The organism is Bacterioplanoides sp., from assembly GCF_965219715.1.
In the GTDB taxonomy this organism is placed as follows: Bacteria; Pseudomonadota; Gammaproteobacteria; order Pseudomonadales; family Oceanobacteraceae; genus Bacterioplanoides.
In genome coordinates this window covers 1,441,791-1,810,000 of sequence record NZ_OZ244785.1, presented here as the reverse complement: position 1 = coordinate 1,810,000, position 368,210 = coordinate 1,441,791, and the positions used below count along the sequence as shown (strand labels likewise).

Genomic DNA, 368,210 nt, shown 5'->3' with positions numbered 1-368,210 from the left:
ACTGTACACCGAAGCTACGGATGCACTTTGTGCATGGTAGAGGAGCGTTCTGTAAGCCGTTGAAGGTCAAGGTGTGAACCAGGCTGGAGGTATCAGAAGTGCGAATGCTGACATGAGTAACGATAAAGGGAGTGAAAAACTCCCTCGCCGGAAACCCAAGGGTTCCTGTCCAACGTTAATCGGGGCAGGGTTAGTCGGACCCTAAGGCGAGGCTGAGAAGCGTAGTCGATGGGAAACAGGTTAATATTCCTGTACTTGTTTGTAGTGCGATGGGGGGACGGAGAAGGCTAGGCCAGCACGGCGTTGGTTGTCCGTGTTTAAGCTGGTAGGCAGAAGACTTAGGCAAATCCGGGTCTTCAATGCCGAGACGTGATGACGGTGACTCTACGGAGTCCGAAGTGGTCGATGCCATGCTTCCAGGAAAATCCTCTAAGCTTCAGCTACAAAGAAACCGTACTCTAAACCGACACAGGTGGGTAGGTAGAGAATACCAAGGCGCTTGAGAGAACTCGGGTGAAGGAACTAGGCAAAATGGCACCGTAACTTCGGGAGAAGGTGCGCCGGCTAGGGTGAAGGACTTGCTCCGTAAGCTCTGGCCGGTCGAAGATACCAGGTGGCTGCGACTGTTTATTAAAAACACAGCACTCTGCAAACACGAAAGTGGACGTATAGGGTGTGACGCCTGCCCGGTGCCGGAAGGTTAATTGATGGGGTTAGCATCTGCGAAGCTCTTGATCGAAGCCCCGGTAAACGGCGGCCGTAACTATAACGGTCCTAAGGTAGCGAAATTCCTTGTCGGGTAAGTTCCGACCTGCACGAATGGCGTAACGACGGCCACACTGTCTCCACCCGAGACTCAGTGAAATTGAATTCGCAGTTAAGATGCTGCGTTCCCGCGGCTAGACGGAAAGACCCCGTGAACCTTTACTATAGCTTCACAGTGAACTTTGAATTGGCTTGTGTAGGATAGCTGGGAGGCTTTGAAGCCGGATCGCCAGATTCGGTGGAGCCAATCTTGAAATACCAGCCTGGTCAATTTGGGGTTCTAACTCAGGTCCATTATCTGGATCGAGGACACTGTGTGGTGGGTAGTTTGACTGGGGCGGTCTCCTCCCAAAGAGTAACGGAGGAGCACGAAGGTCGGCTAATCCTGGTCGGACATCAGGAGGTTAGTGCAATGGCATAAGCCGGCTTAACTGCGAGACAGACACGTCGAGCAGGTACGAAAGTAGGTCATAGTGATCCGGTGGTTCTGTATGGAAGGGCCATCGCTCAACGGATAAAAGGTACTCCGGGGATAACAGGCTGATACCGCCCAAGAGTTCACATCGACGGCGGTGTTTGGCACCTCGATGTCGGCTCATCACATCCTGGGGCTGAAGCCGGTCCCAAGGGTATGGCTGTTCGCCATTTAAAGTGGTACGCGAGCTGGGTTTAGAACGTCGTGAGACAGTTCGGTCCCTATCTGCCGTGGGCGTTTGAGATTTGAGAAGAGCTGCTCCTAGTACGAGAGGACCGGAGTGGACGAACCTCTGGTGTTCGGGTTGTCATGCCAATGGCATTGCCCGGTAGCTACGTTCGGACAGGATAACCGCTGAAAGCATCTAAGCGGGAAGCCCCCTTCAAGATGAGATCTCACTGGAACTTCGAGTTCCCTGTAGGGCCCAGGAAGACTACCTGGTTGATAGGCAAGGTGTGTAAGCGTTGTGAGGCGTTGAGCTAACTTGTACTAATTGCCCGTGAGGCTTGACCATATAACACCCAAACTGGTTGTGTTAACAAGCCAGCTCTGAATAAAACAGAGTAAAGAACAATCGGCAGCCGCCGGTTCGCTAGAGAATCAAAATACTCATGTATCCAACCTTATTTGCAACGTAGTCGCAGACACCGTAAGACGACAACAATGCATACAAGTTTGCTTGACGACAATAGAGCTGTGGAACCACCTGAATCCATTCCGAACTCAGAAGTGAAACGCAGCATCGCCGATGGTAGTGTGGGGCTTCCCCATGTGAGAGTAGGTCATCGTCAAGCTCTTATCCTAAAACCCCTGATCACTTATGTGGTCAGGGGTTTTTCTTTGCGCGTAAGAAACTCCAGAATCTAATGCCTATTTAATCTTCATTATCCGTGTGTTGCTGGAACAACCGTCTGCTGCAGGACGCAGCAGCCGAGCATACAAGGACGTACTGGCTGCGTGTTGTGAGGGAATACCGGATGGTGGAGGTGAGAGGAATTGAAGGAAACCAACCTCACTGTATTCATCAACATCACACGCCGTGCATCCATCCTTGGAGGCTCTGCTATGGCATCCATGCCATAGAAGGTGATTTATGATGAACACAGTAAGTTTGGTTCAGGGGTTAACCGCTAAGCCGGATTCACTGGCCCTGAGTAACTAAAAATAAAAAAGCCCCTACGGTTAGCAATTGCAGAGGCTGTGAAATGCTCAATGTTTAAATCTTATTACAGATAATAAGTCTTCCCAGACTCAGTCCCGCGCTTAATATAATCACGCAGCCCGACGCCGTTTTTGGCTTTGATCTCTTCCAATTCTTTCAGAAGCTTCTTTGCATGGAAGCTATCAAGTTTCTCCATTGCAGAGATGGGCTCAATTTCCGCAGCAATTCGCATTTGCTCCAGAGCTCTGTCCAGTCCTTTGCGTTTATGGATATATAGCAGGCTTTGGGCGGCCTCCAGATGAACGTTTGTGATACGCCGGTTCTGTCCCAAGGCGGCTTTGTAATAGCTTTCAACGACTTCATCATCAGCACCGTAGGCCATACGTCCCATAAAATGCCCCATTTTACGCACGATACCTGCGTCCATTGATCCTTTAGCAGCAAGCACAAAAACGTTAAAGGGCTCGGCTTTGATCATGGCATTCAGCTCTTCAGATAAAGTATCCATATATCCCCGAGTGAGAACGACGGGAGCGGATATCTCTTCGCTAAGGCGAGCCATCGAGTAGAAGGCAAAGTAGCGGGCCATAATGTCATGCCCAGTCAGGTGTTTCGTTTGCTCGTGGCGGTCGATGATGTCTTCCCATAATGCGTGACGTTTGTCTTTATCGTCCTCGAGGCGCAAGCCATAGGTGGCCTGTGAGTAGAAGGCCACGCCATGCCCTAGTGGCCCGAGCGCATAGCCCTGCTTGGCCGCTTGTTGAAAGTTGCCGCGGAAAAACTCACGCCAGGCGTTCTGGAGGTTCTCAGCGAGCTGGTCAATTGACTCAAACTCCGGTGTTGCCAGTTTCAGCTCAGGATTGGCGTCTAGTACGGAGGTTAGGTATGAGCTATCAGGAAATGGGTAGTCGGTAGAGCGGTTCAGCAAAAACCAGTATTCCTGAAGTTTATCGCCGGAATAGTCGAAACCCTGCTGTTCGTATGGAAAGCTTTGCCATTCAAAATTAGTTTTAGGGTTATTCTCGGCATTGGCCTGGCTTAAGAATGAGAACAACATTAACGTCAGTAATGAGAAGCGAAATGTGACATCCATGGGTCACCTCGGTTTATTGTCATTTTTATTACTCAAAGACTACTCAAGCAACGAAGTTGTGTCATTGTGCTGATGCGCCACTGGTAATAGGCTGAAATTTCTTTGCAGTGATTGGAGGCGAGTGAATGCAAGCAGAGCACCAGGTGTTATTAGATCAGGCTCCTTCTGCATTATCTGTTCATGATACATGGGCCCGATTGTGTTGTGAGCAAGGGTTGTTGGCTCTTGAGCAGAAGTGTTATGGCGTTGGTGCTGTGCTGGTAAATTCTGCCGACGAGCTGCTGTGCTCCTCTAAAAATCAGGTATTTAGCGAAGGTTTCCATAGTCATGCTCATGCTGAGATGCTGTTGCTTGATCAGTTTGAGCTCAATGCACAAGGATATAACAGAGATGACTTAACACTGTTTGTTAGTCTTGAGCCTTGCCTGATGTGTTATGGGCGGATCTTGTTATCGGGTATCACCCGGGTACGTTATCTTGCTAAAGACAAGGCTGGCGGATTTGCTGATTACCTGCACCTATTGCCACCTGTTTGGCGTGATCTGGCAGTCAGAGTGTCGGTTGAACAGGCTAATGTTCAGCCTTATTGGATTAAACTGGCCGAATCTCTGATGTCTGAGTTGCAGGATCCTGTTGTAATGCGTCAGCGTACTCTGGCAGCCTGGAAGGGGATGTAAGGGCGGTCTCAACAGTTAATCCGGGCCTGTTTTCCCTCATGCTGTTATACTTCCGCTGTTCACAGATAACTGAACCTGATCAGTTAAATTTCCTCCTGAGTTTTATCGAGAGCACTTCCTTTGTTTGCAGATATCGAATTTAACCCACGTTTAATGCTGGGTCTGGAAAAGTTAAAAATTACTGAACCGACCGATGTTCAGAGCGAAGTGTTGCCACTGGCGATGGCCGGTGAAGATATGCAGGTGTGTGCCGAAACCGGTTCCGGTAAAACGCTGGCCTATCTGCTGCCAATGATGCAGAAAATGCTGGATCAGGATGCGCCAAATTCTGCGACCCGTGCTCTGATTCTGGTGCCGACCCGTGAACTGGCCAAGCAGGTGTTTAAAACCTGTAAGGTGTTTACCGAGCTGACGCGACTGGAAGTGGGCTCTCTTACTGGTGGTGAAGAATTTAAATTCCAGGCTTCTATCCTGCGTAAGAACCCGGAGATTATCGTTGCCACGCCGGGCCGTTTAGTGGATCACCTGAAGCGCGATACTGCTGAACTGGGCGATCTGGAGTTTCTGGTATTAGACGAAGCTGATCGTATGTTAGATATGGGCTTCGCCGAAGATATGAGCATGATTGTTGGTCGTTGTAAGGCAGAGCGACAGACCTTTATGTTGTCGGCAACCTTGCGCCATGAAGGTGTGGGTCGTATTGCCAAAGCCATGCTGAATGAACCGCAGGAAATCACAACCAGCAGTATTCAGGATCGTCACTCTTATATCGTTCAGCAGCGTATTCTGGCCGACGATAATGCTCATAAAGACCGTTTAGTAACCTGGCTGCTATCGAACGAAAAGTTTGAGAAAGCCATAATCTTCGTGAATAAGCGTGACGAAGTTGAGCGTTTATTCGAATTCCTGCGCCGTCATCGCGATGACCTGGCCAGCCTGCACGGTGAAATGACTCAGGATGAGCGTAACTATGTGATGCAGTCATTACGCGAAGGCAAGCGTCGTGTATTGGTTGCTACGGATGTTGCCGCTCGTGGTCTGGACGTTGAAGGTATGGATCTGGTGATCAACTACGACCTCGCACGTAAAGGTGATGAATATGTTCACCGTATCGGTCGTACCGGCCGTGCAGGGCGTGCAGGTCTGGCAATTAGCCTGATTGCTCCAAATGAGTGGAATCTGAAAGCGGGCATTGAACGTTATCTTCAGCAAAATATGGAAGAGCGTGAAATTAAAGAGCTGAAAGGCAAATATCGCGGTCCGAAAAATCTGAAGGCGTCTGGCAAGGCAGGCGGCAAGAAAAAGCTGAAGCCAGCTGATCGTAAGATCGCGGCTAAAAAAGCTAAGAAAGGGCCAGCGGCGAAGAAAGCGTCTGATAAAAAGCGTGGTGGCCCACGCCCATCTCGTCCGAAAACCGATGCCAAGCCATCTAACCTGATGGACACCGAAGGTTTTGCGCCAATTAAGCGTAAGAAGTAACTTGGGCGAGTATCATCTTATGGTACTAACAAATACAACACTCCGTATATCCATCCCTGGAGGCTCTGCTATGGCATCCATGCCATAGAAGGTTGTTTATTGTTAGCACCTAAGCTGATGTTATGTACCGCGAGATCTGGAGAGTTAAACAGCAGATTGAGCTTCCACCTGCTCATCCAGTCCCATGATGATGGCTTCTTGCAAATCTTCACAGCGTTCAACATCTGAGAACGGATTACCCGCCTCATCGACGATATAAAAAATATCTGAGACTTTTTCACCTTCGGTCAGAATCTTCGCTCCCTGCATTTGGGCGCCGAATTCCGCAAAAATAGCTCCCATGCGAGCAAGTAAGCCTGGGCGGTCGGCGGCAGTTACTTCCAGCACCGTACGTTGCATCACCGGATCATTACTCATGGTGACGTGAGTTTCGACCTGGAACTGTTTCAGCATGCGTGGTGTGCGGCGCATGATGATGGTGGTGAACTCATCGGGTTGTGACAGGGATTCCTGCAGGGTAGTGCGGATTGTCTCCAGTCTTTGCGGATCTTCAATCGCCTGATTGTTTTCATCGAGTACGATGTAGGTGTCGACGGCATTGTGTTCGCCTTCGGACGTCATGATGCGGGCGTCCTGAATGTTCAGGTTGAGCTGATCAAGGGTGGCTGTGGTCACCGCAAACAGGTTGGGCTGATCTTTCATAAAGATAAAGATCTGAGTGGCACCTTCAAACTCGTGGTCTCCAATCTGGCGAATAGAAACCAGTGGTTTGCCGCTTTCGCCATGCTGGTTAATCTCGCGACAGTGCCAGACGATATTATCAACACCTTCACGCAGGAAGTAATCGTCGCCTGGCTCTCCTAGCAGTTCGGCGATGCGTTGATCCGACAGGCCGTCAGCCGATAACTGTTCATGAATTTCATGCTGAATATCAGCAATCACTTCATCTTTGTTCAGCGGGTTACCCAGGCCGCGACGCAAGGCTGCTTTTGTGTTGTGGTACAGAGCGCGCATTTGTTCCGCACGCCAGCTGGTCCAGAGTTTTGGATTGGTGGTTACCACGTCAGCAACTGAAATCAAATACAACATTTCCAGGTGGTTCTGGTCACCAACTTCGAGAGCAAACTGATGAATGTCATCCGGGTTGTTCAGATCGAGGCGCTGTGAAGCATGGCTCATCAGCAGGTGGTTTTCGATCAGCCAGGCGACCATATGACCATCGGTAGGTCGCAGGTTGTGCTGGCGGCAGAAATTGCGTGCTATTTCTGCGCCGGTGACACAATGATCGCCTTCAATACTCTTGCCGGTGTCGTGTAATAACGCCGTCAGATACAGCAGTTCTTTTTTCTGCACCCGGTGGATCAGTCGTGAGGCTACCGGGAAGCGTTCGCGTACGTCTTCGCCGAAACGGAATTGGCGCAACATGCGGGTCATGCGCAGGCTGTGTTCGTCGACGGTGTAAATATGGAACAGGTCGTGTTCCATCATGCCGATGATTTTGCCGAACTCCGGAATATACAGTCCGAGAATGCCGTAACGCATCATGCGTGACAGTTCCCGCACAACACAACGACGGTTGCGGATCAGCTGCATAAATAGCTGGTTGTGAACCGGGTTGTTACGGAATTCGTCATCGATCAGATGGCGGTTTTCCCGCAATGCGCGAATGGTGTTGGTGTGAATTCCTTTGGCTTCCGGGCGTTTTGCCATTAGCAGGAAAACTTTTAACAACCATTCTGGCTCGCGCTGGAACAGGTCGGTGTCGTTGTCGTTTAACTGCAGGAAACCATTACACAGGAAAAAGTGTTCGTTTAACGGTTCTACATCGCTGATCTGCCCACACTTCACAAAGTCATCGTTAAAGTGCAGTAGAAGTAAGTCTGCCAGCTCCAGTGTGGCTAGCTGATTGCGATAGAACTGTGACATAAAACGCTCAACACCGAGCTGGCGGTTGTCGTCTTCAAAGCCAAGTACCTCGGCTACGTCACGTTGCAGGTCGAACAGCAGGCGATCTTCTTCACGACCGGCCACCATGTGTAATGCATAGCGGGTGCGCCATAAGAACTGCATGCTCAGCGACAGGCGCTGATGCTCAAACTCGGTCAGGAAGCCTTTGTCCTGAAGCGCCTGCAGGCTACCTTTATCGAAATGACGCATGGTTACCCAGCTGATGGTCTGAATATCACGCAGAGCGCCCGGCGAGTTTTTCACATTAGGCTCAAGGTTGTACTCAGAGCTTTTGTGCTTTTTGTGGCGTTCCTGAATCTCGTTCCACTTAGCATTAAAGAACTGGTCGGCGGGCCACAATTTGTCTGTTTGGGTAGCGACTTTCAGCTGTTTAAGTAAGGACTCACTACCTGCCAGGAGACGACTTTCCATCATATTGGTGATGATGGTCAGATCTTTGGCCGCTTCGTCGGAGCACTCCTGGAGTGTGCGTACACTGTGGCCGATATCCAGTTTCAGATCCCAAAGCAGGGTAATAAACGACTGCAGGTTTTCGGCATTATTGTTGATGGCATCATCGTCAGCACACAGAAGCAGTACGTCGATGTCTGAGTGTGGGTGTAACTCGCCGCGGCCATAACCACCAACAGCAACCAGCGACAGTAATTCGTTCTCCAGACCCATGTGGCGCCAGAGGCAGTTTAAGATGACATCAATTTGCTGAGAGCGGTGAGGAACAAGCGTATCGGCGTCGAGTGTCAGGCGAAAATACTGATGGGCATTATCGAGTAGTTCCGCCAGTAGTGGTTTAACAACAGGAAGCGGTGATGGCGATTCCTGCAGTTGTTGCATTAATTGCTCGGGGGCAATCTGCATTAACTGAATCGCCTGGGTATCCATTGCTGCTTCCTGTGTTTCTGAACCGGACATAAGGAGGATGGGATTACCAGAACCGGGTTTCTTCTTTACGGCGGGTCAGTACTTCGTAACCGTCCGCTGTTACCAGAATGGTGTGTTCCCATTGAGCGGACAGCTTGCGGTCTTTGGTCACTACTGTCCAGCCGTCTTTCATCAGTTTGTTAAATCGAGTGCCCTGATTGACCATCGGTTCGATGGTGAAAATCATGCCTTCTTTTAATTCCATGCCAGTGCCGGCTTTGCCGTAGTGCAATACTTGCGGATCTTCGTGGAACTCTTTACCAATGCCGTGGCCGCAGTATTCGCGCACAATGGAGTAGTGGTTCTTTTCGGCGTGCTTCTGAATCGCGGCACCAATGTCGCCGAGGCGAGTGCCGGGTTTCACCAGATCAATGCCCATGTACAGGCATTCTTGTGTGATATCGACCAGGCGCTGGTTCGGCGCGGTGGCTTCACCGATATGGAACATCTTGCTGGTATCGCCGTGGTAGCCGTCTTTGATCACGGTGATATCGATATTAACAATGTCGCCTTTTTTCAGCACTTTGTCGTCACTTGGAATGCCGTGACAGATTACGTGGTTTACTGACGTGCAGATCGACTTAGGAAAACCACGGTAATTCAACGGTGCCGGAATGGCTTGTTGCTCGTTAACAATATAGTCGTGACAGATACGGTCCAGCTCACCGGTCGTCACGCCTGGTTTTACGTATTCGCCAATCATCTCCAGAGCTTCTGCAGCCAGACGGCCTGCAACGCGCATTTTTTCGATTTCTTCGGCGGTTTTGATGGTGACATTCATACCGGGCGGTGTACCTGTTTTAATGAATAAAAACGCTATTGTACTGGTTGTGATGGCTGAGTTGTACCGCCTGTCGTGATCGTAGTGGATCGATATCGAAGAATCGTATACCGATGCTGGTGTTGGTGGGTTAAAAATGGTATAAAGCGCCCGCGAAATATCGCCCCGGATTACAAAGTGATGCCGGGAATAAAACACACACACGTACTGTAACGTGTTGCCGGGGTGCCCCGACGGCTTTTATATAAGCTAAACGGGTCGGCAAGATGGGTACGTGGAGGCCTAACCCAATACATAAGGTAAATATCATGGCACAAGTAAGCATGCGTGACCTGCTGAAAGCAGGTGTACACTTCGGTCACCAAACCCGTTACTGGAACCCAAAGATGGGCAAATACATCTTTGGTGCTCGCAACAAGATTCATATCATCAACCTGGAGCACACTGTTCCGGCTCTGAATGAAGCTCTGAGCGTTGTTGAAACTCTGGCTGCTAAAAACAACAAAGTTCTGTTTGTTGGTACTAAGCGTGCAGCTGGCAAAATCATCAAAGAGCAAGCGACCCGTTCTGGTCAGCCTTTCGTAGCTCACCGCTGGTTGGGCGGTATGCTGACTAACTACAAAACTATCCGTCAGTCTATTAAGCGTCTGCGTGACTTAGAAGCGCAACAAAACGACGGTACTTTTGAGCAGCTGACTAAGAAAGAAGCGCTGATGCGTACTCGTGAGATGGAAAAATTAGAGCGTTCCATCGGTGGTATCAAAGAGATGGGCGGTCTGCCTGATCTGGTATTCGTAATCGACGTTGAACACGAGCGTATTGCGATCCAGGAAGCTAACAAGCTGGGTATCCCGGTTGTTGGTATCGTTGATACTAACTCTAACCCAGACGGCATCGACTACGTTATCCCAGGTAACGATGACGCGATCCGCGCTATCCAGATCTACGCAACTGCTATGGCTGATGCGGTACTGGACGGTAAGCAAGCGAATGGTGCTCCAGCGAGCGAATTCGTTGAAGTAGCTGAAGAAGCTCCAGCAGCAGACGCTGAATAAGCTTAACAAGCTCGATCGAAAAAGGGGGCTTGCCCCCTTTTTTTGGATATAAGATTTTTCGCAAATATTTATAGAGGAATTTGATATGGCAATTTCTGCTGCACTGGTAAAAGAGCTGCGTGAGCGTACTGGCCTGGGTATGCTGGAGTGTAAAAAAGCACTGACTGCAAACGATGGTGACATCGATAAGGCGATTGAAGATCTGCGTAAAAACTCTGGTCTGAAGGCTGCTAAAAAAGCGGGTCGTACTGCTGCCGAAGGTAAAGTACGTGTTAACGTTGCTGAAGGTGTTGTGGTTGCAGTTGAAGTTAACTCTGAAACTGACTTCGCTGCGGGCGATGCTAACTTCGGTGGTTTTGCTGACAAAGTTGTTGCAAAACTGGCTGAAACCAAAGAGACCGACGTTGCCAAGCTGACCGAAGGTGAGCTGGAAGAAGACCGTATGGCTCTGGTTCAGAAGATCGGTGAAAACATCACTGTTCGTCGTGCGTTCGTTGTTGAAGGCGAAACTGTTGGTGCTTATCTGCACGCTAACGGCAAAATCGCTGCCATCGTTGAGCTGAAAGGCGGCGACGCTGAGCTGGCTAAAGACATCGCGATGCACGTAACTGCTGTTAACCCACGCGTTCTGCGTCCGGAAGACATGCCGCAAGAAGAGCTGGAAAAAGAGCAAGACATCATCAAGGCACAGCCTGATATGGAAGGTAAGCCAGCTGAAATCGTTGAAAAAATGATGGGCGGCCGTATCAAGAAGTTCCTGAAAGAAAACAGCCTGCTGGAGCAAGCTTTCGTTAAGAACCCAGAGCAAACTATCGCTCAGCTGGCTAAAGCTGCTGGCGCGGAAGTTGTTTCTTTCGTTCGTATCGAAGTAGGCGAAGGTATCGAAGTTGAAGAAGTAGACTTCGCTGCTGAAGTTGCTGCACAGCTGAAAGGTTAATCGCCTTTTTGCATCACTGACGTCACGACAGTGATGCAACCATATGCCGGGCTTGCCCCGGCATATTTGTATCTCGCCAATGAGCAGAGGCTCGTTGGCAAGCCGTGATGGCTTTAAAAATCAACTATCACACGTTACCTGCCTAATTTGGAGAACTTCTGTATGGCCGAACAGAAAAGCGCTAAATACAAACGAATTTTGCTGAAACTCAGCGGTGAAGCCCTGATGGGGGAAATGGATTTTGGTATCGATCCTAAAGTACTGGATCGTATGGCTCTGGAAATCGCTCAGCTGAAAGGCATTGGCGTTCAGGTTGGTATTGTAATCGGCGGCGGTAACCTGTTTCGCGGTAAAGCATTAAGTGAAGCGGGTCTGGACCGTGTTGCCGGTGACCATATGGGAATGCTGGCAACGGTAATGAACGCGCTGGCGATGCGTGACGCGTTAGAGCGTGCGAATATGCCAACTCGTGTGATGTCTGCAATTCCGATGAGTGGTGTGGTTGATCATTACGATCGTCGTAGTGCAATCCGTGCACTGGATGCCGGTGATGTTGTTATTTTTTCCGCCGGTACCGGTAATCCATTTTTTACCACGGATTCAGCGGCCTGCTTGCGTGGCATCGAAATTAATGCGGATCTGGTTTTAAAAGCAACCAATGTCGATGGTGTGTATACTGCCGACCCTAAGAAAGATCCAGCCGCAGAAAAGTACGATTGCCTGACTTACCAGGAAGTACTGGAAAAACAATTGGGTGTTATGGATTTAACCGCTATTTGTCTGGCGCGTGACCACAACATGCCACTGCGTGTTTACGATATGAATGAAACCGGTGTACTGGCGCGTCTGATGACGGGCGGCAATGACGGTACGCTGATTGTCAGTGAGGAAGAAAACGCATGATTAACGAAATCAAACAAGATGCTGAAGAGCGCATGACCAAAAGCGTTGGTGCAATGGTTGAAGCGTTTAAAAAAGTTCGTACTGGTCGTGCTAATCCAGCCATTCTGGATGGCGTGATGGTTGATTACTACGGTTCTGATACGCCGATTTCTCAGGTAGCTAACATCATCGTTGAAGACGGTCGTAGCCTGGCGGTTAACCCGTGGGAAAAGAACATGATTCCGGCGATTGAAAAAGCCATTATGAAAGCTAACCTGGGCCTGAATCCGGCAACCTCCGGTGATGTGATCCGCATTCCAATGCCACCACTGACCGAAGAAACCCGTAAAGAATATATCAAGCAAGCACGTGCGGAAGCGGAAAAAGGTCGTGTATCGATCCGTAATATCCGTCGTGATGCCAACGGCGACATTAAAGATCTGCTGAAAGAAAAAGAAATTTCTGAAGATGAACAACGCGGTGGCGAAGATCAGATTCAGAAACTGACCGATAAGTTTATTGCTCAGATCGATGGACTGTTAGCGGATAAAGAAAAGGATCTGATGCAGGTCTAAACCCTTCGGGTTCAGGCAGCTATTTCTTATGTCTACGAGTATCGATGATAGCCTGGCCTCAAAAGGTCAGGTGCCTAAGCATGTTGCCATTATCATGGATGGTAATAACCGCTGGGCAAAAAAGCGTTTTATGCCGGGCGTAGCCGGGCATAAAGCGGGTGTCGACGCTGTTCGCGCTGTGGTTGAAACTTCAGCTAATGAAGGTGTTGAGGTACTGACCTTATTCGCTTTCAGCAGTGAAAACTGGCGTCGTCCGGAAAAAGAAGTCAGCGCTCTGATGCAACTGTTTGTTGCTGCACTGGAGCGGGAAGTAAAAAAACTGCACCGCAATAACATCCGCCTGGTGGTGATGGGGGACCTGTCCGGGTTCACTCCGAAAATCCAGCAGCTGGTGCAGGATGCACATCAACTGACCCGTGATAACAGTGCGATGACACTGGTAATTGCGGCTAATTATGGTGGTCAATGGGATATTGTGCAGGCAGCTAAGCGTGTTGCTGAAGAGGTTCAGGCTGGCCGTCTGAGCGTCGACGATATCAATGAGCAGACCTTCCACCAATATACCTGGTTAAGCGAGTTTCCGGCGCCGGATCTGATGATCCGAACCGGTGGCGAAGAGCGCATCAGCAACTTTATGCTGTGGCAAACCGCTTACTCCGAATTCTATTTTTCCGATGCCCTCTGGCCTGATTTTAAAGAACAAGAATATAAAAAAGCGTTAACTGCGTTCGCCGACCGCACTCGTCGATTCGGCCGCACTGACGATCAGCTGAAGGAAGCACAAGGTGACTAAAACACGTATCATCACCGCTTTGGTGTTAGCACCCTTAATGATTTTTGGCATTTTCTTTTTGCCACTGAAACAATTCGCCTATTTTATTGCTGCAATTGCCACCGTTGGTGCTTGGGAGTGGGCGAACATCGCCGGTTACACCAAGAACTGGAGTCGGGTGTTATACGCTGCGGTGATGTTTGTATGTTTGTTTGTTACGGCGCGCTTTCTTAACGCCAATGAAGATTATCTGATTTATTTCCTTGCCGTCGGCACTTTGTGGTGGATTATTGCTTTCGCGCTGGTGAAGCAGTACCCGGGCGGCACCGAGCTGTGGCACGCGCGCCCTGTTCGGGCTTTGCTGGGCTTGTGTGTACTGATTCCGATGTGGGTTGGATTTATGCACCTCAAGCAGCAGCCACACAGTTCATTACTGATTATTTATCTGATGCTGATTATCTGGGGTGCTGACACCGGTGCTTACTTTGCTGGCCGTAAGTGGGGCAAAGCCAAACTGGCTCCGAACGTCAGTCCTGGTAAATCCTGGGCGGGTTTCTGGGGCGGGTTTGCAACCAGTTTGTTGGTTGGAGCTGGCTTCCTGGTGTATATCAACAGCCAGATCCAGACGGTCGATATCGATTTTGCCATCACCTTATTTATGATCACTGTGATCACCGCTATTGTCTCGGTTCTGGGTGATCTGGTTGAAAGCATGATGAAGCGTCATCGCGGTATTAAAGACAGTTCTCAGCTGCTGCCTGGTCACGGTGGTGTACTGGATCGTATCGACAGCATGGCATCCGCCGTTCCGGTATTTGCCTTCTGCATGTTGGTGTTTAACTGGGGTCTGTCCTGATTTATGGCTGACGTTCAGAATGTCACTGTTCTGGGAGCAACCGGTTCAATAGGTCAGAGCACGCTGGATGTGATTCGTCGCCATCCGGATAAGTACCGTGTGTTTGCGCTAACCGCTGCCCGCAGTGTTGAACAGATGGCTAAGGATATTGCCGAGTTTCAGCCGCGTTATGTGGTGATGGCGGATGAAGCCGCAGCCAGCCAGTTGGCTGAGCAAACAACCTCTGCGACAGAAATCCTGAGTGGTGGTGATGCTTTTGCAACGGTGGCTTCCCATGAGGAGGTACACCAGGTGATGGCCGCTATCGTAGGTGCCGCTGGTTTATTACCTTCGCTGGCAGCCGCCAAAGCTGGTAAACGTGTGTTGCTGGCCAATAAGGAAAGCCTGGTGATGGCGGGTCCTTTGTTTATGCAGGCGGTTGAGCAGGGTGGGGCTGAGTTGTTACCCGTCGATAGCGAGCACAATGCCATCTTCCAAAGTATGCCAGCGCAATACTCTGGCGAATTTGCTCCCCACGGTATCGACAAAATTCTGTTAACCGCTTCTGGTGGTCCGTTCCGTGGTAAGCAGCGTTCTGAACTGCAAGATGTAACACCAGCGCAAGCCGTTGCTCATCCAAACTGGTCGATGGGAGCAAAGATTTCGGTCGACTCAGCCACGCTGATGAACAAGGGACTTGAACTGATTGAAGCCTGTTTTCTGTTCCACTGCCAGCAAGAGCAGGTTCAGGTTGTGGTACACCCACAGAGTGTTATTCATTCGATGGTGCAATATTGTGATGGCTCTGTGATTGCGGAGCTCGGCCAACCGGATATGCGCACCCCGATTGCTTACGGTATGGCGTGGCCAGAGCGTATCGATGCCGGTGTAAAGCATCTGGATCTGTTCGATATTGCACGTTTTGACTTTATGCCTCCGGACGAAACCGCCTTTCCATGTTTGCGCCTGGCGCGTGAAGCCTTTGCTGTTGGTGGCACTATGCCAGCGGTTCTGAATGCTGCGAACGAAGTTGCGGTTGACGCTTTTTTACGCCAAGAACTGTCATTTAACGCGATCCCTGACTTGATTGAGCAGGTGATGAAACGTCATGCTGTAGAGCAAATCGACGAGCTGCAGACGGTATTGGCTGCGGATAACTGGGCACGAGGTTGTGCTCGTCAGTTAATGGCTGAGGATTCTCTGTGACACTGCTGTATTTCATCATTGCCATCAGTGTGCTGGTGGTTATTCATGAATATGGACACTTTTGGGTGGCTCGCCGCTGTGGTGTCAAAGTGCTGCGCTTTTCAGTGGGTTTTGGTAACCCCTTATGGTCATGGAAAGATAAGCAGGGAACTGAATACTCCATCGCCCCCATTCCTTTGGGTGGTTACGTCAAAATGCTGGATGAGCGCGAAGGCGCTGTTCCTGAGCACCTGTTGGATCAGGCATTTACTCAAAAGCCCGCCTGGCAGCGTATTGCCATCGCAGCCGCAGGCCCTGTTGCTAATTTCTTGTTTGCCATTCTGGCTTATTGGTTTCTGTTTGTTTCCGGTACGTCCGGTGTTGTCCCTGTCGTTGGTGACGTAAAAGCCGATTCTCCTGCGGCCGTTGCCGGTATTCGCAGCGGTGATGAAATTGTTGCCGTTGCTGATGAGGCTACTCAAAGCTGGCAGGAAGTCAGTTGGCAGCTGGTTAATTACATCGGTGAAGATGCCAGTATTCCTGTGACCCTGATGTCGTCATCCGGTGGTCAACGTAAAGTAAATGTTCAGGTTACAGCCTGGTTGTCTGACAGCGATGCTCCGGACCCGTTATCTGGTCTGGGTTTACGCCCGCGCTTACCTGAGATTCCTGCCAAGATTGGCCAGATCGTTGATCAGGGCCGTGCCCAGGCCGCTGGTATTCAGAGTGAAGATGTCATTGTTGCCATCGATGGTGATGCGGTTGAGAACTGGCAGCAAGTGGTTGAAAAGATTCATGCAGCGCCAGAGATGGCGATGCGCTGGCAGGTAGAGCGTGCCGGAGATGTCATCGAGCTGAGCCTGACGCCTGCGAGCAAAACCACAGACGATGGTAACAACATCGGTTTTGCCGGAATTGGCCCGTTCCCGGTGAGCTATCCGCAAAGCTGGATTACTACAAGTCATGCCAGCATTGGCCAGGGTCTGATATTAGGATTTGAACGTACCGGTGAGCTGATCAGCTTCACACTGGAGTCGCTGTGGAAAATGATCCGTGGTGATGTCTCTGTTAAGAACTTGAGTGGGCCTATCACCATTGCTAAAGTAGCGGGCGCTTCAGGGGCGGGTGGCCTGGAAAGTTTTGTTGGCTTCCTGGCGTTACTCAGTGTATCGCTGGGTGTTCTGAATTTATTACCTGTACCTATGCTCGACGGTGGTCATATTTTGTTTTACAGCGCGGAGATGCTGACGGGTAAACCACTGCCTGAAAAGGTTCAGATTGCTGCGATCAAGCTTGGCATGTTTTTACTGCTTGGCCTGATGATGGTGGCATTTTATAACGATATCAGCCGGCTCTAGGGTTTTAAGCCGGCATTTTTTGGAATTCATTGTTAATGCGTTGTTTGTTGTTTGCGCTGTTATTGGGGCTGGGCTCGCAGGTTAATGCTGAGTCGTTCACGATCGAAGATATTCGCCTGGAAGGTTTGCAGCGGGTATCAGCCGGAACCGTATTCGAGCGTTTCCCGATTAATGTTGGCGATCAGGTCAGCAGTGCTCGTTTAGTGGCGGCGTCTAAGCGTCTGTTTAAATCAGGCTTGTTTAATGACGTTGAGCTGCTGCGCGATGGCAATGTATTAATTGTTAAGCTGGTGGAACTGCCAACCATTACCGGTATTGAAATTGAAGGTAATAAGGCGATTCAGACAGAAGCCTTGCTGGATGGTCTGAAACAGTCCGGTCTGGCCGAAGGCCTGGTATTCAAGCGTTCAACGCTGGAACGTATCGCGTTAGAGCTGGAACGACAGTATGTCGCTCAGGGCCGTTATGATGCCGGTATTGAAACGGAAGTGGTGCGTCTGCCACGTAACCGTGTTTCCCTGAAAATTAATGTTGAAGAAGGCAATGTTGCCACGATTGAGCACGTTAACATCGTTGGTAATAAAGTGTTTTCTGATGAAGAGCTGCTGAAGCAATTCCAGCTGCAAACCTCAAATTTCTGGTCCTGGTACGCCAGCGACGATAAATACAGCCGTGAAAAACTCGGCGCCGACCTGGAAACCCTGCGTTCTTATTACCTCGACCGTGGTTATATTCGTTTTAACATCGAGTCCACTCAAGTATCTGTATCACCAGACAAAGAAGGTGTTTACATCACCATCAATGTAACTGAAGGCGATATCTATACCATCCGCGATATGAAACTGGCGGGGGATCTGGTGTTGGAAGAGGATGAATTCACTCAACTTTATCTGCTGAAAAGCGGCGATACATTCTCCCGTCGTAGGGTCACCTTCACCAGTGATTTAATGGGCAAGCGTCTCGGTAACGACGGTTATACCTTTGCCAAAGTTGATGGTATTCCGAAAATCTACGACGAAGAAAAAGAAGTCGATCTGACCTTCTTTATTGAGCCGGGCAAACGTACTTACGTTCGTAATATCAACTTCAGTGGTAACCAGAGCACCATGGATGAAGTATTGCGTCGTGAAATGATCCAGATGGAAGGTGGCTGGGCATCAACCGACAAAATCGATGCCGGTAAAAGTCGTCTGAATCAGCTTGGTTTCTTCAAAAACGTCAACGTAGAAACCCCGGCTGTTCCGGGCACGGACGATATGATCGATGTTAACTACAACGTCGAAGAGCAGTTAAGTGGCAGCCTGAACTTCAATATCGGTTATGCCGGAACGAGTGGTGTCATTCTGGGTGCCAGCGTAAGTCAGAACAACTTCCTGGGTACCGGTAACCGCATGAGCCTGGGCCTGCAGAAGAACAATACGGTTCAGTCTTACAACTTCTCGTACACCAATCCGTATTACACCATTGATGGTGTAAGTCGTGGTTTTAACCTGTTTTACCGTAAGACAGACTTCAGTAACTTAAATACGGTCAGTGATTATCAGACCAATGCCAAAGGCGGTAACATGACCTTTGGTTATCCAATTTCACACCGTCAGCGTGTGTCTATGTCACTGGGTTACACCAATACCGAAATGTTCCTTGGCAATACAGTGCCGCGCGAGATCGTACAGTTCGTTGAAGACGAGGGTAAAAACTTTAACGAATACACTCTGGGTCTGAACTGGCGCTACAACAACCTTAACCGTGGCCTATTCCCAACCGCTGGTACAGAACATCGTATCTCGGCAGACATTGCTGTTCCGGGCAGTGACCTGACGTATTACAAACTGGGTTACACCGCCAACTACTATTACCCGATTGCTGATGACTGGGCGCTGAGATTACGTACTGAGCTGGGTTATGGTGATGGCTACGGTGATCTGGACCGCTTGCCCTTCTTCAAAAACTTCCGTGCTGGTGGTGTTGGCTCAGTACGTGGTTACCGGGCGAACAGCTTAGGTGCCAAAGGCCTGCCGGAATACACAGTGGTTAACGTGGTGGAAACGGACAGCGGTGGTAAGCCGGTGTTTGAACTGGATGAACTGGGTCGTCCGGTGACTGATTCCAGTGCGCCAAACGTGGTGTACGCCACCGATGTTGATGGTGCAGCTGTGAGTATTTCTAACCCGAACCGTTACCGTCCGGTGTACAAAACCACCAGTTCCGGTTCCGTACAGACGGCGCCGTTGTTCCTCGAAGATGAGCGCGCTCTGGGCGGTAATATCCTGACGGAAGCCAGTTTCGAACTGATTTATCCGCTGCCTTTTGTTGAAGACCGCAGCTCTGTGCGCAGTGTGTTCTTCCTGGATGCGGGTAATACCTTCACCGATGAGTGTTTCAAACCATCGGATATTGATGTCCCTAATCTGAACAATCACCCGTATTGTGACACCGGAATTGATTTGTCTGAAATCCGTACCAGCTTCGGTGCTGGCTTAACCTGGATTACGGCAATTGGTCCGCTGACTTTTACCTACTCCGTGCCGCTGAATGAGCAGCGTGGAGATCGTACTGAAGGCTTCGAGTTCTCTCTGGGCCAGGTATTTTAATATTACATAAAACAATTAAGGAGCATGAGGATGCGCTGGTTAATGGCTATGGCAGCTGCGCTGCTGATGAATACTGCAATTGCAGAAGGTACAAAAGTTGCCGTTGTTGATATGGAACGTGCACTGTTTTTATCTGATGTATTTAAAGCGTCTGCAAAAAACTTCGAAGCGAATAACAAAACGGATATCGATAAGCTGAAAGGCCTGGAGCAGAAATTACGTGATCTACAGGAACAGGTTCAGAAAAATGCTGATGTGATGAGCGACGATGAGCGTCGTAAATCGGCTAACGATTTTGAAGAGAAAAAAGCGGAATTCCAGTTCTTTGCCAAGAAGCTGCAGCAAATGGAACAAAAATGGAAGAGAGATTTTTTCCAAAAACAATTGCCTGATATTGAAAAGTTGCTTAAAGCAATCATCGATGAAGCTGGTTATGATGTTGTGCTTCAGTCCGGCGCTGCGATCTACGTATCGCAAAAGGCGGACATTACCAAGTTGTTGTTGGAACGCTTGAACGCGAAGTCTGAATAACCATCGGATTGGAATTATGCAGATCACTCTGGGTGAATTAGCCAGCCAACTTGGCCTGAAATTAATTGGGGATGCGGATCAGCCAGTAACCGGCCTGAATACGCTGAAAGATGCACAAGCCGGAGAGGTGAGCTTTCTGGCAAATCCGAGCTATCAGAGTCAGCTCAGTGAAAGCCGTGCATCCGCTGTTATTGTTTCCGAAGATCTGGCCGACCAGGTTGCCGGTAGTGCATTAGTAGCGGTCAATCCTTATTTAAGTTTTGCTCAGGCCAGTCAGCTGTTTAACGACAGACCCAAAGTGACGACGGGCATTCATCCCACAGCGGTTGTGGCTGAAACTGCGACCGTTGCTGCTGATGCTTCTGTTGCTGCTAATGCGGTTATTGGTGAGTATTGCCAGATTGGCGCGGGTAGCGAAATTGGCGCTGGTGCTGTGATTGGTGATCACTGTATTATTGGCGATCACTGTCAGATTAATCCGAATGTCACTCTGTATCACAATGTTGTATTCGGTGATCGGGTAACCGTTCATTCCGGCACTGTGATCGGCGCTGATGGTTTTGGTTTTGCCCCTGATAAAGGCAAATGGCATAAAATCTGTCAGCTGGGTGGCGTGCGTATTGGTAGTGATGTAGAAATTGGATCCAATGTCAGTATCGATCGTGGTGCACTGGGCGATACCGTTATCGAAGATGATGTCATCATCGATAACCTGGTACAGGTTGCTCATAATGTGCGTATCGGTCAGGGCTCTGCGTTAGCAGGCAACGCCGGTATTGCCGGCAGTACCACCATTGGTAAATATTGCACCATCGCTGGTGGTGTGGGTATTTCCGGGCATCTCGATATTGCTGACGGTGTTCACATCGCTGCGATGTCTCTGATCAGTAAATCCATTACTGAAAAGGGTGCTTACGCTTCCGGTACCGCGCAAATGCCAATGAACGAATGGCGCCGCAGTGCCACGCGTTTCCGACAACTGGATTCTATGGCGAAACGCCTGCAACAGTTAGAAAAAGCCAGAAAAGGTGAAGTTTGATGTCCCTGCATGATATTCAACAAATACAGGAATTTTTGCCACATCGTTATCCATTCCTGTTGGTTGACCGGGTAAACGAAATTGATTTAGAACACGAAGATGGTCCTACTATTCGTGCTCTGAAAAACGTAACCATTAATGAAGATTTTTTTAATGGTCACTTCCCCGGGCATCCGATTATGCCTGGTGTATTAACACTGGAAGCCATGGCTCAATCAGCTGGCATTCTGGGGTTAACCATTCTCGGACACGAAAAAGCAGCCAATACTTTGTATTACTTTGCCAGTGCCGATAATGTGCGTTTTAAACAACCTATTGTACCGGGAGATCAGGTCGTTCTTGAGTCCCGTTACATCAGCCATCGTCGCGGCATATGGAAGTTTACGTGCCGCGCTCTTGTAGATGATAAAGTCGTCTGTTCAGCAGATATCGTCTGTGCGGAACGACAGCTGGAGCAAACATGATTGATCCTCGAGCAATCGTAGACCCTGCCGCAAAAATTGCGGACAACGTTGAAATCGGCCCTTTTTCTATTGTGGGCCCAGACGTTGAAATTGGCGAAGGAACTGTCATTGGCCCGCACGTCATTGTGCGTGGCCCAACTAAAATCGGAAAGAACAATAAGATATTCCAGTTCGCCAGCATTGGTGAGGAATGTCAGGATAAAAAATACGCGGGAGAACCAACCACTCTCGCGATTGGCGACAATAACGTAATTCGCGAAGCCTGCACTTTCCATCGTGGTACGGTGCAGGATGCTGGCCATACGCAGGTCGGTAGTAATAATTTATTTATGGTTAACGTGCATGTTGCCCATGATGCAATTATTGGCGATAACTGCATTCTCGCCAATGACACCAACGTCGCAGGCCATGTAAAAATCGGTGATTACGCCATTTTAGGCGGTGCGACTCAGGTACATCAGTTCTGCCATATCGGTGCACATTCGATGTGTGGTACCGGCAGTATCGTATTAAAAGATATCCCGGCATATATCATGTCCCAGGGATATCCGGTCAAGCCGCATGGTATTAATGTTGAAGGCCTGAAGCGTCGTGGTTTTGCTAAAGACAATATTAATCGTTTACGTGCTGCCTACAAAACTCTGTATCGTCAAAGCCTGACCCTGGTCGAAGCGCTGGAACAGATTGAACCTGTTGCCCAACAGGATGAAGCTGTAAAAGTATTGTTCGATAGTCTGCAGGCCGGTGATCGCGGCATTATTCGTTAGTTAAATATTCAAGACACTCACTATGCGCATAGCCATCGTAGCCGGTGAAACCTCGGGCGACATGCTCGGGGCTGGCCTGATTCAGCAATTAAAGCAACGTTATCCGGATGCCACGTTTGAAGGAATTGGCGGTCCATTGATGATGGCTCAGGGTTTCAACAGCCTGGTGCCAATGGAACGTTTGTCGGTGATGGGGCTGGTTGAAGTTCTTGGCCGTTTGTTTGAGCTGCTAAAAGTTCGCCGCGATCTGATTAAACGCTGGCGTGCTAATCCGCCGGATGTATTTATTGGTATTGATGCGCCCGACTTTAACCTGACGCTGGAACAGAAGCTGCGTCAGAGTGGAATTAAAACAGCGCATTATGTCAGTCCGTCGGTTTGGGCCTGGCGCGAAAAGCGGGTATTAAAAATCGCTAAAGCGGTGGATTTAATGCTGACGCTGTTCCCGTTTGAAGCCAGGTTTTATCAGGAACACGATGTCCCTGTGAAATTTGTTGGTCACCATCTGGCTGATAAAATTGCGCTTGAAACGCCGACCGCACCGTCACGTGAAGAACTTGGGCTGGATAAGAACCGTCAGGTTGTTTGTCTGATGCCGGGCAGTCGTGGTAGTGAAGTTGAACGGCTTAGTGCGGTGTTTTTACGTACCGCCGAATTAATGCTGGAAAAGCGCAACGACCTGCAGTTTATTATTCCGGCAGCCAGTGTTGATCGTCGTAACCAGATCGAAAATATGCTGGCGCAATATCCGGGGAATTTACCGGTTAAAGTGATTCTGGGTCGTTCACAAACCTGTATGGCGGCGTCGGATACGATTCTGCTGGCATCGGGTACTGCCACGCTGGAAGCCATGCTGCTGAAGAAGCCGATGGTCGTCAGTTATATTGTAGCGCCCCTGACCTATAAAATTCTTAAGCGCCTTGTGACTCAGCCTTATATTTCATTGCCGAATTTACTCGCCAGTCGCGAACTGGTGCCGGAGTTGATTCAACACGAAGCCACCGCAGAAAACCTGTCTGAAGCCTTGTTAGCTCGTCTGGAAGATAGTGATGATATGCATCAGCTGCACGAGACCTATCTGTTTATTCATCGTCAGCTCAAACGTAATGCCGACGAAGAAGCGGCGGCTGCGGTTGCGGAACTGATCGAGTCATGAGCGAACAGGATTCCGTCAGTTCGGTACAGACCGAGATAGAGCAGCAGTTACTCGATGATGCCGTGGTTTATTGTGGTGTCGATGAAGCCGGTGCCGGCCCTCTGTGTGGCGATGTTGTTGCCGCTGCCGTGATTCTTGATCCGGATAAACCGATTCCGGAGTTAACCGATTCGAAAAAACTCACGGAAAAAAAACGCGAACGGTTATTTGATGAAATTCGTGAGAAAGCCATCGATTATTGCATTGCCCGCGCCACCGTTGAGGAAATTGATCGCATTAATATTCTCAATGCCCGGATGCTGGCGATGAGTCGCGCGGTGAATGGGCTACAGGAAAATTGTCAGCATGCACTGATTGATGGCAATAAATTGCCTGAGCTGGATATTGAAGCGACCGCTATTATTAAAGGCGATGCGCTGGTTGCTGCAATTTCAGCTGCATCTGTGCTGGCTAAAGTTCAGCGTGATCGTGAAATGATTAAACTCGATGAACTCTACCCTGAATACGGTTTTGCCAAACACAAAGGCTATGGCACCAAAGCCCATTTAGAGGCGTTAGCAGAACATGGGCCTTGTGATATTCACCGCCGCTCGTATGCGCCGGTGAAGAAGTTATTGCCCTAACTGCCACTTTTTTTTGTAGTGCCTGTAACCGTATTTATTCGTCTTATTTAGTTGTCGGAAGACGACAATGCACTGGCCAATTCGCTTAATCCATTATTGATTAATGCTATGCGAATCTCATTAACGGGCAGTTGTGTTCCTTTGGATATCAGAGCGTTAATTGCCGCCAGGTGGTTGTGATTAAACTCTCCTTCACACACCAGAAAATCCCAATCCATATTTTCCCATGCATCTGGTGATGGAATATAACTTTTATCCACCTGAGGCAGGCTTAACAGCTCCGGCCGATGGATCAGAAAGGCGCCAAATAATGAGATACAGTCCGTATGCCAGCCAGACCAGACGGGGCGGTCAGTGAAGCAGGTGTCCAGGTTGGCGCCATGCATGAGTAATGTCACGATGACTCTTTGGTCTTGCTGCTCCGTTTCCTCATCAGCCGTAAAAGGCTCTCGACTGACAACGGTTGCACAGGTTGCTGCCAGTGCTGCTGGCGAAAACTCAGCAAAGTGTTCAATGATAAAATCGAACAAACGATATTCGACATCATGGTCACCGGAAAACGTTGTTGCCAGTAATGCGTTGTGATCAATGTCTGCATTAATCTGAATCAGGGCTTTAATAACCGGTAGTGAATAATCATTGGCGTAACGCCAGATATCTTCACTGTCTGCCAATATCAGCGATCCGTCACGTGAGGTATTTGCCAGCGCGTTTAACAGTTGTGCGGTTTTTCCCTGCCATTCGCCATCCTGAAGGTTGATCAGCATTGGAAAAATCAACTGCTGAAAAATCTCTTCATCGTTTACCTGTTTATGATTACGCAGGGCGATAATCAATTCGACCCCGCTTTCATCTTCGAGCAGTGTGGTCAGGTACTCATCCAGCGGTTGTTTACTGACTGATGAAAAGTCCGACTCACTGATGGCTTGTTTAATAACTTCGATATCTGCGTGCTGCATATCAGGATTAATCGCTGTCTGCTGGATAATCCATTATTTTAGTGGTTAATCTGATATTAATGAAGGCAGATGATCATCCGTTATAAACCGCATCTCGCTGTTGGTAGACTTTATGGCGCAATAAATCGCGCATCTCCTCCGGGCCATCCAGGTTATTTAATTCCGTCAGCTCAATACGCTGGCCAATACCGATATGGATGGTGGAGTTTTGTTTTTTCAGAAATTCGGCGGGAATGCGCAAAGTTCGCAGAGCAGGGTGTATTTTTCCTAACATATGAAAGCTGCGGCTGTTGTGGCCGTGGAAATACATTGGGATAACCGGTACCTGCGCTTTGCGGATTAAACGCATGCTGGACAATGACCAGTCACAATCCTGAATACCACTCTGACCTTTGTACCAGGTCGAAACTTCGCCGGCGGGAAAAATACCCAGCCCTAAACCTTGCTCCAGTTGTGTCATAGACTTTTTTGCGCCCCCCATTCTTTTGGGACCAGAGTTTTCGAATGGGTTGACTGTGATAAACAGATCAGAGATTGGGGCGAAATAACTCAGCAGAAAATTGGCGACGACACGAAAGTCTTTACGTTTACGGCCAACGATCAGCAGCAGAATAATGCCGTCGAGAAAACCAAACGGATGATTAGACACCGTGATAAACGGGCCTTCCGCCGGAATTTCACGCTCCAGTGCTTCGATGTCGTAGTCGAGATGAATCTGCAGAAAGTTCAGGGCTTCTTCAATCATGTCGATGCCCTGTTTTTGCGTTAGCTGATTGTAGATGCTATCCAGGGTTGGCCCTTTCAGCAGGTACATCAGCATATCCAGCTTTCGTGGTGACAGTTTAGTCGCTTGCATCAGGCCCTGGCGGTCGAACAATTCCATCAATGGTCTCTCTGTAAACACGTGTCTGAACTCTTCTGTGGCATAATACCAGCCCTGCCGCGAGTGCCACAGAGCTGGTGCTGCCAAGCAGATTGTTTGTCATAAAAGTGAAGTGTAACGGCCAAATGCTGCAGAAATACGAAGTAATAATTATTGGTGCCGGCGCTGCCGGACTTATGTGTGCGGCGCAGGCGGCTCAGCGTGGACGCCAGGTTCTGGTGCTTGATCATGCTAACAAGGCCGGTAAGAAAATCCTGATGTCGGGCGGTGGCCGCTGTAACTTCACCAATTATTATGTCGAACCGGATCGTTACCTGTCTCATAACCCACATTTCTGTAAGTCAGCTCTGAGTCGTTATACCCAGTGGGACTTTATTGCGCTGGTGGACAAGTACGGTATCCCATATCACGAAAAGAAAGATGGCCAGTTATTCTGCGATAACAAAGCCAGCGATATCCTGAATATGTTGCTGGACGAATGTGAGCAGGGTGGCGCGCGTATCCAGCTGAAAACATCAATTGATCAGATTGAAGCGATTCCGGATGGTAATGACGAAGGACTGCGCTACCAGCTGCAAACTTCGTCTGGGCGATTGCAGTGTCAGTCGTTAGTGATTGCAACGGGTGGACCATCCATTCCAACGCTGGGGGCCACCGGCTTTGGTTATGACATTGCACGTCAGTTTAATCTTGATGTGTTTCCTACCCGGGCCGGACTGGTCCCCTTTGTTATTACCGATCATCACAAGGGATTGTGCGAAGCGTTGTCGGGAACTTCTTTGAATGTTGCCGTTAGCTGTAACAACAAAGGTTTTAATGAAGACTTATTGTTCACTCACCGTGGCCTGAGTGGTCCTGCGATTCTGCAAATCTCCTCTTATTGGAACGAAGGTGACGATGTTGAAATCGATTTGTTGCCATCACAAAACCTGAGTGAACTATTACGTGAGCAGCAGCACCAGCGACCTAAAGTCAGTTTAAAAAACTGGCTGGCGGAATTTTTTACCCAGAAATTTGCAGAATTGTGGCTGCAACAAAAACACCCGGAGCTTACCTCAGCGACGTTAGCGCAGCTTAGTGGTGCCGATATGGATCATATTGCTGCCAATATTCATCAATGGCAGGTGAAGCCGTCGGGGACGGAAGGTTACCGTACCGCAGAGGTTGCTTTAGGTGGCGTTAATACTGATCTTATTTCGTCAAAATCAATGGAAGTGAAACAGCAGCCAGGGCTGTTCTTTATTGGCGAGGTACTCGACGTTACCGGTCATTTGGGTGGCTTTAACTTCCAATGGGCTTGGGCCAGCGCCGTGGCGGCAGCTGAGTGCGTTTAAGTCAGCCATTGGGTTAAGCTGGCTTATAACAGCAACCGACCATTCAACAGAATGGTTATTTGCAATGGACAATATCTCTTCGGCGGCAGTAAGCTGGAATCAGCGAAAACTGTCGAGGTGATGCTGTGATTAACCAACCGCCCGAAGCCCTGATTCAATGGTTTGTTGAAGAGTTGCGCAAATTACCGCGCGACTCTTTTGCACAATTGAGTGAGCAGGATTTTTACAGCGGCAATACCGCCTACGATCAGACGTTTTACCGGCTGCAAAAGGAAGCCGAACGGCGCTGGCGTTTGTTGTATGGCGAAGCGCCCAGCCACGGTCACCTGCTGAATGCATTTTTCCAGGCTGAGCACTTTCTCAGCCGGGAAAAGCGGCTTGAACCCTGGTGGAAAAAGATTCAGGCCATGTGGCAAGGGCGTCATCAGTAATCGCTTTTTACAGCTCAGTATCCAGCGAGTTTTTCTTTTCAATCAGTTCGATCTTGTAGCCATCCGGATCTTCAACAAAAGCAATAACGGTTTTACCGCCTTTTACCGGTCCGGCTTCGCGAGTGACCTTGCCACCGTTATTGCGAATGGCATCGCAGGTTGCTGCAGCGTTATCGACTTCGATGGCGATGTGGCCATAAGCGTTACCTAAATCGTATTCATGAGTGCCCCAGTTATAGGTCAGCTCAATTACCGCGCCTTCACTTTCATTACCGTAACCAAGGAAAGCCAGTGTGTACTGGTATTCTTTGTTGTCGCGACGACGAATTAATTGCATGCCCATCACTTCAGTGTAAAAGGAGATGGATTTATCCAGGTCTCCGACCCGTAGCATGGTGTGTAAAATTCTCATCAGCTTTCTCTTTTTAAAATTTCTAATGTCTTTATGACAATGTAGCTGGCTTAAGCTCAGTCTTCGGTTTTTTCTTTAAATTCACACAGATCTTCAATCAGACAGGAACCACATTTGGGTTTTCGTGCTACACAGGTATAACGACCATGAAGAATAAGCCAGTGGTGGGCGTCCATCAGAAATTCCTTAGGGACAAAACGCATCAGTTTATCTTCAACTTCATCGACGTTTTTACCCGGGGCAATTTTTGTGCGGTTAGATACCCGGAAAATATGGGTATCAACGGCCATAACCGGTTGTTTAAATGCGGTGTTTAACACCACGTTCGCGGTTTTCCGGCCAACCCCTGGCAGAGCCTCCAGCAGTTTCCGCTCTTGTGGCACCTCACCGGCGTGCAATTCAACCAGCATCTGACACATTTTAATGGCGTTTTTGGCTTTGCTGTTAAACAGGCCGATGGTTTTGATGTATTCCTTCAGTCCGTCTTCACCCAGGTCGAGAATAGCCTGAGGCGTGTTGGCCACCGGGAATAATTTTCGGGTGGCTTTATTAACGCTGACATCCGTTGCTTGGGCAGATAAAGCAACGGCCAGCAACAGTTCAAACGGCGAACTGTATTCCAGCTCAGTTTCCGGATTAGGGTTATCATCCCTCAGGCGGCTGAATATCTCGGTACGTTTTTGTTTATTCATGCTAATCGGTTATCACGGTTTATTCGGCGGGCTCTGGCCCAGCTCAGTTATCATCTGCGCTCAGATCAACCTAGTTATCGTCTGCGCTCAAGCCAACATAGTTATCACCTACACTCAGGGCAATCAGGTAGCTGAGCTCCTGTAATGAACGGCCACTTTGTTGTTGTAATTCATTAAAGTAATGCTGAGCGGCATTGAGGGATTTTTTAGTTTGCAGGCCGCCGTCGATAATTTTATGACCACGAAGGTGGGCTTCCACATCACGGGATAAAATAAAGGTATCTTTGCCCAGAGCACGCAATGCATAAACGCCGGTATTACCGCCTAAGCGTGCGCCGTGCTTTTTCAGATGGGCCCACAAACCGGTAATCTGCTCGGTTGGATAATCGGCAATAAAATCAACGAATGGCTGGCCATGATCCTGCTGGTGGTAGTAAATCATGGCGGCGTTAACCGGCACGGTTTTTACTTTATTGAAGTTGCGGACGATGCGCTCATCGGTGGATTTTTCTTCCAGCATCTCAGGTGGCATACGCAACAGCTTGTCGATATTAAAGTCCCAGAATACCTCTCGGAAGCCTGGCCACTTATTGTTGATCACCTGCCAGTAGAAGCCACTCTGAAAGACTTTACGGGTGAATTCTTCCAACCAGTCATCGCCACTGAGATTGCGTAGCTGACGGGCGCTGAGTGGTGCTGATAATAATGATTCGATAACGGCTTCGCCGCCTTTTCGCTGGGCGGCGCGGTCGTATATGCCCTGAAACTTTTCCACATCGGGTACCGGCTGGTTGCTGAAGCCGGATATGATAAGCGACCCGCGATAAAGATGTTAATGATCGCAGGAAAAAACTCAGCGTTTCGCCAGGTGAACCTGATTACGTCCCAGTTTTTTCGCTTCGTAGAGAGCTACATCAGCACGTTTGAATAAGGCATCAATGCTTTCGCCGCGACGACGTTGGGCAAGGCCAAAGCTCATGGTAACGTGCAGTGCCTGGCTGCTGTTCTGGGCGCTGCGTTGCTGTTGACCTTTGTCCGGGGTTTCCGGTCGGTTTTTGCGGTTGCGGATAACCAGTGGGTAGTCCGCAATGCGTTCGCGTAATTCTTCAACATAAGACTGGCAACGCAGATCATCGGCTATCGGGAATACCAGAGTGAATTCCTCACCACCGTAGCGATACGCCTTACCACCGCCCTGAGCCTTACCCAGTTGTTGTGCCACCAGACGCAGCACATCATCACCCACATCGTGGCCGTGGGTATCGTTGAACTGTTTGAAGTGATCGATATCGGCCATCACCAGGCAATATGATCCCCAGCGGTGATCCAGATCGTTCAGTAGCGCGCGACGGGCAGGTAGCCCGGTCAGTTCATCGATAAATGCCAGACGGTGGTTGTTCATAATCAGATTGGCGAACAGCAACATCATGGCAAACGATGAGATCAGAACAGAGATATGAGGCGTGGCGAACTGATAAAACATGCCGGCAAACATCAGTGCCAGAGTTATAAAAACCAGATCGTTATGGCGAGGGACCCGGATACACAGCACCAGTATAAGTAACGAAAAGGCCAGCGATGTCAGCGGCAGCAGCCCAAGGTGGCCGTTGGCGAGAAACTCCTGCAGTTGTGCGGGCAAATCGCGTTGCCAGCTGATGTCCAGTGCCCAGAGATTCTGCAGCTGCGGTAGTGGGCCAAACAATGCATCCAGATTGGTCAGCAACAGGGCCTGTAACAGCATAATGATCAGATAGGCTGAACCGGGCAGGGAGAGCGGCCGCTTCTCCGGTAACAGGCGGATAACCACCAGATTCAGCGGGATAATCATGCTCAGCCAGTAGTAAATTTCATACTTGGCATTGGCTTCGAGATTGACCTGCAACTGAGTCTGAATCAATGCGAAGCTGGCGGTAATCAATAACGCCAGATTCGCCAGTCGGCCCTGATTAAACAGCTGCGCCAGGGTGATGATAACGCCGGCAAAAATGTATGGCAGCTGCTGTAACGCCATCCAATAGCTACTATTGAGCTGTGGCATCAGTGGCAGGCAAATCAGCGCTGCGCAAAGAACCAGAACAGGTAGCAGGAAGGGAGTTACCCTGGGGCGAGCGGTAGAGAACAAAGTGGTGCCATTTGTAGGTGATTGTTGACTGCATTATTCATACTTAACAAGTGTTACGCAAAAGCCTTTCCTGAGAGGAACTGTCAGAAATTGAATCGTTATGTAACCCGTCAAGCACATGATTTTCCGGCAGTTATTGATACTTTTTTATGGTCTCAGGCCTTGAGTTTATTGGCTTTGCGCTATTTCAGTGCGTCGCTTTTGTGCCTGATTAAAACGGGACTGACGTCTCTTTTTATTGGGCCGGAAAGGAATCTTGTGCCTGCTGTTGGCAAAAAAACTTCTGGGCAGGTTATGACCACCGAATCGCAATGGCATGAGTTGTCTATGCTGGCGGGGAAGTGCCAGCCGGGGAACTAAGCCCTGAGCTGTTAGTCGAACTGGCAACGCAAACTATTGGAGATCGACCTTATGAAGTCCCTGACAAAGTGGATTTTTCTCTCGTTAACCTGGCTGGCGCTGAGCGTACAGGCGGAGCCTCAGGCGCAACCGGCGCCGGATTTCACCCTTAAAGATGCCAGCGGTGAAGATGTCAGACTGAGCGATTATCGCGGCAAGGTTGTGATTCTGCATTTCTGGGCGACCTGGTGCCCATACTGTAAACGGCTGCAACCCGGGTTGGACGCCTTGTATAAAAAGTATCAGCAGGACGGGGTTGAGCTATTGGGCATCAGCTTCAGCGAAGATGCCGATGCAGATCCGCAAGGCACGCTCGATAAACGCGGCCATAAATTTAAGACCTTGTTAAAAGGTGGTCGGGTTGCCGGTTTGTATCAGGTGAGTGGTACACCAACCACTTTCTTTATTGATCGAAACGGTTTGCTGCGGGCGGTTACCATGAGTTCCGATCCGGACGAGCCTGGCCTGGAGAAAATGGTGCAGTTACTGGTTAATGAGAAATAAGCACCACGTTTGATATTACCTACCGCCAGGGAATCAGCCCTGGCGTTTTGATCCTCTTTATTTCTGGTGCTTCTGCGTCTGGTTTGTCTTGTTAAAAAATGTAGTGTTATTGTGAAAGCGTGTTGTTTATCGATAGCTACCATACGCGCCAATTGATGCGTTATTCGCATAAATCTTCCGGGCAGTATTATTTTTAACGAAATTAATTCTTTAAAATGTCGTATCTGACTCATCCCTTATCTTTAGTCTTTTTTTGCCTCTTCTGTTAATGGTTCGTTCGTTTTATTAGTGCAGTTTTTCCGGCGAAAGCTCAGGCGTATGCTGTTTTTTCTTCAATAAAAATAACAGTGAAATATGCCTCGATTTTTTCTGATTTCTGCGGTGTCTGTATTAGTCATCACTGCTCTGTTGCAACTAAGGTCCGAAACACCGCTGGTGGTTACGGCGAATGCGATGCCGGTGAAGGCGGAGGTCTTAGCCCCGACCGTGGCAGCAGAGCCAACAGAAAACACATCACCACTTGCTGAACCGCTGAAGCCGGTCTTGCGTCAGGTTGCGCAGCAATATCAGCGTCAGAACCAGTGGCCGTCGTATTCGCTGCCGTTATCCGGACATCAGCTGGAACTGATTTATCCCAACCAGGGAGCCGGAATTTCTCAGCCATTACAGCCTTTAGGTCTGAATGGTGAATTACGCATTGACCTTGACCATTATCGGTATCGTGTTGGAGAAACTCTTTCTGCCCAGGTATCACTGATCGCAGATGATGCTCTGTTAAGCCAGATCAGCGAATTACAAATTACGGTGATCGATCGCCAGAAAAAAACGCTACAACAATTATCCAATCGTAACTCAGAACATTCTCAGGCAAGCCAGTGGCAGGCTGAAGCTGAAGTGTCTGATCGTTGGCCTGAGGAGGCATCGGTGAATGCCCGTATGATTTTTGTTGATGGTCAGCAGCTGAATTACAGCGCTCCGTTTCAGGTGTTTGATCCGGTTGCGGAAGTGGGCGGAATTAAAACGCCGTATGTGGATAACAATGAATTAATTATCCCGGTTGATGTGGAAAAAGCGAAAAGTGGTTATTACAAACTGGCCGCCGCTTTATTTACCGCGGAAGATCAGCCCATTGCTTATTTGCAGGGAAAAACCCGAATCGCTTCCTCCAGCGGCATGATCGAACTGAAAGTACACGGTTCGTTATTGGCAGGCTTGGGATCGCAACAGGACCTGGTTATTAAAAGTTTTCAGTTACGCAGGATTCCAGCCCGTCCCGGAGATGGTGTGGTTGGCTGGGGAGTCAGTCGTGAGCCTTCTTACGTTATTAAACAGGTCAATCCGGCACTGTTTGATGATCAACCGTTTCAGAGTGCCCAGGTAATCGCCCGGGCAGAATTTCTGAAAAACCTGGGTCAGTAATACCGCCCAGTTCCAACTTAATAAAAATAATAAGGGGAATCCTTATGCTCGATAAGCAAGGTAAAACACGTTCGTCGTTGTGGCGTTATTGGTTAGCACTGTGTTTTTTATGCAGTTTACCGGTACAGGCTCAGTTGGCGGGAAAAAATGTCATTCTGGTGCACGGGTTACAACCGGGCCAATTAATGCAAGCCAGCATTAATGACAGCCAGGTTGAACAGGACGGTGCCAATTACTGGTCGGCGTTCTGGGCACAACACGCCGATGACAGGCTCGACTGGAGTTCCAAACAACGCCTGCAGCAGGGCATTGCTGAAGCGGCTTACGATAAAGTGATTGGCTGGTCACGCTCCGGTTTTTGTAATCAGGGCTGTGTCATTGTGACTCACTCAACCGGTGATCTGGTGACACGTCTGTTACTCGATCAACAGGAAATCTGGACCGAAGCTGCGGGCCTGCAACCACTGAATATTCTGGCCGTGCTGGACTTTGCCGGAGCGGGTGGTGGCTCTGAATTAGCGCAGCTGGCAATCGATGTGGCCGGAAGTGAAAGCTGGCTGACGGCGCCGATTCGTGCTGCCGTTAATGCGTATCTGGGCTTCACCGTAACACCGGAAAAACTGGGAGTGCTGGAAGATTTACGACCAACCGTTGCTCGTCAAACGGCAATTGGTGCGTCTGATGTACCACGCCTGCGGTTTGTCGGTGGCGGTAATGAATATCTGGGTGTTACAGGGCCGTTTTTACCGGGCACGGATGACGGTGTTGTGTCTCTGCATTCAGCCTGTGGTGGTAACGGTGTTGAGAGCATCGATAGCTGCGTGAATTTCCGTGCGCTGGACGGTAAAGAGACCAGCGTCAGTGCACCAAAAGGCCTGTACGTAAATCACTACCCGGTACTTATGGGTAGCGATACGCACCACGGCGGCACTATTGGTGATCAGCGTGGTGTTGAATTGAGCTACGCCGCTAATAACCTGCAGCAAGGTGTGAATTTTTCTGTAGCAACAGAAAGTCGCAGCAGTGGCTGGTGGTTATGGAAAAGCACGTACCAGACAGTCAAAAACTCAGCGAACTCGAGCATGTCTGAGCAGGTATTTAACGCCGTCAGTCTGTAATTTAATGCGTTGAATCGTTCGTTAAACTCACAGAAACAAAAATGCCCGCCTGTTATTGTTCTTTTAAATTGAACGTAAACAGAGCGGGCATTTTTTATTCACCAATTGATGACTGGGTTTATGAGTCAGTCGTGGTTAGGTACGTAACGCATTCAGCTGCTGATCCAGCACATTAAGCTGATCGGTAACGTGATGGCTGCTTTGGTTAGCATCCTGAGCCAGACCTGCCAGCGCTTGTGTTGCATCACCGATATTGGTCAGGTGACGGGAAATTTCTTCGCTGACAGAACTTTGTTCTTCCGCCGCCGTTGCCACCTGGCTGATGTGGTCGGTAATTTCAGTGATGGCTTCCACCACCTGATGCAATGAGGTGTGCGCCTGACGTGTGGTTTCCATACTGCCTGTGGCTTGCTCAGTGCCGTTCTCAATGATGTTAACCGCTTTATTCACCTCATCCTGCAGGTTGACGATCATACCATCGATTTCTTCGGTCGACTCCTGGGTTTTGGATGCCAGCGTTCGTACTTCATCCGCAACCACCGCAAATCCGCGACCTTGCTCACCTGCGCGGGCGGCCTCAATTGCCGCGTTTAATGCTAACAGGTTGGTTTGTTCGGCAATCGAACGAATCACCACCATAATGCGGTTAATGTCGTCGGAACGGGCAGCAACCTGAGAGATGGACTCACTGGCGGTATTCATATTGGTAGACAGCTCCAGCACGCTATCAACCGCGGTCGATAAGTTACGCTGGGATTCAACCACTGTGCTCTGAACTTCCTGAGTACGGCCGGATGCGTCCTGGGCGATGCGGGATACTTCCATTGCGGTGGCCGACATTTCCTGAGTGGCGGTCACCACGTTATCCACTTCGTGTTGCTGATTATCGGTATTTTGTCGTGTGGTCTGGCTGATGGAGCGATTGTGGTCGGATGCTCCACGGACTTCGTGACTGACCTGTTTTAACGCTTCGATCATATCGCGCAGCTTCAGCATAAACTGATTAAAACCACGGCTTAACTCGATCAGTTCGGCGTGGGTATCCAGCTCCAGCGTCTGGGTCAGATCACCGTCATTACTGGCCAGTTGTTTTACTTGCTGATTCAGCTGGCTCAGCGGTTTAACAATACTCTGTACCAGCAAGCCAATGGCAATAAAGGCGACAATGGTTAACACCACAGCCGTAATCATCTGGCTGCCTAGTACTGATGATTTTTCGCTTGAAATTAAATTGTGTAATTCAGTCAGCTGGGCCAGAACCACAGCTTTGGGTAGTTCGATGACCAATGACCATTGTGTGCCGGATGCATTAATAGAAATGGGTGCCGACACAAAAATGCGGTTGTCGGTTTGCAAAATACCATCACCTTTATGCAGCGATTGTAATTGCTGACCGAGCTGCGGCATGGATTCAGTGAAAGGGCGGGTTAATTTTTCGGTGTAATGACTGGAAGCGGCAACAAAACCCATCGACGATAACAGGGTGACTTTAGCCTGACCGTTGTAGAGTGAAGCACTGAGTTGTTCGACCAGTTTCTGGAAGATGGGCAAATTAACGTCGGTACCGACGATGCCACGGAATGTACCGTTGATAACAACCGGTACCGTCAGGCTGGTCATTAATTCACTGTAACCCGGGCGAATTTCATACATATAGGGTTCCATCGCACACGGACGGACACTGTCTTTGCTGCACAGGTACCATTCTGATTCACGGATACCAAACTCATTTTTAGCGTCGGCGTATTTTTCCGTTGAGTTACCTACCTTCTCCTGGCTGAGGCTGCCATCCGGGTTGCGTACCCAATATATTTCTAACGAACCGCTGTCTTCTGTGGAGTGTTGCAGACCGGAATTAATGAACGCATCGTCGTTATTATCGTAACCATTGGCATCAAACTGAGCGTACATTGAGCTGACATCCGGATTGGCCGCCAGCGCGTCACCCACCAGGCGGCTGACTTGCTGGCGTGTCATCGGGCTTTCTGATGACGGCGATGCCTGAATCACACCCGCCAGTGTTCCGGGAATACGATAGGTTGAGTTGATGTAGCCGGCCATACGCTCGCTGTAAGCATCCGCAGAAGCCCGAATACGTTCAATCGCTGCTTGTGACAGGTTGCTTTCTGCGTTGCGGGAGACCTGGTCGCTCAGCTCAGAAATACCGTTACTGGTTTGCCAGCTCATGGTGGCTGCCAATAACACAATGATGGCCAGGGTGGTTGCCAGAAGCTTGGTTTTCAGGGGAAGTGCTTTCATCTTCGATCCGTATCACTGCTCGGTTTGGCCTTAAGATTAGACCTTCCCTGAGAAATTGCGTGATTACCCATGCTGCACATAGGTGATTACGTCAATGCGCCAGATCAAGCTCACGGTATAAAACTGAAAAGGGAATTTTTTCGGTCAGCGCCGTTGTTCCGGCCTCTGTAGACAGCGACAGCTGCCAGTTATGACGCTGGCGCAGTAACTTCAGGTGAAGTGAATAGCGTCGGTAAAAAATTGAAAAATACGGTTTTTTATAGCGCCAGCTGAAACGTTTAGCGCCTGGCAAATAACGGATAAAGCCAAGCCATGGAGTAATCTGATAGCCCGGCAGGTCGATCGATAGCTCACTGGCACCAAGCATGGGTAGATGACAATTAAATGCCGGGTTGGGATGTGTTTGTTGCTGCCAGTAAAGAAGTTGTTGGCAGAACGCCCACTCCAGCTTCAGTACCACCAGATAGGCCTGCGACCACACGGATTGCAGGCTTTGGTGATGTAAGGTGGCAGGCGTCAGATCAGACTGCAGTTCAGGACTTTTCAACAACAACGGCATCCAGTGCGGCGTCAATAATGGTTTGCATCGCTTTGGAATGGCCGGTGCGGGTCGCTTTAACCTGAATGTTTAGCTTGCCGCGCTCGTTGTAGCTGGAGCGCTCTGCGCTGTGACTTTGCAGGTTGCCGGACGCTTCTATACCCAATAAACCGGATAATAGGCCGCTGCCACTGACCGAGCCTTTCAGGCAGCCCTCAGTTTCGTCGTTTTCTTCCTGCAGTGTTGAAACTTCAAAGGTAAAGTTATTAATCACTTCCTCTATCGCCAGGTTCGCCGGCTCCACCACAGCCATGGTTGGTACGGTAACTGTGGTGGTGCTGGTTTGGCCGTTGGCACTTTTTTCAAAGTTAAAGGTTTCTGTCTGGCCGTTCATCGCCTGTAACGATTGCAGATTGCTTTGAGCCATTTGCAGTTGCGCTTTGGCGGCGGCAATCATAGGTTCGCCAACCAGCTTATCTAACGGTAAATCACTTAATGCTTTGGTGGTGGCCATTATTTCTGCTCCTTCGAGGGTTTAACTTCCGTGCTAACGGTACTGAGATCGTTCAGGTTTGAGATAAAGCGGCGCAACGCCTCCGGTGTTTCCACCTGGCTGACTTTCATTTTTACTGATACTTCAGGCAGATCAGAACTGCCTTGTCGGGCGCTGATTTTACCTTGCAGATCTACCGGCTGATCGACCAGAAACCAGGGACGTTCGCTCTGGTCGTATTTATCCGGAGTGCCATCGCGCTGAGTTTGTTTGGCTTTTTGCCCGGCATTACTGAAACTTTTAGCACGCACATAAGCGTCTTTAACATCGCTGTCGCCAACTTCCTGTTCACCCAGGCGCATCGAAAACTCAATTTCAGCTTCTTCAATCGCCAGTGGATGCATGGGTACGGCGGCGATGGTTGGGATGCTGACGGTGACGGTTTCTTCCTCACCCTGAGCATTTACCCGGGTCTGCTCAAACGCCAGTCGGTAAACACCATTTTCGTCTTTGTCCTGCTTCGCTGCTTTAGCAGGGTCAGCGTTTTCACCGTTTGCCTGATCGCCGGAGTTTTCCACACCTTTATGGTCAAAACCGGTTTGTAATAACAGATTCAGGAAGGAGCGTGCGGCGTGCGTTTGCGCCTGTAATAACGATTGCACCGGCGCCAGAATGGCCTGGCTCAGAGTAATAAGTTTGGGATTATCGTCGGCAGGATTGGCCAAAACATACGTCCTTATAATAAAGAATGTCCGTGTCTGGTCTCAGTAAAGAGGCTGAGCGCAGCATATCGCTGCCTAATAATTATGCCAAGTGTTAATTGTTTGCGGGCAGGGAGTGGAGTGTCGTGAGGGATGAGTAGTATGGAAAGGGAGGAGAGTAGATGTAATTGTTTACGCGGGAGCTGCCCCGCTTGAGCGGGGCGGGAAAACTCAGGATTTGCTGCCGCTGGTTTGTTTCACCGCTTCTTTTAAGAAACTCAGTGCTCCGGCGTTGGTCATCAAATAGGGATCAAGATCATTAACCCCGGAAAAACGCTGGATAAGTTCCTGAGTGATGCGCGAGTCCGGCACGTAATACATATCCCATTCACCAAAGTCTCGTTCGTCGATGTACTGATAACATAACAACTCTACTTCCTTGTGGCGCTTGTCCCGGGTAATGCTGTTATAAATCAGATTCACCTGGGCGCGTGATCCTTCCAGGCATTGCATAAAGTATTTGCGGTTAAAACACAGGCAGCCCGTGACCAGATGGCGGTGATTACGCTCCTGCGACGTTTTGATCAGAGATTCGATTTCTGACTCTTTCCACTCGTCGGTTTTCTTGCTGGCGTAAATCAGGCGAACTAACGGCATATCTGGCCTCCGCAGGGCGTTGTAAACAACAAAAGGTTTCTAAGACCTTAGCCCAGCCACGCCAGAGTGCCAGTGGCAGCGCAGTGGATTCCATCCGCCGTTGTCCCGGCTGTTCTCTTTATTGCTGACCAGGCTGCCTTGCTAGTTGTTTTCCTGCAGTTTGATATTGAGCTGCTGCATAAAGAACCAGGTGTATGCCGCAATAATAATTCCGGCGATGGCGTCGATAATCGGGAAGGTCCACCAGATGCCTTCGCTTTGCCACCAGTGCACGCTCAGCCATAACACCGGAATTAACAGCACATAGGTATGTAGCGCATTTAACCAGGCAGAGGGTTTGGCATAACCCATGGCCTGAAACAGCGCCGGACAGATCTGAGCGATCCCGGCGGTGATAAACAATAAATACACCACGGTTGAGATTTCTGCCGCGGTGTTTACTAATTGCTGGTCTTCGCTGAACAACACATACAGGTAATGTGGAATGTTAAGCATCACAAGCGTCCAGATCAGGCAATACAGGGTGCTGACAATCAGTGCGACTTTAAGCCCCTGACCAATTCTGGGCAGTTTGCGGGCACCAAAATTAAACCCGGCAAAGGTCTGAAAGGCGATCATCATTCCCAGAATCGGCAGAAAAATCAGCATTAACGTACGATTTAAAATACCGTGAGCGCTGATTAACAACTCGGCATTTTGTTGTGCCACCATCACGATGGCGATATTTACAATTAACAGCATCAGGCCGTAGCCTGCATACGACATAAAAATAGGAATGCCGAGCGCAATGGTTTCTTTATGTACGGCTTTATTGGGGCGGATGTAATCACGATAAAAACGAATCCGGTGTTTACCGCTGAGAATCAGGCGTGCTGCGTATACACATGACGAAGACAGGGCAATGACCGTGGCCCAGGCGGCACCGGCAACACCCCATTCAAAAACAAACAGAAATAATGCATCCAGTGAAATGTTCAGTAATGACGACATCACCATCATAAAAAAGACGTGATTATTTAACCCCTGTGCTCTGACGGAATCGCTTAAAGTGCCGTAACAAAAACTGATCACTGAAAACAAAGCGATAGGATGCAGATATTCTATCGCGTAATCCCGAATGGCTGGTGGCAGTTCCAGCAGAATAAAAATATCGCGATTAAAAAAGCTGACAACAACCGAGAAAAATAAACCAACACTGAAGGCGAGAAAAATCGAGGCGTTAAATACCCGGTTGGCTTCATCGTCTTTATTGGCACCCAATCGACGCGACAGAATGGAAGCCACACCACTGCCCATCATGGCGCTGATACTGATCAGGATCATCTGAATCGGAAAAGCAGCGGTCACTCCGCCAATACCATCGGTGCCCACCGCCCGGGCAATAAAAATCGCATCAACAAAGTTATATAAACCGTTCACCAATAAGCCCAGGATGACTGGCATCGCCATTTTAAAAAACAGCGGTGTGACCGGAGCATTAAGAATATCGTGGGCGGTTTTATCCGAAGACATATCGGTCCTTGTTATTGAGAGGGGCAAACATAAAGCCAGAGACAGACACGCTAGCGAATTTCCCGGGTGACAGCCAGCGTTTTAACCCGGTGCTGGTTGAGATGCAGTGTTCAACCCGGATGCAAGGAAAGCGCAAGAATTGTATAGAGGCTGCGATTTGTCATAACGGGCTGTTATGATCGTTATCATCATTCTGATTGTTATAAACAACCTGGCTACAAACGGACGTGAATTTATGAATATTCTGAGAAAATCATTAGCGGTGTTATTTGTTATTCTGGCGATCCTGTCGCTGGCGGCGATGGCCATTCAGGGCTTCCAGTTGGTTCGCTTGTTGGCGGTGCTGGCCTGGTTGGTTACCGCAGCGGCATTGACCGCTATCGGTGGTAAGCCGGTACGGATTATTGGTTACATCACCAGTGCTGCAATTATTGGCTTATTTGGTATGTCGATGCAGATCGCCTTTACCCTGGAGCCGGGCTCCAACGATGCCTTTGGTGCCTTTATTGTCGCCTCAGCAGGTATTCTGCTGGGCAGTCTGGCGGCCTGGGGAATTTATTCAACCACGAACAAACAGCCGACAGCATCTCAGCCTGCTGCGCCGGAATAACTCACTGCTCAAACAAAGCAGGCGTGTTTGTCAGATTCACGCCTGCTTTTCGCTGGCTAGTCTGAAAACGTCAGCTGCATGCCCTCAGCCAGTTCAGCGGGATTAACAGTATTACCCTGTTGGTTGGTTACACCATTGAGCCAATCATTCAGAGTAGCCGGGTTGCGGAACATCCAGTCGCGTACCGCGCGATCTCCGGGAACAAACTCACCCAACATCATATTCATTACCTCACCTTCCATCTCCAGCGAGAATTCCAGGTTATCGAGTAACTTTGCAACGTTCGGGCAGTCGCGACGGAAGTTCGCCCGGGTGTTGGTATACACAGTCGAACCACCCAAATCCGGACCGAAGTAAGCATCGCCACCGGCCAGGTAACGGATGTCGAAGTTTTCATTCATTGGGTGTGGTGCCCAGGCAAGAAAGGCAATCCAGTCACCATCACGAATATGCCGTTTTACCTGGTACAACATCAGCCGTTCCGGCAGCTCCACCAGAGAGAAGTTACCCAGAGAAAAATCATTTTTAGCAATCACATCCTGCAGCAGGGCATTACCGTCATTGCCTTTTTCCAGACCGTATAACTTGTTTTTGAACTGATCTTTGAAGCGCACAATATCAGCGAATGAGCGGACGCCAGCATCGTAAACATAAGAGGGCACCGCCAGGGTATATTTCGCACCACTGAGGTTTTTGCCCAGTACATCGACACTTTTATTGAGCAGATAAGGCTGAATAATCGGTTCCATGGTGGGCATCCAGTTTCCGAGGAATACGTCGAGCTCACCTTTGGATAACTTCTGATAGACCTCTGGTACCGACAGCAGCTCTGTTTCTACCTCGTAACCCAGCCGCGTCAGTAACTGTTCTGCTGTGGCGGTGGTTGCCTGGACATCGGTCCAGTCGACCACGCCAAAACGTACCGTTGTGCAGCTGTTGGCGGTAACCGCGGCCGGGAATAAAAACATCAGGAACAGGAGTAAGGCGCTTTTCATGGGGGGGACTTCGTTGGTAAAAGTTGGGTGATATTCTATCAATTGAATGTTCATTCAACGTAGTAAAAGGATGTTAAAAGAAGCTGTCATTGAGGTCATTCGGGTTTCCTGAAAGTGCCGGATCACCGCAGGTGCAGCCCGATTCAGGTGTGACGTGTTCTGGTAATAAAGGCGTGGCTGGATTGGGAATATATGATTGTCTGGCTTTTAGTGTCTAATGCCATGGGATTGGTTGTCAGAAATAAGGCTCAGATCAGAGCTTCACGCTGGCATTGGCAGTTGGTTATTAATTTCGAAATCCGACAGCGCAAAACGCAGCGATTCAAACTGGCCGTTGCGTCGCATACTGACGGTTTCGCCGTCGACATCACACATATAGTCAGCCACTAGGTCTGGCTTCAGCGTATCAAAGGCTTTTGGGGTAAACAGAGCAATACAGGCACCAGCCTGTGGATCTCGTGCCGACTGATAGATAAAGGCTTCGATATTCTGCTGACGCATCAGGCTGCCCAGTTGTTGGGTGAGCTGGTAGTTGCAGGGAGAGGTGAGCTGCTCCTTATATTTTGCAAAAGCTTCGCCGGTTAAATTCACGCCAGCATCTGTTTTGAAGCTGGCTGAATACAACGTATGTTGCGACTGAATCGGCTTCGGGAACGGTTCCTGCGGTGAATACCAATAAACAAAGCGGTAATAAGCTACTTCGGCAATCACCACCTGTGGATTCATTCCACCGTAGAAAATGCCAGCTTCATTGGTCGTGCCGAAGCGCGAGCCATATTTCAGTGGCGGATACCGAAACGGCGTTTTCAGCAGGTAATCCATACCGTCTGGGGTATCCAGATGATAGGGCGGTTTGCTTTCTTCGAGGATGCTTTCCAGCAGATCGTGTTCGGCGGCGTTATCGACCAGTCGGCGGGTTGCGACCTGCTCCTGATTTTCCACCATACGGTATAACTTACCGCTGAGGAGATCACGTTGCTGCTCAATCAGGTTATGGAGATCTGTCATCAAACCTTGCCACGCATCGCGTCGACGAAGTTCAGTACCCGCACTAATCCGGCCAGATCTTTTAACGCCTCTTTTGGCGTCAGCTGCAGAACGCGGTTTGGGGTTTTCATAAAGTGTTGGGTGTTGTACTTATCGCCGTTGTTCAGGGCAAACAGGCCACGAGCGATGCGGATAACGTAGAGTGCGATATCCCATTGTTTGCTGGAGCGCTTAACACCACGCTGGGTTAAACGACTGACCTGGGACGGGTCAATACCGAGAACCTGAGCCAGCTCACCCCGCGCGAGACCGAGCTCGTCACTGGCGTTGATCACCGCTTTGGCAATCACCAGTTCTTCGTTTGGTTGCATGGCTGCTTGCATAAATCACCCGGTATAAATTGTATTGATCAAATATATTGCTGATATTTGAAAATAACAAGTTCTGGTGTGGTCTGAAGTTGACTGCTCTGGAGTAATGGTTTCAGAACAGTTGTTTGCGAGAATGAAGCTGCTCAATCATTCCTTTCGGGCTCAGTTCTGTGGCTGTAACAGCTGTAACAGCTGTTCCAGCAAGTGTTGTTCCTCACCGGCTTTTAACTCGATCTTCAATCCCGGATCTTTTCTTGGGGTTGATGAGCATGGATGGTCACGTTCAACAAAGGTGATTTTGGCGTAGAAGTTGGCCGCGCGGGTTTGTTTACCGGTCAGCTGATAAAAATCGGTATGTTGTTTAAGGTCGATTTCGATCTGTTCGAGCACAGGTTCCTGGCGCAGGTAGATGCCGGATTGATAGCAATTCAGAGTATCGTTGCTCCCCAGATAGCCGGGAATGTCTGAGGTTTGGGTATCGCAGATCAGGGCGGAAGAACACACGGTGTCACCGTCAAAGGAGCTATGCACCGCATCCCGGATTAACACCGTCTTGCCATCGATGCTGGTATCGTTGGCGAGCCGCCGATCGATCAGTTGCTGAAAGGATAACGCGCTGCTCAGGTTGCGCTGTGCTGGAGTGGTATCGTTGTCATTATCGCCGCCGCAAGCTGATAGGAGCGCGCACAGCAATATGAGTGATGAGCGTTTCATGGCAAATCCTTTTGAATGATTCACTTATCATAATGCTCTGGTGATAAAAATAACATTAGTTGGTACAAGGTTTTGCTCAAACATACGTTTGGGATTGATTTTTTCATGGTTAAAATTTAACCTGTACAGAATTGTGTACAGTATGAATCGAGCCTGAAGGCGCGATGGAGAAACGATGGACGCTATTAGTTATACCGCTGCCCGCGCCAACCTGGCGAAAACCATGGAGCAGGTCTGTAACGACCATGCTCCGGTGATTATTACCCGTAAAAGCGAAGAACCTGTGGTGATGATGTCTCTGGAAGACTATCAGGCGATGCAGGAAACCACCTATTTGTTACGCTCACCGGCCAACGCCCGCAATCTGCTGGAATCGATTGCTGAGTTAGAGAATGGGCAGGGTACAGAGCGCGCTCTACTCGAAGATTGAGTGATCGAAAGATGAAACTGATCTTCTCCAGCAAAGCCTGGGAAAGTTACCTCTACTGGCAATCCACCGACAAGAAAATGCTGAAACGGATTAATGCGCTAATCAAAGAGATTCAGCGAACACCGTTTGAAGGCACCGGCAAACCAGAGCCTCTGAAGCATGGCTTAGCGGGTTATTGGTCGCGCCGGATTAATGATGAGCACCGGTTGGTTTATAAGGTGGAAGACGGTGCTGTGTTGATAGCGCAGCTTAGGTATCACTATTAATTTTGGTTGAAGTTGGGTATCCCAACCTAATAATCGCTAAACTACCGCTACATTCGTAGGCTGGGGTGAGCTGCGTTAGGGTAGCATCGTCAATATGTATGAAATTAGTTATTTAGTTGATCTGATAAAACCAGAATTTGATTGGCGTAGCACAGTAATATTCCTGATGATTTCCACTGGAATGCTTCTGAGCAGAAAGTTAGGAATAGCCGTTCTTGCGGTGGTTATTGCTTCTGCTGCAATAGGCTTCAATACACTTACTTATTTAGGCCGTCTATCTGTATTCGAATATGTCGAAGAGAAACACAAAACAGATGCGTTAATCAAAGTTTCAGGTCAGGTAGAGAAAGTTACGACCTACAATAAGAACTGGGAATTCTTGCTAGCGGGGAAACGGTATTTAATTGATCGCGATTTAACCTTCTGCTTTTCCGGTAAGGCTGTTTTAAAAGAAGGGGATCAGGTCAGTCTGACATATGTAGCGCTTCCTGCTAAGGAGTTTACATCCGGAATTAAGCAGGATAAGTGCATTCTTGCATTGGAGCTTAAACGCGGAGTACGTTAGTTTCCTTAAAAGTTAGCTGACCTTGCTCTGACTCTCGGCTCAGCAACCCGCTTTAGTTGCACTTCGGTGTGCCCCTTCGCAAATAAGGTCACGGTTAAATTAAGACAGCTTCTTAATATAGTGTGTCGTTTATTACTATTGGAATGGGATGTTCGGTCTAGTACTATCTGACCACTAATGATCTTTTTGATAGTATCAGGGACGTACAATGGATTATGCATCCAATCATTTGGTTACGCTTGGCGTAGTCTTTTTCTTATCTCTATTTCCACTTCTTTTTGCTTTTATCTCTCGCATACAACGAACAAAAATGCAGAGCGAGAGAGATACAGTACTTACCGAACTCAGCGAACTAAAACAGAAATACGCTCCAGTTACGGATGCTGAAGCTGAAGCGGCTTCTATATTAGCTGATGCTAATAAGGTCAGGGAGGAGGCAGACTCTTTTGCAAAGCAGACCGAAGAAAGCCGGGTGAGTATTCTCGACAACGCAAAAATACAGGCAGAGAACACGGCATCATCCATTATTGAGAAAGCTGACTCGATAAAGAAAAGTGCTCAGATGCTTGCTCAGCGAGTGACAAGTACCAAAGATGGAATAATCGCTGAAGCTAAAGAAGAAGCGAAAGTTATTCGTTTAAAAGCAAAAGACTTTGCTGATAAAACCGAGAAGAAACGCGAGTTGATTGTTAGCGTTGCTAACGAGCAAGCCACTTCGCTGGTGGCTACAGCGAGAGAAGAAGCGCAACGTATTGCAGGCGATGCGCTCGAAGCCAAAGAAAAGGCTGATGTCCTTCAGGCCGCCATCACTGCAATGAGAAACCAGATTAAGGGTTATCGCGATGACTATATTATTCCCAACCACACTGCCATTGATGAACTTGCTGAAGACTTTGGCCATAAAGATGCAGGCGAGAAGCTAAAAGAAGTTCGTCAGAAAATTAAGATGCTGGTGAAAGAGCACCAGGCGGCAACGTGTGATTATGTCGAAGTCAGCCGTCAGACGACGGCGATTCATTTTGTTCTTGATGCCTTTAACGGCAAAGTCGATTCTGCGATGTCGAAGGTTAAGCACGATAACTTCGGCAAGTTGGAGCAGGAAATCAAAGATGCCTTTTCTTTAGTTAATAACAACGGTGCAGCATTCCGAAATGCTCGTATCGAGCGTGTCTATCTGAACACTCGCCTGGAAGAACTGCGCTGGGCTGTTGCAGTAAATGAGTTGAAGCTTCAGGAACGTGAAGAGCAGAAAGCCATTCGTGAACAGATGCGCGAAGAAGAACGCGCTCGTCGTGAGATGGAAAAAGCCATCAAAGAAGCCGAGAAAGAAGAGCGTATGCTCGCTAAAGCGCTTAAAGCTGCGCGTGCTGAGTTGGAAGCTGCTCACGATGACAAGAAGGCTGAATACGAATACAAGCTGGCTGAGCTTCAGAGCAAGCTCAGTGAGGCAGAAGAGCGCGGCCAACGCGCTATCTCAATGGCGGAACAGACCCGTCGTGGTCACGTTTATGTGATCTCTAATATCGGGAGCTTCGGCGAAAACATTTTCAAAATTGGTATGACACGTCGTTTGGAACCGATGGATCGGGTGAAAGAACTCGGTGATGCTTCGGTGCCATTTGGCTTTGATGTTCATGCCATGATCTTTAGTGAAGATGCCCCAACGCTTGAGAAAGAGCTGCATCGTCATTTCCAGCAAGATGCTGTGAATAAAGTGAATCCACGCAAAGAGTTCTTTGGTGTCAGCTTGCCGCTGATTCGCCAGAAGATTGAGCAGATAGGTGTGGATGATATTCACTGGACGATGAAGGCTGAGGCGGTTGAGTATCGGGAAAGTTTAGCTATTTCGCGTGAAGCGGAAGAAGCTATTGTTTAGGTATTATACGATCAGGATTTATATATGCTTCATGGATTTAATTTAAAACTAGATAACAATGATTTTAACAATCAACCTATTACAGTATCTGATGATTCTAGGTATGTTCGAGATTCTCTAAATCATTTAGTTGAGAAGGATGGTGTAATTGATGGCGATCGTCTTGAAAGTGAATGGTTTCCTCTACTTTCAAGTAAGAAAGTATTTATCTCTCATTCTCATAGTGATGAATTGATAGCAAAAAGATTTGCTTCTTTCCTGAAAGAGAAATTTTCATTGGAGTCGTTTATAGATTCAACAGTGTGGGGCTATTCTGACCAGCTGATAAAAAAGATCAATGATCAGTACAGCCGTATAGAAGGTGAGAATCTATATTCTTACGAAAAATGCAATGTAACGGCTTCGCACGTATATACATTGCTATCAAACGCACTAAATCTCATGATTGATCATTGCGAATGTCTAATTTTTTTAAATACGGATAACTCGGTTGATAATCATTCCTTAAGTTCAAAGATAAGAGCTGGAGTTAGTACATACTCACCGTGGCTTATGTCGGAACTAAGAACTTCGAGTGTAATTCGCAATCGTCCTATGATTAAAAGAACAGAGATGGCCCTTGATTCTCTGACCTTTAACGAAAGTCTCCGAAAGAGTGCTGGATTGGAAAGTTCTTCAGTAAAGGTTAGTTACTCATTACCTATAGAACATCTGCACAAGTTAAATGCTGAAATCATTAGTAAATGGGTTGGCTTTAACCGAAATAGCTATAAGGGATACGATGCGTTGACTGAACTGTATAATTTGGCCGCGGGAACAAACTATAATTTAGGTTCTGAAGAGTCTAAATCTTTAGTCTGGTAATATTTATATAGGTGGCTGTATGTCTGACAAAAAAATGAAACACCTTGAATTTATTCAGAATGTAATATCACGGATGAATTCGAATTCCTTTTTAATCAAAGGCTGGTCGATTACTCTCGTTTCAGCACTGTTTGCTTTAGCTGCAAAGGATGCAAATATTAATTACGTATTAATCTCATATTTTGTAATTCCTGTGTTTTGGTTGTTGGATGGTTTCTTTATAGCAACAGAGAGGCAGTATCGAGAACTTTATAATGAAGTTAGAGAAAAGGATGAGGCTTCAATTGATTTCGATATGAATGCGTCGAAATTTAATGTAAGGGATAATACATGGGGAAGAGGTATATTTTCTAAAACACTCGTACCTTTTTACGGAATCTCAGTGTCTGCAGCACTAATAGTTATGTTTATAATAAATGGATGTTGAAATGGGCAGGAAAGTTTTTGTTTCGTATAAATATGCTGATAATCAAGTTAAACCTCTGACTGATAGTATTTTTGATGATACGAAAGTAAGAGATTATATCGATAAATTACAGGACTATCTTGATGAGGACGATCAGATAAATAAAGGGGAAGCCGATGGCGAAGACATGAGTAGCTTTAAAGACTCAACGATTGCTTCGAAATTAAGAGATAAAATATATGATAGCAGCATTACGATTTGCGTCATTTCAAAAGGTATGAAAGAGTTTCTTGTTACTGAATCTGATCAATGGATTCCTTGGGAAATATCGTACTCACTTAAAGAGCACGCAAGAAATGGTAGAACTAGCAAGACTAATGCTGTATTGGCGGTCGTTTTACCTGATAGTAATGGAAGTTATGAATACTATCTCGTCGATGAAAGTTGCCCCCATTGTAAAACCAGGACTTTGAAAACAGATTTCCTTTTTCAGATATTGAGAGACAACATGTTTAACATAAAGTCTCCTAACTTGAGTGATTGTAATCACCACGGCAACGGGAAAGTATATCTAGGTAATTCTTCTTACATCCATTCGGTTAAGTGGTCTGATTTTATAGGAAATGTTGGTTACTACTTAGATTTGGCAACTGGAATTAACGAAAATATTGATGATTATGAAATAACTAAGACGGTTGCATAAAGTTTGCAAAAATCGTTATAGCTAGGAATTAACGTAACGGTTCAGTTGCTAAAAAGCCTGCTTTTAAATGAAAAAACCCGCGACCGCGGGTTTTTTCATGGACTGGAAATAACGAAGATTAATCTTCGTAATTCTCAATCGCCGGACAAGAACAAATCAGGTTACGGTCACCGTACACATCATCAATACGGCCAACGCTTGGCCAGAACTTATGAGCGCCCAGGTCTTTAACCGGATAAGCCGCCAGTTCACGGGAGTAAGGACGTTCCCAATCACCGGTAACCACTTCAGCGGTGTGAGGAGCGTTTTTCAGCGGGTTGTTTTCCGCGTCTAACTCACCACGTACAACGGCATCAATCTCGCCTTTAATCGCAATCATGGCGTCAGCGAAACGATCGATCTCAGCCTGAGATTCAGATTCCGTCGGCTCAATCATGAAAGTACCCGCAACCGGGAACGACATGGTTGGCGCGTGGAAACCGTAGTCCATCAGGCGCTTAGCGATATCCACCTCGGTGATACCGGTTTCGGCTTTGATCGGACGCAGGTCAACGATACATTCGTGCGCGACACGGCCGTTCTGACCAGAGTACAGAATCGGGTAGTGCGTACTCAAACGCTTAGCCAGGTAGTTGGCTTTCAGCAGTGCGGTTTGAGTCGCTTTACGCAGGCCGTTGCCGCCCATCAGGGTGATGTACATCCAGCTGATGTTGAGGATCGAAGAAGAGCCGTAAGGCGCTGCGGATACCGCACCGTTGCCTTTGGATTCGTTGTCGATCGGACGTACCGCGTGGTTCGCCACAAACGGTGCCAGGTGTGCTGCCACACCAATCGGGCCCATACCCGGGCCACCACCACCGTGTGGGATAGCGAAGGTTTTGTGCAGGTTCATGTGTGTTACGTCAGCACCAATATGACCCGGAGAGGTGATGCCTACCTGAGCGTTCAGGTTAGCGCCATCCATGTACACCTGGCCGCCGTGCTCATGAATCAGGTCGCAGATTTCACGTACGCCTTCTTCATAAATACCGTGGGTCGATGGGTAGGTCAGCATTAAGCAAGACAACTGATCGCCCAGCTCTTCGGCCTTGGCTTTCAGGTCCGCGAAATCAACGTTGCCGTCTTCATCACAGTCGGTCACAACCACGCGCATGGAGGCCATTTGCGCCGATGCCGGGTTAGTACCGTGGGCAGAGCGAGGAATCAGACACACGTTACGGTGACCTTCGCCACGGCTCTCGTGGTATTTCTTAATCGCTAACAGACCGGCGTATTCGCCCTGCGCACCGGAGTTCGGCTGCATACATACTGCTGGCAGGCCAGTGGCTTGCTTCAGGTAGTCGTCCAGCTCGGCAATCATCTGCTCGTAACCTTCGGTCTGAGACTGAGGCGCGAACGGGTGGATGTTGCCGAATTCTGGCCAGGTAACCGGAATCATTTCGGTGGTGGCGTTCAGCTTCATGGTACAAGAACCCAGCGTGATCATGCTGTGGTTCATCGCCAGGTCTTTTGACTCCAGACGCTTCATGTAACGCAGCATCTCATGTTCCGTGTGATGGCTGTTGAAGGTCGGATGAGTCAGGAATTCAGTATTACGGGTAACGTTTGCCGCGATGCTGGTGCTGCCGTTGGCAACGATGTCAGCGTCCAGAGCGTAAACGTCCAGGCCGTGGCCTTCGCCAATGATTACGTCGAACAGTTCAGCAACGTCTTCGGCAGAAGTCTTTTCACTCAGGGTTACACCCAGAGTATCAGCGTCGATACGCAGGTTCAGTTCAGCTGCTTCAGCGCGTGCCAGAACCGCATCACGGTCAGCCACTTTTACGGTTAAGGTGTCGAACCACTGGTTGTTGGTGATTTCTACGCCTTTCGCCTTCAGACCCGCCGCCAGAATATCGGTCAGACGGTGGATGCGACCAGCGATGGTTTGCAGACCTTTAGGGCCGTGGTAAACCGCGTAGAACGCAGACAGGTTAGCCAGCAGCACCTGAGCAGTACAGATGTTGGAGTTGGCTTTCTCACGACGGATATGCTGTTCACGGGTTTGCAGTGCCATACGCAGCGCAGGCTTGCCCTGAGCGTCGATGGAAACACCGATAATACGGCCAGGAATCGAGCGCTTGAAGCTGTCTTTAGTAGCGAAGAACGCAGCGTGCGGGCCACCAAAGCCCATTGGTACGCCGAAGTGCTGGGCGTTACCCAGTACGATGTCGGCGCCCATTTCGCCCGGTGCTTTCAGCATGATCAGCGCCATCAGGTCGGAAGCAACGGCCGCCATGGCGTTCTTCTCGTGCAGTGCCGCAATCACGTCGGTCAGATCGATCACTTCACCGTCTACGCCCGGGTACTGGAACAGCGCACCGAATACGTCGGCGTTGGCTGCTTCAGCCGCAGGACCTACCTGTACGTCCCAGCCAAACGCTTCGGCACGGGTTTTCACCACGTCGATGGTTTGTGGCAGGCAGTTTTCATCCAGATAGAAGGTGTTGGATTTGTTCTTACGTACGGAACGCTTGATCATCGCCATGGCTTCCGCCGCGGCAGTACCTTCATCCAGCAGGGAGGCGTTGGCCAGTTCCATACCGGTGAAGTCGATCACCATTTGCTGGAAGTTCAGCAGAGATTCCAGACGACCCTGGGCGATTTCCGGCTGGTATGGCGTGTACGCCGTGTACCAACCCGGGTTTTCCATCACGTTACGCAGGATCACCGGTGGAATAATGGTGTCGTGGTAACCCATGCCGATGTAGCTTTTAAAGACCTTGTTTTTCGCAGCCAGAGACTTGAGGTAGTTCAGGGCTTCAAACTCGGTGCGGCTGTCGGTGATCTCCAGGAACGGCTCCTGCAGAATATCAGCCGGTACAATTTCAGCGGTTAATGAATCCAGAGAATCGGCACCAATGCTTTGCAGCATGGCGTTTTCTTCGCTGTGATCAATGCCAGCGCCATCGGAACCAATATGGCGGCCAACAAAGTTGTCGCGCTGTTCCAGCTCTTTTAAAGACAATGTGGTCATGGGATGTCTCGTACGTCTTTATGTCAGAAAAGAAAAAGCCCCGGTTGTGTAGAAGCAAGGCCGAGGCTTTTGATATTTACGGAAACTCAGATACCTAAGGTATTAGTTGCACTCAGCTTCGTATTGATCAGCAGTCAGCAGGCCGTCGTAGTCGCCTTCGTTCGCTGGCTTGATCTTGAAGAACCAGGCTTCGCCGTATGGGTCTTCGTTTACTTTTTCCGGAGCGTCTACCAGGTCTTCGTTGATCGCTACGATTTCACCAGAGATTGGTGCGTAGATGTCGGAAGCAGCTTTTACAGACTCAACAACAGCGATGTCGTCGTCAGCGGCTACTTCAGTACCTACTTCTGGCAGCTCAACGAATACTACGTCGCCCAGCTGTTCTTGTGCGAAGTCGGTAACACCAACAGTGATGGTGCCGTCTTCTTCTTTACGCAGCCACTCGTGGGATGCAACGTATTTTAATTCTGTTGGGATATTGCTCATCAGTTTTCTCCGTACGGTCTGACGCTTTTTTAACATTTAAACTTTTGCCGATTAATCGGTAATTTTTCAGCCGCACCCATCGTAAGGCACATCCCTGTGCCTGCGATGCGCCCGCAACATCCTGTTGCTGCTTTAGAAAAACAACCAATCAATCGACTGAAAGATTGAAGTACCGAATGTTGTTCAAAACAGCAGCCGGGAGCTGCGTGGTCATCACCGGAGCATGGACGCGATTGTGATGGCCGTGGCTGAACAATATTGGGTGCTTTAATCACCTCGTTTCCGGGTGATTATTCAAAAACCTTCTTACCGTTACGTACAAACGGTAATTTCACAACGCGGGCAGGAATCAACTTGCCACGCATTTCAATTTCACAGCTGTCGCCGGTACCCTTAGGTACGCGCGCCATCGCAATCGAGTGCTGCAGGGTTGGTGAGAAGGTACCGGAAGTCACTTCACCCTCACCAATACCGTCGACAACCACTTTCTGGTGAGAACGCATCACACCACGGGTTTCCAGTACCAGGCCAACCAGCTTAGGAATATCACCTTTGGCTTTTTCAGCTTCCAGCGCTTTACGACCATTAAAGTCACGCTCAGCCGGTTCCCAGGCGATGGTCCAGCCCATACCAGCCTGTAGTGGGCTGATGGTTTCGTCCATATCGTTGCCGTACAGGTTCATACCCGCTTCCAGGCGCAGAGTATCACGAGCGCCCAGACCTGCCGGTTGTACACCAGCGTCTACCAGTGCTTGCCAGAAATCCGCAATTTCAGCTTCCGGAATCATGATTTCCAGGCCGTCTTCGCCGGTGTAACCGGTGCGGGCAAAGAACCAGTCGCTTTGTGGCAGACCCTGGAAGATCTTCAGGCCACCAACCAGTTCAGCTGCTTCAGGCTTAACCTGTTTCACTTTCTCAATCGCATTAGGACCCTGAACCGCCAGCATGGATAGCTCAGGACGCTCAGTCAGAGACACATCAAAGCCCGTGCTCTGTTTGTCCATCCACTCCAGATCTTTTTCGCGGGTGGCACAGTTCACAACGGTGCGGTACCAGCCGTCCATGTTGTAAACGATCAGATCGTCGATGACGCCGCCATCTTCGTTCAGCATGCCGGTGTATAACGCTTTGCCGGCATCTTTTAACTTATCAACGTCGTTGGCGAGTAATTTTTGCAGGTAGGCTTTGGCATCACTGCCTTTCACGTCCACGATGGTCATGTGCGAAACATCGAACATACCAACGTCTTCACGGACGGCATTATGTTCCTGAATCTGCGAACCGTAATGAATTGGCATGTCCCAACCACCAAAATCAACGATCTTGCCGTTGGCTTCGACATGCTTTGCGTAAAGGGCGGTTTGTTTACCCATATAGTCCTACCTGAAAGTTGTTGTCGTTCGGCTAATAGTTAACCATAACGGCAATAAAAAAGGGCAGGCAGTATAGCGCTTAAATTCAGCTTATTCACCCCTAAAAAGCACTTTTATGTACGATGGTTCCAAAATAAAGCAGGCCAGATGTCATCTGGCCTGGTGCGATGTTCATGAAGGAATATAAAGTCCAACATGAAAAAAACAGAAGTTGTCTGATTGGTCAGAAAAGCACGGGGGTTTTTCTGTCATTTCGGGCGTTATACCCAGCTTGGCTGGCGCTGAATGGCGCGCATCGACAACTGCACCTGACCTTCCATTAAGGTTGCAAAATCGACCGGAAGTTCCTGACGCTGATAAAAGCCGTCAATCGCCAGGGAGGCGAAGCCGTGCATTGAGGTCCAGCAGGCGTTGGCCAGCAGTTTCGGGCAGTGATCGAGGAAGTCGCCGCTGTCGATCCCCTGTTCTACTAAGTTCATCAGTACCGCAAATGAGCTCATGCCTGCTTCCATCAGATCCGGATAGTTTTCGCGGTTTTCAATACTGGGGCCAAATACCAGCTTGTAACGCTCCGGGTTATCAATGGCGTATTGCAGGTAAGCGCGGCCGCAGTTGCAGACGTTCTGAGGTGGCGTTTGTTGTGGCTTCAGTTCTTTGGTGGTGACCATCACCATTTCTGCAAAGGTATCTTTGGCGATTTCGACCAGCAGATGATTTTTATCTTTGAAGTGGCGGTAAGGCGCGGTTTGCGATACGCCCACTTTTCTTGCTAACGCACGCAGGCTGAGTTTTTCAACACTGGTTTCACGGATCAGCTCAACCGCGGCCTGCAGCAAAGCGACCTTCAGGTTGCCGTGATGGTACTGACCAGTGGTGGTGGAAGGTTGAGGTTCCGGGTCTGCAGGGACTGCTGCGCTCATATTCGATCCATGTTTTTAAATTTACATGCGGTCATTCAACCCAAGTCTGTGTGCAGCGTCAACTTTGTGTTGACGGTGTAAACATGCTCGTCATACTATGTATTCGCTGTAAACATGTGGCGAAAGGCGCCAATGTTTTTATCAACAACACAGCAGTCGATACATTCTTCTAATAACGATGGCGACCATTCCGGAGGCCAATATGTACTCATCCCTGCAATCACTCTTAAAATCAGGCCGCTCTCGGGCTGTTTCTTTTCTGACTCTGACACTGCTCAGCTTTTGTGTTTCTGCCCAGGCGCCACTGCCGGTAGAAGTGATGGAAGCCGAAGTAGTGGATTACGCTCGTAATATCCATATCAGCGGTATGCTGGAAAACAAATCGGAACAAAACCTGGCCTTTAAGATTGGTGGACTAATCAGGAAGGTAAAAGTTGACGAAGGCCAGTGGGTTAAGCAGGGACAGGTACTGGCGTCACTTGATCTGGAAGAGATTGATGCCCAGGTAGCTAAGGCCGAATCAGTACTGGCTAATGCCGAACGTAATCTGGCGCGTTTTCAGTCGCTGCAGGGGTCTAATGCTCTGTCAGTTGATCGCTTACAACAGGCGGAAACTCAGGTAGATGTTGCCCGCTCTGACTTAACCGTTGCACGTTTTAACCAGCGTCATGCGGTTATTCGTGCACCGTCGGCGGGTCGTATTCTGAAGCGTTTTATTGAACCGAATGAGCTGGTTGCCACAGGCAAGCCGGCTTTTTTGTTTGCTTCCACCAAAACCGGTTGGGTGCTACGTGCCGGAGTGACGGATCGCGATATCGTACGCCTGACGTTAAACGACAAAGCTCAGGTACGTTTTGATGCTTATCCGGATCAGTTATTTGATGCCGAAGTCAGCGAACTGGCGGGTCGTGCCGATGCGACGCAAACCTTTGAAGTAGAACTCCGCCTGTCCGGTAAAAATCAGCAGGGTGAAGCAAAAACTCTGTTAGCCGGTTTTGTTGGCAATGCCTTAATCGAACCGAGCCAGCACCAGAAGGTCAGCCTGTTACCGATGAGTGCCATGGTAAAAGGCGATCGTGGTGGTGTGGATATTTATCTGGTTGATCAGGGAAAACCTGTAATGCGCCATGTGCGGTTAATTGGTCTGGATGGCGAGCATCTGGTGGTGAGCGGTCTGAACAGTGGTGACCAGGTGATTGTTGCCGGTGCGCCTTATGTACAGCCAGGCCGTGAGCTGAAGATTATGAATGCAGCGGTTGCTGCTATCAGTAAATAACTGATACAGGAAAACCGTTATGCAATTACCTGCACTCGCTATTCGTAATCACCAGTTTACGCTGGTGATGTTTTTGCTGTTGGTCCTGTTGGGTGTGGTGTCCTTTTTTACGATGCCACGTTCAGAAGATCCGCAATTCGATTTTTCTGCGGCCATTATCAAAGTGGTGAATCCGGGGACAACGCCACTGGATATGGAAAAGCTGGTGGTCGACCCGATTGAATCGGCCATTAACGAGCTGGATGATTTACGAGAATTAAAAACCAACGTTGAAGATGGTCTGGCGGTCATCCGCGTAGAGTTTCTTTACGGTACCGATCCGGAAGATAAATATGACGATGTTGTGTCGGCGGTGGCGCGGGTGCGTGATCAGTTACCCGACAGCATCGTAGATCTCGATATTGATAAAATCTCTCCGGCGGACGTCAGCATTCTGCAGCTGGCGCTGGTTTCTGAAACCGCCAGCTATCAGCAATTAAAACGCCATGCCGAAGCAATGGAACAACGCATTGAGCGCCTTAATGGGGTAAAGCGTGTCGATATTGCAGCACTGCCGAAACTGGAAGTTCAGATTCAGGTCGACCAGCGTAAAGTCAACGGCATGGGAATCAGCCTCGATGAAATTTATGCGGCGGTAAATACCGCTGCCCAGAACTTACCGGGTGGTCATGCTAATGCCGGTGGTCGTCGTTTTACCGTACGAACCAGTGGTGATTATGAATCATTGCAGGCAATTGGTGACACGGTTGTACGTGGCCAGACAATACAGGGGAATGCCGGGCGACTGATTTATCTGCGCGATATCGCCGATATTTCATTAACCGAAAGTCTGCCAAGTTACCGCGCGAAATTTAATAATCGTCGTGCTGTTTTTGTTTCGGTTGTGCAGCGCAAAGGCAGCCAGATCTTCCAGGTCATGGAAGGAATTAAACAGGATCTGGCGGATTATCAGCAACAACGTTTACCACAATCCATCGAAATCGAAACCGTAATGGATCAGAGCGCCAGTGTAGAGCGTCAGATTGATGGTTTTTTCAGTAATTTAAATCAGGGCCTGGTTTTAGTCGCTGTATTGTCGATTATTGTTTTAGGTTTTAAACCGGCGCTGGTTGTGGTTACTGCGATTCCGTTGTCGATTTTTATTGCCATCGGCTGGGTTGATTTATCCGGTTTTGGTTTGCAGCAAATGTCGATTGTTGGTCTGGTGATTGCGCTGGGCTTATTGGTCGATAACGCGATTGTCGTGGTGGAAAATGTTGCGCGTCATTTACGTGATGGCGACTCCCCCAGGGAAGCGGCGATTGCTGGTAGCTCTCAGGTTGCCTGGGCCGTGGCCAGTGGCACGTTAACGACGGTATTGTCATTCTTACCTATGTTATTAATGCAAAACGGTTCCGGCACCTTTTTGCGGGCGATGCCGGTGACCGTGGTATTGACATTATTTGCGTCGCTGTTAATTGCACTGGCGTTAACGCCATTAATTGCCAGCAAGTTGGGTAAGTCGGCGAGTAAAACCACACGCTCACAACAGAAACTCGAAGCCATTTCTTCGGGTGTTTACAAACGCTGGCTGGACCGGGCACTGCGTCATCCGGCAAAAGTGCTGGCGATTTCCCTGACGTTATTAATTGCCAGTTTGTCGTTGTTCCCAATGATTGGTGTGAGTTTATTTCCGAAAGCGGAAAAACCGATGATTCTGGTGAATATCGATATGCCGGAAGGCACGGGTTTCGATCAGACTCAACAAATGGCCGACCGGGTTGAAGCCATCGTACGGGAAAAAGAACTGGTGGTGGATATCGCCCAGAACGTTGGTCGTGGTAATCCGCGTATTTATTACAATATTTTCCCATCCCGCCAAACGGTCAATTTTGCTCAGCTGTTTATTACCCTGAAACAAGGTGACTTGGGCGTTGTTGAACCTATGGTGGCCGAGCTGCGTAAAGAACTTGGTGATATTGCCGGGGCGCAGATAATCGTAAAAGAATTTCTGCAGGGGCCTCCAGTGGTTGCTCCGGTTGCCATCCGGGTAATTGGTGAAGACCTGGATAAAATTCAGGCGGTTTCCCGCGACGTCGCCGATATTATGGATCGTACGCCGGGTATTGTGGGAGTCGATAATCCGGTGGGTAAATATAAGGTTGATTTGCGCGTTAATATTAATCGCGATAAAGCCGCCATGCTGGGAATTCCGTTAAATAATATCGACCGCACGATCCGTACCGCGTTAGTGGGCTTACCCATGGGTGTTTATCGTGATGACGATGGCGAGGAATACGATCTGGTATTACGTCTGTCTGAATATCCACGCCCGGAACTGGCAACCTTTGATGATATTCAGGTACCGACTGCGAATGGCAAACTTGTGCCGTTATTACAGGTGGCAGAGGTTCAGCTGGAAACCAGTATTGCGCGTTTCCAGCATTTCGATACCGAACGTATGGCACGGGTAACTGCGGATGTATTACCGGGCTTCACGACCGAGAAAGTTACCAATGCTGTAGTTGAGCAACTTGACCAGTACGCCTGGCCAGATGGTGTTCATTATGCAGTCGGTGGTGAACAGGCGAACCGTAAGCGCGCATTTGGCGGTATGGCAAAAGCGTTAATTCTGGCGGTGTTTGGTATTTTCGCCGTGCTGGTGTTGCAGTTCCGCTCCTTTATTCAGCCATTAATTGTGTTTGCGGCGATTCCTTTTGCGTTAATTGGTGCTCTGGTTGCGCTGTTTATTACGGGTTATACCTTCAGTTTTACTGCCTTTATTGGTTTAACGTCGTTGGTGGGCATCGTAGTGAACAACTCCATTATTCTGGTGGATTATGCCAATCAGATGCGTCTGCAAGGCATGGAGCAATTGGAAGCGATTGCAGCGGCTGCTCAAACCCGTTTTGTCCCGATTGTGCTGACCACGCTGACAACCATTGGTGGCTTATTACCGTTAACCTTGTCCGGCTCCAGTATGTGGTCACCGATGGGGTGGGCGATTATTGGCGGATTGCTGGTGTCGACATTATTGACCCTGATTGTGGTTCCTGTGCTGTATCGCTATCTAGGAAGGATGTCCTAGTTTGATGTTTGTATAGACAAACATAACAATAGTCACCGATAAAAAAGCCATACCCCCTAAGTTTGGGGGTGTGGTTTTTTTATGCCCTGAGATACACTCCGCCACCGTCTAAATGTAAAGAATTATCCCAACTGTCTTTACACATAATTGTTCAGGGAAATCTCAAGGATCAGATATGAACACTCCTTTCTCACGAAAGTTGCTGGTAACAGCAATTGCCAGTGCTGCGTTAATTGGTTGCGGCGGTGGTGGCTCCTCCGATAGTAAAGATTCATCCGGTGGCGGTGATAAAAAACCCGGCAACGAAGTTGTGGTTGAGCGGGTATCGCTGACGGGTCTTGCGGTAAAAGGCTTGTTGAAAAATGCACCGGTTGTTGCTACTTCTCTGGCCGATGGCTCAGTGTTGAAAAACACTCAAACGGATGAGCAAGGTCGTTACAATTTAAGCGGCATTGAGCATACCGGCCCGATCCTGGTGACATTGACCACCGATGTAGACACCCAGGCAAAATGTGACGCCGTATTGGGTTGTGGTAACGGCGTCGCCTTTGGTGACTTTTACGCATTTAACGACAGCGACTTTGAATTAACAGCCGTATTACCGTCGGCTAACCTGGCCGCTGATCAACCATTAATGGTCACGCCAATTACCCACCTGGCGGCACAGCGTGTGGTAACCGCAGGTGATACCGACCCGGCCCGTATTGAAGGCACCTTACGCGCTACTGCAAAACTGGTTGGCCTGGAAGGTGTGAATATTAATTCTCAGACTCCGGCCGATGTGACTGACCCGGAGGATATGAAAGACGCTTCTTCCGGCGAACAGAAATACGGTGCTGTGGTGGCTGCACTTGCCAATATCAGTGGTGGTGAAGCCGATAAAGTGGCCGATGTTATCGAAAATCTGACCGATGACTATAAAACCGACGGTGCATTGAAAAACAAAGAAGCCACCGCGGGCGATGATGTCAGCCTGGAAGAGTTGTTTGAAAATTCGGAATCGGTTCTGGATAAATCTGAGGAGGTTGCGAAAACTGCCAATGTTGAACTGGGGTCACAGTTCAAACAGGCACAAATGGAAATTCAGCAGAAAGAACAGGAAGCCGAGCAGGCGACTGAAGAGGAAACCAGCGCACCTGTTGTTGATGTTCAGCCACAGCCACAACCGGTTCCTGACGATATTAAAGAAGATAACAAGCCAACTGAACCGGCACCTGTTACTAAAGAGCAGGCGGTCAGCAAAGGTCTGACATTATTGGAAGATCTGAATAATTGGCATACGGCGTTAACCGACGAACGTAACGAAACACTGACCACACCGTTTGTTGATCAGACTAATGCCACCGGTGAGCTGGTTGGGGCGGTTGATGACGGCTCCAAGCTGGTCAGTGTCGTGACTGAGTATCTGATATCAGAGAATACGCGCGATGTTTCTTGTGCTACTGACGCTCCGGCACCTCCGCCATTACCGGCTGAACCACCTGAAGAGTTCGATCCAAATAACAGTGGTGTTATCAGTGAAGGAGAGATGTCTCCACCGCAGGCTAATCCGTCTGACGAAGGCGTAGTACCCGCAGTGCTGGCTCAGACCGCCGCTATTGAATGTGATTCGGAAACCGAAATTGATACGGGTCCGGTATTCGATGTTATTAACGAAGCGATGTCATTGGCGACATTGGCTGGCTTTATTCGTGAAAAGGCACCAGAGGCAACCAATTACAGCCTTGATAGCGCTGTTCGAAATGGTTACCGCGGAGCGTTTGCTGAGACCAATGACAGTGGCGTGTACGCTGCTCTGGGTTCACTGAACGTGGATGTGTCGGATGCTCAGGATAAGAACAACAGAAAATACACCTTCACTCGTCAGGTTACCGAAGACGATGAAGTTATTAACTACACCGCTGAAATTCAGACTGAAGCGGTGACGGCTGAAAATAAAGCGGTGATCTCCGTATTGTCATTCAACGGCAGCGTTACTCCGGCTGAAGGTTCTGACAATGAAGCCTTTTACCTTAAGAAGCAGGAAAATGTTGATTTTGGTGTCGTAACACTGACCTTCAAAGATGCTGATGCTTTAAACGCATTCCTGAACAAAGGCGAAAACTCAGACTCTGATTTAATTAAAGCCACAGCGGACTTCCGATCACTGATCAGTGATAACGCTGATCTGGCGAATGCCGATAAAACCGCTCAAATGACCATTGATCTGGATTTAGCCAACACAACCAATGCTGATGATGTGGCGAAGCGGGATGTAACGCTGAAGGGCAGTGTGATTGTTCGTGCGGATGTTAAATCAACCGGTGAATCCCTGGTGGGTACCTTAACGCTTAATTCGGTTAATACAGCAGCCGATGATCCCGCAGAAGAAGGAACCTTGCTGGAGCTTGCTAATGGCAACACCAGTCTGAGCTTTAACGGCACGCTACTGGCAAAAGGAAAAACCGAAGCAGGTAACGATGCGTCTATTAATTTTGATGGAACCATCAGCGCCACGGCTGAGTATTTCCGTAATCTGGCAAGTGATAAGGCGTACGCAGATAATGCTACTGCCACTTTGAACATTAACAAACTTCATATCAATGAAGAGGTTAATGGCACCACTCAATTGATCAAGCTGGAAGATGCCAAAGTTGAAGCCACGGCAGGTATTCTGAGAAATCCTGCGGGTGGTGTATTTAAATATGCTGGTGAGCCGGTTTATATGATTAAACAACTGGCTGTTACCGGTAAGTTGTCGGTAGAAAAAGACGGAAACAGCAGCGCAGTCGTTTCAATTAATGCGGTTGCCGATGTTGATGTGGATAAGATTGCATTTAATTCCGTTAATTTGCCTGCGCCGGGTGATGAAATTACCAAGCTGAATTTTAATATGTCGACGGTTCAACGTGATGGTAAAGCCTTCTATCGTTTACAGCCTGATGTTACTAAGCTGCGTCAGGACATTACGGCCAGATATGCAGCCGTTCTGAAAGGTGAGCCTATTGGTGAAGGTAACCTGGATCAAAACTGGTATATCGAAACTGCCGCTCAATGTTCTGAAGAGCAGGAAGGTGGCATAAAGAGCTGTCAGATTACCCAGGCTGTTCAGGCACTGGAATATCGTCTCAGTCCGGCTAATCAGACAATTGCAGAGCGTTTGGAATACATCAAGGCAAATTCTGCCGGCTCTGGTGAAACAATCTTGTCGGTGGAGTTTGCTCGTGAATGTATGGGGTCCGGTGAAAATGACGACACTTTGTTGTATTGCCCGGTCAATATCGTACGTGAAAAAACGTTCAGCAAAGATGATGTAGAAAGTGCGAGCACTGAACAAAGTGTTGCCCGTGCTGAATTGAAAGCGGCGTACAAAGATAATAAATATCCATTCCTCTATACATTCCGCTTCAACTATATTTCGGTTGCTGATGGTGAGATTGACTACGGCATCAGTGAAAATGACGCGGGTGTTAAGGTACCTGAATTTATCGCTGGTGACGCTACACAATACCAGGCTGCAGTGACGCTGGAAGACTCGTATATCAACTTTGATATTCGCGAGTTTGAAAGTGTTGAAGCCTACACTGAGCTGAGTGTTGCTTTGGGTGTCAGCGCAGCAGTAACGGGTTTGGACAATGCCGCCGTTAATATTTTTGCCCAGCGCAATGGCAAGGAAACGGCCGCAGGTAATATCCGTTTGTCTTATGGCGCACGCACGATTGATCTGAGCATTGATTCGCTGGCTGATATTTCAGATGTAACCAAAAACAATCTGACCATTAAAAATCAGGACACCGAAATGACCATTAAAATCGACTGTGTAAATACCGATAGCACGGTATCGAATGCAGAAGATAAAGGGTGTTCCGGTGATCTGCGCTTCCAGGGTGAAATCAGCGTTGCCGGACATAAAGTGGGCGACATTGAAGACCGTAACGGTGTACCGGTATTCGCTTTCGATAATAACGAAACGCGTAAACTGGTGGTGGTTCCGAACTTCCTGGTGACTCAATAATTCAACCAGGTTGATCTGAACTGAAAAAGCCGGGAAATCATTCCCGGCTTTTTTATGCCTGCAGATTATTGACCACCTAAATCAATCGTCGGCCGAAAAATATAGGGCTGATTCAGCTGTGGCGGAACCTGTGGGTAGGGGTTAGCGCCAATGGCGGCTTTGGTTACCCAGCTGTCGATTTGCTGATTACCGCTGCTTTCCAACACCTCAACCTGAGTCACAATCTGGCCAAAATTAATGGTCAGGCTGAGTCGGACTTTCCCGCTGAATGCCTGGGGCGCAATTATTTTCTGATCAAGGTGTGTCAGTAACTGTTGGACGTAGCTTCGTTCAATCGGGTCGGAAAACTGTTCTGCGATCCCTTGTTTTTGTAATTCCCGCTGTTGTTGCTTGAGCTGATGGTGTTGCTGTTCGCTGCTTTGGGCACTGTTGCCTGATTGCTGCTCCGGTTTTTCAGCATCTGTGATTTCTGTAGGTTGTGCTTTTTCTTTTGCTACTTCTCTCTGTGTTTCTTGCTGCACTTTTTTCTGCTGTTCTTGAGGTGGTTGTTTTGCCTCGGTAACGGCCGTAGATTTCAGGTCGGACTCGGTTGTTTGTTCTGGGGTAACCTGATGATTACTGCTGGCTTGGCTACTGATGACTTTTTTATCCGCCGATGCAGCTTGATCCTGCTCGGTCGTTTCTATTGCCACAGCAGCTTCCAGGTCCTGATTCTGTGGTTCAGCAGAGTCTGAATTCCGGGCGTTGCCTTGCTGTTGCTCAGGCTGTGGTTGAAGCGACCGACTTTGCTCCAGAGATGGGTCCTGATCCTGCTTGTTTGCGCCTTGTGGCTGTGCAGTTACCAGTTTGGCATTAATTACCCGGGAGCTGATGATTTCTTTTTCTGATGAATTTTTAATCAGCAACAGGCTGTGTGCAGCAAAGGATAAAGCCAGCGTGATAATGATCAGACGATGACGTTTTAACCAGTGACGTGACGATGTCTGGTATGGAAGCGGTTTTGTTGCAGGCGTTGCGACGGATTCTGCGGGTGTTGCGACGGCGTCTGCGACCGGGTTTGATGAATTTTCAGACAAATCTGCCATTGTCATAGCGCTTTGCTATAGCCTCGATTGGAAAAACTAATCACCGCTTGGTTGTTGGATAGTATAGGTGGGATTAACCTGAAACGCGTTGTATCATACTCGCTTCAAATCATGCAGTTATGCAAACTTTCTATCAAGGAGTTCAAACATGAGCGTATTAGTAGGTAAGCAAGCCCCTGACTTTACCGTTCCTGCGGTACTGGGCGATGGCACCATCGTTGACGAGTTTTCTCTGTCAGAAACCATCAAGGGCAAATATGCCGTTATTTTCTTCTACCCACTGGACTTCACTTTCGTATGTCCTTCTGAGCTGATCGCTCTGGATAAGCGTATGGACGCGTTCAAAGCTCTGGGTGTTGAGGTGATCTCTGTATCTATCGATTCTCACTTCACTCACAACGCATGGCGTAACACCGATATCAACGCTGGTGGTATCGGTCCGGTTAAATACACCATGGCTGCTGATATCGATCACGGTATCTGTAAAGCATACGACGTTGAAACTGAAGGCGGTGTTGCTCTGCGTGGCGCATTCGTAATCGACAAAGAAGGCGTTGTACGCGCTCAGAACATCAACGATCTGCCACTGGGTCGTAACATCGACGAGCTGGTACGTCTGGTTGAAGCGCTGCAATTCCACGAAGAGCACGGTGAAGTTTGCCCTGCTGGCTGGAACAAAGGCGACAAAGGTATGGACGCTTCTCCGGAAGGCGTTGCTAAGTACCTGTCTGAAGGTACTGAGCAGCTGTAAGCTGAGCTCTTTATCTGAAAAACCCGCTTCGGCGGGTTTTTTTATGCCTGAATTTCAGCCTGGAAGGTGAATGTAACAAACGTAAAAGTGCTACACATTTTACCATCCGACTCGATAATCAATCGCGATTGAAAACCATTCTTAATTTTAGTGTATGATGCGTTCCGCAGAGCTCCTGACTCCCTGAGGCAGGGGCTTTTGTCGTTTTAATCGCGAGTATTCGAGGTGTGTATGGCTGCACGAATTCTGATCATTGAAGATGACCTGACCGTTAACCAGTTGTTGTGTGAGAAGCTGCAGGAGTCAGGTTATCAGGTGGATTCGGCACAAGATGGTGAGCTGGGGCTGACAATGGCACGGCAACAGGATTACCACCTGATTTTGCTCGATATTATGATGCCAAAAAAAGATGGTCTGGAAGTGCTCGCCGGATTACGTCTGCGCAAACAAACACCGGTTCTAATTCTTACCGCGCGTGGCGGCGAAGAAGACCGGATTCAGGGGTTTAAAACCGGCGCTGACGATTATCTGATTAAACCATTTAATATGACGGAACTGCATTTGCGGGTAGAAGCGATTCTGCGCCGCAGTAATCCGGAACTGTTTTCACCAGTCGTTGATCGACAACCACAGCAATTGTTTGAATTTAACAGCCAACAGGCCAGCGTCCGTATTCTCAGCGAAACCGCAACCAGTCAAACACTGGGCGTCACCTTAATGGAATACGATCTGTTAAAGGCGCTGGCTGACCAGGCGGGTGAAGTGTTAACCAAAGCGTATTTATATCAGAACGTATTGCTGCGCGAGTTCAGCCGTTACGACCGCACGCTGGATATGCACATCAGTAAAATCCGTAAAAAACTCAATGCTGCGGGTCTTGGCGTTAACCTGATTAAGACCGTGCGTGGCCAGGGATATTGTCTGGATCTGACGGAATTATGAAGCGGATCTTATCTTACATCGTCTCATTACGGCTGTTCACCAAGTTCTATCTGATCATGGCATCGTCTGCGATTTTATTAGTAACGCTGGTGGTGTTGCTCAGCGATTATGTTGAAAGCAAGCTCAGTCTGATCAAACCCGAACACCGGCAAACCCTGCGCTTGTATGCCAGCCAGGCAAGTAATATTTATTTGCGTTATCCTGAGGGTGAAGAGCGTCAACAGGCGTTGAATAACTGGCTGCAGCAATTAATGGAAAAAGAAAATACCTGGGCAGCCATGGGGAAAACCCACGCCGAATGGCTGGCCGGAGAACTGGATACCCGTTTGTTCGGTAAAAATCCGGATCTGAGTGTGGGTCGCAGCATCGATTACCCGATCCACTTGTACTACAGCTTTAATCCGGTGATGAAACTACCGATGGAAGGCACCGGGTATTTTCTGTTTATTCAGTTACCCCAGCAGATGCGGCCCGGCACGTATTCGAAAGAAATTGATCACGCCATTACTTATGGTTTGCCCATATTGCTTGTAGCCTTATTTGCAGCACTGATGTATCGCCATATTAATACGCCATTAACCCTGCTGCAGAATGTCACTAATCGTTTTCGTAAGGGCGATTATCAGGCACGTACCGCCGCCGATATGAAAGGCCGTCAGGATGAATTTGGTGAGTTAGGGCAAAGCTTTGATGCCATGGCAGACCACATCAGCGTATTGATGCAACGCCAGCAGCAATTAATTCAGGATATTTCTCATGAGTTACGAACGCCCATTACCCGTATCAAACTGGCGCTGAGCGACAATCAGCATGACCCGGCATTAATGCGAGTCGCGCGTGAAGTAGACGGTATGCAGTCGTTACTCGAAGATACTCTGACGTTATCCTGGCTGGACAATGCCGAGCTTAATAATAAAGAGGGTTTTGCGCTGGAAACCCTGGATATCTGTTTGTTAATTGATGCCATTGCCGAAGATGCCCGTTTTGAGTTCCCCGAACATCAGCTGGTTTTACAGGTGCCGGATGAGTGCATTGTAGAGCAGAGTAACCACAGGGCGCTGGGGCAGGCGTTGGAAAACATTATCCGTAACGCGATGAAATACAGCCCGGTTGGTAGCGAAGTCACCGTCAGTCTTACCGAATCAGACGATGACATCATGATAGAAATCAGTGACCAGGGGCCGGGTGTAAAAGAAGAATATCTGGATGCGATTTTTGAGCCTTTCTTCCGCATTGATAAAGCCCGTACCAAAGACGAAAAAAGTTCCGGTTATGGCCTGGGTCTGGCTCTGAGCCGACGCCAGGTTCAGGCGTTGGGAGGCTCAGTGATTGCCCGGCTAAAAAATGCCAATGACAGTGGCAGCCAAGCGCTAACCGGTCTGGTATTTGAAATTCGTTTACCACGTAAATAGCGATAGGTGTTATGTCTCATTCTACTCAGAGCGCAGAAGCGCCGTCTCTCGAACCTGCCAACGCTGTGCGACAAAAGCCGGTAAGAAAATCGGGTAAAAACAAGCGCAGAAAAAATACTTCCCGTTTCAGTCTGGGTGCTAAAGGACGCAGCTTTTGGGTACGCTGGCACACATATATTTCCTGTTTTTTTCTGCCACTGGTGTTGCTGTACGTTATCTCCGGCTTGTTATACCTGCTGGGCTTTGAAGGTGGCGCAGCGAGTTCTGAAAAAATCGATATACAACTGACGGAAGAACAACGGGTTAACTTCCCAAAAGATGAACAGGCAGCGCGTCAGCTCTTTGCGCAGTTTTATTCTGAAAAATTACCGCAGCAATATTATAACAGCGACCATTTGCAGAGCTTCTGGGATATTCATCATGAAGTGATGATGACCGAGCCGGAAGCGGATGGACACGCCCATATTATTGTCGAAACCAACAATCTGATGCGTCAGCTGATTTATATTCATAAAGGCCTGGCCGGAGAATTATTCCGTTGGTTAGGCATCCTGCTGGCGTTGAGTCTGGTGTTCAGCATAATCAGTGGTGTGCTGGTTGCACTGGCGGTGCCCAAAATGAAAGCAACCGCAATTCGCTGGATCAGCCTCGGCACTCTGGTTGTAATACTGGCGTACATCGTCGCAAGGTTATAGCGCGAGCTAACCGGTGTGAGAGTTTAAGCACGAGGTGTTAGTTGTGAGGATTCTGGCTTTCAGCGTTTGGCTGTTGCTTGAGTTGTGGCACTAACGGAGTCAGTTCACCAATGCTGGTAACAGCGGCAATGGCTTCGATACGTTCACTGGTTAGTGGATGAGTTTGCATCAAATCCAGTGTTTCAGTCGTTGTCGAAAAACTGCGCTTTGCTTCAAGCTTTTTAATTTGTTTAAAGAACTCATCGGCTCCACTGGTGTGGCCGTAGGTTGCCAATAATCGTTGCAGCGCGTATTCATCCGATGCACGTTCCATATCGCGGCTGAATGCCAGTACCGTTAGCATTGAGGTGTTCTGCGTCACCAGCTGTGCAATATTATCGCCGCCTAACAGCGCCAGTATCAGACCCAGTGATAGTTGCTCCAGTGCCAGAATCATTGGGTGGCGTAATTTAATATGAGCGTACTCATGAGCCAGCACCATGGCCAGGCCATTTTCCGACTGCACATTTTCCAGTAAGCCACGGGTAATAAAAATATGGCCACCGAGAGTCGCAAAGGCATTCGGTGTCGCTTCATCCGCCAGATAATGAACCCGAACTGGCAGGGCATTTTCTCCGATCAGTTTTTCCAGCAGTTGTTGCAAGGCAAGTTCTGTTTGTTGCTGGGGCTGGTCGATAGATGTTTGTTCTGTGGTTGCTGAAGTATCCTGCCAGGCTAATTCCCACTCATAAGGAATTCTCGGCGCCAGCCACGAAGCACTGCTGGCCAGTGCCCAGGTAACCGCCGAAATAAGCAGCACTACGGCAATCGCCAGAATCAGAAAATCTTTTAGCGGATGCTCGTTTTTATTATTGATGTGATCCGGCAGAATCGGATTTTGCTTAGGTTGTGTTGCCATAACGATATTTAAGCTGATGCGTCTATACTATTGGAGCTATATACATTATGACGAAATTGATTGTAAGAAAGTACTATCGAAAGATTTGTAAGAAAGTTGAGCATGATTTAGTCCCCCTACTGGTTAGCAGGGGGACTAAGGGCTAGTTTGATGTTACCAGCTTTTCCGGTTTTATATACGGGCCATTTAATAGACCACGATATTGGTCATCAAAAGCATTTTTGTTAGCAATTCTGGACACTTCTGGAGTCTGGTCAGTGATCGAACCAGCGATCTGGGTGGCAATTGCTCCGGCTATTGCACCAATCAGGCCACCACCTCCATTGCTTGACGGCTGAACGGCGTGTGGCTGAGATTTCCACAATATATTACCGTTGTTGGCATCGACCATTTTCAGACTAACTTTAACGACAGATTCCGACGAGGTGATGTAGTACTTCTGTCCCCAGTCTTCGATATTGATATATAGCACCGCATCGGCCCCAATATGTTCGCGAATTTTTTCCAGTGGCACTGCATTCATTTCAGCTGGGGTCGGCAACCCATTTTCTTGCATAAATCTTTCTACGACTGCAACAGGGAAAACATAGTACCCTTTTTCGGCCAGTGGCTGCGAAATCGTCGACATATAAATATATGGTGCGTTGACTTCTACTGTGCTGTTGGTCGGAGGAATAACAACAACCGAGCGTGGTTTGGCTTCACGCAGTGCTGAGTAGTCGTAGGGAGTAACAGCGCAGCCAGTTAGGACTGTGAGAAGCGCAAGAAATAATATTTTTGTATATAACTTTACATGTTTCATCGATTATTGTCCTTTTGCACGACTGATTAGACCCTGAATAAAGTTCTCTGACTCTGGGAATAATGACATTTCCTGATTAAACGAAAACTGAGCTTTTTCGTAATCGCCGTTGAGGTAATACATATAGCCCAGGTGAGCGTGAACCCCCGGTGGAACCGGTTTACCATAAGATTCTGCTTGTTCCAGGTCTTCAGACAGCAACTGAATTTGTGCAGCCGGGTCGGCACTACCGGGTTCAACATATTGTTTGTAAATAATCGCTTCGTAGTTTCCCCAGTAATAATGGGTTTTTGTTGCGCAGCCAGTTACCATCAGGGCAAGTAAGCACGAAATAAAAATACGGGATAGTTTCATTGTTTATCTCCTTAATACTGGATATTCCAGACGCCATTCTGGATATCATTAACTATATTGTTCACAGCTTCCTTGATGGCAAAGTTTAAGACCTTTCCATTCAGCGTTGAGTCATATTTGGCTGTGCCACCAAAGCCTATAACTTCACGGTTACTTAATTGATATTCACCAGCAGCTTGGGTGGAATACACAATCTCTGAACTTTGGTTGTCGAGAACTAATATACTTACCTTGGCGTAGGCTGTTTGCGTCTTACCGGCTCCCAGGATCCCGAAAAGCTGCTTATCACCAGTCACTTTTCTGCCAAATTCCGTCACGTCGCCTGATATGGTGTAGCGTGCGCCCTTAATATTTTGTTTTACACCACTAAAGCCAGCTTCTTCGCGCATTCGTTCCATATTTTCACGATCAACAATGCCGAAACGATTAGTTTGTTGTAGGTGTGTTTTTAAAATAGTTTTTGCTTGGTTACCAAGCCGATCAACACCAGATGAAAAGATACCCTGCTGATAACCGGAACGATTCTGAAAGTTGCCAACGACTAAAGTTGTTTTTGGTCCAATGTAGCTGGAGCGATAACTTTCGACGCTCTCAACTTGTTTTCTACTATGGCTTTCGGTGGCGCAGCCTGTAACCAATACGGTTAAAAAGATGATGATGGATGCAATATGATGCAGTGGGCGCATAGGTAATGTCCTTATCTGACTAATATAAGGGCGCTAGCCTATACAAATTAAGTAATAAATCAATAGTCGATGGGTCTCAGCATATGTCAATAGCTAAGTGATGAAAAGCTTCTTGCAGCTGCCTCTTTCAACTTACTTATTCGTTTGTTGATTACTTCCGGCACCGATTATTTCCCCTGTACCAGATTATTTCGGGCGATGCGTTCAGCACGCATATCGGGGGTTGGAATCAGCGCTGTGCCATATGCCAATACTTCAACCGAGCCCAGGCTTTGACCGGCATTCTGACCGATACGTGCGGTCTCAAATTTGAGGTTGTAAATCGCATCGGCGCCTTTGGCTTTCGCTTCTTCTTGCATTCTTAAAATGGCCTCACGGCGTGCACGATCAAGCAGGCTTTCATAAGCAGCTACCCGACCACCAAAGATCGACCTCAGCCCTGCGGCGACGGTTTTAAAATAGTCGACTGAAATCACCACATTTCCACTCACCAGTGTGCTTTCATGTTGGCTGAATTCAAGCGGCGGAATTTTTTCCGGCATCACCAGTAATTTACGGTACGCCTGCTCACGTTGATGAATACGCTTGTAATGGCGTGACTCGGCCATACGACCGAAGAAATAGCCCAGCCCAAGCAGGACCAGGAAAATAATAATCTGGCCCATTAACGGTCCTCCACGATCACCGCGGTTCCGTAAACAAAAATTTCCGAAGCACCGGCCGCGATGGACGATGTGGAAAAGCGCACGTTTACAATGGCGTTGGCACCAATGGCCTGTGCCTGTTCTTTCAGGCGCTCAATTGCTTCGTCGCGGGATTCTGCTAACAGTTCGGTGTAACCCTTCAGCTCGCCGCCAAAAATGTTTTTTAGCCCGGCCATAATGTCACGGCCTGCGTGTTTGGCACGAACCGTACTGCCCTGAACCAGTCCCAGGTGGCTGATGATTCGTTTGCCTGGCACGACTTCCATATTGCTGATCAGCATGTCTGACTCCTTTGTTAATTCAGGATTATGTTAACGAAATTCTTACTGACAGGCCAAAGTCTGGTAAATGACACGAATCGCCCCATGGCGTAAGGCAAAAGCGGCCTTTTTCAGGGAATTTTCCGAAATGCGACTAATCTTATGGGAGTTATAAAAACGATCAGAAGAATAAGGTATGCGACCACTTTTCTTTATAGTTATTGGGTTATGTTTTTCCGGCTTGATGCAGGCGGCTGATTCGCCACAGCTACAAGCGTTGAAACAACAGTATAAACGCCCTGATTTTATTCCGTTCCCAGCCGACAATCCTTATAGCGCCGATAAGGCCCAACTGGGCAAGATGCTGTTCTTTGACCAACGGCTTAGTCGTCACTTCAATATGAACTGCGCCACCTGTCATAACCCATCATTGGGTTGGGAAGACGGCGTTGCGGTCGCTGTGGGTGATATTAATGAACCACTGAAACGACACTCTCCAACTTTGCTGAATCTGGCCTGGGGTAAAGACTTCTTCTGGGATGGCAGGGCACCCAGTCTGGAAGAACAGATCCGTGGTCCGGTTGAAGCCGAAGTGGAAATGAACCTGTCGCTGGATGAAGCGGTGCAGCGTCTCAATAAAGTGAATGGCTATCGCCAGCAGTTCCGGAAAGTATTTGGTGAAGCCATTAACGCCGACAATATTCTCAAAGCCATCGCTACTTATGAACGTACCTTAGTTTCCGGAACGGCAGCGTTCGATCGTTGGGTAGATGGTGATGACAACGCTATTTCGGCTCAGGCAAAAGCCGGGTTTGAACTGTTTAATGGCAAGGCCGGTTGCAGTGGTTGCCACAGCGGCTGGAACTTCACCGACAATCGTTTTCATGATATTGGCCTGCCAACTGACGACATTGGTCGCGCGGGTGTGACTGGCAACCTTGGCGATAATCACAGTTTTAAAACCCCTGGGCTGCGTAATATTGGTCAGCGTATGCCGTATATGCACAACGGTTCATTGCCGAATATGGATGCGGTGCTCGGGCACTACATCAGTGGTGGTATTCCACGTGACAGCCGCTCGGAGTTAATGAAGCCGGTCTTGCTCAATGCGAATGAGTTGGCGCAACTTAAGGCCTTTATGGCCACCCTCGACGGTGACGATAAGCCCGTCAGCCTGCCTATTTTGCCAATCTGACCAGGGACAATACGATGAAGATTAAACAAAAACTCTGGCTTGGCTTTGGTCTGATTCTGGTGCTGTTCAGCGCTCTGGGTCTTTATCTGAATGCCCAGCTGAATGCGATTGGCCATTCGGCACTGGCGGCCATTGAGCAGCCGCTGAACGCGGTTAACAGCAGCCGAAATGCCTGGGATATCTTTCGCGACAGCCGCGAGCTGGTCAGCAAGGAGCTCGCGGCTATTCAGTTTTCTGATGGTCAACAAAATGCGGTAAAGCTGAATCAGCTGCAACAGCGCTTTACGCAGGAACTGTTAATGGCTGAACAAGCCGCCCAGGCGCTGGGTGTGGAAGCGTCCGGTGCCGGCTTGGATTTCCGTGCGATTAATGACTTGTCCGCACGTTGGTATGAATTAAATGGCCAACGGGTTGGTGCAGCTCAACTGCAGCAATTGCCGGATGAGCGTTTGCTGACTGGCCTGGACATGGATCTTGAAAAAGCCCTGAATCAGCTGGTGACGATAAGTATTGAAGCGGCTCTGAAACAAAAAGAGATGACTTCGCAGAACCTGGCCGATACCCAGGCGATCAGTATTACGGTGATGTCGGTTGTGATTCTGGTGGGTGTGATTCTGGCCGTATTGCTATCGCTGAATATTCAGAAGCCACTGTTAGTGCTGCAGCGTGCGGTTTCTGACCTGGCTCGCGGTGAAGCCGATTTAACCCGCAGGCTGAATCTGAAAAGCCGGGATGAAACCGGCGAGCTGGCCCGGGAGCTGGATGTATTTATCGACCGGATTCATCAGCTGGTGTCACAAACTAATGAATCGGTGACCCGCGCCTGTATGACGCTAATGGGCATGACGGAAATTGCTGATCAAACCAGTCGTGGTGCCAGTGAACAGAAACACGAATTGTCACTCACTGCCGATGTTGTTGGTCAGATGACCGCAACCGTTGCGCAAATGCGCGATTATTCGCAACAGGCAAAACATCACGCCGAATCCATCGACGCGGATACCCGTCAGAGCATTGGTTTATTACAGCAGTCGGCTAACAGTATTGGCCAGTTGTCGAATGAAGTATCGAGCGCCCGCGACGGTATTCAATTATTAGCAGAAGACAGTAACAGTATTTCGACTCTGATTAATGTGATTGACGAGATTGCAGAACAAACCAATTTGCTGGCATTAAACGCAGCTATCGAAGCTGCACGCGCAGGTGAGGCTGGTCGTGGTTTTGCCGTAGTCGCCGATGAAGTGCGCTCACTGGCGATGAAAACCCGTGAATCTACCGAGAATATTCGTGAAACCATTTGTGGCATTAAAGACAAAGTCGATAACGCCAGGGAAGTGATGGAAAAGGGCCGTGAGCTGGCGATCAGCTGTGTTTCTCAGAGTGACGAAGTGAATAACTCGTTAACCGCCGTGGGCGCTAAAGTCGAAGAGATTGCTGCGATGAACAGCAGCATTGCCACACAAACCGAAGAACAGAGCCGTTCTATGGATGATGTGGGTGGCCGTATGCAGGGCGTCGGTGATGTGGCTTCAGCAACTGAGCAGCGTACAGCAGAGCTGCAGAATGTGCGTCAGCAGCTGGCAGAGGCGTTAATTTCGGTGGAAGATCATATCGGGCAGTTCAGGTTGTGACTGCTTGTAGCAGGAACAACCTTACAGCAGATCTAATAATACGAATGCAGTCAAACTAAGTTGATCTATTGGTGAGCGTTCACAATGCGGATTACTAAGTTGCTACAAACTAATGCTAAGAGAAGCATTAATGTTATATGAAAGGCTCCATTTGCGATCAGAGCCCATTTATATTTATCAAAGCTCTTTTCTCTGATCAAACCAACAGTTTCGATAACCTTTATATCTATATTTGCTATGTCCGGAGAAAAGTCGGGGCCATATATTTCGATTAATTGATTACGTGTTTCAGTGTTAGCTCTATCTGTAATAGTTTTTCCGATAAGACTGGTCAGGCTTTGAATTAAAAAAACCAGAAAAAAGCAGGTTAATATTAACGAATAAACTTTTAGCTTCATAACATCCCGGTACAAACTAAGTTGTGCAAAATAAATTGATGATATAGAGCTTAGTTTTTCATAACAATGGACCCCCCAACAAAAAAGCCCGCCAGTTTCCTGGCGGGCTTTTCAGCACTTAGGGTGCTAACAGAAATTAAGCTTCAGCAGCTTCTTCTGTTTTCTTCTTACGAGTCTTCTTTGCTGGAGCAGGCTCATCATGCTTGATGGAAACCTCACCGAAGTGTTCCAGTGGGAAGTCGTCAACGTTAACCATATCCAGAACGTCTTTCTCGAATGCGATCATGAACTCGCCTTCGTCTTTAGTCAGAACGCCCATCTCAACAGCATCGTGGATGCGGCCTTCGATAGTCAGGTTGGATTCGTCGAACTTACCCGCTTTGATAGCAGTACCAATCTTCTTGTAGATCGGATCCGCCTGTTCAACACGAGCCAGCAGAGAGTCGTATTGGAACAGTGGGTTTTTGCCGTTGTCGCCACGGTAGATGCCTTCGATCAGACGCTCACGGGTGCCGGTGTTGGCAGACGTCAGGTCAACGATCTTAGCAACCATCTTGTCGCTAGGCTCTTTAGCGGTACGACCCAGAGGCAGAGTCAGAGCGCGCAGTAACCATGCAACAGGGCGTGCAGGCAGGTTCTTGATCAGGCCATCCTGAGCAACTTCAAACTCAGAGAACAGCTTGTTCATAGCGTATTCAACCAGGATCAGGTCTTCTTTCTGACGACCTTGGTCTTCCCAGTGCTTCAGTACCATAGAAGCCAGGTACATCTTAGATACCATGTCAGCCAGACGGGCAGAGATCAGTTCGCGGAACTTCAGCTCGCCACCCAGAGAGAACATGCACATATCGACCATCAGTGCGAAGTTCGCAGCGTAACGGTTGATCTGCTTGTAGTACTTCTTGGTTGGGCCGGAAACAGGAACGCTGGTGAACGCCGAGTTAGTCAGGCTCAGTACCGCAGAACGGGACATGTTAGAGAAGATGAAACCGAAGTGGCCGAACAGAGCTTTGTCGAATGCTTTCAGGTCGTCAGCTTTCGCAGCGTCCATTTCTGGCAGTACGAATGGATGACAACGGATTGCGCCCTGACCAAAGGTGATCATAGAACGAGTCAGGATGTTCGCGCCTTCTACGGTGATCGCAACAGGTACAGAAGAGTAACCGGTTTCAACGTAGTTGCCTGGACCACGGATAATGGCTTTACCACCGTGAACGTCCATGCTGTCGATTGCGATCTGACGTGCAGATTCGGTCAGGTTGTATTTCAGGATGGCTGAAGGTACAGATGGCTTCTCACCCTGGTCGATAGAGATTGCAGTAACACGTGCTGCAGCCGCGTTGATGTATGCGTTACCAGCGATACGTGCCAGAGAATCCTGAACACCTTCGAGCTTAGCAATCGGCACACCGAACTGACGACGGATACGTGCGTAAGCACCAGCTGCTGCGATGCCGTATTTACCACCACCGGCGCCTGAAGAAGGCAGGGTGATACAACGACCAACAGACAGACACTCAACCAGCATACGCCAGCCTTCACCCGCGTTAGCAGCGCCACCAATGATGAAGTCCAGTGGGATAAATACGTCTTTACCAAAGATTGGACCGTTCATGAACGGGGAACCAATTGGCTTATGACGGTTACCAATGTCCATACCTTTCAGGTGACGTGGTAACAGCGCAACGGTGATACCGATGTCGTATTTGTCGCCCAGCAGTTTTTCCGGGTCAAACATACGGAACGCCAGACCAACAACAGTCGCAACCGGTGCCAGAGTGATGTAACGCTTGGAGAAGTTCAGTTTCAGACCCAGAACTTCTTTGCCTTCCCACTCGCCTTTACATACCACACCAGTATCTGGCAGAGAGGTGGCGTCAGAACCGGCACGTGGGCCAGTCAGACCAAAACATGGGATTTCACGACCATCCGCCAGACGTGGCAGGTAGTGATTTTTCTGTTCTTCAGTACCGTACTTCAGTAACAGTTCGCCAGGGCCTAATGAGTTAGGTACACCAACGGTAGAGAATACTGCGCCAGACAGGCCAGACAGCTTCTGCAGTACTGCAGATTGTGCTTGAGCCGAGAAGCCCAGGCCGCCGTATTCTTTAGGAATGATCATAGAGAAGAAGCGTTCTTTCTGGATGTATTCCCACACTTCTTTAGACATGTCGCCCTGGTTAGAGATTTCCCACTCATCAACCATAGAGCACAGAGTCTCAACCTGGTTTTCCAGGAACGAGATTTCTTCAGGGCTCATAGAAGGATTCGGGTGATCGATCAGTTTGTGCCAGTTTGGCTTACCTGCGAACAGTTCACCATCCCACCATACAGTACCGGCTTCCAGAGCAGTTGCTTCGGTTTCGGACATCTCAGGCAGAATCTTCTTATAGATAGCGAAGATAGGACGGGTAATGGTGCTAGCACGGAAGCTTTCCACGCTCAGTACCGCAAACACAGCTGTCAGAACAACAGCGATAGTAGTGAGTGTTGCAGACGCCGGGCCAAAGAAAGCCAGAGCAGCAATAACACCTACCACAATTGCGGAGGTTTTCAGGTTAGCGCGCTTGTAGGCTAAGCCCAGCAGCGCAACGATCAGGAGCAAGCTCCCCAGAGTTGTAGACATGATTAGAACCTCAAGTCATGGCCGTTCAATCGGCACGTTTTTGATTTTTGGAGTTACCACTGCGAGGCGTTGTAGTCACTGTTTGTAACCAATGAAAAGATCCACTCGCAGGCGTAGCTGCGGATTCTATACAGTTATTCCACCTTTTCGCAAATGTCACGGAGGAAAAGATAAGTTGTCTATTGTTGAGTTTTTGGAAAAAGTTTTGCGGTGCTGAACGGGTGTCTTTGCTTGTGATTCAGAGGTGATTTGTCATACAGGTCTTAAGCTGTCGTCGGGTTATCGCACTGGCGCGTAATGACAGAAATAATTGCGTTGTATATAGCTAATACGCGAAATAAATTTCTTGAACTAGACTGGTTTGTAATAAACCAAAGTTTGTTTGAGACATTTTTACATGATGGCGCAATTTTCTGGTTGGACACTCGGTTTAATGGCGGTGATCGTCATTCTGACGCTGTACTTCCATATCTTCCGATACTCCAACCGCACGGCGGAGATCGCCCCCAATATTCTGACCAGTATTGGTATTTTTGGTACCTTCCTCGGCGTGGCATTAGGTCTGTGGCATTTTGATACCGCCGATATTCAGGGCAGTGTGCCGAAACTGATGGATGGCCTTAAGACTGCGTTCTGGTCCTCCATTGTTGGCTTGCTGGGTGCGCTGACATTAAAAATCCGCGCAGCTATGGCTCAGGTTGGCCGTCGTGAAACCGCTCAGACCCGGGTCGCCACTATTGATGATCTGGATGCTTCCCTCAAACACCTGGCTGATCAGTTCCATCCGGAACGCGAAGACGCATTGCCTCGTGCTTTTAACCGCAATCACTTACAAACCGTCGACCGCCTCGATCAGATTGTTCACAGTCTCGACAGTTACCAGGAGCGGATGGCAGAAGCCAACGCCAAAGCGCTGGTGCAGGCGATTGAAACCGTTATGCGCGACTTTAACACTCGTATTAACGAACAGTATGGCGATAACTTTAAACGCCTTAATGAAAGTGTCGGCAAGATGCTCGACTGGCAGAACAATTATCGCGATCAGTTACAGCAGCTGATTACCGAGCAGGAACGCACTGCAGGTTCAATGAAAGAAGCCAGTCATGCGTTCGAATATATGGTGAAACACGCCAACGCCTTTAATGGTATTTCCGAATCGCTGCAGGATCTGCTGAATGGCCTCGAAGCCCAGCGTCAGAACCTGCAGTCTCAGTTAGGTTCACTGGCCGATCTGGTCAATCACGCCGCTGATGGTTTACCAAAACTGGAAGAACGGGTGGTGGCGCTGACGCAGGGCATGTCCGAAGCGGTACAGTCACAACAACGCTGGGCCGTCGAACAGCTTGGTGCCATGCAGCGCGGTGTTGAGCAGCAACTGGAGCAACAGCTGCAAGCATCGAATGATCGCCTGCAGGAACAGCAGCATCACAGTCTGCAGCAATTACAGCGTTTGGGTGAGCGGGTAGAGCGCCAGGTGCAGTCGTTGGATGAAAGTATGGAAGAAGAGCTGAACAAGGCGCTGAAGTCCTTTGGTATGCAGCTGACGGCGTTGTCCGAGAAGTTCGTCAGTGATTACACACCACTGACCAAACGTTTGCAGCAACTGGTGAAGGTGGCTGAATCCGTCACTGATATCGATAACGACTGATTGCCGGATTAATAAAAACGAATGAACGAAAACGAACTGGAACAGTTAAAAGAACAGGAAGGCCATTGGGTCGCAGTATCCGATTTAATGGCCGGCCTGATGATGGTGTTTATGCTGATCTCCATCGTCTTTATGGTGAATGTCGAAACCGAGCGGAATAAAATCCGTGATATCGCCATTTTATACGATCACCTGCGGACTCAGTTGTACGACGATTTAAACAACGAGTTTGCCGCAGATATGCAACGTTGGGGCGCCGAGCTGGATAAAGACCTGGCGTTTCGTTTTAACAACACCGACGTGTTATTTGATCAGGGCAAGGCGGAGTTAAAACCCGAATTTGCCGATATTCTGGCTGATTTCTTCCCGCGTTATGTGAACATCATTACTCAGCCTAAATACCGTGACGATATTCTCGAAGTGCGTATCGAAGGCCACACTTCCAGTGCCTGGTCGGGTGCGGCAAACGAGGACGATGCTTATATCCGAAATATGGATTTATCCCAGGAGCGTACCCGTACCACATTGGGTTACGTATTGGGGCTGAACAAAGTATCTGGCAATAAGGAATGGTTAAAGTCGCATTTAACCGCCAACGGTTTATCGTCTGCCAAAGTAGTACGTGCGGATAACGGCGATGAAAATGCCGAAGGCTCGCGTCGGGTGGAGTTTCGGGTGAGAACCGATGCTGATAGCCGGATTGCGACCATTCTTGAGAACGTTTTATGAAGTTGCCGGATTTCTTAGATGACGCCAACCTGAATGAGCTTCGCCAGAAAATGGGAACGGATAAGCTGGGGGAGTTTGAATTATTCGACCCCCAGAAACAGCTGACTTACTCCGAGCGTGAAGCATTAGAAAGTGGAAGCTTCGAAGTTAATGCCGGTGAGTTACGGGTGATCAAAGATAAAACTCTGGCGTATAAAAATTCCCGGCTGTGGCTCAGTCACGACAATAAGTACCATCTGGCATATTGTCAGGAGGTACAACAGCTTCGCCACCGTCAGCATCAGGTTCAATGCGGAACCGAGTCCAATAATGACGATGACCTGTGTCTCGAATGCTTAGCACTGCTGAAGTACCACGGTGTGGATAACCGCCGTATCCGTCGTGGTGAGTTTACTGACCAGGTGCAGGAAGAGTTTGATCTGGCGGAGTTTAAACGAGAGTTCCCTTTCTATCCGGTTTAACTGCCTGTTGAAAAACTACTTGCGTTGTCATAACGGCGTTAAAAATCAGTTCAAAATGCTCATTTATGATCTATAAACTCCGCTTTCTCTCTGATTATTAGCTTACGCAGCTCTAAAGAGTGCCTTGTTCTGCCTGCCTCAGAAACGTTTTTCAGTGCCCGCTAAGTCGCGCAAGATAGAAAACAGTTGTCCTTGAGGAACAATCTGCTGTCTGCCGGACACATAGCTTCTGTTTTCCCGCTTTTGCACAATTCTGATTTTGACTCCGATAAGAATAATCAGATATGCAAACAACCGCATCACCGACTTCCAGCGATACAGCAGCAGAGAATAAAACACCTTCAGCATCGATTAACCCGGAAATGGCACAACATCCAAATAACTTTTATCGTTGCCAGCATCCGGACAAACCGTTACGGCCCGCTCCTGCGATCAGTGCTCGTTACAGTGCGACGTACGAAGGTTATCGCTGCATGATGTTTGCCGACTGTGATTATCAGATGAAGATGTCGGCCGCTGAATTTGACGCTTGTCCAGCAACTCACCGCTGGATGGATGCCGAATGGGAAGGTGATTACACCAGTGATCAGCTGGCACTGTGGATGCGTCAGCAACCAAATAATCAAGGCCGTAAGTTATTTGAGCAAGCGCTGGAGAACGGCATCGGTTCGGTGAGTGATGCACCGGATATCATGAAAGCGTTTTTTGCACAGGTCGATGCGATTCCGCAGTTGTTCGATCTGGAAAAAGCTCAGAAAGGTGCAGACTTGCTAGCCAACATGTCGCCATTGATGCATTACATGGCCAACACCAGCCTGATCTGGGTATCCAGCACCATGGGGCCAGTGTCACGTATGGTGGGTTCAACCGGACGCTTTTTTAATGTCGAAAACTCGTTAAGCCGGTTTGTTGAAACCAGCTCTTATGTGGTCGGTGATGTGTCGTCGGCGGATGTATTCCAGCGCAATAGCCAGAGCTTTAAGACCGGTGTACGGGTGCGTTTAATGCACTCGCTGATTCGTAATCAGGTGATTAAATCGGACAATAAAGATTTAATCGACTTTGCCGAGCGTGGCCATCCGATGTCGGATCATATCGGCGCTAATGGCGGTTTTATGTTCACACTGTATTGTCTCAAGTTCAGTGCATCGATGGGGGCAAAGTACAGTCGAGAAGATTACGAAAACTGCTGCGAACTGGCGCGGGTAATTTCCTATATCAATGGCACTGGCATCGATGTATTGCCGAAAGATTTAGAAGAATGTTACCTCTACGTTGATCATTCACTGGCGATGTGTGAAGGCCATACGCCTTTTACAGAGAAGCTGAACCAGGCCTTTTATTTTGGTATTCCCGATTTAATTGCCAAACGTCAGAACTCAAAACTGTTGGCGTTAATGAATCCTCTGAGTCGGGGTTTCTTAAATGGAATTAATCGCTGGGCTTACGGCAATGATATTTTCCGTGATATGCCAGGCATGCCAAAACAAGCGTTCTGGGCTGTACCTTTGTTTGTGTTAATGCGTGAAGTGCGTCGTGGATATCTGCTGTTGGATAAATTGATGCCGCTTTACGAACAACGGATGACGCGTCGTCGTCAGAAGCACCGTGAATTCAGCAATAAAAAGTTTGTATCTTTTGTTGCCAAACTGATGAAGCGTGAGGGCAGTGATGAAGTTAAAATGACCTACGATGGTCATGATAATTCCACCACCAAAGACCTGAAAGGTGCAGATTCTTAATCTGTATTTAAACCAGTCCGGAAAGCGGCCGGGGAGACACCTTCCCGGCGGCTGAAAGAGCGGTCAAATGATGAGCGATCGGCGTAGCCAAGCTCCAGAGCAATGTGATCGATTTTATTTTGTCTATTCCTCAGCAACTTCACCGCAAACTGGTGGCGTACCTGTTCGTGTAATTGTTTAAAGCTGCTGCCTTCCTGTTGCAATCGTCGTGATAAGGTTTTACCGCTGATATTCAGCAGGGAAGCCACTTCGTTTAACGTCAGGTTAAAAGCAAAGCCCTGATCCTGCTGCGTCAGGATATTACTGACTTGCTGAATATAGCCACTGGCTTGTTCTTTATGAATTACATCATCCAGTTGTTGGCGGATCGCCGCTTTCATTGCCTGGTCAGGAAAATCCAGGCGAACGTCTAAGCAGGATTCATCAAAGATTAATTCGGTATGGCTGTGATTAAAGCTGATGTTAGTTTCAGGGAAATAGTGGTTGTACAGTTCACTGTATTCAGGTTCCGGAAACTGGAATTTTAGTGACTGTAGCGGAATAGCCTGGCTGCATAAAATTCTCGCACTTTGCAAAATAGCGCTGACGAATAGTTCTGCCCGGGTGCGTTCTTCTTCCGCTTGGCCGGCACTTACTTTGTGGCGTGCAATAACGCAGCCGTCGCGTTGCTCTATAATCGGTGCTTTATCTGACGATAAATAGCGATAATAACATGTAGAGAGGTCGGCCACTTCGGCAAAGGTATCGCAGTAGCTCAGCATAAACCCCAACAAACCATAGTTCTTTAACTCGAACTTTTGCCCGGCAACTAATCCCAGTTCTGGTTGCTTGCTGATTTGTTTTGCAGCAGCCAGCAAACGGTCAACCTGATCGATAGGCAGGCGCAGATTAGGATTACGCAGTTGTTCTTCGCCCAATTGCAATGCATCTGACAACTGCTGTTTTAAGCCGCTGGCCGTCTCTGCATTATGACGAAAGTTGTTTAACACTGGCATTAGCATGGTAATGCGCATGGAACCCTGCACTCTGATTACTCACTGTGATCTTTGAGGCGCAAGAATATCATGTTGGTTAAGGCGTTAAAGGTGGAAACACCTCAGGTTTTCGGTGTCACCCTGGTTTGGGCAGGTGTTACGTTATATCTTTTCAGTATTATTAATAAATGGAATAAAAATATCTGAACTCAGTTTTTATGTTCGGATTCAGTATTTTTAACTATTGGAAATAAGGGATTAAGGACTAGGATTGTTGTACCAGCAACTTCAGAAGGATTGAGATATGGCTTGTCAGCACACTGCTTCCCACCCCGAACATCAACATGGGCCCAACTGTGGTCACACAGCGATTCGTCATGAGGGTCATGTGGACTACATTCATGATGGCCATTTACATCACCCACACCAGGATCATCAGGACGAACACGTGATTGAAGTCAGCGATAAAAACCCAGGTGGTTGTCATCCGCTGCACAGTTGTGGTGATCACGTACATGGCCCTGGTTGTGGTCATGAAGCCGTCCCTCATGGTGATCATATTGATTATCTGGTGGATGGCCGCTTGCATCATGTTCACGATGGTCATTGCGACGATCATGGGCCATTAGAAGTCGTGAACTGATTGGCTGAAAAAAATTAAATACACTGGAAATGTAAAAGCCCGGATCTGATGCGTCAGAGCCGGGCTTTTTTATTGTCGAGTATTTGGTTTACCCGAGCCTAATCAGGATTATTGAGCGTATCTCAGCTTCGAGCTCCAGTCTTGCTTCTGACCTTCGCCCATTTCAACGGTGAAGGTTTCGTTGGCGCCGACAGAGCCAGACCACATAAACATATAGTCTTTCCATGAGCCGGATGGCCAGCGTTGAACGTAATAATCCTGACCGTTCACTGTGCTGCGATCAACAAAGGCAACTTTGTCGCCGTTTTTCAGGCAGTCGCCATCGTCGTTCAGAATGCGGATACGCAGCTTGTTAGAAGCATCATTATTTTTGGTGTAATAAGCGTAGTTACCGGAACCACCACCTAGCCACCAGTTCCAGTAGGAACCGGCACGAGCGTTGCCCTGTACCTGAACGAAATCGTCGTTACGAATACAGAAAGCACGGTTTTTCGGGAACCAGTTATCCAGATTAAAACTGGTGGCGGCGTCATTGGCAGAACCGTTAATGGTCATCCAGCCATTGCTGTCGCCGGCATCAATTTTAATGTAGGCACCATTGGCTTCATTGCGGAAGCGAACCTGGCGATATGGTTCGTTAACGGTACGGTAGCTCTCGGTACGGGTGTTCGCATCTGCATAAGAGAAACCAGCAATCGGGTAGTGATCGGATAATTCCTGATACTGATAATTATCGACACTCCAGCGTGGTGACGTTACGTCCAGTGACTGGTTATGCCAGTAAGTCGGCTGAGCGTGATCGCGAGAGACAAAAATATAGTCCAGGTACTCGCTTGGCAGATCCGGGTACTGAGTTGCAGCCATGCCGTTGGATTCCGGATCCCAGGAGGTATCAAAACCGGCATACGCATCGGGTGCGGTTACGCGCAGTGTTTCCAGCATATCCGGATATTCGTCACTGCTTTTAATGACGTTAAAGTCGCCACCAATAAACAGAACTTCATCGGCCGGAATGTTTTTGGCCGCAATAAACTGCTGCATTTCGGTGAATTGCTTTTTACGTACGCCCGCTGCGTCGGAACAACCGCTGTTTTGTGCCTGTGCGTGGGTACCAATCACATGGTAGTCGTTGCCATTTTTATTCAGGCGGACGTAAACAAACCCTTTGTTAGAAAACCAGTCTGCGGCGCAGGCATCTTTGTAAACGTACTGAATCTGTTCTTCGATTGGCCAGCGACTGACAATGGCAACACCGCCGTCTTCCGGAGTGGTACTGCTGTAAGAACCCAGCGTCTGATCCCAGCCATCGTAGCCACGACCCATGACCGGTGTTTGATTTGGGTACTGAGTTTTCAGGCCATCCAGTAACACCTGGGAGGCGCTGTTGTGGAATAGTTCGTTCAGAATAATAGCGTCGTGACCGTGAATAACATCCGACTGCAGTATCAATCCTGCACGCTCAGTCTGACCGTAATTAGAAACCGCACCCGGTAACATAAATACGTTGTAAGCCAGTAGTTTCAGGTCATCAGCGTATGCCAGACCACTGGGTTGTGGTGTTGGATTGGTAACAACCGGATCGGAAGGAGCAGGTGCCTGCGGGGTTTCAGACATGGCCATGGATGTGCTGCTGGCAACAGCAGCAAGAAGCAGTGCGTTTAATCGATAGGTGACAGGTGACATTTGGGTCTCCACAGAGTTTTTATTATTACAACCGAAGGCTTCCATTCCTGATCTGGCGGAGTCTAAGGTGAGATAATTTCTCGAGATATGGGCTTTATGAGCCAGGTTGAAAGCTTATTCAGGGGAGTTGGCGGAGGCCGCCAGTCATGGAATCTGGCAAAGAAGAATGGCGTAAGTTGGCAGTCAGTGGCGCAATATGATTGGCGGAAATTGTCCAGAACAATCGTGGATAAATGTCGGAGTGTTTTATCAATAAAAAACCGCAGCTGTTTGATGACCAGTGCGGTTTTTTATAAAAGCCAGCGAGAGGTTTATGGCAGATATCTTAGTTTAGAGCTCCAGTCTTGCTTCTGACCTTCACCCATTTCGACAGTGAAGGTTTCGTTGGCACCAACAGAGCCAGACCACATAAACATATAGTCTTTCCATGAACCCGACGGCCAGCGCTGAACGTAGTAGTCTGTGCCATTGACTGTGCTGCGATCAACAAACGCAACTTTATCACCATTTTTCAGGCAGTCACCATCGTCGTTCAGAATACGGATACGCAGTTTATTCGAAGCATCATTGTTTTTAGTGTAATAAGCGTAGTTGCCGGAACCACCACCTAACCACCAGTTCCAATAAGAACCCGCACGAGCGTTACCCTGTACCTGAACGAAGTCGTCATTACGAATACAGAAGGCACGGTTTTTCGGGAACCAATTGTCCAGATTAAAGCTGGTGGCCGGATCATTAGCAGAGCCGTTAATGGTCATCCAGCCGCTGCTGTCACCAGTATCAATTTTAATGTAGGCGCCATTGGCTTCGTTACGGAAACGCACCTGGCTGTATGGGGTATTCACATCGCGATAGCTTTCAGTGCGGGTGTTTTTATCCGCGTATGAGAAGGCTGCAATCGGATAATGATCGGATAATTCCTGATATTGATGGTTATCGTCCTGCCAGCGTGAGGTGGTAACGTCCAAAGCCTGGTTATGCCAATAAGTTGGCTGAGCATGATCACGAGAAACAAAAATATAATCCAGATATTCGCTGTGCAGATCAGGATAGTTGTACGCTGCAATACCATTGGTTTTTGGATCCCAGGTGGAATCAAAACCGGCATAAGAGTCTGGCTGGCTGGCTTTTAAGGTTTCCAGCATGTCAGCGTATTCGTCGCTGCCTTTAATCACGTTAAAGTCGCCACCCATAAAGACGACTTCGTCAGCGGGAATATTTTTACTGGCGATAAACTGCTGCATTTCGGCGAATTGTTTTTTACGGATCGCTGCGGAGCCACCGTTACACATGCTGTCGACTGCCTGAACATGTGTACCGATCACGTGATAGATCGCGCCGTTTTTATTGACTTTGGCGTACACGAAACCTTTGTTTGATGTCGCGTCAAAGCCACAGGAATCTTTAAAAACGTACTGAACTTTTTCTTCTATCGGCCAGCGGCTGATGACGGCCACGCCACCATCTTCAATGGTGGTGCTGGTATAGGAGCCCTGCGTTTGATCCCAGCCGTTTTGGCTGCGACCAAGGACTTCTGTCTGATGGGGGTATTTATTTTTCAGGCCGTTCAACAGAGTTGTTGATGCGGTGTTATCAAAGACTTCATCCAGAATAACAACGTCGTGACCGTTAAATACATCAGACTGTAACAGCAACTGAGCGCGCGCATCGGGCGACCAGTCTGAGATAGCTCGTGGCAACATATAAACGTTGTAGGCCAGCAGCTTCAGGTCGTCCGCATAAGACAACCCACTGACTGGTGCTACATCTGTTGGCTGGGCTGGAGGTTGGGTGTCCTGAGCCGCTGGCACTGGTGCGTTCGACATGGCAAACGAAGACGCACTGATGCTGGCGGCGAGGACGATGGTGCTGAGCCTGTTTTTGAAGGGCAACATAAAGATCTCCACTGGTATTTCTAGTTATTTTTGTTGCTAATAAAGTGAGACTCCATTCCCAATGCAGCGGAGTCTAAAACCATTTTCTGAGCTAAAAAATGGTAGAAATGAGCCAGAATGACAGTTTATTTCGGGTAAAGGTTGGTGGCCGACAAAAACAGGTAGTGGAAAAATTAGATGTCGTAATCCGGTATGTTTGTGACGTGATATGGCTGGCGCGAATTGTGGAAATCAGAAGGGCAATCACATAAAAAAAGCGGCTATTATTAGCCGCTTTTTCCAGATCAGTGAAATCGGGAATTATTTTTCCACTACTTCAAACTCAACACCGGCGTGATCACGCAGACGTTGAATATAACGATCGTCGAAAATGGATGCTGGTGTCCAGAAGCCACCTTTTTTACCTTTCTTACGGGTACCGGTGTGGAAATCCAAAGCCAGGGAAGTGGCTGCCTGACCCAGCACTTTAGCGGTTGATCCGTAACCCGGATCGCGGTCACCGGTCACTTTGGTCACAATGGTGCGGCCGTCTTTCAGGAAGCCTTTAAAACGAATATCGTAAAAACCGTTTTCCTGTTCTTTCGGGCTTGGGCCTTCACCAGGCTTAGGTAAAACATAGCTTTCCAGTAACCAGCGGGTTGGTTTCATCACCGCACCCACCATAAAGGCACCGAGGCCACCAACAACGGCCATAGCCATCATACGTCCCTTAAAGCCTTTGCCGGTGAGCATGGCTTCGTCGTAAACAAATTCTTCGCCGTAGGCTTTTTCACGCAGGGCGTTAGTACGGTGAACCACGCGTGTGTTAATGGCAGCCATAATAAAAGGCGTTGCCCAGGACTTAAAATCTTTGTCCATCACCGAGCTGGTAACGTTAGGCTGGCGAGCAGTGAAACCTGTGCCCGGAGGACAGATCGAAAACGGGTTAGCCAGCTCTTTTCGCAGACCAGGATTGGCAACCGCTTCTTTGGTGAGGTTGATGATGCTGGCAACGGTACCACCCGACATACCACCTTTTGCGGCTTTCACACGCATCTTAATGCGCGGCGCCATAGCTCCGAATTCCTGCTCCGCCTGCTGCTGCAGGAAGTAGACACCCATATCCGATGGAACGGAATCAAAGCCACAGCAGTGCACGATTCGGGCGCCTGATTCTTGTGCTTTGGCTTCGTATTTCTCCAGCATGCGTTTGATCCACTGGGCTTCACCTGTGAGGTCACAGTAGTCGGTACCGTTTTCGGCGCAGACTTTCACCAGCGGTTCGCCGTATAACGCATAAGGACCAACGGTGGATACAATCACCTTGGTTTTGGCAGTCAGCTCTTTTAATGCGTCTTCATCGGCTGCATCGGCTATCAGATATTCAACGTCTTTGGCTTTGTCACCCAGAATTGGTGCCAGAGTGCCACGTACTTTTTGCAGCTTACGTTCGCTACGGCCGGCGATGGCCCAGCTCAACTCACCATCCAGACCATAGGTTTCCGCCAGGTAGCGGGTCAGAATTTCACCAACAAAGCTGCTGGCGCCAAACACAATCAGATCAAACTTTTTAGCAGGCATAACCCTTTCCAAATGCTGTTTCCATAATGATGACGGAAAGTTAACAGTGTTTATTGGCCAGATTAAGGGCCAATGATGCCGTTTCAGAAGAAAGAGCTGCTGTTGCTGCATTCTGGTGGCTGATCAGGGTGGTGAAAGCCAGGAGGAAGGAAAGGCTGGTTATTAAGGATATCCGTTCTGAAACCTTATCTTGAAGTAAATTCAATTTTTGGTGAAAAAATATCGTTTTTATTCAAGTTAGAGTCTGCGTATAACTAACACTTAACAAGAGACTTTGAGATTAACGCAGAAAGGAATGGCAGATTATGAGTAACGCATTCGACAATGTTGCTGACAAACGCTTCAGCTATGCGATCAAAAAAATCAGTTTTGATGAAAGCTATCAGCCTGCGGACGGTACCCGCATTACCACTAATTTCGCCAACCTGGCACGTGGTGCAAGCCGAGAACAGAATCTGCGCAATGCCTTGCGAATGGTGGATAGTCGTTTTAATGCACTGGCGTCCTGGGATAATCCAAAAGCAGACCGCTATTCTGTTGAGCTGGAAATCGTATCCGTCGATATCGATATTAACGGCAGTGGCGAAACCTTTCCGACCATCGAAATTCTTAAGACTCATATCGTTGATCACAAAACCAATAAGCGTATTGAAGGAATTGTAGGTAATAACTTTTCGTCTTACGTGCGTGACTACGACTTCAGTGTGTTATTGCTGGATCACAATAAGGATAAGCCCCAGTTCAGTATTCCGGATAACTTCGGTGATCTGCATGGCAAGTTATTTAAAGATTTTGTCCGCTCAGAATCCTATCGACAAAACTTCAGCAAGCCACCAGTAATCTGTCTGAGTGTCTCTGACAACAAGGTGTATCAGCGTACTGACAACCAACACCCGGTACTAGGCGTTGAATATCTGCCGAATGAATCGTCACTAACGGAACAATATTTTAAAAAAATGGGTCTTGAGGTGCGTTACTTCATGCCACCAAACAGCGTTGCACCATTGGCTTTTTATTTCTTCGGGGATTTACTGACGGATTACACCAATCTGGAGCTGATCAGTACCATCAGCACCATGGAGACTTTCCAGAAGATTTATCGTCCGGAAATTTATAATGCCAACGCAGTCGCCGGAACACGTTACCAACCAAACCTGAGGCACGCAGATCATTCATTAACTCAGATCGTTTATGACCGGGAAGAGCGCAGCCAGTTGGCGGTAAAACAAGGTAAGTTTGCCGAAGAAAACTTTATTAAACCATTCCAGAAAGTACTGGATCAATGGTCTGAAAATTACGCTCTATAAGGCATGATAAGAAATATGAAAATACTATTGCCCACTTCAACTGCTGGCAGCTTACCAAAACCCTCGTGGCTGGCTGAGCCAGAGAAACTCTGGTCTCCATGGAAAATGCAAGGTAATGAATTGGCCTCCGCTAAGAAAGATGCCCTTCGTATTACGCTGCAAGAGCAAGATAACGCAGGTATCGATATCGCTAGTGATGGAGAACAAACCCGCCAGCATTTTGTAACCACTTTTATCGAACATCTCAGCGGTGTGGATTGGCAGAACAAGAAAACTGTTTTTATTCGTAATCGCTACGATGCCGAGGTTCCTGGCATCGTAGGCCCGGTGTCACGGCAGAAGCCGGTGTTTGTGGAAGATGCCAAATTTTTACGCTCACAAACCAATCAACCCATCAAGTGGGCTCTACCCGGGCCGATGACAATGGTTGATACCTTATATGATGATTATTACAAAGACCGAAAAACGCTGGCCTTTGAATTTGCCAAAGCCCTAAATCAGGAAGCAAAAGAACTGGAAGCCGCGGGTGTCGACATTATTCAATTCGACGAACCGGCATTTAACGTGTTTCTTGATGACGTGGTCGATTGGGGAGTCGAAGCACTGGAAAAAGCCACGGAAGGCCTAAAATGTGAAACCGCGGTTCATATCTGTTATGGCTACGGCATTAAAGCTAATACCGACTGGAAGAAAACACTCGGTAACGAGTGGCTACACTATGAAAAAACGTTTCCAGCATTACGACAATCATCGATCGACATTATTTCTCTGGAATGCCATAACGGCCGGGTACCATTCGAGGTACTGGAACTGATTCGCGGTAAAAAAGTTATGGTGGGCGCAATTGATGTCGCTACGGACACAATTGAAACTCCGGATGAAGTTGCCGCAACTCTGCGCCAGGCACTTAAGTATGTCGACGCCGATAAGCTCTATCCATGCACTAACTGTGGAATGGCACCATTATCGCGAGATATTGCACGTGACAAGCTGAAAGCGTTGAGTGCCGGAGCGGAAATTGTTCGAAAGGAATTGGCGATCTGATTGATATCAGGCCCAAACCCCAGGCAAATAAAAAGGGCGAAGGATTTAATCCATCGCCCTTTTTATTTGCTCGAATTCTCTGGTTAGGCCAAAAAGACCTGAGCTAACATGCGTATACCAGTAATTAACAACACAACCGCAAAAACCTTCTTTAACTTGGCTGCGTCTAATTTAGCCGCCAAAGAAGCACCCACCGGGGCAAACTTAACAGTTAGTGGCACAATACAAATAAACCCAATCAGATTAACCAGGCCAAATGTACCGGTAGGGGCATCAATGGGTGTTTCGCCCATTACCAACATGGTTAATGCACCGGGCAAGGAAATAATCAAACCAATCGCCGCAGCGGTACCAACGGCTTTATGAGCCGGGTAGTTGTATAAGGTCAATAGCGGTACTGAGATGGTGCCGCCACCGATGCCGACCATGGAGCTGAAAAAGCCAATCGAAGTGCCCATCACACCTTGTCCGGCTTTACCTGGTAACTGCTGAAACAAGGCCGATTTCCCCGTACGAAACAACATATTTAAAGCGGACAGGGTGGCGATTACGCCAAATAATACCGTTAGCCAGGTGCCATCAACACGGGTCACTAACCAGCTGCCGACTAATACACCAATAAAGATAAAAGCTGCCCAGCGTTTCAGCAGATCAAAATCGACATTGCCTTTTTCTTTATGGGAACGAATCGAGCTGATTGAGGTTGGGACAATCGTTGCCAGTGATGTTGCGGTCGCCACTAACATGGCCGATTCCGGCGATACCCCAAAGCCCTGAAACAGAAAAAACAGTACGGGTACGATAACAATGCCGCCGCCTACGCCTAATAGGCCGGCCAGAATGCCAGCAAAGATACCGGTGGCGATCAATGCAAGAAAAGTTGGAATATTATCCATGACAAATTCAATCATAATGAGTCTGCTAACTGCTTGAGAAAGGCGCAATTTTACACGCTCAGATCAATCACTATGGTGATATAAATTCACGGTAATATGAGTGTGTCTCATAGTCCTTCTGAAACTATGTAAAGACGATGGGACACAATAGAAAAATAATACAGGCCGATTGGCTATCGGCCTGAAAAGGTCTGATCAACTTTTATAACGCTGTTCCAGTTGGTCGATAAAGTCTTTACCAACCAGCCGCTGACGTTCTTTAAACGGTACAACCAGGTCAGGATCTTCTTTAAGGTGATGTTCATCACGCAACACGGTCAACGCTTTTTGCATACCCGCTACAGCGCTTTGCAGTGCCGCATTAGCATACAACACCAAACCATAGCCCTGTTGGCGTAACTCATCGGTAGTGGCAATTGGGGTTTTACCGCCAATAACCATATTCATCAGCAGTGGGGCTTGTAAAAATTCTGGCATACAACGCACTTCATGGGCGCTTTCCAGTGCTTCAACGAATAAAATATCAGCACCGGCTTCAGCATACATTTGTGCCCGTTCAATGGCGGCATCAAAACCGTCAGTGGCTCGGGCATCGGTACGTGCCATAATCAAAAAATCTTCACTGTGGCGAGCGTCGACCGCCGCTTTAATTTTACCCACCATTTCGTCAGCACTGATCACCGCTTTACCAGTAAAGTGACCGCAACGTTTGGGCATCACCTGATCTTCCAACTGAATACAATCGGCACCTGCACGTTCTAAAGTGCGAACGGTGTGACGAACATTAACGGCGTTACCAAAGCCAGTATCGGCATCAACTAATAGCGGTACTTCTACGGCATCACGAATGCGGGCTGTTTGCTCGGCAATTTCTGCAAGCCCCATAAACCCCATATCCGGTAAACCCAGATGCATATTGGTAACACCAGCACCCGTAATATAAATAGCCTCAAAGCCAAGATCTTCGATCACTTTGGCCGACAAGGCATTAAAAGCGCCTGGCACTAAAACACCGCGGCGGGCATTTGCCAGTTCACGCAGCTGTTGCCCGGTAGAAACTGTTTTTGCTGTAGTCATCATATTTCTCGTTTCAATTCTGATTAATTCAGCTACTTAAAGCGTTTGGTTCTGCGGAACGCGGACAATGCCTTCCATCAAAATCCGTGCACTGCGGCTCATGGTCACGCACTGGGCCTGCCACAGGCCGTCGATCTGTTCGACAGTGGCACCGACCTGTAGCGTTCCTGAAGGGTGACCAAAACGAACTGACTGACGCTGACCTTCTCCTGCCGCCTTATTTACCAGAGTGCCGGGCACGGCGGCTGCTGTGGCAATAGCCACCGCTGCCGTTCCCATCATGGCGTGATGCAATTTGCCCATGGATAGCGCTCGCACCAACAGATCAATATCGTCGCGGTTAATCGTTTTTCCGCTGGCGGCGGTGTAATTTTTTGCCGGGCTGATAAAGGCAACTTTGGGAGTGTGCTGTCGCTGTTGTGCTTGTTCAGGGCGATCAATGAGCCCCATGCGTAGCGCACCAGCGATACGGATTTGCTCCAGTTTTGCTAAAGCTTCAACATCGTTATTAATGTCTTCACGCAGTTCAGTACCCTGATAGCCAATCTGTTCGGCGTTAACAAATACCGTAGGAATACCAGCAGTAATCATGGTGGCGTCGAGCATGCCAAGTCCCGGCACCTCGAGCTGGTCGACTAAATTGCCGGTCGGGAACATCGAAGTACCCGCATCATCGCTGTCGGATGGGTCGATAAAATCGAGCACTATTTCGGCGGCGGGGAAGGTCACCCCGTCAAGTTCAAAATCCCCCATTTCCTGAACCCGGCCATTAATCATGGGGACGTGGGCAATAATGGTTTTACCGATATTGGCCTGCCAGATTCTGACACTGCAAATACCGTTTTGTGGCACACGTTCGGGAGCCACCAATCCTGCATGGATGGCATACGCTCCAGCAGCGGTGGATAAATTGCCGCAGTTACCGCTCCAGTCGACAAAGGCTTTATCGATGGCAATCTGGCCATAGAGGTAATCCACATCGTGATTGGGCTGCTCACTTTTCGACATAATCACACATTTACTGGTGCTGGAAGTCGCGCCACCCATACCATCGATATGGACAGCATAAGGGTCAGGGCTGCCAATCACACGCAGTAATAATTGATCTCGTGCCTTACCAGCGACCCGGCATTCGGGCGGCAAATCCCGTAGCCGGAAGAACACACCTTTGGAAGTGCCGCCACGCATGTAGGTCGCAGCGATCTGTCGCTGCGGTAAAAATGTTGGTTTATCAGTCATCGCAGTTACTCCTGTGCGAATCAGCTGGCCAGTGCCGGTTTAGGTTCGCTGGCCAAGAAATCTTTGGCGAAACGTTGCAGCACACCACCAGCCTTGTATACATCCACTTCCGCAGCAGTATCCAGGCGACAAGTCACGGCAACTTCGATGCGCTCACCATTGGTGCGATGGATAACCAGAGTCAGGTCACAGCGAGGCGAAATATCGCCCATAATGTCGAAGGTCTCTGTACCATCGATGCCATAGGTATGGCGTGTTTCACCGTTTTTAAATTCGACCGGCAGAACCCCCATACCCACCAGATTCGTACGATGAATACGTTCAAAACCTTCCGCGACAATGGTTTCAACGCCCGCCAGGCGCACTCCTTTGGCAGCCCAATCACGTGAAGAACCCTGGCCATAATCAGCACCGGCAATAATGATCAGGTTTTGTTTACGCTGCATGTAGGTTTCAATCGCTTCCCACATGCGACTTTCTTTACCCTCTGGCTCGATCCGGGCCAAAGAGCCCTGCTTAATTTCACCGCTGTTGCCGTCCGCACCATCACGTACCATTTCGTTGAGCAATTTTGGATTGGCAAACGTCGCTCGCTGCGCGGTCAGATGATCGCCACGATGTGTGGCATAAGAGTTAAAATCTTCCTCCGGCAATCCCATTTTGGCGCAATATTCACCGGCCGCTGAATTGGCCTGAATCGCGTTGGAAGGAGACAGGTGATCGGTGGTGATGTTGTCGCCTAATACGGCCAGTGGACGCATACCTCTCATGGTGCGTTCACCCGCCAGTGCCCCCTCCCAATAAGGAGGTCGGCGAATATAGGTCGACATCGGGCGCCAGTCATACAGTGGGCTTTTTGCCCGTTCAACATCTCCCAGATCAAACATCGGAATATAGATCTGGTTAAATTGCTCCGGCTTTACTGCGCTGGCAACGATGGCGTCAATTTCTTCATCGGACGGCCACAAATCGTTAAGCGTAATGTCCTTACCATCGACCACGGCCAACACGTCATTCTCGATATCAAAGCGCACCGTTCCGGCAATCGCATAAGCCACAACCAATGGCGGTGATGCCAGGAATGCCTGCTTAGCATGCGGATGAATACGACCATCGAAGTTACGATTACCCGACAGCACGGCAGTGGCGTATAAATCACGTTCAACCACTTGTTGTTCGATCACAGGATCTAACGCACCAGACATGCCATTACACGTTGTGCATGCGTAAGCAACGATACCAAAACCGAGTTTTTCTAATTCGGATAATAAACCGGCTTCTTCTAAGTACAATTTGGCCACTTTAGAGCCGGGTGCGAACGACGTTTTGACCCAGGGCTTACGCACCAGTCCTAACTCATTGGCTTTCTTAGCCAATAACCCAGCAGCAACCACATTGCGGGGATTGGAGGTATTAGTACAGGAAGTAATAGCGGCAATAATAACCGCACCATCCGGCATCAGTCCCTCGGCTTCTTCGGCCTTTGCCGCTGCTAATAATTCATCGCTGGCAATACCACGTTCATGAAGTGCCGAAGTAGGTAAACGGCGGTGTGGGTTGGATGGCCCGGCCATATTGCGGCCAACTGCAGACAAATCAAACTCCAGTACGCGTTCGTATTCTGCATTCGCCAGGTCATCCGCCCATAAACCGGTTTGCTTCGCGTATTGCTCGACCAGTTCAATTTGTTCAGGCTCACGACCAGTCAGCCTGAGGTAATCAATGGTTTGTTCATCGATATAAAACATACCCGCAGAAGCACCGTATTCCGGTGTCATATTGGATAGTGTCGCGCGGTCACCAATCGACAGAGTCGCTGCACCGGGACCAAAAAACTCCAGATAAGCTGACACGACTCTTTGTTGCCGTAAAAATTCCGTCATCGCCAGTGCAATATCGGTTGCGGTAATACCCGGTTGACGTTTACCGATAATGTTTACCCCAATAATGTCCGGCAGTCGCATCATCGAAGGTAAACCTAACATGACGGTTTCGGCTTCCAGACCACCCACACCAATAGCAATTACACCCAGGGCATCGACGTGTGGCGTATGGGAATCAGTACCAACACAAGTGTCCGGATAGGCTACGGCTTTGCCGTTTTCATCGTGACGGTTCTGAATAACCGGCGACATTTTCTCCAGATTAATCTGGTGCATAATCCCATTACCAGCAGGAATTACATCCACATTATCAAACGCCGTTTTACACCAGTCGATAAAATGAAAGCGGTCGTCGTTACGGCGATCTTCAATGGCGCGGTTTTTCGTAAATGCATCCGGATCAAACCCGGGGGCTTCTACTGCCAGAGAATGATCAACAATTAACTGAGTGGGCACGACCGGATTAACTTTCGAAGGGTCACCGCCCTGATCTGCGATGGCATCACGTAAACCGGCTAAATCGACTAACGCAGTTTGACCAAGAATATCGTGGCATACCACCCGGGCCGGATACCAGGGGAAATCCAGCGTACGTTGGCGATTAATTAATTGTTTTAGCGAGTCGGTTAACGCAGCCGGATCACAACGACGCACTAACTGTTCGGCAAGCACTCTCGATGTATAAGGCAGGGTTTCATAAGCGCCGGGTTTAATATCATTAACCGCAGCACGCACATCAAAATAATCAACATCAACGCCCGGTAACGGCTTTCGATAAGCAGTATTCAAAGAAGACAAAACAACACCTCAAAAAAACATAGCTGCTGTTTCTGATCAAACAGCAGCTTATAAAAGGAAAAATTCACTGTGCAGTTGCGCTTAAGCACGTTGTGCCATTGGCGTAAAGTTCAGATCTTCCGGGCCTGTGTAATGAGCACTTGGGCGAATAATTTTGTTGTCGTTACGCTGTTCAATAACATGAGCTGACCAGCCAGCGGTTCGGGCAATCACAAATAATGGAGTAAACATGGCCGTTGGCACCCCCATCATGTGATAACTCACCGCACTGAACCAATCCAGGTTCGGGAACATTTTCTTCTCATCCCACATCACACTTTCAAGCCGCTCGGCAATATCAAACATTTTCATACTGCTGGCTTGTTGTGATAGCTGACGTGCGACTTCTTTAATGACTTTATTGCGAGGATCACTGACGGTATATACCGGGTGACCAAAACCAATCACCACTTCTTTATTGGCAACGCGCTGGCGAATATCAGCTTCAGCTTCGTCGGCAGAGTCGTAACGTTTTTGCACTTCAAACGCCACTTCATTCGCGCCACCGTGTTTAGGGCCACGTAAAGCACCAATACCACCAGCAATGGCAGAATATAAATCGCTGCCCGTGCCAGCAATCACACGTGAGGTGAAAGTAGAGGCATTAAATTCGTGTTCGGCGTATAACACCAGTGATACATGCATCGCTTTAATCCATTCATCACTTGGCTTTTCGCCATGTAATAAATGCAGGAAGTGACCACCAATGGAATCATCATCGGTATTCACGTCAATTCGACGACCAGTGGTTGACCAGTGATACCAATACAACAACATAGATCCTAATGACGCTAATAAGCGGTCGGCAATATCACGGGTACCCGGAATATTGTGGTCATCTTTTTCCGGAAGAACACAGCCTAAAGCGGATACGCCACAACGCATAACATCCATAGGGTGAGCGGCTGCCGGTACGGATTCCAATGCTTTTTTCACATCTGCTGGTAAACCACGCAGCGCTTTCAATCGGGTCTTGTAAGCACGCAATTCTGGCTCAGTGGGTAACTTGCCATGAATTAATAAGTGGGCGACCTCTTCAAATTCGCAGCGCTCTGCCAAATCAAGAATATCGTAGCCGCGGTAATGCAGGTCATTGCCACTTCGGCCAACGGTACAAATAGAGGTGTTTCCAGCAACCACGCCGGATAAGGCGACAGATTTTTTTACCTTCTTAACGGGCTGAGCTTCGGGTGCTGATTGTGACTTCGCTTCTGCAATCGCTGTATGTGTCATGTTAATTCTCCGCATCGTTTCCGCTGAACGGTTTTTATTTGGTTTGTTTGCAACCTTTGCACCTTGATTTTTCGCCATCGGTATTTCAAAAAATCAAAAAGTGCTGTTGTCGCGTGTTATGAGCAGGTTACGCCAGTAGAAAAATGCAACAAGACCTGAAGTTGTGGCGTTTTGCGAGCTTATTTCTGCAAAGCTGCGAAGATTGTGAACTTACTAGGAATGGCAGATTATCAACGCTATAAATTACAGCGACTGATTGCAGGGTCGTTCCATGAATTTGGGTTTTAGATGCAAAAGTCGGACGTCACTTCAAAAAAAACCGGCAAAAAATTAATTTTGCCGGTGAGAAAAGGTATCAGTCTGGAAACTGATATTAAGCGCTTATTTTTATATCTTCGACTTGCTGTGCAACAATGCGCTTGCCATGTTCCGCCGTTTTTTGAAAGGCTGTCATCTGATCAAAATTCAGATAACGATAAATATCATCTGCCATGGTATTAATATTCTCGGCGTACTGACGATACTCTTCCGGGGTTGGAAGCTTACCTAAAATGGCCCCGACGGAAGCCAGCTCAGCCGATGTCAGATACACATCAGAACCATCACCTAAGCGATTTGGGAAATTACGGGTAGAGGTAGAAAGCACGGTAGTATTGGGCGCGACTCGCGCCTGATTTCCCATACACAAAGAACAACCCGGCATTTCAGTACGGGCACCGGCTCTGCCAAAAGTGTTGTAATACCCTTCCTCCATTAACTGGCGCTCATCCATGCGTGTTGGTGGTGCTAACCATAACCGTGTTGATAAACGGGTATTGTTATTTAGCAGATTCTGCTCAAGCAATTTACCCGCTGCCCGGAAATGACCAATATTGGTCATACAAGAACCAATAAAGACTTCGTCTACCTGCGCTCCTGCAACCTCGGATAACAAACGGGCATCGTCGGGGTCATTAGGGCAGCAAACAATGGGTTCGTTAATATCATCCAGATTGATTTCAATGATTGCTGCATATTCAGCATCGGCATCACCTTTCATTAATAGTGGTTCTTCAAGCCACCGCTCCATTTTTCGGGCACGTCGTTCAAGTGTGCGACGATCACCATAACCTTCAGCAATCATAGAACGTAGTAAAGTGATATTTGATCTCAGATATTCCTTTACGGCATCCGGTTCAAGCTCAATAGTACAGCCAGCGGCAGAGCGTTCGGCTGAAGCATCGGACAGTTCAAATGCCTGTTCAACCGTCAGTTTCTTTAACCCTTCTATTTCCAGAATGCGACCAGAGAAGATATTTTTCTTACCTTCTTTCGCTACCGTTAATAAACCCTGTTGAATGGCGTAATAAGGAATGGCATGCACCAGATCGCGTAAGGTAATACCCGGTTGTAATTCTCCTTTGAAACGCACTAATACGGACTCTGGCATATCCAATGGCATAACACCGGTTGCCGCGGCAAAGGCGATCAGCCCAGAACCAGCCGGAAAAGAAATCCCCAACGGGAAACGGGTGTGAGAATCACCACCGGTACCGACGGTATCCGGTAATAACATGCGATTAATCCAGCTGTGTATAACACCATCTCCCGGGCGCAGTGATACTCCGCCACGCGTCATCATAAAATCCGGCAAGCTGTGCTGCGTCTCGATATCGACTGGCTTAGGGTAAGCTGCGGTATGGCAAAACGACTGCATGGTCAAATCAGCGGAAAACCCCAGGCAGGCCAGATCCTTTAATTCATCACGTGTCATCGGCCCTGTAGTGTCCTGAGAGCCAACCGTTGTCATTTTCGGCTCGCAATAGGTGCCAGGGCGAACTCCCTGTCCTTCTTGCAGCCCACAGGCTTTACCGACCATTTTTTGTGCCAGAGAAAACCCTCGGCCAGAATCCTGAGGTTGCTGTGGGGCACAGAATAGATCTGACTCAGACAACCCCAGAGATTCACGAGCTTTAGCCGTCAGGCCACGGCCAATAATCAGGTTAATCCGGCCGCCAGCCCGCACTTCGTCGAGAATGACATCTGATTTAAACTGAAACTCCGATAATACCTGGCCATCGTCGGCGAGAATTTTTCCATCGTACGGGCGAATTTCAATCACGTCACCCATATTCAATTTTTCCACTGGCGCTTCAAAAACCAGCGCTCCGGCATCCTCCATGGTGTTAAAGAAAATCGGCGCCACTTTGCCACCGATGCAAATACCACCACTGCGTTTATTAGGAACACCAGGAATATCATCACCAAAAAACCATAACACGGAATTGGTGGCTGATTTACGTGATGAACCTGTACCCATCACATCGCCAACAAAAGCGACTGGTAACCCCTGGCGACGAATTTCATCAATTTGTTGCATCGGGCCAATAGCCCCGGGCTGTTCGGGGTTCAGTCCGTCACGGCTCATCTTGTACATCGACTTTGCATGCAGCGGAATATCCGGGCGACTCCAGGCATCCCGAGCGGGAGACAAATCATCGGTATTAGTTTCACCGCTGACTTTAAACACCACCACCTTGATGCTATCGGCCACCGCATCACGGCTGGTAAACCATTCCCCCTCTGCCCAGCTTGTCAGGATATCTTGTGCATGTGAATTTCCTTCTTTCGCCAGTTGCTCAACATCGTGAAATGCATCAAACATTAAAATAGTGTGTTTCAGCTCTTCGGCTGCCAAGCCAGCCAAATTTTCATCGCTGAGCAAACCGATGAGGGTTTCAATGTTATAACCGCCATGCATATTCCCGAGTAACTGAATCGCCATTTTCGGGCAGATAATCGGCGACTGAGTTTCTCCTTTGACGATAGCAGATAAAAAACCGGCTTTAACATAAGCCGCTTCGTCGACACCCGGGGGGACGCGTTCAGAAATCAGTTGCAGCAACAGATCTTCCTGACCCACAGATGGTTTCTTCAGTAATTCGATCAGCTCTGCAACCTGTCCGGCGGACAGGTGTTTCGGTGGCAAACCTTCAGTGGATCGCTGTTCGACGTGTTGTTTATATGCTTCAAGCACAGTTGAACCTCTCATCGTTATTTGCAATATTTGCACAACAAGCATCTGATATTAATTACGAAAAACAGATGGCTTGATATCTGTAGATAGCGACTAACAAAGGTTTTTCCTTTGTAATCAAGGGCTTTTAAGAGTTTCAATGAGCTTGCCACTTGAAGCAATCACTGAATTTGTGGTTTTTTGCAAATGCAAATCTGTAAATTTGCGAACTTTGCAAACTCCAAGTTAAAGGCAGCCATAAAAATAACCAGCCCAATTAGCCGTGGTTTATCCACAGCCACGGGAGCTGATTTCAGCGTGACAGAGCGAGATTAAACGATGAGAAAAATGTATATGGGAGTCAGGCTGCGTACTCTGCGTGAACAGCGCCAGCTGACCCAGGCTGCAATGGCACAACAGCTGGAGATTTCACCCAGCTACCTCAATCAGATTGAGAACAATGAACGGCCTTTGACGGTTCCGGTGTTATTACGTTTACAGTCTCGCCTGGGTGCGGACCCACAATTCTTTTCCGACGATGACGAAGCACGCTTATTAGCACAGGTACGTGATGTTATTGCTGATATGGCGGCCGATGTGCCAACCTCAGAACTACAGGGGTTTGTGCAACAAATGCCGGCACTGGCTGAGTTATTTGGTCGTTTGCATAACCGCTGTCGCACAGCAGAAGAACAAAGTATCGATCTTGTCAGTAGTAAGGATGATCGAAATCAGGGGCTGGCCAGTGGCCTAAGCCAGCCCCACGAAGAAGTACGTGACTTCTTTTATGCCAAGCACAATTATATTGCTGAACTGGATAATCATGCGGAAGCTTTATATGAAAAACTGATGAGTACCACAAGCTCCGGTCAGGTGACGTTTGTGAGCTCTGGTGAACTGGTACTGCGTCTGAAAGATTACCTGCAACAGGCTCATGGCGTTCGCGTACAAAAACGTCCGGCAGACAAAACGAATACTCTGCGTTATTTCGACAATGACGCTAGAATTCTACAAATCGATATGGGCATTGAGCCCGGACAACAAGCATTTCAATTAGCTATTCAGATCGCCCGCCTGGAAATCAGTGATGTTATTCAGCGTATTATTAAACAGGCTGATTTAAGCAATGATACCGCACGTAAACTGACTCATATTGGTCTAGCCAGTTATTTTGCAGGAGCGCTGGTATTGCCTTATACGCTTTTTCTCAATCAGGCAGAACAACTGCATTACGATATCGAATTATTATCCGAGCAATTTGGCGTGAGTTTTGAAACAATCTGCCATCGTTTGTCGACCATGCAGCGCCCGGATGCTCGAGGTGTGCCATTCTTTTTTGTACGGGTTGACCGTGCCGGTAATATTTCCAAGCGTCAGTCGGCGACAGATTTTCACTTTTCACGCACCGGCGGAACCTGCCCGTTATGGGCAGTGTACGAAGCCTTTTCGCAGCCTGACCGTATTCTGACACAACTAGCAGAAATGCCGGATGGCCGTATCTATTTATGGATTGCCCGCAGCGTCACCCATCGTCGAGGTGGTTATGGTAAGCCCGCCCGTACATTTGCCATTGGCTTAGGCTGTGATTTACGCCATGCCGAACGCTTGGTGTATGCCAAGGGGCTGAATCTGAAAGACGCGAGTACTGCAACACCTATCGGTGCGGGCTGTAAAGTATGCCATCGTACCGACTGTGGTCAGCGTGCCTTTCCCGCGCTGGACAAGCCGTTGGCTATTGACCCAGATTCGCGAAAATGGGAGCCATACCCGATTGATGTTCATCAATAGTTATATCTGATAGTTCAAGTGTTAGAGCATGAGATATGCAGAGGGTTGAATATATGAAAAAACATATATATGATTTTTCGTATGTATTGGATGTTGGACTGAAACCTTGCCGTTACCCGCCCATTCGCCACAGACTCTGTTTAAGTGCATGAGTGATGAAACCCGTCTGGCCTTGCTGTTGTTAATTGAGCAGCACGGCGAGTTGTGTGTGTGTGAGCTCACTGAAGCGTTGCAGCTAAGCCAACCGAAGGTGTCTCGTCATCTGGCGCATTTACGCGAATGTAATTTGCTGGTGGGGGAGAAACGTGGCCAATGGGTGCACTATTTTCTGCACCCTGAGTTGGATCGTTGGGCGAAAGAGCTGATTGCTCATACGTTAGAGCATAACGCTGAGTTTCTTGCCGATATTAACCAACGTTTATGTAAGGTCAGTCCGCAGCGTGCGGAAGAGACTAATTGTTGTTAAAAATTAAACAAGTTCCGCTTGATTATTTTTCAGCCGCACACGTCGCAAGGCATGTCCTTATGCCTGCGACGCGCACGCGATATCCATATCGCTGCTCTTGAAAAACAAACCAACCAGAACTTTTAGCGTCTTCCTCATTTATCGTGAAGAATAGAAATGAAATTATTATTTATCTGCACTCATAATCGCTGCCGCAGTATTCTGGCGGAAGCCATCGCCCGCGATGTTATTACCAAAGAAAACTCTGACTGGCAGGTGCGCAGTGCCGGTAGTCAGCCTGCTGGTGTCGTTTATCCTGGTACGATTAATTTCCTGCAACAACAGGGTATTTCGACTGAAGGTTTACAAAGCCAGAGCTGGGATGAGTTTGAAGAGTATTTTGCTGACTCAGAAAGCGGTCCTGTGATTGCTATTACCGTGTGCGACAGCGCTGCGGGTGAAGCTTGTCCAGTATGGTTCGGCCAGGGCATCAAAGCCCACTGGGGCCTTCCTGACCCATCTAAATTAGAAGATGAAGCTGAGCAAGCTGCGTTGTTCGAAAAAGTGGCGGCTACTTTAACCAAACGGATAAAAACGCTGTTAACAACAGAAATTAAAGATGATGCACAACTGCGTCAGTTATTAACCGATTTAAGTGAAGTAGGCTAACTCCATGGGCATTTTTGAACGTTATTTATCGATATGGATTGCCGCCGGCATTATTGGTGGTGTGATCGCAGGGCTGTTAGCACCTGAGCTGTTTACTGCTATCGCGGGTTATGAGTTTGCTCACGTCAACCTGGTGGTTGCTGTTCTGATCTGGCTGATGATTTATCCAATGATGGTGCAGGTGGATTTTTCGGCGATTAAAGATGTGGGTAAAAAGCCACAGGGTTTGGTTCTGACACTGGTTATTAACTGGTTAATTAAACCCTTTTCTATGGCAGCGATTGGCTGGCTATTCTTCCACGGTTTATTTGCCGACTGGGTCGACCCTCAGACTGCCAGTGAATACATCGCCGGTATGATTTTATTGGGTGTGGCGCCTTGTACGGCCATGGTATTCGTTTGGAGCCAGCTGACTAAAGGAGATGCTAATTACACTCTGGTACAGGTATCGGTTAACGACATTATTATGATCTTTGCTTTTGCTCCGATCACAGCCTTCTTATTAGGTGTAACCGATGTTGAAGTACCATGGGAAACTCTGCTGTTGTCTGTGGTGTTATACGTGGTTCTGCCGTTAGTAGCTGGCGCATTAACCCGTAAAGCGCTTGAAAGTAAGCACGAAGCGCATGCGATCGAAAACTTTACCGGAAAGCTAAAACCCTGGTCGATTATTGGTTTGATCAGCACCGTCGTAATTCTGTTCGGCTTACAGGCACCAACCATTGTAGAAAAACCACAGGACATTGTGCTGATCGCTATTCCGCTGATGATTCAGACTTACGGTATTTTCTTTATCGCTTATTTCGCTGCGCTGAAAATGAAGCTGGCTCATAACATTGCCGCTCCGGCTTGTATGATTGGTACCAGTAACTTTTTCGAGTTGGCCGTTGCTGTGGCTATCTCGTTATTTGGTTTGCACTCGGGTGCGGCTCTGGCAACCGTTGTTGGTGTGTTAGTGGAAGTACCTGTGATGTTATCACTGGTATGGTTTGCTAACCGCACTCGTGGCTGGTTTGAGAATTAATTAAATTTTTAAGTTTTCAGATTAAAAGCCAGACAGCTTTTTCTGTCGCACACGTCATAAGGCACATCCTTGTGCCTGTGACGTGCCCGCAACATCCTGTTGCTGCTTTCGAAAAACTATCTGACTCTTAACCTGAAACAGGAATACATGAAGTAACCAATATGACAAATTTAAAAACTCAGGAACCAGCCAACCTTGTCGACGATTGTTTTCAGGTTCCAACCCCGGAAAAGGTATTCACTGATTCCGTCAGCGAACATAAGCCACGAATTTTATTATTGTACGGCTCTCTGCGTGAACGTTCTTTCTCTCGCTTAGTGGTAGAAGAGAGTGCCCGTATTTTAGAAAAGATGGGCGCAGAAACACGCATCTTTAATCCTTCGGGTTTACCTCTGCCTGATGATGCTGACGCTGAACATGAAAAGGTTCAGGAACTGCGTGATTTAGTGCAGTGGAGTGAAGGTATGGTGTGGTGTTCTCCGGAGCGCCACGGTTCCATGACCGGTATTATGAAATCTCAGATTGACTGGATACCGTTATCGCTGGGTGCCGTTCGTCCAACTCAGGGTAAAACTCTGGCAGTGATGCAGGTATGTGGTGGTTCACAATCATTTAACGTGGTGAATCAGCTACGTGTGTTAGGTCGTTGGATGCGCATGTTAACCATCCCAAATCAGTCTTCCGTGGCAAAAGCCTGGGCGGAGTTTGATGATAATGATCGGATGAAACCATCGGGTTATTACGATCGTATTGTTGATGTACTGGAAGAGCTGATGAAGTTTACGTATCTGGTACGTGACCGCAGTGACTACTTAGTTGATCGTTATTCTGAGCGTAAGGAAAGTGCAGAAGAATTAATGAAGAGAGTTAATCAGCGTTCAATCTGATCAAAAAAAACGGAGCAGGGGGCGTTTTCAAAAACAGCGATATGGATATCGCGTGCCCATCACAGGCTGCAGGGACGCGCCTTGTGATGGGTGTGGCTGAAAATGCACCTTGCTTCGTTTATTGCTGTTTTACAAAGAAACTACGTCTGAAACCAGCGGCTTATCCGCTAAACGACTCTGAATAACAAAGCGATATTCTTTGCCAGCTGCTTGCTCTTCGGCAGCCTGTGGGTTGTACCAGCGTACTTCGTACTCTGCCATACCTTGATCTTCTTCATCGGTTAAACGCACTTCAACATCGTAACCCTGATCATCGATAGTGTGTTTGCCAACTGCCAGTGGCTGCCAACCGTTATCACCTTTGACTTCGATACGCGCCAGTGGCTGGTGCAGATTAATTTTTGAAGCGTTTACGCCAAGGAAACGCACCGCGTAATAATCTTCTTCGTTGGCTTCATCAGTATCAACAAATTCGGCTTGTTGCAGGATTTTTTCTGATCCGGTTGCTGCTTGTTCTTCTGGCATCATTTCAGTGATGTTCAGCGTGTAGTTCCAGCTTGGCATCATCTCTTCCACTTCACCCTGAGCGTTAAAGTCTTTTGCCAGTTTCTGTAATTGCGCGCTGATGTATGGTGTAGAGTAACGGCCATACATGGTCGAACCACCTTCATAAGTCTGGTATTGGTATTCTTCCGGGGTAACGGAATAACCAAAATAACCGTTTGCCACACTGGTTACCCAGCTGTGTTTAATTTCATTGCCAGCGGCATTAAATTCTTTTTGCACTTTCGCGGCAGCACGTAAGCCAGATTGTGTGGTCATCTCAAACGGCAGCGGCATAATCAGAGTGTCGTTTACACGGACAATCTGGAATAACACGGTTGTCGGGAAAGAATCTGTTGGTTCGAATAATGGCTGGAACCAGCTGCTGCCTAAAATACGCTTGCTACCATGACAGCCATCTTTACCAAACCATAAACGCTTGGATCCCCAACCACCACGTAAGGTTGGCAGAACACTTAACCAGGGGGTGCGACGCTCATAAGCGCCACCGGCGGTTGCGGTACCCACGTATGGTGTTTCGCAGAGTTCAACGTCGGCTACTTTATTATTTTCGCGGATATTAATTTCGCGTGCTGCACTTGCAACGGTAACGTCTTTGCTGAGGTCTTTTTCCAACGAGTTAAATAAAGCGATGGCTTCTTTACCAATGCCCATACCCAGTTTACGCGCAGCAACAAAATCCACGTCGGCGTGGGAGAAGTAGTTATCACCTTCTTTTACCGCTGGCGCCATATCGCCCTGGGTGCCCGTGGTGATGCCGTGTAATACCTGCCAGCTTGGCTGGTATTTATTCTGGATATCCCACTCTAATTCGCGTTGGGCGTAGGCAAATAAATCGCCGTTATAAACACGAACCGGTGCACTGATCACGGTACCGTGAACGGAGAAGCTGGAGAATGCGCCCAGCGGTTTGTATTCACCATCATCGTCGAGAGCGTCAATACGAACCATGTACAGTGATGGGTTAACTTCTTTAAATTTGGTTTCCGGATCTTCTAAGTCCAGATCACCTTTGCCCGGATTCAAACGATACGCTTCCAGCATACGGTTACGGTTGTAGCCATAAATATCTTTGCGACCAGTTGCAACTTTTGCCGGGCGGCGTTGTTTGTGCGCTTGTAAAACACCTTCTGCGATGCGGTTGCTGATCTCTTCCAGCAGCTCAGGCTCTAAACCCTGAATATGGGAAAAGTGCTTGTTGTAAAAATCGTTGTGGAAGTGATTACCAAACGATGAGTGGCTGTGGGTGCCGGTAATAAAGATATCACCGGGTTTCAGGCCGGTTTTTTCTGCAACCAGCGCGGCAACCTTGTGATGCATCAGCAGCGAGCTACCCGCCAGGTCGCCCTGAATCATAGCAATCGACTGGCCTTTACCATCGTTGAGGTAAAAGATTCGGGCTTTTAAACGGGTACGGAAGCCAATCGCCTTGTTACCCAGAATCGAATAGGCGCCTTTGGCAATACCCGGTGGTGGCGTGATATCGACAGAAACGGCTGCTGCGGTAGCGGTTTCTTCGGTTGCCACCGCGGCGGCACGGGGCTGATCAATGGTGAAGGTTTGTTGTGTGCTACAGGCGCTCAGCACTGTTGTCAGTGCCAGCAGGCCCAGAAGTCGGATAGACATAAGCTTCCCTGGAGGTGTTTATATAGGTGTTATTGTTAGATGGTGTGATTTTGCACGAAAGTACCAGTAAGTAAACAGGGAATATCCTGCCACTTTGTTGGGGAATTATTCATGACGGATGTCCTTATTGGCTAGGGGAATTAAAACCCCGAGCCAGGTTGCTGCAGAAACTCGATTTCCTCGACACTGCTTTCACGCCCCAGAATGGCGTTGCGATGCGGGAAATGACCAAAGCGATCAACAATCACCTTATGTTTGTGCGCAAAGTCGATAAAGCCGTTGGCGGCTGTTTGAAATGATTCCGGGGAATCGGCATGTAACTGTTGGAACTTCTCCAGACACAGCGCCTGCATCTGGGTACTTTCTGCGTGTTCCAGCGGCATATAGAAGAATACCCGCTGAATCGGACGCAGTTGTTTGTCGTGGCCGAGGCGAATGCCTTCCAGGCACCAGTGTAATGCCAGGCTGTCCTGGGTGTATGACAGCGCGCTGTTGCGGTACATATTGCGGCTGAATTGATCGAGCACAATAATGGCAGCCAAGCGGCCTTCGGCATCTTCTAACCAGTCATTAAACTGGCCGCGTAACAGCGCTTTTAATACCGGCTCAAAACGTTGACGAATATCGGTATCGACCGCTGGGTTTTTCTGCCACCAGAGCGCCGACTGGCGTTTGCTGATGTCATCATCGCTTAACGCCACGGCGGTATTAACCTGAGCTGCGTCAAACCAGAAGTCGAGAATGTTGTGTTTATCCATTTCTGCGCTGCCGTTATATAAGTCTGTGGGATACTATACGCCCATCTGAGTTTGAATACTGTTTTATCTGATTTATGGATTTTCTCTGGATTCTGGTCGCCTTTTTGTGTGGCTTTGGCGTTAAACAATTGGGCATGCCACCGTTAGTGGGCTATCTGGCGGCGGGTTTTGGTCTGCACGCAGCGGGTGTTGAACCGGCCGAAAGCCTGGAAACACTGGCCAATATGGGCATCACTCTGATGCTGTTTACTATTGGCTTAAAAATTAACGTCAAGGCTTTGATTAAACCGGAAGTGTGGGCCAGCTCTGCGCTTCATACCGGATTATGGGTCGGGCTGTTAATTGCCATTATTTCGATGGCTGGCTGGTTAGGGCTGAGTCATTATTTTGATGTGCCACTGCATACCCAGGCATTGATTGGTTTCGCCTTAAGTTTTTCTTCTACCGTGTGTGTGGTGAAGATGCTGGAAGAAGCGTCTGAACTGAAGGTACGCCACGGTAAATTAGCGCTGGGTATTCTCATCATCCAGGATATCGTCGCAGTCGTGTTTCTGGTGGCCTCTACCGGTAAGGTGCCATCTTACTGGGCGCTGGCGTTGCTCGGCTTATGGTTACTGAAGCCTGTTCTGGGCCATGTATTAAATCGCGCGGGTCACGGTGAGCTGTTGTCGCTGGCAGGGTTTTTCCTGGCGTTAGGCGGGGCTGAGCTTTTCTATCTGGTGGATATGAAAGGTGACTTAGGTGCACTGATTATTGGTATGTTGCTGGCCAGTCACGCCAAGGCTTCTGAACTGTATAAATCTTTGATGAGTTTTAAAGATTTGTTCCTGATCGGCTTTTTCCTGTCGATTGGTTTTACCGCCTTACCAACATTGGATATGGCGTTAACCGGTGCGATTCTGATGGCACTGTTGGTGGTTAAACTGTTGCTGTTTTTCTTCCTTTTGCTGGCGTTTAAAGTATCCGGCCGTTCATCTTTCTTAACAGCGCTGGCGCTGACCAATTACTCTGAGTTCGGACTGATCGTGGCACACCTGAGTGTCGGGAATGGCTGGATGTCTCAGGACTGGCTGGTGATTATTGCTCTGGTGATGTCGGTTTCCTTCATTCTATCGAGCTTTATGTATCGCAAAGCGCACCATTATTACGCGATTCACAAAGACAGTATTAATCAGTTTGAACGGGACGGCGCGCATCAACAGTTTGATCGCCCGGTGGGCGCAGAAGTGCTGGTGTTAGGTATGGGACGTGTTGGCAAAGGTGCGTACAGTGCACTGCAGCCAGAGTACGGCGAAAAGGTCTGGGGTATTGAGTCGGATCCGGAGCGGGTGCAAAAACTCAAGCAGCAGGGTTTCTCGATTGTGCTGGGTGACTCCGATGATATGGAATTCTGGCAACGGGTTTGTACCCAGAATATTCGTCTGGTAATGCTGGCGTTACCGTCACAACAGGAAATTCTCAGTACTCTGGATATGCTGAAAATGGCGAATTATCAGGGCAAGGTGGCTACGGTTGCACGTTATGAGGATGAACGTGAACAGTTGTTAGCTCTGGGGGTTGATGTAGTCTTTAACTATTACGCTGAGGTCGGGGCGGGTTTTGCCGCTGAGAGTCAGCATTTGTTGTTGGCGGATTAACCTCAGTGTATTACAGAAACAAGTTTTGCAATTTCGCCACCGGATAGAAGGTACTTCCTTGTACCTGCTATCCTACCGCGACTTCCTGTCGCTGTTTGAAATAGCAAAGCTTATTTCTTCTTTTGGAATAAAGGCGCCATTTATTACATAGACGTGCAGTCAGGATTGTTTTTTGTAGCAGCCACACAAAAAAGTAGGAAGACTTTTTTGCACAGCTTTGCTGCCCGAAGGGTGATGCACATGGATGTGCTGAATGAACGTGTGGCGGTAGGATCAAAGGCACAGGGATGTGCCTCTGATCCGGCGAAGAAAAATAATGCTGATAGTATGTCTTCGAGTGACTAAAAATAGCTATTTCACAGCAAATAACGTCGCTAACTCATCGCAATTCTGGGCGCGTAACATTGGCTTCTGATGGTGAGAAAAACCCGTTGATTCCACATGTTTTAATAAATCAAAAAACGGCTGCCAGAAGTTTTCGATATCAAAACATAATACGGCTTTGTCGTGATCGCCGATACCAGCCCAGCACCAGATTTCAATCAGTTCATCAAGAGTACCAATGCCACCCGGCAGGGCGATAAAGGCATCCGCCAGCTCTGCCATACGGGCTTTGCGCTCATGCATACTGTCTACGTATTCAAGGCTGGTCAGGTCCTTATGTGCAGTCTCACGAATGTACATACTACCTGGCATCACACCAATCACTTCACCGCCGACTTCCAGCGCTGCATCTGCAATTGTGCCCATTAAGCCATTACGGCCACCGCCATAGACAATGCCGATTCCTTGTTTGGCCAGCCATTGGGCGAGATCGCGGGCGCCTTGTTCAAACGCCGGGTTATTGCCGTGTTTTGCTCCACAATAAATAGCAACGCGCTTAATTGCCTGTTCTGTCATTCCTGTAATCTCTGTTAATCCAGCCAATTATTTTGGCAAATAAATTGATTTTGTTGCCGCAAGCTTATACCAGAGCAATCTTTATGGCGAAATTATTAGGCTGAGTTGTGCTATCGCACGTTTTTTCAGCGCGATTAAAAACAGCCTGAACTAGGATCGAATCGATCCCCATGAAAAGTCTGACGGTGAATCCGCAGAGGAGAACTAACATGGCTAAAATGTCATTTCGTTTTATGACCGAAGTGGAAGTCGAGTTAAAGGCTGAAAGTTACGAAGAAATCTATCTGATGTTAAAAGATATGATGCATGGCCAGCGGCCAATCAGCGCCCAGAGTAATGTGAAAATATTTCCGCCGGAACAAAGCTCCATGTACTTCAGTATGGAAGGCGAACGCGAGCTGCATGAAATCCCGCAGTTTAAAGGCGATTTTAAACGGGATATTTTAGAACACTGAACACTGAACACTGAACACTGAACACTGAACACTGAACACTGAACACTGAACAACGCAGCCCGGACCGGATAAGCACCGGGCTGTTGGTTTATTTAAGCTTCCACCAGATGTTTCATTAACTCTGTTTTAATGTCATCGGGAATTGCTTTAGAGCCTTTTTTATCATGATCAAAGTGCACCATGATTGCGTGCCCTTTGGCGCACATTTTTCCTTGCTGCCAGGCTTCATGCACAATCGTCATCGATGAGTTTCCAATCTTGCTGAAATACGTACGGATTTCCACTTCGTGTTGCAAATATAACTCGGCCAGAAATTCCACATCTATTTTGGCAATGATCAGGTGCCAGTCATTTGGATTCAGGTCCGGGGTGAAATAGCGAAAGATAGGGGTGCGTGCCTGTTCAAACCAGATAGGCAGCGTGGTGTTATTAATATGCCCCAATGCATCGGTTTCGTTAAAGCGTGGTTCTACCGTTAAAGTCCACATAAATTTCTGTCCTCAATTGAATGCAGCGCAGTTTAACAATAATTATGGCATTCAAAGAGGGGACTAATGGCCAATGCTGGCATGATTGAACAGGTACAGCCAGTTATCACCATGCTCCCGGAATATGACAAACGCATGTTGCTTTTATGAACTTTCCCGCTTGCTTGATACATCTCTGCTAAGCCGCTGTTAACGCTTTAATGCTCAACACAGCGTTATATGGTGATGACAGATAACACGGGTAGTGAAGCAGAGGAGAGCAGCAATGGAAGCGGTATATCTGTTTATTGAGCGCGGCGGTGAAGTGATTTATCCCATCATGTTTGTGGTGTTGATGATCTGGATGTATCTGTTTGAGCGGGTGTTTTACCTTCGCGTGGTACATCCCAAAAAATCGCGCGCAGCGGTGCAGGAATGGAATCTGCGCCGTAACAAACAAAGCTGGCATTCGCGTCAGATTCACGCCGATTTATTAGGCGATATGGAGATCGGCTTAAACTCCGCGTTTCCAACCATTCGTATGCTGGTCAGCCTGTGTCCGTTATTGGGCTTGCTGGGCACAGTAACCGGCATGATCGAGGTATTTGATGTGATGGTGCATGTCGGTGGTGGCTCCCCTAAGGCGATGGCGTCAGGGATTTCGAAAGCCATCCTATCAACGGTTGCCGGTATGGTTGGCGCAATCAGTGGTTTGCTGGCGTTACACATCCTCCAGCGCGTCTGCCGCAGAGAGCAACGTAAAGTTGAGACACTGCTGGCGCTGGTTTAGCTAGGTGGGTGACTGCTTGCAGAGCTGGCCATTTGGTGTCGTTTCATTAGCGTGTGGTTTATGATGCGGTTTTCAATGAAGCATGGCCACAACCTTGTCCGAAATCATTTTGTCCGAACAGCGAGAGCAGTCCGATCCGTTTTTTATGCTGCAGGCTTTAGCCCAGGCAAGACTGGCATTTGAAGCCGGTGAGGTGCCGGTTGGTGCGGTGGTGGTATTGGACGGTGAGATCATTGGTCGTGGTTACAATCAGCCAATTACTTCCCTTGACCCCAGCGCCCATGCAGAGATGGTGGCGTTGCGCGATGCGGCTAAAAACATCGGCAATTACCGCTTAACCGGTGCAACCCTGTATGTCACGGTTGAGCCATGCTCAATGTGCTCTGGCTTATTGGTTCACAGTCGTATTCAGCGTTTGGTATACGGAACAACCGAGCCGAAAGCGGGAGCGGTGGAAAGCGCCATTGAATTGCTAGACCAGCCTTTCTTTAATCACACAATTGAGCGCACGAGTGGTGTACGGGCAGAGGAATGTTCCGCTATTATGTCGGAATTCTTTGCGATGCGGCGGGCGGCGAAAAAACGTCTTAAGCAACGCACACCACCGACCGACGGCTAACGCCTGGGCTGGTGGTTATAAATAATAAAAAAATCACCATACTCAGGGTACAAGCAATGTTACGAATCATCCGACTGCTGGTCGTCGCCAGCCTGGTCTCACTGACTGCATGCGCCGATGTGCAGGAATCTCTGTTCGATGTTGGCCTTAAAGCCGAACGGGCGATGTCCGGGCTGGAGCTGCAGCACATTTCTGTGGCCGATCATGACTGGACGTATCTGGATTCCGCGCCAGGAGATACCAGTAAGCCTTTACTTCTGATGTTGCACGGCTTTGCTGTGGATAAAGACAACTGGCTGCGTTTTGCTCGTAGCTTCGATGATTATCGGGTGGTTGCTCCGGATCTACCGGGCCACGGCGAAACCAGCTACAACCCGGAATTTACCTACGACTTTGTGCAGCAGGCAGTATGGCTGGATGAGTTTGTTGAAGCGCTGGCGCTTAAAGATCTGCACATAATGGGCAATTCCATGGGGGGCGGTATTGCGCTGATGTACAGCTATGCTCGTCCGGACAATGTCGAATCCATTACCTTAATTGATGCCGCTGGCGTATATCCGCCGAAGAAATCGGACCTGCAGGAAATCATCGATAACGGTGGTAAAAACCCGCTGATCGTAAACAGCGTTGAAGATTTCGATACCCTGCGTAACTTCGCTATGGCGAAACAGCCGTTTCTGCCATGGCCGGCAACCAATGTGCTGGCCCGTCGTGCCCAGGCCCGTAACGAGATTAATACCAAGATTTTTGCTGATATTCATGCCGTGGCAGAACAGGCAAAACACAGCGACGATAACCTGAAAATGCTGCAACAGATTCAGCAGCCAGTATTGATCCTGTGGGGTGAAAAAGACCGTGCTCTGGACGTCAGCAGCGTTGCAGTATTTGAACAATATCTGCCGGACAGCCGCAGCTTTATTTTCCCGGATTTAGGCCATGCACCAATGCTGGAATCGCCGGACGAAAGTGCCGAATTGGTGCTGGAATTTGTTGAAGGCATTGAACAACAGCCGAAGCAATCTCAGGTTAAAAGCAACGATGAAAACCAGCTTTCTGTTGCACAGAAGCTGGCGAAGATGACTCTGTCTAAAGAAGATTCTGTAGAGGGGCTGGCGCAGGAGTAATACGGTTATTGGTCGATTCAAAGGCGGGTTAACTCCCGCCTTTTTTATGCCTTAATGTAAAACTTCACGTTTGCTTGATGCTGAAAAAACACAAAAAAAGCGGACTTCAGGAAATCCTGAGCCCGCAAAAAACTCTTTTAAACCACCAATGGTGATAACTAAAGGAGTGGAGGAATAACGGTCATTAATGAAGAAGACAGCATGACTTGTTGTTCTTCTTCAAGGAATACAGGTTGTTGCTCGTCTTGCCATACCAGTACATCGTAATAACGACGTATGTTCTGCACGTAAGTCACCGGTTCATGGCCGCGAGCATAACCGTGTGCGGTGTGGCGGTAATAACGTTTCTGGCTCAGTAATGGCAGAGTGTCTTTAACGTCCAGCCACAGGTTCGGATTGCCGCCCATTTCTTTGGTTAATTTACGGGCGTCACGTAAATGCCCCAGGCCAACGTTGTAAGCGGCTAATGCCATCCAGGTACGATCTGGTTCATGAACTTCGGCACCGATACGCTTGCGCAATTTCGACAGGTACAAACCACCGCCAGCGATGCTTTGTTTGGCGTCTAAGCGATTTTTAATACCGAGTTCTTTGGCGGTGTTGCGGGTTAGCATCATCAGGCCACGAACACCGGTAAAACTTTTAGCTCGCGGATTCCAGTGGCTTTCCTGATAACCCATAGCGGCCAATAAACGCCAATCGAATTCGTGTTTGTCGGCGGCTTTCTGGAAGTCACCTTTATAACGATCCAGCTTTTTCTCGGTCTGGCGCAGGAAACGTTTGGCACCGACATAATTCAGCTGATCCAGGTGACCGTAGAAACGCTCTGACAGCGCCGCCAACTTGTCGCGGGTTTCGCTCTGTTTGAAGAATTCATTCGCTGCGTCATGCAGGCTGCTATCACGGGATAATTCAAAGGCCCAGGCAATGTTCTGCTGTTCTGATAAATCAAATGCCACCGCCAGATTCGGGAAGTAGGCTTTTAATACGTCAAATTCATTGGAATCAACGATGGTGAAATCAATATTGCCGCTGGAAACCATCTGTAGCAGGTCGCTGACTTCCAGATCCGGACTTTCGCTCCAGGTCAGTTCCGGTACTTCGTCAGATTGCAGGTTTAGCAGACGTTGCGAGTGGCTGGAATCCGACGACACCACCAGCTGACCATTCGCCAGGTCGATTACCTGCTTCGGGCGCATACCGCCACGACGGTAAATAACCTGCTCCGACACTTTCAGATAAGGCTCAGAAAAGTACGCCCAGCGTTTGCGTTCATCCGTTACCGTCAGGCCTGCAGCAGCGAACGCTGCCTGGCCTTTATCCAGCTTGGTAAAGATGTCAGACAGGTTGTCTGCAACTTCCACTTTCAGATCAACACCCAGATAATCGGCGAAGGCAGAAGCCAGTTCGTACTCGTAACCGGTAACGCCGCTGCGGTCTTCGTAATAGGTGGTTGGGCTGTTGCGGGTAATCATTACAATCTCGCCGCTCATGCGGGTTTGCTCAAGATCTGTTGGGCGCACGCTGCCCGTCAGTGCCAGGAAGCACATAACGGCGATCAGCGATTTCACAACTAGACTGGTTGAGCCACGAATCATAATGATTTCTCTTTTCATGCACTAAGCTGGTGCAATTTTCAGAATGTGAGCCCATTTTATCGCGCGAGCTGCTTAAAAAACAATCGATGAAATGTATAAGGTTGCAAAACGGTTACAAAAGCATGTCACTATGTTGATGTAACTCATTGATCTATAGGGGCTTTTCTTCTATCTGGAACGAAAGCAACTCTATGTTGCTGCAAATGAAACAATTCAGCTTTCATTCAGCTTTTTAGACTTTATTATGAGGTTATTAAGGCGTGAAGTGACTGTTTATAGGGCACTGATTAAGCATTACGCAAGCAGCAAAATGTAAATTTAAAAATTGTCGTCTTGGTCAGCTTTGATTGTCTGGTAAACAATCACTTCAGCTGCTGTCGCAAAAGGGCGGAAAACCCGCATTTTTACTGAGTGAAAGCCCGCTTCGGATCTGGTGCCACAAAGGCCTCTCCGGTATTATTCGCGCTTCGTTTTTGCCTCACTCTTCGTGGAGTTATCCCGCAATGCTAGAGCTGCGTGGCGCGCCAGCGCTTTCTGAATTCCGTCAGAATAAAGTCCTGTCAAAACTGCAATCGGTTGTACCGGCAGTCACTTCTGTTTATGCCGAATTTGTGCATTTTGCTGATACCAGTGCCGAACTGGATGGCAATGAACTACAGGTTCTGGCCCGCTTGCTGAAATACGGCCCAAAAGCCGAGGTTAAAGAAGGCAGTGGCGAAGAGTTTTTGGTGGTACCACGTTTCGGCACCATTTCGCCGTGGTCTTCTAAAGCATCAGATATCGCACACAACTGTGGCTTAGATAAAGTACTGCGTTTAGAGCGTGGCATCGTTTATTACGTCGAGCTTGAAGGTGGAAAGGCTGCAACTGCTGCAGATCGTGAAGCCATCGCAGCTGCTCTGCACGATCGTATGGTTGAAACCGTATTGGCGGACAGTAGCGATGCGGAAAAGCTGTTCTCCCATGCTGAGCCAGCACCACTGGATACCGTTGATATTCTGGCCGGTGGTCGTGATGCCCTGGTAGCCGCGGATAAGAGCCTGGGTCTGGCCCTGGCCGAAGACGAAATCGATTACCTGGTTGATAACTACAAGATTCTCGACCGTAACCCGACCGATGTGGAACTGATGATGTTCGCCCAGGCGAACTCTGAGCACTGTCGTCACAAGATCTTTAACGCCAGCTGGACCATTGATGGTGAAGATCAGGACAAGTCGCTGTTCCAGATGATTAAGAACACCTACGAGTGTTACAACGAAAACATTCTGTCGGCTTATAAAGACAACGCTTCTGTGATCACTGGTCACAAAGCCGGTCGTTTCTTCCCGAACCCTGAAAACAAAGGTTATGCATACCACGAAGAAGATATGCATATCCTGATGAAGGTCGAAACCCACAACCACCCAACCGCGATTGCTCCTCATTCGGGTGCTGCGACGGGTTCCGGTGGTGAGATCCGTGACGAAGGTGCAACCGGCCGTGGTTCTAAGCCAAAAGCGGGTTTAACCGGTTTCACTGTATCCGACTTAAAAATCCCGGGCTTCGAACAGCCATGGGAAAGCCAATACGGCAAACCAGACCGCATCGTTTCTGCGCTGGATATTATGCTGGAAGGCCCGATTGGCGGCGCCGCCTTTAACAACGAATTTGGTCGCCCGGCACTGAACGGTTACTTCCGTACCTTCGAGCTGCAACACGATGGCGAAGTTCGTGGCTATCACAAGCCAATTATGATTGCCGGTGGTTACGGCAACATCCGTGACGAGCATGTACAAAAAGGTGACATCCCGGTTGGCGCTCGTCTGATCGCACTGGGTGGCCCGGCGATGCAAATCGGCCTGGGTGGCGGTGCTGCGTCTTCTATGTCTTCCGGTCAATCGAATGCCGATCTGGACTTTGCTTCTGTTCAGCGTGAAAACCCTGAAATGGAACGCCGCTGTCAGGAAGTGATCGACCGCTGCTGGCAGCTGGGTGATGAAAACCCAATTGCCTTTATTCACGATGTTGGCGCGGGTGGTTTATCCAACGCCTTCCCAGAGCTGGTTGGCGACGGTGGTCGTGGTGGTAACTTCGAACTGCGTAACGTACCAAACGACGAGCCGGGCATGAGCCCGCTGGCGATCTGGTCGAACGAATCTCAGGAACGCTATGTAATGGCGGTTGCTGAAGAAGATATGGATACGTTCGATGCCATCTGTGAGCGTGAGCGCTGCCCATACGCAGTTGTAGGTTACGCCACCGAAGAAGAACACCTGACCGTTACCGACAGTCACTTCGACAACAAGCCAGTCGACCTGCCATTGCAGGTTCTGCTGGGCAAACCGCCACGTATGCACCGTGATGTGAAGTCTCGCGAAGTGAAAGCCGAGAACTTCGAAAGCGCGGGCATTAAGCTGGCGGAAGCGGCTGAACGTGTTCTGAAATTACCAACCGTTGCTTCCAAGAGCTTCCTGATCACCATTGGTGACCGCTCCATTACCGGTACCGTGGCACGTGATCAGTTTGTTGGCCCTTGGCAGGTGCCGGTGGCAGACGTTGCGGTAACCACCTCTTCTTACGATAACTACGCTGGCGAAGCGATGGCGATGGGTGAGCGTACTCCGGTTGCTCTGCTGGATAGCCCGGCGTCTGGTCGTCTGGCGGTGGCAGAAGCCATTACCAACCTGGCAGCAGCGCCAATTGCCAAGCTGGCTGACGTAAAAATGTCGGCTAACTGGATGTGTGCTGCAGGCCACGACGGTGAAGACCAGAAGTTATACGAAACCGTTAAAGCGGTTGGCATGGAACTCTGTCCGGAACTGCAGGTAACCATCCCTGTGGGTAAAGACTCCATGTCGATGAAAACGCGCTGGGAAGACAATGGCGAAGACAAAGCCGTTACTGCACCAATGTCGCTGATTATCACCGGCTTTGCACCAGTGACGGATGCTCGCAAAGTGCTGACGCCTCAGCTGCGCGCTGACCAGGGCGAAACTGACCTGTTGTTAATCGACCTGGGTCGTGGTCAGAACCGTCTGGGTGCTTCTTGTCTGGCACAGGTTTACGGTGAAGTCGGTAGCGTACCGGCCGATCTGGATGACGCGGAAGACCTGAAAGCTTTCTTCGCTGTGATGCAGGGCTTAAACGCTGATAACAAACTGCTGGCTTACCACGACCGTTCTGACGGTGGTTTATTCGCGACTCTGACCGAAATGGCCTTCGCTGGCCACGTTGGTATGGACGTGAAAATGGATCTGCTGGCCGAGTCTGAAGACGAGCTGGCCGCTGCGCTGTTCGCGGAAGAACTGGGTGGTGTGATTCAGGTTCGTCGTGACGATCTGGAAGAAGTACTGGCTCAATTCGAAGCGGCCGGCCTGGGTGATTGCACTCAGGTGATTGGTACGCTGAACGAAGACGACCAGATCACCTTCAGCTTCCAGGACGAAGAATTCCTGAGCGAATCCCGTGTGAACTGGCAACGTGCCTGGACACAAACCAGCTATGAAATGCAGGCACTGCGTGATAACGCTGACTGCGCTCAGCAAGAATTCGATAGCCTGCTGGATGCTGAAGATCCGGGCTTAAATGCCGAATTAAGCTTCGACATTAATGAAGACATTACTGCTGACCTGCCGGTTGCTGGTTCTGAAGACGCACCGAAAGTAGCGATCCTGCGTGAGCAGGGTGTGAACGGCCAGATCGAAATGGCCGCTGCCTTTGATCGTGCGGGCTTCACCACCATCGACGTACATATGAGTGATGTACTGTCTGGTGCGGTAACGCTGGATCAGTTCCGTGGTTTGGTTGCCTGTGGCGGCTTCTCTTACGGTGACGTATTAGGCGCGGGTGAAGGTTGGGCCAAGTCCATTCTGTTTAACGAACAGGCGCGTAGCCAGTTTGCTGCTTTCTTCGAGCGTGCTGATACCTTCGCACTGGGTGTGTGTAACGGCTGTCAGATGCTGTCGAACCTGCACGAACTGATTCCGGGTGCAGAACACTGGCCACACTTTGTTCGCAACATGAGCGAACAGTTTGAAGCGCGTGTTTCTCTGGTAGAAGTTCAGGAATCCGATTCTGTATTCCTGGCGGGTATGGCTGGTTCTCAAATGCCAATTGCTGTGGCGCACGGTGAAGGTCGTGCGGAATTCGCTGATGAAGCGGATATCGATGAGCTGGCGGGCCAGATTGCTCTGCGTTATGTGAATAACTACGGCGAAACCACCGAACAGTACCCGGCGAACCCGAACGGTTCTCCACAAGGTATTACTGGCCTGACCGCGAACGATGGTCGCGTGACTATTATGATGCCTCACCCGGAGCGTGTGTTCCGCGCAGTTCAGAACAGCTGGGCACCGGATCACTGGGATGAAGACGGCGCCTGGATGCGTATGTTCCGTAACGCCCGCCTCTGGTGTGAAGACCAGGTGTGAGGAGAACTGAGGCTTTTTATTAAAGCTTTGGTTTGAGGGAATAGAGACCCGCTGCTCTAGAGATAGGCAGCGGGTTTTTTATTGAAATATTTTTGTGTTAATTTTTACAAACTTACTATCAAGGAAGACAAATGATTATCGATATTAATTCAATTTTTGATGAGCTGGTTGATTATTCTTTTCATCATTTAACCGAAGTTAAGGCTGTCGTTGATAACAAGGTAAAGTGTATTGATGGCGAATTGATTGAGTTTATAGATCCAGTCGACGATCTCATTTTTGAACATGATGAGGTCGTGATTCTGGCGCAAAAAACTTCGAGTGTTGAACTCAAAATTATTTTGTCCGGGCTCGAAGACAACCAGCAAGAACTTATAGAGGAGTTTGAACGCCGAATTCGAGTGGCAGAAAAAAATGGTTTCTATCTGACCTACGCAGCATTAGTAAATGATGTTATTGAACCCGTAGTTGGTTTTTCATTTTGAGATAGGAGGTATGAGTTTGGATCAGTGTAAAAAATTAAATTATTTGATTGAGTTGTGTAGAAACTTTTGCTGCCAGTATTCTTGTTACATACTTGCAAGTGATGGCTGGGAGGATTCCCCAGGAACCTTGCCAATTATAATTCATAATAATTTTTATGACATGGCTGTTTTAGATTTCATGAAAATATTTGGCGATAGAAATAATGACGACTTTCATTATCGAAAAATATTAGCAGGTGCTGATATAGTGTATGCTGAGCTATTGGAAAATCTTTCTTTTTCTGAGGATTCTTGGTGGGTATATCGAAAAGAAATAAAGACATTTAGAGATAAAAGAATTGCTCACTTGGATAAAGGGCGTGGCATCAATATACCGTGTTTAGATATTGCATATTCAGCTATATCCAAGATCTATGATGCTGCAGCTAAGGAGAAAAAGGAGCTTTGTGGAATTGTCTATGACGATACATTGGATACTTATCGTGAAAAGAATTTAAAGTATTGGGCTGTTTACGCTGAAGAGTTGGCGGCAGCCTTTTTGAAAGTAGAGCAGCAATGCCGAAAATGCATTTGATCTTCTGCTTCAGGGGGCAGGTAGGTTGGGTGGAGCTCCGCGATACCCAACGGTGTTCGATAAATCTGGGGTTCGTTCCACTCACCCCAGCCTACAGTTTGGTGATCTGTAGGCCAATTACGCTCCCGCGCGGAGCATGGGAGCGAGAAATAAAAGGGGTTACGCACTTTGTTTCTGAAGCGCATCCAACACCGCAGTTGGATTCTCTTTAACCACTAATAATAACGCCCGTGCCGGGCCTTCCGGTGTGCGGCGTTTTTGCTCCCAATTCTGTAACGTCCGCAGTGATACGCCAATCAGATTGGCAAATAACCGCTGGCTAAGGCCGGTATTTTCACGAATAGCCTTAACATCAGGCACTTCAATTTCAGTGACGCGTGATGCTTGTTTTTTGCCGGTAATAATATCGTCAGCCTGCTGAACACTTTGCATCAGGGTGTCAAATAATTCGTCTTTCATAGCAACCTCAAATTACTTTCAATAACCATTAGTCAGGTGGTTTAGCGCCAGTTTTCAACTACAGATTTCAGTACTTTTTTCTGCGCACTCGTAAGATCTGATTGTTCGTTTTTCGGATAAGCCAACAGCATCAGAATCTGATCATGGGCTGACCGCCAGTAGTAAATAACTCGCGAGCCACCTTGTTTACCTCGACCAATTGCTTTAGCCCGAACCTTTCGAATTCCACCTGCTCCCTGAATAACATCACCTTTTTCCGGTTGTTCAGCCAACTCAAGCTGAAGCTGTCGGTATTCTTCATCCGACATAATCTCTTTAATAGAGTCGGTGAATATTGGCGTCTCAATGAATAGCATCGTCCTTGTCCTTCATTGGCGTATTCATCAAGTATACGCCAAGGGCGTACATATGCAACGGACATATGACTTGCTCATAGTTGTTACGCGATGCAAAATTGCATCATTACTACATCACTAGGGCGATAGCCCGGATAACGGTGAAGCCATGGCAACACGAGCAAGCTTATCCCTATCTGAACCCAATGAACGCTGGATTCAGGACAAAATCGACAGCAAAGAATTCGCCAGTCGCAGCGAAGTGGTTAATGACCTGAACCGTAAGGCGCGCGAATTAGAAGAGATTCGTCAGCGACTGATTGCGGCGGAACTATCAATAGCCGAGCAAGGCTGGGGTGAGAAATCGCAGGACGCGATATTGGCAGACTTCAGGAAGAAGGCGCAGCAGGATGGAAAATTATAATACTTCTGATGAGGCTGCTTTAATCCAATCTACGAAGCTGTTTTTTGTGGATTGGTATGTAGGTTGGGTGGAGCTACGCGATACCCAACATGGCTCTGTAAATCTAGGGTTCAATAAGGTTTCACAAGACAAACACAACATTCCGCTGGAACACTGTTGTTGATTTCGCTGCACTTGCTATCTCCAGCCTCTGTGGATAATTTACCCGCACGTTTTATTCGGAAATCTCCCATGTTTAAGCCACTGATCTTTGCGTCGTTATTCTTACCACTAGCTGCTCAAGCTGATATTAAAACTCTGCAAGCCGGTGAGGAAACCAGCTGCCAGCTGGTTGCTCAGGAAACCTGTAAAACCAGCAGCCGTGAGCCGGTCGAAATGTGTCTGGAATGGCATCAGGAGAAGGCCGTTGAAGCAGGCGCCGATTCGCTGTTAATTGGTGATCGTGAAGAGAGCTCGGTACGTCGGCCATCGCTGACCGGTGCAAAGACGGTTGTTACGACAAAAATTGCAGCCGCTTATTATGACTGTGGTCCGAAGCAGGCAGAGTTGCAGCAAGCGGTTAAAACCGTTGTAAACAAGGCTCCGCAATTAACAATTGAGTAGCGTCTTATTCGTTTAAATACACTGAAAGAGAAAGGTTTAATTACTCAGGATGAGTATGATCAGAAGCGCCAGCAGATTCTGCATGAGTTATAGCACTATGAGAGGATTACAAAGGTAAGCAAGAGCGCCGTATTACGGCGCTCCAAAAGGCGTATTAATCGCCTTTTTCAACACAGGTCATGTTGTGTTGAGCATCTGGCTTACATTCCCACATGTCGCCATCTACACGGAATGGGCCTTGGGTAATACGAGTCAGGTAGTAACTGTCGCCGCTTGCAGTTTCTTCAATCGAAGTAAAAGTAGAAGCACAGCCAGTCATTAATACTGCTGCGAAAGAAGTCAGAATGATTTTTTTCATGATATGGCCTCTTATTCGAAATCAACGTCAACGCGATCACAATCATCGCTGTTGGTAGGACAGTAGAAGATGGCTGCTGTACCTTCGTAAGAACCAGAAACGTAACGGCCGCCGTCTTGGCTTGGCGCGCTGTCCAGGAAGGTGTTTGCGCAACCGCTTAATCCAATCGCCAGCAGGGCTGACAGAGCTAATTTAGTCATTAAGACTCTCCTTATTACACAAATTCGGAAATTGCACGAGAGTCCGCAGCACTAAATGTGCTGTGTAGGTCGGGGAAAATAGGTTGAGCATCCCTGATTTTGGCCAGCAGGTACAACGGACTTCGCCTAGGCCAACTTCCTTAGAAAACGCTGCTGATAATATTGATTTAAACTTTTTTGTCAATAAGGGTAAAAGTATTTTTATATTCAGTCTGCATTCAGTTTAAGAGGGGTTTAGCTCAAAAGTCGCGACTGGCGTTTGTCTGATAGCAGTGATTCCTGTTGCAGAATCTCACTGGCATTCACTTGTGCCAACGGAGTGTTGGTATCACGCTGTAAATAGCCGTCGGCGGCGAGAGACAGGTAGCGGGCACAACACACCCGCAGGAAGGATGTGAAGTTGCCAGCATCGTGATCGGCGTCCAGAGATTCCAGATACAGCCGAGTAATCAGCTGATTAACATTGATGCCATCGCGTTGGGCAATTTCCTGCAGCGTGTTCCAGAAATATTGTTCCAGCCGGATAGAGGTGACGACGCCATCGATTCTCAGTGAACGGGTTTTGCTTTGCCACAGTTGCGGATCGGCGTTAATAAATAACTGACACATAGTCGCCACCTTTTAACCGGTAATAACAGCGTTTACAGCAATGCCATAAACTGTTTAAGAAACTCCGGGTGAGCAGGCCAGGCCGGAGCCGTTACCAGTTTACCATCGGTAATCGCCTGATCCATTTCCAGTGAAACATATTCACCACCCGCCAGTCGCACTTCCGGCTCGCAGGCAGGATAAGCGGATACTTTTTTGCCTTCGATAACACCCGCCGCGGTGAGTAATTGCGGGCCATGGCAAATGGCTGCAACCGGTTTGTCTGCGGCAATAAAGTCCTGAATTAATTGAATTACATTGCTATTGAGGCGGAGATATTCCGGAGCACGACCGCCGGGCAGATACAGCGCGTCGTATTTATCAGCGCTGGCCTGATCAAAGTCGGCATTCAATGCAAAGTTGTGGCCTCGTTTTTCGCTGTAGGTTTGATCGCCTTCAAAATCGTGAATCGAGGTGGCAATGGTGTCGCCGGCTTTTTTATCCGGACAAACCGCATCCACCTGGTAGCCACAGGCAAGTAACGCCTGGAACGGCACCATGTTTTCGTAGTCTTCGACAAAATCGCCGGTAATCATTAATACGTTCATCGTCTGATCCTGATTATCTGATCTGCTGGGTTGTCTCACGTTTGCCGCTGAATCGTGAGGTATGGCTTAGGGCCCGTTAACAAGCCCTAAGCAAAATCAGTTAATCAGAATCGTCTGAACAGCGGGTAGTATGGGGATACTACAGTGACGTTTTTTCTCAGCTGTTTGCTGCTTGAGGCTGATCGCGACTATCCAGAAAACCGGAAATACGGGTAAGTAACAAAGCGCCGAGCCGAGTTCCTACGCAATAACGGTGCCCAGCGATACGACGGAAACCAGTACCACGGTTAAACAGGCGCAGGCTTCAGTGCTGCTGCTGGCCTGCTCGATATTTCGGTCACTAGGGAGTATGCGGAGTGTCACGGCTTGAAAGCTCGCTGGAAACAACACTGTTAAACCGCGCCATTCGGCGGTGAGCTGACTGAAGAAGGTTATATTTCCGTTGAGCCAGGCCGGTGCTACTGGAGCCGGCTGGAGTCAGCGCGGTTTATTATCGCAATAGTGTTCTCTCTTCTCGCATCGAGGCTTTTCTCGATTTTTATGCCGATAAGTGGCGTTTGTAAGCATTGTTAAGCGCTTCTTCGGTATTGCCCCATGTAAAGTTAACAGACACCTGTTGTTACGCTTTTACAACAGGGATGTGTTTGTAAATAAGCCTTTCGTCACCAATACTTTTTGTCATTACCGATAATACAAAAAATGGCACATTCTCGATGGATCTTTTGGCTACGCTGAAGGGAGCCGGTGTTCAGGGCGGCGAACAGTTATTTCGCAACCTGATGCTCCAGATCAGTGTGATTGCAGCGTTTATTCACGTTGCCTTTTCCTGCTTGTTTTTCTCCCACAATATCTGGCTGTTGGGCGTGGTAAACGTCTTCAGTGTTTTGCTTTATGTTGTGGTTTTCTTTCTTATTCTGACGCGTCGTTATCACTTTTCTGCCTGGGCAGCAGTGGTGTTTGAGATTCTTGGTCATGCTGCGCTGGCTGTTTTTCTGTTGGGCTGGGACAGCGGCTTCCACTTTTATGCCATGGTTATTCCGCCGGTTGTGATGATCAGCCCGCTCAGGGATGGTGTGGAAAAGATGCCGCTGGTGATGGGCATGATGATGTTGTATGTGATTATGGATTACATGCTGCGACATGTAGAGCCTGTTTATGATGTCAGCAGCCTGGTGCTGAGCAGTCTTTATTATTTCAATCTGATCACTGTGTTAACGGTGATGGTATTTTTGTCAGGTTTGTATTATCGCTTGGTTGTTAATAACGAGCGTAAATTACGCCAGTTAGCAACAACAGACCCTTTGACCGGATTGTTAAATCGCCGCAGTTTGCATCGTTGGGCTCAGCGTGAAATTCGTTACCACCAGAAAAATGAACTTGAGCTGGCAGTTCTGCTATGTGATCTGGATCACTTCAAACGGGTTAATGATTTGTTCGGCCACCAAACCGGTGATGCGGTAATTCAGAATTTTTCTGAAGTTCTGAAGCAGGAATTACGTAATGGTGATTATGCGGCGCGATGGGGAGGGGAAGAGTTTCTGCTGTTATTGCCGGCTACCACCGCGGACGAAGCCATGGTTGTTGCTGAGCGTATTCGTAGTTGTCTGGAAAAAACCTCTGTGACGATCAATGATCACGAAATTTTTACCACCACTACCATCGGAATTGCTGAGTTATTACAGAAAGACAGCTTTGACCAGTTAGTCGGACGTGCTGATCAGGCTCTTTATCGTGGCAAGGGTAGTGGCAGGAATCAGGTAGTGAATCCTTAACTGATATTAATATTTTAGTTATTAGTGTGTGGGATAGTTTTTATCCTGCACCATCATTTTTTATATTATTTTTACTATTTTACGGACTTATTAAAGGCCAATTATTTTTTGCCTGTGTCCTGTATAGACCATTGCTTGTCTTTTTTTGTGATGCCTTATTGCGACAAATATCATTAGAAAAATGATCTTTTCAACAAATGTTCTTTAAATACGACATTTTCCTGAATATTTAGTGAAATGTCCTAGTCTAATTAGATTAGCTTGAGCTAATATGCAACCTGGTTCAGTCGGCCAAAATAACAAAAACAGCCAATCAACTTTTCATTGATGAGAAGTTTGTTTACAGAACCCGTTGTTAGGAATTCTCGGGCGGTTGTTATGACTATTGCATTCTCAAGGAATAACCCGTGGCGCACTTTTTTGGTGCTCACGACTCTTATATTGCTGATGGCTGGAGGAGCTGGCCAGCTGCAACTTACAACAGATTTTCGCACGTATTTCAGTGCGGATAATCCTCAGCTGCAGGCTTTTGAAAAGCTGGAAGCCGATTTTAATAAGCAAGACTCGCTTATTTTTCTGCTGCAAAGTAATGATGATAAAACTATCTTTACGGCAGAGCGTCTGGCAGCCATTGAGCAACTAACCGCAGCGGCCTGGCAATTACCTTATGCCCGGCGGGTCGACTCTCTCAGTAATTATCAGCGAATAGAATCCGAGCAGGATGATATTTTTGTTAATGACCTGTACGACGCCAGTAATAATTATTCCATTGAAGAAATTGGCGACTTTGCTCAATCCCATCCGCAAATATCCGGCCGGCTGTTAAGTAAAACTGGCAAATTGGCTCAGGTCGTTGTGAATTTATCGTTACCGGCTGATGATCCTCAGGCCACTGCTGAGCTGGTGTCTGCCGCGCGTGAACTGGTGGAGCAATCTGAATTAAATAATTTTGAAGTAAAGCTGCTGGGTACGGCTGTTATTAATGTTGCACTAGCAGAAGCGGTTGAACGCGATATGGCGGCATTAATTCCTGGCAGCTATCTGCTTATTTTTACTGCCTTATTTTTGTTAACCCGGTCTTTAGCCGGTTCTTTATTATCTCTGACGCTGACTTTATTGTCAGTTGCTGCGGTATTTGGCGTACTCGGCTGGAGTGGTGCAACTTTAACTCCGGTTGTGGGTGCTGTACCGTCGATGATTATGATCATTGTTGTCGCCGACTGTTTGCATATTCTGGTGTCTTACCAGCACGCGTTAAAAGAAGGTCTCGATAAAACCGCAGCTTTAGCTAAAGCTCAGGCGTTGAATATTAAACCTGTGATGATTACCTCGGTAACGACTGCGCTGGGTTTATTGTGTCTGAATTTCAGCGAATCCCCACCGTATCGCGATTTAGGTAATCTGGTTGCTATGGCGGCCTTACTGGCCGGTGTATTAAGTCTGACCTGGTTTGTAGCCTTATTGCAGTTATTACCTGCACCTCCGGCGGCTCGTGCTGATTCTGGTCTGGGCCAGTTATTGCTGAACTTTTATCGTAAGGTGATCGCTCCGGCACCCAAACGTACGTTTGTGATCGCAGTTATTGCCACCATCGCTATTGGTGCTGGTTTATTTAAGCTGCAGTTTAATGAGCAGTGGTACCACTATTACGATGAAAGCTTCACTGTGCGCCAGGCATTGGAAGTTCAGGAAAATGAACTGTACGGCGTTAACTTTATTCAGTATTCCGTTGCAGCAAAACAGGGTGGTTCGGTTTATACCCCGGATTATATGACGCAACTACAGCAGCTGGTGGAATGGCTGGAACAACAGCCGGATGTGGGTTATGTCGACAGTCTGCATCGCCAGTTATTAGAAATCAGTCAGAAATTACACGCCGATAACCCGGAATTTTACCGGGTGCCAGGCAGTGCCGATGAAATTGCTCAGTCGATGCTGTTGTACGAAATGTCTCTGCCATTTGGCATGGGACTGGAAGAGCGTATTAATATCGATAAAACCGCCACTCGTCTGACTTTAAATCTGCACAAACATACGTCGCGTGAACTGGTGGCGCTGGATGAAAAAATCCGTAGCTGGGCTGCTGAAAATACACCAGCATTAAACCTGACTCCGGGTACCGGCCTGGATATGGTGTTTGCCCAGATTTCTGACCGTAACAGCATCAGTTTATTTATCGGCACCTTAATGGCGCTGGTATTAATTTCGTTATCGATGATGTGGTTCCTGAGCTCTGTTCGCCTGGGAACGTTGAGTTTGATTCCGAATATGCTGCCTGCACTGCTGGCTTATGGCGCCTGGGGTTATGTTTCCGGTCAGGTCGACCTGGGCTTAAGTATTGTGGCTTGTATGAGCCTGGGCCTGGTGGTGGACGACAGTGTGCACTTCCTGACCAAATACCGTTACGCCCGCGAACAAGGGAAAACACCAGAGCAAGCAGTCGAATTTGCTTTCGCTACCGTTGGTGTTGCCATGTTAATTACCACTGTGGTGCTGGCCGCCGGATTTGCCTTGCTGGTACTGTCTCCGTTCTCGCCAACCTGGGGGATGGGTGCTCTGATGAGCCTGACCGTGGTTCTGGCCTTTATTGCCGACATTATTTTATTGCCGTTGTTACTGCTTCTGTTTGATCGGGAAAAAGTCCCGGTGAATACAACCGAAGCCAGTAAAGCGGCTCTCGCCGATTAAAAAATTTAAAATTCTTACCTTTCATGGAGTAGTTATGACTGAAGTCTCTGTCAGCCACACGGATCCCCTGTGGCGTCGAATTGGTGCCTGGATGGACGAACGTTTTCCAGCGGCAAACGCATTATTATTTCTTATCCTGTATTTAGCCTGTGCCGTAGTTGCCAGAGAGGGAGCTCGTGATGGTACTGAATCCGGGCTGCAATGGCTGGATATTCTCGCTTGTCTTGTGACCTGGTCGTTATTTCTGCTGATTCGTATTTTTGACGAACATAAAGATTACGCCATTGATGTCATTAATCACCCTCAACGTGTATTACAAAGCGGTCGTATTACCTTGACCCATCTGAAAACACTGGGTGCCGTAGCGATTGTGGTGCAGCTGGTATTTTCCTGGTTGATCGCCGGTGAAGTTGGCGCCATGGTATGGGCCATCATGTTTGCTTATTTATGCTTGATGGGCGTGGAATTTTTTTGCGGTGAATGGTTAGAAAAACAACTGCTGTTATACGCCTTAACGCATATGGCCATTATGCCGTTAATCGTTTGGTGGTTAGCGGTATTAGCCAATCCGGAAGTGCAGTTTACCCCGGTATTAATTGCCATGATGAGCCTGGCGTTTGTCAGTGGTTTTTGTTTTGAAATTACCCGTAAGACCCGTGGTCCGGAAGAAGAACGTGACACGGTTGATTCCTATACCAAAATCCTCGGTGTTAAAGGCGCGACTACGCTGGTGTTTGTCTTAGTGTCGGCCATGGTTGTCAACCAGATTGTACTGTTATGGCTAGCGGATGTGAGCTGGTTAATTGTTTATGCAGTACTGGCGGTACTGGTATGGGGCTTAGCGATTAAATCGTTAATGAAGTTCCTCAAAGCTCCGACCCTAGAAGGCCGTGAAGACAACGAAAAAGCGGTAGCGGTTACTATGCTGCTGGGTTATGTGCTGGTAATTTCCGGTTTATTAATCGGAGGTGGTGTATGAATCTGATTCGTAAACCTCAGGTTTTTACCAGCGAAGCTCGTTATGCGTTTGGCCAGGGCCATCAGGCTGAGATCAGGCTGCTATGTGGCGAGCAATGGCGTGATGCTGAAGCAGTGGATGTATCCAAAAGCCATATCTGTGTGTTAACTCAGCCGTGCGAGTTGTTATTCGAAGGTGCAGCTTGCGGTGAGCTAACTGTTGAGTTAAACGGACAACAATTCAGTCTGAACAGACTGCGCGTAAGTAAATCGACATTAGCGGAAGACGGACGCCAGCAGCGTATTTTATTAAGTAACGAAGATGTTGATAGTGAGCAGGGCCAGGAAAACTCTCGTTTGTTGTGGCAAATCAGCTATGCATTGCGTCAGCTGCCGGTAAAAGCCGAAGCGCCTCGTTACGACGAATTTAACTTGCCTAAAGTTCCGGCGCGCGGTTTGTATACAGAAGAGGCCCGTCAGGAGCGGTTGAGCTTTGCCCGGGAAAACTCTGAGTCTGCGTTAACGGAAGTTGAGCAGATTAACCTCGAGCCTAAAGCGCTGGTTAGTAATATCGAAGCGTTAATTGGTTCGGTAGAAATTCCGGTGGGTATTGCCGGTCCGCTGCATATCCTGGGTGATCACGCGAACGGTTTATTTTATGCGCCGATGGCAACGTCTGAAGGTGCGTTAGTGGCGTCTGCAACTCGTGGTGCGACCGCTATTTCCCGTTCTGGTGGTGTCAGGGTAAAAGTACTGGGCCAGCGTATGTTACGTGTGCCGGTATTTGTATTATCTGATTTATCCTCAGCCTTGTTTTTTGCCGAGTGGGTAAAAGACCATCAGGACGAAATTGCCGCGCAAACCCGTAAATATTCGAACTATGCCAACCTGGTGGAAGTGCGTGCGGAATTAATGGGCCGCAGTGTTCACGTTCAGTTTATTTACGAAACCGGCGATGCAGCTGGTCAGAATATGACCACCACCTGTACCTGGCAGGCGTGTCAGTGGATTCTGGCGCAGATGCAGCCATTTGACGGCATTGAGTTTGAGAACTTCCTGATTGAAGCCAACTTATCCAACGATAAAAAAGTAACCTACAACTCTTATCTGCGAGGTCGTGGCGTACGGGTTCTGGCGGAAACGTTATTAACGGATGGAGTGTGCCAGCGGGTTTTAAAAGTCAGCGCACGCCAGCTATTTACCGCTTATAACCAGTTTGTTGGCGGCAGTATTGCGGCCGGTATGGTCGGTATCAATATTAATATCGCCAACGTCATTGGTGCGATGTTTACTGCAACGGGTCAGGACATTGCTTGTGTGCATGAATCCGCGATTGGTCAGTTGCATATGGAACTGACCGAAGACGGTGATGTATACGCAACCCTGCGTTTACCTTCTCTGGTTGTGGGGACTGTGGGTGGTGGTACCAGCCTGCCGCAACAAAAAGAATGTCTGGAATTAATTGGTTGTGCCGGTCCGGGTTGTGCTCACAAGCTGGCGGAGGTGATTGCCAGTTTCTGTTTGGCGCTGGATATTTCTACTCTGTCTGCAATCGCCAGTGACCAGTTTGCCCGTGCCCATGAAAAACTCGGCCGTAACCGTCCGGTGGAATGGTTAAAGCTGGGTGATTTAAATGAAGATTTCTTTGCTCAGGCATTATCTGAATCCGGTGATTATCGTGCGCCGGTGAAAGAATTGCAGCCGCTGAGTTTATCGTCCAAAGGCAGCTCGATCATTACCGAACTGACTGCACATAAAATTAATAAGCTGGTGGGGCATTTCCCGTTCAGAGTTGTTACTGGTCAAGAAGGCCTGGAGCAGGACGAAAGCCATGAAATGATGGTGAAAGTTAAACCTCTGGATGACGAAGTTATTCTGATGTTGAACTCCATGGCTTCCATGTGTGATGCCCGTTTAGCACACGCCTATAACGAATTTAAAAATCAGTTAGGCTTTAAACAATGTCACCGCCGGGAACTGGCAGTGATGAGTCAGCAGGATGAACGTTTTACTCAGTTTGCACCAAAAACCTATCGTGCCTGGGAAGACAGCTCACGTGAAGCTTATGTAATTGTGCAGGAATATCTGGACGGTCTGGAATTAATGGACTCCGCCGATGATACGGCTGGCTGGACGGTTGACCACTTTAATGCCGCTGTGGATGGTATCGCTCAGGTTCATAGCATCTGGTATGGCCGCGAACAGGAATTGCAGGAATTCGATTGGCTGGTGGATTCACCAACCACAGAATCCATGACCGAAAAAATGCGTTTATGGGAAATGTTGGGGGCCCATGCACAACAGGAATTCCCGGAGTGGTTCAGCGATGAAGATATGGCGCGTTATCGCGACCGTATTTACAGCCTGAAAGACTGGTATCCAAAACTGGATGGCATGAAAAAGACCCTGACTCACAACGACTTTAATCCGCGTAATATTGCTTTCCGTCGTGGTGAAAATAACCAGCTAACGTTATGTGCTTACGACTGGGAGCTGGCCACCATGCAGTTGCCGCAGCACGATTTGGCAGAATTATTAGCCTTTGCTTTGCAGCCGGACTTTGACGCTGAACAGGTGGAAGCATTCATTGAACGTCATCGGCTGGAATTACAAACAGCCAGTGGCATCGATATTGATGCCGCCGAATGGCGTTTAGGTTTCACTCTGAGTTTGTGGGATCTGGTGGTATGTCGTTTACCTATGTATGTGATGGCGCATACCTTCCGCCATTATCCGTTTATGGAGCGCGTGGTGATAACTTCCCGTCGTTTATTGGATAACGAAAATGATCGCTTACAGGCTTTGGGTTTCGTTGGTGGTCTGAGCACGGACAGTTTAAATGGTGGAGCGAACAATGACTGAATGGTGTATTGATCAGCAGCAAGCCAGTTTGACGGCGCCGTCACAATTAGGCGGTAAAGCTCACAACCTGGCATTTTTAAGTCGCTTTGGATTTAACGTGCCGCAGTGGTGGGTGGTACCGGTTGCTACATTTGAATTGCAGCTGCAATTACCCACCGAAGGTGATGATGCGCTGGGTGTCTGGATTCAGCAGCAATTAGCGCCTTTTGTTATTGAAGACGGCGATCAGAAGTCGGGTGAAGAGAAATCTTCAAAAGAAGTGGATAACGCTCAACTGACCCAGGTAGCTGAACGTATTCAGCAACGACTGGGGGAGGTAGGGTTACACCCGGATATTCTGGCTGCGATTCGTGCTGAATTACCGCAGCAGGATTTAGCGAATGAATTCTGGGCGGTGCGTTCGTCGGTTGTGGGTGAAGATTCCGCTGGTGCTTCTTTTGCCGGACAAATGGACAGTTATCTGTATCAAAAAGGCGAAGCAGCCATTGCCGACTCGGTGTTAAAAGTAATGCAAAGTGCTTTTAATGCCCGTGCATTGGCGTACCGCTTACAAAAAGGCCTGAGCGTGGTAGAAATTCAGGCGGCGGTGATTATTCAGCGTATGTTGGATGCCGATGTTTCAGGTGTGATGTTTACCGCTAACCCGGTTAACGGCAACCGTCGTCAGGCATTAATTTCTGCGACTTGGGGTTGTGGTGAAGGCCTGGTTTCCGGCATTTGTAATGCTGATGAAATCACCGTTGGTTTATACGACAACAACATCGATGCTCAGACCGCTGATAAAGACATCGCTTTACGTCAGGGTCCCGATGGCGGCACGGTTGAACTGGCGGTTGAAGAAAACCTGCGTGAACAGCTGTGTTTACCTGAAGCGCAAATTCTGGCATTGCGTGATGCCGGTAAAGCCATCGCAGAAAGTTATCAGTCACCTCAGGATATCGAATGGTGTGTACGTGATAATCAGGTTTATATTCTGCAGGCGCGTCCGGTTACGTCATTGCCTGAAAAGAATTCCGATGAAGACCGTTTACAGGTTTGGGATAACTCCAATATTCAGGAATCCTATTGTGGTGTTACCACACCGCTGACGTTCAGCTTCGCGAATCGTGCTTATAAGACCGTTTATGAACAAACCATGCGTTTGATCGGTGTTAAAGAAGAGGTGGTTCAGGCGCACCAGGGAATGTTGGAAAATATGCTGGGTCTGGTACGTGGCCGTGTGTATTACAACATCAATAACTGGTACCGCGGATTATTGTTCCTGCCGTCTTTTAAAACCAATAAAGCCGATATGGAACGTATGATGGGTCTGCAGGACCCGGTTGATCTGATTCAGGATCGTGAATTAACTGGCAAAGAAAAATTAGCCCGTATTCCACAGGTGATTCGTGCGCTGTTTTCGCTGCTGAGCCGTTTCCGCAAGATGGATCAGCTGGTGGAAGAGTTCCGCTCGATGTTTGCCGAGCAATACGCTTCGGTTCCGCGTGAGCAGTTACACACCTACAGCATGGACCAGTTAATTGAACTGAGCCGTTCACTGGATGAAAATTTATTGCAACGTTGGACCACGCCAATCGTTAATGATTTCTACGTCATGATGATGAACGGTAAGGTGCATCGCTGGCTGGAAAAAATCGATATCGAAAATATCGATCTGGTACAGAACAATTTATTGTCTGGCGAAGAAGGTATTGAGAGTACGGAGCCGACTAAATGCCTGCTGCGCTTATGTGACCAGGCGCGTACCCAGCCAGAGCTGTTAAACGTTTTGCAGGAAGTTGAAAACGAGCAACTGCTGACGTTATTGCAGCAGCAGTTCCCATCGTTCCATGCTCAGTGTCTGGATTATATTGAGCGTTATGGTGATCGTACTATGGGCGAGCTGAAGTTGGAGTCGAAAACTCTGCGCCAGGATGCCTCTTTTATGTTCGCCATTCTGAAGAACTTCCTGAGTCGTGATGATTTAACGCTGGAAACTCTGGCGCAGAATGAAGCCAAGTTCCGTGCAGATGCAGAAAATCAGGTATTCCCGCTGTTAAAACAGAAGCTGGGTGGCCGTTCTTTAACGAAATTTAAGAAAGATTTAGCCAAGTTGCGCGATGCAATCCGTAATCGCGAAAACATGCGTTTAGCCCGTACCCGCATGTTTGGTTTATACCGCGATATTTATCGTCAATTAGGAGAGCAGTTGGCTTTCCATGGCCAGTTGGATGATGCGGAAGATATCTTCTATTTAAGTGTGGAAGATATTTATGCCTATTCTGATGGTCGCAGCATCAGTGCGGTATTACGTCCTCTGGTGGCAGCACGTAAAGCGGAATTTGCTCAGTATGAAAATGAGCAGGAACCGGCTCATCACTTCCACACCCGTGGCGTGGTGTATTGCAACAATGATTATGAATATCCATTCCAGGAAGATATTCCTCTCTCTGGCAATGAATTGCAGGGTACCGGTTGTTACCCGGGTATTGTTGAGAACAATATTCGCCTGATTTTCTCGCCAGAAGATGAACTGAATCTGGATGGCCAGATTTTATGCACGGTACGAACGGATCCGGGCTGGGCGCCATTATTCCCAACCGCAGGAGGTATTCTGGTTGAGCGTGGTTCAACCCTGAGTCACTCCGCTGTGGTTGCCCGTGAACTGGGCATTCCTGCGGTTGTTGGTATTCCGGGATTAACCTCGATTGTGAAGGATCGCGAGTTGGTTCGTATGGATGGCAGCAGCGGTCGGGTTGTTCGATTGGATGTTGAGGCTGAGGCCGACGCTTAATTTCATCAGAAGTGTATGGCTATTACCCTGGATAATTTTTCAGCCGCACCCATCGTAAGGCGCATCCCTGCGCCTGCGATGGGCCCGCAATGTCCTATTGCTGCTATTGAAAAACAATCCAGGTTAATAGCTGTAAAAGATACCGAAGAACAATGCAGTTCTGTTGTTTTTAAAAGCAGCGTTGGGAACGCGTAAGCATCCTGGCCAGGGATGGCCTTTGGATGCGGCGGCTTAAAAATAACGGAGCTGTGTTGTTCTGGGCTGAACAGGCATGCGGCCATGGGAGGGAATGATGCAACTACCAGAATCTTTTTTTCAGACAGCAGAAAATATTTACCAGAACGACCCATATTGGTTGGGTGAAAACCCTGAAGCCATCACAAAAGCATTTGCAGATAGCAGCGACTATCAGCAAAAGGGTGGTCAGCTTTGGGCGGATTGTATTGCCAGTGTTAACGAAAATGGCAACGAAGAGTTTTCACGCCTGGCGGGTTTCTACGACCCGAATATAAAAATTGATGGTGAGTCTGTCGCCTATTTCGGTTTCTGGGAAACCTCAGACAATACAGAAAATAACGCACAACTGTTTCAGCGCTTCGAGACTTGGGCTAAAGAGCAGGGCGCGCAAACCATCTACGGGCCAATCAACTTTAATACCTATGGTATGAATCGTATTCGGCTTTCGGCAGAAGGCGATGAGGCTGAAACAAAGCCATTCATTGGCGAACCCTATAACCCGGAATATTACGCCAAATTATTGGACTGCTTAGGTTTCGATATTCGTTATCGCTACTTTACCCGTATTAACAATAATCCAGCGCAGTTAGCCAAAGCGGTTGCGCCTATGCTGGAGCAGGGTAAAAACGCGTTAGCAGGTGAATTTGAATTTCACCGTTTTACGGGGGATATCTGGCGGGAAAAATTGTCAGAGTTGTATCCGATTACTGACAAAATGTTCCGTAACAACTTTGCTTACTCTCCTATTTCTGAAGAGCAGTTTAAAGCAGCTTGCGGCGAACCTTTCGCGAAAAAGTTATGTCCGAACAGCTCTGTGTTGGTAACAGACCGTCATGGTGGTATTGCAGGTTATTTTCTGGTGTTCCCGGATTTCAGCCCATTAATTCGTCAGGGTATCACCACTGCAGAAGAAGCCAACTTCGAACAGCACTTTGATTTATTGCCTGAACCTCGTATGGCATTAGCCAAAACCGGTGCTGTGCACCCAGACTATCGTAAGGTAGGTTTGTTTACTCTGATGTCGATGCAGCTGACTACCTGGGGAGCGCCTTATTATCAGCGTATGGCCGCTTCTCTGGTGCGTGAAGATAACCCGTCGCTGAAATACGCCAGTAATGGTGAGCAGGAGCGGGTTTATGCCCTTTACTTTAAAAAAATAGACTCCGAAAAACTGAACACTACAGAAGGTGAAGTATGACGGATAATTTTTGTCGCCACTTTCTGACACAGGCAGAAAAACATCCACAACGTCCGGCACTGCGTATTCCACAAATGCAGGGACTGGAATGTACCGGTGAAGATGTGATGACTTATGGTGAGTTAAATCAGCTTGCCGGAGCATTACAACGTCACTGGTTGTCTAACGGTGCTTCTAAAGGCTTCTCCCGAGGTCATGGATTAAAAGCCGGTGATCGTGTTGTGGTGATTGCTAAACCATCCCCGGCTTTGTATGCCGTGGTGTTGAGTTTATTAGCGTCGGGTCTGGTTGCAGTATTTATTGATACGGGCATGGGCAAAACCAAAATCCGCCAGGCATTACAGGATGCAGATGCCAAAGCGATTGTCAGTATGAAGTCGTTACTGAAGTTACGCTGGTTGATTCCGGAGCTGCGTAAAATCAGCAGCTGGTGTATCGACGGTGCCGGTTTATTTTTACGCGCCTTACCAATGACAGTTCGCCCAGACGATAAGCTGCAGTTAATGACTCCGGCTCAAGGTGATCACGGTTTAATCTCGTTTACCTCTGGTAGTACCGGTCGGCCAAAAGGTGCAGACAGAACGCACAATAGCCTGGATCAGCAACACTTTGCTATTCGCCATCATTGGCCGGATAAAGACGGTGAAGTGGATAGTCCGTGTTTTCCGGTATTGGTATTACATAACCTCAGCTGTGGTATGAGCACCGTGATGCCTAAAGTGGATCTGGCGACACCGGCACAGGTAAATGTTGAACCTCTGGTTGCTCACTGGCAGCAACATCAGGTCGAACGCATCAGTGGTGCGCCCGCGTATTTTTCCGCTATTTGTGATTATTTAATTAGCAATAATCAGTCATTGCCACAAATTACCAGTTTAAGCATTGGTGGCGCGCCGGTGTCTCTGGAGCTGGCAAAAAAACTGCGCGATGTATTTCCCAATGCCTGGGCACGAATTGCTTATGGTTCAACCGAAGCAGAACCGATAGCCGCTTTGGAACTGGATGATTATTTAACTTTTCCGGATCCGTCCGCGGGTTTATTGGTTGGCCCGGTAGTTGATGAAGCGGAAGTACTGGTTGCCAATCTGGACTCTGACGGACAACCAGTTGTTTGCGATCAAGGAATAGCTGGCGAAATCCTGGTGGCTGGCCCTCATGTATTGCAGGGCTATTACCACAATCCTGCTGCGGATAAAGCCAATAAAATTCCTCGTCCTCAGGGCGATGTCTGGCATCGCACTGGTGACGTGGGGTATTTCGATTCGGATCAACGTTTGTGGTTAACCGGTCGCCTGGCCGATGCCATTGAATTAAAGAGTGGTTTAACGCAACCGTTTCCATTGGAACAACAGCTTGATCAGTTAGCTGGGATTAAACGCAGTGCCGCGGTGCAGTGTGGCGACAAATTATACCTGTTTATTGTCAGTGATAGTGTTCTTGATGACATTGAAATATTAGTTGAAGAATTTATGCCGGCGGCGTCCTGGTTATTAATCCGCTTAAAAGAAATGCCGGTGGATGGTCGCCATAACAGCAAAATTGATCGCCCGGGGTTACGGCGACAAATGGCGGATGGAAAATTAAAAAATAAACTGGAAGAGCTGGTTTTCGAAAAAGACTAGCCTGGGAAAAGTAAGCGGATATTTTTCAGCCGCACCCATCGTAAGGGGCATCCCTGCCCCTGCGATGGGCCCGCAACATCCTGTTGCTGCTTTGAAAAAGCATGCCGCCCACTTTATCTGTATTTTTTACAAGATATTCAACATGACAAATACAAACTCACCTTGGTTAATTCGCTTAAATCGGGTTGATTGCATCACCTTGTTAAGTGTACCGCTGACATTGCTCGCCATCAGCGAAGTATTGCAGCAACACATTATGTCGGCGCTTGGACTGTTATATCTGGCAATGACTGCCGATGCACTGGATGGCATGCTGGCGCGGCGCTGGAACTTGACCCGTAACTTTGGCCGTTATCTCGACGGTTTTATGGATGTGCTTATTTATCTGCTGACTCCGGCTCTGATTCTGATGCAATGGGGCTTTAACGGCTGGTGGATGATTCCGCTGGTGCTGATGGTCGGCTGCGGTTGTATTCGCCTGTCGGTATTTAATGAAACCGGCAACCTGGGTGAAGCTGATTCAGGAGAAACCGAGCCCGATGATAATCAAACAGCTGAAGGCAACGATAATAAAGAGCCGGTAAGCGAAACATCAGCGGATGGCCTGGCGTATCAGGGCATGCCGGTATTCTGGAGCCTGTTTATTATTGCGCCGCTGTTGTGGCTGAAAACTCTGGGTGTGTTGCCGATGCTGGCAACGAAAGTATTGCTGGCGGTTTCTTTAACGCTATTCAGTTATCTGATGGTGCGTAAAGCACGTTTCTTTAAGTTCAGCTCGTTGCAACAAATCCTGACGCTCACTTTAGGCGGTTTTCTGGTATGGACACTGGCCAGTGAAAATGACGGTTTGGCTAAAGCCTTGTTAACAGCCTTCTATTTACAGATCCCGGTAGTGATTGGTGGTGTACTGCATATGGTGGTGGTGAGTCGCAACCATTTACCGTTGTTGGCTAAGCCGATCTGGAAAACGGCGTTTGGTGCTAATAAAACCTGGCGTGGTTTTGTTGTGGTACCGGTTCTGACTGCTGCCGGCGCCCTGGTCTTATTGCCTGTTGAGTGGCTATTGGGCGATCGCTCGCCTTTTGCCGGACATTCTTTATTTATAGCAGGGGCGATTGCAGGCCTCGGTTATATGTTGGGTGAGTTACCCAACTCGTTGGTTAAACGCCGCTTAGGTATTGGTGCCGGGGAACTGCCGGAGCAGGGTAAGGTCATTACCATTGCGGTGGATCAGCTGGACTCCGCCATTGGTGTCGCCATCGCTTATTGTTTATGGCTGGGCATCAGTTCTGAGGTGGTGGGCTGGTATATCGTCAGCTTCCCGCTGACGGCGTTAATCGTGAAAGACTGGCTGCATAAGAACGCTCTGAAACAAAGCGCAGTCTGAGCTGGACAGCTGTATAGCTGCTCCTGTAAACTACGCGCCCTTTTACTGGGGTCGGTGTGTCTTCTCTGAAGCTTCATTGATTCCAAATTCTTGTTAGATTTCAGGCAGTTATGCCCGGCTGATAACAAGGTATGTTAAACGGCAGGCGATATTAAAACCTGTCATTGATAAACGATCGGAGTGATCAATTTTATGGTAGTTATCCGTTTAGCCCGTGGTGGCTCTAAAAAACGCCCTTTCTATAGCATTAACGTAGCTGACGTTCGCATGCCTCGCGACGGTCGCTTTATCGAGCGTGTTGGGTTCTTCAACCCTGTTGCTCGTGGCCAGGAAGAGCGTCTGCGTGTTGATCTGGAACGCGTAGAATACTGGATTGGTAAAGGCGCACAGCCAACTGATCGTGTAGCTAAATTACTGAAAGACGTTAAGAAAGCAGAAGCTTAATTGACGCACGGGGAAGTCATGGCAGGTCAACACGTGGATCAGGACATCACCATCCTGGGAAAAGTTACAACCGCGTTTGGCATTAAAGGCTGGGTGAAGGTGTATTCGTATACCGATCCTATGACCAATATTCTGCAGTATCCGGTTTGGCTGTTAAAAGTGAACGGCCAGTGGAAAGAATACAAACTGCGTGACAGTCGTCCCCAAGGCAAAGGGTTAGCGGCAGCCCTGGAAGGAATCAACGATCGTGATCAGGCTCTGGCCTTATCTCAGGTTGAAATTGGTATTCCGACCAGTGACTTACCGGAACTCGAAGAAGACGAACATTATTGGTTCCAGCTTGTCGGCCTGAAGGTTATGAATACCGAAGGGCAATTGCTGGGCCAGGTAAAAGAACTGTTTGATTCAGGTGGTGGTAATCAGGTGGTGGTTGTTAAAGGTTGCGAAGGCAGCATTGATAAACAACAACGACTGATTCCATTTGTGGATGCAATTGTTCTTGAGGTCGATCTGGAAGGCGGTGAGATCCAGGTGGACTGGGATGCGGATTTTTAATCCGGTACTAACAGACTGGTATGAGATTTGATCTCGATGCGATTTGATGTCGTTACACTGTTTCCTGATATGTTTCAGGCGCTGACTGACCATGGTGTTACCGGTCGGGCAGTAAAACAGGAGAAGGTATCAATCCAGTGTTGGAATCCCCGGGATTTCACGCACGATAACTACCAGACTGTGGATGATCGACCGTACGGTGGTGGTCCGGGCATGCTGATGAAAATTCAGCCGCTGAAGGACGCTATCCAGGCTGCAAAAGCAGCTGCCGGTGGTGATGCTAAGGTGATTTATATGTCGCCTCAGGGTCGCAAGCTGGATCAGCGCGGAGCCGAAGAGCTGGCATCGCAACAAAAGCTGATTCTGGTTGCCGGACGGTACGAAGGCATCGATGAACGTCTGATCGAAACTGAGATCGACGAAGAGTGGTCGCTGGGAGATTTTGTTCTCAGTGGTGGCGAAATGGCCGCCATGACCATGATGGATGCCGTAATCCGGTTAGTTCCTGGTGTTTTAGGCCATGAACTGTCGGCACAGCAGGATTCATTCTCGGATGGCTTGCTGGATTGTCCACACTACACACGCCCAGAGCTGTATGAAGGGCAGGCGGTACCGGAAGTGTTGCTGAGTGGCAACCATGAAAAAATTCGTCAATGGCGACTGAAGCAGTCGTTAGGCCGTACCTGGCAGCGCAGACCCGATTTATTGGAAGCGCTGGAACTGACAAACGAGCAACAAAGGTTATTGACAGAGTATCTGGCAGAGCTTGAAGAACAGAAGTTTGAATAAAGCCTCCAGACTGTTGAGGAGAAAACAATGAGCAACAAAAACTTAATCATTCAGCAGATTGAAAATGCACAGCTGAAAACTGACTTACCAGAATTCGGCCCAGGCGACACTGTAGTAGTACAGGTTAAAGTAAAAGAAGGTAACCGTGAGCGTCTGCAGGCGTTCGAAGGTGTGGTAATCGGTAAGCGTAACCGTGGCCTGAACTCTGCTTTCACTGTACGTAAGATCTCTCACGGTGTTGGCGTTGAGCGTACTTTCCAGACTCACAGCCCACTGGTTGACAGCGTAGCTGTTAAGCGTCGTGGTGACGTTCGTCAGGCGAAACTGTACTACCTGCGTGAGCGTAGCGGTAAGTCTGCACGTATTAAAGAGAAGCTGGCTAAGCAAAGCTAATCGCTTTGGCTTGACTAAGCTTTACCAAAAAAGGGGCGTAAACTCAGGTTTGCGCCCCTTTTTTGTGGCTCTTATAAATGTCGCTGCAATCAAATTGCGGTATGCTTCGTCCCCAGTATTGACACGGTCGGGAATAAATCTCTGTAAGCAGGGAACCTTCCCGGGCAGTATCCATCAAATTGTCAGTAATCTAACTACAAGGTTTACCCAATGAAAAAGACCCTGTTGGCCATCATGTGTGGTTTTGCGATGGTCACTCCGTTGCAGGCGGAAGAAACGCCGGTCAAAGATTTAACCAAGCAGGTTGAAACCAAGCTGATTGCTGCTTTCGGACCACGCTTGCAAGTCCGTGAAGTTGCCCCGGTTGCCAATGGCCAAATGCTGGAAGTGGTATTGATTGATGGCACTGTGATGCATATGACGCCGGATACCAACAACTTTATCTATCGCGATGAATTATATGAGCTGGGTGCTAACGGCCCGGTGAACATGACTCAGGCGCGTATGAATCCAAAACGTGCGGATAAACTGGCGGCGGTTGCGGATAAAGAGACGGTATTCTTCCCGGCCAAAGGCGAGCAAAAAGCTCTGGTTAATGTGTTTACCGATATCGACTGTGGTTACTGTCAGAAGTTACACCGCGAAATTCCACGTCTGAATGAGCTCGGTGTGGCGGTACGTTACCTGGCTTACCCGCGTTCAGGGATCAAAAACCCACAAACCGGCCAACTGACCCCTTCTTATCAGAAGATCAATTACGTCTGGTGTGAAGACGATCGTAAAGAAGCGATGACCACCATGAAATCTAGCCAGCGTGAGCTGAGTGTGCTGGGTCAACGTCTGCGTCAGAGCCCAAATGCCGATACTGAAAAGCAGTTCCGTGCGATTCAGACTCAGATGTCTGCGATGATGAATAAATCAAAAGACTGTGGCGCGCCGATTGCTGCTCAATACAGCCTGGGTGGTGAGCTGGGTGTAACTGGTACGCCAGCAATTATTACTCAGGATGGTCAGTTGTTCCCGGGCTATCTGCCAGCGGATGAACTGGCGGCTCGTTTAGGGATTAATTGATCAGAGATAAAAATTTAAACAGAGTTATTCTTCAGTCGCACCCATCGTAAGGTGCGTCCCTGCACCTGCGATGGGCACGCAACATCCTGTTGCTGCTATTGAAAAACAACTCTGTTCAAATCGTTTTTATCTGACAATAAAAAGCCCGCGTTATTATTCAATAACGCGGGCTTTTGTTTGTTGGTTAAAAATTAATCGAGGTTAATTTCCACCATCAGGTCATTGGAAATGGCTTCCAGTGCATCCGTCAGTTCATCCGACTCGAAATCCTGAGGGACGCGTAAGTGAGCGACGGTACGGAACAGCGGCACGGCGGACATTTCCGCGCTTTCACAGTTGGTGGTTAACTCCAGTACGTTCACGCCGAGCTTCGCCAGGGTCTGGGAAACTTCGCGAACGATACCCGGGCGGTCGTTCCCCACCAGGTTCAGCGTCAGATCTTTGCTGGAAACGACTTCGCCAGCGTCTTTGCTGTGCTCAGCGTTCACAACAATACCGCTGGAGCTCAGCGATGCCAGAGCGCTGACCAGGCTGTTGCTTTTGCTTTCATCAATGCTGACCCGCAGGATACCGGCGAACTTGCCTGCCATATGCGACATACGGCTTTCCAGCCAGTTACCACCTTGTTCTGCAATCACGGCAGACAGTTGTTCTACGATGCCAGGTTTGTCATCTGCGATGACGGTTAATACCAGAAAGGTCGACATAAAATGTCCTTAGCTGTTGTTTCTTTCAATTGTTGTTCAGACCTTAGCATAGCCCCCGGGGGTAAGTAAGGCGGCTTTGGCTTTATCTGCCAAACTCTTGATTCAGAAGCAGTTCAGACCAGCAAGCCTTTGTGGTACATTGCTGCACTTTCCTGAACGGGGGAATCTCAACTTAATAACCCCCGGCATATAACGACTTGATAGAGAAAATTCTCGAAAGGAGATGACCTTGAAACCGGTTAAAGTAGGTATCTGTGGTTTAGGTACAGTTGGCGGCGGCACGTTTAATGTTCTCACCAGCAATGCGCAGGAAATTGCGCGCCGGGCAGGTCGTGAAATTATTGTCGAGCAGATTGGTGCTCGCCGCGATAATCCAGATTGTGATACTGGCAGCACGGCAATCAGCCGCGATATCTTTGATGTGGCTAAGAACCCCGAAATCGACGTTGTTGTTGAACTGATTGGTGGCTACGACGTAGCTCGCGAACTGGTGTTAACCGCGATCGAAAACGGTAAGCACGTGGTTACTGCTAACAAAGCACTGATTGCGGTACACGGTGATGAAATCTTTGCCGCGGCTGAAGCCAAAGGCGTTTCCGTTATGTATGAAGCCGGTGTTGCCGGTGGTATTCCTATTATTAAAGCGGTACGTGAAGGTCTGGCTGCCAATAGCATCAACTGGCTGGCGGGCATCATTAACGGCACCGGTAACTTTATTCTGACTGAAATGCGTGACAAAGGTCGTGACTTTGCTGACGTGTTAAAAGAAGCTCAGGAGTTGGGTTATGCAGAAGCCGATCCAACGTTTGACGTTGAAGGCATCGATGCGGCTCACAAGCTGACCATTCTGTCGTCTATCGCTTATGGCATCCCGCTGCAATTTGACCGTTGCTACACCGAAGGTATCGGTAACATTACTCCGGATGACGTTGAATATGCCGAAGAGCTGGGTTACCGCATCAAGCACCTGGGTGTTAGCCGTCGTGCCGAAAACGGCATTGATCTGCGCGTTCACCCAACCATGATTCCGGTTGGTCGCCCGATTGCGACCGTTGATGGCGTATTAAACGCGGTGATGGTTAATGGCGATGCGGTTGGCGATACGCTTTATGTGGGTGCTGGTGCGGGCGCTGGTCCAACGGCTTCTGCGGTTGTTGCAGATATCGTGGATCTGGCACGTGCGATTGACGCGCCGGCTTCTGCTCGTGTTAACCACCTGGCGTTCAACAGTATTGATGATGTGACTGTATTACCAATGGATGAGGTGGAAACCGCTTATTACCTGCGTATTGAAGCCCAGGACAAAGCAGGCGTACTGGCGAATGTTGCTTCCATCCTGAGTGAGCGTGGTATCAATATCGAAGCCATCATCCAGAAAGAGCCAAAAGAAGGCGAAGAGCTGGCACAAATCATTCTGCTGACGCACCGTATTGTGGAAAAAACCATGAACGATGCGATCAGCGCCATTGAAGGTCTGGACAGCACCGTGGGCGCTGTGACCCGCATCCGTGTTGAGCACCTGAACTGAGTGTGATTGTTGGCTGACTCTGCTGTCAGTCAATATTGCAGTGAAAAGAAGCCGCTACCCTGAACAGGGTTGCGGCTTTTTTTATGGTAACAGCAAAGTGGTTAACTCATTCTAACGGCTGATCCATGTCAGACCGTTATTGTAATTGATCAAATACCAAGCAAACGCTTGTTAAAATTGTAGCAATTTGTAATCCACTATTGATCAAAAAATCACCGCCCTATAGCCTGCGCGCCGCTTTAACGTCGATTACCGAGGTATGTTTGTAATGCGAGTTGTTGGATCAGCAATATGCTTAGCCAGTCTGATATTAGGACTAATGAATCAGACTCACGCCGCAGTATCGGAGCAGGATGCACAACGATTGGGTAAAGACCTGACGCCAGTTGGCGCTGACAAGCTGGGAAATGGCAGTGATATCCCGGCATGGCGCGGTGGTCTGGATAAAAAAGAAGGCATGGCGCCAGGGCAGTTTCATGCCGACCCCTTTGTTAAAGACCAGCCTTTGTATCGTATTACTGCTCAGAATATCGACCAGCATGAAAAGCGCCTGACCAATGGCCAGAAAGCGCTGCTGAGGGCTTTTCCGGATATGTTTTTTGAGGTCTATCCGAGTCGCCGTTCCGCCTCTTATCCGCAATATGTGTATGACGCGATCAAAGATAATGCTACCACCGCTCAGCTGATGAAGTATGGCTCTGGTGTGCGTGGTGCGGTGATGTCTTCGCCGTTCCCAATGCCAACTGCGGGTGAAGAGGTGATGTGGAACCACACCTTACGTTTCCGTGGTCAATCATTTTCCTACACTGCATACACCGTTGCGGTAACACCAAGCGGCGCACGTGCCGACAGTCTGCGCGACTACAAATATTTCGTACATTACAGTGAGCCGGGCGTCAGCGCCGACGATCTGGATAACAAGATTTTTTACCTGAAGCGTAAAACACTGGCACCAGCAAACCTGGCCGGTCGTATCACTCTGGCTCATGAAACGCTGGATCAGGTGCGTTCGCCACGCAAATCCTGGGTTTATGTTCCGGGTCAGCGTCGCCTGCGCCGCACACCGGATCTGGCTTACGACACCGCCGACGTGAACACCAACTCAATCCGCACCATCGACCAGGTCGATATGTTTAACGGCGCGCCCGATTATTATGAGTGGACCTTAGTGGGCAAGCAGGAGCTGTACGTTCCTTACAACGCCTATCGTGTACATCAGGGCGATCTTCAGAATGATGACATCCTGCTGGACCATCACCTGAACTCGTCTTTGTTGCGTTATGAGCCACACCGTGTGTGGGTGGTTGAAGCTAAGCTGCGGGTTGGTTACGACCACCGTTATGCAACTCGTCGTTATTACATCGATGAAGACTCCTGGTCGATTATTTACGCCGAAGAATATGATCAGGAAGGCAAGCTGCTGCAGGTGTCAGAAGCTCACACCATCAACTATTACGATGTGCAGCTGGTATTCCCGACTCTGGAAGTGACTTACGATCTGGAGAACAATCGTTACTACGCCGAAGGCCTGGATAACGAACGTGGCTCGACGCTGAATTTCAATGAAAACTTTAACAAGCGTGATTTCTCCACTAGTGCTGTTCGTCGTGAAGCGAAACGATAAGCTGCGCTGACATCCGCCGCTTTCCCCATTACACTGGCGTTTTTGATTGACTGAAACGCCAGTGCGCTTATTTTTCCTGCTTTTTTTATTCTGTGGTTCTGTAACGGCCGCAGAACTTCCTGAAAACTTTGCCCAGCTGCCGGACGATGTTCAGGCGGTAATTCTCGAATATATGTTTTTCGCCGAGCAGGCCGATCAGGTTTGGGGTGATGAGTTTGAAGAAAGCTCCATTCATTCGATGGTGAAATACCTCGACGATTTCCACACCCGGGTACGAATCGATTTTGCCCGTGGGCGAATCCGGGTGGAAAGTCAGGGTTCGAAAACACCGATTCAATCGTTGCAAAAAGCCATCAGTGCCACACTGCTAACGCCAGCCAATCCGAATGCCATCGATTTATACACAGCGGCTGATTTTGGCTTAACCGGTAAACCATTTCTGGCCGGGCAGGTGGTCGATCATCAGGGAAAAAGTGTGCTTTACCCGTGGCGTGCGCAGCAATACGCAAAGTACCTGACATCGAAGAAACTTCAAAAGCGTGGCTCCCGTTACTGGATTGATATTCCGATGGTAGGCAACTACCGCAGGGTGGGGGCGGATCGCTATCGTTTGCCGGTGGCCGCGGCGGCTGAAAAATATCGGGTTTCTGAAGCGTTGATTTTCGCCATTATGGAAACCGAAAGCAGTTTTAATCCGATGGCGGTTTCTCATGCCAAGGCTTATGGTCTGATGCAGGTTATGCGTAACACCGCAGGTAAGGATGTTTTTCAGCGCATTTATAAACGCCGTGATAAGCCCAGTCGCAATTATTTGTTAAACCCGGAAAAGAACATTGATGCCGGTTCGGCGTATCTGTCTATTCTGCGTGATGTCTATCTGAAAGGTGTGCAGGGCTGGCTGAAAAAAGAGTATTGCGTGATTGCGGCATACAACGGTGGCGCTGGCAATCTGTTTAAAGCGTTTCATTCCAATCGAAAAAAAGCGCTGGCGCGTATTAACGCGATGAGCACTCAGCAGGTGTATAACACCATTGTTAATGAGCACCCCAAATTAGAGTCTCGTCGTTATCTGCAGAAAGTAATCAAATTTAAGAAGAAATATGTCAGTTGGTGAATTATCCAAAGCCTTGCTCTTACCCGGCGCACAGCTTAAACAGACCGTTACTCAACAGCTGAAACTCTGGCTATTGGATCTGGACGTCGACGCCGTACAGATGGATGCGCAGCAGATTGGGATGTTCTGGCAAAATCTGCCGTATTGGGCATTTGCCTGGGCCGGTGGCCGGGTTCTGGCGCAATATATTGTTGATCATCCGCATGCGGTTGAGGGCAAACGGGTTCTGGATTTTGGATGTGGTTCGGGGTTGGTGGGTATCGCCGCCGCGAAAGCGGGCGCATCTGAGGTGTGGGTTGCAGATCTCGATCCCAATGCACTGCTGGCCGCCCAAGCGAATGCCGAATTGAATGGTGTGGCTGTTTTGCCAGTTGATTCGGATTCGGGCTGGCCGGAAGTAGACCTGCTGCTGGCCAGTGATGTGTTGTACGACATCAGCTCCAGCGATGATCTGCGTAAGCTGATGCTGAAAATTCCGGATTGGTTACTCACTGAAAACCAGCAGGTTGCTCCTGATTGGGTACAGTTGCAGTCCTTATGGCAGTGCAATACTTCAACATTACCGGCAATTGGAGATTTTGATGAGAGTGTGTCACTGCAGGTCTATGGCCGCTGTGAATGAGCTGTGATAGCGTAATCGCCAATCAATAAAAACCAATGAATCAAGGAATTCTGATGAAAACACTTAAGCAGATATTGCTGACCATTACTTTGATTGCCATGGTGCCGGTAGCAATGGCGCAGGACCTGACTGCCAAGCAGGTTGAGCAATGGCTGGGTGCGATGCCAGCATTAACCCAGTGGCTCAGTCAGCACGAAGAAAAACTGGCGGCCGATGATGTAATGAAAGAAAGCGCCAGTATGGATCAGGTGTTTGCCAAAGGTGTTGAACAGTTACGTGAAAAAGGTCTGTACGATGATTTTAACAAGCAAGTGACCAAGGCTGGTTTTAAGAATGTTGAGCAATGGGCTGGCTTATCCCAGGATATCACCATGGCATATATGGCGATTGAAATGGAAAACGAAATGGTCAGTGCTTCGCAAATGGAAGCTCAGCTGAAACAGCTGCAGGCGGCTGAAGGTCTTTCTCCGAGCGAAAAGGCCATGATGGAACAGATGATGAAGGCATCACTGATGATGGTACAGGCTGCGAACAAAGTGCCTGCCAAGAACAAAGCGACCGTACGCCCGTACGCCGAGCGTATTGCCAAGCAGTTCGATGAGCAGCGTACTGATCCACATCAGCATTAATTCGATCGGGTTATATCGTCATAAGAAATTCTGATCTGGAGCAAGGAGGGCTAAGCTGCAAAAGCTAAGCTAAGCTCAATAGAAAGGGCGGCCATGTGCCGCCCGGTGAGCAGACATGGAGACATCGCATGAGTTATTCCACGGTTAAAGACGTTATTGATTACAGCAAAACGCTGCATGAGCATGCCCGTAACCTGTATCAGCAACTGCGTGATCAGACCCAGCGAGAGCGGGTGGATATGATGTTGCAGCTGTTGGCTGAGCACGAGAATACCCTGGCGCAATCCATGCAGAATCTGAAGGATCACGCCAGCGAGAAGGTGCTCAGCGAATGGCACCAGTTTGAACCCGGTTCCATTTCCGATGCCCTGGAAGGCTGCAAAGATTGTCACCCTGACATGTCAGTGGATGAGCTGACTCAGATCGCTCTGCGAATCGATGATTATCTGATATCTCTCTATCGCCAGATGGCCAGTGAATCCACCAACAGCGACTCCCGCCAGTTGTTTGAAAATCTGGTGCAGCTGGAAGAAACCGAAAAAGTCCGCACGGTTCGTGCTGCACTGTCCGCCAATGATTGGTAAACACGGTGGCTGAGTCACCGTTCCTGGGTTATTCAAGATTCTGTTTTGCCGGGCGTTTGTCTGGCATCGCCGTTTTGTTTATGTGCGGCTGTATCGCCAGTTGTGCTTCTGCTCCACCTGGCCAAATGCCACTCAGACACGAACAACACTGCGACATTGGTGAAGGTGTGTCGCTGTTGAGCAACGCTGAATTACGCATCGGCCTTGGACAGCGACCATCAGCTGGTTATGGCATTGAGCTGAGTCAGCACTGGAATGGTGCTGATGTAAGTGTTCACTATCACGAAATCCGTCCAGGCGCGGATGCGTTGGTAGCTACGGTTATTACTACTCCATGTGTTGCGTTATCCTTGCCGGATGGTTGGCAAAAGGTGGAAGTGCATAACTCTGCCAACGGCCAACGCTGGCACTTCCGCTCTGAGCCCGTCTCTCAGAAAAGATATTAAGCGTCCGATTCCTGCCTTTCCCTGCTGTCGTTCTGTCAGTACCATGACAGCCTTATTTTGTGGAGTACACTCGCCGATGGCCATCATTCTTGGCATTGATCCTGGCTCGCGTATTACCGGGTTTGGTGTGATCAACTCGGTTGGCCAGAGGAACGAATACATTACCAGTGGTTGCATCCGGGTCGGTGATGGCGAGTTGCCTGATCGTCTGAAAAAAATCTTTGATTGTGTCACCGAACTGATTGAAACCTATTCGCCTCAGGAATTTGCCATTGAGCAGGTGTTTATGGGAAAAAATGCCGACTCTGCGTTAAAGCTGGGTCAGGCTCGTGGTGTCGCAATTGTGGCGGCATCTCTACAGGGGCTGCCGGTGGGTGAGTATGCTCCACGTAGTATTAAACAAGCCGTAGTGGGCAAAGGCTCTGCCACCAAAGAACAGGTACAGCATATGGTGCAGCATTTGTTGAAGCTGCCCGGCAAACCCCAGGCCGATGCTGCCGATGCTCTGGCGATTGCTATTACCCACGCCAATACCCGCGCCAGTCTGGTTACCCAGGCGGGTATTAAAAGTTATGCCCGCGGGCGGGTGAAAATATGATTCAAGCCGTTTGCAGCCGTGATTGTTTTTATTAGCAGCAACAGGATGTTGCGCTAGGATCGCCAGCACAGGGATGTGCTGTCCGATCCGGCGGCTTAAAAATAATCATGGCTGAGAATGGCGTCTCTAGATACTCCGTAACGGTTGTTGTCTGCCCGGGTCGATTGAGCCAAACACCCGTTTACTGATAGGCTAGCCGCTTTCCAATAAGCAAGTATCTGTATTCCCATGATTGGTCGTCTGCAAGGCATCATCCTCGAAAAACAAGCTCCGGATTTATTAATTGACGTTAACGGTGTGGGCTATGAAGTCCAGGCGCCACTATCGACCTTTGTCAGTCTAGGCAAACCCGGTGATGTGGCGGTGATTTATACCCATCTGGCCATTCGTGAAGATGCTCATCAGCTCTATGGTTTCAGCGATAAAGGTCAGCGTACCTTGTTCCGTACTCTGATTAAGGTCAGTGGCGTTGGTCCTAAACTGGCGCTGGCGATTTTATCTGGCATGGATGTGAATTCCTTTGCCAGCTGTGTTCATGCCGAAGACGTGACGGCGTTAACTAAATTACCTGGCGTCGGTAAAAAGACCGCCGAACGGTTAATCGTTGAAATGCGCGATCGCCTGAAAGAATGGCAAGCACCGGCACCGCTTTGGGCTGCGGTTGATGCTAAAGAGCAGGCTTCCCGCGATCAGGTTCTGGCTGAAGCCGAAAGTGCGCTGGTGGCGTTGGGTTATAAACCGACGGATGCTGCGAAGATGCTGAATAAAGTCGCTACGGATGACTTGTCGGCAGAAGAATTAATTCGTCTGGCGCTGAAAAGCACGCTGGGTCGATAGCAGGGTAATTCATCGTGATTGAAGAAGATCGTTTTATCAGCCCCCAACCTTCGATGGGGGAAGAGCGCCAGGATCGGGCGATCCGCCCGAAAAGTCTGGACGATTATATCGGCCAGCCCCATGTGCGTGAGCAGATGGAAATCTTTATTGGTGCTGCACGGGCGCGTGAAGAAGCATTAGATCATACGCTGGTGTTTGGACCCCCCGGACTCGGTAAAACCACTTTGGCCAATATTATTGCCGAAGAAATGGGATCACAGATTAAATCTACTTCCGGCCCGGTTTTAGAAAAAGCCGGTGATCTGGCAGCCATGCTGACCAATCTCGAAGAAGGCGATGTGTTGTTTATCGATGAGATTCATCGTCTGAACCCGGCTGTCGAAGAAGTGTTGTACCCGGCCATGGAAGATTACCAGCTGGATATTATGGTCGGTGAAGGCCCGGCGGCACGTTCGATTAAGATTGATTTACCACCTTTTACATTAGTCGGCGCGACTACACGTGCAGGTTTGTTAACATCGCCGCTGCGTGATCGCTTCGGCATCGTGCAACGTCTGGAGTTTTACAACATTGATGATCTCACCGGCATTGTTTCCCGTTCTGGAAGATTAATGGAACTTGATGTTGATGATGAGGGATCGCGTGAAATTGCCCGTCGTGCGCGTGGCACACCACGTATTGCCAATCGTCTGTTACGCCGGGTGCGCGATTATGCTCAGGTAAAATCTGATGGCATGGTAAACCAGAGCGTCGCTGATGCAGCGTTAAATATGCTGAATGTCGATGCCCAGGGCTTTGATCATATGGATCGCCGGTTATTGCTGACATTGTTAGAAAAATACGACGGTGGTCCAGCGGGTGTCGAAAGCCTTGCAGCTTCCATTGGCGAAGAGCGAGATACCATTGAGGATGTGCTGGAGCCTTACCTGATGCAGCAGGGTTATATTACCCGCACTCCAAGAGGGCGCATGGCAACTCGTCAGGCCTATCAGCATTTTGGTCTGGAATTACCAAAACGTTTCCTCAGTGATGAAGAAAACTGATGACATTTCGCTGGCCTGTCAGAGTGTATTACGAAGATACCGATGCCGGTGGCATTGTGTATTACGCCAATTATTTGAAGTTTTTTGAGCGTGCCCGCACGGAATGGCTACGTCAGCTTGGTGACGCTGAAGCACATTCCGGTTTTAGTCAGGAGCAGCTCAGAGAGCAGGGCATTTTATTTGTTGTACGGGAAATAAACGCCAGATACAAACAACCGGCGCGCCTCGATGATGAACTTGAAGTCACGGTTGTCGTCGAAAAGATGGGTAAAGCCAGTTTTAACCTGTCGCAGACGGTTTATCGTATTTCTGCGGATGGTGAACAACCTTTGGTAACTGGTAGTGTGTCGATTGCCTGTATTGGTGATGACGGAAAACCCCGGGCGATTCCGCCAGAAATTATTGCTGCGGCGAATCAGCCTTAGCGTTTGAGTAAAATTTAACGTTCTTATTATCAGACGGGAGTCTTTGTGAACGAATCCATGTCCATTATTTCGTTAATTGCCAATGCCAGTATTGTGGTGCAACTGGTTATGTTGATGCTGTTAGCGGCCTCTGTTCTGAGCTGGATTGTGATTGTGCAACGCAGCCGTTTGTTGTCTGCAAGTCGTGACCAGTTACTCGATTTTGAAGAACGCTTCTGGTCAGGTGTTGATTTAAATGCGTTGTATCGTGAGTGCCAGCAAAGTCCGGCACCGAGTGCGGTAGAGAATGTATTTATGTCGGGATTAAAAGAATTCGGCAAAATGCGTCAGCAAAATACCAATGATCCGGATGCCGTGATGGCCGGTGTACAGCGCGCGATGCGTATCAGTATTACCCGCGAGTCGGAAGTTCTGGATACTCACCTGCCGTTTCTGGCGACCGTTGGTTCCACCAGTCCTTACATTGGTTTATTTGGTACCGTCTGGGGGATCATGCATTCCTTCCAGGGATTGGCAGCTGTAAAGCAAGCCACGATTGCTACCGTAGCCCCGGGTATTTCTGAAGCTTTGATTGCAACGGCCATGGGCCTGTTGGCAGCAATTCCGGCTGTTATTTTCTATAACCGTTTTGCCACTCGCGTTGATCAGATGGTTACGGGCATGCATACCTTTGCTGATGAGTTTTCATCTTTGCTGTACCGCCAGGCTCACAAAATTAATCAGGCCAATTCCAGCCAGAGTAATAACGCCGCCGGTTCTGCGGAGGCTAACTGATGGAGCCAATGGCACCACCGGCGCAAAAACGCCGGCCAATGGCAGAAATCAACGTCGTGCCTTATATCGACGTTATGCTCGTGCTGTTGATTATCTTTATGGTGACAGCTCCGATGCTGGTGCAAAGTGTGCCGGTTAATCTGCCGGCGGTTGATTCGACGCCGACTGAAATTGAGCCGGATGACAGTACCATTATTATTTCGGTTGATGCCCGTGGTCTGTATTTTATTGAACGTGGCGAAGAGCAACCACGCGCCATGGCTCTGGCTGATGTACAGGACTATGCCCGCAAAATTACGGCTCAGGTGCCAGCGACCAAATTGCTGATTCGTGGTGACGAGAATGTTCCCTACGGCAAAGTAGTGGTGTTAATGGGCAGCCTGCAATCGATAGGTGTGAATAACATCGGCCTGATTACCGAAGCGCCGGATCCGGAGGCCAGTCGCTGATTCAGCGGATTCTGTTATGAGCTGGAGAAACCCCAACAGCTACGGCTTTGCCGCTTTTGTCGCCATTGTGATTCATCTGGCGGTGGCTGGCTTGTTTTTAATTGAATGGCCTGACAGTAAGCCCCATATTGTTGAGCCGGTGCCGCAACACGTGATGGCGAATGTGGTACAGGAAGAAAACAAAGCGGTTAAAGAACGTAAGCGTAAAGCTGAGCTCGAAAAAAAGCGTCAGCAACGAGCGGCAAAAAAACGCGCCGAAAAAGAACGCAAACGTAAATTGGAAGCCCGACGAAAAAAAGAGAAGGCACGCCAGGAAAAGCTCAGGAAAGAGAAATTAGCCAAACAAAAAGCCGCGGCTGAGAAAAAACGCCAGGCGGATGCTCAGCGTGCTGCGGAGAAAAAAGCGGCCGATGCAAAAGCTGCCGCAGAACAAGCCGAGCGTTTGCGTCAGGAGCAGTTACAGCAGGAACAGGATATGCTGGAGCAAATGGCTCAGGAGCAGGCTGAAGCTGAACTGCAGGCTCAGAAAGAGGCTGAAGCCAGAGCGGAACGTGCCGCGGTTATGACGTCTGAACACACGCTGCTGATTAAAGAGCAGATTCAGTCACAATGGCGTTATCCACCAGCAGTGGATTCCGGCATGGAAGTGGAGCTGAAGCTCACTCTGGTTCCAACCGGAGAAGTGGTTCAGGTACAGATTGTAAAAAGCAGTGGTAACCCGGCACTGGATCGTTCCGTGGAGCAGGCAATACGTAAAGCTTCGCCGTTACCTGTGCCAAAAGATATTGCAGTGTTTGAACAAAACTTTCGTAGTTTTACGATGAAATTCCGACCGGAGAATGCCTCGTGGTAGTTCGTTTTTTAGCAGTTTTTTCTCTGTTTCTCAGCTTAACCCTGACCAGTAGTCTGACGCGTGCAGAGTTAGTGATTGAAGTGACTCAGGGTAAACAAAGCGCCATTCCGTTAGCCGTGGTTCCTTTCGCCTGGACTGGCCAGAATCCTCCTCCCGAGGATGTCAGCAGCATCGTTGCCAATGATCTTGCTGGTAGCGGCTATTTTCGCCTGATTCCGGCCGAAAATATGATCAGCCGACCAACGGAATTATCGCAGGTAAATTATGACGACTGGGCTAAGTTGCAACAGGATTTTGTTGTGTTGGGTCGTTTGAGTGTGTTGCCGACGGGTTATGCTGTTGAATTCCATGTTCTGGATGTACACCAGAAAGTCGAAGTATTTCGTCACCGGGTAAAAGGCAAAGCCAGCCAGTTGCGTGATGTGGCGCATTACATCAGTGATTTTATTTTTAAAAAACTGACGGGCATTGACGGCGTATTTTCCACCAATCTGATTTATGTCACCACGAACCGCGAGCGTACTTTGTTTAACCTGATGTATGCAGACGCCGATGGTGCACGTGAACGTCGCATCTTTAAATCCAAACATCCGATCATTTCGCCAGCCTGGTCTCCGGACGGTAAAAAGGTCGCTTATGTATCTTTTGAAAATGGTAAAAGTGAGATCTTTTTTCAGACACTAGCGACGGGCAAGCGTGAGAAAGTTGCTGCTTTTTCAGGCTCTAACAGTGCTCCGGCGTTTTCACCCGATGGAACTAAACTCGCGTTTGTGCGCTCTCAGCTGGGTAATCCGGACATCTGGGTGATGGACCTGGCCAGCCGCAAGCTGGAGCGAATTACCAAACATTACGCAATTGATACTGAGCCGCAATGGACTATAGATGGTCAAAGCCTGATCTTTACCTCCAGCCGTGCCGGGGGGCCACAGATTTATCAGGTCAACCTGGCGTCAAAGAAGGTTGAACGACTGACATTTGAAGGCAAATATAATGCGCGTGCTCGTCTGACCGCAGACGGACGCAAGATGGTTTATGTGCACCAATCCGGTAAACGTTTTCATATCGCTTCTCAGGATATGAAAAGTGGCAGAGTGCACATTCTTACCAGTGAGACTGAATTGGATGAATCACCTAGTGTTGCACCCAATGGAAGTATGGTAATTTATGCGGCAAGTGAGGCTGATCGTAGCATTCTTGCCGCAGTATCGGTTGATGGAGAGGTAAAATTCCGCCTTCCATCGAAGTACGGAGACGTCAGGGAGCCGGCTTGGTCACCGATTTTACAATGATTTTCAAATTAACTTTCGGATTGGAAGACTGATATGCAAAAAACTGCACTGTATAAAGCTTTGGGTTTAACTCTGGGCGCTGTTCTGATGTCTGCTTGCTCCAGCACTGGCGAAGTAAACGAAGGTGCAGCTAGCTCTCAGCCAACTGCAATTGAAGAGCAAGTCGCTCAACAAGGTCAGGAAGCACAAACTCAGGTTGTTGAAGATGCCGCTCTGGTTAGCGAAGATCTGCAACAACAGGCTGACAAAGCACAACAAGCTCTGCTGGAAATGACTGTATTTTACTTCGGCTTCGATCAGAGCTCTCTGGAAGAAGACGGTAAAGATGCGCTGAAAGCACACGCTGCTTACCTGGCTGCTAACCCATCTGCTCGCGTAGTACTGGAAGGTCACGCAGACGAGCGTGGTACCGTTGAATACAACCTGGCTCTGGGTGAGCGTCGTGCGATGGCTGTACGTCGTTTCCTGATGGCTAACGGTGCAAAAGCTGGTCAGCTGCAGGTTGTTAGCTTTGGCGAAGAGCGTCCGGCTGTTGTTGGTCACAACGATGCGTCATGGGCTAAGAACCGTCGCGTTGAAGTGAAATACCAGAGCCGTTAATGAAAAAGTTCATCCTGCCTTTAGCGCTGGTGACATCCATCGGCGCTGTTGCTGAGGATGAATGGGTTTCAGTAGGTGCCAACGCTGCCGTGGCACCTGCTCAAACCGATGTAGTTGTCCCAGCCCAAACAAACCCCGCCAATTCTTCTGTTACTCCTGAATCTGAGAATGCTACCACTGGTGGTGATCTGATGTCTGAGCTTTTAACTCAGATGGAACAGATGCAACAGGAAATCGCTATGTTGCGTAGTCTGGTTGAAACCCAGCAACAGCAGCTCGCTACTGTTGAACAGGAACAGCAGGCGCGTTACCTCGATCTTGATCGTCGTGTTGCCAGCTTAATTACTCAACCTGTAATTGCTCAGCCAGAACAGACGGCGACAGAAGCTACCTCGAATCCAACCGTTGCTCCGGCAGATGCTTATAAAGCGGCCATGACCTTGGTACGTGAGAAGAAGTTCAGCGAAGCCAATCAGGCCTTTTCAGCGTTCACTGAGAGCTACCCGCAGGATAAACTGGTTGCCAATGCGTATTACTGGAACGGTGAGGTCTATCTGGTACAGAACAAACTGGAGCAGGCTAAGGAAGCGTTTGAGCAAGTGGTGACTCAGTTTCCGGATCACACAAAAACGGCGGATGCCAGCTATAAGCTGGGTGTCACGTTCCATAAGCTGGGCGACGATGCTTTAGCGCGTGAATGGCTGGAGAAGGTGATTGAGCAATATCCGGGCAAAGCCGATGGCACAGTCCGCCTTGCGCAAGCGTATCTGAAAAAACTGCAGTAACGATTCAGAAAAACCTGAAACCTGTCGGTTTGGCCAATAAAGCCCGTAGTCATCGCGATTACGGGCTTTTTTAATACCTGATTGACGGCTCGAAAAAGGGCTAAGTTGCTGAAATCGAAACTTTTTTTAAAAAAGTACTTGCCACCCCAAAATATCTCTGTATTATACGCCGCACTTCCGGGGTCGTTAGCTCAGTTGGTAGAGCAGTTGGCTTTTAACCAATTGGTCGCTGGTTCGAATCCAGCACGACCCACCATCATTCAACGGAAGTTAAGTTGCTGATATTGTTACTGAATTTAATAATTCAGAGAAAGACGCGAGATTCATCTGCGCAGCACTTATCGGGTCGTTAGCTCAGTTGGTAGAGCAGTTGGCTTTTAACCAATTGGTCGCTGGTTCGAATCCAGCACGACCCACCACTTATTCCTAAAAGGGGAGAAAGCCAGCCGGTTTTCTCCCCTTTTTTATTTCCTGTCAGAAAATCCAGAAAGCCGTATCCGGATCGCCAGGGCAGAGAAATAGTGTTTTAGCAAACAGCAGAATGCCGCAGCGGCGACAGGCAACCGCTGTGGTAAAATGTCGGCGCCACTGCAGTAATGGGTGGCTGTCAAAGTAAGTGATGAGAGAGCTATGTCTGACGCGCTACAAACGCCACAACAAGTGATTCGCGAATACTGGAACAAAGAAGAGACTGTGACACCGGCTGAGAAAGATGCCCTGAAACAGGAAATTCGTGAGCTTCTGGTGCAGGAAGATGCTGTACTGGTGGCGCATTACTATTGTGATCCGGAAATTCAGGCGCTGGCTGAAGAAACCGGCGGTACGGTCGCCGACTCGCTGGAAATGGCGCGATTTGGTCGCGATCACAAAGCCAGCACTCTGTTAGTCGCAGGTGTTCGTTTTATGGGCGAGACGGCGAAAATTCTCAGCCCTGAAAAACGCATTCTTATGCCAACTCTTGAGGCGACCTGCTCGCTGGATATTGGTTGTCCGGTCGAAGAGTTCTCGCAGTTCTGTGATCAACACCCGGACCGCACGGTCGTGGTATACGCCAATACTTCTGCTGCGGTTAAAGCACGAGCGGATTGGGTGGTCACCTCCAGCATTGCACTGGATATTGTGACTCGCTTGAAAGAGCAGGGTGAAAAGTTGATTTGGGCGCCGGATAAACACCTGGGTACTTATATTCAGAAACAAACCGGTGCGGATATGATCCTTTGGGACAGCGCCTGTATTGTGCATGATGAGTTTAAAGCCAAAGGCGTGGAAGACCTGAAGAAGGTTCATCCTGATGCTGCTGTGCTTGTTCACCCGGAATCTCCGGATGCTGTTGTGCAGCTGGCTGATGTTGCGGGTTCAACCAGTCAGTTAATTGCTGCAGCAAAATCGTTGCCGAATGACACCTTAATCGTTGCTACTGATAAAGCCATTTTTTATAAAATGCAGCAGGAAGCGCCCGACAAATTGCTGATTGAAGCACCTACTGCTGGTAATGGTGCAACGTGTCGCAGTTGTGCTCATTGCCCGTGGATGGGAATGAATGAGCTGCAGAATATGCGCGATGTGTTAAAGCATGGTAGCCAGGAAATTCTGATTGAAGAGGGCTTACGTCAGCGTGCGGTGATCAGCCTGGATCGTATGCTGAGCTTTAACAAATAAGCTTTCACGTATAAAAAACGCCGCCTGAAATTTATTCACGCGGCGTTTTTTATGCCTTTCTGTATCAGTTGCCAAACGACGTCGGGCTGTTTGCCATGATACGTACCCGTCGGGTAATGGCTGCTTCCTGTTGAAAATCCTGATGCTTTTTCGCCAGTTTAAGCGCCAGTTCCATTTGCCGTAAGGCTTTGGCCTGGAAACCAGTGGCGAACAGATATTCACCATTGGCCCGGTGGGATAACAAAATCTGATCTGCCTTACCTGCCGCCTCTGCCAGTTTGCGCCATACCTGAGGGTTGCTTGGGCGTTGTTCAGACAATGATTTTAATGTCTGAGTCGCCAAATCAAATTGTTGTGCAGCCATCAATATGCGGGCTTTAGTGCTTTGTAACTGAAAGTCCTGGGGCTGATAAATCAGGCCGTCGTCGAGAATTCCGATGGCTTTGGCATATAGCTTCTGTTGGGACAGTAATTCCGCTTTTAGTGTAATAAAAGCCACGTGGTCGCTGTATGGTGCGGCGATGTCTTTGAGAATTTTTAGGCCTTTTTCTGCTTCGTTGTTTTCGGCTGCAATTAGCGCAAGGGCGATTTGATTGGCTGCGTAACGCTGGCTGTTTTTATCTTCCAGTGTCAGCTGATGGTTAAAATAGGCAGCTTGTTCGGCAGCATTCAGCTGATAGCGCATCATGGCAATGTTGCGCAGAATATCGAATTCAAAACTCACCAGCCGTGGTTTACGCGGGAAGTTTTCAGCCCGGCCGGCAGCATCGGCAACCCGGGTTTCTGTCACCGGGTGAGTCAGCAAAAATTCCGGCGGACGTTTATTAAAACGGTTGGCCTGCAGCATTGCCTGGAACATCGATGGCATAGCATTGGGGTCCAGGCCTGCGCCTACCAAGGCTTTCATGCCAATACGATCGGCTTCACGTTCCCAGTCGCGGCTGTAAGCCAGCTGGCTTTGTACCGAAGCCGCCTGGCTGGTCACCAGGCCGGCGAAGCCCGCATCGGCATTATTGGTGGCAATCAACAAGATGCTGGCGAGCAGGGCGGCAATGGCGACCGGTTGTTGTTTTTCCGCGTTTTCAATCTGGCGGGCAAAATGACGTTGACTCAGGTGAGCCAGTTCGTGGGCTAATACGGCGGATAGCTCATCTTCGTCACGGGCGTACAGCATAATGCCAAAATTGATGCCGATGATGCCGCCGGGAACGGCAAATGCGTTAAGTTCCGGGCGATCAATAATGACGAATTCGAAATCAGATAATTTTACTTCGCTATGGGGAATCAGGCGGAAAATCAGGTTTTCAAGAAACTGATTGGCCAGTGGCAGTTCAATGGTCGATGTCTGACTGCGCAGTTGGCGTAACCAGAGACGGCCGAGTGCATGTTCTTGCTGTAATGATACGTAGCTCGACGCGCTGTCACCCAGGTCGGGCAGTTCTGTATTGGCCAGAGTCGTGTTGAAAGGGCTGCTCAGAGCAGCAAGGCAACACAGGGTGGCGAGCTTTTGTTTCACTATTGAATTTTCCTGATCTGATTCCGTTGATCCGATTATCACCTTAAGCCACTGTTGAGAGCAGTCAAGACGGTGAAAAGTTCTGCAAAGACCACTAAAGCATAGTGGGCATTTGTCAGCAGGGTATGCTTTTCTCTGTTAACCCTTGTGACATCCACCCTATAATGTCAGGTTCAGTTTGGCAAAAGGCGATTTTCGTGTCTGATTTAACAACTTATCAACAACATCTGGATGCGAGCGGGCTTGAATGTCCGATGCCTTTATTAAAAACAAAGCTGGCTCTGAAACAACTTGCTGTTGGAGAGGTGTTATGGGTGACAGCGACGGATGCCGGTTCATGGCGTGATATCCGTAAATTTACAGAACTCACCACTCATGAGCTGATGAACGCTGAAGATAACGATGGCGTCTATCAGTATTGGATTAAAAAGGGAGCCTGATGGGCATGTTAAACGTCGTAAGACGCTGGATCGATCGCTACTTTTCAGATGAAGAAGCGTTATTGTTATTACTGCTGATTACTGCAGTGCTGGTCATTATTGTGACCCTGGGCCAGGTGCTGGCGCCTTTTCTGACGGCGGTCGTGCTGGCGTATTTGCTTCAGGGTGGCATGAATTACTGCAAAAGCCGCGGACTTGGCCATCTGGGCGCCACGGTGACCGTTTTCTTGTTGTTTGTCAGTTTATTCCTTGCTTTGTTGTTTATCATCATGCCCGCTATCTGGCAGCAAACGACTCAGTTTTTCTATGAACTGCCGCGCATGGCGACCAAGGGGCAGGCGTTACTGATGCTGTTGCCGGAAAAATATCCGGAGCTGGTATCGATTGAGCAGGTGCAGGAGTGGACGCATCAGATTGGTGAAGAGTTGGCGAAGATTGGTCAGCTGGCTCTGAGCTTTTCCATTTCAGGCATTACCGGAGTAATGGCGGTGCTGATTTACTGCGTATTAGTGCCGATTCTGGTGTTTTTCCTGCTTAAGGACTCGGATCAGATTGTTAACTGGGGAACCTCGTTTTTGCCTCAGCGACGCAATATGCTGAACAAGGTCTGGGCCGAGATGGATGAGCAGTTTGCGAATTATATTCGTGGCAAGGTCGTGGAAATTGGCATCGTGGGTGGCGTTACTTATATAGCATTTGTGATCCTTGGCGTGAATTACGCTGCGTTACTGGCGATTGGTGTCGGTTTGTCCGTATTAATTCCCTACATCGGAGCCGCTGTGATCACGGTGCCGGTTGCGATGGTTGGCTACGTACAGTGGGGCTGGAGCAACGATTTTATCTACCTGATGGTGGTCTACGGCATTATTCAGGCGTTGGATGGCAATGTGCTGGTGCCTTTGCTGTTTTCTGAAGTGGTTAGCCTCCATCCTGTAGCAATTATTGTTGCGGTATTAGTGTTTGGTGGCCTCTGGGGTTTCTGGGGGGTGTTTTTTGCCATTCCGTTAGCAACCCTGTTTAAAGCGGTGTTGCAGGCCTGGCCCAGCCAACAGGGAATTGAAGATCAGGCGGCCTGAACTAATGGCCGGTTAAAATGAGAGCGGAATTGCCGCTCTCTCTTGTTTCTGAGGCCTTGCATCAGTAGTATTGCGCCTCTGTTTTTACGCTCAGATTTTGGAGTATCGCTCAATGATTACCGGCAGTATTGTTGCTTTGGTAACCCCCATGCATGACGATGGTCAGTTAGATTGGGAAGCCCTGGACCGCCTGGTTGAATTCCACATCAAACAAGGAACTGACGCCATTGTAGCCGTGGGTACCACGGGCGAATCTGCGACGCTGGATACTAAAGAGCATTGCGCTGTGATTGACCGGGTTGTGAAAGTGGCTGCTGGCCGCCGTCCAATCATTGCCGGTACCGGTGCTAACTCTACCTCGGAAGCGATTGAGCTGACTCAGGAAGCGAAAGTTCTGGGTGCCGATGCTGCTTTGCTGGTAACGCCTTATTACAACAAACCACCGCAGCGTGGTTTGATTGCCCATCATGAAGCTATTGCTGCTGCCGTTGATATTCCACAGATCCTGTACAACGTACCGGGCCGTACTGCTTGTGACATGCTGCCGGAAACCATTGCTGCTCTGGCGGATGTTGAGCAGATTGTCGCAGTTAAAGAAGCAACCGGTGACCTTGAGCGTGCACGTCAGGTAATCGATCTGGTAGGGGATCGTATGGCGGTTTATTCCGGTGATGACGAAACCGCTTATGAGCTGATCCTGCTGGGCGGCAAAGGTAATATCTCGGTTACTGCTAATGTGGCGCCAGCCATGATGCACGAACTGTGTATGTTGGCTCTGGACGGCAAAGCCGATGAGGCAAAAGCACTCAATGACAAGCTGATGCCGGTGCATCAGGCGATGTTCTGTGAAGCAAACCCGATTCCTGTGAAGTGGGCGATGCACAAAATGGGTCACATGGGCAAAGGCATTCGCTTACCGCTGGTAGAGCTGGAAAACCGCTACCGTGCCAAACTGGAAATGGCGTTGTCTGGTCTGGATCTGATTTAAATGATGAAGTTTGCATCTCTGAAACTGACTGCTGCTGTATTCACTGTTTCTCTGGTCAGCGGCTGCAGCCTGTTTGGCGATACGTTTGATGATCGTGCTGAAAACTATCTGACCACGGAAGAGTTGCCGGTTATTCAACTGGCTGATGATTCTCCTGAGCTGGCCTTCAGAGATGCCAATGTTATTCCTGAGTTGCCGTTGGAACCACAGCAGCCTGAAAGCTTCGAGACACCACGACCGTTGGTATTTGTTGCGCAGGTGAATGATGAGACTGTGGTCACCAGTCTGGCTCAGTTCCGCTCCGAAGCGTTAAATCCGCGTCTGGATAAAGATGGCGCCGGAACCGAAATTTTACGCCTGGATTTAGGTTTTGCGGCTTCCTGGGCGGCAGTAACCGAAGCCATTGCAGCCTCTGATCTGAAACTGACTGACCTGAACCGCAGTACCGGAACTTATTATCTCGAGCTTAATAAGACTGAAGTTGTTGATGAGCGCAGCTGGTGGGATAAGTTGTGGGGCGAAGAGCTGGTAACAACCGCGACCTATTTGCTTAAGATGAACCGTTCCCGTCAGGGCGTATATTTATCTCTGCTGACCGATGCCGATAACCTGGCGGAAGCTGAGCAAACGTCACGCGTGTTAGCCGAAATTGAGACTCAGCTGACCCAGTGAAATATGCATCATTAGGCAGTGGTAGCCGTGGCAACGCCACTGTAGTTGAACATCAGGGTGAATGTATCCTGATTGATTGTGGCTTCAGCCGGAAAAGCACACTGCAAAGAATGGCGCAGCTGGATCTTGATCCGGCACAGCTGAAGGCCGTTTTGGTTACACATGAACACAGTGACCATGCGAAAGGTGTGCAGACATTATGTGATGCTCTGGATATTCCGTTTTACACCTCCTTCGGAACGGCAAGAAAGATGGAGTGGCTGGAGCATAGCCGATGGCGTTGTATTCGTTCCGAGCAACCGCTGGAGCTGATCGGCCTGAAAATTACCCCTGTGTGTGTGCCGCATGATGCACAGGAACCGCTGCAGTACGTAATGAACAACCCGCAAGGGATGAAGTTGGGAATTTTGTCTGACCTGGGGTCATTAACCCCACACATTGTGGAGCATTACTCCGGCTGTCATGCACTGCAGATTGAAGCCAATCATGACCCTCATTTATTGCAGGTCGGACCATACCCTCCAAGTCTGCGGGTACGAGTTGCCGGTAACTATGGCCATCTGAGTAATCAGCAATGCGCTGAATTAGTGGCCAGAGTTCAGTGGGGTGGTTTAAAGCGCGTCAGTGCCGGACACATCAGTGAAAAGAACAATGACCGCAACCTGGTTCGGGAGCTGTTAGCTCCGTTACTGAACTGTCACCCGGCAGATGTGGATTTGCTTGAGCAGGATGTGGTTTCAGACTGGTATCAGCTGACATAAGAATTCTAAACGCCGCGGTATTGCCGGGGCGAAAATTTTAAAACTATTTTCCGGAGAAACTCCTATGGAAAAACGTGAACTGCTTTATTCCGGTAAAGCTAAATCCGTTTATACCACAGACGACAACGATCTGATGGTACTTGAATTCCGTAACGACACCTCAGCCTTTGACGGCAAAAAAATGGAGCAGCTGGATCGTAAAGGTCTGGTGAACAACAAGTTCAATGCTCATGTTATGACAAAGTTAGCGGAAGCTGGTATTCCTACTCACTTTGATAAGTTGCTGTCAGATACCGACTCTCTGGTAAAACGTCTGGACATGATTCCATTGGAGTGTGTGGTTCGTAACGTTGCTGCTGGTAGCCTGGTTCGTCGCCTGGGTGTGGAAGAAGGCATTGATCTGGTACCACCAACGTTTGAGTTGTTCCTGAAAAACGATGAGCTGGGTGATCCTATGGTGAACGAATACCACGCACGTTCGTTCGGCTGGGCCCAGGAAGAACACATCGCTAAAATGAAAGAACTGACGTTTAAAGTTAACGATGTGTTAAAGCAGTTGTTTGCCGACGGCGGTATGCTGTTGGTTGATTACAAGCTGGAGTTTGGTTTATTCAACGGTGAAGTGGTTTTGGGTGATGAATTCTCTCCGGACGGCTGCCGTTTGTGGGATGCCGAAACCCGCGAAAAGCTCGACAAAGATCGTTTCCGTCAGGGGCTCGGTAACGTTGTTGAGTCTTATGAAGAAGTTGGTCGCCGGATTGGTGTCGAGTTCTGATTTAACTTCTGTTCATAATATGAACGGAATAAAAACCCGCCGGAAGAATTTCCGGCGGGTTTTTTTGTGGCTTTTTCCAGTAACTTTAATAGTGTGACCCGCTCGTGCTTTACGGCCAAATAATTTGCAATCTGGGATTTTGCAGGCACACTAGCGGAACAATGAGTTACAGATTTGCCGACAGTGAACAACATTGAGGTGAATCTATCCGGTCTATTGGACTTAAAAAATACAGGAACACATCATGAAGAAGACTGCGATTGCGGCAATTCTGGCGGCAATGACTCCAATGGCTGCACAAGCCGACTTACTTTTTACTGTGGGCGCTAAAGCCAGCATCTGGAATGCCGAGCCTACCGGCCAGCTGGACAAAGGCGTATCTGTTGAAGAAGACGGCCTGAATCTGGACTCAGAAAATGGCCAACAGCTGGCGGTTTATTTTGAGCACCCACTGCCATTTATCCCGAATATCCGTTTAAAGCAAACCAATCTGGATATTTCTGGTGATGGTAATATTAACGTTAACTTCCTTGATCAGAACTTTAACGAGAAAGCGAAAAGCACTCTGGATCTGAGTCATAAAGATTTAACGCTGGTGTGGGGTTTACCGCTGCCACTGCCATTTATTGATATTAACTTTGGTCTGACAGCTCGTCAGTTCGACGGTACTGCTGAAGTACGTGGTCAGCAAACTGGTGTACGTAAAGGTGTTGATTTAGATTTCGTTATGCCACTGCTGTACGGTGAAGTACAAATCGGCACACCATTCGGTATTTATGGTCACGCAGACGTGAACTACATCGGTTACGGTGATAACAAACTGCAGGACATGTCTGCAGGTATTGGTTACGACCTGCCAATTCCGATTGTTGATCTGGGTTTAGAAGCCGGTTATCGCTCGATTAAACTGGAAACCGATGAAGATCTGGCTGATATCGATACCGACGTTGAAATTAAAGGCGCTTACTTCGGTGCTAATTTCTCAGTAGGTTTCTGATTTATCGGAACCCGAAGAGTTACAAAAAAGGGCTGCTTTCTCACGAAAGCAGCCCTTTTTTAATGTTGAGCTATTTGCAGCGTTTTAAACCAGCGTAAAGCGAACCGTACGGCTGCCGGTTTTAATTTCAGCAACACTGACCCGTACTACCTGATTCAGAATAAAACGTTCGTCACCTTTGTAATGACTCAGCGTTTTGGTATCAAATGTCCAGTCTTTGGCTTTACGGCGATCAATCGTACCTTCAATACCGCTGTCTTCCAGGCGCACGGTAAAATTCTGAGAATTCATATGTACGATGCTGGCGTCGTATTGAGCGTCTTTTTCCTGTTGTGCTAACCAGTTCAGTTTTAACCAGCTTTCGGTTTGCCAGGCGGCGTTACGGCTGGTGGTCTGGCGTTGCTGGATGTCTGCTAACTGCTCTTCAGTCGGCAACTGTAATGCTTCACCATTCAGTAATTCTTTGATCAGGCGATGCAGCAACAGATCGTTGTATTTACGCAGGGGAGAGCTGAACGTTGTGTAGTGTTCAAAGCCCAGACCAAAATGCGCACCGGCTTCTAGGCTCAGATTGCTGCGCTCCAGTTGGCGGCTGATAATGGTACGCAACGGCAGTGTTGAATCCGATTGTTCAGCTTTTTGTACCCATTCAACAAACTCAGCCAAGGTTTGAATTTTTGGCTTACGTTCCAGTTCCAGTTGTTCTCGAATTAATGCAACCACTTCGCCGATACGTTCCGTACGTACGCCATTGTGATTGATGAAGAAGCCACTTTCTTTTTCAGCCAACCAGCTGGCAATAGAGCGGTTACACGCCAGCATGCATTCTTCAACCAAGCGATGTGCCTGATTGCGCTCAAGCTTCACAATTTCTTTAGCTTTGCCTTGCTCGTCGGTGATGATTTTATAATCCGGTCGTTCTTCCATAATCAGGCAGTTTTGTTCACGGAAGGATGACAATGCCTGGGAGCAATTGTGCAGGTGAATAATGTGGCCGTGTAACTCAGCCGGAATTTCGTTGTCTTCACCGTTTATTAGCTGCGCGACTTGGGTGTAGCTTAATTTCGCCTGGCTGCGGATTTTCGCGTTGTGAATATTAGTGCTTTCGATGCTGCCATCTTCGGCCACTTTTAACTCAACCACCATGGCCAGGCGCAGCTCATTTTCCTGCAACGAACACAGTTGCTCAGATAGCTCGGCCGGTAACATTGGCAGCATGCGATCAGGAAAATACGATGATGTGGCGCTTAATGCCGCGGTTTTATCCAATGCACTGTTAGCACTGATCAGAGCCGCCGGGTCGGCAATAGCGATCCATAAGGACCAGCCCTGGCTGTGTGCCTCAGCGTATAATGCATCATCGATATCGCGAGTACCGGCTGAATCGATGGTTACAAACGGCAGATGTGTCAGATCGGTGCGGTTGTTGAGTTCTTCATCCAGGCCTTTTTCAACCAGCTCGGCAACCTGCTGGTTCACTTCGTCAGAGAAGCCAGACGGAATGGCGTATTTCGCCAGAATAAAGTCATGTTCGATATGTGCTTCGTCAGGCTTGCCGATGATTTCATCGATATGCGCCTGTGCGCGGCCATTCGGGTAAGGGTGCTGACTGATATGAGCACGCACCAGATCACCTTCTTGGGCTTTCATTCGTTTTGCCGGTGGCACAAAAATCCAGCGATTCAGCAGATCATCATCCGGTTCAATAAAGTGGCCCTTGCCGCGGACAACGTAAGTGCCAAAGAAGCCATTAACGTCGCTGCTCAGTACTTTTTCAACGATTGCCTGCTGTTTGCCTTCACCTGCGGCCTCTACACGGAAAGCAACCTGGTCACCGGGTAATACTTTTTCCATTTCGTCCGGTGACAGGAAGAACTGTTGTTTGTCTTCCGTATTGACGAAACCAAAGCGACCGGCGGTTGCCCGCACTCGGCCTTCATGTCGGGGAGTGCTGTCGTGTATCTCTTTTTTCAGGCTTTTAAGCTGGGTAAGGGCGTTTTTATCGAGCATCCGCAGGGCAACCAAATTGAAATTTGAAAAGGCCGCCAGTTTACGGAAAAAGGCTGATTGAGGCCAGCGGATAACAGCGAAGTGTAAATAGCTGCGTTGGAATATTAGGCGGGATAAGACCGAAATTGCTACAATAACAAAACGTTACACGGATTTTTGTTGTTTGTAATACAAATGTCTGAAAAAGTAGCTTTCCTGACTAAGCTATAAGCTTGGTGCATCAGCGGACGCTCGCTGATGATACATAACTAAAAAGCAATAATTACAAGATAAGTCCATAAGGTTTCCTTCATGACCACAAAAAATCAAATTAGCCGCCGCAACTTTATGAAGTCTGTGGCAGCAGGCGCCGGTGCAGCTTCTGTTCCTGCAGCGTTAACCGGCTGTATTGGCGATGATGACAAAGACGACAACAAAAAAGACCTGACGGTATTTGTTTTTGGTCACGGTGTTGCTTCAGGTGATCCATTATCAGATCGCGTGATTATCTGGACCCGTATCACTCCGGATAAGAATGCTGGAACTGTTGCGACCGCAGAGTGGCGTGTGGCAACCGATGAGGCCATGCGTAATGTTGTAAAAAGTGGTCGTGTCGATACCGATGCCAACAAAGATTACACCATCAAGGTGGATGTGACGGGTCTGGACGCAAACACGACGTATTACTACCAGTTTGAAGGCAGCGGCAATACCAAATCGGTTGTTGGTAAAACCAAAACTCTGCCGGTAGGTGATGTCTCTGCAGTGAAGATGGCGGTTTGTTCTTGTGCCAATTTCGCTTTTGGTCGCTTTAATGTTTATAAAGACATGGTTAACGCAAACGCTGATGTTGTTGTTCACCTGGGCGACTATATCTACGAATATAAATCCGGTCAGTATCCGACTGAATACGCAGAAGGTCGTCAGCCTGATCCGGTTGAGGAGATTGTGAAACTTGAAGATTATCGTGCACGTTACAACCAGTATCGTCGTGATGCAGATCTGCAGGAACTTCACAAATCTACGCCTTTTATCTGTGTCTGGGATGATCACGAATTAGCAAACGATACCTATAAAGACGGTGCAGAAAACCACACCGAAGGCGAAGAAGGTACTTTTGCGGACCGTCGTGCTGCGGCGATTCAGGCCTACCACGAGTGGCTGCCAATTCGTACCGGCAGTGATGCAGCAAAAATCGATCGTTCGTTCGACTTTGGTAACCTGTTAAGCCTGCATATGCTGGACACTCGTATGGTGGCCCGTGATAAGCCACTGTCGTACTCTGATTTCAACCTGCCGGCAGACGCTGGTAAGTTGGTTGCTGAGCTGGGCAAAACAGACCGTACTTTGCTGGGTAAAGAGCAGCAGGATCGTGTTGTTAAAAACACATTTGAGTCGGGTGCTGTATGGCAGGTATTGGGACAGCAGGTTCTGATGGGCCGTATTCTGATTCCGGCGGAGCTGTTAGCTGCTCTGGGTCAGCTGCAAGCTGAGCTGGAGAAACCAACTCCTAACCAGACGTTAGTTGCTACGCTGCAAACTCAGATTAATACCTCGCTGGTACAACTGGTTGGATTAAAGACAACCGATCCAACCAATGCGCGTTTAACTACGCAGCTGCCATATAACCTCGACGCCTGGGACGGCTACCCACCTGCGCGTGAAGAAATTTTACAGCGTATGGCTCCAAGCGATGTTGGTAAGCCGGATGCAGCAGGCTTAGTTGGCCGTAACAAGAACCTGGTTGTGCTGGCTGGTGACACTCACAACGCCTGGGCAAGCAACCTGTATCCTTTTGATGCTGATAACAATGTGGATCGTCGTAAGTCGGTCGGTGTTGAATTTGCGACAGCTTCTGTCACTTCTCCGGGCTTTGAAACTTATGCGGGTTTCGGCACAGATCCGGTTAAGAAAGCTCAATTTGAAGGTGCAATCACTGCGCTGGTTGATGACCTGCAATATATCAATGCCGGTGATCGTGGCTACATGGTGGTGGAATTCGGTAAAGAAGAAGCCACTTGTGAATGGCGCTTTGTTGATACCATTAAAGAAGCTGACTACAACGTTATCGGCGTGAAGAAAATGAAGGTGAAAGCGGGCGAAGGTAATCGTAAATTACTTCCTGCCTGATAATCCTGAACATAAAAAAACCCGCTTCGGCGGGTTTTTTTATGTCTTGCTGAAATCTGAGTCTGCTTCAGGCTTTATATAGATTTACCCAGCGAAACTCATCCAGCTCATCCAGGTCGGGAACCGTAAAAGATTCTTCACGGCCGATTTTCTGATACGGCGGGAAGTCGAAATTTTTTACCCGCGAGTCGGCTACCAATACTTCATCCGCTTTTTGGCGAAATATTTCCAGTAATGGCAAATTCGCTTTGTCGTATAAAACATCTGCCGCAATTAATAAGTCGAGGGGTTCATCAAATTCGAATAAATCGCCGTGCAGACGGTACTCCGTATTGTTGAGCTGACCATTCGCCTGACAAGACAATAACGCGTCCGGGTCGATATCACAGGCAATCACTTCCTTTGCCCCAGCCATCACACAGGCGATGGCGACGACGCCAGATCCAGCGCCAAAATCCATCACCTTTTTACCTTCTACCCAATGTGGATTGGCTAAAATTTCCCGCGCCAGTACCTGGCCGCTGGCCCAGCAAAATGCCCAATAGGCCGGGTAACTCTGAATCGACAAAATCTCATCCTGAGAAAAAGGCCGGCGCATTGCTTCAGGCTCAACCAGCCAAAGCTTTATTTGCTGGCATTGGGGTAATGTCTGAACAGTGACGCTGGCGTCGGCCAGCATGTTTTTAATCAGGGCATCTAAAGAAGATTGTAAGGATGTCATAAGGTCATCGTTATCAGGCAGAAAATTACAACAAAACAGCGCAGTCGGGTTCAGCCACCTGATAGCCCGCTGCTTTTAACGCTTCAGCAGCAAGCTGATCAGCATAATGGTACAACACCAGTCGCTGACGAATTTCTGGCTGGTATTCCGCCAGGTCTGCCAGGCCTGTGTGGGATGGGTTCGGCTCAACACCACAGTCATGAAAAATCCGTTCCTGGCCGGTTATTTTATGGTGCAGAATTTCCGGAATCGGTCGGGTATCGCCGCTGTAGAAAAAGCGCCCCGGCAAATGCAGTGCAAAGCTTGAGTTCGGAGTATGGTGGCGAGTCGGATACAAGCGGTAGTGACAACCCCGCCAGTAGAATTCATCCGTGACCGGAATCAGCTGAAAAGATTGCCAGAAGTTGTGTTGACCTTCCGCCATACTGCCAAGTTCCGGATAGGTCGCCAACCGTTGGTGTAATGTGCTGATGATACTGAGTGGCACAAACAGTTTAATTGGCGAACTCTGGCTCAGTTTTGCCCGAACCGTTAATATCTCCAGATCAGTGATATGATCGAGATGGCAATGGCTGATAAAAATGGCTTCGGGCAATTGTTGATAGCGTTGCTGAAAACTGTGCACTGTGCCCGGGCCGCAATCAATTAATAACTGCGGTTGGCTATTGAGCTCGAGTGTTGCTGCTGAGCTACCAACGGCCAGCTGGCCACCACTTCCACAACCATGAAAATTCAGCGAATATTGCGCCGTTTTTGCGGTCATATACAACAGGTTCCGATATTCAGAGAGGTCTGCATTATGTGGCGTCCAAAATTAATGTCCATCCCTTCTGCGGAGGAGGCTCTTCCCGGGCGACCAGAACCGTTGGAAGTGGATCCAATTCATTTTGTGAACGGCGAAAACTTTGTTGGTGATTGTCCAGACGATCTGGAAGAGTTGATTGTTGGTATGGGCTGTTTCTGGGGGGCAGAGCGCCGCTTCTGGCAAGCCGATGGTGTTGTGGCTACGTCTGTTGGCTACGGGGCCGGGCACACGCCCAATCCAACCTATCAGGAAGTCTGTAGCGGTAATACCGGTCATAATGAACTGGTAAGAATCTGGTATGACCCGCAACAAACCAGTCTGGAAGCCATGCTGAAAGTATTTTGGGAAAGCCACGATCCTACGCAGGGAATGCGCCAGGGGAACGATGTGGGCACCCAATATCGATCGGGAATTTATCTGCAGAAGGATCGCGATATCGAGCTGGCCGAGCGCTCGTTGCTACGTTATCAGCAAAAGCTCGTTGCTGCGGGTAAACCGGACCAAATCACTACTGAGATTCTGCAAGGTGTGCCTTATTATCTTGCGGAAACGTATCACCAGCAGTATCTGGCCAAGAATCCCAATGGCTATTGCGGTTTAGGCGGTTGCAACATCAGTTACGACTAACTCAGCTGGTGGTGGTATTGGCGCGGCTGTGCTGTTTGACCTGGGGAAAAGCCAGATGAATAGCCCAGGCGATGGCGCAGGCGTAAGACAGGTTGGTGGTCAGTTCGATGTGCGGGTTATTAAGAAACTCGCGTTGTGACGCCAGCCCACGAATGCGGCTGGCTAAATCCGGATCAAATGCGAGGTACTGGTTCCAGACTTTTTGGTGAAGTGCGGCGTCAATCTGAAATATGCCAAAACTTTTTTCCTGATGACTGCCATTTTGTTGTCCGATTTGCGCCAGCGCCAGCAGGATGTTTTCTGTGGCATCTGAGTCTTTACCCAGATATTTTAAGGTTGGACGAATCACCGTTTCCCGCAGTTCTTTTGCATCCAGTTCCATGGCAAGCTTGTTCCTGAAAAATACACAACTCTTAATTAATTAGCAGACTACCTTTGGTTCGCCAGTATGCCGAGTGAAATTTATGCCAGATTCAGCTGAAGGAATGGAGAAATCTTCAATATCCTGGTTCGACAGTCACTGTCATTTTGATTTCCGCCAGTTTGATGACGAACGTAAAGAGCTTTGGCAACGTGCCCGGCACGCAGGGGTGCGTGGTATGTTGATTCCCGGGATTACATTGGCGCAAAGCCAAGCGTTGGCGGGTTTCTGTCAGCCCGATTGGTATTTTGCTCAGGGAATTCACCCGTATTTTCTTAGCCAGGCTGATTTCGCTGACCTGAATGGCCTGGAGTCCGAGCTGAAGCAGTCTGCTGCCGTTGCGGTGGGAGAAATTGGCATCGATAAAACCCTGCAGCAGCAAGCGGTGGATCCGGAAGTTGAGAGCAAGCGCCAATGGCAGTTTTTTACCGATCAGGTAGCCATTGCTCAATCTTTAAAGTTACCTCTCATCCTGCATATTCGTGGTGCCCATGACGAAGCATCGAGTTATCTGAAACAACAGGGCTTTAGCAGCGGTGGAATTGTTCACGCGTTTTCAGGCAGTGTGCAACAAGGAAGGCGTTGGCTGGATACGGGTTTTAAGCTGGGAATAGGTGGTGCGATGACCTTTCCTAGAGCGAAGAAACTGCGCCGAACACTGCAGCAGTTGCCGTCGTCCGCTTGGTTGCTGGAAACCGATGCGCCGGATATGTCACCGGCATTTCTCGCGGGAAAAACCAACACCCCGGAGATGATTCCGCTATATGGCTATCTGTTAGCGGCATTACGTCAGGAATCGGCAGAGGCTCTGTCTCAGCAATTCAAACGTAATTTAAATACTGTTTTACCCACCATTCAATTTTAAGAGCGTTTAGCTCTTAAAATCTTATCTGATAAAAAGTTCCCGCTGTTTTTATAGAAAGCGGAGCTGAGCATCTGGTTTTTTAGATCAGGTTTTTTCAAATACTTGTACAACGGCAGACGACTGTATAGCTTGAAATGCAAGCCCACTGCAGAGGTAACCTGCTATGTTTGCTCATCATATGTTCGGACTGCTCTACCATCCACGGGAAGAGTGGGATGCAATCCGTAAGGAAGGCGCGCCCAGTCTTGTTCAGGTTTTCGCTCGTTATGCTCTGATTCTGGCATTAATCCCACCGGTGTCGTTGTTTATCGGTACTACTCAAATGGGGTGGAGTATTGCCGGTGGCGACGTGGTGAAGCTCAGCGTCGAAAGCGCAATACCGATTGCGGTTGGATTCTATTTTGCGTTGCTGTTTGGTCTGGCATTTGTCTCTTATTGCATGTTCTGGATGGAGCGAACGTTTGGCGTCACCGCGAGTTTTGAACGCTGTCTGATCTTTACCATTTACACTTCTATTCCATTGTTTTTGTCTGGCTTTATCGGTCTGGTGCCGATTCTTTGGCTGGATGTTTTTGTGGTGCTGGGAGCGGTTGGTTACACCGTCTATTTACTGTATAGCGGTATTCCGATTTTTATGGATATCCCGGAAGAGCGCGGCTTTATTTTTGCCAGCGCGATGCTCACTGTTGGTTTATGTGCCCTGGTTGGCTGTATGGCGATCACGGTAGTGATGTGGGGAATGGGCTTAGGTCCGCAGTTTATCGGTTGACTTAACTGGTTATAAACATCGGACCGACAATCTTTCAGACATAAAAAAGCCCGGCTACGAACCGGGCTTAATGAGATGGCTCCCCTCATTTCAGAGTATTCTGAATTGGGATTTCTTACGAAGAGGGCCATCTCATGTCTACGATCAAAATCCTCGGTATCGATTTAGGCAAGACCTATTTCCACCTGATTGGTCGCAATGACCATGAAGACATCATCGTTCAGAAAAAACTTACCCGTACCAAACTCCTCGAATATCTGGTTCAGTCAACGCCTTGCCTGATTGCTTTTGAAGCTTGCGGTGGCGCTCATTGGTTAGCCAGAGTGTGTCAGTCATACGGCCATCAGGTTCGTCTGATTCCACCAAAGTACGTAAAGCCATATGTTCAAGGAAACAAAACCGATTTTATTGATGCGCAAGCGATTGCAGAAGCCTGCTCCCGACCACACATGCGCTTTGTTCCGGTAAAAACAGAGACAGCCCAGACTCTGTCTGCCTGCCATCGTTTGAGAGAAGGTTATATCAAAGAGCGTACCGCCCTGATGTCCCGTATTGGTGCCATTTTGCTGGAGTTTGGACTATCGCTCCCTAAAGGTCATCCCACCATTAAGACGCTGTTTTTCTGGCTGGCTAAGTAAAAGCATATCACCTTACCAACTGCCTTAATGGCTGAACTGCAATCCGCACATGATCACTATCTATATCTGAATGAACGCATTTCTGAGCAGGATAAAAAGATAAAACAATGGGTTGAATAGGATGAACTTTGTCAGTTGGTGAAAACAATTCCTGGTGTGGGTGATATGACGGCCAGTCAATTAATTATGCGTATTGGAGATGGAACACAGTTTAAGAACGGTCGTCACCTGGCCGCCTGGCTTGGGCTTGTACCGAAGCAATACGCCACTGGTGGAAAACAAAATCTGTTGGGGATTAGCAAACGAGGCAATAAACAACTTCGATGTTTATTTGTCCATGGAGCCAGGTCGGTGCTGTCGAAATGGGATGAAGAGAAAAGTCCATTCAGCTCCTGGCTGAAGGAATTAAAGAAAACCAAACCGTTTAATGTGGTTTGTGTCGCACTGGCGAACAAACTTGCACGGATAGCCTGGGCAGTGCTCAGCCGCAAGCAAGTATTTGTTAGTTAGTGTGATTATCGGGTTTGCAGGTAGTTAATGATGATGAAAACGGTTGAACCGGCCAGATAAAACCCCGTCACAAAAAACAGCGTAGAACGCTGTGGGCTTTTTAGGGCTATCTGGCGCGGATGCTCATCGAGGAGCGGGAAGTAGAATTCCCACCACGACTCCGAATACATTAGCGCAAAACCATCTCGTCGTCGAAAAGTACTTGCAACGACGAGGGGAGCCATACATTTTTGTACGCGTTTGATGACTGTGGATCAGCCCCAGATAGCGCGGAAGGTAAAGAAGAAGGTTACCGCTAATGCTGCACCGGCAGGTAGCGTAACAATCCAGGAAACAAAAATAGAACCGATCTTACGCATATTCAGAGAGTCTGCTCCCATTGCCAGACCAACGCCTAAAATGGCACCAACCAATACGTGAGTGGTGGAAATCGGTAAGCCGGTACCTGACGCTACAACGACGGTGGTTGCAGCAGCCAGTGTGGCAGCGAAGCCACGGCTTGGGGTTAATTCAGTGATACCACTGCCGACAGTTGCAATCACACGATGGCCAAACGTGACCAGGCCAACCACGATACCCAATGCACCGACCAGCAGAATCCAGATTGGTAATGCTGACTTAGCGGCAATTTCACCACCGTTTTCGATCACGCTGACAACCGCAGCAACCGGGCCAATAGCATTAGCAACGTCGTTTGAGCCGTGGGCAAAGGCCATGGCGCAGGCAGTAAAGATCATCAGTACCGAGAACACTTTTTCAACGTTGGCGAAGTGCACTTCTTCAGAGAGTTCCGGGTCAGCATGGATACGGCTAACAAAGAAAGTGCCAATGGCCATAATGACGCCACCGGACAGGGCCGCCATCCATAAGGCGTCCTGATAAGAAATATTCAGGCCTAAATGCTTCAGACCTTTGGTCAGCGTTACCATCGAAATAACGAAGCCAACTAACAGAATATAAAAAGGCACCAGGCGCTTAGACTGAGCAAAAGGATCCTTGCTGTCGTGAATCCAGTGCTGAACGGTCTTGTACAGAACAAATGAGATACTGCCTGCTACGGCCGGGGAAACAATCCAGCTGGCGGCGATGCTGCCGACCTTACCCCAGTTAACAGCATCCATGGAAATACCTACGGCAGCAAAACCAACAATAGCACCGACGATGGAGTGGGTTGTTGATACCGGCCAACCGCGATAAGACGCAATCAGCAGCCAAGTGCCTGCTGCCAACAGAGCCGACAACATACCAAACACCAGCAGGTCTGGCGTTCCGGCAATATAGGACGGATCGATAATGCCCTTACGAATAGTCGCTGTTACTTCGCCACCGGCAAAGAATGCACCGGCGAACTCAAAGATAATCGCGATCAGCACCGCTTGTTTAATGGTGATGGCTTTGGAACCTACTGAGGTTCCCATTGCATTAGCAACATCATTCGCGCCAATGCCCCAAGCCATAAATGCACCAAAGATGCAGGCCAGGATGATAAACAACGACCCCTGGTCGGCGATAAGTTCCATGATGAACTCCTGAATATTCGCAAGTAAAAAGCGGCGCGAATTCTACCCCAGCGAATGTATCCTTCCTAGGTGATTCGTCATGAAAAATACCCTCAATTAACGCTTTTTTGTAATCCGTTTCACCGATTGGTCTGACCAGATGGTCAGCCTCAGAAAAATTGCTAAAAGTAAATAGCTCTCAAGGCCATTAACAGGCCAAAAACAGCTTATTCACCCCACCAATTTGTGCTGAAGCGTCACTGCAATCCCGGGCCGTAAATGTGGTAAAGTTCGCGCCAAAATTCAGTGCGGAAATGTAAACGATGAGCAACTCAGATAATTCCCGGTCACGGCCGTTGGCGAATAAACGCTTATCCCGAAGTGGCGATGCCGGGCCAAAGAAACCCAGCATAAAAGTCCGTACTGCAAAGCAGGGCGGATCCGAACGTCGCTCTGCTAACAAGTCTGCCCCTTACTCGGGTAGTAAGCCGCGCAAACCGTTAACCATGCATCCACGTAATCCACATCAGGGTCGTTATGATATGGAGGCGTTGGTAAAGACGCTGCCGCAACTGGAGCAATACCTGACGACCAATCCTCGTGGTGAGCAAACCATCGATTTTGCCGATAGTCGCGCAGTCGTCTGTCTGAACCAGGCATTGCTGAAGCATCACTACGGTGTTGAAGGCTGGGATATCCCGGCAGGCTATTTATGCCCGCCGATTCCGGGCCGTGCCGACTACATTCACTACGCTGCGGATCTGCTGAATAAATATCAGCTGAATAAAGAACCAGTGCGGGTATTGGATATTGGTACCGGCGCCAATCTGATTTATTCATTGTTGGGCGCCTGCCAGTATCAGTGGAATATGCTGGCCAGCGATATTGATGAAACGGCAATCCGTGCCGCCAACGATATTCTGACGGCTAACCCGGCGTTACAGCACAAGATTGAAGTACGTCAGCAACCGGATGATCGATCTGTTTTCCGTAATCTGATTCAGCCGGGTGAACGCTTCGCGCTATCTGTGTGTAATCCGCCGTTTTATGCGTCGGCGGAAGAAGCTCAGGCCGAAAACCTGCGTAAGCAACGCAACTTGTCGCGCCATCAGCAAAAACGCCAGCAACCAGAGGCCGCTCCGGCAGCCCCTGCTGACCGCTCTGACCCATGGGGCAAAGCAAAGGTGAATGCTGAAAAGCAGCGTAACTTCGGTGGCCAGAATAATGAGCTTTGGTGTGAAGGTGGTGAGTTGGCATTTCTGAAACGGATGACACGGGAAAGCCAGCAATACGGTCAGCAGGTTGCCTGGTTTACCTCGCTGATCTCTAAGCAAGAAAATGTGCCATTGATGCTGGAATACCTGAAAGCTCAGGGTGTGAAAAAAACCGAAGTGGTGAAGATGGCGCAGGGTCAGAAGATCAGCCGTTTTATCGCCTGGTGTTTCTGATTCCGCACAGCTCCTTCTAAATACAGCACCATCGGATTAAGCGGTCTGGCTTAACCCGATGGTGATATCAGCGACGGCATCACCGTAGTCGGCGTTATTAATCACAGCGTCGATTTTTCCGAAATAGGATTTCGCCTGCCACAGTGCAGCCTCGGCCATTTCCCGGTTGGTAACGTCCAGCGCAACCACCAACACTTGCTCCATATGATTAAACTCCTGGTGCAAAGCCGGGCGACGCATGCCGGCAACCACGTTCCAGCCATCATCGAGATAACGCCTGGCCGTCATTTTTCCTGACTCACAGGCGGCATCAGTAATTAATACGGTTTTTGCCATCTCAGTTGCTCTGTGGCTGATCATTCAGAGCCAGTTCTGAGGTTGCTTTCTTATCGTTTGTCGCCAGCTTCTGCTTTTGCTCCCAGGCTTTTACTTCAGGATTCTGACGTGCTTCCGCCATCAGGGTTTGCCACCATTTCTGGCTTAACTCTGACGACGATGTGGCTTCACCGTTTTGATCGTTGTGTTGTACCAACTGACCAATCATGGGCGTAAGCAGGGTGACATCATGTTGCTCGGCCAGCTGACTGATCTGATCCATTGGGTCATACCAGGCGTGTGCCGCCAGGTCGAAAGTACCATTGTGAACCGGAATCATGGTTTTACCCTGAATGTCGATAAAGGCCTGTAAGCTCTGTTCCGGCAGCATATGTACATCGGCCCAGTTCTGGTTGTAGGCACCACATTCCATAAAGGCGTAGTCGAAAGGTCCGTAGCGGTTACCAATTTCTTTAAAGCCATCGAAGTAACCGGTATCGCCACTGAAAAACACAGAATGTTGCGGGTTACGTATGACCCAGGAACTCCACAGTGTTTTCGCAGAGTCGCGAATTCCACGGCCGGAAAAATGCTGTGCCGGAGTTGATACCAACTCCACATCTCCAATGGTTTTGTTTTCCCACCAGTCCAGCTCGGTGATTTTCTCTTGCGCTACACCCCAGCCACGTAAGGTATCACCAATACCCAGAGGAACAACAAAATGGTTCACCTTGTCTTTGAGCTGCACGATGCTGCCATAATCGAGGTGATCGTAGTGGTTGTGAGAAATAATCACAGCTTCGATTTCCGGCAGTTGGGCAACATCGAATGGCAGCGGGTGGAAGCGTTTAGGACCCATCCATTGCACCGGTGATGCGCGCTCGGAAAACACCGGGTCGGTCAGCCAGAACTTGCCACTCATTTCGAGCATCACGGTAGAGTGACCAAGACGGGCAAAGCGCAGTGATTGTTCTTCACTGGCCTGAAAATCTTGTTCCGTCAGCGGACTTAACGGAATCTGCTGTTGAGGCCCGGCCAGTGGGTGTTTATTGAAGGTGACTTCTTTTAACGAGCTCCAGATTTTATCCAGGTCCATCACCCGCACTTCTTTATCGTTACGGAACTTGCCATCACGATATTGCGGGGATTGTTCAATACGGCTGATGTCACGTTTACTGGAATGAGGATAGCTGGCACAACCGCCAAACAAAGTAGCCATAACAAGTGCTCCGGTCAGGGTGAGTGGGAGTGGTTTTCTGAGCAGTTTCATCAATCATCTCCATAATAACAACCGACTAGTCGGTCGGTTTTGGGTGTTAATAATTGGGCTTATGTCGCCATAAGCCCTTCATTCAGTTAGCTGGCTAAAATGCCCCAGCAGGATTCAAATAATGTGTCTTGCATGCCAGGCTGTTGCCACAGTTCGGGTTGCTGCACCAACTGATTGGCGGCGGCAAACATATGAGCCCCCATTAAGCTGGTTAACAGGCAGCTGGGCAGGGGCCGGAAAATCCCATGCTGTATGGCATTTTCAAATAAGCGATCGGCGGCCTGAAACAACTGAGACACCGTCTCACGGGTGTTGTTGCTGATGTAGGCCGACTCTCCAAACTGCGCCATAAAGCGGAATTTCGCTGGGTGCAGCTGCATCCAGTTCATCATGCTCAGCCAGGCTGCTTTTAATCCGGTTTTAACAAAATCTTCGGTCAGTGGCTGATCGTCTGCTGTTATCAACGAATCGGGCTGACTGATGTCCCGGATTTCTGTCTTGATGTCGAGATAGAGCGCGTTAATCAGATCTTCTTTGGTTTTAAAGTGATGAAACAAGGTACCGGTCGCCACACCTGCGTGTTTTGAGATGGCCGACGTTGGCGTTTTTTCAAAGCCCTGCTCATTAAATAAAGTTAATGCACTCAGCAAAATCTGATCGCGTTTACTCAGGTTTGTCATAGATTGGCTGGTCATAAATTGCTCTAAACCGACTGATCAGTCTATTTAGCCGCAAGACGACGTCGAAAGCAACAGCCGACTGATCAGTCGGCTGAATAGATTGTTCCGCTGAGGAGCTTAGTTGAGACAGTAATGTGGCGAGAAGTATATTGAGAAGTAAAAAGCACTCCGCAAATCTGTGGCGTTTCAAGTAATTAAAGATGTGATGAGGTTTGCTCGTTTGCGCGGGTATAGATTGGCCTTTATTTCGTTTGATGGAAACAGCAGGAATCAATCCAAGCTACTTAGAAATCAACACACTTGAGTCTTGTCGCACGAACAAGGTAGTAGACTGGCGCCCCCGGCTGGAATCGAACCAACAACTAAGTCTTAGGAGGACCCTATTATATCCATTTAACTACGGGGGCGAGAGGAGGATTCTAAAGCGTAACTTGGCTAATGTCATGTTTGACAGCATCACAGGTCGATTAGCCGTTATCAGACATTACCCAGTTCAGAATCTTGTTGTTCCTTCATTCGCCGTTCTTCCCATTGGAATTCGGTAATCAGGCGGTCGATGTAGCGCTGTGCCGTTGCTGACATCATGCTGAAAGCGAAACCACAGTGGGTATCACCGTTGTCATCAAGAATGACGTGTCGTGCTTCCAGAGAGCAATCCATAAAGTGTTCCTGGTTAAAGCGGACTTTCGCTACCGGGAAGTTACGGACTTCTTCCAGCCGTTTTTTAACGTTGCCTTTTATTTTGGCGCGGAAGCCACTGGATGACAGGTCTTCAATCACACCGGTAACATCGCCTTGCTCATCGCTCATTTTTACTTTCAGGCGGATATCATGAGCCGGTGGAACCATAACCCGGTAGGCGGTGCGGCGTTGTAAATAGAGCAGGCTCTCAGGAAATTCGATACGGTATTGCTCTTTAGCCGGATTAAACTTCATTCGTCCGGTTACGTTGAATTCAATGCGCACGCCCTGAGAGTCACATTCAATAGTGAAGCGCCGGCCCTGACGGATCAGATCATTGCCTTCGTTTGGAATCACCTGGTCCATAAAAAAGCTGCGGCTTTTGAGTTCAGCCTTGGTGATGGCCGAGCGGAAGGCTTCGTTGTTGCCTTCTATATGAACTTTAACCGGGGTTTCCATCAATACGATTTTCCGCAAGGCGCCATAGACGTCTTCCGGTGCAGTAAGTGTGTATTCCTGGTTGCTTTCCTGTGCCATCGATAAATCCGGTATTACTTCTGTTTGTCACACGATCAGGCTCGGGTATAACCTAAACCCTGATTTAAGCCACTGGCTTTGCCATTTGAGTTATATAAGTGTGGATCATTCTGCTTGCCGTGCAAGATATTAAGCAGATCAATTGAACGTTTTCTTGCGGTTAAGACAATTTGACCAAGCACCCGGGACAGCTGCTGATTCTTTTCATAGCCATCACCGAGTTGTTGCCATAGCAGGTTCAGCTGCTCATCGGCGGCAAAGTCCGGCCGCTCAAGGCATTCTTTTGAATGGGGGAGTTGCTGTTGGGTCATCCAGTCCAGACGCTGCTGAGACTGATGTTGCAACTGTTGCAGGAGTTCGGACTTTTTATGCTGAAGGGCGGAGAGCGGCTCCATGGCTTGTTCTTGCAGAGCCGCCAGTTCTTGCTCAAGAAGCTGATGCAGGGCAGAAGTCAGTTCTAGCTCGGAAGATAATAATTGAGCAAAAGTAATGTTGTCGGCAGTCATGGAGTCTCACAGGATCAGTTTAAACGCTCCTCAAAATCAAGCATTTTTCCTGCCAGTTTCTGATAATCGATTTTGTATTCGCCGCTTTCGATCTGGCTGCGGATACGATCGACGGTGCTGTCATCGACTTCAGGCAGATTGCGAACTTCGGCTTCGATCTGCTGAATGCTTTTACTGCTGGCGCTCAGTTTAACCTGATCGGTCAGGCCTGCACTTTGTTCCGCTTTGGCCTGAGGGGCCTGGCTGGTTGGCGCTTTGGCTGCTTCGTTCCGGGTCCTCGCGTGATTATCGAGTCCACCGGTGAATTTGTTGATGTTCATGACTAAATCTCCGAGCTTCATAGCTAGTATACACTCCTGCATAGGTGTTATCGGCGCCCAAAGTTAGAACTTTAGGATTTTTTTGAAAATTTATTGCACTTGTACTAAACCACGCGCGATCACTACTGCGCTGATGATTTTCTTCGACTGCAAATTTCTTACGCGTATTCGTTGTCCCGCACGGCCTTGAGCCATTGCCTGGCCATCCATCTCAACCTGAATGCCTGGCCGGGAAAGCCGGATGGCGACTTTCTCTCCGCGCTTTATCAGAATCGGCTGTTCCAGCATATCCGGGCTTAATACCGTGCCGGGCGGCAAGCTGCGCTTGGCCTGCAGGCCGCTGACTTCTTCAATCCGGTTAAAAAAGCCTTTATTCAGTTCACCAATGTCCAGTTTGCTGACACGCAAATGGCTGTTTGTTGCCAGTTCTTTATTACGCAGTGGTCGTGTCAGTACCACAACCGGTTGCATCACATGCAACTGAATGGCGATGTGCTGGTTCCAGTAGGGTGAGCCGCAACTCAGCTGTAAACCATTTTTACCCGCCTGAAGCGCCCGGGTAAGGCGCATTTCCGGCTGGCTTTGGCAGCGTGGCAGCTGGTAGTCATCACTGATGCCAATAAAGCTAATCTGTGCTTCCGCCGAATCGCCGGTAAGTTGTCGCCACTGCTTAAACAGCTGTTGCTCAACATCTTCACGCCAGTCGCCATAAGCTGGCCATGACAGCACCAGCAGTAAAAAAGCGCGAATAAACCGAACAAATTTCGGGTTCTCGACTATGCTCAAGTTATTAAGAAATTTTAGTGTCATAGATCCGGCGATTAATTGGCGTTTTGCTCGTTCTGAAGAGTACTCAGCAAAGGTCATGCCGGAAAATATTACAGCCAGGTCAGGAGCATTGTATGGCGGGTGTTTTAGACACAGTTAACCAGCGCACCCAACTTGTTGGGGAGAATCGGCTGGAACTGTTGTTGTTCAGGGTAAACGGCAGCCAGGTATACGGAATCAACGTATTTAAAGTTCGTGAGGTACTTCAGTGCCCTGAACTGACCATACTGCCCGGCAGTAACCCTGTCGTCAGAGGGGTAGCCCATATTCGCTCAGGTACTCTGCCGATTATGGATATGAGCATGGCAACCGGTAACGCTGCATTACCGGATCTGGAAAATACCTTTGTCATCATCACTGAATACAACGGCAAGACTCAGGGCTTTCTGGTTGCCGGTGTTGAGCGCATCGTCAATATGAACTGGGAAGAGATTCATCCGCCACCGAAGGGGACTGGCAGAGATCATTACCTCACCGCTGTGACGGAAGTTGAGAATCAGCTGGTTGAGATTATTGATGTAGAGAAGATCCTGGCGGAAGTGTCTCCGATCAATGAAGAAATCAGTGAGGGTGTGGTCTCGGATGAAGTGCACGAAGTGGCGCAGCAGAAACGGGTATTGATTGTTGATGATTCAAAAATCGCCCGTAAACAGATATGTCGCTGTCTCGAGCATATTGGTGTCGAGGTTGTCGCGCTGAATGATGGTAAAGAAGCCTGGGAACACCTGGAAGGTATCGTTGAAGGCGGTCAGAAGTTATCGGATCAATACATGATGCTGATTTCTGACATCGAAATGCCGGAAATGGATGGTTATACCCTGACTGCCAGAATTCGTTCGGATAATCGTATGGAAGGCTTCCATGTTGTGCTGCATTCATCGCTGAGTGGTGTATTCAACAAAGCGATGGTGGAAAAGGTGGGAGCAGATAACTTTATTGCGAAGTTTGACCCGGATGTTCTGGCTGAGCAGGTTGTGCAGCTGATCGACGGTATTTCCTGATTTATGGAGTCAGTAGATTAATATGGCGCTCACAATTTCGGCGGACGAATATAAAAAGTTCCGCCATATGCTGGAAGATTCCAGCGGTATTATGCTGGGAGAAGGTAAGGAATATCTGGTTACCAGTCGTTTGCGCAGAATGATGGAGCGTGAATCGCTGGCCAGTGTTTCGGACTTGCTGACTGCCGTTAGCAGAAACCGCAGCCTGCAGGAATCGGTGGTGGATGCCATGACAACCAACGAAACCCTGTGGTTTCGTGATGATCATCCATACCGGATCTTTCGTGAAAAGTTATTGCCTGAGCTGGCGGAGCGTCGACGCCCTTTTAAAGTCTGGTCGGCTGCTTGTTCGACTGGTCAGGAGCCTTACTCGCTGAGTATCGAGATTGAAGAGTACAAACGTAAAAATCCGGGCGCTCTTTCCCCCGGTGAACGTATTGTTGCCACCGATATCTCGCCGAGTGCGCTGGAGTCTGCCCGTCAGGGCAAATATCAGCAGCTGGCTATTCGTCGTGGTATGACTGACCAATATCTGAAGACATATTTCAGTCAACAGCCAGATGAAAGCTGGGCGATTAATTCTCAGGTAAAAAGCCGCGTCGATTTTCGTCCACAAAATCTGCAGCAGAGCTTTTCGTTATTAGGAAAGTTCGATGTTATTTTCTGCCGTAACGTTCTGATTTATTTCTCGGCTGACCTGAAGCTGGATATTCTCAAGCGTATGCACGCCAGTCTGAATCCAGGCGGGTATCTGATGCTGGGTGCTTCAGAGGCAATGAATAACCTTCAGGACTGTTACGAAATGGTACAGTGCCACCCGGGTATTATTTACCGCGCGAAATAGCATCTAGAAACCATTACAAAACAGCCACCTTCGGGTGGCTTTTTTGTGCCTGCCGCTTTGCCGCTGCGGCAAAGATTGCCTTGCCGTTTGCCGCTTTTCTTAACCCTAAAAAACTTTAAGTGTATGAAATATAAGGAAAAATATAGTTGGCATCAGGATTGCTGTATCTAACCAAACGAGAATTTACGGCAAGTGGTAATCATGGCTTCAATCAGTTTCGACAATGCATTAGGACTTCACGCAAAAGCGCTGCATGTACGGGCAGCACGAGCGGAAGTGTTAGCCAATAACCTGGCGAACGCTGATACCCCCGGATTTAAAGCCCGCGACATCAACTTCCGCGCAGTGCTTGCCGGTGAAGTTGAGCGCTCTCAGAGCTTGTCGGTTGAACGCACGAACTCAGGCCATCTGGCCGGTCGTGTGAAAGCAGATGAGCAATTGCTGTACCGCAATCCGAATCAGCCATCCATCGATGGCAACACGGTTGAAACCCAGATTGAAAAATCACACTTCGCCAAAAACAGCATGGACTACAACGCCACGTTCGAATTTCTCAGCGGTAAATTCAAAGGCCTGCGTAACGCGGTACGGGGAGAATAATCATGTCGTTAACCAATGTATTTGATATCGCCGGTTCTGGCATGAATGCACAGTCAATTCGCCTGAACACCACCGCCAGTAACATTGCTAACGCTGAAAGTGCCTCCAGTTCAGTTGATGAAACCTATCGTGCGCGTAAGCCCTGGTTTGCGGTAATGCAGAAAGAATTTATGTCGGTAAACCAAAAAGGCGAATTCCAGCAGTTAGAAGGTGAAACCGGCGTTGGTGTGCAGGTGCTTGGAATTGTCGAAAAAGATGCGCCGCTGCAGCAACGCTTCCAGCCTGACCATCCAATGGCGAATGAAGACGGTTACGTGTATTACCCGAACGTTAATGTGGTCGAAGAAATGACCGACATGATGTCGTCTTCCCGCAGTTATCAAATGAACGTTGAAGTACTGAAAACAGCAAAACAAATGCTGCAACGTACTTTAACGCTTGGACAATAAGGAGCCGACGATGACAGTAAGTAATGTCGGTGATGCTGCCAAAGCGCTTGAGCAGTACCAGACCACAGACAAAAAGACCGGCGAAAAAAGTAATGAACTGGGCAGAGACGCTTTCTTAAAGCTGATGGTTGCTCAGCTGGAAAACCAGAACCCGTTAAAGCCAACCGATAACCAGGCATTTGTTGCCCAGCTGGCCCAGTTCTCAACGGTTGAAGGTATCGGCCAGCTGAACACCACAGCCGAAGGTTTATCCAATCGCTTTAATTCGGCATCGGCATTACAGGCTTCCAGCCTGGTTGGTCAGAACGTGATTGTGGATGGCAATGAAAATGGCTTCTTACTGCAAAACGGCATCGTTAGTGGTTATGCCGATGTGCCAAGCACAGCAACCAATGTCGAGCTGCAGATTGAAGATGGTGAAGGTCAGCTGCTGGAAAAATTCTCACTGGATAATCACGAAGCGGGTGCCATGTCGGTTCGCTGGGATGGCTTAAATCTGATGGTGGACGGCAAAGTTGTGGAATTTGATGCCAGCAAGTTACGTCGTCAGGAATACGCCAAAGACAAAGACGGTGAATTTATCAAAGACAGCGCCGGGAACAAGATTCTGCTGCCTTATCCTCCGGGTGAGTACCGCTTCAAGGTAACGGCCACGATGGATAACAAAACCGAACAGGTAGGCATGCAAATGAGCTCCAGAGTCGACAGCGTGACCATGGGCGCAGGCGGCAAAGTGACGCTGAATTTAACCGGTGGCCAGCGCGCCACTATGGACGAAATTAAACAGGTTCTGAGTTCGTAATCAGGCGGGAGAACAAATATGGCATTTAATATTGGTTTAAGTGGAATTCGCGCCGCCTCTACGGATCTGGAAGTACGCGGTAATAACGTAGCAAACGCCAGTACCACGGGTTTTAAAGAATCCCGTGCGGAGTTTGGCGATGTCTACACCACCACCTTGCTGGGTACCGGGGTAAAACCGGTGGGCAGTGGTGTGCTGGTGGACAACGTTCGTCAGAAATTCAGCCAGGGTAATATCACCGGTACCGGTAAAGCGCTGGATATGGCCATTGATGGTAATGGTTTCTTTATCGTAAATGACCGTGGTGCTGTTTCTTACACACGTTCCGGCGCTTACGCACTGGATAAAGACGGTTATGTGGTGGCGAATAACGGTGCTCGCCTGCAGGGCTACGATGCTAATGCCAACGGTGTGGTAAACGGTGTGTTAGGTGATATTCAGATTGAAATCGCCAACCAGCCACCACGTCTGACCAGTCTGGTTGCAGCAATTGTTAACGTGAATGCCGGTGCCAAGGTACTGCAGGAGCAGGGTAAAACCATTTCTACAGCGGGTCTGGCAATTGGCGCCGCTGACGTGGGTATTCCGGAATCAACGGCCACCATTCTGGCCAGTAAAGATCAGCCAACCACCGGCGGCACACCGTCACGTATCCAGTTTGGTACCGACTTAGCCACCATTGGTAACTACACCGCTGCCAACATCACCATTGATATTGGTGACGGCGCTGGCCCACAAACGGTATCACTTACCGGTATTGGTGCCGGTGCAACCCCTCAGGCAATTCTGAATGACGTACAACGTGCACTGGATGCTGCATTTGGCACCCAGGAACTGCGCGCCACACAAGTAACTCCGGGTGGCCAGTTAGCGATTGAACGTACCGGTTATGCAGGTACCACCGGTGCTGGTTTTACCGTGACGAATAAAGCGGCCTGGGATGCACGTTTTGGTGCCAGTGGTGTGGTAACTGCGGGCAGCCCGGGTTCCAAACTGTTTATTGGTAGCACGCCAACCGTAGCGGATTTCCGCAGTGTACCGGGTACTTCAACCACAACCCGAACCACCTCAACACCACCGCTGAATATTGTTACCAGCAATGCCGGTTCCTTTGCCCAGTTAACGGCAAACAATAACTATGCGGCACTGAACCTGTCGGCACCGAATAACTTAACCTTCTCGGTTGCTACTGAAGGTGGTGCTTCTCGTACCGTTCGTCTGGGTCAGGCAACCTGGAGTGGCGCAGCGCCGGCTGGTGGCTTTGCCGCGGTTCCGATTGCCGATGTTGTGGCGCAGATTAATACCCAGATCAATGCCGCCGCTGGTGGTGTTGCTAATGCCCGGGTGCAGGCGGTTGATAATGCAGGTCGAATCGAGTTCCAGGTGAAGGCACCAGCAGCTCCGGGTGACTTCGTTCGTATTGCTGATAACGCTGCGTTATCGAATGGTTTAAATCTGGGTAATCTTGGTTTCCTGAGCAGTAACTTTTTCAACTCTGGTACTGAACCGGTTCAGGCCAATAACGAATTCCAGCTGGCAGTAACCAGCACCACCGGTGGAGCGGCAGGTCCTTTTACCATCGTGATTCCACCGGCAAATTACGCCACGTTGGATGACCTTGCAGCAGCGATTCAGAATCAGGTGGATACTTATATTGGCGGCACCGGCCTTGCCGACAAAGTAAAAGTATCCGCTGTGGGTGGTCAGATCGTTTTCACCAACAGCAAAATTGGTGGTGGTGAAGGTATCGCCATCACGGCTACGGCGGCTGAGCCCCAGGCTGTTAACGCATTAGGCTTTAACAGCATGTTCACTGTTGCCGGTCAGGATACGGTCGATCGTGAAAACAGTTTCCGTATTAACCTGACCGTGCCAGCGCCAGACAATGATAAGCGCAGTGGCTCGGTGTTAATTAAACTGGACGAAGAATACCGTTCGGTACAGCAATTAGCGGCAAGCATTAACCGCCAGCTAAACAGCCAGAATTCCGATGATTACATTGGTGTGCGTGCTGAAGCGGTGGAAATTGAGCCAAAAGTAACACCGCCACAATTTAAGCTGCGTTTCCTGGCAGTGAAAGATGGCGAAGCGTCCATTATCAAAATCTCCGATATTACGGCTTCTGGTGAAGATATTACTGAAGGTCAGATGTTTGGTTTATTACAGGCTGACCTGGATGACACGTCGTTACTGACTACCGGTATTGAAGGGGTAACCAACGAATACCCAGAACAAAAAGTAACGCTGCAAGACCCTAAAGGAAACAAGACTGAAATTGTTATTCCGGAAAACAGCGAAGCGAATGCCATTGTTTCCATCTTCAATAAGCAGCCGGGTGTAACCGCAAGTGCTGAGACCGTTGTGACCGTGCCGCAGAATGGCTTTAACAGCCCGGCCGGTAATATGAAGATTAAGGTCAATGGTCAGCTGCTGGATGCCACATCGCTGGCAGACATGGCGAAGGAAATTGGTACCTTCCGTGGTACGACTTTGCCGGGCTTCAAGGCGGAAATTAATCCAGCCGGTGATATGGTGATTACCAATGAAATCGGTCGTGATGTGAAAATTGAAATCGTCAGCCCGGTCGCAACTGACTCGCTGGTGGTGCAGGGTAAATCGAACACTGGCCCTGTGGTGTTAGGTGGCAGTGCTACCGGACCGAAAGCGGCAGCGGTGGGTGGTGAAGTTAAGTTCACACTGAATGAAGGCTATCTGCTGCAAGATCCGGAACCTGCAGTATCTGGTATCTTTGGTGCGCTGGCTGATAGTGAATTCACTTCGGTAACACTGAATCAGTTCGATCCGAAAGATCAGGGTACGTACAACCACGCAACCTCAACCACGATTTACGACAGCCTGGGTAATTCCCACGTGATGACCCAGTTCTTTGTTAAAGAGCCAATCGATCCGAATCGTGCCGACGACAAAACCGTTTGGGCCATGTATGTACTGATCGACGGCAATGAAATTGGTGATCCGGATCCGACTAAGCCGTTCCCGGAAAACCTGGAACCAACCCGCTACCGTAAAGAGCTGTTCTTCAGCCCGGATGGTACGCTGGATGTGACGGCAACCGGCAAGTTGTATGTTACCAACTGGGATCCGAAAGATGCCGATGGTAATGCCACGGGTGCCGTGAAATCTCAAAACGTGCTGGAGGGTGGTTTACCGCTGAACGATCCGCCAACCAACTCAAACTTTGAAATTAAGCTGGATGGCTCAACCCAGTTTGGTAGCCCGTTTGCGGTGAATCAGGTATCGCAGAATGGTTACACCACCGGTCGATTGACGGGTCTGGAGATTGATAAAGAGGGTCTGATCTTTGCCCGATTCACTAACGGTCAGGCGCAGACGCTGGGTCAGGTGGCATTGGCCAACTTCCGTAATCCGGAAGGTCTGACACCACTGGGTGATACCGGTTGGGCAGAATCGGCAGAATCAGGTGTGGCAACAGTAGGCTCGCCAAAAACGGCATCGTTCGGACAAATCAAATCCTCGGCGCTGGAAGACTCTAACGTTGAGTTGTCAGAGCAGCTGGTGGGTTTGATTGTTGCCCAGCGAAATTTCCAGGCCAGCGCCAAAACCATCGAAACGGTAGATCAGGTCACCCAAACCATCCTGCAGATCTGATTCTTCCTCTGGCGGCAAGCCTCTTCCGTTATCTTGACGGAATGCTTGCCGCTTTTTCCGTCAAAATTCCTTTTTATTGCTTTAAGTTGTTGAATTTAAACAACTTAATCTCTTTGGCACGACACCTGCAGTAACCCGAATAAGTATTATTTTTCCGAGGTCGTTATGGATCGTGCTCTCTACATTGCAATGTCTGGTGCCAAGCAAAACACGCTGGGCCAGAGTGCGCATGCGAATAACCTCGCCAACGTAAACACTACGGGTTTCCGCTCTGATTACACCCAGAGCCGTGCGATGGGCGTATTCGGTGAACACTTTCCAACCCGCGCCTATGCCATGACCGAACGTCCGGCGAGTGATTTCCGCCAGGGACCGCTCGTTGAAACCGGTCGTCGTATGGATGTCACCATCGAAGGTGGCGGCTGGTTTGCTGTTGTTGGTCCGGATGGCCAGGAGGCTTACACCCGTGCTGGCGATATGAGCGTTGACCCGGCTGGTCGTCTGATAAATGGCAATGGCCTGCAAATGATTGGTGATGGCGGCCCGGTGGTGTTGCCGGAATACGAAAAAATTGAAATCAGCCGTGCCGGGATTGTGTCGGTCCAGCCTCTGGGGGAAACCCCGGCAGCGGTTGCAGAGCCGGTGCAGCTGAAGCTGGTTAATCCGGATCCACAATTATTGGAAAAAGGCGAAGACGGTTTATTCCGTTTCCGTGATCCGGCCACCACGCAAGCTCCGGCCGACCCGAATATCACATTAGTAAATGGCTTTATCGAAGGCAGTAACGTGAATGCGGTGAAAGAACTCACCGATCTGATTGCGTTAAATCGCCAATACGAAATGCAAGTCAAACTGATGAAAAAAGCGGATGAAAACTCGTCTGCCACCACACAAATTTTATCGGCGCAATAATCGCCAGAAGCTTGAGGATAAGATTATGCTACCAGCACTTTGGGTAAGTAAAACCGGCTTAGAAGCTCAGGATCTGGCACTGTCGACGGTATCGAATAACCTGGCGAACGTTGCCACGACCGGCTTTAAAAAAGACCGTCCGGTATTTGAAGATCTGCTTTATCAGATCCAGCGCCAGCCAGGTGCTAACTCGTCCGCAGACAGCCGTCTGCCTTCCGGTTTGCAACTGGGTACGGGTGTTCGTACCGCCGGTACACAAAAGATTTTTACCACAGGCTCTCTTGAGTTAACCGACCAGCCATTAGACCTGGCGGTGAACGGTCGTGGTTTTTTCCAGATTACCTTGCCGGACGGCAACCTGGCTTACACCCGTGACGGTACTTTCCATATTAATAATGAAGGTGTGGTGGTTAACGTTAACGGTTATCCACTTGAGCCGCAGATTACTGTGCCGGAACAGGCGAATAAATTAACCGTCAGTAAAGATGGCATTGTTCAGATTACTGTTAACGGAGATCCGGCGCCGCAGCAGTTGGGTCAGATTGAAACGGTTGATTTTATTAACCCCGCAGGCCTGGAAGCTGCTGGTGGTAATTTATTCCGTGAAACGGCGTCCAGCGGTGCCCCTCAGGCTGGTGTTCCGAATGAAGCCGGGTTTGGCAATATTGAGCAGGGTGCATTAGAAAAATCCAACGTTGAAGTGGTGGAAGAGCTGGTAAAAATGATTACCGTACAGCGCTCTTACGAAATGAACTCAAAAGTTGTTTCGGCTGCGGACGGTATGCTGCAGTTCCTGACTCAGAACGTATAGCGTTGAGTTTTAATGGCGAGGTTGTTATGCGTTATTTATTAATTGCTCTCAGTATTTTATTTGTTGGTTGTACCAGTGTACCGCTGGAAAAAGACATTTACCCGGATGATCCGGACTTTGCTCCGGTATCTGCACAAAGCCTGCAACCACCACCGAGTGTCAGTGGTTCACTGTTTAATGTCGGGTACTCGAGTGGCTTTTTTACTGATCAGCAGGCGCGTCGTATTGGCGATATTATTACCGTAATTTTTGACGAGCGTTATCGTTCGCAAAAGTCTGCCGAAACGAAAGCGGATAAATCGTCAGAAAACAAAGCGAACGCCGGTAATTTATTAGGTACGGTGCCTGGCTTCCGCAACATGGACCTGGGTGTTGATCTGAAAAATGAGCGGAAATTTACCGGTAAAGGTGAAGCCGATCGTTCCAACAGTTTAACCGGTCAGATCAGTGTCTCTGTCGCCGATATTTTACCTAATGGCATCCTGAAAATTCGTGGTGAAAAATGGCTGACCATCAGTGAAGGTGACGAATATATCCGTATTACCGGAATGATCCGGCCGCAGGATATTACCCCGGATAATACCGTAGTTTCGAGTAAAGTGGCTGATGCGAGGATCTCATTTGGTGGTCGCGGTTCGCTGAATAATGCAACCAAGCAGGGTTGGGCTGATCGGATTTTTAACTCACCATGGTGGCCATTTTAAGGAGTACGCGGATGTTTAAAGTACTGTTTTTTATTTTATTGAGTGTCACTGCCGGTCTGGGTCACGCTGAACGTATTAAAGATATCACTTCCATTTCCGGTGTGCGCAGTAACCAGTTGATTGGTTATGGCCTGGTAGTTGGTCTCGATGGTACCGGCGACAAAGCGCCATTTACCACTCAGACATTCCGTAACATGATGACCGAGTTTGGTATCAGTTTGCCACCGGGCGTTGATCCGAAATTACGCAACGTTGCAGCCGTAACGGTCACCACAGAGTTACCCGCGTTTGCCAAGCCAGGGCAGCGGGTGGATATCACGGTTTCGTCGCTGGGAAATGCCAAAAGTCTGCGTGGCGGCTCACTGATTTTTACACCGCTAAAAGGCGCTGACGGAAATATTTATGCTGTAGCCCAGGGCAACCTGGTGGTTGCCGGATTTGGTGCAGAAGGCAATGACGGCTCAAAAATTACCGTAAATGTTCCCAGCGTTGGCCGTATTCCCAACGGTGCCACGGTTGAACGTGCGGTACCGAGTAACTTTGCCCGCGGTGACAGTCTGATTTTTAATCTTGATCAGGCAGATTTCACCACAGCACGTGCCATGGTCGAGAAAATTAATGAGCTGTTGGGGCCGGGGACGGCAGAGGCTATTGATGCGACATCGGTTCGGGTCAGTGCGCCACGCGACACTACTCAGCGAGTCAGTTATTTGTCGGTTATCGAAAATCTGGAAATTGAGACTGGCAAAGAGCGCGCTAAAATTATTATTAATTCGCGTACTGGTACGATTGTGATGGGCCAGAATGTAATGATTGATCCGGTGGCGGTCACTCATGGTAATCTGGTGGTGACCATTACCGAAGATTTTAATGTCGAACAGCCAAATCCGCTTGCCGATGGTGATACCGTAGTAGTGCCACAAACCAATATTAATATTGACGATGGCGGTGATAGCCGGATGTTTAAATTTGGTCCGGGTGTATCACTTGATAGCATTGTTAAAGCGGTTAATGAAGTAGGTGCGGCGCCGGGTGATTTAATGGCGATTCTGGAAGCGATGAAACAGGCCGGTGCGTTAAAAGCGGAGTTAATTGTAATATGAATAATGAAATGTTTGCTCGTCTGAAAGGCATGTCGCTGGAAATTCAGGCGCTGGTTCGCCAGGGGGTGCGCGAAGGTATCAGCGAGCGCATTGATGAGCGTAATACGGTGCTGCAGGAATGGTTCACCGAAATGAACGAGCTAATTGAAATCACCAATGAACAGCAGCTTTTTCTTGAAGATATGCTGCAACAGGAACAGTTGTTGTTGAAGCAGCTGGAGCAGGAACAAAAAGAGCTGGCAATGGATATGAATGGCCGGAAAAAATTAACCCAATACAAGAATATTGCCGGTAACCACTGAGTTTTAACGGCCAATTACTACCCACTAAACCCCATAATGTTGTCATTATGGGGTTTTTTATTACAACTCCGCTTAATTTCATAAACTGGCAAACTAATTGCAATTACCAGTGCAGAGGTGATTGTTATGATTCAAAGCCAACATCAGGCTGCCAATGTATATACCGATATTAATGCATTGCAGGGTATACGACAGTTAGGAAAAGAAGACAAAGACGCGGCGCTTATGGAAGTAGCGAAGCAGTTTGAGTCTATGTTCCTGAATATGATGTTGTCTTCTATGCGTCAGGCAAACCAGGTCTTTAAAGAAGACTCGCTGTTCAGCTCGTCTGAGTCCGATTTCTACCAGAAAATGTACGACGACCAGATCGCACTATCGCTCTCCAGCTCACAGGGCACGGGGCTTGCGAAGGTGATCCACCGTCAGATGTTATCCAATTACGGTATGCAGCAGGACAAGCCGGAACTGAACCACGAACAATTACGTCGTCACGATTCCAGCCTCAATAAAGCCATCGAACAGGTTGGCGATATTCTGAAAAACACGGCTTCTGAAACCGGTGAAGATCGTGCAGCCGCTATCGCTGAAACGCCAGCTGTTCAAGCGGTAACTACGCCACCGTCAGCAACCAATATTCCGTCTTCAGCCAATAGCGTCGCTGTTCAGCCAGAGGTTGTTGCGGCGAGTGGTGAGGGCGCCAAAGGGCAACAGTTTGCCACTCCCCAAGCGTTTGTTGCCGCTCTGTATCCTCATGCTCAAAAGATTGGTCAGCAGTTGAAAGTCGATCCCAAAGCCATTGTTGCCCAGGCAGCATTGGAGACGGGTTGGGGCAAGCATATGATCAGCGATCAACAGGGCACAAACAGCTTTAACTTCTTTGGCATTAAGGCCGACTCTCGTTGGCAGGGTGACAAAGTAGAAATCATGACCCATGAATATCGTGGTGGTGTGCGCATGAACGAAAAAGCACAGTTTCGTTCTTATGCATCACTGCAGGATGGCCTTGCAGATTACGCCCGTTTCCTTAGTGATAACAAACGTTATGAAAATGCCGTTGGTCAGGATTTAACCGGCAAACACTACGGCCATGAATTGCAGAAAGCCGGTTATGCCACTGACCCAGCTTATGGTCAGAAAATTAACCGGATTTCTTCCGGTGCCGTTATGACCAATGCGCTGAAGCAGATGCAGGCTGGAGAACGCAACGATGGGTAATTTACTCAACATCGGTATTTCCGGCCTGAATGCGCAAAAAACCGCACTCACGGTTACCGGCCACAATATTTCGAATGCCGGTACCGAAGGCTACAGCCGCCAGCGTGTTGATTTTAACGAAAATGACCCGCAATTCAGAGGTCGTGTCTGGGTTGGTAGTGGAGTTAACGTTGCATCTGTGAATCGTATTCACGATCAGTTTTTAACCGAACAACTACGTCGCGACACCACAAATTTTAATCAATTTAAAACACTTGCGGAAAACGCCAAACAAATCGACAGTTTATTGGCCGATCCGGGCACCGGCGTTCAGCCAGGCTTAGAAAAAATGTTTGGTGCGCTGCAAAGTGCTGTGGATGATCCGGCATCATTGCCTGCACGAGAGGTACTTTTAAGTGAATCTAAAGGTCTGATCAGTCGTTTTACCACCATCAATGATCGGCTGAATGAACAGAACAAAGTACTGAATGGCCAGCTCGGTGTAGTCGCCGGTGAAATTACCACCATTGGTAAAGCCATTGCCGATTTAAACGAACAGATTCAGTTTGCAACGGCCTCCGCCCAGGGCAATGAGCCAAACGATTTACTGGATCAGCGGGATAAGTTGCTGCAGGACTTATCGAAACACGTAAAAGTTGAAGTGGTGCAGCAAGACAACGCTGGCGTTAACGTCTTTATTGGTAATGGTCAGGCACTGGTGATTGGTAATGAATCACGTGAAGTATTTACCGAAGTGGGCGAAACAGATCCAACCCGGGTTGAGGTATTTTTCCGTGACGGTGACTCGATTCAGAACATTACTGAAGAACTGACCGGCGGTGAAATTGGCGGCATGCTGGATTTCCGCAAAACCGTTCTTGAGCCAAGTATTAATGGCCTGGGTCGTATGGCGCTGGTGATTAACCAGACCTTTAACGAACAGCACAAATTAGGCATCGACTTCGACAGCCGTAAAGGTGTGAATTTCTTCACCGATATCAACGAACCACAACGCACCTACGAGCGGGTTATTGGTAATCGTAATAACGCCCAACCCAATGACCGTAAAGTATCGGTGCATATTACCGACGCCGGCCAATTAACGACCAGTGATTATCGGGTTGAGTTTACCGGTCCGGATGATCTGACCTATAAAGTTGTACGCATGAGCGACAACGAAGTGGTCTCAAAAAATGCTCTGCGTGGCGCGTTACCCGATACCATTGAAGTGGAAGGTTTTGAGATTCGCTTTGAAGAGGGTAGTTTCCAGAAAGGCGATCAGTTCCGCATTTTCCCGACCCGTAGCGGCGCCGGGGATATGGAAGTTAATCTGACACGTCCGGAGCAGGTGGCTTTAGCGACTCCAATCAAAACAATATCGGCTTCAGGCAACCAGGGCAGTGCCACCATTTCCCAGGGCAGAGTGTATGACACCAGTACACCTTATCTGTCAAAAGAAGGAAAAATGGATCCGCCTCTGATTATTCGGTTTACGTCGCCAACCAGCTACGACGTGTTGGATAATTCAGATCCGGCAAATCCAATCCCATTATTCCCACCATTGATGAACCAACCGTTTGTATCTGGTATCACCAATAATATTTTACCGGGTGATACCGGAAAAACGGCATTTACCAGTTTTGGTGGCTATTTGCCGGTGGCGCCTACTTACCAGCCGCCACTGCCTGCCGCAGCTGTCACCGCTGGCAACGGTTTTTTCCCCGAGCGGATCATGATCAGTAAGACGGATCCATCAACGGGTCTGCAGGTCACGCAGCCGACGTTAATTACTCCAGCAAATGCTTCGGCCAAAGAAATTGCTCAGCTGTTAAGTGAGCGTGATGGTGTGGAAGCATCTGCCAGAACCACGGTACAGCTGTCCGACTTTAAAAATGAAATGTCACCCACCGGCTTTATGAAAGTCGGCCTGAAGGTCAATGGCATTGAAATGACCGACGTTCTGGGCAGCAATCAGACCAAATATGCGGATGGTTACCCGACCGACGTTCCGGACCCAATGACACCGAATTTCCTCGCGGAACGGATTAATGCCAACTTTGAATTCCGTGAGCAGGGGATTGTTGCACGCTCAGATGGTGAAACCCTGACCATTATTGCCCTCAATGGTGATGACGTGGCACTGGAAGTTACTGGTGATGCTAATGATGGTTTCTCGGTCAGTAATGGCCAGGACATTGTGTTAAAGGAAACCGGCAATACGCCAATTAAACCACTCACTGAAAACAGCGGTTTTGATTTCAGAAACGATGGCCCATACACCTATGAATTCGATATTCCTGGCCAGGGAAAATTTTCCATCGAGCTGAACGAGCGTTACAACACCGGTACCGATCTGGTTAACGGCATTAAAGATAAACTGGAAAAAGCCGGATTTACCTACGCTGGAAATCTGGATGTGGATATTAATGAGCGTGGTCAGATCAGTTTTCAGCCTCGTTTGGATGTAAACGGTACCGGCCCAAATGGCTCAAATAAAATTACCATGGGTGGTCAGCTTAAAGTTGTTACTGAGCCAGGTTACAGTCTGGAAATTGAACCGCCGGGTAATAACCTGTTTCCGGCTAAACCGGAAGGTGAGCCGGTGCACTTTGGTTTTGATCTGGAAATTACCGGTCTGGCTAAAAAAGGCGATGAATTTACCGTTGATTTTAACGAAAACGGCACCTCGGACAGCCGTAACGGTGTTGCTTTAGCGGGGTTAAAAACTCAGGACACGTTAAACGGCAATACCAACTACACCGAAGCGTATTCGCGACTGGTGGAAACTGTTGGCTCGATCACCAGCCGTGCGGAAGTGAATCGCTCTTCCAGCGAAGTATTACAACGAAATTCCGAACAAGCGGTTACCAGTAAATCCGGTGTGAACCTGGATGAAGAAGCGGCAGCGCTGATTAAACACCAACTTGCCTATAACGCCAGTGCCCAGGTGATTAAAACGGCACAAGAAATTTTCGACACACTGATTGCGACGTTCCGATAGGGGAAGCACATGCGTATTTCTACACTACAAACCTTTCAGAACGGTATTAACGGTATTCTTGATCGCCAAACCGGTGTTAATAAAACCCAGCAGCAGATTTCTTCGGGCCGCCGGGTTCTGACGCCAGCTGATGATCCGATTGCGTCGACTAAAATCCTGCAATTGCAGCAGGACATTGCTCAGAAAGATCAATACAAGCGTAATATGACGGCTGCCAAAAACCGTTTAAATCTGGAAGAGGCAACACTGAAAACCGCTACCGATAACCTGGCACGGTTAAAAGAGCTGACTGTCCGTGCCGGTGGTGGCAGCCTGACCATTGAAAACCGCCAGGCGATCTCGGCTGAGGTAAAACAAATCGAAAAAGCCATGGCCGATTTATTTAATACTAAGGATGCCGGTGGAGAATATATTTTCGCCGGTTTCCGGGGGAGCGAGCAGCCGTTTGTACGTGGTGAAAATGGTCGTTATGACTTTACCGGTGACGAAGGACAGCGTTTTCTGGCCATCAGTGATTCAACCACGGTGGCAACCGGAGATAGCGGCAAAGGGATTTTTGTGGATGTAAAAGCTGCCGCTAATACCTTTACCACTCAGGTCAGTACAGCCAACCAGGGGGACGCTAAGATCAGTGCGGGTTTTGTTACCGACAAAGAAAAATACGCTGAGTTTTATCCCAATGATCTGGTAATTACGTTTAACCCGGATGATGCGGTGACTCCTAACCGCACTACTTACAGTATTCGCCGCGCTTCTGATAATCGGGTTGTGGAAGGTCTGGATAAGATGCCGTACAACGCTGGAACGCCTATTGAAGCAGCAGGGGTGCAGTTTAAGATTTTTGATGTGCCTGAACAGGGTGATCAGTTTATTGTTAAGTCATCGCCACGTCAGAGCATTACCGATACATTACATCGCTTATCAGAGGGCCTGGATACTTTACAGGACAATCAGACTGATGCTGATACGCTTAAAACACTGGTATCGGATACGCTGAAAAATCTGAACTTTGCCCAGGAGTCCATTTCAGAAACCCGCAGTAAAATTGGTGCTCGTCTGAATGTGGTTGAGAACACCGAAAAACTGACCGCTGACGTGGAGCTGGTAAGCAAAAAAGTACTGTCGGAACTATCGGATGTGGATTTTGCAGAGGCGGCCAGTCGTTTGAGTTTTCAGACGGTGGTGTTAGAGGCTGCCCAACAAAGTTACGTTACGATCTCGCGTCTGTCGTTATTCGATAAGATCTAAAGAGCGATTAATTTTTTCTGAATAATCGGTTCCAGAATGACGTCGAGGCACCGTGAAGGAAGATGCTGATAAAGATCGTCAGTGTTGCGGTGCTGTACAATAGTTGAAGAGCGGCATCTTTTTTAAGCTCAGCATCGGCAAGCGTGGTGTGTTCCAGCAGCAACAATAAGTAGAGAATGCTGGCAATGCCGCGCGGTCCAAACCAGGCAAGAAAGGTTTTGGATTTTAATTCCAGTTTTGTCCCGGTCAGGCTGATCCAGACCGGCAGCATACGAATCAGAGTCAGACTTAATAACGCATAAATGACGCTTTCAATGGTGATTGCTCTCCAGGCTCCCGGAATAAATACCGCACCAAAAATAAAAAATACCGCCAGCGTTAATAACTGACCTTCCGCTTCGCCAAACTCTTTAATCCGGGCGATCACTACTTTATGGCGGGATTGCATAAACAGCCCTGCGAGAAAAACCGCAATAAATCCATTGCCGTGCAGAATCTCAGCCAGGCTGAACGCAATAATGGCCAGGCTGATGGAGGACAAACGCTGATACATAGGGGAAATCCAGCGACTGTTATGGGCATGATTGATCAGATAACTGCCCAGGCGGCCAATCACAATGCCGCTTAAGGTGCCCAGTATCAGCTGAAGGCTGATGAATTCCGCCCAATAAAAACCATCCAGCTGTTCACCACCGGCGAGTGTCATCAGTGCCAGTAGCATCAATAACAGCGGCAGCGCAATGCCGTCGTTTAAACCACTTTCGACGTTAATCGAACGGCGCAGGTTGCGATCAATTTCTTTTTTATCCATGACACTCTGAGCCAGGGCCGCATCGGTTGGTGTCAGAATGGTTGCCAGAATAAAGGCGAATAACCAGGAAACACCCAACAGCCAATGTGCGATAACGGCGCCACAGAGAATGGTGAGTGGCAGCCCGATGGCGAGCAGACGAATCGGGAAACGTTCGAACTGAATCAGGTGTCGACGGCGTATTCTGGAGGCATCGCTGAACAGCACAATGGCCAGCGTCAGCTCTGCAACCAGCATAATTCCCGGATTAGACAGCTGAGTATCAACCCAGCCAAGCATCAGCGGCCCGGAGACGATGCCGGCCAGAGTAAACACCATCGGGGCGGTGATATCGGCCTGGTCAATTTTCCGCGCCAATAAACCATAACCAAACAGGGTAGCCGCCAGGAGCAGCAGAATCTGAGCTTCCATGCGTGTGCCTCAGTCCTCCCAGATAACCCGGACAGGTTCGCCGAAGTCGTCGTAAATAACCTTCTTACGAGGGCCTCTGCGTTTGGGTTTTGATGGTACTGGTTTACGTTTTTCCAGGCGACGCTGATCAATTGTCTGTAACACGTGGTCGACCGGGGTGCGCTCTTCCTTGGGCTTTTCAAACCCCAGTGAGCGATCGTTGTACGCGCCATTCACCAGGCCGGTTTCGCCACGGGCCAGCTCTTTCACCTGACCGCCATCGCGCAGAAATGCCTCAACTTCAGAGTTGATCTGGTCGCGGACTTCACTTTTGCTCGGACGTTTATTCATAGTGCTGGAAACTATTGCGCGTAAAACAGTCTAATCGGTTAGTATAACCGACAAATAACAAGATCACCGCTCTGCCCAGCGATCCATTTGCTTACGTTGTGAATAGCCTGGTGTAGTTTTGGAAACATAGTGACCCTAGTGAACCTTCCAGTGAAAATTCTATGATGTTACAAAAACGCCTTCAGCGTCACGGCGCACGCCTGCTCAGCAGTCACACCCTGAAAAACCTCAAACGTCGTAGCTGGCAAGTACGTCAGGCACTGACTGCAGGCAAGCCTCAGGTCGAAGTCTGGTTACGTGCCAATGACCCATACTGCTACCTGCTGGCTCAGGTATTACCGCAGTTACAGCAGCGTTTTGCGGTTAACTGGCGTTTTCGGGTCATTGCGTCGTTACAGGATGATATGTATCCCGAGCCGGAAATGTGGCAACACAATGCCGTACTGGACAGTGGTTTTCTTGCGGATTTATATGGATTAAAAGCGCCAACAACCGAAGCGCCGTCCATTGCTCAGGTTGAAGTGGCGACTGCCAGATTATTGGAGCTGCAGAATAAGCCCCTCGACTGGCAGCAGGTTATTGCGGTGTACAACGACCTCTGGCTGGGTAACAACCTTGAAACCGTCAGCCTGACGAACGCGCAAAAACAGCTGCTGGCGAATAATGAACAACAGCTGCAGGACGAAGGTCATTACCTCAGTGCGACGCTGAATTTTCATGGGGAATGGTACTGGGGACTGGATCGGCTGGATCACCTTGAACAGCGTTTGAACGATCTGAAATTAAATACCTCTGCAGCCAGCGTGGAATTTAATAAAACCTACGCCAATTTCTGCCGTCCGTTTGAAGCAACGAATGTCGATAAGGAACAGAAAAAACAGCCTTTGATTCTGTACTTTTCCATTCGCAGTCCTTATTCGCATCTTGGTCTGGAGCGGGCGTTAAAGCTGGCACAGCATTACGACATTCCCTTTATCGTAAAGCCGGTTTTACCCATGATTATGCGTGGCTTAAAAGTGCCACCAACCAAAAAGTTTTATATTTTCTTAGACACTAAACGTGAAGCCGATAAGCTCGGAATTGACTATGGCTTTGTTGCCGATCCGCTGGGCCTGGGGGTTGAACGTTGTTATGCGTTATTTGAATACGCCCGTGAGCAGGGCAAAGAAGTCGAGTACTTACTGAGTTACGCACGTGGTGTAAATGCGGAAGGTATTTTGTCGGAAACTGATGCCGGTTTAAAAATTATCGTTGAGCGCGCCGGTTTGCAGTGGTCTCAGGCACAAGCGATTCTCGCTCGCCCGGACTGGCGTACCGCCTGGCAGGATTGGGCCGAAGAGAACCGCGAAGAGATGATTGAGCAAGGTCAATGGGGTGTACCCAGTGTGCGCTATCAGGATCTGACCTTGTGGGGCCAGGACCGGATAGAATTTATAGAACAGGCGATCCGCAGTACGTTGCTGCCTGAATAATCGTCGCAACAACTACCGCTTGTAACTGATCCGGTATGACTCGTCGCATCTGCCGGGTCATACCTTTCTTTTCCTGGCTGTGCCTTTCTTTTTCCCTGCTGTACCTTCCTTCTTATTGTTATTGATATATATTAGGTTTTCTAAGTAGCAACAGCTTATGGAATCCCTGGTTATGTCACAGATTTCTTCCCGCCGTTCTGGCCGAAAAGCCGCTAAAAAAGCCGGACGTATTGGCGGCGTTATTTTTGGTGGTATTTTTGTTCTTATCGGGATTTTTGCCTTTTTCGGTATTTTATTTGATGACGATATTGAAGGCTGGGATCTGGTACAGATCATGGTCGCTTTTATTTTGCTGCTGTTATTCAGCGTCGCTGGTGGGTCGGTGATCTGGTATTCACTGAGACGCAGCGACGTTGCTAAGCGGTTAGCGGAAGTTTCGCAAAGTGGTATTTTCAGTGATCAGAAAAGTTCACACCGGGGATTTTTTATCGCCGCTGGTATTTTCACTTTTCCCGGGATTGTGATTGCGATTACCGGGATGCTTGAAGGCCGTTTATTTGGCTTATTATCGCTGTTGTTTTTCCTGTTGAGCTATGTGCTGTATGCCTTTGGCCGAAAAAGCAAAAATACCTACGCCGCCATTGGGCCCACACCGATACAGCTTGATCCTGCGGCGGCTGTTGTTGGCCATCAGTTTGGTGGTTCGTTTCCGTTGCAGGCCAAGCCACGCACAGGCCTGACCTTAAGACTCAGTTGTTTGCATACCTATTCCAGTGGTAGTGGCGATAACCGCACCACACACACTGATGTCCTTCACCAGCAGGAAACCAAAGGATTTATCGATACCAAGGCTACAGGTCAGCAACGGGTTAAGTTTCTGTTTGATATCCCTGCGGATGCACCGGGCACCGACAGCGACGAATATCGCGGCAGCATTCGCTGGCAGTTAAAAGCAACGGGGCAGGTGACAACCGACCGGAAAGTGCCTGGTACTCAGATTGCGGAGTTAATGGAATTTTCCCGCAGCTGGGATATTCCTCTGCTGTCGCTGGCATTAGCGCGTGAACTGGATCTGGAGATGCAAACTTCACAGTTGGATATTCCCCAACAACATCAGGAAGTGGTGCAGCGTGAGCAACAGCAGGAAGCTCAGCAAAGTGCCGAACGTCAGATTGATATGGAAACCGAACTGGATGGCTCAATTTCGGTCATCAGTGAAGCCGGACGCAACAAAGGTATGTGGGGAATGCTGCTGCTGTTTGGTCTGATTTTTGGATCGGTGGGCCTTTTTCTGTTTAAGCAGGCACTCAGCGAAGGTGGTGGTCTTTGGCTGATGGCACCGGTGTTTACCTGTGTCGGCTGGGGGATTTTTTTCTTTGGTATCTTTTTATCCGGTCGCAGGCTGGAAACTTCTGTGCGGGAAGGGCATGTACAGGTTATCCGCAGTTTGTTCGGGCGCCAGTTGTATCAGCGTAATGGCAAGATTACTTCGCCATCACAACTGCAGTTAAAAATGACCATGAGTTCCACCTCTCAGGATCACGTAAAAACCGAATACATGGCAATTTATGCCAAGCTCGATGGTAAGAATATAAAGCTGGTGGAAGGTATTGAAGGTCGTCGTACCGGTGAGGCAATGATGGAAAAAATCAAAGCAGCACTGACAACCAGACTCGATGAGGAGCTGGTTTAGCCCGTTCACAAAAAAGCCCATGCCATTATCAATCACAATGGCATGGGCGGGTGCTGGCGAGAAGCAGCTAAACCGTTTTATCTGCAGTCCGTTACGCGCTTGTGCCGACTGGCTCACCACGTACCGATACGAGGATTTCCAATGGAATTAGTTATCCAGCGCTTCGAAATCATCTTCACGCAGTTTGGCGCTGCCATCTTCCTGTAGCACCCAAAGCTCTTTGTGAATCAGGCCGGCGGCCTTATTCATTTTCCAACCTGAGGTCAGCAGCACACTTTGCTCGTCTACCACCTCCAGTTTTGGTTCAACGTATTCAACATTGCTGAAGCCGTCGGCGATCAGTTGGCTCCAGAAGCCTTCAATGGCATCGCGGCTGGTGAAGGTGCCAAACGGACGTGCGTGCATAACGGCATCCGCTTCATACTGAGCAGCACAGCCAGCGGCATCGCCAGAGTTAAAGGCATTTTTCCAACGTTCGCTGGCGGCTTGTACGGCTTCTAATAAAGTCTGGCTCATAGTGTTATTCCTGCTGTTTGTATTGAACTGTGGCCAGATTACGTTCTTTTTTCTTTTGTAAAAATTGCCTTTTTAAGAAACTATTGTTTAATAAAATCAAACAATAGACAGCAACAACGACATCAACAGCAAGAGCAGCAACAGGATAAAGGCGTTATGCAGGACCACCTCAGACACATGATGTTATTCCGGACACTGGTTGATGCCGGCACCTTAACGGCTGCCGCAGAACAACTCGGTTTGTCGAAGTCCGTGTTAAGTCAGCATCTGAAAGTGCTGGAGCAGGCATTGGGCGTGCAACTGTTACAGCGCACAACCCGCAAACAAGTACTGACACCCGCCGGGCAGGAGTTTTATCGCCGCTGTTGTGAGATTGAGCGTCAGGTCGACTCGGCCTGGCAAACAGCCAGAGACAATCAACAGGGGCTATCCGGCCCGATTCGTATTACCGCTCCTTATGCTCTGATGGACGCAGTCGTGGCGCCTGCCATTGCAGCGCTGGTGGCACAACATCCGGAGATCCAACCTGATCTGATCGCTGAAGATAAACAGCTGAATCTGCTGGAGCAACGCATCGATCTGGCGATCCGCGTTGGTGAATCTCCGGACAGTTCGCTGCGCCAGCGTAAGTTAGGCGAGTTTTCCGACGTATTGGCAGCCTGTGAAGGGTATTTACAGTCGCGACCAGCGCTGACCCGCGACAGCGCCGGTGAGCACGATTTTATCCGTAATGCCTGGCAGGGGCAGACCAGCGAACTGAATCTGAGCAACGGCACCGAGAGCCATACCATACAGCTGCGGGCGTCCCGCTCGGCCAACAATCTTAATGCGGTACTGGCGTTGGCCCGGGCAGGTGCGGGTCTGGCTTATATCCCTGGTTTTATCCTTGAACGCGAAGCGGGTCTGACTGAGGCGATGGCGGGCTTTAGCAGTAGCGCGGTTAACGTTTATGCCTTACACCCTTATCAGCCACTGCCAAAGCTGGTGCAGCACAGCATTGACGGGATTGAGCAGCAGCTGCAGACCCTGACATAAGTGACAAGCCGTGACATTACTGACAAGGCGTTTTAGCGCAGGGGCTCGGAGGTGTGCTGCATCACGCTGGCTTCTGGTAGAATGCGCGCCTCAAATTTGAATCACACCGTTATGGCTCTTGAATCGCAAACCGTTATGACTCAGCAAAAATCAGACATCGAACAAGATACCGACCGTATCTATCAGGCAGACCATGGTGAAGTGGCCAGCTTTGCATTTGATGGCGCGGTGGCGCGGGTATTTCCGGATATGATTAAACGCTCGGTACCGGGCTATGCGGAAACGGTTGCCATGTCGGGTGTGATTGCCGGTCGTTACGCTCAGCCTGGATCAAACCTGTACGATTTAGGCTGTTCCCTCGGGGCGGTTACCCTGGCGATGCGCCATGGTGTGGATAGTAACCCTGAGTTAAAGAGCTGCCGTGTGGTTGGTATCGACAATTCAGAATCTATGCTGGAGCGCGCCGGTCATTATGTCGCGCTGGACGATTCGAATATTGACGTTGATCTGGTGTGTGACGATATCTGCACTTACCCGCTGGAAAATGCTTCGGTGACGGCACTCAATTTTGTGCTGCAATTTATCCCGCTGGATCAGCGACTGGATTTATTAACACGCATTGCCGAGGCAACCAATCCGGGCGGTGCGCTGATCTTGTCGGAAAAACTGTGTTTCGATGAAACCGAACAGCAGCTGCAAACCGATCTGCACCACGACTTTAAACGTGCCAATGGTTATTCCGATTTAGAGATCGCACAGAAGCGTGCTGCGATCGAAAATGTGCTGATCCCGGAAACAGAAGACGCCCATATCCAGCGGTTAAAACAGGCGGGTTTTTCTAAAGTGATTCGCTGGTATCAGTGTTTTAATTTTGTGTCATTTTTAGCGGTTAAGTAGTTGTATTCCATGAGTGAAAATATCCTGTCCTGGTTCGAAGAACTGACTGAATTTATGCGTGAAGGTAAATTAGCTCCCTGGGCTGATGTATTACCGCAGCAAATGCAGGAGATCCTGGTCGATAAAGAACATGGTGATCAGCAACGTTGGCTGGAGGCACTGAACAGCTTGCCGGTGGTTGATGGTGTGTCTGCTGAATTAACCGCTCATGATCTGCGTTTATCCAGCGAAGCCATCGACGAACAACAGCAACAGCAAGTACTCGACGGATTAAAAGGGTTAATGCCCTGGCGTAAAGGTCCGTTTCAGTTTTTCGGTACGCACATCGATACCGAATGGCGTTCTGACTGGAAATGGGAACGGGTACTTCCGCACTTATCACCGTTAAAAAACCGTGTTGTACTGGACGTTGGTTGTGGTTCTGGTTACCACATGTGGCGCATGTTAGGCGAGGGTGCGTATCGGGTTGTTGGCGTTGATCCTTCCCGTTTATTCCTGATGCAATTTCAGGCCATGAAACGTTACCTGCAGTCCACTCAAACTGAACCGGTACGGGCTGATTTATTGCCATTAAAAATGGAAGATGTTCCGCCACGGCTAAAAGCGTTTGATACGGTTTTCTCCATGGGGGTTTTATACCATCGCAAATCACCATTAGAGCATTTGCAGGAATTAAAAGATGCTTTAAAACCCGGTGGTGAACTGGTGCTGGAAACTCTGGTGATTGAAGGCGGTTTAGGCGATACCCTGATGCCAGAAGACCGATACGCCATGATGCGTAACGTCTGGTTCCTGCCATCGACTGAAACTCTATTACTCTGGTGTCGTCGCGTAGGTTTTAAAAATGCGCGGGTGGTGGATTTAAACCAGACCTCGCTGGATGAACAACGCAGCACCGAATGGATGCAATACAACTCACTGAAAGACTTTCTCGACCCTGAGGATGTGAACAAAACCGCAGAAGGTTATCCGGCACCGTTACGAGCGGTAGTGATCGCTGAAGCCTGATTTCTTTTTTCAGATAATAAAAAACCGTGGCAGTTTTCACTGCCACGGCTTTTTGTTTATCGGGTGTTTGAATTATCTGCGTCTACGGCGTAAGCCATAAACTCCGATAAATAACATCATCAGGTACCAGAGGTGGATTGCACCACCGCCGCCAGAACCAGAGTTATCGATATTATTTCCTGGTGGAGCGTTGTCAGTTGCATTGACTTTAATGCTTTTACTGGCAGTTGCCGACATAACGGGTTTGCCATTGTCATGTACTGTGACCGAAATTGAATAGTCGCCAATGACAATGTCACCGGGTGAGAAGGTAACCTCTTTTCCTCGATAACGACCAGACTTCATGCCACCCAGATTCCACGAAACCGAGTGTTCGTCAAATTGGTTCGGGTCCTTGATGTTGGCTGTTAATGTCACCATGCCACCATTAGTGTTGATTTCATTTGTTGATATTCCAGCCTGCGAAGCCGTGATAGAAACCGTAGGAGGCTGATTTCCCTCGCCGATGATCAACCGGTGAGAGCGGCCACTTTCGCGCAGTACAAAACCGTAATCCGCCGGGCCGATACTGACGGGTTTTGTTGGTATCACCAGCGTTAGCACCTCATCCGGTTCATCAATAAAGTCTTCTATGGCAGTTATATTAAAAGTACCTGATGTTGTTGGTGTGCTTTCCTGTCCCTGATGTAGGGTCAGAATATAAGACTCTTCCAGATCAAAAGCATGGTCGATATCGTCCTGATTAACAGTAGAGCTCTGAGTTAATGCGGTGACCGGAATATGCACAGGATATTCTGGTGAAGTACCACTGAGTTCGATTTCCACTGCGATAGTACCCGGCTCGGCCAGACGCGATTGTGCAAGTGCAAAGCGTACTTCTGGATAAACATAAACATCCTGGATCAACCCGGCACTGATATTCCCGGAACTATCTTCTGCTTGCCAAAGCAGTGAATGCAGCCCAGGTTGCAAAATAAATTTCCCTTCTTCCAGAATAATATTTTGTCCATTGTTGCTGACTTTAATGGTTAGCTTATCACTGCTATCAACTACATCTGTGGCCGAAGCAAACGATACCAAGGAGTCAATTACAACCTGAGGTACACGCAGAGTATTTCCATCTTCGGTATTTACTTTTGCCCACATTGTGTCTGCTACGGTCAACATTTCTGGCAAGCCGTTGTCACGATTGTTATCCGGGTCGTCGCTGTCTTTAACACCATCATTATCCTTGTCTGAAGTATGAAGGTCTAAAGTCAGCCCTGACTTTTCCCTGCATACGCTATCACAGGATGACAACCAAAAATCCGGACGACCATCATTGTCGCTGTCTCTGCTTGCGGCCGGGTTGGTGGGGAAATCATCTCTGATATCAGGGATTTCGTCGTTATCGTCATCCGTGTCAGCACGCATACCTTTACGTTCACATGAATAATTACACTCATTCGGCCGGCCATCACCATCACTGTCAGGAAGATTTCCAAGAGCTATGTGTGGGTATGCATCTTTATCATCAGGTACACCATCGTTATCGGAATCATCATCGGCGGACATACCTGTTTGCCGGCAGGTAAAATCACATTCATCGGGTGCACCGTCGTTATCTCCGTCTGCCAAATCACCAATATTGATGGTTGGGAAAACATCAACGCTATCTGTGACTCCGTCATTGTCATAGTCATTCAGATGATCGTCTTCAGTGTTAACCGAGCCATCACCGTCACTATCGAGAATATGATTGGTTGGAGTTAATTGTGGCAGCTGATTATTGTCTCCGAATAACCAGTCTGTGGTTTTCCAATCTTTGAATAAATCCAGCGATAAGCTGGCTGGACAATCACTGTCGTCTTTATTCCCCTGAAAACACATCATCAAATCTAAGGTCAGACCAAATGAATTATCCTGAATTTCTCGTTGGGTCAGATCTGACGCGCTAAAGCGATTAGTCAGCCAGTAACTTGAAGTCAGGGTATTATCAGGCAAATCCTGGGCAGGTATCGCCTTTGTTTGAATATCATGGCCGCTACCCAGCTGGCGCATCGTAGTATAAGAGTTGGCAATCGTTGAGTTTTCAACATCATACGAAATGCCATAAGCGGTATTTTCTTTGTGAAGCTTGCCTGTGCTATAGGAATTTGTGATGGCTGAATTTTTCAGTTTACCCACCAGACCGGCAAATACTCCGGTTCGATTGCTCCAGCTCGATACTAAATCGCCGTGAAAACGCACACGGTTTAATTGGCAATAGTCAGCCGTAGCGGCAATCGCAGCACCACTCCTGAAATTCGCTATACCGCTGACCGATACATCTGAAATACGGGTAAGTAATGCTTTACCTACTAAAATGGCGCCATGATAAGGGGTATTAGAACGGCTGCGATTTTTCGAGGTCGTCAGGTTCAGGTTTCTGATATCAGCATCATAACTGGAGTTAAACAGCCCTTTGGAGTTGAAACCAGAAAACATCAGGTAATTAATAGTGAAGCCGTTGCCGTCAAATATAGCAGAGAAGTGTTGTTTATCTCCGCCGATTGGATCCCAGCCGTTGCCCTGATTCCAGAAGCTGTCTGCACTATCAAAATCACCGGAATGATCTTCATCAAAGTCCAGATCATTTAATAATTCGTAGCCGATGCAAGAACGAGTAGGGCGCCCGTTTTTAATCGCAACAGGACAACCGGAGGTGTTTAACTCGGCTTCGGCGCTTTCCCGGTAACCTCTGCCATCCAGTTGGTAGCGTATGGCGTTAAGCTGTTGCAACGTTGAAATATCAATTAATCCGTCGCGGTCAGCGTCAATATCAGCAATGCCATCTCCATTCACGTCGCTATCATTAGGATCAGCTATCCCATCGTTGTCGAAGTCATCAGGAAATTCATCTAGGGCCAATCCAGTGGCGTCCTGGCAGGCTTGGTCACATTGTTCTGGCAAGCCATCTAAATCACTGTCCTGCCATACCTGAGAATGGTTTGGAAAATTATCATACTCAGCCAGAGCAGATTGATTTACACAGCTCTGGTTGCAACCCGGCGTCCATTTATCCGGATGAGTATCTTTGTCGCTATCGATGCTGGACGCAAAGACCTCAGGCCAGTCATCCTGATCATCACTGACACCGTCTCCGTCGCTGTCACGGTAAACCTGCCCATTAATCATTAAACCCGGAAGTTGATTTTTGCTACCGAAATCCCAGACTGTGTTGTCCCAACCTTTATAAAGTTGCCGGTTGTTCTTTATTGCGCAAGAAGAATTGAGAGCAGAGGCATCAGGCTGAGTAGGGCAGCGTAAAACTGTTAGCAAATCTTCAGGGTTGTAGTCGAAGCCTGTTTTTTTATAGTCGAGGAAATAAACTCCATCTTCATAAAAATTATCGTGGCTTCTGCGTGACCAGACCGGGCTTGTTTCAATACCTGCATGATCGGTGTAAACAGTGCTCAGGCAATGTTCTACATCGGAATAAATCGAGTAAGAAGCCAATCCACCGCTATTGGCACTATTGATATAACCGCTTGCGAAGCAGTTTTTTAATTCAGATTCATACAGATAGCCAAGAATGCCCGCGGCCTGACTGCTCTCACCGCTGCTATAAATACTGATGTTGGCAAAGATGTTCTGAACTATAGTGTGCTCAATATGTGCAGCAAGACCGGCCACACGCTTAGGTGCGGTTAAGCGACCAGTTATAACAATATCAGATACTTCTGAACGCTTTATTGTACCTGCTAGTACCCCGAGATAACCGTTGCTATTCATTCCTTTCGAGCTGGTTTTCAGTTTAATGTTACTGATGTCAGTCGAATGCTCAATAGCGGCAAACAGACCTGAGTTTGTTGTGTCAGGTGAATCCATATATAGCTGATCAATTAAAAAACCATTACCACGAAATACTGCAGTAAAGGGTTGCGCCAGAGAGCCAATTGACTGCCAGCCAGTACCATTATTCCAGAAGCTATCTGCTTCCGTGATCTTGCCATCACCATTTGTATCCATACTGATATCAGCTTTTAGCTCATAACCGACACATTGTCGTCTGGCGGGTATTGATTGTGGAACAAATGGACAACCGGAATTATCCGCTTCGGTATCTGCGCTTAATTTCCGGCCGCTACCATCCAACTGATGACGCACAGCATGCAGTTGTTCAATGGTGTAGATATCAATCAGGCCATTGTGATCGGCATCGGCATCGTCAATGCCATCATTATCAGAGTCAGTATCGTTGAGGTCAGCAACGCCATCGTTATCGAAGTCGCCCGGGTGGAGATCAATTTCCAGACCAGATGTATTCTCACAGTCCAGGATGCATTCATCTGCAAGACCATCGAGGTCATTATCTTTCCATAAGCGGCGATCTTCAGGGAAGCGGTCAAGAGGCAAAAGACCTTCGGTGCTACGGCAATCCTGATCGCAGTGAATATTCCAGTCATCCGGATAACCATCAGAATCTTTGTCCACACTGTAGGCCGCGTTGTCTGGCCAGGCATCGTCATTGTCGAAGCTGCCGTCTCCGTCATTATCGCGATAAATTTTTCCGGAAACTTTAAGCCCCGGGAATTTATCACTACCTGCAAAATCCCACAAAGATTCTGGCCAGTTCAGATACAGGGTGCCATTGTAATCGTGCTTATTACAAGCTGGCTTTCTGGTACTGGCCGCAGTTGGGCAGCGTAATGCGTCCGCGCTGGCATAACGATAGTCGTTGGTGTAGTTACCGGTGTAATTGACGGCAAAATTATATAGCGGATAAATATTGTTTGGAGGCAGTTGCCATTGTTGCTCATTGTTATCGTTTACCACACGAGCTGACACCAGCACCCGGGTGTAATCTGAGCCGTTTTTTTCTCCCATCAGGCCGCCCAGTTCATCAATACCTTTTATATGGCCACTGACGGTGATATCACTGAAGTTATCTGAATTGGATTCTCCCACCACCCCGGCCAGGTCGTATTCACCGTCCACCATAATTGCTACGGCCAGGTTTCTGTATTGGCTGGTGTATGACTTTCCGGCCGCGCCGCCAGCATCTGTTCTGGCTTTTAAGCTACCGTGCAGAATGATATCGGACATATCGCTATCGCTGGCTCTGCCTGAAAGAATGCCAGACTCTCCCAGACCACTAATTGTGGCCTCAGTTATCTGCAGATCAGAAATTGCTGAATTCTCAATGACGCCAAATAAGCTTGCGTTATTACTGGAAGGGCGATTTACAGTAAGGTGAGTAATCGCAAAGCCATTACCATTAAACTCTGCAATAAATGGTGCGTCGTAGTTACCTACCGGTTGCCAGCCAGAACCGTTATTCCAATAATCATCACTTTCGTTAACTACACCGTCATTATTACTATCGAAACTGAGATTATTTTTTAATTCGTAGCCGTTGCATCGTCTCAGGTAGCGACTATCAACTAAAACCACCGGACAACCACTGTTATTCACAGCACCATTTTCTGTGAGCTGTTGGCCATGGCCACCCAGCTGAAAGCGAATTGCGTTCAGTTCAGCCAGTGTTTCAATATCAATTAAACCATTAGAATCTGAATCGGCATCAGTTATTCCATCGCCATTGCTATCAGAATCTTCGGCATCGGGGATGCCATCATTATCAAAATCCAGTGGAAAGTCATCGGCTTGCAAACCGCTATTATTTTCACAAGCCTGGTCGCACAGCTCCGGTTTATTATCCAGATCCTTGTCTGACCAAACCAAGGCCGATTGTGGGAATTGGTCAAGCTCGGCAATCCCTGATTGTTGTTGGCAAACGGCATTACAGCCGATGGTCCAGAAATCCGGGTGGCCATCTTTATCTGCATCAATTGCAGCCGCAAATTTTTCTGGCCATTCGTCTTCAACATCAAAAACTGCGTCAAGGTCATTATCGCGCAGAACGCCACCAAAGAGTTTTAGTGCAGGCAGCTGAGTGCTGTTACCAAAGTCCCAGTGCTGCGAAGACCATCCGGCATACAGGGTAGCGTCACCGGTTTTCAGGCAGTCAGAATTATTTTTTGTTGCATCAGCGTGCCGGGCACAGGTTAATTCCTCAAGGGAAGTGCCAACATAGTTTTGATCAAGTACTGATAATTCGTCATAACCAGAATCTGTTTCGCCACCGCGCCAATATATTGATCGCATGGTATTGGCAGGTAATGGTTCAAGGCCTGAAATAGTTGACAGAGCCATATTCACTGTTGAATTTTCAACTTCATAAGCGAAGGCCTTAGAATCTGACAGAGAAACCGATCCTGCCACATAAATATTTTCTGCCTGAGTATCTTTTAATATCGCAACTAACCCGGCAGCTTGGCCGGATTTGATGTCGATACGTGTATTGATATAAACACGCTCAATCTTACCCTGACGAATTTCTCCAATTAGTCCGCCAATATTTGTTGAAGGTATAAGAAGACCACCATAACTGGTATTAATTAATTTCGATGTGATCGCAATGTTGGTGAACTGAGTGTCTGATGCCAGGCCCGCTATGGTTCCAATGTGAACATCACCGGTAATTGTTGCTTCGATTCTGAGGTTCGTAACTTTCGCCGCTTTCGTTGCGCCAAAAAGTCCGCTTCCCTGATCGGTATAAGGGCTTCCCTGAGTGACAAGCTGCAATCTCTCGAAAAATGTTGGTCCAGGCCGGTTAATAACCAGATTTTTCAGGGAGTGGCCATTACCATGAAACTCGGCGGTAAAGGGTTGTGCAATCGAACCAATAGGCAGCCAGCCTTTACCTTCATTCCAGTAATCATCATGGCTATTAAATATACCATCCTGATTGTTATCAAAGTTCAGGTCACTTACCAGTTCAAAGCCGACACAGCCAGAGCTCGGACAGCCCAGGTTTTTTCCATATAATGTTCGGCCATTCAGGTTGTTGCGAATTTCGTTGAGATCTTTTAGGTCATGTATCTCTATGAGGCCATTATTGTCTATATCGAAGTCTGAGCGATTGTTATCGGAATAAACAAAACTTGATATCAAAAGCAGGGCGGACACTGCGATCAAAGAAGTAATACGCATTTCTCTTCCGTGATAATAGGTGAGGTATTTATAGCGCGGGATATTAGTTTAATTGATGATTTATTTCTACGTTAATTAGTAGATTGTAATTAGTTTTCATACAACATCGCGGAATAAAAAAGCCGTGGCAGTCTTCACTGCCACGGCTTTTTGTTTTCAGGCTTCTGAATTATCTGCGTTTACGGCGTAAGCCATAAACTCCGATAAATAACATCATCAGGTACCAGAAGTGGATTGCACCACCGCCGCCTCCACCAGAAGATTCTGAGCCAGAGTTATCGCCACCTGAGCCATTATTGCCGCCATCACCACCAGAACCGTTATCGCCGCCAGATCCATTCCCAGGCGTCGGTTCGGTCGTCGCTACTTTTACTTCAAAGCTGATTTCAGCCTGAGCAGACAGCGCTGGTGTTGCATTGTCGGTAGCCGTAACAACGACCTTATATTCCTGCACTGGTAGCCCCTGCGGATTAACGGTGACGGTTTCTCCCGCCTGAGCAGCCAGCCCCAAATCGTTCAGATCCCACGCCTGAATATGCTGATCCTGAATATTCGGATCTGTAACCACAGCTGTGATCGTTACCAGGCCTGCATCTTGTTTCACTTCACTGACAATTTCACCACCTTGTCTCAATTCCAGAGTTACGATTGGTGGCAGGTTTATTTCAGTAATGGTCAGAGTATGAGTTTTACCATCATCCGGCAAAGCATAACCAAGCTGGTTGCCACCCTGGCTGTTTGGCTTGTTGGCAATTTGAATTTGCAGAGTTTCATCTTCTTCCGAAATATTATCTTCCAGAATCGGAATCTGCAGCATGCCCGTGGTATTAGCCGTTTCGCCATCACCTAATTCGATCACAACGGTGTGAATTGCCGTTGCTTCAAATTCAGGTGAAAGATCCAAAGCCGAAGCCGTGGAATTATTCAGATTTAATTTAACCGGAATTTCGACCGGATATTCCGGTGAAATACCTGATAACTCGACCTGAATTTCCGCGCTTACGTTTTCAGTGCTCTGACTTTGCTTCAGACTGAAGCGAACTTCCGGATAGATGTAAACCTTCTGTTCTTTTGCGACACTACGGTTGCCTGCGCTATCAATGGCGTACCAGCTAATTGTTTGCAAACCAACCGGAATTTCAACATTTGTTTGACCCGTCAGATCCAATGCTGTGCCATTTAAAATCCCCTGGTATTTAATTGCCGAAGCTGTATCAACAATATCTGTTGCAACCAGCTGGCCAGTTATCAGATTAAGATTAGCTGCGCTCAATATATGAGCCGTACCATCTTCGTTATTAACCGGGCTGTACCACACAGGTGCTACCGATAATAAAGTTGGCTTTCCATTGTCGCGATTATTATCGCTATCCTGGTCATTTTTAACACCATCGTTATCGGTATCATTTAACTGAGTATCGATAACCAGTCCGGATGTGGCGCGGCAATTCGCATCACAGTCAATTGCCCACTCATCTGGAAGGCCGTCATTATCCGCATCAAATGCTGCTGCAGGGTTTAACGGAAACTCATCAACAACATCGGCGTAAGCATCGCCATCGTCATCGATATCTGCGCTCATACCCGTAGCACGGCAAGCAGCATTACACTCGTCCGGACTGCCATCATTGTCGGTATCTGTATAGTCGCCAATGGCAATGGTTGGGAATGCGTCGAAACGGTCTTCTATCGAATCGTTGTCGTCATCGTTGTCCGCTGTTTTACCAACCTGCTGACATTGCGTATTACAAACGTCAGGCATACCGTCCTGATCAGTGTCTTTCATATCCAGGATAGTCAGAGTATGACGGCGGTTATTTTGGGGCAGTGCATAGCTGAATGCATCAGGAGCACTGCTGGAAGGTTTCGCCGCGATATTCAGGATCAGAGTTTCATCCTGTTCATCAATAAACTCCTGTAAAACAGTTACGGCAAAGCTCGCTGTGGTTGGCGGCGTTTCCGCATCACCACGCTCGATCCGAACCATGTGGGTTTCAGTGATATCGAATGACGCGTTAATGTCATCCTGAGAAGCCGTTGAATCGGCAACCACGACGTTAACCGGAATTTCGACTGGATATTCAGGAGAAGGCCCGGATAACTGAAAAGCAATCTGAGTCGTATCCGGTTCACCAATTATTGATGCATTAACCGCGAATTTTACCTGGGGATAAATATTTACCTGCTGTTCCATGGCATCACTTCGATTTCCGGAACTGTCTTCAGCAACCCAGGAAATAATTTGCTTACCAACCGGCAATGTAGTTTCACCTGCTGAATTCTTAATTAATTCAGCACCATTTAAGTAAGCCCGGAAACGGATCTTATCGGCTGGATCAACAACATCGCTGGCTGATAATTGCGACAACATACGGTCAATATCCTGCGCCGAAGCAATAAATGCAGAACCATCTTCGTTATTGACGGGCGTGTACATGGTTGGGCCAACTGCAATTAACGTAGGCTTGCCATTGTCAGCGTTGTTATCTGTATCGATGTCATTTTTAACACCATCGTTATCGGTATCATTTAACTGAGTATCGATAACTAGTCCGGATGTGGCGCGGCAATTCGCATCACAGCCAATTGCCCACTCATCTGGAAGGCCATCATTATCTGCATCCACCGATGCAGCGGTGATCAGTGGGAAAGCATCGTCTGTATCCAGAACGTTATCGTTATCGTCATCCGGGTCAGCAACCATGCCCGTTGCCTGGCAATTGATATCGCACTCGTCTGGACGGCCATCTTTATCGTTATCGCTGTAGCCCACAATTGAAATGGTTGGATATGCATCGGCAGCGTCCGGAATAAAATCATTATCATCGTCTTCGTCCGCTGTCATACCCATCGCAATACAGGAAGGGTCGCAGTCATCGGGAATACCATCCTGATCGGCATCTGCCAGTACACCAATAGAGATGAATGGGTAGCCATCATTCAGATCGTTGATTGAGTCATTGTCAAAGTCATAAGGCTTGTCGTCATTGGCATCAACAATTCCGTCGCCATCGCTGTCGCGATAAAAAGTATCACCAACTTTTAACGCCGGAAGCTGCTGATTGGTGCCAAAGTCCCATTGGCTGGTATCCCAACCAGAGAACAGGATAATGTTTTCATTATCATGACAAGCACTGCTATTCACAGATGTTTCCACCTGAGTTGGACACTGTAATTGTTGCAGAGAAAATGAGTCCGTATTAATTCTTTGAGTACCGTAGTACGGCGGAATATCAACGCTAGCTGACATATCTTGCCAGTAAATCGAAGTCGCAACAGATCGAACCCGCAAACTGCCAACAGGTGCTACAGGATTCTTACCATCACGGGTCAGTACCAAACTATAGGAATTACTGATGGTGCTTTCTTCAGCTCTTGCGACAATTGCTCCGGTATCGGATGTATCTGATTTCGCCCGGCCAAATGCCATAACATTGTTAATGGAGGAATTTTCTGAGGAGCTGGCCAGCAGGCCAACCATATAGTTATCGGAATACACTTCGCCGCTGGCAACAATATTGTTAATGGTTGAGCTTGCCATTTCACCAGCGAGTAATCCGGCCCGTTGACCTGTATGCACGATACGCCCGGTAATAATCAGGTCGTGAATACGTGCACCTTCCAGGGCGCCAAACAGACCATAGAATTCATTCCAGACATATTTATCATTGTTTATGTATAAATTATCGATACGGTGACCATTGCCGGATAATTCACTTCTGAAAAGCCCGGACGAACCGACGGCAATCGGAGACCAGCCTTTGCCATCGTTCCAGTAGTCATCCAGTTCAGAAACAATGCCGTCGTCATTGCTATCAAAGTTCAGATCGGCAACTAACTCGTAACCGTGACACTGGGTTTTGTAATCCCCATTAATATAAACAAACGGACAGCCAGTGCTGTCGATTTCACCGTCTTCGCTCAGGCGTTGCCCATGACCATTGAGCTGGAAGCGAATAGCATTTAATTCATCCAGAGTCGCAATCTCAATTAAACCATCATGGTCGGAGTCGGCATCAATAATTTCGTTGTTATTAATGTCGCGATCATTATTACGGTTAGTGTCTTCGCTGTCCGGAATACCGTCGTTGTCCTGATCCAGCAGGTGAGTATCAGCAACCAGTAGTGGCAATCCATTGTCATCGGATGCATCAATACAGGCCTGGTCGCAATCTTCAACTAAGCCATCAAAATCGTCGTCACGCCATGCTCCGGAATATTGTGGAAATTTATCCAGCGCAGATAATGAAGACGTCAACTGGCATTGCGTATCGCAATGTGCGGAAAAGAGATCCGGATGGCCATCGGCATCTGTATCCTGATAGGCGGCGCTATTATCAGACCAGGTATCGTCTGCATCGAGAGCGCCATCACCATCACTGTCACGCACTACGCGGCCGGCGATTTTAAGTCCTGGTAATTGTTCATTACTGCCGAAGTCCCAGATGTCAGTATCCCAGGATTCAAACAAGGTAACACCTTCGTCTGTTATACAATCGCTGTTGTCAGCCGTCGTGTCCGGAGCTACTGCACATTGCAGAGTCTCTGAGGTAACCCGCCAGCTGGTTTGTTCTGGACCATAACTGGTGAGCTCCTGTTGAGAGGAGATGTCAGTTGCCCAATAACTGCGGTCAACGTTGCCGCGGAAACCATTAACACTTTTAGTACCAACAATACCGCCAGACTCGGCGACAGGTTGAACATAGGCAGTGCTCAATGAGTCACGGATGATGGTTTCAGGTGAATTTGCGTGATAGAAAAACTCTCCAACAATACCACCCAGAGTCGCCTCGCCATAAATAGCACCGGCAGACAGACTATCGCTGATAACAGAGTCATTCAAAGAATAAGAAATGCCAGCCGCTTGATTACGTGCTCTTACCGTTGCAGCAACAAAAACTTTACTGATTACAGAGTCTTCTGCATAGGCAGCCAGGCCCGCTACCTGAGAAATGCCGGTTACAGTGACGTCAGTGGTAACAATAATATCTGTAATGTCACTCTCATCAGCCGTTCCGACCAGTACTGCCACACGGGAACTACCGTTAACCAATGTTAGTGGACCGTCAAAAACAATATTTTTAATATCAGCATCTTTTATTGAACTGAATAGTCCAGTGTTATAACTGTTGGTATTCACATACAGGTTTTTAATTGAGTGGCCATTGCCATTAAAGTTTGCGACAAAATAGCGCCTTGTTTCAGGAGCGATTGGTAACCAACCCTGGCCGTCATTCCAGAAATCGTCATTTTCATCAATTTTATGGTCACCATTGGTATCGAAATTCAGATCGTTCATCAGCTCATAGCCGTGGCAACGGCGTACGTTCAGGCCATTATGAATAACGACCGGGCAGCCTGAGTTATCTGGATCGGCTGTTTCACTAACCACTTTTGCAGCGCCTTCTAATTGGAAACGCATAGCATTCAGATCGGCCAGGGTACGGATATCAATTAAGCCATTGCCATTGCTATCAGCGTTCAAAACGCCGTTGGTATTGTCATCTTCTGAGTCTGGTGTTCCGTCGTTGTCAAAGTCGTTCGCATAAGGGTCGGGGATAATGTCTGTCCCTGCCAATGCTGTTGTACAACTTGCATCACACAGCTCTGGTAAGCCATCTAGGTCAGAGTCACTCCAGATTTCCTGATGCTGCGGGAAGTTATCCAGCTGCAAACCGGAATTAGCAATACACTCGCTATCACAATGAGGGTGCCAGCTATCTGGATAGCCATCGTTATCTGCATCTTTGTGGGCCGCATAAAGATTAGGCCAGCTATCAAAAACATCAGCGACGCCATCGCTATCGCTATCGCGGTACTGTTCTCCGGCGATCGTTAGCGCGGGTGTTTGATTGCTGCTGCCAAAATCCCAGATTTCGTCAGGCCAGTCCTGGTATAAAGCGGTATCAGCACAATCTGTGTCTGAGGCTGCTACCGGGCAGGTTAATTCATTCAGTGTTAAGCCGTTATCATTCTCGTGGCTGCCTTTTAGCCAATGGTTATTGTTGAACGTGGTTGTTCCCCGGGAGCGTCCTACCAGCGGTCCGTTGCCATAATAACTATAATAATTACCGTTAAATGTTCCGGAAAAATAAGAGTTCTCTATAAGACTGTTTATTGCAGTCTCGTCACCACCATTTGTGCCCAGCAAGGCAGATGTGAAATTACCGGTAATAGCAGCACTGACGAAGCTGTTGGTAATTTGATTATCGGATATTGCCCGGCTGATTAATCCCCCCGTCGCTCCTCCAGCCAACGGATTCGAAGTGACACTGCCGATAAATGCAACTTCATTCAGATGGACTCCTTCGTTAACATCGCCAATAATGCCGCCAACAAAGGCTTCATAGCTTGATTGAGTCTCTACTGAGCCTGAGAACAGTACTTTGTGTAAACTGGTCTTATTGGCGAAGGCGGCGATGCCACCACCATGACGCCCATCGGAAGTAACGCTGGTGTTAATAAATGCCACGTTTCTGATCTCAGCGTTAATCAATCCACCAAAGATAGCGACGCTTTCGAAAGAGTCTTTTGAATGAGTTGTCAGATTACGGATATTAAAACCGTTACCTTCAAAGATACCGTGTAGTGCCGGAATTTTTTCAAGACCTTCGCCGTCGTTCCAGAAGCTGTCGCCACTATCGAATTCACCATTACTATTGGTATCAAAATCCAGATCATTCACTAATTCATAGCCGATACACTGCGCTTTTGGATAACCATCGATTATTGCCAGAGGACAGCCGCTGCTGTCTAGTTCGCCATCTTCAGATAGTCGGCGTCCAGCTCCATTAAACTGATAACGAATGGCACTGAACTGCTCCAATGTAGAAATTTCAATCAGGCCATCGCTGTCAGCATCGGCATCAATCTGACCATCGTCGTTGTCATCGTTGTCCAAAAGGTCAGAGCCATTTTTATTGTTTCTGTCATTCGGTGAGGCATCAATAACCAGGCCGGAATTTTGCTGACAGGTTTGGTCACAGCTTGAATTCCAGGTTTCAGGTTGATTATCGGCGTCGCTGTCTAAGGATGCAGCGACGTTACCAGGGAAATGATCGATCGTTAAACCAGAGCTATTCTGGCATTCGGTGTTACAACCAGCAGTCCAGAAATCCGGGTAGCCATCGTTATCTGAATCTGTGTAGGCGGCATAGTTTTCCGGAAAATCATCTTCTTCATCAAGAATACCGTCGTTATCGGTATCGCGAATAATGGCTCCATTCCAGATTAACGCAGGTAATTGCTGGTCCGTGCCAAAGTCCCAGACCGGGCTGCCATCTTCATAAGTTGAGGTTTCCCATTCGTTGTAAAGCTCTGTGTTTGCGCAGTCTGTGTTATTTGCAGCTGTTGGGCAGGTTAGTTCAGCTAGAGAAAAGCCGCCGCCACGACTGACACGGGAATAACGTCCGAGCCTGATGGTATTAATATAATCCGTTACCCAATGGCTATTAACGCCTCTGCCAGAATAATAGGCGAGTGCAGCTGCATTAGAACCATCTAAGTGTACAGCGGTATAGCTGTTTTTAATGCTGACTTCACCACTGCCAACAAAACCACCGGCGCCACCATAAGCCACAGTACCAGTTGCGTATACTGCTTCCAGTGTGCTGCCTGAGCGTGCCGAACCAACAAGAGCCCCCGCGCTGTTGCCTGACAATCTGACGTGTGCGGCAGAAGCAAACAGTGTTGAATTCGTTAACCGGCCGGCGATACCACCAAGGTAATAAGACGTTGCGGTTACTTCTCCATAAGCAATCAGCTCCGATAGGGCAGAATCATCTGCTTTGCCGACAATGAGTCCGACTTCCTGACCCCCGGTAACGGAACCATCCACTCTCAGGCGGCGAATGCTGGCATTTTCGATCTGACCAAACAGACCACTGCTACTGCCAGAGCGATTAAAGTGAAAGTTGTTAATGGTATGGTAGTTACCATCAAATATGGCCTGAAACTTGTCAGAGTGAATCCCGATTTGCGCCCAGCCTTCACCTTCATTCCAGTAATCATCCAGCTCGGTGATTTTGCCATCACCATTGGTGTCAAAATTCAGGTCGGTGGTTAACTCAAAACCGTTACAGCCATCAGTAGGGCAGCCGTCACGGGAGCCATACAGAGTTGTGCCGTCGAGGTTATTACGGATTTCATGTAAATCCGCTAAGTCGTTAATTTCGATTAACCCGTCATTATCCAGATCGTAGTCAGAACGTCCGGATTCGGCGTGCGAGAAAGGTGATAGTAAAATCAGAAATGCAGAAAGGCTTCCTGCCAGCTGATGCCGCAGTGTCATGTGTTTCTTCCCTGAAGTTAAATTGTGACAAAGTTCTTACGGCGCGGATATTAGCGAAGACTAAAACAGTGCACCAGTACTAATTCACTAATGGTGATACTGCTATCAACTTTGGCGCATTCGATCCTGAATTAGTGAATGATACGCAATAATTGGAGGTTTCCAGCCCGATTGTTCGAGCTTATGACACGTCAGCAAAGCCTTGATAACCCAGCTGTCGGGACTGACTTGCGGTCAATTCTTCCCTGAAAAATCCTACTTAAGCGCTAAGGTTGGTAGTTAATAACCAGCTTTCAGTCAATCTTCTGCCTGTTGTTATAACTATTAACAATGTAAAGTTGCCAGTTTTATATTATGTCTGACCTAATATGTCCTATTTTTAGTTCCATGAATGGAACAAATCAATGCTAAAAGGATGCATTGTTGGTGACAGTCCGCGCGCGTAAAGTGTGCTCCATAATTTGGGAGGCCCTGTTCAGGGAAATTTAAGCTATGAAATCATTCAAATTACCGTTGGTAGCCATGTTGAGTGCGGCAACATTGCTGGCATCCTGTTCTTCGGAGCAGGCGGATGCACCGCAAGGCGCAGCGCAGCAGCAACTGCAACCTATCGATGTGGCCAGTGTTGTTACTGCAGACGTTGTCGATTGGAGTAACTTCACCACGCGTTTACAGGCACCACAAACCGTTGAATTACGTCCTCGTGTCAGCGGTGTGATTGAATCCATCGAATTCACTGAAGGCAGCCGGGTTAAGAAAGGCGATCTCTTGGTGAAGCTGGATCCACGTCCGTTTGCTGCGGAAGTGAATCGTTTAAAAGCCCAGCGTGATGCCGCTAAAGCAGCGCTGAAACAGGCACAGTTAGAAGAGCGTCGTAGCTCCAGCCTGCGTAAGAACAAAGCCATCTCAGCGGAAGAAGCGGACGCCCGGGTTTTCCAGGCGCAACAACGCCGTGCCGAATTGGCTTCGGTTGAAGCAGCATTAGAATCAGCGCGTCTGAATCTGGAATTCACGGCCATTCGCTCGCCATTAAATGGCAATACCTCAAACGCCTTTATTCAGCCTGGCAACACGGTCAACGCCAATTCCTCGGTTCTGACTAACCTAGTGTCGACCGAACAGGTTCACGCCTATTTTGATATTGATGAGCGTACCTGGAACGCCCAGTTCTCAGACGTAACGGCCGATACTCAACTGGCGGTTTATCTGCAATTAACTGGTGAAGACGATTACGGCCACATGGGTGTGCTCGACTTTATCGATAACCGCGTTGATTTTAATACCGGTACCCTGCGTGTACGTGGCACTTTCCCAACCGACAGCAATAAATTACGCCCGGGTTCGTTCGCTCGTGTACGTATTGCACCACACCAGCAAACCAGCAGCATTCTGGTGCCGGAAACGGCGATTGGTACTGACCTGAAAAACCGTTTTGTATTAACGGTTGATGCGGAAAATAAACTGGAATACCGCCTGGTGACCTTAGGTACCCGTATCGGTAGTTTGCGCGTGGTTAAAACCGGTCTAAAAGAAGGTGATCGCATTGCGGTTAATGGTCCGGCCCGTGTTGGCCCGGGTATGCCGATTCAGCCGCGTGACGTGGAGGTGGATACGTCTGCACTGGATAAAAAAATCCCATTAACCCGCATCGAAGCAACTATCCAGACCAACGCTGTTGCGTTGGCTGAATAAATAGTTATTCGGGAGAGTTATTCAGATGAATTTCAGTCACTTTTTTATCAGCCGGCCGATTTTTGCATCGGTGCTGTCGCTGCTGATTTTAATCGGCGGTAGCATTTCATTATTCCAGCTACCGGTGAGTGAATATCCGGAAGTGGTCCCACCGACTGTTGTGGTCACCGCTAATTATCCGGGCGCTAACCCAAAGGTTATTGCCGATACCGTGGCCTCGCCACTTGAGCAGGAAATGGCTGGTCTCGACAATATGTTGTATCAGTCGTCGCAGTCGACCGCCGATGGTCGGATGACCTTAACCATTACCCTGAAGCTGGGCACCGATTTAGACCGTGCACAGCAACAGGTGCAAAACCGGGTGAATACTGCCTTGCCGCGTTTGCCGCAGGAAGTACAACGCTTAGGTGTAACGGTAGAAAAAGCGTCACCTAACTTAACCATGGTGGTACATATTTTCTCGCCGGATGGTTCGCGTGATAACAGCTATTTAGCCAACTATGGCGATATTTATATCGAAGACGAATTAAAAGCCGTTGAAGGTGTGGGTAACGTTCAGCTGTTCGGTGGCGGTGCGTACTCCATGCGTTTATGGCTGCAGCCGGAAGCGCTGGCAGAACGTCGCTTAACCGCTGGTGATGTGGTGAATGCAGTGCGTCAGCAAAACCGTCAGGTAGCAGCCGGTACTCTGGGTGCACAGCCGATGGTGCGAGAAAACCAGTTCCAGATTCTGCTCAATGTGCAGGGCCGTTTAAGTACGGTGGAAGAGTTTGAAAATATCGTTATTCGTGTTGGCGAGCAGGGCGCGATTACCCGCTTAAAAGATGTTGCCCGTGTAGAACTGGGTGAAAACAGCTATGCCTTACGTTCGTTATTAGACGGTAAAAACGCCATCGCCATTCCGATCTTCCAGCGTCCTGGTTCTAACGCCATTGCACTGTCAGATGCGGTTCGTGGAAAAATGGCTGAACTGTCAGAAAACTTTCCGGCAGGCGTCAGCTACGACATCGTTTATGACCCAACGGTATTCGTTCGTGGTTCGATCGATGCGGTAATTACCACTCTGTTAGAAGCCATCGTACTGGTGGTACTGGTAGTCATTTTATTCCTGCAAACCTGGCGTGCGTCGATTATTCCGTTAATTGCGGTACCGGTATCGTTAATTGGTACTTTCACTGTGATGCAGTGGTTGGGTGTATCCATTAATACCCTGTCGTTATTCGGCTTAGTACTGGCGATTGGTATTGTGGTGGACGATGCCATCGTGGTGGTGGAAAACGTTGAACGTAATATCAGCGAAGGTTTGTCGCCGGTAGCGGCGACTAAGCAAGCCATGACCGAAGTTACCGGGCCAATTATTGCGATTGCACTGGTGCTGTGTGCGGTATTTATTCCGACTGCTTTTATTCAGGGTTTAAGTGGCCAGTTCTATAAACAGTTTGCGTTAACCATTACGATTTCGACGTTAATTTCAGCCTTTAACTCGCTGACCTTATCACCAGCGTTGTCGGCCATTTTATTAAAAGGCCACGATGACAAACCCGACGCGTTAACCCGTGGTATGGATAAAATCTTTGGTGCCTGGTTATTCCGTCCGTTTAACCGTTTATTCGATAAAAGCTCCGACCTGTACGAAGGTGCAGTGCGTCGTTTAATTCGTTATGGTGCCATTGTAGGCTTGGTGTATTTCGGTTTATTAGCGTTAACCGGCAAGGTATTTAACGATGTGCCGGGTGGTTTTATTCCGGCACAGGATAAACAGTACCTGGTTGCGATTGCACAATTACCGGATGCTTCCAGCCTGGATCGTACCGAGCAGGTGGTACGTGAGATGACCGGCATTGCTTTAGCAACTCCTGGTGTGGCTAACGCAGTCGGCTTCCCGGGTTTATCGGCCAACGGTTTTGTAAACTCCTCCAATGCCGCGATTATTTTCTTACCGCTGAAATCGTTTGAAGAGCGTAGTGGTGATCCGGCACAAAATGCGTTTGCAATTGCCGGCAGCTTAAATGCTCAGTTTGGTGCCATCGACGAAGCGTTTGTGGCGGTATTCCCTCCACCACCGATTCTGGGGCTAGGTACCACCGGTGGCTTTAAAGTGCAGCTGGAAGATCGTGGCAACTTAGGATTTGATACTTTGTTCGGTGCGCTGCAAAAAGTGCAGGGTATGGGATGGCAGGACCCGGCGTTAACCGGTTTATTCTCCAGTTTCCGTATTCAGGTTCCACAACTGGATATTACTGTGGATCGTGAACAGGCGCTGTTACAGGGCGTACCACTGAGTGAAGTATTTGATGCACTGCAGATTTATCTGGGTTCCGTGTATGTGAATGACTTCAACCTGTTTGGTCGTACTTATCAGGTAAATGCTCAGGCAGATGCAAAATACCGTCTGGATCCGGAACATATCCTGCGCTTAGAAGTGCGTAATGCCGCCGGTGAAATGGTACCACTGGGCGCCATGGTAGAAATCAAACCAACCACGGGTCCTGATCGGGTAATGCGCTACAACGGTTATATGAGTGCCGAGTTAAACGGTAACCCGTCACCGGGCTACAGCTCTGACCAGGCGCTGGCGGCAATGACCAAAATTCTGGACGAGAATCTGCCGGAAGGTATTGCCTACGAATGGACCGAAGTTACTTATCAGCAGATCCTGGCAGGTAACACCATGGTGTATATCTTCCCGCTGGTGGTATTACTGGTATTCCTGGTATTGGCAGCAACTTACGAGAGTCTGACTCTGCCAATGGCGATTATCTTAATCGTACCGATGACGATTCTGTCGGCGTTGTTAGGTGTGGCACTGGCCGGTGGTGATAACAATATCTTCACCCGAATCGCCTTGATTGTATTGGTGGCGCTGGCCTGTAAGAACGCCATTCTGATGGTGGAGTTTGCCCGTGATCGTAATAACGGTGGCTTATCGCGTCTGGACGCAATTCTGGAAGCCTGTCGCCTGCGTTTACGTCCGATCCTGATGACGTCGATCGCCTTTACCGCCGGTGTTGTACCTCTGGTACTGGCAACCGGTGCCGGCGCAGAAATGCGTCAGGCCATGGGTAATGCGGTATTCGCCGGTATGCTGGGTGTGACCTTCTTTGGTCTGCTGTTTACCCCAGTGTTCTATATGGCAATGACGGCGTTTGATAAAGATAAGAGCAAAGAAGCGGAAAACTGATTTCTTAACGCTTTAAGCTTTGCTAAAAACTAAAAAAACCGCCTGTTATCTCGCAATAGCAGGCGGTTTTTTGTTTACCACCACCCGGTAGAAATCGATACGATCAGACTGGTAAAGCTCGATAACTGTTGCCTTTGGTTCGGTTGAGTCAAACTCAGTGGTCTCAATCCTTTTTCGTAGATCTGGCAAATCCTGCTCAATTTCATCTTCTGAAACTGCTTGTAAGCGCTTACGTTCGTGTGCAGCGACCGATGCGGCAGCTTTTGCCCTGAGTGGCTGGTACTTCTTACTGCGTCGATACATAATAGCTCCATCATCCTTGCAAGGTTGTGTACCTTACAAGGTAGACGACCTTGCAAGGGCACACGAATAAGCCGTTATGCAAAACTATGAAAAAAATCTTCGCATTATTCATCATACTTATTTCTAGCTCAGTCTTTGCCGACTGGATGGAAGACCCATGTGTGTTGTTTAATGAAAAAGGCACGAAATGTACTTATACAATCGATGACGTGAAGCTTATTATCTCTCCGAATGGAGAAGTGGTCTTCAATAAAGCCAAGCTTCAAGTTAACTTACCCGAGCACTTCGAAATAGAAGAGGTGCGAGATGGCCAGATTTTTGGTGATACAGTGTTTTTAAGTCTTGCCATTACAGATCACGAGTCTGGTGGCACAGTAATTATTTCAATGTCACTCCAAAATAAAAAAATTAATTGGTCCAGAGAATTTCCAGCGTTTAATTCTTCACCGCTACTTATCCATGAAAATGAGTTATATATTGGCGGCATAGGAAGGGTGGCCAAATATAGCGCCTTGGATGGGAAGTTGGTTTGGGAGCTGAAAGGGCTATACGAACGGGAGACACAAGCTTTTAATGGTTTTAATAAACCAGTTATTTCTGGCGATAGTGTAGAATTCCCCGAAAGCAAAGTTTCTACTGCTAAATATAGTGGTATCCGCAAAGTGGTTGTTAACAGGAAAACCGGTAAATTGGTATCAAGCTAAAATGCATAACAAACTTGTGAATTGGGACTTTGGTAAGCTGTCACCGATTTTGTTCCAAAATTTCCGCCAACTTACCAAAGCCCATTACAAGGGCGTTAAACGTTAGATCAACTACCGTGCAAACTCATAAGGAAAACACATGGAAAGTATGAATTGGGTAGAGGCAATAGCATTCTTAGCTAGCGTTGCTTCTTTGATACTTGCTGTTGTAGCTATTATTTCATCTAAGGCATCCGAAAAAGAAGCTAGAGAAAATTACGAGAAAACGAAGGACGTCTTAGCTGAAATTGACAAAAGGGCGGCAGTGATTGAGCGCACAGTTTCAGATTCGCAGCAAAAGCTGATGGAAACTATGACAAACATTATCAATGAAACTGTCATTCCCAAAAAAGCAGATATGGGCGAGGAAATTGGCATGCAATTTATGCAACAGCTATTTTCCAACCCACAGCAAGCAGGAGACATGATGGGAGCTATAGAGCCATTGATAAAAATCGCAGAAGCGCAGAAAAACAAATAGCGAGTCAGCGTTTAGCAAGCGGCTGTAGGCGCCACGCAAGCGTGGCTGGGACGGTCTTTCCGCTGCTTCGCAGCTTCAAGTCCGCCCCTAAGCCGGGCGTTATAGCCCTAAATAGAATGAAGATAGATTTAGCAAACATAGAATCAGAAGGACAGCTCCATTGTGTATTGGCACGAGAGCTCGGCTTCCCTGATTTTTATGGAGAAAACTGGGATGCGTTTTGGGATTCAATAACGGGTTTAGTCGAATTTTCTAATGAAATTTATTTTGTGGACACTGAAAATTTACAACGGGTTTTGCCCAAGGCATTCGATCAATTAAAAAAGTGTTTTCAGGAGTTCAATGACGAGTACCCTGAAATAATGTGTAATGTAACATGGGCTTAGCTATAACAAGGTTGGGCATGTTCGCCTTCGGCTGGACCTCGCTTTCGCTCGGCCCATGCTAACGGCGTTAAATCTCAGGAGGAATAGTGGAGTTTGTCAAGGAAACTGATACAGCGATTAGCCTTTGGACTAATTCAGGAATAGATAACGCAATATTTGAAAGCTCAGATGAGGATTTTTTTGAGTTTATTGAAACTATGGCGTTAATCGGAAAGCACCACTTTCATTCATCAGGCGTTACAAATGAAAATTTCTCATTTATAGCTAACTCATCACTTAGTGGCGATGCTCATCCTTGTGCCTCTCCTGACTGAAGACAAAGAAAGCTAGATCAACTTGTCTCATTTGCTTCTCTGTACGCAGATGATGTTTATATACAAAATCCTTTTGAAAAGATCTACATGAGAGGTGATAAACCTATACGTGAAGTTGAAAGGCGAGAGGCCCTAGCTGGAATCAATAATTATTTATATTTAAGACCCTTAATAGAAGCTGGGTTAATAAAGTATGCCACTTTGAACGTTAATTTCTGCGAACTACACTCAAATGAAATTGCTACTCCCTTTATGCAGGCGATTGGCAAAAAAGAGGATAAATTGATTGAAGTCCTTGAGAAGCATTTGCTTGAAAAATGCAAAGTAGTCTTTGATTTTCAAAACGGAGATGGAAGCCTGCCTTTTTTCGCTATATCAGGCCCCGAGGAGTTCATTGAACATGGAACTATTTATTTGCATGCGTACTCGCCAATGCCAACCATGTTCAAGCAATTTTTTGGCAAGAAGACACCGTACTCTTTAAACTCAGAAGAAATTGAATCCAGCCGGGTACTTGATAGTATAATAGGACCAATTATAAACGATCTTTCTGCTCAGGAATGGCACACAAGCCTAAATGGTACCTCTTACCTTTGCGACAATAAGCTCCAAATTAAATTAGCATCAGGGATTAATAGTAAAGCATATGCCGCCAACTCAGAAGCGTTTGAAAAGGGGTTGAAGCACTACCTTCCTGCCGTATATTCAAGCGATATTACCTCTTTGTTAGATTTACGAAGAAAAGAAGAGGAATCATTTTCAGTATATCGAGACAAATTAAACAAGATTATGCAGGAATCAAAGTCTTGGAGTGAGGAAGAAGTTTCGAAGATATTTCGTGATCAATTATTGCCAGAAATAAATCTGATTGATAAGAAAGTGAAGGATTGGAAGGTAAATACTAGAGAGGCAATATCGCAAAAAATATTGTTTGGTACGGCAACAGCTTCATTTGGGTTGTATGGTGGATTTTTACCTGCCAACATGGGGGAGGCCCTTGCCGCGCTTGGAGGTGCTTCTGCAATTGCAGGTTCATTGTTAGAGTACAACAAGACGTTAAAAGAGAAGCAGGAAGCAAGAAAAAATGATTTCTACTTTCTTTGGCAAGCGGGAAAGTGATTTAACAAACGGCTACACCGGACAAATTTCCGCTGTCATCTTTTTTGCAAAAATAAGCACAAAAGCCGCCATCAAAAATTTGCTCGGTGAGCCGAGCGTTAACTGTACGAGGAGAGTACATTGGCAAAACTGAGAATATTCGTTTCATCTACTTGTATGGTTCAATTCCCATTGTTAACCGCTATTTCCTTTACCAATTAAAAGAGTAAGGTGAAGCCCGTGATGAGTGATTATGCAGATATTCTATACGACCCCAGATCTCATACTCATGATAGTTGCATTAAAGAAGTTCCGAACTGCGATATGGTGGTGCTAATTATCGGCTCTAGATTTGGAGGAACTGGCGTTCCATCTGTACTTGAAAATTTTGATTTTGAACACTTAAAGAGCATATCGTCAAAGGCGGATCTTTTAGAGTTCAAAGACAAACTCTCAATTACTCAGCTAGAGATTTTAAAAGCGGCGGAACAATCCATACCTGTTTATTCATTGTCATAGCATCCCGTACTTGCTAAATTCGGGCTCGAAGCCCATTCGACTGTTCGAGTTAAAATCGGGTCGGAGAAGCATCCAGACTTGTTAACGATATCAAGTATCTGGCATGCATCGGATTACTTCTCCGGTAACTAGTTGCCGCTAGCTACGGGCTTCACCTTACTCTTTTAATTGGTAAAGGAACTAGCGGTTAACAATGGAAATTGAACCATACAAGCAAGTCCATGTGACGCTGAACTTCCCCCGACAAACGACGCCGGGCAGTGCGTTATGTGCTAAACAAACATCATCATCGCGAGAATATTTAATGGAAGTGGTGCTAAGTAAAATTCTCGATTCACGAACATCAGCTTCAGATTTCGATGATGCGCTGTGGTTGAAGTGCCTAACTTCCGAAGGAAGTATAATTATCTTTTGGGGAAGCCCTGAGAATGGGAAACGAAATATTGATTCTCTTAAAAGTCAGAACTTCCCTGTATGTGTTTCTATAGAATCTCCAGAATATTGCATACCTGATAGTTATGTAAAAAGGCAATACAATGCTTCATACAGTGTTCCAGAACATGTATGGATTCAGGTCAATCCGGAAATATGAATGTCTACCATTCAAGTTGGGTGTTGCTCCGCTCCACCCAACCTACATTCTGACTAACTCTTTTTACCATCCTTCAAATACAAACCAATCAGCGCCATAACATAACCCGCAATTGCGCCGGTCTGCAGCCAATACGGCAGGGTAGATTGGCCAGGCTCCAGCACCGATGCCAGTGCATCCGACACATTCACCGCACTTAACCCTAATACCGTTAATGCCAGCACAATAATGGCGCTTAATGCGACGTCACGATGTTTAGAGGCAGCATGAAACAGCGCCACATACGCGCACACGGCGAACGAAATAATTTTATCCTGATAAGCAAAAAACGGTGTGTCGTAATAAACAAATAACACCGGCCATTTGATGCCAAAAAAGTGGGCAATCGCCATACATACGAAATAGGCCGCACCGGATAAAAAGGCGATTCGGGTAATAGCAGAGTTAGTTGCTGAGTTCATAACAGGCTCCATAAAACGGGATTCAAAGATGTTGTTAACAAGCTTTATTTTCCTTATCTGGCGAATCGTCATAAGTGACCCAAAAGCCATAAATCGATAATATTGGGCCATTCGGTCGATTTCGCGGAAGTCATACGTATGAGCAGCTCAACAGCTACAAATACCACTGCTGGTAGCACCCAGGTTGCCATTCTGGCGTTTGAAGGCATCAGCCCGTTTCACCTGTCGGTGCCGTGTATGGTGTTTAACGAAGCGGCCCGGGCGGCGGGTATCGATAGCTTCCGGGTACAGGTATGCAGCGAGCAGGGGGCGGCAATCAACGCTGCTACCGGTTTTCAGATTCAGCCACAATTTGGCCTTGAGGCCATCGAGCAGGCGGATGTGGTGATTATTCCAAGCTGGACCTCCGCCGCAGAATCTCCTTCACCAGCACTGCTGCAGGCGTTGCAGCAAGCGCACCAAAACGGCGCTCAGATTGTTGGATTGTGCATCGGTGCCTATGTGCTGGCCTACGCCGGTTTGCTGGATGACCATCAGGCGACCACACACTGGGCCTATGTTGATGATTTTCAGCAACGGTTTCCCCGGGTCGAATTACAGCCGGATGTTCTTTATCTGCAGCAGGGCAATCTGGTGACCTCGGCCGGAACTGCCGCCGCCATTGATTGTTGCTTACAACTGATCCGTGATTCTCATGGCGGTGAGCTGGCTAACCGGGTGGCGCGGATGATGGTGGTGGCGCCACACCGCAGTGGTGGTCAGGCGCAGTTTATTGAGCTGCCATTGCCGCAACAAATCCGCGATCAGAAGCTGGCGGAATTGCTCGACGATGTGCGCGCCAATCTGGCAGGGCATTATTCGATTGATACGTTAGCTGAACGATTAGCCATGAGCCGCCGAACTTTTACCCGGCATTTTCAGGCACTCACTGGTCAGAGTTTTGGTGAGTGGTTATTGCAGCAACGGCTGCGTTATTGTCAGCAGTTGCTGGAGAGTTCGGCGTTAACCATTGAGTTAATCGCCGAACGTTGTGGCTTTAATTCGGTGGTGACGCTGCGCCATCATTTTCGCCAGCAATTTAAAGTATCACCGGGGCAATGGCGCAAAGCGTTTAAAGTGGGTTAACGAAATAAGTCTGGGGTAATAACGCGTCGATTAATGCTTCATTAATGGTTGGATTCGCATCCTTCAGGCGACGTAGTTCCATCTCGCGTTTATCTTTGGCGTTGGTTTTCAGGTCGGCAAGGGAGGTGTTGATTTCAGTCTTTTTGCCCTGAATGTCCAGTGTCAGTTTCAGATTGCCGTCATGCAGTTTTACCGTCAGTAACTGGCCCGTCTGAGCGGCAATCCGCATATTCATACTTGCCAGCTGCCAGCCACTGCCAAGCGGCTTTAACTGAATGGTATCCACCTTGGTATTGTGAAGAATGGCGAATTTGCCACCCAGTAATGCGGAATAAACCGTGCCGCTGCTGCGACTGCGCATTTCGGCGTTGCGATCAAAATGCGCCAGAATTAAACGGTTAAGCTGCACCCGCTGAAAAATAATATTCTGATAACGCGTTTCTCCCTGACGACGCGCAACCGAAAAAATTGGATTGCTGTCATTATTCCTGGCCAGATTCAGACGGTTGCGTTCAACCGCGTGAATGGCGCCGAATTTTTTATCGTCATCGCTCAAACCGGCAAGGTTGCTCAGACGTTTATCGTCCTGCGCGTTACAGTTTTCAATCGTCAGACTTTCGCGCACGGTGAAATAACTGCGGCGTGGTAAACGCACCGAACGGTAGCGGGTTTTATGTTCATCACAGGCCGATACGTCGCTGTGTTGCTGGCTGAGCGCATTCAGTTCACTGCGTTTGGCGTTGCGTAAGCGGTTGTACTGCTCGGAATTCGGCAGGTTGCTGCTGGCGACATTAATCGCAATCTGAGCAATCAGGCGGGCATTGTCGGCGTTGAGAGCCACGTTTGGCTGTTGCGCAAGATCCACCATTTGGGGCGCTTTCACTTCGCTGGTTAATGGTTTTACCGGCGCTGGTCGTGGTGCAACGGCCGGGCCGCCGGAACTGAGTTTACAACCGGGTAATAACACCAGGCTGCTGAGGATCAGACTCAGGGGAATAATGTGTTTCATGGAGCGGGCCTCTGGTAACAATAAGGCCAGTATATGGATGGACCCGACCGCCAGCGTGTCCATAATTGCTGACGATATCGGTCGATGGCTGTTGGCGATGCTTGTTAGCGCTTAACCAGCGGTTCTGTCTCGGGCCAAGCACCGTTATACTGGCTGCCAATTACAAACAGCACACAGAAGTAACGCGGATAGTTTTATGACCGAACAAGGTAAAACGGCTGAGAAGCACAGTAAGCCGAATCACAATTTCCTCACCAACCTGGCGTTTAACATCGTTATTCCAACCCTGATTCTGACCAAGGCCAGTGGCGACGATATGCTCGGCCCAACTCTGGGGGTGATCTGTGCATTGATCTTTCCACTGGCGTTTGGTGTTTGGGATCTGCGCGGTTCCGGTAAGGTAAACGTGTTTTCTATTCTTGGTGTTGTCAGCGTATTACTGACCGGTGGTATCAGCCTGCTGAAATTACCGCCGGAATACATCGCCATTAAAGAAGCCCTGATTCCCGGCCTGATTGGTATCGGTGTATTGCTGACGCTAAACACCAAATACTCGCTGATTCGCCTGATTATTCTCAATGAAGAAATTCTCGACGTCGCACGCCTGAAGCAACTGGTGGCTGAACGTGGTCAGCAAGAGATGTTCGACCGCAGCTTAAACGTGGCCAACAAAATTGTTGCTGCGTCTTTCTTCCTGTCGTCGGCGCTGAACTACGGCTTAGCCCGTTATATCGTGACCAGCCCGGCCGGTACGCCGGAATACAACGAACAGCTGGGTACCATGACGGCGCTGAGCTATCCGGTGATTGTACTGCCAAGCATGGTGCTGCTGGGTGCTGCGATCTGGTACCTGTTTAAGCACATTAAAGCGGCGACAGGTCAGGGTCTTGAAGACTTTATGTATCAATAATTGCGGCGTAGCTGAATGATGACCACGGTTAAATACGTCGCTATTGGTGTTCGCTTGTTTGCTATCGCGCTGGCGGTGAGTGCCATTAAAAATTCGTATTATTTTATTCAGGCAGTGATTGAACGGTTCGAAGGTTTTGATCACTGGCCTTCGCTGTTTATAACCAGTGTGGTTTTGCCGGTGGTGATTGCTGCTTTGCTTTGGCGCTTTCCGCTGCTGGTGTCTAAAAACATCGTTAAAGACGAACTGGATAATGAGATCAATCCGTTAACGGTGCAGAGCTTTGTGCAACTGATGGTGGCAGGTATAGGGTTTTACTTCCTGTTTGAGGCCATATCGGATGTGATTTATTACCTCAGCCTGCTTGTGCTGTCGAGTAATCCGTTTGATCCAGATGCCGCCTTGTATATGAACAGCGACACCAAAGCCAATATGGCGGCAACGGTGATTGAGCTGTTTCTCAGCGCGTTTATCTTGTTCAAATGTCGTAGCATTTCCGTTTGGATGATGCGTATCGCGCGCTGAGTTCAGCCCTCTATTACAAACGACTTTCCTACCGCGACCGGGTTCCCTGGTCGCTCGATTGGCGTGGTTTTACCTCTGTTTAAATGAATCGCGCAATTATGTCGTTGGTAAAAAACAATTAACCATTCTCCTCCAGCCATAGCGCATACAAGATGTCTGCGAAATCACTTTCAGAAATGTTTTTTACAACGAGATCAACCAATGTGTCGGCAAGTTTTTCTTCGTCTAGCGTGAGTTCGTAGTCGTTAAGTGATAGATATTCCAAGCAAACGGCTAAAGCTGTTCGTTTGTTGCCATCAGAAAATGAATGGCTGGCGGCAATAGCAGCAACATATTTCGATGCTATTTCAAAAACATCATCCAGTCCTTCATATATGATGGCATTATCGATGCGAGCAAGTGCACCTTCGAGCTTGCTTCTGTCAGCTGAGCCTTTGAGGCCTTTGCCGTTTTCTAAGATATAGCGGTTTATTTCAATAACCCGGGAAGGAGGAAACTGAATAACATCCATTACATATCTGCCAGCCGGTCAAATGTCTTCTTGTGGGACCTGAGAGCGAGCTTTGTTTCACTTTTAATTATTTGCTTGCCCTCTACACCCGACAGATCAAGTTTTTTGGATGCTTTGATGTGCGGACGCTTTTCAGCTTTTGGTAAGCCATGTTCGGTACGTGTCATAGGAGTCAGCCAGTGAATGGATTATCCGGAATATTCAAGCACGGAAAACACAAAAAAGCCCGCTTAACCTTCATTAAGCGGGCTTTCGAAATAAGTGGTAGCTATGGGCAGACTTGAACTGCCGACCCCAGCATTATGAATGCTGTGCTCTAACCAGCTGAGCTACATAGCCACTTCACACCGAGAAGGAGGTAGATGACCTTGCCGTCTCAAGTGGCGCGTATTATGCCACGATCTTTTGTCTCGTCAACACTTTTTTCACTAAGTTTTTCAAAGAGTTATGCAACGCTCATAGCACTGCCCGAAAGCCCCGGCAGCAGACACAAAAAAGGCCGTATCTTCAAACAGATACGGCCTTTTTCACAGCAGTGATGCTTAGTTAACGACCTGAATCTGGAACGACTTCTTCAGGGTGATGGTTTCACCACGGTAGTCGCCCGTCAGGGTGGCATCCAGAATCACTGGCTGAGCGGTGGACGACGCGGTCACTTTACCCGTGGTTGGGTTAACCACAGCTTCCATGGTGCTGGTCCAGCTAACGGTAATGCCCGCCAGGTCTTTGCTGATTTCCGCGCCGCTTTGAGGCAGGAACATGTCTTTGTTCACTTTCTGGCGGTTAGCGTTAACCCCCAGAATACGCGCCAGGCTCAGTTCGTTTTTCGCCTGAACCAGCGGGTTACCAAAGCGGTTGCCGAAGTTAAAGGTTTGTACCACTTCGCCGGTTTTATCCAGAATCAGCGCCTGGTCGTTTTGCAGCAGCAGTTGCTGTGCTTCCGATACCGGACCGAAGGTTTCCAGTAACTCGATGGAGCCGCTCAGGCGGTACAGCCACAGTTTGTTGTCTGTGGTCAGTGCGGCCAGGTTTTCGCGGTTAGGCGAAACGGCGATGTGAGCAATCGGCGCCGTCAGTTCCATGCTCTGGCTAACGCTTGGGCTGTTGGTTTTGCTGCTGTCGATGATGTGCAGTTTCTTGGCGTTGTTGCCGCTGCCACCTTCAATCGCCGCAATTTGCTGGTGCTTATCGAAGAAGAACGCTTGCTTCACCTGAGTCAGTTCGGTCTGGCCTGCTGCTGGTGCCGCTAACCAACCCGCTTGGGTCATGGTGGTGGTGTTCACCAGGCTCAAGCCGCGGTTTTCGTTGGTGCTGACCAGAACCAGGCTGCCGTCAGCGCTGAGGCTGATGTGGTTAATATCCACAGAGTCGGCAAATGGCGCGTAGGCGTTGCCCATTTGCTCCAGGTTTTCCATATTCAGGCGGAACAAACGCTTATTGGTCGCCGCCATCAGCACTTCTTCATTGGCGGAAATCGCCAGATGCTTAAAGGCGTCGTTCAGGCAGCTGGCATCGGTGCCCGGTGCCGGACCGGTTGGAGTCGGTACCGTTGGCGTTGTTGGTGGCGGAACGTAACCGGTTGCACCGGCAAATGCATCAAAGCGACGCTCGTCATCGCTGTTATCTGCTGGTAGTTGTTTCACTACAGCCGGTTGGCTGTTGGCTAACAACACGTCCATGCTGGCGCTGCTCAGTTTGTTTGCCGTTTTGCTTTGCAGCTGAACTTTGTGCAGGCCGTCGTTACCGGTTGCGCCGGTATCACACGCCTGGTTGCGGTCTTCGTCGACCGTCAGGAAGCTGCTGTTCACCAGGTAAACCGATTGGGTGTTGTACGCCGGTTTTACCAGAGTGATGTTGTCGAACTGACGGGTGGTGACCGGAACCGTAACCGGTGGCGTGGTTGGCTGGCCGCCACCACCAACGTTGGAGGCACCGGATTCGCCGTCGTGGTCGTCATCATCGTCGTCGTCATCATCGTCGTCATCCAATGCCGACAATGGTTGATTCAGTTGTTTCAGCAGTGCATCGCTGATGGTCTTCTGGCCCGCTGTTGCCGGTGCGTTAGCCGCTGCATTCTGGCTGCTGATCGCATTGGCGCTGGCGGCAGTCAGCTGGTCGTTGCTCCATACCGTCAGTTCTTTTTTGGTCGCCGCAACAATGATGTCCTGCTGCTCGGCAATACCGGTGGTTTCGAAGCGGGTCAGGGTGTCGTTCAGGATACCCACGCTGACGTTTGGCGCCGGACACTGCACGGCAGCCTGCTCGCGCTGGATAGTTACATCAAACGACTTGTTGATCACCATGGCATCAACCACTGCGGCCACAACGCAATACGGGTTAAGGTCGGTGATGCTGGCTAGGGCGCGATCGATGCTGGTCTGAATCTGGTTACCCTGGGTGCTTGGTCCTTGCTGGAACAAGTAACGGGAGAAATCCAGATCCGGGAATTTGGCGTTGAGGTAAGTTGTCGCCTGGGTCAGACGCTCTTGCTGTTCGCTGTCAGCCTGTGCCGGAATATTCGGATTAAACAGCAATTCGTTGGCGATCAGGGTAGTGAATGGTGACACGATCTGAGCACCATCCGGAGCCGTCATAAAGCCGCTGCGATTCGCCGCAGAACTGGCAGAAACCGAGTTGCCCGGAGTCAAAAACGGACCGTTTTTTCCTTCCTGTGCCAGAGAGGCATTTTTGTGAATTTCGAAGCTTTCACAGCTGGCATTGAGGTTCCAGTCGGAACAGCGATTCACACTGGCTGGAGTGGCAGACGAACTGCTGCTGCCACCGCCGCCACAACCACTGAGAATGGCCAGCGAAATTGCTGAAGCCAACAGAGCCGGGCGTCGCATCAGGGCAGGTGCGTGGGAGGGGTTTTTAGGCGTCATGACTACTTCTTTTTTGGTTTTCCCGAGGAATGTTGCACATCACGTTATTCATCTGACCGGATTGAACAGGATTTTAGGTTGCCCGTTTTCCGTAAAAACCTAGTGATTTACTGGGTTTTTTGGATTGAATAAACGATCAGTTATAAAAGCTGACCGCTATGTTAGTTTGAATTAACTATCAATTGCAAACGTTTGTCATTTAGATTACGATCCGCGCCCGAATCTCATTAACAACTGTTGCTTAGCATATTAAGTGTGGACACGCAGGTGTATGTAGCGCGAAAAAAAACGCCTTCAGAACATTGCCAGAACAACAATCAGCGCGACCTGACTTGTCCGGAAAATTGGAAGTACATCATGAAGAATCACGCGTTCCTGCCGCGTAAGATCGCCCTCGCGATCAGCGTGGCCAGCTTAGTCGCTTGTAGTGGTGACCAGGGCTCCAGCGGCTCCTCGCCTAACGTTGATAACGGCGGCCCAACACAGCCAACTCCGGTCAATCAGGTTGCCGTTCGCGGCCAGGTCATCGACGGTTATCTGAGCAATGCTTTTGTCTGTATCGATAACAACGATAACTTCGTTTGTGACGCTGCCGGTGAATACCGCACAACCACCAATGCTGAAGGTCGTTTTGAACTGACGGTTCCTGCCGGTCAGTCAGTGGATAAATTACTGGCGCAAATCGTGCCGGGTCAGACCGTAGATATGGATAACCCGCAACAGGCATTAACCAAGCAGAGCGTATTACTGCCGGTTAACGTTAAAAGCGGTGATAACGCCAGCAACTTAGTAACGCCATTCACCACTGTGATTGGTGCACTGGCGAAAGAAAGCGGCGAAACCGTTGACGTGGTTGCTGCTAAGCTGGCTGAGAAGTGGGCGCTGCAGGATGATTTCTACTCGGTTGACTATGTTGCCGCCAACAGCAGCAACAAGGATGCCCCGGTTCGTGCCGCTGCACGAGAGATTCAGCAAAAATGGGAAGAAGTGATTGCCAAGCAGGCAAGCGATAACGCCGGTGCTTCCTGGAGCCAGATTCTGGCCAGCAGTACCACCGCATTTGCTTCTGATGATGTACAACAGGATCTGGACAACGACGTTCAGGTGGTTGTTCGCCCGGCCGCTGCGGTTCTAACCATTGATGATGCCGCAAATACTCTGGATTGGGCGTTTGTTGCCGGTTTCGATCAGCCGCAACATTACGAATACTCGGTGAATAATGGCGCCAGCTTCCAGGCGGTGAGCGCTAAACCGGTTGCGCTGGAAAATCTGGCGTACGCCACCGGCCAGGTTCAGTTACGTGTCCGCGCCAGTGTTGTTAACAATAACCCGGTGGGTGTGGCTGCGAAAAACGCCTCGGCTTTAACCCGCATTATTGATGACATCGCAGCGCCGAAGAATCTGCTAGTTAACGATACTCAGGATACCCTCGACTGGGATAACGTCAGTGGTTACAGCAATCTCAGCGATTATGAATACCGCATTACTTCCGGTAGCCAGCAGCGTGATTGGCAGGCGGTTAACGTTAAGCCATTAGTAATTGGCGATTTCGATGTGGCGGTTAACGCCATCGAAATTCGCGTTAAAGCGGTTGCGTCAAAGAACCTGGCAGGCCAGGTTGCAAGTAACCCTCAGGCGTTTAAGGCAGTTGTGCGTAACATCGCTGCACCAACCAACCTAGTTGTTGATGACGTTGCTAATACGCTGGACTGGCAATTTGTGAATGGTTTCACCAGTGCTGCTGACTATGAATACCACACGGGTAATGGCCAATGGCAAACCGTTAATGCCAAGCCATTGCAGGTGGGTGACGTTGCTATTTCTGCCGGTGCGTTACAGCTGCGTGTTAAAGCCAACGCCGGTCAGATTGCCGGTGCCAGCGCCAGTAACGGTGCCGCGTTTAACACGGTAATTCGCAATGTGGCAGCACCACAGACAGTGTCTGATGACTCAGCTAACACCTTTACCTGGCAGTTGGTGAATGGCTACGGCCAGATCAGCGATTATGAAATCAGCATTGATTCTGCGGCCTGGCGCACGGCGACGGCTGCAGATCGTTCTATTGCTATCGGCAATGAAAAGCGTGATGCGGGTTACGTTCGTGTTCGCGTGAAAGCCATTGCTGGTTTGCGCGAAGCGGGTGCAATTGCTGCCAGTGCAGCCTTTAAGAAAAATGCCACTGCAGCTCCGGCACCAACCAATCCTGTGGTTGATGATGTGGCCAATACCTTCGATTGGACCTTTGCCAATGGCTTCACCGACGCTGGCGATTACCAATATCGCATTGGTAACGGCGCGTGGATGACTGCGACAGCCAAGCCTGTTCAGGTGGGCGATGTGGCCATTGCCGCTGGTGGTGTGGAATTACGTGTGGCTGCGGTTGCGGGTGAGTGGCTGGCCAGTCCGGTAATCACCAACGCCGATGCCTTTACGATTGTCGTGACGGATATTGCGGCGCCTCAGGTGAGTGGTGATGACACTGCCAATACCTTCAGCTGGAGCTTTGTTGCTGGTTACAGCAACGTATCCGACTATGAAATCCGCATTAACGATGGCAGCTGGGTCGTTGCTACTGACGCACAGCGCACCATTGCTATTGGTGATGTAGATCGTGATGCGGGTTATATCGAAGTGCGTGTTAAAGCCGTTGCGGGTGTTCGTAATGCTGGTGCCATCGCTAAAAGCCCGGCCTTTAAGAAAACCCTGGTTGTTGCCCCTGCACCAACCAACCTGGTTGTTAACGATGCGGTGAATACCCTGAACTGGACCTTCGTCAGCGATTACTCCAAGGTATCGGATTACCAGTACCGCATTAATTCCGGCCGCTGGCAGCCAGTGACGACCAAGCCGATTCAGGTGGGTGATGTTGCTATTGCTGTGGGTGATTTTGAGCTGCGTATTGCACCGATTGCCAACGAACGTCTGGCAGGCCAGATTGCCAAGAATACCGAAGCATTTGCGGAAGTGATTCGCGGTATTGCTGCACCTGTGCCAACGTCTGATGACGATGCTGACAGCTTCAGCTGGGCGCTGGTAAATGGCTACGCAAATATCAGTGACTACGAGATTAAAGTGGGCGCGGCTGATTGGCGGGTAGCAACCAATGCAGATCGCAATATCAATGTTGGTGATGTTGATCAGGCCGCGGATTATATTCAGGTTCGTGTTGCTGCTGTTGACGGTATTCGTGAAGCAGGTGCGATTGCTAAAAGTGCCGAATTCAAAAAAGCGCTGGTATCCGCTGCTGCACCAACAGGGTTAGTTTTTGATGATGCTGCTGACACTCTGGACTGGAGTTATGTTGCTGGTTTCACCAACACCTCCGATTATGAATATCGTATTACCTCGGGCAGTCAGCAAAGTGACTGGCAAACCATTGGCGCCAAGCCGCTGGTGGTGGGTGACTTTGATATTGACGCGAATGCTATTGAAATCCGGGTAACTGCGGTTGCTGACGTTCGTCTGGCTGGCCAGGTTGCACAAAGCCCTCAGGCATTTAAAGCGGTTATCCGCAATATTGCAGCGCCAACCAATCTGTTGGTGAGCGACGTTGCCAATACGCTGGACTGGTCCCATGTAGCAGGTTACACCAATGTTGCTGATTATGAATTCCACACCGGTGACGGTAACTGGCAAGTTGCCTCTGCTAAACCTATTGAAGTGGGTGATGTGGCCATTGCCTCCGGTGCTCTGCAGTTACGTGTCAAAGCCGCAACCGGTCGTGAAGCGGGTGCAACCGCCAGTAACCCAACCGCGTTCGCGAAAGTAATTACCGATATCGCAGCGCCGGCAACCACGTCCGACGATGCTGCCGATACCTTTAGCTGGAGCTTTGTTTCCGGTTACGAAAGTATCAGCGCTTACGAAATTAAAATTGGCAGCGCCGACTGGCGTGTTGCAACTGACAGCGATAAATCTGTCAATGTCGGTGATGAAAACCGCACCGCAGGTTATGTACAGGTACGTGTTGCCGCAGTAACCGGTATTAACGAAGCCGGTGCTATTGCGCAAAGCCCTGAGTTTACGCAGGTGGTTATTGTTGCCGCACCAACCAATCTGGTAGTTGAAGACGATGACGATACGCTGAGTTGGAAAAATATTGCTGGCTTCGATAATGCTGCTGATTACCAGTATGCATTGGTTGTTGCTGGCGAAACTCAGGCATGGCAAAACGCCACTGCAAAACCAATTCAGCTGTCTGATGATTTTATCGGTACGGTAAAGCTGCGTGTAACGGGTGATCAGAACGAAGTGGCTGAATCGACTGCATTTACCAAAACCGAGTTTGTGAAATTAAACGCAGATGGCAAGCGTTTATTATCTACAGCAACTGATTTTGTCTGTATTAAAGATAATAAATTTTCAGGTGGTATGTACTGGCAGAAGTCGGATGGTCGAGATATTCCTTTCCGTAGTGATAACGCTGCAACAAAAACGCTAGAGAGCGAAGTTGCCCGTACCAATGCTGCCGATTTATGTGGCTATTCTGATTGGCAGCCTGCTTCTATTGCTGAAATGCAGGCACTGGCGAGTTACACCTACTATGACTCGGGTTTTCGTGAGCATTACAATCATTGGGGGAGAGGCAAATACTTTAACTTTATGGTTAAGGGCTCAAATAGTCGCTACTGGAGTCGCGATATCGCTGTGAATGGTGAATCCTCGGATGAAACCAAGCGTCGCACCGGTTATATCGGCTTATCCTCCTTTAGCACTGATGCTTCGACACTGAGTTCAATTAATTACGTATTATTGTCTCGTGTTCCGGTTGTTGGTGTGAGCTTCGTTAATAAAATAAAACAAGCCAATACTGATATCACTACGGAACAAAGCACATTGCCAGGCTGGCAGGAAAACGCCCGCAACCACAAGGCTAAGAGCGAAACTGAATTTACTGCAGCAGCCGACGAAAATGCGTTGACTACTCTTAAAGCGACTCTGCTAGCGCGCATTGCTGAAAACAATCAGCGAAAGAATACGCTGAACACAAATATCGAGCGTTTCGAAGCGCTGTTAACTCAGTTCAACGCTGACGTTAATACACTGGTAAGTAACCCTGATAACCGTGTAAATGATGCTGAACGTGCAGAATTCAATGCTGAGCTGACTAAATTTAACGCGGCGTTAACAGCTTATAAAGCAGCACAAAACAGCGACCTGACTGATGCGGTTAGTACCATTACTGCGCTAGAGGCCAAGGTATCTGCTGTTCTTGATGAACTTGCGATCGCAACTCAGCTGGCGACTGATACTTCTGCCGCTGGTACGCAACTGACTACTGCAACAACCCAGGCTGGCGATATTGCCACGGCACAACAAGCGGTTGTAAATACGCCAAGCGATGCGCCATTGGCAGAAGCTCTGTACCTGGCAGCGCGTAGCGGTTTATCTGAAATTTATAATGTGCAAAAAACACTGGCCGATCTGAAAACACGTCGTCAGGGGTTGGTCGATTTGGTTACTGAGTTGATCGACGGTGCATTTGGTAGCAATTTGATTACGTCTTACCAGAATCAGTTGAGTGCATTGGATCAACAAATCATTGCACTAGAAAACTGGGTTACGACTCAGGCACCGTTAACCAATACAGCGATTGATAATGCCTTTGCAAATGGCTACACCGTATCAGTGGCCGCGGCGACTGTTGTTTCCGGAACTGTAAACTTTGCCAAGCTTGACGATAAAGGTCGATATATTCCGGCAAATACTACTTATACCCAAGGGTATCGTTGCGCTCAGAATGTAACGGCACAGCAAGATCTGGCTGCATCAAATGCGGTTGTATGGCGAGTGCTGGCTGATGGCCGTGCTGGATCTGTTGATCAAATGACCTTTGCTCAAGCTGAAGCACGAGTGACGGAAGCCAATAATAATAATTGGTGCGGTAAGTCCAACTGGGCATTGCCAACGCTGGAACAGGTTCAATCTCTGAACACATATGATAATCCAGATGATTTTTTAATCGCGAAAAGTATCGATACACGAGTTTTTGAAAATCATTTTAAAGGCTTTAGTTCTGGTGTTGATGGTCTGAAACGTCAATGGTATTGGAGTTCAACACGTCCGACTGACAATGAAGCGACTGAGCGACAGGTTTATAGCTATCGCCCGCCTTCTGGTGGTGAAAGTATCATGAACCTCTCAATTGCTGATAATGATTACCGAGTGTTTGCACGTTTGTTAAGCCACACGGCGCCAGATGGAGATGGCTCTGGAGATGGCTCTGGAGATGGCTCTGGAGATGGCTCTGGAGATGGCTCTGGAGATGGCTCTGGAGATGGCTCTGGAGATGGCTCTGGAGATGGCTCTGGAGATGGCTCTGGAGATGGCGGTGACTCTCGCTTTAAGCGCCTTGGTAAGGATGGAGCTGTTGTTACATTAGCTAGTGAAACATATTGTATTCGCGACTCACAAACCGGTCATATTTGGACAACGCATGTTGCAATTCCCAATAAAGATGAGCATGGAGAGCCAGGTTTTGATGAATACTGCGGCCTTGGCAGCTGGGCGTTACCAACTGTTTCTCAAATGCAGGGATTATATGCTGAACCGTTGTTATCCGGTTTGCATTCTGACCGGATAGCGGATGGAAACTATTGGACCAATGCTGAAACGAAAGAGCCTGGCTGCTCTTTCCGGTGTCGCAGTGTGGTAACTATCATTACACCAGCAGGAACCACTCAGGATGTTGATCCTGATCCATGGGGAGCTACAGGCGAACAGTATAAAAAATACATTCATATCGGTAGCCCTGACTAATTAATAAATACGATAAGGACGCGGCGCATGGCTTTTAGCCATGCGCCTGTTTGTCGTTATAACTCAGGCTAATTAGTAATAAATTAAACAGGAAATAATGATGAAAAAATCAGTCTCAATAAAAAGTGTAAAAAAGCAACTCGGTGTTACCGCCGTTGAATATGCCATTCTGGCAGCTGCACTGGCGGGCACATTATTTGTGGCTGTGGGACCGGGCGGCCCATTGCAGGATGCACTAAACACGTCGTTTGAAAAAGTGAAAGAAACCATCACTGAAGGCAGTGAATAAATCAAATCTTTATCTGGTACGGAAAATCTGTCAGTACAGGTTTGATGCTGTCTCTTTTGTAACGACACCTTTTATATTGATTTTTGCGGGTATGATCGCGATATGAAGTCTTCCTGGCTGCTATATGCCGGTATTGCGCTGGCACTGAGTGGGGTATTGCTCAGTTTAAATTCTTCCGACAAAGGCACGTCCGTTGCAGAGGATGAAAAAATACTGGTGATTAATCAGGCCTATCAGGATGGCCAGTTAATCAGCTCTGATGCGCTGTATTGGCGAACGCTGACAGAAGACGAGCAACAGCAGCAGGAGCAACACGCTCACTGGTGGCTGGCCCAGTCGGAACAACAGCAACAGGAAATCGAGCAGCAGTTAGTTGGCAGTGCATTGCGTCAGCCACTAAATAACGACGATGCTCTGGATAAACGCCTGTTGGTATCACCGGACGACAGTGGTTTTCTGGCATTAACCGTACGACCGGGCATGCGAGCGGTATCGGTGAATATCAAGCTGGCTTATTTAAGTTCCGGCCTGGTTTCTCCCGGCGATGTGGTTGATCTGATTATTACTACCCAGGCGCAGCAGGTGCGTGCTTCCAGTGATTCGGTGCCGAGTAAACGTGATTTCCGTACCTGGCGCAGTGCGGTTGCAGCATCCGGTTTGCGGGTGCTGGCGATTAACCGTTTTTCCAGTCAGAACTACGAAGCCGATCAGTTAAATAACAATAAGCGTCGTCGTGATCGCGATGCCGTTGTTACGTTTGAAGCAACACCACAACAAGCGGTGCGTGTACCTCTGGCATTACAAATGGCTGCAAATGGCGGCTCATTATCCATCAGCCTGCGTAACCCTAACGATAGCGGTGTAAGCAGCGCTGGCAGCGGAGCCAGCGATTTATTCCCGGAAACAAAAGACAGCGGCCTGGATGAAAACACCTTCCTGATTCGTGGCGAACAACGTGAGGTGTCTGGTGGTTTATAAGCAGTTACACCAAAAAATGTATTCAGCCGTTAGCGTATTTGTTCTGTTAATGGGTTTACTCGGATTGTCTTCAATAACGCAGGCTGCAGGGAAACCGCTGGCACTGAATGTCGGGAAGGGTGAATTAATCCGGTTAAATGGCGACGCCAAAACGGTATTTATTTCTGATTCTTCGGTGGCTAACTACCAGTTACCGGCGAGTCGTTCGTTATTTGTTTTTGCAAAAAAGCCAGGCGTTACCGAAATATTTGTACTCGACAGTAAGCAGCGCACCATTTACCAGCGTCAGATCGAAGTACGTCACAACCTGGAACAATTAAACAGCCAGTTGCAACAAGAGTTATCTGATCAGGGAAAAAATCAGGTAAACGCCAGCGCCCAGGGTAACAATATTCTGTTAACTGGCCTGGTGGATTCCAGCCTGACGATTGAAGCCGCGGTGGCCATGGCCAAGGGCTTTGTTGCTGAAAACGGTGAGGTGATAAACCGCATTAAAGTCGATATGGCGAAGCAGGTGAATATTCGTCTGCGTATTGCTGAAGTTAAACGCGAAGTGGGCCACCAGTTGGGTATTCGCTGGGGAACCTTAATTAATGGCAGCATCGCGTTTGATCGTCGATTGGTGACACTCAGCACCCGCGAACTGGATTTCGGTCAGGATCCGCTATCCGGTGTCTTGCAGGCGATGGCAAATGAAGGTTTAGCAAAAGTGTTAGCGGAGCCAAATCTGACTGCACTCAGCGGTGAAACCGCTCATTTCCATGCTGGTGGTGAATACCCTTATGCGATTCCTCTGCCTCAATTGGATACCTACAGTATCGATTTCCGCGAATTTGGTATCAAACTCGATATGCAGCCAACCGTTTTGGAAGGCAACCGTATCCGTTTAAAAGTACGTCCGGAGGTTTCTAATTTATCCACGGAAGTACAGGTTGAAGGGCGTAATTTGCAGTTACCGTCACTGCAGGTGCGCAGTGCGGAAAGCACCATCGAGCTGCAGTCGGGTGAAAGTTTTGCTTTGGCTGGATTAATTCAGGCAAATGATGTCAGCACCATTAACAAACTGCCGTTTCTTGGTGATATTCCGGTGTTGGGCGCCTTGTTCCGCAGTCAGGAATTCCGTCGAGAAGAAACGGAACTGGTCATTATCGTAAGTGCTTATGCCGTTGAGCCACAGCAGGCCAATGAATTTGTGCTTCCTGGCGAAGGGTTAAAAGCCAATTCTTTGTTCGAACAAATGTTGTGGGGCAAAAGCCATAAAAACGCGACAGGAAAAACGACAGACAGCACCATTCGTCTATGGGGTAACCCGGATTTTATTTATTAATTGATGTGCCGTTTTATTGGATAACCGCATGATGATGTTTACTAAAAAAATTATGTCCCAGTGTCTGATTACTCTGGCTCTGGTGTTGCAATTGTTACTGCCGTTGTTTGCTCAGGCAGAGCTGCGCCACTCCGGTAGTGGTGTAGAGGTTCAGCAACAATCGTTTGTATGGCCGTTACAAAAAACAGAATTGAACCAGTTTCTGATGTCGCAACAACAACTTCAGGAATTTTCGCTAATGCTGATTCCGTTAAAAGGGTTTGACGGTGATAGTCGAAAAGTTATTGCTGAGCTGAAACGCGCAGGCATCAAGGATTCACAATTGCAGCTGCGTTATGACTTAAAGCCAGGCAAAAAATTAGCGGCTAAGAAGAATCAGGCAGACAACGAGCGCCTGCTTGAAGTACGCATTGAGTGGTTTATGGCCAAGATCCGCGTGTGCAGAGCCGATCACTTCGGCTGCGCTAACCGTAATAATTTGATGCAGATGGCCAACCCGAAACAATTAGTGATTGCTCCGCCAGCGGATAAATCACTGGACGGAATTTCTGCACTTAAAGCGCTGGAAGTCAGTCGTGAAAACCAGCCGTTGGAACGTCGTACCACGACCGGCAGTACCATTGGAAATTAATATGACCCAGCAACTACACGGTTTTGTAAACAGCAAGCAGGAAGAACAGACTCTGACACAAGCCGCGCTGGCTTGTGCGGCCCTTGAGCTGACCATTATTCCTGTTAGCCAGGCGACGAATAAATCGGCCAGCGCATTAAGCCGGGCGATTGAATATTATCGCAGCTACAGCTCACCGGAATTATTAATTGTTGATATCAGTGATCCGGTTAATTCCTCAGACCCGATTGAGGGTCTGGCACAGTTGGCTGAAGTCTGTCAGGCCAGTACCCGGGTTTTATTGTTGGGCCAACGCGATGATCTGGGGTTTTATCGCCAGCTGATGTCGCTGGGCGTTGATGATTATCTGGTGTTACCGGTTGATGAAGTGCAATTGCGGGCACAATTACGTCGTCTGAGTGAACCTCACAGTCGCTTTCATGATGATCAAGCGCATAACGATGGCTATAACGGCGTTCATAACAGTGTGCGGGAAAGCGATACACTGCGCCCGGCTGCACCGCGTGGCCGTAATATGGTGATTACCGCGACCCATTCCGGAATTGGTTGCAGTTTAATTGCCGCGCTGGTTGCTGGTAAGCTGAGTCGTGACCCAGGCATGCATTTAGCTCTGCTGGATCTCGACAGCGCGGGCAGTCTCGATATTTATTTAAACAGTCCGGCGAATGCAGCATTTGCCAGTTTATTGGCTGACCCGGATGCAGCGGATGATTTATTGGTCCAGCGGGCTGGCAGTGAACTACATTCTCGTTTGACCTTGTTCAGCTCTGTGGTGGACGTTAACGCCGCCGGAAAGCAAAACCAGTTATTACAGAAATCAGGCGTTATTAATGCGCTAACCGTCAAGCTTGCTCCACAATTCAGTGCTTTGTGCTGGGATTTGCCTGCAGCGCATAACACCACACCAATGGCGCTGGAGCTGTTAAAAAATGCCGATCATATTGTCCTGGTGACACACCCACATCCATCGGCTGCACGTGAATTAAAGCGATTGCAGGATTTTTATCAGCAGCATGGTTTATTAAACAAAGTACACCTGCTGGTAAACCAGCCTTATAACGCTGCCGCTGTAACGGTTGAGGATATGGCGGCAATTAATCCGTTTACTAAAACACCACTGAGCGCACTGGATCATGATAAGTCTGCCTTAAAGCAATTGATGGCAGACATACCGAATATTGATCAAAGCCGTTTAAGCAAACAGGTGAATCGTTTTATTGACGACTGGTTGGCGTTAACACCGTCTGTGCAACGTGAATCCGGCATTCTGCAACGCTTATTAAACCGGGGTAGCTGATGTTTGGTCGTCGTTCTGATTCGTCACCCGGCAAAGCCGCAACCGCAGCCACTACAGAAAACGTGGGCGTTAAAGAGGGCGCATCTGTTGGTGCACGCGAAGCCGATTTAAATAGCACTCCAGAATCTGCAAGCGCTGTTGATGGAGCAAACAGTGTCAATGCGGCAAACACTGTTAATACAATTGGCCAGCTAATGGCCGCTGATAAAAATACTTCTGTTGCGGCAGCGCCAACGGCCGCCATGTCGCCGTTATTAAACGAATTGCGTTTATTATTGCTGGAGCGCCTCGATGCCTCCGTGGTACTGAGATTAAATCGTGCGGCATTACGGGCACGTATTATTCGTGAATCGGGTGAATTAGCCAGTCAGCGAAAATTGCCGTTAACCGCACAGGATCAGCAACAGCTGGCCGATGCTTTGCTCGATGACATGTTGGGCTTAGGACCGATTCAGGCATTATTAGATGACCCGACGGTTGCCGATGTTCTGGTGAATGGTCCGTTTCAGGTTTACGTTGAACGTCGCGGTAAATTACAGCCAGCCGGTGTGCAGTTTCACGATGAAGCCCATGTAAAACACGTGGCCCGTCGTATTGCTGCGGCTATTGGTCGTCGTATCGATGAAAGTAATCCGATGGTGGATGCACGTTTAGAAGACGGCAGCCGGGTAAATATTATTATCCCGCCGCTGGCACTGGACGGCACCAGTATTTCGATTCGTAAATTTAATCGTGACGGTTTTGATTTAGACCATCTGGTAAGCCTGGGGTCGATGACTGCGGAAATGGCGCAGCTGTTAAAAATTGCTACGGCATCGCGCGCGAATATTCTGATTTCCGGTGGAACCGGTGCGGGTAAAACTTCGTTACTCAATGCGTTATCACGTCATATTGGTGGCGACGAGCGTATTGTAACCATTGAAGACGCAGCCGAACTGGCATTACAACAACCTCATGTGGTGCGACTGGAAACCCGTCCACCGTCGCTCGAAGGTGGTGGTGGTATTAATCAACAGCAATTATTGGTTAATGCGCTGCGGATGCGCCCGGATCGTATTGTTTTGGGTGAGGTTCGTTCCAACGAAGCGTTCGATATGATGCAGGCGATGAACACCGGCCACGATGGTTCAATGTCAACGTTGCACGCCAACAGCCCGGGTGATGCTCTTATTCGTCTGGAGAATTTATTATTGATGCAGCAGGCGAATGTGCCATTGGTGGCGATTCGCCGTCAGATGGTCAGTGCACTGGATATGATTGTTCAGGTGAATCGTGATCGCGATGGTGTCCGCCGGGTAACCGCCATTGTTGAAGTAATCGGTATCGAAGGGGATACCGTCACATTGCAAACCTTATGGCAATACAAAAGTAACGATAATAATCCGCAGGAAACTCCGAGTTATCAGCATCAGAATCTGCGTCCGGCATTAATGGAGCGTGCCCGTACCATGGGACTGGGTGACGAATTACAGGCTCTGGTTAATCGCTTATCCAGCAACAGTAGCGGTTTTAATACCCAGCCATCCGGAGAAAACTTCGGATGAGTTTTTTCAACTGGGTCAGTAACAGCCCCTGGTTATTATCGCTGGCCGGTATGGCATTGCTGGTGATGTATTATCGTCAGTTTCAGGCACAGCAGCAGCGTCAGCAGCGCTTACGGGATATTCAGCAACTGGATACGTCAGGTGATAGTGCCGGCGCACAGATTGCCGGTTCCGGGCAAAGTACTGCGTCGTTGTTATCTCTGGCAGGCCAGAATCAGGCAGACCCGTTTGCCGATAATCAGGATTTATCGGCATTCAGTTTTATTGCCGCACCTTTGCGGGGCCTTTATCGTCAGTTGGAAAAATACCGTCCGGCTGCGGCTTCGCGCCTGAATCATTATTTTCAGGGAAAATTATTGCAGCTGCAGTTAATTCTGCCACCACAGCAACGCAGTTTATCGCAGTGGTTGCAACGCCAGTGGCTAACGTCAATTGCTATGGCGCTACCGCTATTTTTATTGGTCTGGGTAAAACTGCCAACAGAATTTATGCTGGTTAAATTAATCACTGCGGTTGTGATGGGTTTTTTCTCAGCACTGATTATTTTGTTCTGGCGTTTACAGCGTCGTTTGCAACAGAGTATGCAGGCTTGTGAGCAGGCATTACCGCAAGCGCTGGAGCAATTGGCACGTGCCGTTTCTGCCGGTATGGGTATTCATCAGGCTTTGTCTCAGGTGGTCGCACAATTATCATCGGCGGCGGATGTTGATGCTGCCATTGACGATGATTCGCTGGGTCGGATTATTCTTGCCCGTGAACTGGAGTGGTTGCTGTCGCGATTACGAATCGGTGATCCACCTGAGCAGGTCATTGAGTTAGCCGGGCTACGTTTGCCGCTGATCAGCTACCGGTTTTTTGGCATGACGTTATTACTGAATCTGCAAACCGGTGGTCGTCTGGCTCAGGTATTGGCGCGCCAGAGTGCGCAATTAAAAGAAGCTCAGCGGGCCAAACATAAACTGGATGCGCTGACCAGTGAACCTCGTTTATCGGCTAACGTGGTTGCTGCCATTCCTATTCTGATGTTGTCTGCGCTGGCCTGGCTGAATCCGGGCCACCTGGAGTTTTTACTCGACGATGCCAGTGGTCAGCAATTGCTGGCTTATAGCCTGGGCAGCATTGCATTTGGCTTATTTCTGATTCGCTTAATGGTGATTGGAGGTGGCCGCTGATGCCGGATACAGTCATGAGTACCTCGTCCATTGCCATATTGCTGTTAATTGCCGGAGCATTGTTGATTGGTTTTGCTGTGTATCAACAGCTGCAAAATCAGCAGCGGCGACAAAAACTGTTGCAGTTACAGAATATTGATGCGGAACCGAATAAAGACAGTGCCAATGGACTGCAGACGATTTCGGTAAGCCCACTGTCGGGCAATCAGAATGAGCAAATCGCGGTTGTTGTCCAGGCATTTAAAAATTTTGTTGCCTGGCTCGACGGTCGTTTCCGGTTACCGCCAGCGCAAATTGTTTTAGCGAGACAAGCGGGTTTTATTCACCCGGGTAATGAAGCTGGTCAGACCAGTCTGGTGATTCTTGGCCGTTATTTCTGGCTCAGTAAAATCATCACTGCTGTGATTGCTGCACTTTGGCTTTGGCCGGAGGGGCAGAAAGCAATGGATTTTCTGTTGCTGATTATTGCCATGGTGATTGCCAATTTAATTCCCGAAGCATTATTCGGATTGTTCTGTCGTGATCGCGCCCGGCGTTTACAGGGTCAGTTGCCTCAGGTATTTGATTTATTGGCTTTGTGCCTTGAGGCCGGTTTAAGTATTGATGCTGCGCTGGCACGGATCGGCGAAGAGATGCGTGCGGTTAATCCGGCATTAGCCAAACACTTTGCCGCGTTAAGTGACGACCTGCGAATTACTAATAGTCGCAGTCATGCGTTTAATGAATTAGCACAACGCTTACCGCTGGATGATTTACGCCAGTTGAGTTGGTTAATCGCTCAGGCAGATGATTATGGTACGCCACTGGCGGAAGGTTTGCGAGAACTCGCCGGTCACAGCCGTACGATTCATGGCCTGGCACTGGAAGAGCGCATGGCAAAAGTGCCGGCACAAATGTCTGTGCCATTAATGGTATTTATTATTTTGCCATTGGTTGCGCTATTAGCTGGACCGGCTTTTATTATGTTAATTCGTCAGTTAAGTGGAGAAGGTTAATGCATTTAACTCGTCGGTTTGTTGTTTACCGTTTGATTGCAGCGGCGGCTTTATTGCTGGTTATCAGCAGTTGTAGTTCCACTCCGGGAAAGACAGCCGTTGTTTCACAACAGCAGCAAATACAGGGACAGCAGCAGGTATTCACGCTGGCGGAAAAAGCGGAACGCAGCGGCTTTTATCAGCTGGCGATTGATATGCATAAAAGCCAGTTGGATAAATACGGTAACAGTGATAACTCAGTTAATGGTGAACATCGTACGGCATTATTCTGGTTATATCGCAAAAACCAGCAGTTTACCCATGCGATGGCACTGTTATCCGAAGCAGAGCGTCGTTTGCCGTTATCGCATGTAATGGCGGATAAACAGCAGCAGGAGCTGATTGCACAGCGTTATAACGGGCTGATGAACTGGCGCTGTATTCGTGCTGTAAGCCTGCTTGATGCTCAGAGTTTGGATGATGAACAGGCCAACAGCGCTGCAGCGGAGCAGGCCTGGTTATGGTTAGACACATCTCCGGCATTAAATAATCAAGCATTACAGCCGCAATTTAATCATTGTTATTCACTGCAGGCGCATCTGTTAACGCTGCGTGGCCAGCCTGATCTGGCACAACAACTTTATCAACGCTTACTGTTGGGCGATCCTGAACATTGGCCGTACCGTTATAACCTGGCGCTGAGTTATTTATTAAAGCAACAGAGTGATAAAGCCCAGGCATTACTTTTACCAGGTTGCCAGCAATCGACCTGTGCCTTACCACTGCGCCAGTTATTGGCGTTGAGTTATGGCCTGCAAAATGACCAACAGCAGGCACTGAAGTGGTTAAGCCCGTTATCGCCGGCAGAGCAGCAACAACAGCTGGATATCTATCAGCAGTTTCGTGAGCGTTTAAATCACGCGGCGGGGTCATTATGACGTCGTTCACTGGTCAGCGTGGCTCCGGCTCCATCGGCTTATTAATTTTATTGCCGATCATTCTGTTTACGCTGGTGTTAATGCTGGACCTTGGTCGTCAGTTATTAGTGCGATCTTTGTTGGCGGAAGCCGTTGAAGAAGTGAATCGTCAATTATTGTCCAAGCCGGATTTACGTCAGCTTAATATTTTGCCGGAAGATCAGGCTCAGGAAATCTGGCAACAAGTGAAGCAGGATCAATGGCTGTTGGCGGATATCGATATTAAAAACGGAGCGCCTGAAGGAAGCTATTTTCTCGATCGTGAACAAATTCTGGCAGCGAATCCGGCGGGTAATGCCGGTTGGGACAGTAGTAACAGCTGCTGTGCATTATTAACCTGGGAGTTTACCAGCTCTGCTACTTTGTCAGCGTTTGAAGTTGTTGCCGGTTTTGGCTGGAATAACCTGTCTTTTACCTTTCGCCGCTTACTGGTGATTCCTGTCGATGCTAACCCGGGGAATTAAGGTGATGAACTTGTGCCAGCAACGAGCTGATCAGCGTTATAAGCAACAGCGTTGTCGACCGCAATACGATAAACAACGTGGTGTTGCTGAAGTTGAAATCAGCGTGATTTTACTGGCCGCGATGATTTTGTCGTTGGCACTGGTGGATTTAGCACAGCCGGGTTATCAGCAGCAGCGTTTGCAGCAATTAAGTGAAGATCTGGTGTGGCTGGTTTCTTCACAGCGGGATTTAACTGACTTTGATGTTGAGAATAATCTCGCGGATGCGCAAAAGCAGGTGAATCACGATCAGTATAAAAATCTGGCAGAGGAACTCTGGAGTCGGGACAACAATAACGATCAGGAAATGCCACAAGTAGCGATTACACGTTTACGTTATCAGGAAGCACCGCTCGAATGGGATCCTAACGACTGTGGCAGTAATCGCCGGGCGGCGGTTTCGGTTGCCGATCTCAGCAGGCTGTTACAGCCATTAGCGAATGGCCAGCGACCGGCTGTCTGGGTGGTCACTGTGTGTTTGGAACAAAAAGATGGTTTATCGGCACGCTGGTTTAACAGTGGTGGAAATGGCGAAAAAGCATTCCCGGTGCTTTCCGCGCGCAGTGTACTGATTGAACGGGATGGTTATTGATATGTGGTTTTCTTCAATTTACCGACAAACGGGTCAGGCCAGTATTATTACTGTACTGGTATTACCCATGTTGGCCACATTAACACTGGGGGCGGTTGATGCCGGACAATGGTTATTGCAGCGTCAGAAGCTAACTGAGTTTTCCCGGGTTGCTGCGATGAATGTTGCCGGGCGAATTGCCTTAAGCAAAGAAAAAAATAACGCACAATTAATTGCCGAAGCGAATGAAATAGCCAGTGAATTATCACTGGCCTACTTTGGTGATAATAAAACAACAGTAGTCCCGACCAATCCTGAGCAGCAAGTTGTTATATCTGCCCTGCGTGATGTCGACAGTATGTTCCTTGGGGCTTTTATTGAGTCGTTCCGAACTGTGGAAGTTCGTTATCAGGCTCGCGCAGATTATGCCTATGAACCCGGTGCGCTGGATTTAACCTTTGTTGTGGATGTATCCAGTTCGATGGGGTCATCGCTGGCGTCGGGAAATAGCGGTACCAAGTTCGCACGTCTGCAGCAGACTCTGCTGGATTTAATTGATGATTTACCGGATTCCGCTGCGTTGGCAATGGTGCCGTTTCATGAAATGGGTGGGGTAAATATTAACGGTGCTCTTTGGCTGCCGGAATCTTACTCTCAGCCTTTGTGTGTCGATGGTCGTGGTGGTAACAATACTGATCAGGTTCTGGCGCAGTTATTTAATGCCCCGGATAATATTCAGGTAGTGACGGAACCTCAGCGCGGTGGCGATTTTCTTGCCGAAAATTGCCCTTCACAAAAAGTGATACCACTCACCACAGACCACATTTATCTGCAGCAACAAATCCGCCAGATGCCTGATGCTAACGGCAGCTCTACCGCCAGTCTGCAGGGGTTTATCTGGGGAGTAAGAACCTTACTCGAGAGCTGGGGCGGACGTTGGAACCTGGAAGATTTACCACGAGCCAATAATAAGTCCGATAAGATCATGGTTGTTCTGTCGGATGGCGCTGATAGCGGTAGCAGTGCTTTTGCTATGCGCGATCTGGTCGCAGCCGGTATGTGTGATCGGGTCAGAGAGCAGGGTATCGATCTTTGGTTTATCGGTTTTGAGGTGGGCGGCTTGTTCGGCTCAGGACCCAGTAATCAATTGAGAAATTGTTATGGCGACCAGCTTTTAGCCGCAGATAACGCCTCCGAATTAGACGCGGCTATAAAAAAAATCATTGCCAGCAGTGCAAAAGCAAAATTGCGGTTAGTTGATGAAGAAGCTTAAACATTCAATCACTTTAAACAATAAATAAACCACTCGGAAACGAACGGTCTTAGAAATAAATAGGTACTCAATATGAAAAAAATCAAACATTTAGTAGCAACACTGGCGGCATTAACCATGCTGAGTCTGCCTGTCTCCGCGCTGGAAATTGGTGACAGTCTGCCAGAATCTATTCGTGCACAGGTCGCTCCTGAGCCGGGTAAAGTGTATGTCATCGACTTTTTTGCTCAATGGTGTGTGTCTTGTCGTATTGAACTGCCACTGGTTAACAAATTTCACAACAGCTACAAAGGCTCCGATAAAGTAGCTGTTGTTGGTGTTGATGTGGACGAAGACGAAGCCGTGGCTAAAGCGTTTCAGAAACAGCTGGGTATTGAATTCCGCGTGATTAACGATACCGAGAGTGAACTGATCGAAATCTTTGAACCACTGGGCATGCCAGCTCTGTACTACATTCGTGACGGTGTCATTCTGGGTCAGCATCTGGGTGCTATTGATTATATTGACGAAGTGATCGAAGCAGACCTGGCTGGTCTGGGTGTAGAGCTTTGATGTTAAAACGACTTGAGATCTCGTATTTTCGGGGAGAGTTATGATGCGTTTATTATTGACTGCCGCTCTGCTGTTCTCAGCCAGTGTTTCGGCTGAAGTAAAAACCATTTATGTTGCACCAAAAATGCAACAACAGACGTCATCATCGGAGGCTGATGCACCCGGGAATGGTGTTAAGAAAAATAAGGTTAAGAAACCTAAAGCTAAGCTGCCAAAACATTCCGCGCTGAATTTTATCGAACCGGTGTTAGGAATTGAGGACGTTAAGCCGTGGCACAAGGGAACACTGGCGAAAGACGAAATGAAGCCAGGTGGGCGTATGCCAACCATGAATAAGTTTGCAACCAAAGTGTTTGCATCAAAAGAAAATACCCGAGGCGGTACCGGCATTGGCGGGGGTGGTTGTGGTTGTAACTAAGAAACTGCAGAGAAGTATTGCTGCTGTTTTATTGCTGGTATTTTCTGCGGCAGTCATTGCAGAAACCACCGTGGGTTATCACGTGTTGCGTTATGTTGAAGGTGACGACCGGGTAAAGGTAACGGATCATGCGGTGAGCATTAAAGGCAAAAAAGGTGTCGATTATGATTATTCGATCGATCTTGGCTACGATGCAATTTCCGGCGCTTCCCCAACTCTGCGCTCTAAAACACCAACGGTTAGTGCTGATGATAGCAGAAACCGGATAGCCAAACTGGATGCCGCCCGTAAGGTCAGCAATAAGCTAATACTTGGATACGATCCGAATGGTGAATATCAGGTTGAGAAGGTTGATCTGACCGATATTCGTCGTTCGATTAACCTCTCGCTGACCAGTCGTGATGAACTCCGTAATGAAACCACGGTGACGGCGGGATATTCAAAAGAGAGTGATTATTCCAGCTCCAGTATCAGTGCATCGAAGTTGTGGTGGGCAGACCGGCGTAAAAACCGTTCTTATACTCTGGGCGGCTCATATATCTATAACGAAAGTTATGTATTTAACGGCAGTTATGCCGATCAAATTATCGACAAAAACCATGCATTCGATATTGAAGCCGGTATTAATCAAACCTTATCGGCTTCATCGACGGCGACGGTTTCTTTGTTTGCGAGTCACGACAGTGGCTATCTGAGTAATCATTACCAGACGATTTTGCGTGCTATTGATGTTAACCGAGACGGGGTGATTGATCGTTTTAACGAAGTTTTCTTGGCCGGTGAACTGCGTCCGGAAAAACGTGTGGGCAAAGGTGTTAATGCTTCCTGGATTAAACAGTGGGACAGCTGGATCACCAGTCAGCTGGGATATCGTTTCTTCGATGATGACTGGGGGATTACCAGCCACACGATGGCGGTGAATCTGGATGTTCCGTTTTATGGCTTCTTTGGTTTAAATAAGCCAAAAGGCAGATCCGCTCAATGGAGCTTGTTACCGGCTTACCGCTACTACAGCCAGAGTCAGGCATTCTTTTACAAGAACCCTTATGCCAGTAATCAACAGGCATTGTTCGGCGAAAGTGGTCCTGCCAGTTCTGATGAGCGTTTAAGTGAATTTGTCGCCCATCGTTTTGAACTGGGAGCACAATATCCGGTGATTAAAAGCCTTACCCTGGATTTCAGTGTGGCGCATTATTTTCAGCAAAATAGTGAAAAACAGAACAGCGACTTCAGCGCTAACTGGCTGATGTTAGGTGTGAGCTATAAGCATAAATAATGTCTGTAGCCAGATGCTTTTGACAACCTTGTTTAAGGTGATCTGGAATAAACCATAAAAAAGGCCGTTATTCGCAGGAATAACGGCCTTTTTAGTTTTTCGCATTGAGCTCTTGCAAGATTAAGCCGAGAAGCTACACCGAAAACGATTCGCCACAACCGCATAAATCCTTGGCATTAGGATTATTGAACTTAATGGTGGAGTTCAGGCCTTCACGGCTGAAGTCGATCTCGGTACCTTTCACCATAGGTGCGGCTTCGGCTGAGATAAACAGGGTTACATCGTCGGCTGCCTGAATCGCAATATCGCCATCCTGAGCGGCTTCGACAAACTCAATATCGTATTTAAAACCGGAACAGCCGCTTTTTTTCACCGCCAGGCGAACACCCGCCATATCCAGATTTTTTTCTAGTTGTTTGCGCACATGCTTCAGCGCCGCTGCTGTCATGCTGACTTCAGGGTTGGCTGGTGCATTAGGATCGAAGGTTTCAATCGTCATAAAGTTACCTCTCTACCTGTATAGCCTACAGCAAAAACATCTTGGCTTTTTCCAAGCCACGGAACAGTGTTTCTACATCTTCCAGTGTGTTGTAGAAGGTGTAAGACGCACGTACGGTACCGGGAATACAGAACTGATCCATAATTGGCATGGCGCAGTGGTGACCCGTACGTACCGCGATACCTTGCTGATCGAGCAGGGTACCAACATCACCCGGGTGTGCACCTTCCAGCAGGAAGCTAAACACGCTGGCCTTATTGGCAGCGGTACCAATTGGCTGAATGCCACCCAGCTGTTCGGCCAGTTCCACCGAACGGGCTAACAATGCATCTTCATGGGCCGCCAGCGCCACGCGATCCAGACCATTAAGGTATTCAATTGCAGCCGCCAGACCGATGGCCCCGGCTATATTTGGGGTACCGGCTTCAAACTTGTACGGCAGGCTGTTGTATGTGGTTTTGCTGAAACTGACGTGTTCGATCATTTCACCACCGCCTTGGTACGGCGGCATCGCATTTAACAGTGCTTCTTTGCCGTACAACACACCAATTCCGGTTGGGCCAAACAGCTTATGACCGGAGAAGGCGTAAAAGTCAGCGTCGAGCGCCTGAACGTCGATATCCCAGTGAGCCACTGCCTGAGCGCCGTCCAACAAGACTTTGGCGCCAACCGCATGGGCCTTTTCAATAATCTCAGCCACCGGGTTAATGGTACCCAAGGCGTTAGAGACATGAACAACAGACACCAGTTTTACCCGTTCGTTCAGCAGCTCTGCAAACGCGGCCATATCCAGCTCACCCGCCGCAGAGACCGGAATCGGAATCAGCTCAGCACCGGTTTGTTCGCATAACATCTGCCACGGCACGATATTAGAGTGGTGCTCCATCGCGGTTACCAGAATCTGATCACCGGCTTTGACGTTCTGACGCGCCCAGGTATTGGCAACGATATTGATGGACTCTGTGGTGCCACGGGTCCAGACAATTTCTTCCGCTTTGGCGGCATTTAAAAATGCCTGTACGGTTTTACGCGCATCTTCAAAACGTTGGGTCGCACGGTCACTTAAGGTGTGTGCACCACGGTGAACGTTGGAGTTATCGGTGCGGTAATAATCGCTGATGGCGTCAATCACGGCATTGGGTTTATGCGTGGTGGCGCCATTGTCGAGATACACCAGCGGCTTGCCGTTTACTTCCTGATGAAGTGCCGGAAAGTCGTTGCGAATCTGGTTAATCAGGTCGGTCATTCTGTTTACCTGTTCTCTCGGCTGTTTCTCTATTGGGTGAGCGCGTCAAACGAGCGCATTAAGCAATATGGCGGGTCAGTGATTGCTCACGACCAAAACGGTGCGCCAGAATCGGACGTAAATAATTGCCGATGGCTTCGTCCGGTAATGCTTCTAATAATTCGTTAATAAAACCAAAGCTCAGCATGACTTCTGCTTCGCGCTTGGAAATACCACGGCTTTGCATGTAAAACAGCGCTTTTTCTTCCAGCTGCGCAACGGTAGCACCGTGAGCACACTGTACGTCGTCGGCGTAAATTTCCAGCTCAGGCTTGGTATTAATTTCCGCTTCGTTGGTGAGCAGCAGGTTTTTGTTGCTCATTTCCGCCAGGGTTTTCTGGGCATCCGGATGGATATGGATACGACCATTAAATACCGCTTTCGCGCTGTCGTTCATAATGCCGCGGAACACTTCGTTCGTAGTGCAACGTGGCACCTTGTGTTCGATGCAGGTGTGGAAATCCACCAGTTGTTTGTTCTGTGGAACATACACACCGCTCATTTCCACATGAGAGCCGCCACCGTTGTGGTTAACCACAATATCGTTACGGGTCAGCTTGCTGCCCAGGCCTAAATGGAACGAGTGATATTGTGCATCACGCTCCAGATCGACATGAGTCGCACCAATATGCAACGCATCTTCCTGAGACATATTCAGGCGGTAGTGCTGCAGCTTGGCGTTGGCGCCAATGGCAATTTCAGTCACGGCATTGGTGAAGCTGTTTTGTTCGGCGTCAGCAGATGCATAATGCTCAACCAGAGTGGCATTGGCACCTTGTTCAACCACAACCAATAAGCGCGCATTAACGCTGAAGTTATCGTCTTGCTTGGTGGTTAACCAGCTAACCTGAATCGCTTGTTCCTGCTGAACATTTTTACCAATGTGCAGTAACACACCGTCGATTAATTGCGCGTTATTGAGTTCGTTAAATAAATGACGATTCTGACCGGCAACAATGGTATCGAGCTTATCGGCAATTAACGCTTTTTGTTCGTCGTTGGCCTGACTGAATAACGTCAGGTTTTCCAGCGCTTCGTTGCTGGATAATTCTTCCGATAAAACACCGTTAACAAATACCAGGCGCTGGCTACCCAGTGCTGGAATAGTTGCGACACCGTCTAAGCCTGCTGCGCTGTGGCTGCTGGCCACATTGCCATAAACACCTTCGGTTAAATGGCGCAGGGAAGTATATTTCCACGCTTCGTGTTTACGGTTAGGAATCACCGCTTGTTCAAACGCAGCGCGACCGGCTGTATTTAAGTCAGCAAAAGAGCTGTTAACCTGATTGGCTAAAGCCAGCTGTTGAGCTTGAAATTGTTCAGACATTCTCAGCTCCTTATTGGCCAGCTTGTTCTAACCAGCCGTAACCTTTTTCTTCCAGCTCCAGCGCTAACTCTTTACCACCGGATTTAACGATTTTGCCGTCGGCCAGAACGTGAACATAGTCAGGTACGATGTAGTCCAGCAGACGCTGGTAGTGAGTCACAACAATAAAGCTGCGGTTTTCGTCACGCATGGAATTAACGCCTTCAGCAACCACTTGTAGCGCATCGATATCCAGACCGGAGTCGGTTTCATCGAGGATGCACAATTGTGGCTCTAACAGCATCATCTGCATTAATTCGTTACGCTTTTTCTCACCACCGGAGAAGCCTTCGCTTACGCCACGCTTGAGGAAGCTTTGATCCAGATTAACGGCTTTGCACTTTTCACGTGCCAGTTTTAAAAACTGCACGCTGTCTAATGCTTCTTTGCCCTGGTGTTCGCGTACGGCATCAACCGAGGCTTTTAAAAATTCCAGGTTGGATACGCCCGGGATTTCAACCGGATACTGGAACGCCAGGAATAAACCTTCGCGCGCACGTTCTTCCGGATCCATATCGAGAATGTCGGTGCCGTTTAATTCGGCGCTGCCGCCGGTTACTTCATAACCTTCGCGACCTGCTAACACATTACCCAGGGTACTTTTACCGGCACCGTTCGGGCCCATGATGGCGTGAACTTCACCCGGTTTAATCTCCAGGTTCAGGCCTTTGAGGATGTCTTTTTCTTCAACTTTGGCTTGCAGGTTTTTGATGCTAATCATGGCGTTTTCCAAAATTTTTAATTTCTTTTACCGGAACTTCGATTGCATTAATGATTGCTTAATCCGGTTTTGGAACCTGCTCATTTAACTTGCCCGGCACGCTGTGAATACGTCCCTGTACGCTCTTCGCCAGCATCCATGCTGCCGGAGGCCGTTCAATTTAAATCAGCAGATTCCTTTAATTCTCGATTAACGTTGTAACGTTAAAAATTCAGCAGGGTGGGGTTAGCCCACCGAGCCTTCCAGTGACACTTCCAGTAACTTGCCGGCTTCAACCGCAAATTCCATCGGCAGCTCTTTAAATACCTCTTTACAGAAACCGTTCACAATCATGGAAACGGCTTTTTCGGTATCAATACCACGCTGCTGACACAGGAATAACTGGTCATCACTTACGGTTGAGGTCGTCGCTTCGTGCTCAACTACCGCAGACGGGTGTTTGCTTTCGATATATGGGAAGGTGTGAGCGCCACACTTATCACCAATTAACAAAGAGTCACACTGGGTGAAGTTACGTGCGCCATCGGCATTCGGGCCCATGCGTACCAGGCCACGATAAGCGTTCTGGCTCTTACCTGCAGAAATACCTTTGGAGATGATGGTTGAGCTGGTGTTTTTGCCCAGGTGAATCATCTTGGTGCCAGTGTCGGCCTGCTGATAGTTGTTGGTTAACGCAACTGAGTAGAACTCACCAACCGCATTGTCGCCTTTTAAAATACAGCTTGGGTATTTCCATGTAACGGCGGAACCGGTTTCTACCTGAGTCCAGGAAACCTTGGCGTTGGTATGAGCGACCGCACGCTTGGTTACGAAGTTGTAGATACCACCTTTACCTTCGGCATCACCCGGATACCAGTTTTGTACGGTGGAATATTTAATTTCTGCATCGTCCAGAGCAACCAGTTCAACCACCGCGGCGTGTAACTGATTTTCGTCACGCATTGGCGCAGTACAGCCTTCGAGGTAAGAAACGTGAGAACCTTCATCAGCAACAATTAAGGTACGTTCAAACTGGCCGGTTTTGGCTTCATTAATACGGAAATAGGTCGACAGTTCCATCGGGCAACGTACGCCTTTTGGAATGTAGACAAAGGAACCGTCGGAGAATACTGCAGAGTTCAGCGCCGAGTAGAAGTTGTCACGCTGAGGTACTACGGTACCCAGATACTTTTTGATCAGATCCGGATGTTCATGAACCGCTTCAGACAGCGGCATAAAAATTACGCCGGCTTCGGCCAGTTTTTCGCGGAAGGTGGTAGCAACCGATACCGAATCGAATACTGCGTCGACGGCAACACCAGCCAGTGCCATTTGCTCGTGCAGTGGAATACCCAGCTTCTCGTAGGTTTTCAGCAGTTCAGGATCCACTTCGTCGAGAGACTTTGGCTTATCTTCCATGCTTTTTGGCGCAGAGTAATACGACAGTGCCTGGAAATCCGGCTTTTCGTAATTAACGTGGGCCCAGTCTGGCTCTTCCATCTGTTCCCAGGCACGGAAGGCTTTTAAGCGCCACTCGGTCAGCCACTCTGGCTCACCTTTTTTCGCGGAAATCCAGCGTACGACGTCTTCATTCAGGCCCGGAGCGATGGTCTCGGACTCGATGTCCGTGACAAAACCCGCTTCGTATTCGCGGTCGATACGGTTGCCGATTTCGGCGTCTTTACCGGTTAACTCGACCGTTGCCTGGGTTGTTTGTTCGATCTCTGCACTGCTGCTCATAGCTGTGTCTCTCTGAAAATGCGTGTTGCTGTGCCCTGGCGTCCTGCGATGGCGAGCGACCCATCCGGGGTCGGTGAACGGTAATTGCATCTGAATGTCTGGCTGGTGTAACTGTCTGCTTGCTTGGCAACGCATCATCCACAAGCCATTCAGAAAACCTGAGCATTTTACTCAGGCTTTTCGTGTTTGCCAACAATCTATACCAGATTGGTATGCATTGATTATCGAAGTCGCGATTCTACCAAAATGGATGAAATATGACCAATTGAGACATATTCCTATTCCCATTTGCATTAATGGCTCGATTGCGGTGCAGGATGTGCCGATTTCAGGCACAAAAAAAGCAGCCGAAGCTGCTTTTTGATGGGAGATAAATAGCGGATTTAGCGGCTTATGCCCAGCCACCGTTACGCTTGCCACCGCGCAGGGAAGGCAATAACAACCCGGCGAATATGCCAATCACCACCAGACCGCCACCGTAAATCAGGTAGGTCTGCTGACGATCGTCACGCAGCTGCGCGTTTTCAGCAGTTAACGCTTCCACCTGGATTTCCAGTTCCTGGTTACGCTGAGTCAGCTTTTTGCTTTTTTCGTCCAGCGCCAGAGCGTTGGCAGAAATGGTTTTGATGCGCTTCAGCTCTTTTTCCAGCTTACCCTGGCTACGGTTCAGTCCGGAGCGGTCGCTTTTCAGGTTTTCAACCTGTGCTTCCAGTTCACCTTTCTGGGTTTTTAAGGTCGCCAGTTCCGCTTTGATTTTGTCCATTTCACGGTTGGCCAGAATCAACTTCTCTTTGGCGATTGGCTCGTTCACCAGAAAACGGGTTAACACCCAGCCTTCCAGGCCTTTAGACGTTTTAACCTTGGTGTATTTCTTTTCCAGATCTTCTTCAATAAAGATCAGGTGCTCACCACTTTTTAATGCTTTCAGGATACGGAAGTCATTACCCGGGCCGCTGCGTAATTGCAGCCACAGGCTATCGGCAACATAGCGTTTCTCGACCGCGGCCTGGGTATTCAGGGAAAAACTGCTCAGGGCAATAAACAAGGCGGCGCTGGCTATCAGAATCTTTTTCACAATCATGTCCTTATCGGTCGTAGATTACGGCAGTACTTTCTTAAATGGCTTAACAATCACGTTCGCGTAAACGCCAGCGTCTACGTATGGGTCAGCATCGGCCCAGCTTTGCGCGGCTTCCAGTGAGTCGAACTCAGCAACCACCAGGCTTCCGGTGAAACCCGCTTCGTCCGGATCATTGCTGTCGATTGCCGGGTGTGGGCCAGCAATCAGTAAGCGGCCTTCATCTTTTAATGTGTTCAGACGTTCCAGGTGAGCCGGGCGTGCACCCATGCGTTTTTCCAGACTGTTTTCCACATCCTGGCTGATAATGGCATACCACATGCGCTTACTGCTCCTCATGGTTCATGTAGCGATATAAGAAAAGAGACTGACCGATAATAAAGAGGATTGTCAGGTCGAGCAAACCGAATCCGCAGAAGTTAGCCGTGGTGCACAAACTTGTGGGTATTCGTCGAGTCGTCGATGAAGGGCAGGGACGACAGGCACGCTACTGTCGCTAATTGACGTTCCGGCAATTACAATACAAGGATATACCTCCATCAGAGTAGAGCGTCGCTGTGATCTCAGAATTCGATTTACATTGCCATACCACCGCCTCCGACGGTAAACATGCCCCGGCTGACCTGGTTGCGCGCGCCTGTGAGCGTGGTATCAAAACTCTGGCGATTACTGACCACGATACCGTTGAGGGTTATCGCGAGGCGTTACCGGTGGCGCGGGAAAAAGGTCTGAATCTGATTCCGGGAATTGAGCTGTCCTGTGTCTGGGGTGGCATCACCATTCATATCGTTGGTCTGAATTTTGATCCTCAGTCGGAAGTGATGCTGGCTGCAGAGAAAGCTCAGATTGAAGCGCGCAAACAACGCTCGGTGATTATTGCCGACAAGCTGTCGAAAAAGCTGAAGCATGATATCGATATCAAAGATATTCAGGCGATTGCCGGTGGTGATGGTGAACCAAGTGAATTGGTTGGTCGTCCACACTTTGCTCAGTATCTGATTGATCATGATCTGGTACCTGATATGGCCACCGCGTTTAAAAAATACCTCGGCGCTGGCAAAGTTGGTGATGTGAAGGCGAACTGGCCAGAACTGGAAAAAGTCGTGCGCTGGATTGTTGATTCCGGCGGTACTGCAGTGATGGCGCACGCCCATTTATACAATATGACCCGCACTAAATTACGCGCCTGTATGGATGATTTTGTTGAAGCCGGTGGCAGTGGCCTGGAAGTGGCGTATGGCATGATGGACAACAATCAGCAAGGGCAAATGAAATCATTGGCTCAGGATTATGGCCTGAAAGGTTCTTGTGGCAGCGACTATCATGGTCCGAATCGTTTTGGCTTAGATCTGGGGGTAATGCCGAAATTCCCGAAAGATATTGATCCGGTGTGGTCTGACTGGCAATTAGTTGGATAAAACCCGGCTGAATCGACTGGTTAGAGATATACTTAAAACATATTTATTTTTTGCCTGAAGCATCGGGCATAACGGAGTGACAGTGAGTCAGTTCTTCCAGATCCATCCTGAAAACCCACAGGCGCGACTAATCAAACAAGCTGCGGAAATTATTCGTGGTGGTGGCCTGGCGGTGATTCCAACCGACTGTGCCTATGCTCTGGCGTGTCGTATCGGTGATAAAAATGCCACCGAAAAAGTGCGTCGTTTGCGTCAGCTCGATAAACATCACAACTTCACATTATTGTGCCGCGATTTATCGGAGCTGTCTGACTTCGCCAAAGTCGATAACGTTAAATATCGCTTGCTGAAGAATCACACCCCGGGTGCGTTCACTTTTATTCTGGAAGCGACACGCCAGGTTCCGCGGCTGTTAATGCATCCGAAAAAACGCACCATTGGTATTCGTGTACCGGACAATCAGATCGCGATGGATCTGCTGTCTGAGATGAATGAACCTATCATGATCACCTCGCTGATTATGCCGGGTGATGATATGCCGATGTCGGATCCGTATGAAATTCGCCAGCAGCTGGAACATGAGCTGGATCTGGTGATCGACGGCGGTTATTGCGGTTTTGAAGCGACCACTGTGATCGATCTGATGGATGAAGCGCCGGAAGTACTGCGACAAGGTGTTGGTGACGCATCGGCGTTTGTGTAAGTTCTCCCTTATCTTCGCGTGCCTGAGTCGATAACCATCGATATTTTTCAGCCGCACCCATCGTAAGGCACGTCACGAGGCATATCCCTATGCCTCGGCCAACTGGTCGCTTTGTTCAAGGCGGTGAAACAGGTATCATGTCGCGCTTTCTATTCTCTAAGTTTTTACAGAGTCCGTTTCATGAGCAAGCAGCGCGTTCTTACTGGTATTACCACCACCGGCACCCCGCATCTGGGTAACTACGTTGGTGCAATTCGTCCGGCGATTGAAGCCAGCCAAAACAGCGACATCGAGTCTTTCTTTTTTCTGGCTGATTACCATGCCCTGATTAAGTGTCAGGATCCTAAACTGGTTCACCAGTCGACCACTGAGATTGCAGCGACCTGGCTGGCTCTGGGCTTAGATACCGATAACACCATGTTCTACCGTCAGTCGGATATCCGCGAGATTCCGGAACTGACCTGGATGCTGAACTGCATCTGTGCCAAAGGCCTGATGAACCGTGCTCATGCTTATAAAGGTGCGGTCGATGCCAACCTGGCAGAAAATGAAGATGCCGATAAAGCCATTACTATGGGTCTGTTCAGCTACCCGGTATTAATGGCCGCCGATATTCTGATGTTTGGTGCTAACAAGGTACCTGTGGGTAAAGACCAGATTCAGCACGTTGAAATGGCGCGTGATATGGCTCAGCGTTTTAACCATATTTATTCCAGCAAGAAAAACCCACTGTTAACGCTGCCGGAATATGTGGTCGACGATAACGTGGCGATTCTGCAGGGATTAGACGGTCGTAAGATGAGTAAGAGTTATGGCAACACCATTCCTCTGTTCCTGACTGAAAAACAGCTGCAGAAACACATCAACAAAATTAAAACCAACCTGTTAGAACCAGGCGAGCCGAAAGATCCGAATGACTCGACCGTATTCCAGATCTGGAAAGCCTTCGCAAACGAAGAACAGCTGGCTGAAATGACCCAGGCTTATGCCGATGGTATTGGCTGGGGCGATGCTAAGAAAAAACTGTTTGCTCTGGTTAATGAAGAAATTGCCGAAGCTCGCGAAAAATACAATGACCTGCTGACGCGTCCGCAGGACATCGAAGCTGAGCTGCAGAAAGGTGCTGAGAAAGCCCGTAAGCTGAGTGTGCCGCTGATGGAGCAGGTACGTGAAGCGGTTGGTATCTTTGGTCTGAAATAAAAAACTATTTTTTCTGCCAAAATTAAAAAAGCCGATCCTAGTGATCGGCTTTTTTTGCTTGGGGAGAAATAATAAACACTCCCTATTATTTTCAGCCGCCGCATTTGTGCTACATCCCTGTAGCTAAATGCTAATGCGACGTCCTGTCGCTGCTCTTGAAAACAATAGAGAGTATTTATTTTGACAGTATCTTCAAAAATGAAGAGAAGTTAGGTCTTTGATTTATATTCTCAATAAAACACTGATCCCTTAACGATTTAAGCATCTTCACCAAACCATTTTCATCGTCCAGCTGGTTCGCAGGCAGCGTTAATAAATCATCCAATAAACAACCCAAGGCTCGTACTTCAACTTTTTCCATATTGGCACGTTGATTATCAGGGAGTGTCTTGCCGTCAGAAGCCGCACCAAAATCACCAATCAGGACTTCACAGTCATCATTCACCAGCGTGTTATGAGCGTATAAATCCCCATGGCTCACACCTTGCTGGTGGAGGTGATGTGCCGCACTGGCAAAATCGCCAACGATTTTAGCGATTTGTTCTGCGCTAAAAGAAACACCTTCAGTAAAGGTATCGCGGCTGCAGGTATCAAAATTGGGTGGGTTGCCCAGATTACAGTAACCCGCTGGAATCAGCTCCATTACGATACCAAGCTGACTTGATTTTGACGGAGTAGGGGGATCTTTAATCTCACCAATGGTTTTTACAATATGCGGATGATGGCCAGCATCGAGGCAGCAATCTAATTCGTCCTGCGGATAACCATCGCTGGTGACATCCCCTTTAAATAATTTAACCGCGATATCTGGCTTGCCCAGATGTTCGTGTGCCTGCTTCCAATGACCACGATAAATGGTGCCAGAAGCGCCTTCGCCCAGCTTTTCGTCCAGCTCCAGATCATCCAGATGCACAAAAGGCACCGTTTTCGATGCGTGCTCCACGCCGGTAAATACTGAACTGGAAAACGGATTGCCGGCAAAAGCCAGCCAGGATAAGCGGGGCAGTTTGAATAACCAATCGGGCAGTGCCTCAAAACGATTAGCCGATAAGCGAATCAGTTCGAGGTTACGACAGTTGGCCATGCTATTCGGTAGTTCCGTCAGCTGGTTTCCTGCCAGTGCCAACTTCTGCAAGCGATGCAGCTTGCCCATAGAGTCCGGCAGGCGCGTCAGCTGGTTGCCGGTCAGAATCAACCAGCGGGTATGTTCAGGAATGCTGTCTTCGGCAAATTCCGTCAGCTGATTTTCTTTAAAGGCGATCATCTCCAGAGCCGGGCACTGGGACAGTACAGGCGGAATATGAGTAAAACGGTTATTGGTCAGAAACAGGATCTTCAGCTTCTTCAGCCGGGCGAAGTCGTCTGGCAGGTCGGACAATTGGTTATTACCCAGATCAAGGATTTCCAGCGTATCGGCATGATCGAATACTTCACGCGGAAATTCGGTTAATTGCTGCTGGATCTGGATACGTTTTTCGCTCATGAATGAGTCCTGACGATGAATCGGGCCGCCATAATAAGGCAGATTGACTGATTTAGGGAATGAATGGTTTCAGTTAGAATGGGCGTCAGAACCGGGGGCCAACTTGAATAACTTAACATCTGAACAACTTGCAGTGGTCAATCACCAGCAAGGTCACGCCAAAGTCATTGCCGTTGCTGGCGCTGGTAAAACCACCACGCTGACGCACTTTATTGCGGCGCGTCTGGAGCACAGCTGTGGTCCCCGGCGGATGCTGGTGTTGATGTATAACAAGGCCGCACAGCAGGATTTCGAGGCCAAGCTGCAGCGTTTGTTGCCCGGTAAGCCGTTACCTCAGATTCGCACCTTTCACTCCCTTGGCCTGCGAATTTACCAGCGTCTGATTCAGCAAGGGCATTTACCTGCGTTTCAGGATAAGTTGCTGTCTGACGGTGAAGTCGAAAATGTCGTCTGGCGGTTATTGCAACAAATTGCCGATGACGACACCCGCCAGGAAATTCTGTCGCAGAAAAAGAAATGGGTTGAGCCGGCAATGGGTTTTATCGATCTGGTTAAAGCCGGACTTTTACCCCCGGCGGATGTGTTCGACACACTCGATTTACCACCGGCTTGTCGCCTGTTTGTTGAATGTTTTGAGCAGTTTGAACAGTGGCGTAAATCGCAAAACCGTATCAGCTTTAACGATATGATTTACGATCCGGTTATGTGCTTTCGCCGTAATCCGGAAGTCGCCGCGCATTTTGGCGGCCATATGCAATGGATATTGGTCGACGAATATCAGGACATCAACGAGATTCAGCAATATTTCCTTGAAGTATTATATGCCGGTCGTGGCTCGGTAATGGTGATTGGTGACCCAGATCAGACCATCTACGAATTCCGTGGTTCGAAGCCGGAATTTATTGTGCAGGAATTTGATCGTCGTCTGGGTCAATCTCAGCAAGCGGTCAGCCGCTATACGTTGCCTCACACCTTCCGTTACGGTCATGAAATCTCACTGCTGGCCAACCACCTGATCAGCCACAACCAGCAGCGTGAACCGGTATTGTGTTTATCCCATCAGAGCACTCCCGCCAGTCAGGTGCAGCTGCACCAGGCGCATCACGAAGCCCGGTTAATTCTGACCCTGATCGAAAGTGAAGCGCAGAAGCGGCCGCTGGAACAGATTGCCGTTATTAACCGTTTATGGGCGTTATGTGCGCCGGTTGAGCTGGCGTTATTGCAGAAGAAAATCCCGTATCAGTTACATAATTCATTGTCGGTACTGGATCGCTGGGAATTGCATATCTTCTGGCTGTTGCTGGAGATTGCAGCGGCGAAATTTTCACAGCGCAGTCAGTCTGAACGAGAGCAGGTCTGGCTGCATATTCTGACCACGCCGTATCCCAAAATTAAACGTTCGGTGTTAGAGCAGATTGCGAAAAAAACCGCCGTTGCTGAACGGGATTTTGCTGAAGCCATGGTTGAAGCCATTCCGGATGACATTTCCAAATGGCAAAAAGAACAACTGGAAGCCCGGGCGGCTGTTATTGCTAATGCTGAGCATATTAATACTTCGGCTTTCCGTATTATTCAGGATTATATCGATGAGTCTGATTTGTATCAGGGCATCGAAGACAGCGCATTTTCTGCCCAGCAAATCGAAGACCGGCGTCAGACCATAAAGGCATTTGTTGCTTTTATTAAAGAAAGCCAGCAATCCAGCCGGGCTGCCCATGACTATTTACTGGAGTTAAAAGCACAGCGGTTACAGCAGGAAAATAATACCGGTGTACACCTGACGTCGATTCACAAAAGTAAAGGGCTGGAGTGGCCGGTAGTGATCATTCCGGGATTAAATGCCCAATATTATCCGTATCACCCGGAAGGCGAATTTACCACGGCGGCCAGTGAAGAAAGTGAGCGGCGATTATTATACGTTGCTATGACCCGTAGCCAGCAGCAGCTGCATTTGCTGGCGCCGGCATTTGATCCCAAACGACGTAAGAAGCCTTCTGAGCACGAAAAAACCAGCCGTTTCCAGCGAGAGCTGAACGTTGCCGCCAGCCAGTCCGTTGCCAGAGCGATTTACCATAGCGCTGAACACCAACAGCAAAACGAACTGCAGCTGGACAATAAAGCCGCCTGGCTTGATCGATATCTGGCGGAACAGCATTGTGCTTTAAAGGTTAGCGAAAAGCCTGCGAAAAAAACGGCGGTGCTGAACGATTTTATTATTGATCGTAAATATCCGGAACCTGAAACCAAACAGCGGGTACGCCACAAAGTTCTGGGGGCGGGTTATATCCTGTCGGAAGATGAGCAGTATTTAAAAATACGCTTTGATGGTGAAGCCAAGCTGAGAACTCTGAGTCGGGAAAAAATTGCCGGTTTATTACAATACGAATAACTGACGGCGAATCTCACGCATAAGTCCTTCGCAGTTTGGCATTGCTGGCGTTAGAATGACTTATTGATTTGATTGTATACAGGGATGTAGGCGTGAAAAAGCAGCTGTTTTATTATCTGACTCTGATCGTTGTGTTTGTTGAGGCGGCCTGGTTTGTTTCAGATCCTCTGAAACGGGACTATTTTGCCGCACAAATCCCCATTCCTGACTTTAAATACGCGGTAAAGCGCGAAGTGTATTCGCCGCTGATTCCATTAATGATCAGTGCTTTGGTTAATCCACCGACTGCTCCGCGTCATCCGGAAGTGGCCAGTCATTCGACCTTACCGGCAATGCCGGTCAGTGATTTTGATCTTAATGCCCACGGCGTAAACGCCTGTTTTAAACCGCTCAAGTCTGTTGCTAAAGCCGCCAGCGAAAAGATCTATCGCTGGGTTGATGCCAACGGCAAAGTGCATTTTGGCGATGGTGATCGGGCGAAAGGGAACCCAGGTCAGCAAATTGGCCAGCAGTATCAGAGTCGCAATAAACTGACGATCGATGTCAGCTTTCAGCAGGCCCGGGCGGATCAGCGCATCATTAACGAGTTGGAATTTGAGGCAAGGGCGATATATCGCGTTTTGGCAGGAATTTTACCGCGCGAGTTGCTGCGACCATTGAGTCTCAGAATTCTGGTGTTCAGCAACAGCGATAACCTCAACAGCTATAAACGTCAGGTATTTGCGCAACAGGATAAAGGCACGGCCTATCAGAAAGATCAGCAGGCCCATGCTTACATTGTGGTTAAGCGGGCGAAGTTTCAGGGACTGCGGGCATTACGTCATGAGTTGGTACATGCACTGGTCACCGCGATGGCCGGTTCGGTGCCACAGTGGCTGGGAGAAGGTCTGGCGCAATACATAGAGCAGGTTCAGTGGAATATGAATGCTGCGCTGGTGGAGCCGGATCGTGATGATATCGACAGTAGTTATTTATCGCTGGCTGATACCGCCAAATTACTCGAGCTGAAACACAGCCATTTCCAATACAGCATTTCACGTCACAAAAATTTCCGCCAGGCATACGCTCTGTTTTTCTTCTTACGCAGTCATTCGGATGGCCGCCGCTTTATCCAGAAAATGTTTTCACAGTACCGTGATTGGGATTGCGAAGAAAACGGTGCTGAAGTCGTGTTACAGAGTAATTACCCGGGTGGACTCAATCAGCTGCATCAACGTTATCTGAAATGGCACAAGCATGGCCGCTTTGACACCCAGCGTTTGTAGTCTGAAGGCGGTAGCTTTTGCCAGGCGCTTTATCATAAAAGCTTGGTCGCAGAAATTTGCCGACAGCGTTTTGTGACTGATGTCGCAACTCGCTGATGGCGCAGCCAGTCTGGTGCTAACGTACCGATGTTGGCGGTTCCTTTTCACTTTATCCTTAGCTAGATTGCTAAATGTCCTGACTTTCTTTCTGGCTTAGGGAGGGTTCCCCGAGACTGACCTAGATTTGGGATATCCAAGCGCACATCTCGTGTTTCTGTTTTTGCTGAGAGGTCAGTGAGTGAAAGCCATTGTTCAGATATTTTTCACCTTTGCTATCGCTATTGCGGCGACAGAATTGTTCTGGACCAGCAGTTCACCGGATCAGCGGGTACGCTGGTTAAAGGCATTACCTGCTCCGGGACTCGAAACCATTGTTGTTACTGAAACAACTCAGCCGATTCTGCCGCAGCTGCTGAATATTCTGGCTAACCCCGGCCAGCAGAAAATTATCGTCACCGAAAAAGTCACCAGCAAAGAGCAACCGAATGTGAGCAAAAGCCAGGTTGTTCCTCAGAAAAAAAATGCCAACAGTCTTAACCTGGCTCATTACATCCATGCACGTCAGCGCTGCGTTAAACCACCAACTCAGGAAATTACCGCGGTTGAAAAGCAATCTATTTATCGCTGGACCGATGCCAATGGCAGAGTGCATTTTGGCGACAAAGCGAAGAGTCAGCGTGCCGAAGACATGAGTAAAACCTATGGTCGTCGCACCCAGGGCGTGAAGCTCAATATTCAATACATCGGTTGGGAAGGTGACAGAACGCTGAGTGCAGATCTGAAAAAACAGGCCAGCTTAATGTATCGCATTCTGACGCAGTACATTCCCCGTCATGAGTGGCGTCAGATTAACCTGAATCTGATGATTTTCCCGAGCCAGCCAGCGTTTGAAGATTATAAAACGGAGCAGGGTGCGAATGCCGGGTGGATGGCTTATTACGATGGTCGAAATAATCAGGCTTATCTGGCGCGTCAGGCTAACCATGAGATGACCATGCGAATTGCTCGTCACGAAATGACACACGCGATGATGGTGGGCATGTTGGGAACAACGCCGATCTGGATCAGTGAAGGGCTGGCGCAATACCTTGAACGTCTCGACTGGCAAATGAGTGCCGCTCAGGTAAAGGTCGACCAATATGTCTTCGATCGTTTAGCGAATCAGGCCAGTGGTGGTTTTGCCCATGTGGCCGATCTGGAACATTACGAATTTAATAACGGCGATCAGGAAAATAACTACCATCGCTCATCAGCAATGATGCACTTTTTGTTAGGGCACCGCGAAGGTCAGTTTTGGGTAAAAGAAGCGCTGGGTTATTTTGCCATTAACCCGTGTGGCCCTTATGACGCCAAACGTTTCTTTAACCAGAGTTACCCGGGTGGCATCGCCGGGGCCAGTCAGCAATACAGTCAGTGGCTGGAAGCACGGGAATACCGCACTCATTATTACTGACAGGAAAGGCTCTGTCTGAGGCCTGGCTGTGGAAACAGGAAGGTTTCTTCTGATACCGGGAGTCGCTATACTCGACGTTAGTGCAAGCAGGTAGTATCCACTACCTGCTTTTTTTATTTCTCACGCTGACAGGACTGTATATGACAATCGCACAGCACAAAGTTGTAACCATTCACTATAAAGTTGTTGATGTTGATAGCGGTGACGTTATCGATTCATCCGAAGGCGCAGAGCCAATGACTTACCTGCACGGTGCTCAAAACATTATTCCAGGCCTGGAGAATGCTTTAGATGGCAAGCAGGTTGGTGATGAGTTCGAAGTGACTGTTGCCCCGGCAGATGCCTATGGTGAATACAGCGATGAACGTATTCAGCAGGTGCCTGTCGCTGCGTTCGAAGGCGTTGAAAAAGTTGAGCCAGGCATGGCATTTACAGCGGATACCGAACATGGCCCGGTAAACCTGATTGTGACTGAAGTTGATGAAACAACAGTCACTGTGGATGCTAACCACCCTCTGGCAGGTAAGTCTCTGTCATTCAGCGTTAAAGTTGAATCTGTGCGTGATGCGTCCGATGAAGAAGTGGCTCATGGCCACGTACACGGACCGGGTGGTCACCACCACTAAGTTCGCGCTTATAAAAAAACGCAGCCCAGGGCTGCGTTTTTTTATGGCTGTTTGTTTATCCATGGCTATTGATTAATAAATAAAACGCCGGATTACCAACCCAGATTAAAAGTGACAACGCCAACAATCATGGCAGGCACGGCACTGTATAAGGTTGCCTGAAGTGCTGCTTTGGGTGCCAGGGCAATGGCCGGAAAAAGAGCATCACCATCGTTACTGATGGCATTAGCAAGTTGTGCGGATAAAGGCACAACACCATTCAGGTAGAGCGTGGTTAAAACAATTTGTGGGCCACAGCCGGGAACAAAGCCCAGTAAAACGGCAAACAGTATTGTCAGGCCACCAAAGTTATAGAAAATGGCCTGCAGGTTGAGCCCGGTAAAATACACCAGCAATTCATAGCTTAAAAAACCAGCGATAACCCACACCGAAATAAAGCTGGTTTCAGCCACAACCGTTTCCCGCAGGTATCTAATTTCATTTTTAGCTGCGAATCGTGCAGACCAGGAATCCAGAGGTTGGCTGATCCACACGGCGATACACAAGAGTGCGCCAAGGAAGCCCAGCCATTGAACCGGCTGGAATGCCGACCAGCGACCAAACAGCTGATTGCTATCAAGCTGAAACGCTTCCAGCAGGCCAAATACCGTACCGGGAATTAACAACAATATAAAAAAAGTACTGAGTTTAGGTGGTAAACGAGGAATTGTAGTGGCGCAGCTGGCTGAATTATTTTGCGATGATTTCAGATAGTCATGACCATGAATGGCATTAACCAGATAGCCCGATAACACACCTGTGACCAGGCTGATGCCATATACCAGTAATGCTGTTTGTGGCTCCTTCGACAACAGCAGAAAAGCGGCATCCCCCATGGTAGCGATTAATACCGCGACCAGCGCACCAAAACTCATCTGGCCGTTAACAAACTGAGTGACAACGATGATTGCACCACCACAACCGGGTAAGGCACCCAACAGAGCGGCAACCGGCACCTGAAAAATACTGTTCTGATTTAATACCTGGGTCAGCCCGGATTTCATCCGCCGATCCAATGCATAAAACACCGCCAGTGTGGCTGCAATAAAGATGCTCACCCCGAGATAGGCATCACTCAGGGTCGACATAACCAGTTCAAACAGTTGTGGATCGGCAATATGCAGGAAATACAAAAATGCCAGTAGCAGAGAAACCAGCAATTGATCCCGGCGGGGTTTGATCATGGACACGATCGGCTTGCTGTTCATTTGATCCACCCCGGTTCTTCTCAGTACCCGGGTAATCACGAAGCTATTCCGGCAATTACATCAGTGTTGGCACTGAGGTTATTCAACAGGTTGCTGACAAAATCCAGGTGGGCCATGTTCTCGTTCATATTGCGATAGGATAAATCGAAAACCTGGTAATCGTATTCCATCGAGATGGCACAGATTTCGTTATAAGCCTTTACTGAAAATGCTTCATTTTTCTGCAGCTGAGCCAGTAAGTAGTTAGCCGTCAGCTTCTGCCTGGCAGGCATCGTTGCCAACGCTGGCGTGGCCGGTAAACGCCCATTGAGGCGCTCGATACACTGGTTAATGGCATGGAGGTGATCCTGATCTTCGTCCAGTGCGCTCTGGCACAGGTCGGAGATATCCGGGCTGATGCCAGCGGCATTGTTCAGGAATTCAGCATAAAGCTTGTGCGTTAGCAGCTCATTGCTGGCAACTGAGTGTAACAGTGTGAGCAGGCGCTCAGGACGATTGCCTTGTATTGGCAGGGTTTTAAAAGAAACCACGTGCGATACCCATCTTGAGTGTTAATGATAATTATTATCATCTAGATGGTATTGCTTGTAAAGCCGTGGTTTTTAGTTTGATGAGCTGAATTAGCTTTCGTCTTTCATACCTTCGAGCACATTACGCTTCAGGCGTTCAAGCTGCATATCGTTTAAACCGAGGTAGTTCATGATCACCGGAGCCAGCTTTTCCCATTCGTGGTTGGTTGGTGCCTGAGCAATAAAACCGGAAGAATGAGCAATACGTTCAGCCAGTTTGAGCATGGCGACCAGCTTCAGCTTGTCGTCGTCATCGCTGGTCTGAAATGCATTGTTAATCCAGGGGATAGAATGGTGGTAGCGAATCACTTCGACGGCTGTGGCATCCAGATGCCAGCGTTCAGCCAGCTGGCCACTCAATTCTGCGTGGCTGATTCCCAGGTGATGTTTCTCAAAGGCACCAATGGCTCCGCTTTCATGGCGGTAAGCCGCTTTAACGATATTTCGGTAGCGGGTGGTGTGGTTATAAATTAACGCCATGCCGATGTTGTGGAACAGGCCCAGTTCATAGGCGCTATCGGTTTCTGCCAGTTTTAATTCTTTCGCAATTAATACCGAAGCCACAGCAACCCGGTTGGCGACGTTCCAGATTTCTTCCGGAAAGCTCTGATTACTGTTAAAAAATGCTCCCCGTAGCGAGCGGCCGGTTGCCAGGCGAACAATGCGATCTTGTCCGAGAAAACGCACTGCCTCTTCTATGTTGGCGATCTTACGAACCAGATTGAAGCAGGGGGCATTAATGGTGTTTACCACTTCACTGGCGAGCTCTTCCTGTTCCGCAATCATTTTTCCGATGGTATTCAGATCTGCCATTGAACGGCTGAGCGTTTCAATAATATCGGGTGGTCCCGGTATTTCTATTTGGTCTGTAAGATCGGTTTTTTTAGCAGCTTCTGACATATCAGGCCTATGACGGCAGTTGTTCTTCTAATTTAATATAGTTGGCCGGAGTTAAATTTCATGTTTTAAATAGCGAAACTGAGGTTTTAGAGACATAAGTCATGTCTCTGTTATTATTGTGTTTTTTATCGATGAGCTAAGGAAAAATTATGATGAATATTATTGGCGCGATCGTATTAATTGCCCTGGTTGTCTGGGGAATACGACGAGCCACCAATAATAAAAAAATTGCTGATGAAAATAAAAATAAGGCGGCTGATTTCTGGACTGAAAATGCGAAGAAAGAAGGCGTTGAACAAACCCGCAGTGGTTTGCAATATCTGGTATTAGAAGAGGGCAACGGAAAAAGCCCGGCTGCCACTGATATGGTCAAGGTGCATTACCACGGCACGCTACTGGATGGCAGTGTGTTCGACAGCTCTGTGGATCGTGGCCAGCCAATCAGCTTTGGTCTGAATCAGGTCATTCCAGGTTGGACTGAAGGTCTGCAGTTAATGAAGGAAGGTGGCAAAACCCGCTTGTTTATCCCATCTGAGCTGGCTTATGGTGATCGTGCTGCGGGTACTATTCCTCCGGGTTCATTACTGATCTTTGATGTGGAGTTAATCGAAGTTCATTAGTTACAGGTATTTGCTGTTAGCAAGCCAGCCATATGGCTGGCTTGCATAGCGTGTATTTTAAAAGTAGTAGCCCACGTTAATATTAAATCGAGTCCCCCAATCTTTTTTAGCAGTACCTTGAGCATAGGAATCCGCTCCACCACTAATATAGCGTGCATTTCGGCCTGCGATAACGTCAATATTGGCGTAAACTGCACCTGCGCTAATCGCGACACCCGTTGTATTCAACTGGGAATCTTCAAAGTTTGTGCCGTCTTTAACCATGTGGCTGTAATCGTTGTAGAAGCGCAGATTAGAAATACGGCTATTCGCAACTGGTACGTCATAAGATACGTTAAAGGTATAAAGATTAGCTTTGGCAGCAATATTGAAAGAGCCGCCAACGCCGCCGCCTAAGTGAACTACGTCACTATCAGTGCCTTCTGGATTTTCAAGGTCGTATTCGTAGCGAGTGACCTGAGTTTGCGTTGTAAAGCCACCATATTTACCGATATGGTGGAGGGACGCAGCCCATTGGCTTCCGTGTTTTTCTTCAGTAGTGTTGTAAATCTGCCCGACTCTTGCTGAAAGGCCCAGCTCGCCGCTGCTATCAAATGAGTACGCAACTCGTGTTACTAGGGTTCCATCCTCTTCATTTTTAGATGAACCGTCAGTAGAGCTAATAACATCATAAGAATAACGAGCAGTTCTGTTGTCTTGATATTCAGTCCCGCCAAAATATGCTGCCTGAATGTTCCATTTGCCATTCTGAGTAATGTATTTGATACCGGTATCGTAATCGTCTGTCAGGCCCAGATAATAGGCAATACCAAACCACCAACTATTGCTTTCATAAGGGAATATACCAAAGGGAACTTTAGTAATACCCAACTGAATTTCAGAATTTTCATCAACATCAGTGGCAATATATGAGTGGTGTACAGTCTCTAAACCGTCGTACCAACGGTAGTCTGCAGACAAACGAATGCCATTGCTTTCTGTATCAACCTTGAGGTTGAATAAATTAAACGATGAATCACCGCCACGGTCTTTTTCACTGTCATTATCATCACGCAGGCGGTAATTCATGCGAAATGAGCCGGAAATATTTAATTTTTCTAATGCTTCAACTCGCTTTTTTAGATCTTCTAATTCCGTGCTTTCAGCAGAAGCCTGTGTAGCAAACATAAGCGAAGATGCTGCAAGGGTGGATAGGAATAACTTGTTATATTTCATGTTCTACCTCTTCAGATTACAGTTTGTTCAGCCGATATAAATCTGATCGACCGATACTTACTACTGAGTAGTTAATATCAGTATTTTGTTTTTAGAGTTTTTATAATTACCGGGTGAGGTTCATTTCTCCCGGTAATTATCCGTTGTTTTAGTTGGACGTTGATGCATTAACCTGAACGGCTTGACCATTGTCCGGGTCACGCGCAATCACGTCGTGATTTAATTGGTCGCCAAAGTCTTCTTTAGCCCATTTGATTAAGGAGCTGGCGAGAATGATCAGTACCGGAATCATCGGTAATGCAACCAAAATCGTTGAGGTTTGTACGGCTTTTAAACCGCCAACTGTCAGTAATCCCACACCAACCAGCGCTAACAGCACTGTCCACATAATACGAATCCAGCGAGCCGGCTCTTCGTAGCCGGTCAGTTCCTTACTGCAGGTTGCTGCCAGCATATAGGCGGATGAATCCACGGTTGTGGCGAGGAAAATAAAACACAATAAAGTGAATAGAATGATGACCATGTCGCTGGCTGGCAGAGTATCTAATACAGCGACAACGGTGGCAGGGGTGCCTTCACTGCTGAGAATGGCCTGTAGATCAAGTGCCTGATTAACATCAAGATCGATAGCGTAGCCACCCCAGATTGCAAAGAATGCCCAGCAACCGATGCTGCCGTAAGTAACGCCGTACACAATCACTTCACGAATGGTGCGACCGCGGGAAATGCGTGCCACGAATAAACCCATCATAGGTGCATAAGCAATCCACCAGGCCCAATAGAAAACCGTCCAGCCTTCCGGGAAACCACCTTTTGCAATCGGATCGGTCCAGAAATTAATCCGGAAGAAATTGTCCATAAATAAGCCAAAGCTGTTGGACCATAGATTTAATAAGAAAACTGTTGGGCCTGCGATTAAGATAAAGACCAATAACGCAAATGCGAGGCCTGTATTAATGTTCGAAAGCGTCTGGATGCCTTTATTCAGCCCGTTAAATACACTCCAGGCAATCATTATGGTCCATAGGGCCAGGATACCCATTTGCAGTAAAAAGGAATCTTCAAAGCCAAAAATACGTTGAAATAGCTCAGACACCAGCGGAACCGAAAGTCCCAGCGATGTGCCGACGCCACCGACAATTGAGAAGATCACAATGATATCGATGATGCGACCCAGCGGCCCATCAACCAAACCACCCAATACGCCACGGCAGGCCTCGCTCATACGTAAAACACTGACTTTACGCACGTACAGCGCATAACCGATCGGCAGTGCCGGCATCAGGTATAAAGCCCACGGCACAACACCCCAGTGGAACATTGGATACATAGCGGCCCACTCTGCGGCGGCAGAAGTACCTGCTTCAACATTCAGCGGTGGTCCAGATAAAAAGTACAGAGGCTCAACAAACGCCCAGTTACAAATGGATATGCCAATGCCGGCACAGAACAGCATGGAAACCCAGGGCAGGGTGCCAAATTCCGGACCATCTTCCGGAGCTCCCAGCTTGATCCGGCCTAGTCGACCGAATGCCAGCCACATCATAAATGTAAAGCTTCCAATCCCAGTTAATAGATATGCCCAGCCAAAATTACCGGTTACCCAGCTAAAGATACTGCCAACAGCCTCTTTGCCTCCCTCGGGGTTGACGGCCAGAGGGACAATCATAGCCAAAAGGACAATAACCGAAGGCCAGAATAAGGCCGGGTCAATAGCGGGTTTTTTTATTGTTGTACTCATAAAAAACACCTGTCATGAGTGTTGATTTTTATCGTGTTGTAACGGTCATTTGTTTGAAACCGCACAGCGCTGATCACGGGTCATAAACCTGAGAGTAGTTCAGACAAAAGCTAAGACTTTTTTGAAAATCTTATTTTTATGACAACTATAGGTTTACTTGTTAACCAGATAAAAGCTTAAGTTGACTTGTGTCAAGTAAAAGTGGTCAAGCTTAGACGAATGGCTTGACTTGTAACAATTGATTCCTTGGATTGATTACAATCAAGAAAAAGTCTGGTTTTTTGGGGTTTTATGTGACTTAAGTCATACGTTTGATGGTATTGACTTGGAATTAGTCAGCATAATAGAATCCATCGGTGTTAACCTTGGGTTTACAAAAACAAGAATTGAGAGATCGCGCTATGAAACAGATTCCTGCTATCCGATTGGATGATCATATTGATCTGGATAATGCTCTGACCATTCCAGCTCCGTATTACACATCTGAAGCTGTTTTCGAGGAAGAGAAAGAAAAGATTTTTGCAAGCAGCTGGGTGTGTGTCGCGCATTGCAGCGAGGTAGCCACGAAAAATGCTTACATTACCCGTGAAATCATTGGCGAGAGCCTGGTTATCGTACGTGGCCGAGACAACGTTCTACGTGGTTTTTACAATGTTTGCCCACACCGCGGTCATGAGTTGTTAAGCGAAGCTGCTGGTAAGGCAAAAAATGTGATTACCTGCCCATATCATGCCTGGGCATTTAAGCTGGATGGCAAGCTGGTTCACGCAACTAACTGCGAAAACGTGAATAATTTTGAAGCCGATGCCATCGGTCTGACACCATTCCATGTCGTTGAACATGCGGGTTTTATCTACATCAACCTGACGGAAGGTGAGCCTCAGCCAATTGAAGAGCAGTTGCCTGGTCTGGCGGAGCGTATGGAATCGACCATGGGCAATATTCGGGATCTGAAGCTGGCAGCTCGTTTTGTTAGCAATACTCCAGCTAACTGGAAAAGTATCGTTGATAACTACATCGAGTGTTATCACTGTCCGACAAATCATGTGAGTTTTGCATCTTCCGTTAATGTGGATGTATATGACCATGAATTGCACGAGAATTGGACCGTGCAGGTTGGTGAAGCTAAATCATCAGACAGTTCTTTCCAGGTGAGTGACGACATAGAAAATCCGAATTTTACGGGTTTCTGGATCTGGCCGAGCACTATGTTTAATATGCCACCGGGTGGCGACTTCATGACCGCCATTTATGAATTCCCTGTCAGCGCAGGTGTGACTCTGCAGCACTATGAAATTTATTTCCTGAACGAAGAATTGACTCAATACCAAAAAGACCTAGTCGAATGGTATCGTGACGTTTTCCGTCCGGAAGACCTACGCTTAGTCGAAAGCGTACAGCGTGGCCTGAATTCCCGCGGCTATAAAGGTCAGGGACGTATCATGACCGATAAGCAGCGCAGTGGTATCAGCGAGCACGGTGTTGCTCATTTCCATCAAATTGTTGCGCGTCTGCACGCTGCTGAATAATGGCTGATGTCCGGGTGCCCCCGGACTGGAGAACTCTATGCAAACACTTGATCAAGCGCCGCTGTTTAAGCAGGCGTGTTATGTAAATGGTGAGTGGGTAACCACAGATGAGTCTATCGAGGTTTTAAACCCGGCGACGCGGGAATGTATTGGTACCATTCCATCAATGAATGCTGAGCAGGCCAGCCGCTGTATTGAGCAGGCCAAAGAAAGCATGAAAGGCTGGAGTGCATTAACCGCCAAAGCCCGTGCAAAAATTCTGCTGCGCTGGTTTAGCCTGATTGAAGAAAATGCCGATGAACTTGCGTTTATTATGACGCAAGAACAAGGTAAGCCGCTAAAAGAAGCACGTGGTGAAATCTTATATGCCGCTTCATTTATTGAATGGTTCGCTGAAGAAGGTAAGCGCGTTTACGGCGAAACCATTCCTCAAACCGTCGAAACTAACCGTATTTCGACGTTGAAACAGCCGATAGGTGTGTGCAGCGCCATTACGCCGTGGAACTTCCCGGCGGCGATGATCACGCGTAAAGCCGCACCGGCTTTAGCGGCGGGCTGTAGCTTTGTCGTAAAGCCGGCGACAGAAACTCCATTCACCGCATTAGCGTTGGCAGAATTAGCGCATCAGGCGGGTATCCCGGCGGGTGTGTTTAACGTGATTACCGGTCCTTCCCGTGCTTTGGGTGAAGTGCTGACGCAACACGAACTGATCAGCAAATTCTCGTTTACCGGTTCTACGCCGGTGGGTCGTGTTTTGCAGGCGCAATGTGCCAGCACGATTAAGAAAACCTCAATGGAGCTGGGCGGTAATGCCCCCTTTATCGTGTTTGATGATGCGGATGTTGATAAAGCCGTTGCGGCTGGGATTGCGGCGAAATTCCGTAATGGCGGCCAGACCTGTGTGTGTGTAAACCGCTTTTACGTGCACTCGGCGATTTACAATGAATTTGTTGAAAAATTTGCCGCTCAGGTTCGTGCGCTGAAGGTTGGTAACGGCCTGGATGATGCAACCGACATTGGCCCGATGATCACTCAGAAAGCCATTGCCGACATGAGCCTACTGGTGAATGACGCTGAAGCAAAGGGTGCTAAAGAACTGGCTGCGGCAGAAGTACCGGCTGAAGGCCAATATTTTGCGCCTCGTGTGCTAGTGGATGTGACGGAAGATATGAACATTGTTCAGGAAGAAATCTTTGGGCCAATCGCAACCATTATTCGGTTTGAAACCGAAGACGATGTGATTCGTCAGGCGAATGACACCATTTATGGCCTGGCGGCCTACTTCTTCTCCAACGATGTCCGCCGTGTTCATCGTGTAGCAGAAGTGCTGGAAAGCGGCATGATTGGTGTAAACACCGGGATTATCTCGAATGAAGTTGCACCTTTTGGTGGTGTTAAACAATCGGGTTTGGGTAAGGAAGGCTCGCGTTACGGTATTGAGGATTACCTCAAAGTGAAATACATCTGCCTGGACATTGCTTAATCAAGCGCTGGCGTGAGAGAGATTATTATGGCTGACAATAATGTAAAAGTACGCGTTGCGTCGATTAAACACGTTGCCAACACCATCAAGCAATTTGATCTGGTTCCATGTGAAGGAACACTGCCGACGTTTACGCCGGGTGCCCATATTACGGTTGAAATGAATGACGAACTGAAGCGTTCTTATTCATTAACCAGTGCGCCGGATGATGCTGAGCGTTATCAGATTGCAGTCTTACTGGAGCCTGAGTCCCGCGGTGGTTCGCGTTATATGCACGAACGGCTGAAGGAAGGTGATGAGCTGAACGTTTCTCAGCCTGATAACTATTTTGCGTTGGATACCACGCATAAAGGCAAGCATTTATTGATTGCTGGTGGTATTGGTATTACACCGTTTATGTCATATCTGCCTGTGCTGGAAGCTGAGCAATTGGACTTCGAGCTTCATTACTGCATTCGCAGTGAAGAAGATGCTGCTTATGTGTCGGAATTAAGCCAGCGCTTGGGTGAGCGCTTGTTTATTTACGACACCTCTGTGCAGCAACGCCTCGAGGTGGAAGCACTGATCAAGCAATATCAGGAAACCGCGCACGTCTATGTGTGTGGTCCGGTCAGTTTGATTGATGACGTGGTGAAGTTTGGTCAGCAGATTCTGGGTGAAGAGCGCACACACTTTGAAAACTTTGGTGAAGCGGCCAGCGAGGGTGATGCGTTTGAAGTGCATTTTCAGCAGTCGGGTTTCAGTCTGACGATTGAATCAGACACCAGTATTTTACAGGCAATTGAAGCGGATGGCCGTTTATCCGTTGAATGCCTGTGCCGTAATGGTGTCTGTGGTACGTGCGAAACGGACATTGTTGAGGGGGAAGCTGATCACCGTGATAACTACCTGGATGACGACGAAAAAGCGTCTCAGGAAACCATGATGATTTGTATCTCGCGTTCGAAAACGCCGAAGCTGATTTTGGATATGTAGTTACGTTGCGGCAACTTATGTTACTGGAACTCAAACATAATATAACCGGGTAAATCATTCATTGCTGCTTGGTATATCAGTAGCGCGCGCTGATCACCAAGGGTGATGGGTATTTCCTGGTTGTGCTGAGTAGTGCCGAGAATATTGTGTTGAGTCGCCATAAAGCCATACAGTTGCTGCTGTAAGGTGAGATAGCTGATATCGGGGTGATGTTCACTCTGATTGGATTTAATGATTTCACCAAATAGGTCGGTGAAAACAATGAGTTTACTTGTGCGCTTTAACAATAAATTGAAGAACTGTTCGAAACGTTGCAAGGATAATTCATACTGCTTGCGCAAGGTATTATCCATGCTCGTGCCAATGATACGAGTTATTTTGCCATTATGATCTTTTACGCCGACGGCGCGTGAGGCGATCCAGCGTTCTTCATTATTTTTAACAATGCAGAAATCCATTTCATGGGCGCCGCCTTCGCGCACGATTTTTTCGTAATCGTTTTCGAGCTTTCGGCGTGATTCGGGGCTCATTAACTCCCAGAAATCGGAATTGCTATCGATGCGAACACCGTAAACTTGTTCGGCATTTTTAGAGTAGCTGACCTTGTCCAGAATAAGATCCCACTCCCAGGTGACAATATCAGAAGAGCCGTGAAGGTGAACTTCACTAATATTTTCATGATATTGGGTTGTTGGTGTTGTTGATGACAGATTGGCATTAACACCGTATTTCAGCCATAACTTATCGACATTTAAAAAGTTGGCAAGCAGTTCCAAGTTGTTATCGTCGATGCTGCCTCCTTTGGTCCATTTATTGACTGCAGTTCGGGATACATTTAGCTCGTTGGCTACTCGTGTTTGGCTGGTTTTTTTGTTTCGCAGCGTCTCGACTAGGCGCTGGCTGAAATCGTGTGCTGACATATCAGTCTCGAATAAGAACTTCTGGAAGACATTTTATGTTAACCAGAGATTGACATCTAGACGGCTTTTCGCGGATGAGTTGGTTGCTGTGAAGAAATTAGTTTGAAACTGGTTGCCTGTTGTTTTCTCTGGAACCTTGTGGGTATTAGTTGGTTTTGTAATCGGTACTTTTCGCAGTATTTCTACGGCTGTTTCGGTTTGTTTGGTTACTTGGGGAGAGGTCGTTTTAGACTTTGGTAGGCAATTGCCATTTTGTTTGTAAAAAAACTACAAGAAAGGCTTGTCGTCGCTCTAAAAACCGTTCAGACTTTCATCAAGATTAAAAATGACGGGAATAAATTGTGTGAATGTGATGTTTTGGTCACATTCGCGAGGCTTAATACCCCAGTTAGCACGGAACTTAGACACGGATTGCTAATCAATATGGGTAATAGGTAAGACCAATTTAGTGCCGATCCATCTTCATGTGGGCTTTGTTGAAAACTGACAGGATTACTGAATGACCGACGATATCGACGTATATGAAACTCAGGAATGGCTGGATTCGTTACACGCTACCATCCGCCACGCCGGACCCGAGCGCGCTGCTTTTTTACTGAAACAGTTATTCGACAATGCTCTGGATAAAGGTGTTGCATTGCCACAGGCAATTACCACGCCGTACCGCAACACCATCGCTCCGGAAAAAGAGCGACGCATGCCCGGCGACCTGTTTATGGAGCGCCGTATTCGTTCCCTGATTCGTTGGAATGCATTAGCCATGGTAATGCGTGCTAACGATAATGATGAAGGCCTGGGTGGCCACATTGCTTCATTCGCCTCGTCGGCCACGCTGTACGATGTGGCGTTTAACTATTTCTTCCGCGGTAACGAAAACGGTCACCTGGGTGATTTGATTTATTTTCAGGGTCATATTGCTCCGGGCATTTACGCCCGTTCTTATTTGGAAGGCCGCTTCGACGAAGAGCAACTGGATAACTTCCGTCGTGAAGTGGATGGCAACGGTTTATCTTCCTACCCACACCCTTGGTTGATGCCCGATTACTGGCAGTTCCCGACCGTATCTATGGGTTTAGGACCGATTCAGGCCATTTATCAGGCCCACGTAATGCGTTATCTGTCGGCGCGTGAATTATCCGCCCGTGGTGATCGTAAAGTCTGGGCATTCCTGGGTGACGGTGAATGTGATGAGCCGGAAACTCTGGGTGCTATCTCTCTGGCAGGCCGTGAGCAGCTGGAAAACCTGATCTTTGTGGTGAACTGTAACCTGCAACGTCTGGATGGACCGGTGCGTGGTAACGGCAAAATCATGCAGGAGCTGGAAGGCGTCTTCCGCGGTGCTGGCTGGAACGTGATTAAAGTGGTTTGGGGTCGCCATTGGGATGCGCTGCTGGATAAAGATAAATCCGGCATGTTGCAGAAACGCATGGACGAAGTGTGTGATGGGGATCTGCAAAACTACAAAGCCAATGGCCCGGCTTACACCCGTGAGCACTTCTTTGGTAAATACCCGGAAACCGCGGCACTGGCTGAAGAATTAACCGACGAAGACATCGCTAAATTAAACCGCGGTGGTCACGATCCGTTTAAAGTGTACGCAGCCTACGCCGAAGCGGTTGCTAACAAAGGCGCACCAACCGTTATCCTGGCGCAAACCGTTAAAGGTTACGGTATGGGTGATGCCGGTGAAGCGGCTAACGATACCCACTCTGTGAAAAAACTGGATATCGAATCGTTAAAAGGCTTCCGTGATAAATTCGCGATTCCGTTAACCGATAAAGAACTAGAAACCGTTCCGTATTACCGTCCGGCGCCTGATAGCCCGGAAATGAAATACATGCGTGAACGTCGCGACGCATTACACGGTCCGGTGCCATCTCGTCGTACCGATTTCGAGCCATTAAAAACACCGGCACTGGAAGCCTTTAAAGGTCAGCTGACCGGTAGTGGCGAACGTCAGATGTCATCCACCATGAGTTTTGTGCGTGTGTTGTCACAACTGGTGAAAGACAAAGAAATTGGCAAGCGTATTGTGCCGATTGTACCGGACGAAGCGCGTACCTTTGGTATGGAAGGTATGTTCCGTCAGCTGGGTATTTATTCTTCCGCGGGTCAGAAATACACCCCGCATGATCACAGCCAGATCATGTATTACAAGGAAGATAAAAAAGGCCAGATCATGGAAGAGGGCATCAATGAAGCGGGTGCGATGTCGGCCTGGATTGCGGCGGCAACAGCGTACAGCAACTCTAACTGCCCGATGATTCCGTTTTACGTGTTCTACTCCATGTTTGGGTTCCAGCGTATTGGCGATTTGGCCTGGGCAGCGGGTGATATTCAGGCACGCGGTTTCTTAATTGGCGCAACGGCGGGCCGTACGACATTAAACGGCGAAGGTCTGCAGCATCAGGATGGTCACAGTCATTTAATGGCACACACCATTCCGAACTGTCATTCCTATGATCCGACTTACGGTTTTGAACTGGCGGTGATTATTCAGGATGGCCTGAAACGTATGTACGACGATCAGGAAAACTGCTTCTACTACATCACCACCATGAACGAAAACTACGTTCATCCGGAAATGCCACAAGGTGCAGAAGAAGGCATCATCAAAGGCATGTACCAGCTGAAAGAAGGCAAAAAGACGAAGAAGTCCGATGCCCGTGTTCAGTTAATGGGCTCCGGTACCATTTTACGTGAAGTGGAAGCCGCGGCGGATATTCTGCGTGAAGACTACGGTGTTGAATCCGATATCTGGAGCGTAACGTCCGTGAACGAACTGGCCCGTGACGGCCAGCGTTGTGAACGTAACAACTTATTGCATCCGGAAAAAGAAGCTGAAGTACCTTATATCACTCAGCAATTAAGCGCTCAGAATGGCCCGTTTATTTTCGCGTCGGATTACATTAAATCTTACGGCGAACAATTACGCGCCTTTGTACCGGGTGAATATAAAGTGCTGGGTACCGACGGTTTTGGTCGCTCGGATACGCGTAAAAAATTACGTCAGTTCTTCGAAGTCAGCCGTGAATTTATCGTACTGGCGGCATTAACCAGCCTGGCAAAAGACGGCAAGTTCGATGCAAAAGAACTGGAAAAAGCCCGCGTACATTTAGGTATCGATGCCGCAAAACTGGACCCAACACTGAGCTGAGAGGAGGCAATTAAATGAGCAATATTATCGTTAAAGTGCCGGACCTCGGCGGTTCGGAAAATGTCGAAATTATTGAAATTTCGGTGGCGGTGGGCGACAGCGTTGACGTCGAACAGGACTTAATTGTTCTGGAAACCGATAAAGCCACCATGGAAGTTCCGTCCAGCCACGCCGGTGTGGTTACCGAATTATTGGTGAAAGTCGGCGACACTGTTTCTGAAGGTTCGGATATTCTGGCCCTGACCAGCGAAGCATCTGATGCACCGGTTGCTGAAGCCGCGGTTGAAGTTGCTGCCGAGGCTGCCGCCGTTGTTGAAGAGTCCGCTGCACCTGAAGCATCTGCCACAAATACAGCAGCACCTGCACCAGCAGCCAGCGAAACCATTGAGTTAACCGTGCCGGATCTGGGTGGTGCAACCGATGTCGATATTATCGAGTTAAGTGTTGAGCCAGGCGCCAGCGTTGAAGCAGAAGACTCGCTGTTGGTGCTGGAAACGGATAAAGCCAGCATGGACGTACCGGCGCCACAAGCCGGTACTCTGGTCGAATTTAAAGTGGCGGTGGGTGATAAGGTTAATGAAGGTGATGTTTATGCCGTGCTAACTACCGCAGCTACTGCAACTACTCCTGTGGCCGCTCCAGCATCTGAGTCAGCGCCTGAACCTGTGGCGGAAAAACCAGCCTCAGCACCCGCGCCGGCAAAAGCAGAGCCTGCAGCACAAGACGTGGAATCTAAGGCTGTGGTGGAAGGCAAAGGCGTTTATGCCGGTCCGTCATCACGTCGCTTAGCACGTCAGCTTGGTGTTGATTTGACCAAGGTAAAAGGCTCTGGTGCGCGTCATCGTATTACCAAAGATGATATTCGTGCTTATGTAAAAGATCTGATTCAGAAAGCGGAATCCGGTCAGGTCGCAGTTACGTCCGGTTCGGGTATTCCAGCCGTTCCGGAAATTGATTTTTCCCAGTTTGGTGAAATCGAAATGCAGCCAATGAGCAAAATTAAAAAGCTCACTGCTGCGAATATGTCGCGTGCCTGGTTAAACGTGCCCCATGTAACTCAGTTCGACGAAGCGGATATTTCCGATCTTGATGCGTTCCGCAAAGACATGAAAGCCGAAGCCGAACGTCGTGGTGTGAAATTAACGCCGATGCCATTCCTGATTAAGGCGGCGGCAATGGCACTGCGTGCTGAGCCAAGCTTTAACGTATCGCTGCACGCCGATGGCGAACACATGGTGCAAAAACACTACGTTCATATTGGTATGGCGGTGGATACACCAAATGGTCTGGTGGTTCCGGTAATTCGTGATGCCGATAAAAAAGGCATTTGGGAATTAGCGGAAGAAAGCAACGAACTGGCGGCCAAAGCCCGTGCCGGTAAATTAAAACCGGCGGAAATGCAGGGTGGTTGTTTTACCATTTCCAGCCTGGGTGCGATTGGCGGCACTGGCTTTACGCCAATCGTGAATACACCGGAAGTCGCGATTATGGGTGTTTCTAAAGCTCAGATTAAGCCAATCTGGAACGGTAAAGAATTCGAGCCGCGTAACATGTTGCCATTGGCAGTATCGTATGATCACCGTGCCATTAATGGTGCTGACTGCGGTCGTTTCTTTACTACACTGGTCAATATGATCAGCGATATTCGTCGTCTGGTGTTATGAGCCTCGTGTCATAACACCAGACGAGAATAACTGCGCTGTATTTATACAAGCGCAGTAACTCTATGACCTGACGGATGGTTCCCTGCGGTTTATCGAGAACTGGTAAATAGGGAATTCAGGTCTCCAGCGCAACACCGATACATTTTTAGACTGGCCCTGACCTCATGCCAGCCTGAAAATGTATCGGTGTTTTTTTGTAAGTTTCTTTATCTGAAATATATCCAATCAGAAATATTTTCCTGTCATCCGGAATTAATGCGCCAATATATTCGCTTATTGATTATTTGTTGGTCGTTTGTTGATCAATAAGGGGCGTTATTAAATCTTTTATTGTTTCTCGCCCGATATTTATTAAGTTGACTTAATTGACAGTAATTTAAAGTCACCACTAGACTTCGTACTCTGAACGGGAGAAGTGAATCGTGCGTATATTAAGTCTGACTGCTGCAATTTTGGTTACCGCCCCTGCAGTACAAGCTCTGGAAGTTTTTCAAACTGGCCAGGTTGCTACGGCGCAAGCATTTAATAACAATTTTTCTGAGCTGGAGACTAAGATCGGACAGCTTGAACAAAAGGCCGGGCTGAATAAGCGTAACGTTAATGGAATTGAAATGACGGTTGTCAGCAGCCGTTACGGCTATTATTCACTGACCTCTGCCAAGGGCGTCACGACCCTGATTGATGAAGATGGTTACCCTACAAACAGCTGGGTGTATTACGCCGACGAAAATTGTACGGGTAATGCATATTTCTCGACAGGCTTCGATAACGATAAAAACCTGAATCATCAATATCTGGCAAAACGCCTGTCTCCTTCACAACTCCATTATGATGGCTCGACATTGTTAATGACGCAGGAAACGGAAGTGGTGCGTTTGTTTTCCAAATCACGGCGCTATAAAGGCGTTTGTTCAAATACAGAGAGCACAGAGATTGCGTTAAAGCTGGTGGCTAATGACCCGGCAGTAACCGGTTTTCCTGACTCGCTGCCGTATGTCATCAGCGGTTCAGAGCAACGCTTAACCTTAATACGAAATATCGGTACTGCTCCTGCCGGTGGCAGCAATAATTCGAAACGAAATGTATATGCCAATGGTACAAAAATAGGCTCCGTCAGCTACTTGCCCAGTTCCGCATCACACGCGTTGTACAGCGTGCAACTCGACGATTATCAGGGACACAGTGTCACCTTGTATAAAGACGGCAGCTATAGCGGCCTTAATTTAGTTGATGAAAAAACAGTTTATTTTATTGCTGCCGGGTGTAATGGCACACCGTACCTTGAGGTGCTGGATGATTATGATCGTGAGTGGTGGTATCAGGACCGGTTAAAACGACCGATTATTAAAAATGATGGGAAATATTATCAGCAGTCGGAACAGGTTTATAAAATGTCTGCCGGCGCTAAAAGTGAGCGTTGGAACAGCGGCAGTTGTTTCGCTGAAAGCGGAACCCGGAAGCACGCTTATCGTAAGCTGACCGAGACAACGGCACCCGATTTACCTGTGTTTACACCGCCGATTACCTGGGACGGCTATGTCCAGGAAACCGAATACAGCAGTTTGCCTGAGGCTGATTGATGAAAGTTTTATTTCTGCTGATCAGTATATTGTTGGTGTCCTGTGGCGGAGCGGGGGGAGGTGGCTCCGACAGCGAACCCCCGGTTCAGCAACAGCCTGATCCAAACCCGCAGCCAGACCCGGATCCTCAACCAGATCCGGACCCTCAACCAGAACCGGATCCTCAGCCTGACCCGGATCCTAAGCCAGACCCGGATCCTAAGCCAGACCCGGACCCTCAGCCAGACCCGGACCCTCAGCCAGACCCGGGCCCTCAGCCTGACCCGGATCCACAGCCTGACCCAGATCCACAGCCAGACCCGGATCCGCAGCTACCAATGCTGAAATTCGGAGAAGGAAAGTTTGGCGAAGCGCGACTCGGTTGATTCTGCCTGGGTTAAGGCCTGCTCTGCGGGCCTTTATATGATCTGGTCTGTTTGTATCCGCTCTGTTATACCGGGGCGACAAACAATCACTCGCCAAAACTATGACGCAGCTGGCGTTTTACGGCCCCGCGTTGACGCCAGTTTCTGAATTGCAGCCAATAGTTCTGGAATTGGTTCGCTCGCAGCTCGCGCGCTTTTTCTTCGTAATAAGCCATATCAATTACCCCATTTGAATCTCGGATTATTTCCCTGCGATTTGGTTTGCTCATCGGTTATCTCCTGATACCGGGATAGACTACGACCAAATACTCATTGTTAATAACGATTAAAAATAATCAAAATGATCGCAAATAACGATTTATGGGGATGGCCATGTCGCAACCTAATCTGAGCAGTGAGCTACTGCGTACCTTTGTTACGGTTGTCGAACAACAAGGTTTTATACGCGCAGCGGAGTCGTTGCATAAAACTCAGTCGACTGTCAGTCAGCAAATGAAGAAGCTTGAGCAGGAGCTGGGTGTTGAGATTTTTCAAACCTCCGGGCGTAAGCGGGTGCTTACTCATGAGGGGGAAATGATGCTTGGTTATGCGCGCCGGATGTTGGCACTGCAGGATGATGCCATTGCCAGCCTGCAAACCAGCGGTATTCAGGGGGAGGTTCGCGTTGGCGTCTCACAGGGTATCGCAGAACTGATGCTGCCGGAGTTGCTGGCTGAATTTGCACGACAGAATCCGGGAATTCGCCTGTTTGTAGAAACCGGTTACTCCCCCAGTCTCAATCAGGGATTTGAGAATGATGAGTTTGATCTGGTGATGACCGTGTCGTTGCAGGAGCTGCAGGGTAAGGGTGACTTACTCAGCGTCGAACCGTTGGCCTGGATTGGTGCGCCAGGCTGGCAATGGAGTGGCCAGCGTGAGTTGCCAATCGCCGCTTATACCAGTGAATGTCAGTTCCGGGTGGCCTGCCTGGAAGCGCTGAAGCATCATGACATCGCCTGGCGTCTGGCATACACCAGTTCCAGCTATCAGGGGCTGATGGCTGCGGTGAAAAGTGGTTTGGCGGTGACAGTCAGGCCGCAGAGCGCGGTTGCAGATGGCGGTGAGCTGATCGGTGAGCGTCTGGGTTTACCACAATTACCCAGTGTTTATTCCTGGCTGCGCTATCGACCCGGATTTGAAGCGGGTCAGCAGTTAGCGGCATCGTTGAAGCAGGCAGCTCTGAAGGCGCGCTGATTACTCAATTTCGTATAGCAGGCTAGACTTAATACTTAAGTAAACCAGAGCTCGATGCTATGAAGGGAAGTTATTGCCGCCTGAGTGGTTCAGTCCGATGGATACTGTTACTGATATTTCTGCCATGCGCAGCGTTGCATGCTGAAACTTTGCGGGTGGCGATCAGTGAGCTGGACTATCCGCCGTACCATTATCGCAGCGACGGGAAGCTGGTGGGGGTGTCGATTGATTATGCCCGCGAGGTGGCTGACAAAGCCGGCTATCAGCTGAGCTTCGAGCGTATGCCGTTTGAACGTATCCTTCATGAAATGCGTGCTGGCCGGATCGATATGGTGGTGTTGCTGTTTAAAAACGAGGAGCGCCAAGAATACATTCACTATCTGGATAAACCTTATATCCATGAAGAAAGCCACATTGTGGTGGCCACTGATCAGGAAATGTTTCCCGACCGATTCTCTGGTGATTTTCAGGCATTTAAAGAGTATCCGGTGGTCAGCGTTCGTGGTTACTTCCACGGTGAGTTATTTACCGAAGCGGATTACCTCGAGAAGCAGGAGGTGACCAGTGAAGCAGAGCTGTTGCGTCGTCTGTTATCAGGCCGGCCGATGGTTGCTGTCAGTAACCGGGCCATTATTTCTTACCATGCCCGGTTACAAAACCAGAATCACCGGATTCGTATTTTGCTGCCTGCGATTGATAATGGCGCCGATTATCTGGCTTTTTCTAATAAGCTGAAAAACGTCAGGGAAGTGGTTAAGCGCTTTAACCACGCCCAACAGGAATATATGAGTTCCAGCGCTTATCAGGAGCTGATGAATAAATACGGCTTCGATAGCGACCCTGCATTACTGCAGAGTCGCCCTTAAGCTGCTACACCCGAAATTGAGCAATATGACCTTCCAGATCATAAGACAGCTGTGATAATTGCTGGCTGTTGGTTGCCACCATGGTGCTGGAATTGGCGGTATCGTCAGAAACGCGGGCAACGTTCACCAGATTCTGATTCATCTCTTCCGCCACCTGAGTTTGCTGTTCTGTTGCTGCTGCGACCTGAATAACAATATCGCGCACGTCATCCACTAACGACACAATCCGGTTAATTTCCGCACCGGCATCGCTGGCCGAAGTAACACTGGATTCAGCTCCCTGACTGGAACGTTGCATAACGGAGACGGCCTGTTTGGCCCCACTGCGCAGGCGTTCGTTCATATCGCGGATTTCGGTGGTGGACTCCTGAGTACGCATGGCTAGTTGGCGCACTTCATCAGCAACCACTGCAAAACCCTGACCGGATGCACCGGCGCGTGCCGCTTCAATCGCGGCGTTTAATGCGAGCAGATTGGTCTGTTCGGAAATGCTCTGGATCTGTTCAAGTACATTGGCAATTTGTTCAGTGTCTGATTCCAGCGTCACAATCACATCGCTGGCCTCACGAATATCACCTGCCAGCTGTTTGATATGGGTAATGGTCTTTTCCACATCCTCATTCCCCTGGCTTGCCTTTTGATCGGCACTGTCTGTCACTCGGGCGGCATGGGCAGCATTATTAGCAATTTCCTGGACGGTTGATGTCATTTCCGACATCGCTGTGGCCAGTAATTCGGTTTCCTGGGATTGCTGGCGGGTATCGCGATTGGTTTGCTCGGCATTTCCAGACAATTGCACGGCACTTTGTTTCAGCTGAGTCATCGACTCCGACAGGTGGCGAATTAGTTCCTGAAAAACATCCAAAGTCTGATCGATGGATTTTCCCAGTTGGCCGAGCTCGCCGTGGTTATTAAGGTTAATCCGTTGAGTCAGGTCTTTATTCGCAATCAGTGTCATGACTTGTTTTATTTTCGCCAAAGGGGAAGTAACACTGCGAATAATGGTGACGTTAATTGCGATCAACAGGGCTGCCACAACCAGAATCTGTATCGCAAAACGTACCAGAGCGGCATTAAATTTTTCGTGGATATCATCAATCCAGACACCGGTGCCAATCGACCAACCCCACGGAGTAAATGCACGAACATAGCTCTGTTTAACCTGTGGTTCAGACTGCCCGGGTTTTGGCCATTTATAAGAAAAAACATCGGCACCGCCCGGACGGCTGGCTACCCGGGCCATTTCGGAAAAAACACGAACGCCTTCGTCGGTCACTACGTGAGACATATTTTTACCAACGCTGGCAGAGCTTCCGCCGTTGGCAATCATGCGGACATCGGAATCAACGATAAAGAAATATTCATTACCTTCATATTTCATATCTTCAATTAAACTGATGGCCTGTTTTTGCGCTTGCTGTTCATCTATTAAACCAGTGCGGCTCATTTTATATTGGTTGTTAACAACGCTGTACGCGGTATCAACCAGTGCGTGTAATTCAATTTTGCGATCGTCGATCATAGTTGCTCGCCAGTCGAGCAAGCTCATTGTTTTCAGTGTTATCAGTGCTACGAGTGAAACAGCAACCAGTAATGCCAGTCGCGTACTCACAGACAGGTTTTGCATTGGTGATACCTATTAAAGCGGAGTAATTTAGCGACACATTATAGAATGTGAAACAGATCACATATGGGAAAATTCGGATACTTTTGGTGTGTGTTTTTTTAACTTATGTATCTGTTTTTAAGGAATTTAAAGTTAATTTTACGTGTATTGATATGGGTCATAATTTTCTTGTTTTTTACAGTGAAATTAGTACCGATATCGATCGGTGTTACTACCTAGTGAAAATAATTCCTTAGTTAGTAGCTTTTTGCTAAGTAACTCTTTGGTTAGTACACCGAAAAGAAAGGAATGTTCTTACCATGGCCGCTAGTGACAGCGGCAGATGATAATAACTGGGTGGCGTTTACCGCAGCCATTGCTCCGGTAGCCCTTTGGTCTGAATCATCGCGGCGAAGTCCATGGTTAATGCGATAGCAACATGCACAGCCACACCGCCCCAGATAGAGCGTGATTTTAACGCCAGCACACCGAGGAAAAAGCCAAACAGAATGGCGCCGGTCGACTCCAGCCAGAGTTTAGGGAAATGCATCATCAGATAAGGCAAACACATAACCGCAACCGACAGGCTGCCAAGCTGGGTGCGCAGACCATTCACCAGAAATCCACGGAAGAAAAACTCTACCGCAATAAATTGGGTAATATAAATACATTCCCACAAAATCAGATCGAGCCAGCTGATGTGGGCCAGATCATAGAAGGGGTAATGATTTGCAAAGTCGCTGCGAAAACTGGCCATAATGGCGAAGCCGATAATAGGAGTGGTTAGTAATACATAACCCAGCCAGTGTTTATGTACGTCGCCCCATTGTAAGCCGTACTCTTTCAACGACTGTTTCAGCAATACTTTAATGGTGAATACCGGAATTAAAATAAATGCCAGCAGGTGCCAGCTGCCCCACCAGACATAACCAATCAGTTCACGGTAATGACTACTGTAATACGCGTTCAGCCATTGCCCGCGTCCATCAGAGAACCAGCTTTCCAGCATAGGAATTGCCGTGGATAAGTTACTGGAGTATTTCAGATAGTGCAGCATCAGCAGACACACACAAGCGACGGCAATAACGACCCAGGCACGGTTCTTCAGTGTGGTCTCATCGCAACCCTGACGATCCAGCTTTGCTTGTTCGTCAATGGCAGTTACGTGAGACCAGATTTGTTTCGGGTGTAACCAGTAAAGTGGTTTTTTGAAATGACTCATAATATCCGTATCGGGTTATGACTGCCCACGACGGGTCAGTTGTGGCGGTATTATCTGATCCAGCAACTGATTTGCCAATGTCTGCATATTCTCACTGATCTGATCCGGTGCGATCGTTTGTTCGTAATATAAAACCTGCTCCAGCTGGGTCGCCAGTAATTGCAGTTGAGGCTGTTCGCCGTAATGCTCTTCAACCGCGGTCAGCCAATCGTCAAATAGCTGCGACTGACCCCTGGGTACCTGATAAAAGATCATGTGAAGTTGTTGCAGGTAGAATTTCAGCGCTTCGTGAGTGTGCAGGGGGTGATATTGTTTCAGACGCATTATCGCCATAACGCGTTTCAGTCGTGGCAACCAGAATAACCGGCTGAACCAGGCAGCCGATGATAACAATAACAGCGTTAATAATATTGGCCACAGTGACATTGCAGCCAGCTTAAGCCAGGCCAGTAAGCTGATAATTAAAGCAGATAAGGCCAACCAGACCTGACTGATTAAGGCCGTAATACTGAAACCAGCGCCGGAGTTTTGTGGGTCATTCAGGGTGTTATCCAGTTTAACTAACTGGCGTGAATATTCGCTGATTTGTTCTGATGCCGACGGATTATGTTCCGGTCGGGGTAAATTGTAATAGGCGGTGGGTTCAAACGTTACCCAGCGACTGTCGACCCAGGCCTCGACCCAGGCATGACCATCAATGGCACGAATTTCATAATAACCGGTCAGTGGATTTTTGGTGTTTGCACTGAAGCCGGTGACCAGTCGCGCTGGAACACCGACGGTACGCAACATCATCACCATGGCACTGGCAAAGTATTCGCAATGGCCCTCGCGAGTGTCGAATAAAAATTCACTTAATGGGGTACGGCCCTGGGATTCTGTAATAGAAGAAAAGCTGTAACGGTAATTTTCGCGCAAATGGCGTTCAATAATCTGTGCCTTAGTAAAAGGATCATAACTGCCTTTGACCAGCTTGCGGCTTAAGCGTTGTATACGCGGATCAAACCTGTTGGGAACCTGCAGATCTTGCTTGGTCGGCTTCGCAGCATAAGAGGTTGGACGATCGCCGAGATACGCCAGATGCGATTCAACGGCGTAACGGGTGCCGGCGCGCAACGCGCCGGGCAGTAGCGGTTGTCCGAATTGATCAAGCGCAATTGTGGAAGAGGGCAGCCATAAATTCACCGGGTTGGCCGCACTTGGCAGCCACGCCGGTATGGTCTGATCGATATACAATGTGTGCAGGAAATTACCCGGCTTATCGCCCGGTACGGTAATCCGACCCTGCTGATCAGCCGCCAGTTTGGTTGAAATATCTTCATTGGCGGTTTTCCAGCTAAGACCATCGAAGTGATCAAATGAGCGGATTTTCAGGTAGCTGCCATGGCTGGCTCGCATTCGTGCAACAACGGTTTGCAGATCCAGTTTGCCCGAGCGATCCGTGTTACGAATATCAAAGTTTTCGTTAAAACCTTTGTATTCGTAACCTTCGCTGTCTTCATCCAATAAATTGAAATCCGACAGTTCGGTAATTTCTTTCAGATCCTGATACCGAAACTCACGCTCGTCATCCAGATCGCCGGGCTTCAGCTGCTTCTTTGGTTTTTTTGCCGGTTCACTGTCGGCCTGATTCAGCCAACTCTGGTTGTGATAAGCCTGATCGTTATAAAAAGAAGCACTGGTCGATTCCAGACCGCCAATATTTAATGCTTCCAGTCGCGGGATTAATAAATACAGCACAAAGGCAAGCGTCACCACCGCTAGCCCGGACAGGCTTCTTTGCCATAAACCAGGCCCGGTTATTTCGATGTCGTCATTGTTACTGTTTAGATGACTGCTACGGTCAAGCCAGGCTTCGGTTAATGAAAAGCAGGCGAATAAACAATACAACGCCATGACCAACAGATAACTGCCCGATGTCGCTTCCGCAGCACCAGCGAGTAAAAAAACAAAACTGTTGAGCTGAGAAAAATAAAATTGGCGATAGCTGTTCATCTGGGTATTCATCGCCAGATTTGCGATCAGCAACAGCGCTCCGAGTGCGGCTATTAATCCCAGCAGAAAAAACACCGCGGCAAACACCAGCAGGCCGAAAACGGCAATCATGTCCGACAGGTTTTTGTGCTCTTGCGGATGATGGCGCACCTTCCAGCCCATCAACAGGGTCATTAACATCAGTGGTGTACTGACGATTCCCAAAGCAAGGCCAACCGGCAGAGAAAACAGCGCGCTTGTGGCGCCGGTGACAGCAATACCCATTTGCAGACTGAGCCAGAGAAAACTTTGCCGACGCTGAATCATGAATTCCATACCTGTGCCAGATTGGATAAGCGGTGCAGTTCCAGTCGACGGGTGTTCGCTGCGGGCTGCGACCAGCCTTCCGGATAACGTGCCATTGGAATATCAAGGCTGTTTTCGTTGTAAACGATATCGATATGGCCAGCGATATGATCCAGCGATAATGCCTGGCGATTTGTACGCACGGTGATTAACGACGGTTGGCCGCCATGTTGTAGCCCGTATTGCTGGTACTGTTGCTGACCATATTGCTGCAGGGCTTGCGCTACAGCAACGTCGTAATCGAGGTCGCCATCATCACACACCCGGGCAAGGGCAGACAGCTGGTCGTCCAGATCGGAATGGCCACTGGTGTTGTCCAGTACGACGGGTTCTTTGCTGGTAATCACCAGTTTGAAATGCAACTGCTGTTGCTGGGCATACTGCAGCAGCGAAGCGCCAATCTGAAGTGCGTATTCGAAACTGCTGTCGGCACCGTCACCGGCGGCACTGCCTCGCTGGCCATCAATAATCATCAACCAGGAGGGTGTCTGGTAGCTGTGGAACTCACGCATCACCAGCTGTTGCTGGCGGGCCGATGCTGCCCAGTGAACATGTTTGAGTGAATCACCCTGACGATAAGGCCGGACTCCGGCAAACTCGCTGTGAGCATTGCGGCTTAAAACCGAAGCACTGTCTTGCGGTAACGGGTGATCGCTGATTGGCTGATCGAGTTTCTGCACGGCAAAACAGCGCGGATAAATCTCGACCTTACACGGGTCGTTGGCTAAACGGATACGTCGTTGTAAAAAGCCAAATGGCCAGCCGCTGCTGAGCTGACAAGGAGCGAGTTGAAAGACACCACGCTGCGGACAGTCGTAGTTTACTTCCAGTTCACCATCTGGGGGTAGCTGGCTGATAAAGTGCGATTGTGGCTGCTCATCACCGGGGAGTTGTTCCAGCAAGGATAAAAAGAATGCGGGTTTGCGATTGGCAAAGCGATACCGCAGGGTGAGGGTCTGACCTGCACTGGCACGTCCGACTTGCTGACGATGGGGATTCAGGCGGCGTAAGTTCCACCATGGCCCAAGCCAGCTGATAATAATCAATGCCAGCATCAGAGCCACCAGGCCATACAGTAAGGCGATGCCGCGATTCCAGGCAATCAGGAAACACAATAACGACATCAGCCACAAAAAGCGGTGTGGATTGACGTGGGTTTCCAGCCACAGCATCAGCGGCCGCAGTCGCTGTGACAGATCGCTGCTTCGCACCATAATTGTCTGTTGCCTTTAGCTGTAATCGGGCAGCGCGATATCAGCAACCAGCTGATTCCAGAATGCTTGTCGCTGTGATGTCTGTTGCAGGTTGTTATCGCGGAAGATCAGGCGATGACCCAGTACGGGTTCCAGTAGTGCCGGAATCAGATCCGGCGTTACAGCACCTTTACCATTGACTAGTGCGGTTGCCCGGGCGGCACGCATCAGTGCCAGCGAACCGCGTGGACTGGCACCCAGTCTGACCGCAGGGTGTTCGCGGGTAGCGCGTACCAATTGGCTGATGTACTGCATCATGGCCTGGGAGATAACGATTTTCTCGGCCTGTGCCTGCAATGCCAGCAGGCTTTTTTCATTTAAAACGGCGCTGAGTTTATCCAGCGGATGGCCTGAAAGTTGAGCCTGCATTAACCGCAGTTCTTGCTCCTGATCCGGGTAGCCCAGACTCAGACGCATAAAAAACCGGTCCAGCTGCGCTTCCGGCAGCGGGAAAGTGCCCTTGTATTCCACCGGGTTCTGAGTGGCAATCACCATAAAGGGTTTCGGCAGATTGTAGGTTTTGCGATCGGCAGTCACCGTGCCTTCCGCCATGGCTTCCAGCAGGGCTGACTGAGTTCTTGGTGTGGCACGGTTAATTTCATCAGCGAGCAAAATATTGCTGAATACCGGCCCCGGCATAAAGTGGAACTTGTGTTCTTCGCTGTTATAAACGCTGATGCCGGTGATGTCTGAAGGCATCAGATCCGGGGTGCACTGAACCCGTTTCATACGTAATGCCAATGCCTGGCTCAAGGCCCGTGCCAGAGTGGTTTTGCCCAACCCGGGAGCGTCTTCAATCAGCAGGTGACCGCGGCATAGTAAATTAACCAGCACCAGCTGCAGAGTGTCACTGTTGATCTGCACGACGTCTGCCAGGCTGTTTTGCAGTTGTTGCAACAGTGCCAAAACTTTTGCTGATGGTGCCGGAACCGGCTGACTTTGAGCTGCGGCAGTTTTCGGAGCAGATGAGGTTGGCTGCGCAGCGGTCGCAGAAGGCTGAGAAACCGGTGCTGCCGCCGGAGTATCAATGGCAGATTGCTGATCCTGATTGCCGGTTGTGGTTGTCGTTTTGCTTGTTTCAGCGGTTGCTGCGGCGTCGGCATCATTGGCGTAACCACTTTCGCGGTCAGGCAGGTTCAGAATACTTTCATCAAAGTCGTCGAGGTTGGCATTATCCGTGGCCAGGTTGGTATTGTCAGAAGCGTCATCAGCACCACGCGCAGTGCTGTATACAGGGGGTAAATTAGAGGCCATGAGAATTCCCGTGAGATAGAAGCCAGCGCTTCCGAACAGCAGATGATTTAACGCTCAGTATGCCAGCAGTGACATTCTGACCCAAGAGACGAAACCCGCCAGTCCCTGGCGATTAGTCGTGTGTCAGCGTTTCAGCAGGCGTGCGTAGAACATGCAGTCGGCGTCGTCATCCGGCGCACCGACCATGCACTGTTCCAGCAATTCAAACTGTGTGTGCTGCTGTAAAAACTGTTCAATCTGCTGCTCATTTTCACTCAATTGCCAGCTGCAGGTAGCGTAGACCAGCTCGCCCCCCGGGCGCACGGCATCGGCGGCGTGAGTCAGCAGTTGCTGCTGCAGTTGGCACAGTTGCTCGGTGTCTTCGGAGTTAAAACGCCAGCGTGCATCCGGGTTACGACGCCAGGTTCCGGCAGACGTGCAGGGCGCATCAATTAATACCCGGTCAAACCCTTGCTGCTTTTTGATTTCCGCGGGCAGACGCAATGGCGCATTGCCGTCCCAGGCAAAGGTACGGATATTCTGAATCTCAGCGCGTTTGGCGCGACGTTTCAGTTCATCCAGCTTGAAGGTTTTCAGATCCGTAGCGGTCACTGAACCTTTGCCGTTCATCTGTGCGGCCATGGCCAGAGTTTTACCACCGGCGCCAGCACAGGCATCCCAGATTTTCATCCCTGGTGCGGCCTGACAGGCAGCGGCAATTTGCTGGCTGGCCAGGTCTTGAATTTCAACCTGGCCGGCCTGATATTCTTCGCTGCTTTGCAGGGCTTTACCGCCATAAGCCGCTAACAGCGATTCACCATTAATGTGCTTCAGCTGAGCGCCGATGCCCTGGTTCGACAGTGACAGCTGCAAGGCTTCCAGGTCGGCATCTGGCTTGGCACGTAACCACAGCGGTGGGAACGAGGTTTGTTTTTTAACAAAGTTCTGTAGCTGTTTGTTGTTCCAGCCACTTTGTTGTGCACGTTGCTCCAGCAATGGCAGCCATTGTGGTCGGATGCCATGCCATAGCAGCCATAGTGGCGTTAACGGCTGTTCCAGTGCCTGGTGTTGCAAGGCTTCAAATAAACGCTGGCGGTAGCTGGTATCGCGCAGTTCGGTTGACGACTTCTTATAGGAAGACAGCCAATCGGCCTGGGTGCGCAGCCCCAACCAATACCACATGGCTTCCGGGTTGAGCTGATCAAGTTGTTGCTCTTGCCATTGCTGATCCCAATCCAGCCAGTCGATCTCATGTTCCTGGCGGTATTGTGCTTCCAGTGCGGCGGCCAGTTGCTGGAAGCGTGCTGCGGTCATCATCGCAGCATTCTGTAGCCAGACACTGCGGCTGGTAATTTTATTTGACGGGCGACGCTGGCGTGCCGTGCTGTGATATTTGCTGAGCCAGCGATCCAGTGGCTGTGGTGTGTCCTGCTGAGCTTCGCGCCATTGTTGCCACAACTGCACCAGCTCGTCATGGTGAATCTCGCTGATATTTTGCTGCTGTTGGCCGCCTCTGTACTGGGTTTTGCCCGATCTGTTCGTCGTTCCTCGGGTGTTGGAGCGTTTGGAGGAGGAAGGGCGGCGTTGTGGTTTGGGCATAGCAGGGAATCCGGGTGTAAAAGTGGCGGCAGTTTAACAAAACGGTCGCGGATATTCGCCTGTTTCAGTCGCCTGTCAGTAAACTTTCATGCTTGACAGTTAATGGTCTTGAGAGTAAGTTTTCAGTCTGGAAAACTTATATCTGGAGACGGTATGCCGCGCCCGAGTATGAAACAGCAACGCACTGAAGAAATTCTTCAGGCTTTTGCCCGTTGTGTGGCGCGTTATGGTCTGGACGGCTCGACGCTGGAGCGCATCGCCGAAGAAGCGGGGATGTTGCGGCCACTGGTGCGTCATTTTGTTGGTAACCGTGAAGAGCTGGAACAACAGCTGGCCCAGCGGGCGATTCAGTTATCGCAACAGAGCTGGCAGGAATTTCTGCAATATATGGAAGGTGTCGATGTTGTTGATGGTGTCGAGTATCTGCTGCAGGGATTGTTCGCGGAATCCGGTGACGACTCTGAACAGTTACAGGTGACAGAAGCACTGGTGCTGGCATCGCGCAGTCGTCCCTGGTTGCAACAGCTGATGGGTCGTTGGCTGACGGATTTTGAAATGGATATTCGCCAGTTATTGAGCAAAGAATATCCGCAGCAGCCGGACAGTGCGATCAAAGCTGTATCGTTTGGCTTGATATCGCTTTATCTGAATCTGGATTCCATCGTGCCGTTAAATCAGGCGGAAAATTACCGGGAGTCGGCGATGGAAGCGGCCACCCGGTTATTAACCAGTCTTGAGGTAGTTAACGCCTGATGGCCATTAACTCGCCGTTGTCAGCAGCATCTTCCTGGCGTCATCGAATACGGTGGGCTTTGCTGATGCTGGTGTTTACAGCACTGGTGAGTTATCTGGGGTATTTATTGTTTTTGCGTGCTGATACACATCCGCTTTCAGCGCAAGTCGTGTATCAGTTATCTGAGGAGAAACCGCAACCGGCGGCGGTGAACCATATTGCCGGAATTACACAAACTCTGGATTTAACCGGAGATATTGACGCTCAATTAACGAATGGCTGGAAGTTATTTGAGTATTACCCTTTGGCGGCGGATTTAAATGCCCGTCGACCGAGCCAGATTTATCTGGTTTACCATAATTATCATAAATTCCAGCAACGTGTGGATGTGACGTTTGGTTATCCGGTGCAACGCCCGGTGGAATCAGCCGATTACATTCAGACCATTACTTTGAATAAGCAAGGTTATATTCGTTTGGAGGATAGCTATGTGTTATCCACCTGTAAAAATGCACGGACTTTGCCAGTAACACTGGCATACGACCGTGACTTCGAAATATACCAGCTGAACCGTTCCCATAAAGTCAGGGCGAAAACCGCCTATATATCTGTTAAACAGGGTTAATTGCCAACGCTGTTGCAGATGAAACGTTATATTTACTGAGTGCGGTAGGTGACTTCGTGCTCGTGAAATAGATCGAGGACAACAGATGGACAGCCAAAGTAAAACCAACCGCTTTCTGATGCAGGCAACGCTTGGAGCTGATGCCGAATTACAACAACAGGTCGCCCGTCAGGGAATATCAGACTGGCTTGAGCAGCAGCTGAATATGGCACCACTTGCCAGCGACCTGTTTCAGAACAGCACCGAAAATATCTGGCACTACTTCCGCACCCGGCTGAAAAATGAATACGGCGAACAAGCCATTAACGGTGAAGGAAATAATCCGGCCTTACCGTATAAATGGTATTTTCATATGGCCTGGTGGCAACATGCGCTGAGTGATAATAACGATTATCTGCGCCAGCGAGTTGCTCAGGCACTCAGTGAAATTCTGGTGATTTCGGATAATTCAGTGCTCGAGCTCGATGCTGTTGGCATGGGCAGCTACTACGATTTATTGTATCGCCATGCTTTTGGTTCCTATGCCGATTTGCTGCAGGACGTATCCATGCACCCCTGCATGGGCGTTTATCTTTCCCATATGAATAACCGCAAAGCCAATCCGGCAGAAGATATTCACCCGGACGAAAACTACGCGCGGGAAATCATGCAGTTGTTTTCAATCGGTCTGTACGAATTAAACAGTGATGGCCGTCGTAAAAAGGACAAACAGGGACGTGATATTCCCACCTATGACAATCGCGATATCAAACAACTGGCGCGAGTATTTACCGGATTAAAAGCGCACAGTTACCAGTATGAATGGCGCACCAGTTTCTGGCAGCCGGAATACAACGGCTATCAGGTTGGCTTTAATGACGGCATTGATAAAACCTACAAAACCGTGCCATTTGTGAATATGACTCAGGCGATGAAAGTGGATGAGAGCTATCACGATCGTGGCAGTAAAACTTTACTGAAAGGTCATATTAAATTGGCAGCCGGTCGCAGTGGTGAGCAGGAAATAGCAGCCGTAGTTAAACGCCTGGTAGCGCACCCATCAACTGCGCCATTTATTGCCCGCCATCTGATTAATCAGCTGGTAACCTCTAATCCATCGCCGGAATATATCAAAGCCGTTGCCAAACAATTTGGTCCGGAGGGAAATCTGAAAAAAGCCGTACGGGAAATTCTGACATTCCCGTTAAAGAACACGGTTGCGGTTAAACGTTTCTCATCAGCGCGTAAAGAAGATAATACGCTGGTGCAATCGCAGAAAATGAAATCGCCATTAATGCGAGTCACTCAATTAATGCGCGCGTTTAAGGTAAGCAATAACTCGGGTAAAAAATGGTTATGTGGTGACGACATTCAGGCGATGTTAACCATGCATCCGTTATCCGCTCCCACCGTATTTAACTTCTACAAGCCGGACTTTGTGCCCCATGGGGCACTGGCCGACGCCAATCTGGTTGCGCCTGAGTTCGAATTACACACATCCGCGACGTCCATTGCCTATGTCAATCTGATGTATTACTGGTTCTTTGGTAATTACTGGCCGGCGGTTTCTACTGTGATCAATCAAACTGCGGGCATACATAATGTGCCGGAGCTGGACCCTGAGGTGTTAAAGAATTATCGCAATGACAAGTTGAAGGGCGATTTCAGGCGTTACATCGCCATGGCGGAAGAGGTTTCACAGCAAGATGAAATGATCGATGAGTTGGCGCTGTTGTTGACGGGCAGATCACAACCGGCGCTGAAACAACGTATTCAGAACGCCATACGCTTGTATCGGAATAAACCCGAGTGGGTCGTTCAAACCAGTGTGTTTATGTTGGCAATTTCGCCAGAGTTTGTGATTCAGGAGGCATAAAATGGAAAAGTTACTTACCACAAATAAGCTCAGTCGACGTGATTTTATCCAGAACAGTGCAACCGCAGCCTTAGGAGCTGGCTTGTTAGCCGGGACCGCACCGGTATTCTCTGCTCCGGATTTAACCAACGCAAAAGCCTCCCTGGCGATCAAGCCACAACAAAAGGCACTGGTATTTATTATGCTCGATGGCGGGAACGACAGCTTTAATATGTTGGTGCCAACATCGTCGTCCGATTATCGTGATTACCGCAACAGCCGGTCCAATCTGGCATTGAATAAAAACCAGCTATTGCCGCTGGGCAATTATCAGGATGACCAGGGGCGGAAGTTTGCACTGCATGAAAGTATGCCGGAAGTTCAGAAGTTATTTGCCCGCAAGAAGTTGGCTTTTATGGCGAACATCGCACCGATGATTGAGCAGGTTAAAAAAGCTGATTTTTATTCCGGCGCAGCACGCTTACCGGTTGGCCTTTTATCGCATTCGGATCAGTTTAAACACTGGCAGACTTCGCGCCCGGGAGAACGATTAAATCAGGGCTGGTTCGGTTATTTTGCTGACAGCCTGCAGGCCAATCGTAAGCTGGCCGATATTCCGATGAATGTCTCCTTGTCCGGCAGCAATATTATGCAGAATGGGGTGCAGTCTTCGTCGTATGTGATTAATGAGCAGGGCAGTGTTGGCCTGGTGGTTAATGAAGAAAAAAATGCACTGAATACCACGCTCGAGAACAGTTTCGAAAATCTGCTGAATGCGGATTATCCCGGCGATCCGTTTAAACAGGCGTATTTATCCTCAACTCGTCAGGCCCAGGCACAACATGAAGTCTTTCGTGATGCCGTGGCAGATATCCGTGTTCCTGGCCATTTTTCCGATACTCCGCTGTCACAGCAGTTAAAAATGGTGGCGCAAACAATCAAAGCGGCAGATCGATTGAAGACACCGCAGCAAACCTTTTTTATTCGTTACATCGGCTGGGATCACCATGATGAATTGCTGAATAATCACAGTCGTATGTTACGGGTTGTCAGTCAGGCGCTGGCAGAATTTCAGCAGGCGCTGTCGCAGCTGGAAATTGCCGAGCGGGTCGTAACCTTTACCGGTTCGGATTTCGGCCGGACGTTAACCTCCAATGGTAACGGCACGGACCATGGCTGGGGGGGCAACACGCTGGTGATGGGCGAAGCGGTGAACGGCGGGCAGATTTTCGGGCAATATCCATCACTGAAACTGGGTGAGAAAAATCCGCTTGATGTCGGTGACGGTGTGATAATTCCCACTACTCCAACGGATCAGCTGTATGCCGAGCTGGCATTGTGGTTTGGTGTCGACGAAAAAGCGTTGCCAGAGCTATTCCCGAATTTACCGAACTTTTATAGCAATGGAAAATTCCGCTCTATGGGAATTGTATCGGCTTGAGGAATTTGCCATGAAAGCGTATTTGATCAAGGCTTCAGCTAACAGCAACTTCAAACGTTACAAGCAATATATGGGCGCGCCGCCACAGAGTATTTTCTCTGTAGCGGCGGTTACCCCGGATTGGGTTGATTTACACCTACTGGATGAGACTTCCCAGGCACCGGCGTCACTCGATTTTCGCGGTGATTTGGTGGCTGTATTTGCGTCAACACCGGATGTGCTTCGCGCTTACCAGCTGGCCGATTATTTTCGCCAGCAGAACATTACGGTGGTGATCGGAGGGCTACACGCCAGCTTTATGCCCGAAGAAGCGCGGCAACATGCAGACGCTGTGATGATTGGGGAAGCCGAGTATGTGTGGCCGCAGTTATTACAGGATTTTCGTGACGGTGCACTAAAACCTGTATATCAGAGCCAGCAGCCAACATCGATGCTGGCCATGAAACCGTACCCGTATGGTGATATCGATTTATCACCTTACGATGGTGTTGGTTCTGTCATGGTATCGCGTGGCTGCAAATTCAAATGTGATTTTTGCACCGTAAATCAGTTTTTCAGGGTTTACACCAGCGACCGGTGGCTGATGTTGTCGATGAAATCCGCGGTTCTGGCGTGAAGTATCTGGAGCTGCACGCGGATAATCTGATCGCCGATCGTGACTATGCGATGGAATTATTTACCGCGTTAAAGCCGTTGAATATTCGCTGGGTGGCCGAGGCAACTCTGAATATCGCTGATCATGATGATCTTCTTCATACAGCAGCGGAAAGTGGATTATTTTATTTGCTGGTGGGGCTGGAAACGTCGTCGCAAGCGGCACTGAAAGCCAGCGGTAAAGGTTTCGTCCGACTCGATCGGGCAAAAGAACACATCGCTAAATTACATGAATATAATATTGCCGTGGATTCGGCCATGATTTTTGGTTTTGATCAGCACGATGCCGATATCTTTCAGCACAGTCTCGATTTTGTTGAGCAGGTCGAGCTCGATGTCTGTCATGGCGTTATTCTTACACCATTTCCCGGAACTCAGTTATTCAATCGGCTGGATCGGGAAGGACGTATTCTTACGCGTGATTGGTCGAAATACGATTGCGATCATGTTGTGTTTCAGCCGAAACAGATGAGCGCTGAAACCCTGATGCAGGGAGCACGATGGTTTTATCAGGAATACCACAGCCTGATGCGCAGCAGCAAACGGCAGTTTGTGAAGGCCCGGAATCTTGGCTGGTTTAACTCCCTGTATTTCTGAATTTTGCGTCCTGCCATCAGCGGTTGGTCGCAAGACAATAAATCACCAGCTGGTTATACTGGCAGGCGATTTATTTTAATGCGACTTATTCGGTAGTAATGAGTCGAGCGGAAACAGGGGCAGTATCAATGGATAGCGAATTCTGGCACGAGCGCTGGGAAAATAATCAGATTGGCTTTCACCTCAATGAGGTCAATAAAGTTTTGCTGAAGTACTGGCCCGCGATGCAGCTTGAACAAGGGCAGCGAGTGTTTGTGCCATTGTGTGGCAAAACACTGGATATTATCTGGTTGTTGCAACAGGGCGTGGAAGTGGTGGGTGTTGAGCTCAGCGAAATTGCGCTGGACGAGTTGGCGGCAGATATCCGTGATCAGTTGCAGCTTACCATTGAAAAAGATAAGCGCGGCGATAAGATTTTTTATCAGGCTGACAAGCTGACACTGATCAGTGGTGATTTTTTCGCATTATCTTCGCAGGACATCGGCCCGGTCGACTGGATTTATGATCGTGCGTCGCTGGTGGCTTTGCCGCAAGAAATGCGTCAGCAATACAGTCAGCATTTACGTTTGATCAGCGATCATGCACCGCAGTTTTTAGTTACGCTGAATTACGACCAGAGCGAAATGGCAGGACCGCCATTTTCTGTGGCAGAACAGGAAGTGGTGAGTCTTTATCAGGACAGCTATCAAATCGCCTTGCAGGAAAGCCGCGAGATTATCGACCAGGAACCTAAGTTCAAACAGCGCGGCGTCAGTTCATTTAAACAGGATGTGTATTTCTTACGCTGAGTCTTCATTGTGCAGCGTCACCGATAACACCTGAATCTGTTCCGGCACAGGGTAGTGCCAGCTGATATTCAGATCCCAGAAGCGCACACCATAACGCCGTTGCGGGTCCGGTTTCTGGTAAGCGGGTTTCGGGTTTTGTGCCAGACATTGTTCGACCAGAGCAACCACTTCCTGCTGCAATCTCGTACTGTGTTGCTGTGCTGCCTGATATGCAGAATCATCCCAGCTAACGGCTATTTTATCGGGTGCCTCACTGGCAATCTGATTGTAGGACGAGTCAATAATATCCGCGTAAGGAACGTAGGGTTTGATATCGAGAATGGGCGTACCATCTAACAGATCAATACCACTGACCCATAATTGATGGCCGTCGACTTTTTCCAGTTTAACCACCGATTGTCCCAAACTGTTTGGTCGGTGGGTGGCACGGCTGGCAAAGACCCCGATTTTTTCATTGCCGCCCAGGCGTGGTGGGCGAACTCTCAGGTGAGGTTTGTTATTGGCTTTCGGCAGCGCCTGATGAAACTGAAAAATCAACCAGATATGGCTGACCTGCTCAAGTCCGGCAAAGGCTTCAGGCTGGTCGTATGGCGGTATTAATTCGATGCAGGCTTTTGCTGCGGGAGCCAGAGCAGGCTGACGTGGAATAGCAAATTTCTCAGCAAACGGAGTGTGAGCAATCGCAATGGTGTCCAGCTCTATCGCCATCTTTTACGCCTTTACTGATTCAACAAAAAAAGAGCCGGGATTTTAACCCCGGCTCGTGATTGTGACGAGTGGTAACCGCTGTATACATCAAAACAAATCGATATCGGTTTCCTCGGCGGTGCTGCCGGTTTCAAATTTGAGTTTTTCATCGGTGAGCTGGTCCACCAGCTGAATCAGGCCTGCACTGTGTTGCTCAAGGTTGGTAAATGCATTCTGAACTTTATCATGCAGTTTGATGTTTTTACGCCAGTCCTGTTTTTCAATCATGGCCAGTACGCTGTGCATCTCTTCATGAACTGATGCGTGTTTTGGCGCAATCTCTGCGTAGGTTGGTAAATGACTGAAGAACTGATGGCCAATTCCGGATTCATACCACTGGCCAAAGCGACAATGGTGATGATCAATTTCAACTGCGCGCCAGGCTTCTGACTGCGGACCTTTTTCCATCGCCTGGTAACCATTCTGAACATAGATCATATGGTCGACTTTGATCAGAGAAGCAAAGCTGACGATCTGAGAATAATTAACCCGCTCGTAAGTTTGCTGTGCGATCTGCGCCAGCTCCATAAAGGATTTCTCAAAATCCTGAGTTGCCTGACGGGCAGTGTTGGTTAATTCCACCATGTCTCCGGCATGGCGCGCCATGCTGTTACTGGAATTGGTGAATTCTGAAATCATAGAGCCGATATCTGCCGTAGCCTTCTGGGTATTTTCGGCCAGTGAACGAACTTCATCAGCAACCACGGCAAAGCCGCGTCCTGCTTCTCCCGCCCTGGCAGCTTCAATCGCTGCGTTCAGCGCTAGTAAATTAGTTTGTTCGGCTATGCCATCAATCAGTTTCAGAACGTCGGTAATTTTGTCCGTGTGTTGCTGCAGGCCGTTAGCGGTGGTGTGAATGACATCGCTCATTTCACCCTGTTTCTGCAGGTTGTTACTGACCAGATTAATTTCCTGTAACGCGTCGGTTGATAATGAAACACCACGGCGGGAAATGGTTTCAACTTCCTGCATTTCGTTGGCAACTTTTCCCAGGTCATCCTGGTTTCGTTTCAGGTTATTTAACAGGCTTTCGGTTTTTACCCGGCCAATGTTGGCTTCTAGTTCCTGGCAGTGCGACAGGAAATAAGCATGCTCCATGGATGAAAAGGCTTCGGATATTTTGTCCAGCGACGTTTTGAAATCTCCCTTCATTCCCTGGCTTAACGGACGGCGATAAAAACGTTCTTTACTGGCTTCTTTAAAAGATGACTCCACTTCGCGGATATAGGTTTCGACCTGATCCATAAAGGTATTGAGCGCTTCACTCATCGGCGTCAGCAACATACCTTTGGGTAATCTTGTCAGGCGATTTTGCAGATTGCCGTTACCAGCCAGCATTAACACTTCTTCAATCTGGCGCTGGCCACGTTTCAGGTAACTGTTTTGTGCGGTTCTTAAAAATGCCACACCAACTAACATCACAAATGAGGTGATTGCTGCCGCCATCGAGCCGTTACTGATGGTCAGAATAATGATACTGACGGCCCAGGCGCCAATACCCATGATGTTCATTTTTCGCGGATCAGAGCGATAAAGCGAATTCAGCATAAGTCGCGAACTCCTTGTTTATGGCCTGCCACAGAATGGCGGATGACATAGCGATTTGTTGCTCTTTACCGTACTGAGCTTCGGTTTCAATCATTTTCCGATACAGCGGTTCCAGTGTGGCAATGGCATTTTCAGATGGGCAGCGGCGAGCGGATAAAAAGCCAACATGACGACCGTTATCGTAAATCGGGGCAACGCTGGCAAATGCCCAGTAGAAGCCACCATCTTTACGACAGTTTTTGATATAGCCAAAGAACTCCTGTTCCTGCTTCAGGTGTTCCCACATCAGATAGAAAATGGCGCGTGGCATATCCGGATGGCGCACAATGTTTTGTGGCTGGCCCAGCAATTCGTTTTCGTCATAGCCGGAATACTTACAGAACGCTTCATTGGCGTAGGTGATCATACTGTTCGTATCCGTTTTCGATACGATCAGATCGTTACAATCTACCTTCATTTCAGTTGCACTGAGTACGCCGGGGACGGCTGAATCAGGGGGGATGGCCAGCATGTTTATCGATACCTTATCTGAAATATCTTGTGCGGTAATACAAAATACTCAGTTGAGTATAGATAAAGATTTTATGATTGCTGCTTTATACGACTAAATGCCGATAGCGATGTCAGCAAAAAAGCCCATAAGAATGAAAGGTTTATGGGCTTTAAGGAAATTTGCTGAAGGGTCTGGTTTTGAGTGCAGAGGTTATTCAGCGCCAGCGACAAACTCAGAATAAAGTATGGCAGTCTCTTCCGGAATCTCGACCATAGGCAGGTGGCCAATGCCTTCGTAGATTTTTACCTGAGCGTGCGGAATTTTTTGTTTAAAGACTTCAACCGCTGACACGTCCAGTACGCGATCTTCGTCACCCCAGATAATTAACGTCGGCATGGTAACGGCTTCACTCAGGCGAGCTTCAAAGCCAGTGTCTTCCAGCTGTTTACGGGTGGCCATCATGTCTTCAAAAATATCTTCATTCAGCTGCTGGCGAGCCAGAGTTTTGCGCATCAGAGCGGGGCGCAGTGGCCATGGCAGTGGTGGTGCCTTCGACATCACAAAGTCCATGCGGAATTCAAAGCTGGCTTCATCGGTGGCAATCAGAGGATTTTTTCCCTCCGCCAGCGCTGCCATGTATTCGCTCTGATTCGGAGCATCCACTCCGGCGGCGTCAATCAGCGTCAGACTGCTGACCTGTTGAGGATATAACGAAGCGTAGATAGCACTGATGGCACCGCCCATGGAGTTACCGGCAATGTGGAATTTGCTGATGTTAAGGTTCGCCATTAATTGATTGAGACGTTCGGCCTGGCGAATCAGGTTGTAGTCTTCACCCTTGGGTGCCGGAGTATCACCGTGACCTGCCAGATCGGGCACAATCAGGCGGTAGTTTTCCGGCAGTTCGGCGGCGAACTGAATCCAGGTGTCTTTGTTGGCAGAAAAGCCGTGTAACAACAGCATCACCGGGCCTTCACCCTGGCGCTCCAGGTAGGTCATATTAACGTCGTCCAGCTGGCTGGTTTTTATTTCCAGGCTGGCCGCGTCACGCCCCATTTCCACGACGGTCTGCAGCAGGCTGTCCTGCTGGCTGGTACTGCAGGCCGCCAATGTCAGAATTAGGCCTGCGGCGCTGATAAGTTTGCCGAATCGCATCTGAATATCTCTTTATGGTTGTTATGTATCCTGCGGCGGAGCGCTGTGTGGTTGCGTGCTCTGTTGCAGCAACTGCACAAGTTCCCCGGCTGCTTCCAGTGCTGCCGCAATCGCTTGTTCATCCAATAAATGCTGTGGACGATAGAGCAGCAGGATGCCATTACTCCATTCAATGTGAAGGTGGGGATGTGCCAAAAGCCACCGACGAACCTCTGGCGTTAACAGCAGGTTGGCTTTTTCCGGGCGCTCGCTGAATACCTGCCACTTGCTGATTTCCGGGTGGAGCTGACCTGCCTGCAAACGCGTCAGGGTTTCAATCTCGGGTCCGGTAAAGGCATCACCACGTAACCAGGATTTTTGCTGAATTCGTAATTTGCCGTAGGGCAGCGGGCAATGAATCAGAATCAGTGTCTGGTTTGCTGTGCCATCGTTGCCGACCAGGCTGTAGTCGAACAGATTTAATGGCAAGCGCTGGCTGTTATTGGTCAGCTCACCTTCAATTAAATGGCGGAAGTTCCGGAACTGACCAATTTCGATAATATGAAAATGAGCATCGCGCATCTCGCTGCTGAGTGCTGCAAACGGGCGGTAGTTGAGGCCAAGCTGATCAGCGCATTGGCGTAACTGCTTAGTGCGGCTGTCTTTATCGATCAGCAGCAACAGAAACAGCGAAACAAAGATCATTAAAAGCACAATTAGACTTAAAACCACTGTCATAACAACTGTTTGCCCTAATAAAAAACGCTATTATCCGTGGTCTGTTGTGATGCTACAAATCCGATTACGGGGAAATTCTGTGACTGTTAATACAATGCCATCAGACGCTGTTTTATTTGAAGAACTTGCCAGTGGCTCAGACTATAAAATTGCGCTGATGACGCTGAATGTTCCTGAAGCCATGAATGCGGTTGATCTGGATATGGTGAACCTGATTGATGAACAGATTGAGCATTGGAACCAGGACAATAGTATTGCTGCGATCATCATGCGTGGCGCTGGAGAAAAAGCGTTTTGTGCCGGTGGCGATATCCGCAAGTTGTACGACAGCATGACCCACAGCGATGAGAGTCAGCGGTTACAATATGCCGATGCCTTTTTTGCCGGTGAATACGCTAAAAATTATCGCCTGCATCAGATTACCAAGCCGTTAATTGCCTGGGGACACGGTTTTGTGATGGGTGGTGGATTAGGCTTGTTTATAGCCGCTAATCACAGAGTTGGCAGTGAATGCCTTAAGCTGGCGTGGCCGGAAGTACGGATTGGTTTATACCCGGATGTGGCTGCCAGTTATTATCTGTCGCGCTTACCCTATCCGGCTGGTCACTGGATGGGTCTCAGTGGCAGTCATATGAATACCACTGACAGCAAAAAACTGAAACTGATTCAATATGCGATCAGTCACGAGCGCTGGCAAACCATGCTGGATGCGCTGCTAGAACAGAACTGGAGCGATAACCGCGCGGTAAATCATCAGCAGGTGCGTGCGGTTCTTAATCAACTGGATGGCGACAGTTCAGAAGCCATGCCAGCCAGTCAGTTAGATGAGATCAGCACGGATTTAGAATATTTATTTTCCACCCCTGAACTGGAAGACATTGCTGCGCGAATGAAGCAGCATAAGACCAAGAATAAATGGTTGAAACAAGGGCTGGATAATTTCAAAAAAGCCTGCCCGGCAACCGCCCATCTGATTATGCAGCAGATTGAGCAGGGGGCGCAGATGAGTCTTAAAGAAGTGGTGAGCTGGGAGTTGACTCTGGCCTATCAGGCTGTGCGTCATCCGGATTTTTCTGAAGGGGTTCGTGCGATGGTAATTGATAAAGACTACAAGCCAAAATGGCAACATAAAACGGTTAAAGATGTTCCGTTTGAGTGGCTCAGGCAATTAACAACCAATCCCTGGAGTGAAGGAAATCATCCGTATTCTGAGCTGTAAACACTGCTGAGAAGCAGGCCTTGGGCCTGCTCCGGAATCGGTTAAACGATCAATATAGGTTAAACAATAAATAAAGTATTCAGGCGCTGGCAGCTTTGGTTTGCCAGGCCATCATACGTTTCTGAATTTCTTCTGTGGTTACCCCCATCCGCTCCAGCACTTTGCAATCCTGCCAGTCTTTTTTCTGCTCTGATAAAAAGAAGTAAGCGCTGGCCACCAGGTCGGTAAGGTCGGCGCTGTCTTTACCGTTATGATCCATATTCAGGTAATTGTGTGGTACGGAACACAATGACGGTGGGAACTGCCAGTCATCCAATAACTGTTCGGCCAGTTGTGCCTGGTGCTCATCCAGTAGTTGCTGAATTTGCGCGGATGTCAGGGGGATGGAATCCTGATTATCCAGCCAGCGTAAAATGGGTAAGGCACCAATTTTGTGTAATAAACCCGCCAGGTAGGCACTGCCTGGATTAATGTTGTAATCCTTCGCCATAACCATACATAAGCTGGCCAGTCGTGAAGATTGCTCCCAGGTTTTTTCGATTAACCCGGATATGTTTTTGTGGCGTGCGCGAAATAACTGCTTCAGTGCCAGACTGATGGCCAGCTGGCTGCAATAACTCACACCAAATAAACCAATCGCTGTTTTCAGATCCGTGATATCTACTTTGCTGCCAACCAGTGGGCTGTTAGCAATACGAACCAGGTGTGCAGCAATGGCCGGGTCCTGTTCTATCAGGTTGGTCAGCGACTCGGTTGTCAGGGAGTCGTCCTGGCTTGCTTTGAGAATTTTCTGCGCCATCGACGGCAGGGTTGGAAGCGTCAGCTCTCCTGATTCAACCTGCTGTAAAATTTCGCGCATAATGGCCTGAGGGGTTAAATCCTGGGTCATGGTTGTTTGGTCCCTTGTTATCCGGCAATGGCCGCCTGGGTGGCATCAACTTCTTCACTTAATGCTTCCCACTGGGTGACTTCTTCGTCGGCATCCAGGCCAAGGCGTTTGAATGAACCCAGAGAGCTGCGATCAATGCTGCCTAGGCGGTGATCGGTGTCGGCATAGCTCTGGAAGGTTGCGACCTGAACCAGGTCGACATAGCTGACCTCGGTGCTGTCGTAACTCTGATCGAGGTAGTGCTTCGGAACTGAAACAATTTCGGCGGGAAACTCCCAGCTGCGCAGGATATAACTGCCTAATGCCGGGTGTAAGCGTTCGATGACTTTATCCAGTGAGATACTGTCGGCCAACAGATTTTCATGGTTTTCGGCATACGCCAGAATCGGCAGGATACCAATCTGATGAATCAGACCCGCAAGCATCGCCTGGTCTGGTTTCAGGCGCGTGTAATGGCGGGCCAATACCTGAGCCGTGGCGGCAATCTCCATCGCCCGTGACCAGCAAGCGCGCATCCGCTTATCGATCATATCGTGGGTGGCCTGAAACATTTGTTCCATTGCCAGGCCAATGGCCAGATTGGAAGTGAAATCGATACCGAGGCGGGATACCGCTGTCACCAGGTCGTCCACCGGCATACTGGAACGCAACAATGGGCTGTTGGTAACTTTGATGACCCGGGCACTTAACGCTGGATCACGGGCAATGATTTCACATAAATCATCAATGGTGGCGTTGGGGTCTTCGGCGACTTCCCTTACTTTCAGGGCAATTTCCGGCAGGGTTGGTAATACGAGTTCATCGTTCTTAATCTGAGCGACGATGTCGTCTTTAACCTGCTTGGCCAGATCTGTGGTCATTTGGGCGTCTCTCTGCAACGAACGACGCCCGGATTCAGGTCAGGCGTCGGTGGTGTTTTCCTGCTCTTGAGTATAGGAGAGCTTTTCGATACTGAGCGGAATTTCCGAACTTTCTGTTACCAGTAGTACCTGTTCCAGCCCTTCAGTGATGGTTAACAAAGCCAGCCCCTGATTGTCAGACCAGCTGCACAGTTCACCAATTGAGCGGCCTTCTGCGGTTTTTAGTTCACTCAGAATGGCCAACGGTTGTGACTCCTGAGTGCTGATCCGATACAGCGCTTTTTTCGCTTTGCCCAGGTACTGCAGCCGCGCAACAATCTCCTGACCGGTATAACAGCCTTTACTGAAACTAACGCCGCCTTGCAGCTGCCAGTCGATGTTTTGCGGAATCCAATGTTCACGTGTGTTGGTGTCGACCCAGATAGTGGCTAGGTTGATATCAAACAGCTGCCAGTGTTTCGAGTCGCACAGTGCCTCGCTGGTTAGCTTTTGCTCGGCATTATCATTGATGAGCCAGTACTCTTTGCGGCCATCGTGATAGGACAGTTCGGCTCCCTGTTCTGACCAGCTCAGAGAGCGTTGGCTGATGATAGCCTCACTGTCGAGTTGCTCAGCAGCAGGCTGCTGTGCCGGAATTAAAGCAACAATTTTGTGGCTAGCAGAAAGGTCGGTCAGCTGTGCTTTAAAAAACACCGCGTATTTCTTCAAGTGCTGAATCAGGGCGTCAACCTGAGCCGTTGGCAGGCGTAGCCAGTAACCATCGGCCGGGTCCCGGACAATGACGAAATTCGCAACCATACGTCCTTTCGCCGTGCAGCAAGCACCCAGACTCCATTGATCAGCAGCTAACTTAGCCACATCACAGGTCAGCTGGCCCTGAAGGAAGCGTTCGCTGTCGGGTCCTTCGATACGCAACAAAGAAAACTGCGCTAACCAGCTGTGGGCAGGAAGTTGTTGATCACTGCTGTTTTCAGCAACAAAACAGCCTGATTGCAGTGCTGTATCGAAAATCTGTGACATGGCAAAAATGGTTTCAGTTAAAAAGCAGCAGTTTACTCCATCTTCGCCGCGGGCATAACGCCAAAAAGGGTATGGCTTTATTAGGCCATTGCAGTGGTATAATGCCGCAACTGTAAGAGGAGTATCCTGTGACCGATCAAACCAGCCCTGAAGCTATTGAAAACAAACGCACCGCCTGGCACAGCCGTCGTGGCATGCTGGAACTGGATGTTTTGTTATTACCTTTCGCTGAAGAAGCTTTCCCTGGCCTGAGCCGTGAAGATAAAGATCGTTATCTGGCGTTGCTCGACCGTGAAGACCCAGACCTGTTTACCTGGTTTATGGAACACAAAACTCCGGAAGATCCGGAAATGGAAAAAATCGTTCTGATGGTTCGCGAGCATTCGCGCACTCGTGCACGCTGAGTGGCAGGTTAAATCATCGAAGCAACAGCAGCGCCGGGATGTACTGGCGCTGTTGCTGTTAACGGCCGTCGTGGCGATGAGCTCGCCCGCTACGGCTGTGCTGACAGGATTGCTGGCGACTGTTTTTGTTGTCTGGCAAATCCATCGTGGCAGGCATCAACTTAACTGGCGCCTTGGCTATCAAATGCTGGATAACCAGTACAGCTGGTGGATTGAAAAATCCGGCCAGCGCGAAGCAGTTTCCTGGCAAGCAGGATCTGTCCGGCGAGCAGATGTGATTATTCTGTGTTGGTCATTCTGGCCCTGGAATCGCCTGATTCTACGGCGAGACAGTTTCGCCAGTGAGGACGAATTCAGGCAGTTGAAAGCAGCGCTTTATGGCAGCCTCTAGCCTCACATAACACCTGACTGAGTTTATAACTCACCCAGCTCGTTCAGATATTTCGGCGTCAGCACGGTATCAAATGCACGTGGCAGTGGTTCCGGATAGTCGCGACTGTAATGCAATCCACGGCTTTCTTTCCGTAACAGCGCCGAGCGGATAATGACATCGGCCACGTCCACCAGGTTACGCAATTCCAGCAAGTCGTTACTGATATGGTGGCTGCTGTAAAACTCCTGAATTTCCTGACGCAGCAGCTTCACCCGATGTTTAGCCCGTAACAAGCGTTTTGTGGTGCGGACAATGCCCACGTAGTCCCACATAAAACGACGCAACTCATCCCAGTTATGGGAAATAACCACCGCTTCATCGGAGTCGGTTACCTGGCTCGAATCCCATACCGGGGCCGCAGGCACCTCGCTGTTCAGATCGATATTGGCACTGATGTGTTGTGCCGCCGAGCGGGCATACACCAGGCATTCGAGCAGAGAATTACTGGCCAGGCGATTGGCACCGTGCAGACCGGTAGAGGCGACTTCGCCAACGGCATACAGGTCGGGAATATCGGTTCTGCCAAAGTTGTCGGTGACTACGCCACCACAGGTGTAATGCGCGGCAGGAACCACCGGAATCGGATCTTTGGTGATATCGATGCCTAATTGCAGGCAGCGTTCGTGAATCGTCGGAAAATGCTCTTTGATAAAATCAGCCGGTTTGTGGCTGATGTCGAGAAACAGACAATCGGCGCCCAGACGCTTCATTTCATGGTCGATGGCGCGGGCAACGATATCGCGTGGAGCCAGTTCTTTTCGCTCATCAAAGTGTTGCATAAAAGGCTGACCATCCGGCAGCAATAAGCGGCCACCTTCACCACGAACCGCTTCGGTAATCAGAAACGATTTAGCCTGAGGGTGGTACAAGCAGGTCGGATGGAATTGGTTAAATTCCATATTGGCCACCCTACAACCGGCGCGAAACGCCATAGCGATACCATCACCGGAAGCGCCATCGGGGTTGCTGGTGTACAGATAAGCTTTGCTCGCTCCGCCAGTTGCTAACACCACGGCGTGGGCTGAGATGGTGTCGACCTCGCCGTTCTGGTTATTGAGGAAATACGCACCGATACAGCCCTGGCCCTCGAGCCCGAGCTTCTCACGAGTGATCAGATCAATGGCAATGTAGTTATGCAACAGCGTCAGGTTGGCTTTTTCTTCTGCTCGTTTTAATAACGTGTCAGAAATGGCATGGCCGGTGGCGTCGGCTGCGTGGATAATGCGACGGGCACTGTGGCCACCCTCGCGGGTCAGATGAAACTTGTCGCCGTCCTGTGTAAATGGCACACCAATGTCGATCAGCCACTGAATCGCTTCAGTCGAGTTCTCCACCGTAAACTGCACGCTGGGCTCGTGGCACAGGCCAGCGCCTGCCACAAGCGTGTCATTCACATGGGCTTCAACACTGTCTTCTTCGTCCAGTACCGCGGCAACGCCACCTTGCGCCCAGCGGGTTGAGCCAGCGTCCAGGCGGTCTTTGCTGATCACCGCAACCTGCATATGGTCTGGCAAAGAAAGGGCTAAGGTCAGGCCAGCAGCGCCGCTGCCGATGATGACCACATCGTAAGACAGTGATTGAGTCATGTATCAGATTCTTCGTTTTAACTGCTGCGCACTATACTTTCACCGGTATCTTATGAAAAGTGCACAACTGCTCGGGAACTTTTCCGGAAAAGCTCATTCTTATAGTCCGTAAGGCATCGTATAAGATGTGAAGGAGATGAGAATTGGCAAGTGTAGCGGTAGCTGTGCAACAGGGGCGGATGACAGCGGATAACAGCATGACAGATCAACAACAAACCGATCGACAACTTGTTGCGCGGGTTCAGAAAGGTGATCGCAGAGCCTTTGACCTGCTGGTAATCAAGTATCAGCACAAGATTCTGGCTTTGGTTGGACGCTTTATCAATGATCACGCGGAAGCTCAGGATGTTACTCAGGAAGCGTTTATTAAAGCGTTCCGGGCATTGCCTAACTTTCGTGGTGAGAGTGCGTTTTATACCTGGATGTACCGGATTGCGGTCAATACCGCGAAAAACCATCTGGTTAGCCGTGGACGGAAAACGCCCACCAATGATGTGGACCTGGAAGACGCAGAGTTCTTTGCAGATGAGTCTCATATGAAAGATGTGGCAACCCCGGATAATCTGTTACACCGCGATCAACTGCAAAAGGTGGTGTTTGATGCCATCGAAAACTTGCCAGAAGAATTAAAAATGGCCGTCACCTTACGTGAAATAGACGGCATGAGTTACGAAGAAATAGCCGAGGTAATGGATTGCCCGATTGGAACGGTTCGCTCGCGCATTTTCCGCGCAAGGGAAGCAATCGACAAAAAAATGCAGCCGCTGTTAAGTGCCAGCGCTTAAGCACAAACAGCAGAAAAAAAGAGCTGATATCTGGAAGGTGAAATATGAACGATAGAATTAAAGAATCTTTGTCGGCACTGGTTGATGGTGAGACCGATGAGCTGGAAGTGCGCCGGATTCTCAATCAGGTTGAGCAAGATAACGAATTGCGCGAAAGCTGGCAGCGTTATCAAATGATTGGCTCCCTGATGCGTGATGAGCCGGTTGCTGCCACCGATTTATCGCGTGGAATTATGCAGGCAATCGAAGGCGAGCCAATGGATGAAGTGCCGGCATTGCAGGACTCTCAGGATCTGAAACAGGAGAATGCGCCGGGCCCTCAGGCGAAACGCGGCATTAACTGGATGGCGTCTGCTGCGGTTGCTGCTTCTGTGACCATTGCTGTGTTGCTGGGTGTGCGTCTCAATCATGATATTCAACAGCAGGATCTGGTTGCTGAAACCCAACAGGCCAGTGAAACCGTTGAACAGGTTGCGGCAAATAATGCTGCGGATGCCGCTGAACTGGAGCAGGCACAACGCAAATTGCAGGAATATGTACTGCAGCATACTGAAAACGCTGCTCTGAATACGGGCCGCGGCATGATGCCATTTGCCCGTGTAGCAAGCTTCGAAGAACCTGGCTCAGATACCGCAGACACCGACGCAAAAGTGGATTTTCAGGATAAAACCAATACTGATGCTGTTAACGCGGAAAAGTAAGGTGAAGTTAGTGTCCTTGCCGAAGTTGTTGGCCGGCCTGATGCTCATCGTAGCGCAGGCTGGTCAGGCCTTGCCCCAGTCACTGGATGCCCGTGGCTGGCTGGATCGCATGTCTCATGCATTTAAGGAACAGAACTATCAGGGCGTGCTGATTTACGGGAATGATCAGCATTGGGAAACGCTGCAAATCACCCACGGTGTGATGAACGGTGTTGAATACGAGCGCCTGTTGCATCTCACTGGTGAACCCAGAGAGGTTGTGCGTAAAGGCCATGACATCACCTGTATTCATCCGGGTGAGCATGTAATGCGTCTCGAAAGCCATCAGAATCCACTGTCTCAGGGCTTCGTCCACCAGAGTGGAGCAATTGACTCTTATTACCGCCTGGGACTGGAACAGGGGGAGCGTATTGCTGGCCGATCAACTCAGAAAGTATTGTTATCACCACAGGACAACTACCGCTACGGCTATCGTTTATGGCTGGATGAGGATAGCGGATTGTTATTGCGATCTGATCTGGTTAATGCTCAGGGTAAGGTGCTTGAACGGTTTCAGTTTGCTGATATCGAGATAGGTGAAGCGATCCCGGCAGCAGCATTTGAACCAGAGAGCAGCGGACATCGAGTGGCGTCTCACCTGATGGGGCATGAAGCATCAGAGCCACAACTGCAGGCTTCGGACTGGCAGCTTGGCTGGGTTCCGCGTGGCTTTATGGAAACCGCGAGCCAGGTGAAGCGTGTCAGCTCTTCGAAGAAGCTGGATGGTTCGTTAACCACCCTGATGTATACCGACGGCCTGGCGGCCATCACCCTTTTTGTCGACCAGGCTGATGAAAAACAGATTATGTCAGGCCTCAGCCAGCAATGGGGTCCAACTTCCGCTGTGGTGCGTTACCTGACAACCGATATGGGCAAGTACCGTATTACCGTCGTTGGTGAGGTTCCTTTGATGACCGCCGAGAAAATTGCAGCTTCGGTCGTACCGCAATAAAATGGCGCTTTGTTTTCAGTAGTCCGGGTTAAGCTCTTGAGTCAGGAAATTGTCGAAATTGTTGAGTTGGGTAAGCGTGGTGTTTGGGTTGAAGCCATGCAACAAAGTGCCTGCTCATCCTGCAATGCCCGCAGTGGATGTGGGCAGCACTCCCTGAGTAAACTCGGACGTAAAATGCGTCTCTGGGTTCCGACGGATAAAGATTTCCGGATTGGCGAACAAGCGACCTTAACCTTACCGGAAGGCAGTCTGGCGATGAGTGCTCTGGTGCTTTATGGCATGCCAATGTTGGGACTGTTGTTGTTCGCAGTGATTGGACATCTTTTCGCGGGCGAAACAGGTTCACTGGTGGCCGGCTTAGGCGGCTTATTGGCTGGCTTCTGGGTTGCTAAAACCATTTCAGAGCAGAAAAAAGACGTCTGGCAGCCGCAGTTTAAAGAAGCCTGCAACCATATTCCGGTAGAGCAGGTTTTCTGAAAACCCTTGCCATAGGTTCGCACTCTCTTACTTTTTTATACATGACAAACCCCTTCGGGTGAGCCATCTTTATCCCTTAGTTACCAATGGTTTAAGTGACGCGGGGATATCTATGTCGCAATGGCTTCGGGCAATACCTGTCAGTATTGCTGTTCTCTTTTCTCTAATGGCTACGGCGGTAAACGCCGCTTTACCGGATTTTCGTGATCTGGTGAAAGAAACCTCTCCTGCGGTGGTTAATATTTCCACCATCCAGCATCAGGACCAGCGCAACATGATGCAGCGCTATGGTTTGCCGGAAGACGTGCCGGAAATATTTCGACATTTCTTCGGCCAGCCAATGCCTTATGGTCAGAACCCTCATGGACCGCGCGGCGGACAGCAAGAAAAATCATCACTGGGCTCCGGTTTTATTATCTCTGAAGACGGTTATCTGTTAACCAACAATCACGTGATTCAGGGCGCCGATGAAATCATCGTACGCCTCAATGATCGTCGCGAATTAACCGCAGAACTGATTGGCGCAGATCCAAGCAGCGATCTGGCGTTGCTGAAAGTGGACGCCGAAGATCTGCCGACGGTTGATTTGGGGGATTCCGATAAGCTCGAAGTCGGCGAATGGGTGGTTGCCATTGGCTCACCGTTTGGCTTCGATTACTCAGTAACTGCGGGCATCGTATCGGCGAAAGGCCGCAGCTTGCCGAATGAGAACTATGTACCCTTTATTCAGACCGATGTGGCGATTAACCCGGGTAATTCCGGTGGTCCGCTGTTTAATCTGGAAGGCGAGGTTGTGGGTATCAATTCGCAGATTTATACCCGCTCAGGTGGTTTTATGGGCGTATCCTTTGCGATTCCGATGAACGTCGCCATGAATGTTGCTGAGCAGCTGAAAGAAAAAGGCAAAGTCAGCCGTGGCTGGTTGGGTGTTGTCATTCAGGAGGTCAACAAAGATCTGGCTGAGTCATTTGGGCTTGATAAAGCTGCAGGTGCGCTGGTCGCTCAGGTTGTACCAAACAGCCCGGCGCAGGCTGGCGGACTGGAAAACGGCGATATTATTACTCACTTTAACGGCAAGGAAATTTTCTTGTCGTCGGATCTGCCGCATCAGGTTGGACGTGTGAAGCCGGGCACGAAAGCGAAAGTAAAAGTGGTGCGCAACGGTAAGCGCAAGCTATTAAACATCACTATTGGCACTTTGCCGGATGGGGATGGTGTTGAGCTGGCCCATAACACCGGTCCGCAGCAGTCTGAAAGTAATCGTTTAGGTGTTGTGGTTGCTGAATTGTCTGACAAGCAGCGCAATAAGACCGGCGATGGTGTGGTTGTTAAAGAAGTTAAGCAAGGGCCGGCGGCGTTTGCCGGGCTGGTGAACGGTGATGTGATTACCATGATTTATGGTGAATCGGTTCGCTCCGTTGCCGATTTCGAGAAAGTCGTAAAATCATTACCAAAGAACCGCAGCGTGCCTATGCGCATTGTCCGCCGTGGCGCGGCGATGTTTATTCCGCTGAGGATTGCAGATTAAAGCATTAAGACCTTGTGTCGATCCGTCACAGATACTTACTAAAGCAGCGACAGGATGTCGCGGTAGGATAGCAGGGCCAGGGAAGGCCCTTCTATCCGGCGGCTGTAAGTATGTATGATGGATTGATGATATGTAGCGGTATGACTCATCGAATCTGAATATTTTACTTCGCAATTACCTTCCTCCATCCGCTAACCATCTGAATCCGTTAGCCTTTAGCCTGCCTTTCAAGTAGAATTCCGGCCCATTTGAATTCTGAAGCGGATCATATTCGTGAGCCAACTGGACCACATTCGTAACTTTTCCATCATTGCCCACATCGACCACGGTAAATCGACCCTGTCGGACCGTTTTATTCAGGTGTGTGGCGGTTTGTCCGACCGTGAAATGCAGCAGCAGGTACTCGATTCCATGGATATCGAGCGTGAGCGTGGCATTACCATTAAAGCCCAGAGTGTAACCCTGGACTATAAAGCCCGCGACGGTCAGACCTATCAGCTGAACTTTATTGATACTCCGGGACACGTGGACTTCAGCTATGAAGTGTCACGTTCGTTATCGGCCTGTGAAGGTGCACTGCTGGTGGTTGATGCGGCTCAGGGTGTGGAAGCACAGTCGGTTGCTAACTGTTACACCGCTATTGAACAGGGCCTGGAAGTATTACCGGTTCTGAACAAGATGGATTTGCCTCAGGCTGATCCGGATCGTGTGGCGCAGGAAATTGAAGACATTATTGGTATCGATGCTACCGAAGCCGTGCGATGCTCGGCTAAAAGTGGTCTGAATATCGATGATGTACTGGAGGAGCTGGTGGCCAATGTTCCGGCTCCGGAAGGCGATCCGGACGCGCCGCTGCAGGCACTGATTATTGACTCATGGTTCGACCCTTATCTGGGTGTTGTGTCCCTGATCCGGGTGAAAAACGGCTCGATCAAAAAAGGCGACAAGATCCGTATTAAGTCGACCGGTAAAGATCATGGCGTTGATGGCGTGGGTATCTTTACTCCTAAGCGCAATGAAACCGGTCATCTGGGTTGTGGTGAAGTAGGTTATTTGGTTGCCGGTATCAAAGACATTCATGGTGCGCCGGTAGGTGACACGATTGTATCCACCAAGCAGCCGGACACAGACGAATTACCGGGTTTCCAAAAAGTGAAGCCACAGGTTTACGCCGGTTTATTCCCGGTGTCTTCTGATGATTTTGAATCCTTCCGTGATGCGCTGGAAAAGCTGTCGCTGAATGATGCGTCTCTGTTTTATGAGCCGGAAAACTCCGATGCTCTGGGCTTCGGTTTCCGTTGTGGTTTCCTGGGCATGCTACACATGGAAATCATTCAGGAACGTCTGGAGCGTGAATACGATCTGGATCTGATTACCACAGCTCCGACGGTAATTTATCAGGTGGTTAACCGTAAAGGTGAAACTTTGTCGGTTGATAACCCGTCCAAGCTGCCGGATGCCGGTACCATTGAAGAAATGCTCGAGCCGATTGCCGAGTGTAATATTCTGGTGCCGCAGGAGTATCTGGGTAACGTAATTTCTCTGTGTGTTGAGAAGCGTGGTGTGCAGATTGATATGCAATACACCGGTTCACAGGTATCGCTGCGTTATGAGATCCCGATGGCGGAAGTGGTGATGGACTTCTTCGATCGTCTGAAGTCGGCCAGCCGTGGTTTCGCCTCGCTGGACTATAACTTCCTGCGCTTCCAGGAAGCACCGCTGGTGCGTCTGGATGTATTGGTGAATGGTGATCGTGTTGATGCACTGGCGGTGATTATGCACCGTGACAATATTCGTCGCCGTGGTGCCTTGCTGACAGAAAAAATGAAAGAGCTGATTCCTCGTCAGATGTTTGATGTGGCGATTCAGGCGGCGGTTGGTAACCAGGTTGTTGCTCGCACCACGGTAAAAGCGCTGCGTAAAAACGTAACGGCGAAATGTTACGGTGGCGACGTCAGCCGTAAGAAGAAGCTGCTGCAGAAGCAGAAAGAAGGTAAAAAGCGTATGAAGCAGATTGGTAATGTGGAAATTCCACAGTCTGCGTTCCTGGCCGTTTTACGTGTTGATGACTAGTTCGGAAACTAACTGATGAAAACGATACAAGCGCCTTATGGCAAACAATCAGGCATGGCGGCTTTGCCGGTTCTGCTGGCTGTTTTTGGTCTGATCCTGATTCTTAAAGTCGCCTTTGCCGTTGTGCCTATGTATATGCAGGACGGAGTGGTGACTCAGGTGCTGGATACGCTGCAGTCTTCCGGCGAAGTTACCAGTCGTACCCGTTCAAAGCAGTTGCGTGTACTGCTGGAGCGACGCCTGGAAAACAGCCAGGCGGATATTCCTCTGGATGGCCTGGAGATTCGCCGCACGCGCAACGGCATCGTGCTGTTCCTGGCCTATGAAAAGCGTGGCAGTTTGTTTGCTAATATTGATCTGGTCGGTCGTTTCCAACATCAGAAAGATTTCAGTCAGTGAATAATCCTCTTTTAAAATTATCCCAGCGCCTGGGTTATCAATTTAAAGATCAGAGTCTGGTTGAGCTGGCGTTAACCCATCGTTCCAAAGGCGTTGAGAACAACGAACGGCTGGAATTTCTTGGCGATTCGATTCTCAGTGTGGTCATTTCTGAAGATCTGTATCAGCGCTTTCCTGAAGCCAAAGAAGGTAAGTTGAGCCGTTTGCGGGCACGCATTGTCAAAGGCAAAACCCTGGCGGAAGTGGCGAAAGAATTCGACCTGGGTGACTTCCTGCTACTCGGCTCCGGTGAGCTGAAAAGTGGTGGCCATAAGCGTGATTCGATCCTCGCCGATGCGGTTGAAGCGTTGATCGGTGCTATTTATCTGGACTCCGGTCTGGATGCTGCACGTGAGCGCGTATTAGCCTGGTTTGAAACCCGCCTTGATAATCTGAGTCTGGAAGATCCGATTAAGGACCCAAAAACTCAGTTGCAGGAAATTCAGCAGGCTGCCGGTTCACGTCTGCCAAAATATGAAGTGCTGTCGGTGGATGGCCCAACCAACGAGCAGGTGTTTACTGTTACCTGTTTTATTCCCGAAATTGAAGCGCCAGTGACTGCTACCGGCTCGAGTCGTCGTAATGCCGAGCAAACCGCCGCAGCCACTGTTCTGGAACAGCTGAAACAAGCCGGGGATGCGGCCGAGGCAAGCGCATGAGCGAAGAAAACCTGATTACCCGTACCGGCTTTGTTGCCATTGTTGGTCGCCCGAATGTAGGCAAATCCACCCTGTTAAACCGTATTCTCGGGCAGAAGCTGTCGATTACCTCGCGTAAGCCGCAAACCACTCGTCACCAGATCCTTGGTATTAAAACCGAGAATGGTAGCCAGGTGGTGTATGTCGATACGCCGGGGATTCATAAAAATCACGATAAAGCGATCAACCGCTACATGAACAAAGCGGCAACCACGGCAGTAAAAGACGTGGATCTGATCGTGATGCTGATCGACCGCATGCGCTGGACGGATGAAGATGAAATGGTGCTGCAGGCCATTAAGCAGCAGCGCGCACCTGCCGTACTGGTGGTGAATAAAGTCGATTTCGTGAAAGAGAAAGACGAACTGCTGCCGTATCTGCAAGAGCTCAGCAGCCGTCATAACTTTGATCAGATTGTGCCGGTATCGGCGAAAACCGGACACAACGTTGAGCGTCTGGAAAGCCTGATCGAAAGCTATCTGCCAGAAAGTCAGTACTTCTACCCGGAAGATCAGATCACCGATCGCAGCTCACGCTTTTTAGCGGCCGAACTGGTTCGTGAAAAAATCATGCGCCAGTTGGGTGATGAGTTACCGTATGAAATGACGGTCGAAATTGAAGAATTCACCCATGATGGTCGTATCGCAGAAATCAGTGCGTTGATTCTGGTTGAGCGTGATTCTCAGAAACGCATTGTGATTGGTGACAAAGGGTATCGCATTAAACAGATTGGCATTGAAGCCCGTAAAGATATGGAGCAGATGTTCGACTGTAAAGTGATGCTGAATTTATGGGTTAAAGTAAAATCCAACTGGTCGGATGATGAGCGGGCGCTGCGCAGCCTCGGTTATAACGATGAGTAAGGCGCTGCAAAACGCCGAGTAATTTGCTTACAGGGCGCTGTGAATACATCCCTGTACGCTAATTGATAACATCCTGTTATCAGCCCTTTCAGCAAACAACATCGGCGCTTTGAAGCTGCGATATCCCCTTGGATAATTAATCTGTAAGAATAAAAGCCTGGATTGTTTTTCTAAGCAGCGACAGGATGTCGCGCTAGCATCTGGGCACATGGATGTGCCATTGATGCGGCGGCAGAAAAATAATGCAGGCTTTTGTTCCAGGCGTTTAGGGCGAAAAAATATGAAAAAGCTGTTTGTTTTACAGCGCCAGCCAGTTGGCGAGCATCAGCTTTTGCTGGATATTTTTTCCGCTGAAGCCGGCAGGCTATCCGTTGTTACTCCAAAGCGTTCCAGCAAAAAAGACACTTTTATTCCCGATTACTTTCAGCAATGTCAGGCTGACTGGCGTGCTGGTGAAGACTGGCCACAGATCAAAGTTCTTCAGCTTCAGCAATCCTTCCTGCTAAGAAATAACTCGCTGTATTGTGGCTTATATCTGAATGAACTGCTGACTCGTTTATTGCCCCGGAACGAACCCGCTCACGATTTATTTCACTTGTATGCCAGCGTAATTAACGCACTGGAAGAAAATAATGACAGCGACAATGCGGGTGCTCTGGAACCCTGGCTGCGGCTATTTGAATATCAATTGCTGCAGCAACTGGGGTTAGGGTTCTCCTGGCAGCAGGACAGTTTGTCGCGACCGATAACGGCAGGCCAGCGTTATCAGTTTAATCCGCAGGAAGGGTTTTATTTACACGGCAAAGGCTTTTTTCGCGGCAGTGATATTCTGGCTTTTGCCAGTTGGCTGAAAAACTTTGCTGAAGTCCCGGTCGATGTTAGTGTCTGGCAAACGGCGAAGCAGGTGTTGCGGCTAGCTCTGGAAAATGTGCTGGAGCGACCGTTAATCAGCCGTCAGTTATTTAATCCATCAAAAATTTAGTGTTCAGTTTATTTAAGGATCGAAAATGTCTCAGGTAAAAAATCCGCAACGCGTTTTGTTGGGTGTGAATATCGATCATATTGCGACGTTACGACAAGCACGTGGTACACGCTATCCGGACCCGGTACAGGCAGCTTTTGTTGCTGAAGAAGCGGGTGCCGATGGTATCACCATTCACCCGCGTGAAGATCGTCGCCATATTCAGACTCGCGATGTGTATGTGTTGGCTGAAACACTGGGCACCCGCATGAATCTGGAAATGGCTGTGACCGAAGCCATGCTGGAACTGGCTGAAGAAGTGGGTCCGGAAGCCACCTGTCTGGTGCCGGAAAAACGCGAAGAGTTGACCACTGAAGGTGGCCTCGATGTGGTTGGCAATGAAGCTGCAATTAAAAAGGCATGTGAGCGCCTGGCTGCGGTCGATAGTGAGGTTTCATTATTTATCGATCCGGATGAAGCCCAGATTGATGCCACTGTGCGTTGTGGTGCACCTGTGATTGAGCTGCATACCGGTGCTTATGCCGATGCCGAAAGCGAAGCGGAGCAACAACGCGAGTTGGCTCGTATCCAACAGGCGGCGGCTTATGCGTTGGATAAAGGCCTGATTGTGAACGCCGGTCACGGTCTGAATTACCATAATGTCGAAGCTATTGCTGCGATTCCGGGAATGAATGAATTAAATATCGGTCACGCCATTGTTGCCCGCGCGGTATTTGTTGGTTTAAAAGAAGCGGTCAGTGAAATGCGTGCGTTACTGGAAAAGGCCAGCACACGTTAATGGTTGATTTCCCGGCCGATGGAACAGGCGGTGTAGTTGGTATCGGTACCGACTTACTGGATGCATCACGCATTCAGGCCGCTTATCAGCGCCACGGTGAACGTTTGTTACAGCGCTTTTTAACACCGGCTGAGCAGCAGGTGTTTCATCAGCGTGCCGATGGTGTTAACTACCTGGCGAAACGTTACGCCGCCAAAGAAGCGCTGGCCAAAGCGTTGGGAACCGGTATCGCCAAAGGTATCGGTTTTCAGCAGCTGGAAATATTGAACAACGAGCAGGGCGCCCCGGTTGTTAATCTGTATCAGGCGGCGCAACAGCGCATGTTGGATATGGGGGGACGACAGGCTTATATCAGCCTGTCGGATGAAGGCGAGTGGATTCAGGCGTTTGCGGTGATTTCCTGCTGACTGGCACGTGCCAGCATTGCCTGCCAGTCATGCTCTTCTGCCCACTGTTGCAGTAACGCAACCTCCTGCACAAAGGTGCGCATATGCTCCGGTAATTGACGCCTGCCACCGGCTTTTAACTCGGTTTCAAAGGCGTTAAGAACGCTGCGTAATTTCGGCACGCCACAATAACGGCTGGCACCGTGAATTTTGTGTACTTTTTCCAGCAGGGTATCGAAATCCTCTTCTTCCCAGGCATCCCGGGCAGCTTCACAATCCCGCTCCAGCGAACGCAACAGCATGGTAAACATATCCAGCGCCAGGTCCTGTTTGAAGTTCGCCAATCGTAAACCGTCTGCGGCATCAAAGATGGCTTCTTCTTCCGGGCTGTCAGTGCTTGGTGATTGCTCATCGCGTTGTTCACTCTGGCTCGGCTTGGGTTTGATGTTCGGTTGGAAGCCGGTCCAGCGATTAACACAATCTGCCAGTTGTTCGAGGCTGATCGGTTTGGTCTGATAATCATTCATACCACTGTTCAGCAACATCTGCTTCTCGTCAGCCAAAGCGTGTGCCGTCAGGGCGACGATAGGTAAGTGAGCTTTACCGGGTAATCCACGAATATGCTGTGTGGCTTCCAGGCCGGTCATGTTTGGCATCTGAATGTCCATAAACACCATCTCAACATTATTGCTGGCGACTTTATCGATGGCCTCCTGACCAGAGGTAGCCGAACAAACACTCACACCGAGTTCCGCCAGCAGAGCGGTAACCAGCTTCAGGTTCGCATCGTTGTCATCAACTGCCAGGATGCAAGGCGGTTCACGCTGCTGAGTCAGTTCGAAGGTGGCATCTGGTTGGGTTTCTTCGCCCGGCGATTCCTGCAGCAATACCTGACGCAGGGTCTCACACAATTTATTTTGAGCAATGGGCTGAGATAAGGTGCAATGTGCGCCCTGGCTTTCCAGCCACTCCAGATCTTCGTGTTGTACTGTGTTGACCATGGCAACAATCGGGATGTCGATCAGCGTCAGCTGCTGCAGAAAACGTTGCAAGCGCGGCTGATGAATCTGACGTCGATCAACGGTCAGCAGGATGGCTGACAGATTACTTTCCTGCGCCACCTGATTCAGCAGGTCGTCCTGATCTTCTGCCAGGTGATAATCCAGCTGCCACTCATCCAGCATTGATGCCAGCATCTGACGGTTCAGATCGTGTGGCTCATACACCGCAACCTGATAACCCGACAAAATCTGCAGGTTACTGTTGCTGTTGTCGCTGCTGGTGCCGATATCGATATGGAAAACAAAACTGGAGCCCTGGCCCGGTGAACTTTCCACCGTGATGTCACCGTGCATGGCTTTGATCAATGCCTTACAGATAATCAGCCCCAGGCCGGTACCACCAAACTGGCGTGCAGTACTGGTGTCTGCCTGAGAGAAGGCGGTAAAGATCTTTTCGATCTGCTCTTCGCTCATACCAATACCGGTATCGCGCACTTCGAATTTCAGCGTGCTGCGCTGCGGCGTGCGGTTAATCTGGGAAATCAGTACTTTGACGTTACCGTATTCGGTGAATTTCACCGCATTGTTCACCAGATTGGTCAGTACCTGTTTCAAGCGTAACGGGTCGCCGTTGACCTGCAGCGGCACATCAGAGTCGATGTGGTAATAGAGGTCGAGATTTTTGTTGTAAGCCTGGGGGGCAAGTACAGTTAAAACCTGCTCAATCACATCGCGCAGATTAAAATTGGTTTGCTCGATGATCAGCTTGTCGGCATCAATTTTAGACAGATCAAGAATGTCATTAATGATGTTTAACAAATCCTGCGATGACTTACGAATGGTGTCGAGATAGTCCGCCTGCAGGTGAGTGACTTGGGTGCGGTCAAGCAGATCGGTAAAGCCAATGATGCCGTTGAGTGGCGTACGGATTTCGTGACTGACGTTGGCCAGAAACTGCGATTTCATCTGGCTTGCCTGCAATGCCTGCTTACGCCCAAGCTGCAATTCACTGTTACGCACTTCCAGCTCGTCGAGTGTTTCCTGCAGGTCGCGCATGTTCTGTTCCATGCTGGCCTGATGTTCATCTTCCGAGCTCTGCATACGGCTGGCCATGGAATTAATGCCCAGTGCCATACGGTTAAATTCCGGCGCGCTATCAATATGAATGCGTTTTTCCAGATGGCCTTCGCCCAGCTCGTTAATACCACTCGCCAGACGCGAAATAGGCACAGATATCTGGCGGCTGATGCGGAATGCCAGGAAGCTGCAGATCACCAATACCAGAATCACAATGGCTAACGAATTTGCCAGATGCTGATAGCGGGTTAACAGGGTATTGGTGGTCGACAGTTCAACTTCTGCCCAACCAAGCAGAGCGACCTGCTCCGATTGTTCGGCATAGAATTGGTCGGAAAATTGATCGGAGATCACCAGGTTCTCAGCGAATACCGGCGCTCTGACCCTTACGGTGCTTTCGGTTCTCAGCAGCTGTAATTGGTGATCCTGCAATTTCGCTGAGCCGATTCTTTCGGTCATCATTTTGGGCCCGGCATGGGCGAGAATATCGACGTCCTGGTTGTAGATGCTGACGGCACGCACATCACGTTCTTCCAGCATATTATTGGCGATGTTTTGCAGGATACCAACATTGCCGGTCATAACGCCGTATTCACAGGTCGGCGCCAGCTGTTTGGCCATCGCCATCGCACGCTGATCGAGCAGATCATCCAGATCCTGGCTGCGGTCACTGATAAAAAATACGCCCAGAGTCAGCGATACAATAATGCCTGGCAGCAGTGCCATAAACATAATGCGGGTTTGTATTTTCCAGTGCTTCATGCCGGGTTTGGGTCCATATCTTTCTGATGAATATATAGGTTAAAGGTGTGACGTCCGGGTGTCATCCAGAAACTATATAACCAAATGCCGTTTGGTTATTACCTTTTACTGGAACAAATCAGTAAAATGCAGGTCTTTCGTTATAAGACCATAACTTCCGTCAAACCGTTTCAGGAAAAGCAACGTGAGTCAGATTAGTTACCCAACCATCGCCGATTGCGTCGGAAATACCCCTTTGGTGCGATTACAGCGCATTGTACCGGAAACAGGTAACAATACTGTGTTGCTGAAGCTGGAAGGTAATAACCCGGCCGGTTCGGTGAAAGATCGTCCGGCGTTGTCGATGATCCAACAAGCGCAACAGCGTGGTGATATCAAAACCGGCGACGTATTAATTGAAGCAACCAGTGGTAACACTGGCATTGCGCTGGCAATGGCAGCAGCGATTATGGGTTATCGTATGATTCTGATCATGCCGGATAACGCTACCATGGAGCGTCGCTGGGCGATGGAAGCTTATGGAGCAGAACTGATTCTGGTATCCAAAGAAGAAGGTATGGAAGGCGCACGAGATCTGGCGCTGGCGATGCAAGAGAAAGGTGAGGGGATTGTTCTCAACCAGTTTGGAAACCTTGATAACCCACAAGCTCACTATGTCGGTACCGGGCCAGAAATCTGGCGACAGACCGAGGGGCAGGTCAGCCACTTCGTCAGCTCAATGGGAACCACTGGCACTATTATGGGGACCTCTCGCTTTCTTAAAGAACAAAATCCGGATGTTCAGATTGTTGGTTTGCAACCGGCTGATGGCGCATCCATTCCGGGTATCCGCCGCTGGCCGGAAGAATACCTGCCAACCATTTTCGATCGTCAGCGCGTTGATCAGGTGATGGATATCGGTCAGCAGGAAGCCGAAGATACGATGCGCCGTCTGGCTCGCGAAGAAGGTATTTTCTGCGGTGTATCCTCTGGTGGTGCGGTCGCCGGAGCCTTACGTCTGGCACAAACCCTGGAGAATGCCACCATTGTTGCCATTATCTGTGATCGTGGTGACCGTTACTTATCTTCCGGTGTGTTTGCACCGCAATAAACCACTCAGCGACGATTGTCCGATGAGCTGAAGGGCAACCCATTTTGGGCCAGTTTGCTTGAAAAAATTACATTTGCCTTCATAGTTGCGGCAAAGAAACTGGCCCTCAGTACCATTGGTGCTCTCAGCACTGTGGCGTTGTTCAGGCCTTTGTTGGGAGTTTGTGGTGAGTCATCCACGCAGTCGTAAATCTTCAACCGCTTCCGGTCGTCGGCGTCCACGCCAGGCACCGGTGCAACGTCCACAGACCGAATCTCAGTGTCTGACGCTGGAAATTGATAATCTGACGTCAGAAGGCCAGGGTGTCGCTCGCCGTGGCCGCGAAGTGTATTTTGTGCCCGGCGCTTTACCGGGAGAAACGGCCGATGTGGTGCTTGATGGCCGACGCAAGAAAGTCTGGCACACCCGCCTGCGCAGTATCACCAATCCTTCTCCGGATCGGGTTGAGCCCGAGTGCCCTCATTATGCCAAGTGTGGTGGTTGCGACCTGCAACACCTGAATTATCCGGCACAGGTTGCAGCAAAACAGGCCCGGGTTGAGCGTGAGTTCCAGCGCCAGGGGATTGTTGCTGCCAACTGGTTGCCAGCAATTACTGCCGAGCCGTGGAGCTATCGCCGTAAAGCACGTCTGGGTGTGCGTTATTCCAAAGCGGAAGAGCGCAACTACATTGGCTTTCGTGAGTCGGCATCGAGTCATATTTCTGATGTGGATGCCTGCCCGGTTCTGGTTAAGCATCCGGTTCTGAACTGGCAGGCCTGGCGTGAACAGATTGCCTCACTGCGCAATCGTGACCGGATCAGCCAGATTGAAGTTATTGCCGCCGATAATGCCCTTGCTCTGGTGCTGCGCTTACTCAAACCGCTGCAGCCAGAAGATCAACAGAGTTTGTGTCAATTTATTGAACAGCTGGTCTGCGAAAACGATTTACCCGTACAGCTATGGCTGAAAAGCGACCAGGGTGAGCAGTGTATTTACCCATCGTCCGAGCCGGACACACTATGGCACCGGGTGAGTGATATGCGCCTTAATATGGCTTTGAGCGACTTTATTCAGGTCAACTCTGCGGTTAACCAGGCAATGGTGGAGCAGGCACTGGAGTGGCTGCAGCCGGGCGCGGAAGACTGTATCTGGGATTTGTTTGCCGGTCATGGCAACTTCAGTATGCCGCTGGCGCAACGCAGTCAGCAGGTGATTGCGGTTGAGGTTCAGGACAGCATGGTGAACAGCGTTATTGCCCAGGCTGAAAACCTGGCCCTTCCTTTGCTAGGAAAAAAGGCTGATTTATCTCAGCCACAAAGCCTGGCGTCGTTACCCCAGCCTCATGCCGTGTTATTAGACCCGCCTCGTGCCGGAGCGTTCGAGGTGATGGCGGAGCTGATTAAGCGCCAGGTTGAACGAATTGTATATGTATCCTGTGATGTCGCTACGCTGGCACGCGATTTAGCGCAACTAAACGAAGCAGGGTACCAGGTGATTAAAGCAGGCATCATGGATATGTTCCCACAGACACATCATGTGGAGACTATGGTGCTGCTGCAACGCGAGAGTAACAAGCATGGTTAAGGTCAGAGACGACCACCCACTGCTCCATGATGGTTCACTGGATGTGGATCGCTGGATGGAGAGTATTCAGCAGTCTCAGGATGTATTGGATCCTGAAACACTGCACAAAGCCCTGTCGACGGCCAAGCGCTTGTCGGATGAAGCCATTGCCAATCGTACCTATTGGTCGATCGACAGTGTGCAGATGGGCATCGAAATGGCGCAAATCCTGTTGGATCTGCGACTCGATACCGATTCGATTGTTGCCGCCGTTCTTTATCGTGCGGTACGTGAAGGCCGGCTGGCACTGAACAAGGTTGAAAAAGACTTCGGCGAAGACGTCGCCAAGCTGATCGAAGGTGTTCTGCGGATGGCAGCAATCAGCGCCATACAAAACACCGATAAACAGGATGAAACTGTGCTCGGCCAGCGTGAAGCGCAGGTCGATAACGTGCGTAAAATGCTGGTCGCCATGATCGATGACGTGCGTGTGGCACTGATCAAACTGGCCGAGCGTACTTCTGCCATCCGTGCGGTTAAAGATGCGCCGGACGACAAGCGGCGCAAGGTGGCTGAAGAAGTCTTTAATATTTATGCGCCGCTGGCTCACCGTTTGGGTATTGGTCACCTGAAATGGGAGCTGGAAGATTTATCGTTCCGTTATCTGGAGCCGGGTTCTTACAAAAAAATTGCCAAGCTGCTGGATGAAAAACGCCTGACCCGTCAGAGCTACATTGAAAATGTGGTGCAGCGGATGCGTGACGAGTTGCTGTCAGCCAGTATCAAATGTGACGTGTATGGCCGTGCCAAGCACATCTACAGCATCTGGCGCAAAATGAATCGCAAGAATCTCGACTTCAGCCAGATTTACGATATTCGTGCGGTGCGCATTCTGGTGCCACAAGTCAAAGACTGTTACGCCACGTTGGGGATTATTCACTCACTCTGGCGTCATATCCCTCATGAGTTTGATGATTACATCGCCAACCCGAAAGAAAATGGCTATCGCTCATTACATACGGCGGTAATTGGCCCGGAAGGCAAAATCCTGGAAGTACAGATTCGTACCCACGAGATGCACGAAGATGCTGAGCTGGGGGTTTGCGCCCACTGGCTGTACAAAGGCACGGATGTAAACGCCAAAGACCAGGGTTACGAACAAAAGATTGCCTGGTTACGTCAGGTGATGGAATGGCATGAAGAGCTGGGGGATTTACCCGAGTTAATTGGCGAATTACGCAGTGATATCAGCCCAGACCGTATTTATGTCTTTACCCCGGACGGTCACGTGGTTGATCTGCCACCCAAAGCGACGCCTATCGATTTTGCTTATCGGGTTCACACTGAAGTTGGTAATAAATGCCGTGGCGCCAAAGTGAATGGTCGCATCGTGCCGCTGACCTATTTATTGGGTACGGGTGAGCAAGTCGAAATCCTTACCAATGCCAATGCACACCCAAGTCGTGACTGGTTGTATCCGGAATCGGGTTATATCCATTCCAGTCGGGCCCGTGCCAAAGTTGCTCACTGGTTTAAGTTGCAGGCCAAAGATCAGAATATCGACGAAGGCCGCCAGCTGGTGTTACGGGAACTGGATCGCCTTGATCTGGTGGATCAACCGCTCAGTGATGTTGCTGAGCGTATGAATATGAAATCGGTGGACGATATGTTCGCTGCGGTTGGAGCCGGTGATTTACGAACTGGCCAGGTGGTGCATGCGGTATTGCAGCAGGCTGATCGTCTTGCGCCGCGCATGGACCAGCAGGAACTGCCACTGCTGCGGAAACCGGAATCGAGCGAAAAATCCGCCAGTGCTGATGATGTCTACATCGAAGGTGTGGGTAATCTGCTCACCAACCTGGCAAATTGTTGTCAGCCGGTTCCGGGGGATGATATCCGTGGTTATGTCACGCTTGGCCGAGGGGTCAATGTCCACCGCAGTGATTGTGAAAACTTACTGCATCTGGAAATGACCGAGCCACAACGAGTGTTGCAGGTCAGCTGGGGTTCACGTCCAACTCAGCATTATCCGGTGGATATGCAGATTCAGGCCTACGACCGAACCGGTTTATTACGTGATGTCAGTGGTTTGCTGGCCAATGAACGGGTGAATGTTCTGGCGGTTAATACTCAGTCAAACCCGGGTGAAAACACGGCTCATATGAGTCTGACAGTCGAAGTTGAAAGCCTCGAAGGTTTGTCGCGGTTAATGAATAAAATTGCTCAGTTGCCGAATGTGATTTCTGCGCGTCGGGTTCGTGGAGGGCAGTTGTGAGTTACAGCCTGCAAGACTTATTAGTGTGTATGGCACGTTTGCGCAATCCGGAAACCGGTTGTCCCTGGGATCTTAAACAGGATTTTGCCAGCATTTTGCCGCACACTCTGGAGGAAGCTTATGAAGTGGCGGATGCCATTGAGCGCCAGGATTGGCCTCATCTGGAAGAAGAGTTAGGCGACTTATTATTTCAGGTGATTTTTTACGGCCAGATGGCCACAGAGCGGGATTTATTCAGCGTTAATTCGGTGATCGACAAACTGGTGGCTAAGCTGATTCGTCGCCATCCTCATGTTTTCCCTGAAGGTACGCTGGAATCTGAGCGTGACACCGGTATTTCTCCGGAAGAGGCCGAAGTGAATGCCAACTGGGATGCTATTAAACGCGAGGAAAAACGGTTAAAAGCGCAGCAGGGAATCATCGAAGCAGAGGATACCGGTCTGCTGGCCGATATTCCGGTGACGCTTCCGGCGATGAATCGTGCGGTTAAAATGCAGAAGAAGGCTTCCAAAGTAGGCTTTGACTGGACTCATATCGATGGCGTATTGGATAAAATCCGTGAAGAGCTACAAGAAGTAGAAGCGGAAATCGCCAGCGGTGATCAAGCTGCGCTGGAATCAGAAATCGGTGATCTGTTGTTCGCCGTAACCAATCTTGCCCGTCATCGCAATATTGATCCGGAAGTTGCGTTGCGCGGTACCAATCAGCGTTTTTATCAGCGCTTCACTGACGTTGAACAACAGGTAGAGCAACGTGGTGGCTGGGATAAGGTTTCTCAGGATGATATGGAAGCGGCCTGGGAGGCCGCTAAACAACGACAAGAACAGGCCGACTGATATCAGTGGGCCTGTTTTTGCAGTGCATTCATATGTTTGCGGGTCAGATTCAGGAACTGAGGAGTTGGCCCGACATCTTCATAAATCGGATCGCCTTCTTCATCCTGCGCCACGACTTTTTTACCGGCTTTATACGGGAAGCCACTGGTGAGATCGTTTAATGCCGCGCTGATTAAATCCCGGAGAATCTGATCTTTGTTGCTCGAGGGAAACATTTCACACAAGGCTTCAATACGGGCAGCGTCTTTGGTATTCAGTTTTAAAGTGTATTGGCTGCTGGTAACCGCTTCGCCAAAATTCTTTTGCCAGTGTTGCAACAGGTCGCGAGACGTCATAACTTTTCCTTATTCCGGGCTGAGTAATTTCAGGATAGATGTTTTTATCCAGCAGGAAAGACGCTTCAACAAATGGTTACAGATTTAACCGATTGGGATACATAAGCCTTTAATTGTATTCACGGATGGGGAATTTATGGTCGAATTTTCAGATGCCATGAGCACTAACATCAACACAAACAGCGACATCAATACCAGCAGCAATACCGACACCACCAATGATCAGATATGCCCGATTTGTCAGCAACTGAATCAGTGTGTGATTTCCCGTGGTCAGGGCAGTATTAATGATTGCTGGTGTATGCGCCTGGAAGAAAAAATTCCCGACGAATTATTAAATATGGTTCCGGCTGACCTGCGTGGTAAAGCCTGTGTGTGTGAAAACTGCTTACAACGATATTGGGCCGGAGAACTGAATCACTAATCTACAGCGTTAATTGTTATCAATTTGCTTACGGGTGTTGCAGGCACAACTCCAGCCAGCTGTTTAATCCGGCACTGCGATATTTCTGCCGGTGGACAATCAGATACAGCACCCGGGAAAAGTCACGTTGCGGTACCTGAATATGAACCAGACTGCCGCGCTGAATAGCGGCGTCCAGACTGATCATCGATAAACAACCAATTCCTAAACCGGTTTCGACTGCCCGTTTAATCGCTTCAGTATGCTGCAATTCAAGCGTTACCGACAAATCCGGCAATAATCCATGCATGGCACGATCAAAGGTCTGACGAGTACCTGAGCCTGGCTCGCGTAAAATCCAGTCTGCCTGGAGCAGGTCGTTATCCGTGATGGCTTCACCGCGTGCTTGCTTCTGTGCCAGTGGATGTTGAGGGTGGCAAAAAATAGCCTGCTCATCTTCGCGCCAGGAAATCACTTCCAGATCCGGATGATTCACTTCACCTTCAATCAGGCCAACATCCAACTGAAAATTTAATACCTGTTCGGCAATCTGAGCTGTATTTGCGACTTCAAGATGCACCGGGGCTGATGGGTGATCTTTCATATACCGCGCCATTAACTCCACTGCCAGATAATTACCGATGGTCAGAGTGGCGCCAACGTTTAACGGACCAGCATCAGCGTGTTGCATTAACGATTGCTCAAACTCTTTGGCTTGTTGCAATAACGCTTCTGCTTTGGGCCGTAATTGCCGACCCTGGTCGTTTAGCTTCAGCCGTTTACCAATCCGATCGAACAACTGGATATCAAACTGGTTCTCCAGATCCTTGAGCGAGCTGCTGGCAGCGCTTTGTGACATCGCCAGTTCACTGGCCGCGCGGGTCAGGTTCTGGTGATGCGCTATGGTAAGAAAGACTTCCAGTTGGCGCAGGGTGTAGCGCATAAATCCACCTTATCGGTAAAACAGAATATCTATATGGAATTAACTTGTTTTACCGATATTTTGGGCTGCATTAAGCTGGATTGCAATGAATAACCTGATTGCCGGAGATTAAATATGAGCAACCTGATTCGTGAAACCGTCACCAGTGTCCACCACTGGAACGAAACCCTGTTCAGCTTTACTACGACGCGCAATCAGGGTCTGCGCTTTAAGAACGGCCACTTCACCATGATTGGTCTGGAAGTTGAAGATAAGCCTCTGCTGCGTGCCTACAGTATCGCCAGTGCCAACTATGAAGAAGAGATGGAGTTTTTCTCCATCAAGGTTCAGGACGGCCCGTTGACCTCACGTCTGCAGAAGCTGGCTGTGGGTGACGAAATTCTGGTGGGTACCAAGCCGGTGGGTACTTTGATTACCGATAGCCTATTACCGGGCAAAAACCTTTATCTGTTATCGACCGGTACGGGTCTGGCGCCTTTTATGAGCATCATTAAAGATCTGGATGTGTATGAGCAATACGAAAAGGTTGTACTGACTCACGGTGTCCGTTACGTATCTGAGTTGGCGTATCAGGATCGCATCGAAAATGAATTACCGAATAACGAATACTTTGGCGACGTGGTACGCGATAAGCTGATTTATTACCCAACGGTTACCCGCGAGGAGTATCGCAATACCGGTCGACTGACAGATCTGATCCGTAGCGGTCAGCTGACGGCGGACATTGGTTTAGCCGATCTCGATCCGGAAAACGATCGCTTTATGTTATGCGGCAGTCCGGCGATGTTGGATGAGTTAACTGACATGCTGGACGAATTAGGCTTTAAAGAAGCTCGCGCCGGGCAGGCGGGCCATTATGTGATCGAGCGAGCGTTCGTCGAAAAATAGCCACGATCAGTCAGTTGTGATCAGCTGACGACCGTTTTTCAGTTTTATCCCACTGTCTGTTTATTGGCTCAGGCAGTGGGTTTTTTTATGCCTGAAATCTGGCACTAAACCTGCTGTAACTACCCAACTTAGTTAATCAGTCAAATTGTCGTCAGGAGAAAGATATGCCCGGCTATGGCAAGGTCAGTGCAGTACTCAGAAGTCTTAACGGAGCCAGTGAAATTGGTAAGGAAATCCGGGATGCGAATTTTATTCTCGAGCGAATGGAAATGAAAAAGCATCTTACCGATCTTACGGCGTATTTATCGGTGGCTAAAATGGAGCTGGCGCTGTTGCAGGAAAGCATTGAAGAAAAAGATGCAGAGCTGTTACGACAGGCTGAAGCACTGGCGTACCGGGGAAACGTTAAGCGTCGCGGCGATGGCTATTACCGCACGGTTGATAATCGCCCTTACGGCCAGCCATATTGCTCGTATTGTTGGGAAAATGATCAAAAGCTGATTCATTTACATAACCGTGTTTTAAGTAATGACATTCGTATTTGTCCGTGTTGTAAAAACGAATATCAGAATGCACGCACACCTTATATTGAAGCCGATTTACTGGCCGTTTAAGACAGTTAGTAAAAAAGTGCGGTTGAAGTAGGCAGAAAGCGGCCAACACACTGTTTCGTACTGGCGAATTGGCCGCCTCGTAACTATTATTCGCGCATTAATTCGGACGTTGAAGGATAGTGTATGAAACCTCTTATCTTATTGATAAGTCTGGTAATGACAGGCCAGGTTTTCGCAGAACAAAACCCGCCGCAGGATCAGTCTCAGGAAGAGCAGCACTGGTATGACAATCAGGCTGATGTAAAAACCACCACAGAAGAAATCGAAGTGATTGATCCGGAAGAGCTGCCGGAATCTTTCCGGAATTTACCTGAGCTGGTGGAAAAAATTCAGATCGAGCGTGCTGCCGCAGACAATCCTCACGTACTTCTGCCTCATCGTCCAAACTATGTGATGCCGTTTACTTATCAGACTCGTCCGGATGATCGGGAGTGGGATCGGCTGATTAATGAAGTCAGCGACGGTCGCCAGCAAGGTCAGGAAGGTGAGTTTGAACACGTTGAAGCTGTGTTTCAGATCAGCATTAAATACGTATTAGCCGAAGGTTTGTGGGATAAACACAGTCGTCTGGAAGTGGGTTATACCAACCGCTCGTTCTGGCAGGCGTATAACGACAAAATCTCCAAGCCATTTCGTGAAACCAATCATGAGCCGGAACTGATGTTGTCATGGCGACCAAAACACATTAAGTGGATTGAACACGCTGGCTTATCTCTGAACCATCAATCCAATGGCCAGACCAGTTCATTATCCCGTAGCTGGAACCGCCTGATCCTCGAAGGTGCCTCGGTTGTTGGTAAAAGCATCTGGGTAGTTCGTGCCTGGTGGCGTATTCCGGAAGAAAGGAAAGGCGACCCATTTGACCCGAGCGATAACGATAACCCGGATATCGACGATTATATGGGTCCTGGTGAGCTCTACTACCTGCGGGTAATGGATAAACACACACTGTCGGTAATGGCGCGCAACAATTTCAACTTCGATGAGAACCGTGGCGCAGTGCAGCTGGACTGGAGCTTCCCGTTAACCAAACGACTCAAGGGTTATGTGCAGTATTTTAACGGTTATGGGGAAAGCCTGATCGATTACAACCGCTATCAGGAACGGTTTGGTATTGGTATTAAGTTATCCGATTGGATCTGATGAGCGAATCGTTGTTCGGATAAAAAACCGTTAAAAAGAAAACCCGGCAATCGCCGGGTTTTCTTTTGCCGGTTATAATGGTCGTTTTTGCGGACGACAATCCATATGCTGACCTTTGGCCTGATTATTAATCCTTATGCTGGTATTGGTGGAGCAGTGGGCTTAAAAGGCAGCGATGGTGATGCCATTGTTGCTGAAGCGATGAGTCGTGGTGCTGAACAAAAGGCGATGATGCGTACCCAGGCTGCACTCCAGTGCCTGGTTGAGGTAAAGCATCAATGCCGTTTTCTTACCTGCCCCGGTGATATGGGGGAATCCGTATTATCCGCGTTGGATTTAGACTACCAGTTAATTGATCTGGAACTGACGCCAGAGCGAACCACTGCTGCAGATACCCGGCTGGCAGCGCAGAAGATGGCTGAAGCCGGAGTTGATATTCTGGTTTTTGCCGGTGGTGATGGCACCGCCAGAGACATCTACGCAGCGCTGCACGAGCATGATCAACAGGATATTGCTGTTTTGGGTATTCCGGCCGGGGTTAAAATTCATTCCGGTGTTTATGGCGTCAGCCCGGCAGCATCCGGCGAAGTGCTGTCGGCTCTTATTCAGGGGCAGCTGGTGGATATCAAGGAATCTGAAGTGCGCGATCTGGACGAAGAGGCATTTCGCAATAATATTGTCCGCGCCAAACACTATGGTGAAATGCGGGTACCGCAGCTGGGTCATTTTGTTCAGGCGGTTAAGCAGGGTGGGGTTGAATCCGAAGAACTGGTGCTGGCCGATATCGCTGCTCAGGTTCGTGATGATATGGAGGATCACCCGGATACCCTTTATCTGATCGGCTCCGGAAAAACTACCTTAGCCGTAATGGAAGATCTTGGACTTGAGCACACCTTGCTTGGCGTAGATGCTGTGCTTAATGGCGAACTGTTGGCCAGCGATATTAATGAAAGCGATGTATTGTCGTTATTTGAGCAATATCCTGAGCGTAAAGCGATTCTGAGTGTGATGGGCGGTCAGGGCCATATTATTGGCCGCGGGAATCAGCAATTCAGCGCCCGGGTTTTAACCCTGTTAGGTAAAGAGAACCTCTGCCTGATTTCGACCAAAACCAAGTTGGTCGAATTAGAGGGCAGACCTCTGTTGATTGACTCAGGTGACCCGCTGCTGGATAAGGCCTGGGCGGGTACGATCGAGGTCATTACCGGGTATCGGGATACCGTTGTCCAAAATGTGAAATAGGTCCACTTTTTATGGTTGTTTTGTACTTAAATGTGGGCTAATCACTCTCAAAAATTATAAATTATTGCAAATTTGCAATCAGTAACAAATAGAAACGATTTTTATATCCTTTTTTATAGATTGAAAAATCCATATAAAACAAATAGTTACGACGGGTTTTGAGCTAATATGTGCAGTTGTCGAATGACTGACGCTGGCGGCTATTGTCTGATTTCTAATCGGTCTTAAAATCGCACACTATCAGTTTTTAGGAATAAATATGAAGTGTTGTTACTGCCAGCAGAGTGTCCTTTCCGGTGAGCCTATTACGGTATCCGGTGTCGGCCCTGCCCACAAATCCTGTTTCGAAAAAAGCCTGATTGAACAAAGAGTATTTCGCGATCTGAATCTTCGCTCGTTACCGGTCGAAGAGTTACGGGAATTATTTGATATGGTCAAAATGGAATTAAATGTTCGCGATGCGCAACATAAACAGGTTGACGTTTGGGATGAGGTTACATTATTTGGCTGATTTTTAAACGATATTACTTATATAGGACGTATTTGACCAAATTTTACGCCTTATCAATCCCGATATAATATCCCTGTATTGCCTTATTTCTGATATCCGTTAATATCTCTGCAGTCCCGCACTCTGCGGTTAATCGCAATCTATAAAACCGGGTCGGTATTAAAGCCGCGAGCGTTTTATTTATTACTTATTATATTTGAGGTCTTAAGTGAGCGTATTTGCCACCGATATCGATAAGCAAATCCAACAACATCAACAAAAGATTGAAGAGCTGGAGCGTCTGAAGGTTGATCAGGAAAAGAAATTCGAAGGTATTAAAGAATTCGAAGTTCAGATTAAGCGCCTGTGTAATCAGAACAGCCTGACCGAAGAAGAGCTGTACGTATCCCGTGCTGATAAGATTGAAGAATGGCTGGTAGGTATGGCCAAAGCAGAAGCGCCATCTTCTATCTATAAGAACCTTAAGAAGCACTTTGAAAAAGTCATCGCCAAAGAAGCACGCGGTGGCGCTAAAGCAGAAAAAGTATCTACTCTGCCAAAGCCAAAATTGCCGGTTGGTCTGTATCAGAATCCAGCAACCAATGAAAAAGTAGAAAAGATTAAGCGTAACCCGCGTCAACTGGACGAGTGGATTGCTGAGTACGGTTTTGAAATCGTTAAAACCTGGAAAGTGGGCTAATAAGCCGAGCACTGATTCCAGATATAAAAAAACCGCCGTTTGGCGGTTTTTTTATATCTGCAGAATATGGTGCTAATCAGAACAGGTTTAATACCAGTGCTGCTTGTTCGCAGTGATCTTTTTTCTTCAGGTCGCTCTTTTGTTTCGACTGATCCGATTTAATCCAGGTGTAGCTGGACGGTGAGCCCTTACAAATGGTCAGACCTAATACGTTATTTTTTGATTTAACGAACAGGTTCATATTAACCAGGCCACGGGTGCGTGAGCGCAAGTGTATCTTTTTGGGTGATGTAGTGTAAGAACGCAGACCATCTTTTGCCGTTACATTCATGCTCTGGCCTGCGGGTGCGTTAACAAATACCGCGTCATCACGGATTTCCAGGCTGGTCCAGTTCGAGTCTGTTTCAAACTCCAGTTCGTAAATTTTTTCGGCTGCCATCAGGTTGGCAGAAGCTGCAATTAAGGCAGTACAGATTAATGCTTTCATAGGCCTTCCGTGGATTCTCCGGAGGTGGCTGATCAGACTTTCGGGAGCCTCAGCTCCCGAAAAATTTAAATAGTTATAATTATATAGTTCACGTTTCTTATATCGTCAAAGTTTGGGCCGGAATTTCAGCCGTCACAGATGGTTTTCGGCGTATTCCGCCAACACTGACCTTGGTGAACCTTCCAGGTGGACCGTGCCACCGTGATCAAACTCTTTAAAGCGCTCAATCAGATAAGTTAAACCTGAGCTGATCGGGTTCAGGTATGGCGTATCGATCTGTGCCAGGTTACCCAGACACACCACCTTACTGCCGGCTCCGGCGCGGGTAATAATGGTTTTTATCTGATGTGGGGTGAGGTTCTGACATTCGTCGATCAGAATCAGGCTGTGCTGAAAACTGCGACCACGAATGTAGTTCAGTGATTTAAATTGCAACGGCACTTTCTGCAGAATGTAATCCACGCTGGAAGGTGAGTGCTCATCGTCGCTGTGTAATGCCTCCAGGTTGTCGGTAATTGCCCCTAACCAGGGTTCCATCTTTTCTGCTTCGGTACCGGGCAAATAACCGATGTCTTCATCCAGGCCACGGGTACTTCTTGTCGCAATAATGCGGCGGAATTGGGCGGTGGCGACGGTCATTTCTATGGCTGCTGCCAGTGCCAGAATAGTTTTACCGGACCCGGCCTGACCGGTAAGCGTTACCAGGTGGACATCCGGGTCGAGTAATAAATTCAGGGCAATGGCCTGGGGAATATCCCGTGGCGTTAAGCCCCAGACACTTTGCCCTAATAACTGCTCGGCTGGTAAATCCTGTAATACGGCGGTTTTTTCCTCCATCGCCACCACTTTGGCAATAAATCCTTTTTCATCGACAATAAAGCGGTTAAGAAATAATTCCTCCGGCAGATTACTCAATGGAATTCGGTGATAAGTACCGGTTTCGTCATGGAAGGTTTCGACCTGATCCTGGCTGTCCCAGAAGGAATCGGCATAGGTGTGGTAGCCGGTTTCTAATAACGAAACATCGTCCAGCAACTGGTCATTCTGGTAATCCTGGGCGCCGACACCGCAGCCGCGGGCTTTGAGACGCATATTAATGTCTTTGGTGATTAACACCACATCCCGGCGTGGATATTTTTCCTGCAGGCTGACCAGACTGTTAATGATTTTATTGTCGTTGAGATGGCTCGGCAGCGTTTGATTTTTTGTCTCGAAATTATCCAGCAATATCGAGAAGTGCCCCTGAACATTGCCGTCCGGGCGCACGATGGGCACACCTTTGGCGATCTCGGTTGGCGACGCATCACCAATAATCCGGTCTATCTGGCGAATGGCTTCACGGCAATCGGTCGCGATCGACGCTTTGCCCATTTTTAACTTATCCAGTTCCTCCAGTACTGTCATCGGAATCACCACCTGGTGCTCCTCAAAATTGAGAATCGCCTGGGGGTCGTGAATCAATACATTGGTATCGAGTACATACAGTTTGGTAGCGGACTTGGTAGCAGCCATACAGTCATTCTCCATGGCGGTGGGGGAGTGAGTGATTAAGTGCGAGCAGGGTGGTGCGGGAATCCGGTTGCGAAGCGTAAGGGCGTATCGGTAAAGATGTCAGAGAGAGCGCGGCGTCGGATAAAAAGAGAGGAGTAGTAATAAAAAGCCGCTGAAAACACAGCGAAGCCGGGTGCGACAGAAAGTGAAGCTGTCGTTGCCAGGTGTCAGAACGTCCGCTGCTGATACTGTGCGGACGCCATATAAAGCCATGGTTCGCCGTCAAGTGTATCTCCTTTGCTTTCCCTCACTATGTTGGCTTTTTTATGGCTTGGCAAGTGTCGATTTTGTTACATCTTTCATTGGGTTATAAAAAATGCGCATAAAAAAACCCGGCGGCTGCCGGGCTTTTCTGGGTTTGGTTTAACTCACAATCTTAGTGATCCTGAGCTGCACCAGCGCCTTTTGGTACACGAATATCTTCGATCATATGGCGGATATCCTCAGGTACCGGAGCCGTCATATTCGACACTACGAAGGCCGTTGCGAAGTTCAGCAGCGCACCTACCGCACCGAATGCTTCAGGTGCGATACCCAGGAACCAGTTGTCCGGAGTGTTCGCCAGCATGTTGGTACCGGATACGAAGAACCAGCCTTTGTAAGTGAAGATATACACCAGTGTTGAAGTCAGACCAACCAGCATACCGCTTACCGCACCCGTGTTATTCACCTTAGTGCTGAAGATACCCATCATCAGTACCGGGAAGATCGAGGATGCGGCCAGACCGAAGGCTAGTGCCACTACCTGGGCGGCAAAGCCCGGCGGATTGAGACCTAAGTAACCGGCAACCAGAATGGCACCTGCCATGGCGATACGTGCAGCCATCAGTTCCTGTTTTTCATTAATCTGCGGCATAAAGGTGCTCTTCAGCAGGTCATGCGAGATCGCCGAGGAGATCGCTAACAGTAAGCCCGCAGCGGTCGACAGTGCTGCAGCCAGACCACCGGCAGCCACCAGAGCGATTACCCAGTTAGGCAGGTTCGCGATTTCAGGGTTCGCCAGAACCATGATGTCACGGTCAACCTTGGTCATTTCGTTGCCTTTCCAGCCGAACTCTTCAGCTTTGGCAGCGAACTCAGGGTTCTTATCGTTGTAGTACTGGATACGACCGTCGCCATTTTTATCTTCAAACTTCAGCAGACCTGTGGTCTCCCAGTTTTTGAACCAGTCCGGACGTTCTGCGTATACCAGGTTACCTTCAGCAGAACCCACTTCACCGTGTTGAATGGTGTTGGTCAGGTTCAGACGAGCCATAGAACCCACCGCTGGAGCTGTGGTGTACAGGATGGCGATAAACAGCAGTGCCCAACCGGCAGAGGTACGTGCGTCAGATACCTTAGGTACGGTGAAGAAACGGATAATTACGTGTGGCAGACCCGCAGTACCCATCATCAGCGACAGTGTGTACATCAGCATGTTGAAAGTGCCGCCTTTCTGCGCGGTGTATTCAGCAAAACCTAAATCAACCAGCGTCTGGTCAAGTTTCAGCAGCAGTGGTGTGCCATCAGCCGTGTCACTCAGCAGACCCAGTTGTGGCAGAGGGTTACCGGTCAGGTTCAGAGAGATAAATACCGCAGGAACGGTGTAAGCAAAAATCAGTACACAGTATTGAGCGATCTGGGTGTAAGTTACACCTTTCATACCACCGAGAACGGCGTAGAAGAATACGATACCCATACCCGCATACAGACCAGTTGCGTAGTCAACGTCGAGGAAACGAGAGAAGGCCACACCGATACCTTTCATCTGACCAATCACATAGGTCAGCGAGGCAACGATCAAACACACAACTGCTACGATACGGGCAGTACGGGAGTAGTAACGATCACCGATAAAATCAGGCACGGTGAACTTACCAAACTTACGCAGGTAAGGAGCCAGACACAGAGCCAGCAGTACATAACCACCAGTCCAGCCCATCAGGAAGATGGAAGCGTCGTAGCCTTTAAATGCAATCAGACCGGCCATGCCGATAAAAGAAGCCGCCGACATCCAGTCAGCACCGGTAGCCATACCGTTAGCAATCGGATGAACACCACCGCCAGCGGCGTAGAATTCTCCGGTAGTTCCGGCACGCGCCCAAATCGCGATACCCATATACAGTGCGAAGGTCGCACCAACAACCAAATAGGTTAACGTTTGCAGATCCATAATTCGCTCCTCAGATTAGTCGTCTACGCCGAACTCGCGATCGAGCTCACGCATTTTCTTGGCGTAAAAGAACACAATGAACAGGAACACATAAATGGAACCTTGTTGTGCAAACCAGAACCCCAGGCCAACACCACCTACCGGAATCACATCCAGCACGTCGCGTAACAGAATCCCAAAGCCATAAGAAACCACGGCCCACAGGACCAGCAGTTTAATCATCAGGCTGATGTTTCTGCGCCAGTACGCTTGCTTATCGTCTTCAGACTTAAAAGCCATAACACCCTCTCCTCGTTTTTATTAGATGCATTTCCAACCTAGGGGAGTAACGCAATTGAAAGAAGATAGACCTTGGTAGTAACCCCACAGTAGTGTTACGTGATTAAATAAAAAGCCTTTAAAAACAATGGCTTAAATAAGTGTTTCGGTGTTACTTTTTGACACAGGAAGACCTTGGTATTAGTCGCTTTTGCCATTGAATTGCTATTCAGGCGCAGTCGCCTGAGATTTGACCTGGACAACAATTTCAACCGTGTGTACGGCTCGGTCATATCGCCGTCATAATTTACTTTTAATCTCCGTTTTATCTCTGGTCTATACCAGAAAATATTGCTGCATCAATGAACTGAGCGTCGTTTAAGGCGTCCGGATTTAAGCAAATACAAGGGGGATTTATGGACAAGTTTGCAAAACATATGTTGTCACTGGCGGTCGCCGGGGCATTCTCAGGAATCAGTTTTTCGGTATTGGCAGAGACCAGTGAAGAGGTTTCTTCCGCTGCCAATGACGATATCGAAGAAGTGGTTGCCGTTGGTGTGATTTTCCAGGGACAGGCCAAAGCGGTCGACACCCAGCGAAATTCTGATCGTATTCTGAATGTTATTTCTGCCGATGGTATTGGTAAATTACCGGATCGCAACGCTGCCGAAGCGGTACAGCGTCTGCCGGGTGTGTCAATTGAACGTGACCAGGGTGAAGGTCGCTTCGTTGCTGTTCGTGGCCTGCCAGCGCAATGGAGCTCGGCCTCGGTGAATGGTGACCGTATTCCGACGGCGGAAGAAGAAACCACTTCCCGTGCTACCGCGTTTGATTTCTTCCCGACCGAAATGATTGAAAGCATTGAAGTGAGCAAAGCCATCACGCCGGATATGGAAGGCGATGCCATTGGTGGTAACGTCAATTTTATTACCCGCAAAGCCCCGGAAGATACCGTGCTGGATGTGACGCTGGGTACCAACTACAACAAAAAAGCCGATAAAACCGGGTATAACATCAATGTGATGGCTGGCGACCGCAGTGAAGACGGTAAGTTTGGCTACCTCATTAATGCCACAACTAATTACCGTAACTGGGCGACGGATAACTTTGAACCACGTCGTAACAGCGATGGCAGTATTTATCGTCTGGAGCTGCGTGATTACACCGGTAAGCGTGACACCCGCGGTTTAAACGGTGCGGTTGAATATAACTTCGATAATGGCGACAGTATTTATGCCCGTACCTTGTATGGTTCATTAACCGACGATGAAACCCATTACAAGCATCGCTACCGCTTCGATAAGCAAAGCCGTGATCCAAACACCGGCGCCATCTCCGGCGGTCGTGTTGAAGTACAACATATTCACGACATCCTGAAGACCGAGCTGAAAGCCCACGAAATTGGTGGTGAGCACTTTATTACCGAAGACAGCAAGCTGGATTGGAAATTAGCCACCTATGACAATCACTTTTATTACGGTGATGTACCCAACGGCAAAGACAACAGTTACTTCGTTGCCAAATTTACCCAGAAAGATGTGGTGTTCGATGGTCTGCAATACGACGCAGATGGAGAAGGTCGTTCTAACAATGTGATTGATGGTGGCAGCAGTTCTGCCCGTAAACCGTCGACGCATTTACCAGCCGGATTCAAAATGGATCCGAGCCAGATGAAACTGGCAGATATCAACTTATATAAAGTTGATGTCCGCGAAAAAGACAAAATTGTTGCTCAGCTGGATTTCAGCCACGATGTGAATTACGACCTGCAAATTAAAACGGGTCTGAAATACCGTCAGAAAGAACGTGTGGCCAGCTTCTCCGACGAGTTTTATACCTGGTCAGACAGTGCAACAACACCGGTACTGTCCGATTTTAAATTAAAAAATCAGCCGGGCCGCAGCGATTATTTAAGCGATATTAATGCAAATTACGATAAAGATTTCAGTCAGGTTGCCAGCATGTCGGACCTGGAAGATTTCTGGAATAAAAACCGCGATAAATTTGAATTTGTTGATGGTGATTCCGCCACGATTGCCAACGGTGGTGCATTAAGCCGTAACTTCGATGTGGAAGAAACGCATACCGCAGCTTACGGCATGGCAACTTATCAGTTAAATGATGAGACCAAAGTGGTGGGTGGTGTTCGTGTCGAAAAAACCAAAACCGATGTGGATGGTTATCTGCAGGAAAACGGTGTGACCAAGCCGCGTAGCGAAAGCAAAGATTACACCTCGGTGCTGCCTTCTTTACACGTGACTCATGCGCTGGCTGAAGATCAGAACCTGCGTGTTGCCCTGACCCGTACGTTTGCCCGCCCGGATTTTGGCGCACTGACGCCTGGCGGCAGCTATACCGAAGCGGATAACGTATTGAAAAGTGGTAATCCGGATCTGGATCCAACGTATTCCGATAACCTGGATGTGATGTTTGAACAATATTACGGCGAAGTGGGCCTGGTATCCGCAGGTGCTTTTTATAAGCACATCACTGACCCGATTTTCTCTGACAAAGGCACCACAAATTTCCGTGGCCAGACGGTTAAAACCGTTCGCGAAGAAAACGGTGATGCAGCCTGGTTAGGCGGTGTTGAGTTTGCCTTCAGCCGTCGACTCGATTTTGTCATGGACTCTCTCTATAACTTTGGTGTACAGGCGAACTACACCCGCATGCGTTCGGTGATGGAATTACCAAACGGTCGTAAGACCCGTATTCCTCGCCAGGCAGACAGCCTGTACAACGCTTCTGTGTTCTACGACGACAGTAAATACGCAGTACGTTTAGCGGTTAACCACAAAGGTGATTACATTCTGGAACACGGTGACAGCAGTTCTTCGGATGAAATCTACGGCGACAACATGAGCGTTGATCTGAGTGCTTCTTATACTCACAGTGATGACCTGATGTTCTATGTCGATATGAACAACATCACCAACGAACCGCTGAAGTACTACCTGGGCAGCAAAAAGCGTCCATTACAAACCGAGTACTACGGTTACCGTATGAGTGCCGGTGTGAAATACAGCTTCTTCTGAGTGAGCTGAACCGCGCAATTGCGCATCACACCTGAGACCTTCTCTCCGGTTGGCCGCTGCCATTTCGTACAATTACGGCATGGCAGCGGCCTTTTTTGTCCAGAAGATACTAAACGTTACCTTAAATAAGAGGATATTTAACATATTGGCTCAAACCAGTGTTGAACACCTATTCAAGACTGGTTACCGTGCCGACAGGCGCTGTTATGGGGGAGTCGAGGTGATTGTTATATCACCTTGCTGGCAGCAAGCCTTAATAATCAGAATAAACTGGAGAGATCATGAAGCGGTTGTCGATCCGTTGCTCAATGGGGCTGTTATCACTGGCATTATTAGCTGGCTGTGGCGGCGGAAGTTCCGGTGTCAGTGTTGATGCTGAACCCAATAAACCCACTCATCCTGAAGCCGAAGTGCCGGCTGCAACCAATCTCCAGGTTGCCGAAACCCGTACCACCAGTATTTTATTACGCTGGCAATATGCGACGTCGGCAAAACAATTTGAAATTCAGCGTGACGGTAATGTTATCGCTACCATTAACGGCGATTTATTGTCTTACCAGGATAATAACCTTCGACCAAACCAGACATTCCGATATCAGGTGATTGCACTGAATGCATCGGGTCAGCGTTCCCAACCGGTTTCAGTATCGGCCACCACCATTGCTAATGATGCGCCGGAAATCAGCGATTTTCCGCCATTAATGACATTAACCAGCGAAGCGAAAAAAGATCAGCTGGTGTATCAGTTTTCTGCAACCGATAAAGAAAATCAGCCATTAAGCTGGCGTTTAGCTGAAGAAAACAACGCGCCGTTTTTGATCTCTGCTCAGGGCCAACTGAATTTAAATCAAGCGGCAAGCAACATGGGCGGCAAGGTATATCGCTTGCAGCTGGAAGTCAGTGATGGCATCAGTGTCAGTACGGCATCCGTTAATATCGGTTTTATCGAAATGGCCGCCAACGCCGAACAGCAAGGCTTGTTGCGGCAGGTATATAACGGTCAGACTTTTACTACGGAAGTCAGTTCATTGTTGTCGTTCGATGATTATCCCGATAGTCCGGCATCCGCCAGCATCGAAAACCGGTTTAAATCACCCAGTAATATTGGTGGCAATTACGGCCAACGTATGTCGGGCTATTTATTGCCCGCAGTCAGCGGTGATTATCGTTTCTGGATTGCTTCCGATGATGGCTCAGAGCTGCGTTTAAGTACGGATAAAAATGCGGGTAATGCTAAAACCATCGCCAGTGTCAGTGGTTGGGTTGGTGAGGATAACTGGAGTCGTCGTGCCAGCCAGCAATCCCAAGTCATTTCTCTGCAGGCTGGAGAAGCGTATTACATCGAAGCATTAATGGTTGAAGTCGGAGGCGCTGATCATTTATCCGTTGCCTGGCAGCCACCGGGTGGCGAACAGGCCATTATTGATGGCCAGTTTTTACGCCAGCCTCTGGATACCCAGGCGCCTGAAGCGGTCGACGATCTGGCGGTTATTCAAACCGAAGATGCCGGAATTATTCTTGAATGGAAGGCGCCAAAAGATAATAAAGCCGTTGCCGGTTATGAGGTCTGGAACGGCGGATTAAAGCTGTCTGATGTGAAAGCTGCGGACTTATCCGAAACGAACATTGAGATGAAAAACCTCGATAGTGGTAAACGTTATGACTTTTATCTGGTTGCTTATGATGCTGCCGGTAACCGTTCTGCCCGCAGTAATGCCGCTGCTATTATGATCAGCGATTATATTGCCCCCGCTGCGGTAACTAATCTGGCGCTGGCGAATATTACTCCGTTTTCAGCCCGGTTAAGCTGGAATCAGCCAGAAGCCAATCTGCAGTATCGTATTTTTAACGGTGAAACCTTGCTGGCGACAACAACCCAGGCGCAGCATTTATTATCCAATCTTGAGCCCGCAACGGATTACTCATTAAAAGTAGTGAGTGTTGATGCCGCGGGAAATACATCGGAGCAAGCGGCTGAGATCAGTCTGACCACCGCCAGCGTAAACACCGATGTACCGGGTTTTAATGGTGAGAAATTTTATGCTGCGCTGGCCGCGGATAGTGCAATTGGCAGTCCTGTCTTTAAAGCGCAGGCAACAGCCGTTAGCGGCAACAATGAGGTTGTCAGCTACAGCCTGACTCAAGACAGCTCCGGCGGTTTATTCAGTTTATCAAGCGATGGTTTATTAACTCTGAATCGTTCTGCTTCGGGCGCCAGTGGCCAACAATACACAGTAACCATTGAGGCGACACAAGGGACTGCTGTCAGCTCCATGCAGCTGCAGGTGATGATTATTGCGGCTGAGCGATTTAATCAGCAGGGTGTTAACCAACAAATCTGGACCGGTATTTCTGGAAACAGTGTTGCAAATATTCCATTAACCGCCATGCCACAAAGTCAGAACCGGTTAATGGAGCTGGCGAGTAAACCAGCGCTGGGTAATTATTATGGCCAGCGTGTGCGCGGATTTTTAAAAGCGCCCCGGGATGGTCGTTATAATTTCTGGATTGCGTCTGACGATAACAGTCAGTTATTGCTATCGCCGGATATGGACCCGAATAAAGCCGAATTAATCGCCCGGGTAAATGGTTACACCGGTGTCGACGCCTGGTACAACGGTAACCGGGTGAAAACCAACATTGAACTGAAAGCAGGCCAACTGTATTACATCGAAGTACTGCATAAAGAAGGTGGTGGTGGCGACCATATGTCGGTGGCCTGGCAGGGGCCGGAGATGACGAATAAAACGCGTATTAGTGGCGAACACTTAATGCCGTTCAGTGCTTTGTATCCGTCGACTCCAACGGTTAATCAACTGGTGCAGTCTGGTTTTGATCAACAGGGAGAGCAGCTAACATTAACGCTGAATATCCCCGCCGATGCTGCAGGACTGCCGGTATTTATTTATTACGGCACGGTTGATGCCGGTGATCAGATTTCCGGTTGGCAAAAAATGCAATCAGCTGGCACGTTAGCCGCAGGTCAGCAGCAGGTAAACTTGCCGGGTATTACCCCTGGGCAGAATTATTTTGTTCGGATCGAAGTGCGTGGTGCGGCGGGCAGCAGCTGGAGCAGTGTTGTGCCGGTTTCTACCCAGATTATTCCAGCAGGTAAACAAGCCGGAGAAGCGCTGCCACAAATCATTAATATCAGCGTTGATATTAATGACGAAAATAAACAGCTGAGTTTTTATAAACACAGCGTACGTTCCCCTAATTATCAGTTATTAACCTTTGATAATCGCCGCCAGCAACAATATCAGGCGGTGGTGCCGATGCCAGAGCCGCGCACATATCGTGGCCGTGTGACGAATGATCCTTATCTGGCGGTAACCGGGGTAATTGATGCCGATGGCAAAATGCATATTTCAGCCTGGCGTGGTGATGGTCGTGCCTGGGGCAAGGTTGCTGATGTTTCTCATTTAATTGACGCTGACGCCCTTGGCAATAATGAAACAACGACAGACGAGTTGCAGATCAGCGTTGATGTTCCGGCTAACGATAATAACCGCTACTTTGTGCCGCAGCCTGGCGCGGATTTTCATAATAATCTGGCGCGGGTGTCGTTTAAGCATGAGCACAATCAGTTTGTGAATCAGGCGCGTGGCAGCATTATTAATTCCATCGCACAAATGGAAAACCATATTAATGAAACCGATTATGTCTGGGCACAAAAAACCGGCTTACGCTGGGATGTGGGCCGTGCGTTAATTGAAGTGCATGGCAATTCAACCGCAGAAAATACTCAGCCACGACCGGCTGCAACCGATGCCACCAACTTCACTATTGAATTCCAGGATCCGGTGAATGGCGGTTATTGCTGGGGCGGTGGTGACTGGGTTGGCTGTGTCGCTAATTTCACCCACAACTGGGGTTTCACCCATGAAATTGGTCATAACATGGGATTGGGCCACGGTGAGCAAACAGACAACAATAATCAGATCATGGCACCGGGCAGTCAGCTGGGGAATATGCAGGCACGTAAAACCACCCGTCGTCTGCAAGCGGGCAGTAAGTTTAAGCCTGCCAAAACCATTACTGACGTTATGCCACCGGCGGCCTTTAAAGATTATCTGTCGGTTTATCAGAATGAAGCAGGCAATATTGCGGTATTAGCCAACGATTATGATGCCAACGGAGAGGCGTTATCGATTCTGAAATTCCAGGCGACAACGGCCAAAGGAGGGCAGGTCAGCCAGCAAGGTAATATCCTGCGCTACACACCACCAACCGATTATATTGGTGTCGATCAGTTTACCTACACCGTCACAGATGGCACCACACATACCGTGGGTCCGGTGCAGATTCAGGTAATGCGTCAGGGAATTACCGGTGACTGGAATATGGAAAACATCGGCGATAATAATCAGGTGCTGGACAGCAGTGGTGATCACAATCATTTAACCGCACCGGAACTGTCTGCTCTGACCAGCGGCAGCTCGCTGGCGGATATCCGTGAGGCCAGCAACAGCAATCATGCTATGACTTTGCAGTTGATGGCATCCGCAGAAAAAGCAGAAGACGCTCTGGGCCATAAGTTATTGCCGCATAAATTAGACCCGGGCCATAAAAGTTTTACCGCCACCATGCGGATAAAATACAACAGCCTGGATGGTGCCCGCTTGCTGATGGGTAAATCGTCCAGTGGGCCGAATAATATGGAGTACGGTGGCTGGGAGATTCGCAGTAATGGCAGTGCGGTTCAGATGCAGGTGAATTTCCGTGATCGTTTGATGATTACCAATCATGCACTGATCAGTCAGGAAAATGCGTTGAGTGATGGCGTCTGGCATCATCTGGCGATGGTTATTGATCGTGAGAATAACGAATTACGCGGTTATATCGATGGCGTTGCGCTGGCAACCACCGCCACTCTGCCACAAGGCTCTGGTCCGGTAACCGCTGCGATGAATAACACCAGCTATGGTGGTGGTTCGCCATTCCGGGTAGGTGGGCATGCGCAATTAGCCTGCAGTGGCGAAGGGGATGCCAAAACCTGTGAGTTACCACAAAACCAGGCATTTGATGACGTTAAGGTTTATCACAAGGCGCTGACTGTGGACGAAATACGGACGCTTTCTGCACAGTGATTCAGGTAACACTGTGATGATTGAGGCGACACGGTGATGGTGTTTATCCAGCTGACCCGTTATTAAACTTAAAAAACCGGCGATTGCCGGTTTTTTATTGCCTGTCATTCTGCCTGATGCCTCTGTACCCAAATGTCACCGGACTGTCATATCGGAATAGTCTAATTGGTCTAGTCCAGATTATTGGTGGTGGCAAAGTGACAAACTCAGAAAAACGACAGGTTGTGATTATTGGCGGCGGCATCCTTGGCCTTGCCTGTGCTTATTACCTGCAGCGTCGTGGTGACGTTCAGGTCACCGTACTGGAAGCGGGTGAATTTGCTGCTTCGACCACATCGCAGGCTGCGGCATTATTAACCCGCGCCCGCGGTGATCTGAATGCCAGCCTGTTTGTAGCCGAAACCCATGATGCGATTAAACGTTTCGAACGTGACCGTCAGGAGAGCCTGATGCAGCGCAGTGGCTGCTGGCATCTGGCAGATGGTGATTACCCACGTACAACGCTGGCGTTGTACCGGCAGCTGGCACAACAGCAGACTTCGGACATTCAGCCACCATTAATCCGCGATAAAAACGTGGCGGAAATCTCGGCGACTTTTCCCTGGATCAATATTGCCGCCGATGCCTCTGCACTGGAATATCAGGACGATGGCTACATTGATCCTTACCTGCTGGCCATCGTGTATATGCAACAGGCGAAATTATGCGGTGCACGTTTTCTGGCTAATACCAGAGTCAAGGGGCTGGAAACAAAAGCGGGAAAAATCTGCGCGGTTCGTAGCACTGACGAAACATTTGAATGCGATGATGTATTACTGGTAGCGGGCCCATGGTCAAAAGCGTTTGCCCGGGAATACGGTGTGGCGTTAGCCATGGCAACGGTACGCAGTCACTATTGGATTACTGATACTCAAACCGCAATTCAACGTGATATGCCAATGCTGATTGATCAGGTGAATGGTTTTTATTTTCGCAGTGAAAACGGGGCCTTGTTATTTGGTGTACGCGACAGCCTGGGTTGTTACGCTGACGCCAGCCAGTTACCGGATGATATTCATTCGCTGGGGTTCAGTCAGGACCCTCAGGGCTGGGCGGCGTTGGAAGAGAACTGGCAAGCGTTGATTCAGCGCTGTCCGCTATTAGAGCAGGCCCAGCTTAACCACTATATTGCTGGTGTTTCCAGCTATACCCCGGATGGTAAACCGTTACTGGGGAAAGCGCCTGGCTGGCAGAATTTTTACGTTGCCAGCGGTTGCTCCGGTGCGGGGATAGCCTGGAGTGGTGGTATTGGTAAGGCGATGGCGGCAGCAATTACCCAACAACCCTGTGAGCTGGATATTCAGCCTTATCGGTTAGATCGCTTTAATCAGCGTGATCAGGATATGGACGTCTTCAGCGACGAATTTCAACAACAATGTGCCCTGGCACGCAGTCAGAAAAAAACCGGCTAACGGCCAGCAAGGTACCCGATATGCACACAAAAATTCAGCGTAAAATTCATCATTGGTTAGAGCGGGCTCCATTACCCTGGTTCGTGATTTTTGCCATCAGTGCGGCATTTCTGACCTATTTTTCCATGTATGCGTTCCGCAAACCGTTTGTGGTTGGTCATTACGAATACAGTGACTGGTTTGGCATTGATTTTAAAGTCATGCTGATTTTGTCTCAGGTAATGGGTTATTTGTTGTCGAAATTCATTGGCATTAAAGTCGTTTCTTCG

324 protein-coding genes, 4 tRNA genes, 2 rRNA genes and 1 pseudogene (2 of these 331 cut by a window edge) are annotated in these 368,210 nt (G+C 48.8%); 214 read left to right on the top strand and 117 right to left on the bottom strand.

From position 1 onward, the window contains the following. Positions 1-1,754, top strand: a 23S ribosomal RNA gene (locus ACOQOZ_RS08765); it begins 1,134 nt to the left of the window's first position. 164 nt (positions 1,755-1,918) lie between these two features. Beyond that, positions 1,919-2,034 (top strand): 5S ribosomal RNA (gene rrf / locus ACOQOZ_RS08760). A 432-nt stretch (positions 2,035-2,466) separates the two neighbouring features. Here rrf and ACOQOZ_RS08755 read toward each other — a convergent pair. Beyond that, entirely contained in the window at positions 2,467-3,495 is a 1,029-nt protein-coding gene (locus tag ACOQOZ_RS08755) for a hypothetical protein (protein WP_420591890.1), read from the bottom strand. Between the two features lie 125 nt (positions 3,496-3,620). Here ACOQOZ_RS08755 and ACOQOZ_RS08750 point away from each other — a divergent pair, with 125 nt between their 5' ends. After that, positions 3,621-4,172: a nucleoside deaminase gene (locus tag ACOQOZ_RS08750; protein WP_420591889.1), complete on the top strand. Its 552-nt coding sequence runs from the start codon at positions 3,621-3,623 to the stop codon at positions 4,170-4,172. A 120-nt stretch (positions 4,173-4,292) separates the two neighbouring features. Beyond that, positions 4,293-5,651, top strand: a complete 1,359-nt coding sequence (locus ACOQOZ_RS08745) for a DEAD/DEAH box helicase (protein ID WP_420591888.1) — start codon at positions 4,293-4,295, stop codon at positions 5,649-5,651. 144 nt (positions 5,652-5,795) lie between these two features. Here ACOQOZ_RS08745 and glnD read toward each other — a convergent pair whose 3' ends face one another. Together glnD and map are read right to left on the bottom strand one after the other, a co-directional pair. Beyond that, positions 5,796-8,498 (bottom strand): [protein-PII] uridylyltransferase, encoded by a 2,703-nt coding sequence (gene glnD, locus ACOQOZ_RS08740; protein ID WP_420591887.1) that lies wholly within the window; start codon positions 8,496-8,498, stop codon positions 5,796-5,798. Between the two features lie 43 nt (positions 8,499-8,541). Then, positions 8,542-9,318 carry a type I methionyl aminopeptidase gene (gene map / locus ACOQOZ_RS08735; protein WP_420591886.1) on the bottom strand — a complete coding sequence of 259 codons (777 nt, stop codon included), beginning with the start codon at positions 9,316-9,318 and terminating at the stop codon, positions 8,542-8,544. A 308-nt stretch (positions 9,319-9,626) separates the two neighbouring features. On the opposite strand from map, the gene rpsB reads away from it, so the two are divergent. The 15 genes from rpsB to rnhB all read left to right on the top strand — a co-directional run bounded on the left by rpsB (position 9,627) and on the right by rnhB (position 24,088). Beyond that, entirely contained in the window at positions 9,627-10,373 is a 747-nt protein-coding gene (gene rpsB / locus ACOQOZ_RS08730) for a 30S ribosomal protein S2 (RefSeq protein WP_420591885.1), read from the top strand. Between the two features lie 85 nt (positions 10,374-10,458). Further along, positions 10,459-11,310: a translation elongation factor Ts gene (gene tsf, locus ACOQOZ_RS08725; RefSeq protein WP_420591884.1), complete on the top strand. Its 852-nt coding sequence runs from the start codon at positions 10,459-10,461 to the stop codon at positions 11,308-11,310. 162 nt (positions 11,311-11,472) lie between these two features. Beyond that, positions 11,473-12,213 carry a UMP kinase gene (pyrH, locus tag ACOQOZ_RS08720; RefSeq protein WP_420591883.1) on the top strand — a complete coding sequence of 247 codons (741 nt, stop codon included), beginning with the start codon at positions 11,473-11,475 and terminating at the stop codon, positions 12,211-12,213. After that, positions 12,210-12,767, top strand: a complete 558-nt coding sequence (frr, locus tag ACOQOZ_RS08715; RefSeq protein WP_068656517.1) for a ribosome recycling factor — start codon at positions 12,210-12,212, stop codon at positions 12,765-12,767. Before pyrH ends, frr begins: the two co-directional genes overlap by 4 nt. Positions 12,768-12,795: 28 nt before the next feature. Continuing rightward, the gene (locus tag ACOQOZ_RS08710; RefSeq protein WP_420591882.1) at positions 12,796-13,560 is read left to right on the top strand and encodes an isoprenyl transferase; all 765 of its coding nucleotides are present in this window, start codon (positions 12,796-12,798) and stop codon (positions 13,558-13,560) included. Next, the gene (locus ACOQOZ_RS08705) at positions 13,553-14,395 is read left to right on the top strand and encodes a phosphatidate cytidylyltransferase (protein WP_420591881.1); all 843 of its coding nucleotides are present in this window, start codon (positions 13,553-13,555) and stop codon (positions 14,393-14,395) included. Before ACOQOZ_RS08710 ends, ACOQOZ_RS08705 begins: the two co-directional genes overlap by 8 nt. A gap of 3 nt (positions 14,396-14,398) precedes the next feature. Beyond that, entirely contained in the window at positions 14,399-15,580 is a 1,182-nt protein-coding gene (gene ispC, locus ACOQOZ_RS08700) for a 1-deoxy-D-xylulose-5-phosphate reductoisomerase (protein ID WP_420591880.1), read from the top strand. Beyond that, positions 15,577-16,917, top strand: coding sequence for an RIP metalloprotease RseP (gene rseP, locus ACOQOZ_RS08695; protein WP_420591879.1), 1,341 nt, complete (start codon positions 15,577-15,579; stop codon positions 16,915-16,917). Before ispC ends, rseP begins: the two co-directional genes overlap by 4 nt. A 35-nt stretch (positions 16,918-16,952) precedes the next feature. Next, complete coding sequence (bamA, locus tag ACOQOZ_RS08690; RefSeq protein WP_420591878.1) at positions 16,953-19,508, top strand: outer membrane protein assembly factor BamA; 2,556 nt, start codon at positions 16,953-16,955, stop codon at positions 19,506-19,508. Between the two features lie 30 nt (positions 19,509-19,538). After that, positions 19,539-20,039 carry an OmpH family outer membrane protein gene (locus tag ACOQOZ_RS08685; protein ID WP_420591877.1) on the top strand — a complete coding sequence of 167 codons (501 nt, stop codon included), beginning with the start codon at positions 19,539-19,541 and terminating at the stop codon, positions 20,037-20,039. 16 nt (positions 20,040-20,055) lie between these two features. After that, positions 20,056-21,078, top strand: a complete 1,023-nt coding sequence (gene lpxD / locus ACOQOZ_RS08680; RefSeq protein WP_420591876.1) for a UDP-3-O-(3-hydroxymyristoyl)glucosamine N-acyltransferase — start codon at positions 20,056-20,058, stop codon at positions 21,076-21,078. A gap of 5 nt (positions 21,079-21,083) precedes the next feature. Then, positions 21,084-21,542 (top strand): 3-hydroxyacyl-ACP dehydratase FabZ, encoded by a 459-nt coding sequence (gene fabZ / locus ACOQOZ_RS08675; protein WP_420592410.1) that lies wholly within the window; start codon positions 21,084-21,086, stop codon positions 21,540-21,542. Further along, complete coding sequence (gene lpxA, locus ACOQOZ_RS08670; protein WP_420591875.1) at positions 21,539-22,309, top strand: acyl-ACP--UDP-N-acetylglucosamine O-acyltransferase; 771 nt, start codon at positions 21,539-21,541, stop codon at positions 22,307-22,309. The genes fabZ and lpxA overlap by 4 nt, the downstream gene beginning before the upstream one ends. Positions 22,310-22,331: 22 nt before the next feature. Further along, positions 22,332-23,465, top strand: a complete 1,134-nt coding sequence (gene lpxB / locus ACOQOZ_RS08665; protein WP_420591874.1) for a lipid-A-disaccharide synthase — start codon at positions 22,332-22,334, stop codon at positions 23,463-23,465. Then, positions 23,462-24,088, top strand: a complete 627-nt coding sequence (gene rnhB, locus ACOQOZ_RS08660) for a ribonuclease HII (RefSeq protein ID WP_420591873.1) — start codon at positions 23,462-23,464, stop codon at positions 24,086-24,088. Before lpxB ends, rnhB begins: the two co-directional genes overlap by 4 nt. A 47-nt stretch (positions 24,089-24,135) precedes the next feature. Here the strand turns inward: rnhB and ACOQOZ_RS08655 are convergent, their stop codons facing one another. Next, positions 24,136-25,047: a hypothetical protein gene (locus ACOQOZ_RS08655; protein WP_420591872.1), complete on the bottom strand. Its 912-nt coding sequence runs from the start codon at positions 25,045-25,047 to the stop codon at positions 24,136-24,138. 73 nt (positions 25,048-25,120) lie between these two features. Further along, positions 25,121-25,930, bottom strand: a complete 810-nt coding sequence (locus ACOQOZ_RS08650; protein ID WP_420591871.1) for a lysophospholipid acyltransferase family protein — start codon at positions 25,928-25,930, stop codon at positions 25,121-25,123. Between the two features lie 125 nt (positions 25,931-26,055). Here ACOQOZ_RS08650 and ACOQOZ_RS08645 point away from each other — a divergent pair, with 125 nt between their 5' ends. Then, positions 26,056-27,264 (top strand): NAD(P)/FAD-dependent oxidoreductase, encoded by a 1,209-nt coding sequence (locus ACOQOZ_RS08645; protein WP_420591870.1) that lies wholly within the window; start codon positions 26,056-26,058, stop codon positions 27,262-27,264. A gap of 125 nt (positions 27,265-27,389) precedes the next feature. Next, positions 27,390-27,695, top strand: a complete 306-nt coding sequence (locus ACOQOZ_RS08640; protein WP_420591869.1) for a hypothetical protein — start codon at positions 27,390-27,392, stop codon at positions 27,693-27,695. A 7-nt stretch (positions 27,696-27,702) separates the two neighbouring features. Here ACOQOZ_RS08640 and gloA read toward each other — a convergent pair whose 3' ends face one another. The 4 genes from gloA to ACOQOZ_RS08620 all read right to left on the bottom strand — a co-directional run bounded on the left by gloA (position 27,703) and on the right by ACOQOZ_RS08620 (position 30,810). Then, positions 27,703-28,107, bottom strand: a complete 405-nt coding sequence (gene gloA / locus ACOQOZ_RS08635; RefSeq protein WP_420591868.1) for a lactoylglutathione lyase — start codon at positions 28,105-28,107, stop codon at positions 27,703-27,705. Positions 28,108-28,163: 56 nt separating this feature from the next. Beyond that, the gene (gene nth, locus ACOQOZ_RS08630) at positions 28,164-28,799 is read right to left on the bottom strand and encodes an endonuclease III (protein WP_420591867.1); all 636 of its coding nucleotides are present in this window, start codon (positions 28,797-28,799) and stop codon (positions 28,164-28,166) included. A 70-nt stretch (positions 28,800-28,869) separates the two neighbouring features. After that, positions 28,870-29,574: a DNA-3-methyladenine glycosylase I gene (locus ACOQOZ_RS08625; RefSeq protein WP_420591866.1), complete on the bottom strand. Its 705-nt coding sequence runs from the start codon at positions 29,572-29,574 to the stop codon at positions 28,870-28,872. A 78-nt stretch (positions 29,575-29,652) separates the two neighbouring features. After that, positions 29,653-30,810 (bottom strand): GGDEF domain-containing protein, encoded by a 1,158-nt coding sequence (locus tag ACOQOZ_RS08620; RefSeq protein WP_420591865.1) that lies wholly within the window; start codon positions 30,808-30,810, stop codon positions 29,653-29,655. 201 nt (positions 30,811-31,011) lie between these two features. Here ACOQOZ_RS08620 and ACOQOZ_RS08615 point away from each other — a divergent pair, with 201 nt between their 5' ends. From ACOQOZ_RS08615 to ACOQOZ_RS08600, 4 genes are all read left to right on the top strand, one after another. Then, a complete protein-coding gene (locus ACOQOZ_RS08615) occupies positions 31,012-31,281 on the top strand; it encodes a hypothetical protein (protein ID WP_420591864.1) in 270 nt (89 codons plus the stop codon). A gap of 51 nt (positions 31,282-31,332) precedes the next feature. After that, positions 31,333-31,824, top strand: a complete 492-nt coding sequence (locus tag ACOQOZ_RS08610; RefSeq protein ID WP_420591863.1) for a peroxiredoxin family protein — start codon at positions 31,333-31,335, stop codon at positions 31,822-31,824. Between the two features lie 354 nt (positions 31,825-32,178). Continuing rightward, complete coding sequence (locus tag ACOQOZ_RS08605; RefSeq protein WP_420591862.1) at positions 32,179-33,243, top strand: hypothetical protein; 1,065 nt, start codon at positions 32,179-32,181, stop codon at positions 33,241-33,243. A gap of 44 nt (positions 33,244-33,287) precedes the next feature. Continuing rightward, positions 33,288-34,361, top strand: coding sequence for a hypothetical protein (locus tag ACOQOZ_RS08600; RefSeq protein ID WP_420591861.1), 1,074 nt, complete (start codon positions 33,288-33,290; stop codon positions 34,359-34,361). A 135-nt stretch (positions 34,362-34,496) separates the two neighbouring features. Here ACOQOZ_RS08600 and ACOQOZ_RS08595 read toward each other — a convergent pair whose 3' ends face one another. The 6 genes from ACOQOZ_RS08595 to ACOQOZ_RS08570 all read right to left on the bottom strand — a co-directional run bounded on the left by ACOQOZ_RS08595 (position 34,497) and on the right by ACOQOZ_RS08570 (position 40,521). Further along, positions 34,497-36,620, bottom strand: coding sequence for a methyl-accepting chemotaxis protein (locus ACOQOZ_RS08595; RefSeq protein ID WP_420591860.1), 2,124 nt, complete (start codon positions 36,618-36,620; stop codon positions 34,497-34,499). Positions 36,621-36,711: 91 nt separating this feature from the next. Continuing rightward, the gene (locus ACOQOZ_RS08590) at positions 36,712-37,170 is read right to left on the bottom strand and encodes a hypothetical protein (protein ID WP_420591859.1); all 459 of its coding nucleotides are present in this window, start codon (positions 37,168-37,170) and stop codon (positions 36,712-36,714) included. Beyond that, positions 37,154-37,672 carry a DUF2589 domain-containing protein gene (locus ACOQOZ_RS08585; RefSeq protein ID WP_420591858.1) on the bottom strand — a complete coding sequence of 173 codons (519 nt, stop codon included), beginning with the start codon at positions 37,670-37,672 and terminating at the stop codon, positions 37,154-37,156. Before ACOQOZ_RS08585 ends, ACOQOZ_RS08590 begins: the two co-directional genes overlap by 17 nt. Further along, positions 37,672-38,376, bottom strand: coding sequence for a DUF2589 domain-containing protein (locus ACOQOZ_RS08580; RefSeq protein ID WP_420591857.1), 705 nt, complete (start codon positions 38,374-38,376; stop codon positions 37,672-37,674). Before ACOQOZ_RS08580 ends, ACOQOZ_RS08585 begins: the two co-directional genes overlap by 1 nt. A gap of 207 nt (positions 38,377-38,583) precedes the next feature. After that, positions 38,584-39,009: a BLUF domain-containing protein gene (locus tag ACOQOZ_RS08575; protein ID WP_420591856.1), complete on the bottom strand. Its 426-nt coding sequence runs from the start codon at positions 39,007-39,009 to the stop codon at positions 38,584-38,586. 141 nt (positions 39,010-39,150) lie between these two features. Continuing rightward, positions 39,151-40,521, bottom strand: coding sequence for an MATE family efflux transporter (locus ACOQOZ_RS08570; RefSeq protein ID WP_420591855.1), 1,371 nt, complete (start codon positions 40,519-40,521; stop codon positions 39,151-39,153). Positions 40,522-40,696: 175 nt separating this feature from the next. On the opposite strand from ACOQOZ_RS08570, the gene ACOQOZ_RS08565 reads away from it, so the two are divergent. Continuing rightward, a complete protein-coding gene (locus tag ACOQOZ_RS08565; RefSeq protein WP_420591854.1) occupies positions 40,697-41,131 on the top strand; it encodes a hypothetical protein in 435 nt (144 codons plus the stop codon). Positions 41,132-41,187: 56 nt separating this feature from the next. Here ACOQOZ_RS08565 and choX read toward each other — a convergent pair whose 3' ends face one another. The 4 genes from choX to ACOQOZ_RS08545 form a co-directional block, all read right to left on the bottom strand. Next, positions 41,188-42,126, bottom strand: a complete 939-nt coding sequence (gene choX, locus ACOQOZ_RS08560; protein WP_420591853.1) for a choline ABC transporter substrate-binding protein — start codon at positions 42,124-42,126, stop codon at positions 41,188-41,190. 261 nt (positions 42,127-42,387) lie between these two features. Then, entirely contained in the window at positions 42,388-43,134 is a 747-nt protein-coding gene (locus tag ACOQOZ_RS08555; RefSeq protein ID WP_420591852.1) for an RES family NAD+ phosphorylase, read from the bottom strand. Then, positions 43,134-43,496 carry an MbcA/ParS/Xre antitoxin family protein gene (locus ACOQOZ_RS08550; protein WP_420591851.1) on the bottom strand — a complete coding sequence of 121 codons (363 nt, stop codon included), beginning with the start codon at positions 43,494-43,496 and terminating at the stop codon, positions 43,134-43,136. The genes ACOQOZ_RS08555 and ACOQOZ_RS08550 overlap by 1 nt, the downstream gene beginning before the upstream one ends. A 150-nt stretch (positions 43,497-43,646) precedes the next feature. Next, positions 43,647-44,198, bottom strand: a complete 552-nt coding sequence (locus ACOQOZ_RS08545) for a hypothetical protein (protein WP_420591850.1) — start codon at positions 44,196-44,198, stop codon at positions 43,647-43,649. A 175-nt stretch (positions 44,199-44,373) separates the two neighbouring features. Between ACOQOZ_RS08545 and ACOQOZ_RS08540 the strand changes: the two genes are divergently transcribed. The 7 genes from ACOQOZ_RS08540 to ACOQOZ_RS08510 all read left to right on the top strand — a co-directional run bounded on the left by ACOQOZ_RS08540 (position 44,374) and on the right by ACOQOZ_RS08510 (position 49,308). Beyond that, positions 44,374-44,628 carry a type II toxin-antitoxin system Phd/YefM family antitoxin gene (locus ACOQOZ_RS08540; RefSeq protein ID WP_420591849.1) on the top strand — a complete coding sequence of 85 codons (255 nt, stop codon included), beginning with the start codon at positions 44,374-44,376 and terminating at the stop codon, positions 44,626-44,628. Positions 44,629-44,639: 11 nt separating this feature from the next. After that, positions 44,640-44,894: a Txe/YoeB family addiction module toxin gene (locus tag ACOQOZ_RS08535; protein ID WP_420591848.1), complete on the top strand. Its 255-nt coding sequence runs from the start codon at positions 44,640-44,642 to the stop codon at positions 44,892-44,894. Positions 44,895-44,988: 94 nt separating this feature from the next. Beyond that, on the top strand, positions 44,989-45,459 hold the full coding sequence (locus tag ACOQOZ_RS08530) for a hypothetical protein (RefSeq protein ID WP_420591847.1): 471 nt from the start codon (positions 44,989-44,991) through the stop codon (positions 45,457-45,459). 208 nt (positions 45,460-45,667) lie between these two features. Further along, on the top strand, positions 45,668-47,335 hold the full coding sequence (locus ACOQOZ_RS08525) for a DUF4041 domain-containing protein (protein ID WP_420591846.1): 1,668 nt from the start codon (positions 45,668-45,670) through the stop codon (positions 47,333-47,335). 24 nt (positions 47,336-47,359) lie between these two features. Then, positions 47,360-48,199, top strand: coding sequence for a hypothetical protein (locus ACOQOZ_RS08520; RefSeq protein WP_420591845.1), 840 nt, complete (start codon positions 47,360-47,362; stop codon positions 48,197-48,199). 19 nt (positions 48,200-48,218) lie between these two features. Continuing rightward, positions 48,219-48,626, top strand: a complete 408-nt coding sequence (locus ACOQOZ_RS08515) for a hypothetical protein (RefSeq protein WP_420591844.1) — start codon at positions 48,219-48,221, stop codon at positions 48,624-48,626. Beyond that, positions 48,616-49,308, top strand: a complete 693-nt coding sequence (locus tag ACOQOZ_RS08510) for a TIR domain-containing protein (RefSeq protein WP_420591843.1) — start codon at positions 48,616-48,618, stop codon at positions 49,306-49,308. The genes ACOQOZ_RS08515 and ACOQOZ_RS08510 overlap by 11 nt, the downstream gene beginning before the upstream one ends. A gap of 118 nt (positions 49,309-49,426) precedes the next feature. Here ACOQOZ_RS08510 and gcvP read toward each other — a convergent pair whose 3' ends face one another. The 4 genes from gcvP to ACOQOZ_RS08490 form a co-directional block, all read right to left on the bottom strand. After that, a complete protein-coding gene (gene gcvP, locus ACOQOZ_RS08505; RefSeq protein ID WP_420591842.1) occupies positions 49,427-52,324 on the bottom strand; it encodes an aminomethyl-transferring glycine dehydrogenase in 2,898 nt (965 codons plus the stop codon). 102 nt (positions 52,325-52,426) lie between these two features. After that, positions 52,427-52,810 (bottom strand): glycine cleavage system protein GcvH, encoded by a 384-nt coding sequence (gcvH, locus tag ACOQOZ_RS08500; RefSeq protein ID WP_068658004.1) that lies wholly within the window; start codon positions 52,808-52,810, stop codon positions 52,427-52,429. A 290-nt stretch (positions 52,811-53,100) separates the two neighbouring features. Continuing rightward, entirely contained in the window at positions 53,101-54,183 is a 1,083-nt protein-coding gene (gcvT, locus tag ACOQOZ_RS08495; RefSeq protein WP_420591841.1) for a glycine cleavage system aminomethyltransferase GcvT, read from the bottom strand. Between the two features lie 260 nt (positions 54,184-54,443). Continuing rightward, entirely contained in the window at positions 54,444-55,103 is a 660-nt protein-coding gene (locus ACOQOZ_RS08490) for a TetR/AcrR family transcriptional regulator (RefSeq protein WP_420591840.1), read from the bottom strand. A 202-nt stretch (positions 55,104-55,305) separates the two neighbouring features. Here ACOQOZ_RS08490 and ACOQOZ_RS08485 point away from each other — a divergent pair, with 202 nt between their 5' ends. From ACOQOZ_RS08485 to ACOQOZ_RS08475, 3 genes are all read left to right on the top strand, one after another. Further along, a complete protein-coding gene (locus ACOQOZ_RS08485) occupies positions 55,306-56,379 on the top strand; it encodes an efflux RND transporter periplasmic adaptor subunit (protein ID WP_420591839.1) in 1,074 nt (357 codons plus the stop codon). Positions 56,380-56,398: 19 nt separating this feature from the next. Further along, the gene (locus tag ACOQOZ_RS08480) at positions 56,399-59,446 is read left to right on the top strand and encodes an efflux RND transporter permease subunit (protein WP_420591838.1); all 3,048 of its coding nucleotides are present in this window, start codon (positions 56,399-56,401) and stop codon (positions 59,444-59,446) included. A 175-nt stretch (positions 59,447-59,621) separates the two neighbouring features. Then, positions 59,622-63,440 carry a hypothetical protein gene (locus ACOQOZ_RS08475; protein WP_420591837.1) on the top strand — a complete coding sequence of 1,273 codons (3,819 nt, stop codon included), beginning with the start codon at positions 59,622-59,624 and terminating at the stop codon, positions 63,438-63,440. Between the two features lie 65 nt (positions 63,441-63,505). On the opposite strand, the gene ACOQOZ_RS08470 is transcribed toward ACOQOZ_RS08475, so the two are convergent. Then, positions 63,506-64,531, bottom strand: a complete 1,026-nt coding sequence (locus ACOQOZ_RS08470; RefSeq protein WP_420591836.1) for a hypothetical protein — start codon at positions 64,529-64,531, stop codon at positions 63,506-63,508. A gap of 142 nt (positions 64,532-64,673) precedes the next feature. Here ACOQOZ_RS08470 and ACOQOZ_RS08465 point away from each other — a divergent pair, with 142 nt between their 5' ends. The 4 genes from ACOQOZ_RS08465 (at position 64,674) to ACOQOZ_RS08450 (ending at position 68,325) form a co-directional block, all read left to right on the top strand. Next, positions 64,674-65,276, top strand: a complete 603-nt coding sequence (locus ACOQOZ_RS08465; RefSeq protein WP_420591835.1) for a peroxiredoxin — start codon at positions 64,674-64,676, stop codon at positions 65,274-65,276. Positions 65,277-65,507: 231 nt separating this feature from the next. Beyond that, positions 65,508-66,218, top strand: a complete 711-nt coding sequence (locus ACOQOZ_RS08460; RefSeq protein ID WP_420591834.1) for a response regulator transcription factor — start codon at positions 65,508-65,510, stop codon at positions 66,216-66,218. Further along, positions 66,215-67,630 (top strand): ATP-binding protein, encoded by a 1,416-nt coding sequence (locus ACOQOZ_RS08455; RefSeq protein ID WP_420591833.1) that lies wholly within the window; start codon positions 66,215-66,217, stop codon positions 67,628-67,630. Before ACOQOZ_RS08460 ends, ACOQOZ_RS08455 begins: the two co-directional genes overlap by 4 nt. Before the next feature lie 11 nt (positions 67,631-67,641). After that, the gene (locus ACOQOZ_RS08450) at positions 67,642-68,325 is read left to right on the top strand and encodes a PepSY domain-containing protein (RefSeq protein ID WP_420591832.1); all 684 of its coding nucleotides are present in this window, start codon (positions 67,642-67,644) and stop codon (positions 68,323-68,325) included. A 37-nt stretch (positions 68,326-68,362) separates the two neighbouring features. Here ACOQOZ_RS08450 and ACOQOZ_RS08445 read toward each other — a convergent pair whose 3' ends face one another. From ACOQOZ_RS08445 to ACOQOZ_RS08420, 6 genes are all read right to left on the bottom strand, one after another. Next, positions 68,363-69,223: a M48 family metallopeptidase gene (locus tag ACOQOZ_RS08445; RefSeq protein ID WP_420591831.1), complete on the bottom strand. Its 861-nt coding sequence runs from the start codon at positions 69,221-69,223 to the stop codon at positions 68,363-68,365. Between the two features lie 142 nt (positions 69,224-69,365). Further along, positions 69,366-70,025, bottom strand: a complete 660-nt coding sequence (locus ACOQOZ_RS08440; protein ID WP_420591830.1) for a DUF799 domain-containing protein — start codon at positions 70,023-70,025, stop codon at positions 69,366-69,368. Positions 70,026-70,028: 3 nt separating this feature from the next. Next, positions 70,029-70,379, bottom strand: a complete 351-nt coding sequence (locus ACOQOZ_RS08435) for a DUF4810 domain-containing protein (RefSeq protein WP_420591829.1) — start codon at positions 70,377-70,379, stop codon at positions 70,029-70,031. 11 nt (positions 70,380-70,390) lie between these two features. Then, positions 70,391-71,065 carry a CsgG/HfaB family protein gene (locus tag ACOQOZ_RS08430; protein WP_420591828.1) on the bottom strand — a complete coding sequence of 225 codons (675 nt, stop codon included), beginning with the start codon at positions 71,063-71,065 and terminating at the stop codon, positions 70,391-70,393. Positions 71,066-71,232: 167 nt separating this feature from the next. Continuing rightward, the gene (locus ACOQOZ_RS08425; protein ID WP_420591827.1) at positions 71,233-71,730 is read right to left on the bottom strand and encodes a YbjQ family protein; all 498 of its coding nucleotides are present in this window, start codon (positions 71,728-71,730) and stop codon (positions 71,233-71,235) included. Further along, on the bottom strand, positions 71,730-72,050 hold the full coding sequence (locus ACOQOZ_RS08420) for a YbjQ family protein (protein ID WP_420591826.1): 321 nt from the start codon (positions 72,048-72,050) through the stop codon (positions 71,730-71,732). Before ACOQOZ_RS08420 ends, ACOQOZ_RS08425 begins: the two co-directional genes overlap by 1 nt. A 175-nt stretch (positions 72,051-72,225) precedes the next feature. Between ACOQOZ_RS08420 and ACOQOZ_RS08415 the strand changes: the two genes are divergently transcribed. Both ACOQOZ_RS08415 and ACOQOZ_RS08410 read left to right on the top strand, forming a co-directional pair. Continuing rightward, on the top strand, positions 72,226-73,224 hold the full coding sequence (locus tag ACOQOZ_RS08415; protein WP_420591825.1) for a cytochrome-c peroxidase: 999 nt from the start codon (positions 72,226-72,228) through the stop codon (positions 73,222-73,224). Between the two features lie 14 nt (positions 73,225-73,238). Beyond that, positions 73,239-74,855 (top strand): methyl-accepting chemotaxis protein, encoded by a 1,617-nt coding sequence (locus ACOQOZ_RS08410; RefSeq protein WP_420591824.1) that lies wholly within the window; start codon positions 73,239-73,241, stop codon positions 74,853-74,855. A gap of 65 nt (positions 74,856-74,920) precedes the next feature. Here the strand turns inward: ACOQOZ_RS08410 and ACOQOZ_RS08405 are convergent, their stop codons facing one another. Both ACOQOZ_RS08405 and ACOQOZ_RS08400 read right to left on the bottom strand, forming a co-directional pair. Next, on the bottom strand, positions 74,921-75,253 hold the full coding sequence (locus ACOQOZ_RS08405; RefSeq protein ID WP_420591823.1) for a hypothetical protein: 333 nt from the start codon (positions 75,251-75,253) through the stop codon (positions 74,921-74,923). A 136-nt stretch (positions 75,254-75,389) separates the two neighbouring features. After that, complete coding sequence (locus ACOQOZ_RS08400; protein WP_420591822.1) at positions 75,390-77,879, bottom strand: acyl-CoA dehydrogenase; 2,490 nt, start codon at positions 77,877-77,879, stop codon at positions 75,390-75,392. A gap of 397 nt (positions 77,880-78,276) precedes the next feature. Here ACOQOZ_RS08400 and ACOQOZ_RS08395 point away from each other — a divergent pair, with 397 nt between their 5' ends. The 4 genes from ACOQOZ_RS08395 (at position 78,277) to ACOQOZ_RS08380 (ending at position 82,459) form a co-directional block, all read left to right on the top strand. Beyond that, entirely contained in the window at positions 78,277-79,527 is a 1,251-nt protein-coding gene (locus ACOQOZ_RS08395; protein ID WP_420591821.1) for a hypothetical protein, read from the top strand. 21 nt (positions 79,528-79,548) lie between these two features. Next, positions 79,549-80,256, top strand: coding sequence for an OmpA family protein (locus tag ACOQOZ_RS08390; protein WP_420591820.1), 708 nt, complete (start codon positions 79,549-79,551; stop codon positions 80,254-80,256). Next, a complete protein-coding gene (locus tag ACOQOZ_RS08385; protein WP_420591819.1) occupies positions 80,253-80,717 on the top strand; it encodes a hypothetical protein in 465 nt (154 codons plus the stop codon). Before ACOQOZ_RS08390 ends, ACOQOZ_RS08385 begins: the two co-directional genes overlap by 4 nt. Before the next feature lie 284 nt (positions 80,718-81,001). Next, positions 81,002-82,459, top strand: a complete 1,458-nt coding sequence (locus ACOQOZ_RS08380) for a hypothetical protein (protein ID WP_420591818.1) — start codon at positions 81,002-81,004, stop codon at positions 82,457-82,459. On the opposite strand, the gene ACOQOZ_RS08375 is transcribed toward ACOQOZ_RS08380, so the two are convergent. After that, positions 82,456-83,472, bottom strand: a complete 1,017-nt coding sequence (locus ACOQOZ_RS08375) for an AraC family transcriptional regulator ligand-binding domain-containing protein (RefSeq protein ID WP_420591817.1) — start codon at positions 83,470-83,472, stop codon at positions 82,456-82,458. The two genes, ACOQOZ_RS08380 and ACOQOZ_RS08375, sit on opposite strands and share 4 nt — an antisense overlap. Before the next feature lie 265 nt (positions 83,473-83,737). On the opposite strand from ACOQOZ_RS08375, the gene ACOQOZ_RS08370 reads away from it, so the two are divergent. Next, on the top strand, positions 83,738-84,076 hold the full coding sequence (locus ACOQOZ_RS08370; RefSeq protein ID WP_420591816.1) for a hypothetical protein: 339 nt from the start codon (positions 83,738-83,740) through the stop codon (positions 84,074-84,076). Between the two features lie 108 nt (positions 84,077-84,184). Here the strand turns inward: ACOQOZ_RS08370 and sph (ACOQOZ_RS08365) are convergent, their stop codons facing one another. The 3 genes from sph (ACOQOZ_RS08365) to ACOQOZ_RS08355 all read right to left on the bottom strand — a co-directional run bounded on the left by sph (ACOQOZ_RS08365) (position 84,185) and on the right by ACOQOZ_RS08355 (position 89,214). Beyond that, the gene (gene sph / locus ACOQOZ_RS08365) at positions 84,185-85,759 is read right to left on the bottom strand and encodes a sphingomyelin phosphodiesterase (RefSeq protein WP_420591815.1); all 1,575 of its coding nucleotides are present in this window, start codon (positions 85,757-85,759) and stop codon (positions 84,185-84,187) included. Positions 85,760-86,070: 311 nt separating this feature from the next. After that, positions 86,071-87,654 carry a sphingomyelin phosphodiesterase gene (gene sph / locus ACOQOZ_RS08360; protein ID WP_420591814.1) on the bottom strand — a complete coding sequence of 528 codons (1,584 nt, stop codon included), beginning with the start codon at positions 87,652-87,654 and terminating at the stop codon, positions 86,071-86,073. Positions 87,655-87,954: 300 nt separating this feature from the next. Beyond that, entirely contained in the window at positions 87,955-89,214 is a 1,260-nt protein-coding gene (locus tag ACOQOZ_RS08355) for a saccharopine dehydrogenase family protein (RefSeq protein ID WP_420591813.1), read from the bottom strand. Between the two features lie 305 nt (positions 89,215-89,519). Here ACOQOZ_RS08355 and ACOQOZ_RS08350 point away from each other — a divergent pair, with 305 nt between their 5' ends. Continuing rightward, positions 89,520-90,521: a DUF1852 domain-containing protein gene (locus ACOQOZ_RS08350; protein ID WP_420591812.1), complete on the top strand. Its 1,002-nt coding sequence runs from the start codon at positions 89,520-89,522 to the stop codon at positions 90,519-90,521. 15 nt (positions 90,522-90,536) lie between these two features. Next, the gene (locus ACOQOZ_RS08345) at positions 90,537-91,565 is read left to right on the top strand and encodes a methionine synthase (RefSeq protein ID WP_420591811.1); all 1,029 of its coding nucleotides are present in this window, start codon (positions 90,537-90,539) and stop codon (positions 91,563-91,565) included. Between the two features lie 83 nt (positions 91,566-91,648). Here the strand turns inward: ACOQOZ_RS08345 and ACOQOZ_RS08340 are convergent, their stop codons facing one another. The 6 genes from ACOQOZ_RS08340 to ACOQOZ_RS08315 all read right to left on the bottom strand — a co-directional run bounded on the left by ACOQOZ_RS08340 (position 91,649) and on the right by ACOQOZ_RS08315 (position 101,746). Further along, positions 91,649-92,476 carry a sulfite exporter TauE/SafE family protein gene (locus ACOQOZ_RS08340; RefSeq protein ID WP_420591810.1) on the bottom strand — a complete coding sequence of 276 codons (828 nt, stop codon included), beginning with the start codon at positions 92,474-92,476 and terminating at the stop codon, positions 91,649-91,651. Between the two features lie 180 nt (positions 92,477-92,656). Continuing rightward, positions 92,657-93,541: an isocitrate lyase/PEP mutase family protein gene (locus tag ACOQOZ_RS08335; RefSeq protein ID WP_420591809.1), complete on the bottom strand. Its 885-nt coding sequence runs from the start codon at positions 93,539-93,541 to the stop codon at positions 92,657-92,659. A 33-nt stretch (positions 93,542-93,574) separates the two neighbouring features. Further along, a complete protein-coding gene (prpF, locus tag ACOQOZ_RS08330; protein WP_420591808.1) occupies positions 93,575-94,777 on the bottom strand; it encodes a 2-methylaconitate cis-trans isomerase PrpF in 1,203 nt (400 codons plus the stop codon). Between the two features lie 20 nt (positions 94,778-94,797). After that, complete coding sequence (gene acnD / locus ACOQOZ_RS08325; RefSeq protein WP_420592409.1) at positions 94,798-97,449, bottom strand: Fe/S-dependent 2-methylisocitrate dehydratase AcnD; 2,652 nt, start codon at positions 97,447-97,449, stop codon at positions 94,798-94,800. A gap of 90 nt (positions 97,450-97,539) precedes the next feature. After that, positions 97,540-98,730, bottom strand: a complete 1,191-nt coding sequence (gene prpC, locus ACOQOZ_RS08320) for a bifunctional 2-methylcitrate synthase/citrate synthase (protein ID WP_420591807.1) — start codon at positions 98,728-98,730, stop codon at positions 97,540-97,542. A gap of 373 nt (positions 98,731-99,103) precedes the next feature. Further along, the gene (locus ACOQOZ_RS08315; protein ID WP_420591806.1) at positions 99,104-101,746 is read right to left on the bottom strand and encodes a bifunctional aconitate hydratase 2/2-methylisocitrate dehydratase; all 2,643 of its coding nucleotides are present in this window, start codon (positions 101,744-101,746) and stop codon (positions 99,104-99,106) included. Positions 101,747-102,064: 318 nt separating this feature from the next. On the opposite strand from ACOQOZ_RS08315, the gene ACOQOZ_RS08310 reads away from it, so the two are divergent. The 5 genes from ACOQOZ_RS08310 to arsH all read left to right on the top strand — a co-directional run bounded on the left by ACOQOZ_RS08310 (position 102,065) and on the right by arsH (position 106,538). Then, positions 102,065-103,513 carry a short-chain fatty acyl-CoA regulator family protein gene (locus ACOQOZ_RS08310; protein WP_420591805.1) on the top strand — a complete coding sequence of 483 codons (1,449 nt, stop codon included), beginning with the start codon at positions 102,065-102,067 and terminating at the stop codon, positions 103,511-103,513. Between the two features lie 106 nt (positions 103,514-103,619). Next, complete coding sequence (locus ACOQOZ_RS08305) at positions 103,620-103,979, top strand: metalloregulator ArsR/SmtB family transcription factor (RefSeq protein WP_420591804.1); 360 nt, start codon at positions 103,620-103,622, stop codon at positions 103,977-103,979. Positions 103,980-104,135: 156 nt separating this feature from the next. Beyond that, the gene (locus ACOQOZ_RS08300) at positions 104,136-104,627 is read left to right on the top strand and encodes an arsenate reductase ArsC (RefSeq protein ID WP_420591803.1); all 492 of its coding nucleotides are present in this window, start codon (positions 104,136-104,138) and stop codon (positions 104,625-104,627) included. 4 nt (positions 104,628-104,631) lie between these two features. Then, complete coding sequence (gene arsB / locus ACOQOZ_RS08295; protein ID WP_420591802.1) at positions 104,632-105,651, top strand: ACR3 family arsenite efflux transporter; 1,020 nt, start codon at positions 104,632-104,634, stop codon at positions 105,649-105,651. A gap of 161 nt (positions 105,652-105,812) precedes the next feature. Beyond that, the gene (gene arsH / locus ACOQOZ_RS08290) at positions 105,813-106,538 is read left to right on the top strand and encodes an arsenical resistance protein ArsH (RefSeq protein WP_420591801.1); all 726 of its coding nucleotides are present in this window, start codon (positions 105,813-105,815) and stop codon (positions 106,536-106,538) included. A gap of 129 nt (positions 106,539-106,667) precedes the next feature. On the opposite strand, the gene ACOQOZ_RS08285 is transcribed toward arsH, so the two are convergent. Together ACOQOZ_RS08285 and ACOQOZ_RS08280 are read right to left on the bottom strand one after the other, a co-directional pair. Then, on the bottom strand, positions 106,668-108,728 hold the full coding sequence (locus tag ACOQOZ_RS08285) for a neutral/alkaline non-lysosomal ceramidase N-terminal domain-containing protein (RefSeq protein ID WP_420591800.1): 2,061 nt from the start codon (positions 108,726-108,728) through the stop codon (positions 106,668-106,670). A 140-nt stretch (positions 108,729-108,868) separates the two neighbouring features. Then, a complete protein-coding gene (locus ACOQOZ_RS08280) occupies positions 108,869-109,486 on the bottom strand; it encodes a DUF924 family protein (RefSeq protein ID WP_420591799.1) in 618 nt (205 codons plus the stop codon). Positions 109,487-109,560: 74 nt separating this feature from the next. Here ACOQOZ_RS08280 and ACOQOZ_RS08275 point away from each other — a divergent pair, with 74 nt between their 5' ends. Next, a complete protein-coding gene (locus tag ACOQOZ_RS08275; RefSeq protein WP_420591798.1) occupies positions 109,561-111,123 on the top strand; it encodes a cation:proton antiporter in 1,563 nt (520 codons plus the stop codon). A gap of 351 nt (positions 111,124-111,474) precedes the next feature. Here the strand turns inward: ACOQOZ_RS08275 and ACOQOZ_RS08270 are convergent, their stop codons facing one another. Then, complete coding sequence (locus ACOQOZ_RS08270; protein WP_420591797.1) at positions 111,475-112,023, bottom strand: TIGR00730 family Rossman fold protein; 549 nt, start codon at positions 112,021-112,023, stop codon at positions 111,475-111,477. 209 nt (positions 112,024-112,232) lie between these two features. Between ACOQOZ_RS08270 and ACOQOZ_RS08265 the strand changes: the two genes are divergently transcribed. Next, a complete protein-coding gene (locus tag ACOQOZ_RS08265; protein WP_420591796.1) occupies positions 112,233-112,478 on the top strand; it encodes a hypothetical protein in 246 nt (81 codons plus the stop codon). 92 nt (positions 112,479-112,570) lie between these two features. Here ACOQOZ_RS08265 and ACOQOZ_RS08260 read toward each other — a convergent pair whose 3' ends face one another. After that, on the bottom strand, positions 112,571-112,966 hold the full coding sequence (locus ACOQOZ_RS08260) for an acyl-CoA thioesterase (protein ID WP_420591795.1): 396 nt from the start codon (positions 112,964-112,966) through the stop codon (positions 112,571-112,573). Between the two features lie 265 nt (positions 112,967-113,231). Between ACOQOZ_RS08260 and ACOQOZ_RS08255 the strand changes: the two genes are divergently transcribed. From ACOQOZ_RS08255 to ACOQOZ_RS08245, 3 genes are all read left to right on the top strand, one after another. Beyond that, positions 113,232-113,735 carry a MotA/TolQ/ExbB proton channel family protein gene (locus ACOQOZ_RS08255; protein WP_420591794.1) on the top strand — a complete coding sequence of 168 codons (504 nt, stop codon included), beginning with the start codon at positions 113,232-113,234 and terminating at the stop codon, positions 113,733-113,735. Between the two features lie 103 nt (positions 113,736-113,838). Continuing rightward, the gene (gene tadA, locus ACOQOZ_RS08250) at positions 113,839-114,354 is read left to right on the top strand and encodes a tRNA adenosine(34) deaminase TadA (protein WP_420592408.1); all 516 of its coding nucleotides are present in this window, start codon (positions 113,839-113,841) and stop codon (positions 114,352-114,354) included. A 56-nt stretch (positions 114,355-114,410) separates the two neighbouring features. Further along, positions 114,411-115,478 carry an alpha/beta fold hydrolase gene (locus tag ACOQOZ_RS08245; protein WP_420591793.1) on the top strand — a complete coding sequence of 356 codons (1,068 nt, stop codon included), beginning with the start codon at positions 114,411-114,413 and terminating at the stop codon, positions 115,476-115,478. A 158-nt stretch (positions 115,479-115,636) separates the two neighbouring features. Here the strand turns inward: ACOQOZ_RS08245 and mltF are convergent, their stop codons facing one another. After that, complete coding sequence (gene mltF / locus ACOQOZ_RS08240) at positions 115,637-117,094, bottom strand: membrane-bound lytic murein transglycosylase MltF (protein ID WP_420591792.1); 1,458 nt, start codon at positions 117,092-117,094, stop codon at positions 115,637-115,639. A gap of 485 nt (positions 117,095-117,579) precedes the next feature. Between mltF and purL the strand changes: the two genes are divergently transcribed. The 3 genes from purL (at position 117,580) to ACOQOZ_RS08225 (ending at position 122,544) form a co-directional block, all read left to right on the top strand. After that, positions 117,580-121,485, top strand: coding sequence for a phosphoribosylformylglycinamidine synthase (purL, locus tag ACOQOZ_RS08235; protein WP_420591791.1), 3,906 nt, complete (start codon positions 117,580-117,582; stop codon positions 121,483-121,485). Positions 121,486-121,616: 131 nt separating this feature from the next. After that, on the top strand, positions 121,617-121,970 hold the full coding sequence (locus ACOQOZ_RS08230; RefSeq protein ID WP_420591790.1) for a hypothetical protein: 354 nt from the start codon (positions 121,617-121,619) through the stop codon (positions 121,968-121,970). A 10-nt stretch (positions 121,971-121,980) separates the two neighbouring features. After that, the gene (locus ACOQOZ_RS08225; RefSeq protein WP_420591789.1) at positions 121,981-122,544 is read left to right on the top strand and encodes a hypothetical protein; all 564 of its coding nucleotides are present in this window, start codon (positions 121,981-121,983) and stop codon (positions 122,542-122,544) included. A 159-nt stretch (positions 122,545-122,703) separates the two neighbouring features. Here ACOQOZ_RS08225 and nadS read toward each other — a convergent pair whose 3' ends face one another. Next, positions 122,704-123,003 (bottom strand): NadS family protein, encoded by a 300-nt coding sequence (gene nadS / locus ACOQOZ_RS08220; RefSeq protein ID WP_420591788.1) that lies wholly within the window; start codon positions 123,001-123,003, stop codon positions 122,704-122,706. 41 nt (positions 123,004-123,044) lie between these two features. After that, positions 123,045-123,359, bottom strand: coding sequence for a type II toxin-antitoxin system RelE/ParE family toxin (locus ACOQOZ_RS08215; RefSeq protein ID WP_420591787.1), 315 nt, complete (start codon positions 123,357-123,359; stop codon positions 123,045-123,047). Positions 123,360-123,507: 148 nt separating this feature from the next. Between ACOQOZ_RS08215 and ACOQOZ_RS08210 the strand changes: the two genes are divergently transcribed. The 3 genes from ACOQOZ_RS08210 (at position 123,508) to ACOQOZ_RS08200 (ending at position 124,458) form a co-directional block, all read left to right on the top strand. Beyond that, positions 123,508-123,762 (top strand): ribbon-helix-helix domain-containing protein, encoded by a 255-nt coding sequence (locus tag ACOQOZ_RS08210; RefSeq protein ID WP_420591786.1) that lies wholly within the window; start codon positions 123,508-123,510, stop codon positions 123,760-123,762. Positions 123,763-123,993: 231 nt separating this feature from the next. After that, positions 123,994-124,365, top strand: a complete 372-nt coding sequence (locus ACOQOZ_RS08205; protein WP_420591785.1) for a hypothetical protein — start codon at positions 123,994-123,996, stop codon at positions 124,363-124,365. A gap of 6 nt (positions 124,366-124,371) precedes the next feature. Continuing rightward, entirely contained in the window at positions 124,372-124,458 is an 87-nt protein-coding gene (locus tag ACOQOZ_RS08200) for an SHOCT domain-containing protein (protein WP_420592407.1), read from the top strand. Positions 124,459-124,519: 61 nt separating this feature from the next. Here the strand turns inward: ACOQOZ_RS08200 and ACOQOZ_RS08195 are convergent, their stop codons facing one another. The 4 genes from ACOQOZ_RS08195 to ACOQOZ_RS08180 form a co-directional block, all read right to left on the bottom strand. Further along, positions 124,520-124,723, bottom strand: a complete 204-nt coding sequence (locus tag ACOQOZ_RS08195; RefSeq protein WP_420591784.1) for a hypothetical protein — start codon at positions 124,721-124,723, stop codon at positions 124,520-124,522. 11 nt (positions 124,724-124,734) lie between these two features. Continuing rightward, entirely contained in the window at positions 124,735-124,923 is a 189-nt protein-coding gene (locus ACOQOZ_RS08190) for a hypothetical protein (protein WP_420591783.1), read from the bottom strand. Positions 124,924-125,157: 234 nt separating this feature from the next. Next, complete coding sequence (locus ACOQOZ_RS08185; protein ID WP_420591782.1) at positions 125,158-125,532, bottom strand: ribbon-helix-helix domain-containing protein; 375 nt, start codon at positions 125,530-125,532, stop codon at positions 125,158-125,160. A 32-nt stretch (positions 125,533-125,564) separates the two neighbouring features. Then, on the bottom strand, positions 125,565-126,119 hold the full coding sequence (locus ACOQOZ_RS08180; RefSeq protein ID WP_420591781.1) for a DJ-1/PfpI family protein: 555 nt from the start codon (positions 126,117-126,119) through the stop codon (positions 125,565-125,567). Positions 126,120-126,832: 713 nt separating this feature from the next. Here ACOQOZ_RS08180 and ACOQOZ_RS08175 point away from each other — a divergent pair. From ACOQOZ_RS08175 to ACOQOZ_RS08110, 14 genes are all read left to right on the top strand, one after another. After that, on the top strand, positions 126,833-127,891 hold the full coding sequence (locus tag ACOQOZ_RS08175) for a diguanylate cyclase (RefSeq protein WP_420591780.1): 1,059 nt from the start codon (positions 126,833-126,835) through the stop codon (positions 127,889-127,891). A gap of 378 nt (positions 127,892-128,269) precedes the next feature. After that, a complete protein-coding gene (locus ACOQOZ_RS08170) occupies positions 128,270-130,579 on the top strand; it encodes an efflux RND transporter permease subunit (RefSeq protein ID WP_420591779.1) in 2,310 nt (769 codons plus the stop codon). Positions 130,580-130,613: 34 nt separating this feature from the next. Further along, on the top strand, positions 130,614-131,558 hold the full coding sequence (locus ACOQOZ_RS08165; RefSeq protein WP_420591778.1) for a UbiA family prenyltransferase: 945 nt from the start codon (positions 130,614-130,616) through the stop codon (positions 131,556-131,558). Then, positions 131,555-134,398, top strand: coding sequence for a phosphotransferase (locus tag ACOQOZ_RS08160; protein WP_420591777.1), 2,844 nt, complete (start codon positions 131,555-131,557; stop codon positions 134,396-134,398). Before ACOQOZ_RS08165 ends, ACOQOZ_RS08160 begins: the two co-directional genes overlap by 4 nt. After that, complete coding sequence (locus tag ACOQOZ_RS08155; protein ID WP_420591776.1) at positions 134,391-137,171, top strand: phosphoenolpyruvate synthase; 2,781 nt, start codon at positions 134,391-134,393, stop codon at positions 137,169-137,171. The genes ACOQOZ_RS08160 and ACOQOZ_RS08155 overlap by 8 nt, the downstream gene beginning before the upstream one ends. Positions 137,172-137,186: 15 nt before the next feature. After that, positions 137,187-137,366, top strand: coding sequence for a hypothetical protein (locus tag ACOQOZ_RS08150; RefSeq protein ID WP_420591775.1), 180 nt, complete (start codon positions 137,187-137,189; stop codon positions 137,364-137,366). 94 nt (positions 137,367-137,460) lie between these two features. Then, positions 137,461-138,606, top strand: a complete 1,146-nt coding sequence (locus tag ACOQOZ_RS08145) for a hypothetical protein (protein WP_420591774.1) — start codon at positions 137,461-137,463, stop codon at positions 138,604-138,606. Continuing rightward, complete coding sequence (locus ACOQOZ_RS08140; protein WP_420591773.1) at positions 138,603-140,228, top strand: AMP-binding protein; 1,626 nt, start codon at positions 138,603-138,605, stop codon at positions 140,226-140,228. Before ACOQOZ_RS08145 ends, ACOQOZ_RS08140 begins: the two co-directional genes overlap by 4 nt. Before the next feature lie 142 nt (positions 140,229-140,370). Further along, positions 140,371-141,615: a CDP-alcohol phosphatidyltransferase family protein gene (locus tag ACOQOZ_RS08135; RefSeq protein WP_420591772.1), complete on the top strand. Its 1,245-nt coding sequence runs from the start codon at positions 140,371-140,373 to the stop codon at positions 141,613-141,615. 192 nt (positions 141,616-141,807) lie between these two features. Next, a complete protein-coding gene (rpsP, locus tag ACOQOZ_RS08130; protein ID WP_068654437.1) occupies positions 141,808-142,059 on the top strand; it encodes a 30S ribosomal protein S16 in 252 nt (83 codons plus the stop codon). 18 nt (positions 142,060-142,077) lie between these two features. Then, positions 142,078-142,614 carry a ribosome maturation factor RimM gene (rimM, locus tag ACOQOZ_RS08125; protein ID WP_420591771.1) on the top strand — a complete coding sequence of 179 codons (537 nt, stop codon included), beginning with the start codon at positions 142,078-142,080 and terminating at the stop codon, positions 142,612-142,614. 36 nt (positions 142,615-142,650) lie between these two features. Then, positions 142,651-143,403 (top strand): tRNA (guanosine(37)-N1)-methyltransferase TrmD, encoded by a 753-nt coding sequence (gene trmD / locus ACOQOZ_RS08120; RefSeq protein ID WP_420591770.1) that lies wholly within the window; start codon positions 142,651-142,653, stop codon positions 143,401-143,403. A gap of 27 nt (positions 143,404-143,430) precedes the next feature. Next, the gene (rplS, locus tag ACOQOZ_RS08115; protein ID WP_068656722.1) at positions 143,431-143,796 is read left to right on the top strand and encodes a 50S ribosomal protein L19; all 366 of its coding nucleotides are present in this window, start codon (positions 143,431-143,433) and stop codon (positions 143,794-143,796) included. A gap of 210 nt (positions 143,797-144,006) precedes the next feature. After that, complete coding sequence (locus tag ACOQOZ_RS08110) at positions 144,007-144,867, top strand: DsbC family protein (RefSeq protein WP_420591769.1); 861 nt, start codon at positions 144,007-144,009, stop codon at positions 144,865-144,867. Positions 144,868-145,058: 191 nt separating this feature from the next. Here the strand turns inward: ACOQOZ_RS08110 and ACOQOZ_RS08105 are convergent, their stop codons facing one another. After that, on the bottom strand, positions 145,059-145,574 hold the full coding sequence (locus tag ACOQOZ_RS08105; protein ID WP_420591768.1) for a glycine cleavage system protein R: 516 nt from the start codon (positions 145,572-145,574) through the stop codon (positions 145,059-145,061). A gap of 229 nt (positions 145,575-145,803) precedes the next feature. Between ACOQOZ_RS08105 and ACOQOZ_RS08100 the strand changes: the two genes are divergently transcribed. The 20 genes from ACOQOZ_RS08100 to nadA all read left to right on the top strand — a co-directional run bounded on the left by ACOQOZ_RS08100 (position 145,804) and on the right by nadA (position 161,433). Then, positions 145,804-147,102 (top strand): homoserine dehydrogenase, encoded by a 1,299-nt coding sequence (locus ACOQOZ_RS08100; RefSeq protein WP_420591767.1) that lies wholly within the window; start codon positions 145,804-145,806, stop codon positions 147,100-147,102. A 319-nt stretch (positions 147,103-147,421) separates the two neighbouring features. Next, positions 147,422-148,726, top strand: coding sequence for a DUF1329 domain-containing protein (locus tag ACOQOZ_RS08095; protein ID WP_420591766.1), 1,305 nt, complete (start codon positions 147,422-147,424; stop codon positions 148,724-148,726). Between the two features lie 46 nt (positions 148,727-148,772). Continuing rightward, a complete protein-coding gene (locus ACOQOZ_RS08090; protein ID WP_420591765.1) occupies positions 148,773-149,840 on the top strand; it encodes a murein transglycosylase domain-containing protein in 1,068 nt (355 codons plus the stop codon). Then, positions 149,827-150,462 carry a class I SAM-dependent methyltransferase gene (locus tag ACOQOZ_RS08085; protein ID WP_420591764.1) on the top strand — a complete coding sequence of 212 codons (636 nt, stop codon included), beginning with the start codon at positions 149,827-149,829 and terminating at the stop codon, positions 150,460-150,462. Before ACOQOZ_RS08090 ends, ACOQOZ_RS08085 begins: the two co-directional genes overlap by 14 nt. Positions 150,463-150,515: 53 nt before the next feature. Continuing rightward, positions 150,516-151,091, top strand: coding sequence for a hypothetical protein (locus tag ACOQOZ_RS08080; RefSeq protein ID WP_420591763.1), 576 nt, complete (start codon positions 150,516-150,518; stop codon positions 151,089-151,091). A gap of 128 nt (positions 151,092-151,219) precedes the next feature. After that, on the top strand, positions 151,220-151,675 hold the full coding sequence (locus ACOQOZ_RS08075; protein WP_420591762.1) for a hypothetical protein: 456 nt from the start codon (positions 151,220-151,222) through the stop codon (positions 151,673-151,675). A gap of 5 nt (positions 151,676-151,680) precedes the next feature. Then, positions 151,681-152,121, top strand: a complete 441-nt coding sequence (locus tag ACOQOZ_RS08070; RefSeq protein ID WP_420591761.1) for a protease complex subunit PrcB family protein — start codon at positions 151,681-151,683, stop codon at positions 152,119-152,121. Between the two features lie 76 nt (positions 152,122-152,197). After that, a complete protein-coding gene (gene ruvC / locus ACOQOZ_RS08065) occupies positions 152,198-152,719 on the top strand; it encodes a crossover junction endodeoxyribonuclease RuvC (RefSeq protein ID WP_420591760.1) in 522 nt (173 codons plus the stop codon). Positions 152,720-152,947: 228 nt separating this feature from the next. Beyond that, positions 152,948-153,556 carry a Holliday junction branch migration protein RuvA gene (gene ruvA, locus ACOQOZ_RS08060; protein ID WP_420591759.1) on the top strand — a complete coding sequence of 203 codons (609 nt, stop codon included), beginning with the start codon at positions 152,948-152,950 and terminating at the stop codon, positions 153,554-153,556. A gap of 14 nt (positions 153,557-153,570) precedes the next feature. Then, positions 153,571-154,599 (top strand): Holliday junction branch migration DNA helicase RuvB, encoded by a 1,029-nt coding sequence (gene ruvB, locus ACOQOZ_RS08055; protein ID WP_420591758.1) that lies wholly within the window; start codon positions 153,571-153,573, stop codon positions 154,597-154,599. Next, complete coding sequence (gene ybgC, locus ACOQOZ_RS08050) at positions 154,599-155,024, top strand: tol-pal system-associated acyl-CoA thioesterase (protein WP_420591757.1); 426 nt, start codon at positions 154,599-154,601, stop codon at positions 155,022-155,024. The genes ruvB and ybgC overlap by 1 nt, the downstream gene beginning before the upstream one ends. 57 nt (positions 155,025-155,081) lie before the next feature. Continuing rightward, entirely contained in the window at positions 155,082-155,798 is a 717-nt protein-coding gene (tolQ, locus tag ACOQOZ_RS08045) for a protein TolQ (RefSeq protein ID WP_420592406.1), read from the top strand. Beyond that, positions 155,798-156,247, top strand: a complete 450-nt coding sequence (gene tolR / locus ACOQOZ_RS08040) for a protein TolR (RefSeq protein WP_420591756.1) — start codon at positions 155,798-155,800, stop codon at positions 156,245-156,247. Before tolQ ends, tolR begins: the two co-directional genes overlap by 1 nt. 16 nt (positions 156,248-156,263) lie before the next feature. Next, the gene (tolA, locus tag ACOQOZ_RS08035; protein WP_420591755.1) at positions 156,264-157,100 is read left to right on the top strand and encodes a cell envelope integrity protein TolA; all 837 of its coding nucleotides are present in this window, start codon (positions 156,264-156,266) and stop codon (positions 157,098-157,100) included. After that, the gene (gene tolB, locus ACOQOZ_RS08030) at positions 157,094-158,389 is read left to right on the top strand and encodes a Tol-Pal system beta propeller repeat protein TolB (protein WP_420591754.1); all 1,296 of its coding nucleotides are present in this window, start codon (positions 157,094-157,096) and stop codon (positions 158,387-158,389) included. Before tolA ends, tolB begins: the two co-directional genes overlap by 7 nt. A 33-nt stretch (positions 158,390-158,422) precedes the next feature. Continuing rightward, on the top strand, positions 158,423-158,989 hold the full coding sequence (gene pal, locus ACOQOZ_RS08025; RefSeq protein ID WP_420591753.1) for a peptidoglycan-associated lipoprotein Pal: 567 nt from the start codon (positions 158,423-158,425) through the stop codon (positions 158,987-158,989). Beyond that, positions 158,989-159,774 (top strand): tol-pal system protein YbgF, encoded by a 786-nt coding sequence (ybgF, locus tag ACOQOZ_RS08020; RefSeq protein ID WP_420591752.1) that lies wholly within the window; start codon positions 158,989-158,991, stop codon positions 159,772-159,774. Before pal ends, ybgF begins: the two co-directional genes overlap by 1 nt. Positions 159,775-159,954: 180 nt before the next feature. Beyond that, positions 159,955-160,030, top strand: a tRNA-Lys gene (locus ACOQOZ_RS08015). 87 nt (positions 160,031-160,117) lie between these two features. Then, a tRNA-Lys gene (locus tag ACOQOZ_RS08010) sits at positions 160,118-160,193 on the top strand. Between the two features lie 211 nt (positions 160,194-160,404). Next, positions 160,405-161,433, top strand: a complete 1,029-nt coding sequence (gene nadA / locus ACOQOZ_RS08005) for a quinolinate synthase NadA (RefSeq protein ID WP_420591751.1) — start codon at positions 160,405-160,407, stop codon at positions 161,431-161,433. Positions 161,434-161,497: 64 nt separating this feature from the next. Here nadA and ACOQOZ_RS08000 read toward each other — a convergent pair whose 3' ends face one another. Then, the gene (locus tag ACOQOZ_RS08000) at positions 161,498-162,949 is read right to left on the bottom strand and encodes a M48 family metalloprotease (RefSeq protein WP_420591750.1); all 1,452 of its coding nucleotides are present in this window, start codon (positions 162,947-162,949) and stop codon (positions 161,498-161,500) included. Positions 162,950-163,146: 197 nt separating this feature from the next. Between ACOQOZ_RS08000 and ACOQOZ_RS07995 the strand changes: the two genes are divergently transcribed. From ACOQOZ_RS07995 to ACOQOZ_RS07965, 7 genes are all read left to right on the top strand, one after another. Beyond that, entirely contained in the window at positions 163,147-163,389 is a 243-nt protein-coding gene (locus ACOQOZ_RS07995; RefSeq protein WP_420591749.1) for a sulfurtransferase TusA family protein, read from the top strand. Between the two features lie 5 nt (positions 163,390-163,394). Then, positions 163,395-164,465, top strand: a complete 1,071-nt coding sequence (locus ACOQOZ_RS07990) for an AI-2E family transporter (protein WP_420592405.1) — start codon at positions 163,395-163,397, stop codon at positions 164,463-164,465. A 112-nt stretch (positions 164,466-164,577) separates the two neighbouring features. Beyond that, positions 164,578-165,453, top strand: a complete 876-nt coding sequence (dapA, locus tag ACOQOZ_RS07985; RefSeq protein ID WP_420591748.1) for a 4-hydroxy-tetrahydrodipicolinate synthase — start codon at positions 164,578-164,580, stop codon at positions 165,451-165,453. Beyond that, the gene (gene bamC / locus ACOQOZ_RS07980) at positions 165,454-166,125 is read left to right on the top strand and encodes an outer membrane protein assembly factor BamC (protein ID WP_420591747.1); all 672 of its coding nucleotides are present in this window, start codon (positions 165,454-165,456) and stop codon (positions 166,123-166,125) included. It abuts the gene before it with no gap. Next, entirely contained in the window at positions 166,122-166,886 is a 765-nt protein-coding gene (locus ACOQOZ_RS07975; RefSeq protein WP_420591746.1) for an MBL fold metallo-hydrolase, read from the top strand. The genes bamC and ACOQOZ_RS07975 overlap by 4 nt, the downstream gene beginning before the upstream one ends. Positions 166,887-166,950: 64 nt before the next feature. Continuing rightward, the gene (purC, locus tag ACOQOZ_RS07970) at positions 166,951-167,661 is read left to right on the top strand and encodes a phosphoribosylaminoimidazolesuccinocarboxamide synthase (RefSeq protein WP_420591745.1); all 711 of its coding nucleotides are present in this window, start codon (positions 166,951-166,953) and stop codon (positions 167,659-167,661) included. Positions 167,662-167,905: 244 nt separating this feature from the next. Continuing rightward, a complete protein-coding gene (locus ACOQOZ_RS07965; RefSeq protein WP_420591744.1) occupies positions 167,906-168,658 on the top strand; it encodes a TIGR04219 family outer membrane beta-barrel protein in 753 nt (250 codons plus the stop codon). 84 nt (positions 168,659-168,742) lie between these two features. On the opposite strand, the gene ACOQOZ_RS07960 is transcribed toward ACOQOZ_RS07965, so the two are convergent. Further along, positions 168,743-170,668, bottom strand: a complete 1,926-nt coding sequence (locus tag ACOQOZ_RS07960) for a ribonuclease R family protein (protein WP_420591743.1) — start codon at positions 170,666-170,668, stop codon at positions 168,743-168,745. Between the two features lie 291 nt (positions 170,669-170,959). Between ACOQOZ_RS07960 and ACOQOZ_RS07955 the strand changes: the two genes are divergently transcribed. Next, a complete protein-coding gene (locus ACOQOZ_RS07955) occupies positions 170,960-172,777 on the top strand; it encodes an alkaline phosphatase D family protein (protein ID WP_420591742.1) in 1,818 nt (605 codons plus the stop codon). Between the two features lie 67 nt (positions 172,778-172,844). Here ACOQOZ_RS07955 and ACOQOZ_RS07950 read toward each other — a convergent pair whose 3' ends face one another. Beyond that, positions 172,845-173,498 carry a class I SAM-dependent methyltransferase gene (locus tag ACOQOZ_RS07950; protein ID WP_420591741.1) on the bottom strand — a complete coding sequence of 218 codons (654 nt, stop codon included), beginning with the start codon at positions 173,496-173,498 and terminating at the stop codon, positions 172,845-172,847. 25 nt (positions 173,499-173,523) lie between these two features. After that, positions 173,524-174,261, bottom strand: coding sequence for an MBL fold metallo-hydrolase (locus ACOQOZ_RS07945; protein ID WP_420591740.1), 738 nt, complete (start codon positions 174,259-174,261; stop codon positions 173,524-173,526). Between the two features lie 36 nt (positions 174,262-174,297). Here ACOQOZ_RS07945 and msrA point away from each other — a divergent pair, with 36 nt between their 5' ends. Next, positions 174,298-174,930, top strand: coding sequence for a peptide-methionine (S)-S-oxide reductase MsrA (msrA, locus tag ACOQOZ_RS07940; protein WP_420591739.1), 633 nt, complete (start codon positions 174,298-174,300; stop codon positions 174,928-174,930). 1 nt (position 174,931) lies between these two features. On the opposite strand, the gene ACOQOZ_RS07935 is transcribed toward msrA, so the two are convergent. Then, positions 174,932-175,312 carry a hypothetical protein gene (locus ACOQOZ_RS07935; RefSeq protein ID WP_420591738.1) on the bottom strand — a complete coding sequence of 127 codons (381 nt, stop codon included), beginning with the start codon at positions 175,310-175,312 and terminating at the stop codon, positions 174,932-174,934. An 82-nt stretch (positions 175,313-175,394) separates the two neighbouring features. On the opposite strand from ACOQOZ_RS07935, the gene ACOQOZ_RS07930 reads away from it, so the two are divergent. The 3 genes and pseudogenes from ACOQOZ_RS07930 to ACOQOZ_RS07920 all read left to right on the top strand — a co-directional run bounded on the left by ACOQOZ_RS07930 (position 175,395) and on the right by ACOQOZ_RS07920 (position 178,133). After that, entirely contained in the window at positions 175,395-176,216 is an 822-nt protein-coding gene (locus ACOQOZ_RS07930; protein WP_420591737.1) for a TatD family hydrolase, read from the top strand. A gap of 163 nt (positions 176,217-176,379) precedes the next feature. Continuing rightward, positions 176,380-176,985 (top strand): Yip1 family protein, encoded by a 606-nt coding sequence (locus ACOQOZ_RS07925; protein WP_420591736.1) that lies wholly within the window; start codon positions 176,380-176,382, stop codon positions 176,983-176,985. Positions 176,986-177,119: 134 nt separating this feature from the next. After that, a pseudogene (locus tag ACOQOZ_RS07920) lies at positions 177,120-178,133 on the top strand (IS110 family transposase). A 254-nt stretch (positions 178,134-178,387) separates the two neighbouring features. On the opposite strand, the gene ACOQOZ_RS07915 reads toward ACOQOZ_RS07920, so the two are convergent. Continuing rightward, the gene (locus ACOQOZ_RS07915) at positions 178,388-179,653 is read right to left on the bottom strand and encodes an inorganic phosphate transporter (RefSeq protein WP_420591735.1); all 1,266 of its coding nucleotides are present in this window, start codon (positions 179,651-179,653) and stop codon (positions 178,388-178,390) included. 302 nt (positions 179,654-179,955) lie between these two features. On the opposite strand from ACOQOZ_RS07915, the gene rlmF reads away from it, so the two are divergent. Beyond that, a complete protein-coding gene (rlmF, locus tag ACOQOZ_RS07910; RefSeq protein WP_420591734.1) occupies positions 179,956-181,080 on the top strand; it encodes a 23S rRNA (adenine(1618)-N(6))-methyltransferase RlmF in 1,125 nt (374 codons plus the stop codon). Positions 181,081-181,116: 36 nt separating this feature from the next. Here the strand turns inward: rlmF and ACOQOZ_RS07905 are convergent, their stop codons facing one another. From ACOQOZ_RS07905 to flgA, 8 genes are all read right to left on the bottom strand, one after another. Next, the gene (locus ACOQOZ_RS07905) at positions 181,117-181,416 is read right to left on the bottom strand and encodes an SDR family NAD(P)-dependent oxidoreductase (RefSeq protein ID WP_420591733.1); all 300 of its coding nucleotides are present in this window, start codon (positions 181,414-181,416) and stop codon (positions 181,117-181,119) included. Position 181,417: 1 nt separating this feature from the next. Further along, a complete protein-coding gene (locus ACOQOZ_RS07900; protein ID WP_420591732.1) occupies positions 181,418-182,614 on the bottom strand; it encodes an MBL fold metallo-hydrolase in 1,197 nt (398 codons plus the stop codon). A 137-nt stretch (positions 182,615-182,751) separates the two neighbouring features. Continuing rightward, positions 182,752-183,360: a TetR/AcrR family transcriptional regulator gene (locus tag ACOQOZ_RS07895; RefSeq protein WP_420591731.1), complete on the bottom strand. Its 609-nt coding sequence runs from the start codon at positions 183,358-183,360 to the stop codon at positions 182,752-182,754. Positions 183,361-183,677: 317 nt separating this feature from the next. Beyond that, a tRNA-Arg gene (locus ACOQOZ_RS07890) sits at positions 183,678-183,752 on the bottom strand. Positions 183,753-183,822: 70 nt separating this feature from the next. Then, the gene (locus tag ACOQOZ_RS07885; RefSeq protein ID WP_420591730.1) at positions 183,823-184,563 is read right to left on the bottom strand and encodes a flagellar brake protein; all 741 of its coding nucleotides are present in this window, start codon (positions 184,561-184,563) and stop codon (positions 183,823-183,825) included. Positions 184,564-184,598: 35 nt separating this feature from the next. Then, positions 184,599-185,069: a flagellar export chaperone FlgN gene (gene flgN, locus ACOQOZ_RS07880; RefSeq protein WP_420591729.1), complete on the bottom strand. Its 471-nt coding sequence runs from the start codon at positions 185,067-185,069 to the stop codon at positions 184,599-184,601. A 14-nt stretch (positions 185,070-185,083) separates the two neighbouring features. Beyond that, positions 185,084-185,389, bottom strand: a complete 306-nt coding sequence (flgM, locus tag ACOQOZ_RS07875; protein WP_420591728.1) for a flagellar biosynthesis anti-sigma factor FlgM — start codon at positions 185,387-185,389, stop codon at positions 185,084-185,086. 90 nt (positions 185,390-185,479) lie between these two features. After that, on the bottom strand, positions 185,480-186,199 hold the full coding sequence (gene flgA / locus ACOQOZ_RS07870; RefSeq protein ID WP_420591727.1) for a flagellar basal body P-ring formation chaperone FlgA: 720 nt from the start codon (positions 186,197-186,199) through the stop codon (positions 185,480-185,482). A 92-nt stretch (positions 186,200-186,291) separates the two neighbouring features. Here flgA and ACOQOZ_RS07865 point away from each other — a divergent pair, with 92 nt between their 5' ends. The 14 genes from ACOQOZ_RS07865 (at position 186,292) to flgL (ending at position 202,818) form a co-directional block, all read left to right on the top strand. Next, positions 186,292-187,218, top strand: a complete 927-nt coding sequence (locus ACOQOZ_RS07865; protein ID WP_420591726.1) for a chemotaxis protein CheV — start codon at positions 186,292-186,294, stop codon at positions 187,216-187,218. A 22-nt stretch (positions 187,219-187,240) separates the two neighbouring features. Further along, positions 187,241-188,062: a CheR family methyltransferase gene (locus ACOQOZ_RS07860; RefSeq protein ID WP_420591725.1), complete on the top strand. Its 822-nt coding sequence runs from the start codon at positions 187,241-187,243 to the stop codon at positions 188,060-188,062. A 201-nt stretch (positions 188,063-188,263) separates the two neighbouring features. After that, on the top strand, positions 188,264-188,662 hold the full coding sequence (gene flgB / locus ACOQOZ_RS07855; protein ID WP_420591724.1) for a flagellar basal body rod protein FlgB: 399 nt from the start codon (positions 188,264-188,266) through the stop codon (positions 188,660-188,662). Positions 188,663-188,664: 2 nt separating this feature from the next. Further along, complete coding sequence (flgC, locus tag ACOQOZ_RS07850) at positions 188,665-189,111, top strand: flagellar basal body rod protein FlgC (RefSeq protein ID WP_420591723.1); 447 nt, start codon at positions 188,665-188,667, stop codon at positions 189,109-189,111. 10 nt (positions 189,112-189,121) lie between these two features. After that, on the top strand, positions 189,122-189,913 hold the full coding sequence (locus tag ACOQOZ_RS07845; RefSeq protein WP_420591722.1) for a flagellar hook assembly protein FlgD: 792 nt from the start codon (positions 189,122-189,124) through the stop codon (positions 189,911-189,913). Positions 189,914-189,931: 18 nt separating this feature from the next. Further along, on the top strand, positions 189,932-193,543 hold the full coding sequence (locus ACOQOZ_RS07840) for a flagellar hook-basal body complex protein (RefSeq protein ID WP_420591721.1): 3,612 nt from the start codon (positions 189,932-189,934) through the stop codon (positions 193,541-193,543). Between the two features lie 165 nt (positions 193,544-193,708). Next, on the top strand, positions 193,709-194,455 hold the full coding sequence (locus ACOQOZ_RS07835) for a flagellar basal body rod protein FlgF (RefSeq protein WP_420591720.1): 747 nt from the start codon (positions 193,709-193,711) through the stop codon (positions 194,453-194,455). A 25-nt stretch (positions 194,456-194,480) separates the two neighbouring features. Next, the gene (gene flgG, locus ACOQOZ_RS07830; RefSeq protein WP_420591719.1) at positions 194,481-195,266 is read left to right on the top strand and encodes a flagellar basal-body rod protein FlgG; all 786 of its coding nucleotides are present in this window, start codon (positions 194,481-194,483) and stop codon (positions 195,264-195,266) included. A gap of 26 nt (positions 195,267-195,292) precedes the next feature. Then, a complete protein-coding gene (locus tag ACOQOZ_RS07825) occupies positions 195,293-195,970 on the top strand; it encodes a flagellar basal body L-ring protein FlgH (protein ID WP_420591718.1) in 678 nt (225 codons plus the stop codon). An 11-nt stretch (positions 195,971-195,981) separates the two neighbouring features. Then, positions 195,982-197,073 carry a flagellar basal body P-ring protein FlgI gene (locus ACOQOZ_RS07820; protein WP_420591717.1) on the top strand — a complete coding sequence of 364 codons (1,092 nt, stop codon included), beginning with the start codon at positions 195,982-195,984 and terminating at the stop codon, positions 197,071-197,073. Beyond that, positions 197,070-197,375 carry a hypothetical protein gene (locus tag ACOQOZ_RS07815; protein ID WP_420591716.1) on the top strand — a complete coding sequence of 102 codons (306 nt, stop codon included), beginning with the start codon at positions 197,070-197,072 and terminating at the stop codon, positions 197,373-197,375. Before ACOQOZ_RS07820 ends, ACOQOZ_RS07815 begins: the two co-directional genes overlap by 4 nt. A gap of 126 nt (positions 197,376-197,501) precedes the next feature. Further along, a complete protein-coding gene (gene flgJ, locus ACOQOZ_RS07810; protein ID WP_420591715.1) occupies positions 197,502-198,590 on the top strand; it encodes a flagellar assembly peptidoglycan hydrolase FlgJ in 1,089 nt (362 codons plus the stop codon). After that, the gene (flgK, locus tag ACOQOZ_RS07805; protein WP_420591714.1) at positions 198,583-201,570 is read left to right on the top strand and encodes a flagellar hook-associated protein FlgK; all 2,988 of its coding nucleotides are present in this window, start codon (positions 198,583-198,585) and stop codon (positions 201,568-201,570) included. Before flgJ ends, flgK begins: the two co-directional genes overlap by 8 nt. Positions 201,571-201,579: 9 nt before the next feature. Then, positions 201,580-202,818: a flagellar hook-associated protein FlgL gene (flgL, locus tag ACOQOZ_RS07800; RefSeq protein WP_420591713.1), complete on the top strand. Its 1,239-nt coding sequence runs from the start codon at positions 201,580-201,582 to the stop codon at positions 202,816-202,818. 7 nt (positions 202,819-202,825) lie between these two features. Here flgL and ACOQOZ_RS07795 read toward each other — a convergent pair whose 3' ends face one another. Together ACOQOZ_RS07795 and ACOQOZ_RS07790 are read right to left on the bottom strand one after the other, a co-directional pair. Further along, positions 202,826-204,040 (bottom strand): cation:proton antiporter, encoded by a 1,215-nt coding sequence (locus tag ACOQOZ_RS07795; RefSeq protein ID WP_420591712.1) that lies wholly within the window; start codon positions 204,038-204,040, stop codon positions 202,826-202,828. 9 nt (positions 204,041-204,049) lie between these two features. Then, positions 204,050-204,370 (bottom strand): hypothetical protein, encoded by a 321-nt coding sequence (locus ACOQOZ_RS07790; protein ID WP_420591711.1) that lies wholly within the window; start codon positions 204,368-204,370, stop codon positions 204,050-204,052. Positions 204,371-204,531: 161 nt separating this feature from the next. Here ACOQOZ_RS07790 and ACOQOZ_RS07785 point away from each other — a divergent pair, with 161 nt between their 5' ends. Next, on the top strand, positions 204,532-205,842 hold the full coding sequence (locus ACOQOZ_RS07785) for a DsbA family protein (protein ID WP_420591710.1): 1,311 nt from the start codon (positions 204,532-204,534) through the stop codon (positions 205,840-205,842). A 172-nt stretch (positions 205,843-206,014) separates the two neighbouring features. After that, positions 206,015-207,535, top strand: a complete 1,521-nt coding sequence (locus ACOQOZ_RS07780; protein ID WP_420591709.1) for a hypothetical protein — start codon at positions 206,015-206,017, stop codon at positions 207,533-207,535. 147 nt (positions 207,536-207,682) lie between these two features. On the opposite strand, the gene ACOQOZ_RS07775 is transcribed toward ACOQOZ_RS07780, so the two are convergent. Beyond that, the gene (locus ACOQOZ_RS07775; RefSeq protein WP_420591708.1) at positions 207,683-208,051 is read right to left on the bottom strand and encodes a YybH family protein; all 369 of its coding nucleotides are present in this window, start codon (positions 208,049-208,051) and stop codon (positions 207,683-207,685) included. Positions 208,052-208,207: 156 nt separating this feature from the next. Between ACOQOZ_RS07775 and ACOQOZ_RS07770 the strand changes: the two genes are divergently transcribed. The 3 genes from ACOQOZ_RS07770 to cmoB all read left to right on the top strand — a co-directional run bounded on the left by ACOQOZ_RS07770 (position 208,208) and on the right by cmoB (position 210,991). Next, positions 208,208-209,086 carry a LysR family transcriptional regulator gene (locus ACOQOZ_RS07770; protein WP_420591707.1) on the top strand — a complete coding sequence of 293 codons (879 nt, stop codon included), beginning with the start codon at positions 208,208-208,210 and terminating at the stop codon, positions 209,084-209,086. Positions 209,087-209,221: 135 nt separating this feature from the next. Further along, complete coding sequence (gene cmoA / locus ACOQOZ_RS07765) at positions 209,222-209,983, top strand: carboxy-S-adenosyl-L-methionine synthase CmoA (protein WP_420591706.1); 762 nt, start codon at positions 209,222-209,224, stop codon at positions 209,981-209,983. A 9-nt stretch (positions 209,984-209,992) separates the two neighbouring features. Beyond that, positions 209,993-210,991, top strand: a complete 999-nt coding sequence (gene cmoB, locus ACOQOZ_RS07760; protein WP_420591705.1) for a tRNA 5-methoxyuridine(34)/uridine 5-oxyacetic acid(34) synthase CmoB — start codon at positions 209,993-209,995, stop codon at positions 210,989-210,991. 72 nt (positions 210,992-211,063) lie between these two features. Here cmoB and ACOQOZ_RS07755 read toward each other — a convergent pair whose 3' ends face one another. Next, positions 211,064-218,008, bottom strand: a complete 6,945-nt coding sequence (locus ACOQOZ_RS07755; protein ID WP_420591704.1) for a hypothetical protein — start codon at positions 218,006-218,008, stop codon at positions 211,064-211,066. Positions 218,009-218,177: 169 nt separating this feature from the next. Next, a complete protein-coding gene (locus ACOQOZ_RS07750; protein ID WP_420591703.1) occupies positions 218,178-226,298 on the bottom strand; it encodes a hypothetical protein in 8,121 nt (2,706 codons plus the stop codon). A 492-nt stretch (positions 226,299-226,790) separates the two neighbouring features. Between ACOQOZ_RS07750 and ACOQOZ_RS07745 the strand changes: the two genes are divergently transcribed. Together ACOQOZ_RS07745 and ACOQOZ_RS07740 are read left to right on the top strand one after the other, a co-directional pair. Further along, positions 226,791-227,990, top strand: a complete 1,200-nt coding sequence (locus ACOQOZ_RS07745) for an efflux RND transporter periplasmic adaptor subunit (RefSeq protein ID WP_420591702.1) — start codon at positions 226,791-226,793, stop codon at positions 227,988-227,990. Between the two features lie 25 nt (positions 227,991-228,015). Beyond that, entirely contained in the window at positions 228,016-231,171 is a 3,156-nt protein-coding gene (locus ACOQOZ_RS07740; protein WP_420591701.1) for an efflux RND transporter permease subunit, read from the top strand. Positions 231,172-231,216: 45 nt separating this feature from the next. Here ACOQOZ_RS07740 and ACOQOZ_RS07735 read toward each other — a convergent pair whose 3' ends face one another. After that, entirely contained in the window at positions 231,217-231,474 is a 258-nt protein-coding gene (locus ACOQOZ_RS07735) for a hypothetical protein (RefSeq protein WP_420591700.1), read from the bottom strand. 86 nt (positions 231,475-231,560) lie between these two features. Between ACOQOZ_RS07735 and ACOQOZ_RS07730 the strand changes: the two genes are divergently transcribed. The 7 genes from ACOQOZ_RS07730 to ACOQOZ_RS07700 all read left to right on the top strand — a co-directional run bounded on the left by ACOQOZ_RS07730 (position 231,561) and on the right by ACOQOZ_RS07700 (position 235,607). Next, the gene (locus tag ACOQOZ_RS07730) at positions 231,561-232,178 is read left to right on the top strand and encodes a hypothetical protein (protein WP_420591699.1); all 618 of its coding nucleotides are present in this window, start codon (positions 231,561-231,563) and stop codon (positions 232,176-232,178) included. Between the two features lie 139 nt (positions 232,179-232,317). Further along, a complete protein-coding gene (locus tag ACOQOZ_RS07725) occupies positions 232,318-232,698 on the top strand; it encodes a hypothetical protein (RefSeq protein WP_420591698.1) in 381 nt (126 codons plus the stop codon). Positions 232,699-232,814: 116 nt separating this feature from the next. Further along, complete coding sequence (locus ACOQOZ_RS07720; RefSeq protein ID WP_420592404.1) at positions 232,815-233,084, top strand: barstar family protein; 270 nt, start codon at positions 232,815-232,817, stop codon at positions 233,082-233,084. 86 nt (positions 233,085-233,170) lie between these two features. Then, positions 233,171-233,398: a hypothetical protein gene (locus ACOQOZ_RS07715; RefSeq protein ID WP_420591697.1), complete on the top strand. Its 228-nt coding sequence runs from the start codon at positions 233,171-233,173 to the stop codon at positions 233,396-233,398. A gap of 87 nt (positions 233,399-233,485) precedes the next feature. Then, positions 233,486-234,517, top strand: a complete 1,032-nt coding sequence (locus tag ACOQOZ_RS07710) for a hypothetical protein (protein WP_420591696.1) — start codon at positions 233,486-233,488, stop codon at positions 234,515-234,517. Between the two features lie 222 nt (positions 234,518-234,739). Continuing rightward, positions 234,740-235,015, top strand: coding sequence for a DUF4062 domain-containing protein (locus ACOQOZ_RS07705; protein WP_420591695.1), 276 nt, complete (start codon positions 234,740-234,742; stop codon positions 235,013-235,015). A gap of 193 nt (positions 235,016-235,208) precedes the next feature. After that, complete coding sequence (locus ACOQOZ_RS07700; protein WP_420591694.1) at positions 235,209-235,607, top strand: hypothetical protein; 399 nt, start codon at positions 235,209-235,211, stop codon at positions 235,605-235,607. 53 nt (positions 235,608-235,660) lie between these two features. Here ACOQOZ_RS07700 and ACOQOZ_RS07695 read toward each other — a convergent pair whose 3' ends face one another. After that, positions 235,661-236,068: a hypothetical protein gene (locus ACOQOZ_RS07695; RefSeq protein ID WP_420591693.1), complete on the bottom strand. Its 408-nt coding sequence runs from the start codon at positions 236,066-236,068 to the stop codon at positions 235,661-235,663. A 138-nt stretch (positions 236,069-236,206) separates the two neighbouring features. Between ACOQOZ_RS07695 and ACOQOZ_RS07690 the strand changes: the two genes are divergently transcribed. Continuing rightward, entirely contained in the window at positions 236,207-237,193 is a 987-nt protein-coding gene (locus ACOQOZ_RS07690) for a GlxA family transcriptional regulator (protein WP_420591692.1), read from the top strand. Here the strand turns inward: ACOQOZ_RS07690 and ACOQOZ_RS07685 are convergent. Continuing rightward, entirely contained in the window at positions 237,180-238,202 is a 1,023-nt protein-coding gene (locus ACOQOZ_RS07685; RefSeq protein ID WP_420591691.1) for a hypothetical protein, read from the bottom strand. The genes ACOQOZ_RS07690 and ACOQOZ_RS07685 overlap by 14 nt on opposite strands. Before the next feature lie 196 nt (positions 238,203-238,398). Between ACOQOZ_RS07685 and ACOQOZ_RS07680 the strand changes: the two genes are divergently transcribed. Next, a complete protein-coding gene (locus tag ACOQOZ_RS07680) occupies positions 238,399-239,112 on the top strand; it encodes a VC0807 family protein (RefSeq protein ID WP_420591690.1) in 714 nt (237 codons plus the stop codon). A gap of 15 nt (positions 239,113-239,127) precedes the next feature. Continuing rightward, positions 239,128-239,637, top strand: a complete 510-nt coding sequence (locus ACOQOZ_RS07675; RefSeq protein ID WP_420591689.1) for a hypothetical protein — start codon at positions 239,128-239,130, stop codon at positions 239,635-239,637. Positions 239,638-239,755: 118 nt separating this feature from the next. Here the strand turns inward: ACOQOZ_RS07675 and ACOQOZ_RS07670 are convergent, their stop codons facing one another. The 4 genes from ACOQOZ_RS07670 to ACOQOZ_RS07655 all read right to left on the bottom strand — a co-directional run bounded on the left by ACOQOZ_RS07670 (position 239,756) and on the right by ACOQOZ_RS07655 (position 243,030). Next, entirely contained in the window at positions 239,756-240,148 is a 393-nt protein-coding gene (locus tag ACOQOZ_RS07670; protein WP_420591688.1) for a type II toxin-antitoxin system death-on-curing family toxin, read from the bottom strand. Next, positions 240,148-240,315, bottom strand: a complete 168-nt coding sequence (locus ACOQOZ_RS07665; protein WP_420591687.1) for a hypothetical protein — start codon at positions 240,313-240,315, stop codon at positions 240,148-240,150. Before ACOQOZ_RS07665 ends, ACOQOZ_RS07670 begins: the two co-directional genes overlap by 1 nt. A gap of 95 nt (positions 240,316-240,410) precedes the next feature. Continuing rightward, positions 240,411-240,487 (bottom strand) — tRNA-Met (locus ACOQOZ_RS07660). Between the two features lie 203 nt (positions 240,488-240,690). Continuing rightward, positions 240,691-243,030: a hypothetical protein gene (locus ACOQOZ_RS07655; RefSeq protein ID WP_420591686.1), complete on the bottom strand. Its 2,340-nt coding sequence runs from the start codon at positions 243,028-243,030 to the stop codon at positions 240,691-240,693. A gap of 357 nt (positions 243,031-243,387) precedes the next feature. Here ACOQOZ_RS07655 and ACOQOZ_RS07650 point away from each other — a divergent pair, with 357 nt between their 5' ends. The 16 genes from ACOQOZ_RS07650 (at position 243,388) to ACOQOZ_RS07575 (ending at position 263,571) form a co-directional block, all read left to right on the top strand. Further along, entirely contained in the window at positions 243,388-249,789 is a 6,402-nt protein-coding gene (locus ACOQOZ_RS07650; protein WP_420591685.1) for a hypothetical protein, read from the top strand. 97 nt (positions 249,790-249,886) lie between these two features. Then, positions 249,887-250,078, top strand: a complete 192-nt coding sequence (locus ACOQOZ_RS07645) for a Flp family type IVb pilin (RefSeq protein ID WP_420591684.1) — start codon at positions 249,887-249,889, stop codon at positions 250,076-250,078. Between the two features lie 102 nt (positions 250,079-250,180). Further along, positions 250,181-251,056: a Flp pilus assembly protein CpaB gene (gene cpaB, locus ACOQOZ_RS07640; RefSeq protein ID WP_420591683.1), complete on the top strand. Its 876-nt coding sequence runs from the start codon at positions 250,181-250,183 to the stop codon at positions 251,054-251,056. Between the two features lie 16 nt (positions 251,057-251,072). Continuing rightward, positions 251,073-252,383 (top strand): type II and III secretion system protein family protein, encoded by a 1,311-nt coding sequence (locus ACOQOZ_RS07635; RefSeq protein ID WP_420591682.1) that lies wholly within the window; start codon positions 251,073-251,075, stop codon positions 252,381-252,383. A 28-nt stretch (positions 252,384-252,411) separates the two neighbouring features. Continuing rightward, the gene (locus ACOQOZ_RS07630) at positions 252,412-253,014 is read left to right on the top strand and encodes a hypothetical protein (RefSeq protein WP_420591681.1); all 603 of its coding nucleotides are present in this window, start codon (positions 252,412-252,414) and stop codon (positions 253,012-253,014) included. After that, complete coding sequence (locus tag ACOQOZ_RS07625) at positions 252,959-254,311, top strand: AAA family ATPase (protein WP_420591680.1); 1,353 nt, start codon at positions 252,959-252,961, stop codon at positions 254,309-254,311. The genes ACOQOZ_RS07630 and ACOQOZ_RS07625 overlap by 56 nt, the downstream gene beginning before the upstream one ends. Then, positions 254,311-255,855 carry a CpaF family protein gene (locus ACOQOZ_RS07620; protein WP_420591679.1) on the top strand — a complete coding sequence of 515 codons (1,545 nt, stop codon included), beginning with the start codon at positions 254,311-254,313 and terminating at the stop codon, positions 255,853-255,855. The genes ACOQOZ_RS07625 and ACOQOZ_RS07620 overlap by 1 nt, the downstream gene beginning before the upstream one ends. Further along, complete coding sequence (locus ACOQOZ_RS07615) at positions 255,852-257,027, top strand: type II secretion system F family protein (protein ID WP_420591678.1); 1,176 nt, start codon at positions 255,852-255,854, stop codon at positions 257,025-257,027. The genes ACOQOZ_RS07620 and ACOQOZ_RS07615 overlap by 4 nt, the downstream gene beginning before the upstream one ends. 14 nt (positions 257,028-257,041) lie before the next feature. Then, positions 257,042-258,022, top strand: a complete 981-nt coding sequence (locus ACOQOZ_RS07610; RefSeq protein ID WP_420591677.1) for a type II secretion system F family protein — start codon at positions 257,042-257,044, stop codon at positions 258,020-258,022. After that, positions 258,022-258,939: a tetratricopeptide repeat protein gene (locus ACOQOZ_RS07605; RefSeq protein ID WP_420591676.1), complete on the top strand. Its 918-nt coding sequence runs from the start codon at positions 258,022-258,024 to the stop codon at positions 258,937-258,939. Before ACOQOZ_RS07610 ends, ACOQOZ_RS07605 begins: the two co-directional genes overlap by 1 nt. Continuing rightward, positions 258,936-259,442, top strand: a complete 507-nt coding sequence (locus ACOQOZ_RS07600) for a hypothetical protein (protein ID WP_420591675.1) — start codon at positions 258,936-258,938, stop codon at positions 259,440-259,442. The genes ACOQOZ_RS07605 and ACOQOZ_RS07600 overlap by 4 nt, the downstream gene beginning before the upstream one ends. Positions 259,443-259,446: 4 nt before the next feature. Then, positions 259,447-260,073 carry a tight adherence pilus pseudopilin TadF gene (gene tadF / locus ACOQOZ_RS07595; RefSeq protein ID WP_420592403.1) on the top strand — a complete coding sequence of 209 codons (627 nt, stop codon included), beginning with the start codon at positions 259,447-259,449 and terminating at the stop codon, positions 260,071-260,073. A 1-nt stretch (position 260,074) separates the two neighbouring features. Further along, entirely contained in the window at positions 260,075-261,325 is a 1,251-nt protein-coding gene (locus ACOQOZ_RS07590; RefSeq protein WP_420591674.1) for a TadE/TadG family type IV pilus assembly protein, read from the top strand. 72 nt (positions 261,326-261,397) lie between these two features. Further along, positions 261,398-261,877, top strand: coding sequence for a TlpA family protein disulfide reductase (locus tag ACOQOZ_RS07585; protein WP_420591673.1), 480 nt, complete (start codon positions 261,398-261,400; stop codon positions 261,875-261,877). 40 nt (positions 261,878-261,917) lie between these two features. Beyond that, positions 261,918-262,295 (top strand): DUF4266 domain-containing protein, encoded by a 378-nt coding sequence (locus ACOQOZ_RS07580; protein WP_420591672.1) that lies wholly within the window; start codon positions 261,918-261,920, stop codon positions 262,293-262,295. Next, positions 262,282-263,571 (top strand): DUF3570 domain-containing protein, encoded by a 1,290-nt coding sequence (locus ACOQOZ_RS07575; RefSeq protein WP_420591671.1) that lies wholly within the window; start codon positions 262,282-262,284, stop codon positions 263,569-263,571. Before ACOQOZ_RS07580 ends, ACOQOZ_RS07575 begins: the two co-directional genes overlap by 14 nt. A 133-nt stretch (positions 263,572-263,704) precedes the next feature. On the opposite strand, the gene ACOQOZ_RS07570 is transcribed toward ACOQOZ_RS07575, so the two are convergent. The 5 genes from ACOQOZ_RS07570 to sufB form a co-directional block, all read right to left on the bottom strand. Further along, a complete protein-coding gene (locus tag ACOQOZ_RS07570; RefSeq protein ID WP_420591670.1) occupies positions 263,705-264,070 on the bottom strand; it encodes a HesB/IscA family protein in 366 nt (121 codons plus the stop codon). A gap of 25 nt (positions 264,071-264,095) precedes the next feature. Then, positions 264,096-265,316: an aminotransferase class V-fold PLP-dependent enzyme gene (locus tag ACOQOZ_RS07565; RefSeq protein ID WP_420591669.1), complete on the bottom strand. Its 1,221-nt coding sequence runs from the start codon at positions 265,314-265,316 to the stop codon at positions 264,096-264,098. A gap of 58 nt (positions 265,317-265,374) precedes the next feature. Next, positions 265,375-266,682 (bottom strand): Fe-S cluster assembly protein SufD, encoded by a 1,308-nt coding sequence (gene sufD, locus ACOQOZ_RS07560; RefSeq protein ID WP_420591668.1) that lies wholly within the window; start codon positions 266,680-266,682, stop codon positions 265,375-265,377. A gap of 10 nt (positions 266,683-266,692) precedes the next feature. Continuing rightward, positions 266,693-267,442: a Fe-S cluster assembly ATPase SufC gene (gene sufC, locus ACOQOZ_RS07555; protein ID WP_420591667.1), complete on the bottom strand. Its 750-nt coding sequence runs from the start codon at positions 267,440-267,442 to the stop codon at positions 266,693-266,695. 225 nt (positions 267,443-267,667) lie between these two features. Further along, a complete protein-coding gene (gene sufB, locus ACOQOZ_RS07550) occupies positions 267,668-269,161 on the bottom strand; it encodes a Fe-S cluster assembly protein SufB (protein ID WP_420591666.1) in 1,494 nt (497 codons plus the stop codon). Positions 269,162-269,255: 94 nt separating this feature from the next. Between sufB and ACOQOZ_RS07545 the strand changes: the two genes are divergently transcribed. Continuing rightward, positions 269,256-269,525, top strand: a complete 270-nt coding sequence (locus ACOQOZ_RS07545; RefSeq protein WP_420591665.1) for a hypothetical protein — start codon at positions 269,256-269,258, stop codon at positions 269,523-269,525. Between the two features lie 27 nt (positions 269,526-269,552). On the opposite strand, the gene ACOQOZ_RS07540 is transcribed toward ACOQOZ_RS07545, so the two are convergent. Both ACOQOZ_RS07540 and ACOQOZ_RS07535 read right to left on the bottom strand, forming a co-directional pair. Further along, a complete protein-coding gene (locus ACOQOZ_RS07540) occupies positions 269,553-270,236 on the bottom strand; it encodes a TIGR04211 family SH3 domain-containing protein (protein ID WP_420591664.1) in 684 nt (227 codons plus the stop codon). Between the two features lie 24 nt (positions 270,237-270,260). Then, positions 270,261-270,560, bottom strand: a complete 300-nt coding sequence (locus ACOQOZ_RS07535) for a YciI family protein (RefSeq protein WP_420591663.1) — start codon at positions 270,558-270,560, stop codon at positions 270,261-270,263. A 236-nt stretch (positions 270,561-270,796) separates the two neighbouring features. Between ACOQOZ_RS07535 and ACOQOZ_RS07530 the strand changes: the two genes are divergently transcribed. The 3 genes from ACOQOZ_RS07530 to trpS all read left to right on the top strand — a co-directional run bounded on the left by ACOQOZ_RS07530 (position 270,797) and on the right by trpS (position 273,560). Then, positions 270,797-271,657 carry a PHP domain-containing protein gene (locus ACOQOZ_RS07530; RefSeq protein WP_420591662.1) on the top strand — a complete coding sequence of 287 codons (861 nt, stop codon included), beginning with the start codon at positions 270,797-270,799 and terminating at the stop codon, positions 271,655-271,657. Between the two features lie 82 nt (positions 271,658-271,739). Beyond that, complete coding sequence (locus tag ACOQOZ_RS07525) at positions 271,740-272,360, top strand: L-threonylcarbamoyladenylate synthase (RefSeq protein ID WP_420591661.1); 621 nt, start codon at positions 271,740-271,742, stop codon at positions 272,358-272,360. Between the two features lie 180 nt (positions 272,361-272,540). Then, positions 272,541-273,560, top strand: a complete 1,020-nt coding sequence (trpS, locus tag ACOQOZ_RS07520) for a tryptophan--tRNA ligase (RefSeq protein WP_420591660.1) — start codon at positions 272,541-272,543, stop codon at positions 273,558-273,560. Positions 273,561-273,735: 175 nt separating this feature from the next. On the opposite strand, the gene ACOQOZ_RS07515 is transcribed toward trpS, so the two are convergent. Beyond that, positions 273,736-275,043 (bottom strand): protein kinase, encoded by a 1,308-nt coding sequence (locus ACOQOZ_RS07515; RefSeq protein WP_420591659.1) that lies wholly within the window; start codon positions 275,041-275,043, stop codon positions 273,736-273,738. A gap of 103 nt (positions 275,044-275,146) precedes the next feature. Here ACOQOZ_RS07515 and ACOQOZ_RS07510 point away from each other — a divergent pair, with 103 nt between their 5' ends. The 4 genes from ACOQOZ_RS07510 (at position 275,147) to ACOQOZ_RS07495 (ending at position 280,815) form a co-directional block, all read left to right on the top strand. Next, positions 275,147-277,432: a UvrD-helicase domain-containing protein gene (locus tag ACOQOZ_RS07510; protein ID WP_420591658.1), complete on the top strand. Its 2,286-nt coding sequence runs from the start codon at positions 275,147-275,149 to the stop codon at positions 277,430-277,432. 92 nt (positions 277,433-277,524) lie between these two features. Beyond that, complete coding sequence (locus tag ACOQOZ_RS07505) at positions 277,525-278,697, top strand: DUF4124 domain-containing protein (RefSeq protein ID WP_420591657.1); 1,173 nt, start codon at positions 277,525-277,527, stop codon at positions 278,695-278,697. Between the two features lie 277 nt (positions 278,698-278,974). After that, positions 278,975-280,189 carry a DUF4124 domain-containing protein gene (locus ACOQOZ_RS07500; RefSeq protein ID WP_420591656.1) on the top strand — a complete coding sequence of 405 codons (1,215 nt, stop codon included), beginning with the start codon at positions 278,975-278,977 and terminating at the stop codon, positions 280,187-280,189. Positions 280,190-280,329: 140 nt separating this feature from the next. After that, positions 280,330-280,815: an FKBP-type peptidyl-prolyl cis-trans isomerase gene (locus ACOQOZ_RS07495; protein WP_420591655.1), complete on the top strand. Its 486-nt coding sequence runs from the start codon at positions 280,330-280,332 to the stop codon at positions 280,813-280,815. A 92-nt stretch (positions 280,816-280,907) separates the two neighbouring features. On the opposite strand, the gene ACOQOZ_RS07490 is transcribed toward ACOQOZ_RS07495, so the two are convergent. The 3 genes from ACOQOZ_RS07490 to ACOQOZ_RS07480 all read right to left on the bottom strand — a co-directional run bounded on the left by ACOQOZ_RS07490 (position 280,908) and on the right by ACOQOZ_RS07480 (position 283,531). After that, on the bottom strand, positions 280,908-282,062 hold the full coding sequence (locus tag ACOQOZ_RS07490; RefSeq protein ID WP_420591654.1) for a putative manganese transporter: 1,155 nt from the start codon (positions 282,060-282,062) through the stop codon (positions 280,908-280,910). A gap of 35 nt (positions 282,063-282,097) precedes the next feature. Then, positions 282,098-282,592: a ferritin-like domain-containing protein gene (locus ACOQOZ_RS07485; protein ID WP_420591653.1), complete on the bottom strand. Its 495-nt coding sequence runs from the start codon at positions 282,590-282,592 to the stop codon at positions 282,098-282,100. Between the two features lie 90 nt (positions 282,593-282,682). Beyond that, positions 282,683-283,531 carry an HDOD domain-containing protein gene (locus ACOQOZ_RS07480; RefSeq protein ID WP_420591652.1) on the bottom strand — a complete coding sequence of 283 codons (849 nt, stop codon included), beginning with the start codon at positions 283,529-283,531 and terminating at the stop codon, positions 282,683-282,685. A 149-nt stretch (positions 283,532-283,680) separates the two neighbouring features. On the opposite strand from ACOQOZ_RS07480, the gene ACOQOZ_RS07475 reads away from it, so the two are divergent. After that, complete coding sequence (locus ACOQOZ_RS07475) at positions 283,681-284,151, top strand: FKBP-type peptidyl-prolyl cis-trans isomerase (protein WP_420591651.1); 471 nt, start codon at positions 283,681-283,683, stop codon at positions 284,149-284,151. Between the two features lie 57 nt (positions 284,152-284,208). On the opposite strand, the gene ACOQOZ_RS07470 is transcribed toward ACOQOZ_RS07475, so the two are convergent. Together ACOQOZ_RS07470 and ACOQOZ_RS07465 are read right to left on the bottom strand one after the other, a co-directional pair. Continuing rightward, the gene (locus ACOQOZ_RS07470; protein WP_420591650.1) at positions 284,209-285,366 is read right to left on the bottom strand and encodes a hypothetical protein; all 1,158 of its coding nucleotides are present in this window, start codon (positions 285,364-285,366) and stop codon (positions 284,209-284,211) included. Between the two features lie 148 nt (positions 285,367-285,514). Beyond that, positions 285,515-287,107, bottom strand: a complete 1,593-nt coding sequence (locus ACOQOZ_RS07465; protein ID WP_420591649.1) for a BCCT family transporter — start codon at positions 287,105-287,107, stop codon at positions 285,515-285,517. 401 nt (positions 287,108-287,508) lie between these two features. Here ACOQOZ_RS07465 and ACOQOZ_RS07460 point away from each other — a divergent pair, with 401 nt between their 5' ends. From ACOQOZ_RS07460 to ACOQOZ_RS07450, 3 genes are read left to right on the top strand one after another with little or no spacing between them, the layout of a single operon-like run. Next, entirely contained in the window at positions 287,509-288,636 is a 1,128-nt protein-coding gene (locus tag ACOQOZ_RS07460) for an aromatic ring-hydroxylating oxygenase subunit alpha (protein WP_420591648.1), read from the top strand. Between the two features lie 37 nt (positions 288,637-288,673). Then, positions 288,674-290,119 (top strand): NAD-dependent succinate-semialdehyde dehydrogenase, encoded by a 1,446-nt coding sequence (locus ACOQOZ_RS07455; protein ID WP_420591647.1) that lies wholly within the window; start codon positions 288,674-288,676, stop codon positions 290,117-290,119. A 27-nt stretch (positions 290,120-290,146) separates the two neighbouring features. Next, complete coding sequence (locus ACOQOZ_RS07450; protein ID WP_420591646.1) at positions 290,147-291,094, top strand: PDR/VanB family oxidoreductase; 948 nt, start codon at positions 290,147-290,149, stop codon at positions 291,092-291,094. A 20-nt stretch (positions 291,095-291,114) separates the two neighbouring features. On the opposite strand, the gene ACOQOZ_RS07445 is transcribed toward ACOQOZ_RS07450, so the two are convergent. Then, entirely contained in the window at positions 291,115-292,014 is a 900-nt protein-coding gene (locus tag ACOQOZ_RS07445) for a helix-turn-helix domain-containing protein (protein WP_420591645.1), read from the bottom strand. 499 nt (positions 292,015-292,513) lie between these two features. Here ACOQOZ_RS07445 and aceE point away from each other — a divergent pair, with 499 nt between their 5' ends. The 4 genes from aceE to ACOQOZ_RS07425 all read left to right on the top strand — a co-directional run bounded on the left by aceE (position 292,514) and on the right by ACOQOZ_RS07425 (position 298,780). Beyond that, on the top strand, positions 292,514-295,171 hold the full coding sequence (gene aceE / locus ACOQOZ_RS07440) for a pyruvate dehydrogenase (acetyl-transferring), homodimeric type (protein ID WP_420591644.1): 2,658 nt from the start codon (positions 292,514-292,516) through the stop codon (positions 295,169-295,171). A 14-nt stretch (positions 295,172-295,185) separates the two neighbouring features. Next, a complete protein-coding gene (gene aceF, locus ACOQOZ_RS07435; protein WP_420591643.1) occupies positions 295,186-296,835 on the top strand; it encodes a dihydrolipoyllysine-residue acetyltransferase in 1,650 nt (549 codons plus the stop codon). A 422-nt stretch (positions 296,836-297,257) separates the two neighbouring features. Beyond that, positions 297,258-298,415, top strand: a complete 1,158-nt coding sequence (locus ACOQOZ_RS07430) for a hypothetical protein (RefSeq protein WP_420591642.1) — start codon at positions 297,258-297,260, stop codon at positions 298,413-298,415. Beyond that, entirely contained in the window at positions 298,415-298,780 is a 366-nt protein-coding gene (locus ACOQOZ_RS07425) for a hypothetical protein (protein ID WP_420591641.1), read from the top strand. The genes ACOQOZ_RS07430 and ACOQOZ_RS07425 overlap by 1 nt, the downstream gene beginning before the upstream one ends. 86 nt (positions 298,781-298,866) lie before the next feature. Here ACOQOZ_RS07425 and ACOQOZ_RS07420 read toward each other — a convergent pair whose 3' ends face one another. Then, entirely contained in the window at positions 298,867-299,049 is a 183-nt protein-coding gene (locus tag ACOQOZ_RS07420) for a hypothetical protein (protein ID WP_420591640.1), read from the bottom strand. Positions 299,050-299,152: 103 nt separating this feature from the next. Between ACOQOZ_RS07420 and ACOQOZ_RS07415 the strand changes: the two genes are divergently transcribed. Beyond that, complete coding sequence (locus tag ACOQOZ_RS07415) at positions 299,153-300,013, top strand: LysR substrate-binding domain-containing protein (protein ID WP_420591639.1); 861 nt, start codon at positions 299,153-299,155, stop codon at positions 300,011-300,013. Positions 300,014-300,147: 134 nt separating this feature from the next. After that, positions 300,148-300,879: a substrate-binding periplasmic protein gene (locus ACOQOZ_RS07410; RefSeq protein ID WP_420591638.1), complete on the top strand. Its 732-nt coding sequence runs from the start codon at positions 300,148-300,150 to the stop codon at positions 300,877-300,879. A 4-nt stretch (positions 300,880-300,883) separates the two neighbouring features. On the opposite strand, the gene ACOQOZ_RS07405 is transcribed toward ACOQOZ_RS07410, so the two are convergent. From ACOQOZ_RS07405 to ACOQOZ_RS07380, 6 genes are all read right to left on the bottom strand, one after another. Then, positions 300,884-302,506: a methyl-accepting chemotaxis protein gene (locus tag ACOQOZ_RS07405; protein WP_420591637.1), complete on the bottom strand. Its 1,623-nt coding sequence runs from the start codon at positions 302,504-302,506 to the stop codon at positions 300,884-300,886. 343 nt (positions 302,507-302,849) lie between these two features. Then, positions 302,850-303,707 carry a CPBP family intramembrane glutamic endopeptidase gene (locus tag ACOQOZ_RS07400; RefSeq protein WP_420591636.1) on the bottom strand — a complete coding sequence of 286 codons (858 nt, stop codon included), beginning with the start codon at positions 303,705-303,707 and terminating at the stop codon, positions 302,850-302,852. Positions 303,708-303,722: 15 nt separating this feature from the next. Further along, positions 303,723-306,017 carry a transglutaminaseTgpA domain-containing protein gene (locus tag ACOQOZ_RS07395; RefSeq protein ID WP_420591635.1) on the bottom strand — a complete coding sequence of 765 codons (2,295 nt, stop codon included), beginning with the start codon at positions 306,015-306,017 and terminating at the stop codon, positions 303,723-303,725. Then, a complete protein-coding gene (locus tag ACOQOZ_RS07390) occupies positions 306,005-307,261 on the bottom strand; it encodes a DUF58 domain-containing protein (protein ID WP_420591634.1) in 1,257 nt (418 codons plus the stop codon). Before ACOQOZ_RS07390 ends, ACOQOZ_RS07395 begins: the two co-directional genes overlap by 13 nt. A 15-nt stretch (positions 307,262-307,276) precedes the next feature. Continuing rightward, positions 307,277-308,554, bottom strand: coding sequence for an AAA family ATPase (locus ACOQOZ_RS07385; RefSeq protein ID WP_420591633.1), 1,278 nt, complete (start codon positions 308,552-308,554; stop codon positions 307,277-307,279). Between the two features lie 123 nt (positions 308,555-308,677). Continuing rightward, complete coding sequence (locus ACOQOZ_RS07380; RefSeq protein ID WP_420591632.1) at positions 308,678-310,132, bottom strand: RsmB/NOP family class I SAM-dependent RNA methyltransferase; 1,455 nt, start codon at positions 310,130-310,132, stop codon at positions 308,678-308,680. Between the two features lie 153 nt (positions 310,133-310,285). Here ACOQOZ_RS07380 and ACOQOZ_RS07375 point away from each other — a divergent pair, with 153 nt between their 5' ends. The 7 genes from ACOQOZ_RS07375 (at position 310,286) to tmpT (ending at position 316,804) form a co-directional block, all read left to right on the top strand. Then, the gene (locus ACOQOZ_RS07375; RefSeq protein WP_420591631.1) at positions 310,286-310,885 is read left to right on the top strand and encodes a TetR/AcrR family transcriptional regulator; all 600 of its coding nucleotides are present in this window, start codon (positions 310,286-310,288) and stop codon (positions 310,883-310,885) included. Between the two features lie 65 nt (positions 310,886-310,950). Then, complete coding sequence (locus ACOQOZ_RS07370) at positions 310,951-311,490, top strand: hypothetical protein (protein WP_420591630.1); 540 nt, start codon at positions 310,951-310,953, stop codon at positions 311,488-311,490. Between the two features lie 85 nt (positions 311,491-311,575). Beyond that, a complete protein-coding gene (locus tag ACOQOZ_RS07365; protein ID WP_420591629.1) occupies positions 311,576-313,345 on the top strand; it encodes a DUF1800 domain-containing protein in 1,770 nt (589 codons plus the stop codon). 1 nt (position 313,346) lies between these two features. Further along, a complete protein-coding gene (locus tag ACOQOZ_RS07360) occupies positions 313,347-314,765 on the top strand; it encodes a DUF1501 domain-containing protein (protein WP_420591628.1) in 1,419 nt (472 codons plus the stop codon). A 10-nt stretch (positions 314,766-314,775) separates the two neighbouring features. Beyond that, positions 314,776-315,381 (top strand): B12-binding domain-containing radical SAM protein, encoded by a 606-nt coding sequence (locus tag ACOQOZ_RS07355; protein ID WP_420591627.1) that lies wholly within the window; start codon positions 314,776-314,778, stop codon positions 315,379-315,381. Beyond that, positions 315,342-316,016 (top strand): B12-binding domain-containing radical SAM protein, encoded by a 675-nt coding sequence (locus ACOQOZ_RS07350; RefSeq protein ID WP_420591626.1) that lies wholly within the window; start codon positions 315,342-315,344, stop codon positions 316,014-316,016. The genes ACOQOZ_RS07355 and ACOQOZ_RS07350 overlap by 40 nt, the downstream gene beginning before the upstream one ends. A gap of 128 nt (positions 316,017-316,144) precedes the next feature. Further along, the gene (gene tmpT, locus ACOQOZ_RS07345) at positions 316,145-316,804 is read left to right on the top strand and encodes a thiopurine S-methyltransferase (protein ID WP_420591625.1); all 660 of its coding nucleotides are present in this window, start codon (positions 316,145-316,147) and stop codon (positions 316,802-316,804) included. On the opposite strand, the gene tsaA is transcribed toward tmpT, so the two are convergent. The 5 genes from tsaA to ACOQOZ_RS07320 all read right to left on the bottom strand — a co-directional run bounded on the left by tsaA (position 316,796) and on the right by ACOQOZ_RS07320 (position 321,431). Further along, positions 316,796-317,512 carry a tRNA (N6-threonylcarbamoyladenosine(37)-N6)-methyltransferase TrmO gene (gene tsaA, locus ACOQOZ_RS07340; protein ID WP_420591624.1) on the bottom strand — a complete coding sequence of 239 codons (717 nt, stop codon included), beginning with the start codon at positions 317,510-317,512 and terminating at the stop codon, positions 316,796-316,798. The genes tmpT and tsaA overlap by 9 nt on opposite strands. Before the next feature lie 87 nt (positions 317,513-317,599). Next, positions 317,600-319,099 carry a methyl-accepting chemotaxis protein gene (locus ACOQOZ_RS07335; protein WP_420591623.1) on the bottom strand — a complete coding sequence of 500 codons (1,500 nt, stop codon included), beginning with the start codon at positions 319,097-319,099 and terminating at the stop codon, positions 317,600-317,602. Continuing rightward, positions 319,074-319,610 (bottom strand): PAS domain-containing protein, encoded by a 537-nt coding sequence (locus tag ACOQOZ_RS07330; protein ID WP_420591622.1) that lies wholly within the window; start codon positions 319,608-319,610, stop codon positions 319,074-319,076. The genes ACOQOZ_RS07335 and ACOQOZ_RS07330 overlap by 26 nt, the downstream gene beginning before the upstream one ends. Before the next feature lie 192 nt (positions 319,611-319,802). Continuing rightward, the gene (locus ACOQOZ_RS07325; protein ID WP_420591621.1) at positions 319,803-320,747 is read right to left on the bottom strand and encodes an alpha/beta fold hydrolase; all 945 of its coding nucleotides are present in this window, start codon (positions 320,745-320,747) and stop codon (positions 319,803-319,805) included. 21 nt (positions 320,748-320,768) lie between these two features. After that, positions 320,769-321,431 (bottom strand): hypothetical protein, encoded by a 663-nt coding sequence (locus ACOQOZ_RS07320; RefSeq protein ID WP_420591620.1) that lies wholly within the window; start codon positions 321,429-321,431, stop codon positions 320,769-320,771. Positions 321,432-321,543: 112 nt separating this feature from the next. On the opposite strand from ACOQOZ_RS07320, the gene ACOQOZ_RS07315 reads away from it, so the two are divergent. Continuing rightward, positions 321,544-322,683 (top strand): enoyl-CoA hydratase/isomerase family protein, encoded by a 1,140-nt coding sequence (locus ACOQOZ_RS07315; protein ID WP_420591619.1) that lies wholly within the window; start codon positions 321,544-321,546, stop codon positions 322,681-322,683. Between the two features lie 79 nt (positions 322,684-322,762). Here ACOQOZ_RS07315 and ACOQOZ_RS07310 read toward each other — a convergent pair whose 3' ends face one another. From ACOQOZ_RS07310 to ACOQOZ_RS07300, 3 genes are read right to left on the bottom strand one after another with little or no spacing between them, the layout of a single operon-like run. Beyond that, positions 322,763-323,572, bottom strand: coding sequence for an HDOD domain-containing protein (locus tag ACOQOZ_RS07310; protein WP_420591618.1), 810 nt, complete (start codon positions 323,570-323,572; stop codon positions 322,763-322,765). Positions 323,573-323,589: 17 nt separating this feature from the next. Further along, positions 323,590-324,432: an HDOD domain-containing protein gene (locus ACOQOZ_RS07305; RefSeq protein ID WP_420591617.1), complete on the bottom strand. Its 843-nt coding sequence runs from the start codon at positions 324,430-324,432 to the stop codon at positions 323,590-323,592. A gap of 39 nt (positions 324,433-324,471) precedes the next feature. After that, entirely contained in the window at positions 324,472-325,452 is a 981-nt protein-coding gene (locus ACOQOZ_RS07300; RefSeq protein WP_420591616.1) for a YgfZ/GcvT domain-containing protein, read from the bottom strand. A 128-nt stretch (positions 325,453-325,580) separates the two neighbouring features. Here ACOQOZ_RS07300 and ACOQOZ_RS07295 point away from each other — a divergent pair, with 128 nt between their 5' ends. Then, positions 325,581-325,856, top strand: a complete 276-nt coding sequence (locus ACOQOZ_RS07295; RefSeq protein ID WP_420591615.1) for a succinate dehydrogenase assembly factor 2 — start codon at positions 325,581-325,583, stop codon at positions 325,854-325,856. Further along, positions 325,846-326,247 (top strand): hypothetical protein, encoded by a 402-nt coding sequence (locus tag ACOQOZ_RS07290; RefSeq protein WP_420591614.1) that lies wholly within the window; start codon positions 325,846-325,848, stop codon positions 326,245-326,247. The genes ACOQOZ_RS07295 and ACOQOZ_RS07290 overlap by 11 nt, the downstream gene beginning before the upstream one ends. A gap of 23 nt (positions 326,248-326,270) precedes the next feature. Here the strand turns inward: ACOQOZ_RS07290 and nadB are convergent, their stop codons facing one another. Then, positions 326,271-327,875, bottom strand: a complete 1,605-nt coding sequence (gene nadB, locus ACOQOZ_RS07285; RefSeq protein ID WP_420591613.1) for an L-aspartate oxidase — start codon at positions 327,873-327,875, stop codon at positions 326,271-326,273. Between the two features lie 197 nt (positions 327,876-328,072). Between nadB and rpoE the strand changes: the two genes are divergently transcribed. The 12 genes from rpoE to acpS all read left to right on the top strand — a co-directional run bounded on the left by rpoE (position 328,073) and on the right by acpS (position 338,596). Then, entirely contained in the window at positions 328,073-328,660 is a 588-nt protein-coding gene (rpoE, locus tag ACOQOZ_RS07280) for an RNA polymerase sigma factor RpoE (protein WP_420591612.1), read from the top strand. 44 nt (positions 328,661-328,704) lie between these two features. Continuing rightward, positions 328,705-329,361, top strand: a complete 657-nt coding sequence (locus ACOQOZ_RS07275; RefSeq protein ID WP_420591611.1) for a sigma-E factor negative regulatory protein — start codon at positions 328,705-328,707, stop codon at positions 329,359-329,361. 1 nt (position 329,362) lies between these two features. Further along, the gene (locus ACOQOZ_RS07270) at positions 329,363-330,352 is read left to right on the top strand and encodes a MucB/RseB C-terminal domain-containing protein (RefSeq protein ID WP_420591610.1); all 990 of its coding nucleotides are present in this window, start codon (positions 329,363-329,365) and stop codon (positions 330,350-330,352) included. Between the two features lie 36 nt (positions 330,353-330,388). Beyond that, complete coding sequence (locus tag ACOQOZ_RS07265) at positions 330,389-330,829, top strand: SoxR reducing system RseC family protein (protein WP_420591609.1); 441 nt, start codon at positions 330,389-330,391, stop codon at positions 330,827-330,829. A 112-nt stretch (positions 330,830-330,941) separates the two neighbouring features. Further along, positions 330,942-332,357 carry a DegQ family serine endoprotease gene (locus ACOQOZ_RS07260; RefSeq protein WP_420591608.1) on the top strand — a complete coding sequence of 472 codons (1,416 nt, stop codon included), beginning with the start codon at positions 330,942-330,944 and terminating at the stop codon, positions 332,355-332,357. A gap of 273 nt (positions 332,358-332,630) precedes the next feature. After that, positions 332,631-334,430 (top strand): translation elongation factor 4, encoded by a 1,800-nt coding sequence (lepA, locus tag ACOQOZ_RS07255; protein WP_420591607.1) that lies wholly within the window; start codon positions 332,631-332,633, stop codon positions 334,428-334,430. A gap of 15 nt (positions 334,431-334,445) precedes the next feature. Beyond that, the gene (locus tag ACOQOZ_RS07250; RefSeq protein ID WP_420591606.1) at positions 334,446-334,829 is read left to right on the top strand and encodes a DUF4845 domain-containing protein; all 384 of its coding nucleotides are present in this window, start codon (positions 334,446-334,448) and stop codon (positions 334,827-334,829) included. Beyond that, positions 334,826-335,527, top strand: coding sequence for a ribonuclease III (rnc, locus tag ACOQOZ_RS07245; protein ID WP_420591605.1), 702 nt, complete (start codon positions 334,826-334,828; stop codon positions 335,525-335,527). Before ACOQOZ_RS07250 ends, rnc begins: the two co-directional genes overlap by 4 nt. Continuing rightward, complete coding sequence (era, locus tag ACOQOZ_RS07240; protein ID WP_420591604.1) at positions 335,524-336,429, top strand: GTPase Era; 906 nt, start codon at positions 335,524-335,526, stop codon at positions 336,427-336,429. Before rnc ends, era begins: the two co-directional genes overlap by 4 nt. Before the next feature lie 280 nt (positions 336,430-336,709). Next, on the top strand, positions 336,710-337,411 hold the full coding sequence (recO, locus tag ACOQOZ_RS07235; protein ID WP_420591603.1) for a DNA repair protein RecO: 702 nt from the start codon (positions 336,710-336,712) through the stop codon (positions 337,409-337,411). A gap of 25 nt (positions 337,412-337,436) precedes the next feature. Continuing rightward, entirely contained in the window at positions 337,437-338,189 is a 753-nt protein-coding gene (gene pdxJ / locus ACOQOZ_RS07230) for a pyridoxine 5'-phosphate synthase (protein ID WP_420591602.1), read from the top strand. Next, the gene (gene acpS, locus ACOQOZ_RS07225) at positions 338,189-338,596 is read left to right on the top strand and encodes a holo-ACP synthase (RefSeq protein ID WP_420591601.1); all 408 of its coding nucleotides are present in this window, start codon (positions 338,189-338,191) and stop codon (positions 338,594-338,596) included. The genes pdxJ and acpS overlap by 1 nt, the downstream gene beginning before the upstream one ends. Here acpS and ACOQOZ_RS07220 read toward each other — a convergent pair. Beyond that, on the bottom strand, positions 338,569-341,415 hold the full coding sequence (locus ACOQOZ_RS07220) for an ATP-binding protein (RefSeq protein WP_420591600.1): 2,847 nt from the start codon (positions 341,413-341,415) through the stop codon (positions 338,569-338,571). The genes acpS and ACOQOZ_RS07220 overlap by 28 nt on opposite strands. A 193-nt stretch (positions 341,416-341,608) precedes the next feature. On the opposite strand from ACOQOZ_RS07220, the gene cysM reads away from it, so the two are divergent. The 4 genes from cysM to mazG all read left to right on the top strand — a co-directional run bounded on the left by cysM (position 341,609) and on the right by mazG (position 347,159). Further along, positions 341,609-342,505, top strand: a complete 897-nt coding sequence (gene cysM / locus ACOQOZ_RS07215; RefSeq protein WP_420592402.1) for a cysteine synthase CysM — start codon at positions 341,609-341,611, stop codon at positions 342,503-342,505. Between the two features lie 166 nt (positions 342,506-342,671). Further along, positions 342,672-344,069 (top strand): 23S rRNA (uracil(1939)-C(5))-methyltransferase RlmD, encoded by a 1,398-nt coding sequence (rlmD, locus tag ACOQOZ_RS07210; RefSeq protein WP_420591599.1) that lies wholly within the window; start codon positions 342,672-342,674, stop codon positions 344,067-344,069. Next, positions 344,062-346,323, top strand: a complete 2,262-nt coding sequence (gene relA, locus ACOQOZ_RS07205) for a GTP diphosphokinase (protein WP_420591598.1) — start codon at positions 344,062-344,064, stop codon at positions 346,321-346,323. The genes rlmD and relA overlap by 8 nt, the downstream gene beginning before the upstream one ends. Beyond that, positions 346,320-347,159, top strand: a complete 840-nt coding sequence (gene mazG / locus ACOQOZ_RS07200) for a nucleoside triphosphate pyrophosphohydrolase (protein ID WP_420591597.1) — start codon at positions 346,320-346,322, stop codon at positions 347,157-347,159. Before relA ends, mazG begins: the two co-directional genes overlap by 4 nt. Before the next feature lie 2 nt (positions 347,160-347,161). On the opposite strand, the gene ACOQOZ_RS07195 is transcribed toward mazG, so the two are convergent. Beyond that, positions 347,162-347,494: a type 1 pili tip component gene (locus ACOQOZ_RS07195; protein ID WP_420591596.1), complete on the bottom strand. Its 333-nt coding sequence runs from the start codon at positions 347,492-347,494 to the stop codon at positions 347,162-347,164. A 136-nt stretch (positions 347,495-347,630) separates the two neighbouring features. Here ACOQOZ_RS07195 and ACOQOZ_RS07190 point away from each other — a divergent pair, with 136 nt between their 5' ends. Continuing rightward, complete coding sequence (locus ACOQOZ_RS07190) at positions 347,631-347,918, top strand: cysteine-rich CWC family protein (RefSeq protein ID WP_420591595.1); 288 nt, start codon at positions 347,631-347,633, stop codon at positions 347,916-347,918. Between the two features lie 28 nt (positions 347,919-347,946). On the opposite strand, the gene ACOQOZ_RS07185 is transcribed toward ACOQOZ_RS07190, so the two are convergent. Then, positions 347,947-348,840: a LysR family transcriptional regulator gene (locus tag ACOQOZ_RS07185; protein WP_420591594.1), complete on the bottom strand. Its 894-nt coding sequence runs from the start codon at positions 348,838-348,840 to the stop codon at positions 347,947-347,949. 114 nt (positions 348,841-348,954) lie between these two features. On the opposite strand from ACOQOZ_RS07185, the gene ACOQOZ_RS07180 reads away from it, so the two are divergent. From ACOQOZ_RS07180 to ACOQOZ_RS07155, 6 genes are all read left to right on the top strand, one after another. After that, entirely contained in the window at positions 348,955-349,728 is a 774-nt protein-coding gene (locus tag ACOQOZ_RS07180) for a ferredoxin--NADP reductase (RefSeq protein ID WP_420591593.1), read from the top strand. 164 nt (positions 349,729-349,892) lie between these two features. Continuing rightward, on the top strand, positions 349,893-350,342 hold the full coding sequence (locus ACOQOZ_RS07175) for a hypothetical protein (RefSeq protein WP_420591592.1): 450 nt from the start codon (positions 349,893-349,895) through the stop codon (positions 350,340-350,342). 123 nt (positions 350,343-350,465) lie between these two features. After that, positions 350,466-351,485: a phospholipase A gene (locus ACOQOZ_RS07170; RefSeq protein WP_420591591.1), complete on the top strand. Its 1,020-nt coding sequence runs from the start codon at positions 350,466-350,468 to the stop codon at positions 351,483-351,485. Positions 351,486-351,590: 105 nt separating this feature from the next. Beyond that, positions 351,591-352,727: an ATP-NAD kinase family protein gene (locus tag ACOQOZ_RS07165; RefSeq protein WP_420591590.1), complete on the top strand. Its 1,137-nt coding sequence runs from the start codon at positions 351,591-351,593 to the stop codon at positions 352,725-352,727. Between the two features lie 259 nt (positions 352,728-352,986). Beyond that, positions 352,987-353,238, top strand: a complete 252-nt coding sequence (locus ACOQOZ_RS07160) for a hypothetical protein (RefSeq protein ID WP_420591589.1) — start codon at positions 352,987-352,989, stop codon at positions 353,236-353,238. 208 nt (positions 353,239-353,446) lie between these two features. Then, positions 353,447-353,917: a hypothetical protein gene (locus ACOQOZ_RS07155; protein ID WP_420591588.1), complete on the top strand. Its 471-nt coding sequence runs from the start codon at positions 353,447-353,449 to the stop codon at positions 353,915-353,917. A gap of 76 nt (positions 353,918-353,993) precedes the next feature. Here ACOQOZ_RS07155 and ACOQOZ_RS07150 read toward each other — a convergent pair whose 3' ends face one another. The 4 genes from ACOQOZ_RS07150 to ACOQOZ_RS07135 form a co-directional block, all read right to left on the bottom strand. Further along, entirely contained in the window at positions 353,994-354,404 is a 411-nt protein-coding gene (locus tag ACOQOZ_RS07150; RefSeq protein WP_420591587.1) for a hypothetical protein, read from the bottom strand. A gap of 132 nt (positions 354,405-354,536) precedes the next feature. Continuing rightward, entirely contained in the window at positions 354,537-355,916 is a 1,380-nt protein-coding gene (locus tag ACOQOZ_RS07145; protein ID WP_420591586.1) for a PhoH family protein, read from the bottom strand. Between the two features lie 415 nt (positions 355,917-356,331). Then, positions 356,332-358,107: a sodium:solute symporter family protein gene (locus ACOQOZ_RS07140; RefSeq protein WP_420591585.1), complete on the bottom strand. Its 1,776-nt coding sequence runs from the start codon at positions 358,105-358,107 to the stop codon at positions 356,332-356,334. Positions 358,108-358,122: 15 nt separating this feature from the next. After that, positions 358,123-358,386, bottom strand: coding sequence for a DUF4212 domain-containing protein (locus ACOQOZ_RS07135; protein ID WP_420591584.1), 264 nt, complete (start codon positions 358,384-358,386; stop codon positions 358,123-358,125). Positions 358,387-358,781: 395 nt separating this feature from the next. Here ACOQOZ_RS07135 and ACOQOZ_RS07130 point away from each other — a divergent pair, with 395 nt between their 5' ends. The 4 genes from ACOQOZ_RS07130 to ACOQOZ_RS07115 form a co-directional block, all read left to right on the top strand. Then, positions 358,782-361,400 (top strand): TonB-dependent receptor, encoded by a 2,619-nt coding sequence (locus ACOQOZ_RS07130; protein WP_420591583.1) that lies wholly within the window; start codon positions 358,782-358,784, stop codon positions 361,398-361,400. A gap of 281 nt (positions 361,401-361,681) precedes the next feature. Beyond that, a complete protein-coding gene (locus ACOQOZ_RS07125) occupies positions 361,682-366,490 on the top strand; it encodes a fibronectin type III domain-containing protein (RefSeq protein WP_420591582.1) in 4,809 nt (1,602 codons plus the stop codon). Positions 366,491-366,687: 197 nt separating this feature from the next. Continuing rightward, positions 366,688-367,941, top strand: a complete 1,254-nt coding sequence (locus tag ACOQOZ_RS07120) for an NAD(P)/FAD-dependent oxidoreductase (RefSeq protein ID WP_420591581.1) — start codon at positions 366,688-366,690, stop codon at positions 367,939-367,941. Between the two features lie 20 nt (positions 367,942-367,961). Then, positions 367,962-368,210: the 5' portion of a DUF5690 family protein gene (locus ACOQOZ_RS07115; protein ID WP_420591580.1), read on the top strand. Its footprint extends 1,143 nt past the window's final position; 249 of the gene's 1,392 nt are visible here — the first part of the coding sequence; the start codon lies at positions 367,962-367,964; its stop codon lies off the right edge, out of view.

What these genes read in the sequence shown, in the direction of transcription:
- ACOQOZ_RS08265 (WP_420591796.1), top strand. Translation starts at nt 112,233, where the DNA reads ATGGCTAAAATGTCATTTCGTTTTATGACCGAAGTGGAAGTCGAGTTA.
- ACOQOZ_RS07705 (WP_420591695.1), top strand. Translation starts at nt 234,740, where the DNA reads ATGAGTGATTATGCAGATATTCTATACGACCCCAGATCTCATACTCAT.
- ACOQOZ_RS08195 (WP_420591784.1), bottom strand. Translation starts at nt 124,723, where the DNA reads ATGAAAAAAATCATTCTGACTTCTTTCGCAGCAGTATTAATGACTGGC.
- ACOQOZ_RS08610 (WP_420591863.1), top strand. Translation starts at nt 31,333, where the DNA reads ATGAAGTCCCTGACAAAGTGGATTTTTCTCTCGTTAACCTGGCTGGCG.
- ACOQOZ_RS07545 (WP_420591665.1), top strand. Translation starts at nt 269,256, where the DNA reads ATGTCTGGCTGGTGTAACTGTCTGCTTGCTTGGCAACGCATCATCCAC.
- ACOQOZ_RS08375 (WP_420591817.1), bottom strand. Translation starts at nt 83,472, where the DNA reads ATGCGCATTACCATGCTAATGCCAGTGTTAAACAACTTTCGTCATAAT.
- ACOQOZ_RS07930 (WP_420591737.1), top strand. Translation starts at nt 175,395, where the DNA reads ATGCCAGATTCAGCTGAAGGAATGGAGAAATCTTCAATATCCTGGTTC.
- ACOQOZ_RS08225 (WP_420591789.1), top strand. Translation starts at nt 121,981, where the DNA reads ATGAGTTTGGATCAGTGTAAAAAATTAAATTATTTGATTGAGTTGTGT.
- ACOQOZ_RS07770 (WP_420591707.1), top strand. Translation starts at nt 208,208, where the DNA reads ATGCAGGACCACCTCAGACACATGATGTTATTCCGGACACTGGTTGAT.
- ACOQOZ_RS07150 (WP_420591587.1), bottom strand. Translation starts at nt 354,404, where the DNA reads ATGAAAGCATTAATCTGTACTGCCTTAATTGCAGCTTCTGCCAACCTG.
- prpF (WP_420591808.1), bottom strand. Translation starts at nt 94,777, where the DNA reads ATGACTGATAAACCAACATTTTTACCGCAGCGACAGATCGCTGCGACC.
- ACOQOZ_RS08230 (WP_420591790.1), top strand. Translation starts at nt 121,617, where the DNA reads ATGATTATCGATATTAATTCAATTTTTGATGAGCTGGTTGATTATTCT.
- ACOQOZ_RS07630 (WP_420591681.1), top strand. Translation starts at nt 252,412, where the DNA reads ATGATGATGTTTACTAAAAAAATTATGTCCCAGTGTCTGATTACTCTG.
- flgN (WP_420591729.1), bottom strand. Translation starts at nt 185,069, where the DNA reads ATGACTGCCGACAACATTACTTTTGCTCAATTATTATCTTCCGAGCTA.
- ACOQOZ_RS08335 (WP_420591809.1), bottom strand. Translation starts at nt 93,541, where the DNA reads ATGATGACTACAGCAAAAACAGTTTCTACCGGGCAACAGCTGCGTGAA.
- ACOQOZ_RS07460 (WP_420591648.1), top strand. Translation starts at nt 287,509, where the DNA reads ATGAAACAGATTCCTGCTATCCGATTGGATGATCATATTGATCTGGAT.
- ACOQOZ_RS08435 (WP_420591829.1), bottom strand. Translation starts at nt 70,379, where the DNA reads ATGAAACTATCCCGTATTTTTATTTCGTGCTTACTTGCCCTGATGGTA.
- ACOQOZ_RS07605 (WP_420591676.1), top strand. Translation starts at nt 258,022, where the DNA reads ATGCATTTAACTCGTCGGTTTGTTGTTTACCGTTTGATTGCAGCGGCG.
- ACOQOZ_RS08650 (WP_420591871.1), bottom strand. Translation starts at nt 25,930, where the DNA reads ATGGAATTGTTCGACCGCCAGGGCCTGATGCAAGCGACTAAACTGTCA.
- ACOQOZ_RS08095 (WP_420591766.1), top strand. Translation starts at nt 147,422, where the DNA reads ATGAATCAGACTCACGCCGCAGTATCGGAGCAGGATGCACAACGATTG.
- ACOQOZ_RS07185 (WP_420591594.1), bottom strand. Translation starts at nt 348,840, where the DNA reads ATGCGCTACACCCTGCGCCAACTGGAAGTCTTTCTTACCATAGCGCAT.
- ACOQOZ_RS08350 (WP_420591812.1), top strand. Translation starts at nt 89,520, where the DNA reads ATGAGTAACGCATTCGACAATGTTGCTGACAAACGCTTCAGCTATGCG.
- flgC (WP_420591723.1), top strand. Translation starts at nt 188,665, where the DNA reads ATGTCGTTAACCAATGTATTTGATATCGCCGGTTCTGGCATGAATGCA.
- ACOQOZ_RS07700 (WP_420591694.1), top strand. Translation starts at nt 235,209, where the DNA reads ATGGAAATTGAACCATACAAGCAAGTCCATGTGACGCTGAACTTCCCC.
- ACOQOZ_RS08585 (WP_420591858.1), bottom strand. Translation starts at nt 37,672, where the DNA reads ATGGCCACCACCAAAGCATTAAGTGATTTACCGTTAGATAAGCTGGTT.
- gcvH (WP_068658004.1), bottom strand. Translation starts at nt 52,810, where the DNA reads ATGAGCAATATCCCAACAGAATTAAAATACGTTGCATCCCACGAGTGG.
- ybgC (WP_420591757.1), top strand. Translation starts at nt 154,599, where the DNA reads ATGACATTTCGCTGGCCTGTCAGAGTGTATTACGAAGATACCGATGCC.
- ACOQOZ_RS07445 (WP_420591645.1), bottom strand. Translation starts at nt 292,014, where the DNA reads ATGTCAGCACACGATTTCAGCCAGCGCCTAGTCGAGACGCTGCGAAAC.
- ACOQOZ_RS08080 (WP_420591763.1), top strand. Translation starts at nt 150,516, where the DNA reads ATGAAAACACTTAAGCAGATATTGCTGACCATTACTTTGATTGCCATG.
- ACOQOZ_RS07780 (WP_420591709.1), top strand. Translation starts at nt 206,015, where the DNA reads ATGTCACAGATTTCTTCCCGCCGTTCTGGCCGAAAAGCCGCTAAAAAA.
- ACOQOZ_RS07420 (WP_420591640.1), bottom strand. Translation starts at nt 299,049, where the DNA reads ATGAGCAAACCAAATCGCAGGGAAATAATCCGAGATTCAAATGGGGTA.
- flgK (WP_420591714.1), top strand. Translation starts at nt 198,583, where the DNA reads ATGGGTAATTTACTCAACATCGGTATTTCCGGCCTGAATGCGCAAAAA.
- gcvP (WP_420591842.1), bottom strand. Translation starts at nt 52,324, where the DNA reads ATGACCACATTGTCTTTAAAAGAGCTGGAACAGCGCGACAACTTTGTT.
- ACOQOZ_RS07300 (WP_420591616.1), bottom strand. Translation starts at nt 325,452, where the DNA reads ATGTCACAGATTTTCGATACAGCACTGCAATCAGGCTGTTTTGTTGCT.
- ACOQOZ_RS08525 (WP_420591846.1), top strand. Translation starts at nt 45,668, where the DNA reads ATGGATTATGCATCCAATCATTTGGTTACGCTTGGCGTAGTCTTTTTC.
- tolR (WP_420591756.1), top strand. Translation starts at nt 155,798, where the DNA reads ATGGAGCCAATGGCACCACCGGCGCAAAAACGCCGGCCAATGGCAGAA.
- ACOQOZ_RS07945 (WP_420591740.1), bottom strand. Translation starts at nt 174,261, where the DNA reads ATGACCGCAAAAACGGCGCAATATTCGCTGAATTTTCATGGTTGTGGA.
- ruvC (WP_420591760.1), top strand. Translation starts at nt 152,198, where the DNA reads ATGGCCATCATTCTTGGCATTGATCCTGGCTCGCGTATTACCGGGTTT.
- ACOQOZ_RS07730 (WP_420591699.1), top strand. Translation starts at nt 231,561, where the DNA reads ATGAAAAAAATCTTCGCATTATTCATCATACTTATTTCTAGCTCAGTC.
- ACOQOZ_RS08285 (WP_420591800.1), bottom strand. Translation starts at nt 108,728, where the DNA reads ATGTCTATCCGACTTCTGGGCCTGCTGGCACTGACAACAGTGCTGAGC.
- ispC (WP_420591880.1), top strand. Translation starts at nt 14,399, where the DNA reads ATGGCTGACGTTCAGAATGTCACTGTTCTGGGAGCAACCGGTTCAATA.
- cpaB (WP_420591683.1), top strand. Translation starts at nt 250,181, where the DNA reads ATGAAGTCTTCCTGGCTGCTATATGCCGGTATTGCGCTGGCACTGAGT.
- ACOQOZ_RS08385 (WP_420591819.1), top strand. Translation starts at nt 80,253, where the DNA reads ATGAAGTTGCCGGATTTCTTAGATGACGCCAACCTGAATGAGCTTCGC.
- ACOQOZ_RS07775 (WP_420591708.1), bottom strand. Translation starts at nt 208,051, where the DNA reads ATGAGCCAGACTTTATTAGAAGCCGTACAAGCCGCCAGCGAACGTTGG.
- ACOQOZ_RS07365 (WP_420591629.1), top strand. Translation starts at nt 311,576, where the DNA reads ATGGACAGCCAAAGTAAAACCAACCGCTTTCTGATGCAGGCAACGCTT.
- ACOQOZ_RS08425 (WP_420591827.1), bottom strand. Translation starts at nt 71,730, where the DNA reads ATGGGCCAGATTATTATTTTCCTGGTCCTGCTTGGGCTGGGCTATTTC.
- ACOQOZ_RS07145 (WP_420591586.1), bottom strand. Translation starts at nt 355,916, where the DNA reads ATGGCTGCTACCAAGTCCGCTACCAAACTGTATGTACTCGATACCAAT.
- ACOQOZ_RS08310 (WP_420591805.1), top strand. Translation starts at nt 102,065, where the DNA reads ATGAGAAAAATGTATATGGGAGTCAGGCTGCGTACTCTGCGTGAACAG.
- ACOQOZ_RS08260 (WP_420591795.1), bottom strand. Translation starts at nt 112,966, where the DNA reads ATGTGGACTTTAACGGTAGAACCACGCTTTAACGAAACCGATGCATTG.
- tsaA (WP_420591624.1), bottom strand. Translation starts at nt 317,512, where the DNA reads ATGGCGATAGAGCTGGACACCATTGCGATTGCTCACACTCCGTTTGCT.
- ruvA (WP_420591759.1), top strand. Translation starts at nt 152,948, where the DNA reads ATGATTGGTCGTCTGCAAGGCATCATCCTCGAAAAACAAGCTCCGGAT.
- ACOQOZ_RS08245 (WP_420591793.1), top strand. Translation starts at nt 114,411, where the DNA reads ATGTTACGAATCATCCGACTGCTGGTCGTCGCCAGCCTGGTCTCACTG.
- ACOQOZ_RS08270 (WP_420591797.1), bottom strand. Translation starts at nt 112,023, where the DNA reads ATGACAGAACAGGCAATTAAGCGCGTTGCTATTTATTGTGGAGCAAAA.
- ACOQOZ_RS07675 (WP_420591689.1), top strand. Translation starts at nt 239,128, where the DNA reads ATGATGACCACGGTTAAATACGTCGCTATTGGTGTTCGCTTGTTTGCT.
- ACOQOZ_RS08380 (WP_420591818.1), top strand. Translation starts at nt 81,002, where the DNA reads ATGCAAACAACCGCATCACCGACTTCCAGCGATACAGCAGCAGAGAAT.
- ACOQOZ_RS07615 (WP_420591678.1), top strand. Translation starts at nt 255,852, where the DNA reads ATGAGTTTTTTCAACTGGGTCAGTAACAGCCCCTGGTTATTATCGCTG.
- nth (WP_420591867.1), bottom strand. Translation starts at nt 28,799, where the DNA reads ATGAATAAACAAAAACGTACCGAGATATTCAGCCGCCTGAGGGATGAT.
- ACOQOZ_RS08490 (WP_420591840.1), bottom strand. Translation starts at nt 55,103, where the DNA reads ATGAGCGCAGCAGTCCCTGCAGACCCGGAACCTCAACCTTCCACCACC.
- ACOQOZ_RS08685 (WP_420591877.1), top strand. Translation starts at nt 19,539, where the DNA reads ATGCGCTGGTTAATGGCTATGGCAGCTGCGCTGCTGATGAATACTGCA.
- lpxA (WP_420591875.1), top strand. Translation starts at nt 21,539, where the DNA reads ATGATTGATCCTCGAGCAATCGTAGACCCTGCCGCAAAAATTGCGGAC.
- ACOQOZ_RS07165 (WP_420591590.1), top strand. Translation starts at nt 351,591, where the DNA reads ATGCTGACCTTTGGCCTGATTATTAATCCTTATGCTGGTATTGGTGGA.
- ACOQOZ_RS07495 (WP_420591655.1), top strand. Translation starts at nt 280,330, where the DNA reads ATGACAATCGCACAGCACAAAGTTGTAACCATTCACTATAAAGTTGTT.
- ACOQOZ_RS07195 (WP_420591596.1), bottom strand. Translation starts at nt 347,494, where the DNA reads ATGACGTCTCGCGACCTGTTGCAACACTGGCAAAAGAATTTTGGCGAA.
- ACOQOZ_RS07950 (WP_420591741.1), bottom strand. Translation starts at nt 173,498, where the DNA reads ATGACATCCTTACAATCTTCTTTAGATGCCCTGATTAAAAACATGCTG.
- tolA (WP_420591755.1), top strand. Translation starts at nt 156,264, where the DNA reads ATGAGCTGGAGAAACCCCAACAGCTACGGCTTTGCCGCTTTTGTCGCC.
- sufC (WP_420591667.1), bottom strand. Translation starts at nt 267,442, where the DNA reads ATGATTAGCATCAAAAACCTGCAAGCCAAAGTTGAAGAAAAAGACATC.
- ACOQOZ_RS08755 (WP_420591890.1), bottom strand. Translation starts at nt 3,495, where the DNA reads ATGGATGTCACATTTCGCTTCTCATTACTGACGTTAATGTTGTTCTCA.
- ACOQOZ_RS07390 (WP_420591634.1), bottom strand. Translation starts at nt 307,261, where the DNA reads ATGGTGCGAAGCAGCGATCTGTCACAGCGACTGCGGCCGCTGATGCTG.
- ACOQOZ_RS08555 (WP_420591852.1), bottom strand. Translation starts at nt 43,134, where the DNA reads ATGACAGATCTCCATAACCTGATTGAGCAGCAACGTGATCTCCTCAGC.
- ACOQOZ_RS07535 (WP_420591663.1), bottom strand. Translation starts at nt 270,560, where the DNA reads ATGTGGTATGCCATTATCAGCCAGGATGTGGAAAACAGTCTGGAAAAA.
- ACOQOZ_RS08185 (WP_420591782.1), bottom strand. Translation starts at nt 125,532, where the DNA reads ATGTGTCAGTTATTTATTAACGCCGATCCGCAACTGTGGCAAAGCAAA.
- pyrH (WP_420591883.1), top strand. Translation starts at nt 11,473, where the DNA reads ATGGCCGAACAGAAAAGCGCTAAATACAAACGAATTTTGCTGAAACTC.
- ACOQOZ_RS07360 (WP_420591628.1), top strand. Translation starts at nt 313,347, where the DNA reads ATGGAAAAGTTACTTACCACAAATAAGCTCAGTCGACGTGATTTTATC.
- ACOQOZ_RS07130 (WP_420591583.1), top strand. Translation starts at nt 358,782, where the DNA reads ATGGACAAGTTTGCAAAACATATGTTGTCACTGGCGGTCGCCGGGGCA.
- ACOQOZ_RS07590 (WP_420591674.1), top strand. Translation starts at nt 260,075, where the DNA reads ATGTGGTTTTCTTCAATTTACCGACAAACGGGTCAGGCCAGTATTATT.
- ACOQOZ_RS08155 (WP_420591776.1), top strand. Translation starts at nt 134,391, where the DNA reads ATGACTGAATGGTGTATTGATCAGCAGCAAGCCAGTTTGACGGCGCCG.
- ACOQOZ_RS08540 (WP_420591849.1), top strand. Translation starts at nt 44,374, where the DNA reads ATGGACGCTATTAGTTATACCGCTGCCCGCGCCAACCTGGCGAAAACC.
- tsf (WP_420591884.1), top strand. Translation starts at nt 10,459, where the DNA reads ATGGCAATTTCTGCTGCACTGGTAAAAGAGCTGCGTGAGCGTACTGGC.
- ACOQOZ_RS08515 (WP_420591844.1), top strand. Translation starts at nt 48,219, where the DNA reads ATGTCTGACAAAAAAATGAAACACCTTGAATTTATTCAGAATGTAATA.
- ACOQOZ_RS07900 (WP_420591732.1), bottom strand. Translation starts at nt 182,614, where the DNA reads ATGGCTACTTTGTTTGGCGGTTGTGCCAGCTATCCTCATTCCAGTAAA.
- ACOQOZ_RS07785 (WP_420591710.1), top strand. Translation starts at nt 204,532, where the DNA reads ATGATGTTACAAAAACGCCTTCAGCGTCACGGCGCACGCCTGCTCAGC.
- ACOQOZ_RS08645 (WP_420591870.1), top strand. Translation starts at nt 26,056, where the DNA reads ATGCTGCAGAAATACGAAGTAATAATTATTGGTGCCGGCGCTGCCGGA.
- ACOQOZ_RS07750 (WP_420591703.1), bottom strand. Translation starts at nt 226,298, where the DNA reads ATGACACTGCGGCATCAGCTGGCAGGAAGCCTTTCTGCATTTCTGATT.
- tolQ (WP_420592406.1), top strand. Translation starts at nt 155,082, where the DNA reads ATGTCCATTATTTCGTTAATTGCCAATGCCAGTATTGTGGTGCAACTG.
- ACOQOZ_RS07335 (WP_420591623.1), bottom strand. Translation starts at nt 319,099, where the DNA reads ATGCTGAATTCGCTTTATCGCTCTGATCCGCGAAAAATGAACATCATG.
- ACOQOZ_RS08550 (WP_420591851.1), bottom strand. Translation starts at nt 43,496, where the DNA reads ATGCAAGCAGCCATGCAACCAAACGAAGAACTGGTGATTGCCAAAGCG.
- ACOQOZ_RS08445 (WP_420591831.1), bottom strand. Translation starts at nt 69,223, where the DNA reads ATGGCAACACAACCTAAGCAAAATCCGATTCTGCCGGATCACATCAAT.
- ACOQOZ_RS07645 (WP_420591684.1), top strand. Translation starts at nt 249,887, where the DNA reads ATGATGAAAAAATCAGTCTCAATAAAAAGTGTAAAAAAGCAACTCGGT.
- cmoA (WP_420591706.1), top strand. Translation starts at nt 209,222, where the DNA reads ATGACTCAGCAAAAATCAGACATCGAACAAGATACCGACCGTATCTAT.
- ACOQOZ_RS07330 (WP_420591622.1), bottom strand. Translation starts at nt 319,610, where the DNA reads ATGCTGGCCATCCCCCCTGATTCAGCCGTCCCCGGCGTACTCAGTGCA.
- ACOQOZ_RS07565 (WP_420591669.1), bottom strand. Translation starts at nt 265,316, where the DNA reads ATGACCGACCTGATTAACCAGATTCGCAACGACTTTCCGGCACTTCAT.
- ACOQOZ_RS08440 (WP_420591830.1), bottom strand. Translation starts at nt 70,025, where the DNA reads ATGAAACATGTAAAGTTATATACAAAAATATTATTTCTTGCGCTTCTC.
- trpS (WP_420591660.1), top strand. Translation starts at nt 272,541, where the DNA reads ATGAGCAAGCAGCGCGTTCTTACTGGTATTACCACCACCGGCACCCCG.
- ACOQOZ_RS08750 (WP_420591889.1), top strand. Translation starts at nt 3,621, where the DNA reads ATGCAAGCAGAGCACCAGGTGTTATTAGATCAGGCTCCTTCTGCATTA.
- ACOQOZ_RS07180 (WP_420591593.1), top strand. Translation starts at nt 348,955, where the DNA reads ATGAGCAACCTGATTCGTGAAACCGTCACCAGTGTCCACCACTGGAAC.
- ACOQOZ_RS07305 (WP_420591617.1), bottom strand. Translation starts at nt 324,432, where the DNA reads ATGACCACAGATCTGGCCAAGCAGGTTAAAGACGACATCGTCGCTCAG.
- gloA (WP_420591868.1), bottom strand. Translation starts at nt 28,107, where the DNA reads ATGAGAATTTTACACACCATGCTACGGGTCGGAGACCTGGATAAATCC.
- ACOQOZ_RS07680 (WP_420591690.1), top strand. Translation starts at nt 238,399, where the DNA reads ATGACCGAACAAGGTAAAACGGCTGAGAAGCACAGTAAGCCGAATCAC.
- ACOQOZ_RS07860 (WP_420591725.1), top strand. Translation starts at nt 187,241, where the DNA reads ATGGCGCTCACAATTTCGGCGGACGAATATAAAAAGTTCCGCCATATG.
- ACOQOZ_RS07570 (WP_420591670.1), bottom strand. Translation starts at nt 264,070, where the DNA reads ATGACGATTGAAACCTTCGATCCTAATGCACCAGCCAACCCTGAAGTC.
- cmoB (WP_420591705.1), top strand. Translation starts at nt 209,993, where the DNA reads ATGAGTGAAAATATCCTGTCCTGGTTCGAAGAACTGACTGAATTTATG.
- ACOQOZ_RS08280 (WP_420591799.1), bottom strand. Translation starts at nt 109,486, where the DNA reads ATGGATAAACACAACATTCTCGACTTCTGGTTTGACGCAGCTCAGGTT.
- ACOQOZ_RS07415 (WP_420591639.1), top strand. Translation starts at nt 299,153, where the DNA reads ATGTCGCAACCTAATCTGAGCAGTGAGCTACTGCGTACCTTTGTTACG.
- ACOQOZ_RS07740 (WP_420591701.1), top strand. Translation starts at nt 228,016, where the DNA reads ATGAATTTCAGTCACTTTTTTATCAGCCGGCCGATTTTTGCATCGGTG.
- ACOQOZ_RS08535 (WP_420591848.1), top strand. Translation starts at nt 44,640, where the DNA reads ATGAAACTGATCTTCTCCAGCAAAGCCTGGGAAAGTTACCTCTACTGG.
- ACOQOZ_RS08655 (WP_420591872.1), bottom strand. Translation starts at nt 25,047, where the DNA reads ATGCAGCACGCAGATATCGAAGTTATTAAACAAGCCATCAGTGAGTCG.
- ACOQOZ_RS08410 (WP_420591824.1), top strand. Translation starts at nt 73,239, where the DNA reads ATGAAGATTAAACAAAAACTCTGGCTTGGCTTTGGTCTGATTCTGGTG.
- ACOQOZ_RS07320 (WP_420591620.1), bottom strand. Translation starts at nt 321,431, where the DNA reads ATGATCTTTGTTTCGCTGTTTCTGTTGCTGCTGATCGATAAAGACAGC.
- ACOQOZ_RS07370 (WP_420591630.1), top strand. Translation starts at nt 310,951, where the DNA reads ATGCTGGTGTTTACAGCACTGGTGAGTTATCTGGGGTATTTATTGTTT.
- ACOQOZ_RS07690 (WP_420591692.1), top strand. Translation starts at nt 236,207, where the DNA reads ATGAGCAGCTCAACAGCTACAAATACCACTGCTGGTAGCACCCAGGTT.
- ACOQOZ_RS07160 (WP_420591589.1), top strand. Translation starts at nt 352,987, where the DNA reads ATGAAGTGTTGTTACTGCCAGCAGAGTGTCCTTTCCGGTGAGCCTATT.
- ACOQOZ_RS08190 (WP_420591783.1), bottom strand. Translation starts at nt 124,923, where the DNA reads ATGACTAAATTAGCTCTGTCAGCCCTGCTGGCGATTGGATTAAGCGGT.
- ACOQOZ_RS07380 (WP_420591632.1), bottom strand. Translation starts at nt 310,132, where the DNA reads ATGCCCAAACCACAACGCCGCCCTTCCTCCTCCAAACGCTCCAACACC.
- flgM (WP_420591728.1), bottom strand. Translation starts at nt 185,389, where the DNA reads ATGAACATCAACAAATTCACCGGTGGACTCGATAATCACGCGAGGACC.
- ACOQOZ_RS07960 (WP_420591743.1), bottom strand. Translation starts at nt 170,668, where the DNA reads ATGCTCGATAAAAACGCCCTTACCCAGCTTAAAAGCCTGAAAAAAGAG.
- ACOQOZ_RS07695 (WP_420591693.1), bottom strand. Translation starts at nt 236,068, where the DNA reads ATGAACTCAGCAACTAACTCTGCTATTACCCGAATCGCCTTTTTATCC.
- ACOQOZ_RS08300 (WP_420591803.1), top strand. Translation starts at nt 104,136, where the DNA reads ATGAAATTATTATTTATCTGCACTCATAATCGCTGCCGCAGTATTCTG.
- ACOQOZ_RS07600 (WP_420591675.1), top strand. Translation starts at nt 258,936, where the DNA reads ATGACGTCGTTCACTGGTCAGCGTGGCTCCGGCTCCATCGGCTTATTA.
- ACOQOZ_RS08400 (WP_420591822.1), bottom strand. Translation starts at nt 77,879, where the DNA reads ATGTCTACAACTCTGGGGAGCTTGCTCCTGATCGTTGCGCTGCTGGGC.
- ACOQOZ_RS07190 (WP_420591595.1), top strand. Translation starts at nt 347,631, where the DNA reads ATGGTCGAATTTTCAGATGCCATGAGCACTAACATCAACACAAACAGC.
- prpC (WP_420591807.1), bottom strand. Translation starts at nt 98,730, where the DNA reads ATGACACATACAGCGATTGCAGAAGCGAAGTCACAATCAGCACCCGAA.
- ACOQOZ_RS08170 (WP_420591779.1), top strand. Translation starts at nt 128,270, where the DNA reads ATGACTATTGCATTCTCAAGGAATAACCCGTGGCGCACTTTTTTGGTG.
- ACOQOZ_RS08575 (WP_420591856.1), bottom strand. Translation starts at nt 39,009, where the DNA reads ATGCCGTTAGTTCGCCTGATTTACGCCAGCAAGAAAACCGACGAGTGG.
- era (WP_420591604.1), top strand. Translation starts at nt 335,524, where the DNA reads ATGAGCGAAGAAAACCTGATTACCCGTACCGGCTTTGTTGCCATTGTT.
- ACOQOZ_RS08465 (WP_420591835.1), top strand. Translation starts at nt 64,674, where the DNA reads ATGAGCGTATTAGTAGGTAAGCAAGCCCCTGACTTTACCGTTCCTGCG.
- tmpT (WP_420591625.1), top strand. Translation starts at nt 316,145, where the DNA reads ATGGATAGCGAATTCTGGCACGAGCGCTGGGAAAATAATCAGATTGGC.
- ACOQOZ_RS07795 (WP_420591712.1), bottom strand. Translation starts at nt 204,040, where the DNA reads ATGGAAGCTCAGATTCTGCTGCTCCTGGCGGCTACCCTGTTTGGTTAT.
- ACOQOZ_RS08215 (WP_420591787.1), bottom strand. Translation starts at nt 123,359, where the DNA reads ATGCTATTCATTGAGACGCCAATATTCACCGACTCTATTAAAGAGATT.
- ACOQOZ_RS07475 (WP_420591651.1), top strand. Translation starts at nt 283,681, where the DNA reads ATGATGAATATTATTGGCGCGATCGTATTAATTGCCCTGGTTGTCTGG.
- ACOQOZ_RS08520 (WP_420591845.1), top strand. Translation starts at nt 47,360, where the DNA reads ATGCTTCATGGATTTAATTTAAAACTAGATAACAATGATTTTAACAAT.
- ACOQOZ_RS08275 (WP_420591798.1), top strand. Translation starts at nt 109,561, where the DNA reads ATGGATTTTCTCTGGATTCTGGTCGCCTTTTTGTGTGGCTTTGGCGTT.
- ACOQOZ_RS08355 (WP_420591813.1), bottom strand. Translation starts at nt 89,214, where the DNA reads ATGCCTGCTAAAAAGTTTGATCTGATTGTGTTTGGCGCCAGCAGCTTT.
- ACOQOZ_RS07935 (WP_420591738.1), bottom strand. Translation starts at nt 175,312, where the DNA reads ATGGAACTGGATGCAAAAGAACTGCGGGAAACGGTGATTCGTCCAACC.
- ACOQOZ_RS08175 (WP_420591780.1), top strand. Translation starts at nt 126,833, where the DNA reads ATGGATCTTTTGGCTACGCTGAAGGGAGCCGGTGTTCAGGGCGGCGAA.
- ACOQOZ_RS07710 (WP_420591696.1), top strand. Translation starts at nt 233,486, where the DNA reads ATGAGAGGTGATAAACCTATACGTGAAGTTGAAAGGCGAGAGGCCCTA.
- ACOQOZ_RS08160 (WP_420591777.1), top strand. Translation starts at nt 131,555, where the DNA reads ATGAATCTGATTCGTAAACCTCAGGTTTTTACCAGCGAAGCTCGTTAT.
- flgL (WP_420591713.1), top strand. Translation starts at nt 201,580, where the DNA reads ATGCGTATTTCTACACTACAAACCTTTCAGAACGGTATTAACGGTATT.
- ACOQOZ_RS07405 (WP_420591637.1), bottom strand. Translation starts at nt 302,506, where the DNA reads ATGCAAAACCTGTCTGTGAGTACGCGACTGGCATTACTGGTTGCTGTT.
- ACOQOZ_RS08565 (WP_420591854.1), top strand. Translation starts at nt 40,697, where the DNA reads ATGATCGTTATCATCATTCTGATTGTTATAAACAACCTGGCTACAAAC.
- ACOQOZ_RS07465 (WP_420591649.1), bottom strand. Translation starts at nt 287,107, where the DNA reads ATGAGTACAACAATAAAAAAACCCGCTATTGACCCGGCCTTATTCTGG.
- ACOQOZ_RS08530 (WP_420591847.1), top strand. Translation starts at nt 44,989, where the DNA reads ATGTATGAAATTAGTTATTTAGTTGATCTGATAAAACCAGAATTTGAT.
- ACOQOZ_RS07490 (WP_420591654.1), bottom strand. Translation starts at nt 282,062, where the DNA reads ATGAACAGCAAGCCGATCGTGTCCATGATCAAACCCCGCCGGGATCAA.
- purC (WP_420591745.1), top strand. Translation starts at nt 166,951, where the DNA reads ATGGAAAAACGTGAACTGCTTTATTCCGGTAAAGCTAAATCCGTTTAT.
- ACOQOZ_RS07400 (WP_420591636.1), bottom strand. Translation starts at nt 303,707, where the DNA reads ATGAGTCATTTCAAAAAACCACTTTACTGGTTACACCCGAAACAAATC.
- ACOQOZ_RS07385 (WP_420591633.1), bottom strand. Translation starts at nt 308,554, where the DNA reads ATGGCCTCTAATTTACCCCCTGTATACAGCACTGCGCGTGGTGCTGAT.
- ACOQOZ_RS07140 (WP_420591585.1), bottom strand. Translation starts at nt 358,107, where the DNA reads ATGGATCTGCAAACGTTAACCTATTTGGTTGTTGGTGCGACCTTCGCA.
- ACOQOZ_RS08150 (WP_420591775.1), top strand. Translation starts at nt 137,187, where the DNA reads ATGGCTATTACCCTGGATAATTTTTCAGCCGCACCCATCGTAAGGCGC.
- bamC (WP_420591747.1), top strand. Translation starts at nt 165,454, where the DNA reads ATGATGAAGTTTGCATCTCTGAAACTGACTGCTGCTGTATTCACTGTT.
- gcvT (WP_420591841.1), bottom strand. Translation starts at nt 54,183, where the DNA reads ATGGGTAAACAAACCGCCCTTTACGCAAAGCATGTCGAAGCCAACGGC.
- ACOQOZ_RS07515 (WP_420591659.1), bottom strand. Translation starts at nt 275,043, where the DNA reads ATGAGCGAAAAACGTATCCAGATCCAGCAGCAATTAACCGAATTTCCG.
- ACOQOZ_RS07650 (WP_420591685.1), top strand. Translation starts at nt 243,388, where the DNA reads ATGAAGAATCACGCGTTCCTGCCGCGTAAGATCGCCCTCGCGATCAGC.
- ACOQOZ_RS07170 (WP_420591591.1), top strand. Translation starts at nt 350,466, where the DNA reads ATGAAACCTCTTATCTTATTGATAAGTCTGGTAATGACAGGCCAGGTT.
- pdxJ (WP_420591602.1), top strand. Translation starts at nt 337,437, where the DNA reads ATGTCTCAGGTAAAAAATCCGCAACGCGTTTTGTTGGGTGTGAATATC.
- ACOQOZ_RS07250 (WP_420591606.1), top strand. Translation starts at nt 334,446, where the DNA reads ATGAAAACGATACAAGCGCCTTATGGCAAACAATCAGGCATGGCGGCT.
- nadA (WP_420591751.1), top strand. Translation starts at nt 160,405, where the DNA reads ATGTCTGACGCGCTACAAACGCCACAACAAGTGATTCGCGAATACTGG.
- relA (WP_420591598.1), top strand. Translation starts at nt 344,062, where the DNA reads ATGGTTAAGGTCAGAGACGACCACCCACTGCTCCATGATGGTTCACTG.
- ACOQOZ_RS08085 (WP_420591764.1), top strand. Translation starts at nt 149,827, where the DNA reads ATGTCAGTTGGTGAATTATCCAAAGCCTTGCTCTTACCCGGCGCACAG.
- ACOQOZ_RS07425 (WP_420591641.1), top strand. Translation starts at nt 298,415, where the DNA reads ATGAAAGTTTTATTTCTGCTGATCAGTATATTGTTGGTGTCCTGTGGC.
- flgG (WP_420591719.1), top strand. Translation starts at nt 194,481, where the DNA reads ATGCTACCAGCACTTTGGGTAAGTAAAACCGGCTTAGAAGCTCAGGAT.
- ACOQOZ_RS08415 (WP_420591825.1), top strand. Translation starts at nt 72,226, where the DNA reads ATGCGACCACTTTTCTTTATAGTTATTGGGTTATGTTTTTCCGGCTTG.
- ACOQOZ_RS08420 (WP_420591826.1), bottom strand. Translation starts at nt 72,050, where the DNA reads ATGCTGATCAGCAATATGGAAGTCGTGCCAGGCAAACGAATCATCAGC.
- ACOQOZ_RS07325 (WP_420591621.1), bottom strand. Translation starts at nt 320,747, where the DNA reads ATGCGATTCGGCAAACTTATCAGCGCCGCAGGCCTAATTCTGACATTG.
- ACOQOZ_RS07580 (WP_420591672.1), top strand. Translation starts at nt 261,918, where the DNA reads ATGATGCGTTTATTATTGACTGCCGCTCTGCTGTTCTCAGCCAGTGTT.
- ACOQOZ_RS07670 (WP_420591688.1), bottom strand. Translation starts at nt 240,148, where the DNA reads ATGGATGTTATTCAGTTTCCTCCTTCCCGGGTTATTGAAATAAACCGC.
- rpoE (WP_420591612.1), top strand. Translation starts at nt 328,073, where the DNA reads ATGACAGATCAACAACAAACCGATCGACAACTTGTTGCGCGGGTTCAG.
- nadS (WP_420591788.1), bottom strand. Translation starts at nt 123,003, where the DNA reads ATGAAAGACGAATTATTTGACACCCTGATGCAAAGTGTTCAGCAGGCT.
- trmD (WP_420591770.1), top strand. Translation starts at nt 142,651, where the DNA reads ATGCGATTTGATGTCGTTACACTGTTTCCTGATATGTTTCAGGCGCTG.
- pal (WP_420591753.1), top strand. Translation starts at nt 158,423, where the DNA reads ATGCAAAAAACTGCACTGTATAAAGCTTTGGGTTTAACTCTGGGCGCT.
- ACOQOZ_RS08390 (WP_420591820.1), top strand. Translation starts at nt 79,549, where the DNA reads ATGAACGAAAACGAACTGGAACAGTTAAAAGAACAGGAAGGCCATTGG.
- ACOQOZ_RS07840 (WP_420591721.1), top strand. Translation starts at nt 189,932, where the DNA reads ATGGCATTTAATATTGGTTTAAGTGGAATTCGCGCCGCCTCTACGGAT.
- ACOQOZ_RS08210 (WP_420591786.1), top strand. Translation starts at nt 123,508, where the DNA reads ATGGCAACACGAGCAAGCTTATCCCTATCTGAACCCAATGAACGCTGG.
- ACOQOZ_RS07865 (WP_420591726.1), top strand. Translation starts at nt 186,292, where the DNA reads ATGGCGGGTGTTTTAGACACAGTTAACCAGCGCACCCAACTTGTTGGG.
- ACOQOZ_RS08485 (WP_420591839.1), top strand. Translation starts at nt 55,306, where the DNA reads ATGTACTCATCCCTGCAATCACTCTTAAAATCAGGCCGCTCTCGGGCT.
- ACOQOZ_RS08600 (WP_420591861.1), top strand. Translation starts at nt 33,288, where the DNA reads ATGCTCGATAAGCAAGGTAAAACACGTTCGTCGTTGTGGCGTTATTGG.
- sufB (WP_420591666.1), bottom strand. Translation starts at nt 269,161, where the DNA reads ATGAGCAGCAGTGCAGAGATCGAACAAACAACCCAGGCAACGGTCGAG.
- ACOQOZ_RS07610 (WP_420591677.1), top strand. Translation starts at nt 257,042, where the DNA reads ATGAGTACCTCGTCCATTGCCATATTGCTGTTAATTGCCGGAGCATTG.
- frr (WP_068656517.1), top strand. Translation starts at nt 12,210, where the DNA reads ATGATTAACGAAATCAAACAAGATGCTGAAGAGCGCATGACCAAAAGC.
- ACOQOZ_RS07665 (WP_420591687.1), bottom strand. Translation starts at nt 240,315, where the DNA reads ATGACACGTACCGAACATGGCTTACCAAAAGCTGAAAAGCGTCCGCAC.
- map (WP_420591886.1), bottom strand. Translation starts at nt 9,318, where the DNA reads ATGAATGTCACCATCAAAACCGCCGAAGAAATCGAAAAAATGCGCGTT.
- ACOQOZ_RS08205 (WP_420591785.1), top strand. Translation starts at nt 123,994, where the DNA reads ATGTTTAAGCCACTGATCTTTGCGTCGTTATTCTTACCACTAGCTGCT.
- rlmF (WP_420591734.1), top strand. Translation starts at nt 179,956, where the DNA reads ATGAGCAACTCAGATAATTCCCGGTCACGGCCGTTGGCGAATAAACGC.
- ACOQOZ_RS08165 (WP_420591778.1), top strand. Translation starts at nt 130,614, where the DNA reads ATGACTGAAGTCTCTGTCAGCCACACGGATCCCCTGTGGCGTCGAATT.
- ACOQOZ_RS08110 (WP_420591769.1), top strand. Translation starts at nt 144,007, where the DNA reads ATGAAAAAGACCCTGTTGGCCATCATGTGTGGTTTTGCGATGGTCACT.
- ACOQOZ_RS08545 (WP_420591850.1), bottom strand. Translation starts at nt 44,198, where the DNA reads ATGAAACGCTCATCACTCATATTGCTGTGCGCGCTCCTATCAGCTTGC.
- ACOQOZ_RS08620 (WP_420591865.1), bottom strand. Translation starts at nt 30,810, where the DNA reads ATGGCGTTACAGCAGCTGCCATACATTTTTGCCGGCGTTATCATCACC.
- ACOQOZ_RS07310 (WP_420591618.1), bottom strand. Translation starts at nt 323,572, where the DNA reads ATGACCCAGGATTTAACCCCTCAGGCCATTATGCGCGAAATTTTACAG.
- arsH (WP_420591801.1), top strand. Translation starts at nt 105,813, where the DNA reads ATGACAAATTTAAAAACTCAGGAACCAGCCAACCTTGTCGACGATTGT.
- ybgF (WP_420591752.1), top strand. Translation starts at nt 158,989, where the DNA reads ATGAAAAAGTTCATCCTGCCTTTAGCGCTGGTGACATCCATCGGCGCT.
- rpsB (WP_420591885.1), top strand. Translation starts at nt 9,627, where the DNA reads ATGGCACAAGTAAGCATGCGTGACCTGCTGAAAGCAGGTGTACACTTC.
- arsB (WP_420591802.1), top strand. Translation starts at nt 104,632, where the DNA reads ATGGGCATTTTTGAACGTTATTTATCGATATGGATTGCCGCCGGCATT.
- ACOQOZ_RS07455 (WP_420591647.1), top strand. Translation starts at nt 288,674, where the DNA reads ATGCAAACACTTGATCAAGCGCCGCTGTTTAAGCAGGCGTGTTATGTA.
- ACOQOZ_RS07955 (WP_420591742.1), top strand. Translation starts at nt 170,960, where the DNA reads ATGACCACAAAAAATCAAATTAGCCGCCGCAACTTTATGAAGTCTGTG.
- ACOQOZ_RS08145 (WP_420591774.1), top strand. Translation starts at nt 137,461, where the DNA reads ATGATGCAACTACCAGAATCTTTTTTTCAGACAGCAGAAAATATTTAC.
- ACOQOZ_RS07745 (WP_420591702.1), top strand. Translation starts at nt 226,791, where the DNA reads ATGAAATCATTCAAATTACCGTTGGTAGCCATGTTGAGTGCGGCAACA.
- ACOQOZ_RS07825 (WP_420591718.1), top strand. Translation starts at nt 195,293, where the DNA reads ATGCGTTATTTATTAATTGCTCTCAGTATTTTATTTGTTGGTTGTACC.
- glnD (WP_420591887.1), bottom strand. Translation starts at nt 8,498, where the DNA reads ATGGATACCCAGGCGATTCAGTTAATGCAGATTGCCCCCGAGCAATTA.
- nadB (WP_420591613.1), bottom strand. Translation starts at nt 327,875, where the DNA reads ATGACTCAATCACTGTCTTACGATGTGGTCATCATCGGCAGCGGCGCT.
- rpsP (WP_068654437.1), top strand. Translation starts at nt 141,808, where the DNA reads ATGGTAGTTATCCGTTTAGCCCGTGGTGGCTCTAAAAAACGCCCTTTC.
- ACOQOZ_RS07685 (WP_420591691.1), bottom strand. Translation starts at nt 238,202, where the DNA reads ATGAAACACATTATTCCCCTGAGTCTGATCCTCAGCAGCCTGGTGTTA.
- lpxD (WP_420591876.1), top strand. Translation starts at nt 20,056, where the DNA reads ATGCAGATCACTCTGGGTGAATTAGCCAGCCAACTTGGCCTGAAATTA.
- ACOQOZ_RS07925 (WP_420591736.1), top strand. Translation starts at nt 176,380, where the DNA reads ATGTTTGCTCATCATATGTTCGGACTGCTCTACCATCCACGGGAAGAG.
- ACOQOZ_RS08470 (WP_420591836.1), bottom strand. Translation starts at nt 64,531, where the DNA reads ATGACAATGGCAGATTTGTCTGAAAATTCATCAAACCCGGTCGCAGAC.
- ACOQOZ_RS07990 (WP_420592405.1), top strand. Translation starts at nt 163,395, where the DNA reads ATGTTAAACGTCGTAAGACGCTGGATCGATCGCTACTTTTCAGATGAA.
- ACOQOZ_RS08255 (WP_420591794.1), top strand. Translation starts at nt 113,232, where the DNA reads ATGGAAGCGGTATATCTGTTTATTGAGCGCGGCGGTGAAGTGATTTAT.
- ACOQOZ_RS07790 (WP_420591711.1), bottom strand. Translation starts at nt 204,370, where the DNA reads ATGAATAAACGTCCGAGCAAAAGTGAAGTCCGCGACCAGATCAACTCT.
- tadF (WP_420592403.1), top strand. Translation starts at nt 259,447, where the DNA reads ATGAACTTGTGCCAGCAACGAGCTGATCAGCGTTATAAGCAACAGCGT.
- ACOQOZ_RS07620 (WP_420591679.1), top strand. Translation starts at nt 254,311, where the DNA reads ATGTTTGGTCGTCGTTCTGATTCGTCACCCGGCAAAGCCGCAACCGCA.
- ACOQOZ_RS08430 (WP_420591828.1), bottom strand. Translation starts at nt 71,065, where the DNA reads ATGCGCCCACTGCATCATATTGCATCCATCATCATCTTTTTAACCGTA.
- ACOQOZ_RS07835 (WP_420591720.1), top strand. Translation starts at nt 193,709, where the DNA reads ATGGATCGTGCTCTCTACATTGCAATGTCTGGTGCCAAGCAAAACACG.
- msrA (WP_420591739.1), top strand. Translation starts at nt 174,298, where the DNA reads ATGTGGCGTCCAAAATTAATGTCCATCCCTTCTGCGGAGGAGGCTCTT.
- ACOQOZ_RS08395 (WP_420591821.1), top strand. Translation starts at nt 78,277, where the DNA reads ATGATGGCGCAATTTTCTGGTTGGACACTCGGTTTAATGGCGGTGATC.
- ACOQOZ_RS08460 (WP_420591834.1), top strand. Translation starts at nt 65,508, where the DNA reads ATGGCTGCACGAATTCTGATCATTGAAGATGACCTGACCGTTAACCAG.
- bamA (WP_420591878.1), top strand. Translation starts at nt 16,953, where the DNA reads ATGCGTTGTTTGTTGTTTGCGCTGTTATTGGGGCTGGGCTCGCAGGTT.
- ACOQOZ_RS08450 (WP_420591832.1), top strand. Translation starts at nt 67,642, where the DNA reads ATGTCTCATTCTACTCAGAGCGCAGAAGCGCCGTCTCTCGAACCTGCC.
- ACOQOZ_RS07815 (WP_420591716.1), top strand. Translation starts at nt 197,070, where the DNA reads ATGAATAATGAAATGTTTGCTCGTCTGAAAGGCATGTCGCTGGAAATT.
- ACOQOZ_RS07375 (WP_420591631.1), top strand. Translation starts at nt 310,286, where the DNA reads ATGCCGCGCCCGAGTATGAAACAGCAACGCACTGAAGAAATTCTTCAG.
- ACOQOZ_RS07480 (WP_420591652.1), bottom strand. Translation starts at nt 283,531, where the DNA reads ATGTCAGAAGCTGCTAAAAAAACCGATCTTACAGACCAAATAGAAATA.
- ACOQOZ_RS07885 (WP_420591730.1), bottom strand. Translation starts at nt 184,563, where the DNA reads ATGGCACAGGAAAGCAACCAGGAATACACACTTACTGCACCGGAAGAC.
- aceF (WP_420591643.1), top strand. Translation starts at nt 295,186, where the DNA reads ATGAGCAATATTATCGTTAAAGTGCCGGACCTCGGCGGTTCGGAAAAT.
- ACOQOZ_RS07655 (WP_420591686.1), bottom strand. Translation starts at nt 243,030, where the DNA reads ATGACGCCTAAAAACCCCTCCCACGCACCTGCCCTGATGCGACGCCCG.
- flgA (WP_420591727.1), bottom strand. Translation starts at nt 186,199, where the DNA reads ATGACACTAAAATTTCTTAATAACTTGAGCATAGTCGAGAACCCGAAA.
- ACOQOZ_RS08105 (WP_420591768.1), bottom strand. Translation starts at nt 145,574, where the DNA reads ATGTCGACCTTTCTGGTATTAACCGTCATCGCAGATGACAAACCTGGC.
- purL (WP_420591791.1), top strand. Translation starts at nt 117,580, where the DNA reads ATGCTAGAGCTGCGTGGCGCGCCAGCGCTTTCTGAATTCCGTCAGAAT.
- ACOQOZ_RS07275 (WP_420591611.1), top strand. Translation starts at nt 328,705, where the DNA reads ATGAACGATAGAATTAAAGAATCTTTGTCGGCACTGGTTGATGGTGAG.
- ACOQOZ_RS07965 (WP_420591744.1), top strand. Translation starts at nt 167,906, where the DNA reads ATGAAGAAGACTGCGATTGCGGCAATTCTGGCGGCAATGACTCCAATG.
- sph (WP_420591815.1), bottom strand. Translation starts at nt 85,759, where the DNA reads ATGTCACCTGTCACCTATCGATTAAACGCACTGCTTCTTGCTGCTGTT.
- ACOQOZ_RS07895 (WP_420591731.1), bottom strand. Translation starts at nt 183,360, where the DNA reads ATGACCAGCCAATCTATGACAAACCTGAGTAAACGCGATCAGATTTTG.
- sufD (WP_420591668.1), bottom strand. Translation starts at nt 266,682, where the DNA reads ATGTCTGAACAATTTCAAGCTCAACAGCTGGCTTTAGCCAATCAGGTT.
- ACOQOZ_RS07915 (WP_420591735.1), bottom strand. Translation starts at nt 179,653, where the DNA reads ATGGAACTTATCGCCGACCAGGGGTCGTTGTTTATCATCCTGGCCTGC.
- ACOQOZ_RS07725 (WP_420591698.1), top strand. Translation starts at nt 232,318, where the DNA reads ATGGAAAGTATGAATTGGGTAGAGGCAATAGCATTCTTAGCTAGCGTT.
- rplS (WP_068656722.1), top strand. Translation starts at nt 143,431, where the DNA reads ATGAGCAACAAAAACTTAATCATTCAGCAGATTGAAAATGCACAGCTG.
- ACOQOZ_RS08140 (WP_420591773.1), top strand. Translation starts at nt 138,603, where the DNA reads ATGACGGATAATTTTTGTCGCCACTTTCTGACACAGGCAGAAAAACAT.
- ACOQOZ_RS08510 (WP_420591843.1), top strand. Translation starts at nt 48,616, where the DNA reads ATGGATGTTGAAATGGGCAGGAAAGTTTTTGTTTCGTATAAATATGCT.
- ACOQOZ_RS07845 (WP_420591722.1), top strand. Translation starts at nt 189,122, where the DNA reads ATGACAGTAAGTAATGTCGGTGATGCTGCCAAAGCGCTTGAGCAGTAC.
- ACOQOZ_RS07470 (WP_420591650.1), bottom strand. Translation starts at nt 285,366, where the DNA reads ATGAAATATAACAAGTTATTCCTATCCACCCTTGCAGCATCTTCGCTT.
- ACOQOZ_RS08405 (WP_420591823.1), bottom strand. Translation starts at nt 75,253, where the DNA reads ATGAAGCTAAAAGTTTATTCGTTAATATTAACCTGCTTTTTTCTGGTT.
- ACOQOZ_RS08605 (WP_420591862.1), top strand. Translation starts at nt 32,179, where the DNA reads ATGCCTCGATTTTTTCTGATTTCTGCGGTGTCTGTATTAGTCATCACT.
- ACOQOZ_RS08570 (WP_420591855.1), bottom strand. Translation starts at nt 40,521, where the DNA reads ATGTCTTCGGATAAAACCGCCCACGATATTCTTAATGCTCCGGTCACA.
- ACOQOZ_RS07735 (WP_420591700.1), bottom strand. Translation starts at nt 231,474, where the DNA reads ATGTATCGACGCAGTAAGAAGTACCAGCCACTCAGGGCAAAAGCTGCC.
- ACOQOZ_RS07635 (WP_420591682.1), top strand. Translation starts at nt 251,073, where the DNA reads ATGTATTCAGCCGTTAGCGTATTTGTTCTGTTAATGGGTTTACTCGGA.
- ACOQOZ_RS07585 (WP_420591673.1), top strand. Translation starts at nt 261,398, where the DNA reads ATGAAAAAAATCAAACATTTAGTAGCAACACTGGCGGCATTAACCATG.
- ACOQOZ_RS08135 (WP_420591772.1), top strand. Translation starts at nt 140,371, where the DNA reads ATGACAAATACAAACTCACCTTGGTTAATTCGCTTAAATCGGGTTGAT.
- ACOQOZ_RS08075 (WP_420591762.1), top strand. Translation starts at nt 151,220, where the DNA reads ATGAGTTATTCCACGGTTAAAGACGTTATTGATTACAGCAAAACGCTG.
- mltF (WP_420591792.1), bottom strand. Translation starts at nt 117,094, where the DNA reads ATGAAAAGAGAAATCATTATGATTCGTGGCTCAACCAGTCTAGTTGTG.
- ACOQOZ_RS08480 (WP_420591838.1), top strand. Translation starts at nt 56,399, where the DNA reads ATGCAATTACCTGCACTCGCTATTCGTAATCACCAGTTTACGCTGGTG.
- ACOQOZ_RS07175 (WP_420591592.1), top strand. Translation starts at nt 349,893, where the DNA reads ATGCCCGGCTATGGCAAGGTCAGTGCAGTACTCAGAAGTCTTAACGGA.
- ACOQOZ_RS07755 (WP_420591704.1), bottom strand. Translation starts at nt 218,008, where the DNA reads ATGCGTATTACTTCTTTGATCGCAGTGTCCGCCCTGCTTTTGATATCA.
- ACOQOZ_RS08475 (WP_420591837.1), top strand. Translation starts at nt 59,622, where the DNA reads ATGAACACTCCTTTCTCACGAAAGTTGCTGGTAACAGCAATTGCCAGT.
- ACOQOZ_RS08370 (WP_420591816.1), top strand. Translation starts at nt 83,738, where the DNA reads ATGGCTTGTCAGCACACTGCTTCCCACCCCGAACATCAACATGGGCCC.
- lpxB (WP_420591874.1), top strand. Translation starts at nt 22,332, where the DNA reads ATGCGCATAGCCATCGTAGCCGGTGAAACCTCGGGCGACATGCTCGGG.
- ACOQOZ_RS07450 (WP_420591646.1), top strand. Translation starts at nt 290,147, where the DNA reads ATGGCTGACAATAATGTAAAAGTACGCGTTGCGTCGATTAAACACGTT.
- ACOQOZ_RS08180 (WP_420591781.1), bottom strand. Translation starts at nt 126,119, where the DNA reads ATGAACGTATTAATGATTACCGGCGATTTTGTCGAAGACTACGAAAAC.
- ACOQOZ_RS08595 (WP_420591860.1), bottom strand. Translation starts at nt 36,620, where the DNA reads ATGAAAGCACTTCCCCTGAAAACCAAGCTTCTGGCAACCACCCTGGCC.
- ACOQOZ_RS07220 (WP_420591600.1), bottom strand. Translation starts at nt 341,415, where the DNA reads ATGAAGCACTGGAAAATACAAACCCGCATTATGTTTATGGCACTGCTG.
- ACOQOZ_RS07905 (WP_420591733.1), bottom strand. Translation starts at nt 181,416, where the DNA reads ATGGCAAAAACCGTATTAATTACTGATGCCGCCTGTGAGTCAGGAAAA.
- ACOQOZ_RS08345 (WP_420591811.1), top strand. Translation starts at nt 90,537, where the DNA reads ATGAAAATACTATTGCCCACTTCAACTGCTGGCAGCTTACCAAAACCC.
- ACOQOZ_RS08710 (WP_420591882.1), top strand. Translation starts at nt 12,796, where the DNA reads ATGTCTACGAGTATCGATGATAGCCTGGCCTCAAAAGGTCAGGTGCCT.
- ACOQOZ_RS07720 (WP_420592404.1), top strand. Translation starts at nt 232,815, where the DNA reads ATGAAGATAGATTTAGCAAACATAGAATCAGAAGGACAGCTCCATTGT.
- choX (WP_420591853.1), bottom strand. Translation starts at nt 42,126, where the DNA reads ATGAAAAGCGCCTTACTCCTGTTCCTGATGTTTTTATTCCCGGCCGCG.
- flgB (WP_420591724.1), top strand. Translation starts at nt 188,264, where the DNA reads ATGGCTTCAATCAGTTTCGACAATGCATTAGGACTTCACGCAAAAGCG.
- acpS (WP_420591601.1), top strand. Translation starts at nt 338,189, where the DNA reads ATGGTTGATTTCCCGGCCGATGGAACAGGCGGTGTAGTTGGTATCGGT.
- ACOQOZ_RS07355 (WP_420591627.1), top strand. Translation starts at nt 314,776, where the DNA reads ATGAAAGCGTATTTGATCAAGGCTTCAGCTAACAGCAACTTCAAACGT.
- flgJ (WP_420591715.1), top strand. Translation starts at nt 197,502, where the DNA reads ATGATTCAAAGCCAACATCAGGCTGCCAATGTATATACCGATATTAAT.
- sph (WP_420591814.1), bottom strand. Translation starts at nt 87,654, where the DNA reads ATGTTGCCCTTCAAAAACAGGCTCAGCACCATCGTCCTCGCCGCCAGC.
- ACOQOZ_RS08455 (WP_420591833.1), top strand. Translation starts at nt 66,215, where the DNA reads ATGAAGCGGATCTTATCTTACATCGTCTCATTACGGCTGTTCACCAAG.
- rimM (WP_420591771.1), top strand. Translation starts at nt 142,078, where the DNA reads ATGGCAGGTCAACACGTGGATCAGGACATCACCATCCTGGGAAAAGTT.
- aceE (WP_420591644.1), top strand. Translation starts at nt 292,514, where the DNA reads ATGACCGACGATATCGACGTATATGAAACTCAGGAATGGCTGGATTCG.
- ACOQOZ_RS07820 (WP_420591717.1), top strand. Translation starts at nt 195,982, where the DNA reads ATGTTTAAAGTACTGTTTTTTATTTTATTGAGTGTCACTGCCGGTCTG.
- ACOQOZ_RS07135 (WP_420591584.1), bottom strand. Translation starts at nt 358,386, where the DNA reads ATGGCTTTTAAGTCTGAAGACGATAAGCAAGCGTACTGGCGCAGAAAC.
- ACOQOZ_RS07260 (WP_420591608.1), top strand. Translation starts at nt 330,942, where the DNA reads ATGTCGCAATGGCTTCGGGCAATACCTGTCAGTATTGCTGTTCTCTTT.
- ACOQOZ_RS08340 (WP_420591810.1), bottom strand. Translation starts at nt 92,476, where the DNA reads ATGATTGAATTTGTCATGGATAATATTCCAACTTTTCTTGCATTGATC.
- rnhB (WP_420591873.1), top strand. Translation starts at nt 23,462, where the DNA reads ATGAGCGAACAGGATTCCGTCAGTTCGGTACAGACCGAGATAGAGCAG.
- recO (WP_420591603.1), top strand. Translation starts at nt 336,710, where the DNA reads ATGAAAAAGCTGTTTGTTTTACAGCGCCAGCCAGTTGGCGAGCATCAG.
- ACOQOZ_RS07395 (WP_420591635.1), bottom strand. Translation starts at nt 306,017, where the DNA reads ATGGAATTCATGATTCAGCGTCGGCAAAGTTTTCTCTGGCTCAGTCTG.
- ACOQOZ_RS07125 (WP_420591582.1), top strand. Translation starts at nt 361,682, where the DNA reads ATGAAGCGGTTGTCGATCCGTTGCTCAATGGGGCTGTTATCACTGGCA.
- dapA (WP_420591748.1), top strand. Translation starts at nt 164,578, where the DNA reads ATGATTACCGGCAGTATTGTTGCTTTGGTAACCCCCATGCATGACGAT.